440 protein-coding genes, 7 tRNA genes and 2 pseudogenes (1 of these 449 only partly in view) are annotated in these 450,537 nt (G+C 67.6%); 211 read left to right on the forward strand and 238 right to left on the reverse strand.

The window, feature by feature from the left end; all coding sequences use genetic code 11:
• Window positions 1–599 precede the first annotated feature (599 nt).
• Window positions 600–2,171 (forward strand): fibronectin type III domain-containing protein, encoded by a 1,572-nt coding sequence (locus CAM01S_RS03700; protein WP_066516794.1) that lies wholly within the window; start codon window positions 600–602, stop codon window positions 2,169–2,171.
• A gap of 241 nt (window positions 2,172–2,412) precedes the next feature.
• On the opposite strand, the gene CAM01S_RS03705 is transcribed toward CAM01S_RS03700, so the two are convergent.
• From CAM01S_RS03705 to CAM01S_RS03850, 30 genes are all read right to left on the reverse strand, one after another.
• Window positions 2,413–3,207: a sigma-70 family RNA polymerase sigma factor gene (locus CAM01S_RS03705; RefSeq protein WP_083527730.1), complete on the reverse strand. Its 795-nt coding sequence runs from the start codon at window positions 3,205–3,207 to the stop codon at window positions 2,413–2,415.
• 357 nt (window positions 3,208–3,564) lie between these two features.
• Window positions 3,565–3,798, reverse strand: a complete 234-nt coding sequence (csrA, locus tag CAM01S_RS03710) for a carbon storage regulator CsrA (RefSeq protein WP_066516802.1) — start codon at window positions 3,796–3,798, stop codon at window positions 3,565–3,567.
• 72 nt (window positions 3,799–3,870) lie between these two features.
• Entirely contained in the window at window positions 3,871–4,692 is an 822-nt protein-coding gene (locus CAM01S_RS03715; protein ID WP_066516803.1) for a hypothetical protein, read from the reverse strand.
• Between the two features lie 22 nt (window positions 4,693–4,714).
• Window positions 4,715–6,760, reverse strand: a complete 2,046-nt coding sequence (locus CAM01S_RS03720; protein ID WP_066516807.1) for a flagellar biosynthesis protein FlhA — start codon at window positions 6,758–6,760, stop codon at window positions 4,715–4,717.
• The gene (locus CAM01S_RS03725; RefSeq protein ID WP_066516808.1) at window positions 6,757–7,878 is read right to left on the reverse strand and encodes an EscU/YscU/HrcU family type III secretion system export apparatus switch protein; all 1,122 of its coding nucleotides are present in this window, start codon (window positions 7,876–7,878) and stop codon (window positions 6,757–6,759) included. Before CAM01S_RS03725 ends, CAM01S_RS03720 begins: the two co-directional genes overlap by 4 nt.
• The gene (locus tag CAM01S_RS03730; protein WP_066516813.1) at window positions 7,879–8,640 is read right to left on the reverse strand and encodes a flagellar biosynthetic protein FliR; all 762 of its coding nucleotides are present in this window, start codon (window positions 8,638–8,640) and stop codon (window positions 7,879–7,881) included.
• 1 nt (window position 8,641) lies between these two features.
• Window positions 8,642–8,914 carry a flagellar biosynthesis protein FliQ gene (fliQ, locus tag CAM01S_RS03735; RefSeq protein WP_066516817.1) on the reverse strand — a complete coding sequence of 91 codons (273 nt, stop codon included), beginning with the start codon at window positions 8,912–8,914 and terminating at the stop codon, window positions 8,642–8,644.
• A 5-nt stretch (window positions 8,915–8,919) separates the two neighbouring features.
• Window positions 8,920–9,789, reverse strand: a complete 870-nt coding sequence (fliP, locus tag CAM01S_RS03740) for a flagellar type III secretion system pore protein FliP (protein ID WP_066516819.1) — start codon at window positions 9,787–9,789, stop codon at window positions 8,920–8,922.
• Window positions 9,786–10,268, reverse strand: a complete 483-nt coding sequence (locus CAM01S_RS03745) for a FliO/MopB family protein (RefSeq protein ID WP_066516824.1) — start codon at window positions 10,266–10,268, stop codon at window positions 9,786–9,788. The genes fliP and CAM01S_RS03745 overlap by 4 nt, the downstream gene beginning before the upstream one ends.
• Before the next feature lie 2 nt (window positions 10,269–10,270).
• Window positions 10,271–10,960, reverse strand: a complete 690-nt coding sequence (gene fliN, locus CAM01S_RS03750) for a flagellar motor switch protein FliN (RefSeq protein WP_066516825.1) — start codon at window positions 10,958–10,960, stop codon at window positions 10,271–10,273.
• Window positions 10,960–11,844, reverse strand: a complete 885-nt coding sequence (locus CAM01S_RS03755; protein ID WP_066516826.1) for a flagellar motor switch protein FliM — start codon at window positions 11,842–11,844, stop codon at window positions 10,960–10,962. Before CAM01S_RS03755 ends, fliN begins: the two co-directional genes overlap by 1 nt.
• A complete protein-coding gene (locus CAM01S_RS03760) occupies window positions 11,841–12,752 on the reverse strand; it encodes an OmpA/MotB family protein (RefSeq protein ID WP_066516827.1) in 912 nt (303 codons plus the stop codon). Before CAM01S_RS03760 ends, CAM01S_RS03755 begins: the two co-directional genes overlap by 4 nt.
• Window positions 12,749–13,561, reverse strand: coding sequence for a motility protein A (locus CAM01S_RS03765; protein WP_245631526.1), 813 nt, complete (start codon window positions 13,559–13,561; stop codon window positions 12,749–12,751). Before CAM01S_RS03765 ends, CAM01S_RS03760 begins: the two co-directional genes overlap by 4 nt.
• A 14-nt stretch (window positions 13,562–13,575) precedes the next feature.
• Complete coding sequence (locus CAM01S_RS03770) at window positions 13,576–13,782, reverse strand: flagellar FlbD family protein (protein ID WP_066516837.1); 207 nt, start codon at window positions 13,780–13,782, stop codon at window positions 13,576–13,578.
• A 540-nt stretch (window positions 13,783–14,322) separates the two neighbouring features.
• A complete protein-coding gene (locus tag CAM01S_RS03775) occupies window positions 14,323–15,498 on the reverse strand; it encodes a flagellar hook protein FlgE (RefSeq protein WP_066516840.1) in 1,176 nt (391 codons plus the stop codon).
• A 28-nt stretch (window positions 15,499–15,526) separates the two neighbouring features.
• Window positions 15,527–15,970, reverse strand: a complete 444-nt coding sequence (locus tag CAM01S_RS03780) for a flagellar hook capping FlgD N-terminal domain-containing protein (protein ID WP_066516843.1) — start codon at window positions 15,968–15,970, stop codon at window positions 15,527–15,529.
• Between the two features lie 17 nt (window positions 15,971–15,987).
• On the reverse strand, window positions 15,988–17,595 hold the full coding sequence (locus CAM01S_RS03785; protein ID WP_157071400.1) for a flagellar hook-length control protein FliK: 1,608 nt from the start codon (window positions 17,593–17,595) through the stop codon (window positions 15,988–15,990).
• The gene (locus CAM01S_RS03790; protein WP_066516849.1) at window positions 17,592–18,494 is read right to left on the reverse strand and encodes a C40 family peptidase; all 903 of its coding nucleotides are present in this window, start codon (window positions 18,492–18,494) and stop codon (window positions 17,592–17,594) included. The genes CAM01S_RS03785 and CAM01S_RS03790 overlap by 4 nt, the downstream gene beginning before the upstream one ends.
• Complete coding sequence (locus CAM01S_RS03795; RefSeq protein ID WP_066516851.1) at window positions 18,491–18,919, reverse strand: flagellar FliJ family protein; 429 nt, start codon at window positions 18,917–18,919, stop codon at window positions 18,491–18,493. The genes CAM01S_RS03790 and CAM01S_RS03795 overlap by 4 nt, the downstream gene beginning before the upstream one ends.
• Complete coding sequence (locus CAM01S_RS03800; RefSeq protein WP_066516855.1) at window positions 18,916–20,244, reverse strand: FliI/YscN family ATPase; 1,329 nt, start codon at window positions 20,242–20,244, stop codon at window positions 18,916–18,918. Before CAM01S_RS03800 ends, CAM01S_RS03795 begins: the two co-directional genes overlap by 4 nt.
• Entirely contained in the window at window positions 20,241–20,837 is a 597-nt protein-coding gene (locus CAM01S_RS03805) for a FliH/SctL family protein (RefSeq protein WP_066516857.1), read from the reverse strand. The genes CAM01S_RS03800 and CAM01S_RS03805 overlap by 4 nt, the downstream gene beginning before the upstream one ends.
• Entirely contained in the window at window positions 20,827–21,849 is a 1,023-nt protein-coding gene (gene fliG, locus CAM01S_RS03810) for a flagellar motor switch protein FliG (protein ID WP_281176673.1), read from the reverse strand. Before fliG ends, CAM01S_RS03805 begins: the two co-directional genes overlap by 11 nt.
• Entirely contained in the window at window positions 21,846–23,477 is a 1,632-nt protein-coding gene (gene fliF / locus CAM01S_RS03815) for a flagellar basal-body MS-ring/collar protein FliF (RefSeq protein ID WP_245631527.1), read from the reverse strand. Before fliF ends, fliG begins: the two co-directional genes overlap by 4 nt.
• Window positions 23,477–23,806 (reverse strand): flagellar hook-basal body complex protein FliE, encoded by a 330-nt coding sequence (gene fliE / locus CAM01S_RS03820; RefSeq protein WP_066516859.1) that lies wholly within the window; start codon window positions 23,804–23,806, stop codon window positions 23,477–23,479. The genes fliF and fliE overlap by 1 nt, the downstream gene beginning before the upstream one ends.
• Window positions 23,803–24,198: a flagellar basal body rod protein FlgC gene (locus CAM01S_RS03825; RefSeq protein WP_066516861.1), complete on the reverse strand. Its 396-nt coding sequence runs from the start codon at window positions 24,196–24,198 to the stop codon at window positions 23,803–23,805. The genes fliE and CAM01S_RS03825 overlap by 4 nt, the downstream gene beginning before the upstream one ends.
• Before the next feature lie 2 nt (window positions 24,199–24,200).
• Window positions 24,201–24,551 carry a flagellar basal body rod protein FlgB gene (locus tag CAM01S_RS03830; protein ID WP_066516863.1) on the reverse strand — a complete coding sequence of 117 codons (351 nt, stop codon included), beginning with the start codon at window positions 24,549–24,551 and terminating at the stop codon, window positions 24,201–24,203.
• Window positions 24,552–24,658: 107 nt separating this feature from the next.
• Window positions 24,659–24,949, reverse strand: a complete 291-nt coding sequence (locus CAM01S_RS03835; RefSeq protein WP_066516866.1) for a hypothetical protein — start codon at window positions 24,947–24,949, stop codon at window positions 24,659–24,661.
• Window positions 24,942–25,361 (reverse strand): flagellar export chaperone FliS, encoded by a 420-nt coding sequence (gene fliS, locus CAM01S_RS03840; RefSeq protein WP_066516868.1) that lies wholly within the window; start codon window positions 25,359–25,361, stop codon window positions 24,942–24,944. The genes CAM01S_RS03835 and fliS overlap by 8 nt, the downstream gene beginning before the upstream one ends.
• 100 nt (window positions 25,362–25,461) lie before the next feature.
• The gene (gene fliD / locus CAM01S_RS03845) at window positions 25,462–26,919 is read right to left on the reverse strand and encodes a flagellar filament capping protein FliD (RefSeq protein ID WP_066516869.1); all 1,458 of its coding nucleotides are present in this window, start codon (window positions 26,917–26,919) and stop codon (window positions 25,462–25,464) included.
• Between the two features lie 100 nt (window positions 26,920–27,019).
• Window positions 27,020–27,856: a flagellin N-terminal helical domain-containing protein gene (locus tag CAM01S_RS03850; RefSeq protein ID WP_066516874.1), complete on the reverse strand. Its 837-nt coding sequence runs from the start codon at window positions 27,854–27,856 to the stop codon at window positions 27,020–27,022.
• 235 nt (window positions 27,857–28,091) lie between these two features.
• Between CAM01S_RS03850 and flgN the strand changes: the two genes are divergently transcribed.
• From flgN to CAM01S_RS03875, 5 genes are all read left to right on the forward strand, one after another.
• Complete coding sequence (flgN, locus tag CAM01S_RS03855) at window positions 28,092–28,574, forward strand: flagellar export chaperone FlgN (protein WP_066516878.1); 483 nt, start codon at window positions 28,092–28,094, stop codon at window positions 28,572–28,574.
• 52 nt (window positions 28,575–28,626) lie between these two features.
• A complete protein-coding gene (flgK, locus tag CAM01S_RS03860) occupies window positions 28,627–30,066 on the forward strand; it encodes a flagellar hook-associated protein FlgK (RefSeq protein ID WP_066516880.1) in 1,440 nt (479 codons plus the stop codon).
• Window positions 30,067–30,080: 14 nt separating this feature from the next.
• Complete coding sequence (flgL, locus tag CAM01S_RS03865) at window positions 30,081–30,953, forward strand: flagellar hook-associated protein FlgL (protein WP_169795826.1); 873 nt, start codon at window positions 30,081–30,083, stop codon at window positions 30,951–30,953.
• The gene (locus CAM01S_RS03870; protein WP_066516884.1) at window positions 30,950–31,303 is read left to right on the forward strand and encodes a flagellar assembly protein FliW; all 354 of its coding nucleotides are present in this window, start codon (window positions 30,950–30,952) and stop codon (window positions 31,301–31,303) included. The genes flgL and CAM01S_RS03870 overlap by 4 nt, the downstream gene beginning before the upstream one ends.
• Window positions 31,304–31,462: 159 nt before the next feature.
• Window positions 31,463–31,978: a hypothetical protein gene (locus CAM01S_RS03875; protein ID WP_066516886.1), complete on the forward strand. Its 516-nt coding sequence runs from the start codon at window positions 31,463–31,465 to the stop codon at window positions 31,976–31,978.
• 83 nt (window positions 31,979–32,061) lie between these two features.
• Here CAM01S_RS03875 and CAM01S_RS03880 read toward each other — a convergent pair whose 3' ends face one another.
• Both CAM01S_RS03880 and CAM01S_RS03885 read right to left on the reverse strand, forming a co-directional pair.
• Window positions 32,062–32,742 (reverse strand): SGNH/GDSL hydrolase family protein, encoded by a 681-nt coding sequence (locus CAM01S_RS03880; protein ID WP_066516887.1) that lies wholly within the window; start codon window positions 32,740–32,742, stop codon window positions 32,062–32,064.
• A 101-nt stretch (window positions 32,743–32,843) separates the two neighbouring features.
• Window positions 32,844–35,108 (reverse strand): glycoside hydrolase family 3 N-terminal domain-containing protein, encoded by a 2,265-nt coding sequence (locus CAM01S_RS03885; protein WP_066516888.1) that lies wholly within the window; start codon window positions 35,106–35,108, stop codon window positions 32,844–32,846.
• A gap of 116 nt (window positions 35,109–35,224) precedes the next feature.
• Between CAM01S_RS03885 and CAM01S_RS03890 the strand changes: the two genes are divergently transcribed.
• Window positions 35,225–35,521, forward strand: coding sequence for a putative quinol monooxygenase (locus tag CAM01S_RS03890; protein ID WP_066516893.1), 297 nt, complete (start codon window positions 35,225–35,227; stop codon window positions 35,519–35,521).
• 87 nt (window positions 35,522–35,608) lie between these two features.
• Here the strand turns inward: CAM01S_RS03890 and CAM01S_RS03895 are convergent, their stop codons facing one another.
• From CAM01S_RS03895 to CAM01S_RS03930, 8 genes are all read right to left on the reverse strand, one after another.
• Window positions 35,609–38,308, reverse strand: coding sequence for an exo-rhamnogalacturonan lyase family protein (locus CAM01S_RS03895; RefSeq protein WP_157071402.1), 2,700 nt, complete (start codon window positions 38,306–38,308; stop codon window positions 35,609–35,611).
• Complete coding sequence (locus tag CAM01S_RS03900; RefSeq protein ID WP_066516895.1) at window positions 38,301–38,969, reverse strand: DUF1961 family protein; 669 nt, start codon at window positions 38,967–38,969, stop codon at window positions 38,301–38,303. The genes CAM01S_RS03895 and CAM01S_RS03900 overlap by 8 nt, the downstream gene beginning before the upstream one ends.
• The gene (locus CAM01S_RS03905) at window positions 38,951–39,628 is read right to left on the reverse strand and encodes a rhamnogalacturonan acetylesterase (protein ID WP_066516896.1); all 678 of its coding nucleotides are present in this window, start codon (window positions 39,626–39,628) and stop codon (window positions 38,951–38,953) included. Before CAM01S_RS03905 ends, CAM01S_RS03900 begins: the two co-directional genes overlap by 19 nt.
• Window positions 39,625–40,566 (reverse strand): carbohydrate ABC transporter permease, encoded by a 942-nt coding sequence (locus CAM01S_RS03910; RefSeq protein ID WP_083527734.1) that lies wholly within the window; start codon window positions 40,564–40,566, stop codon window positions 39,625–39,627. The genes CAM01S_RS03905 and CAM01S_RS03910 overlap by 4 nt, the downstream gene beginning before the upstream one ends.
• Window positions 40,566–41,549: an ABC transporter permease gene (locus tag CAM01S_RS03915; protein WP_083527735.1), complete on the reverse strand. Its 984-nt coding sequence runs from the start codon at window positions 41,547–41,549 to the stop codon at window positions 40,566–40,568. The genes CAM01S_RS03910 and CAM01S_RS03915 overlap by 1 nt, the downstream gene beginning before the upstream one ends.
• Window positions 41,550–41,618: 69 nt before the next feature.
• Window positions 41,619–43,169 (reverse strand): type 2 periplasmic-binding domain-containing protein, encoded by a 1,551-nt coding sequence (locus CAM01S_RS03920; protein ID WP_066516897.1) that lies wholly within the window; start codon window positions 43,167–43,169, stop codon window positions 41,619–41,621.
• Window positions 43,170–43,200: 31 nt separating this feature from the next.
• Complete coding sequence (locus CAM01S_RS03925; protein ID WP_066516899.1) at window positions 43,201–43,881, reverse strand: DUF624 domain-containing protein; 681 nt, start codon at window positions 43,879–43,881, stop codon at window positions 43,201–43,203.
• 12 nt (window positions 43,882–43,893) lie between these two features.
• Window positions 43,894–45,264, reverse strand: a complete 1,371-nt coding sequence (locus CAM01S_RS03930; protein ID WP_083527736.1) for a right-handed parallel beta-helix repeat-containing protein — start codon at window positions 45,262–45,264, stop codon at window positions 43,894–43,896.
• A 369-nt stretch (window positions 45,265–45,633) separates the two neighbouring features.
• Here CAM01S_RS03930 and CAM01S_RS03935 point away from each other — a divergent pair, with 369 nt between their 5' ends.
• From CAM01S_RS03935 to CAM01S_RS03950, 4 genes are all read left to right on the forward strand, one after another.
• Window positions 45,634–47,715: a cell wall-binding repeat-containing protein gene (locus CAM01S_RS03935; RefSeq protein ID WP_066516903.1), complete on the forward strand. Its 2,082-nt coding sequence runs from the start codon at window positions 45,634–45,636 to the stop codon at window positions 47,713–47,715.
• Between the two features lie 106 nt (window positions 47,716–47,821).
• On the forward strand, window positions 47,822–48,583 hold the full coding sequence (locus CAM01S_RS03940; RefSeq protein ID WP_066516904.1) for an SGNH/GDSL hydrolase family protein: 762 nt from the start codon (window positions 47,822–47,824) through the stop codon (window positions 48,581–48,583).
• Between the two features lie 22 nt (window positions 48,584–48,605).
• Entirely contained in the window at window positions 48,606–49,817 is a 1,212-nt protein-coding gene (locus CAM01S_RS03945; RefSeq protein ID WP_066516905.1) for a mannosyltransferase family protein, read from the forward strand.
• A gap of 1 nt (window position 49,818) precedes the next feature.
• Window positions 49,819–51,084, forward strand: a complete 1,266-nt coding sequence (locus CAM01S_RS03950; protein WP_066516911.1) for a glycosyltransferase 87 family protein — start codon at window positions 49,819–49,821, stop codon at window positions 51,082–51,084.
• Between the two features lie 13 nt (window positions 51,085–51,097).
• Here CAM01S_RS03950 and CAM01S_RS03955 read toward each other — a convergent pair whose 3' ends face one another.
• Window positions 51,098–51,496: a cupin domain-containing protein gene (locus CAM01S_RS03955; RefSeq protein WP_066516915.1), complete on the reverse strand. Its 399-nt coding sequence runs from the start codon at window positions 51,494–51,496 to the stop codon at window positions 51,098–51,100.
• A 41-nt stretch (window positions 51,497–51,537) separates the two neighbouring features.
• Entirely contained in the window at window positions 51,538–52,167 is a 630-nt protein-coding gene (locus CAM01S_RS03960) for a TetR family transcriptional regulator (RefSeq protein ID WP_066516916.1), read from the reverse strand.
• A gap of 229 nt (window positions 52,168–52,396) precedes the next feature.
• Between CAM01S_RS03960 and CAM01S_RS03965 the strand changes: the two genes are divergently transcribed.
• A complete protein-coding gene (locus CAM01S_RS03965; RefSeq protein WP_066516922.1) occupies window positions 52,397–52,747 on the forward strand; it encodes a hypothetical protein in 351 nt (116 codons plus the stop codon).
• A gap of 176 nt (window positions 52,748–52,923) precedes the next feature.
• Here CAM01S_RS03965 and CAM01S_RS03970 read toward each other — a convergent pair whose 3' ends face one another.
• Both CAM01S_RS03970 and CAM01S_RS03975 read right to left on the reverse strand, forming a co-directional pair.
• Window positions 52,924–53,772 (reverse strand): alpha/beta hydrolase, encoded by an 849-nt coding sequence (locus CAM01S_RS03970; protein ID WP_066516930.1) that lies wholly within the window; start codon window positions 53,770–53,772, stop codon window positions 52,924–52,926.
• Window positions 53,765–54,778 (reverse strand): LysR family transcriptional regulator, encoded by a 1,014-nt coding sequence (locus CAM01S_RS03975; protein ID WP_083527737.1) that lies wholly within the window; start codon window positions 54,776–54,778, stop codon window positions 53,765–53,767. Before CAM01S_RS03975 ends, CAM01S_RS03970 begins: the two co-directional genes overlap by 8 nt.
• A 69-nt stretch (window positions 54,779–54,847) precedes the next feature.
• On the opposite strand from CAM01S_RS03975, the gene CAM01S_RS03980 reads away from it, so the two are divergent.
• Window positions 54,848–55,996: a TDT family transporter gene (locus CAM01S_RS03980; protein ID WP_066516932.1), complete on the forward strand. Its 1,149-nt coding sequence runs from the start codon at window positions 54,848–54,850 to the stop codon at window positions 55,994–55,996.
• A 22-nt stretch (window positions 55,997–56,018) separates the two neighbouring features.
• Here the strand turns inward: CAM01S_RS03980 and CAM01S_RS03985 are convergent, their stop codons facing one another.
• Window positions 56,019–56,408, reverse strand: coding sequence for an iron chaperone (locus CAM01S_RS03985; RefSeq protein WP_066518448.1), 390 nt, complete (start codon window positions 56,406–56,408; stop codon window positions 56,019–56,021).
• Between the two features lie 202 nt (window positions 56,409–56,610).
• On the opposite strand from CAM01S_RS03985, the gene CAM01S_RS03990 reads away from it, so the two are divergent.
• Genes CAM01S_RS03990 through CAM01S_RS04000 form a run of 3 tightly spaced genes read left to right on the forward strand, consistent with a single transcriptional unit; the run spans window position 56,611 to window position 59,611 of the window.
• On the forward strand, window positions 56,611–57,243 hold the full coding sequence (locus CAM01S_RS03990) for a response regulator transcription factor (RefSeq protein ID WP_217999713.1): 633 nt from the start codon (window positions 56,611–56,613) through the stop codon (window positions 57,241–57,243).
• Between the two features lie 35 nt (window positions 57,244–57,278).
• Complete coding sequence (locus CAM01S_RS03995; RefSeq protein ID WP_169795827.1) at window positions 57,279–58,541, forward strand: ATP-binding protein; 1,263 nt, start codon at window positions 57,279–57,281, stop codon at window positions 58,539–58,541.
• A complete protein-coding gene (locus CAM01S_RS04000; protein WP_157071404.1) occupies window positions 58,538–59,611 on the forward strand; it encodes a DUF8320 family protein in 1,074 nt (357 codons plus the stop codon). Before CAM01S_RS03995 ends, CAM01S_RS04000 begins: the two co-directional genes overlap by 4 nt.
• Window positions 59,612–59,617: 6 nt before the next feature.
• Here CAM01S_RS04000 and CAM01S_RS04005 read toward each other — a convergent pair whose 3' ends face one another.
• From CAM01S_RS04005 to CAM01S_RS04020, 4 genes are all read right to left on the reverse strand, one after another.
• Complete coding sequence (locus CAM01S_RS04005; RefSeq protein WP_066516945.1) at window positions 59,618–59,797, reverse strand: hypothetical protein; 180 nt, start codon at window positions 59,795–59,797, stop codon at window positions 59,618–59,620.
• Window positions 59,794–60,681 (reverse strand): class E sortase, encoded by an 888-nt coding sequence (locus CAM01S_RS04010; RefSeq protein ID WP_245631528.1) that lies wholly within the window; start codon window positions 60,679–60,681, stop codon window positions 59,794–59,796. Before CAM01S_RS04010 ends, CAM01S_RS04005 begins: the two co-directional genes overlap by 4 nt.
• Window positions 60,682–60,921: 240 nt before the next feature.
• Entirely contained in the window at window positions 60,922–61,470 is a 549-nt protein-coding gene (locus tag CAM01S_RS04015) for a hypothetical protein (RefSeq protein ID WP_066516947.1), read from the reverse strand.
• A 61-nt stretch (window positions 61,471–61,531) separates the two neighbouring features.
• Entirely contained in the window at window positions 61,532–63,358 is a 1,827-nt protein-coding gene (locus CAM01S_RS04020; protein WP_066516948.1) for a DUF4012 domain-containing protein, read from the reverse strand.
• 89 nt (window positions 63,359–63,447) lie between these two features.
• Here CAM01S_RS04020 and CAM01S_RS04025 point away from each other — a divergent pair, with 89 nt between their 5' ends.
• Window positions 63,448–63,873, forward strand: a complete 426-nt coding sequence (locus tag CAM01S_RS04025; protein WP_245631562.1) for a VanZ family protein — start codon at window positions 63,448–63,450, stop codon at window positions 63,871–63,873.
• Here the strand turns inward: CAM01S_RS04025 and CAM01S_RS04030 are convergent.
• The 3 genes from CAM01S_RS04030 to CAM01S_RS14275 are packed head-to-tail and all read right to left on the reverse strand — an operon-like array spanning window position 63,803 to window position 67,016.
• Window positions 63,803–64,774: a GDP-L-fucose synthase family protein gene (locus CAM01S_RS04030; RefSeq protein ID WP_174520409.1), complete on the reverse strand. Its 972-nt coding sequence runs from the start codon at window positions 64,772–64,774 to the stop codon at window positions 63,803–63,805. The two genes, CAM01S_RS04025 and CAM01S_RS04030, sit on opposite strands and share 71 nt — an antisense overlap.
• Window positions 64,771–65,802 (reverse strand): GDP-mannose 4,6-dehydratase, encoded by a 1,032-nt coding sequence (gene gmd, locus CAM01S_RS04035; protein ID WP_066516950.1) that lies wholly within the window; start codon window positions 65,800–65,802, stop codon window positions 64,771–64,773. The genes CAM01S_RS04030 and gmd overlap by 4 nt, the downstream gene beginning before the upstream one ends.
• On the reverse strand, window positions 65,781–67,016 hold the full coding sequence (locus tag CAM01S_RS14275) for a glycosyltransferase family 4 protein (protein WP_083527738.1): 1,236 nt from the start codon (window positions 67,014–67,016) through the stop codon (window positions 65,781–65,783). Before CAM01S_RS14275 ends, gmd begins: the two co-directional genes overlap by 22 nt.
• Before the next feature lie 283 nt (window positions 67,017–67,299).
• Here CAM01S_RS14275 and CAM01S_RS14280 point away from each other — a divergent pair, with 283 nt between their 5' ends.
• Both CAM01S_RS14280 and CAM01S_RS15260 read left to right on the forward strand, forming a co-directional pair.
• Window positions 67,300–68,382: a glycosyltransferase gene (locus CAM01S_RS14280; RefSeq protein WP_169795828.1), complete on the forward strand. Its 1,083-nt coding sequence runs from the start codon at window positions 67,300–67,302 to the stop codon at window positions 68,380–68,382.
• Window positions 68,331–69,362, forward strand: a complete 1,032-nt coding sequence (locus tag CAM01S_RS15260) for a glycosyltransferase family 2 protein (RefSeq protein ID WP_083527740.1) — start codon at window positions 68,331–68,333, stop codon at window positions 69,360–69,362. The genes CAM01S_RS14280 and CAM01S_RS15260 overlap by 52 nt, the downstream gene beginning before the upstream one ends.
• Here the strand turns inward: CAM01S_RS15260 and CAM01S_RS15175 are convergent.
• The 9 genes from CAM01S_RS15175 to CAM01S_RS04060 form a co-directional block, all read right to left on the reverse strand.
• The gene (locus tag CAM01S_RS15175; RefSeq protein ID WP_083527741.1) at window positions 69,310–70,497 is read right to left on the reverse strand and encodes a glycosyltransferase; all 1,188 of its coding nucleotides are present in this window, start codon (window positions 70,495–70,497) and stop codon (window positions 69,310–69,312) included. The genes CAM01S_RS15260 and CAM01S_RS15175 overlap by 53 nt on opposite strands.
• Window positions 70,494–71,765: a hypothetical protein gene (locus tag CAM01S_RS14560; protein WP_157071406.1), complete on the reverse strand. Its 1,272-nt coding sequence runs from the start codon at window positions 71,763–71,765 to the stop codon at window positions 70,494–70,496. The genes CAM01S_RS15175 and CAM01S_RS14560 overlap by 4 nt, the downstream gene beginning before the upstream one ends.
• Before the next feature lie 137 nt (window positions 71,766–71,902).
• Window positions 71,903–72,310 (reverse strand): serine O-acetyltransferase, encoded by a 408-nt coding sequence (locus CAM01S_RS15265; protein WP_373277693.1) that lies wholly within the window; start codon window positions 72,308–72,310, stop codon window positions 71,903–71,905.
• A gap of 61 nt (window positions 72,311–72,371) precedes the next feature.
• Window positions 72,372–73,742 (reverse strand): oligosaccharide flippase family protein, encoded by a 1,371-nt coding sequence (locus tag CAM01S_RS14295; protein WP_083527743.1) that lies wholly within the window; start codon window positions 73,740–73,742, stop codon window positions 72,372–72,374.
• A 1-nt stretch (window position 73,743) separates the two neighbouring features.
• Complete coding sequence (locus CAM01S_RS15270) at window positions 73,744–74,325, reverse strand: acyltransferase (RefSeq protein ID WP_083527744.1); 582 nt, start codon at window positions 74,323–74,325, stop codon at window positions 73,744–73,746.
• A gap of 78 nt (window positions 74,326–74,403) precedes the next feature.
• Window positions 74,404–75,870, reverse strand: coding sequence for a sugar transferase (locus CAM01S_RS04045; protein WP_066516951.1), 1,467 nt, complete (start codon window positions 75,868–75,870; stop codon window positions 74,404–74,406).
• On the reverse strand, window positions 75,864–76,835 hold the full coding sequence (locus CAM01S_RS04050; RefSeq protein WP_157071408.1) for a beta propeller repeat protein: 972 nt from the start codon (window positions 76,833–76,835) through the stop codon (window positions 75,864–75,866). The genes CAM01S_RS04045 and CAM01S_RS04050 overlap by 7 nt, the downstream gene beginning before the upstream one ends.
• A 35-nt stretch (window positions 76,836–76,870) precedes the next feature.
• Entirely contained in the window at window positions 76,871–77,476 is a 606-nt protein-coding gene (locus tag CAM01S_RS04055; protein ID WP_083527745.1) for an arsenate reductase/protein-tyrosine-phosphatase family protein, read from the reverse strand.
• Entirely contained in the window at window positions 77,473–78,918 is a 1,446-nt protein-coding gene (locus tag CAM01S_RS04060) for a tyrosine-protein kinase domain-containing protein (protein WP_066518460.1), read from the reverse strand. The genes CAM01S_RS04055 and CAM01S_RS04060 overlap by 4 nt, the downstream gene beginning before the upstream one ends.
• Window positions 78,919–79,132: 214 nt before the next feature.
• Between CAM01S_RS04060 and CAM01S_RS04065 the strand changes: the two genes are divergently transcribed.
• Window positions 79,133–79,903 (forward strand): CPBP family intramembrane glutamic endopeptidase, encoded by a 771-nt coding sequence (locus CAM01S_RS04065; RefSeq protein WP_083527746.1) that lies wholly within the window; start codon window positions 79,133–79,135, stop codon window positions 79,901–79,903.
• A 104-nt stretch (window positions 79,904–80,007) separates the two neighbouring features.
• Here CAM01S_RS04065 and CAM01S_RS15180 read toward each other — a convergent pair whose 3' ends face one another.
• Window positions 80,008–80,136 carry a hypothetical protein gene (locus CAM01S_RS15180; protein WP_281176675.1) on the reverse strand — a complete coding sequence of 43 codons (129 nt, stop codon included), beginning with the start codon at window positions 80,134–80,136 and terminating at the stop codon, window positions 80,008–80,010.
• Window positions 80,137–80,318: 182 nt separating this feature from the next.
• Here CAM01S_RS15180 and CAM01S_RS04070 point away from each other — a divergent pair, with 182 nt between their 5' ends.
• The gene (locus CAM01S_RS04070; RefSeq protein WP_066516959.1) at window positions 80,319–80,885 is read left to right on the forward strand and encodes a DUF2510 domain-containing protein; all 567 of its coding nucleotides are present in this window, start codon (window positions 80,319–80,321) and stop codon (window positions 80,883–80,885) included.
• Between the two features lie 211 nt (window positions 80,886–81,096).
• Here CAM01S_RS04070 and CAM01S_RS04075 read toward each other — a convergent pair whose 3' ends face one another.
• A complete protein-coding gene (locus CAM01S_RS04075) occupies window positions 81,097–81,306 on the reverse strand; it encodes a cold-shock protein (protein WP_066516962.1) in 210 nt (69 codons plus the stop codon).
• Window positions 81,307–82,218: 912 nt separating this feature from the next.
• Between CAM01S_RS04075 and CAM01S_RS04080 the strand changes: the two genes are divergently transcribed.
• From CAM01S_RS04080 to CAM01S_RS15275, 5 genes are all read left to right on the forward strand, one after another.
• Complete coding sequence (locus CAM01S_RS04080) at window positions 82,219–83,778, forward strand: cytochrome ubiquinol oxidase subunit I (RefSeq protein ID WP_066516966.1); 1,560 nt, start codon at window positions 82,219–82,221, stop codon at window positions 83,776–83,778.
• 53 nt (window positions 83,779–83,831) lie between these two features.
• Window positions 83,832–84,857 (forward strand): cytochrome d ubiquinol oxidase subunit II, encoded by a 1,026-nt coding sequence (gene cydB / locus CAM01S_RS04085; protein ID WP_066516970.1) that lies wholly within the window; start codon window positions 83,832–83,834, stop codon window positions 84,855–84,857.
• Between the two features lie 140 nt (window positions 84,858–84,997).
• A complete protein-coding gene (gene cydC, locus CAM01S_RS04090) occupies window positions 84,998–88,468 on the forward strand; it encodes a thiol reductant ABC exporter subunit CydC (RefSeq protein WP_169795833.1) in 3,471 nt (1,156 codons plus the stop codon).
• Window positions 88,380–90,281: a sensor histidine kinase gene (locus tag CAM01S_RS04095; protein WP_066516978.1), complete on the forward strand. Its 1,902-nt coding sequence runs from the start codon at window positions 88,380–88,382 to the stop codon at window positions 90,279–90,281. The genes cydC and CAM01S_RS04095 overlap by 89 nt, the downstream gene beginning before the upstream one ends.
• Window positions 90,278–91,234 (forward strand): response regulator, encoded by a 957-nt coding sequence (locus CAM01S_RS15275; RefSeq protein WP_066516980.1) that lies wholly within the window; start codon window positions 90,278–90,280, stop codon window positions 91,232–91,234. Before CAM01S_RS04095 ends, CAM01S_RS15275 begins: the two co-directional genes overlap by 4 nt.
• 299 nt (window positions 91,235–91,533) lie before the next feature.
• On the opposite strand, the gene CAM01S_RS04105 is transcribed toward CAM01S_RS15275, so the two are convergent.
• The gene (locus CAM01S_RS04105) at window positions 91,534–92,835 is read right to left on the reverse strand and encodes a phosphatidylserine decarboxylase family protein (protein ID WP_066516981.1); all 1,302 of its coding nucleotides are present in this window, start codon (window positions 92,833–92,835) and stop codon (window positions 91,534–91,536) included.
• Between the two features lie 369 nt (window positions 92,836–93,204).
• Between CAM01S_RS04105 and CAM01S_RS14810 the strand changes: the two genes are divergently transcribed.
• Window positions 93,205–93,585, forward strand: coding sequence for an iron chaperone (locus CAM01S_RS14810; protein WP_169795834.1), 381 nt, complete (start codon window positions 93,205–93,207; stop codon window positions 93,583–93,585).
• Window positions 93,586–93,701: 116 nt separating this feature from the next.
• Here CAM01S_RS14810 and CAM01S_RS04115 read toward each other — a convergent pair whose 3' ends face one another.
• Both CAM01S_RS04115 and CAM01S_RS04120 read right to left on the reverse strand, forming a co-directional pair.
• A complete protein-coding gene (locus CAM01S_RS04115; RefSeq protein ID WP_157071410.1) occupies window positions 93,702–94,145 on the reverse strand; it encodes a hypothetical protein in 444 nt (147 codons plus the stop codon).
• 3 nt (window positions 94,146–94,148) lie between these two features.
• Window positions 94,149–94,895: an arsenate reductase/protein-tyrosine-phosphatase family protein gene (locus CAM01S_RS04120; RefSeq protein ID WP_066516998.1), complete on the reverse strand. Its 747-nt coding sequence runs from the start codon at window positions 94,893–94,895 to the stop codon at window positions 94,149–94,151.
• A 48-nt stretch (window positions 94,896–94,943) separates the two neighbouring features.
• Here CAM01S_RS04120 and CAM01S_RS04125 point away from each other — a divergent pair, with 48 nt between their 5' ends.
• Complete coding sequence (locus CAM01S_RS04125) at window positions 94,944–95,933, forward strand: inorganic phosphate transporter (protein WP_066517001.1); 990 nt, start codon at window positions 94,944–94,946, stop codon at window positions 95,931–95,933.
• 156 nt (window positions 95,934–96,089) lie between these two features.
• On the opposite strand, the gene CAM01S_RS04130 is transcribed toward CAM01S_RS04125, so the two are convergent.
• The 3 genes from CAM01S_RS04130 to CAM01S_RS04140 all read right to left on the reverse strand — a co-directional run bounded on the left by CAM01S_RS04130 (window position 96,090) and on the right by CAM01S_RS04140 (window position 98,319).
• Window positions 96,090–96,554, reverse strand: coding sequence for a hypothetical protein (locus tag CAM01S_RS04130; protein WP_066517002.1), 465 nt, complete (start codon window positions 96,552–96,554; stop codon window positions 96,090–96,092).
• A gap of 20 nt (window positions 96,555–96,574) precedes the next feature.
• Window positions 96,575–97,501 carry an Ig-like domain-containing protein gene (locus CAM01S_RS04135; RefSeq protein WP_066517008.1) on the reverse strand — a complete coding sequence of 309 codons (927 nt, stop codon included), beginning with the start codon at window positions 97,499–97,501 and terminating at the stop codon, window positions 96,575–96,577.
• 158 nt (window positions 97,502–97,659) lie between these two features.
• Complete coding sequence (locus tag CAM01S_RS04140) at window positions 97,660–98,319, reverse strand: hypothetical protein (protein ID WP_066517010.1); 660 nt, start codon at window positions 98,317–98,319, stop codon at window positions 97,660–97,662.
• An 85-nt stretch (window positions 98,320–98,404) separates the two neighbouring features.
• Between CAM01S_RS04140 and CAM01S_RS15185 the strand changes: the two genes are divergently transcribed.
• On the forward strand, window positions 98,405–98,539 hold the full coding sequence (locus CAM01S_RS15185) for a hypothetical protein (protein WP_281176676.1): 135 nt from the start codon (window positions 98,405–98,407) through the stop codon (window positions 98,537–98,539).
• 25 nt (window positions 98,540–98,564) lie between these two features.
• On the opposite strand, the gene CAM01S_RS04145 is transcribed toward CAM01S_RS15185, so the two are convergent.
• Window positions 98,565–99,047, reverse strand: a complete 483-nt coding sequence (locus tag CAM01S_RS04145; protein ID WP_169795835.1) for a YciE/YciF ferroxidase family protein — start codon at window positions 99,045–99,047, stop codon at window positions 98,565–98,567.
• A gap of 187 nt (window positions 99,048–99,234) precedes the next feature.
• Between CAM01S_RS04145 and CAM01S_RS04150 the strand changes: the two genes are divergently transcribed.
• Both CAM01S_RS04150 and CAM01S_RS04155 read left to right on the forward strand, forming a co-directional pair.
• A complete protein-coding gene (locus tag CAM01S_RS04150) occupies window positions 99,235–100,311 on the forward strand; it encodes a sugar kinase (protein ID WP_217999714.1) in 1,077 nt (358 codons plus the stop codon).
• Window positions 100,308–100,916, forward strand: a complete 609-nt coding sequence (locus CAM01S_RS04155) for a bifunctional 4-hydroxy-2-oxoglutarate aldolase/2-dehydro-3-deoxy-phosphogluconate aldolase (protein WP_066517013.1) — start codon at window positions 100,308–100,310, stop codon at window positions 100,914–100,916. The genes CAM01S_RS04150 and CAM01S_RS04155 overlap by 4 nt, the downstream gene beginning before the upstream one ends.
• Before the next feature lie 38 nt (window positions 100,917–100,954).
• Here the strand turns inward: CAM01S_RS04155 and CAM01S_RS04160 are convergent, their stop codons facing one another.
• The 4 genes from CAM01S_RS04160 to CAM01S_RS04175 all read right to left on the reverse strand — a co-directional run bounded on the left by CAM01S_RS04160 (window position 100,955) and on the right by CAM01S_RS04175 (window position 106,447).
• Window positions 100,955–103,213: an alpha-L-rhamnosidase gene (locus CAM01S_RS04160; RefSeq protein ID WP_245631529.1), complete on the reverse strand. Its 2,259-nt coding sequence runs from the start codon at window positions 103,211–103,213 to the stop codon at window positions 100,955–100,957.
• Window positions 103,214–103,247: 34 nt separating this feature from the next.
• On the reverse strand, window positions 103,248–104,081 hold the full coding sequence (locus CAM01S_RS04165) for a carbohydrate ABC transporter permease (RefSeq protein WP_066517019.1): 834 nt from the start codon (window positions 104,079–104,081) through the stop codon (window positions 103,248–103,250).
• Window positions 104,078–105,010 (reverse strand): carbohydrate ABC transporter permease, encoded by a 933-nt coding sequence (locus tag CAM01S_RS04170; protein ID WP_066518462.1) that lies wholly within the window; start codon window positions 105,008–105,010, stop codon window positions 104,078–104,080. Before CAM01S_RS04170 ends, CAM01S_RS04165 begins: the two co-directional genes overlap by 4 nt.
• Window positions 105,011–105,115: 105 nt before the next feature.
• Complete coding sequence (locus tag CAM01S_RS04175) at window positions 105,116–106,447, reverse strand: ABC transporter substrate-binding protein (protein WP_066517022.1); 1,332 nt, start codon at window positions 106,445–106,447, stop codon at window positions 105,116–105,118.
• Between the two features lie 257 nt (window positions 106,448–106,704).
• Between CAM01S_RS04175 and CAM01S_RS04180 the strand changes: the two genes are divergently transcribed.
• The 4 genes from CAM01S_RS04180 to CAM01S_RS04195 all read left to right on the forward strand — a co-directional run bounded on the left by CAM01S_RS04180 (window position 106,705) and on the right by CAM01S_RS04195 (window position 110,730).
• Window positions 106,705–107,757: a LacI family DNA-binding transcriptional regulator gene (locus CAM01S_RS04180; RefSeq protein WP_066517024.1), complete on the forward strand. Its 1,053-nt coding sequence runs from the start codon at window positions 106,705–106,707 to the stop codon at window positions 107,755–107,757.
• 178 nt (window positions 107,758–107,935) lie between these two features.
• Window positions 107,936–108,130 (forward strand): hypothetical protein, encoded by a 195-nt coding sequence (locus CAM01S_RS14565; protein WP_157071412.1) that lies wholly within the window; start codon window positions 107,936–107,938, stop codon window positions 108,128–108,130.
• A gap of 285 nt (window positions 108,131–108,415) precedes the next feature.
• Complete coding sequence (locus CAM01S_RS04190; protein ID WP_169795836.1) at window positions 108,416–109,243, forward strand: AraC family transcriptional regulator; 828 nt, start codon at window positions 108,416–108,418, stop codon at window positions 109,241–109,243.
• 287 nt (window positions 109,244–109,530) lie between these two features.
• A complete protein-coding gene (locus CAM01S_RS04195) occupies window positions 109,531–110,730 on the forward strand; it encodes a Fic family protein (protein ID WP_066517034.1) in 1,200 nt (399 codons plus the stop codon).
• Window positions 110,731–111,497: 767 nt separating this feature from the next.
• Here the strand turns inward: CAM01S_RS04195 and CAM01S_RS04200 are convergent.
• The 6 genes from CAM01S_RS04200 to CAM01S_RS04225 are packed head-to-tail and all read right to left on the reverse strand — an operon-like array spanning window position 111,498 to window position 118,640.
• Entirely contained in the window at window positions 111,498–112,847 is a 1,350-nt protein-coding gene (locus tag CAM01S_RS04200) for a dihydroorotase (protein WP_066517037.1), read from the reverse strand.
• Between the two features lie 51 nt (window positions 112,848–112,898).
• On the reverse strand, window positions 112,899–114,398 hold the full coding sequence (locus CAM01S_RS04205) for an aldehyde dehydrogenase family protein (protein WP_066517039.1): 1,500 nt from the start codon (window positions 114,396–114,398) through the stop codon (window positions 112,899–112,901).
• A gap of 1 nt (window position 114,399) precedes the next feature.
• Window positions 114,400–115,449 (reverse strand): amidohydrolase family protein, encoded by a 1,050-nt coding sequence (locus tag CAM01S_RS04210; RefSeq protein WP_066517040.1) that lies wholly within the window; start codon window positions 115,447–115,449, stop codon window positions 114,400–114,402.
• Window positions 115,446–116,093 carry a cysteine hydrolase family protein gene (locus tag CAM01S_RS04215; RefSeq protein ID WP_066517045.1) on the reverse strand — a complete coding sequence of 216 codons (648 nt, stop codon included), beginning with the start codon at window positions 116,091–116,093 and terminating at the stop codon, window positions 115,446–115,448. Before CAM01S_RS04215 ends, CAM01S_RS04210 begins: the two co-directional genes overlap by 4 nt.
• Window positions 116,090–117,358 (reverse strand): alpha/beta hydrolase family protein, encoded by a 1,269-nt coding sequence (locus CAM01S_RS04220; RefSeq protein WP_157071413.1) that lies wholly within the window; start codon window positions 117,356–117,358, stop codon window positions 116,090–116,092. The genes CAM01S_RS04215 and CAM01S_RS04220 overlap by 4 nt, the downstream gene beginning before the upstream one ends.
• A 25-nt stretch (window positions 117,359–117,383) precedes the next feature.
• Window positions 117,384–118,640, reverse strand: coding sequence for an MFS transporter (locus CAM01S_RS04225; RefSeq protein ID WP_157071414.1), 1,257 nt, complete (start codon window positions 118,638–118,640; stop codon window positions 117,384–117,386).
• Between the two features lie 126 nt (window positions 118,641–118,766).
• Here CAM01S_RS04225 and CAM01S_RS04230 point away from each other — a divergent pair, with 126 nt between their 5' ends.
• Window positions 118,767–119,813, forward strand: coding sequence for an asparaginase (locus CAM01S_RS04230; RefSeq protein ID WP_066517052.1), 1,047 nt, complete (start codon window positions 118,767–118,769; stop codon window positions 119,811–119,813).
• Between the two features lie 19 nt (window positions 119,814–119,832).
• A complete protein-coding gene (locus CAM01S_RS04235) occupies window positions 119,833–120,528 on the forward strand; it encodes a GntR family transcriptional regulator (RefSeq protein ID WP_066517055.1) in 696 nt (231 codons plus the stop codon).
• 192 nt (window positions 120,529–120,720) lie between these two features.
• Here CAM01S_RS04235 and CAM01S_RS04240 read toward each other — a convergent pair whose 3' ends face one another.
• The 11 genes from CAM01S_RS04240 to CAM01S_RS04290 all read right to left on the reverse strand — a co-directional run bounded on the left by CAM01S_RS04240 (window position 120,721) and on the right by CAM01S_RS04290 (window position 136,626).
• On the reverse strand, window positions 120,721–121,944 hold the full coding sequence (locus CAM01S_RS04240; RefSeq protein WP_066517057.1) for an IS256 family transposase: 1,224 nt from the start codon (window positions 121,942–121,944) through the stop codon (window positions 120,721–120,723).
• 566 nt (window positions 121,945–122,510) lie between these two features.
• Window positions 122,511–123,641: a Gfo/Idh/MocA family protein gene (locus CAM01S_RS04245; protein WP_066517059.1), complete on the reverse strand. Its 1,131-nt coding sequence runs from the start codon at window positions 123,639–123,641 to the stop codon at window positions 122,511–122,513.
• The gene (locus CAM01S_RS04250; protein WP_174520410.1) at window positions 123,638–124,591 is read right to left on the reverse strand and encodes an aldo/keto reductase; all 954 of its coding nucleotides are present in this window, start codon (window positions 124,589–124,591) and stop codon (window positions 123,638–123,640) included. Before CAM01S_RS04250 ends, CAM01S_RS04245 begins: the two co-directional genes overlap by 4 nt.
• A gap of 32 nt (window positions 124,592–124,623) precedes the next feature.
• Window positions 124,624–125,598: an aldo/keto reductase gene (locus CAM01S_RS04255; RefSeq protein WP_169795837.1), complete on the reverse strand. Its 975-nt coding sequence runs from the start codon at window positions 125,596–125,598 to the stop codon at window positions 124,624–124,626.
• Between the two features lie 4 nt (window positions 125,599–125,602).
• Complete coding sequence (locus tag CAM01S_RS04260) at window positions 125,603–127,216, reverse strand: glycoside hydrolase family 53 protein (protein WP_083527757.1); 1,614 nt, start codon at window positions 127,214–127,216, stop codon at window positions 125,603–125,605.
• 33 nt (window positions 127,217–127,249) lie between these two features.
• The gene (locus CAM01S_RS04265; RefSeq protein WP_066517065.1) at window positions 127,250–129,274 is read right to left on the reverse strand and encodes a beta-galactosidase; all 2,025 of its coding nucleotides are present in this window, start codon (window positions 129,272–129,274) and stop codon (window positions 127,250–127,252) included.
• Between the two features lie 38 nt (window positions 129,275–129,312).
• Entirely contained in the window at window positions 129,313–130,197 is an 885-nt protein-coding gene (locus CAM01S_RS04270) for a carbohydrate ABC transporter permease (RefSeq protein ID WP_066517067.1), read from the reverse strand.
• Window positions 130,194–131,126 (reverse strand): carbohydrate ABC transporter permease, encoded by a 933-nt coding sequence (locus CAM01S_RS04275; RefSeq protein ID WP_066517069.1) that lies wholly within the window; start codon window positions 131,124–131,126, stop codon window positions 130,194–130,196. Before CAM01S_RS04275 ends, CAM01S_RS04270 begins: the two co-directional genes overlap by 4 nt.
• 64 nt (window positions 131,127–131,190) lie before the next feature.
• Window positions 131,191–132,549, reverse strand: a complete 1,359-nt coding sequence (locus CAM01S_RS04280) for an ABC transporter substrate-binding protein (RefSeq protein WP_066517070.1) — start codon at window positions 132,547–132,549, stop codon at window positions 131,191–131,193.
• Window positions 132,550–132,786: 237 nt separating this feature from the next.
• A complete protein-coding gene (locus tag CAM01S_RS04285; protein ID WP_066517071.1) occupies window positions 132,787–133,764 on the reverse strand; it encodes a LacI family DNA-binding transcriptional regulator in 978 nt (325 codons plus the stop codon).
• A 111-nt stretch (window positions 133,765–133,875) separates the two neighbouring features.
• Complete coding sequence (locus tag CAM01S_RS04290; RefSeq protein WP_083527759.1) at window positions 133,876–136,626, reverse strand: glycoside hydrolase family 3 C-terminal domain-containing protein; 2,751 nt, start codon at window positions 136,624–136,626, stop codon at window positions 133,876–133,878.
• Window positions 136,627–136,677: 51 nt separating this feature from the next.
• Here CAM01S_RS04290 and CAM01S_RS04295 point away from each other — a divergent pair, with 51 nt between their 5' ends.
• The gene (locus CAM01S_RS04295) at window positions 136,678–137,301 is read left to right on the forward strand and encodes a DUF624 domain-containing protein (protein ID WP_169795838.1); all 624 of its coding nucleotides are present in this window, start codon (window positions 136,678–136,680) and stop codon (window positions 137,299–137,301) included.
• A 51-nt stretch (window positions 137,302–137,352) separates the two neighbouring features.
• On the opposite strand, the gene CAM01S_RS04300 is transcribed toward CAM01S_RS04295, so the two are convergent.
• From CAM01S_RS04300 to CAM01S_RS04315, 4 genes are all read right to left on the reverse strand, one after another.
• Window positions 137,353–139,128: a type 2 periplasmic-binding domain-containing protein gene (locus CAM01S_RS04300; protein WP_066517076.1), complete on the reverse strand. Its 1,776-nt coding sequence runs from the start codon at window positions 139,126–139,128 to the stop codon at window positions 137,353–137,355.
• A gap of 55 nt (window positions 139,129–139,183) precedes the next feature.
• Window positions 139,184–140,125, reverse strand: coding sequence for a carbohydrate ABC transporter permease (locus CAM01S_RS04305; protein WP_066517078.1), 942 nt, complete (start codon window positions 140,123–140,125; stop codon window positions 139,184–139,186).
• Between the two features lie 11 nt (window positions 140,126–140,136).
• On the reverse strand, window positions 140,137–141,132 hold the full coding sequence (locus CAM01S_RS04310; protein WP_245631530.1) for an ABC transporter permease: 996 nt from the start codon (window positions 141,130–141,132) through the stop codon (window positions 140,137–140,139).
• Window positions 141,133–141,274: 142 nt separating this feature from the next.
• The gene (locus CAM01S_RS04315) at window positions 141,275–142,294 is read right to left on the reverse strand and encodes a LacI family DNA-binding transcriptional regulator (RefSeq protein ID WP_245631531.1); all 1,020 of its coding nucleotides are present in this window, start codon (window positions 142,292–142,294) and stop codon (window positions 141,275–141,277) included.
• Between the two features lie 118 nt (window positions 142,295–142,412).
• On the opposite strand from CAM01S_RS04315, the gene yicI reads away from it, so the two are divergent.
• The 3 genes from yicI to CAM01S_RS04330 are packed head-to-tail and all read left to right on the forward strand — an operon-like array spanning window position 142,413 to window position 148,839.
• Window positions 142,413–144,656 (forward strand): alpha-xylosidase, encoded by a 2,244-nt coding sequence (gene yicI, locus CAM01S_RS04320; protein WP_066517081.1) that lies wholly within the window; start codon window positions 142,413–142,415, stop codon window positions 144,654–144,656.
• Window positions 144,653–146,641: a beta-galactosidase gene (locus CAM01S_RS04325; RefSeq protein WP_066517082.1), complete on the forward strand. Its 1,989-nt coding sequence runs from the start codon at window positions 144,653–144,655 to the stop codon at window positions 146,639–146,641. Before yicI ends, CAM01S_RS04325 begins: the two co-directional genes overlap by 4 nt.
• Window positions 146,638–148,839, forward strand: a complete 2,202-nt coding sequence (locus CAM01S_RS04330; protein WP_066517084.1) for a glycosyl hydrolase family 95 catalytic domain-containing protein — start codon at window positions 146,638–146,640, stop codon at window positions 148,837–148,839. The genes CAM01S_RS04325 and CAM01S_RS04330 overlap by 4 nt, the downstream gene beginning before the upstream one ends.
• 5 nt (window positions 148,840–148,844) lie before the next feature.
• Here the strand turns inward: CAM01S_RS04330 and CAM01S_RS04335 are convergent, their stop codons facing one another.
• The gene (locus CAM01S_RS04335; RefSeq protein WP_245631532.1) at window positions 148,845–150,278 is read right to left on the reverse strand and encodes a sulfatase family protein; all 1,434 of its coding nucleotides are present in this window, start codon (window positions 150,276–150,278) and stop codon (window positions 148,845–148,847) included.
• 38 nt (window positions 150,279–150,316) lie between these two features.
• On the opposite strand from CAM01S_RS04335, the gene CAM01S_RS04340 reads away from it, so the two are divergent.
• On the forward strand, window positions 150,317–151,534 hold the full coding sequence (locus CAM01S_RS04340; protein WP_066517090.1) for a DUF5597 domain-containing protein: 1,218 nt from the start codon (window positions 150,317–150,319) through the stop codon (window positions 151,532–151,534).
• A 67-nt stretch (window positions 151,535–151,601) separates the two neighbouring features.
• Here CAM01S_RS04340 and CAM01S_RS04345 read toward each other — a convergent pair whose 3' ends face one another.
• Together CAM01S_RS04345 and CAM01S_RS04350 are read right to left on the reverse strand one after the other, a co-directional pair.
• Entirely contained in the window at window positions 151,602–152,117 is a 516-nt protein-coding gene (locus CAM01S_RS04345) for a DUF723 domain-containing protein (protein ID WP_157071415.1), read from the reverse strand.
• Window positions 152,118–152,725: 608 nt separating this feature from the next.
• Complete coding sequence (locus tag CAM01S_RS04350) at window positions 152,726–153,331, reverse strand: hypothetical protein (protein ID WP_066517093.1); 606 nt, start codon at window positions 153,329–153,331, stop codon at window positions 152,726–152,728.
• 632 nt (window positions 153,332–153,963) lie between these two features.
• Between CAM01S_RS04350 and CAM01S_RS04355 the strand changes: the two genes are divergently transcribed.
• The 6 genes from CAM01S_RS04355 to CAM01S_RS04380 all read left to right on the forward strand — a co-directional run bounded on the left by CAM01S_RS04355 (window position 153,964) and on the right by CAM01S_RS04380 (window position 158,805).
• Window positions 153,964–154,476, forward strand: a complete 513-nt coding sequence (locus CAM01S_RS04355) for a hypothetical protein (protein WP_157071416.1) — start codon at window positions 153,964–153,966, stop codon at window positions 154,474–154,476.
• Window positions 154,477–154,705: 229 nt separating this feature from the next.
• Window positions 154,706–155,515 carry a hypothetical protein gene (locus tag CAM01S_RS04360; RefSeq protein WP_066517098.1) on the forward strand — a complete coding sequence of 270 codons (810 nt, stop codon included), beginning with the start codon at window positions 154,706–154,708 and terminating at the stop codon, window positions 155,513–155,515.
• A complete protein-coding gene (locus CAM01S_RS04365) occupies window positions 155,512–156,054 on the forward strand; it encodes a hypothetical protein (RefSeq protein WP_066517103.1) in 543 nt (180 codons plus the stop codon). The genes CAM01S_RS04360 and CAM01S_RS04365 overlap by 4 nt, the downstream gene beginning before the upstream one ends.
• The gene (locus CAM01S_RS04370) at window positions 156,054–157,211 is read left to right on the forward strand and encodes a hypothetical protein (protein WP_066517105.1); all 1,158 of its coding nucleotides are present in this window, start codon (window positions 156,054–156,056) and stop codon (window positions 157,209–157,211) included. Before CAM01S_RS04365 ends, CAM01S_RS04370 begins: the two co-directional genes overlap by 1 nt.
• Window positions 157,211–158,140 (forward strand): hypothetical protein, encoded by a 930-nt coding sequence (locus CAM01S_RS04375; protein ID WP_066517109.1) that lies wholly within the window; start codon window positions 157,211–157,213, stop codon window positions 158,138–158,140. The genes CAM01S_RS04370 and CAM01S_RS04375 overlap by 1 nt, the downstream gene beginning before the upstream one ends.
• Before the next feature lie 101 nt (window positions 158,141–158,241).
• Window positions 158,242–158,805: a hypothetical protein gene (locus tag CAM01S_RS04380; protein WP_157071418.1), complete on the forward strand. Its 564-nt coding sequence runs from the start codon at window positions 158,242–158,244 to the stop codon at window positions 158,803–158,805.
• A 63-nt stretch (window positions 158,806–158,868) separates the two neighbouring features.
• On the opposite strand, the gene CAM01S_RS04385 is transcribed toward CAM01S_RS04380, so the two are convergent.
• Window positions 158,869–159,351, reverse strand: a complete 483-nt coding sequence (locus tag CAM01S_RS04385; RefSeq protein ID WP_245631533.1) for a sugar O-acetyltransferase — start codon at window positions 159,349–159,351, stop codon at window positions 158,869–158,871.
• Here CAM01S_RS04385 and CAM01S_RS15190 point away from each other — a divergent pair.
• Window positions 159,350–159,679, forward strand: a complete 330-nt coding sequence (locus CAM01S_RS15190; RefSeq protein ID WP_083527818.1) for an HAD hydrolase-like protein — start codon at window positions 159,350–159,352, stop codon at window positions 159,677–159,679. The genes CAM01S_RS04385 and CAM01S_RS15190 overlap by 2 nt on opposite strands.
• A gap of 57 nt (window positions 159,680–159,736) precedes the next feature.
• On the opposite strand, the gene CAM01S_RS04390 is transcribed toward CAM01S_RS15190, so the two are convergent.
• Window positions 159,737–160,237, reverse strand: a complete 501-nt coding sequence (locus tag CAM01S_RS04390) for a GNAT family N-acetyltransferase (protein WP_217999715.1) — start codon at window positions 160,235–160,237, stop codon at window positions 159,737–159,739.
• A gap of 279 nt (window positions 160,238–160,516) precedes the next feature.
• Between CAM01S_RS04390 and CAM01S_RS04395 the strand changes: the two genes are divergently transcribed.
• Window positions 160,517–160,969, forward strand: coding sequence for an NUDIX domain-containing protein (locus CAM01S_RS04395; RefSeq protein ID WP_066517113.1), 453 nt, complete (start codon window positions 160,517–160,519; stop codon window positions 160,967–160,969).
• Between the two features lie 8 nt (window positions 160,970–160,977).
• Here CAM01S_RS04395 and CAM01S_RS04400 read toward each other — a convergent pair whose 3' ends face one another.
• Window positions 160,978–161,631 carry a nucleoside/nucleotide kinase family protein gene (locus CAM01S_RS04400; RefSeq protein WP_066518469.1) on the reverse strand — a complete coding sequence of 218 codons (654 nt, stop codon included), beginning with the start codon at window positions 161,629–161,631 and terminating at the stop codon, window positions 160,978–160,980.
• A 76-nt stretch (window positions 161,632–161,707) separates the two neighbouring features.
• Here CAM01S_RS04400 and CAM01S_RS04405 point away from each other — a divergent pair, with 76 nt between their 5' ends.
• The 4 genes from CAM01S_RS04405 to CAM01S_RS04420 all read left to right on the forward strand — a co-directional run bounded on the left by CAM01S_RS04405 (window position 161,708) and on the right by CAM01S_RS04420 (window position 164,959).
• A complete protein-coding gene (locus CAM01S_RS04405) occupies window positions 161,708–162,211 on the forward strand; it encodes a GNAT family N-acetyltransferase (RefSeq protein WP_066517114.1) in 504 nt (167 codons plus the stop codon).
• Window positions 162,212–162,335: 124 nt separating this feature from the next.
• A complete protein-coding gene (locus tag CAM01S_RS04410; RefSeq protein WP_066517115.1) occupies window positions 162,336–163,583 on the forward strand; it encodes an MFS transporter in 1,248 nt (415 codons plus the stop codon).
• 43 nt (window positions 163,584–163,626) lie between these two features.
• On the forward strand, window positions 163,627–164,364 hold the full coding sequence (locus CAM01S_RS04415; protein WP_066518470.1) for a tyrosine-protein phosphatase: 738 nt from the start codon (window positions 163,627–163,629) through the stop codon (window positions 164,362–164,364).
• 106 nt (window positions 164,365–164,470) lie between these two features.
• Entirely contained in the window at window positions 164,471–164,959 is a 489-nt protein-coding gene (locus tag CAM01S_RS04420; protein ID WP_217999716.1) for a GNAT family N-acetyltransferase, read from the forward strand.
• 8 nt (window positions 164,960–164,967) lie between these two features.
• Here CAM01S_RS04420 and CAM01S_RS04425 read toward each other — a convergent pair whose 3' ends face one another.
• The 4 genes from CAM01S_RS04425 to CAM01S_RS04440 all read right to left on the reverse strand — a co-directional run bounded on the left by CAM01S_RS04425 (window position 164,968) and on the right by CAM01S_RS04440 (window position 166,981).
• Window positions 164,968–165,381 carry a RidA family protein gene (locus tag CAM01S_RS04425; protein ID WP_066517116.1) on the reverse strand — a complete coding sequence of 138 codons (414 nt, stop codon included), beginning with the start codon at window positions 165,379–165,381 and terminating at the stop codon, window positions 164,968–164,970.
• Between the two features lie 78 nt (window positions 165,382–165,459).
• Window positions 165,460–165,864: a hypothetical protein gene (locus tag CAM01S_RS04430; RefSeq protein WP_066517117.1), complete on the reverse strand. Its 405-nt coding sequence runs from the start codon at window positions 165,862–165,864 to the stop codon at window positions 165,460–165,462.
• Between the two features lie 19 nt (window positions 165,865–165,883).
• Window positions 165,884–166,189: a hypothetical protein gene (locus CAM01S_RS14570; protein ID WP_157071419.1), complete on the reverse strand. Its 306-nt coding sequence runs from the start codon at window positions 166,187–166,189 to the stop codon at window positions 165,884–165,886.
• A gap of 138 nt (window positions 166,190–166,327) precedes the next feature.
• Entirely contained in the window at window positions 166,328–166,981 is a 654-nt protein-coding gene (locus tag CAM01S_RS04440) for an alpha/beta hydrolase (RefSeq protein ID WP_066517119.1), read from the reverse strand.
• A 266-nt stretch (window positions 166,982–167,247) separates the two neighbouring features.
• Here CAM01S_RS04440 and CAM01S_RS04445 point away from each other — a divergent pair, with 266 nt between their 5' ends.
• Window positions 167,248–167,727, forward strand: a complete 480-nt coding sequence (locus CAM01S_RS04445; RefSeq protein ID WP_306306276.1) for an ASCH domain-containing protein — start codon at window positions 167,248–167,250, stop codon at window positions 167,725–167,727.
• Between the two features lie 149 nt (window positions 167,728–167,876).
• On the opposite strand, the gene CAM01S_RS04450 is transcribed toward CAM01S_RS04445, so the two are convergent.
• Both CAM01S_RS04450 and CAM01S_RS04455 read right to left on the reverse strand, forming a co-directional pair.
• Entirely contained in the window at window positions 167,877–168,896 is a 1,020-nt protein-coding gene (locus CAM01S_RS04450) for a ParA family protein (RefSeq protein WP_066517121.1), read from the reverse strand.
• Between the two features lie 123 nt (window positions 168,897–169,019).
• The gene (locus tag CAM01S_RS04455) at window positions 169,020–169,451 is read right to left on the reverse strand and encodes a hypothetical protein (RefSeq protein WP_157071420.1); all 432 of its coding nucleotides are present in this window, start codon (window positions 169,449–169,451) and stop codon (window positions 169,020–169,022) included.
• 300 nt (window positions 169,452–169,751) lie between these two features.
• Between CAM01S_RS04455 and CAM01S_RS04460 the strand changes: the two genes are divergently transcribed.
• Entirely contained in the window at window positions 169,752–170,243 is a 492-nt protein-coding gene (locus tag CAM01S_RS04460) for an NUDIX hydrolase (protein WP_066517123.1), read from the forward strand.
• A gap of 35 nt (window positions 170,244–170,278) precedes the next feature.
• Here the strand turns inward: CAM01S_RS04460 and CAM01S_RS04465 are convergent, their stop codons facing one another.
• Window positions 170,279–170,983 (reverse strand): ASCH domain-containing protein, encoded by a 705-nt coding sequence (locus tag CAM01S_RS04465; RefSeq protein WP_157071421.1) that lies wholly within the window; start codon window positions 170,981–170,983, stop codon window positions 170,279–170,281.
• A gap of 123 nt (window positions 170,984–171,106) precedes the next feature.
• Entirely contained in the window at window positions 171,107–171,859 is a 753-nt protein-coding gene (locus CAM01S_RS04470; protein ID WP_066517128.1) for a class I SAM-dependent methyltransferase, read from the reverse strand.
• Window positions 171,860–172,382: 523 nt separating this feature from the next.
• Here CAM01S_RS04470 and CAM01S_RS04475 point away from each other — a divergent pair.
• Window positions 172,383–172,934 carry a DUF723 domain-containing protein gene (locus CAM01S_RS04475; RefSeq protein WP_066517132.1) on the forward strand — a complete coding sequence of 184 codons (552 nt, stop codon included), beginning with the start codon at window positions 172,383–172,385 and terminating at the stop codon, window positions 172,932–172,934.
• Window positions 172,935–173,002: 68 nt separating this feature from the next.
• Here CAM01S_RS04475 and CAM01S_RS04480 read toward each other — a convergent pair whose 3' ends face one another.
• From CAM01S_RS04480 to CAM01S_RS04505, 5 genes are all read right to left on the reverse strand, one after another.
• Window positions 173,003–173,407, reverse strand: coding sequence for a hypothetical protein (locus CAM01S_RS04480; protein WP_157071422.1), 405 nt, complete (start codon window positions 173,405–173,407; stop codon window positions 173,003–173,005).
• Entirely contained in the window at window positions 173,394–174,590 is a 1,197-nt protein-coding gene (locus CAM01S_RS04485) for an ATP-binding protein (RefSeq protein ID WP_066517137.1), read from the reverse strand. Before CAM01S_RS04485 ends, CAM01S_RS04480 begins: the two co-directional genes overlap by 14 nt.
• A gap of 449 nt (window positions 174,591–175,039) precedes the next feature.
• The gene (locus tag CAM01S_RS04490) at window positions 175,040–175,612 is read right to left on the reverse strand and encodes a DNA N-6-adenine-methyltransferase (RefSeq protein ID WP_083527763.1); all 573 of its coding nucleotides are present in this window, start codon (window positions 175,610–175,612) and stop codon (window positions 175,040–175,042) included.
• 112 nt (window positions 175,613–175,724) lie between these two features.
• Window positions 175,725–176,291, reverse strand: coding sequence for a Helicase associated domain protein (locus tag CAM01S_RS04495; protein ID WP_066517143.1), 567 nt, complete (start codon window positions 176,289–176,291; stop codon window positions 175,725–175,727).
• 783 nt (window positions 176,292–177,074) lie between these two features.
• Window positions 177,075–177,356 (reverse strand): helix-turn-helix domain-containing protein, encoded by a 282-nt coding sequence (locus CAM01S_RS04505; protein ID WP_157071423.1) that lies wholly within the window; start codon window positions 177,354–177,356, stop codon window positions 177,075–177,077.
• A gap of 102 nt (window positions 177,357–177,458) precedes the next feature.
• Here CAM01S_RS04505 and CAM01S_RS04510 point away from each other — a divergent pair, with 102 nt between their 5' ends.
• The 5 genes from CAM01S_RS04510 (at window position 177,459) to CAM01S_RS04530 (ending at window position 183,807) form a co-directional block, all read left to right on the forward strand.
• Entirely contained in the window at window positions 177,459–178,328 is an 870-nt protein-coding gene (locus CAM01S_RS04510; RefSeq protein ID WP_066517151.1) for a hypothetical protein, read from the forward strand.
• A 75-nt stretch (window positions 178,329–178,403) separates the two neighbouring features.
• The gene (locus tag CAM01S_RS04515; protein WP_157071424.1) at window positions 178,404–179,390 is read left to right on the forward strand and encodes a hypothetical protein; all 987 of its coding nucleotides are present in this window, start codon (window positions 178,404–178,406) and stop codon (window positions 179,388–179,390) included.
• Entirely contained in the window at window positions 179,387–181,318 is a 1,932-nt protein-coding gene (locus CAM01S_RS04520; protein WP_066517155.1) for a hypothetical protein, read from the forward strand. The genes CAM01S_RS04515 and CAM01S_RS04520 overlap by 4 nt, the downstream gene beginning before the upstream one ends.
• A gap of 288 nt (window positions 181,319–181,606) precedes the next feature.
• Window positions 181,607–182,083, forward strand: a complete 477-nt coding sequence (locus tag CAM01S_RS04525; RefSeq protein ID WP_245631536.1) for a GNAT family N-acetyltransferase — start codon at window positions 181,607–181,609, stop codon at window positions 182,081–182,083.
• 299 nt (window positions 182,084–182,382) lie between these two features.
• Entirely contained in the window at window positions 182,383–183,807 is a 1,425-nt protein-coding gene (locus CAM01S_RS04530) for a hypothetical protein (protein WP_157071425.1), read from the forward strand.
• A gap of 278 nt (window positions 183,808–184,085) precedes the next feature.
• Here CAM01S_RS04530 and CAM01S_RS04535 read toward each other — a convergent pair.
• Window positions 184,086–184,175 (reverse strand) — tRNA-Ser (locus CAM01S_RS04535).
• Window positions 184,176–184,382: 207 nt separating this feature from the next.
• On the opposite strand from CAM01S_RS04535, the gene CAM01S_RS04540 reads away from it, so the two are divergent.
• Together CAM01S_RS04540 and radA are read left to right on the forward strand one after the other, a co-directional pair.
• Window positions 184,383–185,339, forward strand: coding sequence for an SGNH/GDSL hydrolase family protein (locus CAM01S_RS04540; RefSeq protein ID WP_169795840.1), 957 nt, complete (start codon window positions 184,383–184,385; stop codon window positions 185,337–185,339).
• 57 nt (window positions 185,340–185,396) lie between these two features.
• Entirely contained in the window at window positions 185,397–186,755 is a 1,359-nt protein-coding gene (gene radA / locus CAM01S_RS04545) for a DNA repair protein RadA (protein ID WP_066517165.1), read from the forward strand.
• A 112-nt stretch (window positions 186,756–186,867) separates the two neighbouring features.
• Here the strand turns inward: radA and CAM01S_RS04550 are convergent, their stop codons facing one another.
• The 3 genes from CAM01S_RS04550 to CAM01S_RS04565 all read right to left on the reverse strand — a co-directional run bounded on the left by CAM01S_RS04550 (window position 186,868) and on the right by CAM01S_RS04565 (window position 188,868).
• The gene (locus tag CAM01S_RS04550; protein ID WP_169795841.1) at window positions 186,868–187,218 is read right to left on the reverse strand and encodes an SseB family protein; all 351 of its coding nucleotides are present in this window, start codon (window positions 187,216–187,218) and stop codon (window positions 186,868–186,870) included.
• A 187-nt stretch (window positions 187,219–187,405) separates the two neighbouring features.
• Window positions 187,406–188,167, reverse strand: coding sequence for a hypothetical protein (locus CAM01S_RS14575; RefSeq protein WP_157071427.1), 762 nt, complete (start codon window positions 188,165–188,167; stop codon window positions 187,406–187,408).
• 143 nt (window positions 188,168–188,310) lie between these two features.
• On the reverse strand, window positions 188,311–188,868 hold the full coding sequence (locus CAM01S_RS04565; protein WP_083527764.1) for an amino-acid N-acetyltransferase: 558 nt from the start codon (window positions 188,866–188,868) through the stop codon (window positions 188,311–188,313).
• A gap of 148 nt (window positions 188,869–189,016) precedes the next feature.
• Here CAM01S_RS04565 and CAM01S_RS04570 point away from each other — a divergent pair, with 148 nt between their 5' ends.
• Window positions 189,017–189,469 carry an SRPBCC family protein gene (locus CAM01S_RS04570; protein ID WP_066517171.1) on the forward strand — a complete coding sequence of 151 codons (453 nt, stop codon included), beginning with the start codon at window positions 189,017–189,019 and terminating at the stop codon, window positions 189,467–189,469.
• A gap of 129 nt (window positions 189,470–189,598) precedes the next feature.
• Here the strand turns inward: CAM01S_RS04570 and CAM01S_RS04575 are convergent, their stop codons facing one another.
• The 15 genes from CAM01S_RS04575 to tilS form a co-directional block, all read right to left on the reverse strand.
• Window positions 189,599–192,106, reverse strand: a complete 2,508-nt coding sequence (locus CAM01S_RS04575) for an ATP-dependent Clp protease ATP-binding subunit (protein ID WP_066517173.1) — start codon at window positions 192,104–192,106, stop codon at window positions 189,599–189,601.
• A 257-nt stretch (window positions 192,107–192,363) separates the two neighbouring features.
• On the reverse strand, window positions 192,364–193,416 hold the full coding sequence (locus CAM01S_RS04580; protein WP_066518492.1) for a sigma-70 family RNA polymerase sigma factor: 1,053 nt from the start codon (window positions 193,414–193,416) through the stop codon (window positions 192,364–192,366).
• A gap of 544 nt (window positions 193,417–193,960) precedes the next feature.
• Window positions 193,961–194,164: a hypothetical protein gene (locus CAM01S_RS04585; protein ID WP_066517176.1), complete on the reverse strand. Its 204-nt coding sequence runs from the start codon at window positions 194,162–194,164 to the stop codon at window positions 193,961–193,963.
• Window positions 194,165–194,265: 101 nt separating this feature from the next.
• Window positions 194,266–194,508, reverse strand: coding sequence for a type II toxin-antitoxin system Phd/YefM family antitoxin (locus CAM01S_RS04590; RefSeq protein WP_083527821.1), 243 nt, complete (start codon window positions 194,506–194,508; stop codon window positions 194,266–194,268).
• Between the two features lie 81 nt (window positions 194,509–194,589).
• Window positions 194,590–196,107 carry a lysine--tRNA ligase gene (gene lysS, locus CAM01S_RS04595; RefSeq protein WP_066517180.1) on the reverse strand — a complete coding sequence of 506 codons (1,518 nt, stop codon included), beginning with the start codon at window positions 196,105–196,107 and terminating at the stop codon, window positions 194,590–194,592.
• 73 nt (window positions 196,108–196,180) lie between these two features.
• Window positions 196,181–196,879 (reverse strand): Rossmann-like and DUF2520 domain-containing protein, encoded by a 699-nt coding sequence (locus tag CAM01S_RS04600; RefSeq protein WP_066517182.1) that lies wholly within the window; start codon window positions 196,877–196,879, stop codon window positions 196,181–196,183.
• Complete coding sequence (locus CAM01S_RS04605) at window positions 196,876–198,672, reverse strand: PH domain-containing protein (RefSeq protein ID WP_066517183.1); 1,797 nt, start codon at window positions 198,670–198,672, stop codon at window positions 196,876–196,878. Before CAM01S_RS04605 ends, CAM01S_RS04600 begins: the two co-directional genes overlap by 4 nt.
• Window positions 198,673–198,678: 6 nt before the next feature.
• Window positions 198,679–199,176, reverse strand: coding sequence for a PH domain-containing protein (locus CAM01S_RS04610; RefSeq protein WP_066517184.1), 498 nt, complete (start codon window positions 199,174–199,176; stop codon window positions 198,679–198,681).
• A 23-nt stretch (window positions 199,177–199,199) separates the two neighbouring features.
• A complete protein-coding gene (locus CAM01S_RS04615; RefSeq protein WP_066517185.1) occupies window positions 199,200–199,685 on the reverse strand; it encodes a DUF3180 domain-containing protein in 486 nt (161 codons plus the stop codon).
• Window positions 199,682–200,239, reverse strand: a complete 558-nt coding sequence (gene folK / locus CAM01S_RS04620; protein WP_066517187.1) for a 2-amino-4-hydroxy-6-hydroxymethyldihydropteridine diphosphokinase — start codon at window positions 200,237–200,239, stop codon at window positions 199,682–199,684. The genes CAM01S_RS04615 and folK overlap by 4 nt, the downstream gene beginning before the upstream one ends.
• Window positions 200,236–200,622 (reverse strand): dihydroneopterin aldolase, encoded by a 387-nt coding sequence (folB, locus tag CAM01S_RS04625; protein WP_066518495.1) that lies wholly within the window; start codon window positions 200,620–200,622, stop codon window positions 200,236–200,238. Before folB ends, folK begins: the two co-directional genes overlap by 4 nt.
• Window positions 200,619–201,440 (reverse strand): dihydropteroate synthase, encoded by an 822-nt coding sequence (gene folP / locus CAM01S_RS04630; protein WP_066518497.1) that lies wholly within the window; start codon window positions 201,438–201,440, stop codon window positions 200,619–200,621. The genes folB and folP (CAM01S_RS04630) overlap by 4 nt, the downstream gene beginning before the upstream one ends.
• A 168-nt stretch (window positions 201,441–201,608) precedes the next feature.
• On the reverse strand, window positions 201,609–203,606 hold the full coding sequence (gene ftsH, locus CAM01S_RS04635) for an ATP-dependent zinc metalloprotease FtsH (RefSeq protein WP_066517189.1): 1,998 nt from the start codon (window positions 203,604–203,606) through the stop codon (window positions 201,609–201,611).
• Window positions 203,607–203,812: 206 nt separating this feature from the next.
• Window positions 203,813–204,364 (reverse strand): hypoxanthine phosphoribosyltransferase, encoded by a 552-nt coding sequence (hpt, locus tag CAM01S_RS04640; protein ID WP_066517191.1) that lies wholly within the window; start codon window positions 204,362–204,364, stop codon window positions 203,813–203,815.
• Window positions 204,365–204,374: 10 nt separating this feature from the next.
• The gene (tilS, locus tag CAM01S_RS04645) at window positions 204,375–205,421 is read right to left on the reverse strand and encodes a tRNA lysidine(34) synthetase TilS (protein ID WP_245631537.1); all 1,047 of its coding nucleotides are present in this window, start codon (window positions 205,419–205,421) and stop codon (window positions 204,375–204,377) included.
• Between the two features lie 49 nt (window positions 205,422–205,470).
• Between tilS and CAM01S_RS04650 the strand changes: the two genes are divergently transcribed.
• Entirely contained in the window at window positions 205,471–205,959 is a 489-nt protein-coding gene (locus CAM01S_RS04650; protein WP_066517193.1) for an inorganic diphosphatase, read from the forward strand.
• 260 nt (window positions 205,960–206,219) lie between these two features.
• Here the strand turns inward: CAM01S_RS04650 and CAM01S_RS04655 are convergent, their stop codons facing one another.
• Entirely contained in the window at window positions 206,220–207,851 is a 1,632-nt protein-coding gene (locus CAM01S_RS04655) for a C40 family peptidase (protein WP_066517195.1), read from the reverse strand.
• The gene (locus CAM01S_RS04660) at window positions 207,848–209,287 is read right to left on the reverse strand and encodes a M23 family metallopeptidase (protein WP_066517196.1); all 1,440 of its coding nucleotides are present in this window, start codon (window positions 209,285–209,287) and stop codon (window positions 207,848–207,850) included. The genes CAM01S_RS04655 and CAM01S_RS04660 overlap by 4 nt, the downstream gene beginning before the upstream one ends.
• A gap of 259 nt (window positions 209,288–209,546) precedes the next feature.
• Between CAM01S_RS04660 and CAM01S_RS04665 the strand changes: the two genes are divergently transcribed.
• The 3 genes from CAM01S_RS04665 (at window position 209,547) to CAM01S_RS04675 (ending at window position 209,904) form a co-directional block, all read left to right on the forward strand.
• Window positions 209,547–209,619 (forward strand) — tRNA-Glu (locus tag CAM01S_RS04665).
• Between the two features lie 73 nt (window positions 209,620–209,692).
• Window positions 209,693–209,766: transfer RNA gene (locus tag CAM01S_RS04670), tRNA-Asp, on the forward strand.
• A gap of 65 nt (window positions 209,767–209,831) precedes the next feature.
• Window positions 209,832–209,904 (forward strand) — tRNA-Phe (locus CAM01S_RS04675).
• Between the two features lie 547 nt (window positions 209,905–210,451).
• Here the strand turns inward: CAM01S_RS04675 and CAM01S_RS04680 are convergent.
• Entirely contained in the window at window positions 210,452–210,808 is a 357-nt protein-coding gene (locus CAM01S_RS04680) for an AlbA family DNA-binding domain-containing protein (RefSeq protein ID WP_066517197.1), read from the reverse strand.
• Window positions 210,809–211,040: 232 nt separating this feature from the next.
• Between CAM01S_RS04680 and CAM01S_RS04685 the strand changes: the two genes are divergently transcribed.
• The 3 genes from CAM01S_RS04685 (at window position 211,041) to CAM01S_RS04695 (ending at window position 213,829) form a co-directional block, all read left to right on the forward strand.
• Window positions 211,041–211,433 carry a DUF302 domain-containing protein gene (locus CAM01S_RS04685; RefSeq protein WP_066517200.1) on the forward strand — a complete coding sequence of 131 codons (393 nt, stop codon included), beginning with the start codon at window positions 211,041–211,043 and terminating at the stop codon, window positions 211,431–211,433.
• 284 nt (window positions 211,434–211,717) lie between these two features.
• On the forward strand, window positions 211,718–212,461 hold the full coding sequence (locus CAM01S_RS04690) for an alpha/beta fold hydrolase (protein ID WP_066517201.1): 744 nt from the start codon (window positions 211,718–211,720) through the stop codon (window positions 212,459–212,461).
• Window positions 212,462–212,647: 186 nt separating this feature from the next.
• Entirely contained in the window at window positions 212,648–213,829 is a 1,182-nt protein-coding gene (locus tag CAM01S_RS04695; protein WP_066517202.1) for an endo-1,4-beta-xylanase, read from the forward strand.
• A 134-nt stretch (window positions 213,830–213,963) separates the two neighbouring features.
• On the opposite strand, the gene CAM01S_RS04700 is transcribed toward CAM01S_RS04695, so the two are convergent.
• Together CAM01S_RS04700 and CAM01S_RS04705 are read right to left on the reverse strand one after the other, a co-directional pair.
• Window positions 213,964–214,371, reverse strand: a complete 408-nt coding sequence (locus tag CAM01S_RS04700) for a tautomerase family protein (protein WP_066517205.1) — start codon at window positions 214,369–214,371, stop codon at window positions 213,964–213,966.
• A gap of 209 nt (window positions 214,372–214,580) precedes the next feature.
• The gene (locus CAM01S_RS04705; protein WP_066517211.1) at window positions 214,581–215,606 is read right to left on the reverse strand and encodes a LacI family DNA-binding transcriptional regulator; all 1,026 of its coding nucleotides are present in this window, start codon (window positions 215,604–215,606) and stop codon (window positions 214,581–214,583) included.
• 201 nt (window positions 215,607–215,807) lie between these two features.
• Here CAM01S_RS04705 and CAM01S_RS04710 point away from each other — a divergent pair, with 201 nt between their 5' ends.
• Window positions 215,808–217,112 carry an ABC transporter substrate-binding protein gene (locus CAM01S_RS04710; RefSeq protein ID WP_066517214.1) on the forward strand — a complete coding sequence of 435 codons (1,305 nt, stop codon included), beginning with the start codon at window positions 215,808–215,810 and terminating at the stop codon, window positions 217,110–217,112.
• Window positions 217,113–217,156: 44 nt separating this feature from the next.
• Here CAM01S_RS04710 and CAM01S_RS04715 read toward each other — a convergent pair whose 3' ends face one another.
• Entirely contained in the window at window positions 217,157–217,675 is a 519-nt protein-coding gene (locus CAM01S_RS04715; protein WP_066517215.1) for a gamma carbonic anhydrase family protein, read from the reverse strand.
• Between the two features lie 119 nt (window positions 217,676–217,794).
• Between CAM01S_RS04715 and CAM01S_RS04720 the strand changes: the two genes are divergently transcribed.
• The 4 genes from CAM01S_RS04720 (at window position 217,795) to CAM01S_RS04735 (ending at window position 221,250) form a co-directional block, all read left to right on the forward strand.
• Entirely contained in the window at window positions 217,795–218,421 is a 627-nt protein-coding gene (locus CAM01S_RS04720; protein ID WP_066517216.1) for a DUF3887 domain-containing protein, read from the forward strand.
• A gap of 87 nt (window positions 218,422–218,508) precedes the next feature.
• Window positions 218,509–218,859, forward strand: coding sequence for a GntR family transcriptional regulator (locus CAM01S_RS04725; protein ID WP_066517217.1), 351 nt, complete (start codon window positions 218,509–218,511; stop codon window positions 218,857–218,859).
• Window positions 218,856–219,848, forward strand: coding sequence for a hypothetical protein (locus tag CAM01S_RS04730; protein WP_157071428.1), 993 nt, complete (start codon window positions 218,856–218,858; stop codon window positions 219,846–219,848). Before CAM01S_RS04725 ends, CAM01S_RS04730 begins: the two co-directional genes overlap by 4 nt.
• Before the next feature lie 61 nt (window positions 219,849–219,909).
• On the forward strand, window positions 219,910–221,250 hold the full coding sequence (locus tag CAM01S_RS04735) for an MFS transporter (protein WP_083527767.1): 1,341 nt from the start codon (window positions 219,910–219,912) through the stop codon (window positions 221,248–221,250).
• Window positions 221,251–221,314: 64 nt separating this feature from the next.
• On the opposite strand, the gene rocD is transcribed toward CAM01S_RS04735, so the two are convergent.
• Both rocD and ddaH read right to left on the reverse strand, forming a co-directional pair.
• Complete coding sequence (gene rocD / locus CAM01S_RS04740) at window positions 221,315–222,595, reverse strand: ornithine--oxo-acid transaminase (protein ID WP_083527768.1); 1,281 nt, start codon at window positions 222,593–222,595, stop codon at window positions 221,315–221,317.
• A complete protein-coding gene (ddaH, locus tag CAM01S_RS04745; RefSeq protein WP_066517220.1) occupies window positions 222,592–223,485 on the reverse strand; it encodes a dimethylargininase in 894 nt (297 codons plus the stop codon). Before ddaH ends, rocD begins: the two co-directional genes overlap by 4 nt.
• Before the next feature lie 233 nt (window positions 223,486–223,718).
• Here ddaH and CAM01S_RS04750 point away from each other — a divergent pair, with 233 nt between their 5' ends.
• Window positions 223,719–224,156 carry an Lrp/AsnC family transcriptional regulator gene (locus CAM01S_RS04750; RefSeq protein WP_066517222.1) on the forward strand — a complete coding sequence of 146 codons (438 nt, stop codon included), beginning with the start codon at window positions 223,719–223,721 and terminating at the stop codon, window positions 224,154–224,156.
• Window positions 224,157–224,174: 18 nt separating this feature from the next.
• On the forward strand, window positions 224,175–224,945 hold the full coding sequence (locus tag CAM01S_RS04755) for a YqjF family protein (RefSeq protein ID WP_217999717.1): 771 nt from the start codon (window positions 224,175–224,177) through the stop codon (window positions 224,943–224,945).
• A gap of 9 nt (window positions 224,946–224,954) precedes the next feature.
• Here the strand turns inward: CAM01S_RS04755 and CAM01S_RS04760 are convergent, their stop codons facing one another.
• The 3 genes from CAM01S_RS04760 to CAM01S_RS04770 form a co-directional block, all read right to left on the reverse strand.
• On the reverse strand, window positions 224,955–226,481 hold the full coding sequence (locus CAM01S_RS04760; RefSeq protein WP_083527823.1) for a serine hydrolase domain-containing protein: 1,527 nt from the start codon (window positions 226,479–226,481) through the stop codon (window positions 224,955–224,957).
• Between the two features lie 66 nt (window positions 226,482–226,547).
• Window positions 226,548–230,105, reverse strand: coding sequence for a proline dehydrogenase family protein (locus tag CAM01S_RS04765; protein WP_066517226.1), 3,558 nt, complete (start codon window positions 230,103–230,105; stop codon window positions 226,548–226,550).
• Window positions 230,106–230,139: 34 nt separating this feature from the next.
• A complete protein-coding gene (locus CAM01S_RS04770) occupies window positions 230,140–231,099 on the reverse strand; it encodes a DNA-3-methyladenine glycosylase family protein (protein ID WP_066518509.1) in 960 nt (319 codons plus the stop codon).
• Between the two features lie 67 nt (window positions 231,100–231,166).
• Between CAM01S_RS04770 and CAM01S_RS04775 the strand changes: the two genes are divergently transcribed.
• The 3 genes from CAM01S_RS04775 (at window position 231,167) to CAM01S_RS04785 (ending at window position 233,778) form a co-directional block, all read left to right on the forward strand.
• Window positions 231,167–232,195 (forward strand): 6-phosphofructokinase, encoded by a 1,029-nt coding sequence (locus CAM01S_RS04775; RefSeq protein ID WP_066517228.1) that lies wholly within the window; start codon window positions 231,167–231,169, stop codon window positions 232,193–232,195.
• 117 nt (window positions 232,196–232,312) lie between these two features.
• Window positions 232,313–232,999: a GntR family transcriptional regulator gene (locus CAM01S_RS14940; RefSeq protein WP_066517232.1), complete on the forward strand. Its 687-nt coding sequence runs from the start codon at window positions 232,313–232,315 to the stop codon at window positions 232,997–232,999.
• Entirely contained in the window at window positions 232,996–233,778 is a 783-nt protein-coding gene (locus CAM01S_RS04785; RefSeq protein ID WP_245631538.1) for an ABC transporter ATP-binding protein, read from the forward strand. Before CAM01S_RS14940 ends, CAM01S_RS04785 begins: the two co-directional genes overlap by 4 nt.
• A gap of 5 nt (window positions 233,779–233,783) precedes the next feature.
• On the opposite strand, the gene CAM01S_RS04790 is transcribed toward CAM01S_RS04785, so the two are convergent.
• From CAM01S_RS04790 to hemE, 13 genes are all read right to left on the reverse strand, one after another.
• On the reverse strand, window positions 233,784–234,140 hold the full coding sequence (locus tag CAM01S_RS04790) for a hypothetical protein (RefSeq protein ID WP_066517236.1): 357 nt from the start codon (window positions 234,138–234,140) through the stop codon (window positions 233,784–233,786).
• Window positions 234,140–234,418, reverse strand: a complete 279-nt coding sequence (locus tag CAM01S_RS04795; RefSeq protein ID WP_157071429.1) for a hypothetical protein — start codon at window positions 234,416–234,418, stop codon at window positions 234,140–234,142. The genes CAM01S_RS04790 and CAM01S_RS04795 overlap by 1 nt, the downstream gene beginning before the upstream one ends.
• A gap of 61 nt (window positions 234,419–234,479) precedes the next feature.
• Window positions 234,480–235,811: a glutamate-1-semialdehyde 2,1-aminomutase gene (gene hemL, locus CAM01S_RS04800; RefSeq protein WP_066517243.1), complete on the reverse strand. Its 1,332-nt coding sequence runs from the start codon at window positions 235,809–235,811 to the stop codon at window positions 234,480–234,482.
• The gene (gene hemB / locus CAM01S_RS04805) at window positions 235,808–236,872 is read right to left on the reverse strand and encodes a porphobilinogen synthase (protein ID WP_083527769.1); all 1,065 of its coding nucleotides are present in this window, start codon (window positions 236,870–236,872) and stop codon (window positions 235,808–235,810) included. The genes hemL and hemB overlap by 4 nt, the downstream gene beginning before the upstream one ends.
• Entirely contained in the window at window positions 236,869–237,624 is a 756-nt protein-coding gene (locus CAM01S_RS04810) for a uroporphyrinogen-III synthase (RefSeq protein WP_066517244.1), read from the reverse strand. Before CAM01S_RS04810 ends, hemB begins: the two co-directional genes overlap by 4 nt.
• A 38-nt stretch (window positions 237,625–237,662) precedes the next feature.
• Complete coding sequence (hemC, locus tag CAM01S_RS04815) at window positions 237,663–238,643, reverse strand: hydroxymethylbilane synthase (protein ID WP_066518526.1); 981 nt, start codon at window positions 238,641–238,643, stop codon at window positions 237,663–237,665.
• Window positions 238,640–239,872 carry a ferrochelatase gene (locus tag CAM01S_RS04820; protein ID WP_083527772.1) on the reverse strand — a complete coding sequence of 411 codons (1,233 nt, stop codon included), beginning with the start codon at window positions 239,870–239,872 and terminating at the stop codon, window positions 238,640–238,642. Before CAM01S_RS04820 ends, hemC begins: the two co-directional genes overlap by 4 nt.
• Window positions 239,869–240,597 (reverse strand): hydrogen peroxide-dependent heme synthase, encoded by a 729-nt coding sequence (gene hemQ / locus CAM01S_RS04825; protein ID WP_083527825.1) that lies wholly within the window; start codon window positions 240,595–240,597, stop codon window positions 239,869–239,871. The genes CAM01S_RS04820 and hemQ overlap by 4 nt, the downstream gene beginning before the upstream one ends.
• Before the next feature lie 87 nt (window positions 240,598–240,684).
• On the reverse strand, window positions 240,685–240,927 hold the full coding sequence (locus CAM01S_RS04830; protein WP_066517245.1) for a hypothetical protein: 243 nt from the start codon (window positions 240,925–240,927) through the stop codon (window positions 240,685–240,687).
• Between the two features lie 22 nt (window positions 240,928–240,949).
• Window positions 240,950–241,405 (reverse strand): phage holin family protein, encoded by a 456-nt coding sequence (locus CAM01S_RS04835; RefSeq protein WP_066517249.1) that lies wholly within the window; start codon window positions 241,403–241,405, stop codon window positions 240,950–240,952.
• Complete coding sequence (locus tag CAM01S_RS04840) at window positions 241,402–241,701, reverse strand: hypothetical protein (protein ID WP_066517251.1); 300 nt, start codon at window positions 241,699–241,701, stop codon at window positions 241,402–241,404. The genes CAM01S_RS04835 and CAM01S_RS04840 overlap by 4 nt, the downstream gene beginning before the upstream one ends.
• 102 nt (window positions 241,702–241,803) lie before the next feature.
• Window positions 241,804–243,150 (reverse strand): protoporphyrinogen/coproporphyrinogen oxidase, encoded by a 1,347-nt coding sequence (locus CAM01S_RS04845; protein WP_066517252.1) that lies wholly within the window; start codon window positions 243,148–243,150, stop codon window positions 241,804–241,806.
• Window positions 243,147–244,316 (reverse strand): uroporphyrinogen decarboxylase, encoded by a 1,170-nt coding sequence (gene hemE, locus CAM01S_RS04850; protein WP_217999718.1) that lies wholly within the window; start codon window positions 244,314–244,316, stop codon window positions 243,147–243,149. The genes CAM01S_RS04845 and hemE overlap by 4 nt, the downstream gene beginning before the upstream one ends.
• Before the next feature lie 51 nt (window positions 244,317–244,367).
• Here hemE and CAM01S_RS14945 point away from each other — a divergent pair, with 51 nt between their 5' ends.
• Together CAM01S_RS14945 and CAM01S_RS04860 are read left to right on the forward strand one after the other, a co-directional pair.
• Complete coding sequence (locus tag CAM01S_RS14945) at window positions 244,368–245,660, forward strand: glutamyl-tRNA reductase (RefSeq protein WP_066518552.1); 1,293 nt, start codon at window positions 244,368–244,370, stop codon at window positions 245,658–245,660.
• An 11-nt stretch (window positions 245,661–245,671) separates the two neighbouring features.
• Window positions 245,672–246,073: an NUDIX domain-containing protein gene (locus tag CAM01S_RS04860; RefSeq protein WP_245631539.1), complete on the forward strand. Its 402-nt coding sequence runs from the start codon at window positions 245,672–245,674 to the stop codon at window positions 246,071–246,073.
• A 59-nt stretch (window positions 246,074–246,132) separates the two neighbouring features.
• Here the strand turns inward: CAM01S_RS04860 and CAM01S_RS04865 are convergent, their stop codons facing one another.
• A complete protein-coding gene (locus CAM01S_RS04865) occupies window positions 246,133–246,441 on the reverse strand; it encodes a hypothetical protein (protein WP_157071430.1) in 309 nt (102 codons plus the stop codon).
• Window positions 246,442–246,588: 147 nt separating this feature from the next.
• On the opposite strand from CAM01S_RS04865, the gene CAM01S_RS04870 reads away from it, so the two are divergent.
• Window positions 246,589–247,257 (forward strand): DUF4232 domain-containing protein, encoded by a 669-nt coding sequence (locus CAM01S_RS04870; RefSeq protein WP_066517257.1) that lies wholly within the window; start codon window positions 246,589–246,591, stop codon window positions 247,255–247,257.
• Between the two features lie 24 nt (window positions 247,258–247,281).
• Here CAM01S_RS04870 and CAM01S_RS04875 read toward each other — a convergent pair whose 3' ends face one another.
• The 3 genes from CAM01S_RS04875 to CAM01S_RS04885 are packed head-to-tail and all read right to left on the reverse strand — an operon-like array spanning window position 247,282 to window position 251,359.
• Complete coding sequence (locus tag CAM01S_RS04875; RefSeq protein WP_066517260.1) at window positions 247,282–248,217, reverse strand: serine hydrolase; 936 nt, start codon at window positions 248,215–248,217, stop codon at window positions 247,282–247,284.
• 7 nt (window positions 248,218–248,224) lie between these two features.
• The gene (locus CAM01S_RS04880; RefSeq protein ID WP_066518555.1) at window positions 248,225–250,189 is read right to left on the reverse strand and encodes a M13 family metallopeptidase; all 1,965 of its coding nucleotides are present in this window, start codon (window positions 250,187–250,189) and stop codon (window positions 248,225–248,227) included.
• 42 nt (window positions 250,190–250,231) lie between these two features.
• A complete protein-coding gene (locus CAM01S_RS04885) occupies window positions 250,232–251,359 on the reverse strand; it encodes a LacI family DNA-binding transcriptional regulator (protein ID WP_066517261.1) in 1,128 nt (375 codons plus the stop codon).
• A gap of 98 nt (window positions 251,360–251,457) precedes the next feature.
• Here CAM01S_RS04885 and CAM01S_RS04890 point away from each other — a divergent pair, with 98 nt between their 5' ends.
• The 5 genes from CAM01S_RS04890 (at window position 251,458) to CAM01S_RS04910 (ending at window position 255,853) form a co-directional block, all read left to right on the forward strand.
• Window positions 251,458–252,759: an MFS transporter gene (locus CAM01S_RS04890; RefSeq protein WP_083527773.1), complete on the forward strand. Its 1,302-nt coding sequence runs from the start codon at window positions 251,458–251,460 to the stop codon at window positions 252,757–252,759.
• 9 nt (window positions 252,760–252,768) lie between these two features.
• Window positions 252,769–253,464 carry an endonuclease NucS gene (nucS, locus tag CAM01S_RS04895; RefSeq protein WP_066517262.1) on the forward strand — a complete coding sequence of 232 codons (696 nt, stop codon included), beginning with the start codon at window positions 252,769–252,771 and terminating at the stop codon, window positions 253,462–253,464.
• Window positions 253,465–253,491: 27 nt separating this feature from the next.
• Window positions 253,492–254,160, forward strand: coding sequence for an HAD hydrolase-like protein (locus CAM01S_RS04900; RefSeq protein ID WP_066517264.1), 669 nt, complete (start codon window positions 253,492–253,494; stop codon window positions 254,158–254,160).
• A complete protein-coding gene (locus CAM01S_RS04905) occupies window positions 254,157–255,407 on the forward strand; it encodes an MFS transporter (RefSeq protein WP_066517266.1) in 1,251 nt (416 codons plus the stop codon). Before CAM01S_RS04900 ends, CAM01S_RS04905 begins: the two co-directional genes overlap by 4 nt.
• A gap of 65 nt (window positions 255,408–255,472) precedes the next feature.
• On the forward strand, window positions 255,473–255,853 hold the full coding sequence (locus CAM01S_RS04910) for a VOC family protein (protein ID WP_245631540.1): 381 nt from the start codon (window positions 255,473–255,475) through the stop codon (window positions 255,851–255,853).
• A 50-nt stretch (window positions 255,854–255,903) separates the two neighbouring features.
• Here the strand turns inward: CAM01S_RS04910 and CAM01S_RS04915 are convergent, their stop codons facing one another.
• Window positions 255,904–256,602 (reverse strand): phosphatase PAP2 family protein, encoded by a 699-nt coding sequence (locus CAM01S_RS04915; protein WP_066517267.1) that lies wholly within the window; start codon window positions 256,600–256,602, stop codon window positions 255,904–255,906.
• 106 nt (window positions 256,603–256,708) lie between these two features.
• Between CAM01S_RS04915 and CAM01S_RS04920 the strand changes: the two genes are divergently transcribed.
• Window positions 256,709–257,359 (forward strand): DUF1345 domain-containing protein, encoded by a 651-nt coding sequence (locus CAM01S_RS04920; RefSeq protein ID WP_245631541.1) that lies wholly within the window; start codon window positions 256,709–256,711, stop codon window positions 257,357–257,359.
• A 70-nt stretch (window positions 257,360–257,429) separates the two neighbouring features.
• On the opposite strand, the gene CAM01S_RS04925 is transcribed toward CAM01S_RS04920, so the two are convergent.
• Window positions 257,430–258,038 carry a TetR/AcrR family transcriptional regulator gene (locus CAM01S_RS04925; RefSeq protein ID WP_157071432.1) on the reverse strand — a complete coding sequence of 203 codons (609 nt, stop codon included), beginning with the start codon at window positions 258,036–258,038 and terminating at the stop codon, window positions 257,430–257,432.
• A gap of 147 nt (window positions 258,039–258,185) precedes the next feature.
• Here CAM01S_RS04925 and CAM01S_RS04930 point away from each other — a divergent pair, with 147 nt between their 5' ends.
• Together CAM01S_RS04930 and CAM01S_RS04935 are read left to right on the forward strand one after the other, a co-directional pair.
• A complete protein-coding gene (locus CAM01S_RS04930; protein WP_066518575.1) occupies window positions 258,186–259,271 on the forward strand; it encodes an alkene reductase in 1,086 nt (361 codons plus the stop codon).
• A 144-nt stretch (window positions 259,272–259,415) separates the two neighbouring features.
• A complete protein-coding gene (locus tag CAM01S_RS04935) occupies window positions 259,416–261,758 on the forward strand; it encodes a transglycosylase domain-containing protein (protein ID WP_066517272.1) in 2,343 nt (780 codons plus the stop codon).
• Here the strand turns inward: CAM01S_RS04935 and CAM01S_RS04940 are convergent.
• The gene (locus CAM01S_RS04940; protein WP_066517275.1) at window positions 261,747–262,508 is read right to left on the reverse strand and encodes a COG4705 family protein; all 762 of its coding nucleotides are present in this window, start codon (window positions 262,506–262,508) and stop codon (window positions 261,747–261,749) included. The two genes, CAM01S_RS04935 and CAM01S_RS04940, sit on opposite strands and share 12 nt — an antisense overlap.
• Window positions 262,509–262,631: 123 nt before the next feature.
• Here CAM01S_RS04940 and CAM01S_RS04945 point away from each other — a divergent pair, with 123 nt between their 5' ends.
• The 3 genes from CAM01S_RS04945 to CAM01S_RS04955 are packed head-to-tail and all read left to right on the forward strand — an operon-like array spanning window position 262,632 to window position 266,486.
• Window positions 262,632–265,199 (forward strand): glycosyltransferase, encoded by a 2,568-nt coding sequence (locus CAM01S_RS04945; RefSeq protein ID WP_066517276.1) that lies wholly within the window; start codon window positions 262,632–262,634, stop codon window positions 265,197–265,199.
• Window positions 265,196–265,816, forward strand: a complete 621-nt coding sequence (locus CAM01S_RS04950; protein ID WP_066517277.1) for a DedA family protein — start codon at window positions 265,196–265,198, stop codon at window positions 265,814–265,816. The genes CAM01S_RS04945 and CAM01S_RS04950 overlap by 4 nt, the downstream gene beginning before the upstream one ends.
• Before the next feature lie 7 nt (window positions 265,817–265,823).
• Window positions 265,824–266,486: a response regulator transcription factor gene (locus tag CAM01S_RS04955; protein ID WP_066517279.1), complete on the forward strand. Its 663-nt coding sequence runs from the start codon at window positions 265,824–265,826 to the stop codon at window positions 266,484–266,486.
• Here CAM01S_RS04955 and CAM01S_RS04960 read toward each other — a convergent pair.
• Window positions 266,443–267,027: a DUF2127 domain-containing protein gene (locus CAM01S_RS04960; protein WP_066517281.1), complete on the reverse strand. Its 585-nt coding sequence runs from the start codon at window positions 267,025–267,027 to the stop codon at window positions 266,443–266,445. The two genes, CAM01S_RS04955 and CAM01S_RS04960, sit on opposite strands and share 44 nt — an antisense overlap.
• 257 nt (window positions 267,028–267,284) lie before the next feature.
• Between CAM01S_RS04960 and CAM01S_RS04965 the strand changes: the two genes are divergently transcribed.
• Complete coding sequence (locus CAM01S_RS04965; RefSeq protein ID WP_083527774.1) at window positions 267,285–268,163, forward strand: C40 family peptidase; 879 nt, start codon at window positions 267,285–267,287, stop codon at window positions 268,161–268,163.
• 32 nt (window positions 268,164–268,195) lie between these two features.
• Here the strand turns inward: CAM01S_RS04965 and CAM01S_RS14585 are convergent, their stop codons facing one another.
• Complete coding sequence (locus tag CAM01S_RS14585; protein ID WP_066517284.1) at window positions 268,196–268,723, reverse strand: hypothetical protein; 528 nt, start codon at window positions 268,721–268,723, stop codon at window positions 268,196–268,198.
• Window positions 268,724–269,018: 295 nt separating this feature from the next.
• Here CAM01S_RS14585 and CAM01S_RS04975 point away from each other — a divergent pair, with 295 nt between their 5' ends.
• Genes CAM01S_RS04975 through CAM01S_RS04985 form a run of 3 tightly spaced genes read left to right on the forward strand, consistent with a single transcriptional unit; the run spans window position 269,019 to window position 271,733 of the window.
• Window positions 269,019–270,455 (forward strand): ferredoxin reductase family protein, encoded by a 1,437-nt coding sequence (locus CAM01S_RS04975; RefSeq protein WP_169795842.1) that lies wholly within the window; start codon window positions 269,019–269,021, stop codon window positions 270,453–270,455.
• Window positions 270,452–270,988, forward strand: coding sequence for an FMN-binding protein (locus tag CAM01S_RS04980; protein ID WP_083527777.1), 537 nt, complete (start codon window positions 270,452–270,454; stop codon window positions 270,986–270,988). The genes CAM01S_RS04975 and CAM01S_RS04980 overlap by 4 nt, the downstream gene beginning before the upstream one ends.
• Window positions 270,989–270,992: 4 nt before the next feature.
• Window positions 270,993–271,733 carry an FAD:protein FMN transferase gene (locus CAM01S_RS04985; RefSeq protein WP_245631542.1) on the forward strand — a complete coding sequence of 247 codons (741 nt, stop codon included), beginning with the start codon at window positions 270,993–270,995 and terminating at the stop codon, window positions 271,731–271,733.
• Window positions 271,734–271,768: 35 nt separating this feature from the next.
• On the opposite strand, the gene CAM01S_RS04990 is transcribed toward CAM01S_RS04985, so the two are convergent.
• Complete coding sequence (locus CAM01S_RS04990; protein WP_066517289.1) at window positions 271,769–272,494, reverse strand: VIT1/CCC1 transporter family protein; 726 nt, start codon at window positions 272,492–272,494, stop codon at window positions 271,769–271,771.
• 304 nt (window positions 272,495–272,798) lie between these two features.
• Window positions 272,799–273,098 carry a hypothetical protein gene (locus CAM01S_RS04995; RefSeq protein WP_066517290.1) on the reverse strand — a complete coding sequence of 100 codons (300 nt, stop codon included), beginning with the start codon at window positions 273,096–273,098 and terminating at the stop codon, window positions 272,799–272,801.
• Window positions 273,099–273,143: 45 nt separating this feature from the next.
• On the opposite strand from CAM01S_RS04995, the gene CAM01S_RS05000 reads away from it, so the two are divergent.
• Window positions 273,144–274,046: an FAD:protein FMN transferase gene (locus CAM01S_RS05000; RefSeq protein WP_066517291.1), complete on the forward strand. Its 903-nt coding sequence runs from the start codon at window positions 273,144–273,146 to the stop codon at window positions 274,044–274,046.
• Here CAM01S_RS05000 and CAM01S_RS05005 read toward each other — a convergent pair.
• Together CAM01S_RS05005 and CAM01S_RS05010 are read right to left on the reverse strand one after the other, a co-directional pair.
• Window positions 274,043–274,498 (reverse strand): Hsp20/alpha crystallin family protein, encoded by a 456-nt coding sequence (locus CAM01S_RS05005; protein WP_066517292.1) that lies wholly within the window; start codon window positions 274,496–274,498, stop codon window positions 274,043–274,045. The genes CAM01S_RS05000 and CAM01S_RS05005 overlap by 4 nt on opposite strands.
• A gap of 131 nt (window positions 274,499–274,629) precedes the next feature.
• A complete protein-coding gene (locus CAM01S_RS05010; protein ID WP_066517293.1) occupies window positions 274,630–275,109 on the reverse strand; it encodes an ATP-dependent zinc protease family protein in 480 nt (159 codons plus the stop codon).
• A 127-nt stretch (window positions 275,110–275,236) separates the two neighbouring features.
• On the opposite strand from CAM01S_RS05010, the gene rimK reads away from it, so the two are divergent.
• Both rimK and CAM01S_RS05020 read left to right on the forward strand, forming a co-directional pair.
• Window positions 275,237–276,505 (forward strand): 30S ribosomal protein S6--L-glutamate ligase, encoded by a 1,269-nt coding sequence (gene rimK, locus CAM01S_RS05015; RefSeq protein WP_083527828.1) that lies wholly within the window; start codon window positions 275,237–275,239, stop codon window positions 276,503–276,505.
• Between the two features lie 57 nt (window positions 276,506–276,562).
• A complete protein-coding gene (locus tag CAM01S_RS05020) occupies window positions 276,563–278,827 on the forward strand; it encodes an MMPL family transporter (protein WP_066517295.1) in 2,265 nt (754 codons plus the stop codon).
• Window positions 278,828–278,831: 4 nt separating this feature from the next.
• On the opposite strand, the gene CAM01S_RS05025 is transcribed toward CAM01S_RS05020, so the two are convergent.
• The 7 genes from CAM01S_RS05025 to CAM01S_RS05055 all read right to left on the reverse strand — a co-directional run bounded on the left by CAM01S_RS05025 (window position 278,832) and on the right by CAM01S_RS05055 (window position 284,389).
• The gene (locus CAM01S_RS05025; RefSeq protein WP_066517297.1) at window positions 278,832–279,797 is read right to left on the reverse strand and encodes an NAD-dependent epimerase/dehydratase family protein; all 966 of its coding nucleotides are present in this window, start codon (window positions 279,795–279,797) and stop codon (window positions 278,832–278,834) included.
• A complete protein-coding gene (locus CAM01S_RS05030; RefSeq protein ID WP_066517298.1) occupies window positions 279,794–280,234 on the reverse strand; it encodes a MerR family transcriptional regulator in 441 nt (146 codons plus the stop codon). The genes CAM01S_RS05025 and CAM01S_RS05030 overlap by 4 nt, the downstream gene beginning before the upstream one ends.
• A 110-nt stretch (window positions 280,235–280,344) precedes the next feature.
• Window positions 280,345–281,103 (reverse strand): amidohydrolase family protein, encoded by a 759-nt coding sequence (locus CAM01S_RS05035; RefSeq protein ID WP_066517300.1) that lies wholly within the window; start codon window positions 281,101–281,103, stop codon window positions 280,345–280,347.
• A complete protein-coding gene (locus CAM01S_RS05040; RefSeq protein WP_066517302.1) occupies window positions 281,100–281,576 on the reverse strand; it encodes a hypothetical protein in 477 nt (158 codons plus the stop codon). Before CAM01S_RS05040 ends, CAM01S_RS05035 begins: the two co-directional genes overlap by 4 nt.
• A 37-nt stretch (window positions 281,577–281,613) precedes the next feature.
• Window positions 281,614–282,375, reverse strand: coding sequence for an SDR family NAD(P)-dependent oxidoreductase (locus tag CAM01S_RS05045; RefSeq protein ID WP_245631543.1), 762 nt, complete (start codon window positions 282,373–282,375; stop codon window positions 281,614–281,616).
• Window positions 282,376–282,395: 20 nt separating this feature from the next.
• On the reverse strand, window positions 282,396–283,127 hold the full coding sequence (locus tag CAM01S_RS05050) for a response regulator (RefSeq protein ID WP_083527778.1): 732 nt from the start codon (window positions 283,125–283,127) through the stop codon (window positions 282,396–282,398).
• The gene (locus CAM01S_RS05055; RefSeq protein ID WP_066517304.1) at window positions 283,124–284,389 is read right to left on the reverse strand and encodes a sensor histidine kinase; all 1,266 of its coding nucleotides are present in this window, start codon (window positions 284,387–284,389) and stop codon (window positions 283,124–283,126) included. Before CAM01S_RS05055 ends, CAM01S_RS05050 begins: the two co-directional genes overlap by 4 nt.
• A 214-nt stretch (window positions 284,390–284,603) precedes the next feature.
• On the opposite strand from CAM01S_RS05055, the gene CAM01S_RS14590 reads away from it, so the two are divergent.
• Entirely contained in the window at window positions 284,604–284,870 is a 267-nt protein-coding gene (locus CAM01S_RS14590) for an SHOCT domain-containing protein (protein ID WP_245631544.1), read from the forward strand.
• Window positions 284,871–284,934: 64 nt separating this feature from the next.
• Here CAM01S_RS14590 and CAM01S_RS05065 read toward each other — a convergent pair whose 3' ends face one another.
• Window positions 284,935–285,393: a hypothetical protein gene (locus tag CAM01S_RS05065; protein ID WP_066517306.1), complete on the reverse strand. Its 459-nt coding sequence runs from the start codon at window positions 285,391–285,393 to the stop codon at window positions 284,935–284,937.
• A gap of 101 nt (window positions 285,394–285,494) precedes the next feature.
• Window positions 285,495–285,578 (reverse strand) — tRNA-Leu (locus CAM01S_RS05070).
• Window positions 285,579–285,687: 109 nt separating this feature from the next.
• Here CAM01S_RS05070 and CAM01S_RS05075 point away from each other — a divergent pair.
• The 7 genes from CAM01S_RS05075 to pknB all read left to right on the forward strand — a co-directional run bounded on the left by CAM01S_RS05075 (window position 285,688) and on the right by pknB (window position 294,939).
• Entirely contained in the window at window positions 285,688–286,368 is a 681-nt protein-coding gene (locus CAM01S_RS05075; protein ID WP_066517309.1) for an FHA domain-containing protein, read from the forward strand.
• Entirely contained in the window at window positions 286,365–286,940 is a 576-nt protein-coding gene (locus tag CAM01S_RS05080) for an FHA domain-containing protein FhaB/FipA (protein ID WP_066517311.1), read from the forward strand. Before CAM01S_RS05075 ends, CAM01S_RS05080 begins: the two co-directional genes overlap by 4 nt.
• A 6-nt stretch (window positions 286,941–286,946) precedes the next feature.
• Window positions 286,947–288,332 (forward strand): Stp1/IreP family PP2C-type Ser/Thr phosphatase, encoded by a 1,386-nt coding sequence (locus CAM01S_RS05085; protein ID WP_066517312.1) that lies wholly within the window; start codon window positions 286,947–286,949, stop codon window positions 288,330–288,332.
• Window positions 288,325–289,758, forward strand: a complete 1,434-nt coding sequence (locus tag CAM01S_RS05090) for an FtsW/RodA/SpoVE family cell cycle protein (RefSeq protein WP_066517314.1) — start codon at window positions 288,325–288,327, stop codon at window positions 289,756–289,758. Before CAM01S_RS05085 ends, CAM01S_RS05090 begins: the two co-directional genes overlap by 8 nt.
• Before the next feature lie 7 nt (window positions 289,759–289,765).
• Window positions 289,766–291,220 carry a peptidoglycan D,D-transpeptidase FtsI family protein gene (locus CAM01S_RS05095; RefSeq protein ID WP_066517315.1) on the forward strand — a complete coding sequence of 485 codons (1,455 nt, stop codon included), beginning with the start codon at window positions 289,766–289,768 and terminating at the stop codon, window positions 291,218–291,220.
• Window positions 291,217–293,007, forward strand: a complete 1,791-nt coding sequence (locus CAM01S_RS05100; protein ID WP_066517316.1) for a serine/threonine-protein kinase — start codon at window positions 291,217–291,219, stop codon at window positions 293,005–293,007. The genes CAM01S_RS05095 and CAM01S_RS05100 overlap by 4 nt, the downstream gene beginning before the upstream one ends.
• 147 nt (window positions 293,008–293,154) lie before the next feature.
• Window positions 293,155–294,939, forward strand: coding sequence for a Stk1 family PASTA domain-containing Ser/Thr kinase (pknB, locus tag CAM01S_RS05105; RefSeq protein WP_157071435.1), 1,785 nt, complete (start codon window positions 293,155–293,157; stop codon window positions 294,937–294,939).
• A gap of 17 nt (window positions 294,940–294,956) precedes the next feature.
• Here pknB and CAM01S_RS05110 read toward each other — a convergent pair whose 3' ends face one another.
• On the reverse strand, window positions 294,957–295,598 hold the full coding sequence (locus tag CAM01S_RS05110) for an anthranilate synthase component II (RefSeq protein WP_066518587.1): 642 nt from the start codon (window positions 295,596–295,598) through the stop codon (window positions 294,957–294,959).
• A 105-nt stretch (window positions 295,599–295,703) separates the two neighbouring features.
• Here CAM01S_RS05110 and CAM01S_RS05115 point away from each other — a divergent pair, with 105 nt between their 5' ends.
• Complete coding sequence (locus CAM01S_RS05115; protein WP_066517318.1) at window positions 295,704–295,958, forward strand: cell division protein CrgA; 255 nt, start codon at window positions 295,704–295,706, stop codon at window positions 295,956–295,958.
• Between the two features lie 178 nt (window positions 295,959–296,136).
• Here the strand turns inward: CAM01S_RS05115 and CAM01S_RS05120 are convergent, their stop codons facing one another.
• Window positions 296,137–296,847, reverse strand: coding sequence for a rhomboid family intramembrane serine protease (locus CAM01S_RS05120; RefSeq protein ID WP_306306278.1), 711 nt, complete (start codon window positions 296,845–296,847; stop codon window positions 296,137–296,139).
• A gap of 159 nt (window positions 296,848–297,006) precedes the next feature.
• Complete coding sequence (locus tag CAM01S_RS05125; protein WP_066517320.1) at window positions 297,007–297,540, reverse strand: peptidylprolyl isomerase; 534 nt, start codon at window positions 297,538–297,540, stop codon at window positions 297,007–297,009.
• Between the two features lie 118 nt (window positions 297,541–297,658).
• On the opposite strand from CAM01S_RS05125, the gene CAM01S_RS05130 reads away from it, so the two are divergent.
• A complete protein-coding gene (locus CAM01S_RS05130) occupies window positions 297,659–298,219 on the forward strand; it encodes a hypothetical protein (protein WP_066517322.1) in 561 nt (186 codons plus the stop codon).
• 349 nt (window positions 298,220–298,568) lie between these two features.
• Here CAM01S_RS05130 and CAM01S_RS05135 read toward each other — a convergent pair.
• The 10 genes from CAM01S_RS05135 to dnaA all read right to left on the reverse strand — a co-directional run bounded on the left by CAM01S_RS05135 (window position 298,569) and on the right by dnaA (window position 309,837).
• Window positions 298,569–298,641 (reverse strand) — tRNA-Ala (locus CAM01S_RS05135).
• A 79-nt stretch (window positions 298,642–298,720) separates the two neighbouring features.
• Window positions 298,721–298,794: transfer RNA gene (locus CAM01S_RS05140), tRNA-Ile, on the reverse strand.
• Between the two features lie 91 nt (window positions 298,795–298,885).
• Window positions 298,886–299,293, reverse strand: coding sequence for a DUF3566 domain-containing protein (locus tag CAM01S_RS05145; RefSeq protein ID WP_066517324.1), 408 nt, complete (start codon window positions 299,291–299,293; stop codon window positions 298,886–298,888).
• The gene (gene gyrA, locus CAM01S_RS05150; RefSeq protein WP_066517326.1) at window positions 299,286–301,916 is read right to left on the reverse strand and encodes a DNA gyrase subunit A; all 2,631 of its coding nucleotides are present in this window, start codon (window positions 301,914–301,916) and stop codon (window positions 299,286–299,288) included. The genes CAM01S_RS05145 and gyrA overlap by 8 nt, the downstream gene beginning before the upstream one ends.
• Window positions 301,917–302,025: 109 nt before the next feature.
• The gene (gene gyrB / locus CAM01S_RS05155) at window positions 302,026–304,011 is read right to left on the reverse strand and encodes a DNA topoisomerase (ATP-hydrolyzing) subunit B (protein ID WP_066517327.1); all 1,986 of its coding nucleotides are present in this window, start codon (window positions 304,009–304,011) and stop codon (window positions 302,026–302,028) included.
• A 152-nt stretch (window positions 304,012–304,163) separates the two neighbouring features.
• Window positions 304,164–304,628 (reverse strand): DciA family protein, encoded by a 465-nt coding sequence (locus tag CAM01S_RS05160; protein WP_245631545.1) that lies wholly within the window; start codon window positions 304,626–304,628, stop codon window positions 304,164–304,166.
• Window positions 304,629–304,660: 32 nt separating this feature from the next.
• Window positions 304,661–305,842, reverse strand: coding sequence for a DNA replication/repair protein RecF (gene recF, locus CAM01S_RS05165; protein WP_066517329.1), 1,182 nt, complete (start codon window positions 305,840–305,842; stop codon window positions 304,661–304,663).
• Between the two features lie 25 nt (window positions 305,843–305,867).
• A complete protein-coding gene (gene gnd, locus CAM01S_RS05170; protein ID WP_066517330.1) occupies window positions 305,868–306,752 on the reverse strand; it encodes a phosphogluconate dehydrogenase (NAD(+)-dependent, decarboxylating) in 885 nt (294 codons plus the stop codon).
• Window positions 306,753–306,811: 59 nt separating this feature from the next.
• Window positions 306,812–307,963 carry a DNA polymerase III subunit beta gene (dnaN, locus tag CAM01S_RS05175; protein ID WP_066517331.1) on the reverse strand — a complete coding sequence of 384 codons (1,152 nt, stop codon included), beginning with the start codon at window positions 307,961–307,963 and terminating at the stop codon, window positions 306,812–306,814.
• A gap of 407 nt (window positions 307,964–308,370) precedes the next feature.
• The gene (gene dnaA, locus CAM01S_RS05180) at window positions 308,371–309,837 is read right to left on the reverse strand and encodes a chromosomal replication initiator protein DnaA (protein WP_066518596.1); all 1,467 of its coding nucleotides are present in this window, start codon (window positions 309,835–309,837) and stop codon (window positions 308,371–308,373) included.
• A 372-nt stretch (window positions 309,838–310,209) separates the two neighbouring features.
• Here dnaA and rpmH point away from each other — a divergent pair, with 372 nt between their 5' ends.
• From rpmH to CAM01S_RS05220, 8 genes are all read left to right on the forward strand, one after another.
• Window positions 310,210–310,347: a 50S ribosomal protein L34 gene (rpmH, locus tag CAM01S_RS05185; protein WP_064002918.1), complete on the forward strand. Its 138-nt coding sequence runs from the start codon at window positions 310,210–310,212 to the stop codon at window positions 310,345–310,347.
• A 48-nt stretch (window positions 310,348–310,395) separates the two neighbouring features.
• A complete protein-coding gene (rnpA, locus tag CAM01S_RS05190) occupies window positions 310,396–310,785 on the forward strand; it encodes a ribonuclease P protein component (RefSeq protein ID WP_066517332.1) in 390 nt (129 codons plus the stop codon).
• Window positions 310,782–311,135, forward strand: coding sequence for a membrane protein insertion efficiency factor YidD (gene yidD / locus CAM01S_RS05195; protein WP_066517333.1), 354 nt, complete (start codon window positions 310,782–310,784; stop codon window positions 311,133–311,135). Before rnpA ends, yidD begins: the two co-directional genes overlap by 4 nt.
• Before the next feature lie 9 nt (window positions 311,136–311,144).
• Complete coding sequence (gene yidC, locus CAM01S_RS05200) at window positions 311,145–312,137, forward strand: membrane protein insertase YidC (protein WP_066517334.1); 993 nt, start codon at window positions 311,145–311,147, stop codon at window positions 312,135–312,137.
• 44 nt (window positions 312,138–312,181) lie between these two features.
• Window positions 312,182–312,673 carry a Jag family protein gene (locus CAM01S_RS05205; protein ID WP_083527830.1) on the forward strand — a complete coding sequence of 164 codons (492 nt, stop codon included), beginning with the start codon at window positions 312,182–312,184 and terminating at the stop codon, window positions 312,671–312,673.
• 86 nt (window positions 312,674–312,759) lie between these two features.
• The gene (gene rsmG, locus CAM01S_RS05210; RefSeq protein WP_066518609.1) at window positions 312,760–313,362 is read left to right on the forward strand and encodes a 16S rRNA (guanine(527)-N(7))-methyltransferase RsmG; all 603 of its coding nucleotides are present in this window, start codon (window positions 312,760–312,762) and stop codon (window positions 313,360–313,362) included.
• Window positions 313,363–313,421: 59 nt separating this feature from the next.
• The gene (locus CAM01S_RS05215; protein WP_066517337.1) at window positions 313,422–314,315 is read left to right on the forward strand and encodes a ParA family protein; all 894 of its coding nucleotides are present in this window, start codon (window positions 313,422–313,424) and stop codon (window positions 314,313–314,315) included.
• On the forward strand, window positions 314,315–315,280 hold the full coding sequence (locus tag CAM01S_RS05220) for a ParB/RepB/Spo0J family partition protein (protein WP_066517339.1): 966 nt from the start codon (window positions 314,315–314,317) through the stop codon (window positions 315,278–315,280). The genes CAM01S_RS05215 and CAM01S_RS05220 overlap by 1 nt, the downstream gene beginning before the upstream one ends.
• Window positions 315,281–316,413: 1,133 nt before the next feature.
• Here the strand turns inward: CAM01S_RS05220 and CAM01S_RS05225 are convergent.
• The 5 genes from CAM01S_RS05225 to CAM01S_RS15055 form a co-directional block, all read right to left on the reverse strand.
• Window positions 316,414–317,373 carry a D-alanine--D-alanine ligase family protein gene (locus CAM01S_RS05225; RefSeq protein WP_066517348.1) on the reverse strand — a complete coding sequence of 320 codons (960 nt, stop codon included), beginning with the start codon at window positions 317,371–317,373 and terminating at the stop codon, window positions 316,414–316,416.
• A gap of 22 nt (window positions 317,374–317,395) precedes the next feature.
• Window positions 317,396–318,700, reverse strand: coding sequence for an aminotransferase-like domain-containing protein (locus tag CAM01S_RS05230; protein WP_066517350.1), 1,305 nt, complete (start codon window positions 318,698–318,700; stop codon window positions 317,396–317,398).
• A gap of 131 nt (window positions 318,701–318,831) precedes the next feature.
• Window positions 318,832–319,158 carry a thioredoxin gene (trxA, locus tag CAM01S_RS05235; RefSeq protein ID WP_066517352.1) on the reverse strand — a complete coding sequence of 109 codons (327 nt, stop codon included), beginning with the start codon at window positions 319,156–319,158 and terminating at the stop codon, window positions 318,832–318,834.
• A 63-nt stretch (window positions 319,159–319,221) separates the two neighbouring features.
• A complete protein-coding gene (gene trxB / locus CAM01S_RS05240; protein WP_066517354.1) occupies window positions 319,222–320,205 on the reverse strand; it encodes a thioredoxin-disulfide reductase in 984 nt (327 codons plus the stop codon).
• Between the two features lie 121 nt (window positions 320,206–320,326).
• The gene (locus CAM01S_RS15055; protein WP_306306279.1) at window positions 320,327–324,634 is read right to left on the reverse strand and encodes a DUF6049 family protein; all 4,308 of its coding nucleotides are present in this window, start codon (window positions 324,632–324,634) and stop codon (window positions 320,327–320,329) included.
• Here CAM01S_RS15055 and CAM01S_RS05250 point away from each other — a divergent pair.
• From CAM01S_RS05250 to dnaB, 6 genes are all read left to right on the forward strand, one after another.
• Window positions 324,633–326,060: a CCA tRNA nucleotidyltransferase gene (locus CAM01S_RS05250; RefSeq protein ID WP_066517356.1), complete on the forward strand. Its 1,428-nt coding sequence runs from the start codon at window positions 324,633–324,635 to the stop codon at window positions 326,058–326,060. The genes CAM01S_RS15055 and CAM01S_RS05250 overlap by 2 nt on opposite strands.
• 134 nt (window positions 326,061–326,194) lie before the next feature.
• On the forward strand, window positions 326,195–326,560 hold the full coding sequence (gene rpsF / locus CAM01S_RS05255) for a 30S ribosomal protein S6 (RefSeq protein ID WP_066517357.1): 366 nt from the start codon (window positions 326,195–326,197) through the stop codon (window positions 326,558–326,560).
• A 3-nt stretch (window positions 326,561–326,563) separates the two neighbouring features.
• A complete protein-coding gene (locus CAM01S_RS05260; RefSeq protein ID WP_066517358.1) occupies window positions 326,564–327,106 on the forward strand; it encodes a single-stranded DNA-binding protein in 543 nt (180 codons plus the stop codon).
• Window positions 327,107–327,162: 56 nt separating this feature from the next.
• On the forward strand, window positions 327,163–327,423 hold the full coding sequence (gene rpsR / locus CAM01S_RS05265; RefSeq protein WP_066517360.1) for a 30S ribosomal protein S18: 261 nt from the start codon (window positions 327,163–327,165) through the stop codon (window positions 327,421–327,423).
• A gap of 17 nt (window positions 327,424–327,440) precedes the next feature.
• Window positions 327,441–327,893, forward strand: coding sequence for a 50S ribosomal protein L9 (gene rplI / locus CAM01S_RS05270; RefSeq protein WP_066517361.1), 453 nt, complete (start codon window positions 327,441–327,443; stop codon window positions 327,891–327,893).
• A 561-nt stretch (window positions 327,894–328,454) separates the two neighbouring features.
• The gene (dnaB, locus tag CAM01S_RS05275; RefSeq protein WP_066518615.1) at window positions 328,455–329,816 is read left to right on the forward strand and encodes a replicative DNA helicase; all 1,362 of its coding nucleotides are present in this window, start codon (window positions 328,455–328,457) and stop codon (window positions 329,814–329,816) included.
• Window positions 329,817–330,158: 342 nt separating this feature from the next.
• On the opposite strand, the gene CAM01S_RS05280 is transcribed toward dnaB, so the two are convergent.
• From CAM01S_RS05280 to CAM01S_RS05295, 4 genes are all read right to left on the reverse strand, one after another.
• A complete protein-coding gene (locus tag CAM01S_RS05280) occupies window positions 330,159–330,983 on the reverse strand; it encodes a hypothetical protein (protein WP_066517363.1) in 825 nt (274 codons plus the stop codon).
• 395 nt (window positions 330,984–331,378) lie between these two features.
• Window positions 331,379–332,689: an ISL3 family transposase gene (locus CAM01S_RS05285; protein ID WP_066517366.1), complete on the reverse strand. Its 1,311-nt coding sequence runs from the start codon at window positions 332,687–332,689 to the stop codon at window positions 331,379–331,381.
• Between the two features lie 202 nt (window positions 332,690–332,891).
• The gene (locus CAM01S_RS05290) at window positions 332,892–334,271 is read right to left on the reverse strand and encodes a HAMP domain-containing sensor histidine kinase (protein ID WP_169795843.1); all 1,380 of its coding nucleotides are present in this window, start codon (window positions 334,269–334,271) and stop codon (window positions 332,892–332,894) included.
• Window positions 334,272–334,303: 32 nt separating this feature from the next.
• On the reverse strand, window positions 334,304–334,999 hold the full coding sequence (locus tag CAM01S_RS05295; protein WP_066517371.1) for a response regulator transcription factor: 696 nt from the start codon (window positions 334,997–334,999) through the stop codon (window positions 334,304–334,306).
• 175 nt (window positions 335,000–335,174) lie between these two features.
• On the opposite strand from CAM01S_RS05295, the gene CAM01S_RS05300 reads away from it, so the two are divergent.
• From CAM01S_RS05300 to CAM01S_RS05325, 7 genes and pseudogenes are all read left to right on the forward strand, one after another.
• Entirely contained in the window at window positions 335,175–335,444 is a 270-nt protein-coding gene (locus CAM01S_RS05300; protein ID WP_066517373.1) for a hypothetical protein, read from the forward strand.
• A 121-nt stretch (window positions 335,445–335,565) separates the two neighbouring features.
• Window positions 335,566–336,174, forward strand: coding sequence for a hypothetical protein (locus CAM01S_RS05305; RefSeq protein WP_066517375.1), 609 nt, complete (start codon window positions 335,566–335,568; stop codon window positions 336,172–336,174).
• Window positions 336,175–336,460: 286 nt separating this feature from the next.
• Window positions 336,461–337,009, forward strand: coding sequence for a MarR family winged helix-turn-helix transcriptional regulator (locus tag CAM01S_RS05310; protein ID WP_066517377.1), 549 nt, complete (start codon window positions 336,461–336,463; stop codon window positions 337,007–337,009).
• Between the two features lie 107 nt (window positions 337,010–337,116).
• Window positions 337,117–337,324: pseudogene (locus tag CAM01S_RS05315) on the forward strand (IS3-like element ISPfr13 family transposase); the annotation flags it as partial.
• 35 nt (window positions 337,325–337,359) lie between these two features.
• Window positions 337,360–337,635: a hypothetical protein gene (locus tag CAM01S_RS05320; RefSeq protein WP_066517379.1), complete on the forward strand. Its 276-nt coding sequence runs from the start codon at window positions 337,360–337,362 to the stop codon at window positions 337,633–337,635.
• Window positions 337,616–337,783 (forward strand): hypothetical protein, encoded by a 168-nt coding sequence (locus CAM01S_RS14600; RefSeq protein ID WP_157071437.1) that lies wholly within the window; start codon window positions 337,616–337,618, stop codon window positions 337,781–337,783. The genes CAM01S_RS05320 and CAM01S_RS14600 overlap by 20 nt, the downstream gene beginning before the upstream one ends.
• The gene (locus CAM01S_RS05325) at window positions 337,780–338,439 is read left to right on the forward strand and encodes a hypothetical protein (protein WP_066517380.1); all 660 of its coding nucleotides are present in this window, start codon (window positions 337,780–337,782) and stop codon (window positions 338,437–338,439) included. The genes CAM01S_RS14600 and CAM01S_RS05325 overlap by 4 nt, the downstream gene beginning before the upstream one ends.
• Window positions 338,440–338,467: 28 nt before the next feature.
• Here the strand turns inward: CAM01S_RS05325 and CAM01S_RS05330 are convergent, their stop codons facing one another.
• Together CAM01S_RS05330 and CAM01S_RS05335 are read right to left on the reverse strand one after the other, a co-directional pair.
• Window positions 338,468–339,205 (reverse strand): SDR family NAD(P)-dependent oxidoreductase, encoded by a 738-nt coding sequence (locus CAM01S_RS05330; protein ID WP_066517382.1) that lies wholly within the window; start codon window positions 339,203–339,205, stop codon window positions 338,468–338,470.
• A 478-nt stretch (window positions 339,206–339,683) separates the two neighbouring features.
• On the reverse strand, window positions 339,684–340,568 hold the full coding sequence (locus CAM01S_RS05335; protein ID WP_157071439.1) for an AraC family transcriptional regulator: 885 nt from the start codon (window positions 340,566–340,568) through the stop codon (window positions 339,684–339,686).
• A 107-nt stretch (window positions 340,569–340,675) separates the two neighbouring features.
• On the opposite strand from CAM01S_RS05335, the gene CAM01S_RS05340 reads away from it, so the two are divergent.
• The 3 genes from CAM01S_RS05340 (at window position 340,676) to CAM01S_RS05350 (ending at window position 342,928) form a co-directional block, all read left to right on the forward strand.
• A complete protein-coding gene (locus tag CAM01S_RS05340) occupies window positions 340,676–341,452 on the forward strand; it encodes an alpha/beta fold hydrolase (protein WP_066517388.1) in 777 nt (258 codons plus the stop codon).
• Window positions 341,453–341,455: 3 nt separating this feature from the next.
• Complete coding sequence (locus CAM01S_RS05345; protein ID WP_174520411.1) at window positions 341,456–342,322, forward strand: SDR family oxidoreductase; 867 nt, start codon at window positions 341,456–341,458, stop codon at window positions 342,320–342,322.
• Window positions 342,323–342,472: 150 nt separating this feature from the next.
• Window positions 342,473–342,928, forward strand: coding sequence for an Asp23/Gls24 family envelope stress response protein (locus CAM01S_RS05350; protein ID WP_066517390.1), 456 nt, complete (start codon window positions 342,473–342,475; stop codon window positions 342,926–342,928).
• Between the two features lie 75 nt (window positions 342,929–343,003).
• Here the strand turns inward: CAM01S_RS05350 and CAM01S_RS05355 are convergent, their stop codons facing one another.
• On the reverse strand, window positions 343,004–343,798 hold the full coding sequence (locus CAM01S_RS05355) for an alpha/beta fold hydrolase (RefSeq protein WP_066517391.1): 795 nt from the start codon (window positions 343,796–343,798) through the stop codon (window positions 343,004–343,006).
• A 380-nt stretch (window positions 343,799–344,178) separates the two neighbouring features.
• Between CAM01S_RS05355 and CAM01S_RS05360 the strand changes: the two genes are divergently transcribed.
• The 4 genes from CAM01S_RS05360 to CAM01S_RS05375 all read left to right on the forward strand — a co-directional run bounded on the left by CAM01S_RS05360 (window position 344,179) and on the right by CAM01S_RS05375 (window position 348,030).
• Window positions 344,179–344,394: a hypothetical protein gene (locus CAM01S_RS05360; protein ID WP_066517393.1), complete on the forward strand. Its 216-nt coding sequence runs from the start codon at window positions 344,179–344,181 to the stop codon at window positions 344,392–344,394.
• A gap of 110 nt (window positions 344,395–344,504) precedes the next feature.
• Entirely contained in the window at window positions 344,505–345,794 is a 1,290-nt protein-coding gene (locus CAM01S_RS05365) for a Mur ligase family protein (protein WP_066517396.1), read from the forward strand.
• Window positions 345,775–346,560 carry a type 1 glutamine amidotransferase gene (locus CAM01S_RS05370; protein ID WP_083527781.1) on the forward strand — a complete coding sequence of 262 codons (786 nt, stop codon included), beginning with the start codon at window positions 345,775–345,777 and terminating at the stop codon, window positions 346,558–346,560. The genes CAM01S_RS05365 and CAM01S_RS05370 overlap by 20 nt, the downstream gene beginning before the upstream one ends.
• A gap of 99 nt (window positions 346,561–346,659) precedes the next feature.
• Window positions 346,660–348,030: an MFS transporter gene (locus CAM01S_RS05375; protein ID WP_083527782.1), complete on the forward strand. Its 1,371-nt coding sequence runs from the start codon at window positions 346,660–346,662 to the stop codon at window positions 348,028–348,030.
• Here CAM01S_RS05375 and CAM01S_RS14610 read toward each other — a convergent pair.
• Window positions 348,008–348,175 carry a hypothetical protein gene (locus CAM01S_RS14610; RefSeq protein ID WP_157071440.1) on the reverse strand — a complete coding sequence of 56 codons (168 nt, stop codon included), beginning with the start codon at window positions 348,173–348,175 and terminating at the stop codon, window positions 348,008–348,010. The genes CAM01S_RS05375 and CAM01S_RS14610 overlap by 23 nt on opposite strands.
• Window positions 348,172–348,861 carry a hypothetical protein gene (locus tag CAM01S_RS05380; protein WP_066517400.1) on the reverse strand — a complete coding sequence of 230 codons (690 nt, stop codon included), beginning with the start codon at window positions 348,859–348,861 and terminating at the stop codon, window positions 348,172–348,174. Before CAM01S_RS05380 ends, CAM01S_RS14610 begins: the two co-directional genes overlap by 4 nt.
• Window positions 348,862–349,097: 236 nt before the next feature.
• Here CAM01S_RS05380 and CAM01S_RS14615 point away from each other — a divergent pair, with 236 nt between their 5' ends.
• The 4 genes from CAM01S_RS14615 (at window position 349,098) to CAM01S_RS05400 (ending at window position 352,393) form a co-directional block, all read left to right on the forward strand.
• Window positions 349,098–349,595, forward strand: coding sequence for a hypothetical protein (locus tag CAM01S_RS14615; RefSeq protein WP_157071441.1), 498 nt, complete (start codon window positions 349,098–349,100; stop codon window positions 349,593–349,595).
• Window positions 349,592–350,266 (forward strand): response regulator transcription factor, encoded by a 675-nt coding sequence (locus tag CAM01S_RS05390; RefSeq protein ID WP_066517403.1) that lies wholly within the window; start codon window positions 349,592–349,594, stop codon window positions 350,264–350,266. Before CAM01S_RS14615 ends, CAM01S_RS05390 begins: the two co-directional genes overlap by 4 nt.
• 95 nt (window positions 350,267–350,361) lie before the next feature.
• Window positions 350,362–351,549, forward strand: a complete 1,188-nt coding sequence (locus CAM01S_RS05395; protein WP_066517406.1) for a sensor histidine kinase — start codon at window positions 350,362–350,364, stop codon at window positions 351,547–351,549.
• Window positions 351,550–351,583: 34 nt separating this feature from the next.
• Complete coding sequence (locus tag CAM01S_RS05400; RefSeq protein WP_066517408.1) at window positions 351,584–352,393, forward strand: hypothetical protein; 810 nt, start codon at window positions 351,584–351,586, stop codon at window positions 352,391–352,393.
• A gap of 59 nt (window positions 352,394–352,452) precedes the next feature.
• On the opposite strand, the gene CAM01S_RS05405 is transcribed toward CAM01S_RS05400, so the two are convergent.
• Window positions 352,453–352,857, reverse strand: coding sequence for an arsenate reductase ArsC (locus tag CAM01S_RS05405; RefSeq protein ID WP_066518629.1), 405 nt, complete (start codon window positions 352,855–352,857; stop codon window positions 352,453–352,455).
• 91 nt (window positions 352,858–352,948) lie between these two features.
• On the opposite strand from CAM01S_RS05405, the gene CAM01S_RS05410 reads away from it, so the two are divergent.
• Window positions 352,949–353,260: a hypothetical protein gene (locus CAM01S_RS05410; protein ID WP_066517410.1), complete on the forward strand. Its 312-nt coding sequence runs from the start codon at window positions 352,949–352,951 to the stop codon at window positions 353,258–353,260.
• A gap of 412 nt (window positions 353,261–353,672) precedes the next feature.
• Here CAM01S_RS05410 and CAM01S_RS05420 read toward each other — a convergent pair whose 3' ends face one another.
• Genes CAM01S_RS05420 through CAM01S_RS05430 form a run of 3 tightly spaced genes read right to left on the reverse strand, consistent with a single transcriptional unit; the run spans window position 353,673 to window position 355,309 of the window.
• Entirely contained in the window at window positions 353,673–354,662 is a 990-nt protein-coding gene (locus CAM01S_RS05420; protein ID WP_066517418.1) for a hypothetical protein, read from the reverse strand.
• Window positions 354,659–355,006 carry a PadR family transcriptional regulator gene (locus tag CAM01S_RS05425; RefSeq protein WP_066517421.1) on the reverse strand — a complete coding sequence of 116 codons (348 nt, stop codon included), beginning with the start codon at window positions 355,004–355,006 and terminating at the stop codon, window positions 354,659–354,661. Before CAM01S_RS05425 ends, CAM01S_RS05420 begins: the two co-directional genes overlap by 4 nt.
• A gap of 57 nt (window positions 355,007–355,063) precedes the next feature.
• Window positions 355,064–355,309 (reverse strand): PLDc N-terminal domain-containing protein, encoded by a 246-nt coding sequence (locus CAM01S_RS05430; RefSeq protein ID WP_066517425.1) that lies wholly within the window; start codon window positions 355,307–355,309, stop codon window positions 355,064–355,066.
• Window positions 355,310–355,381: 72 nt separating this feature from the next.
• Between CAM01S_RS05430 and CAM01S_RS05435 the strand changes: the two genes are divergently transcribed.
• Together CAM01S_RS05435 and CAM01S_RS05440 are read left to right on the forward strand one after the other, a co-directional pair.
• Complete coding sequence (locus CAM01S_RS05435; RefSeq protein WP_245631547.1) at window positions 355,382–356,428, forward strand: DUF4037 domain-containing protein; 1,047 nt, start codon at window positions 355,382–355,384, stop codon at window positions 356,426–356,428.
• Between the two features lie 221 nt (window positions 356,429–356,649).
• The gene (locus CAM01S_RS05440; RefSeq protein WP_066517429.1) at window positions 356,650–356,862 is read left to right on the forward strand and encodes a hypervirulence associated TUDOR domain-containing protein; all 213 of its coding nucleotides are present in this window, start codon (window positions 356,650–356,652) and stop codon (window positions 356,860–356,862) included.
• Here the strand turns inward: CAM01S_RS05440 and CAM01S_RS05445 are convergent.
• Both CAM01S_RS05445 and CAM01S_RS05450 read right to left on the reverse strand, forming a co-directional pair.
• On the reverse strand, window positions 356,859–357,050 hold the full coding sequence (locus CAM01S_RS05445) for a hypothetical protein (protein ID WP_066517431.1): 192 nt from the start codon (window positions 357,048–357,050) through the stop codon (window positions 356,859–356,861). The two genes, CAM01S_RS05440 and CAM01S_RS05445, sit on opposite strands and share 4 nt — an antisense overlap.
• Window positions 357,037–357,411 (reverse strand): MerR family transcriptional regulator, encoded by a 375-nt coding sequence (locus CAM01S_RS05450; protein ID WP_066517432.1) that lies wholly within the window; start codon window positions 357,409–357,411, stop codon window positions 357,037–357,039. The genes CAM01S_RS05445 and CAM01S_RS05450 overlap by 14 nt, the downstream gene beginning before the upstream one ends.
• Before the next feature lie 112 nt (window positions 357,412–357,523).
• On the opposite strand from CAM01S_RS05450, the pseudogene CAM01S_RS05455 reads away from it, so the two are divergent.
• Together CAM01S_RS05455 and CAM01S_RS05460 are read left to right on the forward strand one after the other, a co-directional pair.
• Window positions 357,524–359,025, forward strand: a pseudogene (locus CAM01S_RS05455) (SulP family inorganic anion transporter).
• 58 nt (window positions 359,026–359,083) lie between these two features.
• The gene (locus CAM01S_RS05460) at window positions 359,084–359,932 is read left to right on the forward strand and encodes a formate/nitrite transporter family protein (protein WP_066517434.1); all 849 of its coding nucleotides are present in this window, start codon (window positions 359,084–359,086) and stop codon (window positions 359,930–359,932) included.
• Window positions 359,933–359,963: 31 nt separating this feature from the next.
• Here the strand turns inward: CAM01S_RS05460 and CAM01S_RS05465 are convergent, their stop codons facing one another.
• Window positions 359,964–360,782 (reverse strand): hypothetical protein, encoded by an 819-nt coding sequence (locus CAM01S_RS05465; RefSeq protein WP_066517437.1) that lies wholly within the window; start codon window positions 360,780–360,782, stop codon window positions 359,964–359,966.
• Window positions 360,779–361,849 carry a Gfo/Idh/MocA family protein gene (locus CAM01S_RS05470; RefSeq protein ID WP_066517438.1) on the reverse strand — a complete coding sequence of 357 codons (1,071 nt, stop codon included), beginning with the start codon at window positions 361,847–361,849 and terminating at the stop codon, window positions 360,779–360,781. The genes CAM01S_RS05465 and CAM01S_RS05470 overlap by 4 nt, the downstream gene beginning before the upstream one ends.
• A gap of 67 nt (window positions 361,850–361,916) precedes the next feature.
• On the opposite strand from CAM01S_RS05470, the gene CAM01S_RS05475 reads away from it, so the two are divergent.
• The 13 genes from CAM01S_RS05475 (at window position 361,917) to CAM01S_RS05525 (ending at window position 368,553) form a co-directional block, all read left to right on the forward strand.
• A complete protein-coding gene (locus CAM01S_RS05475) occupies window positions 361,917–362,537 on the forward strand; it encodes a TetR/AcrR family transcriptional regulator (RefSeq protein ID WP_157071442.1) in 621 nt (206 codons plus the stop codon).
• 38 nt (window positions 362,538–362,575) lie between these two features.
• Window positions 362,576–363,448, forward strand: coding sequence for a Cof-type HAD-IIB family hydrolase (locus CAM01S_RS05480; protein WP_083527784.1), 873 nt, complete (start codon window positions 362,576–362,578; stop codon window positions 363,446–363,448).
• A gap of 119 nt (window positions 363,449–363,567) precedes the next feature.
• Window positions 363,568–363,789, forward strand: coding sequence for a PLDc N-terminal domain-containing protein (locus CAM01S_RS05485; protein ID WP_066518631.1), 222 nt, complete (start codon window positions 363,568–363,570; stop codon window positions 363,787–363,789).
• Window positions 363,786–364,577, forward strand: a complete 792-nt coding sequence (locus CAM01S_RS05490; protein WP_066517444.1) for an SDR family NAD(P)-dependent oxidoreductase — start codon at window positions 363,786–363,788, stop codon at window positions 364,575–364,577. Before CAM01S_RS05485 ends, CAM01S_RS05490 begins: the two co-directional genes overlap by 4 nt.
• Window positions 364,578–364,697: 120 nt before the next feature.
• Window positions 364,698–365,189 carry a helix-turn-helix domain-containing protein gene (locus tag CAM01S_RS05495; protein WP_066517447.1) on the forward strand — a complete coding sequence of 164 codons (492 nt, stop codon included), beginning with the start codon at window positions 364,698–364,700 and terminating at the stop codon, window positions 365,187–365,189.
• A 35-nt stretch (window positions 365,190–365,224) separates the two neighbouring features.
• Window positions 365,225–366,028, forward strand: a complete 804-nt coding sequence (locus tag CAM01S_RS05500) for an alpha/beta fold hydrolase (protein WP_066517449.1) — start codon at window positions 365,225–365,227, stop codon at window positions 366,026–366,028.
• A gap of 53 nt (window positions 366,029–366,081) precedes the next feature.
• The gene (locus CAM01S_RS15360; protein WP_505622984.1) at window positions 366,082–366,213 is read left to right on the forward strand and encodes a DUF8730 family Cys-rich protein; all 132 of its coding nucleotides are present in this window, start codon (window positions 366,082–366,084) and stop codon (window positions 366,211–366,213) included.
• Window positions 366,210–366,584 (forward strand): thioredoxin, encoded by a 375-nt coding sequence (gene trxA / locus CAM01S_RS05505; protein ID WP_066517451.1) that lies wholly within the window; start codon window positions 366,210–366,212, stop codon window positions 366,582–366,584. Before CAM01S_RS15360 ends, trxA (CAM01S_RS05505) begins: the two co-directional genes overlap by 4 nt.
• 56 nt (window positions 366,585–366,640) lie before the next feature.
• On the forward strand, window positions 366,641–366,910 hold the full coding sequence (locus CAM01S_RS05510) for a metal-sensitive transcriptional regulator (RefSeq protein ID WP_066517452.1): 270 nt from the start codon (window positions 366,641–366,643) through the stop codon (window positions 366,908–366,910).
• A 113-nt stretch (window positions 366,911–367,023) separates the two neighbouring features.
• Complete coding sequence (locus tag CAM01S_RS15365; protein ID WP_157071443.1) at window positions 367,024–367,188, forward strand: DUF8730 family Cys-rich protein; 165 nt, start codon at window positions 367,024–367,026, stop codon at window positions 367,186–367,188.
• 1 nt (window position 367,189) lies between these two features.
• A complete protein-coding gene (locus tag CAM01S_RS05515) occupies window positions 367,190–367,495 on the forward strand; it encodes a rhodanese-like domain-containing protein (protein WP_066517453.1) in 306 nt (101 codons plus the stop codon).
• Complete coding sequence (locus CAM01S_RS05520) at window positions 367,492–367,842, forward strand: DsrE family protein (protein ID WP_066517455.1); 351 nt, start codon at window positions 367,492–367,494, stop codon at window positions 367,840–367,842. Before CAM01S_RS05515 ends, CAM01S_RS05520 begins: the two co-directional genes overlap by 4 nt.
• Before the next feature lie 69 nt (window positions 367,843–367,911).
• A complete protein-coding gene (locus CAM01S_RS05525) occupies window positions 367,912–368,553 on the forward strand; it encodes a sulfite exporter TauE/SafE family protein (RefSeq protein WP_245631548.1) in 642 nt (213 codons plus the stop codon).
• 76 nt (window positions 368,554–368,629) lie between these two features.
• Here CAM01S_RS05525 and CAM01S_RS05530 read toward each other — a convergent pair whose 3' ends face one another.
• Window positions 368,630–370,033 carry an MBL fold metallo-hydrolase gene (locus CAM01S_RS05530; protein ID WP_066517459.1) on the reverse strand — a complete coding sequence of 468 codons (1,404 nt, stop codon included), beginning with the start codon at window positions 370,031–370,033 and terminating at the stop codon, window positions 368,630–368,632.
• An 83-nt stretch (window positions 370,034–370,116) separates the two neighbouring features.
• Here CAM01S_RS05530 and CAM01S_RS05535 point away from each other — a divergent pair, with 83 nt between their 5' ends.
• Window positions 370,117–372,087, forward strand: coding sequence for a heavy metal translocating P-type ATPase (locus tag CAM01S_RS05535; protein ID WP_245631549.1), 1,971 nt, complete (start codon window positions 370,117–370,119; stop codon window positions 372,085–372,087).
• Here CAM01S_RS05535 and CAM01S_RS05540 read toward each other — a convergent pair.
• Complete coding sequence (locus tag CAM01S_RS05540) at window positions 371,999–373,024, reverse strand: alcohol dehydrogenase catalytic domain-containing protein (protein WP_306306280.1); 1,026 nt, start codon at window positions 373,022–373,024, stop codon at window positions 371,999–372,001. The genes CAM01S_RS05535 and CAM01S_RS05540 overlap by 89 nt on opposite strands.
• A gap of 12 nt (window positions 373,025–373,036) precedes the next feature.
• A complete protein-coding gene (locus CAM01S_RS05545) occupies window positions 373,037–374,056 on the reverse strand; it encodes a LacI family DNA-binding transcriptional regulator (protein WP_066517461.1) in 1,020 nt (339 codons plus the stop codon).
• 101 nt (window positions 374,057–374,157) lie between these two features.
• Between CAM01S_RS05545 and CAM01S_RS05550 the strand changes: the two genes are divergently transcribed.
• Window positions 374,158–376,545, forward strand: coding sequence for a beta-xylosidase/alpha-l-arabinosidase (locus CAM01S_RS05550; RefSeq protein WP_066517463.1), 2,388 nt, complete (start codon window positions 374,158–374,160; stop codon window positions 376,543–376,545).
• Between the two features lie 68 nt (window positions 376,546–376,613).
• Here CAM01S_RS05550 and CAM01S_RS05555 read toward each other — a convergent pair whose 3' ends face one another.
• The 3 genes from CAM01S_RS05555 to CAM01S_RS05560 all read right to left on the reverse strand — a co-directional run bounded on the left by CAM01S_RS05555 (window position 376,614) and on the right by CAM01S_RS05560 (window position 377,834).
• Window positions 376,614–377,126 (reverse strand): MarR family winged helix-turn-helix transcriptional regulator, encoded by a 513-nt coding sequence (locus CAM01S_RS05555; protein WP_066517465.1) that lies wholly within the window; start codon window positions 377,124–377,126, stop codon window positions 376,614–376,616.
• A 95-nt stretch (window positions 377,127–377,221) separates the two neighbouring features.
• Entirely contained in the window at window positions 377,222–377,395 is a 174-nt protein-coding gene (locus CAM01S_RS14625) for a hypothetical protein (protein ID WP_157071444.1), read from the reverse strand.
• 181 nt (window positions 377,396–377,576) lie between these two features.
• Window positions 377,577–377,834: a DUF6458 family protein gene (locus tag CAM01S_RS05560; protein WP_066517467.1), complete on the reverse strand. Its 258-nt coding sequence runs from the start codon at window positions 377,832–377,834 to the stop codon at window positions 377,577–377,579.
• 223 nt (window positions 377,835–378,057) lie between these two features.
• Between CAM01S_RS05560 and CAM01S_RS05565 the strand changes: the two genes are divergently transcribed.
• Complete coding sequence (locus CAM01S_RS05565) at window positions 378,058–378,588, forward strand: hypothetical protein (protein WP_066517468.1); 531 nt, start codon at window positions 378,058–378,060, stop codon at window positions 378,586–378,588.
• A gap of 92 nt (window positions 378,589–378,680) precedes the next feature.
• Here CAM01S_RS05565 and CAM01S_RS05570 read toward each other — a convergent pair whose 3' ends face one another.
• On the reverse strand, window positions 378,681–379,724 hold the full coding sequence (locus CAM01S_RS05570; protein WP_066517469.1) for an NAD-dependent epimerase/dehydratase family protein: 1,044 nt from the start codon (window positions 379,722–379,724) through the stop codon (window positions 378,681–378,683).
• Window positions 379,725–380,000: 276 nt separating this feature from the next.
• Between CAM01S_RS05570 and CAM01S_RS05575 the strand changes: the two genes are divergently transcribed.
• Entirely contained in the window at window positions 380,001–381,647 is a 1,647-nt protein-coding gene (locus CAM01S_RS05575; RefSeq protein WP_083527786.1) for an MFS transporter, read from the forward strand.
• 110 nt (window positions 381,648–381,757) lie between these two features.
• Window positions 381,758–382,975, forward strand: coding sequence for a toxic anion resistance protein (locus tag CAM01S_RS05580; protein ID WP_066517470.1), 1,218 nt, complete (start codon window positions 381,758–381,760; stop codon window positions 382,973–382,975).
• Window positions 382,976–383,020: 45 nt separating this feature from the next.
• On the opposite strand, the gene CAM01S_RS05585 is transcribed toward CAM01S_RS05580, so the two are convergent.
• Genes CAM01S_RS05585 through CAM01S_RS05595 form a run of 3 tightly spaced genes read right to left on the reverse strand, consistent with a single transcriptional unit; the run spans window position 383,021 to window position 385,791 of the window.
• Window positions 383,021–383,848: a hypothetical protein gene (locus CAM01S_RS05585; RefSeq protein WP_066517471.1), complete on the reverse strand. Its 828-nt coding sequence runs from the start codon at window positions 383,846–383,848 to the stop codon at window positions 383,021–383,023.
• Window positions 383,845–384,672 (reverse strand): heavy metal-binding domain-containing protein, encoded by an 828-nt coding sequence (locus CAM01S_RS05590; RefSeq protein WP_066517473.1) that lies wholly within the window; start codon window positions 384,670–384,672, stop codon window positions 383,845–383,847. The genes CAM01S_RS05585 and CAM01S_RS05590 overlap by 4 nt, the downstream gene beginning before the upstream one ends.
• Before the next feature lie 21 nt (window positions 384,673–384,693).
• Window positions 384,694–385,791 (reverse strand): heavy metal-binding domain-containing protein, encoded by a 1,098-nt coding sequence (locus CAM01S_RS05595; protein ID WP_066517475.1) that lies wholly within the window; start codon window positions 385,789–385,791, stop codon window positions 384,694–384,696.
• 143 nt (window positions 385,792–385,934) lie between these two features.
• Here CAM01S_RS05595 and CAM01S_RS05600 point away from each other — a divergent pair, with 143 nt between their 5' ends.
• The 5 genes from CAM01S_RS05600 to CAM01S_RS05620 all read left to right on the forward strand — a co-directional run bounded on the left by CAM01S_RS05600 (window position 385,935) and on the right by CAM01S_RS05620 (window position 391,678).
• Window positions 385,935–386,507, forward strand: coding sequence for a metallophosphoesterase family protein (locus tag CAM01S_RS05600; protein ID WP_066517476.1), 573 nt, complete (start codon window positions 385,935–385,937; stop codon window positions 386,505–386,507).
• A gap of 69 nt (window positions 386,508–386,576) precedes the next feature.
• Complete coding sequence (locus tag CAM01S_RS05605) at window positions 386,577–387,623, forward strand: NAD(P)-dependent alcohol dehydrogenase (RefSeq protein WP_066517478.1); 1,047 nt, start codon at window positions 386,577–386,579, stop codon at window positions 387,621–387,623.
• Window positions 387,624–387,851: 228 nt separating this feature from the next.
• Window positions 387,852–388,622: a PP2C family protein-serine/threonine phosphatase gene (locus CAM01S_RS05610; protein ID WP_169795844.1), complete on the forward strand. Its 771-nt coding sequence runs from the start codon at window positions 387,852–387,854 to the stop codon at window positions 388,620–388,622.
• A gap of 203 nt (window positions 388,623–388,825) precedes the next feature.
• Window positions 388,826–389,314, forward strand: coding sequence for a hypothetical protein (locus tag CAM01S_RS05615; protein ID WP_066517481.1), 489 nt, complete (start codon window positions 388,826–388,828; stop codon window positions 389,312–389,314).
• Between the two features lie 153 nt (window positions 389,315–389,467).
• Window positions 389,468–391,678 carry an NADP-dependent isocitrate dehydrogenase gene (locus CAM01S_RS05620; protein WP_066517482.1) on the forward strand — a complete coding sequence of 737 codons (2,211 nt, stop codon included), beginning with the start codon at window positions 389,468–389,470 and terminating at the stop codon, window positions 391,676–391,678.
• 163 nt (window positions 391,679–391,841) lie between these two features.
• Here the strand turns inward: CAM01S_RS05620 and CAM01S_RS05625 are convergent, their stop codons facing one another.
• Window positions 391,842–392,288: a hypothetical protein gene (locus CAM01S_RS05625; protein WP_066517483.1), complete on the reverse strand. Its 447-nt coding sequence runs from the start codon at window positions 392,286–392,288 to the stop codon at window positions 391,842–391,844.
• A gap of 140 nt (window positions 392,289–392,428) precedes the next feature.
• On the opposite strand from CAM01S_RS05625, the gene CAM01S_RS05630 reads away from it, so the two are divergent.
• Window positions 392,429–393,040, forward strand: a complete 612-nt coding sequence (locus tag CAM01S_RS05630) for a DUF6197 family protein (RefSeq protein ID WP_066517485.1) — start codon at window positions 392,429–392,431, stop codon at window positions 393,038–393,040.
• Here the strand turns inward: CAM01S_RS05630 and CAM01S_RS05635 are convergent.
• Window positions 393,037–393,711, reverse strand: coding sequence for a TetR/AcrR family transcriptional regulator (locus CAM01S_RS05635; RefSeq protein WP_066517487.1), 675 nt, complete (start codon window positions 393,709–393,711; stop codon window positions 393,037–393,039). The two genes, CAM01S_RS05630 and CAM01S_RS05635, sit on opposite strands and share 4 nt — an antisense overlap.
• A gap of 80 nt (window positions 393,712–393,791) precedes the next feature.
• Here CAM01S_RS05635 and CAM01S_RS05640 point away from each other — a divergent pair, with 80 nt between their 5' ends.
• The 6 genes from CAM01S_RS05640 (at window position 393,792) to CAM01S_RS05665 (ending at window position 400,384) form a co-directional block, all read left to right on the forward strand.
• A complete protein-coding gene (locus tag CAM01S_RS05640) occupies window positions 393,792–394,490 on the forward strand; it encodes an ABC transporter ATP-binding protein (protein ID WP_066517489.1) in 699 nt (232 codons plus the stop codon).
• Complete coding sequence (locus tag CAM01S_RS05645; RefSeq protein ID WP_066517491.1) at window positions 394,487–395,764, forward strand: ABC transporter permease; 1,278 nt, start codon at window positions 394,487–394,489, stop codon at window positions 395,762–395,764. Before CAM01S_RS05640 ends, CAM01S_RS05645 begins: the two co-directional genes overlap by 4 nt.
• Window positions 395,765–395,841: 77 nt before the next feature.
• Window positions 395,842–396,378 (forward strand): GNAT family N-acetyltransferase, encoded by a 537-nt coding sequence (locus tag CAM01S_RS05650; protein ID WP_066517497.1) that lies wholly within the window; start codon window positions 395,842–395,844, stop codon window positions 396,376–396,378.
• 42 nt (window positions 396,379–396,420) lie between these two features.
• Entirely contained in the window at window positions 396,421–397,020 is a 600-nt protein-coding gene (locus CAM01S_RS05655) for a hypothetical protein (protein ID WP_066517499.1), read from the forward strand.
• 129 nt (window positions 397,021–397,149) lie between these two features.
• Window positions 397,150–398,505, forward strand: coding sequence for an L-serine ammonia-lyase (locus tag CAM01S_RS05660; protein WP_066518635.1), 1,356 nt, complete (start codon window positions 397,150–397,152; stop codon window positions 398,503–398,505).
• Window positions 398,506–398,542: 37 nt separating this feature from the next.
• Window positions 398,543–400,384, forward strand: a complete 1,842-nt coding sequence (locus CAM01S_RS05665) for a bifunctional 3'-5' exonuclease/DNA polymerase (protein ID WP_083527787.1) — start codon at window positions 398,543–398,545, stop codon at window positions 400,382–400,384.
• 229 nt (window positions 400,385–400,613) lie between these two features.
• On the opposite strand, the gene CAM01S_RS05670 is transcribed toward CAM01S_RS05665, so the two are convergent.
• The gene (locus CAM01S_RS05670) at window positions 400,614–401,540 is read right to left on the reverse strand and encodes an aldo/keto reductase (RefSeq protein ID WP_157071445.1); all 927 of its coding nucleotides are present in this window, start codon (window positions 401,538–401,540) and stop codon (window positions 400,614–400,616) included.
• Window positions 401,541–401,786: 246 nt separating this feature from the next.
• Between CAM01S_RS05670 and kdpF the strand changes: the two genes are divergently transcribed.
• The 9 genes from kdpF (at window position 401,787) to CAM01S_RS05715 (ending at window position 413,587) form a co-directional block, all read left to right on the forward strand.
• Entirely contained in the window at window positions 401,787–401,876 is a 90-nt protein-coding gene (gene kdpF, locus CAM01S_RS05675) for a K(+)-transporting ATPase subunit F (RefSeq protein WP_066517501.1), read from the forward strand.
• Complete coding sequence (kdpA, locus tag CAM01S_RS05680; RefSeq protein ID WP_066517502.1) at window positions 401,876–403,579, forward strand: potassium-transporting ATPase subunit KdpA; 1,704 nt, start codon at window positions 401,876–401,878, stop codon at window positions 403,577–403,579. The genes kdpF and kdpA overlap by 1 nt, the downstream gene beginning before the upstream one ends.
• Window positions 403,576–405,735, forward strand: coding sequence for a potassium-transporting ATPase subunit KdpB (kdpB, locus tag CAM01S_RS05685; protein ID WP_066517503.1), 2,160 nt, complete (start codon window positions 403,576–403,578; stop codon window positions 405,733–405,735). Before kdpA ends, kdpB begins: the two co-directional genes overlap by 4 nt.
• A 34-nt stretch (window positions 405,736–405,769) precedes the next feature.
• Window positions 405,770–406,390, forward strand: a complete 621-nt coding sequence (gene kdpC / locus CAM01S_RS05690; protein WP_066517504.1) for a potassium-transporting ATPase subunit KdpC — start codon at window positions 405,770–405,772, stop codon at window positions 406,388–406,390.
• Window positions 406,391–406,427: 37 nt separating this feature from the next.
• Entirely contained in the window at window positions 406,428–408,935 is a 2,508-nt protein-coding gene (locus tag CAM01S_RS05695) for an ATP-binding protein (RefSeq protein WP_066517505.1), read from the forward strand.
• The gene (locus CAM01S_RS05700) at window positions 408,932–409,612 is read left to right on the forward strand and encodes a response regulator (RefSeq protein WP_066517510.1); all 681 of its coding nucleotides are present in this window, start codon (window positions 408,932–408,934) and stop codon (window positions 409,610–409,612) included. Before CAM01S_RS05695 ends, CAM01S_RS05700 begins: the two co-directional genes overlap by 4 nt.
• Before the next feature lie 77 nt (window positions 409,613–409,689).
• Window positions 409,690–410,472 (forward strand): HAD family hydrolase, encoded by a 783-nt coding sequence (locus CAM01S_RS05705; protein WP_066517512.1) that lies wholly within the window; start codon window positions 409,690–409,692, stop codon window positions 410,470–410,472.
• A 32-nt stretch (window positions 410,473–410,504) separates the two neighbouring features.
• Entirely contained in the window at window positions 410,505–413,015 is a 2,511-nt protein-coding gene (locus tag CAM01S_RS05710; RefSeq protein WP_066517518.1) for a glycoside hydrolase family 65 protein, read from the forward strand.
• Window positions 413,016–413,146: 131 nt separating this feature from the next.
• A complete protein-coding gene (locus CAM01S_RS05715) occupies window positions 413,147–413,587 on the forward strand; it encodes a hypothetical protein (protein ID WP_157071446.1) in 441 nt (146 codons plus the stop codon).
• A gap of 21 nt (window positions 413,588–413,608) precedes the next feature.
• Here CAM01S_RS05715 and CAM01S_RS05720 read toward each other — a convergent pair whose 3' ends face one another.
• Window positions 413,609–414,628, reverse strand: a complete 1,020-nt coding sequence (locus CAM01S_RS05720; RefSeq protein WP_217999719.1) for an alpha-hydroxy acid oxidase — start codon at window positions 414,626–414,628, stop codon at window positions 413,609–413,611.
• Window positions 414,629–414,846: 218 nt separating this feature from the next.
• On the opposite strand from CAM01S_RS05720, the gene CAM01S_RS05725 reads away from it, so the two are divergent.
• From CAM01S_RS05725 to CAM01S_RS05755, 7 genes are all read left to right on the forward strand, one after another.
• Complete coding sequence (locus CAM01S_RS05725; RefSeq protein ID WP_066517527.1) at window positions 414,847–415,878, forward strand: ABC transporter permease; 1,032 nt, start codon at window positions 414,847–414,849, stop codon at window positions 415,876–415,878.
• A 122-nt stretch (window positions 415,879–416,000) separates the two neighbouring features.
• Entirely contained in the window at window positions 416,001–417,092 is a 1,092-nt protein-coding gene (locus tag CAM01S_RS05730; protein ID WP_066517528.1) for a substrate-binding domain-containing protein, read from the forward strand.
• Window positions 417,093–417,166: 74 nt separating this feature from the next.
• On the forward strand, window positions 417,167–419,701 hold the full coding sequence (locus CAM01S_RS05735) for an ATP-binding cassette domain-containing protein (protein ID WP_066517529.1): 2,535 nt from the start codon (window positions 417,167–417,169) through the stop codon (window positions 419,699–419,701).
• A gap of 53 nt (window positions 419,702–419,754) precedes the next feature.
• A complete protein-coding gene (locus CAM01S_RS05740) occupies window positions 419,755–421,137 on the forward strand; it encodes a M24 family metallopeptidase (RefSeq protein WP_066517530.1) in 1,383 nt (460 codons plus the stop codon).
• Between the two features lie 30 nt (window positions 421,138–421,167).
• Entirely contained in the window at window positions 421,168–422,232 is a 1,065-nt protein-coding gene (locus tag CAM01S_RS05745) for a zinc-dependent alcohol dehydrogenase (protein WP_066517531.1), read from the forward strand.
• Entirely contained in the window at window positions 422,229–423,287 is a 1,059-nt protein-coding gene (locus CAM01S_RS05750) for a 2,3-butanediol dehydrogenase (protein WP_066517532.1), read from the forward strand. Before CAM01S_RS05745 ends, CAM01S_RS05750 begins: the two co-directional genes overlap by 4 nt.
• Before the next feature lie 79 nt (window positions 423,288–423,366).
• A complete protein-coding gene (locus CAM01S_RS05755; protein ID WP_066517533.1) occupies window positions 423,367–424,344 on the forward strand; it encodes a zinc-dependent alcohol dehydrogenase in 978 nt (325 codons plus the stop codon).
• A gap of 157 nt (window positions 424,345–424,501) precedes the next feature.
• Here the strand turns inward: CAM01S_RS05755 and CAM01S_RS05760 are convergent, their stop codons facing one another.
• Together CAM01S_RS05760 and CAM01S_RS05765 are read right to left on the reverse strand one after the other, a co-directional pair.
• Window positions 424,502–425,572 carry an SDR family oxidoreductase gene (locus CAM01S_RS05760; RefSeq protein WP_066517535.1) on the reverse strand — a complete coding sequence of 357 codons (1,071 nt, stop codon included), beginning with the start codon at window positions 425,570–425,572 and terminating at the stop codon, window positions 424,502–424,504.
• Window positions 425,569–426,129 carry a VOC family protein gene (locus tag CAM01S_RS05765; RefSeq protein ID WP_066517538.1) on the reverse strand — a complete coding sequence of 187 codons (561 nt, stop codon included), beginning with the start codon at window positions 426,127–426,129 and terminating at the stop codon, window positions 425,569–425,571. The genes CAM01S_RS05760 and CAM01S_RS05765 overlap by 4 nt, the downstream gene beginning before the upstream one ends.
• A gap of 155 nt (window positions 426,130–426,284) precedes the next feature.
• Between CAM01S_RS05765 and CAM01S_RS05770 the strand changes: the two genes are divergently transcribed.
• Window positions 426,285–426,962 carry a helix-turn-helix domain-containing protein gene (locus CAM01S_RS05770; RefSeq protein ID WP_066517541.1) on the forward strand — a complete coding sequence of 226 codons (678 nt, stop codon included), beginning with the start codon at window positions 426,285–426,287 and terminating at the stop codon, window positions 426,960–426,962.
• A 44-nt stretch (window positions 426,963–427,006) separates the two neighbouring features.
• Here CAM01S_RS05770 and CAM01S_RS05775 read toward each other — a convergent pair whose 3' ends face one another.
• Window positions 427,007–428,470: an NAD-dependent succinate-semialdehyde dehydrogenase gene (locus tag CAM01S_RS05775; protein ID WP_066517546.1), complete on the reverse strand. Its 1,464-nt coding sequence runs from the start codon at window positions 428,468–428,470 to the stop codon at window positions 427,007–427,009.
• 59 nt (window positions 428,471–428,529) lie between these two features.
• The gene (locus tag CAM01S_RS05780; RefSeq protein WP_066517547.1) at window positions 428,530–429,057 is read right to left on the reverse strand and encodes a VOC family protein; all 528 of its coding nucleotides are present in this window, start codon (window positions 429,055–429,057) and stop codon (window positions 428,530–428,532) included.
• 114 nt (window positions 429,058–429,171) lie between these two features.
• On the opposite strand from CAM01S_RS05780, the gene CAM01S_RS05785 reads away from it, so the two are divergent.
• Genes CAM01S_RS05785 through CAM01S_RS05795 form a run of 3 tightly spaced genes read left to right on the forward strand, consistent with a single transcriptional unit; the run spans window position 429,172 to window position 433,725 of the window.
• Window positions 429,172–431,379: an alpha-ketoacid dehydrogenase subunit alpha/beta gene (locus tag CAM01S_RS05785; protein WP_066517548.1), complete on the forward strand. Its 2,208-nt coding sequence runs from the start codon at window positions 429,172–429,174 to the stop codon at window positions 431,377–431,379.
• Window positions 431,379–432,776 (forward strand): dihydrolipoamide acetyltransferase family protein, encoded by a 1,398-nt coding sequence (locus CAM01S_RS05790; protein WP_066517549.1) that lies wholly within the window; start codon window positions 431,379–431,381, stop codon window positions 432,774–432,776. The genes CAM01S_RS05785 and CAM01S_RS05790 overlap by 1 nt, the downstream gene beginning before the upstream one ends.
• A gap of 46 nt (window positions 432,777–432,822) precedes the next feature.
• The gene (locus CAM01S_RS05795) at window positions 432,823–433,725 is read left to right on the forward strand and encodes an NAD(P)-dependent oxidoreductase (protein WP_066517551.1); all 903 of its coding nucleotides are present in this window, start codon (window positions 432,823–432,825) and stop codon (window positions 433,723–433,725) included.
• Window positions 433,726–433,765: 40 nt separating this feature from the next.
• On the opposite strand, the gene CAM01S_RS05800 is transcribed toward CAM01S_RS05795, so the two are convergent.
• Window positions 433,766–434,545, reverse strand: coding sequence for an SDR family NAD(P)-dependent oxidoreductase (locus CAM01S_RS05800; protein WP_066517553.1), 780 nt, complete (start codon window positions 434,543–434,545; stop codon window positions 433,766–433,768).
• A 78-nt stretch (window positions 434,546–434,623) separates the two neighbouring features.
• On the opposite strand from CAM01S_RS05800, the gene CAM01S_RS05805 reads away from it, so the two are divergent.
• Window positions 434,624–435,649, forward strand: coding sequence for a ketopantoate reductase family protein (locus CAM01S_RS05805; RefSeq protein WP_066517555.1), 1,026 nt, complete (start codon window positions 434,624–434,626; stop codon window positions 435,647–435,649).
• A 117-nt stretch (window positions 435,650–435,766) separates the two neighbouring features.
• Here the strand turns inward: CAM01S_RS05805 and CAM01S_RS05810 are convergent, their stop codons facing one another.
• Window positions 435,767–436,423 (reverse strand): DUF1697 domain-containing protein, encoded by a 657-nt coding sequence (locus CAM01S_RS05810; protein ID WP_066517561.1) that lies wholly within the window; start codon window positions 436,421–436,423, stop codon window positions 435,767–435,769.
• A gap of 57 nt (window positions 436,424–436,480) precedes the next feature.
• Between CAM01S_RS05810 and CAM01S_RS05815 the strand changes: the two genes are divergently transcribed.
• From CAM01S_RS05815 to CAM01S_RS05850, 8 genes are all read left to right on the forward strand, one after another.
• A complete protein-coding gene (locus CAM01S_RS05815) occupies window positions 436,481–436,960 on the forward strand; it encodes a hypothetical protein (protein ID WP_066517564.1) in 480 nt (159 codons plus the stop codon).
• An 84-nt stretch (window positions 436,961–437,044) separates the two neighbouring features.
• Entirely contained in the window at window positions 437,045–437,653 is a 609-nt protein-coding gene (gene folE, locus CAM01S_RS05820) for a GTP cyclohydrolase I (protein ID WP_066518645.1), read from the forward strand.
• Window positions 437,650–438,573: a dihydropteroate synthase gene (gene folP / locus CAM01S_RS05825; RefSeq protein WP_066517569.1), complete on the forward strand. Its 924-nt coding sequence runs from the start codon at window positions 437,650–437,652 to the stop codon at window positions 438,571–438,573. Before folE ends, folP (CAM01S_RS05825) begins: the two co-directional genes overlap by 4 nt.
• On the forward strand, window positions 438,570–439,328 hold the full coding sequence (locus tag CAM01S_RS05830) for a pyrimidine reductase family protein (protein WP_245631550.1): 759 nt from the start codon (window positions 438,570–438,572) through the stop codon (window positions 439,326–439,328). The genes folP (CAM01S_RS05825) and CAM01S_RS05830 overlap by 4 nt, the downstream gene beginning before the upstream one ends.
• A gap of 193 nt (window positions 439,329–439,521) precedes the next feature.
• Window positions 439,522–440,085 carry a type 1 glutamine amidotransferase domain-containing protein gene (locus tag CAM01S_RS05835; protein WP_066518652.1) on the forward strand — a complete coding sequence of 188 codons (564 nt, stop codon included), beginning with the start codon at window positions 439,522–439,524 and terminating at the stop codon, window positions 440,083–440,085.
• Between the two features lie 118 nt (window positions 440,086–440,203).
• Window positions 440,204–441,043, forward strand: coding sequence for a sulfurtransferase (locus tag CAM01S_RS05840; protein WP_066517577.1), 840 nt, complete (start codon window positions 440,204–440,206; stop codon window positions 441,041–441,043).
• A gap of 107 nt (window positions 441,044–441,150) precedes the next feature.
• Window positions 441,151–442,641, forward strand: coding sequence for an AlkA N-terminal domain-containing protein (locus tag CAM01S_RS05845; RefSeq protein ID WP_245631551.1), 1,491 nt, complete (start codon window positions 441,151–441,153; stop codon window positions 442,639–442,641).
• Window positions 442,638–443,180 (forward strand): methylated-DNA--[protein]-cysteine S-methyltransferase, encoded by a 543-nt coding sequence (locus CAM01S_RS05850; RefSeq protein ID WP_066517583.1) that lies wholly within the window; start codon window positions 442,638–442,640, stop codon window positions 443,178–443,180. The genes CAM01S_RS05845 and CAM01S_RS05850 overlap by 4 nt, the downstream gene beginning before the upstream one ends.
• Here CAM01S_RS05850 and CAM01S_RS05855 read toward each other — a convergent pair.
• The gene (locus CAM01S_RS05855; protein WP_066517587.1) at window positions 443,163–444,389 is read right to left on the reverse strand and encodes a cobalamin-independent methionine synthase II family protein; all 1,227 of its coding nucleotides are present in this window, start codon (window positions 444,387–444,389) and stop codon (window positions 443,163–443,165) included. The two genes, CAM01S_RS05850 and CAM01S_RS05855, sit on opposite strands and share 18 nt — an antisense overlap.
• Before the next feature lie 337 nt (window positions 444,390–444,726).
• Here CAM01S_RS05855 and CAM01S_RS05860 point away from each other — a divergent pair, with 337 nt between their 5' ends.
• Both CAM01S_RS05860 and CAM01S_RS05865 read left to right on the forward strand, forming a co-directional pair.
• The gene (locus CAM01S_RS05860) at window positions 444,727–445,530 is read left to right on the forward strand and encodes an alpha/beta fold hydrolase (protein ID WP_066517591.1); all 804 of its coding nucleotides are present in this window, start codon (window positions 444,727–444,729) and stop codon (window positions 445,528–445,530) included.
• A 42-nt stretch (window positions 445,531–445,572) separates the two neighbouring features.
• Window positions 445,573–446,454, forward strand: coding sequence for a Cof-type HAD-IIB family hydrolase (locus CAM01S_RS05865; RefSeq protein ID WP_066517601.1), 882 nt, complete (start codon window positions 445,573–445,575; stop codon window positions 446,452–446,454).
• A 126-nt stretch (window positions 446,455–446,580) separates the two neighbouring features.
• Here the strand turns inward: CAM01S_RS05865 and CAM01S_RS05870 are convergent, their stop codons facing one another.
• From CAM01S_RS05870 to CAM01S_RS05880, 3 genes are all read right to left on the reverse strand, one after another.
• Window positions 446,581–447,246, reverse strand: a complete 666-nt coding sequence (locus CAM01S_RS05870) for an SDR family oxidoreductase (protein ID WP_066518656.1) — start codon at window positions 447,244–447,246, stop codon at window positions 446,581–446,583.
• 175 nt (window positions 447,247–447,421) lie between these two features.
• Window positions 447,422–448,201 carry an Fpg/Nei family DNA glycosylase gene (locus tag CAM01S_RS05875; protein WP_066517602.1) on the reverse strand — a complete coding sequence of 260 codons (780 nt, stop codon included), beginning with the start codon at window positions 448,199–448,201 and terminating at the stop codon, window positions 447,422–447,424.
• A protein-coding gene (locus CAM01S_RS05880) for an ATP-dependent helicase (protein ID WP_066517604.1) crosses the window boundary here: on the reverse strand, window positions 448,194–450,537 show its 3' portion. 2,264 nt of this gene lie beyond the right edge of the window; the window shows 2,344 of its 4,608 coding nt (coding positions 2,265–4,608); the start codon falls outside the window, past its right edge; its stop codon occupies window positions 448,194–448,196. The genes CAM01S_RS05875 and CAM01S_RS05880 overlap by 8 nt, the downstream gene beginning before the upstream one ends.

Raw genomic sequence — 450,537 nt, forward strand, 5'->3', positions numbered from 1 at the left:
GGCGGCGGCGCGGGCGGCGACGGCGCGGGCGGCGGCGGCGCGGCCGCCATTTCGTCGGCGGCGGGCATCGCGCGCCCGTAGCGCCTCCGCCCACGCGACGACACGCCCGACGCAGGACGCCAGTCCGCAAGAACTTGCACTCGGGCGCGCGTCGTGCCCAGCTTCCTGACCCACCGCCGAAACTGAGCGGCGTGGCGCGGCCGGGGAGGTCACTCCGACACGCCCGACGCAGGACGCCAGTCCGCAGGAACTTGCACTCGGGCGCGCGTCGTGGGCAGCTTCTTGACCCGCCGTCGAAACTGAGCGGCGCGCCGCGGACGGGGGCACGTCACCGCCAAGCAAAAGCGCCGCGGACGGGGGCACGTCACCGCCAAGCAAAAGCGCCGCGGGCGGGGGCACGTCGACGACAAGCACAAGCGCCGCGGACGGCGACACGTCACCGGCAAGCAACAGCGGCATGGGCGGATACGTCACCCCGTCGAGCGAGAGCGCCCTGCCGGCGAGTGCGTCCGATTCCGATCACCTCACACCCAGAGGCATGTCAGCGAGGATCGTGCACGGTTGCCTCCCAACATTCTGGAGATCACATGCATATATCCATGAAATCCGCGAGTACTTCGGCACTTGCCGCGGCCGTACTCGTCGGCGGTATCGGGGCTCTCCCGACTACCGCCGCCGCTGCCCCCGCCGCTGCTCCTGCATCCGCCACCACGGCGTCCACGGGCACGGCATCCGCCACCACCGCGACGGCGGCCGCGGCGTCCGGGGCCACGGCACGGAGCACCCCGTCGCAGGTATCTCCCGAGAACGCCCCGGCCTCAACTCGAGTCAGCCCCTCGGACGATCCCTCCGCCGTACCGAATGCGAACGACTTCGTCCCGTTCGTACTCAAGGACGGCGGCTCCTACTGGGCGGTCACGCCGACGTACTCGACGACGGTGGCGAAGCCGACGTGGCAGGAAGCGAGTGAAGCGGCGGTCCTCGTGCACATGCCCGCACGCGGCGGCAGCCCTGCACCGATCGCCCACGAGGTGAATGACGCGCTCTGCTTCGGCGCGCCGTCGGACACAACGGTCGAGTACACGTTCGGCTACGACAACTGCACCAACCCGTTCCGGCTCGACACGGACGGGAAGCTCTACCGGGTATTCGGGCAGTACCCGCAGCGCGTCGGCGTCCAGGGCCAGGGCAAGCTTCTCGGTGGGAACATCGGGAACTCATCATTCGTCGGTGATCAGCCGGAAGTGCCCGAGCCGAGCCGGAAGCCCGTGATCAGGTCGGCGGAGCAACTGCCCGACACGAACAACATCCAGCTCAATTGGTCCGGCGTCAGCGGCGTGAGTTGGTGGGTCATCGACCGCGATGGCGCCGAGGTCGGCCAGGCGCGCGGCGAAGACACGTTCCTCGACAAGCGGGTCCCCGTCGGAAAACACACCTACACGGTGCACCCGTACTGGCCCGACGAGGCCGAGGCGTCAGACCCCTACACGGTGAATGTCGAGGACTACGTCTCACCAAGCCCGGTTCGCGACCTGACAGTGTCGGCAATCGGTCGACACGAGGCCACGCTCAACTGGACCGAGCCGGTCATCGGTCTGGTCACGAGCTACCTCGTCGAGCTCCCCGGACGCGATCCCATGACCGTCGAGTCCACCGAACTGCGCCTGACCGACCTGGAGGCTGGGGCCACCTACTCGGCGTCCGTCACCGCGCAGAACCCGGATGGGCATTCCGCGCCGAGCAGGATCTCGTTCACGACCGACGGCGTACAGCGGCTGGTGTCAGGGTGGCAGTCGACCTCGGGCAAGTTCTACGCGCTGACGACGAACACTGACGGAACCATCGGCTACTCCAATCCGTACTCGACGAAGGAGGAGGCAGCCGCTGCCGGAACCGACCTGGTACTCCCCGACCTGGGAACGACCGGTCGGATCACCGACACCGCCGGCAACTGCCTCGTTGTCGGAACTGGGAAGGACGCGTACTTCCGCTTCATCTCGTGTGCCGCCGTGACGGACGACCAGATGTCAGAGTTTTCATTCACGCCGGGCGGCCGGCTGACGGCACCGAACGGGGAGTACCTGGCACTGGTGTGGAGTGGCTCGGAAGGCGCACACGCGGTACTCAAGTCGGACAGCAACACGTACTTCACGGTTATGGATCGGCCGTAGGTACAGCGTGCTCCGCACCCGGCTTCGGCCGTAGGGACGGCGTGCTCCGCACCCGGCTTCGGCCGTAGGTACAGCGTGCTCCGCACCCGGCTTCGGCACGGGTGCGGAGCACGTCCGTGCATCGCCTTCCTGGGGGCCGCCGCGGGTTTGGCGTGCGGAGCGCGTCCGCGATCGCCCGGGATGCGCGGCACCTCGACGCAGCGCCTCCGCGCCCCAGCGCCCCAGCGCCCCGCTCAGCGCCTCAGGCGAGGATCTGCGCCTCGATCGCGTCGTCGAATCGACCGAGCGCTCCGCCGAGGGCGGCGAGATACCGCGACCGCTTCGTCTTCGGGTTGCGGTCCGGCAGCGGAATGACGCCGGCCTCGTGATCGAAGTGCCGCACCCATCCCTCGTGCAAGAGCCGGAGCGCCTCGGCGCGGGCGATCGAGACGGCGGCATGCGTCACACCGAGCTCGGCCGCGACGTCCTTGACCTGCGCGTCCTCGAAGAACAGCCGCGTCATGATGAGGCGCAGCCGCTCCGGCAGCGTGTCGACCGCGGTGTGCAGGAACGCCTCGCGTTCGCGCGTCTCGGCGGATTCCTCCGGACTGACCATCGCGGACACGAGCTCGTCGGTGCGATCGTCGATGCCGACCGGCCCGGACGTCGCGTCCTGCAGCGCGCTCTGCACGCTGGCGCGGTCCACACCGAGCGCCGCCGCCATCTCGTCGATCGTCGGGATGCGACCGAGGCTCCGAAACAGGCTCTCGCGAATCGCCAGGGTCTCTTTGATCTTCTTGCGGGTTCCACGGGACACCCAGTCGCTCGACCGGAGCTCGTCGGCCAACGCGCCCTGGATGCGCGTGCGTGCGTAGGCGCCGAACGGCACCCCGCGCTCCGGATCGAACGAGCGAGACGCCTGGAAGAGCGCGTACTGCGCGGCCGATGCGAGCGCGTCCCGATCCAAATGCGTGCCGCGGCTACACAATTCGGAAACCAAATACCCGACGAGCGGCAAATGCTCGATCAGCAATTGATCCGGCGTGCTCGCGCTCACGCTGTCCTCATTCGTTCAGGGCAGGGGAATGCCATGACTATGTGGATAGGGCAATTACCACGATCGGGTTCGCGAAGTGACCTAACGAACCGACCCCCTGAGATCGGTCTACCTGAGAAGCTATCCGGCCTGGATACAGCGAACTACACCCCTTCCGGGGTACACGAAGCGCGGCTTCGTAACGAATTTCCGGCAGGCCCGGCGCGTCATTTGAAATTGCACTTCCGATTCTGCTAGCGCACGATCTAATCCCTGATTCCGAATGTCCACCGAAATGCGGACACAATGCGGATCGAACGATCAAGCCCTAGCTGATCAGAGAAGATTTCCCGCAGCCGACACGCGGATTCTTTCCGACTATCCGAGCGATTTCTTGAGCAGGCGCTCGGCTTCCTCCGCATCAAGCGACGACTGCATCGCGTCCTGGTTCGCAGCACTCACGGCCTGCACGATCTCGTCGCGCTGAATCCGAACGCCACGCGGCGCATCGATGCCGATCCGAACCGCATCGCCACGGGTCTCGAGAATGGTGACGACGATGTCGTCGCCGATCAGGATCCGCTCACCCGCACGCCGCGTCAGTACCAGCATCGCCCCAGCCTAAGCCCGGCGATTCTGAGCCGTCCGCCGCGCGTCGCAGGCAGGAGGCGCGTCATCCGTCGCTCAGTACGCATCCGACCACCCGACGGGCAGACCGAGGAGCAGCACCGCATCGGGCGATGTCGTCAGCGCCGTGTCGAACAAGGCCACGGCGTCGACGCCGTGACCGGCGTCACCGATGGTCTGGGCCCAGAGGCGGGTGTCCTCGATCTTGCGGGTCGCATCGACCGCGATCCACAGCTGGTCCGGTTGCACGGCGTCGACGAGCGCCGCACCGCGCTCGACGTCACTCGGCGTCGTCCCGAGTCCCACCGCGACGAGCGTGGACCCGCCGGACCGGACGCCGTCTGCGCGCGCTTGGAGCGCCTCCCGGCGGTCATTGACCTGACGACGCGACGGGTCGAGCAGGTCCGCCCCGATCGCGACCTCCACAGACGGCAGCCCCATCGCCATCGCAGCAGCAATGCGGAGCGCGTCGTCGCGAAGGCCGACGACGCACACGAGGTCCCCGGCATTCGTTGCGAGCGGCGGCGCCGCCCGGACCGGACGACGTGGCGGCTCCGGGTCCGGTGCGGCGTGTCGACCACCTCCGGCGCGGCCGCGGATGAACGGCGCAAGCCCGAGGGCGGCGACGCTCGGATCGTACGAGGCGAGCCCCCCGGCCGAGGGTCCGAGCTCGAGCTCCGCGAGCGGTGCACGGAGCACCCGAGCGTCGTCGTCCGCCTGAGGCTCGGCGGCGGCGCCGGTTTCGGCAGCGATCTCGCGCAGCACCGTGTCGAACTGCACGCGCCGATCCTGCTGATCCTGCCGGTGCATCCGGAGTTCCTGCTCGTCCGCGTCGGAGAGCAGGCCGGCGATCGCCTCGGAGGGGACGAGCCGATGCACGTCCTCCTGCGGGCGGGAGCCGCTAAACGGCCACAGCGGGGGTGACAACGCGAATCACTCCGATCGTCTCGATGGGCGCGGCGGCGACGCTCGCCTCGTTGTAGGACAGCACAGGCAGCGTCGGCATCTGCGTCGCGACGAGCTTGCGCACCGCGGGGCGCAGCTGCGGCGCGCAGACGAGCACCGGCCGGTCGTGCTGGAGGGTCGTGGTGCGGATCTCCTCGATCAACCGTTCCATGGTCGCCGGCTCGAGCACGATCTGAGAGCCGTGCTCACCGTGACGCAGACCTTCGAGCATGAGCTGCTCGACGAGCGGCGCGATGGTCACGACCTGGAGGACGTCGTTGTCGACCAGCGGGACGCTCAACGCCGCGCCGAGCGCGGTGCGCGCTGCTTCGATGAGCCCCTCCGGCTCGTTCGACACCTTCGCACGCAGGGTCAGCGCTTCGAAGATGCGCCCGAGGTCGTTGATCGGCACCCGCTCGGCGAGGAGGCCCTGCAGCACACGCTGCACCTCGGCAAGGCTCAGGAGGGACGGTGTCAGCTCGTCGACAGCGGACGGGTTTTGCCGCTTCAACCCGTCGACGAGGACGCGGACATCCTCACGCGTCAGGAGTCGCGCAGCGTTCGCGGTGACCACCGACGAGAGGTGGGTGACGAGGACCGATACCCGGTCGATGACCGTCGCCCCGGTCATCTCCGCGCTATGGCGGAGCTCGGTGGGAATCCATTTCGCCTCGAGACCGAAGACCGGCTCGACCGTGACGGTCCCGGCGATCGCCTCGAGGCCGTCGCCGAGCGCGAGCACCTTGCCGCGCGGCGCCTGCCCGCGTCCCATCTCCACCCCGGCGACACGGATCGCATACGTGGACGGCGGCAGCTCGCCGTTGTCGCGGGTCCGGACCGGCGGAACGACGACGCCGAGATCGACCGCCAGCTTGCGGCGCAGCGCGCGCACCCGGCCGAGCAGGTCGTCGGCACCGCTGGAGACGATGTCGATGAGGTCCGCGGCGAGCTGGATCTCCAGTGGATGCACGCGCATCTGCTCGAGGAGATCCTCGGTGCTGTCGCTCGTGCCGGACGTCTTCTCCGCGATCGCCTTGGCCCGCGCCTCCGCCGCCGCCTTGACGGCCCGCGCCTTGATCCGCGACGCGCCCCACAGGAGCACGCCGGCCACGATGAGGAACGGCAGCATCGGCATGCCGGGGATCAGCGACAGCGCGATGGCCGCGACAGCGGCGATGATCAGGGCGACGCGGGACTGGCTCAGCTGCTTGCCGGCGCTCGAGCCCATGTCGGAGTCCGCGCCGGACCGCGTCACGATCATGCCGGTCGACACCGCCATGAGGAGGGCCGGGATCTGCGCCGTGAGTCCGTCGCCGATCGTCAGGATCGTGTACTTGCTGAGCGCTTGCCCGATCGGGAGTCCGTTCTGCGCCATCCCGATCGTGATCCCGCCGATCACGTTGATGATGATGATGAGGACGCCGGCGATCGCGTCGCCCTTGACGAATTTGGAGGCGCCGTCCATCGCCCCGTAGAAGTCCGACTCCGCCGCGACTTCCGCCCGGCGCTCGCGTGCCTGCGTGTTCGTGATGAGGCCGGCGTTCAGATCGGCGTCGATCGCCATCTGCTTGCCGGGCATGGCGTCGAGCGTGAAGCGCGCGCCGACCTCGGCGACCCGCTCAGCACCCTTCGTGATCACGACGAATTGGATCACGACGAGGATCAGGAACACGACCGCACCGATGACGATGTTGCCGCCGACGGCGACGGTGCCGAAGGTCTCGATGACCTGTCCGGCGTAGCCGTGGCCGAGGACGAGTCGCGTCGAGGCGACGTTCAGACCGAGGCGCAGGAGGGTCGCGACGAGGAGCAGCGACGGGAACACGGAGAAGTCGAGCGGCCGGCGGGCGAACATCGTGGTGAGGAGCACGACGAGCGCGAACGCGATGTTAACGGCGATGAGCGTGTCGAGCAGCCAGGCGGGAATCGGTGCGACCAGGAGCAGCACGATGCCGACGACCGCCACCGGCACAGCGACCAGGGAGGAGTTCTTCCACTTCATGCGGTGGCCATCCTTTCGCCGGCCCCGGCGTGTGCGGGGACGTGGTCGGTCGTCATCTCGTGGATGTCAGTGAGTGAGCCGCCGCGCCGGGTGAGCAGCATCACGAATGCGAGCACCTGCGCGATGGGCGTGAAGAGCTCGACGGGGATCTCTTGGCCGACGTCGCATGCTGCGTAGAGCGAGCGGGCGAGCGGAATGTCTTTCACCATCGGCACGCGGTTCGCCGCCGCCTCCTCGCGAATGCGGGTGGCGATGAGGTCGGCACCCTTCGCGACGACCCGGGGCGCTGAGGTCCCCGCCTCGTATCGCAGCGCGACGGCGACATGCGTCGGGTTCACGAGGACGACGCTCGCGTCCGCGACGGCGGCGATCATGCGGTTTCGGCTCATCGCGAGATGCCTGCTCCGACGCTGCGCACGCACCATCGGGTCACCCTCGGAGCTCTTGTGCTCGTCTTTGACCTCCCGCTTCGTCATGCGGGTCTGCATTCGGTTACGACGGATGATGACGAACACGTCGATCGCCGCGAAGAGGAGGCCGCCGCCGATCGCGACGGTCAGCAGCGTGCCGACACTGCCCTCGACCGTCGAGAGCAGGGCCGGGATCGACAGCGAGCCGGACGCCGCCACGATCGGGATGAGCCCTTGGATGACGGCTGCGATCCCGAGTCCGACGATGCCCGCTTTCGCGAGCGCCTTCGCCAGCTCCCATGCGCTCCGGGTGCCGAACATCGTCCGGATACCGGCGAGCAGGTTGAAATGCTCGAACTTCGGGGTGAACTTCTTCGGGTGAATGCCGCCCTGGACGGCGGTGACCGCGATCGTGGTGACCGCCGCGACGACGAGCATCGGCCAGACCGTCGCGGCGACGGAGCCGAGCCCGCTTGCGAGGGCCCGCATGGCCTCCGCTGCGGAGGGTGCCTTGATGACGTCAGCGACGCCGAGGATCTGCTGCTCCGCCGCGGCTTGGGCGCGACTGATCGTGCTCGGGATCAGCGCGACGACGACGGCGACGGAGATCCACGCGACGAGATCGCGCGACTTCTGCAGTCGCCCCTGCGATCGGACCTCTTTCAGCCGCTTCTCGGTGGCCTGTTCGGTGCGTTCCTGGTTCGACATCTAGTTCACCCCCATCGCATGCATGGCCTGATCGATCAGGGTCTGCACGGCGGCAGGGAGCGCGACGATCGCGACGCCGCCGAGCATGACCGCGAGGATCACGAGCGCGGGCGGGCCGAGCGTGTAGACGTTGAGCGCGGGGGCGACGCGCGACAGCAGCCCCAGCGCAACGTTGGCGATGAACAGCACCGCCATGATCGGTCCCGCGATCTCGAGCGCTGCCGTGATGAGCTGTGTGACGGAGGCGCTCAGCGTTGCGGCGAGCGCCGACCAGTTCATCTGCATGGCAAGCGGGACAGCGGCGAACGATCGGACGAGCCCGGCGATCACGAGCTGGTACCCGTCCGTGGCGAACAGCAGCGCGAGTGCGGTCATCTGGAACAGCCGCGAGAACGGGGCCGCGGTGATGTCGGCCGCAGGGTCGTACTGCTGTGCCGCTTCGAGGCCGCCGGAGAAGTCGAGGAATGAGCCGGCGACCTGGATCGCCGAGAACGCGAGGTACACGAGGAATCCGAGCGCAGCTCCGGTGACCGCCTCGAGCACGATGTCGATCACGAACGCGGGCGTCGTCGGGTTGCCGAAGTGCGCTGCCGCCACCGGCGTGATCGCGACCGCGAGGACGACGGCGAGCATCCCCTTGATCTGGAGCGGGATCGAGTCGCTGGAGAACGGCGGCGCGATGAGGAGGAACGCGACGATGCGCACCGAGACCAGCGCGCCGGCGCCGATCTCCGAGAGTCCGATCGGGAGAACGAGATCCATCTCAGCCGCCCAGCAACGACGGGATCTGCGCGAAGAGCTGCTGCGTGAACGACACGAGCTGCGCGATCATCCAGCTGCCGCAGATCATCAGCGCGATCGCGACTCCCACCGCCTTCGGCACGAACGAGAGCGTGACCTCCTGGATCTGCGTGATCGACTGGATGAGCGAGATCGCGAAGCCGATGACCAACGCCGTGAGGACCATCGGCGCGGCGAGTTCGGCCATCATCGTGAGCGCTTCGGCCGCGATCTTCAGGACTGCTGCAGAGTTCATGGTTCCTACCGATAGCTCGCGACGAGAGATTGGATGATGAGACCCCAGCCGTCGACGAGGACGAACAGCAGGATCTTGAACGGCAGCGACACCATGACCGGCGGCAGCATCATCATGCCGAGCGACATCAGTCCCGCAGAGACGACGAGGTCGATCACGAGGAACGGGATGTAGATCACGAAGCCGATGATGAACGCGCTGCGGAGCTCGGAGATGACGAACGCGGGGATGAGCGTCGTCAGCGGGACGGCTGCCATGTTCGCCGGGTTCGCCCGGCCGGCCGCGCGCGTGATCAGCGCCACGTCGGCCTGACGCGTGTGCGCGCCGAGGAACGTCTTCAGCGGCGCTTCCGCGGCCTGGACGGCCGGGCCGAATCCGATGTGCCCCGACAGGTAGGGCTGAATCGCGTCCGTGTTGATGTGGCCGATCGTCGGCCCCATGATGAACAGCGTCAGGAAAAGCGAGAGGCCGGCGAGCACCTGGTTCGGCGGGATCGACTGCAGGCCAAGCGCGTTGCGGGCCATCGACAGCACCACGAACACCTTCGTGAACGACGACACCATGATGAGCAGCCCCGGCGCGACTGCCAGGAGGGTCACGCCGAGCAGCGTGACGATCGTGCTGGCCGGGGTGCCGTTGATGCCGTTGATCGACACGGTAGGGCCGCCGGAGCCCGATCCCGCGGCGGGAGTCGCCGGCGCGGTAGGCGCAGCGGGCGTCGCGGGAGCGACCGGCCCGTGCGAGGGGAGCGTCGCACCATGCGCCTGCGTCGCGGTGAGCAGCACCATGCCGGCGACACACAGGAGAACACCGATCGGCAGCACGAGGCGGCGGATCGCCTCCTGACGGCGACCGGCCTGGACGAGAGCGGTCATAGGGTGTTCCGCACCGACTGGGCCGCTTTCTTCCACGTGTCGAGCGAGGTGATGGTCTGCGAGAACGTCGGCTGGGCGGCAGCGCGCCGACCGCGCGCCGGTGTGGACGGGCGGGGCACCCCGGCGACCGCAGCAGCAGCAGCCGCAGCTGGCGGAACCGCGACGGAGGCCCGACTCGGCGTGGGATCCGCCATGGCGACATCGTTGGCGGAGGCGACCACGGCCTCCGGGGCGTCCGCGTCGCGGGACTTCAGCACCGACACCGCGCCGTCCGTGACACCGAGGACGAATCGCGTGCCATCCGCCTCGACGACCACGATGCGGGACTTCCCGCCGAGCGAGTGCCTGCTCACGACCGTCACCGCGTGCCCGGACTGGCGCTTGGTCCACTTCCGGCTCTTCTTCTGCGCGAACCAGAGCAGCCCGCTGACCACGGCCAGCGAGATGACGACCCGGACGATCGTGAACAGCGTGTCCACGGTCAGACGAGCTCGTCAGCGCGGTCGAGGATCTGGGTGATCCGGACGGCGTAGTCCTGATCGACGACGACGATCTCGCCATGGGCGATGAGCCGGCCGTTCAGGAGCACGTCCGCCGGCGCTCCGGCCGACCGGTCGAGTTCGATGACACCGCCCGGTTCGATCGCGAGGACGTCGCGGACGGACATCCGGGTGCGCCCGATCTCGACGGTCAACGCCATCTCGATGTTGGAGATACGGGCGAGCCGGCCCGCGACGTCGACGGGCCCGGCGCCGGAGGTCGTGGTGGCGAGCCGCCGGATGGCGAACCAGCCGAGCTCCTGGCCGCTCTCGTCGCTGATGGTGAAGGTCTGTGCCTCGAGGTCTTCGAAGACGCGGGAGGCGTCCTCGACCGAGGAGTCGCCGAGCACGCCGCTACCCAGCAGCTCGGACGCGGCGACGAGACTCGGATGCAGCACGGCAGCGATGTCGAGGCCGAGCGCGCCGCCGGTCTGCGCGAACACGGCGCCCGCGTCCTGCACGGCGAGCGCGAGTTCGGCAGACGGGGAGCCGACGAACATGGCGACGACGGCCTGCCGCACCGCGGCCGGTACCGGACTGCCGGCTGGCCGTGGGGTGACGTGGAGCGTGCCGACGCCGAGCGGCGCGGTGGCGAGCGTCTGCGCGGCGGCGGTGTACGCGTTCTCGATCATCAGTTCTCCTCGGATGTGGTGACGACGACGGCGAGTCGGGATCCGATGGCCCCGACCGCGGCGGTCGCGACGGGCTGCTCCCCCGCTGCGACGATGAGTGGACGACTGGTCTGGTGCGGCAGGGGGATGAGGTCGCCGACCTTGAGTCGGAGGATCGCCTCCGGGGACATGCGCGCAGGGCGGAGGCGGGCCGACACCTCGATGGGGACGAGTGCCAGCTGCGCTTGGAGGGTCTGGCGAACGTCTGCCGTGTGCACGGTCGGGTTCGCTTCGCCGAGGTGTTCGAGGAGGACCGGCGCGGGCAGCGCGAGGCTCGCCTCGGTGATGTCCTCGCCGACGCGGATGCTGAACCGAGCGACGACCATGAGCTCTGTGGTGGGTGCCGCCTGTGCGAACTGCGAGTTGTACTGGATCGCGTCGACGCGGATCGACCGGGCGAGCAGCGAGCCGAACGAGTAGCGGAGGTCTTCGAGCGCGTCGTTCATGAGTCGCTGCACGAGCGCGTGCTCGACGGCGGTGAACGTGCGCTCGGACACGCCGAGCCGTCGGGTGCCGCCGAGCATCGCTTCAACCCAGCCGAGCGCCGCGCGCGTCGGGAACTGGATGACGCCGCGCGGCTCCATGTCCGAGATCGCGCAGAGCACCATCGCGGTGGTCCCCGGCAGCGCTGCGGCGTATTCGTCGTAGGTGTGCATGGCGACCTGCTCGCACGTCACCTGGGAGCGCACGCGCACCTTCGCGGTGAGCTGCGTGCCCCACTGGCGCGCGAACGTCGCGAACGCGACCTCGAGCACCCTCGAGTGTTCGCGTGCCAGGGTCGCCGGACGCCGGAAGTCGTAAGGGCGCACCTCGGGGGCGTCGCGCTGTGCCGTGCCGGTGATCATTGGTTCCCCGATCCCCCCGCGACGACCTGCGGGATCAGATTGCGGACTGCTTCGTCTTTGGAGGACCGCACCACGATGTCGACGCGACGGTCCTGTGCCAGCTGGGCCGGGTCCGTCGTCGTGGTCGCGTCCGCGGAACCGTCGCTGACGGCGTAGATCCGCGGCGCGGGGATGCCGGACTGGTCGGTGAGCCGGCGCAGCACGGCGATCGCGCGAGCCGCGGCGAGATCCCAGTTCGTCGCGTACGGGGCGTCAGGCGTTCGGGCGTCGGCGTGTCCTTCGATCGACATCGTGTACGGCGTCGGGAGGAGCACCGGGCCGATGGCGTCGATCGTCGCGAGCGCGGTCGGGGTGAGGTCGGCTGCGTTCGTGTCGAAGAAGGTGTTGCCGCCGATCAGCCCGATGGTGAGGCCGCGCTGGTCGATCGTGTACGAGACGTTGCTCTGCAGGTGTTCGGCGGTGAGTTTCGCGTTGATGGCGTCTTCGACCTTCTTGAGGTCGGCGACCTCTTGCGCGGCCTGCGCCAGCGCCGCGGGATCAGGAGCGGGGGTGGCCGATGCGCTCGTCGTCGGTGTCGGGGTCGCCGCCGGGGTTGCCGTTGCATCGGGTGCCGAGGGGCTGGGTGCCGACACCGCGAGGGAGTCGCTCTGCGCGACGTTGACGTCCTTCGCAGGGACGATCACCCCCTTCGCCGTGTCGATCTTCTGGCTCTTCACGGAGCCGAATCCGGTCTGCAGCGAGTTCTTGAGCTCGTTGAACTTGTGGGCGTCGATGGACGACATCGAGAACAGGACGATGAAGGTGACCATCAACACGGTGACCATGTCCATGTAGGACGCCATCCACCGTTCGTCGTTGGCGTGCTGCTCGTCGTGTCCGGCGTTCGATGACCGGCGTCCCCGACTCACGGCGCCACCGGCGCGCTCGTCTCGGCGCCGATCGGTGCCGCATCGGACTTCGCTGCCTTCTTCTTGCCGGCGACCGCCCGTGCCGGCACCATCGCCTTCAGCCGCTCCCCAAGTGCACGGGAGCCGCTGCCTGCCTGGATCGCGAGCACTGCCTCGATGATCAGGTCCATGCGCTCGACCTCGATGTCCGCCAGGCGGCGCATGCGGGTTGAGATCGGCAGCCAGAGGAAGTTCGCGGACAGGAGGCCCCACAGGGTCGCGATGAACGCGCTCGCGATCATCGGGCCGAGTTTGTCGGGGGTCGACAGGTTCCCGAGCACGTGTGTGAGCGACACGACGGTCCCGACGATGCCGATGGTCGGGGCGTATCCGCCGAGGCTCGCGAAGAACGCCGACGATCCTCGGTGCGCTTTCGACCAGGTCGCCTCCTGGTCTTCGAGGAGTGCGCGCAGGTCGGCGGAGTCCGTGCCGTCAGCGACCCCTTGGAGCGCCGAGCTGAGGAACGGGTCGTCGATCGCGGCGATGTCATCCTCGAGTGCGAGGAGACCGCGCTGTCGGGCGGTGTCGGCAAGCTCGCCGAGCCGTTCGATGAGCGCACCGAAATCGGGCCGCTTGCCGCGGAACGCGACCGGCACCCCTTTGAACGCGTCGATGGCGTCGCCGAGCGTCGATCCCGCGACTCCGACGGAAACGGTGGCGCCGAGGACGAACACGACCGGGCCGACGAGGAGCAGCGAGGCGAAGCTCTCGTGTTCCATCGTGACCATCGCACCGAGCGAACCGAGCGCGCCGAGCAGGCCAAGCAGCATGCCGAGATCCACGATCAGCGCCCCCCGCCCTGATAGGCGCGCGCGACGACGTCCGCCCGGAACTGCATGACGCGCTCAATGACCTCCGCGATCGGCTCCCGCACGACATAGCGCACCCCGTCGACCATGGTCAGGGTCGTGTCCGGCTCCGCGGTGATCCGTTCGATCAGATCGGCGTTCACGGCGAACGACGCATCGTTCAGCCTGGTCACCATGATCATGTGGACTCCGTGACGGAAGAGACGGGATCGCCGCCGGCTGGAGGCTTCGACGCTCTCTATCGGCACACGGGTCGAGGTCGTAAGGGCGGGCGCCTCGCTCTCCTCGCACTCAGGATGACCACGACCGGTCTCGCTTACGTTGGTGCCCGTAGTCGGGACCACTGCGCCGGAATCCCGACCGCGGGGACAACAGTGAAGCCCGCCACCTGGCAGGGTGGCGGGCTTCAGTTGGCCTTCCGAGTGGAGGACCAGGGGCCGCAACGAGACCCCAAGCTCTACCGCTTGGTTCCAGTGTAGTCGGGATGACCCCGGCTCCGCGCCCCTGGTGCACTGCTTCTCGTGTCCGCCGGCGCCGGACCCTGAAGGAGGTGCCCCCTTGCCAAACGACAAGGACACCCCGCCCAGGCAGCAGAGGCCGTGGATCGGCATCGCAACACTTGCGGTGACCTTTGCACGGTTCCTACTCGACCTGATGCGCGAACGGTAACCAGGGAAGGCGGCCCCGCACTTCGACAGTGCGGGGCCGTTCGCGCCCCGTGCCTACTGCGTCTTGAGGCTGATGAGCTCCTGCAGCACGTCGTCCGACGTCGTGATGACGCGTGCCGAGGCCTGGAATGCCCGCTGCGCGACGATCAGGTTCGTGAACTCGCGCGAGAGGTCGACGTTGGAGCCTTCGAGCTGCCCGCTCGTCAGCGTGCCGAGGGTGCCGCTGCCGGCGACACCGACCTGCGCGAGGCCGGAGTTCGGCGTCGCGACGAAGTTCGAGTCGCCCGCCTTCTCGAGCCCGTCCGGGTTGGTGAAGGATGCGAGCGCGATGCGCCCCATTGCCTGCTTCTGTCCGTTCGAGAACGACCCTTCGATGGTTCCGTCGTTGTCGAGTGTGAACGACTGCAGGGTTCCCGCGGCGGATCCGTCTTGCGAGGCGAAGGCGATCGATCCGGATCCGGCGAATCCGGAGAGCTGCGCCATGTTGACGGTCACGCCACCGACCGTGAGCGTCTGACCGCTCGTGATCGCGCCGTTCGTGAACGTCAGTGCGCCGCTCGCGCTCGCGCCTGCGCTGTCCGATCCCTGCACGTTCCATCCCGTCGCGGTGCGGGTGAACGACATCGTCAGGATGCGCTGTGCCCCGGTCGCGTCGTACACGCTGACCTGGCTCTCGGCGGTGGCGCCGACGGCCGCGTCGTTCGACAGGTTCCCGGTCATGACCGCGTTCGCCGTGGCGCGCGCGGGCGACATGGTGCCGGGGTTCAGCTGCACGTTGGACACCGGGCCGGTCGCAGCGACGACGCCGTTGACGGCCGGCCATCCCTGCACGATCGCGCCGCTCGGGGTCACCAGGTTGCCGTTGCCGTCGGTGGTGAAGTCGCCGGACCGGGTGTACTGGGTCTGGCCGCCGTTGTTGACGACGAAGAACCCGTTGCCGTTAATCATCAGGTTCGTCCCGACACCGGTGGTCTGTGCAGCTCCCTCGGTGAAATCGGTGGCGGTGGCGGCCACGCGGACACCGAGGCCGACCTGGGCGGGGGACGTGCCTCCCTGGTTCGCCTGCGGCGCACCGGCGGGCTGGAGCATCTGCGAGAGCGTGTCCTCGAACTCGACCGACGACGCTTTGAAGCCGGTGGTGTTCACGTTGGCGATGTTGTTGCCGACCACATCGAGCATGGTCTGTTGCGCTTGGAGACCGGAGACTCCGGAGTCGAGTGAGCGGAGCATGGGATTCCTTTCGAGATGGACCGGAGCGTCAGGCGCTCGGGGTCTGGGTGACGCCGAGAACGCCCGAGAGCGCGACGGTGGTTCCGTTGACGGACACGGTCGGTGACGAACCGGAGAACGACGCGCCGGTGACGATGCCGCTTGCGGCGGCGCCGCTGGTGTCCGTGTAGCTGATGGTCTTGCCGATCAGGTCCGCGGCTGCTGCCTGCGCCTGGTAGGTGAGCGCTGAGCTCGATGTCGACTGCATCGACGTCATCTCCTGCATCATGCCGAGCTCGGTGGTCTGCTGAACCATCTGCGACGAGTCCATCGGCTGGCTCGGGTCCTGGTTCTGCAGCTGTGCGACGAGGAGCTGCATGAAGTCGGAGGCGGTCATGCTGTTCTGACTCGCGTTCGCCGCGGCGGTCGCGGCGGTCGCCGGCACGGCGGGGATCACCGGCACGGTCTGCGCGGTCGGGGTGATGGCGGTCATCGGGGGCTCCGTTTCAATCAGAGGACGATGTCGAGCGCGTGGGTCGAGCGCGCGGGGCGGACGGGGGGCGGTGCGGTCGGCGAAGCCGACGCATCGCGAGCAGCCGATGTCCTCGGCACAGCAGGCGTCGGTCCTGCATCGCGACCGCCGGATCCGCGGGCACCGGCGCCGGCGTCAGACAGGTCTCGGTCGGCGACGGAGACGGTCGCGTTCGGTGCAGCCGCGCTCGCATCGCGCCGGAGGCTGTCGAGGACCTGGTGGAGCGCCTCCCGCCCGGCGTCGGTCGGCGCCGAGAGATCGATGCGAACGGAGGCGTCGTCGATGGCGGCGTGCACGGTGACGGGGCCGAGTGCCTCCGGAGCGACACGGATGACGATCGTGTGCTCGCCGGCCGGGGCGTGCACGAGGGTCAGCATCGGCTGGACGATCTGCTGCTGCAGCGGCATCGGCGCTGACGGCGGCAGCATCGCAGCGGCACCCGGAAGCGGCGCAGCGGGAGCCCCCGCGGGCGTCACGATCGCGATACTCGCCGCCGTGACGGAGGCGCTGGTCACCCCGGACGAGGCTTGTTCCGACCCCGGATCATTCCGTTGACCCTGCACCGGCGCGGCGCCGTCCGATCCGACACGCGCGATCGATGAGGCGCTCGGCTCTCGTGGCGTGCTGCGGTCGTTCGCAGTGCTCGGTTCGTTCGCGCTCGTGAGGAGGCTCGTGCCGCCGAGGGCGCTCGAGCCGGGGACGGTGTTCGGCGCGATGGGGGCGTTCGTGGGGGCAGGGGCGGTTGGGGCGGCGGGAACGGTTTGGGCAGTGTTGGTGCTCGCAGCGGTGCGGGAGCGCGCGTCGGGGCCGGTGCGGCCGTCGGGGCCGGTGCGGCCGTCGCTCCGCGCCCCGACTTCGACTGCGGAGGTGGTCGTCGCCGCCGTCCAGGTGGTTCCGCTGAGAGCCGTCGGGGCTCCGCCGCTCGGGGTCGGGGGTTGCCGCGCTGCATCGGTCGTCGGGTTCACGAGGCCGACCGCGGGCGCCGAGGGCGCGGATGCTCCTCCTGCCGGCCTCGTCGTTTGCCCGGGCGGAAGCGGCCCCGCGCCAGCACCCGTCGCGATGCCGGTCGACGTCGAGGCCGAGAAGTCAGTTCCGGCGACGGCGGCGGTCGAAGTAGTACCCGGCAGCGCGCGCGCGTCGCCGGAGGCCACCGCTGTCGCGGCGCCGGAAGCACCTCGCTCGTATGTCGACGACGTCTGGGCATTCGCGCCGAATGCGTCGACCGCGACCGCGGCGCTGATCGGCATGGCGATGGCGATCAGGTCGTTCGGGCCGGAACCAGGCACAGCCGTTGCACTCTCGGCGCTGCCATCGCGACCGGCGCTTGGCGAGTGCTCGTGGCCTCGACGCAGGGCGTGGGTGTGATCCGCCGCCGAGTGGCGGGTGCTGCTCGACGCCTGGGATGGCGCCTCTGCGGGCTGGTCGAGTGCCGCCGCGAGCGCATCGGTGAACCCAGCCGAGCCTCCCGATCCGGCAGCGCCGGATGCTCCCCCGGACAGGCCCTGCGGTCGTGCCACTGCACCAGAGCGTTCCGGCCTTGCGCCACCGGACGGCGTTCCGGCGCGACCGGCGATGAGGGCGCTCATGCGAGCCCCGTGAGCAGCCCGGCGAGCGAGGAAGTCGTTGCGGTTCCGCTCCCCGTCGAACCGAGGAGCGACGTCAGACCAGCGCCGCCTCCGGCTCCGAGGAGCGACGTCAGCCCGGAACCGCCTCCGGCAGCGAGGAGCGCCGCGAGCTCCGCGAGGCCGCTCGACCCGACCCCCGAGCCGGCCGCTGAGCTGCCCAGCAGGGGATCGAGGAGCGCTGCCGTCGAGGCCGCGCCGACGCCGGGAGACACGGTGGTCGGCGGAACAGCGGCTGCCGGTTGCGCGGCGCTCGATGGAACGATGCGACGGATTGTGACGACGTTCGACGGGGAGATCCAGTTGTTCATCTCCTCGACCGAGCCGCCGGGCTTCGGGGCCTGGATGATCTTGCCGTTGCCCGCGTAGATGACGATGTGTCCGCCGCCGTTGCAGACGATGAGGTCGCCGGGCTGCGCGTCTGCGAGCGATGGGACGACCTCGCCGACGGAACCCTGGCCTCCGACAAGACGCGGCACGGAGATCCCGAGGTCCTTATACACACGTTGCACGAGCCCCGAGCAGTCGAGGCCTGCGCTCGTGGTGCCGCCGAACACGTACGGCACGCCGATGTACTTCTGCGCATCGGCGACGACGTCCGCTCCGGTGACACCGTTGTTGACGAGCTGGCCGGCGACGGCGGTGGTCGGCGTGCCGGTCGCGGCTCCGAGTGCGGCCGCGAACGCGGTACCGGAACTCGTCGCGCCGGACGTGCCCGTTGCCGCCGTGACCGCCGGGGTCCTGGAGGCGGAGCCGGCGGCGGCCGTGCTCGCCGCTGTCTGAGACGGCGAGAACGGGTCGGACAGCTCGACGATCTGGGATTCGATCTGCTGCATGCGGCTGACCGCGTCGATGAAGCTCATCGGTGTCCTTCCGTTCCCGGGCGCCAGCGTGTGGTCGCGACCTCGTCGAGCACCGCCTGCTCGTCCTTGCGTTCCTGCTGCGCCGCGGCAGCCGCATGCCGCTCCTGCAGCTTCTCGAGGACACGGGCGTCGGTCCGCGCGGCGCCGTATGCGGCCTGCGCGTCGCTGCGTTCGGTCTCGATGCGTCCGCGGAGCGCCGCGAGGTCGGCGAGCATGATCTGCGCGTTCGAGCGCGCAGCCGTCACCGCCGCGAGCACGGCGCCATCCGCGTGGGACGGGTCGGCATCGGCCAGGGAGGCGCGGATCCGGTGCGTCCGGAGGCGCACGTCCTCCGCGTGCCGGTTCGCGTCGGCGAGGTCGGCAGCAGCGAGCTGCTCCTGGAGACGACGAACGCGGAGCAGCCCGGCGAGGCGGAACGGCTTCATGCGGCTGCCCCGAACTGCTCGGTCACGGTGTGCAGGGCGTGCCATGCGTCTGCGGCGGTGGTGCGCTCGTCGATGCGTTGGCGGAGGAACGCGTCGATCGCCCGTTCCGCCCGGAGTGCCGCGTCGACCCGGGCGTTCGCGCCGGTCCGGTAGGCGCCGACGTCGATGAGGTCCTGCGCGCTGCGTCGTGCGGCGAGCACGGCGCGGAGCGCGGTCGCGTCGTCGCGCTGCTCCGGCGCGGTGACCTTCGAGGCGAGCCGCGACACGGAGCCGAGCACGTCGATGGCCGGGAAGTGTCCGGTGACAGCGAGCGCACGATCGAGCACAACGTGCCCGTCGAGGATCGACCGGGCTGCGTCGGCGATCGGCTCGTTGTGGTCGTCGCCGTCGACGAGCACGGTGTAGATCCCCGTGATGGAGCCGCTCGGCCCGGTCCCGGCGCGTTCGAGGAGCCGCGCCAGCGTCGAGAAGGTCGACGGCGGGTACCCGCGGGTTGCCGGCGGCTCTCCCGCGGAGAGGCCGATCTCGCGCTGCGCCATCGCGACGCGGGTGAGCGAATCCATCATGAGCAGCACGTTGGCACTGCGGTCGCGATGCCACTCGGCGATCCGGGTCGCGAGCATGGCCGCCCGGAGCCGCATGAGCGCGGGCTCGTCCGACGTCGCAACGACGACGACCGACCGGGCGAGGCCGGCGGCACCGAGGTCGTCTTCGATGAACTCGCGCACCTCGCGACCTCGCTCGCCGATCAGGGCGATGACGGACACCTCGGCTTCGGTGCCGCGCGCGATCATCGACAGCAGCGAGGATTTGCCGACGCCGGACCCGGCGAAGAGCCCGATGCGCTGTCCCTGTCCGACGGTCACGAGCGTGTCGAGCACGCGGACGCCGAGCTGGAGCGGATGCGCGATACGGGCGCGATCCATCGGGTTCGGGGCGCTGTTGTCGACGCCCACGGTCTCGCTGGCTCCGAGGGGGCCGCGCCCGTCGATGGGGCGGCCGAGGCCGTCGATGATGCGGCCGAGCAGACTCGGACCCACCGGGATGGCGGGCGGGATGAGCGCACGACGTGCGGGGGTGCCGGCGGGGTGGGCGGCGCCTCCCGTGAGTGCCATGCAGCTGACGGTGCCGGGCCGGGTCGCGACGATCTGCGCGACGGTCGCGGTCGGTCCCTCGCCGATGGTGACGAGATCGCCGACGGATCCGGGCAGGCCGACGACATCGACGGTGAGGCCCACGGTGGCGCTCACGGCGCCGACGCGCTGCGGTGCTGCGGCACGAAGCGCGGCCGCGAACCGGGTCTCGTCGAGCAGCGGCGTGCTCATGCGTCCTCCCCGGCGAGCGCGGTGCGGGCGCGGTCGAGCGCTGCGCTGAGCCGCAGGTCGAGCCAGCCGTCGCGGAGTTCGGCGATCGCGTCGCCCGGCTCGAGGGTCGCGTCGGGCAGGAGGCGCGTGGTCGGTTCGAGCGGCTGCGGGAGCGCCTGCAGGTCGGCCGGGTGCAGTCGCACGGCAACGAGCTCGTCGCGCGGGGCGGCCGCCATCGCGCGCCGGAGGGCGTCCACCGCACGGGCGTGACCGCCGGTGACTTCTCGCTGGAGGATCGTCTCGGCAAGGTGCAGGCCGACGCCGATGATCGACTCCTCGACCTCGTCGACGAGTGGGAGCGAGAGCGCCTGCACGCGGGCGATCGCCGCGTCGAGCACGGCGAGCGTCCGCTGCAGCCGAGCATCCGCGTCCGCGAGCGCGGCCTGATGGGCGGCGGCGCGGTGCCGTTCGGCGTCGGCCGCCTGTTCGCCGGCGCGGCGCATCCCGTCGACGTACCCGGCCGCGTAGCCGCGTGCTTGCGCGGTGCGGGCTCCGGCCGGCTCGCTCGCGGCGAGCGCCGGGTAGACCACCGGGGTGAACGCGTCAGTCGACATATTGGTCCTCGTCGGAGCGCTGCACGGTGATCTTGCCCTCCGTCGCGAGGTCACGGATGGCCCGGACGATCTCGGAACGCGCCTCTTCGACCCGCGACAATCGGACGGCGCCGAGAACGGCCGCTTCCTCGTCGAGCGCTTCGATGTTGCGCTCCGACAGGTTCGCGCGGATCACCTCGCGGGTCGGCTCCGGCGCCCCCTTCATGGCGAGGGCGAGCGTTGCGACGTCGACACCGCGGAGCACCTGCTGCACGTCGCGGGCTTCGAGCTTCACGATGTCGGTGAAGGTGAGCATGCGGGATCGCACCTCGGCGGCGAGCTCCGGGTCGCGCTCGTCGAGCTCCTCGAGGAGGGCCCGCTCCGCGGCGACGCTCGAACGGTTGATGATGTCGACGAGCGGTTGGACCCCACCGATCGCGGTGCGCTGGTCGGTCGGCGCGACGACGGATCCCGCACGCGATCGAAGCGTCTCCGCGACGACGCGTGTGGCTTCGGGGCTGACGGTCCCCATGGTGGCGATGCACTGCGCGACGTCGGTGCGCGCCTCCGGTTTCAGCGCGGCGAGCACGCGCGATGCCTGCTCGGTGCGAAGGTGTGCGAGCACGACGGCGACGGTCTGCGGCAATTCCCCGTCGAGGAGCAGCGCGACCTGCGCCGGGTCGGCCTCGTCCAGGAACTCGAACGCGCGACCGGCCATCGATGAGGCGACACGCGACATGACGCCGGCGGCCCGCTCGGACCCGAAGGAGGCTTCGAGCAGTCCGATGGCGGCGTTGCGTCCGCCGTGCGTCCGGGGTTCCGCCCGGGTGGCGAGGGCGTGGAACTCCTCGAGCGCCGCTTCGGCCTGTCGGCGGTCGACCCGCTGCAGGGCGATGATCTCGGCGGCGATCTCTTCGGACTCGGCCTCGCTGAACTGCTGCATGACCTGGGCGGCGGCGGCCTGGTCGAGGTTCATGAGGACGAGCGCGGCTTTTTGCGCGCCGGTGAGCGTGGCGGGCTGTGTACCGATCACGATGCGGGCTGCCGATCATCCATGAGCGCCAGCAGGAAGTCGGCGGCGCGGCGCGGGTCGTTGACCGCGAGCTGCTCGATCTCGGCCTTCCGCTGGCCGGCGGCGAGCGTGCTGGGCTCCGGCGGGGTTGCGGCCGCACCGACGGCGCCGGCCGCGGGGGGCGCCGCGGTGAGCGGGCTCGCTGCGGGCGTGGCGGTGAGCGTCATGAGCGGCACGGTCGGGTCGTCGAAGAGTCCGATCGGTTCTTCCTCGACGACGGCCCGGCGTCGGCGGACCATCACGATCGCGGCGACGAGGCCGGCGATGATCGCGAGGGCGATGACACCGTCGCGGATCCACGACGTGAGCTGCGCCTGCTGCGCCTGCGCGTTGGCGGCGGCGAGCGCCTGCTTCGCGGCGACCGCGTTCGCCTGCGAGAAGCTCACGAACTGGACGCCGACGGCGTCGCCGCGCTGCGTGCTTGCGCCCGCGGCGTTGGCGACCATCGACTGGATCTGGTTCATGCTGACGCCCGCCTTCCGCGCCGCGGCCGTGTCGACCGCGACGGACACGGTCTGGCGTTGGACACTGCCCGCGGGGATCTGCTGGGTGGTGCTCGTCTTGTTGATGACGTTGTCGCTCGTGCTGCTGTCGGAGCTGTAGGTGCCGTTGCCGCCGTTGCTCGACGCGGTGTTCGATGCGCCGTTCGTGGTGGCGCTGGTGCCGAGCACGCCGGATGCGGTCCCCGCGCCGGTTCCCGTGTACGTCTCCTTCTGGGTGGTGGAGCTGGAGACGGGCGCCCCGGTCGGAATCGAGTACTGGTCGGTGGTCTTGGTGGAGCTCGAGTTGTCCATCAGCGCGTTGACGACGACGGTCGAGTTGCCGGTACCGAGCACCTTGTCGAGCATCGACTGCACGCTCGTCTCGACGGCGGTGTCGTACGCCTTGGCCTGATCGTCCGTGCCCGCGGCGAAGGTGGTACCGGCGGTGGAGAGCACGTTGCCGGCAGCGTCGATCACCGACACGTCGGACGGCTTCATGCCGACCGTGGACGCGGAGACGAGGTGCACGATCGCCTGCACCTGCGAGCCGGAGAGCGTGGTGCCGGGTGTCTCGGCGACGAACACGCTCGCGGTCGGGTCCTGGGTCGAGTCGGTGAACACGGTGGGCTGCGGGATCGCGAGCTTCACGGACGACGTCTTGACCCCGTCCATCGCGTCGATGGTGTTCGCGAGCTCCCCTTCCATCGCCCGCTTATACGTCACGGTCTGCTGGAAGTCGGAGGTCGTGACGCCCATGGTGTTCAGCAGCGAGTAGCCCTGATTCGTCGCCGATGGGAGGTTCGCGGCGGCCGCCTTCATGCGCTCCTGGTAGACCTGCGCCTGCGGCACGAGGATCGTCGCCCCGCCGTCGGTGAGCTGGTACGGCACGTTGTCGGAGTGCAGCTGGTCGGTGATCGCCTGCGCGTCGGTGGGCGAGATCCCGCTGAACAGCGGAACATACTGCGGCCGCGTCAGCCAGCTGGTGAGGCCGACACCGCCGAGCACGAGCACGAGCACGCCGAGCACCGCGAGGGTCTTCTGCGCGAAGGAGAACCCGGCGATCGTCGTCCCGATGCGCCGGAACATGCCGAGGAGCGCGGGGGGCACTACGAGCCCATCCGCATGATCTCGTTGAACGCGTCAACCGCTTGGTTGCGGAGCGTCGACGCGAGCTGCACGGCGGTCTGCACGCGGGCCGCAGCGACGGTGGCGTCCTGGATGTCGTTGAGGTTCCCGGTCACGGCGCCGACGTTCGCGGCGTCGGACGCGCTCTGCATCTGCTGGAGGCTGTCGATCGCACCGGTGAGTGTCGCTGCGAAGCCGCTGCCGGAGGCGCCGGTCGCGCCGGCCGCGCCGGTCGCGCTGGTCGTCGCCGTTGTCGGCACGGCGCCCGCCAGTTGTCCGAGGGAGATGCCGCTGATGGCCGGGATGCTCATGCCTTCGCTCCGATCTGGAGGGCGGACTGGTACATGCTCTGCGCGCTCGTGATCGCGTTCGCGTTCGCCTGGTACGCGCGCTGTGCCTCGATGAGGTCGGTCATCTGCGTCGACATGTCGATCGTCGGCTGCTTGACGTACCCCTGGGCGTTGGCGACGGGGTTCGTCGGGTCGTACACGAGCTGCCCCGCTGCGGATCCGTAGACGACGGAGCCGGGCGAGACACCGTCGGTGCCGGCGTTCGCGGTCGCCTGGACGAACCGCTCCTGGAAGGCGGGGCTGTTCGGCGACGCGGTGTCGTTGATGTTCGACAGGTTGTCGCTGATCGCGTTCAGCCAGGTCTGGTTGAGCACCATGCCGGTGCTGGAGATGCCGATGGCGTCGTAGCTCATGGTCAGTTCACCGTCGCGGCGCTGCGGAGCTCGTTGAGCTGCTCGGTGATCGCCTGCGAGGCGACCTGGAACTTCAGTCCGTTCGAGATCTCGGCGCTGGTCTCCTGCTGCAGGGACACGTTGTTGCCGTTGAGGTTCGTCGGGTCCAGGCTCGGCGTCGGGGCAAATGCCGACGAGGGCAGTGCGCCGCTTCCGGCGGCGACGGATCGCGCGAGGACATCGGCGAAGTCGACCTCTTGCGCCTGATAGTTCGGCGTGTTCACGTTCGCGATGTTGTTGGAGATCGCGCGCTGCGCGGCGGCGAACCCGTCGAGCGCGGACGACATCGCGTTCATCGTCACGGAATCGAGCACAAGACACCCCTGATGGCTTGAACAAGTCGGGGCCGATCCATGGCCGTCAGACGAGCGATCCCTGCTCAATTGCGCTTATCGGCAGCGCCCACCGTTTGGTAAGTGCGTCAGCTGATCAGATCGACGTAGACGGGAGGCGCGGCCTGCGTCTGCGGCGTTCCCGCGTCGTCCAGCGCGCGCAACTGCTCGCGGAGCGCCGTCTCCCGCTTCCGGAGCAGCGCGATCGCCCGGGCTTGCGCGACGACGACAACCGCAGCGCGACCCGCGAGCTCGACAGGCAGGCCGATGCCGGCGACCGGTGTGTGCTCGATCGGGCCGAGTGGTGCGTCACCGGCGGCGTCGTGCGCCCGCCGCTCGAACTCGTCGAGCATCGCATGCCACCGGAAGTCGTCAGACAACCGCGACCACCTCGGCGTCGGCGGCGCGTTCGTCGGCCGCGGCCGCAGCCAGCGAATCGGCGGCCTGGTGCCACGCCTCCCGGAGCGGTTCCATGAGCGCGATCGCTTCGATGACGAGCTGCACATCACGGTTCACTCGGACGTGGATGAGTGCGTTCGACACGTAGATGTACAGCCCGAGAAGGCCTTCTGCGCCGTCCCAGATGTCGAGGCGGAGCGATCCGGCGAGCGTGCTGATGATCTCGACGGCGTGCGAGAGCCGGTAGTCCGCGACATCGAACTGCTCGCCGTCGAGCGCGTCCTTCGCGCAGGTCAGGTCGACGATCAGCCGGTCGTAGAGCATGGTGAGCAGCCGTGACGGCGATGCGGACAGGATCGCGTTGTCCCGGTACATCTGTGCAGCCGATGGCATGTGCGTTCCTCGGTTCCTTGGTGGTTCGGTAGGCGGGCGACGCGAGCGGGCGACGCGGACGGGAGGCTTGGGCTGGGTCGGTCACGCGCCTCCAGACCGGCTATCCGCCGCTGGTCGTCGACGGGTACAGCGCGTTGATCTGCTGCGTGAGGTACGACTGCTCGGACTGCAGCTGGCCGAGCGTGGTGACGAGGGCCGTGTACTGGGCTTGCAGGAACTTCCGCTTCGTGGCGAGCACGGTGGTCCAGTTCGCGACCGACGACTGGTCGTTGGAGATCTGCGTCTGCTTCGACGCGATCGACGTGGTGATGGAGCCGGTGACCGGGTCGGACGCCTCGGCGCTGGCGGTCTGCACGCGTGACGCGATCTGCTGGATCGCGGCGACGGTTCCGGCGGGGTCGGCGGCGAGCGCGCTCTGGAACGTCGTCTGATCGAACGTGAGCGAGCCGTCCTGGTTGAGCGTGATGCCGTATTTCGACGGAGACACGGTCCCGGTGGCGCCGAGCGGATCCGCGACGGCGCTCTGCAGGCTCTGGTAGACGCCCTGAATGAGCAGGTTGCCGGTGAACGGGCCCGGCGTGTTCGTCGTCGTCCCGTCCGTGTTGGAGGTCGTTGCCACGGCCGACTGCTGGGTCACGTACTGCAGGAGCGTGTTCACCCCGGAGACGAGCGACGATGCCGCGCTCGTGATGTTCGCGGTGTCCATCGTCGACGTGAGGGTGACCGGCGCGCTCGTCGGAGCGCTGACCGTCACGGTGATGCCCTGGACGAGGTTCGTGAACGTGTTCGTCGACGAGGTCGTGGTCTGCGCGGCCGCGGTGCCCGGCCAGAGCGTGACGCTCGCGTCCTGCGCCGTGCTGATCGTCGCGGCGCCCGGCTGGGCCAGCATGTTCGTCGCGGTGCCCGCGCTGTACGCCGAGCTCGTTCCGGCGTCCACCTGGAATGCGGCGGCGGCGCCTGTCTGCGCCGAGGTGAGCTGCAGCCGGTACAGCGCGTTGCCGGACGAATCGGTGCCCGCCGCGACGACGGCGGCGTTCACACCGAGGCCGGATCCGTTGATGGCGCTCGCCACGTCGGCCATGCTCGTGGAGGCCGCGGTGATCTGCGTCGCCGTTCCGGTCGAGTCGACGATCGTGATTGCGCCGCTCGAGTCCGGCCACGTCGCCATCGCGGCGGTGACGGAGACCTGCGACTGCGCGGTCTGCGTGACCTGCATCGCAAAGCTCGTCGGCGACGCTGCGGTCGTGGCGGTGGCGCTGACGGACGGATCCGTGCTCGCGACGCTGAGCAGGTTCAGCCCGTTCGTCGCAGCGTCGCCGGCGGCGCTCGTCTGCAGCGCCTGCAGCGTCGTGTTCATGTTCTGGAACGCCTTGAGCGCGGTCTGCTCGGAGGCGACCTGCGACTCGAGGACGGTCTGCGGGATCGACGCGGCGGTCATGAGCGCGTTGACGAGCGCGGTCGGGTCGAGGTTGTTCACCAGGTTCGACACCGTGACCTGACCGTTGCTGCCGACGGACAGCGTCGGCAGCGTCGATGACGTGGGACTCACCATGCTCATGCGTGCGGCTCCGATCCGGACAGCGGCGAGACGAAGAATGTCGGTGGAGGCGACGGCGGGGTGGCCGATCGACGATCAGCCACCCCGCCGCGCATCGCGATCAGCCCTGCAGGATCTTCAGGATGAGCTGGCTCTGCTGGTTGGCCTGCGACAGCATCGCGGTGCCGGCCTGCATGAGCACGCTCTCCTTGCTGTACTTCGCCATCTCGGACGCCATGTCGGTGTCCGCGATCTGCGAGTTCGCCGCGGTGAGGTTCTGCGAGTTGACGGCGATGCTCTGCGCCGTCGACTGCAGCACGTTCTGCGTGGAACCAAGGGTGGCCTGCGCCGTCGAGACGGTCTGGATCTGCGTCTGGATGGCCGTGATCGACGCCTGCGCGTCGGTCGCGTTGTCGAACTTCAGACCGCTGACCGCGGTGGCGATCGAGGTGACGTTCGCCGAGCCGAGGTCCAGCGAGACCGTGTCCGTCGCCGAGGAGCCGACCTGGAAGTTGAGGGCGGCAGTGCCGGTGGCGGAACCGTCGAGCAGCTTGACGCCGTTGAAGTTCGTCGACGACCCGATCTGCGTGAGCTCACCGGCGAGCGCAGTCACCTGCGTCTGGATGTCGGTGCGCGACGCGGTGTTGTTCGTGTCGTTGGCGGCCTGAACGGCGAGGCTGTTGATGGTCTGCAGGATGTTCGACACCTGGCTCAGCGCGCCGGAAGCGGTCTGAATCAGGTTGATGCCGCTTGCCGTGTTCTGGCCAGCCTGCGTGAGACCGCCGATCTGCGCCTGCAGACCCTGCGAGATCGCGAGGCCTGCCGGGTTGTCGGCGGCGGTGTTCAGCTGCGAGCCCGACGACAGCTTCGCCATGCTGTCGCTCAGTGCCGTCTGGTTCGCGTTCAGCGAGTTCGTGACGGTGATCGCGCTGAGGTTGGTGTTGATCGTCATTGCCATGGTGATTCCTCCGTGAATCGTTGATGCGCCGGCCCGTCCATGGGCTGGCAATGGGGTCTATCGGCTGGTGCGCGCGGTCCGTAAGCGGCGTTCGGAAATTGATGTCTCGCCTCCCGGCAGGCTTACGAATTGCTGTGGCCCACCGATAGGGGTAGCCGAGGCACCGGAGCGGTCGCCGATGAATCGACACCGAGCGCGTCAAGCGGCACGGGCCATGGATGGGATGTGACAAGCGGTGGGCGCCAACGAACTGTCGAATGAGCTCTGGCGCCAGCGTGAGCTGTTGGAGCTGCTGCTCTACAAGTACGAGGTGGAGCAGCTGCTGCTCGCGTCGGGCAAGGCGCGCTGGCTCCCCCATGTCACGCGGGAGGCCGAGGCGATCGCCGTGCGGTTGAAGGCCGCGACGCTCTCCGTCGGCGTCGCGACGTCGGCGCTGGCCGAGGAATGGGGGCTGAGCGGCGACCTGCGGCTTCGCGACGTGATCGCCGGGGCCCCAGGCGCCTGGCAGGGCATCTTCGCATCGCACCTGGACGCGCTCCTCTCGCTCACAACCGAGATCCGGTCAATTCGCGGCGGGAACGACCGCCTGATCCGCAGCGCGCTGCGGGCGACGCAGGACGCCTTCGATGCGGTTGCGGAGCCGCCGACCGTCTACACGTCCGAGGGAACCGCTGCGTCGACGCCGACGCGAGCGCGCCTCGTGGACGCCAATCTCTGATCGCCGCATCGCGAACCACGCAACGACGAGCTGACGAGAGAACAGGACGACGATGGCCCCGAACATGATCGGTGACCTGAACACGGCGTACTCCGGTCTGTCCGCTGCGCAGACCGGGATCGAGGTCACCGGGCAGAACATCGCGAACGCCGGAACCGCCGGATATGTGCGCGAGACCGTCGACCTGCAGGCCGCCGCCGGAGCCGCGCAAACCGGGCTCGTCACGACGGCGACCGGCAACGCCACTGTCGGGCAAGGCGTCGCTGTGACGCAGATCGCCGGGCTCGGGTCGGCACTGCTCGATGCGCAGGCGCGCACGAGCTCGGCGACCGCCGCCTACAGCGGTGCCCGCGCGTCAGCGCTGTCGCAGATCGAGTCGACGCTCAGCGAGCCCGGCTCGTCCGGCCTGTCCGCCCGGTTGACGACGTTCTGGGCCGCATGGCAAGACGTCTCCAACCAGCCGGGTGCTGCAGCGCCGGTGAGCGCGCTGCTCGGCCAGGCGCAGACCGTGGTGCAGCAGATCGCCGGCGACTACCAGTCGTTGCAGCAGCAGTGGTCCGGAACCCGCGAGGCCGTGAGCACCGCGGTGACGCAGCTCAACACCGATGCCTCGCAGGTGGCGCAACTGAACGGGCAGATCCGCGCGATCGCAGCGAGCGGCGGAAACGTCAACGAACTGGTCGGGCAACGGAACGCCGCGCTCAACGACCTCGCGACGCTCACCGGCGCATCGGTCACCGAGAACGCGGACCACACGGTCTCGGTGACGATCGGCGGCGACATGCTCGTGCAGGGCACCGTCGCCCGGCCCGCCACGGTAGCCGGTGCGACGACGCTCGACGGCGCCGCGGGCGCCCCCGTGTCGGTGCAGTGGAGCAACCAGGGCACCCCGGTTGCGATCGGCTCCGGCTCGATCGCGGCGAACCTGTCGCTGCTCGCTCCCGCGAACGCGGCCGGCAACGGCGGCGTGATCGCGGAGACCGCGGCGAACCTGAACAGCCTCGCCACGAGTCTGGCGACGCAGGTGAACGCGATCAGCACGACGGGAGCGACGCCGTCTGGCGCGACCGGCGTGTCGTTCTTCGGCCTCGCGAGCAGCGGCCCGCCCGCGCTCGGACTCTCCGTCATCCCGACGAACGCCTCCGGCGTGGCGGTGGGCGCGGTCGGTGCCGGGGCCGCAGACGGATCGGTCGCCGATGCGATCAGCCAGATCGGCGCCTCCCCGGGGTCACCGGATGCCGGATGGTCGGCGGGTGTCGTGGCGCTCGGCGCGCAGAGCAAGAGTGCCGCCGACCAGTCGACGCTCGACCAGGCCGCGCAGACCGCCGCGACCACAGCGCAGGCGTCGCAGGAGTCGGTCAGCCTCGACGAGGAGAACATGAACCTCATCGCCTACCAGCACGCCTACGAGGGATCGGCCCGCGTCATGACCGCGATCGACTCGATGCTCGATCAGCTGATCAACCACACCGGACTCGTCGGACTGGGGTGACCATGAGCTTCCGTGTGACCAATTCGATGCAGCTCGCCGCGGCGCAGCAGAACATCCAGTCGAGCGCGGCGCGCTTGTATCAACTCGATCAGGAGGCGTCGACCGGCATCGCGATCAGCAAACCGTCCGACGACCCCGCCGGTACGGCGCAGCTGCTCCAGATCCAGCAGACCCTCGCCCGGAACACGCAGTACCAGCGGAACGCCGCCGACGGCACCGCCTGGCTCTCGACCGCGGGCGGCGCACTGTCGTCCGCGAACACCGCGCTGACGCAGCTGCGCGACCTGGTGGTGCAGGCGGCGAACACGGCGACGGCGAGCCCGACCTCCCAGCAGGCCGCGGCGCAGCAGATGCAGGCCATCAAACAGACGCTGCTGTCGCTCGCGAACACGCAGTATCAGGGTCGCAGCGTGTTCGCCGGAACCTCGGATGCGTCGGCGGCGTTCACGGCGTCGTACGCGTTCACGGGAACCGCTGGAAGCTCGGTGCAGCGACGGGTCGGGACCGACTCGACGGTCCGCGTCGATGTCGACGGTTCGAGCGTGTTCGGCAGCGGAGGCTCGTCGATCTTCTCGCTCATCGACTCGCTGAGCGCGGCGGTCACGAGCGGCGGGAATGTCGGCAGTCAGCTCGGCGCGATCGACACCTATCTGACGAACGTGCAGAACGCCGAGTCGACCGTCGGCACGGCGCAGAACCAGATGACCGCGGCGACCACGGCGCTGACGAATCAGTCGACCCAGTTGCAGGCGTCGCAGACCGGGCTGCAGGATGTCGACAGTGCACAAGTGATTCTCGAGATGCAGACGCAGCAGGTGGCGTACCAGACTGCCCTCGCCGTGACCGCGAAAAGCATCCAGCCGACCCTGATGGACTACTTGAAATGACCACGCTGACGTTCCGCGAGCCGCTCGCCGGCCTCGAGCCGCACATCGAGTACGACTTCGCACCGCTCGCCGGGGCGATCGACACCTACACGCTGCGCGCGCACGAACAGCCGCTGCTCCGCCTGTTCGTCGTCGGTGCGGCGACGTACATGCCGGACTACGCGCCGGACCTGCCCGGCACGGAGCTGCCGCAGGCGCGAGTGTTTCTCGTCGTGACGCCGAGCGCGGCCGGCGTGACCGCCAACCTGCTCGCGCCGATCCTGATCGATGAGACCGCGGGTGCCGCGGCACAGGTGATCGTGGCCGACGACCTGGGCGCGATCCAGGTGCCGCTGCGGAAGAGCGCCTAGGGCTTTTCTGGGCGTTTCCCGCTCGCTTGGTGCAAGATTCTGGTTTCTTTCTTGTGCGTGGACGCTACGCTCGGTGCACCGCGCCTCCTTTCCCGAGGCTCTGGTCGGCCCCCACCACGCTGACTGAGCCGGAGTGCCGTACCTGGAACGGACCTTGCAATGACCCATCGCGAAGCGAACGAGTTGGCGGCGCAGTTGTGGCGGCTCCGTGAGCTGCTCGAGACGCTGCTGTTCAAGTACGACGAGCAGTTGCTGCTCCTCGGGGCTGGGCGTGCGCGGTGGGCGTCGCGCGGTGCGCGGGAGATCGAGATCGTGGCGGAGCAGTTGCACGATTGCCGGCTCGCGACGTCGGTGACGATGGGCGGCGCGGGCGCGGCATGGCAGTTGCCGGAGGCGGCGACGCTTCGCGCGCTCGCGATGGGGGCGCCGGGTGTGTGGCGTGAGATCCTCACGGATCATTTCGAGGCGCTGCTGGGCTTGATCGCCGAGGTCGAGACGATGGACGCCGAGTGGGGTGCTCGCGCGGGCGCGGGCGGGTACGGCGGTGGCGCTGATCCGCGTGCAGCGGCCCGGGACGGCTCGGCGAGCGCGGATGGAGCCCAGATGCCGACCGTGAACGCGGTTGCCCGACCGGGCGTGTATTCGGCGCAGGTTGCGGAGCTCATCGGCATCTGAACGGGCCGCGCCGCGTCCTGCTGGGCACCGCCGCGCCGTGCCGGGCAGCGCCGCGCCGGGACGGGCCGGGCCGGGGCGGGCCGTTAGAGGTTGATTCCTGCGCGCTGGAGCGCGGCGATGATTGCGGCGGCGAGGACGCGTTGGCCTGCGGCTGTGGGGTGTTCGTGGTCGCTCTGCATGAGGCCGGGGGTGCCGCGGAGCGGTTGGCCGATGTCGATGTATGTGCCCTTGACTTCTCTGAGGGCGTCGCGGAGTTCCTCGGAGCTGTAGGTCACTTCGGTGGGCGCGGTGCCGGGTTGGTCCCACAGGGTGTTGAAGCCGACGATTGTGGCGTGCGGGAGGGCTCGGCGGAGTTCAACGAGGGTGGCGTCGGTGGCTGCGGTGAGTTTGGCGGGCGATTGGCCGAGGTCGTTGTCGGACGACTGGATGATGACGAGTTGCGGTTTGGTCGCTTCGGCTTTCGCGATGAGCCCTCGGAAGTCGGTTCCGCAGGTGCCGCCGGCGATGAATCCTGCGCCGCTGCAGCCGAGGTTGGTCACGGTGGCGTCGCGCTCGTCGCCGATGACCGCAGGCCATGCTTCGGACGGGTCGAGGTTGAGGCCGGCCATGATCGAGTCGCCGATGGTGACGACCCGGGATGGGTGGATCCCTGTGCCCTCGGACGTTGCGCGCGGGGTAACGAAGATGCACGCGATGACCACTGACGCGACGATGATGACGATCGGTGTGGTGATGCGGAGGACCGCGAACGCGCGCGAGCGCATGTGCATCCTTTCCGACCGGACCCCATTCGATTGTTCCGCATGCTGGTGCGCCCGGTTCGATCCCAACGTGGGAGTTCTCGAAGAACCGGCTTTGCCCAGGATCAGCGTTCGACGGTGAACTCGGTGTGTGCCGTCGCGTCGGCGCTGCCGCCGACCCAGACGTCGAATTGGCTGGCGTCGGTGACCCAGTCGCGCGTCGCGGCGCTCCAGTATCGGCGGGCCTCGGCGCCGATCGTGAACGTCACGGTCTCGGTGGCACCGGCCGCGATCTGCACGCGCTGGAATCCGACGAGCTGCCGAAGTGGCCGCGAGGAGGTGCCGAACCGCTGGTGCAGGTAGAGCTGCGCGGTTTCGGTGCCGTCACGGTCGCCGACGTTCGTGATGTCGACGGTCACCGTCACGGCGCCGTCGAGCGGGATCGGGCTGTGGTCGACGCGCGGCGTGCCGTATTCGAAGTGGGTGTAGGTGAGGCCGTGTCCGAACGGGTAGAGCGGGGTGCTCGCAACGTCCCAGTACCGGCGCCCCTGATCGTTCGGTGCGTGCGAGCGGGTCACGGCGTGGTGCATCGGTACCTGCCCGACGTTCCGCGGCCACGTGAACGGGAGCTTCCCGGTGGGGGCGGTATCGCCGAAGAGCAGACGTGCGACGGCCTCACCCCCTCGGGTTCCGGGGTACCAGGCCTGGAGGATCGCGGGGACGTGCTCCGCGACCCAGCGGATGTCGAGCGGACGCCCGCTCATGAGGACGACGACGACAGGCGTGCCGGTGGCGACCACAGCCTCCAGCAGGCGGAGCTGATCGCCGGGGAGTGACAGGTCGGAGCGGGAGGCGCTCTCGCCGATCATGTCCTGCTGCTCGCCGATGACGACGATCGCGAAGTCCGCTTGGGTCGCTGTGTCGACGGCGTGCTGCAGCGCGGAGTCGGCGTCGAACCCGCTGGGGTCCTTCGGGCTGCCGTCGCCCCACATGTCGAACATCGAGGGGAAGGTCCGAGTCGGCCGCGGCACACCCTGCGCGACGGTGACCTCGGCAATGCCCTGGAGGCGCGCCCGGATTCCATCGGCGATCGTCACCGTCTCGTCGCCGTCGTACGCGAACACCCATGGGCCGATCGTGTCGCGGGCGGAGTCGGCGAGGGGGCCGATCACCGCAACGGTGTTCACCGACTCCGCGTGCAGCGGGAGGACCCCGTTGTCGTTGCGGAGAAGCACCGCGGCACCTTCGGCTGCCGCCCGAGCGACGGCACGGTGGGCGGGATCTGTGAGCACCTGCTCGGCGGTGTCGACGTCGACGAACGGGTCGTCGAACAGCCCGAGTTGCTCTTTGACGGTGAGGATCCGGCGCACGGCCTCGTCGAGGCGCGCGGTGTCGACTCGTCCGGCCGCGACGGCGTCGACCAGATGTGCGAACGCGGGCTCGAAGATCGCCATCTCCATGTCGACACCCGCGGTGATCGCCCGAACGGCGGCGTCCGCAGGGTCGGCGGCGAAATGGTGGGTCTCGAGGTCTTTTGCGGCATTCGCATCGGTGACGACGAACCCGTCGAACCCGAGCGCGTCGCGGAGTACGTCCGTCAGCAGCCAGGCGTTCCCGGTGGCCGGGACGCCGTTGAGATCCATGTACGCGGACATGATGTTGGCTGCGCCGGCTTCGACAGCGGCCCGGAACGGCGGCAGGTACGTGTTCCAGAACTCCTGGTCGGACAGGTCGACCTCGTCGTAGTCACGGCCGCCGAGCGCGGCTCCGTATCCGGCGAAGTGCTTCGGCCCGGCGAGGATGTGGTCAGGCGCACCGATGTGATCGCCTTGGAAACCGCGAACCTGCGCAGCCGCGACGACGGCACCGAGATAGGGGTCCTCCCCAGCGCCTTCGACGATCCGACCCCATCGTGGATCGCGAGCAATGTCGACCATCGGGGCGAATGCCCAGTGGATGCCGACGGCGCGCGCCTCTCGCGCGGCAACGGACTGCGCCTGGGTGATGAGGTCAGGATTCCAACTGGCCGCGAGTGCGATCGGCACGGGGAAGATGGTCCGGAAGCCGTGGATCACATCGAACCCGAAGATCACCGGAATGCGATGCGCACTGCCGTCGATCGCGAGCTGCTGCAGCCGATTGTTCTCAGCCGGGTCCGTCACGAAGAGCAGCGACCCGACGGCACCGCGCGCGAGCGCGCCTTCAACCATGCGCGGCTGCTGCGCGATCTCGGAATCGGCACCGGCGACGGACGCCGGACCGCCGAAGTAGAACAGCTGCGTCAGCTGCCCGACCTTTTCCTCGACGCTCATGGCCGCGAGCAGTCGCTCGACCCGCTCGGACGGACCGGCCGACGCATGGGCGTGCTCTTGTGGGGTGCTCTCGGTCATCGGGTTCCTCTCGCGCAGCGGACGTCTCATTCTCGACCCCGGCCCGGTCCGTGGGAACGCGCGAGCGAATACGGTGGACGAATCGCCCTTCCACAACGACTCGCAACGGAGCGCTCATGCCGATCATCGCCCTGCTCGAATTCACCGTGCGTCCCGACGCCATGGATGACGCACCCCGCGTGATCCACGAGACGCTGCAGGCAACCCGCGCGTTCGACGGCTGCCAGGGCGTCGAGGTCACCTTCGACGAGACCGAGCCGACACACGTCCTGCTTGTCGAGCGGTGGGAGTCGATGGAGCACGACGCTGCGTACCGCGCGTTCCGGGCAACGCCCGACGGAGCGTCATCGCTCGGCACGATCGTCGTCGCGCCTCCGGTGCTCAGCCACTACCGCATCGACGCCGACATCTGACGCGCCGACATCTGACACCGGGTACGGGGCGGCGGGCCGTCGGGCACGACCCGTCAACCTGACGCTCCGACGGCGACGGACGTTCCGTCACGCCCCGCTCGACTCCAGGTACCCCCCGATGAGTGCGAGGTTCTGGATCGCCGCGAGCCCGAACTGCGCCGAGGCATTCGTCGAAATCCCGATGCCCTCTTCGACCGGGGCGACGACGAACGGTGGCAGCACGGTGCGGATCCGCAGGGCGGCTGCTGCCTCATGGAAATCACCCTGCGCGAGGAACTCGCCACTCGCGAAGAACGCCCGCCACGCTCGTCGCGCAAGGTCTTCATCGCCAGAGCGATTCGCCACGTAGGCGAGGAGTCGGCTATGCGCCTGCGTGAGATTCGTCCCGTGCAGGACTTCACCGACCGCCGCGATCTGCTCGTCGTCCGTGGCGAGGAAGAGCCGGCAGTACTGCATCCAGGCCGCTTGGAACGCCGGGATGTCGACGAGATCGATGAGCTCGCTGCACACCTCGACCAGCCCGAAGATCGCATTGAGATGCGACACCATGACGCGATCTCGTGATGTCTCGAAACGGCCGGTGTCGAGGTCATACAGCGCCTCCCCGGTGAGGAAGCCCTTCGGGAGATTTCCGATATCGGTCATCGTGCCGAGCAGACGATCACGCGACCACGCATCGTCGAATCGCTCCCATTCGGTGAGCCACGTCGCTGCGAGGGCACCCCAGTCCGTGCCGAGCCCGACCGCGAGCGCGTGCTGGTCCGGGCGGTAGGTGGCGGCATCGCTTCGCACCTTCCGCGTCGGATCGAGGGCCAGGAACGTGCGGTCGCTGTCCCGCAGTTCATGCATGAGATCGCCCGTGCGCTCGTCGGCCGTCAAGTAGTAGAAGAACCGCCGGTACATCGGATTGCTGATGCGCAGTTGCTTGGCGCTGCAGCCCCAGTGCTGCACGTTGTGGCGCGAGCCGAGGCCTCGGAATCGGCCGAGATGGTAGGTGTCCACCTCGCCGGTGTGCCGCGTCATGGCTTCTGCCATGCGGAAGACGTCTTTCCGTCCGGTCCGGAGGAACGTGTACCAGAGCCACAGATCGGGCGACAGTTCGGAGTTGTCCCACGCATACCCCCCGACGTCGTATCGCCAGGTGTGCCGATCTTCGTCGTACGTGTGCATGACGTCGCCGTAGTTCCAGAATCCGTACCACCGGCGCTGGTCGACCTGACCGCGATAGAACTCGAACAGCGCGCCGAGCTGGCTCTCGAGCTGCTCGCGCTGTGGCGTGCTGCGATCCGTGAGCGCCCAGTCGCCGAACACGCCGGCTGCGCGGATGCCGTCCGATGCGGCGACCAGCTGCGCCGGGTCACTGACGCATCGGGCGTGTTCGGCGAACTCCTCCGCGCTGGGAGTCGCCGCATACGGATGCAGCCAGAGCTCATGCGTCCGAGCGATGCCGTGCACGTCACCGAATCCGGGCTCGTAGTCCTCGTAGGTGATCTCCAGGGCGTCGAGCTGATCGGCGTAATCCTCCTGGCCGAGTCCGTCGTGGTAGAACCGCATGTCCATGGGCTCGGCCTCTGGCGCGTAGAGCCATGCCGTGAGCGACGCGGAGTCGGATGCTGCGTCGCGGATGTCGAGTTGCACCGGGTACGACTGCCAGAAGTCGCGGACGCCGATCCCCATTCCGCCTTCGGTGTCGCCAACGTAGGCGGCGCCTCCTGACCGAGTGCCGGCGGTCACGCCGACCCAACCGCGTCCAGCTGCGGTGCGCTTCTTCAGGGTGAACCCGTCGGGCGTGAGCTGCGTCAGCGTGACGTCGTTCCACGCAGGAATCCACTGCATCCGTTCCGAAACGGCCGGGCTCCACTCCTCGAGCGGTGGCGTCGTCCGCCCGGCGATCTGTGCGGCGCGCACCTCTGGGCCCGGATCGCGGCGCAGACCGGTGATGCCGCGCACTGCTTCGGCGAACACGCCACCATCTGCGCCGGCGATCCGGACGTGCCGGTCGTGCAGCGGCGCGCGCAGCGGAACGGACAGGCGAAGGCCGAGACCGGCGAGGAAGTCGTGATCGGCGTCCCCGTTCCAGATGAAGGAGTGCGTGAGCCGAATGCCCGAATGGCCGGCGCTGAAGTGCAGCCGGACCGTGAACGGCAGCCAGGAGCGCGACTCGTCCAACGCCCGATGCTCGCCCTCAATGCGGATCACGGCGCGAACCGGACCCGACTGTTCGACCACAGCCGCGGTGATCGTGCTCTCGAATTGGTGACGTTCGCGCAGGGTGTCGGACTCCGGAGCGGTCGTCTGCAGGGTGCTCACGAATCTGGCGTCCGACGCGATGAGCGTTCCGTCACGTTCGATGTCCCGAAGGACGGCGGGGCCGGTTGTCGGCACGACGACCACGAGCGGACCCGTTTCGACGCGAATCCCCTGCGGTTCCTGAACGACGCGGACCGCGGCTCCGTCTTGGGTCGCCTCCTGCTCGGAGGCCCGAAGCCGAAGCGCGTATCGGTCGCTGACCGTCGTGGTCGCGACGCCGACCCACTTCAGTGATCCGTCGGGCCAGGTCGCGAGCGGCCAGAGCTGGGTGTCGACGGCCGCTCCGGTCGCATCGACGAGGGCGAGCGTGTCGACATCGCTCGCGACGCCACGCGGAAGGGGCGCCCCGCACACAGCCGCTCCATCGAGCGCGCGGGGTCGCCCGCCGCCGAGCCAGTTGAGGCTGACCCCGGCGAAGGGCTCGCCGGTGCCGGTGGACGAGCGTCCGGTTGCCGTGTCGATTGTGGTGTCAGTCATGGAGTTCGGTCACCTCGAGGTCTCGGTAGGCAGCGCGGAGTGGTGCCATCTGTCTCAGTCCGAAACGCCCGCCGGCGATCGGTTGTGGGTCTGGGTCCGTCCACGTGAACAGCGGGAGGTCATCGATGGCGAAGCGGACGTGCGGCCCGCGTTTCTCGACGCTCACGCGATAGAAGCCGTCGACGTCACCGATTGCCGGAATCGGGTCGGCTCCCTGCGCAACGAGCTCGAATCCGGGCGATTTCCGGAGATTGCATGTTGTGAACCGGCGCTCAGTGGCCCATTTCCGTCGGTAGTACGAGGCGTGCAGGGTTCGGACTGCGCCGGAGTGGTATTCGGGGTAGTACCCGGACCGAGCGGGCAGCTGAGGGGCGAACAAGTCTGCTCCGATACCGGTCGCCGAGAAGAACGCCATCGCGAGTCCGTCGTCAGTCCGCGGGCGGAACGACCATTCGATACGAACGCCGTCCGGAAATTCGACCGGACACCACACGGTGAAGTGGGCATGATCGCCGAGACGCTCCTCGTCAGCGTGGCTCCACAGTTCGACCCCGTCGTCCCGGGCTGCCGAGGACATCGGGCCTTCCGCAATCCAGTCGGCGATATCCGCCGGCGTCCGGAGCGGATTGCGGTACAGCACGCTCACGGCTGCACGCCCCACTTCCCGATAGGGTTGGCGTCCTCACCGACGCGGCGGATCGCGGCGAGCGATTCCGCGACGAAGCAGGCGATGGCGCGTGCACCCTCGACCGTGAAATGCGTGTTGTCCTCGACGCCTTCCGGCCAGTGCGCCGATACTCCGGGCTCAAGGTGGACGAAGAGCTTTCGCGAGTCGTCGGGGCCGAGCCAGACGTAGAGCCACCGCGTGAACGCGGTGAGGTCGATCACCGGCACACCGAGATCGTGGCCGAGGTCGCGGACGATCTGCGGAAACGGTCCGTGTGAGCGCCGGAGGCTCTCCCTGGAGAAGAGGCGACGCTCCGGCGACGTCGCGAGGACCGGATGCGCTCCGCGCGCTCGGACTGCGAGAACGAACGCGCGCAGATTGGCGCGATAGAGCGCGATCGCGCGGACCAGTGGCGCATATTTCTGGTCGTTATGACCGAACTGGATGATGACCGTATCGTCGTCGCGAAGCTCTGCGAGGAGCGCAGACCAGCGGCCCTCCTCGATGAATGAGGTTGTGGTCGCCCCGCCCACAGCATGATTCGAGATGCGATCCGGAACGAACTCGTGGAGTGCGCCGCCCCATCCGCTCAGTGGGAACTCTTCGGGCTTTGGGGGTGCCACCGTGGAATCACCCGCGAGGAGGATGCTCATCCCTTCACCGCTCCGATGAGCATGCCCTTCGCGAAGTGCTTCTGCAGGAATGGATAGAACAACAGCACCGGAATCGTCGAGACGACAACGACCGCGTACTTCACCCCTTCCGACGGAGGCACGTAGCCGGGTTGGTTCTGCTGCGCGGTCTGCAGATTGGAGGCAGTGGTCGCTTGCTGCAGGAACATCTGCAGCGTCCACATATTGCTGTTGTTCAGGTAGAGCAGCGGAGACATGTAGTCGTTCCAGATCGCGACCGCGTAAAAGAGCGCGAATGTCGCGAGGACGGGCTTCGACAGCGGGAGCGCGATGCGCCAGAACACACCGAAGTCCGAGGCGCCATCGACCCGCGCCGCCTCTTCGAGCTCGGCGGGGAGGTTCTGGAAGAAGTTCTTGACGATGATCAGGCTGAACGGATCGATCGCCAACGGCAGGATCAGCGCGAGGTAGTTGTTCAGCAGGCCGAGGTTTTTCACGACGAGGAACGTCGGGATCATGCCACCTGAGAACACCATGGCGAAGACGACGGCGCTCATGATGAGGTTTCGTCCGGGCAGCCCGCGCTTGGAGAGCGGATAGGCCATGAGCACCGTCAGAAAGAGCTGGATCACCGTGCCGACTGCGGTCACGACCACGGTCGTGATGAGAGCGCGCGGGAACGTCGGCGTGGAGAACACGGTCGTGTACGCCTCGAGCGTGAACTGCTTGGGCCAGAGGAAGAATGCACTCGACTCGAGTTCAGCCTCCGGCGCGAACGATCGCACGAACACGAAGACGAGCGGGAAGAGCGCGACCAACCCGATCGCGATCAGGAAGACGAGGTTGAACACGTCGAACACGCGACCGGCCCGCGTGTTGTAGCGATAGCGCTCGCGCCGCTGTGTGGTTCGACGGGGACGGCGTGCAATGCCGACGATGCCGGTGGTCGTTTCGGTCATCAGAAGATCCCGTCCTGTCCGAGACGCTTGGCGAGCCAGTTCGCGCCGCCGATGAGAATGACGCCGACGAGGGCTTTGAACAGACCGACGGCGGTTGCGTAGCTGTATGAGCCTTGGGAGATGCCCACGAAGTAGACGAAGGTGTCGAAGACGTCAGCCACACTCCGGTTCAGCGAGTTGGTCATCAGGTAGATCTGCTCGAATCCGGTGTTCAGGATGGCCCCCATGGACAGGATGAGCATCACGACGATGGTGCCCCGGATGGCGGGCAGTGTGACGTGCCACGTTCGGCTCCACCGGCCGGCGCCGTCGATGATCGCCGCCTCGTACTGGTTCGCGTCCACCCCGGCCAGCGCAGCGAGATAGATGATCGTGCCCCAGCCGGTCGTCTTCCACATGTTCTGCAGGATGATCAGGGGCCGGAACCAGGTGGGCGAGGTCAGGAAGTTGACGTGCGTTCCGAGGACACCGTTGAAGAATCCGAAGAGCACCCCGGAGCCTTGCGCGAACAGCAGATAGGTCAGGGCTGCGACGATCGTCCAGGCGAGGAAGTGCGGGATGTAGATGAGGGTCTGCACCGAACGCTTGACCGCCGTGAGCCGGAGTTCGTTGAGCAGCAGCGCGACGACGATCGTCAGCGGGAAGCAGATGAACAGGTTCAGACCCGCGAGGATCAGCGTGTTCGTCAGGATTCGCAGGAAGTCCGGCGACCCGAAGAGCTGCTGAAACTGGGCCCAGCCGACCCACTGACTGCCGAAGATGCCGAGGAACGGAACGTAGTTCTTGAAGGCGATGACCGCCCCGACCATCGGTGCGTAGCGGAAGATCGCAAAGTAGGCGACCCCCGGTATGAGCATCAGGTAGAACCATCGGTAGCGCCGCCAAGCGGTGCTCCAGCGATTGCGACGCGTGCGGACGCGCGCCGGGGCGACGACCTCCGTCAGGATTACTGCGTCGGCAGCGTCGAGCTTCTGAATCGACATCTCGGGCCTCGTTGTCTCGTCACGATCCCGGTGGGTCGGCTGGCGGCGCAGCCGACCCACCGCTGGTCGTTACTTGTCTTTCTTGTAGAGCGCGTTCGTCTCGCTGATGACCTGCGAGCCGCCGCTGGCCTTCCACTGCTGGATTGCCGCCTTGAGTTGCTGCAGGTTCTCCTGGCCAGAGATGTACTTCAGTCGGGCGTCGACGATGATGTTGTCGAGCGTCGCGCCCTGCTGCGTGTAGGTCTTCGAGACATACGCGGCAGCGGGGTTGTACACGGCGTGCTTCGTGTCGGCTGCGGCTGTCTTCAACTCGCTGTCGTACATCTGCTGGTCGTACGCGTTCGGCTGTGCCGGCAGGTAGAACTTGTTGCCCGTAACGTTGGTGCCGAGCTGCGCATAGCTGGCCGTGATCGTCTGCAGGTTCGTCGCTGCGGCCGAGGTGATCGGCTCTGCGAGGTTGTTCTTCACCGTGAAGTTCTGACCCGCGAGCCCGTTGTTCATGATGATCTGGGCCTGCTTCGAGTTCATCTTGTTCAGCACGGACAGCACGGCCTTGAGCTGCGCGACCGTCTTCACCGACGACTTCGGGATCGCGAGGAATCCGGAGTACCCGGGGGTGGGCAGCGCGTGCATCGTCCCGTCCGGGCCGATGAGATTCCCGGTGACGCCGACCATGCCCTGGTAGCTGTTCGGATCCTGCTTCTCGAGGAGGCTCTCGATCTGACGGGCGCGCGAGTAGGTGTCGATGATGATTCCCGCCTTCCCGTTGAGGAAGGCCTGGTTCCAGTCGACCGAGTCGAGCGTCGCGTAATCAGGGTTGACGTAGCCGCCCTCCACGAGCTGCTTCTCGAAGTTGAGCGCATCGATCCACTTGCTCGAGGTGAAACTCGGCTCCAGGCTGCTGCCCTTCTTGTACCAGTCGTTCCCGGCGCCGTACCAGGTCTCGATGGCGTCATACGGGCTGTTCGTCGCGAATCCGCCCGGCCACTTCGGAATCTCGATGCCCCAGGTGTCCTTCTTGCCGTCCCCGTTGGGGTCGTCGTTGGTGAACGCCTTCGCGACCTTGAGCAGGTCGGCCGTGGTCTTCGGCATCTGCAGGCCGAGTTTCTGCAGCCAGTCCTTTCGGACGATCACGGCGGTGCGCATCACGTCTCGCGCACGGAAGATGCCGTACACCTGCCCATTGATGCTCGAAGCCTGCTGCACCTGCGGCTCGGTGGTGTCGAGGTTCGGGTAGTCCTTCAGATAGTTCGTGAGATTCCAGAAGCCGCCCGCTTCAGCGGTGTTGACGAAGCCGGAATCTTTGCTCTGGATGACCATGACCTGCGGGACGTTGCTGCCCGCGAGGGTGATGTTCGTCTTGTCCTCGTACGACGAGTTCGGCACCCACGTGATGTTGAGGTTCGTGCCGATTGCCTTGTCGAGCGCGGTGCCGATGGGATTCGTCTGCGCCGGCGCCTGGGTCGTCAGATACGGCGCCATGATCGTGAGCGTCGAGAGCTTGGCTGCCGTAGCCGAACTCGACGGCGCTGCTGCGGTGCAGCCGGTCAGGCCGAGCGCGATCGCGCTGACGGCCGCGCCGACAAGCAGCGCTGACCGCTTCGCGGTGACTTTCCTCATTGAAATCTCCTTATGAACGGATGGAACTACGTCAGGAGCCGGATGGCGGCTCGGGGACGGTGGTCTGTCTGCTGTCGTTCGCGGTGAACATCGCCATGCACAGGACCGCGTCGAGTTGGATCCACGCGCCGATCGTGAGGAACACCGGCAAGGCAGGGACCGCGATCGAGGCGAGTGCGACGACGACGACGAGTGCGCCCAAGAGCCCGATCGCCCACGGCATCGATAGGACGAAGCGCACCGCCACGGGCACGTATCGGAACCAGGGCAGGACGTAGTGGCTCTGCATGGGGCCGACCACGCTTGCGACCGCGACGAAGAGGGCGCTGATCGGAACCAGCACCACTATTCCGGCGATCGGCGCGCCGATCTGGAGGACCCACGACCAGGTGAATGCCAGGGAGGCGCCGACGGCCGCCACCGGCCCGAAGACGGCGTTGGCATGCCTCCATTGCGATCGGTACGCACGCCAGAAATCGCGGATGAGCCGGATGCCGTCGCCGCGCTGATGGCGTCGGGCGAGCGCGAACGCTGCGGCGGTCGCGGGTCCGACTCCGAGGACCACTCCGCCGAGCAGGGTTCCGAGGATCCAGGCGGCGTTGAGCCCGCCCATCCAGCCGATCTCTCCGCAGAGCCAGTACGCGATGTGGCCGATGCCGTTCCCGCCGCGTCGTTCGGCGCCGCGCCCCTCGGCGCGTTGTTCGATCGTCATTGCGCTGTTCGCTTATGCCGGGAACGGAACGAGGGACCAGTTGTCGCGCTGCACATCGCCCTCGGCCTGCACAGGGCCGTCGACGATGTTGTCGTAGATGTAGTTCTTGCCCGGCGTGGTGTCGCTGATGCTCACCGACCCGGACGCGGAGGCCCGGAGCGTGTTTCCGGCGACGCGCACATTTTGGGCGTTCGTCAGCTGGACGCCGTATTGACCGTAGCCGTTGACGATGTTGTCGACGATGTTCACCTGGTCGATCGGGCGCTGTGCATTGACGCCGCTCAGTTGGATCGACGCCGGCCCGGTCGCCAGATAGTGGTTCAGATAGTTCCCGGTGAACTGGACCTGCCCCTCGAACTTGGTCCCGAAGGGGCTTGAGGTCTCCATGAGCAGGCCGTTCCCGCCAGAGATCCCGAGGTAGTTGTTCGCGATGATCGAGTGGTATCCGTCGATCAGATGGACGCAGCTCGTCGTGCCGCCGTCGATCATGTTGCCGATCGCTTGGACTGTCTCCCAGCCGTCGAGGTACACCCCTTCGGTGAAGCTCGACATGCTGTTCGTCATCATGATGATGCCGGCGTCGAACGTTCGGTTCTGCCCGCGGACGCCGTAGACGCAGTACCCGAGGTGGTAGAAGACGTTCTGCTGAATCGTCGTGTTATCGGAGTCATTGAGACGAATCGCGGTGCCTTGCCCCGATTGTTTGCCGAGGAACTGGCATTCGGTGACCATGAGCGACCGCTGATTGACGCTCGAGATCGCGGTGCCGTTCGCGCCAAGCAGGAAGCGGCAGCCCGAGACGAGGGTGTCCTGGAACGGGGAACGCAGTGCGCTTTCGTCGAAGGCGAGGATGTTCCCGGTTCCGCTATACGAGAAGGACAGATCAATCAGCTGCATTGCGGGACCCGGGTAGATCTCGGCAGTCGAAGCCTGTTGCAGGCTGATCCCGACGGACAGCGACGCGTCGATCACGAGTTCGCTGCTCGACCACCCGCCGAGCCCGACGATGCGGATCGGTGCTTTCGCAGCGAGCGTGCTCGCGATCGCGTAGGTTCCGGGCGGCACGACGACCACGACGACGCCGGAACTCGCGGCGGCGTCGAAGGCGTTCTGGAACGCTCTCGAATCATCCGTGGAACCGTTGCCGGTGGCGCCGAAGTCGCGCACGTTCACGACGTTGAGGTCCTTCGACGTGACGTCGCCGTGTCCGGTCGCGGGTTCGGCCGCCTGCGCCGCGGTCGCGGTCCAGCTGACGCCGCCGAGGAGCGCTGCAGTGCCGATGCCGGCGAGCGCAGCGCGTCGTGACCATCGCGCTTGGTCACCCGTTGGATCGATCGCGGTTCCGGAAGACGGGGCGCGTTCAGGCATGCGTGGTGCCGACATGGTGAGCCTCCTTGCTCATCGTCGCGTTCTGAGGCGGCCAGCACGGAGACGTCGGGAAACGGGATGCGCTCCGACCCCTGGAGCTGCATCCGGCACGTCAAGCGTTGGGAAACCGCTTTCTCATTGAATGGTTTCAATGTACGGCCCCGCATCCCGTGAGTCAACCCCACCCGAAGGAACGTTCAGGTTTGCGCGCATCATCACCGCGTACCTCTGTGAACGAGCACCGCGGCTGCCCGTCCTGACGACCAATCGACGCCGACATCTGACCGGCCACCCCTACTCGGGGGTCTGCGAGCAATCCTCCGATTCTGCTTGAGTTCTCCTGTCCGCGGTCACAGGTCTGCGGCACGACCCAAGGGGGAACGCATGACACGCAGACGTGTCACTGGGATCATCGCGGCCGTCACGACCGCTGGCACGCTCGCGGTCAGCGGACTGGGAGCGTGGACCTCCGCCAGCGCCGATCAGACAACGCCGGTCAGCACGCCGTATGCGCACGAGTATCCGTTGCCCGATTCGACAGACGCCGCCGATTACATGGCGGTGGGGAGTGATGGCCTGCCGTGGGCCGATACCGCCAACGGGTCGGTGGATCGGATCAATGCCGATGGCAGTGTCACGCCGTTCTCGGTCGACCCGGGTCAGCCGCTGCTCGCGCTGACGCTCGGCTCGGACGGCGCCCTCTACACAGCCTCCTACCAGGGGAACTCGGCCTACCGCATCGCCACCGACGGCTCGGTGGTCAAGAGTTCCACCACAATGCAGGGCACCGCCTACTCGGTCGCCGCAGCGCCGAACGGGACCGTCTGGTACGCGGATGCGAGCGCACCGATCGTGTACCGCTTCGACGCGACCGGCACCCTGACGCCGTTCACGTACCCGCTGCCCTCGGGCGCGGCGTCCGATGGTGTGTCGAACAGCGACAAGGGGATCGTCACCGACGCGAACGGTGATCTCTGGCTCATCCCGTCCTCGAATTCGGGCGGCGAGCTCGTGAAGATGACGACCGCGGGCGTCGCCACCACCTACGGGATTCCTGATCAGACGCAGGGCGACGTCCTGACGATCGGTCCGAACGGGAATCCGTGGGTGTTCACGGACGGCGGCGACATCTACGAGTTCAACGAGACCTCGAACGGCTTCACCGAGAAGTACTCCACGTCCACGGAGTACGGCGTCGACTCCGTGGTCGGTGCCGACGGACGCGTCTGGTATCTGGAGGAGACTAGCGACGGCACGTCAAGCCTCCTGGCGCTCTCCGAGAACGGCGGAAACCAGACCTATGCGATTCCCAATCCGAAGCTGTACCCGTACAACCTGGTGAAGGATCCGAACGGCAACGTCGCGTTCACAGAGACCGCCATCGACGGTGCCAACACGAGCGAAGCGAGCTACGTGGTCACCGTGTCGACGTCAGGAGTCGCTTCCGAGCTGCGCACTGCGAATGGCACGTCGAACGCTGTCGCCACCGCGCACGCGCTCTGGTTCGGAGGGCCGGGGTACGTCGGTACGACGGGCTCGGTGAACGTGGACCGCGTCTCCGGCGCCGACCGCTACGCCACTTCGGTCGCGTTGGCGCAGGCTGCGTACGGCGGGACGACAGGCGGCACCGTGTTCGTGGCCACCGGAACGAACTATCCGGACGCACTCGCTGCCGGCCCCGCGGCGGCGAAGGAGCATGCACCCTTGCTGCTCACCGCACCGACGGCGCTCCCGCAGGACGTCAGCGATGAGATCGCGGCGCTCGCTCCGAAGCGCGTTGTCGTGGTCGGCGGCCCGTTCGCCGTGTCCGACGGCGTGATGGATCAGATCCGCTCGGCCGCGCCCGGTGCGTCGGTCACCCGCATCAGCGGCTCGGATCGGTTCGGGACGGCGGATGCGATCGTCCAGGACGCCTGGCCGAGTGGCACCTCCGTGACATCGGTCGATGTTGCGACGGGCACCAACTTCCCCGACGCGCTCGCAGCAGCAGCGGCGGCCGGGTCGGAAGGAATCCCGGTCCTGCTCGTCAACGGTGGCGGCTCGAGCGTCGACGCGACGACGAACTCGCTCATCGGTTCGCTCGGCGCGCACACGATCACCGTGGTGGGCGGACCCAACGCCGTCTCTCCCGCGGTCGCATCACAACTCCAGGCGGCGCACTCCGCTGCAGCGGTAACGCGCATCTCCGGAAGCGACCGGTTCGATACGGCAGCGAAGATTGCGGCGAACGCGTTCCCGACGGGCGCCTCGCACGTCTACGTCGCCACGGGCTATGCGTTCCCGGACGCGCTTGCTGGTTCCGCGCTCGCTGCGGCGAAGGGAGCGCCGCTCCTGACCGCGACGAACACCTGCACGCCAGAAGTGTTGAACGCGGAGGTTGCGGCCCTCGGAGCGACGAACGTCACGCTGATCGGTGGAACGTTCGCGCTGTCCTCTGATGTGGAGCACTTGACGCTCTGCAACTGACGCGCGCAGCGGGCCGGCCGAGCGGCCGGCGGAGGGGATCGACGAGCGCCGGTCCCCTCCGCCGTTTTCACCCCGCCCCACACCGCACGAGGAGCAGAATTGTTGTGTGGATGCAACGCCCCGGAGTTTCGCCGCGATCGGAGACAGCTTTGCGGAGGGCATCGGTGATGAGCTCCCGGATGGTTCGGTGCGCGGCTGGGCGGATCTGGTCGCGCTCGGACTCGCGCGGGCGGCTGACCCGGAGACCGTGACCTATGCGAATCTCGCGGTACGGGGGCGGCTGCTCCGACCCATTCTGGACGACCAGTTGGAGGCGGCGATCGCCCTTCGACCGGCGCTGCTGTCAGTGAGCGGCGGAAACAACGACATCATCCGACCGCGGGTCGCAATTCCAGATCTGACGTCGCGCCTGTTCGCGGCGATGGACCGTGCCGCGGCCTCGGGTGCGCATGTGATGTTCGTGACCGTGGCGAACATGACGAAACACCTGCCGCTCGGACGGGTCATCGAGGCGCGGGGAAACCGGTTCGCCGACGCGATCCGCGCGTTCGGTGAGCGTCCGGATGTGACGGTCGTCGACAACTGGGGCGACCCGGAGCTGTTCGACCAGCGGTATTGGGCAGTGGATTCGCTGCACCTGAACACGGCCGGACACCTCCGCGTGGCGCAGAACGTGCTGCGCGCGCTGCACGTGGACGTATCGTTACCGGCCCTGAAGGCGGCAGAGATCGTCCGACCGTCAGTGCCCGAGTATTGGCGCGATTATGTCCTGCCCTGGGTCGGGAGGCGTCTGACGCGGCGGTCCTCCGGCGACGGTCGCGCCGCGAAGCGCGCCAAGCTCGAGCCGGTGCTGCTGTCCGAGCAGTGACGGGCACTTATACTCGCGCCTGATGGAGTCTTCGGCCGCGGTCGCACCGGGCACTGCGGAACGCAGCCGTCCAGCCCGTCCCCGCGTCCACATCCTCACCAGGCGGGTCGCGCTTGTTGTTGTGATCTGGGCGCTGTCACACGCCGCGGTGGAACTCGCAGGTGTCGTATGGTCGTCAGTTCGGAATCCGGGCGCACTGACGGGCCCTGGATCGTTCTTCCTGCTCCTCGCGCACTGGGATAGCGAGAACTACGCGAACGTGGCGCAGTACGGCTACTTCGCTCCGCAATCGCTGCCGTTCACGCAGGCCTTCCTGCCCGGGTATCCGCTGGTGTCGCGATTCCTCGCGGAGGCCGCGTTCATCACCGTCTCGCCGACTCCGCTTGAGATCGCGATCGCGATGTGGACGGTCACCGCGGCTGCGTCCCTTGGATCGGCCATCCTGCTGTGGCGTCTGGTCCTGCCTCGGTTTGGTCCGGCGACTGCGGTCGGTGCGGTCGTGCTAATGCTCGCGGGGCCATACGCACTGTTCCTCGTTGCCTCGTACCCGGAAGGCCTCTATCTCGTTCCAGCACTCGGAGCGTGGCTCGCAATGCGTGATGGTCGATGGCTGCTCGCAGGCGTGCTGACGGCGCTCGCGGGAACGATCCGGATCGAGACGGTGTTCCTCGCCGTCGCGCTCGTAGTGCTCTTCGCCCTCCGCCAGCGCCGACTGCACGCACCGTGGGTGGCGCGCGCCCTGGGGTTCGTCGTCGTCGGTTCGCTCGGTGTGGTCTGGTACTTCGCTTGGCTTTGGCGCCGGACCGGGGATCCGCTGGCCTGGTTCCATGCGGAGCAGACCGCGTGGCATCGGAGCACGCATTGGCCGTGGCAGGCCTTCGAGCGCACGCTCACCATGGCAACCTCCCCGGAGGTCGTGCGCGCCGGCCATATCCAGGCGTGGATGGACATCGTCTTCGCCTGCCTGTACGTGCTCGGCGTCGTTGTCCTCATCGCTCGTCGCTGGTGGCCCGAAGCGGTGTACGTCGGCCTCGCCACGCTGTCGATGATCACGAGCTATGCGTTCACGTCGATCGCGCGTGAGAGCACCGTCCAGTTCCCGTTGATGGTCCTCGTCGCATCGACGCTGCGAAGCAGACGGTGGCGCTGGGTCTTCTGGGTCGTCGCGGTCCTCGGCATCCTCGTCGTGCTCGCGCAGTCGGCGCGTTTCAGTGTCGGCGATTGGTCGGACTGAGGTGAGCGCTGAGCCGACCGACCACCGGAGCGCTTGCGCCACGATCAGCGCGCACCCGGCGACAGCAGTCGTCGCGTTCCTCGTCGTCCACGCCGCCATCGTCCTCGCAGTCTCGGTCGCGCCGAATGACCCGATCGGGGATGTGGACGGCCTCTACCGGCAGTGGGTGCACCAGGGCTTGAACGGGTCGTGGATCGGAATCTCCGGTCCGTGGGTGTATCCGATCCTTGCGCTGGTCCCGATGGTCGCTGCCGCTGCCGCCGGCGTGCAGCACATCGACCAAGGATGGCTGGTGGTCGTCGCGCTGGCAGACGCGGCGTCGGCGGTGATTCTGTGGCGCACGGCGAACGGCCGTCGGGCCTTCTGGTGGTGGATGCTGTTCCTTCTGTGCCTCGGCCCGATCGGGGTGGGCCGAATCGACGCGGTCGCCGACGCGCTGGCTATTGCCGGCGTGGCGTTCGGGGTGCGACGGCCGGCGCTGGCATCAGCGCTGTTCACCGTGGGCGCGTGGATCAAGGTGTGGCCGGCGGCGCTCATAGCGGCGCTCGCACTCCGCGGTCGTACCGCGGTTCGCGCACTGATCGCGGCGGTGCTGGTCAGCGCAGGGGTGGTGGCGACCGACCTTTCGCTCGGCGGGGGGCGATATCTCGCCTCATTCGTCGGTGCGCAGACGAGCCGTGGCCTGCAGGTCGAGTCGGTCCTCGCGACCCCGTTCACGTGGGCTGTGGCAGCGGGACGGCCCGGCTACTCGATCTTCTTCGATCATGGAATCGTCGCGTTCGAGGTGGTGGGGCATGGCACGGGGTTCGCGGCGCGGTGCTCAACGCCTCTCATGGTGGGCCTCGTCGTCCTGATCGCAGCCGTGACGGGCGTTGCGATCGCGCGCCGTGCTCCGGTGCTCGAGCTGATCCCGGTTGTCGCACTCGCGGTCGTGATGACGCTCATCGTCGCGAACAAGGTCGGTTCGCCGCAGTACGTCGGATGGATTGCGGCTCCGATCGCCTGGGGTCTCATCGCCGGTCGACGCGGCGCGTTCCTCGTCCCTGCCGCCTTGGCGGTTGCGATCGCCGGTCTCACCCAGGTGATCTATCCGTGGTTCTATGCGAGCGTCACCCACGCGCATCCGCTTCTGTTGACCGTCCTGTCGATTCGAAACGGTCTGGAGGCGCTCCTGCTGCTCTGGGCGCTGGTGTCGCTCGTCGTCCTCGCGGCACGCCCAACGCACCGTGATCGTGCACGCTCATCGGCCGCCGTGGTCGCGCGCTGACAACGAAGCAGCGCTACGCGACGGCCTCCCCGGAGCCGTCGCCGAGTTGCGTCGCGATCGACACGGTTCGCTCGTCCTCGACATCGCCGGTGTGCGCGGTGGTGACGGTCTCGATCAGGACGACCCGGACCTCCTGTTCGGCGACGGGATTGTGTCGGACGCCGGCAGGCACGACGAAGAATTCGCCGGCGTCCAGATGGACGTCGGGCTGGCCCTCGAGTTGGATGACCAGGTGCCCCTCGAGCACGAGGAACAGTTCGTCCTCCCGATCGTGGGCATGCCAGACGAACTCGCCAAGGAGCGTCGCGACTTTGACGTACTGATCGTTGACGCGGCCGACGACGCGCGGGGTCCAGTGATCGGTCACGCCCTCGAAGGCGGCGGCAAGGCTGACGGCGCTGGTGTCACTCATGCGGTCAGCGTACGGGCTCGCGCTCGCCGGCCGGGCGACGGTCAGGCAAGGATGTGGAAGGTGGTGCGGGTGTCCGGGTCGATGCCGGCCAGCAGGTCGGACCAGACCTGACGCAGTGCCGCGTCGATGTCTGCCTGCGCCGTCCGGAGGCCGCGGTTGACGGCGTCGAACACGCCGTAGCCGGCGCTCAGGATCGTACGCGCGATGTCTATCGACGATCGGTCCGTTTTCAGCGTGCCAGCTTCGATGGACGCCTGGACCTCGGATGCGGTCAACGCAATCCAATGAAACGGAGGCTCGTCGAGCGTGAGTTCGGTCTCGTTCCGTTCGGCGAGCAGCCGGACGGCTCCGAGTGCAACGCTGTTCGCGCGAGCGTCGGCGGCGGCGGCGAGCAGGAATTCCAGGAGGCGCTCGATTCCGGCCGGCATGCGAGCCTCCAGATCGTTCCGCATCGCGATCCACCGCTCCCATTGCGTGGCAATGACCGCGACGGCGATCGCCTCCTTTGAGGCGAACTGGTGCTGTCCGATCGCGGACTTCGGGCGCCCCATCGCGGCGGCGATATCGGCGATCGAGGTTCCGGCGTACCCCGACCGGGCGAATTCGGCGCCGGCGGCCTCGATGATCGCTGCTCGATTCGCCGCTTTCTGGAGTTCACGCTTGTTCGCCACGTTCCGACCCTACGAGTGGGCGCCCCTGAACATGCTCGCTGTTGCACCCCGTTGCTGGGGAATGCGCTGGGAATGCGTGTGCGAGGCAGCGTTTCGCCATACGATCGTATGGTCAGCAGGCTCATGCCGTGCCCGCGCTGATTCGGGTTCAGTGTGGACAGCTGGCACCGGATGACGCCGGCCTGGAGTTGGGGGGTCTGCGTCATCCGGACCTGACGAGGGGGAAGCAATGCGCGACGGGGATCAACGCAACACTGTCTGGCATGTGGAGACCTTTTACGCGCTGGGCGGCGGTCAGCCGATCCGCATGACTTGCGCATGCCCGCGCGGCGAGGATCACGAGACCGCCGCGAAGCGCCAGCTGCCGGAGCCGACGGACCTCCGGCGTCGCCCAATCCCGCGGACCGTGTTTCCGTGGCAGGTCGAACCGTGGTCGACGGCCTCGCGGCCGAGCGACGTCGAACCCGCGACGCCGGTTGGCAGCGCAGTGGCCCCGAGCAGCCCGCCGACGTCGGACGTCGTCGAGCCTGCCTCGCCGACGCGCGATGCCATGCCGACCAGCCCGCGGCTGCACCTCTGATCGTTCGGCGCCATGCGCCCGCGCGCCTGCCCCCAGCGCCCGCACTACCCGGCGTCGGATACGAACTCGAGGCGCACGAGCTCCAGTGCGTCGCGGTCGACGACGGCGGTCAGCACTCGGCCATCGTCGAAGCCGCGCATGGCCAGACCGATCTCGAGCTGCTCCAGGACCTCCCGTCAGCCCGCCAACCGGTTGATGCGCTCGGCGCACCGGTCGATGGTCGCGGTCCATGCGTCGGTGCCGGGCCGGTTCAGGTGGCCGTGCAGCGTGCCGGGCTCGGTGCTCACGTCGATCTCGACGCCGGCGTCGCGCAGGCTCGCTGCGAACGCTTCGCCGGAGATGCGCAGTTCGTCGACCTCGTCGTTGATCATGATCGTCGGCGGGAACGATTCCAGTTCCGCACGGGAGGCGCGCCCCGGCACCGCATAGATCGGTGCGTTGTCGACGGGGCCGCCGAGATAGTTCTCGTACATCCACGCGACGGCGGACGGGCCGAATCGGTCGGCGGCGGGGTCGGCGCCGAGCGCGGCGCGAAGCTCCGCGTCGGGCTCCGGCTGCACGGCGAGGAGCGTCGGGTAGGCGAGCACAGCGAGCGCCGGAGCGCTGCCGTCGTGCGCGAGGCGGAGCGATGCTGCAGCGGCGAGGTTGCCCCCGGCACTTGCGCCGCCGATCGCCCACGAGCCCGATGCAAGGCCCGAGTCGAGTACCCATCGGTAGGCGAAGACGGTCTCGTCGACGGGGACCGGGTAGTGCACGCCGTCGTGGCCCGGGTTGCCGGCGTCGTCGGGTTCTTGCGGGGCGAGCCGGTAGTCGAGCGAAACCACCGCGATGCCGCGCTCAGCGAATCCGCGCGCGACCGCGTCGCCCTCGGCCATGTCGATATCGCCGGCGAGGAAGCCGCCGCCATGCAGCCAGAGCAGACCGGGACCGGTCGGCGACGCCGGGCGGTAGATGCGGACGCGGAGGGGGCCGTGCGGGCCGTCGAGCGTGTGGTCCTCGACAGCGGTGGCGAGCGAATCAGTCATGCACTCCATACTGTCCGCTCCTCGGTGGTCCCGGATCGAGATGACGCGGAGGCGCGGACGAAATGGCCCTTCCTTCGCGGGGCCGGGGTCGACGTGGCGCGACGCGTGGGCTCCGGGCGAGCGCAATGAGCGCCTCAGCGGCCGGGCTGAGCACCGCTGCAGACCAGATCGCACTGAGCTGCCTGATGAGGGGCTCCCCCTCGACGGCGACCTGCACGAGCGCGCCGGATGCGAGTTCGGCGGCGATGGTGCGGCGGCTCATGACTGCCGGCGCGACCCCGGCAACCGCGTTCGCGCGAACGACCGCGGTCGTGGCGAGCACGGCTGCCGGCTCGTGGAGTTCGAGCCCGTTGGCGCTGAGCCATCGTTGGAGCGTCTGTCGCGTCCCCGATCCGGGCTCCCGAACAAGCAGGGGCGCGTCCGCGAGATCGCTTGCCGTGATGGTCGTGCGCTGCGCCCACGAATGCGTGGGCGCGACGACGACCGCGAGTTCGTCGTCGACGAGCGCGAGGGCGTGGAGATCGCCGGGGAGCGCCGGCGTCTCGACGAACCCGAGTTCGGCGATGCCAGCCCGGACGCTCTCGATCGCGTCCGTCGAGTTGCCTGCGATCAGCCGCACACTCACGTCGGGATGTGCGCCGCGAAGTCGGAGCAGCCAACTCGGCAGCAGCAGCTCGGCGAGGGTCTGCGACGCGGCAAGCGTGAGCGTGGCGGCTTCCCGTCGGAGCGCGTCGACGGCGGCTTCCAGGAGGCGCGACGCATCGAGGACGGGGCCGGCGAGTTCGAGCACGGTCCGCCCACGGTCCGTGAGCGTGGACCCGGTCGCGGCGCGGTGGAGTAGCGACCCTCCGATCAGTCGTTCGACGGCTGCGATTCGCGCGGATATCGCCTGTTGCGTGATACCGAGGGATGCTGCGGCGCCGGAGATCGATCCGACCGCGGCAACCCGGTCGAGGATTTCCAGGGAGTCGATGTCGAGTCGGCGGTCGGAGATGCGTCGTGCCACAAGAATTCATTGTGGCAGGACAAGTGAATCGATCTTCTCCGGCTGGGCCCGCCTGCCGAGAGTGGGGGCATGACCGTTGACACCACCGCACTCCCTGCTGTTGCTTCCCGCCGCCGAATGCTGCTTCGTGAGCTGGAGCGGCCGGACCTCGCCGTCTCGAACGTGACGCCGAACTGGTTCGCGTCCGTGATGGGCACTGGGATCGTTGCGACGGCGGCTGCGGCGCTTCCGGTGCAGTTTCCGGGCCTCCGTCTCGGAGCGACGCTCGTCTGGGCGTTGGCTGCGCTCATGCTCGTCGCGCTCTGTGGCGCGAGCGCGGCGCACTGGGTGCGGTATCGGTCCGTCGCCGCGAGGCATCACGAGAATCCGGTGATGGCGCACTTCTATGGGGCACCGCCGATGGCGTTTCTGACGGTCGGTGCGGGAGCGCTGCTGGTCGGGAAGGACTGGATCGGACTGCCGGCGGCAGTCACGGTCGACTGGGTGCTGTGGACGATCGGCACGGCCATGGGCATCGCAAGTGCCGTCGCGATCCCCTACTTCGCATTCACCCGGCACGAGAACCGACCCGACGCGGCATTCGGTGGCTGGTTGATGCCGATCGTTCCGCCGATGGTGTCCGCGTCGACCGGCGCGCTGCTGCTCCCCTACGGGCCCGCGGGCCAGTTCCGGACCACGCTCCTCTGGGGGTGCTACGCGTGCTTCGGGCTGAGCCTCGTAGCGTCCATCGTGGTGATCACGCTGATCTGGAGCCGCCTTGCACAGCATGATGTCGGACCGGCCGCGATGGTGCCGACGCTGTGGATCGTGCTCGGCCCGATCGGTCAGTCGATCACGGCCGTCAACCTACTTGCGGGGAACGCGGCGGCCGCCGTCGGGGCGGCACTGACCCATGCGCTGCTTGTCGTTGCGCTCGTATACGGATTCGCGATGCTGGGATTCGCGCTGCTGTGGACGGCGATCGCGACGCTCGTGACGATCCGTGCCGCGCGCGCCCGGATGCCGTTCGCGCTGACGTGGTGGTCGTTCACCTTCCCCGTCGGGACGTGCGTGACGGGGCTCAACGGGCTCTCGGCCCACACGGGTCTCGTCACAATCGGATTCCTCGCGGTCGCGTACTTCGCCGGTCTGCTGACCGCGTGGGCGGTCGTCGCCGCTCGCACGTTCCACGGCGCGCTCGTCACCGGAGCATTGCTCGCGCCTCCGAAGGCTCGGTGAGCGCGCGCTGCCCGCTGAGTGCTCAGTGCCGTGTCGCGTCGATCTCCTCGAGTCGGAGGCGCACCAGCCGTCGCACGGTCGCGTCCGGGAGCGGGCTGGCGACACTGAAATGGATCGCCCCTGACGTGCACTCGAAGCCGGTCAGATCTGATGCTGCCGCCGCGATGACCTTTCCGCTGAACGGGTAGTAGGAGAGGAACTTGGCGCGGCGCACGACGGCGACGAGCCCGCTCCCCCGGTACAGGAGCGCCGGCATGGAATAGGAGACGCCCGCAACGGCTTCGGGAGCTTCCTCACGCGCGAGGTCGATGACGTGCTCGATCACCGTTCGCTCGACCGGCCGAAGCGCGTCGAGGTAGGCGCGGATCGGGTCCGCTGCCACAGCTGCCGCAATGCGGGAGGCGTCGTTCATGCGCGCAGCGTAGCGCTGGGGCCGGGATTCCCCCCAGCAGAATCCCGGATCCTCGACCATGCAATCGGCGTCGCAGGAAACGGGCAAGCCCCGAACTTCAGTGGCTTGCCTGTCATCCGCCTGGTTACCGCCGTCTCCCGCGCTATCGTGCAATGGACATTTCCTCATCGATGCGATGGGATGCGCTCAACCCGGAGGTCGCATGCAGGTCGCGCTGGTCGATGACCACGAGATCGTTACGGTCGCCGTGCAGGTTGCTGTGGAGCAGGCGGACGGCCTGGAGTTTCTCGGTGCCGCCGCGACCGTGCCAGAACTCCTCGACCGATTCCCGCATCCGGAGCTCGTGCTGCTGGATCTCCGCCTCGCGGACGGGTCGTCGCCGGTGGCGAACGTCGACCTGTTGATTGATGCCGGTGCGCGTGTGCTCGTCCTCACTTCCGGCGAGAGTCCGTATTTACTGCGCTCCGTTGCGAAGACCCCAGTGGTGGGGATCGTCCGGAAGTCCGCGCCGCTTGCGACGCTCGTCGAAGCGCTGACGGCTGCGGCGGCAGGAGAGACATCGATGTCGGCGGAGTGGGCGGCGGCGATCGATGGTGACCCGGACCTCCCGCTCGCTGGCTTGAGCTCGCAGGAGCAGCGGGTGCTCGAGCTCTTCGCGCGCGGCATCAAGGCACAGTCGGTCGCGTACCAACTGGGGATCAAGGTCGCGACGGTCGACGACTATGTGCGGCGGATCCGCGCGAAGTACGAGAAGGTCGGCCGCCCCGCGTACACGAAGATCGACCTGTATCAGCGGGCGATCGAGGACGGTTTCCTGCCCGGGCCGCTTGGATGAACCCGACCTTCGCCTCCGAGCGGACGACACGCTTGATGTCGTTGTCGCTCGGAGTGGCGGACCTCGCGCTGCTCGCGTCGAACGTCGGGGGTGCGATCACCCAGTCGGCCCGGCTTGGCGCGCTCTACACGCTCGCCGTCGCGCTGCTCGTCACCGGGTGCGCGGTCGCGGGTCTCGTCTGCTTTCGGTGGGCTCCGCTCGGTGCGCTGCGGCGGATCTGGTCGGTGCAGTCGCTCGGCATGGTCGTCGCCACGGTCGTCCTGCTGCCGATCACCGCGGGCCGCCCGCTTCCCGATGCGTACGGCTTGACCTGGGTGTCCGAGCTTGCGGTGCTCGGCGGGTGCGCCGCGGTCCTCGGCTGGCAAGGCCGGATCACGTGGGTTCTGGTCGTCGGTCTGGAGGCGGCCCTCTTCGCCGTCGCGCTCGTCGCCGGACCATATGGCTGGGCTGGGCGCGCGTTCGGTGATGCGGCTCGGCAGCTGTTCTTCGTGACGTTCTTCACGGCGGTCGCGGCCGCGCTCGTCCGAGCGGGCCGGGCTTTGGATGCCGCTGCGGCGAGCGCCGCGGCTGAGGCGGGTGCATTCGCGGAAGCCGACGCGAAGCGCGCCGCGCGCCGGCGGACGGAGATGCTCGTGCACGACACGGTGCTCGTCGCGCTCCTCGCGTACGCGACGAACCCTGATCGGCAGGACACCGCGTCGCAGGCGGCGGTTGCGGTGCGGGCGCTGGAGCAGCCTCCCGCTGTTGAGGACGAGCTCGGAGCGGTGGAGCCGCGGGAGTTCGCCTGGCAATTGCAGAGCTTGACGACGTCGTTCGACGCGACGATCACGTTCTCGTACGAGGCGCTCCCAGCCGCGGCAGTCGCCGGGGTGGAAGCGGATGCGCACGCGGCGACAACGACAGCCCCGGCGACAACGACAGCCCCGGCGACAGCGACGGCTACGGCCACGGCGTCATCGACGGCCCCCGCAACAGCGGCTGCGACAGCGACTGCGGCGATTCCCGCGGAGGTTGCGCTGCGCATCACCGAGGCGGTGTCGGAGGCGGTGCGGAACAGCCTCCGACATGCGGGGGCTGCCGCGTCGCGGCAGGTGCGCGCCTCCGTGTCGCCCGACGCGATCAGCGTCGTCGTGCTCGACGACGGGGCCGGTTTCGATCCTGAGCGCGTGCCGGCGACGCGGCTGGGGGTGCGGCGGGGGATCGTCGAGCGGATGCGGAGCCTCCCCGGCGGGAGCGCCGAGATCCGCACGACCCAGGACTACGGCACGGCGGTGCTGATCGGGTGGCGGCGGCCATGAGCCGGTGGTGGCGACAGCCCGCGACCGATGGCAAACACGGCGCGCCGGAACCGACAGCGGCCTCCCGGTGGTGGCGCGTCGGCGCCGATGACCTCGGGCACCCGCTCGGCTTTTTCGGGCGAGGGGTCTGGGGCTTGTACGGCCTGTTCGCGGTGGTGATCGCGTATCAGGCGCTCGTGCTCGGGGGCCCGGCGGAGCGGCAGCCGCTCACCGTGTTCGCGCTCGCCCTGGCGGTGTCGGCGGGTCCGCTCGTGACGATGCGCGCGCCGACGCCGCTCCCCCGCAGGCTGGCGTGGACGGTCGTGGGTGTGGTGGTGGTCGTGACGGTCATCGTGACGTGGACGCAGCCGTTCCACGATCGTCCGCCGGTGTACACGGCATGGGAGCTGGGCGCCGACAACGCACTGCTCTTCTGCCTGACGATTCGCGGCCGAACCGGGATCGCCTGGGTCGCTGAGGGGCTGTCGCTCGCCCTCATCGCGCTCTGGAGCACGCTGGTCACCGGTTCACCCCTGTACGGCATCGGATTCAGTTGGACGCAGGCGACGACGCTCCTCGCGTGCAGCGTGTTCGCGGTGGGGCTGCATCGCACTGCACGCGCGATCGCCGCGTATCGCGAGAGCGCGCGCATCCGCGCCGATCAGGAGGCACGCGCTGCTGTCGCCGCCGAAGGCGCAGTCGCCGCGTTGGACGCGATCCGCCGGCTTGCGCTGAAGCCCTTGCGGGCAATCGCTTCTGGCGGCCGGCCTGCGCCGCTCGAGGTTCGGGTCGCGGAGGCGGCGATCCGCGATCTCTTGCGTGGCCGAAGCTTGGCGCGTCCCCCGCTAGTCGATGCGCTTCGTGACCTCCGGTTGCGCGGGGTCGATGTGTCGCTGCTCGATGACACAGTGCCGAGCAATGACGCGGCGCCGGGCGAGGATGCGTCACCCACACTCGACGCGGCAGCCGCGTGGGTCGTCCATGCGATCGACGGCCTGGAAGCAACTGAAGTGACGATCCGCATCGCCCACGGCGGCCGGCTCACGATCGCCGCAGACGGCGAGCTGCTCGCCGAGCGCTCCGTCCGGTAGGTGGCGCTACCCGCCCGACCCGTTCCCGCTGACGGTCCCGTCGGGCTGCGGCAGCACGTCGTTGGCGAGCCACGGGAACACCCACGTGAACAGCACATACACGATGAGGAGCAGCAGGACGATGAGCTCGATCACTTTGAGGGCGCGGGGTCCGGGCAGGATTCGCCAGACGAGGGGGAAGATCACTGCGGCGCCTCCGTCAGTTCGGCCGGGGTGCCGGCTGATGCTTGCATCCAGTAGTCGAGCTTGGCGTGCACAATGTACCGCTGATACGCGAACCACTCCGGGTTGCACGAGGTGAGTGTGAGCCAGTGATCGTTCGGTCCGGGTTGCACGCCGGGCTGGTCGGGCACGGGCGCGATCACTTTCAGGGCGGTGGGCAGCACGATCTCGGTGCTGGTGACTTTGTAGACGTACCAGACGTCGAAGTTCTTCGACGCATCGGTGACCCGCACCACAATCGCGTCGCCGACTTTGATGGTCGCGATCTGGTTGAGCGGCTTGCCGTAGGTCACGCGGTGGCCGGCGACGGCGAAGTTGCCCTGGGCGCCGGGCATTGCCGTGCCCTGGTAGTGGCCGAGCCCGACCGAGTCGAGCACTTTCACCCGGTCGGTGCCCTCGCCGATCGGCTTGTTGTAGTCGAGGCCGAAGCGCGGGATCTGCATCGTGCCGAAGACGCTGCCGATCCCCGACGGCTCCGCGAGCACGGGTGCGGGGCCGTGCTGCTCGACGGGCGCAGCGGATGCTGACGCCGACGGAGACGCGGGCTTCGGCGCCGCGACGGGCTTCTGGTGCAGGTTCTGGATCAACGCTGACTGGTGCTGCGACGCGACGAGGTCGGTCCACCACGCGTTCCACACCGCATACAGGACGACACCGACGCCCCCGATGATGAGCAGCTCGGCGAGCAGCGACACGAGCAGCATGAGCGGACCGCGTCGCCGGCGCTCGCGGCGCGGTCGGGGGCGGAGGCCCGGATCACCCGAGTCGGATCCCGCGCCTCCCGATGTGGCCGCCGCGGGCTCGTCCGTCGCCTGCTCGCTGCTGGGCAGCGTGTGCGATGTGGTCACGGGAGAGCCCCCTCAAGCTGTTCCGGAAGTGCAAGGTCTATCAGATCACGACAATCGCTCGGATCGAAGGGATCTGTACGAGTCGACAGCGGGCCGCGTAGTGATCCCGCCAGGCGCGCTCCGAGCAAACAGCAGCGTCGCTATGTGGATACGTGCCGAGCAAACGGCTGCGGGCCCCGAGTCACAGTGACTCGGGGCCCGCAGCCGGGGATGGTCGGGTACCTCTAGCTTGATGCTATGTTATGCGTTTTCGCGCTGGCGACGGACGGCACCCATCACGAAGATGAGCGCGCCACCGAGGACGACTGCGCCACCGGCACCCCAGACGAGGAGCATCGGGACGGTCGAACCCGTGAACGCGAGCGTTCCGGTGCTGCTGGACGAGCCGACGGCGGCGACGGAGTCAGCCGGGACGACGGTCAGCGACGCGGTGCCGACGTTGCCGGAGGTGGCTCCGGTCGCGGTCAGCGTGTAGGTGCCGCTGGCGCCCTGCGGGAAGGTGACCATCACTGCGACGGAGCCGCTTGCAGAGGCCTTCTTGACCTCGGTGACGGTCGTGGTGGGCAGTGCACCGAGCGTGACCGCTCCGGCGCCGGTGACCGAGATGTCAACGTTCTCGTTCGCAGCGAAGGCTCCCTGCGCGAAGTTGACGGTGACCGTTCCGCCGGCGACAACGCTTCCCTGAACTGAAACGCTGCTGGCCGGAACGTATCCGGCGGCGTTGGCCGCGGCGGGCGTGGCCAGCATGGCGGCGGCCGCGAGCACGACCGCAACGATGAACTTCTTCATAAGTGATCCCCAGAGTGAGCGCATGCACTGCCCCAGGTGGCCAGCGCTTTACGAGTGAGACTCACTGTAACGGGTTTTCACAGGTAACTACCACCCCTTTTGTAACAGTCGGGTGAACTCCGGGCGTGCCGCCGATACTCACGGCCGACTTGCTCAGGTTGCTCGCACCGAGGAACTCGACCCGGAGCGTCGTCGTTTGCCCTGGTCGGAGCAGGGTTTGGAACTGAACCACCGGGTACGAGCCGTCGCTCGTGGTCTGCGGGCTCGCTGGCTGTCCGTCCTGAGAGGCGCCGACAAATACCCCAGATTTAGGGGCATAGATCGCGACGTTTGTGCGAATCAGGCCGGGCGGTACACCGAACTCCCCACCCCCCGTCACATAGCGTGGGAGGCGCGTGGCCGCGTCGGTCGGCGCCGTACTGGTCAGCGTGACGGTGGCTACCCACGTTGGGCGACCGTCCTTCCGGCACTGGGCCCGGCCGACGCCCGACGAGGTCGTCAAGTAGTAATCCATCTTCGCGCCTGTCGCGTCGTTCAGATAGACGCCGAACTGTTGGTTCGAGGCTGTGGACTGTGGCAGGAGTGTCGCGACCGCGGTCGGTGCGATGATCTTCTCTTCGCTCGGCGTCGCACTCCAGACGAGCACACGACCCTCGCCAGCGGCCTGCGTGATAGCCGCGATGAGTTGCTTGGCGTCGAATCCGCCGCTCGAGATCTTCGTGAACACGGCCGAGGCTGCGCTCGCGAAGAGCGCGTCCTGGAGTGTGGGGTTGTTGTAGCGGTCGTACACGTCGGAGAGCAGGAGCTTGACCGCGCTGTCGGAGGTCAAGGTGTCGCCACTCGGCAGCGGGATCGGGCCTGTGGCCTTGAGCATGTAGCTCAAGGTGACCGGATCGATCGAGATCACACCGTCGACCCCGGTGCCGAATTTCTTCGCCCACATCGCCTTGGCGAGCTGCGCGCTCGTGTCGAATCGCGGCGTTAGCGTGACGTCCTGCATGTATTCGCCCGTGATGGGCCCGTAAAGGCCCTTGGTGTCCGTCGCGAGCGGGAGGATGGGTGTCCTGTACGGACCGAAGGCTTTCCCCGGGGCTTGCTGTTCAAGGCTGATCTTGCCGTCGGCAATGTGCACGAGCGCTACGGCGCCCGGAATACCGCCGCCTGCTCGAAGCTCCGCATTGTTCTGGAACAAGAGCAGGTAGTTGCGCTGTCCGTTCACGGCGAGCATCGTCGGCAGGAGCTGCGCGACCCGATTCACCGTGTCGAGTTGCGCGCTGGTGGACGTCAACTCGATCTGCAGTTGGTCGACCGCGGTGTCGATGGCGGACAGCGTGGTTTTGGTGCTGATCTGCGCGGCCTGCACACGGGCCCGATGCAGGGCGTCGGTCGCCTTTGCGACGGCCGGTGCTGCGGCAACCAATGGTTGGAGGTTGAGCTTGCCGTCGACAGGCTTGAAGGTTGCGGTGCTGATTCCCCCGAGCTGGCTCGCCAGCGGGGTGACTGCACCGGTCGAGACGGTATCGACGACGGCCGCGATCTGCCGGACTGCCCGGAGATCGCTCCCGATGAGCGGGGTGACCTCAGCTGTCCGCCAGACAGGATCGCTGGTGAGGGACCGGGCGTCGTCCGCCTTCTGCTGCAACGTTTTCGCGGTTTGAACTGCTTCCGACGTGTTGGTAGCGGTGATTTCTGACTTCAGCGTGCCGACCAGCGCGACGGCTTGGGTGAGATCCCGCTTCGCGATCAGCGCGCGCACGCCTACCCATGCGACTGCCGCAACGAGGATGAGGATGATGGCGAGGACGACCCACAGGACAATGCGCCTCGGCGAGGCCCCCTCGGCCCGGTGGGGCCGCCCTGCACGTCGAGACGATGGGATGTCCGACATGCCCTCATCCTAGGTGGCCGTACGATCGGGGGATGGTGCGGCGGCTTGGGCGGGGCGAGCGCATTGTTCTGGTGTGCGTGCTCGTCGGTATGGCGCTGGTTGCGTTCTGGCCCACCCACGTCGACCGCCCTGTCGCGCCGGAGCTCAGTGCAGTTCTTACGTTCCTGCACCATCACGGGGTGCCGCGCTGGTTCGACTACAACACCGTTCAGTTCAGCGCGAACATCATCCTGTTTATGCCGTTTGGCGCTCTGGTTGCTTCGATGTTTCCACGATCGTTGTGGTGGTCGAGCGTTGCCCTCGGTGCGAGCGCGTCGTTCCTCATCGAGTTTGTGCAAGAGGAGTTCTTGCACGGGCGCACCGCTGATCCTGGCGACGTCCTTTCGAACACGATTGGCGCGGCTGTCGGCGGCTTGCTTGCGGCAGCGGCGGGGGGCCCGTGGTCTACTCGCGGAGGCCCATCGAGTTCGACCGGTACCAGTCGATGGTGGAGCGCAGACCGTCTTCGAGGCTGATCTGGGCTGTCCAGCCGGCGTCGCGGAGCTTGCTCACGTCAAGGAGCTTCTGCGGGGTTCCGTCCGGTTTGGACGTGTCCCACCGGGTTTCCCCTTCAAAGCCGACGAGCCGCGCGATCGTTTCGGCGATCTCGCGAATGGTCACGTCAGTACCGGTCCCGACGTTCACCTGTTCTGGTCCGTCGTAGTGCTCGAGCAAGTGCAGCACAGCGTCCGCCATGTCGTCCACGTGCAGAAACTCGCGCCGAGGATTGCCGGTTCCCCAGTTCTCAACAACGGCCGTGCCAGATCTCGCCGCCTCGTCGTATCGGCGGATGAGGGCGGGGAGGACGTGCGAACCGGTGGGAGAAAAGTTGTCGCCAGGCCCGTAGAGATTCGTCGGCATGGCGGAGATCCAGCGCAGTCCGTGCTGACGTCGCACTGCTTGCACCTGCATGATCCCAGCGATCTTCGCGATCGCATAGGCATCATTCGTTGGTTCGAGGTAGCCCGTGAGCAACGCATCTTCATGGATCGGCTGCGGAGCGAATTTGGGATAGATACACGACGAGCCGAGGAAGATCAAGCGCTCGACACCAACCGCGAGCGCCGCATCCATCACGTTGACTTGAATCTGCAGGTTCTCGCTAAGAAAGTCGGCGGGATAGGTGTCGTTCGCGAGGATGCCGCCCACCTTTGCGGCCGCAATGACCGCATACCTGGGTCGCTGGTGTCGGAAGAACGCGAACACGTCGTCCCGCTTCTTCAAGTCAAGTTCACGAGAGGTCCGGCCCACGAGGCCGGTGAACCCTGCTGACTCGAGTCGCCGCCAAACCGCGGAACCGACGAGACCCCGATGTCCGGCCACGTAGAGGACCGACTCACGGTCGAGCGGCTCGGCCTGGTAGCCGGGACCGTTCACTTGGTCCCCCAGCTCTCGAGCCGCACGGTGTCGATCCACGGACGCCCCGCGCACGCGAGGGCTTCGATGTCCGCGTCGACCATGATGCGCGCGAGTTCGGCGGTGTCAACGGTCGGCACCCAGCCGAGGCGTTCCCGCGCCTTCGATGCGTCTCCGACAAGCGCATCAACTTCCGCCGGACGCAAGTAGCGTTCGTCGAATCGCACGTGCTTCTCCCAGTCCAGGCCTGCATGCGCGAACGCTGCCGTGAGAAAGTCGCGAACCGTGAAACTGCCGCCAGTGGCGAGCACGTAGTCGTCGGGCTCGTCCGCTTGAAGCATGCGCCACATACCTTCCACATATTCGGCGGCGTATCCCCAGTCGCGAACCGAATCGAGGTTCCCGAGGTACACGTGGTCTTGAACCCCAGCCTTAATTGCCGAAACCGCACGAGTGATTTTACGTGTAACGAAAGTCTCGCCTCGACGTGGCGACTCATGGTTGAACAGAATGCCATTCACTGCAAACATCCCGTATGCCTCACGATAGTTGCGCGTCACCCAGTAGCTATATACCTTGGCGGCACCGTAAGGAGACCGAGGCCAAAAGGACGTTTGCTCATTTTGAGGGGGCGGCGACGCGCCAAACATTTCCGATGACGAGGCCTGATAAAAGCGAGTATGTATACCGGACATGCGAACCGCCTCAAGCATGCGCATCGAACCAACACCCGTTACATCTCCTGTATGCTCCGGCTCATCGAATGACACGCGTACGTGTGACTGTGCGGCAAGATTATACACTTCATCGGGCCGCAACTCACCAAGTAAGCTGACGAGCCGAGCCCCATCCCCTAAATCCCCATAATGCAGAAACAGTTGCGCGGCTTCATCGTGTGGATCGACGTATAGATGATTTATTCTTGAGGTGTTGAATGTAGATGCTCTGCGGATCAGGCCATGTACCTCATATCCTTTCCCGAGAAGAAATTCCGCGAGGTAGGATCCGTCCTGCCCGGTAATTCCCGTTATAAACGCGCGTCTTGCCATGTTCCACCGCCTTGCCTTGAGATACCCGAAGTGACGAGTTTAAGGAGATTCGCGAACCTGTCAATCGCCAATTGTTCCGTAAGCATTGATTGCCGGAACGCTAACCCTGACGTCCCGTAACTCTTCATTACTTCAGGGGTGTCGGCTAGACGCTCAATAGCGGCGAGTAGGGCGCGAGGATCGTGAGGCGAAACCACGATCCCGGCACCAGCCGCCCGGATCTCCTGAGAAGTAATGCTCGCCTCATTGCTGGCGGCAACTACGGGACGACCCGTCCCGAAGTAGGCAGTGAGCTTGCTGGGGACAGCCATCTCAGCCACGCCCGGCGCCTCATTCACGAGGAGAACATCGGCCGCGGCTAAGGCGGCGGCGTACGCTCCCTCCGGAAGAGGATCAAGGATCTCGATGGAGCCTATGCCAATCGCAGAATCGGCTAATCGCTTCCGCTGACTCCCATCACCTATAAGAACGAACCGCACTCGACTTCCTATAGAATCGGCTATGGCGGCCGCCTTCACAACGTTTTCGAGTCCCTGCTTTACCCCCATATTGCCCGAATGGAGTGCAACCACGTCGTTCTCGCTCCAGCCAAACGTCCGTCTAATATTGGCGCGATCAGCAGCTGTCGACAACGGCGTGTGCGACCAATTGCGAATTATTTCAATTCGTGCCAAATCCACGCCGAATTCGGTATTTACAAGTTGACCGAACCGTTCGTGGATTACAACCACCCGCGTCGCCTTTCTCAGCACGAATTTCTCAGACTGGAACGTGATCCAACGACTGATCCGGCCACCCTTCCTCGTCTCGCGAAGTCCGGGTGAGTATAGATCTTGAGCCCAGACTACCAAGGGCTTTCGCATTAACAGAGCCCGAAGGGTCACCGGAAACGACGAGAACAAGGCCGGCGATATAGTTACGATTACCGACACTCCGTCCCACGACGCGAGAATCGCGCGCACCCCGAAAGACAACTCTGAAAACACTCGAGATATCCCGATTGGCGTCTTCGGCAAACAATGACGCAGCCGGACCACGCGCACATTGCCGGCATTCGAGACCTCTTTGGAGCGCGGTCTGCCGCTCGAAAACTTCCATTGGGGATAGTGAGCAAAGGTTGTCAGTACGCGCACTAATGCACCGCGGCCCGCGAGCCCCTCCGCCAACCCGGCCGCGTAGGGACCGATACCCGAAACCTCCGGGGCATAATTCATCGCTATCAATAGAACTGAGCTTCGCTTCCCCACGTAGAGACCTTAACAGCCGACGCCGGAGCACCTCGACACCCACTTGCCACAAGTTGCCCGGCAAGCATCTAGACTGCCGAGGCGGGCTCGCGATTGGAGCTTCGCGCGGACGAACGGAAGAGCTCGGAGCCGCTGCGAACAGCCGGGCCCAGATTTCTTGCGAACAGCCAGGCCCAGATTTCTGATGACAACCCGATCTACCTCTCGACTGGAGAACAGGATGCGTCCAAGCAGTCACATCCTCATCGCGATGGCCAGCATCGATCCCGAGAAGGGCGGACCTTCCACTGCGGCCCGTGCCATGGCCATCGAACTTGCGCGCAACGGACACAGGGTGACCGTCACTGCTCATGACGACGGCAAACTGCGCCGAAGATCCGAGGCCGTCGAGCACGGTGTGCGTTTCATACGATTTCCACTCACCTCCTTTCGACTGCAGTACTCCCGAGCATATAATTCCTGGATCAAGGCCAACGCCAAAAATTTTGATTTCGTACTCATCAACTCGCTCTTTCTCTCCCACACGACGGCCGTTTCTAAAGCCTGCAGAATGGCCGGAGTCCCGTACGCCCTGAGGCCTCATGGGAGCCTTAATCGCTCAGACATGAATCGCCACCTTGTCCGCAAACGGCTCTATCTCGCTTCTCTTGGAAGAAAAGCGCTGAAACATGCTAAGTTCATTTTTTGCACGAGCGAACAAGAGGCGCAACAGGCGAAATCGTACGGCAGCGTGAAGGTGATTCCTCTCGGCGTCTCATTGCCCTCGAAATTGTCTGACGCCAGCAAGGAAATCACCGCTAGTTTCATCGGTCGGCTTGCCGAAAAGAAGGGGCCGGAGATTTTCCTAGAGGCTATAAAGCAGGTCGCCGCAGAGCGAGAAACATCGACTTTCGTAATCGCGGGACCCGATGACAGTGGTTTCCGGAAGCGCTACGGGGATGACATAGATGCTCTCCAGGGTTCGGGTCATTTACGCGTGCTGGAATATGTGACACCGGACGAACGCGATGAATTACTCGCCCGCTCGTCAATGTTCGTCCTGCCAAGTCGGGATGAAAATTTCGGAATTGCGGTTGCCGAGTCACTCGCTTTAGGCACTCCAGTGGTCATAACTGAGGGAGTAAGTCATGCGGATGCAGTTCGACGCGCAAATGCCGGGCTCGTCATTGCGCGCACCCCGACGCATTTAGCAGAAGCGATACGCACCCTGATGGATCTGCCGCTTACGAGTTACACAAGAATGTCCATAGCCGCCTACGATCTTGCGCGAGCTAATTACTCATGGGAGCGCTCGGTGCGCCTCCTAATCGACGCAATAGAGCAGACAGCGTGACGGTGCAACCGGCCGAGTTGACCGCGGTCATCTTAACCCGGAACGAGGAACGACACATATCGCGTGCAATTCGATGCCTCGAGTCCTACCCGGGCCCCGTGGAGATCCTAGTCGTCGACTCGAACTCGACCGATCGAACCCTCGAAATCGCGGCGGCTGAAGGGGCAACGGTGATTACCCATGAATTCGTTTCTCATGCTCGCCAGCTCAATTGGGTTTTAGAGAACGTCCCTATCAGCAGCCCTTGGGTCCTGCGCCTCGACGCCGACGAGGTCCTTTATCCAGAAACTTTAGAGCGCCTACATTCGGCGATTGCGATGGCTCCCCAGGAGATATCCGGTTTCGCGTTCAATCGCCGTCATATCTTCCTCGGTCATTGGGTTAAATTCGGGGGTAGATATCCGCTCTGGCTACTTCGCGTATGGCGCGCTGGCAGCGCCAAGGCTGAGGACCGGTGGATGGACGAGCACATCGTTCTGAACTCGGGAAGATCAGCCAGGGTTCGCGGCCGATTCGAAGACAGAAACATTTCCTCATTAGATGAACTTATTACCAAGCACCTAAGATATGCCTCGCTCGAAGCAATGGATCGCCTGTTCCCTACATCGCGGGACGTTCAATTCGATTCGCTCGACGGGGTGATGACCAGGATGAAACGGTGGCTCAAGAATCGCGTATACAACTCAATGCCGCTCGGGAGCGGGCCGGTGCTCCTATTCTTATGGCGAATCGGGCCGAGACTCGGCTTTCTCGACGGACCTAGTGGCTTTGCTTACCATATGATTCAAGGTTTTTGGTACCGAACTATGGTTGAGCTCAAGTTAAATCAAATGAGACTCATCGTAGAAAACTCGAGAACACTCGAATCATTGCTTCAGGGCTTAGCTGACTATACAGGCATACCTAGTGACCGACTCGAGTCAAAAATCACGGCTCAAAAATTGCCTTCCTCAGCTTCGAAACCTCCACCTCAATATTGAAAGAGCCTTCCACCACTCTTCTGCCCCGCGCACCAAGCTCAACAGCATAGTTGGGGCTACTCAGCAGACTGCCGATAGCGTCAGCGAGAGAACTTGTTTCCCCAGGTGTTACGAGCAAGCCGCTACCGGGGATCAACAGTTCCGGGATACCTCCAATATGCGTTGACACGACGGGCACTCCAAAGCTCGCAGCTTCCATCAACACGACGGGTATCCCGTCAGTGTCCCCGTCCTCCGCGCGCCGGGAAGCTAGGACGAAAATATCGCAACTACTCTCGAGCAGGGACATGACCGAAGCGTGCGAAGCGGGACCGACAAGGCTTACAAACGGCTCGAGGTTTAACTCGGCGATCTTCCGTATCAAGGAAAACTCCAGGGGACCGCCGCCGACGATAGTCCATTCGAAACTCAGGCCACGATCTACAAGTTCACGAGCGGCAGTCAGGCAATCAGTAAATCCTTTCTTTTCAACAAGCCTTCCCACGGACACAATTCTTGGGACTGCGGCGCGCCCGCGGAAACTTGAGTGCGGCTGAGGGCGCACTCCGCAGTGCACGACCAGGTCGGCGGGTCGTCCCGTAGAGGCCTCCAGTTGCCGGGACACATGTTGACTTGCCGCAAATATCCTGTCTAAGTCGCTCACCAGAGTCTTCAACCTTTGAGGGGACTCCGGGTGACTCGCATCGGCCGCATGGGCCGTGGCCGACGACCGAGACTCAGGCAACAGAACCTTCGAAAACGCTAGAACGTCCAGGGTTCGACCGAGGAAATGCGCATGCAGCTGAATTGCCCCCCACCCCCTGCCTTCAACATTCTGCGCCAGCTGCAATGCCTTCCCGAGCGCGAAGATCTGAGTGGCATAATGGCGTAGATTGCGTGGAGGTAAAGCGATAATTCTCAGAATCCGCCCAAAGGATCGGAGCGCTCTGAATACGACTCGGAATCGAGCAGAGAACGGTATCCATCGGCGGGGCCCAAACCCCTCGGAGGACCGGCCCGCTGCCTTAGTTCCGTGAATTGGAAACCAGAGAACATTCGCCCCCTGCTTTCGCAACTCCATAAGCTCGGCCTCCACAAAAGTCTGAGTCGACGTGGGATATTCGTGAGTAATGTATACACAACGCATACTCGTCATGGTCGCTTACCGCGCACAATTAGTTTGCACATCCAATAAAGCAATACTAAATAAAAGCATGTACGTAAGGCACTCCCTCCGTCTAGTGGAAGATCACCACTCTTGAATCCATTGAATACAAACGAGCCCCAAAAGCCAATCAGAATACCAGCGAGACCGGACTCGCTTGATAGAAGACCCGAATGTAGACGCCCGGATATGAGCCCTACAACGATCGCACAGATTATCGCTCCGCCTAAGCCAAAAGCCAACTCAAGCGAAGTAGGCAGGGATGGCGGCAGCCCAGACGATGCAGCCTGGGCTGCATTTCCGATCGCTTGCGCACTGATCACATCGAGTCTATTGGACTGAATGTTAATTCCCCCCGAGCCCGCATGTGGAATCAGGGTCGACAGTGCCGCAGCAGCTCGCGAGGGCGACGCGAAGGCGGGCCCCACTCGAGCCGAGATAGAGTGAAGTGCTAGCGAGACGTCGAAAATCGAATATCCGAACCAGTCGAATATATTCCCCCGTTCAAGCTGATTCTGCGATGCAGCGCGTGCTGAGAGAATAAGCGCACTGAGAGCACCGAGTGCTATCGCAGCAATGGCGTAGACAACAACCCGGGGTGCGCGTCTTTTAATCCACACATACTGGAAGCCCGCGGAGGCGATCGTCGATACCAGAAGCAAACGACTACCGAACACTGCGACGGAAATGCCTTGAATTAATGCAAGCTCTGCGATCAACGTCATCATAGTAAGACCGGACCGCTTGCGGCCATGTGCCACAATTAAAAATGTCAGCGCTGATGAGGCAGGCAGAGAAAAGATGCTCCACAGCGACGACCCAATTGAGCCCGCAAGCAAACTAGCCGCATTTCTATTATGACTCGCAAAGACAGCCGCCGCGTGATGGAATCCACCCAAAGTCGAGACGACATCCACCGCGCTCCCAAGACAAATGACGACAAGACATTGCGCCAGCACGCGAGCCGCGGGATATTCCTGGCCACTTCGGTCTTGGCTCTTCACAGCTGATGCTGCTAATCTCTCCGCAATTACCATTGCGGTGACGATGACGGAGGAGCTTCCGAGCACCGACAGGACATCCTGATTCTTTACCTCAGCCAGAATGAAGGCCTGGGTATGCCGACCGTCAAGCCAATACGACAGCAGTCCGCTGCCGAAGAACACGAAGTAAGCAACAGCGAAATACATGCCGGGCGATGGCGCGACCAATTGCTGACCTCTAGCTTGCGACACGATGATGTACGCAAGAAGGGGCATCGCGACTAGCAGAGCGCTCGATGCGTCGGGCGAATCAGCAACAATAGAGCATATTAGGGCTGCGAGACAAAATGCAAGAGTGGCGATAAGCCTCGGATGAGGTGCCAGTTGTTCTACGCGCACCAATGGGGCGTTCCTCACTGAAGAGCCCGCGCGGGATTGCCAGCTGCCGTGGAACCAGGCGGAATATCACTCAGCACAACTGCGCCTGCCCCTATCTGACTTCCGGCCCCTACGCGTATCGCACCGATGATCACTACGTTAGCTCCAACCGACACGCCGTCTTCAATAGTCGGACAGTCGGTATTCGAATAACGAGAGCCAATTGTCGTGCACTGCCGCAATTCAACGTTCGACCCGATTTTACTCCTCGAGTTCACAACTATCCCGAAACCGTGATGAATTTGAAGTCCCGAACCGATCTGCGTTGAAGCTGGGATCTCGCATCCAAGTAGCAGGCGAGAACAAAGACGGTATGCGATCCCAACAATCATCGAGATCGGGCGAGGCATTCTGACTCGGGCCCGGTTCGCGAATCGAAACATCAGGAGCACGAGCTGAGCCGAGCGACGCCCTCTGTTACACCGCCAGTCTGAAAAAAGTCCTTCAGCCACGAGCAGGCACGCCTCCCCTTCGGTTGAATGTCCGCGAACGAACACCACGAATGCCACGGATGGCTACGTAAGGCATAGATCGAGCTGTTCTCAGCACGAGAGCTATTGTAGACAAATCTACCTCGCGCGCGATTGACTTGAGCATGAACATCAACACCACCGCGTAGGCCACAACACTCGTGACAGCCGCGCCCATAACACCGACGGTAGGAACCAGCGCCGCCAGCATCAGCGCTGTGCATACCAAACCAACAACGGCGCTCACGCTGCTTTTCGAGGGGCGCCCCAGTCCTAACAAAATCCCATGGGAGCAGGCGTTCAATCCGTCTATCAGGGACGCGATCGCGAGCACCTGGATGAGTTCTATGGATTGAGAGTACGCGGCACCGTAGACCCATGGAACATAAACCGGGGCTAAAACTGCGAGCAGGAGCGCCGGCGCCGAAAGAACTAAAAGTGCCGCGGCGAGTGCTGCCGCGACCGCAGACGGCCTTGCGCTGACTGGCGCGCGCTGCAACAAGGGTTGAACAGTATTCGTGATCGGCGAACTGAGCAAGCCGATTGTCGCAGTCAAGGACACACTCACCGCGTAGACGCCCAATTCTGCTGGTGGTAAGAAGAGCGCAATTACCATTTGATCCAGGTAAACGTTGAGATCTCTGACTGCAATGCCCAAAAATGCCTTGCTTGCGAAGTCAGTGATCGCGCGAGGAGTGCGCTCTAATATTGGCGTAAGAGCGTACTTGTGCCTGAATCCAACCGACAGTCCCAGGATTGCTCCGACCGCCTGACTGAAGACCAGTGCTATCACCGCAGCCAGTAGACTAAGTGTGCCCGAGATGAGGAATGCGACGGTCACCAATAACCAAATTGCCGTCTGCGCCAATCTGATAATCGAAACTTCCCTAACATGAAGCTTCCCCCGTTCAAAGTTCACGATGTTTGCGCCGAGCAGATTAAACATTGGGAACAGCGCAATTATTAGCCAGGCCAGCATCCCACCGGGGTGATATTTGAATAGCACGCTGACGATCAGGCTAATGAGGCCCATCGCGACGCCTGCGAGCAGGGCGGTGCGCAGGGTGGCGCGCCAGATCAATGCATCGGCGGCTGGAGAAGCCGATCGCGCCGATGCCCAGGCAAGGGCATGAGGATACCCGTAGCACCCGAGACTAACCGCAATCAGTGAGGCGCGGTAGATGAACTGATAATGCCCAAGGTCCGAAGGACCTAAAACGCGAGCGAGGATAACGGATATAGGCAGATTCATCATCGCGGCGGTGATCTGCGTGACGAAAAGAACAAGGCCCGCCCGGGAGGAAGATGGTGCCGCTCGGTCTTTCGGCGCGAATGCTGTTGCCATCTTACGATGCACCTCGGTCTCGACTCCCAATTTGCCGTGCCGGAGCGCCTACGACAATCGCATAATCGTCGATTACGGAGTTCACCACAGAGTTCGCACCGACAACGGCGCCTCTGCCGATTTTGGTTCCCTTAAGTATCGCGGAGCCACGACCGATCCAGGTACCGGACCCTACATGAAGGGGGGCGGAAACGGGCCGATTCGTCACCATCGAACCGGTAGATGTGTCGTGGTTCTGATCGCGAATGGTGCAGTGTTCAGCGATTTGTACACTTTCACCGATCGAGACGTTCTCCACACTTCCGATGACGCTGTAGTGCATTACTTTCGAGTTAGCGCCGATATTGAGACGCGCGGTTCTGTCCGCGTCTATGATCACGCCGACCCCGAAGTAAACGCCATCACCTATATCCCACGAGCTGGACGGCCACTGCCGAAGGTGGACACCCCGTTCAACAGCTATTCGCCGACCGCACTGACCTCCCGCGGTCCTGATTGCGAGTTGCATGACCTTCCCGCGCCATAGGCACGCATACCAGTGGAGTCGCCGGTAGACTCGCGCAATCACCGCAGCAAGCATCATTCGCTCTCAAATCTCACGTTTGCACATCTGAATTCGACTGATCGAGCAGAGCATTTCCGCGCTCGCGAGCTCGGCTCCTCAATATGCACCACGCTTCTCGACTACGGCACGTATGGTTCGCCACAGGATTACGAGGTCGGCAGTGACCGACCAGTTCTCTACGTAGTAAAGGTCGAGGCGCACGGAATCCTCCCAGGAAAGGTCCGACCGACCTCCTACTTGCCAAAGCCCTGTGATGCCCGGCTTGACCAAAAATCGTCGGTGAACATGCGGATCGTAGAGATCAACCTCGCGCTGGAGCGGTGGGCGAGGGCCTACCAGCGACATCGCGCCGGCCAACACATTGAAGAGCTGCGGCAGTTCGTCGAGGCTGAAGCGTCTCATAAACGAGCCGACTGGCGTCACGCGCGGGTCGTTCTTCATCTTGAAGAGCACCGCGTTGCCTTCGCTGCGATCAAGGTTACTGATGTCCCGCAACCGCGCTTCTGCATCGACGACCATGGACCTGAACTTGATCATGTGAAACGGCTTGCCGTTCCAGCCCACGCGCTCCTGAACAAAGAACACCGGGCCGGGCGACCCGACCTTGATCAGGATCGCGAGGGCGAGGAACACCGGCGACAGCAGCACGATGAGCACCGACGTCACAACCAGGTCAAGCGCACGCTTCAAGTAGAGCTTGCGCCCGGCATACGTCGGCGTCTCCACGTGGATCAGCGGCAGACCCTGCACTGGTCTCGTGTGGATCCGAGGACCACCGATATCGGTCAGGCTCGGGGCGACAACGAGGTGCTGGTTCCCCGGCTCCAGGCTCCAGCTGAGCTCACGCACGCGTTCCGGGGGCAAGTCGTCGGCGCTCGTAATCACCACGGTGTCCGCACCAGTCGTTGCCAGCGCAGCCTGCACGTCGTTCAGACCGCCGAACGAACGCACCTCGGTTCCACTGAGCAGTCCCACTGCGCCATTCGACACGACAGCCCCGAGCACGTGGTAGCCGGCCTCAGGCTGGCGCGCCAGCTGCTTCGCGATGTGCCGGACGCTCGCCGTTGACCCAACCAGCAGCACCTGCGAGGAGTAGTCGCCATGTTTCCGCTGGATGATCAGCCACTGCCGCCACATCCACCGCGACAGGATCAGCACGACGATGCCGAGCGGAAACGCGATGAGCACGTATCCGCGAGCGAGCTGCACGTGCAGCAGGTACGCGGCGATCGCAAGGAGCCCGAACACGCGAGCACTCGAATCGGCGACTAAGCGGTACTCGGTGCTGCCCACGCCGATCACCCGATCGCCGCGCGTGTCGTAGTACGCCAAGCCGGCAAGCCACACGAGCGTCACCACCACGGACACGGCGGTGTAACCGACGCGCAGGTCGTTTTGGTTGGTCGTCACGTTCGAGTCGAGCCCGAGCCATGCGATCTGCACCCCGAACACGACCCAGAGGATCACGAGCAGGTCGGTGACGAGCAACCGCCGCGCGTAGGCGCGGCTCCAGCTCGCGGTCGATGCGGTACGGTTCGGTGAGGTGACGGACGCAGTTACCATGACGCGCCTCCCGTCAGTGAGCGGGCGACGCTGGAACCGCCCCAGAGCCAGACATCCGAACCGGTCTGCGCGATCGCGACCGGGCCGCCTCCGTTTGAGGTGAGCTTGGAGGCGCAGCCGAGCTGCTTCAGCGTGGACGCCGGCGTGACACCGTAGGCGACCATCGAGTCGACCGCGATCCCCGAACACCCCGCGACGCCCTGCCGGGCGATCGTGTACGACGAGCCGTTCACCGTCAGCGCCGCCAACCCGGTCACGGGCACGTGCACCCAGGCACCGGTGCCGCTCCGCCACACGAGCACGTCAGGGCAGAGCACGGTGGTGGTGGTGTTCCCCTCGAACACGGCGAAGGCCCCGCTGCACGGCGCCGCAACAGTCGACCCCGACGTCAGATGCACGGAACCACTGAGCAGGCCCGCCCCGGCAACGGAGGGGTCGCTGCTCGGTGACCACGTGCCTCCGGCGTTCGTGGAGACGAAGTCTTGCGCGGTGCAGGCCGTACCGGTGGCGCCGAGGATCGCGACGTGCGCGGTGGACGCCCGCAGCCCTGCGATCGCCTGCACGGAGGCCGGCAGTTGCACGGCATTCCAGGTGACACCGCCGTCGGTGGAGTGCTCGAGCAGTGGGGCGGCACCGTCGCAGGCACCGGCGGTTGCGCGCCACGCCTCCGTCGCGGACACCGCGGACAGCATGCGGTCCCCCGCGACACCGGTCACGGCGGTCGCGGTCGACGCCGTACTCGACGGCGAGGCCGCCGCAGCGCCAGCACCTGCACCCGCACCGGGTGTGACCGTTCCGCTCGGCGACGGCACGGGCGATGCGGGGCTCGTGAAGGTCGGGATCGGCCCTGGCGTCGTCGCGGGCTGCGGCGCCGTCTTCTGCAGCGCGAGCACCACGAGTACCAGGTCGATGATGATCAGGATCACGATGACGACCGCGACGATCACCAGCGCTCGTCGCGTCATGACGGCGCGACGCCGCCGAGTCCCCCGACGCGGCGTCATGTGCGCTGCGCCCCCAACTCCGCAACATTCCGCAGGATCGCCGCGATCACCGACAGCGCCTCGTTGAGGGTGTCCGCGACGGCGCGGTGCACGTCCTCCGACCGCCGATACGGGTCCACGACGTCGTCGTCCTCGGGCTCCTCCGGCGGCGCTACAACGCCCCGCAGGCGGCCGACGGTCGCGGCGAGCGCGATCGTGTCGTCGACCTGCAGGTCTGCGGGCTCCAGGCCCTGCAGGATCCGCGCGAACTGGAGGATCGTGAACGTCCGACCCGCCGCCCGCGGATCCAACCGCACCACTGCCGAACGATGCGAGCGTTCAGCGGTCAGGATCAGGTCCGCCTGCCGCACATCCTCAGTGGTGAGCGGGGCGGAGCGGTGCTCGGACGGGTCGAGACCGAGCCGTCGCGCTTGCGCTGCCGCATCGTCGTCCATCGGCACGCCATCGGCCGCGATCGTGCCGCGGGAGCGGATGTCGAACGCCGACGCGTGGGGGCCGAGTTTCGCCTCCAGCAGGAGGGCAGCGAGCGGGGAGCGGCAGATGTTGCCGGAGCAGACAAACAGGATCGTAGACGTTCGGGTCGTCCCCGACCCCACGCTCACCGCTCGGCCCGCCGCAGTGGTCCGGTGCCCGCCAGCTTCTTCCGCGGAGCCTTCGGGGTCTCGTCGTCGTCCGACAGCCCATACCCGTAGGCGTAGCCGTACCGGCCGTACCCGTATGCGCCCGGGCCCTTCGTCGGCATCATCGTGAGCACGAACCCGGCCACGTTCGCGCCGACGTTCTCAAGCGTGCTCACCGCGCCGGCGAGCTGGCTCTTGTGCGTCGAACCGGAGGCGACCACGAGGATCGCGCCGGACGCCTTCTTCGACAGGATGGCCGCGTCCGTCACCGGGAGCAGCGGCGGGCAGTCGAACAGCACGAAGTCGAACTCGCGCTCGAGCCGCTCGATGAGCTGCTGCATCGTGCGGGAGCCGAGCAGCTCCGACGGGTTCGGCGGCACCGGCCCGGCCGGCAGCACCCGCAGGGCGCCGCGACCCCATGGCTGCGCGACATCCTCGAGCTGGGCGCGGCCGATGAGCACGTCTGTAAGGCCGGCAGCGCCCTCGATGTCCATGTACTTGGCGACCTTCGGGCGGCGCAGGTCCGCGTCGATCAGCATCACCCGGTAGCCGGCGCTGTCGAGCGCGATCGCGAGGTTCGCGACCGTCGTGCTCTTGCCCTCTGACTCCACCGAGCTCGTCATCACGAAGGTGCGGGCGCGACCGGTCGCCTCCAGGTCAAGGAACTGCAGGTTCGTGCGCAGCGTGCGGAACGACTCTGCACGGGGGCTCCGCGGATCGGCCTGCACGATGAGTGGCCGCTGCGACGCCTTGCTGTCATACGCGATGCCGCCGATGATCGGCGCGTCACTGATCCGTTCGACGTCGTCCTCGGTGCGGACCCGGTTGTCGAGCGTCTCCCGCAGCACCGCGATACCGACGCCGAGCGCCAGCCCGACCAGGAGGCCCAACACCACATTCAGAGGCACCTTCGGGCTGGTCGGCACGCTCGGCACCTGCGCCTCTTGCACGCGGGTGAGCTTGACGGTGCTGCGGCCGTTCGCGTCCGTCGCCTCGATGCTCTGCACCACGTTCGTGAGGCTCTGCGAGGTCGCGTTCGCGATGTTCGCCGCGTCGACCGGGTTCTTGTCGTTCACGGTGATCGTGATGAGCGTCGTGTTCGTCGGCGCCGTCGCCGACACGAGCTTCGCGAGATCCTGCGCGGTCGTATTGAGGCGCAGACGTGAGATCACCGGCAGCAGCACGATCGGCGTCGTCACGAGATTCGAGTACGTGAGCACCCGCTGCTCGGTGAACGTGTTGCCCTGCGCCAGGTCGGCGGCGCTGCCGCTCGTCTCCGTCGACACGAACACTTGCGCGGACGCTGAATAAACGGGCTTCTTGATGATCGAATAGCCAGCCGCAGCCGCCACCCCAACCAGCGCGAAGACCAGGATGAGCACCCAACTCTTGCGCAGCACCCTGATGTAGTCGCGGAGTTCCACGCGGCCGCCTTCCCCGTTTGAAAACCGTCGTGCCTGCCGCCCGTACCGCGAATCGTCCCAATTCACCGTTCCGCCCGGCCGACGGTTTTCACATTGTGCCATAGGGATGAGCGGCGCTCGGGTCGCGAGATGAACGTTCGGGTCGGATTGCGCACCGGTCGCTCGGTGGGTGAGCGGTGCCGCGGCCGCGTCGTGGCTCCCGTAGCGTGGGCGCATGACGACTGCTGAGCCTCCCTCGTCTGAGCCGGGCGGGCGCGCACTCTCGCGGGTCGCCACGGCGATCGTGGTGGGGCTCCTGGCCGCCGTGCTGCTCGATCGGCTCGCCGCCGCGATCGGGTTCACATCGGCATTCGGCGCCGGAATCGCGCTGGCCGGTTCGCCGACCCTCCGGATGCTCGTCACCGACCTCGCGGTATGGGTGCCACTCGGCGTTGCGATCGGAATCGGCACCTATTGGTTGCGGCTGCCCGGGCCGGGATGGTTCATGCGAACACTGTGGATCCGGTTCTCCGCTACCGACATATTTTGGGGCATAGCAATCGCGTTCATCTGCCGCGCGGTGGACGCATTCCTGTCGCTCGGGTTCTTCGGAACCACCGGATTCGGAGGCCAAGCGAGCGTCGACGGCGGCCCTCCCGTCGGGGAGCTGGTGCTGCTCGTCGTCGGGACCTGCCTGATCACACCCGTGATCGAGGAGCTGTTCTTCCGCGGACTGCTGCTGCAGTGGTTGCTGCGACGCGCGTCCGCCGCGGGTGAGGGGCGCGGGGGCGTCATCGCATCCGTGCTCATCTCCGCCGTGGTGTTCGGAATCATGCACGTGTTCGTCGCGCAGAGCACCGCGCTCGGCGACACCGTCGAGTTCGTGTCCACGTTCCTGCTCGGCGCGCTCGTCGCGGCCGTCGTCGCCCGCACCGGGAGGCTCGGCACCGCCCTGGTCGCGCACGTCCTGTTCAACGCGCTCGCCGTCGCGCTGACCTGGCCGTAGGGGCCGGGGTGCGCTGTGCGGCCGCGGTGGCGCGCTGGTGCGCTGCTTGGTGCGCCGCACTTCGCGACACGCGCGCCGAACTTCCGCGCGCTCTGGCGTCGTCGTTACTGCGTGAGCTGCAATGTGAGCGTCGCGATGACGGCGCCGACTCCGCCCGCGAGAACGACTGACAAGAATGCGATCAGCCTGCTGCGATGCGACTCGAGCGGCTCTTCCGATGCTCTGTTCCCCATGATGTGCCCCCTTTGATCGAAGGTTAGAGCGCTGATCCGACATCGGCGCAGAGGCAGTACACATTGCGCAGCGCACAACCGCAGGCTCCCGCGGTACGGGAGGGATCCTGCGCCCGGTACCCCCACAATTGGGTGAGGATCCTTCGGTATCGCTCCGGTCCAGCTGCCGCTACCGTGCTGCCATGAGCGACTCGACCGGCTCCTCAGTTCCGGGCGCCGGCTGGTATCCCGACCCGCAGAATCCGGCGCAGCAGCGATGGTGGAACGGAACCACTTGGACAAACGACCTGCATGGCGCGGTCGCGCCGAGTCCGACACCGGCGGCCGCTCCGCTCTGGGCATCGCAGGCCGACCACCAATGGGTCTCAACTGGAGGACCGGTGAACGGCGGGTATCCGCCGCCCCCAAGCAGCGCTGTCGCACCGCCGTGGAATCAGACCGCGCCTCCGTTTGATCGGCGTGCGCACAAGCGCTGGAAGGCCGAGCAGTATCGCGAGACCCGGCGACGCAATATGTACGGCTATCTCGGCTGCGTGTTCGGGCTGCTGGCGTTCATCGTCGACTTTGTCGCGATCCCGAGTGTGCTCGCAGTCGTGTTCGGCTCCATCGGCATCGCCACCGCGAATGGTCTCGGCGGCGGCAAAGGCTCGGGCATGGGGTGGTCCATCTGGGGCCTCGTCCTCGGGCTCGCGAGCGCCGTCATCTTCGTGTGGCGCCTGATCGAATTCGCCCACGCCGGGATTCTGTAGCGCCGTTCGGCCGGGCGATAGCGGTGTCCGTAGAGCCCGTCGGGTCCCGTAGTCCCATGCGGGCGCGTGATCCCCGTCCAGCCCCCCAATGCCGTCCCACCCCGCGATGAATACAAGCCGCTCATCACTCGGCCGAGCTGAGTCCGGACCAACGAGAAACGGCCGCCCCGCAGAAGCGGGACGGCCGTGAAGCACTCTCGTGCGAGCGGACTCAGCGAACGACGCTGATGTTCTCCGCCTGCGGGCCCTTGCGGCCCTCGCCGACGGTGTACTCGACGCGGTCGTTCTCCTCGAGGGAGCGGTAGCCGCCGGTGGCGACGATGCTCGAGAAGTGCGCGAAGACGTCCTGGGAGCCGTCATCGGGAGCGATGAATCCGAAGCCCTTTTCGTTGTTGAACCATTTCACGATGCCAGTGGCCATGCGTGTCTATCTCTTTCACTGTATTCACCCCGACCGAATGTCGAGGAGGTTTCCGGTGGTTACACCGGGTCGCGAGCACATGCTCGCTCACACCGCGGTCGCGAATACGACGCGGGTGTTTTTCCATCTGCGCGGAGACCGCGCGGTCTGGTCCGCTACGTGGTGACGACACACGTCGAAGAGATCGCGATGCCGAAGGTTCCGGCAGAACAGCGACACACCAGGAGTGGACAACGTTCCGTCGGGATCGGTCCTTCAACCGGTGCAGCAGAGTTCACGCAAATGCGCTTAATGCCCAACCGTAGCGGAGTATCGGGCAGGGCACCAGGGGGCGGGTGCCGGAGCTCCTCACTCACCGGGCTCAAGGGTGCGGGGCTGCTCCCAGCTGGGCCGGGGCGCCGCGGACACGCGGCTCAGTTTCGCCCGCACCGCAGAAACCTCACCACAACACCGTGTTGACCGCGAAAACCTGACACCACGCGGAACGCGCGCGGCGCGTCACTCCCCCGCTCGAGCTCGGCGCCACGCTCTCAGGCCAGGGCCGCCGCGGACACGCGGCTCAGTTTCGCCCGCACCACAGGAACCTCGCGACAACACCGTGTTGACCGCGAAAACCTGACGTCACGCGGAACGCGCGCGGCGCGTCCCCTCTCCCCGCTCGAACTCGGCGCCACGCTCTCAGGCCAGGGCCGCCGCGGACACGCGGCTCAGTTTCGCCCGCACCACAGGAACCTCACCGCAGCAGCGTGTTGACCGCAGAAACCTGACACCACGCGGAACGCGCGCGGCGCGTCCTGACACAACGCGGAACGCGCGGGGCGCGTCCCCTCTCTCCCGAACCGGGACTTTCGGCCCTCTCCGCCGCCCGGAGCCCCACGACAGGGTTGAAGCGCACCGCGAGAAGGAGTCTGCATGGATCCCGTTGAGATCGCCCGATGGCAGTTCGGCATCACGACCGTTTACCACTTCTTGATGGTTCCGCTGACCCTCGGGCTCGGTCCCGTGGTGGCGTTCATGCAGTGGAGGTGGGTCCGCACCGGGAACGGCCACTGGCTGCGTTTGACGAAGTTCTGGGGAAAGCTCTACCTGGTCAACTTCATCATGGGCGTCGCGACCGGCCTGGTGCAGGAGTTCCAGTTCGGCATGGCGTGGAGCGAATACTCCCGCTTCGTCGGCGATGTCTTCGGCGCTCCGCTCGCCATGGAGGGCCTCCTCGCCTTCTTCTTTGAATCTACGTTCCTGGGGCTGTGGATATTCGGTTGGAACCGCCTCCCGAAGCGCATTCACCTGGCAACGCTCTGCATCGCCGTCGCCGGGTCGATCATCTCGGCGTTCTTCATCATCGTGGCGAACTCGTGGATGCAGCACCCGGTCGGCGTCACCCTGGTGAACGGGCGCCCACGACTGGTCGACATCTGGGCGGTGCTGACGAACAACACCGCACTCGCCGCGTACTCGCACACGATTACCGGATCGTTCGCCGTCGCGGGCGGATTCCTGCTTGGGATCGCCTGGTACCAGCTGTGGCGCCGACGCCGCGATGGCATCGACACGGTGGACGACCGCGGCCGTGTGATCGTCGGCGAGTCCGCGTCGGATGCAACCCGCGACGCCCTGGACCACCAGGTGTGGCTGAAGGCGCTCCGCGTCGGCGCGGTCATCGCGATCGTCGGATTCGCCGGCGTCGCGATCACGGGCGACACGCAGGGCAAGCTCATGTTCCAGCAGCAGCCGATGAAGATGGCGGCCGCCGAAGCAGCGTGCGAGACCGGCACCGGATTCTCGGTCCTGTCGATCGGCGACGTCGGATCGACGAACTGCACCGGCGTCAAGGCCGTCATCGAGATCCCGGGCCTGCTGTCGTTCCTCGCCCACGGCGACACGCACACCGTCGTCACGGGCGTGAAGGACCTGCTGCCGACGTACGAAGCGAAGTACGGCACCACTCTGCCGACCGGCTCGATCTACGGCGTGCACTCGGGGCAGAAGATCGACTACGTCCCCGACATGCAGGTCACCTATTGGGGCTTCCGGATCATGATCGGGTTCGGCGCGCTCGCAGCGCTCGCAGCGGCCGTCGCCCTGTGGCTGACCCGTAAGGGCACGGTCCCGGCATCGAAGTGGCTGAGCCGTCTGGCCCTGTTCGGCATCCTCGCGCCATTCGGTGCGAACGCCGCCGGATGGGTGTTCACCGAGATGGGCCGCCAGCCGTTCGTCGTCGCCCCCAACCCCACGCCGGGCGGCATCGACGGGGTGTTCATGTTCACCGCGGCGGCCGTCTCGCCGGGCGTGTCCAGCGGTGAGCTGCTCTTCTCGATCATCAGCCTCGGCAGCATCTACGCCGTGCTGCTCGTCGTCGAGGTGGTGCTCCTCGTCCGATTCATCCGCGGCGGAGTCGTGTCCGCGATGCCCGAGCTCGCGCCGGACGCAGCGGAGCCGGCCTCCGACGACGTCCTCTCGTTCGCCTACTGACCTCGTTCGCCCACTGACCTCGTTCGCCTACTGATCCCAGAAGGACCACCGACATGCTGCCCACCGTCTGGTTCATCGCCATCGCCGTGCTCTGGCTCGGCTACCTGCTGCTCGAAGGGTTCGACCTCGGCGTCGGCATGCACATGCTGTTCAGTGCTCGCGGCGAGGGTGAACGCCGCGTCATGCTGAACACCATCGGCCCGGTCTGGGACGGCAACGAAGTCTGGCTCATCACCGCCGGCGCCGCCACGTTCGCAGCCTTCCCCTTCTGGTACGCGTCGCTGTTCTCGGCGCTATACGTGCCGCTGACTCTGGTCCTCCTCGGCCTGATCGCCCGCGCAGTCGCGATCGAATACCGGGGCAAGGTGCACCACGAGCGGTGGACGCGCGCCTGGGACCTCGCGATCGGCATCGGCTCGACCATCGTCGCGTTCGGGATCGGAGCGGCGCTCGCGCTGACCACCACGGGCCTCCCGTTGGACCGCAACGGCGACAGCGTCGGCGGCGCCTTCGGCTGGCTGAACGGATGGGCGGTGCTCGGAGGCCTCGCCGTCGTCGGTTTCTGCCTGGTGCATGCGGCGGCGTTCCTCGGACTGAAGACCGACGGGCCGGTCCGCACGAAGAGCATCCGGTTCGTTGTCCGCGCGACCCCGATCGCGTTGCTTCCCATCGTGATCTGGGTGCTCGCGGTGCAACTCCGAAGCGGCAACATGGGGAGCTGGTCGCTCGTCGTCGTCGCGGTGATCGCCGTGGTGCTCGGCTGGCTCGCCGCACGGGCCGGACGAGAAGGACGCGCCTTCGCCGGGATCGCCACGTTCATCGGCGCCGGCGCGGGCTCGATCTTCGCCGCGGTCTACCCGGTGGTTCTGCCGTCGACCGTGAACAGCGCCTGGGACCTGACCGTCTCCAACGCCGCGAGTGGCTCCTACACGCTGGGCGTCATGACCGTCGTCACCCTCATCGGCCTCCCGCTGGTCCTGCTCTATCAGGCCTGGTCGTACTGGGTGTTCCGGAGGCGCATCAGCGAACGCGACATCCCGGGTCTCCCCGCGGTGCTGACGCGGGCAGCGCGCCCGTGACGCTGCAGCGGTCGCGCTCGGAACGCTCCGGGGGTATGGGGTCACCTCCCACCGCACGCTCTGGAGGCGCGGGGCCGCGTTCCACGGGGACGCAACGGAACCGGCGTGGCCCGTTGGCCGCCGCCTCCAGACAGACCGTCGTGACGCTCGGTCTGATCGCTGCGATCCGCGCAGTCGGCATCGTGCTCGTGGCGGAAGGGATCGCCCGGGGGATCGCGGCGGTCGCCACACACGGAGATCCGCGGGCCGCGGTGATCGCCGGGCTCGCCGGAGCGGTGCTGCGCGCGGCGGCGACGTGGGCCGGATCGGTCGTGGGCGCTCGGGCTGGGGCGGATCTCGTCGCGCAGCTCCGGCGCGCGCTCGCAGATCGTGCGCTCGGACCGGCGACGACCGACGACACGCTCTTGCTCGGCGCCGCACGCCTGGAGGGGCTCGACACCTACTGCACGACGGTGCTGCCGGCACTCGTCACCGCCGCGGTGCTCCCCGTGGTCATCGGCGCGCGGATCCTGCTCGCCGACTGGGTGAGCGCGGCGGTCATCGCGGTGACGGTCCCGCTGATCCCTGTGTTCATGGCGCTGGTCGGCCTCCACACGCGAGACCGCGTGGATGCCGCGGCGGCGAGCCTCCAGCGACTCAGCGCGCACCTCGTCGAACTCGCCCGAGGGCTGCCGGTGCTCGTCGGCCTCGGACGCTTCGAGGAAGAATCCGACGCGCTGCACCGCATCGCCGACGAGCACCGGAAGCGAACGATGGCGACGCTTCGGGTCGTGTTCCTGTCATCGCTCGTGCTCGAACTCGTCGCGACGATCTCCGTCGCCGTCGTCGCGGTCGCGGTGGGTCTGCGGCTTCTCGGCGGCGAGATGCCCCTCTGGGCCGGTCTCACCGCACTCCTGCTGGCACCCGAATGCTACGGAGCGCTCCGCGACGTCGGCGCCGCATTCCACGCCGGCGAGGACGGGCTCGCCGCCTACCAGCGCGCCCAAGACGTATTGCGCGCACCCATGCACACGGTACCCGTGACGACCGGGCCGGCCGCGCTCGACGGGCTCATTGTCAGCCACGCTGGCCGACCCACCGTCGTCGACGGCGTCGACCTGACGCCGGTGCCGCTCGGCGTGACCGCGCTCGTCGGACCGAGCGGCAGCGGGAAGAGCACGATCCTCCGCGCATTCGCCGGGCTGCTCGACGCCGACGCGGTGGTCACCGGCACCGTTCGCGTGCCCGCTGGCGGAACCGCGTACCTGCCGCAGCATCCCGTCGTCATGGCGGAAACGGTCGCTGCGGAGGTCGGGCTGTACAACCCGACGCTCTCGGACGAGGCGGTCGCCGCGCTCCTGCAGCGCGTCCGCCTCGAACAGCACGGTGACGATGATCCGCGCCAGCTCAGCCTCGGCGAGCTGCGGCGCCTCGCGCTCGCGCGCGTCCTCGCCCGCGTCGACGCCGGTGCCACGCTGGTACTGCTCGACGAGCCGACGGCGCACCTCGGCGCAGACGATCGGACGCTCATCGAGTCGTGCATCAGCGAGCTGCGCGGCCGTGTCACGGTGGTGCTCGCCACGCACGAGCCGTCGACGCTCGCGCTCGCCGACGCGGTCGTCTCGGTCGGGTCGGGCGGCGCGGGTGGTGCGGGCGGGCGAGCCGACTTGCTCGGTCTGGAGGCGCCTCCCACCATCTCGCTGCGGCCGGCGGTCAGTGACGCGAGCGACGACGCGGCCCCGGCACTCTCCGGCGAGCGCTTCGACGCTGCCGCGGGACCGCTCGCGGGGCCCGACCGCCCGACACTCGCCGGGTCGAACGGTCAGACAATCGCCGAGCCGGACCGTCCGAACCTCGCCGGGCGCCCCGGGCTGGCGGGGCTCACGGGACTCACCGGGCTCACCGGGCTCGCCGGGGTGCTGCGGCCGGTCGCCGCGCGGTTCGCCGGCGGAGGCCTGCTCGGTGTCGGCGCGGTCATCGCGGGCGGCGCGCTCACGGCCGTATCCGGGTGGCTGATCGTCCGCGCGAGCGAGCGGCCGGACATCATGTACCTGCTCGTTGCGATCGTCGGCGTGCGGTTCTTCGGCATTGCACGTGCGGTGCTCCGCTACGCGGAACGACTCGTGACGCACGACGCGGTGCTCCGCGCGGTCACGATCCTCCGTGACCGGCTCTGGACCGGGCTCGCCGCCCACGGCGCAGCGAGCCGACGGTTGAGCACCGGCGCGACCGCGCTGGACCTGCTCATCGTGGGCGTCGATCAGGTCCGGGATCTCATCCCCCGCGTGCTGGTCCCACCGGTCGTCGGCGCATGCGCGGCGCTCGCGGCAGTCGTCGCCGCAGCGGTCGTCGCGCCGTTCGCGCTGCCGATTCTGTTGGCGGGGATCGTCGCAGCGTTCATCGTCGCTCCCGTGCTCGCGCTGACCGTCGACCGGGCAGCCGGGGCTGGCGCAGTCGCGCTCCGCAGCCGCAGCGCACGCCTGTTCGCCGAGACGGTCGCGGCAGCCGACGACCTGCGCGGCAACGCCGCCGGGCGCACGGTGCTCGACCGGCTGCACGCGATCGACGCCGCAACACGCACCGCTGCACGGCGGAGCGCATTCGCCCGTGGAGTCGGCGGTGCCATTGCCGTCCTCGCCTGCTCGGCGACCGCGGTGCTCCTCGTCGCCGTTGGTGCGGCGGCCGGCACAGCGGTTCCGATTGTCGGAGTGATGGCACTCATTCCGCTGGCGCTCATCGAACCGGCGCTCACCGCACTCGATGGCGTGCAGCGTGCGCCGGCGCTCGCGACGGCCTGGACACGGCTGCGGCCGGTCCTTCGTCCGGCGCGGGTCGGCGGTCCTGCGCTGGCGTCCGCGCCGATCACCGGCTTCGCGCTCGATGACGTCGACGCGCGCTGGTCCCCCGAGCTCGAGCCTGCCGTGCGCGGTGTCAGCGCGGCGATCGAGACAGGTGCGTGGCTCGTCCTCGACGGCCCGTCCGGCTCCGGAAAGACCACCCTGCTCACCGTGCTCCTCGGGGCGCTGGCGCCGAGCGCGGGCACCTACCGCCTCGGGGCCGATGACGCGACCTCGCTCCGACGCGACGCGATCAGCCGCGCCGTCGCATGGCTCCCGCAGGAGGCGCACATCTTCGACTCCACGATCCGCGCGAACCTACTCCTCGCCCGCCCCGGCGCGTCCGACGCGACCATCGCTGCGGTGCTCGAACAGGTGGGACTCGGGGAGCTCATCCGACGTGCGAAAGACGGGTTGAGCCTCCGTGTCGGAGCGGGAGGCGCGTCCCTGTCCGGCGGTGAACGCGCCCGCGTCGCCATCGCCCGCACCCTGCTGAGCGACGCCCCGATCGTGCTGCTCGACGAACCCACCGCGCATCTCGATGCCGACACCGCGGCTGCCGTCATGGCAACGCTCCGCGCTGTGCTCGCTGATCGCGCGGTGGTGCTCGTGTCGCACCGGGCTGCGGACCGTCGGCCCACTGACACCGTGCTGCTGCTCGCCACGGACGACGGCCCTAGGCTGTGCTCGACGGAGGGAGCGTCGCGTGTCGGACGAGGAAGCGCCGATTCAATTTCCGAACGAGCCGCGGACCGCGCTCGAGCGCACGATTCAGGAACTGGTGGAACGCGCTGACGCCGTCCTTGCAACACAGGGGCGGCTTCGGAGCCTGCTGCACGCGAGCCGGGTCGTCGTCGAAGAGATCGATTTGCCGACCGTGCTTCGGCGCATCGTCGAGGCAGCGCTGGAACTCGTCGGCGCCCGCTACGGCGCGCTCGGCGTGCTCGCCCCAGACGGCACCCTCGAACAGTTCATCCACGTCGGGCTGACCACGGATCAGGCGGAGGCAATCGGCGACCTCCCTCGTGGCCGCGGACTGCTCGGAGCGATCGGGGCGTCGCAGCGTCCGCTCCGGCTCGAGCACATCGGCGGCGATGCCCGCTCGTCCGGGTTCCCGCCCAACCATCCGCCGATGGACGCGTTCCTCGGCGTTCCGATCCGGGTCCGCGACGAGCTGTTCGGCAATCTGTACCTCACGCGCGACGACGGCGGCACGTTCTCGGAAGAAGACGAGGAGCTCGTCGTCTCCCTCGCCGCGGCCGCGGGCGGTGCCATCGACCATGCGCGCGTGCTCGAGGAAGCGCGGCGACGCGAAGCATGGTCGAACGCGCTCACGGAGGTCACGACGGCGCTCCTTTCCACCGACGGCGTGGTGGACGGGCTCGCCGTCATCGTCGACAATGTGCTGCCGGTCGTCGGCGCCGACTTCGGGTGCATCGTCAGCCGCGACGACGCCGAGATGCTCCGTCTGACGAGCGTCCGGGGATTTGGAGCAGGTGACCTTCCGAGCGCAATCGAGGCACGCGCCTCCCGGTTCATCGACCGATCATTGGCAAGCGGCGACGTGACCAGCGGAAGCCTCCGCGACGACGGGATCTGGCCCGAGGGGCTCCGGTGGGCGGTCGCGGTGCCGTTCGCCGTGTCCGGAATCACGCTCGGCACGCTGCTCCTGGCCCGCGAGCACGACCGTCAGCGGTTCAGCGCGTTCGAGATGCAGTTGGCCGCGGACTTCGCGGCGCAGGCGAGTGTCGCCATCGAGCTCGCGCGTGGCCGGAGCGACCGTCAGGAGCTGCAACGCATTGAGGACCGCGGACGCATCGCTCGGGATCTCCACGATCACGTCATTCAGCGGCTGTTCGCGGTCGGACTCACGCTGCAGAGCATCGAACCGGCGATCCCGGAGCGGTTCCGGCGCGAACTCAACGACCAGATCGACGGCATCGACGCGGCGATCGCGGAGATCCGCACCGCGGTGTTCACGCTCACGCGCCCGCGAACCTCGCAGGCCACGTTGCGGCACCGTGTGCTCGAGGTCGTGTCCGAAGCGGGCGCGACCCTGCGGTCGACGCCGACCGTCGCATTCGCCGGCGCGGTCGACGTGCTCGTGCCGGAGGAACTCGGCGACGACGTGGTCGCCGTCGTTCGCGAGTCACTGACGAACGTCGCCCGGCACGCCGACGCATCCGCCGTGGAGGTTCGAGTCGCCATCCAGGACGGCTCGCTCCACGTCCGGGTGGACGACGACGGCCGCGGCGTTCGCGGAGCCACTCGAGCGAGCGGCACCGCGAACCTCGCCGCTCGCGCCGTCGCCAGAGGCGGCGACTACTCCCTGGAGAGCAGACCGAACGGCGGGACATCGATGGTCTGGCGGGTGCCGCTGGGTGGCGATGGGGTGGCGGAGGAGGTCTCGACGCCGGCTGGGGCTGCCGCGGCGGCGGGCGCGACGCCGGCTGGGCGGGGCGCGGCGGAAGGCGCGTCGGAGCGTCTCGGTGCGGAGGAGGTCTCGACGCCGGCTGGGCGGGCCGCGGCGGAAGGCGCGACGCCGGCTGGGCGGGCCGCGGCGGAAGGCGCGTCGGAGCGTCTCGGTGCGGAGGAGAGGTCGGTATGACGCTGCGTGTGTTTCTTGTCGAGGACCATGAGCTCGTCCGGCAGGGCGTCGCCCGGGTGATCGATGCTCAGCCCGATCTCGAGGTCGTCGGAGAGGCCGAGAGCATCGCGAGAGCCGTGCCGCGGATCGCGGCGACCCAACCCGACATCGCGGTGCTCGATGTCCGGCTCCCCGACGGGAGCGGCATCGACCTGTGCCGAACGGTCCGATCGGAGCACCCGGACATGCCGTGTCTCATGCTGACCGCATATGACGACGACGAGGCGACGCGCTCCGCGGTGCTCGCCGGTGCGAGCGGATACGTGCTGAAGGACATCCGCGGCAACACACTCGTCGAGGCGATCCGGAAGGCCGCGACCGGTGCCACCCTGTTCTCGCCGGACCTCCTGCAGCGGGTACGAGCGTCGCTCGTGGCCGAGGTGGGCGCGGGCGGTTTGGGCGGTGGGGGTGCGGGCCGGGGCGGTGTGGGCACGGGCCGCGCTGCCCCGGGTAGTCCGGGTGCTTCGAGCGGCTCGGGCACGGGCACGGGCCGGGGCGGTGCGGGCACGGGCCGCGCAGCCCCGGGTAGTTCGGGTACTTCGAGCGCTTCGGGCACGGGCGCGGGCGCGGGCGGATTGAACACCGCCGACACGGACCGGCGCTCATCGACCCGGCAGGAACACACCGGAACAGAGCCGAACGAGCACGCGTCGAGCACCTCACACCAGGCGAGGCCCGCGAACGAACCCGGTTCTGGCCGGAGCGTGTGGAACGATCCCGACCAATTGACTCCTCGGGAGCGGCAGATCCTCGACCTGATTGTCGATGGGCTCACCAATCGGCAAATCGGCGAGCGGCTGCACATCGCGGAGAAGACCGTGAAGAACAACGTCTCCGTCGTGCTCAGCAAACTGCACGTCGAGCGCCGAACTCAGGCGGCGGTGTACCGGTTGCGACAGGGCGACGGGCGCTAATTGCGCGCTCGCCGAGCCCGTTCTCGCCGCGATACGCGGCCCCAGCGAATTGCCGCCGCGACACGCGGCTCAGTTTCCGCCCGAGGTCAGAAACGTGACTTCCCGCGCGTGTTGCACGCAGAAACCTGACCACCCGCGGGACGCGAGCGGCGCGCCGACGCGCAGGCCGAGCGTGTTGCGTGCAGAAACCTGACCAGCGGCGAAACACGAGCGGCGCGTCGACCCTTCAGGCCTCAGTCGCGGTGCCCACACGCACCCTTCAGGCCTCAGTCGTGGTGCCCACACGCACCCTTCCGCCCTCAGTCGCGGTGCGCCCTCGCGAGCGCGCTCCGCACCGGCACCACCTGAGGCTGCCGACCGGCGCTCTGCGGGATCGCGTCGACCGCGAACTCCGCGATCGCGCCGGGTTGGAAGATGATGCACTCGGTCGAGCCTCCGAACTGGAAGTATCCGAGCTCGTCACCCTTCGAGACGTGCGCGCCCTCGGCGATGCCGTCTCCGATGACGCACGACGAGACGTCGATCATGCCGACCGGGACCACCGCGACCAGCCCGATGTGCTCGTCGTCCGCGTCAATGAGGATGATCGCGCGCGCCGCCACATGCGCCAGATAGCCCTGCGAGTCCGGCGGGTTCGCGGCGTCCGCGCCCTCCGAGTCTGCTTCGGAAAAGTACGTGCCGGGCTGCACCCATGCACGGCGGATCGTGCCCGATACCGGCGCATGCCAGCGGTGGTAATTCGTCGCGCTGAGGAACGCCTGGTACACGACACCGCCAACGAGCTCGTCGACCGCCGGGTCATTCGCCAGAAGGTCCTCGAGCGAATAGGGCTGCGACTTCACCCAAAACGCGTCACGCCGCTGCACGTCACGACTGATTTGGTACGGAGTCGCCTCGCATGAGCTGACGATCACCGAATCGTCGTCCGGGCTCGCCACTGGGCGAGCACCCTCGCGGAGCCGCCGCGTGAAGAAATCGTTCCACGAGGTGAATCCCCAGTGACGCGCCTCCGGATCGTGCTGGAACTGGTCGATGCCGACCACGGTGCGCGCTGCCTCCGACATCCAGCCGCCCGGTCCATCGTGCAGGGTGCCGAGGGAGTCTTCGGAGTTCAGGAACTCCTCCCACTCGGCGAGGATCCCGTGCAATGCCTCGTTCACGCGAGGGTTGCGATACGCCGCCTCTCCGGCGGGAGTGCCCATGGTCCGATCAAGCACAGCAGCGAACGGTGTCGAAACCATGCCGTGTTCCGCGAAGGCGGGGGCAGTTCGCGTGACCTCGTCGATGAGGAGGAGCAGTTCGTCAACCGAGCTGATGTGCTGGCCCGCGTAGTTCCGGGTGCGGGGCTCCTGCTCGAGCATGAGCGTGAACTGCATGCGAACCACGGGGTCCGTCGCAATGAGACCGGCGAGTGCCTGGACCGAGGGGCGAAGCGATCGATCCTCGCGCTCGTGGGCGCGGGAGCGGTGGCCGTCGAGCCACGCCTCGAGCTCATCCTGCGCGGGCAGCCAGCCGCCCCGCTGCAGATGCGGCGGCCGATGCTGGTGGCCCCCGTTCGATGACGAGTGATGCGATGGCGAGGTGTGCTTGTCGTCGGTCACGCCGCCACGGTACGCGGGAGGCGCTGGGTGCGGTCGTGCGCTGGCGCTACCGGTTGGGGCGGGACGGTCGGCAGGGTGGCGCCGCGACGCGCGGCTCCGTTGCGCCGCGACACGCGGCTCAGTTACGCCGGGAACTCAGGTTTCCGACCTCCGAAGCGTGTCGCGAGCAAGTACCTGATCCCCGGTGGAATGCAGGCGGCGTGTCGCGAGCGCAAACCTCAACCCGGCGGAACGCGCACGGCGCGTCGGCGGCAAGAACCTCACTCCGGCGGAATGCTCATGGCGCGTGTCCCCTCCGGGCTCCACTCCGGCTCCGACTCCGGGCTCCACTCCGGCTCCGGCTCCCGCCACCCGCGCTACCATCTGCGCATGGCGCGTTACACCACCGTCGACGAGTTCCTCGCCGGCATGACCGTGCCCGAGCAGCGGGCAAAGGTCGAAGGGCTCATCGACTGGGTCGCGAGCACCTGGCCTGAACTCGAGCTCGCGGTCAAGTGGAATCAGCCGATGTTCCTGCATCACGGCACGTACATCATCGGTTTCTCCGTGTTCGCGAAGAACATCGCGATCGGTCCCGAGCCGGAACTCATGGACCGGATGCGCGCGGACATCGAGGCTGCGGGATACACCACGACGCAACGGCTCTTCCGCATCGGGTGGAGCGACCCCATCGACTACGACCTGCTCACGAGGATTATCGAGACGCAGATCGCGGAGAAGGCGGACACGACTGGACTCTGGCGGAGCTGAGCCCGAGCCCAGCCAGCCAAGCCAAGCCGAGCCCAGCCCAGCCCAGCCCAGCCCAGCCCGAACAGACTCGGCGCCCGACCGCATGCCTGAGCCACCGGAGCGCCCCAGCGCCGGAATCACCCCCGCGCGACGACGTACAGCCAGGCGAACACGATCAGCGCATTCGCGGTGTACAACCCCGTCCGCACCCAATGCGTGCGCAGAATGCGCGAGAGATACACGCTCCGAGCCCCCTCGGGATCGGTCGAGAGCTTCGCCTGCCACGGCCCCCAGAACATGCCCGTGAAGATCCCGGACACGACCTGCGCGAGGAGCGAGCCCCACATCGCCCAAGCTGGCGAGTGCGCAGGGTGCACCCAGAGCATCACGATCGCAAGGACAAGCCCGATGCCCACCGGCGCGAACACCCAATAGGGGAGCCTCCGCCAGTGTGCCGCCTGCACCGCATGGAACGAGTCGCCGACGAGCCGCCACGTGCGGAAGATGTCAGCTTCGTGCGCCCAAATGGTGCCGAAGTTGTATCCCGCAACCAGCGCGTTCACAACCAGTAGAAAAAGCACCGTTCACTCCGTAATGGACCTGTCGACGATCGACACGAGCGCGGCGACACGCTCGTCGATCGCCGAGAACGCCCGTTCATACGCGGCCTCATCCCCGGTCGTCGCGGGATTCGCGGTCGACCAATGCAGGACGGACGGATCGGCTAACTCCTCATAGGCCCGATCGCACAACACAACGACAGTGTCCTGCGGTCGCCGGAGGTTCGACAACTGAACGGGCTCATGCGCGTGGATATCGAGCCCATGTCGCGCCGCCGCCGCAACCGCGAATGGTGCAGGTCCGGGAGCTGGGTGCGTTCCCGCCGACACGGCTGGCACTGGGACGGCATCGGACGCGTTCCAGATCGCGGCGGCGATTGGCGAGCGCGCAGCGTTCCCCGAGCACACAAATACGATGCGTTTCGATTCCCGCAGCGATCTCTGCCGGACCAAGCCAAGCGATCTCTGCCGGACCAAGCCCGTGGCCTCCAATGCGACCCCGGCGACCGCGAATCCGCGCGCGCCGGGAAGCAGCCGCAGGTAGGTGCGCCGATGGTCACCTTCGGAGGGCGACCGCGCGACGACGTTCGCACGCTCGAGCACGCGCAAATGATGGCCGAGCAAGTTCGATGGGATCCGGAGTCTCGTCTGCAACTCCCCCGGCGCCAGATCGCGCAGGGCGAGGAGGTCGACGATCGCCAGTCGCGTCGGGTCCCCCAGCGCAGCAAAGCGCGCCGCGCGCTCCAAAACTCCCGTTTGCTCAATAGACATTGGCTCAATGTTGACTGTCATACAGCAGACCCGTCAAGATACCCAGCGATGCATGCCGACCTTGCGAGCCTGCTCCTCGTCGCCGTCGCCATCGGATTCGCGGTGAGCATGGGCGCGCATTACACCGGCGCATGCATGGGCATGCCGCACGCACTCCGGGCGGTCTCCGCTCGGCAGGCGCTCCTCATCATGGCGCCCCTGACCTTCATCGGAGCGCTGCTCGCGAGCCACGGCGTTGCCCACACCGTCGGCCACGGACTGGTGCACGACCACCTCACCGTCGTGGGGCAAATCATCATCGTGGGTGTCGCGTTTGCGCTGACGACGGTGTTCAACGTCGCGAAAGTGCCAACGTCGACCATTCAAATCCTGGTATTCACGGTTGCCGGCGTCGCCCTCGCCGCGCACGCACGAGTGGAGTGGGCGACGATCGGCACGCTCGCGATCATCTGGGTCGTCGCGCCGCCGCTCGCTGCGCTCCTCGGATTCGCATTTACACGCCTGCTTGACCGATATGGGAGGCGCACCACCGGACCGGCACCGCGCCTCCCTGCCAGTGCGGGGCTCGGCCTCGGCATCGCACTGACCACGGTCGGCGCTGTCGCGTCGTTCGCGATGGGGGCGAACGACGTTGCCAATGCGACCGGCTCCCTCGTCGGCACGGGGACGCTGACGCCGCTCGTCGCAGGCGGCGTCGGAGGCCTCGGACTCGCGGTCGGCGTATTGACGTGGGGCAGGCCACTCCTTCGAAGAGTCGCGTTCGACATCGTGGCCGTCGATCGCTCGATGGCGACCGCCGCGCAACTCGTTCAGGCCGCGGTGGTCCTCGTTGCGGTCTCGTTCGGGTACTTCACCTCTATGAATCAGGCACTGGTGGGCGCCATGGCCGGCGCCGGTCTTGCCCGGGGGCGGAACGCCGTGCACCGCAAAAGCCTGCTCGGAATTCTGCGCGGCTGGGTGATCGGGCCGGGGGCTGGATTGGCCGCGGGCTATCTCATCGCGCTGGCCATCGGCGCAGCGGGTGCTGCTCTCTCCTGACCGCTCGTGCGCGCCCTCTCGGCCGACGCCGGAAGGCGGCCACGGCCTCCGTGCACCGAGAGCGCTGAGCACCGAGCACCGAGCACCGAGTACCGAGCACCGAGCACCGAGCACCGAGCACCGAGCACTGAGCACTGAGCACTGAGCACTGAGCGACTAATACGAGATGAGCACCGTCGAATACTTGTACTGCGCTCCTGCTGGATCAGCGATCGTGATGGTTCCCGACCCTATTTCCGGAGGCGCGGTGACGGTCACCGACCAGGTTCCGTCTGCTGCCAGCGTGACCGTCGAGGGCCCCGTGTATCCGCCGGTGTAGGTCAGGGGGTAGCTGTTCCCGGGGATGATGATCGTGGCGTTCGGTCGGTTGTTGAATCCGCTGACCGTGCCGGAAGCATCGGGCTCGATCGCGAACGTGCCCGAACCCCACGTGGGGCCCGCGAGGTCCGCCGGATTGTTCGAGGGCTGGGTGAACAGCTGCGTCGATCCGTCGTTGAGCCCGGGAGCCGACGCGACCAGTGCGCGGCCGCCGCCCGGCCCTCCGACCTCGGTCGCGGGAAAGTCGGGGATGACGAAATGCCCATCCGCCGAAACGGCGACCGACGCTGGGCCAGGAGTCACACCCGATGGGTACGTCAACGTCAACGACGCGGGAAGCGGGAATGCCGCAAACGTGGTAACCGTCCCCGCGAACCGCTGAACGGCGGATCGTTCAGATACGCGCGGTATGCGCTCTGATCGAACGAGATGTACCCGCCGACCGTCAGGACCTGGGTGCTGCCCGACGTCAAACCCACCTGCGTCGCGGTGATGGTACCGGTGATCGCGGCAGAACTCGGCGCGACGACTCCGGTCACCGTGAAGGCCCCTCCGCTTGAAACCGTCGCCCTGGCGGGCCCGCTCAGGCCGCCGGAGTAACTCAGGGCAACGGACTCGACCGCTGGGCCTCCGGTCTGTGCAACCCTTCCGGCAATGGCGAACGTTGCGCCAACGGCCGCAGGGTAGTTCGGTTGCGCGAAGGCGATTGAACCGGTGGGTACTGCAACGGCGATCTCCGCGGTCTGCGCAGCAACTCCGGTAATGGTGGCGGTCAGGACGACCGTTCCGCTGACATCCCCCGCGGTGAGGCCGGTCGCGAACGCCTCACCCGCGGCGTTCGTGACGGTGACGAACGTGGTCGTCCCGGGGCTGCCGAAGTACGCGGGTCCGGTGACGGACAGGGTGACCGTCTCGTTCGGCACGGGGTGGCCGGCGACTGATCGCACCGTCGCCACCCCATCGGCGAGACTCGAACCGGGCGCTCGGGGCGTGCTGTTTCCGAACGCGACCGAGAGTGCGGCGCCTGCCGAAGCCGCCGCAGCGGGGGTTGCGACCGAGAGTGCGATCGCTGGAGCACCCACCATCGCGGCGGCGAAGAGCGACCTGCGGCCGAAGCCGTTCGAGGTCAAGCGTGGTACGGCAGCCTCATCGGCCTCCGCGGCTTCGGCGGTGGCAGCTTCGGCCCCGGCGGTGGCAACGGCGGCGGCCTCAAGCCGACCGGACGTCGGGTCGAGATGCGAGGGGTTCACGGCGAGCTCCTTCGTGCAGGGTTCGCTTGATGAAAGCTGAACCGCTGGACGGAGAGCGAGCGGCACCGGGCATTGCACCGGAACCGTGCAGGGCGCACCGGCGAAACTCCGTCACGTGTTCACCCGAAGCGGATCGAAGGTGACGTACGTGCCCGCGCTCAGCCTCCGTACCCGAAGGCCGCGCCGCCCGGATTCGACGGACACACCGAGTCCGTGCCGAGACGGTACGCGTCTGCTCGGATGCCCGTCCCAGATCCCACTCGCACCACCGTGAACAGGAGCGAATTGACTGTGCTCGTCGCACTCTGCTCGTCCTGGTCTGCGACGGTGCCGAACCCACCCTGGTCGCTCGAGAAGGTCACCATCAGTCCGGGACTCGGGTGCGTCTTCAGCCAGGCGATGGCCGCGTCGGGGCTCATGGTCGGGAGCGACCAGTACGCCTTGGCATGGGCCATATGTGTGCAGATCGGAGGCGGCGGAGCGTCGTCGGGCGTATCGGCCTGCTCCGTTGAGCGCACGGCGTTCGGCGGAAGAACGGCACTCGTGATCCACGCGTTCGCTGCTGCTCTCGCGACCGGATCGACGCTTCCGGTCGTCGAGTCGGACAGCGCAGCCCCCGACGGCGACGGAGATGCCGTTGCAGCCGCCGCTTCGGCGTGGTCGGATCTCCCGTTGGCCCCCGCGGTCTGGGACGCGGCTGGCGCAGTGCAGCCCGACAGCGCCAGCACACCGACCATCACGAGTGCACCCGTGCCGCCCAAACGTGCGGCCGTTTCCCGCAGACGACTCGCTCGATGCCGCGTTCCGATGACGCCCATTGGTCCCCCGTTCCTCGTCGCAGCCTAAGGGAGCTCGCGCCGGAAGGCGAGCGCTTCTCGCCATGTAGCGGGAGACCCCTCCGCGGTGTCGATCCGGCTGGCGATGCTCCACGACGGCGCGATGGTCGGTGCGCACACGGAGCCGACTGTGGCATGGGCCGCGGAGGCGCGGAGCGCCGCGGAGACGATCGTCGCCGCCGACTCCCGCCCCCGCGACTGATGCGAGTCAGGCCCGTCGCCCCCGCCTATCGCGTGGCGAGCTCGCGCGCCTTCTGACGCAGCGCCTCCGCAGCGTGCCGCTCCTGGCTCAGATTCTCGTCGAGCAGGGCAGCGACGTCATCGCGGCCGAGCGCGTTCGCCGTGATGATCAGCGACTCGTACGCGGCCTGCTCGTAGTGCTCCGCGCCGAGCGCCGCCGCGAGTACGACGTCGTCGATGACCGGTGGCTCCGCCTTCCGGACAAGTGACTCACCTTCCGACTCCAACCCCTTCGTCGTCGGCGACGGATTGTCCTCAGCGTCGATGTTCATGAGATCAAATACCCGGCTGAGGTTCTCGACCTGGTGCTCGGTCTCGTGAATGTGTTGCGTCAGCAGCTCTTTCACCCCCGAGTCTCCCGCCGCAGCGCTGAGTTCGTTGAGCATCTTCAGCGACCCTTGCTCCATGTGCAGTGCCGACCCGAGCCGGTAGGTGAAGACCTGCTCCGGTGCGTCGAATCGTTCAAACATGCGTTCCTCCTTCGCGAGACGGATTCCGATGCCTGCCGTGGTACGCGGCGGTCGCTCCCACACCATTCGAGTTCGCGCGAAAGTGATAACGGACGGGGGCTTCGTCGCGCCCGACGCCCGGGCACGCGCCGGACGCCCGCGGCTGCAACACCTGGCAGTGGACGCGACGATGGGGCAGGGTTGCTGTGTGGGCAGTGCGGCCGATCCCGATGTGGTGACCATCGGCGAGACCATGGCGATGGTCGTACCGAGCGAGGGTCAGCCCATTCGCTCGGCTGCCCTGTTCGAGGTGCACGCGGGCGGCGCAGAGTCGAACGTCGCATGCCACCTTGCTCGGCTCGGCGTTCGGTCGGCGTGGGTGAGCGCCCTCGGCACCGACGCGCTCGGCGATCGCGTCCTCACGGCCATCGCCTCCCGGGGCGTCGATGTGCAATGGGTTCGGCGTGACGACCGGGCGCCGACGGGCGTGTACTTCAAAGATCCGGGCGATGGCGTCTCGTATTACCGCCGTGGATCGGCGGCCTCTCTGCTGTGCCCTGACGACCTCGCCCGCGTCCCCCTCGGAACCGCACGGGTGGTGCACCTGTCCGGGATCACGCCAGCCCTCTCCGACGATTGCGCAGCGCTCGTTGCCGCCGTCATCGACCGTGTCGCACCGAGCGCCACGGCATTGAGCTTCGACGTGAACTTCCGGCCCGGGCTCTGGCCCGCGACAACGGCCGGGCCTGTCCTCCGCGCCCTCGCGAATCGGGCGGACATCGTGTTCGTCGGCCTCGACGAAGCCGCCGCGCTTTGGGGATCCCAGTCCGCCGCGGACGTTCGCGCCGCGTTGCCCGGCCCCAGGTACGTGGTGGTGAAGGACGGCGACGTCGGCGCGACCGAGTTCGGCCCGGCCGGGCGCGTCTTCGTGCCCGCGATCCCGACGGATGTTGTCGAGGCAGTCGGCGCCGGGGATGCGTTCGCCGCGGGCTATCTCGCTGCCATGCTCCGGACCGCAGCGCTCGACGATGACCTGGCGGCGGTCCGCGGGTCGGACCCGACCCAAGCGGGGGCCGACGCGGTGCAGCTGGCCGTGGAGCGCCTCCAGGCCGGCCACGTCAGCGCAGGGCTCGTGCTCCGTTCCATCAGCGACCTCGACGTGCCGGAGCCCGTCAACGCATCCGACCTCGACGTGCCCACGCCCGTGAACGCATCCGAGCTCGACGTGCCGACGCCCGTCACGCATCCGACCTCGACCGCGCCCGACCTCAGGAGTGACTCATGATCGACAACGCCGGGTTCGACGCCCTGTTCGACGGCAGCCCGCTCATGGCGATCCTTCGCAGCCTCGGTGTGGAGCGATCCCTTGCGGTGGCGCAGACGGCGTGGGATCTCGGCATCGACCTCGTGGAGGTCACGATTCAGCGTCCAGCCGACCGGGAGGCCCTCCATGCGGTCGTCCAGGCGGGGAACGCTCGCGGTCGCGCGGTCGGGGCAGGAACGGTCGTGACCGTCGCCCAGGTGCGCCAAGCCGCCGATGCCGGTGCGGCGTTCGTCGTGAGTCCGGGCCTCGACCTCGACATCGTGCACGCAACCGCCTATGCAGGTCTTCTGCCGCTGCCGGGAGTCGCCACACCGACGGAGGTCCAGCGAGCAATGAGCGATGGACTCACCTGGATGAAGGTCTTCCCCGCCAGCGTGCTTGGGCCAGGATGGCTCACCGCGATGCGCGGACCATTCCCGGAGGCACGGTTCGTCACCACCGGCGGAATGGACGCGTCCAACGCGCCCAAGTTCCTCGCCGCGGGCGCGCGCGTGGTCGCCGTCGGTTCGGCGCTCGAAGATCCGAGTCAGCTGCCACGGCTTGCGGAGCTGGTGCGGCGCGCCTGAGTCGGCGCGCCTGACTCGGCGCCTGACTCAGCGCCTGACTAGCGGCTCACCTCCGCTCGAGCCCGTGAGGTCGTCGTCCCGCTCTCGAGGGGCCGGTCCGCCTCACCCGGCAGACGGAGCGTCGCCTCGATCCCGTCAGGAATCTCCGTCTCCACGGTGAGCTCGCCGTCGATGATCGCCCACCGGACCCGCAGCACGCCGTGACGCGTCTTCAGACTCGTTTCGACCTCCGTCAGTCCCCCGCCGGGCTGCGGCGCAATCAGCGCTTTGGCATACCCGGGGGCGAGCGGCGCGATTCCGCCGACAACGCGGTGCATCCAGTCGGCAACAGCGCCGAGCGCGTAGTGGTTGAACGACGTCATCTCGCCGGGGTTGATGCTGCCGTCCGGGAGCATGGAATCCCAGCGCTCCCAGACGGTGGTCGCGCCCATCGTGACGGGATAAAGCCAGGACGGGCATTCCTCCTGCAGCAGCAGCTTGTAGGCGTCGTCCAGGTGGCCCGTCTTTGAAAGCGCATCGGTGATGAACGGAGTGCCGGCGAACCCTGTTGAGATCCGATAGTCAGCGGCTGCCGCCAATTCGGCGAGACGATCGCCGGCGACCCGCTCATCCTCATCCGAGAGAATCCCGAACGCGATCGCGAGCGCGTACACCGTCGTGCAATCACTGAAGATCCGATCCCGGTCGACGTACCGCGTGACGAAACTGGTGCGCAATTGGTCGGCGAGTTCCGCGAACTCGGCCTGTTCGGCGGACTTGCCGAGCACCTCCGCCGCTGCAGCGACGAGCGTCGCCGACCGATACGCACACGCCGTCGCCACAACGCCGGTGTCCGCTTTCGCCTTCGCCGGGTCCTCAGGAGGCGCGTCAGGATCGAGCCAGTCACCGAACTGGAATCCGGTGTCCCACACCCCGTCCGCGGAGAGTTTCGAACGGACCCGACGGACGTGCGCGGTCATCGAGTCGAACTGCGCGGCAAGCACGGATTCGTCACCGTACGCCTGGTAGAGCGACCATGGCACCCAGACCGCCGCGTCGCTCCAGACCGCGGTGGAGTCCGTTTCCGGGAAGCCGCCGGGCTTGTGGAGGTACTTCAGCACGTCAGGAATGACGTAGCCCACGATGCCGTCGTTGTGTTCCTGCTCGAGCGACAGGTTCTGCAACCAGTCTCGGAGGAACGCGTCGACGTCGTACAAGAACGCAGCGGTCGGCGAGAACGCGGCGATGTCACCGGTCCAGCCGAGCCGCTCATCGCGCTGGGGGCAGTCCGTCGGAACGTCGACGAAATTGCCCCGCATACCCCAGTCGACGTTCTTGTGGAATTGGTTGAGCAGCTCGTTCGAGGTCCGGAAGGAGCCAATGCGCTCCAACTGGGAGCCGATCGCGACCGCGGTGATGTCTCCTGCGGAGATCTCCCCGGGCCAGCCGGTGACCTCCGCGTACCGGAATCCGTGGAACGTGAACGTCGGCTCGAAGACATCGTCGCCGCCGCTCAGGATGAATCGGTCGGTCGCCTTCGCGGAGCGAAGCGGGCGCACCCCGAGTTCACCGTCCTCAAGGACCTCGGCGTGGCGGACCTGGATGGTCGTGCCGGCCTCTCCACGAACGCGAAGACGCAACCATCCGACGAGGTTCTGGCCGAAGTCGATGAGCGTCTGGCCCGAGGGCGACGAGAAGATGCGCTCCGGCCCCAGCTCCGCCCACGGGCGAACACTCGGGCCGATGTAAGGAGCGAGGAGCGCCGTGTCGAACGATAGCGCGTGCACGCCTGTCCACCCTGAGGGCACGGTGCCCGGCTCAAGCCAGGATCGGTCGAGCCGGCGTGCATCGATCGTCTCGCCGTCATACAGATCGTTCTGGAGGACCGCGCTCGGCCCCGCCTGCCACGTCTCGTCCGTCACGATCGTCTGACGATGTCCGTCGGCGAACGTGATGACCAGCTGCGCGAATCCGCCGAGCTCGCTTCCGTAGAACGCCGACTTGCCCGACCAGCCCAGCCGCCCCCGATACCAGCCGTTCCCGAGCGCCAAGCCGAGGACGTTCTGCTCCCGGATCTGCGCGGTGACGTCGTAGCTCGCGAACCGGAGGCGCCACTCGTAGCTGCTCCATCCCGGCGTGAGCAGGTCATCGGAAACACGCTCGGTGTTGAGCCACGGCTCGACGATGCCGTACGCGGAGACCGCCAACTCGGCGCGAGCCACACCACCGTGGCCCCCGTCGAGCGCGAACTCCTTCCGCAGCAGCGGTGCGCCGTCGAAATCGTCATCTGCCGCGATCATGCGAGCGGACCAATTCATTGCTGTCTCCTTGGAGTAATTCGTCATAGTGGCGTTATCCCTTGACCGCGCCTGAAGTGATACCGCCCACGATCTGGCGGTTGAAGAAGATGTACCCGACGAGCGGGGGGATCGTGATGATGAAGATGGCCATGAACAGGAGGTTGTCGTAACTGAGGTTCTGGCCGGAGAACGTGTACAGAGCGAGCTGCGCCGTTACTTGCTGGTTTCCCGGAAGGAAATACAACGGCCCTGCGAAATCATTGAACACAAAAACCGCCTGCACCACGACGACAGTGACGATCACGGGCCGAAGCAGTGGGATCACAACCTGCCAGAACAGGCGGACCGGTCCCGCGCCGTCGATCAGCGCCGCTTCATCGAGCTCGCGAGGAATGTTTCCCACGAACGCACGGAAAAGCAGGATGCAGAACGAGAGTCCAAACGTGGTCTCGATGAGCACCATCCCCGCCATGGTGCCGAAGATGTGGAGCCCTTGCAGAACCCAAATCGTTGGAACCACTGCCGGGGGCACGATCAGGCCCGCGAGCACGAAGAAATTGACGACAGGGCCCCACTTGCTCTTCTTCCGAGCAAGCACATAACCGGCCATGGAGGCTATCAGCACCATGAGAATGACCGAACTGATCGTCAAGATCGCGCTGTTGATCAGTGCGTGCCAGATCACACCCTCATTCGACGTGAGTGCGCCCCAGAGATTCTGGAAGAACTGCCAGTGCGACGGCCACGAGAAGGCGAGGTTGGAGGCTTCTGCCGGTGATTTCGCCGCCTGCAAGAGTACGAAGCTGAACGGCACAAGGAAGACGACAACCGAGACAGCGATGGCAATGACGCCGACGATCCACGCGCGGCGTCGTTCACGCTTCACAGTTCAACCTGCTTCCGGTTCAGCGCCCATGAGAGCGGCACCATGATGATCGTGACGAGCACGAAGAGGACCACGTTGCCCGCGGTGGAGAGGCCGAAGAAGCCGGCCTGGTACTCCTTGTAGATCACGGAGGCGAGAACGTCGCTCGCGAACCCGGGACCACCGTTCGTCGTGACCCAGATGATGTCGAAGGACCGCAGTCCCCCGATGAGCGACAGGATGATCACCGTTGCGGTCGCGTTCCGCGAGAGCGGGATCGTGATCCGCCGCAGGATGTCCCAGCCACTCCCGCCGTCGAGCTTCGCAGCCTCGAAGTACTCCTGAGGAATAGCGACGATGCCGGCCATGAAGATCAGGGTGGCGATGCCGACACCCTTCCAGATATCGACGCCGGCCACTGTGAACAGCGCGAGGTTCGGGTCAGTGAACCACCCCGGCTGCGGGAGACCGAACCAACCGAGCACCGCGTTCACCATGCCGTGAAAGGGATCGAGGAGCGATTTGAAGAGAATGCCGACACCGATGGTGGAAAGCAGCACTGGAAAGAAGACGACGGCCCGAAGGTATCCGCGACCGATGATCGGCGACGTGAGCAGGAGAGCAATCAGGAAGCCGAGGACGACTTTGGCACCGGACGTGATCACCGCATACATCAGCGTGTTGATGAAGCTCGTGTACAACTGCGGGTTTTGGAAGAACGCAGTGAAGTTGCCGAACCCGATGAAGGTCGCGTCGAAGAGCGACCAGCGAGTCAGCGAAAAGTAGAACGACGAAAAGGTGGGAATTGCGAAGAATACAACGTAGAGCACGATTGCCGGCACGAAGAACCAGGTGGGATAGCTTGACCTGATCCGACGAACTCGCGGTTTGCGCTCCCGTACGGTGGTTCTGCTCGCTTGCGCGGTCGCAGCCTGTGTAGCGGTCGACATCATTGTCCTCCAAGAACTGGCGTCGAGATGGTAACAAGCGGGAGAGGGCGCGGGACGGTCGTCGTCCCGCGCCCGCCTCACGGCGAGGGGAGGGAGCCTTCGCTGTTACCAGCCCTTCAGCCCGAGCTGTTGCGCCTCAGCCTTCACGTCCTGGTCATAGAGCTGGGCACCGGTCTTTGCAGAGGAGATCCCAGAGCCGACCTGAATCAGGATCTTCTCCAGGTTCGGACCCTTGATGGGCGAGATGAACTCGAGCGCGAGGCCGGTCTTGTTCGCCTTCTGGTATGCGAGCTCGTCGTTGACGAGCGCGGGAGCGGACGACGGCACCTTGCACGTACTGATGGCGAACGGGCCGGCCGCCGTGCCTGCTTCGTTCTGCACCGCACAGCCGGCGGGCGAGTTCAAGAACGCGATCAGCTTCTTTGCCGCCGCAAGCTTGTTCCCCGTCGTGGACTTCGGGATGTAGGCCGCGTTCGCTTCCCACACGGTCGCGCGTGACGTTCCCTTCGTCGCCGGCATCGCGAAGTAGCCGATGTCGTTCACCTGCGAGGGGTTCGACTGGACCACGTTGCTGATCACCGAGGTGATCATCGGGTACTGCGCAGCCTGTCCCGTCGCGAGTTCCTTCAGCGCGTTCACGTTCGTGAGCGACGCGTAGTCCTTGTTCATGAGGTCGTCTTTGTAGATCTCCTCGGTGTGCGTGAACCCATCGAGCGCCGGCGGGTTCACGTACTTCTCCTGGTTCGCCGTGTACTTCGTGGCCCAGTCCGGAACCTGCTCGCTGACGTTCGCGAAGTCGGCGAGAACGAACAGCTGGCTCGTCCACGTGTCGCCGTACGAGACGAGCACCGGCGTGATCCCGGCCGCCTTGATCTTTTCGCTATTGCTGATGAACTGCGACCACGTCGTCGGCACGCTCAGACCCAGCTTCGCGTAGACCTTCTTGTTGTACATGATGCCGCCGTCGAAGGTGGTGCCCTGCGGAGCGCCATACATGCCCTTCGAGGTGCTCACCGACTCTTTGAACTGCGGCGTGACATCTTTCGCCCACGGCTCATTCGCGAGGTTCTGCAGCTGGCTGTCCGGGTGCAGCGCCTGCAGGAGGGATCCGGAGTTGTAGAGGAAAACGTCGTCCATCGTTCCGGTCGAGAGCCGGGTCTTGATCAGGTTGTCCCCGTCGGTGCCGGCCGGACGCGTGTCCACCTTCACCTTGATGGTTGGGTTGGCCTTCTCAAATGCGGCAACCAAGTCGTTTGCGAACTTGATCGACGCCGGGTCATTGCCTCCGGCGAGCAGCGAGATGCTGGCCGGTCCCGCGCTCGCGCCGGATCCGCCCGTGGACGAGCTTGGATTCGAACTGCATCCCACGAGGGCGAGGCTCACCAGAGCGATGCCAGACACGATCGCCGTCGCACGACTTGCTGGTCGTGAAATCATCAATACCTCCTTGTATCAACGCGCTCGCTCGGTCTGATTGAAACGCTTCAGGTGACAGTAGAGCGGTTCAGGGCACGTCGTCAAGACTCCGTTGTAACGATTCAGAACGTGTTCAGGAGCACGGTCGCCAGCGGCATCACCATTGGGCATTGCGGCTGAGCCCACACTCAGCTTCCAACCGAAGAGCGCTCCATTGGGCGCCTTCCGGCGCGTTTGGCGCGACCAGAAGGAACCTCGCCGCCGCCTAGGATCGCTCCATGCCTCAGGGGACGAATCAGCCACGTTCACGTCGTCCTCGGCTCGACGATGTTGCCCGTCGGGCCGGCGTCTCGATCGGAACAGCGTCGAACGCCCTGAACCATCCGGACCGGGTCGCGCCCCGAACGCTTGAGCGGGTGAGCGCGGCTATCGCCGAGCTGGGCTTCACGCGAAATAGCCTCGCGAGTGCGCTCGCTGCAGGTTCGACACGCACGCTGGGCCTCGTCGTCATCGACCTCATGAACTCGCTCTTCGTGGACATCGCTCGAGGGGCGCAAGAGGCCGCGCGAAACAACCGATTCGACCTGCAACTCGCCGACAGTGACAACTCCGCCGAGCAACAGCTCGCACACATCAGATTTCTCGAGCGGGCGCGGGTCGCGGGTTTCATCCTCGCGCCGGTATTCGAGACGAACGACGTCATCGCAGCGATGCGGGACCGCCACGAGCCCCTGGTGCTCGTGAACTATCGAGCCGATGACGTCGACTGCTGCACCGTGGTCGTCGACAATGAAGCCGTCGGCTACCTGGCGACTCGGCACCTCATCGAGCAAGGCAGACGTCGCGTCGCCCTTGTCGGCGGCTCGAGTTCGGCGCAACCGGTTGTCCTGCGCCGGGCCGGAGTGCTCCGCGCGATCGCCGAAACCAATGGTGCGGTGCGCCTGCAGGAAGTGCACACGACCGATCTCAATCCCCCGAGCGGGTCGCAGGCCGGAGCAGCACTCGCGGCGCTGCCGCCGGACACACGACCGGATGCGGTACTCGCGGTCACCGACCTCCTCGCCATGGCGATCATCAGCGAATTCGTCGCCCATGGGATCCGGGTTCCCGACGATGTTGCAGTCATGGGATGCGACCACAACTCCGTAGCGTGGGGTGGGGCAATGCCGCTGACCTCAGTGACGATGGAAGGGCAGCCGCAGGGGCGCGCAGCTGTCGATCTCCTGCTGCGCGAAATCCGTGACATGCGGTCATCGACACCGCATACGCACGAAACGGTGGTGTTACAGCCATCGCTCGTCGTTCGCGAAAGCACCGTCGGTCGCGCTTGACCGACCACGGGAGCGAACGGATGCCGAGCCCCTTGCGGTGCTGCGCCTCCCGACCCAATCCGAGGAAGCGGACGCATCGGCCCGGCTCCCGCGCCGCGGCACTCGCGGTCCGCGAAACCAACGACTGAACGCAGCGCGGAGGTCGGCCGTGTTTCGGTGGCTCCGGAGGGAGTTCGCAGTGAAAAGCATTCGCTATGACGGCAGCGTGATCGTGACCGGAGATGCAATCGCCGACGCGGTGGCGCAGTATGCAGCAGCGTTGGGAGCGAATGGTCGGACGGGATTGGTGCGCGTTCCAACGTTCGACGAAGCAGGCCAGATCGACGAAGTGGAGCTTCTTCTCGGCCCGGCAAGCGAAATCGTCGTGCAGTGAGCGGAAGACGATGAGCTTGAGCCCGAAGACCCAGCCTTCGTTGCACGGCTCGCAGCGGCGGCTCAGGCGTTAGGTCCAGCCCGGCCGGTCACTCTGAACCGCCGCTGCGGTCCCGAAAACGCAGGAGCAGCCGATCGCGGGTATGGGCAATCCGACGGGCCGGTAGCTTGACGAATCATGAACCCGACGAACGTTCGGGGCCAAACGGCTGAGCCAAGATCAGGGGTTCAGCAGCCGGGCCCGCTCGTGCGGTGGGCCGGAGATGACGCGGTCGCGCTCGGCGGCATGCCCACTCCACCCGCCCAAGCCGGCGTCGTCCCGGCACGCGACGCCCACCTGATCATCTGGTTCTCGCGCGGCGAGCTCACGCTCACGCCCGCCATCGGTGACCCGGTGCACGTTGCGGAGAATCACCCGGTCATGCTCTCCGCGCACCTGACGTACCGGTATGAGACGACCGCTGAGCGGTTCACGTTGCTGCGGGTCCAAGACCGGTGTCTGCGCGAAGTCGCCGCCAGCGAAGGCGTCATCCTTCCGGCCCGCACGACGTTCGGCCAGCAGAACGAAGTGGTCGTCGCTCTCGCGCCGCTCCGAACGGCATTGAATGCGGTCGCCGCGGCGCTCGTCGACTCGAATACGCCGGAGGATGTGCGGGCAAGCATCAATCGGACGATCGCGCGCATCGTGCTCACGACGTTTCCGATCCAAGCGGATCAGGCCGAGGCGTCCGACCCGGTGAGCGTCGCGATTCGCGTCATTGCTCAGCGGTTCCGTGAGCAGCTCACGATTACGGACCTCGCCCTCGCGACGAACCGGAGCGCCCGAACGCTGCAAGAGGCATTCCGGAAGCAGTACGGCGTCTCGCCGATGACATTCCTCCGCAACTACCGACTCGATGCGGCGCGCACGATGCTGAGCTCTGGGCAGCCACTCGCGGTTCGGGACGTGGCGATCGCCCTCGGATTCCGACACCTCGGCCGGTTCGCCGGCGACTACGCCGCGCGCTTCCACCAGCTTCCAAGCGACACCCTGCGGCATGCGCGGAGCCGTAGCGCGACCGGCGCGAGCGGCGCGACCGGGGCCAGTCCGAGCCTCGGCATCCCCGCGTCCTGAGGACATCTCCTGGGCGGTCGGCTCGCGCGAACTTCTTGTCCGGCTTCTTCTCGGTCGGACCGCGAGGTGGCCCGTGTCTCCGCCCGCCCTCCGTCGCCTTCCTTTACGCAGGACGCGAGCCCCGACCAGGAGTCCACACGCAGCCGAGCCATACCAGCGCACGCTGCGGCGAGTTCGTCGTCGGGCGAGCTCGGCCAACCCAGGTTGTGGCGGTAACGCCTCGGCTATTGTCACTTATAACGGTTAAATGACATCATCGTCGGAGCTATCGCACGGAAGGAGTCGCGATGATGAACTGGCCAGCCCACGTCCAGCGCACCGTTCCCTGGACGAGCACGGGCCGCCGCGGCACCCGCGATGACCGGATGCTCTCCAAGGTCACGGTCTCGACTCCACCGCGGATCGCAGAGCTCGGCGTGCCCGTCATCGTCGAGCGCGACCTCGCACGGGCCCGCGATGAGGCCGCTGACCTCGAGCGCGTCGCTGACGGGGTGCTCAGCCCTCTCGCCGGCTTCCTCATCCGCATGGAGTCTGTCGCCTCGAGCCGCATCGAGCACGTCGAGGCGACCCCGGTCGCGTTCGCGCGCGCCATCGGCGGCCTGAAGGAGAACGCCTCTGCGATATCTATGGTCGCGGCCAGCACTGCGATCACGAAGCTCATCGCTGCGTCCGGCTCGACGATCACACTCGATGCGATCCTCGCAGCACATCGGGCGCTCATGGAAGCCGACCCGGACGTGTCCGAGCGGCCCTACGCCGGCCGCGTCCGCGACGTGCAGAACTGGATCGGCGGATCGCAGTACTCGCCACGCGGGGCACTCTACGTCCCGCCGCCGCCGGACGAGGTACCGGCGCTCCTCGAGGACCTCATCGCGTTCGCGAACCGCGACGACGTCGAGCCGGTCACGCAGGCCGCCATCGCGCACGCCCAGTTCGAGAGCCTCCACCCCTTCACCGACGGCAACGGCCGCATCGGCCGGGCGCTCATCGGTGCGATCCTGCGACGCCGAGGTGTCACGCCGCACACGGTGCTCCCCGTCGCCAGCGCCCTCGCCGCTGACACGGCGCACTACTTCGCTCTGCTCACGGCCTACCGGAGTGGTGACGCGGAGCCGATCGTCGCCGACCTCGCACTCTGCGTCGAGACGGCTGCGCGGGAGGCCCGCGGCACAGCACGTGTCTTCGCGCAATACGAAACGGCGTGGCGCACGCAGGCCTCCCCCCGCGCTGGCAGCGCTGCAGATCGGATTCTGCCGGTCCTGCTGTCCCTGCCGGTCTTTACCGTCGAGCAACTCGCCCGCGAGTTCGACGACATCCCCGAGCGGAGCGTCTACCGCGGCGTGCAAACGCTCGAGGAGGCCGGCGTCGTCCAAGCCGTCACCGAGCGGGTCCGCGGCCGCGCCTACGCCGCGATGGACGTGCTCGACGAGTTCGAGGACCTCGACACCCGCATTCGCGAGCGGATCACGAGGCTCCGGGCGGCGTGACGAGCATCACGTGCTTGGCTGACATCGGTTCCTCACGGTGCGCGCGGACATAGGACGGGCCGTCGCGAGCGAGATATGCACCAGAGACATTTCTGGAAAGAAGAAAACCCCCGCGTGGACGGGGGTTTTCTGTGGCGGGTCAGTTGCGAATCTCAACAGCCCCGGAATCTCGCGGGACAAGCGCGAAGCTCGATCACTGATATACCAGCCTTTCCCCCGTCTGCTCCCGAATAATCCCCCACCCCCCAGTTTTCCCTGGTCAGGCGGGGTGCGATGCCCACAAGGACGGAGCAGGACGGTGGTCGCCTGCGCTGCGCTCAGTCTCGCCGGCGAAGCAACCCGAGCGGGCCGAGCAGCAGCCTTCACGGGACGAAAAGGTGCGACGTCGACTGCCAGCAAGCAGCAGATGTGTCGCTAACCCCCGGACACCCAGGCCGGCGCTCATCGCTTGGTAGCAACGGCCTCCGGTCTCGGCCGACGGAAGCATCCTTTGAGCAGCGGTCCGCCAGTTCGAACCTGGCGACGCCCTCGCCGTACACGTCGCTTACGTCTACCGTTGCGCTCTTACCCGGTCGGCGACCGAAGCGCCGTCCGCGATGAGGGAGACGGCGCCGCGACTCTTCCGCAGCCTCGACTCACCGCGACCGAACCTGGAACCTGGAACCTGGAACCTGGAACCAGACGGCGGGCCACGCGCGCTTCGAACGACGCTGAGTAATCCCGCGCGGTGAGTCGCCGCGCCTTCTCGCCGTCGTCGTTCTCGCTCGTCAGCGGTGCTTCCCGGCGCCCGGGAGCCATTGTCCCTGCGGGTCCGCGGGCACGCTGCCGTGTTCAGCGATGAGGTCACCGCGAAGGTAGGTCTGCTCGACCCGCCCGGTTACGCTCCGGCCGTTGAACGGGGTCCAGCCAGCGCGGGAAATCACGTCTTCGTTGCGGAGGACACGCCGTGCTGCGGGGTCGACAACGATGATGTCGGCGTCGGCGCCGACACGGAGTCTGCCTTTGCGGGGGGCGAGTCCGTAAATCCGCGCTGGCGTCTCGCTATACACGCGGGTGATGTCCTCGTAGGAGAGCTCATCGCGGGCGGCTGCGTCCAGAAGGATCGACATGGTTGTGTCAAGGCCGGGGAGCCCAAAGTGTACTTCCCAGATGTCGCCGGCGGCCTTCTGTTCGAGCGTGGACGGTGCGTGGTCGGTGGAGATGTGGGTGAGGACCCCGGTGCGCAGGAGCCGCCACATTTCGGCCTCGTCCGCATCGTTCCGGGCGCGCGCGGGTGGTGTGAATTTGCGGAGTGCGCCGTGTTCGAGGGCTTCCCACTCTCGTGTGAGGAAGTACTGGGGGCAGCCTTCCGCGTTGATGCGCGCGCCGCGTTGGCGCTCAGCGTGCAGGTATGAGGCGACCTCTGGATGGCTGACATGAGCGACTGATGCGTGCGCGCCGGTTCGTCGCACGAGCATCGCAGCGACGGCCGCTGCGACGACTTCGGCGTCGCGGTTGCGCCAGTCTTGGAGGACGCCGCCGTCATCGCGTCCCTGCTCTCGGAGAATGCTCTCCGCTGCCGCGGTGAGGGATTCGTCCTCACAGTGCATCAGACTCACTGCGCCGACCTCGGCTGAGGCGGAGAGGTGTGCTTTCAATGCGGCGGCGTCGTGCCCCGGGATCCCGTGGGTGGTGCAGGTGAACACCTTGAAGAACGCCGCTCCCGCCGCCCAGAGGTCAGCGACCGCGTCGGTTGCACCGGGCCACGCGTGCGCGGCCAGGCCGAAGTCGACGTGCGAGCGGCCGCGCAGGTAATCGACCTTCTGGGTGAGGTCGGCAGCCGTCCGGAGGGGGCGGCCGTGCGCGTGTTCGATGATCGTGGTGACCCCAGCGGCTGCTGCCGCGCTGGTTCCCGTCGGGAAGTCCTCCCGCTCGGGGGAGCCAGGGTCCATGAGATGCACGTGCGTGTCCACCCCGCCCGGCATCAGGAACATCCCGTCGGCATCGACGACGCGGTGCGCGTCGGAAACCCTGCCGATGGCCGTGATACGGCCCCCGCGAACACCGATATCGGCGCGACGACGTCCTTCGGGCGTGATGATGGTGCCGCCGCGGAGGGCGAGGTCGAAGTCAGCCATGAGTTCTCTACCTTGCTCGGTTGATGCTGGTGGGGCCGTTGCGTTGTGGCCTCAGGAATAGCGGATGAGGTCCGTGGTCCCGAACCAATCCGGCGCTTTCTCGCTGGTCGCGATAAGAACGCTCTTCGCTTGGGTGTAGGCATGGAAGGCTTCGATGGCGTTCTCCGACCCGATGCCGCTGTCCTTCATGCCGCCCCATGGGGACGCGGGGTCGATTCGATGATGATCGTTGACCCAGAGGATGCCGATATCCAGCGCCTCGGTAACACGGAGTGCACGACTAATGTCACGGGTCCAGACGGAGCCAGCGAGGCCGAAGTCGGCGTCGTTCGCTTGCCGGATCGCATCTGCTTCATCAGTAAACGGAACCAGAACGGCGACGGGTCCGAAGACCTCGTCCCGCCAGATGGCGTGCTCCGGTCGGACGCCGGTCAGGATGGTCGGTTCATAGAAGTGCCCGGCTGCGTATGCCTGCCCGGAGGGTCTGCGGCCCCCTGCGGCGATCGTGGCGCCTTCCCGTTCGGCATGTTCGACGGCGTCGGCGACTTTCGCGAGTTGCGCTGCGCTGACGAGGGGTCCGATTTGGGTGGCTTCGTCAGCCGGGTCGCCGAGCTGTAACGCGGCGGTGCGTTTCGTGAACGCAGCGGCGAATGCGTCGTACATGGACTCTTGCACCAGGACCCGTGCGCCTTGCACGCAGGTTTGGCCGGTCGCGATGAAGGAGGCAAAGAGCGCTCCGGACACGGCACGGTCGAGATCGACATCGTCGAAGATGATCACGGGTGCTTTGCCGCCGAGTTCGGCTGTTACGGGGATGAGATGCCGTCCCGCGTTCGCGGCGATGACGCGCCCAGTTTCGGTCCCGCCGGTGACGTCGAGCTTGTTCAGCCCCGGATGTTCCGACAGGGCGCGGCCGGTGGTTGCGCCGAGGCCGGTGACGACGTTGACGACACCGGCGGGCACGCCTGCGTCTTCGAGCAGCGCTGCAAGGCGTAGCGGGACCATTGGGCCGAGTTCGCTGGGCTTGATGACGAGGCTGTTTCCGGCAGCAAGCGCGGCGGCGACTTTCTTCATCGTGATCAGCAGCGGATGATTCCACGGCGTGATCAGCCCAGCGACACCGAGGGGGACTCGCCGAACGACGTTGAGGTGCTCTCGTCCGATGTCCGGCACGACGCCGCGTTCGGTCTGGGCGACCGCGGCGAAGAACTCCAACCATTCCGGAAGGCGCCGCAGTTGTGCACGCATCTCCCGAATCGGCCGACCAATCTGCTCCGTCTCCAGCCGCGCGTACTCGTCGACGCGCTCGCTCAGCAGGCGCGCCGCAGCATTCAGCACCCGTGCGCGATCACGGGGCGCCTGGCCCCGCCACCGCTGGTCGTCGAACGCGCGGCGACCCGCAGCGACCGCACGGTCAACGTCAGCGGCGGTGGCGTGGGCCATGGTCCCGAGGCGGGCGCCGGTTGCGGGTGAGGTGAGATCGATGGTCGCGCCGTCGGATGCGGACTCGTCGTGTCCGTCGATGTGAAGAAGGAGTTGTACGTCAGTCATGTCATCGTTTCTGAGCGAGGTGCCCGATCGTGCCGAAGAGGCGCTGCGCGTTGCCGTGCGCAATGGCCGCGCGTTGTTCGGGGGTGGAGTGGTACGCCGACAGTTGGCTCTCGAAGGAACCGCCGCCCATGTCGAATGGGACGTCACTGCCGAACAGGACGCGGTCCCAGCCGACGCGTTCGATCAGCCAACGGGTGGCCTCGGGGTCGTGAGTGAGAGTGTCGTAGGAGAACCGCGACGCGTAGAAGCTTGGAGGATTCAAGGGCCGCGCTGCTTCCGGACGCACACGGTGTCCGTGGTCAAGGCGTCCGAGCTGATATGGGAGATGGCCGCCGCCGTGCACGAGCAGCAGGTTCAGGGTCGGCAACTCGTCGAGGGCGCCGGAGAGGATCAGGCGTGATGCCGCGAGTGCGGTCTGCCACGGGTTGCCCTGCAGGTTCGTGAGATAAAAGTCATCCAGCAGTCCGGGCTCCGCACCGACGTAATACGGGTGGATCTCCAAGGGAACGGCAAGTTCGGCGGCGGCCTGAAGGACAGGACGAAGCTCGGATCCATCCAGAGGAAGACCTTCGACGTGGGGTCCGATCTCCGCGCCGCGCAGCCCGAGCTGGGTGACCGCTCGCCGGAGTTCCGCGACGGCGGCGTCGGGATCTTGCATCGGCAACGTTGCGAGTCCGGCGAGTCGGTCGGGTGCCTGCGCGACCGTCGCGGCGATCGCGTTGTTCACTTCCGTCGCAGCACCGATCGCTTCGGCGCGATCCGCCCAATACAGAAACAGCGGTGGGGCGACCGAGATCACGGCGGATGCTGTACCTGCCGCGTCCATTGCTGCGAGACGCGCCTGGACGTCGTGGAACTGTGGCAAGAGCGGATACCGGTACCCCTGACGATGCACCACCCAGGGGGTCCCGTGCTCCGTTTCGATGCGAATGCCGTCGGGACCATCCCCGGCGCGTGCCGCGTCGACGATCAGTTGCGGAAACACATGGGTATGCACGTCAACGGCGCGATCGGTCGCGGCTGTCGTGGCCGATTCCGCGATCGGAGTCATGAAATGATCGCCCGGTGCGATCGGAGCTCTTCCAGCGTCTCCTCGGCGGTGGCTGTCCATCCGAAGGCTTGGCGGATGATTCCGAGAGCGGTGTCATGCATGCTTCGGTCCATCGTGTCGACGCAGTCCTCAAGCACGACGGCTGCGTAGTCGCGAGCGTTCGCGGCGACGGTGGTGGCTAGGACACAACTGTTGGTGTTCACACCCATGATCAGAAGCGTCTCGATGTTCCGTGTCTCGAGCAGGAACTGCAGTTCCGTTGCCTGGAACGAGTCGTACCGTTTCTTCGTGGAGATGGTGATGTCCTCGGGCGCGAGCAGTTCCGACATCAACTCCAGACCCGGACTTCCGGGCAACTGGTGACGAAGCACGTTCCCCCGCGTCGCGCTGGTGCCCGCCACGGTCGACCACCAGGGGTTCGCACTGATCTCCCCGACGTCGAAGTAGGAGGTGACCACGTGGATGACGGGAATGCCGAGGGCGCGGAATCGGTCAAGAGCGCGAGCCGCGGTGACGGTGAGTTCAGCGGCGGCGTCAGTGGGAAGCGGCATCGTAGCTACGCTCGGGTCGAGGTGGCCGCGATGCAGGTCGATCGTCACGACCGCGGTCGTCGTCGGATTCATGGATGGCAGAGCGCCGGTCATACTGATGCCTCCAGTTGCGTGTGCTTCGGGTGAGGGCGCGATTCCACCTCGCCATCGGAACGGACAAAGGAAAACGCGTCGGACGCCGGGACGTCGTGGACACGGTCGAGGAGCCAGTCCGCGGCGTACGTGAACCAGTTCGGGCCGTTCGCGACTGACGCTGTAGGAAGCGACAGCGCATGCCGGCCCTGCGCATACACAAGCAGCTCGACCGGCGCGTCAGCGCGGGCCGCCAGGTCGTAGGTGTGCTCGATGTCGGACAGCTCGTCGGCATCTCCTGCCACAACGAGCCACGGCACCTGCATGGCACTGACCGCGTCGCGGAGGTCCAGCTGCTGCACCATAGTGTCGAACGCCGTTTCGTCACGCTCCAGCCCTGACATCCACATGTATCGCGCCTTGAACGACGGCGACGCCATTTCGAAGATCCCGTATCCGCCCGGCTCGTGGCATACCAGCCCCACCGCGGCGCCCTTCATCGTCGGCTGCGAGGCCGCGATCTGCGTCATCCAGTAGGAGCCGAAAGACAACCCATACCCGACGATGTTGCCCTCATCGACATCGTCGCGGCTCCGACACCACGCCATGATCTCCTCGCCCGCGTCCACCCATGCGTTCGGGGTGAAGTGGACGCCACGGATCGGCGCTTCCGCTTGACCGGGTCCGTCGAATGCGAGGATCGCGAACCCGCGCTCGAGCAGCTTGTCGCCGTACATGCTGACGTTCAGTTCTTTCGCCTGGTCCATCCCTCCGACAGACAAGACGATGGGGAGCGGTTCGCTGCCGCAACCCGCGGGTCGGTGATACCAGGCGGGGATGAACCCGGCACCGAAGGGGATCTCCACACGTTCGACGTGATGGTCCGCGAGGCGCCCATACGCGGCGTAGCAGGCGTTCTTCGCGTCGTCGATAGCGATCAGCTCCGGAGTCGTCTCCCAGATCGACCATTCCGCGGTCGAATACAGGACAGCCGCGTGGAACCAGTGTTCGCGGGCCGTGACCGCGCGCCCGGCTGCCTCGGCAGCCTCCGCGAGCCGCTGACGGCGTTCAGCTCGGCCGAGGAATACCGGTACGAGGTCAGCGAACTTCGTGATGGCGGGGAGCGCCGCGGCGAAGTCCGCGTTCCCGTCCACGCCCATCGGGCGGATCGTGTAGGCGATGCGCGGCTGATCCCACTCGAGGCCGTCGGTCCGAAGCACTGAATCGATCATCCACCGCTGCTCATGCCACCGACGGGGTCCAGACGGCGTCGTGTTCTTAATCATGCAAGTTCCTTACCGCTAGTGACGCTCACGCGTTGGATTCGACGACGCGTGCATTGGTGAAACGAGAGGGTTGCACGAAGAGCATCACGATGATCGCGATGATCGGCAGGAGCGTCAGCTGCACCAACCCAGCGCCGCCCCACCCGACGCTTCCAACCAGGGCCGAAAACAGGTAGCCGGCGACAGCGGACGGGATGTAAAACGCCGCAACGAACACCCCGGAGGCGCGGCCCACACGCTCGGGCCGAACGGATCGCTGGATGGCCGAATACACGTTGACGAAGCAGAATCCGCTCGCGATAGCGCCCTCGAGGAACGCCAGAACGTCCTGGCCGCCGTGATTCGTCGGACCGTTGAACAGCAGATATCCCACAATGCAGCCCGCGATGAGCGCTGCGATGAGGATCCACTTCTGGTTGAACCGATCACCCAGGTACCCCGCCGGAATACCAAGCAGCGCCCCCAGACCGAACATGCTCGCCGCGAATCCCGCCTGAACCTGCGTGAAGTGCAGCTGGGTCTGCAGGAACGTCGGATACAGACCAATGAATCCGTACATCGCCAATCCGATCAGCGCAGCGGCTACCGCCAGCAGGAGGATGTTCCGATTCACCATTCGGTCGGGCACATGGGCCAAAGCTCGGCTTGAGAGCGATGCAGGCGCTTCCTGCTGTTCGGTGAAACTCTTCCGAATGAAGATCACGATCAAAATCGCGATGAAAATCCCAAGCCCCGCGTAGGTGTAAAACGGGGTTCGCCAGCCCGACGAGGCAAGGTGTGCGCCCAGTTGGGGGCCAATATAACCACCGAGCCCATACGCGAAGTTCAGCGTGCCCAGCGCCAAAGACCGATTCGCGAAAAAGTACGCGCCGACCGCGGAGAACAGCGCTGCGTTCTGCATCGCCTCACCCACACCTGACAGCGCGCGATACGCGAACATATCGCCAAATCCGTGCGACATCGCCGTCAACAGCGTGAACATGGAGTAGATCACAATGCCGATCAGCATCACGGTCTTCCGCGAGAACCGATCGAGCAGGATGCCACTCGGGATGCCGGCAACGCCGATGCCCAGGGTAAAGATCGTTGCGAGCAGACCGCCGCTCGGCAGCGAGAAGCCGAACTCCTTGACGATGCTCGGCAGCACGACGGGAAACACCTGTCGATCCATGGCATTCACGACGTAGGAAGCGGCCACGAGCACGAGGCTCGCGATCGCGATCCAGGGGGCGAGTTTCACCAAGCGCCCTTCAGCGCTGGCAGGGACGGACGGCTGTGTCACGGGTGCTCCTAGATTCGTTCGGCTGCGAGTGGATCAGGATGGCGCTTTCGTGTACTTTATAAGATGCAATCTACGAACTGTCAACACCCCTCCGCCCTGGATGATTGCGCGGACCGAGAGGACAACGTGGCCCACTCCGAGCTTCCCCACGTCGCTGTCGCATCCCTCGGCGGCACGATCACGATGACCGGCACCGGCGGAGTGCGCCCTACGCTGACTGCCGCCGACCTGGTCGCCGCAGTACCTGGTGTCGCCGACCTCGCACAGTTGGACGCCGTCACCCTCGCCACCGTCCCGGGTGCCTCCCTGCGGCTTGCAGACCTAGAACGGGCGCTCCGCTGGGCGCAAGATCGTGTCACGGCAGGCGCAACGGGAGTGGTGATCGCGCAGGGCACGGACACTATCGAGGAGACTGCCTACTGGCTGCACCTGCACTGGGACGTGGCGGCACCGCTCGTCATCACCGGAGCGATGCGGCCCCCGGCCGCCGCGTCCGCCGATGGCCCGGCGAACCTGCTGGCGGCGGTCGCGGTTGCCGCCGACGCAGGCGCGAGAAATCGTGGCGTCCTCGTCGTTCTCGACCAGCAGATCCACGCGGCCGCGCTCGTGCGCAAACAGAGCACCACCGCCTTGAACGCCTTCCAATCCCCGACCGCGCCGCTCGGCGCCGTCAACGAGAACCGGGTCGTGTTCTTTTCCCCTGCTCACCTACGGACCGTGCTCTCGCTCGGAGAGCATCCGGCGCGCGTCGCTGCGATCGGCACCGGCATCGATGACGACGGCAGCCTCATCGATGCGGCAGCCGCAGCAGGCGTCGACGGAATCGTCATCGCAGCCTTCGGGGCCGGGCATCTCCCTGAGCGGGTCGCAGACGCTGCAGCTCAGGCGGCACGAACCATTCCAGTGGTTATTGCCTCGCGCACCGGCAGCAGCAGGACCCTCCGCGCAACGTACGGCTTCCCCGGCTCAGAACAAGACCTCTCCGCCCGCGGATTGCTCCTTGCTGCGTGGCTCGACCCCGCCAAAGCTCGGATCCTCTTAGCCGCGCTCCTCCAAAACGGCCTTCAGGGCACGGAACTTCGCAAGCAGTTCAACGCTTACGCGGATCCGTTCGCCTCCACATCTGACACGTATAACGGCAGCGGCTGCGATGATAAAGCGTCGTCGGCCTAGCTGAAGGGGGACCTCCACCATGACTCTGGTCGGACTCACACCCGCATCTCGAAACCGCACGGCCCACCAGTACGCCAAGCAAGCCATCCGCGACGCCATCCTCGACGGCACTCTCGCCGCCGGCGCGCACCTGGTCCAAAGCGAGCTTGCAACCCAACTCGGCGTCAGCACCACACCCGTCCGCGAAGCGCTCCGCGACCTCGCAACCGAAGGGCTTGTCCACTTCGACGCGCACCGTGGGGCGCTCGTCCGAGAACTCGACATCCGAGAAGTCGAAGAGATCTACGAGCTCCGAATCCTCCTCGAACCCGTCATGATCCGCCGAATGAATGGACACATCACACCGGCGGCTCTCGCCGAAGCCGAACGACTGCACCACATCATGACCGCGGAACGCAGCATCCCCGCGTGGGTCGAACTGAACCGTCAGTTCCACGCAGCCCTCAGCGGCCCAGCCGACGAATCCCGGCTCAGCAGTGTCCTCACCGGCTTGCGCGATGGAGCCGCACCATGGGTGCGCCTCTCACTCGGCACCGGTGAGGGACGCATCGAACAGTCACTCGTCGAACACGCCGAACTCCTCCGCCTCTACAAGTCGGCAGACGTTGACGCTATCGTCGACGCAACCGTCGGCCACCTTCGTGAGACGCTCCGCCTGACACAGGAAGCCCACGCCGCCGAGCAGAGCGCGCACGCAACCCAAGGACCCACATGACTGGCCCCGCAATTCCTAGCTAATCCGCCGACCGCCCACTTTTCCTGGTCCTAGACGGTGTCCCGCGGGCATTCCTGTGAGCTCGCAATATCGGAAATGACAGCGCCGCGACGCGCTAGCCGAAACCCGCCGCGGTGGCGTCCCTCTGAGTGGTGGAGTTTCTCAACACCGTGCGAGGTTCAGCTGTTGTGATTATGCCGCAGCGAGTTCGGGGATCGCGACCTCCTCTTCGGTGGTGTTCAGCAGCTTCATGGAGTGCTCGCTGAAGTAGCGGCGGTCGGCGCCGTCCCACTCGTCGTGTTGCTCGATCAGGACGTGGCCGGCCAGGCGGAGCAGCGCGGCCGGGTTCGGGAACGTGCCGACCACATCGGTGCGGCGTTTGATCTCCTTGTTGACCCGTTCGAGTGGGTTCGTGGACCAGATCTGCCGCCAGTGCTGCTGCGGGAATCCGCTGAACGCGAGGATGTCGTTCTTGGCGTCTTCGAGCATCTCCGCGATCTTCGGGTGCGAGCGCGTGAGCATGCGAACGACTTCGTGAAACTGGGCGAAGACGTGCTCGGTGTCGGGTTGGGCGAAGATGGTGCGGATGATCGAGGCGACCATCGGGCCGGCGGCTTTGGGGATGGTGGCGAGCACGTTCCGCATGAAATGGACACGGCATCGTTGCCAGCTCGAGCCGACGAACACCGTCTCGATCGCGGCGATGAGCCCGGTGTGCGCGTCGCTGATGACGAGCTTCACGCCGTCCAGTCCGCGGGCTTTCAGCGAGCGGAGGAACGTTGTCCAAAACGGTTGCGACTCGGTGTCGCCAACCTCGAAGCCCAGGACTTCCCGGCGCCCGTCGGCAGCGACGCCGATCGCGACGACGACCGCTTGGGACACGACCCGCCGGCCGATCCTCGCTTTGCAATAGGTCGCATCGAGGAACACATAGGGGTAGGTCGTGTCGCCCAGGGGTCGGTCGCGGAACGCGGCGACGTCCTCGTCAAAGGCGCCGCAGATCCGCGACACCTCCGACTTCGAGATCCCGGTGTCCGCACCGAGCGCCTTGACCAGGTCGTCGACCTTCCGCGTCGAGACGCCGTGCACATACGCTTCCATCACGACCGCGAACAGGGCCTGATCGACCCGGCGGCGCCGTTCTAGCAGCGATGGGAAGAACGTCCCCTGCCGCAACTTCGGGATCCGCAACTCCAGATCCCCGGCGGTCGTGGTGAGCGTCCTCGGGCGGGTGCCGTTACGTTGCGTGGTTCGAGCCGGTGTCCGTTCGAACGGGGCAGCGCCGATGAACGCGGCCGCTTCCGCGTCGATCAGCTCTTGGTAGAGCGTCTCGGTCGCGACCCGGATCCGATCATTCACATCGGTCAGTTTCAGTTCCCCGAGCAACTCGAGGAGGGCAGACTGGTCAAGAGCCATCGTGCGTTGTGTCCTTCTGTGAGATTCCTAGACAGTTCTCACTGACCATCGCACGATGGCTCACCACGTCCACGACGCGACACTCGAGCCCGAGATCTACACCACTCCCCGGGACGTCACCGACTCAGGCCGACCCCTACCGTCGACGATGTCGTCATCGCCACGGCATGACGACAACGGACCTAGCACAGCGGGCTGGCCCGTCGTGCCGGCTCGTGGATGCTTTTCTCATGCAGCCAGTGTACAGATTATTCACAGACTAACCAGAGTTGCTGCGACGGCAGCCGACGTCGCGACACCGGGTCGTTCCCCGCGGTCGATCTGGTCCGGCCCCAGTTATTGATCGACGCGGCGCTGACGCCGAGCTGGACACCGGCCGTCCTGATGGGTTTACCGGCGCGGACGAGTGCGACAGCCCGTCGACCGAACTCCGGTGGAAACGGCCGCGGCGTGGCAAGAGCATCTCAGAACAGGCCCGATCCTCAAACAATCGCGGGTAACCGAACCATGGGCACGTCATCAAGTCAACCAAACCTGCAGCAGTCCCGTCCCCACCACCGTCGGTGTCAGCGGCGAGCCTCAAACGTTCGAGCAAGCGCGCTGGGCGCAGATTGCCACGCACGCCGACCAGAGTCCACGGTTCCACCGCCCCGAGCGGCGTCGGCGATGAGGAGTGAAAGGTATTGGTCCTCCGCCGCGTCCGCGAGACCGTAAAAGCCGCGCCCGTTCTGAGCGAAGGCCGCCATTTTGGTGAGGACCGTTGCGATCGCGACCTCGTCGTCGGAGAGTCGAGCCGGGGCGAACGGGTTGTCATACACGACTCGTTCTGCGAGAGTGATGCGGCGGAGGAAGCGGCCTTCGAGGTCGCCGTCGATACCCGTCTCCTCACGATGCAGCCGGAGCCGAACAACGTCGCCGATGCCGCGCGCGAAGGTGACATTGTCGTCGACAATCTCTCCTCGCTCCCCTGAGACGGAGAAGTGTCGCGTTCTAATGGGAGAGAAGTACTGCTCCTCGTCGAAGTCGTAAAGCGCTAGCGCGCCTCGATCCGGGAAGGCGAGCCGGGCGGATACCCGCTCGGTACTGCGAATCGTCGGGCTCGCATCCCATCCGCGCCGTCCCAGTGTCGAGAGGACGCGGTCAGTGAACCTGTCCGCCGAGATGGTCACCCGCTCGAATCCGATACCGAGCGCCGCGCGCAGGAGACTGACGCCGTGGTAGTAGTGGGCCACCGATGAGAACGCTGCGTGTGGCGGTCCGATCAGCCCGGAGTGCACGACTGCGAGGCGGGCGGCGTGCTGTGGCTGATATCGGTATTGCTCGGCGAGCTGGACTGGCGCATCAACCGGTATGTCCCGAAGCAGATCCGTCAGGGAGTCTCGGTCGGGGGCAATCGGTGTTTCCACGAGCGTGGGGATACCGCGCCACGCCAGGTCGCGCACCCATGTGGGAGTCGCATCCGCGCTCACACACACGATCACGAAATCGAACTTCCCGTGCGCCAGGAATCGCTCGGCGTCGGCCACAGCGTGAACGCGATGCCTGGTGGCGAACGTTTGCGCCGCTTCGTCCGATCGGGACAGCGCTGCTTGGATCTCGACGCGGTCCGGGATCGCCGCGGCGACATCGGCGAACATCCCCGCACGCCACCCCGTACCGATGATGCCGACGCGCGCGGGCGTCCGGGTCGCGGTCATTGGAGGACCATTTCGATTGCGGCGAGTTCCGCCGTTGAGAGCGGAGGCGCGGTGAGTATGTGCATGTTCTGCTCCAACTGCTCAACGCTGCTTGCGCCAATGATCGCGGACGTGACCGCTGGGTCCCGAAGAACCCATGTCAGCGCGAATTGGGACAGGGTTTGCGCGCGTTCCGCGGCAAGAGCGTTCAACGCGTGGGCGGTGCGGAGGTACGTCTGGGTGATGTCGGCGCGGTGCAGGAATGGGCTCGTCGTGGCCCGCGATCCGTCGGGAGTGCCGCCGCCAAGATAGCGGTCGGTGAGAAGCCCTTGGGCAAGGGGGGAGAACACGGTGGTGCCGATGCTCAGTTCGGTCAGTACGTGCTGGAGAGTGTGCTCGTACGTGCGGTCGAGCATGGAGTATCGCGTCTGATGCAGCACGGCCGGCGTCCCGTTGCGTGTCAGCGCTGACTGCGCTGCACGAGTCTGCTCGGCGTCGTAGTTCGACAGGGCCGGGTAGAGCGCCTTTCCGCTCTGAAGAGCTCTCGTCAGCGCACCCATGGTCTCCTCGATGGGCGTGTTCGGGTCAGGGCGGTGTGAGTAGAAGATGTCGACGTATTCGACGCCGAGGCGGCTGAGGCTCTGATGCAGCGACGCGAGCATCGATTTGCGCGAGCCGCCGTCGCCGTAGGGGCCTTCCCACATGCGGTAGCCCGCCTTGGTTGCGATGACGATCTCGTCACGGTACCGGTGAAGGTCCCTGCGGAGGATCCGTCCGAAGGTTTCTTCTGCTGCTCCGGGGGGTGGGCCGTAGTTGTTGGCGAGGTCGAAGTGAGTGATGCCAAGGTCGAAGGCGCGCAGCACGATCGCACGTTGGGTGTCGAGGTCGCGATCTGTGCCGAAATTGTGCCAGAGCCCGAGGGAAAGCTCGGGTAGCGTGAGGCCGCTCCCACTTGCTCGGCGGTATTGCATTTGTTCGTAGCGGCTGTCGGCGGCGTGGTGCGTCAGCGGGATGCTCCTTCGTCAAGGGCCGCAGCCGATGATGGTCGGAGGGCTTCAATGTCATCCCAGAGCCCGGGAGGGATCGGTTCGGCGGCGTAGCGCACGCTCTGCTCCCATCGGGCGCGGTCCGAAGCGCCAACGATCGTGGAGTGCACGCGAGGTTCTCGCATACTGAACTGCAGCGCTGCCGCGCCCACCGAGACACCCGCCTCGTCACACAGACGCTGGATCCCGTGGAATGCGGCAGCGGTCTCGGAGTGCAGGGGCCGGTATCCGTAGCTGTTTGCGAAGCGTCGATCGCCGGTGAGGATGCCGCCGCCGTAGGGTGCTGCGTTGAACACGCCGATCCGGCGCTCTGCCGCGACGTCCAGCAGTTGGTCAGCGGATCGGTCCAGGAGCGTGAACCGGTTGTGGGTGACGACGGCGTCGAACAGCCCTGTGCGGAGGAAGCGTTCGAGCATGCGAACGGGACCTCCTGAGATGCCGATGTGCGCGGTGATGCCGACGTCGCGCATCGCGACGAGGGCATCGACGGGACCGCCTCGGGCCATTGCCCGCTCGAAGCCGATCTGTTCGGGGTCGTGTAGGTAGAGCATCTGGAGGTGCGAGAGACGAAGCCGCGCCCGCGACTCGTCGAGGGATCGCCGCATCTGCTCCGCGCTGAAGTCGCCGTCGGAGAGCCGCCGATCCAGTTTGGTTTGCAGAAGCTGCCCGGGCTTCAGCCCGTTCGCCCGTTCGAGGGCATCACCGATCAGGTGTTCGGCCAGCGATCCTCCGTAGATGTTGGACGTGTCGAGGGCGCTGACCGGCAGAGTGCCGTTGAAGAAGGCGTCCGCGAGGTCCGCGATCCGCTGATCCCGATGGGCGGGCGATTCGTCGGCTCTGAGCGGTCCCCAGTTCGACGTGCCGAGGGTGACCGCCGACACCTTCAGGTCGGTGCCTCCGAGAGGTCGTTGTTCTGCAGGGTCGGCGGTCACGGTGTCACCGCGGGTTGTAGACGGTGAGGGCGGGCAGGGCATGGTCGCTGTAGTCGAACATGGCCTGGTTCTCCCAGCCGTCGCCAGCGCTCGGGTTCGTCGGATCCCATCCGTTGCCCTTCACGACGGTCCACGCGGGTTCCCAGTAGAACGCGCCGAGTCCGAGGCCATCGGGAACCGCTTGGACGATGCTTAATGTGTCACGGAACATCGCGGCTTGTCCGGCTGGTGTGGCCGGGTATCCGGTTTCCAGTTCGCTGCTGTCGCTGAAGCTGAGACTCGCGGTCGGGTCGCCGCTTTGCAGCGTCCATGGGTACGCCGTCTCGGCGAGGAAGATGGGTTTGCGGTAGCGCGCGGCGGTGTAATTCAGCGTCGTCTGCAACTCGTCGAGGTAGCCGTGCCAGTACGAGTAGTACGAAAGCCCGATCAGGTCGAACGGGACGTTCTGCGCCTGCACGTTGTCGTAGAACCATTGCACGCCGCCCCAGTTCGCGGCGTTGGCGATGTGCAATGCGATTTGGGCGCGTGGGGCCGCTGATTTCACGCCGGCGATACCTGCCTTGAGCAGCGAAGCGAAGTCGGCGAACGCGGTGGCTGAGCCGTAGTTCATGCCGAGCGGCCAGAGGAGGCCGCCGTTGATTTCGTTTCCGATTTGTACCATGTCTGGTGGGGTGCCCTGGCGGACAAGAGCACTGACGACGTCGGCGGAGTAGTCGTGTACGGCTTGCTGAAGTTGGGGCAGGGTGAAGTTCGCCCAGGCCGATGGCGTGGCCTGATGCCCGGGGTCGGTCCAGGTGTCGGAATAGTGAAAGTCGAGTAGCAGTTTCTGGCCGCGACGCTTGGCTTGGCGCGCACCGTCGAGGAGCTGCTGCTCGTCGTCGAAGCCGTCTTCGGGATGCACCCACACGCGGAGGCGCACATAGTTCATGCCCGCAGCCTCCAGGATGTCCCAGGCGCTGCGCTGGCGTCCTTGCATGTCGTAATAGACGCCTCCGAGCGCCTCGCCCCGCACCAGGCTGGACAGGTCCGCCCCGCGGATGGGCAGCGCGGTGTCGCCCGGCGTCAGCGCGACCAGGCCGTAGTTGGTCCAATTTCCTGCGGCGCTGTCCGAGACCAGGTGGATGGTTGCCTCGTGTCCGGTGACGTGGACGGAGGTGACGACGTTGAGCCAGCTGCCGGTCGCGATCACAGGGACCGAGGTCCGGCTTGTGCGAGGTCCGGATTCCAGTTCGATGTAGTTGGCCGTGTCACCTCCACCGGATTTGACCCAGACACTCAGCGTGTAGGTGCCGTTGGGGAGCCCGCTGATGCGCTGCCAGGTGTCAACCGTGTACGGGTTGGCGCTCCAGTGGGTGAGCTGGAATCCGTCGCCGGCGTACCCATACTGGGTTGCTTCGGTGAACGACGCGGCCGCGTCACCGGTGACGTTCCACCCAGTGGGGTGCGCTGTGCCGGTGCCATCGGCGTTGAATGCGGGATTGAGCACGGTCCCCGTTCCGGCACGGTTCGGGGTGTGCGCCTGCGCGGCGTCGGGGATGCCGATTGCCGCTGCGGCGATCACGACGCCGACGCCGAGGGCGCTGCGGCGGCTCACTCTGATGGGATCGTGGGTGTTCATCGGCGTGACTCCTTTGTCGTGATGGTGACCGAGTTACTGAATGGGATGACGGATAATGCGGGTACCGCCCGCAGCGATTTCGGTTTCCCCGCCGACGGGCTCGCCGCTCACCGCGTCGGTACCGTCGGTCTGCAGTCGGAGGGTGCGGTCCGTGTGGTTGAGGTACACCTCGTAGGCCACGTCGTCTCCGAGCCGGGTGATGTGCTCGAGTTGCGGTTCGCGGGCGGAGTCGGCCCGAATGCGGGCGTCTTCGAGGGCCGGAGCGAGCGCGCTGGCGAGCCCGTCCGGATCGAGTTCCGTGGAGACATACCACGCGCTGCCGGCACCGAGGGTGTTGCGCGTGATCGCAGCACCGCCGGCCGCCGGGCCGGTGGTGTATGTGGCGATGGTGCGCGCGGACGTCGCGGTGAGCAGGTCGGTCCAGACGGTGCCACTGAGACCATTTGACAGGTCGGCGGTTTCGCCGCTGCGCAGCGGCGCGAATTCGTCGATCGAAAGACCAAGGACGGCGCTGAGTCCGTGCGGCAGCGGGGCGGCGGGGACGTTGTCGTGCACGCCGACGATGCCGCTGAAGTAGCCGGCGATCAGGGTGCCGCCCGCGCGAACAAACGATTCAACGTTCGCGGCAGCTGCCTCGCTCATCAAATACAGGCTGGGGGCAAGGACGAGGTCGTAGGACGCCAGGTCAGCTTCGGGATGCGCGAAGTCGACGGTGAGACCAAGTTGCCAGAGCCAGGTGTAGTAGTTCTCGATTTGCCGTCGGTGGCTCAGGTCCTTCGAGGGGCGCCATTCCAAGTCTTGCGCCCAGAACGACTCCCAGTCCCACAGGATTGCGGCGCGCGCGTGCACCCGGGTGCCTAACGCGTCGCGGAGGTCGCCGAGGTGGCGGCCGAGTTCAGCGGCTTCGGTGAAGATCCGGGACTGCGCTCCCTGGTGCGGCACGATCGCGGAGTGAAACTTTTCCGCTCCGGAGCGGGATGCCCGCCATTGGAAGAAGAGGATCCCGTCGGCTCCTCGCGCCCAGTGGCTGAGGCTGTTGCGTTCGAGTTCGCCTGGGCGTTTGGCGATGTTGCGGTCTTGCCAGTTCACGGCTGAGGTGGAGTGTTCCATGAGCAGCCATGGCTTCCCGGCGGCGAGGGAGCGAGTCATATCCGCGTCCATCGCGAGCAGCACATGCGCGTCGCGGCGTTCTCCGGTCAGGTAGTGGTCGTTGGAGACGATGTCGACCTCGCGGGCCCACTTCCAGTAGTCCATCGCGGGGCAGCTGGTGGCCATGAAGTTGGTGGTCACGGGAATACCCGGCGAGAGGCGGTGAAGGATGTCGCGCTCGCGAACGAAGCACGCTAGCAGCGCATCGCTGGTGAAGCGGGCGAAGTCGAGTCGCTGAGCCGGGTTGACGGTGGTGGCGGCGCGGCGCGGCGCGTCGATCTCGTCCCACTCGCCGTAGCGTTGACCCCAGAATGCCGTTCCCCAGGCGTCGTTCAGGTGCTCCAACGTCCCGTAGCGTTTCGCCAGCCACACGCGGAACGCGTCAACGGAGTGGGTGTCGTAGGACTCGGAGACTGGTGCCCCGTACTCGTTGTGAACGTGCCAGAGCCGGAGCGCTGGATGCGTGCCGTAGCGTTCGGCCAGAGCCGTGACGATGCGTTCGCAGGCGGCGGCGTATGCGGGAGCGCTTGGACTCATCATGCCGCGCGAGCCGAATCCCAATGGGATGCCGTCTCGGGTCACGGGGCGTGCGTCGGGGTGCTGCTTCCAAAACCATGCCGGTGGTGAGGCGGTCGGGGTTCCGAGGCTGACGCCGATGCCGGCGGCGTGGAGTCTGTCGAACACGTCGTCAAGCCATGCGAAATCGAACTGCCCTTCCCGGGGTTCCAGGAGCACCCAGGAGAAGATGCCGACGCTGACCAGGTTCACCCCGATCTCGGTCATCAGTTTGATGTCGTCGTCCCAGACCTCGCGGGGCCACTGCTCGGGGTTGTAGTCCCCACCGAACGCGATCCGGTCAAGTCCGGGGACGATACCCGCACGCGTGGTTGCGGGGGCGGTCAACGTCATGTCAAAGCCTGTTCTGTGAAGGGTCGTGGTGGACGGGGTCATCCCTTGACCCCGCCGCTGGAGAGGCCGGACTGCCAGTAGCGCTGGAGATAGAGGAACGATGCGATCAGCGGCAGGATCGAGATGAACGATCCGGTGATGACGGTCGAGAACAGCACGCGGGCGCCGCCGCCGGCGTTGCTCGACGACGCCCATTGCGCGAGCCCGACGGTGATCGGATACAGGTTCGACTGGTTCAGCATGATGAGCGGCAGGAAGTAGTTGTTCCACGTCGCGACGAGCGCCAGCAGGAACACCGTCACCATGGCCGGGCCGAGGAGGCGCATGGCGATCTGCCAGAAGATGCGGAACTCGCCGGCACCGTCGATGCGCGCCGCCTCGATCAGGCTGTCATCGACCGCGTCCTGCGCATAGACCATCACCAGATACAGCGCGAACGGGTTGACGACGGACGGCAGGATCACCGCCCACGGGGTGTTCGTGAGGTTCAGGTGTGCGAACAGCAGATAGGTCGGCAGCGCCAATGCCGTGCCGGGGATCATGATCGATCCGAGCACGACGCTGAAGATGCCGGTCTTCCCCGCGAAGCGATACTTCGCGAACGCGTAACCGGCGAGCGTGGCGAGGAGCACCGCACCGACCGCGCTGACGAGAGCGTAGTAGGCGGAGTTCAGCAGCCAGATCCCGAACGAGCCATTCTCGTAGGTGAACACCGTGCCGAGGTTGGCGAAGAACTCGAACGCGTGGCCGAACCAGAGACCGAACGTGTTGAACAGGTCCGTGTCGTTCTTGGTGGAGGCGATGACGAGCCAGGCGAACGGCGCGAGGAAGTAGACGCACGCCGTCCAGAGACCGACGGTCAGGATGATGCTGCTCCGCTTCCGACGCGGCTTCCGCGTCGACGCGGCGAGGCTGGTGGTCATGCGAGACGGTTCCTTCTCTGCGTGCTCAGTTGCACGACGTAGGAGACGACCATGATCGAGAATCCGAGGATGAACGCGACGGCCGCGGCGTAGTTGGCCTGGAGGTTCGTGAAAGCCAGGTTGTACGCGTAGAAGGTCGGCGTGAACGAGTTCGTGATCACCGTCGGCGCGAGCGGCTGGAGGAGGCTCGGCTCCGTGAAGAGCTGGAACGAGCCGATCACCGAGAAGATCACGCAGATCAGGACGGCGCCGCGAACCGCGGGGAGTTTGATGCTCCAGGCGATCCGCCATTGTCCTGCGCCGTCGAGCGCCGCCGACTCGAACAGTTCGGTCGGGATCGACCGCAGGGCGGCGTAGATGATGATCATGTTGTAGCCGACGAACTGCCACGTGGAGATGTTCATCATCGAGCCGAGGATCGTGTTGGCCGCGAGCAGGTCGGGCGGCGTGAGATGCAGCGCGCGGAAGATCTGGGCGATCAGGCCGAAGTTGTTGCCGTAGAAGTAGCCCCACATCAGCGTGGACACCACTCCGGGAATGGCGTACGGCACGAAGATCGCGAGCCGCACGAACTTGCTGCCTCGGAGATGGCCGCTGTCGATCGCGAGCGCGAAGAAGATCGCGAGGCCGAGCATGATCGGCACCTGGATGACCAGGTAGAGCAGGACCCGTACGACACCGTTCCAGAACGCCGAGTCGGCGAACGCGTGTACGTAGTTCGCGAGCCCGACGAACACATCCCCACCGATGAGCTGATGCTGGAACAGGCTCAGATACAGGGCATAGAAGATGGGGACGAGCAGCATCGCCGCGAAGAAGATCAGGAACGGGGCGATGAACAGATATGGGGCGATCGTTCGCCGTCGGCGGGGGCGGCGCGACGCGTTCGCGGGCGTGGAACGTGATTCGCGGAGTGGGACTGCGGTCATGTGGGCTCCTGGGAGGGGTCGTCACGGGCCGAGGTGCTGTTCGTGCGCCCCGGCCCGTGGAACCTCACTGCTTGACGGTGAATCCTTGCTGCTTGGCGTAGTTGACCAGGACGGTCTGCCATTTCTGGATCGCCGAATAGATATCGGTGTGCGCAGTGATCGCCTTGCCGACGGTGTCGCCCCACGCGGTCTGCGCGTAGTTCCAGAACGGGAGGTACTGGAAGTTCGGGCTCACCGTCTTCGAGATCGCCGCGAACGTCTGGTTCGCCTTCTGACCGCCGAAGAACGCGACCTTCTGGTCCTGGAAGCTCGAGGAGTTCAGCACGCTCAGCGTCGTCGGGAACAGCGCCGACTTCGGGTTCAGCGTCAGCTGGGACACGGAGGCCGGGTCAGAGTTCAGGAACTTGATGAACTCGTACGCGGGGATCGGGTTCTTGGAGGTCTTCATGACGGCGTCCGCCGAGCCTCCCCAGTTGCCACCCGAGTCCTGGCCGGCGGACCACTGCGGCAGCGGTGCTGCGGTCCAGTCGCCCGAGGTGTTCGCCGCGGAGCCCATCAGATCCTCGGGCCCCCAGGCGCCGACCACCCAGCCGGCGTAGTCGCCCTTCGCGAACGCCTGGTACCAGTCGTTCGTCCACGCCGGATCGGTCGACACGCCGCCGGACTGGAAGAGTTGCGTCAGATAGTCGGCGACCTGCTTGATCTTCGAACCGGTGAGGTTGATGGTGACCGTCTTCTTGCCGTCGTAGGCGAACGGTGCGGCGCCGGCCTGCTGCATCATGCCGACGATCTGCTCCGGGTCGGTCGGTCCGAAGTCGGCGAGGGATGCGCCGGTCTTCGCCTTCACGGTCTTCGCGTCCTGCATGAACTCGGCCCAGGTCGCAGGTGCGCTCGTGATCCCGGCCTTGGCCAGGATGTCCTTCCGGAACATGAACGTCATCGGCCCCTGGTCCTGCGGAACGCCCCAGACTCCGCCGTTGCTCGCGACGTTCGCCCACGCACCTGAGGTGAACTTCGACTTGATCGACGTGGCGCCGAACGGGGTGAGGTCGAGGAGCGAATTCGTGACGCGGATCGACGGCAGCTCGGAGTACTCGAGCTGCACGACATCCGGTGCGCCTTTGCCGGCCTGGATGGCGGCCTCCAGCTTGGTGTATTCGGTTCCGCCCTGGCCGGCGTTCACGACGTCGACCTTGATCTTCGGGTACTTCTTCTCGAACGCGGCGACCTCGTTGTCGAGCCCGGGAACCCAGGTCCAGACCGAGATCGTGGTGGGGGTGTTCATCGCCTTCGTGACCTGGGATGCGGTCAGGGTGGAGCTGCCGCCGGACGATGCCGACCCTCCACCCGCACTGCAGCCGGTCAACGCGAGGGCCACGGTGACAAGACCGGCCCCGATCGCGGTCGCGGAGCGCTTCTTCATTGAACTGTTCCTCTCGAGGGGTACGAGCGTCGTTGGTCGATGCGTCTGGGAGAGCAGTGCCTGCTGACGAGACTGTTATCGCTCACAACCTGACGCCGGAGGCAACCGTAGCGCTTTTGGTGAGCGCTAACAACCCCCGGGGCACCGAGAGCGGTCCGGCGCTGCGCAGCCGATGAGCGCCGCCCCGCTCACACGGCGAGCGTCACCGGGTCCGCGCCGGAGCGGACGAGGCGCGGATCACCGGGTCCGCGCAGGAGCGGAGGAGGCGCGGATCACCGCGGCGGGGGGCGCGAGCGCACCCGCGTCCGGGACTTGCTCCCCCTCGATCCGGGCGATCAGCCGATCCGTCAGCAGTCGCCCCTGGCTCGCGAAGTCGTAGCGAACAGTCGTCAACGCAGGCTGGAAGAAGCGCGACTCCGGGATGTCGTCGAATCCGACCACACTGATGTCGTCCGGAACACGCAGGCCCCGCTCCGTCAGCGCCGCGATCGCACCGAGTGCCGTCTGGTCGTTCGCGGCGACGACAGCGGTGATCCCGGCATCGAGCGGCATCCGCGCCGCGCCGTCGTATCCGGACTGCGCCGACCAGTCCCCCGGCACCGACCCGACAGACGTCAGCCCCCGCTCGGCGAGGCTTCGGAGATAGGCGCGCGACCGCCCCTCGGCCGCAAGCCACCCGTCCGGGCCGCCGATCAGGAACATGCGGCGATGCCCGAGGCCGGCGAGATGGTCGATCATGAGGTCCACACCGTCCTCGCCGGTGTGGCTGGCATGGGCGCTGCCATCGTCCGACTCCGATTCAAGGCTGATCGGCACCGAGAAATGCGCCCGATTGAGCGCCTCCACCACCTGCTGCGTCGGAGTGAACGCCAGCACACCGGCGAGATGCGACTGCGTCACCAGCGTGATCGCATCCGCAATGCCCGCGTCGCTCCCAGGGTCGAGGCTCACGATGTCGAGCACATACCCGCGGTCCCGGGCCCGGGCGCTCGCCGCCTCGACGATCGCGCTCGGTCCGCTCGCGCGCAGCTCGTAGGCGATCGCCCCGATCCGATTGGACCGGCTCGTCGCCAACGACCGGGCGGACTGATTCGGCCGGTAGTTGAGGTACTCGATGGCTGCGGTCACGCGAGCACGCACCTCATCACTGACGTGCGGCTGCCCCTTGACGACGCGAGAGACCGTCTGGTGCGACACGCCGGCGAGGCGCGCCACATCATACAGCGTGGGCGCTTTCGTCCGGCCACTCTCCGCCACCACCACTCGCAGCTCCCTCCGCCGGGACAACGTTAGCGGTAACGGTCAGGCCCACCGGCGCGCGGGCGCTCACACCATGCGGAACTTCCGGAGCATCAGGTCACCGGACCACGCGAACTCGACATCCACGAGATCGCCCGCATTGACATTCGGCAGGCGTGTCAGTCCGAGCCCGTCCGCGCCGACCACGACCCTCGTCGCAGCCTCCTGCTGCTGCAGCACGGAGACGCGCACCTCGATGCGGCCGCCATCGGCGGCGGGACGGGCGTGAAGCTCGACCCGGCCCTCCGCTCCGCAGCGCACATCGAGGAATCGGACCGAGACGGAGGCGCCGGCCCGCGGTCGGACCACCGTCACGCCCGTCGCCGGGTCGGTGACCAGGTCGGCGCCGCGCGCATCGTCGTACGCGGCGACGGCGTGCAGCACGCCGGCCTCCAGCGGAGCGATCGAGGCCCCCTCGGCGCGCATCTCCAGCACGACCGGCACGTCCTCCGCCGAGCGACCCACGAACACGGAGTACACGCCCGGCTCGATGCACCAGCGTGCCCCCCGCGGATCCCACTGCACGAATGCGCCGAGCGGCAGGTCGAACGCGACCTCCCGCTCCTCCCCGGCGGCGAGTGACACGCGCCTCCAGTCGACGAGCCGCCTCCGAGGGAACGGACGCCGCGGACCATCGTCGTCGCGCGCGCCGACGTACAGCTGCACGAGCTCATCGACCGTGTTCGCGCCGATGTTCCGCACCCGGACGGTGGCACGCGCGATCGTGCGGTGCCGATCCGCGTCGGCGACGGGCCCTGCTGGGACCCTCGTCGCCGTGATCGCGCCGGCCGTGAGCTCGGTCGTGCCGTAGTGCAGGCCGTGCCCGAACGGAAACGCCGGAGGAACCGGCGAGTACAGATAGGTCTGCCGCGACCCGACGATGTCGTAGTCGAGCAGGTCATGCACGTCCGCATCGGAGGCCGGCCACGCTTGCGTCAGACGGCCACGCGGACCGGCGGAACCGGTCAGGACCGCGTGGACGGCCGCGCCCAGTTCCTGACCGCCGTGGCTCGTCCACACGATCGCGTCGGCCAGGGCGGCTGCCTCACCGAGCGCGTACGGGTAGGACGACACGATCACGAGCACGACACGAGCCGCGGTGGCAGCCACTGCGCGCACCAGGTCGAGGGACGCCTCCGGCAGTTCGACCGACGGTCGGTCCTCGGTCTCGCGTCCGAGGAGGTGCGGGTCGTTGCCGACGACCACCACCGCGGTCCGATCAGCCGCAGCCGCCGCAGCCTCGGCAGCACCGCTCCGGCGAACGCGAAGGTCCCACGCGAACGGCGCGTCGACCAGCGCGACCCGCCCATCGACGACCCCGAGGAATCGGTCGTCGCAGCGGTGCCGCAGCACGGCAGCGCCCTCGGCGTCCGTGTCGAGCACGAACGCCTCCTGGACGACCCAGGCGCCGATCGTCTCGGCGGTGGCGGTGACCGTTCCGCCCTCGTCGACGGTGAGGAATCGGTCGGAAGCGGCGTCCCGCAGCGTCACGACATCGGCCCCCCACCGCTCGAGCTCGAACTCGGCCGACTCGTCGCCGAGCACGAGCGCACCATCCGGCGTGGTGGCGACGACGGCACCATCTGCGCCGAGCGTGACGCGATCGACGCCCCGTGCGAGCCGCGTGTCCGGCGCATCGGTGGCGAAGGCATCGGCGATCGTGCGCTCATACGGAAGCGAGCCGCTGTACCAGTCGAGGAGGATCCGCTGGCTGAGCGGACCGACCACAGCGAGTGGCGCCTCCGGCCCGAGCGGCAGGGTGCCGTGTCGATTCGTGAGCAGCACGATCGCATCGGTCGCCGCCCGGAGTGCCAGCGGGCGATGCGCCTCACGGAGCGCAGCCGCCGACGGACCGTCGTAGTTCCGCGGCGCGAGGTCACCGGTCTTCGCGCGGAGGCGCACCAGTCGACGCACCGCTCGGTCGATCTGTTCGATCCCGATCAGACCGTCACCGAGTGCTCGCGTGAGCGCTTCGACAGTCGGCGCCCACTCCGGTCCGTCGTCGGTGAGATTGTCGACCCCCGCCGCCACGACGGCCGCGACGCCGTGCGGCGCATCGGCGGACCAGCCCTCGCGCTTCCACAGATTGCTGGGCGCGCCCGCGTCGCTCACGATCGCGAGGTCGTCCGGATCGGCGAGCTCCGCGCGCAGCTCGTCGAGCACCGGTGAGACATGCGCCGGGATGCCGTTGACGAGGTTGTACGACGCCATCACGGCGGCGACACTGCCGGCTCGGATCGGATCGAGGAAACACGGCAGCTCGTACTCGCGGAACGTGCGCGCCGAGAGCGCAGAAGAGGTGAGGTCGCGGTCGTCCTCGTTGTTGTAGCCGACGAAATGCTTCAGCGTCGGAGCGGTGAGCCACCGTTCCCCGTCGCCGCGCAACCCGGCAGTGAATGCGATCGCGCTGCGCGCCGTCAGGGTCGGGTCTTCGGAGTAGCCCTCCTCGTTGCGCCCCCAGCGCGGGTTTCGGAGCGGGTTCACTACGGGCGCCCAGACGTTCAGGCCGAGGTCTGGATCCTCCGACTGCATCGCGTGCAGTTCGAGCGCGACCGCGCGACCGACGGCGCCGAGCAGCTCCTCGTCCCAGGTGGAAGCCAGGCCGACGGCCTGTGGGAACACCGTCGCGATCCCGGCCCAGGCCACGCCGTGCAGCGCCTCGCAGCCGGTGTGGTATGGCGGCAGTCCGAGCTCGGGCAGGGCCGGCGCATGCTGGTGCAACAGGCGCAGCTTCTCTGGAACGGTGAGCCTGGCGATCAGCTCCTCGACCTCGGTCATGGACGACTCCTTCTTCTCGGCCTCCGGCCGGTATGGGCTAGCTTTCACTGCGTGCAGATCGATCCCGACAACAAAGCCATCGATGGCATCAGCACGCTTGTGCTGTTCATCGCGCTCAACGTCATCTACCTGCTCTGCTGCATTCCGATCGTCACGATCGGGGCCGCGACCGCGGCTCTGTTCGAAGTGATGTGGCGATTCGCTGACGAACAGCGCGGACACCTGCTCCGGGGATATTTCTCAGCGCTGAAGGGCAGTTGGCGTTCGGCTTCGATCGTGGCTGCGGCCACCATGCTGCCGATGCTCCTTCTGGCGTATGTGTCGGTGTTCTGGTTCGCGCTCGGAATCGGTCTCTCCGCGTTGGCGGGGGTGATCACCGCGCTCGGAGCGCTGTACTGCGGTGTCGCATTCCTGTACGGCTGCGCACTGGTCGCGCGGTTCGAGAACACCGCACGCCGGACCATCCGGAACGCATATCTGTTCCCGATGGCGCAGCCGCTGCTGACGCTCGGCGTCGTGCTCGTGCTCGTCGTGTCAGCGGCGCTGATGTGGATCTTCCACCCGGCGCTGTTCCTGTTCGCCACAGTCGGCGCAGCATTCGGCGCCTATCTGATGTCCCGGATGTTCGGACTCGCGTTCCGCCACCAGGAGGCCCGGGCGAACGGCCAGGAGTGACGGAGCGGCGGCCGAGCCCCGGGGAGCCAGGCCGCCGCACGCGACTCGGGGTCAGCCGAACTTCTTCTTGACCGCCAGACGCGCCTCGTTCTGCGCCTTCGCGTTGTCCATGTCGAAGCTCAAGACCGTCGCGTAGCCGAGCCCTTTGACCGTGGACTGCATGTCCTTCAGGAGGCTGTTGAACTCGTTCTCGCTCGTGGCGAGACTCATCTTCCACGAGGACTGCACGATGATCGCCTTCGCCTGGTTGCGGATCGTGGAGATCTGCGGCGGATCGGCTGGAGCGGCGTAGCCCGACCCCGGGGCGACGAGCAGCTGGTGCTTCTTCTGCAAGTACGCGATGTCACCGTCGACGTTGCCCATCTTCGACTTCCAGTCGTTGATGACGGGGTTGGAGTTGGCCTTCTGATAGCTCGGCCAGAACGCGTACTCGTATTGCAGACCCGTGCTCGGGTCGACGTCGATCGGCAGCACGGTCGTGGCGTTCAGCGCGGAGACGCCGTCCGAGAACTTGCCACCGCCCCAGCTCGCCGGGACCGTGGCTCCGCCGCCGAGCAGCGCCTGCTTGCCGAGCGCGGTGAGCTCCGGCTTCTTGTCCGACCCGAGCTGCCACGTCAGTCCTTCGGGACCGGGAGCGGCGCCGGTCTGCGCGCCGCTGGCGTAGATGCCCTCCGGCGAGTACAGCCAGTCGAGGTACGCGGCGATCCGCTCCGGATCGGCCGCTTTCGACCCGATGCTGAACAGCTGGGTGCCGCCGTAGATGGAGGCTCCGTAGGAGAAGATGTCGAGGTCGTTGATCGGCGTGAACTCGAACCCTTTGCCCGCAGCGAGGTTTGCGGTGGTGTTGTAGGCGGGCTTGGCGAGCCACGGCCAGCACGCGAACAGGGTCTGGCCGTTCTGGAATTTGGCGTACATGGTCGAGTAGTTCTGGGTGGGCGAGTCGGGGTCGACGAGACCCTGCTGGTTCGCGGTCGCGTAGAGCTTGAGCGACCGGACGTAGTGCGAGTCGCTGTCGATGATGCTCTCGTACTTCGAACCGTCCGCCTTGGCGAGCACGAAGCCCATCTCGTCGAATCCGTAGAAGCACGCGGGCTGCTTCGCCGCGGTCATCATGTTGCCGTCCCAGTCCTTGAACAGCGAGAAGGCATAGGTCGCCTTGCCGTTGTCGGCCTTCGGGTGCGCCTGCTGCATCTCTTTGAGGACGGGGATCATGTCCTCGAGGGTCTTCATCGTCGGATAGCCGAGCTCCTTGTAGTAGTCCCAGCGCATGTACGGACCGAACGTGGGGTCGAGCCCCTCGGAGGGTGTGGTCGGCTTCAGTGAGGTGACGGACACCGGAATCCCGTAGATGCCCTTCTTGCCGCTGTTGAGCTTCTGCACTGCGGCGTCGTACTCCTTCGCGTTCTTCATCTGCGCGTAGTACTTCGAGAAGTCGAACAGCAGGCCGCCCTGAATCAGCTGGTCGAACTTCTGGCCGCGGTCCGTGACGATCAGGTCCCCGAGGTTGCCCGCGGCGACGCGGGTGTTGTAGAGCGTGTCGCCACCGCCCGAGACGTTCGGGGCGATGACGTTCATCGACAGGTTGAATTTCTTCGAGATGAGGTGTCCGAACCACCCCTTCTGCACGCCCTGGTAGTTCGCCAGACCGTCGAAGACGGTGATCGTCTCTGCTTTCTTGTAGGGGCCGCCGAAGGCTGCACCGGGACCGGAGGCCGCCGTGGTCGTTCCGCTGCTCGTGCAGCCAGCGAGTGCTCCGACAGCGACCAGCCCGGCGAAGCCGCCGAGAAAGCCGCGTCGTGACAGTTGTACAGCGTCGTACTTCGTCATTGGGGTTCCTTCATGTGGTGAATGTGCTGATGGGGGGAGATCGAAAGAGGACGGGCTAGCCCTTGACCGCGCCGAGCATGATGCCCTTCACGAAGTAGCGCTGGAACAGCGGATAGATGAAGAGGATCGGCAGCACGACGATGACGGAGATCGTCGTCTGGATCGAGGTCGTGGTCTGCTGCGACGCCGCTCCGGCGAGCGACCCGAGACTCTGCCCGACCGTGTTCCGCGCAGCCTGCGCGAGGCTCGCGGCCTGATTGAGGTAGGTGTAGAGGAGGTATTGCAGCGAATAGAGCCGCTGGTCCGTGATGTAGATCAGGGTGTCCTGGAACGAGTTCCACTGCGCCACCGCAGAGAAGATGGCGACCGTTGCGAGGATGGGTGTGCAGTTCGGCAGGATCACCCGGAAGAAGATCGTCAGCGGGCCAGCGCCGTCGATCTCCGCGGCTTCCTGGAGTGATTTCGGCAAAGACTCGATATACGTCTTGACGAGGATGACGTTGAAGGGCTGCACGATCGCCGGAAGGATGTAGACCCAGAACGTGTTCGTGAGATGCAGGTTGCGCATCGTCAGGTACATCGGGATCAGTCCGGCATTGAAGTACATGGTGACGACGACCACGCGGTACCAGAGCGGACGCTTCCACATCTTCTCCTGCGTGAACAGGTAGCCGAGGAATGCGCTCGCGAGGACCGTGCACGCCGTACCGAGCACCGTTCGTGCGATCGACACCGCTGCAGCCGAGGTCAGGCCGCCCAGCGCCATGATCTGCGTGTAGTTGTCGAAATGGAGCCCGACCGGCCAGAACCGGACCTGACCCAGTGCACTGAGGTTGTTCGAGCTGATCGAGTTGATGATCAGGAAATAGAACGGGTATGCGCAGAGCACCGTGAACAGCCCGAAGAGGACGTAGTTCAGCGTCGAGAACGTCGCGTCGCCGAGCGAGGGAGCGGGGCGCTTGCGCCTGCTGCCGCGCGCCGAAAGAGAAACCGTCATGAGGTGTGCCCCTAGATGATCGAGGTGCCGCGCACGCGCTTGGAGAGGGAGTTGACGCCGAACAGCAGCACGATCGAGACCAGGCTCTTCAGCATGCTGAGCGCGGCGGCCATCGACAGGCTGTTGCCGACGATGCCGACGTTGTAGACGTAGAGATCGAGCACCTGGATGTGCTGCTCGTTGAAGGCGTTCTGAAAGACGTAGTACTGGTCCATCCCGTTGTTCAGGATGTTCGCGACGGAGAGCATGAGCAGAACGAAGAACGTGGGCGTGAGCGCGGGGAGTGTCACGAACCGCATGATCTGGAATCGGCCCGCACCGTCGATCTTCGCGGCCTCGTAGAGGGCCGGATCGATCGACGTGATCGACGCGAGATAGAGGATCGCGCCCCACCCGAGGCCTTTCCACACGTTCCAGGCGAGCATCATCAGCCAGGTGTGCGAGTCGGTGTTCAGGAACTGGATCGGGGTGACGATGAAGCCCCAGTCCTTCAGCGTGGAGTTCACGAGCCCGGTCGTCGAGAACATCGAGAACGCGATCATGTAGATGAGCACCCAGGAGATGAAGTTCGGGAGTGTGGTCAGGGTCTGCACGACGCCCTTGAACCAGCCGGCCTTCATCTCGTTGAGGAACAGCGCGAATCCGACCGGCAGCACCGAGCTCGCGATGCCGAGGAAGCTCATCGCGAAGGTGTTCAGGAGCACCTGCCCGATCTGCTTCAGCTGGGTCGGAGAGTTCACCAGGAATTTGAACCATTCCAGGCCGACGAACGGGCTGTGCGCGATGCCGAGCGCCGGATAGTAGTTGAAGAACGCGTAGATCCACCCGTACAGCGGGTAGTACGAGAACAGGAAGATCAGCAACAGGAACGGCGTGAAGTACAGGAAGAGCCGGAACGAGGTGCGGGAGCGCTTCCGCTCGGTCCGTCGCGCGTTCGCTTTGGCCGGTGCGACGGTCACGGCGCGTTCGTCGAGCGTGGTCACCGCGGCGGGTGTTCCGTCCAGCACGTTCACTCCTTTGTGACGTTCATCAGTCGTGTCGAGGGGCCTACGCATCGAAATGGTGCGCAAACTTTGTTTAAGCGCTTCGATAGTACATGGAGGTGGGTTCACCCACAAGCACTCTCGTCGACCGCGCCGCGGAGGCGGGTCAGGCCGCTTGGATCGAGGTGGCTCGAGGGGTGAGCGGGGCGCCGACCAGCCGCTGCTCGGGCGGCTGCGGCTCGCCGTCGATACGGCTCATCAGCATGTCGACCGCAGTGCGTCCGATCAGTTCCGTGGGAATCCCGACCGAGGTCCACGGCAGCGGTGCGGCCTCCGCGAGATTGTCGGGACAGATTGCCACGACGCTCACCTGTCGGGGGATCTCAACCCCGGCGCGACCGCACGCGGCCTGCAGGAACGGCAGCAGCGCCTCGTTGTGGACGACGATGCCGTCCACGTCCGGCATTCGGGAGAGGGTCTCGAAGACCACCTCCTCCGCCGCCGCGAGTCCGGGCTCGCAACTGAGCTCCAGATGCCGGATCCCGGCATCGGTCGCGGCGTCGACGAACCCGTTGACTGCGCGTTCCGCGTAGTTCACGTGCCGCGTCAGGGCCTGCGCGGGGGAGCCGATGAACACGACGTTCCGGCGGCGGAGTGCGACCAGATGACCCACCGCCGTGCGGGATGCCTGCGTGAAGTCGAAGTCGATGCAGGCCAGGCCGCCCACGTCACGCGGCATCCCGATGAGCACCGACGGGATGGAGAGCTGCGCGAGCACCGGGAGGCGCGGGTCGTCATACTCGACGTCCATCATCACGACCCCGTCGATCGAGCCCGATGCCGCCACGCGCTTCATCCCGGACCCGTCCTCGTGCGTCAGGAGCAGCACGTTGTAATCCACCGCGCGCGCCGCTGTGACCGCTGCGCCGACGAACTGCATGACCACCGTGAAGTCCACGTCGGGGCTGAAGGGGACCATCAGCCCGATCGTGTGCGACTTTCGCGACGCGAGCGCACGAGCACCGGCGTTCGGGCTGAAGCCGAGCGCCCGGATCGCCGACTCGACTCGCTCGCGCGTCGGGGCCGAGATCGTGCGCTTGCCACTCAGGACATAGCTCACGGTACTCAGGGACACTCCGGCGGCCTCGGCGACGTCGCCCATGCTCGGGCTAGCGTTTCTCTGCACAACAGCACCATAATCGAAACGCTTCGACTTTCAAGGCCCCGCGAACGGGCTGTCGCATCCAACTCAGCGCCGAGCCTTCGACGATCTCCAGGGCCGGCCCCCATTCTGGAAGGCTCGCATGAAATTCAGTGACGGCTACTGGCTGACGAAGACGGGCCTCCGTGTCCAGGGCGCGTCGGGCGTCCACGAAGTGGAGACGGACGCCGACGCCGTTCGTGTCTTCGCGTCCGTGCGTCCCGTGCACTCCCGCGGCGACACCCTCGACACGGCGCTCCTCGGAGTCGCGTTCGACTCCCCGGCGGAGGGCGTGATCCGGGTCACGATCGAGCGCCACGCCGGAGCGCTCGACCGCGGCCCGCACTTCGCCGTTGCCGGGACCGCCCCCGCGGTGTCCGTCGCACGCGACGACGACGCCGTGTCGCTCACCTCGGGCAGTCTCACCGCGCGCGTGTCGCTCGGCGAGGAGTGGCGGGTCGATTTTCTCGGAGCCTCCGACGCCGGCGACCAGTCGCTCCTGACGTCGTCGACCTGGCGCAGCGTCGCGCACGTCACCGCCGACACCGGTGAGACATGGGTGCGCGAGCAGCTGACGCTCGAGCCGGGAACGCTCGTCTACGGGCTCGGCGAGCGCTTCGGGGCGTTCGTCAAGAACGGGCAGAGCATCGACATCTGGAACGAGGACGGCGGGACCGCCAGCGAGCAGGCCTACAAGAACGTGCCGTTCTACCTCACGAACCGGGGGTACGGCGTGTTCGTGGACCACGCGGAGCGAGTCTCGTTCGAGGTCGGAAGCGAGATGGCGTCCCGGACCCAGTTCAGTGTGGCCGGCGAACGGATGACCTACTACCTGATCCACGGCCCGAGCCCGAAAGAGGTGCTGGCGCGATACACCGCGCTCACCGGACGCCCTGCGCGCGTGCCGGCCTGGTCGTGGGGCCTGTGGCTGTCGACCTCGTTCACCACGGACTACGACGAGGCGACCGTCACCTCGTTCATCGACGGCATGGCCGAGCGCGACCTGCCGCTGTCGGTGTTCCATTTCGACTGCTTCTGGATGCGCGGATTCCACTGGAGCGACTTCATCTGGGATCCGGCGACGTTCCCCGACCCGGAAGGCATGCTGCGGCGCCTGCACGAGCGCGATCTCAAGGTGTGCGTCTGGATCAACCCGTACATCGCCCAGCGATCGGCCCTGTTCGAAGAGGCTCGGACGCTCGGCTTCCTGGTGCGCCGCCGTGACGGCTCGGTGTGGCAGTGGGACCGCTGGCAGGCGGGGATGGCGTTGGTCGACTTCACGAACCCCGCGGCTCGAAACTGGTTCGCCGGAAAGCTGAAAGGCCTGCTCGACCAGGGTGTCGATGCCTTCAAGACCGACTTCGGAGAGCGCATCCCCACCGATGTGGTGTGGCACGACGGGTCCGACCCGCAGAAGATGCACAACTTCTACACGCAGCTGTACAACGAGACCGTCTTCGATCTGCTCGAGCGGGAGCGTGGCGACGGCGACGCGGTCGTCTTCGCCCGGTCGGCGACGGTCGGCGGCCAGAAGTTCCCGGTGCACTGGGGCGGCGACTGCGAGTCGAGCTACCTCGCGATGGCGGAGTCGCTGCGTGGCGGGCTCGGGCTCGTCTCATCCGGCTTCGGATACTGGTCGCACGACATCGGCGGGTTCGAAGGGACCCCGGACCCGGACCTGTTCAAGCGCTGGATCGCGTTCGGGCTGCTGTCCTCGCACTCGCGCCTGCACGGCTCGAAGTCGTATCGCGTGCCGTGGTCGGTGGACGAGGAGTCGAGCGAGGTGCTGCGCGTCTTCACACGGCTGAAGATGCGACTGATGCCGTACCTCGCCGCCCTGGGCGAGGCCAACCACGCCACAGGGGTTCCGGTGATGCGACCGATGATGCTCGAGTTCCCCGAGGACCCGACCGCCCACACGCTCGACCGGCAGTACATGCTCGGACCGGACCTGCTGGTCGCGCCCATCCTGCAGCCGGGCGGCGAGGTGACCTTCTACCTGCCGGCCGGCGTCTGGACCCACGCGCAGACCGGCGAGACGCTCACCGGCGGCCGGTGGCACACGAAGACCTTCGACTATCGTCACGCCGCCGTCTACGTGCGACCCGGGTCGGTGCTCCCGGTCGGCTCGATCGCGGACCGTCCGGACTACGCGTGGGCGTCGGACCTGACGCTGCATGTGTTCGAGCCGGACGCGCTCCGCACCTCCGAGGTGCTGGTTCCAGCACCACACGGCGGGCACGCGGCGCGAATCGGGGTACGCGCCTCCGGATTGGATGTGACGGCGACCGTGCTCGACGGCGCGGCCCCCGGCCTCACCGTTCTGACCGGGGCGATGATCGGATGACCGCGATCCTCTTCGGCGGCGACTACAACCCGGAGCAGTGGCCGGAGGACGTCTGGCACGAGGACGTCCGACTGATGCGCGATGCCGGTGTGAACACGGCGACCGTCGGGGTCTTCTCCTGGTCGAGCATCGAGCCGACGGAGGGGCGGTTCACGTTCGACTGGCTCGACCGGGCGATCACGCTCCTGCACGAGAACGGGATCGGGATCATCCTCGCCACGCCGACCGCGTCGCCGCCGCCATGGTTTTCGATCGCCCATCCGGAGGCGCTCCCCACCACCGCCGAAGGCGTCCGTCTCATCCACGGAAGCCGCGACACCTACAACCCGGCGGCCCCGGCCTACCGTGCGGCTGCAGCGCGCATCACGGAGGAGCTCGCGGCCCGATACGGCGCCCATCCCGCGCTCCGTGGATGGCATCTGCACAACGAGTACGGCACCGTTTCGTTCGGAGCGGAGGTCGACGCTCGCTTCCGCGACTGGCTGGAGCGCAAGTACGGCTCGCTCGGCGCACTGAATCGGGCGTGGCACACGACGTTCTGGTCGCAGGGCTACGCGTCGTGGGAGCAGGTCGTGGCGCCGCAGGCGACGCAGTACCTGCGCAACCCGGGGCAGCTGCTCGACTTCAAACGGTTCTCGGCCGCACTGCTCCTGGAGTGCTATCAGGATCAGATCGACATCGTGCGGCGGCTGTCGCCCGACGCGCCCGTGACGACGAACTTCATGCTGCCGAGCTGGCTGCACTACGACCCGTGGGCGTTCGCGTCGGCGTCGGACCTGGTGGCCGTCGATCACTACGTCGACGCGCGTGGTGTCGAGGGGGCGGCGCACGCGGCGTTCGGCGCCGATCTGGCGCGATCGTTCGGCGGTGGGCGACCGTGGCTGCTCATGGAGCAGGCGATGAACCTCACGATGCGGGGCGGCCGTCTGCTCGCCAAGGAGCCGGGCGCGGGAATGCGCACGAGCCTTCAGCATGTTGCGCGTGGGGCCGACGGCATCCTGTTCTTCCAGTGGCGCACCGCTCCCGCGGGCGCCGAGGCGTTCCATTCGACGATGGTCCCGCATGTCGGTCCGGACAGCCGGGTCTTCCGCGAGGTCCGCGAACTCGGTCAGCTGCTCGGCGCGCTCGACGGCGTCGCGTCGCCGCTCGGCTCCTCCACCCCTGCGCCGGTCGTCACCACCCGCGTGGCGATCGCGTGGAGCGCGGACGCGTGGTGGGCTGCGGACTCCCCCGGGCTTCCGGCACCGGACCTCGACTTCCTGCCGGCCGTGCGTCGAGTCCACCGCGCCCTGTGGATGCTCGGCCGGACCGCCGACTTCGTGCGTCTCGACGACGACCTCGACCGCTACGATCTCGTGCTCGTGCCGAGTCATTGCATCGCCTCCGACGCGGAGGCCGCTGCGCTCGACGGTTTCGTGCGCGGCGGCGGGCACGCGATCGTCTGGTACTTCAGCGGCACCTTCGACGACGAGCTGCACGTCGAGCTCGGCGGATACACGGGCCGATTCGCCGAGACCCTCGGGATCCGAGTGGAGGAGCTCCACCCGTTGGAGGACGGCGAGTCCGTCGCGCTCGACACCGGCACGAACGGCGCTCGGTGGGCGGAGACGGTGCGGTTGCGGGGCGCGGAGGCGACCGTGCGGTATGCGGACGGTCCGACCTGCGGCGAGCCCGCGATCACCGTGCATCGGCATGGGGACGGGACGGCACGGTATGTCTCCACGTGCCTCCCTGACGACGCGCTCGCTGCGCTGCTCGAGGCCTCCCTCGCCGAAGCGGGGATCGAGCCGGATGCGCCGGAGGCCGGCGACGGTCTGGAGGTCGTGCGCCGGTCGGGCGCGGACGGCACGTATGTCGTCGCGATCAATCATGGTGCGACTGCGCGCACCGTCACACTGCACGGCGTCGATGCGTTCGACGGCAGCCGGGTCGCGGGTCCGATCGAACTGGCAGCGCGCGCGTTCCGTGTGCTGCGTGCACAATGAGTCGGCTGCGATTCGAAGCGCCCGCGTCGGACTGGCTCGAGGCGCTGCCGCTCGGTGACGGGCTGCTGGGTGCGATGTGCTTCGGTGATCCGCTGCGCCCGCGGCTCGCACTGAACCACACGACCGGATGGTCCGGAGGCCCGAATCCCTCCGGTGCGTCGGCCACCGCGGAGCACGCACCTCCGGTCTCGGTCCTCCAACCGCTTCGCGACGCGGTTACGCGCGGCGATCACGCCGAGGCGGACCGGCTCGCGCGGCTGTTCCAAGAGGGGGATGTCGCGACGTTCCTGCCGCTCGCGGAGCTGACGCTCGTCGGTTCGGAGCCCGAGGTGGAGGCGGAGGCGGAGGCCCCGCTGGACGCGCGATCCGCCGCACCGATGGAGCGGGTCCTCGACCTCGCAACCGCGCTCCACACGGCACGCGGCGCGGAGCTCACGCACGAGACGTTCGTGTCGGCGGACTCGGGTGTGCTCGTGCACCGGATCGTCGGCGCCGCTCAGCGTCGACGGGCGTTCCGACCCGTGCTGACGAGTCCGCTCCGCGTGGACGATCAGGCGAGCACCGCAGACGGCGTGCGGATGCTGCTTCGGTTCCCGACCGACGCCGATGACGGTGTGCTGACGTGGGCGCCCGATGCGCCGTCCGTCAGCGCCGCGATCGCCGTGCGGCTCGTGCACGGCGCCGATGCGAGCCTCCTGGCCCTCGCCGTCGTGACCGACTTCGATGGGCCGCTGTCCGCGCCGCACGGCCGCACCGACGAGCTGATGCGCGCCGCGTCCGCCCGCGTCGACGACGCGCTCGACGCCGGATGGGAGGCGCTCCGCACCGCTCACACGACCCGTCACCGCGACCTGTGGACCCGCACCGTGCTGGACCTCCCGGTCGCCGATCCGAGTCGGACGGTGCCTGCGGCGATCGACCGCGGTGACCCCGTGGAACTCACGCAGCTGCAGTTCGACGTCGGACGCTACCTGCTCATCACAGCAGCGCGACCGGGCGGGCTGCCGCCGAGCCTCCAGGGTCTGTGGAACGCCGAGATCGCGCCCCCGTGGCGCAGCAACTACACGACGAACATCAACACGGAGATGAATCACTGGGCGGCCGCGGTGACGGGGCTGCCGGAGTGCGTCGCCCCGCTCCTCGACCACCTCGAAGCACTCGCGGTGACCGGAGCCGCCACGGCCGAGCGGGTCTTCGGCGCTCGCGGATGGCTCAGCCACCACAACTCGGACGCGTGGGCGCACACGGGCGCCTCCGGCGTCGGCGAGGACAGTCCGAGCTGGTCCTTCTGGCCGTTCGGCGGCGTCTGGCTGACGCTCACGGTCTGCGACCTCCTCGACGTCGGCCTGCTCGGCGGCGCGGATCGTACGCGCCTCGCGCGCGTCGTCGCGGGGTGCGTCGCATGGGTCCTCGACTGGCTCGTCGAGGGCGACGACGGACAGCTCACGACCCGCCCGTCCACGTCGCCGGAGAACGAGTTCCCGCTTCCCGACGGCGGCCTCGGGGCTCTCGCGTCCGGATCCACCATGGATCTCGAGCTCACGCGGCAGATCCTGGAGCGTTCTCGCGAGCTCAGTCCGCACGGCGAGGACGCCGAGCGTGTGGACGCCGCGCTCGCTCGCCTCCCCGAAGGCCTGCCCCTGACCGAGGACGGTGTGGTGCGGGAGTGGGGCGACGGCGAGCGCAGCGCCGATCCGCATCACCGCCACGTGTCCCACCTGGTCGGGGTGTATCCGGGAACACGCTCCCTGACCGAGCGGGAACGCTCTGCCGTTGCACGCACCCTCGAACAGCGCGGGGACGACTCGACCGGCTGGTCGCTGATGTGGAAGGCGTGTCTCTGGGCGCGACTCGGGCGCGGTGACAAGGTCGGCGACCTAATGGCGCTGAGTCGCCGCCCCGCGACGGCCGAGGTCGGTTTCGCGCACCGAGGCGGCCTGTACCCGAACCTGTTCGCCGCGCATCCGCCGTTCCAGATCGACGCCAATCTCGCTTTCCCCGCCGTGCTCGCCGAGTCGCTCATGCAGAGCCATCGGGGTCGCGTCGAACTTCTGCCCGCGCTGCCGCCCGATCTTCCGAACGGCCGCATTCGCGGGCTCGTCGCTCGGCCGGGGATCCTCGTCGATCTGGAATGGGCCGAGGGACGCGTGGTGTCGTGGGACGAACGGAGGCTCGGGGACCCTCCTGGTCTGCGCTGACCCGCCTATTTCGCCGCTCGGGTGGAGTCGACGAACAGCGCGAGGCGCTCGAAGACCCCGGCGTCATACGGTCCCCAGTCGGGGTGCGGCGTGTCCGGGCCGCGGTACGGTTCGTCGCGGTATCGACGCTGGTATTCGGCGAGCTTCGCCTCGAGCTCGGCCTTGATCTCGGCATAGTCCGGATCGTCCGCCACGTTGTGGACTTCGGCGGGGTGGGCACTGAGGTCGTAGAGCTCCCATTCCGGGTCGAAGCGGGCCTCGGAGGCGCCCGGCACCCCGAGTCCCGCGCCGTAGTAGTAGATGAGTTTGTAGTCGGCGGTTCGGATCCCGTAATGCGCCGGAGCGGCATGGATGGGATCGTCGTGCTCCCAGTAGCGGTAGTAGACCGCGTCTGCCCAGCCGTCGACGTGCTCACCTCGGAGGAACGGCCGGAAGCTCCGGCCCTGGTTGCTCGGCAGCGCATCGGCCGCATCGAGGCCACAGACGTCCAGGAACGTCGCGGCGAAGTCGACGTTCGTGATGATCGCCTCGTATCGACTCCCTGCCGCGATCTCGGCGGGCCAGCGCATCAGCATCGGCATCTGGAGCGACTGGTCGAACATGAGCCGCTTGTCGAACCAGCCGTGGTCGCCGAGGAAGAAGCCTTGGTCGGAGGTGTACACGACGAGCGTGTCCTCCGTCAGGCCGCGCTCGTCCAGACGGTCGAGGATACGGCCGACGTTGTCGTCGATCGACTGGATGCACTGCAGATAGTCGCGCATGTAGATCTGGTATTTCCAGCGCATCCGTGCCGCGCGGTTCTCCGGTCCGCGGAGCCCGTCCGGCATCGGGACCTTGAGGTCCTCGCCGCCCATGTCGTCGGCGATGCTCATGCGGACGCCGCGGACCGCTCTGCTCCGCGTGGCGTAGTCGTCGAAGAACGTGTCCGGCTCCGGAATGGAGCCGTCGGCGTAGAGGTGCTTGTGCTTCTCGTCAGGCACCCAGGGCCGATGCGGTGCCTTGTGGTGGACCATGAGACAGAACGGCTCATCGTCGTCGAGCGAGTCCATCCACTCCAGCGACATGTCCGTCACGATCTCGGTCGCGTAGCCTTCGCGGACCCGCCGCCCCTGCGGATCGATCATCTCGGGATCGATGTAGTCGCCCTGCCCCGGGAACACCGTCCACGCGTCGAACCCCCGTGGGGTCGCCGTCGGGCCTTCGCCGAGGTGCCACTTGCCGAACAGCGCGGTCCGATATCCGTCCTGCTGCAGCGCCTCGACGAACGTCGGGACGCGGTAGTCCATCTCGGTCCAGATCGACGACACACCGTTCACGTGACTGTAGGTCCCGGTCAGGATCGATGCACGCGAGGGGCTGCAGATCGAGTTCGTGCAGTACACCGCGTCGAGCCGCATCCCTTCGGCGGCGATCCGGTCGAGGTTCGGTGTCCGATTCACCCGACTGCCGTATGCAGAGATCGCATGTTCCAGCATGGGTGAAGACCAATCTGAGCCGCTTCCCACGTGCTCGCACCTCGCGCGGCGACGCACTGGAGATCCTCACGCCGTTCTCTGACCAGAACCGCGACGCCGATGCGCGCGCCTTTGCCGCACTTCTGCGCCACCTTCGCACGACCGACGAGCAGCACACCGTGATCATGGTGCAGGTCGAGAACGAGATCGGGATGATCCCCGAGGCCCGCGATCACTGCGATCAGGCCGAGGCGGCATTCCGCGACACTGTCCCGGAGAGCATCCTTCCGGAGGGGGCCACGCCCAGCCCGTGGACGGAGGTGTTCGGCGATTCCCCCGCCACAGAAGAACGATTTATGGCGTGGGCGTTCGCTCAATACGTCGAGCAGGTGACTGCCGCCGGCAAGGCTGAACTCCCTCTGCCCATGTACACCAACGCGGCATTGATCCGGGCCGGGTCCCAGCCCGGCCAGTATCCGAGCGCAGGGCCGCTGCCGCACTTGGCGGATATCTGGCGAGCGGGCGCACCGAGCCTTGATTTCATCGCTCCGGACATCTACTTCCCGAACTTCGCCGAGTGGACCGAAGCCTACGTCGAGACCGGGAACCCTCTGTTCATTCCTGAGGCGCTTCGGAGCATCGACGCAGCAGCCAACGCTTTGTATGCGTACGGCAAGCACAGCGCGCTCGGCTTCTCGCCCTTTGGAATCGAGCAGATCAAGGACGACGCTGAGACCTTCGTCACCGGCGCGTTCGATGTCGTCGCTCAACTCACGCCGCTTATCACCCAGCATGCCGGCGACGGCAACATGACCGGCCTGATAAAGCCAACGCGCGACATGCGCGCCCCGCACCGGGTTCGCCTCAACGATGTGATGCTCGAGGCGACGTACGAGCAGGTCGCCGCTCCTGAACTCGCCGACGGGGTCATCAACGAATCGGGAGACGTGCACGGCACCAAGCAGCTGCCGGCCGCTGCGATCGTCATTCGCACGGGTCCCGACGAACTGGTGATCGGGGGCATCGGTACGACCATCACCTTCCACACCGTCGACGCGAACGGCGAGAACATAGGGATCCTGTCCTGCGAGGAAGGCCGATTTGAGGTAGAAAGCGATGCGGAGGACGGGTGGCAGCACCGACGCTGGCTCAGCGGCGACGAGACCCACCAAGGACGACACGTGCGTCTCGTGCCGGGACAGTTCGCGATCCAGCGTGTGCGGCTCTATCGCTATCGCTAGTCGGATAGGCGCCTGTCCGGGCGGTCCGCGAGTGGGCGTCGCATCGAAACGCTAGTGATGGTATTCGTTATTGACTGCCCGTTCGGGTCTTCACGAATCGCCCGGTCCTGCGGTTCCGTCGAAGCGGCCGGGTCGCGGCGCTCGCGCGGGCCTGGCCGCACCGCTGCTGGTTCGCGCAGTGTGGGCAGTGACTCGGCGTGTCCGGGTCGAGGTGATTCGTCGGCCGCATCAGGAACCCGCCATGCGTGTCGCACACGATGCGGACCGGGGTCCGCTGGTCCACGAACACAACCTCGGTGTAGTCGTAGCGGTCCCGGTGCAATGCCCGGGCCTGGGCGATGAACAGTGCTTTGCGCGCGGTGGGGGTGCTCCAGCGTCGGCCGGCGCAGTCGGCGCAGCCCTGCCCGCGTTTGTGGTCGTTCGGGGTCTGCTCGAACCGGCCATGAACATGACAGACGATGCCGACTTTCGTGTGCGCGTTCACGAATCCCTCCGGGACGAGCTCGTACCCGTATCGGCCCTCGTGTCGTTCCACGGCCGCGGCGATGAACGCCCACATCCGTTGGTCTCTGCTCTCACTCACTGTCGCGCTCCTGAAGGTGACATGCCCCCCGTCCGGTTGACGGGGTCACCTGCTCTATGCGCGGACGCGACGACCAGCTGCACAGTGGCGACAAGATACGAGTCATTGGAGCGAAAGACCGCGTGTCTTCGGAGCGGCGTCCTCCGCGCTCAAGCGCTCCTTCGCGCCACGAAGGTGCACCGTCGAGCAGCCGGTTTCGGTCCGCCCGCACCCAAGCCCGCAGCCCCCCACTACGAAGGGGAGGGATCGTCCCGGCATGGGGTCACTGCTGGTCAGGCTGTGGACGGGACCAGTGGCACCAGCGCCCGCGCATTTCGACCTTGCGCACCCAGGCCGTCGGCGGAAAGGGTCCCGTGCTGCCGCTCGACCGATCCGCGTCAGGGTTTCCGGGAGCGCGACCGCGTTCGGACGCGCGCGCCGAATCGTGCCGGCGTGCGGCCGCGCAGCTTCCCATGCTGCCGCGCGGAACCTGAATGACGGGTCAGCGCCGTGCACACGAAAACCTCCTGGGCGCGCGTGGCGGGTTCTTCAACCGCTCCGCGTACCAGCAGGAGGTTTTCGTGTGCCCGCCCACTACCGGTGAGGCGCCGAGAGAACGCTCGTGGTCATCACGACGTGATGGCCAAGCGCGCTCCACTTCGACGGTCGCCCGGCCGCTCCGCGTGCAGGAGCCTGAGGATGGCGGCGTCGTTCCCGACCACGTCGGATGCGGTGACGCAGAGCCAGCCACCGGGGCTGCGATGCATCGCCGCAACGGTCCCGCGGCGGCTGTGAACGGTCAGCGTGCCGGAGAACTCAACCTCACCGAGCAGCACGGTGATGCCCTGCCGCTGCCACGCCTGCGGGAGGGTCCGCGCCCACCAGTACACACCGTCAGTTCCGGTGTCGGGCAGGTCAAACCCGTCCACGTAGCCCTCACCGTGCACAGCCGCGAACGCGGGCAACCCGGCCGCCGCGTCCACAGCAGCGCAAACGATGCTCTCCGGAACGCGTCGGCTCGGATGCGTCGCCGCGACCCAGCCGATATCACCGTCACGGTCGACGCGGAGCAGCAGCAGCGACGTCTCCTCGCAAACAATCACCGACCCGACCGGGAGGTCTTGGATGCGGTCGGCGAGCTTCCTCGTGGGGATGGATTCCCACCCGGTGACAGCGTCGGTGTCGGCGCCGTGGGTGCCGGCCGGCGGGATGATACGAACAGTTGAAGTGGTCATGGTGATAGGTGTCTTTCTCGAAGAGTGAGTTGGGGATGCTGCGCTGGGGCGGACCTCCGACCGGTCGGTCGCGGGCTGCGGCGCATCGTGGTCGGAACCGCGACCGCAGGGCGGACCGCGCGCTCGCACACCGACCGCTTGAGGCCTACGCCAACGAACGCTGGGCCCCGACGTCGCACTGCTGCATCGCACGGTCGCTCCTGTCTGTGCCGTGCCCCGCCCGGATGGCGGGGTCTCCCCTACCTATGCCGCGGAAGATTCGACCAGCTGCACGCATCCGCCAACAGCCAGGCCTCTACGCCCACACCGCGGCAAATCAGCGGGCCTGCGATCACGCATTGACGCGCCGTCGACTAGGTCAGCGACCTCGGTCGGCATAGAAGAGGGTTTGCCGTGCTCTGCTGCAGGACCGCCCGCAGCGCCACACCACTGGAGGCGGATCCTCCGCTCGGGCTGCAGGAGGCGCCGGGCACCTAGCGATGTTGGAACTCCGCGGCGCGACGTCCCGCCCGACAACCCCGCAGGCGGCCGAAGTCGTCAACAACGATTACAGGCACCTGGGGGTTCCTGTTGTTGGCCTCAACCAGCCCGAACCCCGTGACGCAGCCGTCGGGGCTGCATACGGTTCCACCGTGACCTCCAGCCCAAACCGACCCTCAGCACGCCAGCGTGCGCCGCTGCCTCCCGCCGAGCCGGCCGCTTGTCGTCAGATCCTGCCTGCGATGAGCGGGGACGGCGGTGTGGATGTGCTCGGGTTCACGTCGGAGCGTGTCAGCGGTGAGGGGGTGTTGCTTGCGACGGCGGCGCGGATGCTGAACCTCACGGTGCTGGATGTGCGGAACCGGATCGTGGACCGGGATCTCTGGGCGCCGCGCCTTCTGGGGGTGCGGCGGGTGCCGTGGTGGCAGTTCGTGCGCCGCCCGGTCGGGGTGCCCGGCGCCCGGTATTGGTTCCTACCCTGGCTGGAGCATGTCATCCCGGCGCTGCCGGGGCGGGCACCGGCAGCGGTGGTGAACACGTTCATGACCAGCCCGCACGTCCTGCTCCCGGTCGGCGGTCAGGGGGTGACACCGACCCGGTGGCTTGTGTGCGGTGGGGCGCCGAACCCGGTCATCAGCATCCTGCAGGACCTGGACCGGCAATGACCACCAAACCACCCCCAGCCGCGAGCGTAGTTCTGCACGCCCAAGATCTCGGTGAAGCCGTGCGCGAAATTCGCCCGCCCCTTCACCTTCCGCAGCGGGACGCGGCCGCTCGCGTTCACCCCACGTCGACCGCACCGTCGTGCATCAGTGTTCGCCGACTGCAACGTGCTGCGGTGCACGAATTTCGGGTGGGGTCCGCGCATATCGATGGTGAAGCGAAGGAGCAGCCATGACCACCAACACCCCGGCCGACGGCGACGACGACCGCCCCACTCACCCGAAGCCCGACATGACCGCGAGAAATGATGATGACCGTGCGGAGCAGTTCGCGGCCGCGCAGGCGCTCCTCATGGCGGCGTTCACGGATGCGATGGACCACGGCGCGTCGTTGCAGGACGCGGTGCGGGCCGTGCAGCGAGAAGCCACCCGCGCACTGGCTGTCGCCGACGCCGTCGCCCAAGGGTCGGGCGTGACGGCCGTGCGGGCGGACGGAGCAGATGCGCCGTCACCGGACTCCACCTCCGAAGCATCGGGGGTAGAGGCCGAGCCGAAGCGGATGTACGTCGCGCACGGCCCGAACGAGATCCCGCTGTCCGGGTTCCGGATCGACCGCCCGTTCATGCTCGTGCCCGCGTGGGATCACCGCAACGACGCATCCGGCTGGGTGCTGTCGGGTGCGGATTTGAGCATGGCGGAGGGCGCACCGTTCGGGGACCTCTGGTACCGCAACACCACCACCGACCACGTGCAGCGGGTGGGGGTGCGATGGAACAGCACCGACGCGCAACTGGAGGCAATACCGCTGCATCCGAACAACCCGGAACCGGACACCACCCTCCTCGCGGACGTCGCGGCGGCGCTATCGCGGGATGCGCGCACGCGAGCGGGGACGCTGCTGCGGCTCTTCGCCGAGATCGGCAGCAGCGCCGTCCCCCGGCAGGACACCATCACCGACATCCTCCGCGCATCCGGACTCGACTTGTCCTGGACCATCACCCATAACGGCAACCCCATCCCCGACAGCGACCCCACCTCATGAGCGACAACACCGATCCGAACGAGCCGACCGGCTGGAGCGAGCCGACCGGACCACGCGAACCGAACGGGCAGAGCGGCCGGCGCGAGAACAGTCCCGAACCTGCGCCTGCACCGCCGGAGGCGGACACGGCGGGGGTGGCGGTGCAGGTGTTGCGGGAGGACAGTCCGCCGGGGATCTACGAAGCGGTCAGCGGCAGTGGGAGCGTGTACCGGTTCCGGATCACCCCGGACCTGGTCACCATGACCCGCAACCCACCACCCTTCACCCCCGCCGCATCCAAATGGGCAGCCTCCCTGTACGGGGACGGGGACGAGTTGCTGTGCCTCATCGTCCGGCTCCAGGTCGGCCGTGACGGGGAAATCGCCTACATCAAACCCGACCGTCTCCTGTCCGACCCGGCCTACACGCATACGGGTCGGTTCCCGACCCGCATCCAATCCATCCACCGCCTCCACCCCCTCACCGACACCGACGGCGACGGCGACGGCGACAGCGACAGCGACAGCGACAGTCGCGATGCTGCTCCGAATGCGGGGTGATGGTGTTCGGTCTGGACCCGGCTGGGAGCGATGTGACGTGGCTGCTGCCGCTCCTGGAGGAACAGCTGCAGCGCCGCGTCGTCCTCCTCGGCCCGAACCTTCTCGGTGACCCGACCGGGGAGCGGTACCGCATCCACCCGGCCGACCCGGCGCGGGATCTGCATGAGCAGATCGCGGACGCCACGCTCACCGCGCCGATCGGCGAGAGCTTGCTGGTTCTGACCGATACGGGGACGCTGCTGCCGCAACTCACCCGCCCCGACCTGCCGGAGGTGCTGTTCGCGCTCGAGGACCAACGCGCCCTGCTGACCAGCTACACCCCACACCCCACACCACCCCTCCCACCGGAACGAACGCTGGTGGAGTGGCATGCGTTCGAACTCGCCCGCACCACCTTCGAGCGTCGGGACCGGACGAGCGGCTGGCTGCGGCTGCCCACCTTCGGCGCCACCGAGCCCCGTGCGGTCACCCTGGCGGCGGCACGGCTCCTGGCCGACTACGGCGTCCTCGACATCACCAGCAGTGGCCTGCGCATCACCGACCCGGCGGGCTTGCTGACGTTCGCGACGCGCGACTACCGCGCGGCGGGTGGGTTGAGTAGCTTCTGGGAGCATCCCGGCACGGCGGCGGCGCAGGTGGTGGCGCTGATGAACAGTGGGGCGGTGCTGCTCTCCGGCACCTACGCCGCCCACCGCTACGTCAGCACCGCGACCACCCACCGACCCGAGGCGGCCGACGAGGCGATCCCGGAGCCGCGGCAGCTGGTCGCGTACGCACACACCCCCGTCGATCTGCGGCCGCATGGGTTCCGTCCCGCCCCCGCGACGCGCGCAACCCTGGAACTGGTGTGGCCAGCCGACCCCACCATCCACCGCACCGCCCCGATCAGTCCCGCATGGGAGGGCCTCGTCGATCCGGTCCTCGCCCTCGCCGACACCATCCGCACCACCACCCACACCGACCCCCTCCCGGCGCGACTCCGCCTGCGGCTGCTCCGCGGCGACTACCTCCACCCCACCCTCGCACCACCATCCCCACCCGGGACCGCGGCATCACCGGACGCCTCGTCCGCAGGCGAGCCCGGCTCAGCGTCAACCGAACGGCAGACCAGCGCGTGGAACAGCAGCGCGCACAACGATAGAAGCGACGCGTCGTGATGCAGTTGCGGATCCTGCACCTCAGCCCGTACGCGACGGAGGACGGGTTCCTCGGAATGCTCTACCTCCACCCCACCCACCCATCACCAGCAAGCGCCGCGCACGCGGACCCGTCGACGGCGGTCATGGTCCGCGTCGTCGCCACCCCGCTCAGCCCGGGCTACGCACTGGAATACGGCGACGGCGCCCCCGCGACCGACCCCGCCGACCCGGTCGTCGCGGAGGCGGACCGGCTCGTGCGCACCATCCTGCAACCCGCCGCCGACGTCGCCCGCCGCGAACGCTTCATCCGCCACCTCCTCGAAACCAACAACGCTGTACTGCTGGATGAGGATGCGGAGTGGCAGCGGGACTGCTGGCGCTACGTCCGCGGCGAACTCGACCTCCCCGCATTCACCCTCGCAACTCAACACGCCCACCAGCGCCACGCCGACCGCACTCCGCACTGGCCATTCGCCCCGGAAGGGACTACGGCGCAAGCGTGGCAGGACGACGCCTATCGGCGGCACAACGACTACCTCGTTGATACGTCGCTCAACATCACCGACGCGGCCGCCCGGCTGCAGCGCACCGTCGACGACCTCGCCACGCTCGTCACCGAACAGGCACTGCTCGCGGTCGACCTCGGTGCGCGCACCCGCATCCCTACCTGGCAACTCCACACCCCCACCCGCCCGGGTCACGCCGAGCGGGACAACCCGGGCGAACGGTGGGAGCTCCTGCCGGGACTTGACGTGCTCATCGCAGCGATGCCGGCGACCTGGGCAGACACCGCTGGCAGCACCAACTTCATGACCACCCCCAACCCCGCACTCGCCGATGAACCGTCCGGACCAATGGAGCTGCGGCACCCGGTGTCGCCGGTCGAGTGGATCACCACCGGGAGACCCCTCGCCGCTGTCATCCGACTCCTCCGCGCCGAACCATGAACCGCATCGACACCCCGCACGCGCTCGTTGCCATCCGCGCTTCGCACGCTCCACAACTGGGCGGGTGACCTCGCCCCGCATACTCCGGGAGGACGACCACGATGACGTTGCTCGAACTCGCCCCACCCACCCGGCCGATGCCGGAGGAGCATCCGAGCGCCCTCCTGCTGCCCTCCCTGGAACCGGCAGCAGCGGAGGAGAGCCTGATCTACCGCGACGACGACACCGACTTCCGGTGGGTACAGATCGACAGCATCGCCGACGCGGAACACCTCCTCCGCGGCCGCACACCCCGGAACCCGTGGATCACCATCGTCCGAGAGAGCAACCCCAACGCGGACACAGGATCCCGCCGCTGGGGATTCGAATGCCTCGGCTGGGACGACCGCGTCGTCGTCAACGGCGACCACCACACCGACACCGTCGACTGGCTCTGGACCAGCTGGCCAACCACCGCGCTCACCCAGCCGCTCATCCGCACCACCGTCGGCCCCCACTGGTATCGAGCCACCGTCTGGACCGCGCAAGTCGTCACCATCACCGACGCCATCACACAGCTCGCACCCGCCCTGCACGCCATCCCCCACATTGCAGAACAAGCCCCCGGCTTCACCTGCCGCGACCGCAGCCACGACGCCTCCCCAAACAGCCACATCCGCGCATGAACCCCGTCAGCGATACACCGGCGCCCAGTGCTAGCAGCGGCCCCGCAGCCCGCGGGCGTAGGGTTATGGCGCGGGGAGAAGGTCTCGTCGCTTGACGTATCCATTGCTGCTGACGACGCAGTTGGCTGCGACGTCCTTCGCGATGACGGCACCCGCGGCGATGACCGAACCCGCGCCGATCCGCACGCCGGGCGTCACCGTGACGTTGGCGCCGATCCACACGTTCGCCTCAATCACGATAGGCGCGACAGTAATGCCGTCGAATCGCTCGGTCGGCTCCACGGGATGCCCCGCAGTACTCAGCGTCACGCCCGGTCCTATCATGCTGCGATCACCGATCGTGATCCCGCCCAGGTCATAGAACGCGCAGTTCTGATTCACAAACACCCGCTCGCCGAACTCGAGATTAAGCCCATAGTCGCAGTAGAAGGGCGGATAAATGGTGAGCGTCTCGGGTACCGGGCGGCCGAGAATCTCGCGGAGAAGGGCCATGCGACCATCGACGTCGCTATGCCGCAACAGGTTCAGGCGCGAGGTCAGATCCATGACTAGCTGCGTCCGCTCGACTGCGGCGCGTGACTCAGGCGTTCGCCTCGGGATCAGCCGTTCATTTCGCATCGCGTCTCACAATCTCACCACAATCCGGTGCCGAGGCATCGCCACCGGCGTAATCGATCGCGTTCCGCACCTCCTCCATGGGCTGGGAGTCGACGCCTCCGAGTGCCTCTTCGTGGGCGACGACCAGGCGCATGACGTCGCCGGCGCACAATCCGCCGGCATGCACGGCCTGCTGATTGATAACTATGCGGAAGGAGCACCGGTTATCGAAACTGCCGTGCTCGCGTTCGTCAGCGCAAGCCGCGACGCCCGGTAGCCGATCCCTGAGCGGGCGGCGTGAGTGCTCGGCCGGATGCGCAGAACGGGACTGTCGCTAGCTGAGTCCGAGGGTCTCTTTGCATTCGGTTATGCCGAGCAACTCGATGTCGTGCCGCTGCTGGCCGATCCAGTCGTCCCGCGTGAGCCGCCAGCGCTGCATCAGACCGGGTTCTCCGCGACGGGTCGCCCAAGCCACGCCGTTCTCGTGGTACCCAGCGGCACGGGAGACGGCGTTCGAGGCCGGATTGTCCAGAAACGCCTCCGTGGCCGCTTCCACGGCGCCCAGACCCGCGAACGCGAGATGCAGAATCGCGTGTCGCATCTCAGTCCCTATGCCTTGTCGGCGCAGATCGGTGGAGAGCCACGAGAACGAGACGACTGTTCCGAAGGTGTTGAACTGATCCCCGATCAGGTCCTGCATACCGACGGGCTGGCCTTCGACCAGGACCACGAAATGCAAGCGCCAGAAGTCGGGAGTCACCGATCCACGGCCTCGCCACACCCCTTGTAGCCACTTGCGAACGCGCACGTTCGGGTCCTCTTCGTACAAGGACATCGGGTCATCGTAAGGGGCAGGATCGGCAGTCGCTTTTCCTTCCCTGACCACGTGCTGGAGTTCCCCGAGCAGGTCGTCGGTAGCGCCCACCAACTCAATCCTTGGCGTAGAGACTCGAACGCTGAGCGGGGCGTAGTTCAGCATTCGGAAGGTGTCAGCCATGTCGCGACCGTAGCAAACTCACGGGATTGCGAGCGCGCCGTCGTCGGCTTCCGCCGTCGGGGCCCCAACGACCGGTGCGGCATCGCTGAGGGGGCGCACCGCCGGTAGTTTCGATGGGTGCCTGTATCTGAGTACGTCCGGTCACTCCGCGCACGAATCGGGAACAGCTACCTCCTCCTCCCCGGAGTGACCGCGGTCATCCGAGCGGAGAATCGTTTCCTCGTCGCACGGCAACGCGACTCCGGCCGATGGAGCCTGATCGGCGGCGGCATCGAACCCGGCGAAGACCCACGCGCAGCCCTTACGCGCGAAGTGCGCGAAGAGCTCAGCGTGCACGTCGACATCATCCGAGTCATCGGCGCCTACGGCGGCACCGCGCTCGAAACCGTCTATCCCACCGGCGACCAGGTCGGGTACGTCACCGTCGCGTACCTCTGCGCCCTCGACACCTCGCCGCTCCTCCTAGACCGCGACGAGGTGCTCGAGATCCGATGGGTGACGCTCACCGAGCTCGACACACTCGACCGCCACGAATGGATCGACCAGGTACTCGCCGACGCCGCCCAATAACCGATCGGTCAGCGTTCGGTTGAGGCCGTCGCCTGATCGGCTGAGATCATCCGGGGCTGACCACACACACTGTTGTCGATGACCATCCCGGCTCGCTCCCACGGACTCGCGCTTCGGAAGTAGATGCGCTGACCTTCGACATAACGGCGCATCGAGGCGTCATTCGGGTCAGGGTGCGAACCGTCCCGCGTGGCCATGCGCCGCGCCGTCTCCGAGAAGGGAACGTCGAGGAACAGTGACGTGTCCCAATAGCCGACGAGCTCATCGCGATGCAGAAATAGGCCCTCGACCAGCACGAGCGTCCCCTCGTCCGCAAGCTTCGCCGCTGGTCGGATCACGGTATCGGTCGCCGCGTCGAATGATGCTGCCCGGTAGCGGCCGTCCCCGACGGCGGACAGCGGGTCTAGGGCCCAGGAGCGCAGCGCCGCGTAGTTGTACGAGTCGAGCCAGAATCCCTCCGGCGAGCAACGCCCACGAGCATGCCGGACGGCCGAGGGGTTGAGGAAGTCATCAACATGCAGCACCAGCACAGGCCGCTTCGTGATCGCTGCAGCCAGCTCCGATGCGAACCTCGTCTTGCCGCTGCCGTCCGTCCCATCGACGGCCACGAGCGCCCGCTGCCAGGGTACGGAAGCGATCACGCGCTGCGCGATCTCAGTCATCTGCGAAGCCACCCACGCAGTATCCCCGACCACCCACGGATCATTCATCGGGCCATCGTTCTCGTAAGATCGGCAGGTGGTCGAGGGCATTCGCGTCGCGGAGCAGCGGGACCTCGAGGCCCTAGAAGCTGTCGAGAATAAGGCCGACCAGCTCTTCATCGAACTGTTCCAGCCCCCGCTGTGGGGAGCGGCGCAGTCCGGGGCCGAACGAGCAGCCGAACCCGGATTCGTGCTCGTCGCCGATGACAGCTCGGGAACCATCGTCGGCTTTGTCCACGTCCTCGAAGTAGACGGCATCGCCCACCTCGAACAACTGTCGGTTGTCCCCGAACACGGGCGACGTGGTTATGGACGGACGCTCGTCGAAGCCGCGAAGGCTGAGGGCCGCCGACGCGGTCACGACCGCATGACCCTCCGCACCTACGCGAACGTCGCGTGGAACGCCCCGTTCTATCGGCGTGCCGGCTTTACTGAGGAAGAGCCGGCGACACCCTTCCACAGGAGGCTCGTCGAGGTCGAGCATGAGTTGGGTCTTGACCAGTACGGGCAACGCATCCAAATGGTCGCCTCGCTGCAATAGCCGATCGGCAACCGGACGGGCCCGGCGGCCCTGACAGTGTCCTGGATGACGATCGACAACCGGGACGGGGGCAACTGTTGAGAGCTTCCTTGCTCGCGACGTTGCGGTCTGCCAGCGTTACCTCATGGGCGATGACGTGACCACGCTGCGTCGAGCGCCCGGGTTCCGCTCGTACTGGTCTGCGGCGACGGTCTCTTCGTTCGGATCAGCGGTGAGCGCGGTGGCCGTCCCGGTTCTCGTGGTGAGGGTGTTGCACGCCAGTGCGTTCGAGGTGGGGCTGGTGAACGCCGCCCAGTTCCTTCCCTACGCACTGTTCGGTCTGATCGTCGGAGCGTACGTCGACCGCTTCCGCCGGAAGCCGCTGCTGATCTGGGCGAGTGTCGGTCGCGGCGCGTGCCTCGGCACGATCCCGGTCCTCTGGCTGACCGGGCTTTTGAACCTCTGGGTGACGGCGGCGGCGCTGTTCGTGTTCGGCATCTTGTCCGTCGTGGGCTTCGCCGCTACGCAGTCCCTCCTGCCTCGGATCGTGCCGGGCCCGCTCCTCCTGGCGGCGAATGCGCGCGTGGATCAAAGTGACGCCGCAGCGCAAACCGTCGGCCCGGCTCTCGGAGGGGTCCTGGTCAGCATCATGACTGCTCCAGCCGCTATCGCACTCAACGCGGTGAGCTACTTCGTCGACGCTGCCCTCGTCGCCCGGGTCCGCGTCGTCGAGCCGCAGCCGGCACGCCAGGCAGGTGCGCGGCTGCGGAGCGACATTGCTGACGGGTTGCGGTGGACGTACGGCCATCCAACGTTGGCGCCCCTCGCGCTGTCCACGCACCTCTGGTTCCTCGCGAACGCCGCCGCGCTGACCGTGTTCGCGACCCTCGCCCTCCGCACCCTCGCACTCCCGGCTGCCGTGTACGGAGCCATCCTCGCCGTCAGCGGCGTCGCGATGCTCCTCGGCGCAACTGCCGCTCCCCGCCTCGGCACACGTTTCGGGGCCGGCCGCACGATCGTCGCCGCACGAGCTGCCTACCCGATCGCGTGGGCCGCCATCACGCTCGCGATCGTTGGCATCGGGGTTGCAGCGCCGACGGCGACTGGCGTGGTCCTGTTCGTCGCATTTGCCGTGCACGGCGCTGCCGCAGGGTGCGAGAACTCGAACGAGATGAGCCTTCGCCAGTCCGTGACACCGGACGCACTTCTCGGTCGGATGAACGGCACGATGCGCAGCGCAAACCGAACGCTCGCGGCCGTGGGAGCAGTGGGAGGAGGTGCCCTCATGACTGTCGCCGGCGATAGCGCCGCGCTGCTCGCGCTGACTCTCGTGTTCGCCGCCGCCGTCGTAGTCGCTGCGTGGTCTCCACTGCGAACGGCCACCGTTCGCTAGCGGATCCCTCACCGGGCGGCGGGATCGCTGAGTGAGCGGCACCATGACTTACGTTGTCCTGGTGCGACATCTTGACTGGGACGGCTACCTGAATGCGCGCGACCTTGGCGGTTTGCCGACGCCCCTCTCCGATACCGGCGCGACGCTGTTCGGCAGGGTGGCTCGGGGCCCGCGACGCGAGCTTCTGACCGAGAGCGGCTGGCGGGATGCTCGCGCTTGGGGCCTCGCCGCCGTGGTCGATCTCCGATGCGCCTACGAAGTCGGCGTCCGCGACGGCGACCCAACCGTCGACCCAGAAGCGTTTGCAGGCGTGCGGGTCGCGAACGCTCCCACAGAGGATCAAGACGATCCCGAGTTCCGAGAGATCTGCTTCCCGATCCTGGACTCACCCGAATACTGGCGTCATAACTGGCGGATCCTGCCGCATCTCGTGCTCGCGACACTGCACGCGATCGCGGACGCTCCCGACGGCGTGCTCGTCCACTGCAGCGCCGGGCGGGACCGGACGGGCATGATCAGTGCACTCCTGCTCAGCAATGCCGGAGTAGCGCCCTCGGCGGTCGCCGCGGACTATGCGGAATCCGTCCGAGCAATGGCAGGAGGCAAGGCTCACGCCCCGAACGATCGACAAGCCGACTGGGGAACAAACGAGGCGAACGACTGGATCGCAGCGACGGCTCCGATCGTCGAAGACGCCGCTGCCGACGTCGACGCCGCCTTCGCGACCATCGGCGCCAGCTCGGATCTGCGATCCCGACTACGCGCACGCCTCACGGAGTGAGCGACGGTGCGCGGCGATATCGCCCGCGCCGTCTAGGGGTCCCGTTGACCGATCGTTGTCCGGGCCGTACCGCCTGGTCCGCCCTGCGGCATGCCACTGTTAAGTCGTGAGCATCCAAGTTCTGCAGGGACGAAGCGGCGCCGATGTTCGCCGGCTCCTCGACGCGCTGCCTGACTGGTTCGGCGATCCCGCGGCGATTGACAACTACGTCTCGGCGGCGGACGACCTCCAGTACGAGAGTTCACTCGCCGTCGACGACGGTTTGGTTCTGGGCGTAGCGCTCACCAGACGGCACTTCCCGGAAGCCGCTGAACTGCACCTCATCGCCGTGCACCCCGACGCCCGCGGGAGAGGCATCGGCCGACGCCTGGTCGACGCCGTCGCCTTCGTTCTCGCCGCCGACGGGTGCACTCTGCTGTCCGTGCATACGGTCGGTCCGTCCTTCCACCATGAGCCCTACGCGCAGACCAGGGCCTTCTACCGCCACGTCGGATTCACGCCCTTGGAAGAGCACGTCGGGCTCGAATGGCCCGGTCCAACACTCATCCTCGTCCGGCCGCTGCGCTCCGTCCGCACCGAAGCCCCGTTGCAGTAGTCGATTCCTCACGGGCCGGGCTGGGTGGCCGCGGCGACCGCCTCGATCTCGACGAGCTGGTTTTCGTAACCGAGAACAGACACGCCGATGAGGGTGCTCGGGACCTCGTGGTCGGCGAAGGCGTCACGGACAACGGCCCAGACCGCAGCGAGGTCATCACGGCGAGACGATGCAACGAGCACACGGGTGTAGGCGATGTCGGCGAGCGAGCCGCCCGCTTCGTCAAGCGCGACCAGCATGTTCTTGACGCAAATGGCTGCCTGGCCAGCGAAATCACCGACTTGAACCACCTCGCCGTGAGAGCCGAGGGGGCACGCGCCGGCCAGGTGAATCAGACGAGTACCTGCACTGATCGAGGACGCGTAGGCGTATCCCGGCGTCGGAGCGAGGGAATCAGATCGCATCAGAGTCACATTCGGCATCCAACGAACCTATTCGCGTCCGGACGAGCATGGATGGTCGGACACTCGGTCGTCGTTTGGAAGTGGACGCAGCGAGCCTCACCTTGGGGATCGGGCCGTGCGGATGGCTTCGGCGCAGAACGTCTCGGTCGTATCGACAACGATGCGGAGAGCAGCAGGTTCCGGGGTCGCGGTGGCGAGAACGCTGTCTACTTCGCCGAGCCCCGATCGCGCGAAGAGCTGCTTCTCGTTGGTGACCCAGATCCCGCGCGCGGCGAGGACTGCATGCGCGGTGCAGGTGACAGCACGTGCGAGAAGGCCCAGGCATTGAGTCAGCCGACCCGAGGCGGCGTGGTAACGGCGCGCGTAGTCGAACTCGGCTTCCGCCTGTTCCCACCAGACGTCGGGCGCATGCTCCCGCAGCGCGAGCGGGAACTCCGTAATCTCCGGAAGCTCGCCAACCAGCACCCGTTTGGCCGCCAACTCCGCCAACAGCACTTGCACTTGACGCTGCCAGGATGACTCAATGGCCGCCGACCTCGATCCCGCTCTCGTACCCGAACTCCTCGTGACGGATTTGGCCACCAGTCTCGGATTCTGGGTGCAGCTCTGCGGCTTCACCGTTCGCTACTCCCGACCCGAAGAAGGCTTCGCCTACCTCACCCTCGGCGCTGCGCACATCATGTTCGACCAGGCGGGAATCGGCCGCGACTGGATCACAGGACCGCTCGACTATCCCCCGCGGCCGCGGAATCAACTTCCAGATCACGGTGCCCGACAGCTCGACGATCGCGGCGAAGCTCGAACAAGCCGGCGTCGCGCTGTCCATGCAGCCCGAGACGAAGTGGTACCGAATCGACGACGAGGAAGCTGGTGTCCGGCAGTTCTGCGTGACTGATCCCGACGGGTATCTCGTCCGCTTCGCATCCTCGGCCGGTCGACGACCGGCTGTCCGATAGCCGATGGATCAGCGGGCAGTGGTGAACTCTGCAACAACCCGTTCGAAGTCGGGGTGGTCTTGGACTCGGTGCTTGTTTCCTTCTAATCGGACGTGTGTGGCGCTGTGGTCGGAGAGGGCGGAGGCGATGGCTTCGTACTCGGCGTTCCACCCGCCGGTGAGAACAAGCGTGTGTAGGGGCGTGATGACCTCGGGATCGATGTCGTGTCCCCACGGCGGCGTTATGTGGGAAAACCTGCGAGCCAATGCCTGTTCGGAGTTCCACTTCTCTGGCTCGAACGGGCCGCCGAATATGAGGGGCCGAACGATTCGCCAGTACGCGGCGAGGTCACCGTCGTGGGCATGCTCCCTAGCTTTCGACATGATCGCGATGTGACGCTCGATCGCTGGATTCCCGCGCGCGATGTCATACAGGGCCGGCTCTACGAGCACGAGGTGGTCGACACTCACGTAACCGTCGCGCAACGCAATCAGCACCGGGACAGCACCGAACGAATGCGCGATGACAGAGACCGGGGCGACGACCGGGATGCGCGACAGGGCGGTCGCTTGCTCAGCGGCCTCGGTCGTCATCTCCAGGTCGGCGAACACCGCGTCCTGAAGGGCGGCGCCGGGCCAGGCGTCAGCGCCGGTACGGCCGGCCCCATGGACGTAGAGACGCATGACCCGATGGTAGCCAGCACCCCGGGTACGGCCCCGCGAAGGGCCCGGCTAGGAGCTGATCAGACCGAGTGCGACCGCGACCGGCCACGCTGGCCCCCGCGAACGCCGCCACGAGACCCCCGATGATCGCTGCGAGCCGCTGACTCGTATCCATCCCCACGCTTCGAGCATAGGAGCTATGACCAGGACAGCCGCAGTCCCGATGGCGGATCGCTCTATGAGTCGACTCCGCGGGTGGAATTCGGCTGCTGCTATATGGTCGGCGGGTGATCACCGGGTCGTCGTCTCTGCTCGAATTCTGGTCCGCCCGGCGGGCCGAGGCGCCCGAGCTGCCAGCAGCTGTGCCTGCAGCCTGGGCATTCGGGGCGACCCCGACGCAGGCAGACAAGCTGCTCGAACTGGTGCTCCGCGGCATAAAGACGGCAACGTCGTCTTCGATGTGGGATTACGACGCCGCCGGCGAAGCGCCGCCCGAGGTTGGCGAGCTGAGCGTCGTCCTCGACGGTACGGGCGAGCCCCGCGCGATCATCGAAACGACGTCCCTACAGATCGTGCCGTTTCACCAGGTCGATGCCGAGCACGCCCGCGCCGAGGGCGAGGGTGACCGGACGCTTGGCTACTGGCGCGCGGCGCACGAGCGCTACTGGCGGGAGCACTCCGAGAACCCAAGGGGCTTCGAACCGGACATGCCCGTGCTCTGCGAGCGGTTCCGTCTCCTCTGGCCCGAAGCCACCGCCGCGGACTGACCTCACTCGTTCCTCGAGCAGCGTCAACCGCGTCCAGGACGCCTGTCGCCGCAGACAGACGAGCCGTGCGACCTTCACCGGTCCAGATCTGCACCGAGACGAGACCGAAACGTCTCGGTGCAGGATCGGCCACCGAGACACCCCGTGGGTCACAGCTTGTCGACGAGTCCTTGCAACGACTCGACACAGTTCTGGAGGTACTCCTCCTTCACTCGAACCCTCCGTCCTACGACGTCAGCCCGACCCGCACGCTGCGCATAGAACGGGCAGCCTCGCGCGAAAGCAACCACGCCCGCAGTCTGGAAGTCGCGAATCTCAACCACCGCATCCGTCGTATCGGCAACGCCGAACATGTCTGGGTACTGGGTAACCAGGACCGCGATGTCTGTGTCGATCGACCGAAGAACGGCCGAGTAGGCCGAAGCAGACCCCATGTACTGCGTGAGGCGGTTTTTCGCGACGACGTGAACCTTGGGCAGGGGTCGTCCCGCGTCGCGCAGCTTCGTTGCGAACGCGTACTGAGAGTAGATCTCTGAGGGCAGCTTGAGTCCGTAGATCAGCGAGAAGGCGTTCTGGATTGCCCGACGTGAGGAGTCATCTGCCATGACGGGGAGCACGAGTCGATCGGCTGCAGAGAGCGCCACCTGCGTGTAAATGGAGAAAGAAGGGTTCGCGTCGATGAAGACCACGTCGTACTGATCCCGCACGGTGTCGAGCAGATCCTTGATCCAGTCGATGATCGCCAACCATGCGTTCGTCCCCGGGAGGGTCGTATTCGCCAGCGTGGACATCGCTGTGCTCTGCAGCTCAAGCAGCGGGTCGCCCGCGATCAGATCGATGTTGATTGGAATCTGCGTGTTGTATTCAGACGGGTGCGAGATGTAGGCGGAAGAGCTGATCGGCGGCACAGAGAACGGGGACGGGAGGCGGCGCTCGAAATAGCCCCCGATGGTGCGACGAGTAGCTTCGCCCTGCAGAGCCAACAGCGCCGCGCTTCCGCCATGAGCGAGCCCTCCGAGGAGAAGCTCGGACAGGTTGGCCTGGGGGCAGACGTCGATCGCCAGGATGCGCTCCAATGGGTGCTGATGGGCGTAGGTCGCCAGGCTCTGGAAGCAGAGGCTTGTCTTGCCGGTGCCGCCCTTGTTGTTCCAATACGCGTAGCTCTTCATGGTTGCTCCCCTCTCGGCGCTCGATTCTCGGACGCGTGGTACGCAGTGTACGTCCATTTTGGACGTTCAGGAAGGATTGAAGGGCACGTCCACGCAAAATCGCCCGTCCCGATAGGCGATGGGTCAGTGGCACCTGTGGTGTTCGCGCCGGGCGCCGTCGATGGCTTCGAGGATGGTTTCAACGCTTTCGTCGATGGTGAGGAAGCTAGTGTCCAGCAAGACGTCCCAGTCGATCTGAGTCAATTCCTTCGCCCAACGTTCGTACACGGCGTGGAGGAAGTCGTGCTCGCGTGAGACACCGCGGGTGCGGTCAGCCTGGGCGCGGGAGAACGCAACTGCAAACGGCGCCGTCGTGACCACAGTGAGCGCGGGTGTTCCCGGTGGTGCCTGCCGGAGCAGCCGCTTGATCTTGTCCCGGCTTTGCGTTCCTTCCGTGATCACGCATGTCAGTCCGGACCGGGCCCACTCTCCGGTGACGACTTCGGTAATGCGGTGCGCTGTTTCCCAGTCGGGGAGGGATGGGAGTGCCATTGCTGCGATCTGGTCGAGTTCCACGAGCGCGACCGATTCACCGCGACCCCGGAGCGCGCTACTCAGGGCGGTGGCGGTGGCGCTCTTCCCGGACGCCTGAGGCCCAGCGATGACGACCAGCACGAACGGTTGCGGGGCCAGGTCCATGACCCCACCCTGGCCTGCGAGGCGACGAACGGCCAGCGGTCGGAAGGGGATCCTCTACCGGGCAGCGGCGCGTGGGCTGTGCCGCGTTCGATCAATCCCGGGCGGCGGACACGACGGCTGCTGTGCGCCGCTGCGGCATGGCTACCGATGTGAACCCAACGAGGCATGCTGTTAGACGTGGTTGAAACCGTGCATGCGAATCCCTGGTTTTCTGTCACCCGCGCCGAGCGGGACGGGGACGAGTGGTATCGAGTGATCCGTCCGGACAGCGCGATGCTGATCGCCCGTGACGATGCGGGCCGGTTATTGATGGTGCGCGGAAGGAGAGACACGGTTCCAGGAGTGGCCTACGAGTTCCCGAGCGGAACCGTCGAGGCCGGAGAGCACGCGTCTGGGGCAGCGCTTCGGGAAACCGTGGAAGAAACCGGCTGGAGTGCGGTCAACCCCGTCCTGATCGGTTCGTTCGTGGAGTCACCGGGGATGTCTTCATCGTCGTGTGCGGTCTTCTTGGCAGAGCTTGGCACGGCTGGAGAGCAACGGCTTGAGCGTGGTGAGGACTGGGAACCAGTACTCGTTGAACCTGACCGACTCGACATCGAGGTTCTGGCGGGCAAAGTGCTTGACTCAGGCACGCTCGCGGCACTCGCGCTCTATCGATCCGTCCGATAGCGGATCCTGCTCCGCACGCCTGTCGTCGTATCGACTTATCGCAATTTGAAGTCGACGACGTCGACGCTCGCGTCGTCTGGCATCTCGGGATTGTGCTCGCGGAGGCCCCGGATGTAGCCCTCGACGGATCCGCCGACTTCAAGTCGCAGCGATTTTGGAGTGAGCTCGACGAGTCGATACCTGTTGACTGCCAGGACTTCTCCTGTGAGGGCTGGTCGGGCATCGTCCTCGAAATAGAGGATCGCGGGTCCGATACGCACGTCTTCATCCCAGCGTACGGATGAGGTCTTGGTGCCGGACGCGACGGCCTCGTAGTAACGCTTGTTGAAACGCAGAACCCGCTCGGCATCGGCGTCGGGGAAGAAATACGTGTTCGGCAAGAGCTTGCGTATCGGCCGCATCTGTGCGCCGCTCTCTCCAGGAACGGCAACCAGGAGGTCGGGGTGAAGGTCGAGCATGACTTGACGGCATCGGCCGCATGGCGGGATCACGCCACGGGAGCGATCGCCCGCGGCGGCCATCGCAACGAGGGGGCCCGCCTGCGACGCCGCAGCGACACCGAGCACAACGAGTTCTGCACACGGTCCGCCGGTGAAGTGATACACGTTCACGGAGGTGTGGATGCGGCCCTCCGTGTCCAGCGCGGCCGCCGCCACGGTGTGGTTCGGGTCGCGTCCGAGCGTCCTGGCCAGCGCCTCGGCGGCCTCGATGACCCGCCGCTCAGACTCCAGAGGTTCCACCGCTCAATCCTGACAGACGTCAGCAAGGGCCGCCCCAAAAGCCGATCGCTCCCCGGACGTGGCTGAAGGTTTGGGGGAGTGGCTTGTGCGCGCAGGTCCTTTCGGTGTCGTCGTTCTCGTCGGCTACCGCGTCGGCAGCGGTCGCAGCTTGAACATGATGATGCCGAGGTACTTGTTCATCACGGCTTGCTTGTGCGGGTAGCGCTCTGCGCTCTCAGGCGTCATCTGTGGTTCGACCGCGGTTTCGATCCAGAGGCCGGCGGCGCTGAAGGTGTTGAGGAGGTCCGACATCGTGTACGGCTTCTTGGTGAGCGTGACCCGCTCGTCCCAATTGGCGTGACGGTAGTCGAACGCCTCCGTGGCAAAGTACTCCTCACCCAACGACGTCCCATTATTCTCGGCGCGCTCGATCGCGTACCGGACCGGCTGTGTCCGAGTCAGCAGGATGAAGCCGTCTTCGGTCAACATCTCCCGCGCGGCCCGAAGAGCAAGGATGGGGTCGCGGGCGTACCCGAAGGACTGCAGGAACAACACCCGGTCGAAACGGCGACCAGCGAGTCCCGGCACGGCGCGAAGGTCGGACAGGTCACCCTGGATGAGCTCGACATGAGACTCCACGGTCATGAAATTACCGCTGATATCGACGCCGACCGCTTCTACTGCACCCTCCTCCGCGAGTTGCGCGACCTTGGCCCCGTTGCCGCAACCCGCGTCCAGGACCGCGAGGTCCGTGACGGTGCCAAGAAGGGCGCGCTCGGCCGGCCACTCCACAAGCCGGTCGAGGGAATCCTCTCGCGCCCGGGCTTCCTCGAAGCCTGACGATAGCGTCTCCCACGGCCGACTCAAATCCCCAGCGGTCATTCGGTGCTCCTTCATCCCAGGCTCTGTGCCGCGATCGCATCGGCACTATTCAAGCCCCGCACAACGCACCGGGCCGCCGCAGTCTCCGGCATACCGCAATCAATCGCTCATGACCGCCCGCAAGCCGGTCGCTGAGTGCGACGCCGCGCGTTGCCGTACCGACCGAGCGGCAGCCGGTCTCCGCTCTGATCTGGGCATTCCCGTATGCCTGTCCCGGAAAAATGCCCGGTGGAGGGGCGCCAAACGCTACACGGCTCCCGCGCCCACGGCGCCCGTCCCCTAAGCGACCGAAAGACACCGCGCACCGCCACTCTGATCGGCTTCGACCTCCTGCGTTCGCCCGCGGGTCTCCACGCACGCCCCGGGCGCCCACTCGCATCACCCCAACGAAGCGATCGGCGCGGTTGCTGGTGGACGACCGTGCCTGCCAGTACCGAGTTCGTCAACGTGTCGACGCTCAACGTGCGCACGCTGCAACCCCTTGATCGGCTCCGGCATAGGACCCAGGACAGCTTGTCTCTCCTGGAAGGACCTTCCCATGCCCACGATCCTCGACACCCGTCTCGCGCGTGCTGAACAGTTCATCACCGCCGCCACCGACGTTCACGACGGCAGGTACGACTACTCCCAGGTACCCGCGGAGTACGTGAACGTGAAAACACCGGTGACGATCATCTGCCCGGAGCATGGGCCGTTCCGGCAAGCACCCCAGGATCATCGCCGCACCGGCTCGTATGTCAACGGCTATTACCGGCAGAGCCAGTCGTGCCCGGAGTGCTCCTGCCGGAAAAACTCCAGCCCCGACACCCGTCGTGCGCAGTTCGTGGACCGAGCGGTCGCGCTGCACGGGGACCGATTCGATTACGACGCGGTGGTATTCGTCGACCAGCACACGCCAGTGACGATCCACTGCCGAGCGCACGGAGCGTTCCAGCAGCGCCCAACCAACCATCTCGCCGCGGCCACGGCTGAGCATTGCCCGTCGTGCGCGCGCCGAGCGATGTCGGTGAGCGTGACCGCAGCCGTCGCCTCGGGACGGCTCACCGTCCCGCAGCGCACCCAGCGACGCCGCCGCCGGTCCGTCCGCTGAGCGCTACCTCGATCTCCCTGTTGCACGCGGTGATGCTTGACGGCGTTCGCTGCGGACTCGTCGTGCGTTCAGCGGAGGATCCGGAACGCCACCGCGCGGAGGAGTCGTTCCCGTTCGGGAAGGAGACGGCCAGCGCCGGCGAGGGCGCGTTGGTGGGCGACCCACCGTTCGATGGCCGCTTCGGCAGGGTCAGGTGAGCGGCGGCGCGGTTCCCGCTGGTGCACGCGCCAGAACTGCTGATGCTTGTTGAACATGGCCAGCCACCGCTGGTCCTGCGGATGCCACAGGAACCCAGGAATCGTCTCCAACCGCTCCCGCTGGTATTCCGTGAGCAGATCGTGGGCGGCGTCGCGCCGCTCGTATGCGACCTGGTCGACGACCCGCTGCTCCGCGCACGGCAGCCCGGCTGACCGCAGCGGGGCTGTCCTAATCCAAGCCCTCAAAGCGGTCCCACCGGGGCTAGTCGGTTTCATCGAAGGCTTCCGAGTCCTCCCGGTGCCGGTGGACGAAGGCCGCCATGCCGGGGACGGTGAACGCGACCTGACCGTGCTCGGGCGCGTACACCAACCCTTTCTGGATCAGCGCCGCCCGGTACGGGCCGAGGCTCTTCGGCTTCAACTGCATGCGCTCGGCGACCGGGCCGGTGGCGGAGGGTCCTTCCCCGTCGGCGGCCATCGCCGCGAGCATGCGGCGTTCGGAGCGGGTGGCTCGGGACCAGCGGCTACGGAAGAACCCGCCGTCCAGCTGCTCCGTACCGTACTCGACGGCGGCGCGGGCGTCGTCCTCGCTGATCGAACGGTCGGCAGCGACGCTCCACGCCGCCTGCCCGTACTCCTGAAGGAAGTAGGGGTACCCGCCGGCGGCGTCGAGGAGGACGTCGAGCGCGGCCGGTGCGTACGTCGCGCCGAGCCGTTCCGCAGGCTCGGCGAGGGCGCGGGCGGACTCTGTCCGATCGAGCTGGCCGATGGACCGGTAGTCGAACAGCCGCTCCGCGTACGAGCGGGTCTCCGTGAGCACGCGAGGGAGGTTCGGTAGGCCGGCACCGACGATGTAGAACGGCAGATCCCGTTGGTTCGCCGCATGCTGGGCGGCGATCAACGCGCCGAGGGTCTCGCCGTCGAGGTCTTGCATCTCGTCGATGAACACCGCGAACGCTCGTCCCTGCTCCCCGAGGGCGGCCGCGACGTCTTGGACGAGCTCGACGAGGTCCACTTCCACGTCGCCGGAGTCGCCGCGGCCGTGGTTGAGTTCCACGCCGAGCTCGATGCTGGTCGCGCCGATCTTGGCGTTGAACGCCGAGATCGTCCCCAGCGCCGCCCGCATCCGCGCGCTCAACCGCGTCCGCGTGTACTTTCGTGCCGCGACGACAAGGTCCCGTGCGAGGTTCCGACGCACAGCGCGCGCCCCGGTCTCCTCGCGTCTCGCCTCGAGGCGGACGGTGAGCCAGTCGAAGTCCTCGGCCATGCGGTGCATCTCGTTCAGCAGCACCGTCTTCCCCACACCGCGTAAGCCGGTCAGCACCAGACCCCGGTCCGTGCGATGGTTGGCGACACGAGCCCGGAGCGTGTCGAACGATTCCAGCTCCCGGGAACGGCCGACGAGCTCCGGCGGCCGACGCCCTGATCCAGGGCTGTAGGGATTCAACGCAGGTTCCACTACCGAAGTCTAAGTCGGGATTAGCTTTTTACAATCCCACGCTAGCTTCGCGTAGTTCCGAATTCGAACTGAGCAGAGAGACGGACCATCACGCCGTAGGTCGGTCGTTGAGCCCATCCCACGCGAGTCGCGTCTGCCACCTACCGTTCCAGGCTCTCGTCGCCGCAGTCGCGGCCACGCTCGTCGTTCTGCTGCTCCCGCTGCTTGGGGGCGCGTACCGTCGCCTCCGGGGACAGGCGGGCGTCCGGGTCGAGCATGCTTTCCGCATCGTGTCGCGCTCTCGTTCGGCGCGGAACCTGCGGGCCGCCGACTTTGAGGAGCACCTTCGGGCGCCGGCGGTGCCATGGGGTGGCCGAATGCCTGGTCGGGTAATTCTGAAGCGGGAGACATCCCGCGGCCCACCGTCGCCGTGCGGAACGCGGGATGTTCTTCGAACCTGTCATTTGTTGCTATTGCAGCGGAGCCGGTTGGAAGCAGAGACCGAGTCCGGACTGCTGGATGGCTTGTTGGGCGGTTGGTCCGTAGCCGATGAGGGCGGAGCCGGTGCCGGGTGAGCCGGCGGGGCGGTTGGTGCGCCCGTCGATGAAGGGGATACGCCCTTTGGTGAAGCAGATGACGTCGGCGGTGGCGGCGGTTTCCTGGAACCATGCGGTGTCGGTTCGGTTGAACACGAGGGCGATGCCGTCGCCGTGCTCGGCCAGTTTCCGGAGCCAGATGCGGGTGGCATTGCCGTAGGGCGGGTTGCACCAGACGGTTCCGTACCAGGGGGAGGTCAGTCCGTCGTCGTGGATGGTGTAGTGCCGGTCGGCGGGGACGCAGCTTTTCCCGGCGCCGGGTGAGCACACGTCGAGGTCGAAGTGCAGGCCGAGCGCCTGGAACACTTCGGGTGGGGTGAACCACTCGATGGTTTGGGCGCGTGGGGATTCGTGGACGAAGCCCTTCCGGGTCGAAGCGGCCAGGGTCTGGGATGTGTTTTTTCTAGTCACCCCGGCTCTATGCACGCCCAGTTCAATCAGCTGCACTCATGAAGCGGCGCGCCCGTTCCGCACCTGTCCGGCGTAGTTCCGGGCCTGCGCCGATCTGCGATGTGCTCGTCGGCGCGCTCCACCGTGTCGCCGCCCGGAGGGAGCCGGGTCATCGGAGGACGCGGAACGCGGCGGCTCGGAGGGCTCGTTCGCGGGCGGGGAGGAGCCGTCCCGTCGCGGCGAGGGTTCGTTGGTGCGCGGCCCATCGTTCGATGCGGCGTTCAGTCGGGTCGGTTGATCGTCGGCGTGGTTCGTGTCCGTGGTCGCGCCAGAACTGCTGGTGCGCGGTGAACATGAGCAGCCACTGGTCGTCCTGTGGCCGCCAGTGGAAGCCGGGAAGCGCTTCGAGGCGTTGCCGTTGGTAGCTGGTCAGGTTGTCGCGGGTCCGTCGTTGGTGGGCGAGCTGGTCGACGAGGCGCTGCTCGAGGGTGCGGGGGCGGGGCCGGGTGGGATCTGCTGCGGGGAGGTGGCCGGTGTCGGCGATGAACGCGTCGAGGTCGTGGACCATCCGCGTCCACCGTGCAACGGTGGCATCGTTCGGATGGTCCGCGCCGATGTCGGCGCGGTAGAACGCGATGCTGCGTTCTTCATCGGCTGTCCGCTCGTCCGTGTGGCGGCGGTCGATGGTGGCCCATCGGGCGTGGAGTCGGTGAAGGGCGGTGTGCGGGTGGGGCATGGGTTCCTTCCCGAGACCGCGGATCGGTCTCGGGATGGCTATGCGCGGAACAGCGCCGTTTTCCGTGCGTGATGACACCGCGCGCGAATCGTGTCCAGGAACAGGACGACAGGGTGCGCCTCGACGGCTACCGTTTCGTCGCATCGACGATCAGCAATCAGCAGCGCTCAGCGACTCCATGGGCGCGTGATCGGCTTCGTTGCTCCGCAAAGAATCACGTCGCCGCGTGAGGGGAGCCGCGTGGGTCAAGCGCGAGGAAAGACGGCCGGAAAGACCGCGCGCAGTGGTCGGAAAGGAGAAGCGGTGAGGAGCGAGACCGACGCCCCGACGTCCGCAACGTGCACTGGCGCCGCCGGCGGCGTGGTCAGCGCGTCGGATGCGTGGGCGGCGCTGGACCTACACGCATGGCAGTCACTCGCCGACCGGCTCCCGTCGGTCTGCGCTCTCCGGTGCGTGCGTTCCGGCGGTCACGTCTCCGTCCACCTCGCCCTCCCTGGAGGCACCGCCGTCGTCCTCGTGGATGCCGCGACCGGCGAGCGGGCGGTGCAGATCATCGCGGCCCCGCTCCGTCGCCTCGGGGTGGCGCGTCTGGCGCTGCGATACGCGACCGTGGCCCCCTGGCATTCGGTTGCGGCGCTCGGCGACCGGGCGGAGTCATTCCGGCTCCTCGCGCAACTCACCCGGAGTGTGTGGCTGCCGCCAAGACCCGAGGCTAGGGCGGCGGTATGGCGGTGGCTGCGGTTCGCGGCCGACGTGATTCGAGTGACCGCTGCGTCGCCGGCGTTAGCTGAGGGGGTGGGTGGGCCAGAGCGGCGTGTTGAGGGACTGCTCGAGTCGGACGATCGTGGCAAGATCCGGCCACACCCGGCCGGCGAGGACGTTCAGCACGGTCACGTGACTTAAGCCAGCGGCAGCGGCGACGGAACGGACGCTGCGCGCGCCGAGCGCCGATCTGAGGTTCACCGCGAACCGCCGCGCAACCTCGGCAACGGGATCCTCGATCTGCTCGTCCGGCCACACGCCACGGGCGAGTTGCAGCGGCTGCGCCCGCACGGTCCTACTCACCACTCAAGGCTAAAGCGACCACGCCGCCACCGTCGGGAAGACTGCCGCGTGCGCTGCACCCAAGGTTGCAAAGCAGGCCCTACCGGTTTATACAATGACCGCATGGTTGCTGTTGATGATCACGCCGCCCCGGCGAGGGGCCGCGCGTATCGGCCGAAGCTTCCCGCGGACGAGTGGGCGGCGATCGCTCCGTACGTGCACGACGTGGTCGCTCGGGCGACGCCGTTGGTGGCGTACGCGGCGGCGGATCTGTATCCGGCGGCGGCGCGGCTTGTGCATTTCGCGTGGTCGCAGCGGATTCCGCTCGGCGACGCGGAGGTGTTCGACCCGTACACGATCAACCGGTTCGTGATGGCGCACCTGGACGGATACAACCGGGCCAGCCGGAACACGATGCGCGCCCGGCTGCGTCGCATGTCCGAAGCGCTCCTCGGTGAGGACGCGGCCGGCACATTCCGGACACTCGGGAAAGCGGACGCGTCCCGTCCCTACAGTGCGCGGGATCTCGCAGCCCTTGAAGCCTGGTCGACCTCGCAGCCGTCCGAGGAACGCCGCACGTCCGCCGCGGCGCTCCTCGCGCTCGGCCTCGGCGCAGGCCTGACCGGTGCGGAGATCATCGCCGTCCGCCCCGAGCATCTGCACCTCTCCGACGCCCACGCCGTTCTCACCACCGTCGGCGGTCGACGCGTTCCGGTGGTGGATGAGTGGGTGGAGGCGCTGGAGCGCCGCACACGGTTCCTCGGTGGGCAGGGGTGGATGTTCCGGAACGGGCAGCGCGGCGGGAACAGCAACCTCATCACGGACTTCGTCTCCCGCACCGGACGCGGCGTTCCCCTCCGGGCGCGACGCATGCGGGCCACGTGGATCGTGTGGCACCTGGACGCCGGAACACCGCTGAAGCGGCTCCTTGCCATCGCGGGCCTTGACTCCGCGGAAGCGCTCGACCGGTTCCTCCCCTTCGCCGCCGACTGACCCCACCCCTGCCCGCTCCATCGGGGTGGTGACGCATGTTCGCAGCCGATGCGAACCGGTCGGCATAGAACGGGCATGTCCAATCAACACCCCCGCCCCCGCCCCTTCACGACAGCTGCCGGCCGCGGCAACCGTGCCGAGCAGCCCCGCGACGACCATGCGATTCAGGAGGCGATAGTGCGCTACCAGCCAAACTTCGCCACCCCCGCCGAATGGCAGCGGGTCCGCGGCTTCGTCACCGACGCCGTCGCGGACTACCAGCCCGAGAACCGCGACATCGCCCGGCAGCTGCTCTCCAGCGTCACCGCGTTCGTCATCTGGGCCGTCCACGAGAAATACGCACCCCTGAACGTCGAGGACATCTTCGACGAGGGCCTCATCGTCCCGTTCCTTCGCAGCCACTACCCCTCCCCCGCATCCCGGGACGTGGTGCAGTCCCGCCTCATGCGCGTCGCCCGCGTCGCAACCGGCATCGACGGGCGGCGCCGGAACTTCGGCCGGAACCCCGTGCTCCGCCCTTACACGGAAGCGGACCTCGCCCGTGTCGTCGCGTGGGCGTCCTACCGGCCCACCGCCGAGCAGCGCATCGACGCCGCCGTCGGTCTCGCCCTCGCCGGCGGCGCGGGCCTTCGCGTCGGGGAACTCCTCGAGGTCCGCGGCAGCGACCTCACCCGCACCCCCGACGGCGACGTCGTCGTCACCGTGCGAGGGCGCACCCCACGGCGGCTCCCGGTGCGCCGGGACTGGGCGTGGCTCCTCGACAGCGCCGCGCACCGCATCGGCACCGAACAGCCCGTCCTCTTCCCCGCGAACACGACCCTCGCGGGACGGCAGCAGCGAGTGCACAAGGTGTTCCACAGCAGCAGCGAACAGCCCGACTTCCAACGCCTCCGCGACACCTGGGTCCTCGACCTCGCCGCACGGCTGCCACTGGGCGACCTGATGCACGTCGCCGGCATCCCCGACGTCACCCCGCTCAGCCGCTACCTCCCACACCTGCCCGCACCAGACCCGGCCGCGCTGCACACCGTTCTCGCCGACGCTCCGGCGGTGACCCGATGAACGCGTTCGCACGGGAGCAGTTCATTGACCTCTGCGACGAACCGTTCTGGGGACTGCTCGACAAAGACGAAGTCGAAACCAACACCACCAACCTCACCCGCATCGACGCCGCGCACACCCGCCGCTGGCTGCAACGCACCCACGACACCGGCATCCTCGACCTCCTCGCCCAGTGGCGGGCCGAAGACCGCGCCGGACACTACCGCGGCGGCCGGCCCCCAGCATTCGGCGACGACGTCATCCTGACCCTGTCGCTGATGCTCGTCGCCGAGAACGCATCGCTGAAAATCGCGAACTACGCCGCGATGCTGCAGTTCCGGCTCACCGACGAAGCACGCGAGGTCCTCGGCATCACCCACCTCTACGACGGTCGGAAGCGGAACTGGGCGCTCCTAGCGCTTCGCGCGCTCCGACGCCTCATCGACACGTTCGACGGCTGGCCCGACACCCCGCACCGGAAGGCCGCGGACCTCGCCGAACGAGAACGCATCCAACTCGCCCGCGAAGCGGACGCGGACCGCATCGCCGTCAAAGAAGCCCGCGGCCGACGCTTCACCACCACGTTCCTCGCCTGGACGCTGACGCTCCTCCCGAAGCACCTGCAGAAAACTTCCGTCGCGCTGACCGTGGACCAAACCGACTTCTACGCCGGGACCGTGCTCAGCTCCTGGGGCAAGGAACACGGCGTCGAGCAGCCGAAGTACTTCGAAGACACCAACGAGGAAGTCACTCGACGCGTCCTCGAACTCGAAGCCGGCCTCTACCCGAAAAAGAAGGGCGCGAAGGTGAAGGACCCAAACGAGGCAGCGGTGTTCGTCCCCAGCGAATGGCATATGGCGTTCATGGGCAACGTCATCGTCGGCGTCCACGAAGACCCCACCGAAGATAACTCCCTGGAACCGCCGCAGCTCATCTACGCGGCAAGTCTCGGCACCCCGAACGACCGCGTCGGCTTCCACACCATCGCCCTCATCGACCTCATCCTCGAACGGAACCTGCGCATCACCCGGCTCTCGTTCGACAGGGGCTACAGCAACCTCGTTCCCGAGAACTTCCACCGCCCCCTCCGGGAACGCGGCATCCCCGTCATCAAGGACTACATGCAGAAAGGCATCACCAACGGTATTGGCGGCGCGGTCATGGTTGAAGGCGACTACTACTGCCCAGCAACCTCCACGGAGCACCTCGAAGCGACGCCGCTGTGGGACGCGGGCACTATCACCGTCAAGGAGTACATCCGCGACATCGGGAACCGGCAAGCGTTCAAATTGCACGTCAAAGACGTCCGACCCGAACGGCAAAGCAGCCGCATGCGCTGCCCCGCCCTCGGCCCGTCAGCAACCGTCCGCTGCGCGCTCCGCCAACCCCATCCCAAAGCCGCTGCGAAGGACGACCTGCCGATGGTGTACAAAAGCCGAATCCCGAAACGGCCGCCGCTGGTGTGCTGCCAAGACTCCATCACCATCCCCGACACGGACAATGAAAAACTCCGCGGCCAGCTATACCCCTACGGCACCGTCAAGCACACCAGCGTCTACCGAGCCGACCGCGCAAGCAGCGAATCCATCAACGACGCCATCGCCAACAACTTCACCATCTCCACGTCACCGAACCGCCCCATGCGCGGCCTCGCCGCGAACCAGTTCGCATGGACGATGCTCGTCGTCGCCACCAACCTGAAAAAAATCGTCGACCACGCCCACGCCACGGCACCCCGGGAAGAACTCGCCGAAGTCATCGAGCTCAACCCACGGCACCCGCGCGACGCACAGGGCACGCCGCTCCGCAGGAACCCGCCAGCACCAAAAAACGTCGGCCAGCGACTCCGCGACCGCGAAGGCCGCTCCGACTACAAGCGGAACCCCGTCAAGCGAAAGAAGGTTCTCGGGCCCACCCGAACCCGAGAAGACGTCCTCCGCGGCAACTGACCTGCATCCGGCCAGGGCGGAAGCGCTCCCACGCAGCACCGCTTCCGCCCTGGTCGGACCACCACGCGCGCTGCATGCTGCAGAGCCGTCCGCGGTGTCTCACTCGGCGCCTTCGTTTCTGCGAGCGCGCTGCGTTCCCGACCCTCAGCGCAAACGCGAGGACCTGCGACGGGGGACGACGGAGTATGCAGACGGAGCGGCATCGCAAACTGGTCGACGTCGCGCGCAGACGGTCGTAGTGTCAGGCGCATGTACGGATCCGGTGGACTTTGTGTCCGATCAGCGGTGGTGTCGGATGCTGCAGGCATTGCCCGCGCTCACGTGGAGAGTTGGCGGGAGACATACGCAGGAACGCTGGATGCCCGATTCTTTTCCGAGGACGCGTATGCGCGCCGTCTGGGCTTCTGGTCGGGGTACCTTGCCCGCGAGCCGCGACCCGGTCGGATGGCGGTCGCCGAGCAGGATCGCGTGATCATCGGGTTCGCGAATGCGGGAGACGCGGTCGGTCCTGATGCCGAGCACGGCTTCACCCCCGCGCGCCGCCTGCACCTGTTCTCCATTTATCTTCGCGCGGCGGGGCACGGGACCGGCGCCGGGCAGGCGCTGCTGGACGCGGTGGTCGGTGACGAGCCGGCACAACTCTGGGTACTCCGCGGGAACGCCCGCGCGATCTCGTTCTACCGGCGAAACGGGTTCTCCTTCGACGGTGTGGAATACCGCGACCCCGCCGACGCCAACCTGATCGAATTGCGCATGGTGCGCTGATGCTACGGGAGCTCACGCGACGCGGAGTTCCGTAGGATTCGTTTGTGAGCGTGATGGGCGGGAAGCATTCGGCGTGGACTCACCCCGAAGCTCGCGGCACCTCCGACCTGTGCTTCGATCGCGCCACCGGCGTCGCCGCTGAACGCAGCACTCTCAGAGTGCTGGCTGCATGGCGACTGCCATGAGTGGAGCGAACAGCGCAGACGGACCCGACCCGATAGGCGACCTGCGCGCCCTCCAAAGCAACCGGGTACCGATCACGATCGCCCCATGGTTCTTGGGGGGGCCGACCGCAGGACATGGGCGCTCATCTCGGCTGGGACCTCGCCGCAACCGATAGCGGATTCGAAGCTCGAAACATCGAAAGCGCGGTAGGTGAAGAGCCGAAACTCCTCACGGTGGCACGCCTGGGAAATCAGCTAAACCCTTCGGACCCGGCAGCGTATCAGCGGGTCGTCCGACGGCTGAGCCCTTATGACGGCATCGGACCGGGTCCCGGATCCTGGGAGGACGCTGTTCGCCTCCAACACGCCTCCTCTGAGCGGTACCCCGAGGAGGTCATGGGGGCTCTCAGCGGGTTCCGTGCGCTTGTTATGAGCGCTGATTCCGCTTCCGCCCTGCCCGGTCTACTGGCCAGCGCGTTAGCTGGGATGACCGCCTCTCGTTTCCCGGACGCGCGTCTGTATCTCATTGAGTCGACAGAGCGGTTGTCGCGACGGTACGGCGTCGCACGGGCGATGCTGCACGTCGGCGACCAACCTCCGGAGCCAGCGACTACCGGGGAGGTGTTCTCCTCTTCTCTGTATCTAATGGCCGACGTCAACGTCGGACTCGCTGCCTACTTAGAGCCGTTGGTGACGAGCCTTTCGCCGCATGTGTGGGCGATGACAGCTCCGAGGGTTGGAGGAGTGATCGTCCTGCTGTTCGGCCAGCCCGTCAGCTCAGCAACTCTCATGAATCTGGATTTGCTGTCGCTGTCGGAGCGAACCGCGCTGCTCGCTCCGCTTCGCCGGGTTGAGAGTGTCACCGTGGAGGCGTATACAGCCGCGTTGCGCTGGTGGGTGAGCCGTCTCGACCTAGTGTTCTCACACCTCACGGAGCCGTCCAACCACGTCAAGGATGGAAGCTACCACCCGCCCACTGCTGTCGAACGAATGCTGGCGTTCGAACAGTTCTGCCGATCAGTGCAGACGATCGGATCCTCCCGTGACACGCATGCCCGCCGTCTCACGCTGTTCCACGCGCTCGACTCTTTACACGGATTGAATCCGACCCTGACCTTCGAACGCGCCACCACGCTCTCGAAAATGGAACCCGTGCTAGACGAGCTTCGCAAGCTCATCCCCGCCGAGGCTCAGCCTGTTCTCCTGCCGCGAGCTGCCACAGCAGTGGACGCCCTCCGCGACGTTCAAAATGGCTTCTTCATGGCCACCCGTCTTCGCGACGGGTATCTGTCACTGCCAAACAAAAACGGCGTCGGGCCCGACGCGCCCGTCCCGCTCGCCAACGCTGCTCGTGAATGGCTCCGGGTGCTCCGCAATAGCCAGCACGGCTTGGACAAGGCGCCGGACCCGAGGCAGCGCGCGCTGCTCGCTGCCCACACCGGCGACCTCTCCCCCCGGATCTCGGACCTGGCATATCTAGCGCTTCTCGAGATTCTCGCCCGCCCGGAGCTGCTTCGCGGGCGACACCGCAACTCACAACGTCGCCAGCCACTGAGATAACCGTCGGCAAGGAGCAGATCTGATCGTCGCCGCCCCGAGTGGACCCTGACCTTCCCCGAGCCTTTCGCTTCACTCTGGGCAACCCTCCGCTGGATGGCCCTCACCCGACCGATGAATCGGATGCCGCCCTTTACGGGTCACCTGCTGACCCTTGCGGGATCCTTCCCGGTCTCTGACCGACCAACCAAAAGAACGCGAGGGTCTCCGTCTAGCGGCGGAGACCCTCGTAGAGCGGTGAGATTCGCAACTGATTTCGTTGAGATTCGCAACCGACCCTGTGGCGGTACCGGTGGGATTTGAACCCACGGTGGAGTTGCCCCCACACATGTTTTCGAGACATGCTCCTTAGGCCGCTCGGACACGGTACCGCCGACCATGCTACTGCATGCCCGCGAGCGTGCCGTTCGCGGGAAAACTCTGAAGGTCTGCGCGACTCGCACCCGCAACGCGTCCCGCCCCAGCTCCATCGAGATCCCGGTCACGCCCCCGACCACAGGCCCAGAGACCGGCGCCGCGCTCCCCCGGCCCACCACGCGCACGAGTTCGCACCAGCCTCGGTGAGTAACGTGCGGCGCATGAAGGGCCGGAGCCTCCTGACCGTTGGGATCACCGCCGCCGCGACATCCTTGGTGGGCGCGCTCGGTGTGTGGGGTGCGCGCGCGGGGATGCGCAGCCAGCGGAATGCGTCACAGCGCGTAGTCGACATTCTGCCGGTGCATGCTGACTGGTGGCGTGAGCGCCTCCTTCACGAGGGCGCCCTGACCTACGTTGCGATTGGCGACTCGGCGGCGCAAGGGGTGGGAGCCTCCATTCCGAGTCGCGGATACGTCGGACTGCTGGCGCGGCGCATTCGGCATCGGTCGCGGTCTTCGCTGCGGGTCGTCAATTTGAGTGTGTCGGGCGCCACGACGGAAACGGCCGCAGCCGAGCAGCTGCCCAAGTTTCGGAAGTACTCGCCCGACATCTGCACGGTGTCGATCGGCGCGAACGACATCGCGGATTTCGATCCGGCGCGCTTCGAGCGCAATCTGCGGATGATCTACGGGGCCGTTCCGTCCCATTCGATCGTCGCGGAGCTGCCGTGCATGTTCTTCCGGGATCGCGAACGGAAAGTTCTCGTCGCCAACGAGATCGTGCGTCGCGTGGCCGAGGAATTCGGGCTCACCGTCGCGCCACTGCACTCGATCACGAAGCGCGTTGGACTCCGCCGCACCTTCTTCAATACCTACGGCGATCTGTTCCACCCGAACGACAACGGCTACGAAGTGTGGGCGAGCGCATTCGAACCTGCGGTCGACGCGCGAGTCGACACCGTCGCAGCGATTCACGAATACCTCTCGGCGCGGGAGGCCGAAACGCTCGGGAGCCATGCCGCAGCCGTCGCCGCCGCGCGCGCAGACGCAGATGCTGACGTGTCCGCGCACCCAGAGTTCGCAGGCCGGTCTGGAGGCTCCTCCCGCCCCCATGCGCACCACGAACGTCGCGCCCCCGCGCACCGATCCTCTCCACAGTCGGACGATCAGGCGCGCTGATCCACCGTCCACGGCGGTGCGTCGGGCGATGTCGGCGGAGGCCCATAGCCTCGTTGCATGCCCAAGCCCCAACCCGCGTTCCGCTGTTCCGAGTGCGGGTGGACGACCCTCCGCTGGGTCGGTCGGTGTGGCGAATGTCAGGCGTGGGGCACGGTCGAAGAGGCCGGCGCTCCGACCTCCGGCCGCGGCACTGCCGCGGTCGCTGTCTCCGGCGCTCGAGTCGCCCGACCGATCACTGAGGCGGTCGGCGCCCCGGTGCAGCGGTGGAACACCGGTATCGGTGAGTTCGATCGGGTGCTCGGCGGCGGCATCGTTCCCGGCGCCGCCGTGCTGCTCAGTGGTGAGCCCGGGGTCGGCAAGTCGACACTGCTCCTCGAAGTCGCGTCGAAAGCTGCGGCAGCGGGGAAACGCGTCCTCTACGTCAGCGCTGAGGAATCCGTCGATCAAGTCCGGTTACGCGCCGAACGGACCGGGGCTCTGCACGACCAACTCTTCCTTGCGAGCGAGGTCGACCTCTCCGTCATCCTCGGCCAGCTCGACCAGGTGCGGCCAGACCTGCTCATCGCCGACTCCGTGCAGACCATCGCGTCAGCCGCCGTCGACGGCATCGCCGGTGGTGTGGCACAGGTGCGCGAAGTCGCCTCCACCCTGATCCGTGTCGCCAAGGATCGCGCGCTTCCCGTTCTCATCGTCGGGCACGTCACGAAAGACGGCACGATCGCCGGTCCGCGGCTCCTTGAGCACCTCGTCGACGTCGTTTGCCAGTTCGAAGGCGATCGGCAAACCGCGCTTCGGTTCGTGCGCGCACTGAAGAACCGGTTCGGCCCGACCGACGAAGTCGGCTGCTTCGACATGGCCGGTGACGGCATCCACGAGGTCCCCGACCCGAGCGGACTCTTCATGTCCCGCAGCAACGCACCGGTCAGCGGCACCTGCGTCACCATCGCAATGGAAGGGCGCCGCGCACTCCCCGTCGAAGTGCAGGCGCTCGTTGTGCCCAGTTCGGCCCCGCAACCACGACGCGTCGTCAACGGAGTCGACTCCTCTCGTGTGGCCATGCTGCTCGCCGTATTGGAACGCCGAGCCGGCATCAAGCTCTCGGACTCCGACGTCTACGTCGCAACCGTCGGCGGCATGCGGCTCGTCGAACCCGGCGCCGACCTCGCCATTGCGCTCGCCCTCGCCAGCGCTGCCCGCGATCGCCCCTACCCACACACCCTCGCCGCGGTCGGCGAAATCAGCCTGGCCGGCGAGATCCGACCCGCCAGCGGCGCGAAACAACGCTCATCCGAAGCGCGCCGTCTCGGATTCACGACCGTCCTCGGCGCAGACGCGGAACACCTCCGCGAAGCACTCCGCGTCGCATTCTCCCTCAGCCGCACCGAACGAGAACGCGAACTCGAAGCCGCGTTCTAACGCGCACAGTCCCTGCCGCTCACCGCGCGCGAACCGCAGGCACGACCCCCACGCGCTGCCCCGCAGGCCCGAGCCGGCAACGCTCACCCAGCAGCGTCGCCGACACCTCGGCCTACGCGCGCAGCGCGTCCAACAAATCCTGCGGTTCCGCCTGCATCGTGTGCGGCCCCGCAATATCGAAGAACACGCCTTCCAACACCGGGAGATGCGCCTCCAAAAACGCGAGCAGCCGAGGCCCGTCGTACACCATCACCTGGCGGATCTTCTCGTTCGGCACCATCGCCGCATACGCCTCAGCCGACGAGAACAACAGCAGCACCCGCTTATCCGACCCCTCCACGCCGAACACCCGAACCTGCTCCTCCTGGCGCTTCCCCGCGACCAGACGCGGCACGATCACAATGTCGTTCCGCAGCGCAAACGCCACCCCCGCGACGTCCTGCTTCGCAAGCGCCTCCTCCAACTGTTCGCTCCGGAACCGCTGCTCATCCGCCATACGACTAGTTCACCAGATCAGAGCACCACGCATACCAATGCAGACCGCACGGACGAAGAGCTCCCCGTCCAACATCGCGACAATCCCAACCCGCACAAAGGCGGCCGCAGCGACCGGAGCGAGGGCCGGAGAGCGGAACGGAACCAGACCCCGGTCAGTTCAACACGAACTGCGCCGACGACGCCGACTGGATACTGCCGACCGCGACCTGCAGGTGGTAACTCGCGCCTCCTGCCGTGACCGCCGGCCGTGAGCTATTGCACGTCGACGTCGAAGACCGCGTCCGATCCCACGTGATCGACGGCGTAGTCAACGTCTGACCCGCCTGCATCGTCACGTCCTGATGCGTGCCGCCCGTCTGGCAGTCCTTGCTCGACCAGTACGTCTCCGACCCGCTCGTGATCGTCAGCACCTGCTGCGCGGAGCCCAGATCGATATGGCACGCGGCGCTGCCCGAGTTGGTGATCGACATCGCGATCTTCGGCTCCTCCGTGGGACCGAACGATGCCGCGTTCACGATCGGCTTCAGCACGATCTGGCCCGTCGCACACGCAGCAGCCGGTGCCGCTGACGCCGCCGCCGATGCGACAGCGGAGGGAGCACTGCTCGCACTCGGCGGGGCCGCGGCAGCAGATGCCGACGGATTGCTTCCAGGGGCCGCTGTCGCCGTCGTCGCAGTGGAGGCCCCGCTCGCCGCTCCACCGCCGCTCGCCTTCGCTCCCGACCCCGCGCCCTGCCGATGGGCAGCCGCCGACGCCGACGCAGCGGCCTCCGGCGACGCCGAAGCACCGCCGCGCCCGAACACGATGAGCAGCACCACAACGATCACCAGCACCGCAGCAGCCCCGAACAGTGCGCGGCGCCGCCAGTACACGGACGGCCGCTCCGGGCCGACAGGATGACGGAACGACGACATGCGCACAGGGTAAGCAGTCAAGGAACCAAAGACGGGAAGCGACGCCGCGCCTCCAGCGAATCCACGACCGACGCCCTACCGCGCCTCCAGTGAATTTACGACTGACGCCCTACCGCGCCTCCACCGAATCCACGACCGACCCGCTACAGCACCTTCAGCATGCGCGTATTGCCGAGCGTGTTCGGCTTCACGCGAGCGAGATCAAGGAACTCCGCGACACCCTCGTCCGACGAGCGGACCAACTCCGCATACACATCGGGCGACACCACCGACTCGCCGATCTCCAGGTAGCCGTGCGCGGCGAAGAAGTCGACCTCGAACGTCAGGCAGAAGATCCGAGCGACACCGAGCTCGCGCGCGTCATGCTCGAGCGCTTCGAGCATGCGGTGTCCGACGCGCTTGTGAATCCAGTCCGGATCGAGGGCGAGCGTGCGGACCTCGGCGATGTCTTCCCAGAACACGGCGAGCGCGCCGCAGCCGATCGGCGTGCCGTCCGGACCCTCCGCGATCCGGAACTGCTGAATCGACCCGTAGAGGGTGACGTTGTCTTTGCCGAGCAGGATCCGCCGCTGCACGAACGGATGGATGAGGCGCTGAATGTGCGGAACGTCGGATGCGAGCGCCTTGCGCACACGGATCCCGTGCGCATCGCGTTCCTCGAACGCAGGCGTCGCGTCGGCAGCCGATCCGGTGTCGCTCATCCGCGCCAGCCTACTGAGTCCATCCCTCGTGCACCCGGCCGCCGCTATCCGCGAAGCGCGAGCAGGACGCGAATCGCCCAGCCGCCCGCGCCTAGCGTCAAGTGCGCCAGATCACTCGATCGCCGCCGACGAGCGGCAAGGAGGAACAATGCCCCAGATCACTGAGAGCGTGGACGTGGACGTTCCGGTCCGCGCCGCCTACGACCAGTGGACCCGATTCGAGGAGTTCCCCACGTTCCTCGACGAGGTCGTCACCATCACCCAGGTCGACGACACCACCACCGACTGGACCGTGAACGTCGGCGGCCAGGAGCGGTCCTTCCGCGCGGTCATCACCGAGCAGCACCCCGACGAGCGCGTCGCATGGACCGTTGTCGACGGTGAGACCGAGCACGGCGGCGTCGTCACCTTCCACAAGCTGGCCGAGGACAAGACTCGCGTCACCGCGCAAATCGACTGGGAGCCGAGCGGGTTCCTCGAGCACCTCGGTTCGGCGGTCGGCGCCGGAAGCCACGCGGTGAAGAAGGACCTCGAGAACTACAAGAAGCGCGTCGAGAGCGCCCCGACCGATCCCGGTTGGCGCGGCGACGTCAACGCCTGAGCGATTCAGGACGCCTGAGCGAACCAGGCTGAGCGACACCGACGGCGACGCTCACAACGAGAAAGCGCCCCTCCCGATTGGATTCGGGAGGGGCGCTTTCTAGCGTGCAAGCAACTTAGCGCGCCGAACTCAGCTCTCGAGTTCCCCCGCGATCGCCGGACCGGCCTCCGCACCGGCGAGGACTTCCTCGCGGCCCGGCTGACGCCCCGTCTCGAAGTGGAACTCCCCGTCTCGGAAGTCGACCTTCACGTGGTCGCCCGCGGTGAGCTCACCCTGCAGGATGTGCTCGGACAGCTGGTCCTCGACCTCGTGCTGCATCGCGCGGCGGAGCGGGCGCGCACCGAGTGCGGGGTCGAACCCGACGCGGATGAGCTGCTCCTTGGCGGCGAGCGTCAGCTCGACGGTCATGTCGCGGTCGAGCATGCGGTTCGACAGCCGCTTGACGAACAGGTCGACGATCTGCAGCAGCTCTTCCTGCGTGAGCTGCGGGAACACGATCGTGTCGTCGACGCGGTTCAGGAACTCCGGCTTGAAGTGCTTCTTCAGCTCCTCGTTCACCTTTGCGCGCATCCGGTCGTAGCTGAGGCCGGAGTTGCCTTCGACCTGGAACCCGACCGGGCCTCCAGCGATGCCCGCCGAACCGAGGTTCGTGGTCATGATGATCACGGTGTTCTTGAAGTCGACGACACGGCCCTGACCGTCGGTCAGACGACCCTCTTCAAGCACCTGCAGCAGCGAGTTGAAGATGTCCGGGTGCGCCTTCTCGATCTCGTCGAACAGGACGACGGAGAACGGCTTGCGACGCACCTTCTCGGTGAGCTGGCCGCCCTCTTCGAAGCCGACGAACCCGGGAGGGGCACCGAACAGCCGCGAGACCGTGTGCTTCTCGCCGAACTCCGACATGTCGAGGGAGATCAGCGCGCCCTCGTCGTCGAACAGGAACTCGGCGAGCGCCTTGGCGAGCTCGGTCTTTCCGACACCGGTCGGGCCGGCGAAGATGAACGATCCGGAGGGCCGGTTCGGGTCCTTCAGACCAGCGCGCGTCCGGCGGATGGTCTTCGAGAGCGCCGCGATGGCTTCTTCCTGGCCGATGACGCGTTCGTGCAGCGCCTTCTCCATGAAGACGAGACGGGAGGTCTCCTCCTCGGTGAGCTTGAACACCGGGATGCCGGTGGCCTGCGCGAGGACCTCGGCGATGATGCCTTCGTCGACGGTGCCGGATGCGGCAACGTCGCCGGAGCGCCACTGCTTCTCGAGGCGGAGCCGCTCGCCGAGCAGCTTCTTCTCCTCGTCGCGGAGCGATGCGGCCTTCTCGAAGTCCTGCTCCTCGATCGCGGCTTCCTTCTGGCCACGGACCGTGGAGATCTTCTCGTCGAACTCGCGGAGCTCCGGCGGGGCCGACAGGATCGAGAGACGGAGGCGCGCTCCGGCTTCGTCGATCAGGTCGATCGCCTTGTCGGGCAGGAACCGGTCTTGCACGTACCGGTCGGCGAGGTTCGCGGCGGCGACGATCGCGCCGTCGGTGATCGACACCTTGTGGAACGCCTCGTACTTGTCGCGGAGCCCCTTGAGGATGTTGATCGCGTGCGGCAGCGACGGCTCGTTGACCTGCACCGGCTGGAAGCGACGCTCGAGCGCGGCGTCCTTCTCGAAGTGCTTGCGGTACTCGTCGAGCGTGGTGGCGCCGATGGTCTGGAGCTCACCGCGGGCGAGGAGCGGCTTCAGGATGGACGCCGCGTCGATGGCGCCTTCCGCCGCGCCGGCGCCGACGAGCGTGTGGATCTCGTCGATGAAGACGATGATGTCGCCGCGGGTGCGGATCTCCTTCGTGACCTTCTTGAGGCGCTCTTCGAAGTCACCGCGGTAGCGGGATCCGGCGATGAGCGACCCGAGGTCGAGCGAGTAGAGCTGCTTGTCCTTCAGTGTCTCAGGCACCTCGCCCTTGACGATCGCCTGCGCGAGCCCTTCGACGACGGCGGTCTTGCCGACGCCGGGCTCGCCGATGAGGACCGGGTTGTTCTTCGAGCGGCGGGAGAGGATCTGCATGACCCGCTCCATCTCTTTCTCACGCCCGATCACCGGGTCGAGCTTCGCGTCGCGTGCCGCCTGCGTGAGGTTGCGCCCGAACTGGTCGAGCACCTGCGAGCCCTGCTGGGCGCTCTGCTGGTTCTCGCCGCCGACGGCGACCGCCTCTTTGCCCTGGTAGCCGGACAGCAGCTGGATGACCTGCTGGCGGACCCGGTTGAGGTCGGCGCCGAGCTTGACGAGCACCTGGGCGGCGACGCCCTCGCCCTCGCGGATCAGCCCGAGCAGAATGTGCTCGGTCCCGATGTAGTTGTGGCCGAGCTGCAGCGCTTCGCGCAGTGACAGCTCGAGGACCTTCTTGGCACGCGGCGTGAACGGGATGTGCCCCGTCGGCTGCTGCTGGCCCTGCCCGATGATGTCCTGCACCTGGTCGCGGACCGCGTCCAGGGAGATCCCGAGCGACTCGAGGGCCTTGGCGGCGACGCCTTCGCCCTCATGGATCAGACCGAGCAGGATGTGCTCCGTGCCGATGTAGTTGTGGTTGAGCATCTTCGCTTCTTCTTGAGCGAGGACGACAACCCGTCGGGCCCGGTCGGTGAATCTCTCGAACATGTGCTCTCCCTTGGCCCCAATGAACCCTGGGGCCGACAGCGGTACCGGTCTCGGCTGGGATCGGTGCGTATGTCGAGACTAACCAGGCGACCCCCGGTGTTCTGCCCCTGTTCGCCGTGGGCTGAGCCTTGTCGGTGTCGGTCGGATAACGGCCGACGGCCCGCTGTCCGAGAGGGTGCTCGGGCGGCGGGCCGTCGGGTGGAATCGGTGATGGGCCGTCGTGCGGGAGGCGCGGTGCAGCCTCCAGACAGACGGTGTCAGTCCGTCAGGTACAGCTGCATGTCCTGGCTGACAGCCTTGGCGAACAGGCGCAGCTTGGCGCGCGATTCGACACGGCTCACGGCCTGACGGGTCGTGTGCACGACCTTCGAGATCTCGTCGAGGGTCATCGGCTTGTCGTCGTCGAGGCCGTAGCGCATGCGGATCACGTTCGCCTCGTCGCTCGGAAGCTCGGCGACGATGGACCGGATGTCGCGGTGCAGGAGGGCGTTCTCAGTCATCTCGTTCGGGCTTGCCGCGTCCTCGTCCTCGATGAAGTCACCGAGCTCGCTGTCGTCGGAGTCGCCGACGACCGTGTGGATGGAGACCGGCTCGTGCGAACGGCCCTTGAGGTCAAGGAGCTCTTCGACGTCGAGGCTGAGCTCTGCTGCGACTTCCTCGGCGCTCGGCGCGCGGCCGAGGTCGACGGTGAGGTCGCGCTCGGTGCGGGAGATCTTGTTGATGAGCTCCACCGTGTGCACCGGAATGCGGATCGTGCGGGCCTTGTCGGCAAGACCGCGAGAGATGGCTTGGCGGATCCACCAGGTCGCGTAGGTGGAGAACTTGTAGCCCTGTGTGAAGTCGAACTTCTCGACTGCGCGCACCAGACCGAGGTTGCCCTCCTGGATGACGTCCATGAACGGGAGGCCGCGCTGCGAGTATCGCTTCGCGATGCTCACCACGAGGCGCAGGTTCGAGGTGATCATCCGCTCCTTGGCGCGCTGGCCGTCGCGGACAAGCCACTTCAGTTCTCGGACGAGCTGCTTGTCGTCGATCGACTCGGTGGCGAGCTTCTCCTCAGCGAAGAGCCCGACCTCGATGCGGCGGGCGATGTCCGCCTCTTCGGCCGCGGTCAGCAGCGGGAGACGCCCGATGTGGCGGAGGTAGTCGCCGACCTGGTCGACCGATGCACCACGGACACCTGCCAGCTGCTCACTGACTTCGATCTCCGTGACGGACGGCTCGAACTCGACGGTGGCTGTGGTGCGTGAAGCATCGGTGGTCGTGGACCGGCGGGTGGCGCTGCTCGGAACTGGTGCTGCGATCGTCATGATCTCGACTCCTTGTCGGTCACGGGGGTCGGTCGGAAGTGCGTCCGAAAGCGATTCGGTGCAGGTCGGCCGGTAGTTCGTTCGACGTTGGTCTTGCGTGCCACCCACTTCGGTGGCGTGAGACGAGTAAAGCGCTCGTGCGGTGTACCCCACAAACCCATCCGCGCGATTCCCAGGTTTCTCCGTGCTAGCGCTTGACGAATCGATGGGACGGGGTACGCGATGTCGGTCATTTGGCCCGCACCCCGAGTGCAGAACGGCCCCGATCGGCGCTACGGCGCGGATCTGCGGAGTGCTCAGTTCCTTCGCGGATGAAGTCCGACGGCGATAACGGTGTTGCTGTCCGACGTCAGGGGTACACGGTTCGCGGACAGTGCCGATATCGTCCCGTACCCCAAATCGTGCCCCATACGACGCGGATTCCGGATGCCGAATTGCGCACCGCACGTCAGACGGTCGCAGGAGCGACTGACGAGCGCGTGAACCGCAGGCGTCAGCATGAGGAACGCCTCACGCATGGGAGGTGCGACGAGCGCAATGAGGATTAGCGGACCGTGTCGTCCGAGCCAGCGGTGGTGGCGCGCTCTGCCTCAAAGCGGGCGCGCTCTTCCGCTTCGATCCGGGCGTACGTCGTCCGCTCAGTGCGATCGGACCGCACGATCGCGCGCATGACGAACCAGAAGATCAGCCCGACAACCACGGTGGGTGTCAGGGAGAACACGATCCCGGCTATGACTCCATGCGGCACCCGAGCATCATACGTCCGCCAGCGGAGTCCACCGCTGAGACCCCCACGGCCGCACGGTCACCGCGTCCGACCGGTGTTCTTGGTTCCCCCGGGGGTCGCCCTCACAGATCGCCGCTCTGCTCCGCCAGGCGCGCTTCGTCGACGAGGTCCGCAAGGTCCGGGCTCGACATCCACTTGAGCACCTCGAGGATGCCTTCGCCATTGTGCGTCCAGCGAGTCTCCTCAGCCACAGGGACGACGCGGGCGACCTCACGGCCATTGCGGGCCAGGACATACTCGTCACCAGCCTCTACGTCGTCGATCATCTCGGCTGAGTTCCGGCGCAGATCACCGACCTTGTTCATCTTCGTCACGAGGCTGTTCTCCTGCGTCGGCAGGCATTTGTCTCCAGACCTTCGAGGCGCAGCCGACCCCCATGCTCGCGCTCAGGCGGAGGCGCCGCCCTTGACGAGCGGGAACAGGATCGTCTCGCGGATCCCGAGCCCGGTGATGGCCATGAGCAGCCGATCGATGCCCATGCCCAGACCACCCGACGGCGGCATGCCGTGCTCGAGCGCGCGGAGGAACTCCTCGTCGACGCGCATCGCCTCCGGGTCACCACCAGCGGCGAGCCGGGCCTGCTCGACGAACCGTTCGCGCTGGATCACCGGGTCGACGAGCTCGGAGTATGCGGTCGCGAGCTCGAACCCGCGAATGTAGAGGTCCCACTTCTCGACGACGCCCGCACGGCTGCGGTGCTGACGAACGAGCGGAGACGTGTCGATCGGGAAGTTCATCACGAACGTGGGCCGGACGAGTGAGCCCTTGACGAAGTGCTCCCACAGCTCCTCGACGTATTTGCCGTGCGTCGGATGCGCGACCTCGAGCCCCTCCGCTGCGGCGAGCGCGACGAGCGTCTCAATCGGTGTCGACGGCGAGATCTCGCGACCCGCTGCCTCCGATAGTGAGCCGTACATGTCGATGCGGTCCCACGTGCCACCGAGGTCGTATTCGGTGCCGTCCGCCCACGTCACCGTGAGCGAGTCGCCGGTCACGGCGCGAGCCGCGTTCTGCACCAGCTCCTGCGTGAGGTCCGCCATCTGCTCGTAATTGCCGTACGCCTGGTACGCCTCGAGCATCGCGAACTCGGGCGAGTGGGTCGAGTCGGCGCCCTCGTTGCGGAAGTTGCGGTTGATCTCGAACACGCGCTCGATCCCGCCGACGACGGCACGCTTCAAGAACAGCTCCGGAGCGATACGGAGGTACAGGTCGGTGTCGAAGGCATTGGACCGGGTGACGAACGGCCGGGCCGCGGCGCCGCCGTGCTGCGTCTGCAGCATGGGGGTCTCGACCTCGAGGTAGTCGTGGCCCGCGAACGTCTCGCGGAGCGACCGCATCACTGTGGCACGGGCTCGGACGGTCGTTCGGGCCTGCTCACGCACGATCAGGTCGAGGTAGCGCTGACGCACCCGGGTCTCTTCACTGAGCTCGGCGTACATGTTCGGCAGCGGCAGCACCGCCTTCGCGGCGATCGACCAGTCGTCGACGAGCACGCTGAGCTCACCACGGCGCGACGAGATGACCCGACCGTGCACGAACACGTGGTCACCGAGGTCGACGAACTCTTTCCAGCGGTCGAGCGACTCCTGACCGACCTCCGCGAGCGACACCATCGCCTGGATGCGCGAGCCATCCCCCGCCTGGAGGGACGCGAAGCACAGCTTGCCGGTGTTGCGCGAGAACACCACACGGCCGGCGATGCCGACAACATCCTGCGTCTCCTCGCCGAGCGGCAGGTCGGCGTAGCGGCGTCGCAGTTCGGGAATGGTCGCCGTGATGTCGAGGACGACCGGATACGGCTGGAGGCCCGCATCCAGGAGGCGCGCCCGCTTGTCGAGCCGGACCTGCCGCTGTTCGCTGGTCTCTTGCTCGGTCGGCTGCTCGCTCGCCTGCTCGTCGGTCATGCGCTCGGTTCTCTCCACGGATGGAATCGGGGACGTTCGATGCTATCGGGCGGCTGCGGGCCTCCCGCGCGTACTACAAGCGCTGCTGGCCGTCCGCATCGGCGAGCGCGTTGTCCACGGCCGAGCGGACGAGCGTGCCGAGGACCTGACCGGGGTGCTCGACGCCGATGTCGGCGAGCGTCCCTGCGGCCTGGTCGACGATCGCCGTCGAGAAGCTCACCGCGGCTCGCACCGCGTCGGCGTAGGCCGGGCGGTCCGTCTCGTCGATGATGATCGGCTCCGCACCCATCTCGACCACGAGCGCCTGCGCGATCGGGAGCACGGGCGCCGGAGCCGTCACTGCGCAGTACGCGTCGCGCAGTCGAACCAGGTCGACGCTCGTGCCGGTGAACGCCATCGCCGGATGGATCGCCAGCGGAATGGCGCCGGCGGTCCGCGCGGGGAGCAGCACGTCCACGCCGTGGTCGGGGCTCGTGTGCACGACGAGCTGGCCGGCCTGCCAGATGCCGGCCTCAGCGAGACCGCGGACGAGCTCGGGCAGCTGATCGTCGGGAACCGCGAGGATCACGAGCTCGCTGCGCTCGACAAGTTCGGGCGTGGGCAGGATCGGCACGCCCGGCAGGAGCGCTTCGACGCGGTCACGCCCGTCTTGCGACACCGCTGTGACCCCCACGAGCGCATGCTCGGCGTTCGCCAGTGCTGCGCCGAGCACCGGACCCACGCGCCCAGCACCGATCACGCCGACACCGAGGCGACCGGCGCGCGGGCTCATGACGCGCCTCCGGACCGGTCGGGCTGTGGTGGGACGAGCGCGGTTGTCAATGGCCCTGCGGTGGCCCGCGGTGGCGCGCCCGGGGCACGCGGTTCCGGCACGTTCGACCAATCGTCGGCCACCGGACGACGCTCGGGTGCTGCGGGCCACCTGTCGGCCACCGCTCGCTGCTCGGGATCGGCCTCGTGCTCGCGCCACCGCTGCGTCCGATCGGCAGCGGCCGCTTCGATGGCGAGGGCCTCTGTATCGGTCCAGAGCCGCATCGCGTCGGCTGCATCGAGGGCGCCGATGCGCGCGTCGACCGGCCCGTGCACCGTGTGCACGTGGACCTCGGCAAGGCGGAGTAGCCGATGCACCGGGCCCTGCGCAACGTGGAGGCTTTGCACCCGCGGCAGCGGCACGAGGACCAGCGAACGCCAGATCGCGCCGAGCCGGAGCACGACCGCGCCGGGAACCTGCCGGTAGCCGTTGCGCCGCCACGAGAGCGGGCGCAGCCAGGCGCCCCGGCCCGGGGACCGTGTGAAGCCGCCGACATCACCCGTCGTCGCAAGGCTCGCATCGATCACGGACACCGCCTCCGCCGATCCGGCGCGCATCGCATCGAAGCTCGCGCCCGGGCCGGCGACGGTGGCGCCGACGAGCTCGGGCAGGATGATCTCGAGCACCGCGCGCACGTCCGCCGCACTGCCGACCGGCAGCACGAGCGACGACACCTGCTGATTCTGCCGACCCTCGCGCGTGTGCGCGGCGCGGTTGATGCGGACATCCCACCAGCCGAACGGCCGCCACAGGATCGGCTGGGTGACGCTCACCGCATGGATCCGGCCCGGCGGCAGCGTCTCGTTCATCGTCGAGATGAGCCCGTAGCCGATTCGGATCCCGTCCGGCGTCTCCGCGATCGTGTACTGCAGGAACTTCGTGAACTTCCGCACCGAGTACCCGCCGAAGCCGATCACGGTCGGCAGCAGCGTGGCGACGAGGAAATAGCGTCCGGTCGCGACGACGCTGAACACGATCAGGGCCACGAGCACCAGCAGGACGATCGTCGTGGTCGACAGGACGAGTGACCCGATCAGCCGACCCTGGTGCACGCGCACGACCCGGGTCGCGCGCACGGCAGCGGGATCGAGCTCCGGCAGCGTGAAGTCGTTGACACGGTCCTGCACGAACCCTGCGGAGGCGCGTCCACCGCCCGGCATGTCCGCTCGCGCGCCGCTCGCAAGGGCCAGCAAGCGCGCGCGCAAATCGTCCGCTGCGGCGGATCCGAGGTATTCGAGCCGCACCGTCGCCCCATTGCCGGCCTGGCTGATCTCCAACCGGGCTGTCCGGAACAGCCGCGGGAAGATCGGCCGGACGATGTTGATCCCCTGGATCCGGTCGAGGCGCGCCTTGCGGTGGTTCCGGAACAGCACGCCGGACCGAACCTCGACGACCTCCCCCGTGACACGGAATTCATGCGCTCGCCACGACAACCAGAACAGGCCGACGAGGACCATCACCAGCAGCAGGATGCCGAGCAGGATCCAGCCGACCGCGTGATGTTCGACGACGTAGCTGACCGGGTCGCCGGGGTCATGCGCGTGCGGTCCCGGCAGGAACGCGTTGATGAGCCAGTCGCGCCCGTTGTTGATCACGATGCCGACGAGGACGACGAACGCCAGGCCCCCGCGCAGCAGCGGCGTCGCGGGATGGAGGCGATGCCACTGTCCGTCGGTGAGCGGCGCGGCGGCGCCTGGCTGCTGCGGATACGGCGGCGGGAACGCCATGCGCGGCGGCGGAGTGCGGAACGACACGGTGGCCTACAGTCCGACGCGGCGGGATTCCGCGAGCTCGACGAGGCGATCCCGGAGGTCGTCGGCAACCGCGGCGGGCAGCCCCGGCAGCCGCACGTTCGACGCGGCCGCGGCGGTGACGAATCGGAGCTCGCTCAGCCCGAGCACGCGGTTCAGCGGCGTCCGGGCGACGTCGACGAGCTGCAGGCGGCCGTACGGCACGGCGACGAACCGCTGGAACAGCAGGCCGCGGCGCACGACGAGGTCGTCGTCGCGAAGGGCGAACCCGATCGCGCGGATGCGCCGCGGGGTGAACACGGCGACGAGGAGCGTGATCACCCCGACGATCGCGCCGATCACGGTCCAGACCGCACCGCTCGTCGTGCCCGCGAGCGCGACGAGGCCGAGGAGCAGACATGCGGCGGTGAGCAGACCGCCGAACACGATCTCCGTGACGAGCTCCACCCAGGTGAGCTTCGGCGACACACGGCGCCACGGGATCCCGGGAACATCGAGGCGGTCCATCGCGAGCTCCTGTGTTCCGGCGGTCAGCGGACGGCGGTGCCGGAGCCGCCGCGGTCGTCGTCGTTGTCGTCGTCGCGGGGCGGGACGATGCACATCCGCTCCGCGACGAGCGCGCAGACGGTGAGCACGATCCCTCCGCCGACCGCGACGGCGTTGGGCAGGGATGAGCCTAACCCCGGGAGCACCGAGCGGGTCAGGAGATAGGCGAGCCCGCCGAGCGCGAACGCGCCGAGCAGCGCACCCGTAATGCTCGACGCCTTTGTCAGGTAGAGCACGCGCGCCGCGTAGAGCGGGTCGACGCGCCGTGCCGCCGTGCCTTTGACATGGCGCCGGACCGGCATCGCCATGAAGACGAGTGCGATGCCGATGAACGTGAGCGTCAGTCCGAGCGCCGTCGACAGCACGAGCACCGGCATCTGCCGGGAGGCCAGGGTCGCGTCGAGCGCGAAGCCCGCGACGGCGGCGACGATCGCGACGCTGATGATGGTGGAGGCTCGGGTCGGCCTCATGCGCGTCCCTCCGCGCTCGGGGTCGTCGCCGGCACGACGCCGGCCTCGGGTTCGACGAGCCGCAGTCCCGGAACCCGTACGGTCTGATCGCCGACCGCGGCGAGGACCTCGGCGACCGGCCCGACGCCCGGAAGGAACGCCTCCGGGTCGGCATCGAGCCAGGGTGCGAGCACGAAGTCACGTTCCGCGGCGCGCGGATGCGGCAGGGTCACGACCGGGTCCGAGTCGATCCGGTCATCCACGGCGACGATGTCGAGGTCGAGCGTGCGGTCTCCCCACCGTTCCACGCGGACCCGGCCGTGCGCGTTCTCGATCCGGTGCAGCAGCTCCAGAAGCGGCCGGGGCTCGAGCGCGGTTTCGACGATCACGATCCCATTGCGGTAGCGCGGCTTGTGCTCGTCGCGCCCGTCGAGGGTGAGTGCGACGGACTCGACCTCATGACTCGCGGCGACCACCCGCACCCCGGGAAGCGCGGCGATCTCCGCCGCGGCGTCGCGCAGCGTCTGACCGGTCGCGCCGAGGTTCGCCCCGAGCGCGATCACCGCGCGGCTCACGCGTCGTGCTCCGGGGTGGCCTGCTGACGGGTGCGGCGGATCGTGATCGAGACGTCGTCGAACGGCACGGTGATGGGCGCCTGCGGCTTGTGCACCGTGACCTCGGTCGCGGACGCCGCGCGATGCGACAGGACGATCGCGGCGATCCGTTCGGCAAGCGTCTCGATGAGGTCCACCGGATCGCGGTGGATCGCGTCGACGACCTGCTCGGCGAGCACCCCGTAGTGCACGGTGTTGTCGAGGTCGTCGGTGCCGGAGGCGGTGGTGGCGTCGATCTCGACCGTCACGTCGACGACGAACTCCTGCCCGTCACGACGCTCATGGTCGAAGACGCCGTGGTTGCCCCGCGCGCGGAGCCCGGTGAGTCGGATCTGATCGGTCATCGGCGAGCGGCCCTCCAGGCGTCCCACACGTCGAGGACGACGCGGGTCGGAGCGGGATCGTGCACGCGCACACCCCACGCTCCGCGTTCGGCGGCCAGGAGGCTGATGGCTGCGCTGGCAGCGTCGCGCTCCGTGGCCGGGGCATCCGCGGGGCTTCCGACGCCCGCGAGGAATCGTTTGCGGGAGGCGGCGACGAGGACCGGGAGCCCGAGTGACGCGAACCGTTCGTACCCGGCGAGGATCTCCCAGTTCTGTGCTGCGTCCTTCGCGAAGCCGAGCCCGGGATCGATGATCACGCGGTCCTCTCGGACGCCGAGGACGATGAGCTCGGCGACCCGGCGCTCGACCTCACGCCGGACTTCCTCCACGGGGTTCGTGTAGACGGCGTTGCGGTTCATGCGGTCGGAGTGGCCGCGCCAGTGCATGACGACGAACATCGCGCCGGTGCTCATCACGACGCGCGCCATGTCGGCGTCGGCAAGACCGCCCGAGACGTCGTTCACGAGAACAGCGCCCGCTTCGACAGCGCGCTCCGCAGTGGCCGCGTTCATCGTGTCGACACTCACCGCGATGCGGTCGGCAACGAGGTCGCGGATCACCGGCAGCACCCGTCGCTGCTCTTCCGCAAGCGGCACGCGATGCGCGCCAGGACGCGTGGACTCGCCGCCCACGTCCACCATGTCGGCACCGGCCGCGATGAGTGACCGCGCGTGCTCGACCGCTCGATCACGGTCCAGATGCTCGCCACCATCGGAGAACGAGTCCGGCGTCACGTTGAGAATGCCGATGACGTGCGGACGGCCCGCCGTCGCGGTCATCGGTGCGACTGCTGCGCCGACCGGCCGGGAGACACGCTCCCCGCCGTCACGGAATGCCCGGATATCGATCGCGACGGTTGCAGGCACAGACGCGGCCGCGCGCGCACGGCTCTGCTCAGCGAGTCGGCGCGCGCGTCGCGTGACGGGCGAGTCGGTCATGCCGACGGCCTACGCGGGTGCGATGCCAGGGTTGCCGCGGGGCGCGCGTTGGCGCCGGGGCTTCGCCGGCGGCTCTGAGTCGATACCGCCGTCCACTGCACCCTCGTTGACGGGCGCTTTCGTCGGGAACGCGATGGCCGGAATGTTCGACACCGGGCGCTTGTCGCTGGAGAGCCACTGCGGGCGCTCCGGCAGCTTCCGAACGTTCTTGAAGATCTCCACGAGCTCCGGCGCGTCGAGCGTCTCCTTCTCGAGGAGGGCGCCGGCGAGGTGGTCGAGGATGTCCCGGTTGTCGTTGAGCACCTGGTAGGCCTCGTCGTGCGCCTGTTCGAGCAGCACGCGGACTTCCGCGTCGACGGTCTCGGCGATGTTCTCCGAGTAGTCGCGCTGTGCGCCCATGTCGCGGCCGTAGAACGGCTCACCCGATCCCTGTCCGAGCTTGACGGAGCCGACCGCACGGCTCATGCCGTACTCGGTGACCATCTTGCGGGCGGTCCCGGTGGCCTTCTCGATGTCGTTCGAGGCGCCGGTCGTCGGATCGTGGAAGACGATCTCTTCGGCGACGCGACCGCCCATGGCGTAGGTGAGCTGGTCGAGCAGCTCGTTGCGCGTGACCGAGTACTTGTCCTCCAGCGGCAGCACCATGGTGTAACCGAGGGCGCGACCGCGCGGGAGGATCGTGATCTTGGTGACCGGATCGGTGTGACGCATCGCCGCTGCGGCCAGTGCGTGACCGCCCTCGTGGTACGCGGTGATCAGCTTTTCCTGGTCCGACATGATCCGCGTCCGGCGCTGCGGACCGGCCATCACGCGGTCCACGGCCTCGTCGAGCGCGCGGTTGTCGATGAGCTGTGCGTTCGACCGTGCGGTGAGCAGCGCGGCCTCATTGAGGACGTTCGCCAGGTCAGCGCCGGTGAACCCGGGGGTCTTCCGGGCGAGGAGGTCGAGGTCGACGCTCGCGGCGAGCGGCTTGCCCTTCGCATGGACCGCGAGGATCTGCCTGCGGCCATCGAGCGACGGCGCGTCGACGCCGATCTGCCGGTCGAATCGGCCCGGGCGCAGCAGCGCGGGATCGAGGACGTCCGGGCGGTTCGTCGCGGCGATGAGGATGACGTTCGTCTTGACGTCGAAGCCGTCCATCTCGACGAGCAGCTGGTTCAGGGTCTGCTCACGCTCGTCGTTACCGCCGCCGATACCGGCGCCACGGTGCCGACCCACGGCGTCGATCTCGTCGACGAAGATGATCGCTGGGGCGTTCTGCTTGGCCTGATCGAACAGGTCGCGCACGCGGCTTGCGCCGACGCCCACGAACATCTCGACGAAATCCGAGCCGGAGATGGAGAAGAAGGGGACCCCGGCCTCCCCCGCGACGGCACGCGCCAGCAGGGTCTTTCCGGTTCCGGGAGGACCGTACAGGAGCACGCCCTTCGGGATACGAGCGCCGACGGCCTGGAACTTCGCGGGCTCCTTGAGGAACTCCTTGATCTCCTGCAGCTCCTCGATGGCCTCGTCCGCACCGGCGACGTCGGCGAAGGTGACCTGCGGGTTCTCCTTGTTGTTCATCTTCGCGCGGGACTTGCCGAACTGCATGACCCGCGAGCCGCCGCCCTGGGCGCTCGACAGGATGAACCAGAAGATGATGCCGATCACGAGGAACGGAAGCAGGGTGACGAGCAGCGACACGAACCAGTTGGTCGTCGTGACGGTGTCGTTGTAGCCCTTGGGGAGGTTCGCCTTGTCAATCGCCGACACGACGTCCGGGCCGCGCGGGGTCGCGTAGTAGAACTGCTCGGTCTGGCCGCCGTTCTTCAGCACGAGGTCGACGCGCTGCTCGGTGGAGTTCACCGTGGCCGATGCGACCTTGCCCGTCGAAAGCTGCTCAAGACCCTTCTGGGTGGTGACCTGCGTGGTCCCCGAGGCGCTGATGACGCTCCAGCCGATCCAGATGCCGATGATCGCGATGATGACGTACAAATACGGCCCGCGGAGGATGCGCTTGAAATCCATGTGATCCGGGCGAGGAGCCCGACACCTTTCTCTGCCGACGATGCGTGTCGATCAGCATACGGCCGCGACTCTGTGGCTCGGGTGGATGTCCTCTGCGGGCGAACTCCATGAATTCCTCCTGCTCGGGCGAAGCGCCGCGACGCAGCGGCTCGGGCGAAGCGCCGCGGGGGGGGGGTGGAGCGGTCGCCGGCGGTCGGCGGGGCCGCTCAGGAGTACACGTGCGGTGCGAGCACGCCGACGCCGCGCAGATTGCGGTACCGCTCGGCGTAGTCCAGCCCGTACCCCACGACGAAGGCGTTCGGGATATCGAACCCGACGTACCGGACGTCGACGTGGACCTTCGCCGCCTCCGGCTTGCGGAGCAGCGCGACGATCTCGACACTCGCCGCGCCGCGCGACAGCAGGTTCTCCCGCAGCCAGGACAGCGTGAGCCCGGAGTCGATGATGTCCTCGACGATCAACACATCGCGTCCGTGGAGATCGGTGTCCAGGTCCTTCAGTATCCGGACCACACCCGACGACTTGGTGCCGGAGCCGTAGGACGACACCGCCATCCAGTCCATCGCGGCCGACATCTTCAGTTCGCGGGCGAAGTCCGCCATGACCATGACCGCGCCCTTCAGTACGCCGACGAGCAGCGGATCGCGGTCGGCATAGTCGGCCTCGACCGCGCGGGCAAGCTCGGCGATCTTCGCGTCGATCTGGTCGGCGGTGAGCAAGACCTCGGTCAGGTCATCCTGGACATCGGCGAGTTCCACGTTCCGTCCTTCACGCCTCAGGGGTGGCTGCGGTTCCGTCCACAGTACTGGCGAACAGGAGGCGCTCCCCCCGTCTCGAAACCATCACACCCGGGAGGTGGATCGGCCCCTGCCCCGACCAGTCGGTGACGAGCCGGCAGACCTCGAGTGTCTGCACGCGCGAGAGCACGATCCCGAACTCGCTCTCGACGGCGAGCCGGACCAGCCGCTGCCGGAGCGCGGCCGGATTCGCGGCCAGCCCCGACACCGACAGCGCGATACCGGCGTCCGCATGCTCGGCGAGATCCTCCGCCTGTTCCTCCGCGAATCGGTCGAGCGCCGACGCGTCCTCACGCAGTTGCTCAGCCGTTCGTGCCAGCGCGTCCGCCACGCCCGGCCCGAGCTCCCGCTCGAGCACCGGGAGCACCCGGTTCCGCACTCGAACACGGGTGAAGGCGGCGTCGTCGTTCTGCGGGTCCTCCCACGGTGCGAGCCCGGACGCCACGCACGCCGCCCGAGTCGCGGCGCGCCGGACGGCCAGCAGCGGACGGAGGTAGGTCGTGCCTCCCGCCCGGTGCACCGACGCCATACCCGAGAGGCTGTCCGGCCCGCTGCCCCGCGCGAGCCCGAGCAGAACCGTCTCCGCCTGATCGTCGAGCGTGTGACCGAGGAGGATCGCCGCGGACCCCGTCGCCGTCGCGGCATCGGCCAGCGCCCGGTACCGGGCATCACGTGCTGCGGCTTCAGGCCCGCCTTCCTGACCGACCTGCACGCGCCGCACCAGCACCGGGGCCAGCCCGAGCTCGGCCGCCTGTCTGGAGGCGCGACTCGCCACCGCCGCGGAGCCCACCTGGATCCCGTGGTCCACGATCACTGCGCCCGCGTGAAGCCCTTGCTTCGGCGCTTCGAAGGCAGCCGCGGCCGCGAGCGCGAGGGAGTCGGGGCCACCGCTCAGCGCAACGAGGACGGCGTCGCCATGCTGCAGGAGGCCGTCAGCGAGCGCATCGGCCAGCGCGGAACGGACCGCGAGCCGCACGGCGGCGACGGCGGGGTCGAGTCGTGGCCTCGGAGTCTCCACGCCAGTAACGTTATCGAGGCGTTCAATCATCGACACATCAGGAGTGCATATGGCCGCGTACGACGTCGTCATCGAGATCCCCAAGGGCAGCCGCAACAAGTACGAGGTCGACCACGAGACCGGTCGCGTGTTCCTCGACCGCGTGCTGTTCACGTCGTTCGTGTACCCGACCGACTACGGCTTCTTCGAGAACACCCTCGCCGATGACGGTGACCCGGTGGACGCGCTCGTCCTGCTCGAATACCCGCTGTTCCCGGGCGTGGGCGTCAAGGTGCGTCCGGTCGGCGTGTTCAAGATGAGCGACGAGGCCGGCAACGACGCGAAGATCATCTGCGTGCCCGCGAAGGACCCGCGCTGGCAGCACATCCAGGACATCGCCGACGTGCCCCAGGCGCAGCAGGACGAGATCGCGCACTTCTTCGAGCGGTACAAGGACCTCGAGCCGGGCAAGTTCGTCAAGGCCGAAGGGTGGGGCGACGCTGCCGAGGCCGAAGAGATCATCCAGGCAGGCCAGGCGGCCTACACGCCGTCGCACTGACCGACTGCAGGCGGCCCGGCTGCGCTGACACTGGGCCGCTGACCGGGTGCACCGGCTGCCCTTGCTTGCTCTGGCTGCCCTTGCTTGCCCTGGCAGTACCGGCCGTACCGGCTGCACCGGCTGGCTGCACCGGCTGCACCGGCTGGCTGCACCGGCTGCACTGCAGGCACGAGAAACGGCGCCCGCTTCCGTATGTGGAGGCGGGCGCCGTTTTCTCGGACGGACCGAAGCGACACCCGAAGTCGCGTTCGGTCCGGAGCTCAGAGCGACCCGGAGGGCCGCGCCACGTATGGCATGAGTTCGTTCGGCCACCAGATCGCGACCTCGCGCACCGGGGCGCTCGGGTTCGGCGCCTCGACCATTCGGCCGCTGCCGGTGTAGATCGCGTCGTGGTACTCGTTCGAGACAGTCCCGTCGGTGGAGTAGAACAGGATGTCCCCGGGGCGCGCGTCGGCGAGCGGCACGAGTCGACCGATCGCCGCGAAGTGGTCGTACTGCCACACCACGTTGTGGCCGCCGACCGCGATTCCCTGACTGCCGTACGCAGCCATGACGAGTCCGGAGCAGTCGAACGCGTTCGGGCCGGCAGCGCCGAAGACATACGGGTCGCCGATCTTGCTGCGGGCGTACGCGATCGCACCCGCCGCAGCGGAGCTCGACGAACCGGAGCCGACCGGGGCGGACTGCACGGGCGGCGGTGTCTGCACCGGTGCTGGCTGCGTCGGCTGCGTCTGCACGGGCGCGGTGGAGCGCGTCGGGGCGGGCTGCGCGGGGGGCGCGGGCTGCGCTGCGGCTGCGCCCGTCGTCTGCGTGCTGCCGCTCGAGGTGTTCGCGCTCGACGACCCGGCATTGCTCGCGATCGAGCTGCTCGTCCCCGACCCGGTGGAAGCCGAGCCGCCGCCGGCGCTACCTGCCGTCGAGCCGGTGGTGCCCGCGGTCGAGCCGCCACCGCTGCCGCCGCCGGCGAGCGTCGTGGTCTGCTGCGCCGAGCCCGTGCCCGACGACCCGCCGGACGCTGCGCCGCCGGACGTCTTCGACTTGACGGCGGCTGCGGCGAGCGCGGCTTGCGCTGCCTTGGCCTGCTGGTCGGCGAAGTATGCGGCCTCAGCCTGCGCAGTGCTGTTCTGCAGGTAGGCGAGTTGCGCGAACAGCGTGCCCTGCTGGGTCTGTGCTGCCGTGACCTGGGCCGATGCGGCGGACGCTGCCTGATTCGCGGCGGCGAGCGTCACCTTCGATTGCTCGCGGGCGTCTGCCAACGCGTGGTCGGCGAGCGTCGCCTGCTGCTGCAGGGCGTCGACCTGACGCTGATCGGCCTCCGCGGTGGCGAGGATGGTCGCCGACCGCTGCGACAGGTGCGCCATCGTTCCGACGCGGTACAGCAGGTCCGCGGACCCTTTCGCATCGGTGAGCATCGACACAGTGAGATCGCCGCCACCGGTCCGCGAGAGCTCGACGACGAGCGCCGCGACCTGACCGGCGGACTCCTTCGCCTTCTGCTTGGCAGCGTTCGACTGCTTCGTGAGGTCATCGACCTGCTGCTGCGCCTGCTGCTCCTTCGATGCCGCCAGGGAGTACGACTGGCCCGCCTGCTGCTCCGCGAGCGATGCCGTATTCGCGGCGTCCTGGAGGCTGACCAGGTCCTTCGTCAGCGCATCCACCTGCGATTGGGTCGCGGCCTGCGATGCCTTCGCTGCCTGCACATCGGCCCAGGACGGCGCCGTCGTCGCGGCGGCGCCCGGGATCGTGGTCGCGCCACTGCCGGGCGCGGCCACCGCGGGGGTGACGACGATCCCGCCGAGCCCGACGGACACGGCGACGACGGCGGTGACCCCGACGATGACGGGACGACGGTGTGGGCGGAGGCCGAGCCTCCCGACCGGTTTCCGGGTCATACCGACACTCCTCGCGCAGCCATGAATGGGACGGGATCGACGGCGGCGCCGTTCACCCGGGTCTCGAAGTGGAGGTGGCACCCGGTCGACCAACCGGTCGATCCGACGAGCGCGATCTGCTGTCCGGCGACGACATGCTGCCCCGCGGAGACAAGGAATCCGCCGTTGACGATGTGCCCGTACGCGGTCGAGATGCCGGCACCGTGATCGATGATGACCTCGTTGCCGTAGCCGCCGCCGTTCGCCGCGAACGTGACCGTTCCGCTCGCCGCGGCGACGATCGGCGCTCCGCAGCCCGGGGCGAGGTCAACGCCGGCGTGCAGCGCGTACTGGTGCGTGTACGGGTCGATGCGGTACCCGTATGGGCTCGACTGCACGCCGCCGGCGGGTCGCACCCATCCGGACGACTGGCTCACGACCGGGGGCGCAGGGGTGCTGCCGCTGCTTTGCGGCTTCGATGATGCGGTGTGACTCTGGGCCGCTGCGGCAGCGGCTGCGGCCCGGGCGGCTGCGGCTGCCTGCTGCGCGGCGGCCTGCTGCTGCGCGGCGCGTGCTGCGGCGGCGGCTCGGGCCTCCGCGGCGGCCTTCGCGATCGCGGCGGCACGGGCGGCGGCTTCGGCGCGGGCGACCTCGACGCCCTTCTCGTAGTTCGCCTGCACGTCGGTGGCGTTCGTCGTGAGCAACGTGAGCTGTGCCTGGAGGCGCTGCTCGTTGTCGTTCTGTGCGGACAGTGCCGTCTGCGCTGACGAGGCGGCACTCGTGGCAGCCTGCATCTTCTGCTGTGCAGCGTCCTTCAGGGTGCCGAGCTGGCGTTCCGCGACGGCGGCCTGATCGGAGAGCGACTGCGCGGCGTTCCGCTGTTCGACGGCCTGCTCGTACACGCCGTTCGACTGCTCCGTGAGCTTCGAGATCGCGCCGAGCTGATAGAGCATGTCGTTCGAGCTCGACGGGTGCGCCAGCAGCTGCGCAGTGACATTGGTTCCGGAGGCGCGGCTCAACTCCGCCGCCAACTGCCCGGCTCGCTCCTCTGCCCGCTTCGCCGAGGCTGCAGCGTCGTCGGCCTGCGCCTGCAAGGTGCGCTCGCGGAGCGCCTGCTCGTCGTACTGCGTCTGCGCGTTCTGGTACGCCTGGCCCGCCGCCTGCTCCGCCGCCTGGGTTGACTGCACATTGCTCTGGAGGCTTGAGATCAGTCCCTGGATCTCGCTCACCTTCGCCGCTTGTGCAGCCTGCGATGCCTTCGCCGCTTGCACGTCCGCCCAGCTCGGGTACGTCGTTGCGTTCGCCGGCGCCGCGGGACCGGCGATGGCTGCGGCTGTTCCTGCTCCAGTGCCGGCGAGGAGCGCGATCGCGAGCGCGAGAGCCAGGCGCGGGCGCGCGCGGCGGGCAGCAGGCTGCGGGAGGGCAGACTGCTGCGGAGCGCGAGCGGGTGCGTTCATTGGTCTCGGATTCGTGCGCAGTGCGGCTACAGGCCGGGGAATAACACTGGTAACAGACGCAACAGTAACAACAGGGCGAGCCGTCGGCTACCCCCGAACGGGGACCTCCGTGCGGAGGCGCGCCGGGGTTGCAGCGAGAATTCGGCTGGGTCGGTGCTCCCCCGACACGCCGACCCGCGCCTCCTGGACGGCTCGGTTTGTGGAACGCGGCGAGTCTCCCGTATGCTCTTCCCTCGGTAGCTGTGGAGCTCAGCTTGACGGCCCCATCGTTTAGTGGCCTAGGACACCGCCCTTTCACGGCGGCAGCACGGGTTCGAATCCCGTTGGGGTCACTGTCTCGCTGGGAGCCATGTGCTTCACAACAACTACCGGATCGGCCCAGGCTCGATCCGGACAACAGAACATGGCCCTGTAGCGCAGTTGGTTAGCGTGCCGCCCTGTCACGGCGGAGGTCGCGGGTTCAAGTCCCGTCAGGGTCGCTCCGGCGACAAGCCCTTCCGCTCGGAAGGGCTTTCGTCCAGGAAGGGCGCTTCGGCACCCGTCAGGCTCTGTAGCTCAGTTGGTAGAGCGTTCGACTGAAAATCGAAAGGTCACCGGATCGACGCCGGTCGGAGCCACCCGAAAAGGTCGCATTCCATCCAGGTCTCCCTCGGTAGTGGGAAGGACCGATCTAGTAGCCAGATCGGAATCTGAGTTCGGACGCAACTGCTCCCGACTCTGTGATCCTTCTCGACCACAGAAGCAGCCACGGACTTCTGATCTTCTCCGGCAAGTTAGGAACTCAGCGGGCGCCTGGCCAACGACGAGCGTCGGTTGCTTCAGGCTCGTCGGCTTCGTGACAGAGCTTGGCAACTGAGTCACTGCCTTCGGCCGCCGGCGCTTCTACGCATGACGTGATCGAAGACCGGTCCAGCGGGGACGGGCAGGAGTCGCCGAGAGACTCCATCAACAACCCATCAACAATCGCGGGTTCCGGAAACCCTTGAGAACATGCGGCTTCGACACGCTTGACTCGTTCGTAGCGGTTCCGCGATCAACGAACCGTCAACAATCATCGGTCTGGCTCCGCGAGGCCTGCGGCCCAGAACGGGATGTAGCGACGATTGCGTGGACCGGCGTTCTTGTCGTAGGCCACTACGAGGCCGCGGTCCAGCACCTCTTTGATCAGCCGAGATGCGACGGACTTGTTCTTCTCCTCGATGCCGAACCGCTGGCGGATCGAGCTGTTCGTCGTGGGTGGATCGAGTGTGCAAGCCATGCCCCGAGCGCTTCGTTGCCCTTCTTCGCACGCTCCGGGACGAACTTGGTTCCGACGATCTTGTGCGTACCATCCTCGACACCCCAAATTAGGTAGCCGAAGTCCTGCCCGTTGATCTTTGCCGAGTTCGACAGTGCGGAGATGCGCTCAGCGATCATCGCTGGGTCGGTGTTATTCAGCTTGAACTCGACCCATTCAACCTCTGCCGGCAACGATGTGAGCTGCGGGATGAGGTGAAGGAGCTGGTCACGCGAATGGATCATGTAACGCCTCCCGTCGCCTCCGAATCGAGCAACTAGCGTAGCGATCGGGGCTTACGGAACGACGGACGCCCCGCCGTGCGCATCGGCAAAAGTCATCGGCTTGGCCGAGGTGGGCGGAGCTCACCGGATCGGCGCAGGTCGAAGCGACTGCTGAAACTCCCGGGACACTGGGTTTTCAGTTGCCTCGCGAGTCGCTTGCGGGTGCCGCCGCAGCAGAGGAAGATTCCGCACCGTGAGCGATGGACTAACGGTCCGCGAGAGCACCCGCGATGTGCGGGGCACTGTGGACGCGCTCCGGGACGCGCTGGTGCGGCGCAAGGTCGAGATCTTTGCGGTCATCGACCACGCCGCTGGAGCCGCCTCGGTCGGGCTCGAGCTCGACCCCGAGGTGGTCGTCATCTTCGGGAATCCGGCTGTCGGAACCCGCTTGATGCAGGCGGACCCCCACGCCGGCATCGACCTGCCGCTCCGAATGCTCATCTGGCGACAGCAGGGCGTCACCTGGATCGCCTACGAAGACCCACACGCGCTCGCGGATCGGTTCGCGCTGCATGACAGCAGTGCGACGCTCGATGCGATGGGGCACCTGCTCGAGAGCCTCGCAGTCGAGGCAGCCTCGGCGTAGTGGCGAGAGGGTCGCGGCGCGAGGGTCGCGCCGCCGTACGACATGCCAACCGCGCATCGCGACAGGGCAAAAACCTGATTTCCCGCGCGTGTTCTATGCAGGAACCGGCCTCCCCGCCAATCGTCTGCGGCGTGTCGTCAGCCACAATGCCTGCGGCGCAAAACACGCACGGCGCGTCGCTCGAGCTCCGCCCTCCGCCCTCCGCCCTCCGCCCGGACTTCCGGGCGACGCGACCGGCGGCATGCCCCACCCGCACCCCCGGCACCATGTGCTTCGATGACCGAGTGAAGCTCAACGTCGACGTCACCGGGCACGGGCACCGGACGGCTGTGCTGCTGCACGGGATGATGGGCTCGGCGGAGAGCTGGTGGCGCGTCGCGCCGCTCCTTGTGGACAACGGCTACCGCGTGCTCGCGGTTGACCTTCCCGGACACGGTCTGTCCCCGCGAGACGGGACGATGACGCACCTGCGCGCCGCCGAATGGATTGCGGAAACCATCGCCGAGGAGTGCGGCACAACCCCAGATATCGCAGTCGGCCACTCGTACGGCGGCCTGATCCTCGCGGCGGCCGTGCACGCGAAGGTGCTCAGTCCGCGTCTCGCGATCTACGTCGATGCACCGTTCACGAGTCGAGGCGGCTGGGATCGCGACGAGCTCCTCGCGGCGTACGAAAGCGACCGGCGTGCGAGGACCTACGAGGGCCTGCGCGCATCCCGACCGCACTACAGCGATCAGGACTGCGTGGTGGAGGCGCGTGCCGCGAAACGCTTCGACCCTGCCACTGCGACCGCTCCCGCCACCGGGCCCGGAGCGACGTATCCGCCGGAACCAGGATCGATCGTTGTTCGCGCGGATCCAAGCAGCTATGTCGACGACGCGACCGCCGCCGAACTCCGGGCACGCGGGGTGATTGTCCGCAGCATTCCAGGAGCCGCGCACTCCATTTGGTACAGCAACTTTGACGAGTTCGTAGAGGCGCTTCCCGAGGTGTTCGCGCCGCAAAACCCTGAGTCAGTCATCGACTGAGCCGCCCCCTTTCACTCGCACTCGTCGATACCGCGCCACTTCGGCGGCACTGTCCGAGGAGCGCGTCTGCGTCGCATTTCCCCTTGTGCGCTCTTCGAATGTTCTTAGGCTGCTCATAAGCAACGGTTTCGTTTTCTTAATCGAAAGTTTCGAAGCCGGGGAGATGACTACACAAAGGAGTTCTTCATGTCCCTCCGTCGTACACTCGTCCTCGGCGCCGTCGGCGTCGTGGGCGCATGTTCGCTCCTGATGGGCCCGACCAGCGCATTCGCGGATCCAGGGGGGTCCTCCAGCGGTGCGCCCGTCGGCACCCACACCGACTCGCTGCGTGACCTCGGCGCGAACGTCGGACTCCGCGTTGGCACCGCGGTGAACCCGACAGAGCTCTCGAGCAGCACCTACAGCAGTCTCATCGCAAACCAGTTCTCGGTCGTGACGCCCGAGAACGAGATGAAGTGGCAAGTCGTCGAGCCAACCCAAGGCCAGTACAACTGGGGCCCGGCGGACAAGCTCGTTGCGTTCGCGCAGGCACACCATGAGCTCGTTCGCGGTCACACACTGCTGTGGCAGAACCAGCTCCCGACCTGGCTTACGGACGGCGTCGACAACGGCACGATCTCGAACGACCAGCTTCGTGCCCTGTTGAAGAAGCACATTCAAGACGAGGTGTCCCATTTCAGGGGCAAGATCTGGCAGTGGGATGTCGTCAACGAGGCATTCACGAACCCGTGGGACCCCGAGTGGAACGGCGCGCCCGCACCGGGCCACTTCTGGGTCGATCACCTCGGCGCGGGGATCCTCGCCGATGCATTCCGTTGGGCCCACGAGGCCGACCCGCAGGCGCTGCTGTTCTACAACGACTACGCGATCGAAGACGTCAACGCGAAGAGCACTGCCGTCCTTAACTGGGCCGAGCAGTTGCGTGCCGAGGGCGTGCCGATCGACGGCGTGGGCTTCCAAACGCACCTCGACACGCAATACGGCGTGCCGACCGACTTCACGCAGGACATGCAGCGCTTCGCAGCAGCGGGTCTGAAGGTCGCGATCACCGAGGCTGATGTGCGCACATTCACCGAGCCGAGCAGCGTGAACACGCCAACGGATCCGAACGCGGTCGCGGTGCAGAACGCGGCCTGGAAGCAGAGCATCGACACGTGCTTGGCCGTCCGCTCATGCATCTCATTCACGGCGTGGGGCGTCTCAGACGACCAGTCCTGGGTTCCCTCGACATTCTCCAGCCCGCAGGAGGGGGCAGCGCTCCTGTACGACTCCAACCTCAACCCGAAGCCCGAGTACTTCGTCGTTCAGCACGAACTTGCCACGACGAACGCCGCGCATCGGACGGGGGTCGGCGCCGGACGCTCATGACCGACTGATGTGAGTCATGCCTGTGAATTCCGACGTACACGGGCCGCTCGCAATCAAACACTGCGGGGAGGATCGCACTGCGGTCCTCCCCGCATCCGTTGTCGTCTCCGAGCGACTCCCCGCTACAGACCCGCTCAGTTCGCGTCGGGAAAGGCGAGCTCGCCCGTGACGTACTGCGCCCGTTCGAACCCGAAGGACCAGTCCTCGGGCTTGTTCTCGATATAGCTGACAAAGGTGCCTTCGGGACGCACGTCCACAGCCTCCAGACCGGCGTTGATCGCTGCGAAGAGCTCCTGCTTCGCCGCTTGGCTGCGGCCCTGCTGGGTGAAGATCTGGATCATCACGACGCCGTCCGAACGCTCGAACCCCAACCCTGCGTCCTCGGCGACGATGTTCGACGCTGCATGCTCGGTGATGATCTGGAAATGATCGCGCTCTGGGATTCCGTAGGTGGAGACGAGCGCCGCGTGGATCGCGTCACCGATACCCCGAACCTGGTCGGGCTCTCGGCCGGCAATCAGATCGATACGGACAAGTGGCATGACGGAATCCCTTCGGGGCCGGGGCAGATGAGGAGGACGGTACGCGGGGCCGTTGGCACCCAAGTGGCAGGCCCGTCCCCCGCTCAGACCGGCGTCACGGCGGCGTGCAAACCGACCAAACCTGCCGCCGCGGCCCGACCGGGCGAGCAGCGGCAAGCCGAAGGAACCGCCCGAGCCCGAACGAAAGAGCGCTCTAGCGAAAGAGCGCTCTAGCGCATGCGGGGCGCGCCAGTCGACGCTCGGACGATCAAACTGGTCGCCAAGTCGACGCGCGCTACCGCCTGCGTCGACGGGCTGCTGGGGTTCGCTGGCGTCAACAGCATCTGGGTGGCGACGGCGCCCATTTCAGTAATCGGCTGGCGAATCGTCGTCATCGCAGGGACGGCCCAGCGAGCCTCGGGAACGTCGTCGAACCCGACCACGCTGACGTCGCCCGGGATCTCGAGCCCCAGGCGGGCCGCCGCGTCATATACGCCGACCGCCATCACGTCGGAACAGGCGAATACCGCGGTCGGTGGCGACGATGCTTCGAGCGCCCGAAACGCCGCCGAAGCGGCGAGCTCCCGATCCCAATCTGCATGAACGACCTCGCACCGACCCAGACCGGCAGACGTGAGGGCTGACCGGAACCCGTCGACTCGAGCGCGGCTATACAAGTGACCGCGTTCCCCCGCGATCACCGTGAAGCGCCGATGCCCGAGCCCGAGAAGGTGTTCGGCGGCGGCTCTGCCGCCATCCCAGTTGGTGACGCCGACACGGGAAACGTCGGACTGCGGCTCGCTCATCGGCGTCACAAGGACGACTCGCCGCCGCGCGCCCTCGAGCGTCGCGAGTTGACTCGATGTTGGGTCGACGAGCACGACGATCGCCCCGCGAGAGGGTCGGCGGAGCAACCGCGTGACCCAGTCGCGCCCCTCGCGCACTATCGTGATCACGACGTCGAGATTTGCTTCGGTTGCTACGTGCTCGACACCGGTCAGCACACCGTTCGCCCATGTTCCATGCACGTGGTTCATCACGAGGTCGATGAGCGGAGCCGGGTCCTCCTCCGCCCCCGCATGAGCGCTCCGTGAGTACCCGACATGCCGGACCGCATCCATAACCCGGGTCCGCATCATCGGCGACACGTCGGTGCCGCCGCGCAAGACCTTGGACACCGTGGGCACCGATGTACCTGCAGTGCGCGCGACATCGGCCAGCGTCGCACGCGCTTTGGGAGGCTCCCCTCCGTTCATGCAAGCAGCCTAGTCGATCAGCACATTGCGCAAGTGCTCATCAACCATTCTTCCGCTGTGCTCTATTCGGTGCCATTATTGCGGTCACACGGGCAGCCGTCGCCTTCGACTTGCGCAATCTTTGCCGGAGGAGCCGATAGGACCCGTCGTATTCAACGAAGAATGCGCCGGCAGCGCCGGCTCGAAGGTGGGGACCAAGAGATGTCGAACGAACACCTGTCGGGAACAGTCACCCGTCGAGGACTCCTGGCGGGCGCCAGCGGCCTTGCGCTCGCAGCGGCACTTGCTGGATGCTCCGGTCAGCGATCGGCATCCGGTGCGCTGAAGTTCTGGAACATGCCATGGGGAGGGACGACGTTCGCGCCCCTCGATAAAAAGATCACCCTCGCATACAAGCCCGCGAGCGGCATGCCCGCCGCCACCTATCAGTCGATCCAGTGGTCAAACTTCACCGCGACATTCGCGTCGGCGGTGGCATCGAAGACCGGCCCTGCGGTGAGCAGCGGGAGCGGGACGCAGGCGTTCCAATTCGCGCGTCAAGGCAACATCGCGTATGCGGACGGGCTCCTGGACTCGTGGAAATCAAACGGCCTGTACGACGACTTCCTGCCTGGCGTGCTCGAGAGCATGAAGACGAGCAAGGGGTACGTCGCCGTGCCGTACAACCTCGACATGCGGGTGCTGTGGTATCGCAAATCGCTGCTCGAGAAGGCGGGCGTCACGCCGCCGACCGACTGGCAGAGCTACCTCGACGCCTGTCAGGCACTGAAGAGCATCGGCGTCTACGGATTCGGAGCCGCATCCGGCGCTCAAGGCAACGCTTTTCAGTCCATCGTCGGATTGATGATCAACAACGGCGGCGGGATCTTCGACGCGGCGCAGAAGCCGAACTGCGTCACATCGACGAACATCGAAGCCCTCGACTTCGTGGTCGAGCTTGTGAAGAAGGGCTACATGGATCCGGGCACGCTGGGGTACTCGACAACGAACGAGTATTCGCAGTGGAAGGTCGGCAAGTTCGGCATGGGCTGGGAGGGTCCGGGCCTTGCGCAGAACGTCGGGGGTGACGCCGCGTCGGACATGATCGTGGCGGATCCGATCGTGGGCGCTCAGGGAAAGAAGGGCGGGATCTATTTCCCGAACAACATCATGATGTACACGAACACCCCGAGTCAGAAGGACTCGGAGGCGTTCATGACCTACTACTTCAAGAACATGGCACCGTTGTGGACCCAGAACACGGGGATCGGCCTCCCGGTGCTCAAATCGATCGCCTCGACCTCGGCAGTCACGTCCGATCCGAACAACGTGACGATGATTGAAAAGTGGCAGCCCATCTGCAAGACCTGGGCCGCCCCCGGCGGCAATGCGCTCTTCGCGAATGTCTCCCTCGTCGACAGCACGCCCGCAATGACGACCTTTGCGCAAAGCCTCCTCTCACTGAAAGCGACGCCGAAGGAAGCGCTGACCACACTGCAGACGACGCTGCAGAGCGAGTGGAAGTAGCGACGCGCTGAACTCGCGCGGTGGCCGCGCGCCGCGATGCCCGCTCAGACCGGCGTCGCCGCGGCGTGCAACCGCGCGAGATCGCGATAGCGCCGCGCGTTGTCACGACACGCGGCGATCTCCTCGGGCGTGAGCGCACGGCGGACCTTCGCGGGGACGCCGGCGACGAGCGATCCTGGAGGAACGCGCATCCCCTCCGGGACCAGCGCGTTCGCCGCAACGAGCGACCCCTCGCCGACCACTGCGCCGTTCAGCACCGTCGCATTCATTCCCACGAGCACGCCATCCTCGATCGTGCACCCGTGCAGCACGGCGCCGTGCCCCACGCTGACATCCGCGCCGAGCGCAGCAGCAAACCCAGGGTCAGCGTGCACGACGGCGGTGTCTTGCACGTTCGTCCCCGCACCAACGGAAATGGTCTCCGTGTCCGCGCGGAGGACCGCGCCGTAAAAGATGCTCGCTCCGGCGCCCAGGGTCACGGAGCCGATGACCGACGCGGACGGCGCGACCCACGCCTCCGGATCGATGGCGGGAACGCGGTCAGCAAGGCGGTAGCAGGTCATGCCCGCGATTGTCCTCGCTGACTACCACCTGAGGGCAGTGCGACACCTCGTGCCGCCTCGGAGATGCTCGCGTAAACATTCCCTTGACAGGTGAGGGCCTGTAAACGCACTCTTGACGCATGACGCGATCGAGCTCCGAGCGCGCGGCGCTTCACGCGGACCTCATCGAGCACGTACACGCGCTCGATCCGAACCGCTCGCCACTCACTCCCCCCGCCTATCTCGACCAGGTGCGCACCGCGCACCGCGTGCAGGACCTCGCCGCCCGCGTACTCGACGCGTGCGTGCAGGACGCACGCGACGCCGGACACACCTGGCAAGAGATCGGCGACGTGCTCGGCGTCACCCGCCAGGCCGCATTCCAGCGGTTCGGCAAACCCATCGATCCGAGAACGGGACAACCCATGGACAAGACAGTCACGATGCAGAACGCCGGAGAGCGGGCCACACAGATCGTCCGAGATGTCCTCGACGGCAACATGGCGGAGGCGCGAAAATCCTTCAACCCCCAAGTGCTCGCGGCATTCACCGACGAGGTTCGCGGCGATGGACTCGCCACCGTCGCCGGCCTCGTCGGCGCCTTTGACGGCTTCGCCGACACCGAACCGTTCGTGCGACGCATCGGGGACCAAACGGTCGTGGACGTCCCCCTGCGCTACGAAGCGAGCGATATGAAAGCCCGCGTCACCTTTGACGCGAACGAACAGGTCGCGGGGCTCTTCATCCTCGCTCCGGAGGCGCCGTAGCTCGGAGCGAACGCACGCGCCCGCAGCAAGAACCAAAAGGACGAACGTCCTTGCGTCAGATAGTTCTAGCTGATCTAGAATAAGTCCATGTTCGTGCTCATCGATCCCGGCGCCCCAGTGCCGGTGTTCGCGCAGATCGCCGAGACGATCGCGACGCAGATCGCGACGGGCGCGCTCGCAACGGGGACGCGCCTCCCGGCCGCCCGCGAGCTGGCGAACACGATCGGCGTGAATGTGCACACGGTGCTCCGCGCCTACCAGCAGCTCCGCGACGACGGCCAGGTCGAACTCCGACGCGGGCGCGGCGCGATCGTGACCGGTGCGCGAACCGCGGACCGCGTCCGAGACCTCGTCGCGGCCGCCGCGGCGGAAGCGAAGGCGAACGGCATCCCCATCGGCACGCTGCTCGCACTGGTTCGGAAGGAGTACGACGCATGAGATCACGTTCTGTCGTGGATCACGACCACGCATACCGGGCCGCCATCGTGGCGACCATCTGGATCCCGACCGCAATCGTCGTGGCGTCGGAGATCATCGTTCTCCTCGTCGGCTCCGCAGCCCCCGGTGGACGGCTGATCACCCACTGGGGTCCGGGCGCGGTCAGAACCGGCCCCTGGTGGACGTACGCCGTCATCGTCGCCGCGATCGGCTTCCCCGTCATCGCGCTCATGGGCTTCTTCACCCTGCGCGCGACCCGCATGGCGGGGCGAAACGCGTGGATGCCCGCGATCGCCATCGCCGTGACGGTGTTCCACTGCCTCGGTCTCGGCGTCGGGCCGGTCCTCGTGAACGCCCCACCGCTCGCGCCGGCCCTCCCGCTGATCGGCGGCATCGTGCTCGGGATCGCGAGCGGCGTGCTGACCTGGTGGCTCCTGCCGACCGAGCCGTCCACGGCCAGCCTCGGCGTGGCGGGCCAGGCGATTCCGGTCAAGAACGGCGAGATCGCAGCCTGGACCGGCAGCGTCGAGCTTCCGGCGGCGTTCATCGCCGTCGTCGCTGGTGTCGCGGCAGCGATCGTCGCGACGGGGCTCTCCCTGCTCGTGATCACCGGTCGTCCGCACGTCTGGCCGATCTTCATCGCGCCCATCCTCATCGTCACCGTGCTCGTCCTCACCGGGCGGTTCCGCGTGAGCGCTGGACCAGCCGGCTTCTCGGCGCGATCGGTGCTCGGCTGGCCGCGCATGGTCGTCCCCGCGTCCGATCTGGCGGAGGCGAGGGTTGTGCAGGTCGACCCGATCGCCGACTTCGGCGGCTGGGGCGTCCGGTTCGCGATCGGCCCGCAGGGCAGGAGCCGCCGCGGCATCGTGATGCGACGGGGGCTCGCGATCGAGGTGTTCCGCCGCGATGGCCGCTCCATCGTCGTCACCGTCGATGACGCCGCAACCGCCGCCGCGGTCCTCGAGACCTACGCCCGCAGCCGCACTTGACAGACGGTGGTGGGCAGCGAGTGCCCTGGCGTCCGCGCCGCACGTCCGCAAGGATGATCGAATGACGGATGCTCACGGGGACGCCCCCGACTCGGGGACGGCGCACGCCTCGGCGTCCACCAGCACGGCTGACGATCCGGCACAGCAATCCGCGCCTCCCGCCTCGATCTGGCGCAACGCACCGTTCATGCGGCTCTGGTCGGGCGAGACCGCGAGCGCGATCGGCGATCAGCTCGCCGGTCTGGCGATCCCGACACTCGCTGTCACCGTCCTCGCAGCGAGCACCTTCCAGGTCGGCTTGCTCAACGCGATGGAGACGCTCGCGTTCCTCGTGATCGGCCTGCCGGCGGGCGCCTGGGTCGACCGGATGCGGAAGCGACGCGTCATGCTCACCGCCGACCTCGTCCGCGCAGTCCTCCTCGCCACGATCCCCGCGGCGTGGTTGCTCGGGGTGCTCACGATCTGGCAGCTCATCGTCGTGGCCGCGCTGGTCGGCGGAGCGACCGTGTTCTTCGACGTCGCGTACCAGAGCTATCCGCCGATGATCCTGCCCGGCGCCCTGATCGGGCGCGCAAACGGCGCGCTCGAGTCGTCCCAGCAGGTGGCCCGCGTGGGAGGCCCGGCCGCGTCCGGCGCGCTCCTCGCCATCCTGCGCCCCGCGTTCGTCATCGGGATCGATGCGCTGAGCTTCTTCGCGTCATTTCTCGCGATCTCGTCGATCCGCGACGACGAGCAGGTGCGCGCTGTCGAGGACCGACGCCCCCTCGTCGTCGAGATTCGCGAAGGGCTCGCGTTCGTGTTCCGTCAGCCGCTGCTCGTGCGCATCGTCATCTGCACCGCGGGCTCGAATCTGTTCAGCGCCTTCGTGTTCACGATGCTGCCGATTCTCGTCCTTCGGCATCTCGCGCTCGGGACGACCGTCTGGGGCGTGGCGACCAGTGTCGGCGCGGTCGGCGGTCTCATCGGGGCGACCACGGCCTCCCGGTTCGCCGGCTGGATCGGCGAGGGGCGGGCGATCCCAGTGTCGGCGATCGTGTTCGGCGTCGGAACGCTCGGCTTCGCGCTCCCCGCGCTCGCGCCGGTCGCCGCGGTTCCGCTGCTGATCGCCGCGGAGTTCGTGATGAGTTGGAGCGTCCTCGTCTACAACATCACGCAGCTCACGTACCGGCAGCGCATCTGTCCGACGCCGCTGCTCGGGCGGATGAACGCGTCGATCCGGTTCATCATCTGGGGTGTGATGCCGATCGGCGGCTTCGTCTCAGGCATCCTCGGCGGCTCGATCGGCGTCGAGGCGACGATCTGGGTCGGCGGGATCGGCGGACTGCTGTTCGCCGCGCCGGTGGTGTTCTCGCCGCTGCTCACGATGCGGGAGCTGCCGACGGAGGCGACGCGCGCCTCCTGACCGGGAGGAGGCGGGATCGGCCGGATCGGTCGACCCGGCCGTCCCGGAGGCGGATAAAGCAGGCTCAGCCGAGCGATCGGATTGCGTCCGCGAGTGCGTCGGCCGCCAGCTGGATCTCGTCGTCGGTCACGACGAGGGGTGGAGCGAACCGGATCGTCGAGCCGTGCGTGTCTTTCACGAGCACACCGCGCTCCATCATCGCGAGCGACACATCACGACCACTACCGAGCGACGGGTCGATGTCGATCCCAGCCCAGAGGCCCGCGATGCGATGCCCGACGACCCCGTTTCCGACGAGCGGTTCGAGGGCGGACCGGAGCACGGCCTCCCCGGCGGCGGCACGCGCTTGGAACGTGCCCTCCTCGAGGATCGCCACCACCTCGGTTCCCACCGCGGCGGCGAGCGGGTTGCCGCCGAACGTCGAACCGTGCTCGCCCGGACGGAGCACGCCGAGCACGGACGCGGAGCCGACCACTGCGGAGACGGGGACGATCCCGCCACCGAGCGCTTTGCCGAGCGTCATCAGGTCGGGCCGGACGCCGACGCGCGTCGTCTCGAACGTCGCGCCGGTTCGACCGAGTCCCGACTGGATCTCGTCTGCGATGAACAGCGCGCCGAACCGGTCGCAGACCGCGCGAACGGCAGCCAGGTAGTCGGCCGGAGGGATGACGACGCCGGCCTCTCCCTGGATCGGTTCGAGCAGCACCGCGACGACGGTGTCGTCCATCGCTGCTTCGAGCGCCTCGGCGTCGCCATACGGGACACTCCGGAACCCTGGCGTGAACGGCCCGAAGTCGTCGCGGGCGACGGGATCGTCGGAGAACGAGACGATGGTCGTGGTCCGGCCGTGGAAGTTGCCGTTCGCGACGACGATCGTGGCACGGTCGGCGGGCACGCCCTTGACCCGGTATCCCCACGCACGGCTCACCTTGATCGCGGACTCGACCGCTTCGGCGCCGGTGTTCATCGGCAGCATCATGTCCATGCCCGCGAGCGCCGTGAGCCGCTCCGCGAACGGACCGAGCCGGTCGTTGACGAACGCGCGACTGGTCAGGGTCACCCGGTCGAGCTGGTCGCGGGCAGCGGCCAGGAGGCGCGGGTTGCCGTGACCGAAATTCACCGCCGAGTAGGCGGCCAGCCCGTCCAAGTACCGGCGACCGTCGATGTCGGTGAGCCATGCCCCGTCAGCGGACGCGACGACGACCGGGAGCGGCTTGTAGTTGTGCGCGAGTGCGTGGTCCTCTGCGGCGAGCGCAGCGACGGTCGCTGCGGACCCCGCGATCGATCCTCCGGAAGCGCCAGCGCCAGCGCCAGCGGTTCGCGAAGCGGCGTGTACGGCGGTCATCGCTGCTCCTGCCGGCGCGAGGTTCCCGTTCCGATCGGGTGCAGGTCGAGCGTGCAGCACTTGACGCCACCGCCGCCGAGCAGCAGCTCGGACAGGTCGACGCCGATCGGGTTGTAGCCGCGCTCGCGGAGCTGCTCGGCGAACGTCGTCGCCCGGGCGGCGATGACGACGTTGTATCCGTCGCTGTAGGAGTTGAGACCGAGGATCGCCGCGTCCTCCTCCGTCGCGAGGATCGCGTCCGGGAACCGCTCGCGGAGGATCGCGAGCGACGGCTCGTCGAACGCGGACTCGAGATACGCGATGTTCGCGACACCGTCGACGGGCTCCGGATCGAGGACCGCGACCGCGGTGTCGAGGTGGTAGAAGCTCGGGTTGATGAGCTTCAGCGTGACGACCTCCCGGCCGTAGATGCGGGCGATCTCCTCATGCGAGGTGCTGTCGGACCGGAATCCGGTGCCGGCGAGGATCACATCGCCGACGAGCAGGAAGTCACCCTCGCCCTCGTTCGTCTCCGCGGGTTCGGCGACCTCGAGGCCGGCGCCACGGAACCAGTCCATGTAGGCGGGACCCTCGGGCTGGCGCTCCGGGTACTGGAACTTGGCGCCGTATGCGATCCCGTCGAGCACGAAACCGCCGTTCGCGGCGTACACCATGTCGGGCAGCCCCTCGATCGGGTCGATGAGCTCGATGTCGTAGCCGAGTTCCCGGTACACGTCGTACAGGCGCTGCCATTGCTGCACCGCTTTCGACGTGTCCGTCGGCGCTTCCGGATGCATCCATGGGTTGATGCGGTAGCTCACCGTGTAGAAGGTCGGCTTGCACATGAGGATCGTGCGCTTGGTGGCCGTGCGATCGGCGACGGCGTCGGGGGCTGCGATGGGAGTGGACACTCTGAGACGTCTCCTGAACCGGGGCCCGAGCCTGCCAGGGAACCGCCGCTGGAGATGCGAGGTGAGGTGCAGGCTCACTCACCCGTGTTCGAGGCGGACCAGGTCGACGCCTGAACGAAGTGTCGCACGCCGGACGGCTCGGCGACACCCCCGCACACTGGGTGTACGCGGAACGCGCGAATCTTGCACAACGGCACCCGATGACGCAAAAGGCGAGCGTACGATGAGCCCCGATGGACTCCCTCGACCACCGAATCCTCGACCGTCTGCGGCTCAACGCGCGGGCCGGGTACGGCGACATCGGCAACGTCGTCGGGCTGTCGGCATCGGCCGTGAAACGCCGCGTCGACCGGCTCGTCGCGGACGGCGTCATCCAGGGCTTCACGATCAAGGTGGACCCGACGATCGAGGATCGCGGCACGGAGGCATGGGTCGAGGTGTACTGCCGGGGCACCGTGTCGCCGGACGAGCTTCGCACCCTGCTCGAGAACGTGCCGGAGGTCGTGGATGCGGGCACCGTGACCGGGAGCGCGGATGCGATCGTGCATCTCCGGTCGAAAGACATCGCGTCGCTGGAGGAGGCGCTCGACCGCGTCCGCCTCGCCCCGCACGTGGACCACACGCGGAGCGCGATCGTGATGTCGCGGCTCGTGTCCAGAGAGCAGCGGTAGCGCGGTAGCGTCGAGATCGTGCTCCAGGACGTCTCCCCCTCCGCGCCCCCACTGTCGGGTCGCCCCTGGATCGAGCAGGGCTGGCGCGACGTGGTGTTCGTGCACTGGCGGGTCGATGCGTCCGCGGTTGCTCCACTGCTGCCGCACGGCGTTCGCCCGGACACGATGGCCGTCGATGGTTCCGACGACGGCGCGACGACCTGGGTCGGTCTCATCGGATTCCGATTCGTCGACACCGCCTTTCCCCGCTTCGGGGTGCTCGGGGCGGCCTCGACCCTGCATGCGTTCGGCTCGGTCGGCGATTTCGTCGAGGTGAACGTCCGCGTCTACACGGTGGATCGTTCCGGTCGACGCGGTGTGGCATTCCTGTCGCTCGACGCTTCGCGCCTCCCACCGACGCTTGCCGCCAGAGCAGCGACGGGCCTTCCCTACTACTGGGCGCAGGCGGAGCAGCGCCGCGGGGTGGACCGGGTGGCGTATGCGCTCCGACGACACGGCACGCGCCTCCGATCACGGTTCGACGTACGGATCGGGGAGGCGGTTCCGTCGCCGTCCGCGCTCGAGACGTTCCTGACGGCTCGGTGGGGCATGCATGTCCGACGTGCGGGAGTCACCCGTTTCTGGCCGAACGAGCACGAGCCCTGGCGCCTGTACCGTGCCGAGCTGACGATCCTGCATGACGATCTGGTGCGGGCTGCCGGCCTCCCGCCGGCGCTCACCGAGCTCGCACCGGACAGCGTTCTGTACTCCCCGGGCGTGACCACCCGATTCGGCGCCGGCACCCCCTGACGCCGGGTCCTACCGCCGCGAGCGCAGCACCCCGGCCGGGACGGCACCGAGTCCGTCGACGCCCCCGAAATCGAGCGGGCGCGTGAACCACTCCGGTGTCACCGTGCGGTGGTCGGGATCGAGATGCAGCATCAGTCGATGCGGCGTGTCGATGAACGCCACGTCGATTCGGAGGCTCCGATCACCCTCCGCGGTCGTCCCGCCGCCGCCCTGCACCGCGACGGCGACCTCGGGTGAACCGGAGGCAGCGCCCTCGGTGACCGCCCACTCGTCGGCGCCGACGCGCCAGAGCCGGGACGCGCCTCCCGGAGCGGCGGAGTGCTCGGTCAGGGTCAGCGACCAGCCGTCGCCGGCGTGCGTCAGACCGACGCGGTCGAGCGTCGGGTAGGCCACCTGCGCAGCGTCGGATTCGACCACGGTGTAGGCGCCCGCGATGTCGTCCGACCACTCGGACGGACTGTCGAGCCCTGCCGGGAACGACAGGGTGCGCGCGAGTCCGTGCAGCGCCTCGCCCCCGCCGTCCTGGGGCGCCAGCGGCGCGTCGCCGAACGCTGGGAGCAGGTGCTCCCACACCAGGTTCAGCTCCGCCTGCATGTCCATCGTCTGTGCAGTGATCGCGACCACGGCCTCCTGCTCGGGGAGGACGAGGCAGAACTGACCGAACGCGCCGTCGCCGCGGAACCCGTGCCGCGACCGCCAGAACTGGAACCCGTAGCCCTGTGCCCAGTCGTCGTGCTCGGCGTTCGGGTCGCCCGGCGTGGCGTTGTCGATGTGCACGCTCGACGCCTGGCCCACCCACCACTCGGGCAGGAGGCGCTCCCCCCGCCACACGCCATTGTTCAGATACAGCAGGCCGAGTTTCGCGATCGCCTCGGGCGGCGCGAACAGCCCGGAGAAGCCGAGATCCACGCCGGCTGGCTGCTGCTGCCACCCGAGCGGGGGGATCCCGAGCGGGTCGAAGAGCCTCGGGCGCAGGTAGTCGCTGAGCCGCTGCTCCGAGCGGCGCTGAATGATCGTGGCGAGCGTGTATGTCGCGAGCTGGTTGTACGTGAAGACCGAGCCGGGGTGCCGCTCTGGTGCGGCGGCGAGGAACGCACGAACCGGGTGCTCGACGTCGTCGAACGCGACGACCATGTCCGCAAGGTGCCCGGTCGCCATCGACAGCAGGTGGCGGACGAGCATCGGCCGGCTCTGCGGGGCGATCGAGTCCGCGTACTCCGGAAAGCAGTCGACGACCGGGGTGTCGAGATCGAGCAAGCCCTCGTCGATGGCGAACGCCGCGGCGGTGCTCGTGAAGCTCTTGCTCACCGAGTAGACAAGCTGCGGCCGGTCGAGCGCGTACGGCGCCCACGCCGCCGATGCGACGACAGCCCCGTGTCGAACCACGATCAACGCATGCGGCTCGATGTCCGGGTGCTCGTCGAGCGCGTCGATGAGTTCGCGGACACCGCGCGGATCGACACCCTCGGCTTCAGCGGTGCTGAGCCGCCAGTCGGTCGCGGTGCGCGTTGCCCGCTCGTCCTGCTCCTGGTTCACGCGGATCCCTTTCGTCGACACTGACAACGAGTTCGAGCATGGCACGCTCGGGAGGATCGCGGCGAGTCACAGGGGCAGGTCGCGAAGGTCACGGTCGACCGAGCCGAAGCGGTGCGTGCGCATCGCGATCACCTGCTCTCGAACGAACGGGAGCATCTCGAGCAGTCCGGCGTCAACCACTGGAGCGTCGTAGACGGTCACATCGACGGACGCGCCGAGCGCCTCCTCCAGCATGATCGGGTCACCGCCGAGCAGACGGATCCGCGCCCCCGGGCCGCCGAACGCGGTCCGAGGAATGGTCTCGAGCGACGGGGTCAGCGCGGCGACGATGTCGTTCTCATCCGGCTCGAGGTCGCCCGACCAGCGGTCCAGGAAGATGGCGCCAGCGGCTGCGCGCTGGAGCCAGTCCTCGTCGGACTCGACGAGGTGGTCGACGACGTCGAGGGGGCTGCGACCGCTCGACAGCAGCTGCACGAGGGGCGCCGGCAGGGGCCGCGCGGTACTCAGCAGGATGTGGGCGCGCGCGGCGCTCGCGGCCGCGAGCACCCGGACGAGATCACCGGTGCTCGCGTTCTCGCTCTGCCGCACGATGACCGACATCGGCCGATATCGGAGGACGTTCCGCTCCGCCTTGAGGGCGGCCGGGTCGTGTGCCACCCCGAACTCCTCGGACCAGGCAACGGCATCGCTGAGCGCACCGGCGCGGACCTGGTCGAATTCCTCAAACGTAAGGCCCGGCCGTGCGGCGTCGATCAGGGTGGCGACCGCGTCCGGCACGCCCCGGAGGCGAATGCTCTTGTGCGGCGGCCGTGCCTTCGGCACCCAGCGCCCGAGTGTCGCGAGGTGCAGCGGGCCTCCAGGGCGCGTCGTCGGTCCGATCGACGATCGTTTCCAGCCGCCGAGTGGCGCCCGACCCACGCTGGTGTCGGTGGTGCGTCGGTTCACGAACAGCGTTCCCGCCTGCACGCTGTCGACCCACTCGGCGACCTCGGCCGCATCGAGCGAGTGCAGCCCGGCAGCGAGTCCCGAGTCGGAGCTGTTCTGCAGCGCGATCGCCGCCTGGAGGGAATCGACGCTAGCCAGTTCGACGACGGGGGCCACGGCGTCGAGGAGTCCGGCCTCCGGTGCCGCGGCGGCTCCCTCGCGGATGCCGGGCGACCACAGGCGCTCGGAGTCGTCGAGCGCTCGTGGTTCGAGCAGCCACGACGCACCGGCTTCAAGGACGGTGAGCGCATCCCGCGTCGTACCGTGCGGGCGCGCGATCAACGGACCGAGCTGTGCCGCCGGGCCCGAGGGCCACGCGACGTGGAGTCCGCGCCCGGCGTCCACGAGCGTGCGATGGAACCGCTCACTGGTCGCGACCGACCCGACCAGGATCACCAGCGACACCGCCGCGCGCTGCTGTCCGGCACGGCCGAAAGCGGAGGCGACGATGTCCTCGACCGCCAGGTCGAAGTCGGCCGATGGGGTCACCACGATCGTGTTGCGGCCCCCCGAGGTGGCGCTGAGCGGCAGTCCGGCTCGCCACCATCGGAACGAGCGTGCGGTGTCCGCGGACCCGGTGAACAGGACACGGTCGACGACGGCGTGCGCGACGAGGGTGCGCCCGAGCGCCTCCTCGTCGATGTCGACGACCGCGAGCAGCGAGTGCGGCACGCCTGCCTGCCACAGGATGTCCGTCAGGAGGGCGACGGACCGACCTGCCTGCGACGCGGGCTTCACGACGACACCGCTGCCCGCGGCGAGCGCGGCGACCACGCCGAGCGCCGTCACGGCGACGGGTTCTTGCGCGGGGGCGACGACGACGGTAAGGCGCGGTGGGACGAGGACGGCACCGTCGATGTCGAGGCGGTGGCGCGCCTGGACGGCGAGGAGGCTCGCGGCGTCGATCGCCCGACTCACCTCGGCGTCGGCCTCCGTGAGGGTCACGCCGACCTCGGTGCAGAGCACTTCGATGAGGTCGCCGCGCCGGACTTCGAGTTCGTGCGCGATGAAGTCGAGGAGCTCGGCCCGATCGGCGGGGTCCTGCCGCCCCCAGTTCGCACCCGCGCCTGCGGTCGTCGTCAGGATGCGTTCGAGTCGGACCCGGTCGACCACGCGCGCCGCTCGGAGGGTGTCGGCGCCGAGAGGGGACCGGGGAACGCGTCGGAGGATGTCGCGCGCCCATGCACGGTTTCCCGCGATCGCCGGGTCTGTGTCCGGCGTGAGGTCGAATCGATCGCGGAACTCCGGCTCGCCGAGTGGTGCTCGCCGATCCTGCACACGGTTGGTCACAGGGAGCGGATCGCCCAACCCGTCGATGGCGGCCAGGAAGCGATCACGGTCCCGGTCGAAGTGGTCCGGTTCGCTGGCCACCGCGACTGCGGACCCCATGGCGGCGTCGGTGTCCGCCAACGCTTGGAGGCGCGTGGCCAGGTACGGAATCGCGGCGTCGGCTTCGGTGGGGTGCACGACGGGCGTCACGAGCCGGAGTCCTCCGACGTCCGAGCGGACCGCGTCAGCAGCACCGGTCGCCGAGCCGAGCAGCATCTCGACGTCGACCGCCGCGGTGAGGTTCCGGCGCGTTGCGAGCGTCCATGCGGTCGCGACGTGAAACAGGTTGTGACTGGCGACGGCGATGCGGACCGCGTCGACGCGCTCCGCGGTGAGCGCAGCGTCGAGCAGCGCGAGGTAGGCGGTGTCGGTTTCCGTTGTCGTCGCAAGGGTGGCGAGCGGCCAGTTGCGGAGGCTCGCTTCCACGCGCTCGGTGGGGAGGGAGTCACCTGTGACGAGCCGGATCGTGATCGGCGCGCCGCCCCGCGCACGTCGGTCGCGCGCCCAGTCGGTGAGCCATTCGAGCGCGTCCTGGGCGTCCGGGAGGTACGCCTGCAGTGCAATGCCGGCGTCGACTCGCAGGAACTCGGGGCGTTCGAGCAGCGCGGTGAACACGGCAATGGTGAGATCGAGGTCGCGGTACTCAGCCACGTCGAGGGTGATCCGCTTCGGCGTCGGCGCGGAGGCGGCCACGCGGAACAGGGGCAGCAGTCGTTCGGTGACCCGGGCCACCGTTTCATCGAACGCCCAGAGGCTCATCGGCGACACGACGTCGCTGACGCGAATCGTGAGGGCATGCACGTCCTCGCGCTCGAGCATCTCCCGGGCGTCGTTCAGGCGGCGATCCGCAGCGTCGGGACCGAAGACGCGTTCACCGAGCGGCCTGATGTCGAGCAGGGTGTCGGTGCCCGCGAGTTTGGCGAGCGTCGCTCCAAGCTTCGTCCGAGGAGCGTCGACGACCAGATGACCGGTCATGCGGCGCAGGATTCGTCGGGCGGTCGGGACGACGGCCCATGGCGCCATCGCGGCGACTCCGCCACCGAGGGCGACGGCGCCCCGGAGGTACCAGGCGAGGAAATCGGGGACGTCCTGGCTCAGGCGTTCCAGGTTGGCGGCCGCGACGCGGGGGTCGTCGGGCCGCACCACCCGGTCGACGAAGCCCAGCGCGAAGTCGAATCCGCGCTCGTCGTGCAGGACGCCTGCGAGACGCGCAGCACCGGGGTCGGCCTTGACGCCTGCGGATGCCGTGAGCCACCGCCGGACCAGCTCGATCGCATCGTCGGTGCAGTCCTGGAGGCGGGCTTCGGGCATCCCTCGATGCTATTCGGAGCGGATGACAGGACCGTCAGTGCCAGCGGTGATCCTGAATGGTCATCCGGGGACCGAAACGGGGCTTCCGGAAGCCGCTCCCGGCGATGAGTCGCACGATGCGCTCGCGGTGACCGCGCCACGGCTCGAGGAGTTCGAGCATGCCGGCGTCGTCGACGGGCGCGCCCGCAAGCGCCCACCCCACCGTCGCGGGAATGTGAAAATCACCGACGCTCGGCGAGTCCGGATCCCCGTGCGCGCGCTGCGCGGTCTCCGCCGCCGTCCACGGTCCGATCCCGGGAATCGAGGTCAGCCGATCGAGAACGGCCGGTCCTCCTCGACCGAGCGTCAGCGTGCGTTCGAGGGCATCGGCCACGCGCGTCGCGCGCATGACCGTCGCGGACCGCCCCGGTTCGATGCCCGCGCGATGCCACTCCCAGCTCGGGATGCGCGACCACGTGGCGGCGTCGGGAGGAACGATGAGGCCCTCGGGCGCGGGGCCCGGCGCGGGTGTGCCATATCGGCGCAGCAGGTAGCGCCACGCTCCCCATGCCTGGCGGCTCGTGACCTTCTGCTCCATGATCGCCGGGACGAGCATGGCGACGACGGCATTCATGCGACAGAGACGTAACCCGCATTGCCGGTGTCGAGCCTCCCGCAGGAATTCGTGCGCCGAGACGTCGAGCTCCGACCAATCGTCCCCGCGGCCAAGCATGTCCGGCGCGTCGGCGATCGCGCGCTCCGCACCCGGACCCCACGCGCTCACGGCGACCGAATCGCGTTGGGCACGAACGGCGACCGTCGCCGCGCCATCTCGGGTGCGCAGGCCGAGCCAGATCACGCCGTCCACGACACGGAAGGCCGGATCGCCGGAGCCACGCTGCAGGGGACGGAGGGTCGCGGCGGGGTCGAGCGGGCCTCCGGGCCGGTAGACGGTGTCGACGCGACGTGCGTCGACCGGTTCGGGCCGACGCGGGGCAGGCGGCGCGAACGTCATGTGGGGATGGTACGTGGCGAGGAAGGCCGGTCGTGTCACATCCGGCGGGATCGACAAAGATAGGGCTATGCGCATCGGGATTCTCACCAGTGGCGGCGACTGCCCCGGCCTGAACGCGGTGATCCGAGCCGCGGTGCTCAAGGGCATCGCGATCTACGGTCACGAGTTCGTCGGGTTCCGCGACGGCTGGCGCGGCGTCGTCGATGCCGACATCGTGCCGATCGGCCGCAAGGACATCCAGGGCATCGCCAAGCAGGGCGGCACGATCCTCGGCACGAGCCGCACGAATCCCTTCGAGGGCCCGAACGGCGGCGTCGACCGCATCGTCGAGAACCTCGACCGGCATGGCATCGACGCGATGATCGCGATCGGCGGCGAGGGAACACTCGCGGCCGCGAAACGGCTGACGGATGCGGGCCTGAAGATCGTCGGCGTGCCGAAGACCGTCGACAACGACCTCGGCGCGACGGACTACACGTTCGGGTTCGACACCGCGGTGCAGATCGCGACCGACGCGATGGACCGCCTCCGCACGACCGGTGAGTCCCACTCGCGCTGCATGGTCGCGGAGGTCATGGGTCGCCACGTCGGCTGGATCGCGCTTCATTCCGGCATGGCGGCCGGCGCGCATGCGATCCTCATTCCCGAGCAGAAGACGAGCATGGCGCAGATCGCTGCGTGGGTCCGCTCCGCCTATGAGCGCGGTCGCGCGCCGCTCGTCGTGGTGGCCGAGGGGTTCATCCCAGACCATGAGGACGACGCCCATTCCGAACGCGGACTCGATGCGTTCGGTCGCCCGCGTCTCGGCGGGATCGGTGAGCGGCTCGCTCCCCTGATCGAGGAGATGACGGGCATCGAGACGCGGGCGACGACGCTCGGGCACATCCAGCGCGGCGGAACGCCGACCTCCTACGACCGCGTGCTCTCGACGCGGCTGGGACTTGCGGCGATCGACTCCGTGGTCGAGGAGCGCTGGGGACGCATGGTCGCGCTGCACGGCACCGACATCGTGCACGTGTCGTTCGAGGACGCGCTCGGCGAGCTGAAGACCGTGCCGCAGGACCGGTACGACGAAGCGGCGATTCTCTTCGGCTGACCAGGTTCGGCTGACGCCGACGGAGCGGGCGCACGAGGGCACCCGTATGCATCGCGACTGCTAGTGCCACGGTAGGATACGAGATACCAGCAGCACGTTCCCCTCGAAAGCGCAACGATGCCCATCCCGAAGACCACCGTCGAGAATTCGCCCCGCAAACTGCTGCGCGACGTCGTCTACGACAAGATCCTCGCGGCGCTCCGCGACGGGACGCTGCAGCACGGCGAGCGGCTGAACGACGACGAGCTCGTGCAGTGGCTCGGCGTCTCCCGCACTCCAGTCCGCGAGGCGATCGCGAAGCTCGTCGACATCGGTCTCATCGAGATGGAGGCGAACCGCTACACGCGTGTCGCCCGCCCGACGTTCCGCGACTGGACGAACGCCGTCCGCGCGTTCTCGGGCTTCTGGGAGAGCTGCGCCCGCTGGAGCGTCCCCGCGCTCACCGACGCGCAAGCCACTGACCTGCGCAAGCTCGTCGACCGCGCCGACGCAGCCCGCGAGAAGCACGCCGGCGACTACGACGCCCGTCTGGACGCGGTGCGCGAGTGGATCATCGAGCACACACCGAACCAACTCCTGACGCGCGCGGCGAGCGGGGCGCTCGAACAGGTTCGATTCGCGCTGCAGCCGGCACCGCGGTTCGAGCAGTGGGATATCGCCGATGTCTTCGACGGGTTGCGCGAAGCGGTCGCCAACCGCGACGGCGAGCGCGCCCGGTCCGCAGCCCACGCGCTGTCGGTCGCGATGGAGGCACACATCGCCGCCGTTGCGACCGCGCGGGGCGAGCACGTCGACACCTGGTGACCGACCTCATCTGCGTCGCCGGCCTCCGCGTCACGCGATCCGGTCGCGACCTCCTGCATGACGTCGATCTCACGGTTCGCGCCGGCGAGCACTGGGCGCTCCTCGGACCGAACGGCGCCGGAAAGTCGACACTGCTGGCGGTGCTCGGCGCGACGAGTCATCCGACCGCCGGCTCGGTCGACCTGCTCGGTCGGCGCCTTGGGCGCGTCGATGTCCGTGCGCTTCGAGAACGCATCGGGCACGTCGATCCGCGTCACAGGATGCTCGCGCCGCTGACGGTGTTCGAGACCGTGCTCACCGGCGTCACCGGCACGACCGACCTGATGATGCGGTGGGAGCCGACCAGCGCGCAGCAGGATCAGGCGCGGCAGCACATTCGTGACGTCGGATTGGAGGCACGTCTCGACGCCCGCTGGCCGGTCCTGTCCCAGGGTGAACGAGGGCGGACGCTCATCGCGCGGGCGCTGATGGCGGAGCCCGAGCTCCTCCTCCTCGACGAGCCCGCCACCGGCCTCGATGTCGCCGCGCGTGAGCATCTGCTCGAGATCATCGACGCCCTCCGAGCACGCCACCCGACGCTCGGCTCCGTGATGGTGACGCACCATCTCGAGGACCTGCCCGCGTCCACCTCGCACGCACTGCTCCTCCGAGACGGACGTGTGGTTGCGCGAGGGCCGGCGGAGACGGTTATTACGTCAGCGGCGGTGTCCGACGCGTTCGCGTTCCCGCTCGCGATTTCGCGGGCGGGCGGACGGTGGCACGCTCGTCGAGCCGGCTGAGCTGGTCAGAGCGCGTGCTGTGCGATCAGGTACGCGATCACGGCGTCGCGCACAAGCTCGCTCGGTCTCCGGTGTTCTTCATTGGCACGCGCGACGAGCGCCGCGTCGAGATCGCGGGGAAGTCGCACGGTGCGACTCGGCGACGGGCCGCCAGATGCGCCAGCGAGCGATGGACGGCCTCGGCCGATCCGTTCGACCTCTTCAGGCCCGACCGCCGCAGCAAGAAGCGCAGCGCCAGCTCGATCGCTGGCGGAGCGCTCCACGCGGACGCCAGGCGGAAGGTCACTCATGGCCTCAGCCCGGGCGCTCAGTGCCTCCGCCCACGTTTCCTCGTCCGGATTGATCGGCTCTCGACCTGCCATCACCAGCCTCCTTCCCGTTGCGCGCGCTCCAAGTGTTTGCGGCGCGCGATCATCGCATGGAACACAAGAATGTCGCGCGGCGGCGTCACCACCGCCATCACCTCGATGAGGTTGGACCGGTCCCGGAGCGGTCCGATGGAGAGATCTGGGGACCGCCCACCAGGCCAACGAGCCTCCTCGAACGCAGACACATGAAACGTCCAATTGAGGATCGCGAACGAGATGTCATCCGTGCTGATTCCATGTTTCAGTGCACTGTTCGCGATGCGCAACGCCATCGTAATACTGTAGGGCAATAATAGCAATAGCGACTTGCATTATTGGCGACGGGCCGAGCACCTACGGCCGTGCGGCCGCCGCAGCGCGGGCGGCGGCGGGGAGCGCCTCCAGGATGCGATTGATCGCACTGTCGTCATGTGCGGCCGTCAGGAACCAGGCCTCGAACACGCTCGGCGGGAGCGTGACGCCAGCATCGAGCATCGCGTGGAAGAACGGCGGGTAGCGCCAGGCTTCCTGCGCACGGACGTCGTCGTATGTCCGCGGGGGCGTCTCGGTGAATGCGAAGGAGAACAGGTTACCGGCCCGCTGCACGGTGTGCGCGACCCCGGCCATGGTCAGGGCGCCGCTCACCTCGTCGGAGAGCAGGTCCGCGAGGCGATCGAGCGTTGCGTACACGTCGGACGTCGCGTGCCGCAGCGTCGCGAGCCCTGCCGCCACAGCGAGCGGATTCCCGGAGAGTGTGCCGGCCTGGTAGACCGGGCCGAGCGGGGCGAGGTAGTCCATGACGTCGGCACGGCCGCCGAGTGCCGCCAGGGGCATCCCACCGCCGATGACCTTGCCGAACGCGATCAGGTCGGGCTTCCAGCCTGTGCCGTCGGGAACAACACCCGATGCTTCGAGCCCCCACCAGCCCGCCGCGCCGACGCGGAATCCGGTGAGCACCTCGTCGAGGATCAGCAGCGCGCCATGTGCGTGCACAATCTCGGCGAGTGCCCGGTTGAAGCCGGCGTCCGGCGCGATCACGCCCATGTTCGCCGCCGCCGCTTCGACGATCACCGCCGCGATCCGCTCGGAGTGCTGGTCGAACGCCGCCCGAACCGCATCGAGGTCGTTATAGGGCAGGACGAGCGTCTGCGCCGCGGTCGCGTCCGTGATCCCGGCCGAGCCAGGGAGGGACAGGGTCGCCACGCCGGAGCCGGCCTCCGCGAGCAGGGAGTCGGAGTGTCCGTGGTAGTGCCCGGCGAATTTCACGAGCAGATCGCGGCCGGTGTAGCCGCGGGCGAGCCGGATCGCGGTCATCGTCGCCTCGGTACCGGTCGACACCATGCGGAGCTTTTCGACCGGGCCATCGCCGTCGACGGCGACGCGACGTTCGACGAGTTCGGCGAGCTCGGTCTCTCCCGGCGTCGACGCGCCGAAGGAGAGGCCGCGCGCAGCAGCGTCCTGCACCGCGCGCACCGCCGGTTCGGCCGCGTGCCCGAGAATTGCCGGACCCCACGACGCGACGAGGTCGACGTACTCGCGTCCCTCCGCATCGCGGACATACGGGCCGGATGCCGAGACGAGGAATCGGGGCGTTCCGCCGACCGAGCCGTACGCGCGGACGGGTGAGTTCACGCCACCGGGGATCGCATGCTTCGCCCGGGTGAAGAGCTCATCGTTCGTCGTCATCGGTCGGCCTTTCCCGTGATCGAGAGGTCCGCGACGGCCGCGGTGGAACCCGTCGAGCGCAGCCCCTCGCTCGTCAGTCGCTGCGCGATCTCGACAGCGAAGTAGGTGAGGATCGCGTCCGCGCCGGCGCGCTTGATGCCGATCAGGGCCTCCATCGCCGCAGCATCGCGGTCGATCCATCCGTTCTGCGCGGCGGCCGTGATCATCGCGTACTCGCCGGAGATCTGATACGCCCACACCGGCACCGGCGACACCGATGCGGCCTCGGCGAGCACGTCGAGGTAGCTCATGGCCGGCTTCACCATGACGATGTCCGCACCCTCATCGATGTCGAGCAAGACCTCGCGGATCCCGGCGCGGCCGTTCCCGGAGTCGATCTGATACGTCCGGCGGTCCCCCTGCAGCGAGGACGAGACCGCCTCACGGAACGGCCCGTAGAACGCGGATGCATACTTCGCCGCGTACGCGAGGAGGGCCGTTCCACCGTGACCAGCGCGATCGAGGGCCTCCCGGGCGGCAGCGATCTGGCCGTCCATCATCCCGCTCATGCACACGAGCTCCGCACCGGCTTCCGCCTGCGCGACCGCCATGTCCTGGTATCGAACGAGGGTCGCATCGTTGTCGACCGAGCCGTCTGCCGCGAGGACCCCGCAGTGCCCGTGGTCGGTGAATTCGTCGAGGCACAGGTCGGACTGGACGACGAGCGCGTCGCCGACCTCCGCTCGTGCGACGCGGATCGCGACGTTGAGGATGCCGTCGGGATCCGTCGCGCCGCTGCCCGCTGCATCCTTGTGCTCGGGGACGCCGAAGAGGTTGACCCCGCCGACCCCGGCCTCCGCGGCCTCCACGAGTGCTCGGCGGAAGGAGTCGAGACTGTGCTGCCGCACGCCCGGCATACTCGCGATGTCGATCGCCTCCGTCGCCCCTTCACGGATGAACATCGGGAGGATCAACTCCGCAGGGTGCAAGTGCGTCTCGGCGACCAGGCGGCGCATTGCCGGCGTCGCGCGGAGGCGACGCGGACGAACGGCGGGAAATCGGCCGACTGATGGGGTGGTCACGGGGCTTCTCCTGGTGGTGCGGGTGCTGCTGCGGGTTCGGTGAGTGGGACGTGTTCGAGGTCAGCGACGATCGCATCGAGGAGCGCCTCCGCGGAGCGCGAGTGTGCGACGACGTGCACCGGCAGTCCGATCGCCCGCGTCTCTGCGGCGGTGCGCGGGCCGATGCAGGCGATGCGCGTCGACGGGTCGAGCGGTCGTAGGCGCGCGGCGACCTGCTGCGCCACGCTGCCGCTCGTCACCATGATCGCGTCGGGAGGCGCGTCGAACCGGAGCGCGTCGGTTCCGGTTCCGACGGTCCGGTATGCGACGACGTCGTGCACGTCGGCTCCGCGCGCCCGAAGCGCCTGCGCGAGGGTGGGCCCGGCGAGGTCGGATCGAGGAACGAGGACGCGCCCCGTCGTCTGCGGCATGATCGCTGCCAGGTCGGCGGCTGACGCATCCTCCGGGACGACGTCGACGGTCCAGCCCGCTTGGCGACACGCGTCCGCGGTCGCATCGCCCACCGCGGCAACGCGGACTCCGCCGCACCCTGTCCGGAGGCCCGGCACCCGCCCGGCGACGACGGACACCGCCGCGGCGCTCGTCACCACGACCCACTCGTACGAGCCATTGACGAGGCCGGTCGCCGCCTCGTGCAGCGGCGAGAGATCCGACGGCGGGCCAGCGGCGATCAGCGGGACCACGACGGGTGCAAGCCCCCTGGCACGCGCCGCCGCCGCGACACGCTCGCCCCACGGGCCGCCGCGCGGCACCAGGACAGTCGGAGTTCGTGCGGTGTCCGTCGGTGCTCCTAGCGGGAGGATGCGGCGATGTCAGCGAGATCCGCTGCGCCGTTCGCGAGCAGTTCGTCGGCGACGCGACCGGCGACGGAGCGTGCCTCCGCAAGGCGCTCGTCCATCGGCGCGGGATCGAGGTGGGCGCCGTGCGACGCGGTTCGCGCATCAGCGCCGTCGGGGCTGTAGACGGTCGCGGTCACGAGCAGCAGTTCGGCGTCGACGACGGCCGAGGCGCCGATCGGGGCGGAGCAGCCGGCCTCGAGGCGAGCGAGCACGTCACGTTCGGCGGTGACCGTGAGGCGGGTGGTGGGATGATCTATCCCCCGCACGCCGCGCCGCAACGCGCCGAAGGGCTCTCCCGAGGCCGTTGTCACGCCCGCACGGGTCTCGACGGCGAGCGCGCCCTGCCCGGGTGCGGCGGGCCAGAACCCGGTCGGAAGCATCTCCGTCGCTGCCGCGAGGCGACCGATGCGTTCGAGTCCGGCTGCGGCGAGCACGACGGCGTCGAGGTCGTCCTCGACCCGCGCCAACCGGGTGTCGATGTTGCCGCGGATGTCGACCACCGTGAGGTCCGGTCGACGACGCAGCAACTGCGCGATACGCCGGGGCGAGCCGGTGCCGACCTTCGCACCGTCCGGAAGCGTTTCAAGCGTCAAGCCGTTCCGTGCGCACAGCGCATCGCGGACGTCGGCGCGCTTCGGCACCGCGGCGATCTCGAGTCCGGGCGCCGGAGCGGTGGGGAGGTCCTTCAGTGAGTGCACGAGCACATCGACCTCGCCGGCCGCGAGTGCCTCACGCAGCGCCGACGCGAACACCCCGGTTCCGCCGAGCGACGACAGGGAGGCGCGGTTCACGTCCCCCTCGCTCGTCACGGTCACGAGTTCGACCGGCATGCCCGCCGCTGCCGAGAGCCGGTCGGCAACCATCTGCGATTGTGCGACGGCTAGACGGCTACCCCGGGTGCCGAGCCGAATGACGTCCGGCTGGTCGGTCACGGCGCGACACCGGCCGCGGCCGGCTTGAAGCCGGCGCGGACGTTCTCGCAGCATCCGGGTCGACAGACGTCGTACCAGGGGCCGAGATCGGTGACGTGGGGTCGGTCGGCGGTCGGCGTGCCGTTCACGCGTTCGAGCACCAGGTCGATGAGGCCGCCGACATAGGTCGGGTCGACGCCGGGCGTGGGGGTCCGGGTGGACCAGAACCCGAGCTCGCCCGCTGTCTCAGTCGCCTCTTCGTCGAGGTCCCACATGACCTCCATGTGGTCGCTGACGAATCCGAGCGGAACGATGACGACGGCCCGCGTCGGCCCTCCCGCGAGCGACTGCAGGTGGTCGTTGATGTCGGGCTCGAGCCATGGCTGGCTCGGCGGTCCGGAGCGCGACTGGTAGACGAGTTTCCAGCCAGGGACGGTCGCACCCTGCAGTCCGCTTCCGAGCGGCGTCTCGAGGAACTCCGCCCACGCCGCCGCGATCACGACCTCCGCCACGGCGGTGTGCTGGGCCGCGTACGCCCCATCCGGGCCGAAGCCCCGGAAGTCCGGACCGGATTTCGCGGCGTCGCTCGACGGGATGGAGTGGGTCGAGAACAGCACCTGGAGTTCGGTGCTCGGGTCGAGCCCCTCATTCGCCGCGATCGCCTCGGCGAACGCGTTGCGGAGCCCGTCGATGAACGGCCGAACGAACGCGGGGTGGTCGAAGAACTGCCGGACCTTATCGATGCGGATCACGTCGGCGAGGCCGGTCTCAGTGAGCACCCGTGCGAAGTCCTCGCGATACTGCCGGCAGCTCGAGTACGACGAGTACGCGCTCGTCGCGATCGCGATGAGATTGTGGAACCCCTGATCCGCGGCTTCTCGGACGGCGTCTTCGAGATAGGGGTCCCAGTTGCGGTTGCCCCACAGGACCGGGAGATCGATGCCACGCGCAGCGAGTTCCGCCTCGAGCGCCGCCTTGAGCGCACGGTTCTGAGCGTTGATCGGGCTGACCCCACCGAAGTGACGGTAGTGGTGCGCGACCTCTTCGAGGCGCTCATCGGGGATCCCGCGCCCGCGCGTGACGTTGCGGAGGAACGGGATGACGTCGTCCTGGCCCTCGGGCCCCCCGAAGCCGGCGAGGAGGATCGCGTCATACCGAACGGGGGTCTCGACGTGCTCGGGGCCTGACGCGGCCGCCTCGGTCGCGAATCGGACGAGCTCGCCGTTGGTGATGTTCGCCGTGTCGGTCACGACAGCACCTCCGGCAGCTCGGCGGTGGTGACGCGACGGCCCGTGTAGAAGGGGATCTCCTCGCGGACGTGACGACGGGCCTCCGTGTAGCGCAGATCGCGCATCAGATCGACCAGGTCGATCGGGTCCGGCGACTCGAGCGGCAGGATCCACTCGTAATCGCCTAGCGCGAAGCTCGCGACGGTATTCGCCAGCACGCGCTTGAACTTCGCACCCTGCCGACCGTGGTCGGCGAGCATCTGTCGGCGCTCCGCCTCGGGCAGGAGGTACCACTCGTACGATCGGACGAACGGGTAGACCGTCAGCCACTCGCGCGGCGGCACGCCGCGAAGGAACGCGGGCGTGTGCGACTTGTTGAACTCTGCATCACGATGGGTGCCCATGGCGTGCCAGACGGGCTCGAGGTCCGCGAACAGCGCGGTCCGACGGATCGCGCGAAGCGCGGCCTGGATCTCCGCGGCGTCCGGCCCATGCAGCCAGATCATGACGTCGGCGTCGGCTTTCAGGCCCGAGACGTCGTAGAACCCGCGGATGGTGACGTCGCGCGTCGCGACGTCGGCGACGAGGTGGTCGAGTTCGGCGACGGCGGCATCGTCTGCTCGCTCGACGCGGCCGCTCGGCCGACGGAACACAGCCCACAGCGTGTACGCCGTGAGCAGGCTGAGATCGACACCGGCGTTCTCGGCGTCGGTCGATGGAACGGGCGCGGGCGCGCTGGAACTCATGAGAACCATTGTCCTATCGGTCGGCTGGGCCGAAATCAGCCCGGGGGATCGCTGCGGCCCCCTTGCCGCGCGGGTGCCTGACGCGGCTCAGCGCCGGCGAAGCACCGAAACGACGATACCCCCGACCACTGCCACTCCGGCTGCGAGCGCTGCCAGGTACGGCCCGGGGTTCTCATTGAGGCCACGCTTGACGTTCGACGCCGCGATGCCGATCTGTTTGGGCAGATTGAGCTTGTCCTCGATCGCATCGAGGGTGTCGAACAGTTGCGCGCGCGTTGCGGCCGCTGCGTCACTCAGACGATCGAACTCAGAAGTGGTGCTGTCGCTCATCGATGTTCCTGCTGGTCGCCGGTCAGAAGCGGTGGACGTCGGGTTTGCGGACGGCGCGCTGCACCGGCGGCTCTGGCTTCTTGCCCATGCCCTTGATCGCGCTGATGTCGTTCTTCACGCTCTGCATCGTGCGCTTCGGCAGCGGCGGCAGCCCGGCCTTCAGGCGCTTCCAACCCAGGAATCCGAGGAGTCCGGCGACGAGGAACATGGCAACCGCGATGATGATCGCGGAGAGCCAGGCGGGCATCACCGTCGCGAGGCCCATGACGGCCGCCGTCAGGAGCACGCCGATCGCGTAGAGCACGATTACGAGGGCGGCGATCAGGAAGGCTGCCGCGAACGCGAAGATCTTCGCCTTCGCGATCATCTCCGCCTTGAGCAGCGCCAGCTCACCGCGGACGAGCTCCTTGACGAGCCGCGGCACGTCGGCGACGAGGCCGAACAACGACTTGCTGCGGCGTTCCCGGGTGTCGGTCATGATCCGGGGGTCCCCGCCGAGCCGTTCGTGCTCGGCTGTGCGGCGTTGGTGTCGGTGCGCTTGCGGGACGTCGCCTTGCGGACGGCCTTCTTCGTCGCCTCGCCGATCAGCTCCGCGACATCAGGCGTGCGGTCGGCGATGAAGTCCTCGAGCCCGTGCACCTGCTTCTGCACGCCGCTGCTGTTCCAGAATCGGCCGCTCACCGACTTGATCTGTTCGTACCGCGCACGGCCTGCTCGCGCCCCGAGGACGTATCCGAGCGCGGCCCCTGCAACGAATATCAGTCTGCCTCGCATTTGCGGACCCTTCGTGTCGTGATGAGCTTGCGGTCATACGCCGACCGGCATGTGTCGACCCAGTGTCTGCAACCCTAGACCTCGCCCGATTCGGGCGTCCGCTCAGTCGTCCAGGATCCGCTCAGCGGACGTGCGGCTCGCCGCAACGACGCCGGCGAGACCGCGTCCGACGGATACTTCGCCGATCCCGACGACCCCCGCTGCCAAGTCGGCTCCCCGGCGATCAGGCGCGCGCCACCGCACTCGGTCCGCGGCTACCAGGTGTTCCTCGGCTCGCAACGGCACGCCGAGGAGGGCCGCGGCGTCCTCGACAGCGGACGCCGCCAGTTCGGACGACGGGTCCACCGCGAGCGCCGAGCCGGCACCATGCGCATCTGAGCCATCCCGGGGAGCGAGCGCGTAGCTGAGCCGGAGCACGTGCCTCCCGCCCGCCGCGTCGGCGAGCCACGCCCACTTCACGGTGGCGTGCGTGAGCGCCTTGGCGCCGATCCCCGACGCGTCCGGATGCACGAGCATCCCCGTGCCACGGGGCGCGGCGTCGAGCTCCGGCTGGTCGACGACCAGGGTGACGAGCTCGATGCCGTCCACCCGCTCGTCCGCCTGGCGGCCTGGATCGGCCACGGTCGACAGCACCGCGTCGGCGTGGAGGCGCTCCACCGGCCCCGGGCGCCCCGTTGCCGGGTCCGTCGGCGCCGCGTCGACCTCGTGTGCGTCGATCCGGACGGCGCGCATCCCGAGCCGAACGTCGACGTGGTACGTCTCCATGTCGGCCGCGAGCTCATCGACGAGTCGGCTGATCCCGCCGCGGATGCCGCCGACCGCGGACCCTGCTGGCGCCTTGGCCCGCTGCGCGACGACCGCGCGGGCGAGGGATCCCTCGCGAAGGAGTGCAGCCCGGAGGCCCGGCACCACCCGGTCGAGGTCGAGCTGGTCCGGGTGCGTCGAGTGCACGCCTCCGGCGACCGGGACGACGAGGTCGTCGAGCACCTGCTGGCCCATCCGCCGCCGGACGAGCTCGCCGAGTGTCGCCGCTTTGGCGCCGACCGTCGCCGGGAGGAGCGAGTCCATCTGTGCGCGCACCGCTCCGGATGTGCCGACGACGGCGATGACGTCAGCGGCCATCGGCGTGCTCGGAATTCCCAGGAGGCCCGCAGCCGGCAAGGGGGCGACGCGGCGGTCCTTGGTCATCACCCAGGCGCCGCGCTTGTCGGGCTCGACCAGCTCGTTGCCGAGGCCGAGCTCGATCGCGAGCCGCCGCACGTGGTCGCCGCGCGTCGCGAAGGACTCGGCAGCGAGATCGAGGTCGATGCCGGCGAGCGTGTGCTTCTGCACCATGCCGCCGAGCGCAGCGTCTGCCTCGAGCAGCGTCACGTGGACACCGCCCTTCGCCAGGTCGCGAGCGGCGACGAGGCCGGCGACTCCGCCGCCGACCACGATGACATCGGTCACGCGCCCGCCCCGGTCGCCCCGGCCGCCCCGGCCGCCCCGATCGGCCCAGCCGCCCCGGTCACTCCGGAACCGAGCCCGTGCACCAGTTCGACGATGCGGGTCAACACGTCCGGGTCGGTCTCCGGCGGGACGCCGTGCCCGAGGTTCACGACGTGGGCCCGAGCGAGCGCGCCCGACTGGATCACCCGGCGGACGTGACGCTCGAGCACCGGCCAGGGTGCAGCGAGCAGCGCGGGATCGATGTTCCCCTGCACCGTGATGCCGGGCCCCATCCGATGCACCGCTTCGGCGAGCGGAACCCGCCAGTCCACGCCGACGGCCTCCACGCCGACCGAGGCCATATCGCCGAGCACCTCACCGCTGCCCACGCCGAAGTGGATGCGCGGAACGCCGAGGTCTTCGACGTGCGACAGCGCGCGGGCGGAGTGCTGCTTCACCCGATCGACGTAGTCGTTCCGTGACAGCGACCCGACCCACGAGTCGAACAGCTGGACCGCCGACGCGCCTGCGAGCGCCTGTGAGCGCAGGAACGCCCCGGACACATCCGCTGTCCAGTCGAGGAGCCGCGACCACGTCTCCGGGTCGGCGTGCATGAGCGCCCGCGCGGCCGTGTGGTCTTTGCTCGGACCGCCCTCGACCATGTAGGCGGCAAGCGTGAATGGCGCGCCGGCGAATCCGATGAGCGGCGTGGAACCGAGCTCGGCGACCGTGCGCTGCACGGCCTCGGTGATCGGCGCGAGCGCGGACGGGTCGAGCGCCGGAAGCGCGGCCACAGCCTCCGGCGTGCGAATCGGCGCGCCGAGCACCGGACCCTTGCCAGGCACGATCTCCACGTCGACCCCGGCGAGACGCAGCGGCACCACGATGTCGGAGAAGAAGATGCCGGCATCGACGTGATGGCGGCGAACCGGCTGAAGCGTGATCTCGGACGCCATCGCCGGGTCGAGGCAGGCGTCGAGCATGGCGGTCCCGACGCGGAGCTCGCGGTACTCGGGGAGCGACCGGCCTGCCTGCCGCATGAACCAGACCGGGAGGCGCTCCGGACGGTCGCCGCGGAGCGCTCGGATCAGCGGGGCATGAGCTGTGCGACCGTCGATCAGTGGATGGTCGTTCGGGAGGGGGGAATGGCCCTGGTCGAGGAGGGCTGAAGGGTCGCTCACGCGCACCAGTGTCCCACCCGGGATCCTGGCATCCTCCCCGGAGTTAGCATGGAGGGCGTGCTCATCTGTCTCACGGCGTCGTACCGCAACGCCAGCTTCGATCTCCTGGAGCGACTGAGCATCGGTGCACCCGCCGCCGCGGAAGCCCTCGTCAGCAATTCCGAACTCCTCGACGGCGCGATCGTGCTCGCCACCTGCAACCGGTTCGAGGCGTATCTCGATGTCGCCGACGGCGCCGCGGACCGAGCGGTCTCCGCCACGATCGACGCCGTCTCGACCGCGAGCGAGCTGACTCCGTCGGCGGTTCGTGCGTCCCTGTCGGTGCTCGACGGCAACACCGTCGTCGAACACCTCTTCGCCGTGTCGAGCGGACTGGAATCGGTCGTGGTCGGCGAGACCGAGATCTCCGGCCAGGTGCGTCGCGCCCTGGAATCAGCGCGAACGAACGGGACCACGACCTCCGAGCTCGAACGACTCTTCCAGGAGGCGGCGCACACGTCGCGCGGTGTCAAGACCCGGACCCGAATCGGTGCCGCCGGTCGCTCGCTGGTACGGCTCGCGCTTGAGCTGGCGTCCTCTCGCGTCACGGACTGGGCGGCGACGCAGGTCCTCCTCGTCGGCACAGGCCGGTACGCGGCGACGACGGTCGCATCGCTCCGTGACCGCGGCGTCCAGGACATCGCGGTCTACTCCCCCTCAGGCCGCGCTTCGTGGTTCGCGGCGAAGCACGACCTCACGGCCGTGCACGACCTTCGCGCCGGTATTCGTTCATGCCAGGTGATCGTCACCTGCACGACGAGCGAGACGCCGATCGTGACCGTCCCGATGCTCGCCGACGACGTCCGCCGTCTCGTGATCGACCTCGGCATGCCCCGGAACGTCGATCATCGCGTGGCTGACCGTCCGAACGTCGAGCTCCTCGACCTGGAGACGATCAGCCTGCATGCGCCGGTCGCCGAGTTGAACGCCGAGTCGGAGGCGCGGGCCATCGTCGACGACGCCGTCACCCGTTTCCGCACAGCGCGCCGCGAGCAGGCTGCCGCGCCGGCGCTCGTCGCGCTCCGGAAGCATGTGTTCGACCTGCTCGACCAGGAGATCGAGCGAGCCCGGGGACGCGGCGACTCCGAGCAGACGGAGCGCGCGCTTCGACACCTCGTCGGCGTGCTGCTGCACCGACCATCCGTACGGGCCCGTGAGCTCGGCGCCGCCGGCCAGGCGGACGAGTTCGCGCGCGGGCTGCAGTCGGTCTTCGGCATCGAACCGGAGCCGGATACCGCGGCCCTTCCGACCGTGGTGCCGCTCGCCGAGCGCGCGATGCACGACCGCGACGACGCTGCGGACGCTTCCTGAGCCTCCCGCTCGTGCTCGACGTGAGCGCACTCGTGGTCGTTCGGGAGCGTCGCGTCCTCATGGTGCAGAGCCGCGGCCGCGACGTGCTCTATCTGCCCGGGGGCAAGGTCGAGCCGGGCGAATCCGGCGCCGCCGCCGCCAGCCGGGAGGCGCGTGAAGAGACCGGCCTCCGGGTCGCGCCAGAAGCGCTCACCTGGTTCGCCACCGTCACCACCGACGCACACGACCAGGGACCCGGCGCACGCGTCATGATGCGTCTGTTTCTCGCCGGCGATGGGGCAGACGACCAGGAGCCCATGGCGGCCGGTGAGGTCGACGCGATCGAATGGGTGACGAGCGTCGACGAGGATCGATGCCCGCCTGCCGGTGTGGCGACGCTGAACCTGCTCATCGCAGCGGGCCTCATCGACTGACGAGAAGCGCGGCGGTCGCCGACGCGCCGAGTCAGTCAGTCAGTCGCGGACGCGCCGCGTCAGTCGCGTGCGCCCGGCTCCGCGTCCGCCTCGTCGCGGTCTCCCGGGATCTCGGAGTCGACATAGTGGCCGACCCCCTCGTCGACGGGAGTCTGCTCGCCCGGAATCTCAGACTGGTCATACGCGCCGACGCCCGCGCGGTCCGGCTCGACCTCGCCCGGGATCTCGCTCTCGACATACTCGCCGGCGCGCCCGTCGTGGCTCACCGGAGCGTCGCCGGGGATCTCCGAGTCGACGTATTCGCCGCCCTCGCTCACCACACCGTCGGTGCGGGCCGCGTCCCGCGGGCCCTCGTGTCGTCCAGCCATCTCGGACCACCTTTCGATTCGAAGCGTCGCCATCGACGCCGTCAGCACCGATTGTGCCCCAGCACAGGCAGAGCCGTTCGGACGATATTCAGTCACGATCGCGCCTCATTCCACGCATTCGCGTGCTCCGCATGGAAGCCTGGCCTTATGACCGACAGGAACCGCATCTCGTTCGCCCTCGCGCTCGGCGTTGTCGCCGCAGCGACGCTCGCCGGATGCGCGTCGAGTGCGACCGCGCCCACCGCCGGCGGGAGCAGCGCGGCAGCGAGTTCGAGCATGTCGCCGTCGTCGTCGGCGAGCGCCTCGGACTCCTCGACCCCGTCGGCGTCCGCAACCGACGGTCAGGGCGGCGACACAGGCGGCAGCGTCAGCGGCACGCTCTGCAGCACCACCGAGCTCACCGGCGGCACCGAACCGGGTAGCGGCGGGGCGGCCGGCAGCACGATCATCCACCTCACGTTCAAGAACACGGGAAGCACCACGTGCGTGCTTCAAGGGTGGCCGGGCGTGTCCTTCGTCGGCGACGGGAACGGCACGCAGCTCGGTGCACCGGCCACGCTCGATCGGGCCGCACCGCACCCGACCGTGACGCTGGCACCGGGAGCGACCGCGGTCGCGCCACTGAAGATCGCACAGGCCGGCAATTATCCGAGCGCCTCGTGCACCCCGACCCCGGCGGACGGGTTCCGCGTGTACCCGCCCGGTTCGACGACCGCGTTGTACATCAAGGCGTCGGGATACACGGCCTGTGCGTCGACCGCGGCACCGCTCCTCGACGTGCAGGCTGTCGTCGCGCAGGGACAGGCGACGGACTGACGACGGACGGCGACATCGGGAGGGTCAGCCGTGTACGGCGTCGAGCAGTTCGGCGCCGAGCGCACGGAGCGCTTCTCCGACGGCGAGTCGGCGCTGCAGGCCGTCGTCGTCGTACGCGACGGTGACCGAGTAGGACACTGAGCGCGAGGGCCCTCGAAGCACTCCCGCCTCGGCACGCACTCCCGCCGCCGAGCCGGTGGCGGCGACCGCCTGCAGCCCGTGTGCCATGTCCCGGTGGGCGAACGGGTCGAGCCCGAACGATCCGGCGACGCCGGCGAAATCGGACGCCAGCGACAGCCATCCCAGAACCCGGTTGCTCGTCGATTCGTCGACGACCTCGCCGAGCGCCAGCCCGCGCATCAGCCAGCTCAGCTCGGCTGTCGAACCCACCGCCGTGTCCGGCGCATCGTCCGGACCGCGGCGGTCCCGGTTGCGGTCGAGCACTGCTGTCCGGTCCATGCCGAGCGCCTCGGCTCGCGTGCGGACGGCATCGAGCCCGACCATCGCCAGGAGCGCATTGGAGGCCCACGCGTCGGCAGTCGCGCCGACGAGCGTCGCGAGGTCGGCGACCTGCATCGTCGGCTCCTGCATGAACTGCCACAGGCCGGGCCCGGCTGCAGCATCGCGGGCCATGCGCTGCAGCCGCTCGCCGTGGAACCCGCCGTCTTCCAGGCGCGCGGCGACCTCGACGAGGAGGAGGAGCCTCCCGAGCGTTGCGATCGGCAGCGCGACCCGCTCGTCCACCGCAAGCAACGCGCGGCCGCTTGCGGTGTCGATGACGGATGCGCTCACCCGGGCATCGTCACGGGCCAGCGCGCCGAGCGCCGCGATGGTCGCGGGAAAGCGTTCGTCGCCGCTTCCGCGATGGCGTCCGCCACGGCGCGGACGGTCTCGGTCGCGGTCATCGGCTCCGCCGCCCGAAGCCCGGCCGCGGCGCGACGGAGCGTCGGGTTCGACCATCACATCGTCACCAGATTCGCACCCGCTGCGACGCGGGAAGGTACATCGGGTCGTCGTCGTGCACGTCGAACGCGGCGTAGTACTCGTCGATGTTCCGGACGATCTGATTGCAGCGGAACTCGTTCGGCGAGTGCGGGTCGATCGAGAGCAGGCGCTGCGCCTCCTCCGGGCGGATGTTCATCCGCCACGCCTGCGCCCAGCTGAGGAAGAACCGCTGGGCGCCGGTGAGACCATCGATGACCGGAGGCTCGGAGCCGTCGAGCGAGATGAGGTACGCCTTCCACGCAATGGCGAGGCCACCGAGGTCCCCGATGTTCTCGCCGATGGTGAGGGCCCCGTTCACGTGCGCGTCTGGCACCTCCCGTGGCGTGAGCTCGTTGTACTGGGCGATGAGCGCCTTCGTGCGCTCCTCGAACGCCGAGCGGTCCGCTTGCGTCCACCAGTTGTGGAGGCGTCCGTCGCCGTCGTACTGCGACCCCTGGTCGTCGAATCCGTGCCCGATCTCGTGGCCGATCACGGCGCCGATCGCACCGTAGTTCGCGGCTGCATCGCGGGACTCGTCGAAGAACGGGTACTGCAGGATCGCGGCGGGGAACACGATCTCGTTGAAGCCCGGGTTGTAGTAGGCGTTGATGGTCTGCGGGGTCATGAACCACTCGTCACGGTCGATCGGCTTGCCGATCTTGCCGAGTTCCCGGTCGACCTCGAAGGATGCCGCAGCCTGCACGTTGCCGATGAGGTCGTCCGCGGAGATCTGGAGTGCCGAATAGTCGCGCCACTTGGCCGGGTAGCCGATCTTCGGGGTGAACTTCTCGAGCTTGGCCAGGGCGCTGCGCCGGGTCTCCTCAGTCATCCAGTCGAGCCCGGCGATGCTGTCGCGGTAGGCCGTGATGAGGTTCGCGACGAGGTCATCCATGGCCGCCTTCGCCGTGTGGTCGAAGTGCTCCTCGACGTAGATCCGCCCGACGGCTTCGCCCATCACGCCTTCGACGAGGGACACACCGCGCTTCCAGCGGTCGCGCTGCTTCGTGACGCCGGTCAGCGCCGTGCCATAGAAGGAGAAGTTGGTCGACGCGAATCCGGTGTTGAGGTAGGGGGCGTACGAGCGCAGCACCTGCCAGCGCAGCCAGTCCCGCCACACCGAGATCGGACGGGTAGTGAGCTCGTGGGCGAGGCCCGTCAGGAACGACGGCTCGCGCACGACGACCGTGTCGAACACCCCAGGAGGCGCGGCGATGCCGTTCACCCACTCGGACAGATGCACGCCCTCTGCCAGACCGGCCGCGTCGAGCCAGGACATGCGGTTGTACGTCTTCTGGCTGTCGCGGGTGGTCACGTTGTCCCAGTGCGACTTGGCGAGCGCCGTCTCGAGGTCGATGATGTCTTGCACGCGGTCCGCGGCCTGCGCGAACCCGCCGAGATCGAACATCGCGCCGAGGAACTCACGGTACTTGTCGCGGATGCTCGCGAACCGTTCCTCGCGGTAGTAGGACTCATCGGGCATGCCGAGGCCCGCCTGCTCGAAGAACACGACATACCGCTCCGGGTCGCCGGGATCGTTGTCGACGAAGAGCTTGATGAAGCTGGACACCCCGAGGCGCTCGAACCGGCCGGCCATTCGCAGGACGCCGTGGATGTCCTCAATCCCGGCGATCTCGATGAAGAGGGGATCGATGGGCTGCGAGCCGAGCGTCTCGAGAAACCCCTCGGACAGGAAGCTCGCGTACAGATCGCCGACCTTCCGGGCCTCGGTGCCGGGCTCGGCCTCCTGGGCGCGTTCGATGATCGTGCGGACCGCGACCTCGGCCTCCTCGGCGAGGATCGTGAACGAGCCGTACCGCGCCTTGTCGTCCGGGATCGGCGTCGATGCGATCCACTTGCCGTTCACGTGGCGATACAGGTCGTCCTTCGGCCCGAGCGTTGCGTCGAGGTCGTCGGTCTGAATTCCTGTGGTCAGCGCAGCGTCGGTCATGTCGACCACGATATCCGCCCGTCGGCGGCGTGCACCCAGCCCTCAGACCGCCGGTGCGACCGCGGTCCGCGGCGCGGCGGTCGTGTCGCCGATCCGGAGTTGCGAGCGGAAGGCCGCGGGGGTGGCCGGCTCGCCGTCGATCATGGCGAGGGCGGCCCGCGCAGCCGCCTGGCCCTTCTGCACGAACGGTTGCACGAGCGTCGTCAGCGCTCGAATCGGCGAACTGTGGAACAGGCTGTCATCGACACGGATGCCGTCGAACCCGACCACGCTGACATCCTCCGGGACGCGGAGGCCGTGCTCGAGCGCCGCCGAGATCACGCCGACGGCGAGCAGGTCGCTCTGCGCGACGATCGCGGTCGGACGCGCATCCGCGGGGACCTGCGGCCCGAAGAGCGCAGCGCCGGCGAGGCGCCCCTCGTGCACCGTGCTGCCCGCAGTGGCGAGTGCGCGCGCCGCCGGGAACACCCCGCGGACGCCCCGGAGGCGTTCGAGCGCTGGGAACGAAGTCGCACGCTGCAGGTCCTCCTCGCTGATCCAGCCGCGGCGACCGCTGTCCTCGAGCGGGAGCGCGACGACCGTGACGTCCCGGTGTCCGAGGTCGCGGAGGAACGCGGCCGCGCGTCGCGAGCCTTCACGGTTGTCGAGCTGGATCGGAACCGCTCCGTCGATCTCGTCCGCCTCGACCGCGACGACCGGGATCCGCCGACGCCGCAACACCGCGATCGCCGGATCGATGCGGAGTCCGCAGCCGATCAGGATCACGGCGTCCACCGGTGCATCGACGAGGGGCCCGTAGCGCTGGTGGTCCCGAGGGCTGCGGATGAGCATGAGCGACACGTCGCGCTCGCCGGCAACCTCGGCGATGCCGTCGAGCGTGAGCACATTGACCGGATCACGGAATGCGTCGCTGAGGCGCTCGTCGAGCACCACTCCGATCACTCCGGACCGGCCGCGACGCAGGGATCGGGCCCGCGGGTCGGGCCCGTCGTAGCCGAGGTCCGCGGCAGCGGCAAGCACGCGCTCACGCGTGGCCTCAGCGACGCGTCCAGCGCCACTGAAGACCAGCGAGGCGGTCGACGCGGCGACGCCGGCGGCACGAGCGACGGCGGCGAGCGTGGGGCGCCGCCCGCCGCCCGATTGCGCGTCGACGGTTGCATTGGGGTCCATGGGGTTGTTAGCGTAGCCCGGGTTCGATGTCGAATCGATTCGATTCGCATCGGTGCCTGCTGTCCTCACGTCATCCAGCGATTCGAGAGCTGACCGATATGACCGCCACCGTCGCCGCAACCGATCGGGGAATCACGGTCGTCGCGTGGCGGAACAGCGTGTTCGTCGTGTTCACGCTGTCCGGGCTCGCCATCGCGACCTGGCTCGGACGAGTTCCGACGGTGCGCGACAGCCTCCACGCCTCGACCGTCGAGATGGCGCTGCTCGTCGTCGGCATGTCGGTCGGGTCGATCCTCGGGCTGACGGTCGCCGGCCACGTGGTGAGTCGCTTCGGCGCCCGACACGGCGTGCAGGTGGCGACGGCGTGCCTCGGTGTCGGCCTGCTCGCCGCCGGACTGGTGGTGAGCCTCCGGTGGGGTATCGCCGGACTCATGCCCTGCCTCTTCGTGTTCGGCTTCGGGAACGGGCTCTGCGACGTCTCCATGAACGTCTCCGGCGCAGCCGCGGAACGCGCCGGAACGCGCACGATCATGCCGCTGTTCCACGCGGCGTTCTCGCTCGGCACGCTGGGCGGCGCCGCACTCGGCGCGCTGGCGGAGGCCGCGAAGGTCCCGCTCGTTTGGCACTTCGGTGGGACCGCGGTGATCCTCGCCGCCGCCTTCCTGACCGCCGTGCGGTGGTTTCACGACGAGCACCGCATCGGAGACGAATCGGAGGCGCACCACGCGCCCGCAGCCGCCGACCCGGCCCTCGACCCGCTCTCGTCCGGCATCCCGACCGGCGGCATGCCCGCAGTACCCGGCCGATGGGCCGTCTGGGCGATGCCCGGGACGCTCCTCATCGGCATCATCGTGCTTGGCATGGCGCTGGCCGAGGGGTCGGCGAACGACTGGCTCGCGCTCGCCATGGTCGACGGTCATGGGCTCACCGACGCGGGTGGGAGTGCCGTGCTCTCCGTGTTCGTCGCATCGATGACCGTCGGCCGGATCCTCGGCGTCGTCGTGATCGACCGATTCGGACGGGTTCCGGTCCTCCGGGGCTCCGCGATCCTCGCGATCATCGGTCTCTCGCTGCTCATCGTCGTGCCGAACACCGCGATCGCGATCGTCGGCGTGATCTGCTGGGGACTCGGCGCGTCGCTCGGCTTCCCCGTCGGCATGTCGGCCGCGGCGGGCGATCCGCGGGTCGCCGCGGCGCGCGTCAGTGCGGTCGCAACCATCGGGTACCTCGCATTCCTGGCCGGGCCGCTGCTCATCGGATTCATCGGCCAGCAGACCGGGCTGCTGCACGCGCTGCTCGTGGTGCTCGTCTTCGTCATCGCGGCCGGGGTGGTGTCCGGTGCGGCGCGCGAGCCCCAGGCGCTCCGGCCGAGGACAGGGCGCGACGTTCGCGCCGGTTAGAGTCGTCGGGTGCGTCTCGTCATCGCCCGCTGCTCCGTCGACTACGCCGGCCGTCTCGCCGCACACCTGCCGCTCGCCACGCGCCTGCTCATGATCAAGGCGGACGGGTCGCTGCTCGTGCACTCCGATGGCGGAAGCTACAAGCCGCTGAACTGGATGAGCCCGCCCTGCACGCTCGCCGTCGCCGAGCCGGACGCCGACCAGGCGTCGGCGGGGATCAACGAGGTGTGGACGGTCACCCAACGCAAGACCCAGGACCGACTGATCGTGTCGATCCACGAGATCCTCTCGGACAGCTCGCACGATCTCGGCGTCGATCCCGGACTCGTGAAGGACGGGGTCGAAGCGCATCTGCAGCAACTCCTCGCCGAGCAGATCGAGCTCCTCGGCGACGGCCATACCCTTGTCCGCCGCGAATACATGACCGCGATCGGACCGGTCGACATCCTCGCGCGCGACGATGCTGGAGCGAGTGTCGCCGTCGAGATGAAGCGGAACGCCGGCATCGACGCGGTCGAGCAGCTCACGCGCTACCTCGAGCTCATGAATCGCGACCCGCTCCTCCGCCCCGTGCAGGGTGTGCTCGCCGCGCAGACCTTCGCGCCGCAGGCTCGCACCCTGGCCGAAGACCGCGGAATCCGCTGCGTGGTGCTCGACTATGACGCCATGCGCGGCATCGAGAGCGGACACGCGCGCCTGTTCTGACGCACCCGCCGATAGGCTGGCGACAACATGTCGACTCGCCCGTTCACCGCAGTCCTGTTCGACCTCGACGGCACGATCAGCGACTCCGCCCCCGGGATCGTCGACTCGCTGCGATACATGCTCGACCAGCTCGAGCTCCCCGTGCCCCCGCTCGAGACACTGCTGACATTCGTCGGTCCGCCGATCCTCGAGACCTTCCGTTCGGCACTGCACATGGATCCCCCCACGGAAGCGCGTGCCCTGTCGATCTACCGCGCGCACTACCTTGCGCACGGCGTGCTGGACTCGCGCATGTTCCCCGGAATCGACACGGTCATCGAGACGCTGCACCGTTCGGGCGTGCCGATGTCGACGGCCACCAGCAAGCCGGAGACGCCGGCGACCGCGATGCTGGAACGCTATGGGCTGACGCGGGATATCGACGTCATCACCGGTGCGAGTGATGACGAAACCCGCAGTGACAAGGCGGACGTCGTCGCCGAAGCGCTTCGACGGCTTGGGGGACGCGGATTCGACATCAGCCGGCCGGTGCTCATCGGCGACCGCAGCCACGACGTGACCGGTGCGGCCGCGAACGGCGTGCCCACGATCTTCGCCGCGTGGGGCTACGGGCAGCCCGCCGAGGCGCGCGGCGCCATCGCGGTCGCGGCCCAACCGCTCGACCTGCTGCCGATGCTGCTCCCGGATCACGCGTGAGCAGCACGAGCGCGCTTCGCGCAGCGCCGTGGACGCTCGCCGCGGTCATCGTGGTGATCGCCCTGAACTTGCGCGGCCCCATCGTGGCGCCCGCGCCGGTGATCGGCGCGATCCGATCCGATCTCGGTATCTCTGCCGCCACCGCCGGACTCGTCACCACGATTCCCGTGCTGTGCTTCGCCCTGGCGACTCCGCTCGCGAGCTGGCTCATCGGTCGTTTCAGCCCGGAGCGCGCTGTCACCGCGTCGCTCGTTGTCGTGCTCCTCGGCACCGTGATCCGATCAGGAGGCTCAGCCGCGGCCCTCCTCATCGGCACCGCGGTGATCGGCGTCGGGATCACGATCGGCAACGTGGTCATCCCGGTGGTCATCCGCAGGGACTCCAGTCCGGCGCGCGTCGGACTCGTCACCGGCGTGTACACGTCAGCGCTCAACGTCGGATCGATGATCACGTCGCTCGGGACTGCCCCGCTCGCCACCGTCGTCGGATGGCCCGTCGCGATCGCCCTGTGGGGCGTCATCGTGCTCATCGCGCTGGGCGCGTGGAGCGTCTTCGCCGGACGCATGGCGTGGCGGTCTGGAGCGACGGTGACGGAAGCAGGTCGCGCCTCCGTTCCGAAGACCGGCCCGATCGATCAGGTGCTGGACGCCGACGCGATCCGGAGGCCCACAAACGACCCGAACGCAGCGCCTGTTCCGCGCGCGGTCATCGTGGGTCTTCTGCTCGCGTTCGGTGGGCAGGCATTCGCGTACTACGCGCTCACCGCCTGGATCCCGACGCTGCTTCACGACCGGATCGGGTTCAACCCGGCGAGCGCCGGAGCCTCATCGTCGGTCTTCCAGATCCTGGCGGTGGTCGGTGCGCTCGGCGTGCCGGCGCTGGCGACGCGGTGGCGCCCTCGAGCGATCATCGCGCTCATCGCCGTGCTGTGGGTGGCGATGCCGCTCGGGCTGCTGCTCGCACCGCACCTCTGGCTGGTGTGGGAGATTCTCGGTGGCGCTGCGCAGGGCGGTGGCATCACGGTGATCTTCATCGTGATCGTCCGGCTCGTGAGCAACGACGACCAGGCGCGTCGGACCTCGGCAGTGGTGCAGGGCGGCGGCTACCTCATCGGCGCGGCAGGACCGCTCGTCATGGGTGGTCTGCACGAGGCGAGCAATGCGTGGACCGTGCCCCTGCTCGTCGTGTTCGCGGCGACCATCCTGCTCGGGGTGGCCGGAACCGCCGCATCGCGGTCGGTGCGCTGATCGGGTCCGAGCGCCACGACCAGGGGCCCTACCGCGCCGGTGCGTCCGGTGCGATACTGCAGCGCATGACGGGTCCGATCGTCGATGCCACCGCTGCGTTCAGCGGGTTTTCCGTGTCCGACATCGGGCCGGCGCGCGACTTCTACGAGCGCGTCCTCGGACTCGCGGTGGACGAGCAGAACGGGATGCTTCGGATCGCGCTCGGCGGCGGCCACTCGGTGCTCGTGTACCCGAAGGGCGCCGCGCACCGGCCGGCGTCGTTCACGGTCTTGAACTTCCCAGTGCCGGACGTCGACGCGGCGGTCACGGCACTCGCTGCGCGAGGCGTGGTGTTCGAGCAGTATCCGGGTCTGACCGATGAGCGAGGGATCGCTCGTGGAGGCGGTCCGATCATCGCCTGGTTCACCGATCCGTCGGGGAACATCTTCAGCGTCCTCGCGGACTGAGCGACCGACGCCGCGAGACTCCCGTCAGCGCCTGCCGCGAGCGGTGCTGATCAGGCACGGGACCTCGGTCTGAGCGCTCGCGCCACCACCACGTTCCAGAGACCCGCGACGAGCAGGGCGCCGCCGATTCCGGCGAGCACTGAGCCGACGACGTCGGTCGGGAAGTGCGCGGCCACGTACAGGCGCGCCCACGCGGCCACGACCACGAAGGCGGTCCCAGCGATGCCGAGGAGCACGCGGAGCATGGTTCCTCGGACGAGGAAGAGCACCGCGACGCTGAACGCGACGGCGAACACGACGTGGCCGCTTGGGTAGCTCAACGTGCTTCGGCCGGCGTGCAGCACGTGGCTGACGCTGTCCACGGGCGGTCGAATCTCGTGGACGACCTCCTTCGGGATGAGGCACAGCAACCAGCCGGCCCCGGCGGCGATCGCGGCGCCGAATGCCCGCAGCCAGCCGTAGAGCAGGCCGCCGACGACGAGGAGGACGACGATGTAGAGGGCGACGACCGGCACCTTGTCGAGCCCGTCGAACAGCAGCGCGACGCGATCGAGCAGTGGCGTGTGCATGTCGTTGAGCGCGCGGTCGACGCCGAGCTGGGCGGCTCGGAGGCTCGGAGCCACCTTTGCGACGAACCCCACGATGAAGACGGCGACCCAGAGCGCGGCGACGGCAACGATCCAGTGGCTCGGGATCGAGAGCAGCGGCGATCGGCGCGGTGCGGGCCGCTGGCGAGAACCTTCAGTCACGGATACGAAGTCTGACGTATCGCCACCCAGAATTGGCGGACTTCCTGCCAGTCTTCTCATCCGCGTGGCGCGGGCGGTTCGCCGACCGAGTCGTCATGCTGAACGCGTGGATCTCGCTTCGAACACCCGGCGCTCGCATCGCTACCATCACCGCCTCGCATGGATGGCCGCTGCCGGGGTACTCGGAGCGGTGATCGCGGTGCTCGTCGGCCCTGTGCGATGGGCACCATCGATCGGATGGGCGTGCGCGTGTCTCGTCTACGTCGTCGGCGCGTTCCCGCTGCTCCGTGCGGACGCTGCGCGCACGCGGGAGCTCGCCGCTCGGGAGGATCCGCGTCGGACCGTCAGCGATCTGCTGCTCGTGTTCGCGGCCATCGCGAGTGTCGTGGCCGTGATCGTGGTGCTCGCGACGGCGGGCAAGCTCCAGGGCGTCGAGAAGGACCTCGGGGCGGCGCTCGGGGTCGTCAGCGTCGGGTTGTCATGGTTCCTGGTGCAGACCCTGTTCACGCTTCGGTACGCCGAGCTGTACTACAGCGCAGCCCCCGGCGGAATCGACTTCAACAATGACGACGAGCTGCCCACGTTCGTCGACTTCGCGTACTTCGCCGTGACCGTGGGCATGACGTTCCAGGTGTCCGACACGTCCATCCGGTCGTCGCGGATCCGAGCGGCGACGCTCCGGCACGCGCTCATCTCGTATTTCTTCGGCACCTTCGTGATCGCGAGCGTGGTGAACCTCGTCGCCGGTCTCGCGTAGATCGATCGAGGCGCGGCCGCGTGCATCTGCGGGAGGCATCCCGCGAGGCGCAGGGGCAGTCCGCGACCGCTCAGCGGTCGAGCGGGCGATACGCCGTCGCCCACCCGCTGCGCATTCGCGTGACCGCGCGATCCCACGACGGCAGGATCTCGACGCCGGGGAGCATGATCGCCTGCATCTGCAGGCCTTCGTAGAGCGCGATGAGCTGCTCAGCGCCATGCTTCGGCGTCATCGTCCGCGGTTCGCGCTTCGCAAGGACATCCCGGGTCAGCATGAGCACGATGTCCTCCAGGAATCGGTCATACTCACTGCGGAACCACCCGGCCGCCGCGTGGGTCGGGTCTGATCCAGCACTGAGCAGCGCGATGCGCATGCGGATCATCGCACGATCCCCATCAGCGGCCGTCAGCAACGCCCGAAGATAGGCTGCCGCGCCGTCCGACTCCCCGATGTGCATGCATGTCCGCCGCAGGCTGCCGGACCACTGGTCCGCAACCGAGACGACGAGCAGCTCCCAGCTCGGAAAGACCGAGCGGATGACGTCAGCGTGGAGCCCCGCCGTCCGCGCGACGTCGTCGACGCCGACGCTCGGGAAATCAGCGTCCCGGTAGGTCTCGATCGCAGCCGCGGTGATCCGCTGACGGAGGTCCGAATGCGGCACCGCCAGCTCTGCAGACATGCCGTCCATTGAATCGGTCGAGCGCCGCGGCGTCACGGCCCCATCCGGGGGGCGGAGGCGTTGACGCGTCACGTCGGTCGGTGATGCCGCCAAGGAACGACAACGAATCCGGAATACGCGGAGGCGCGTCCTCTGTTGCGCCTGACCGTGAACCTTTTCGACTCAGCCGACTTCGGCGCATTGCATCTGAAGAATCGCATCGTCATGGCCCCGCTGACGCGACTCCGCGCGGGTGAGCGCGGTGTCCCGAACGACCTGCTCGTCGAGCACTACCGGCAGCGGGCCGGCCTCGGGTTGATCGTCACCGAGGGCACCTGGCCCGTGCAAGAAGGTCGTTCCTACCCCGGTCAGCCCGGTATCGAGACCGACGAGCAGATCGCCGGGTGGGCACGCGTCGCGGACGCCGTCCACGCGGCGGGTGGCACCATCGTGATGCAGCTCATGCACGGCGGGCGCGTCTCGCATCCCGAGATCGCGCAGACGCCTCGCATTGTCGGACCGAGTGCGATCGCCGCCCCGGGGCAGACACACACGGCGACGGGCAAGGTCGACATGCCGGTGCCGCACGCGCTCGAGCTCGACGAGATGCCGGAGGTCATCGAGGGCTTCGTCCGGGCTGCGCGCAACGCGGTCGCCGCTGGTCTCGACGGCGTGGAAGTCCATGGTGCGAACGGATATCTCGTGCACGAGTTCCTGTCGCCGGTCTCGAACACGCGGACGGACATCTACGGAGGGTCGCCCGAGAATCGTGCGCGGCTCGCGATCGAGGTGACCACAGCCGTCGCGGCGACGATCGGAGGAGATCGGACGGGAATCCGGCTCTCACCCCAGCACAACATCCAGGGCGTCCTCGAAGAAGACTCCGACGACGTCCTCGCCACGTACAGCGCGGTGGCAACCGGTCTCGCGCCGCTGCACCTTGCGTTCGTGGATGTGCTCCACCCGGAACCCTCGGGCCACCTGGTCCGGACGATCCGTTCACTCGCGGGTGCCCCACTCATCGCCAACACCGGGTTCCAGTCGCCGACCGGTCGGGCCGACGCCATCGCGCTCGTCGCCGACGACGTCGCGGATGCCGTGGGCGTCGGCCGTGCCGCCATCGCGAACCCGGACCTCGCGGCGCGCTGGGAGCACGATCTCGAACTCAACGAGCCGCGCCCGCACCTCTTCTATGGTGACGGCGCCGAGGGATACACCGACTACCCGGCACTCGCCGAGCTCCCGGCGGTCTGAACCGAACGGCCGCCGGCGCGAGCGAGAACACCCGCGCCGCGGCGGTCAGCGGCTTGCCGCAGCGCACGGGCCCTGTACGAGCGCACATTCCCGCGCATGCACCAATTCCGCAATTGTTGAGGTGCAATTGTTAGCGTGCGGAACATGCGATTCGCACTCAGGGTCCGTGCGCTGTTCACGTTCGTCGCAATCTCGATCTGCGCGGGCCTCCTCGTAGCAGTGGCTGCTGCGCCGGTGGCCGCCGCCACTGGTGTGTCGGCATCGAGCGTCGTGCAATTCTTCCGAGGTCTGCCGAGCTATCTCCAGATCGGGACGCCCCAGCAGGCATCGACGATTTACGCGAACCAGAACGGCAAGCAGGTTCCCATCGCGTCGTTCTTCTCGGAGAACCGCGACGTCGTTCCCGGGTCCAAGATCAGTCCGCTCCTGAAGAAGGCGGCGGTGGACACGGAAGACCCTCGCTTCTACCAGGAGGGCGGGATCGACATTCCCGGAACGCTCCGGGCAGCGATCGCGGACTCGACGGGTGGGGGGCGCCTCCAGGGCGGATCGTCGATCACCCAGCAGTACGTGAAGAACGTGCTGGTGCAGCAGTGCGAACAGCTCGATACCACTGCACAGGTCAACGCCTGTTATCAGAAGGTCTCGGGGACGACCATTGCCCGAAAGCTGCAGGAGCTGCGCTACTCGATCGCAGTGAACAAGCAGTATTCGAAGTCGACGATCCTCAACGGATACCTGAACATCGTCGGCATGGGCGGCAACGTCTACGGCGTCCAGGCGGCATCGCAGTATTACTTCGGCGTGAATGCCTCAGACGTCTCCTTGCCGCAGGCCGCCACGCTCGTCGCGATCCTGAACAATCCGTCGAACCTCCGCATCGATGAGCCGGGCAACAAGTACAACGGATCCGCGAACGGCTACAAGTTGACGCTCGATCGTCGCAACTACGTGATTCAGCGGATGTACGTGCACCACTCGATCACAAAGGCGCAGGAGACGCAGGCGATCGCGACGCCGATCGCACCCAAGATCACGCCCGCGAGCTCCGGGTGCTCCGCCGCCGCGACCAACTACGACGCCGGATACTTCTGCGAGTACGTTCGCGCCGAAGTCCTGCACGATTCGGCGTTCGGAGCGACGACGAGCGCCCGCGCGCAGGCGCTCGACACCCAGGGACTCAAGATCTACACCACGCTTGACCTGGCGCTCCAGGCGCAGGCGCAGGCCGACCTCAGCCGCTACGTGCCCGCGACGATGTCCGGAGTCGATATCGGCGGCAGCGACGTGACCGTGCAGCCCGGTACCGGCCACATCCTGGCCATGGTGCAGAACACCGCGTATTCCCAATCCGATCAGGCACCGGCGGGGTCGACCGCGGTGAACTACAGCGCCGATGAAGGGTATGGAGGCTCGATCGGGTTCCAGACTGGATCGACATTCAAAGCGTTCACGCTCGCGGAGTGGCTCGCAACGGGGCACACGCTCTCGGAATATGTCACGTCGAACCAGCACTCGTACCCGTTCTCGCAGTTCCAGAACTCGTGCGAGAACATCGGCAACAGCGTGTGGAACGTCGCGAATGACGTGGGCTTCAGCGGCAATTACACGGTGCTCCGGGCAACGGCGGAGTCCATCAACACCGTCTTCGCGCAGATGGGGAAGCAACTCGACCTCTGCAAGATCGCCGACCTCGCCAAGGCGATGGGTATTCATCGGGCCGACGGGAAACCGCTCACGGAGTTCCCATCGATGATCCTCGGTGTGAACGAGCTCTCGCCGCTCAATTTGGCGAGCGCCTACGCCGGCTTCGCGAACGGTGGCGTCATGTGCACACCGGTCGGTATCACCAGCGTGACCACCGCCTCCGGCAAGTCCATTGCACCGACGCCGTCCAAATGCTCGCGCGGCGTGCCGGCGAACGTCGCGGCAACCGTCGACTACGCACTGCAGTCCGTGTTGAGCGGCTACGGGACTGCCGCAACGGCGAACCCGCAAGACAGCACGCCGAAGTTCGCCAAGACCGGCACGACCGACTCGGACGTGCAGAACTGGCTCGTCACGTCGACAACGAAGTACACCAACGCCACATGGGTCGGAAACGCGAGTGGCACGGTCCCCCTCGGAAACCGCTCGCTCCTGGGCGGGACGACCGGCTACAACGCGAAGTTCTCCGTCGACCGCGCGCTTCTGAGCTGGCTGGACACCCACTATGGCGGCGGCGCCCTCCCCACACCCGATCAAGCGATGATCGGCACACCGGTGGTCACGACGCCCACCCCGACGGCTACGCCGTCCACGGGGACGACCCCGACGGCCCCGGCCACAACGAACAGCACATCGGGAACCGCATCCACCGGCGGCCAGTCGACCGGCGGCACGACGACGAGCGGGACTGCCGGCGGCACCTCGGGAGGCGCATCCGCAGGCGGCACCCCGAGCGCGCCCGCGACGCAGGGTCCGGCAGCGCCGGCGTCAGGAGGCTGAGCGAGTCACGAGCGCGACGCGACGCGCCCGCTCGTGACGGACCGACACCCACGCCACAATGGCGACGATGCACGCGCCGAGGATCGCGCTGACGGCGCCCGTTCCGACCCCAAGACCGCCCCGAGACGGTTCGACGGCGAACCAGTCTGCGAATGACGCGCCGACCGGCCGGGTGAGGATGTAGGCGATCCAGAAGGCGGGCACCGCGGCCATGAGCCTGGCGGCTCGCGCGAGGACGACCACGACGATCGCCGAGGTGAACATCAGGCCTGCGACAAGGAACCCGAGCCCGAACACGTAGGCGGCGAGATCGCCCGCAGCGGTGCCGAGTGCAAAGGTCGCCACAACGGCCGACCAATAGAGCAGTTCGCGGCGCAGCGTGTCGATCGCGTGCACGTCGACCGTGTGCTCGGTGCGCTGCCACACGACGAACACCGCGATGAGCACCACGAGGAACACCGGTGCGGACACGAAGTACGGGATACCGGCGGCGACGTGCGCTGCGTCGGCGACCATCGTCCCGAAGACGCCGACCATGACCACAGCAGCCCAGTACAACCACGGGATGTAGCGCTTCGCCGCGATCTGCACGACGAGGACCACCGCGAACACCACAGCGGTGATACCGACGGTCAGGTACGGATCGAAGTGCCGCACCATGAAGTCCGACAGCGCCTCCCCCATGCCCGTCGTCAGCACCTTCGCCACCCAGAATGACAGCGTCGGATCCGGGACCTTGCTACGGTTCATAGTCTGAGCATTGCCGAAGCGTTCAAAGATTCGTCGGATCGACCCGCCTCGGCCGACTCGAGTCCGCACAGGTCGGTACACCCGGCACCGGCGGCCCCTCGAGCCGCCACCGGAAGGAGCCGAATGAATTCCCGTCGACTCGTACGATCTGTCCGTCGCCTGCCACGGCGAACGCTGAACGGCCTGCGCGCCGAGTGGTATGCGATGGGCCGGCGGCGCCCCGTCGACCAGAACCTGGTGCTCTTCGAGTCGTTCGCCGGCAACGGCGCCACCTGCAACCCGGAAGCGCTCTTCCGCGCGATGCTCGCCGCGCCCGATCTGAAGGACCGCACGGCCGTGTGGGCCCTCGACCGCGCCTCCGCGCGATCCATGCAAGCGGAGTTCCGCGGCAACACGCGCGTTCGAGTCGTCGAGCGCGGCACCTTCGCGTACTGGACCGTGCTGGCCACTGCGGGCGTCCTCATCAACAACGCGACGTTCCCGCCCGAGTTCGACCGACGGCCAGAACAGCGCTACCTCAACACGTGGCACGGCACGCCCCTGAAACGCATGGGGTTCGACGAGCCCGACGGCGGGTTCGCGTCGGCGAACACGATCCGGAACTTCCTCCAGGCCACACATCTGCTCTCGCAGAACCGCTACATGACCGACCGCATGTATCGGCAGGCGTACAAGCTCGACGGGTTCGGCCCCGCGCGCCTCATCGAGACCGGCTATCCCCGCAACGATCACCTGTTCGACACACCTGGTGCGGAGGCGACCAGGTCCCGGCTCGGTGTGCGGAGCCTCCAGGATGGCGGAGGCGTCGTCCTCTATGCCCCGACGTGGCGCGGTGAACGGTTCACTGCACCGACGGACCACACGGGTGAGATCGCGCGTGTCGCGGCGTTCATCCAGGCGACGCTCGAGCAGGCGGGATCGGCGGCGCGCGTGCTCGTCAAACCGCACCAGGCCGTCCTCGAACTCGCACGACAACAGCCGGCGCTCCACGACGTGCTCGTGCCCGAAGACATTCCAACGAACCGGCTGCTCGCCGCGACCGACGTCCTCGTGTCCGACTACTCGTCGATCGCTGTCGATTTCCTCGCCACCGGTCGCCCCGTCGTCTTCGCTGGCCTCGATGGCGACGACTACGCGGCGACGCGCGGCCTCTACGTCGACCCCGCGTCCTTCCCTGGGCCACGGTGCACCGACCTCCCGTCGCTCGCCGCCGCCGTCACGCGCGGTGTGCAGCACGGCATCGATCCCGAATTCGCCGACCGGTACAGCGCGATGGCTGAGGCGATGGTGCACCTCGACGACGGTCGCGCGTCCGCGCGGGTGCTCGACGTCGTCTTCCGCGGCGTCGGCGAGGACACGTGGCCGCGGCTCGACGAACAGCCGCACCGGCCATCGATGCTCATCCACCTCGGTGGGATGCGAGCGAACGGCATCACGAGCGCCGCAGTGAACCTGCTGCCCGCCCTCGTCGACGCCGGCGTCGATGTGAGCGTGACCTTCCCGCGATCCGACACCAGTGTCGCGCGCGCGAGCCGCGCCCGAGTCGACCCGCGCGTCCGGCAGCTGCCGCGGATGGGCGGCATGAACGGCTCGAAAGTGGTGCAACTGCAGCGCCGACTCGCGGACCGCCGGTCCGATCCGCTGCGCCATCACGAGCACCCGGAGCTGTCCGCCGCGTACGACGCCGAATGGCATCGCTGCTTCGGCGACGCCCGCTTCGATGCCGTCGTCGACTTCAGCGGATACTCGCCGTTCTGGGCGGCGCTCATGCTCCACGCGCCGAAGCCGGTCGTCCGGTCCATCTGGATGCACAACGACATGGCTGCGGAAGTCGAGCGCCTCGTCAACGGCAAGCCGAGCATGCGCCGATCGCTGCGCGCGGTGATCGGCATGTACGACCAGTACGAGCGGATCGTCGCCGTCTCGGAGTCACTCCGCGACCACAACGCCACCGCACTGGCGGACGTTGCGCACGGACCGTTCCTCGCCGCGCGCAACCTGGTGGATGACCGCCCGATCCTCGCGGGCGCAGCGGTACCGCCCGAGCGGGTGCTTCGCGAGCGGCACGAGGCACGCCGGCTCGACCCGCCGGAGCCCTTCGAACGACCCGTCTGGCTCGATGACCTCGCCGACCCGCGCCTGACCTGGTTCGCGTGCGTCGGTCGCCTCTCCCCCGAGAAGAACCACGCGCGCCTCCTGGATGCGTTCGCGACGGTGCATCGCGATCGACCGGACACGCGCCTCCTCATCGTCGGCGACGGCTATCTCCGGCCGACGCTCGAGCAACAGGCCGCGCGACTGAGCATCGCCGATGCGGTCGCGTTCACCGGAGCGGTGGGCAACCCCTACGCGTTCATGGCGGCCGCAGACTGCGTCGTCCTGTCGAGCGATCACGAGGGGCAGCCGATGGTCATCCTGGAGGCGGCGGTCCTGCACCGCGCGATCGTCTCGACCCGCTTCGCCTCAGCCGCGCACGCCCTCCCGGGTGACATGGTGCACCTGGTCGAGCGAAGCGCGGATGGCGTGGCGGATGGGATGCGAGCGTTCCTTCGCGGGGAGGTCGCAGCGGCGAGCCTCGACGTTCCCGCCTACGACGCCGAGGCGCTGGACGAGTTCCTGCGCGCCACGCTGCCCGAGGGCACACCGCACTCCGGGGATTCTTGGCCACAACCCGAGAGACTGGGCGCGTGAATATCCTCCACCTGCTCGACGCATCGACCGTCCTGCACGCGTTCGGCCCATGGGTGCTGCTCGGCGTCGGGATCCTCGTGTTCATCGAATCGGGCGTGCTGTTCCCGTTCCTGCCGGGCGATTCCCTGCTCGTCACCGCCGCGATCCTCAGCGTTCCGCTCGGTATCGCGCCCTGGCAGACCGCGCTCGTCGCGATCGTCGCGGCCGTTCTCGGCGACCAGGTCGGCTACTGGTTGGGACGGCGTTTCGGACGGCGACTGTTCCGCGAGGATGCGCGGGTGCTCCGGACGGAGCGCCTCGCCGAGGCGGAGGCGTTCTTCGCGCGGTATGGCGGCCTCGCACTCGTGCTCGGCCGCTTCGTGCCGATCGTCCGCACCTACGTTCCGCTCGCAGCGGGCGCAGCGGCGATGCCGTGGGCACGGTTCGCCCGGTGGAACCTCGTCGGAGCGGTCATCTGGCCGGTCCTGCTCACGCTCGTCGGCGTCCTGCTCGGCGGTATCCCCTTCGTCGCGAAGAACATCGATGCGCTCGCGGTCCTGATCGTCATCGTGTCAGTCGTGCCGATCGGGATCGGGGCGCTCCGCAAGCGCAGCGCCGCCCGCGGAGCGCGGAGCTGATCCGGCGATGCCTGCGACGGGACGCCTGCTGCTGGTCGAGGACGACGCGCGCCTGGGGCCGCTGACGGCCGAACTGCTTGGCGATGAGTGGGATGTCACGCTCGTCGCGGATGGCGAGACCGCCCTCGACGTCAGCGCTGACCGTCTGTTCGACGTCATGGTCGTGGATCGTCGCCTCCCCGGCATGGACGGGGTCGAGTTCATCCGCGCGCTGCGGACTCGACGCGATGCGACACCCGTCCTGATGCTCACGGCGCTCGGGTCGCTCAGCGACAAGATCTCCGGACTCGACGGCGGGGCGAACGACTACCTCGTCAAGCCGTTCGAGTTCGAGGAATTGAGCGCGCGCCTCCGCGCGCTGACCCGGGACTACGCATCGGAGGGCGATCCGATCCCGATCGGGGAGTGGACCTTCTATCCCGACACCGCGAGCGTGTACTCGCCGTATAGCGGCCGGATTCAACTCACGGAAAAGGAGAACGCGCTTCTCGCACTGCTGGCGAAGGCGCCGACGACTGCGTTCTCGCGCGCGCACATTCTGTCCGCGGTATTCGACAAGGGCGAGCAGCTCGGCACGGTCGACACCTATGTCCACTACATCCGGAGGAAGACCGACCGGGAGATCATCACGACCATTCGCGGGACGGGATACCGGATCGGTACGCCCTGACACCGCGGAGTCGTCGCGAGAACCGCAGGACATCGAGGGAGAAGCTTCGCCAGGCCGTGCGGAGCGAGCGCCCGTGTCGCCACTCGCGCCACGTGATGGCGATGATGGCCGCGTCAAGGATCGACATGAGGACCAGCCCGATCGACGGCGTGAACGCGAGCTGGATGAGCTGCACGACGAGGAACGCTCCGAGCGCGGCGATCGCCCACGGGTAGACCCGACGCTTGTTCGTTGCGAGCGCGACGACGATGGCGAGCTTGAGCACCCCGTGGAACAGCAGATACGCAGCACCGATGAGCAGGCCGGACGACGTCAGGCTCGAGGCAGTGCGCAAGATCCACGAGGCCAGCCAATTGTGCGGATGTGCGTCGAGTGTGCCGTCGGTCAGCGATAGCACGATCGCATGCACTTGCGCCGGGGCGAGCAGGAGCAGCGGAATCCCCGCCGCGGTCTCGACGAATCCGTCGATCCCTTTCGTGACGACACCGTAGAGAAAGACGGCGTCGATGATCCGGTTCCGTCGTCGCCGGTCGATCCACATGGGTCAAGGGTGCACGGATCGGAGCCAGAATCAACCAAGGGGACAAGGCGGAGAGACGAGCGTGAGCGCTGTCCCCCGATCCGGTGACAACTCGCTGCGGAACGTCGCGCTTTCTGAACGGATGACCAGCTTTCGGGTTCAACCTTCCGGGCCACGTCTAGACCGTGACCAATACGTTACCTTTACGTGCCGGGCATCGGACGGCACACCACGGCGTCGCCGCCGGGTGATCGGGACTACTCCGCCGAGAGGAACTCATGGCTGGACGACACGCGCTGCCGGAGGCCGCACCCACCCGCCGCTCCCAGCACACGTCGTCGGGACCGGCGTTGCGCAGGTCCACCTTTACGCCCGTCGAACCGCCGCGACCGCGTCGTGCTCGCCGCGCTGTCGAGTCCCCATCCTTGCCCGGTCGTGCGCTTCCGGAGCCCGCACTCCCGCAGCCCGCGGTCCTATCGCGCAAAGCGATCCGTGTCGAGTGCGCGCGCCGCGTGAAGCACGCGAAGCGCGTCGCCCACGTGCTCGCGCCGCTGATGGCGCTCACCTCGGGTCTCGGTTTCGCGCTGCCGGCGAGCGCAAGCCCACTGCATCCGGCTTCGGCAGGTGCCGCGCACACGGTGCCGAATCTCGCGAGCCAGCATTTCCAGGTGTCGAGCGGTGTGACCGTCCCGGTGATCGAGAACGGGCAGGCGACGGTGATCTCGACCCCCACACTCGTGGTGGGCTGGGGAACGTCCGTCCCGCAGGCGAAGACCGTGGTCACGAACGCGTTGAGCATGGGCGGCGACCGGGCGAAGATCATCGATGCGGCGCTGGCGTACCTCGGTGACCCGTATGTCGAGGGCGGAGCCTCGCACAGCGGGATCGACTGCTCGGGCCTCGTGATGGTCGCCTACGCGTCGGTCGGGATCCAGCTCGCGCACTACGTCCCCTCGCAGGACGCCGTTGCGACGACGATTCCGGAGAGCGAGGCGCTCCCGGGCGATCTCGTCGTGTACGACAGCGAGGCGCACATCGGTATCTACCTCGGCGATGGCCTCGTGCTGCAGGCGCCGCATCCCGGCGAGCCGGTCGACATCATCGGGATGTTCCCGGCCGCCCACCATTTCGCGCGCATCCTGCCCGCCGGACAGTAACTCGCGCCGTCGACCGGCGCGCTGGTCCGGACCTACGGTCCTGCCGGTCGCGGAGGCTCGGTGAGCGTCACGACAACGAGGGCCGCGTTTCCGGCCACCTTCTCCGTGCGCGATCCGTGACTGCCCGCGCACTTGAGCGGCACGGTTGCCCGCTGGTAGACCTCCACATCGAGGACGCCGTGCGCACTCCGACCATCTGCTGCTGATTGCACAGAGCGGTATGCGGCGACGACGGTGCGGTTCGGCAGCCGGACCGGCTCGAGGCTGAAACCATCGGAGGCCGCGGCCGCCAGGAGGTCGCGTTCGGCGCGCGGCCTGTTCGGCGCCAGATAGTAGGCGGTGTAGCGAGGACTGGCACCGACTGTCCGATAGCCGGCGTCGCCGATGTCGCACACGCGGTTCGCGCCAGACCCGAAGAGTGCGTCGCCGAGCGGGGCGAACGCGTCCTGTGCGACATTCCGCTGCAGTCCGCCGGAGAGCCACATGAACCCGGCCGCGATGATCCCGATGCAGAGCAGCGCAATCCCACCGATAAGGCCGGCGGCCCGATACGCCCGCATAGGCTCAACTTATCGTTCTTCGCGACGGGAGCGGACCCAGAATGCGCCAGAGGCTGCGGCTCTCAGGGGCACCGCAGGCGCTCGGCGCTGCGGCAAATCGATCCAGAATCCAACCCGGCTCCCCAGAATCCACCCATCCTGGGACGGAGCCGCGGGTTCAGATCACGATCAGACAGGTCAGTGCCCGTCCACAGTGTTCTCAAAGGCAGACGGCCCTCAATCGTTCCAGGGCAACCCGCCGACGACGCGCACCGCGGTGCCGCCGCTGACCACGCCACAGGAGACGAGACCGACCATGAGCAACACCGTGACCCGAGCACGGGCGACGCCCCCGGGGCGCGCGCCGCGGACGGGCGCGACGACCGCCTATGACCGCTACTACAGCGCCAGGCAACGACGTCGCCGCGGTCTCGCGGACCTCCTTGGCATCCTCGCGTGGGCCTCAGCTGCAATGGCGGTCACGCTCTGGCTGAGCTCCGGCCGGGCCCTGTTCGGCAGCATCGGCCAGATCGTGACCGACGCGGGAATCGTCGCCGGCCTGATCGGCACGGACCTGGTCCTCGTCATGCTGGTGCTCGCGGCGCGCCTCCCGCTCATCGATCGCCTCGTCGGCCACGACAGCGCGATGAAAGAGCACGGCAAGCTCGGCAAGCCGGCGCTCTACCTGCTGCTCAGCCACGCAGCGCTCCTGATCCTCGGCTACGCGCTCGACTCGCACGTGAACCCGATCCGGGAGGCGCTGGTCCTGTTCTCGACCGGAGACATCTTCCTGTCCCTCGTTGGCCTCCTCGCGATGATCGCCGTGGTCTGGACGACCGTGACCGCCGTTCGGCGAGCGCTGCCGTACGAAGGGTGGCACCTCATCCACCTGCTCTCGTACGTCTCGGTGATCATCGCGATCCCGCACCAGCTCTCGGTCGGGCTCGTGCTCGCCGCCGGCACATGGGAGCGCGTCTACTGGCTCGCGCTCTATGTGTTCGCGCTCGGGTCGATCGGCGTCTTCCGATTCGCGGTGCCGATCGTCCGGAGCATCCGGCACGACGTGGTGGTGGAGCGCGTCGAACGCGTCGCTGACGATGTCATCTCGATCCACATGCGCGGCCGCAACCTCAGTGCGCTGGAGGCGCGGGGCGGTCAGTTCTTCATGTGGCGCTTCTGGTCCGCAGGCACGTGGTGGCACGCGCACCCGATCTCCCTTTCCGCTGCTCCCACCGACAAGCGCCTCCGCATCACGGTGCGTGCGCTCGGTCGCGGAAGCAGTGAACTCGCACGCCTCCGTCCGGGCACCCCGGTGTCCTTCGAAGGCCCGTACGGGATCTTCACGGACGTCACCCGGACGTCGACGCGGATCGCGGTCGCCGCTTCCGGTATCGGGATCACGCCGATCCGCGCGTTCCTCGAGACGCTGGACGCGCCTCCCGGGGCCGTGACGATCCTCCTGCGTGGCCGCAGCGATCGGGAGGCGTACCTGTGGGATGAGGTCGCCACGTGGGCTCGGCGGCGCGGACACAAGGTGTTCGTGAGCGTTGGGCGTCGGGGCACGGGTCGTGCCGGCTGGCTCGCAGCGGACGACACGGCTCGCGGCGCGAATGCCGGCAGCATCTTCCCGGCGCTCCGGCACTCCGACCTGTACATCTGTGGCCCGCAGCAGTGGGGCGACCTTGTGGAGCAGGATGCGCTCCGCCACGGCCTTCCTGCGGACCACCTGCACCGAGAGCGGTTCGACTGGTGAGAACACGCGTTGTGGTCGGCGGTGTGCTCGTGTCCGTCGGGATCCTGACGGCGGGCATCGAGTCTGCGGTCGCGCACGGCTCCGGGCCGACGAGCGCGCTTGGTACGAGCGGCACGACGGGTTCATCGTCGGGGTCGTCCGGGTCGTCTGGGTCGTCCGGGTCGTCTGCGGGCTCGTCGCCGAGCGCTGCGTCGTCGGCTGCGGGAGGGGCCTCCGGATCGTCATCAGGCTCCGGGTCGACCACGTCCAGCGGCCTGAAGGACGGCACCTACACGGGTTCGACCCAGAACACCCCGTTCGGAAACGTGCAAGTGCGCATCACGGTGTCCGGCGGAAAGCTCACGGACATCACCCCGATGCAGCTGACGCAGCTCGGCGGGCGATCCATTCAGATCGACGACTACGCCGTGCCGATCCTGAAGCAGGAGGCGATGAGCGCGCAGTCCGCGAACATCAACGCCGTCTCCGGCGCCACGTACACGTCGCAGGGGTACGCGCAGTCGCTGCAGTCGGCCCTCGACCAGGCGAAGTAGGGCTGTGCAGCACGTTTTCGAGACCATGGGCACGGTCGTGTCGGTCGCGATTCCGCTCGACGCTCGACCGGGAGGCGCCCAGCCGTCCGCCGCGCTCGCTGCGGTCGAGCGCGTGTTCGCCGCATACGACGCCGAGTACTCCCGCTACCGTCCGGAGTCTCCGGCGGCGCAGATCGCCGATGGACGCCTTGCGCTGACGCGAGCGAGCGAAGCGCACCGCGATATGTACGCGCAGGCGGTCGCGTGGCGCAATCGCACCGGTGGGGCATTCGATCCGCACCGGGCCGATGGAACGGTCGATCTCGCCGGCATCGTCAAGGCCGCCGCGATCGAGCGGGCGGGCGACGCGCTCGACGAGGCCGGTGTCGCGTCGTGGTGCGTGAACGCCGGTGGAGACGTTCTCGTCCGCGGCGTTGTGGACGACGCGCCGTGGGGTGTCGGGATCGCGCACCCGGATGACCGGCGCGTGCTTTTGACGTCCATCGCACTCGACGGAGCGTGGCGCGCGATAGCGACGTCGGGGACGGGTGAGCGTGGCGAGCACATCTGGCGATCGGATCCGGCGGCCGAGCTCCGGCAGGCCACCGTCGTGGCGGAGGACATCGTCACCGCCGACGTGCTGTCGACCGCCATCATCGCCGGTGGCACGGCGACGCTGTACGAGGCGGTGCACACATGGCGCGTGCGGGTGGTCGCGGTGACGCGCACCGGGGACCTCATTGAGGCGGAGCCGACGACGCCGTAGCCCGGCTGCGCACGCTGTGCGGTCCGCCCGACCGGTTACGCCGCCCCGGTGGTGCCGAGCAGCGCACCCAGCAGGTACGTGACGGCGAGCGCGATCGCGCCGCCGACCACGACGCGGACCGTCGGGCGGAGGATCGCCGCGCGGCCCAGTCGCGCACCGAGCGCGCCGGTGATTGCGAGCGCGATCAGCACGACGATCACGGCGACGATCACCCGCGCGGGCTCCGGGGTGAGGAGGATCGCGAGGAACGGGAGGATCCCGCCGGAAAGGAACGCCACCGCCGAGGCGAGTGCAGCGTGCCACGGGTTGCTCACGTCGTTCTCGTCGATGCCGAGCTCCTCGGACAGGTGCGCGCGGAGCGCGTCCCGGGAGGTCAGTTCCTTGGCGACCTGACGTGCCGTGGGCTCTTCGAGTCCGCGCGCCTGCCAGAGGCCGACGAGCTCTTCGAACTCACCGTCGGGGTCGGTCCGAAGTTCTTCGCGTTCCTTCGCGATCAGCGCCTGTTCGCTGTCGCGTTGGCTGCTCACCGACACGTATTCGCCGAGCGCCATCGAGATGGCGCCACCGGCGAGCGCTGCGACGCCGGCGGTCAGCAGCGGACCGGTGTTGGTCGTGGCACCGGCGACACCGACGAGCACCGCCGCAACGGAGACGATGCCGTCGTTCGCGCCGAGGACTCCGGCGCGAAGCCAGTTGAGGCGTCCGCCCAGGGCGTCCGCGTGAGGCTCGTCGCGCTCGTGCGCGGTGCTCTGGTCAGTCATCGGCCCATCAAATCACCGGGAGCCGCGCACTTCTCCACATGGTGACAGGTGCGACTGGTAGGGCCGCGGCCGTCGGTCTTATGACTGTGCTGAGCGTCCAATGTGGAACCGCTGCGGTCAGCCCATTCTTGGTGCGGAGCGCTGAGTCTGGATTGCAGGTTGCCACCGTCGCCGACCGAGAGTGAGACGACGAATCGGGCAAGGAGAGTGGAATGAACGGCAACAGTGCGTGGAGCCGACGGATGATCGGCACGCTGACGGGTGTCGGGACGATCGTCGGCGCGTCCTTCCTCGGCACCGGCGTCTATATCGTCAACGCGCTCGTGCAGCCGGGCACGCCCCACACATCGACCACGACCACGACCACGACGACGCCCTCCTCGACCGGGAGCGCATCGCCGTCGACCTCGACCAGCACGCCGAGCACGACGCCGTCCTCGTCCGCGACCCCGTCGACCGGCACCGGGACCAGCGGGTCCGGCAGCGCGTCCTCGAGCGGATCCGGCTCGAGCTCGTCCGGCAGTTCGGGTTCATCGAGCGGCTCGAGCACGTCCGGCAGTTCGGGTTCATCGAGCGGCTCGAGCTCGTCCGGCAGTTCGGGCATCTTCTCGGGCTTCGGCTCGACGCAGGGTCAGACGTCCGGCTCCTGATGGCACGTGTGGCCTGGGATCTCTGGACCACCACGGCGGAGGTCGTGGTGGACAGCAGCGACGAGCGCGCGGTCGACGCAGCCGTCGCCGCGGTCCGCGAGGTCACCGATGCCGTCGAGGCGGCCTGCAGCCGGTTCCGCCCCGACTCAGAGCTGATGGCGCGGCGTGCCGAGCTCGAGTCCGGTGCCGGTGCCGAGGTCTCGCCGATGCTCGCCGAACTCGTCCAAGTGGCGCTCGACGCCGCGCGATCGACCGACGGTGACGTGGACCCGACGCTCGGGTCCCGGATGCAGGAACTCGGCTACGACGCATCCCGGGGCGGCGCTGAACCCGACGGGACGGAGGCGCGACGAGCCTCCTGGAAGGACGTCACGCTGGAGGGTCGGTTCCTTCGTGTTCCGGCGGGAGTCATCCTCGATCTCGGTGCCACCGCGAAGGCGTTCGCGGCCGACCGCGGAGCGGCGGCGGCGGCCGAGCGGGCTGGCGTCGGCGTGATGGTCTCGCTCGGAGGCGATATCGCAACGGCGGGCCCGACCGCCGACGGGGTGTGGCAGATCCTCGTGCGTGATCTCGACGACGACCCGGAGGAACAGATCGGACTGGCGTCCGGCTGGTCGATCGCGACGTCGAGCACGAGTCGGCGTCGGTGGGAGCGGGACGGTCGACCGATGCACCACATCCTCGACCCGCGATGGGGCGTGCCAGCCGCGCCGGTGTGGCGGTCGGTCACCGCCGTCACACCAACGTGCGTCGCGGCGAACACGATCACGACGGCCTGCATCGTGCGCGGCGCTGAAGCCGTGCAGTTCTTGGCCGACCGCTATGCGAACGTCCCCGCGCGGCTTGTGAGCGCGCGCGGGGACGTGATCCGTGTCGGGGGTTGGCCAGCCGAGCGCGCTTAGCGCATCTCGCCGGCGGCTGGCATGCTCTGCTCGACGGACAACTGCTGGCCGGCGTTCCGAACCGAGCTGACCGCGATCTTGCGGGGCTTTGCGGACTCGTGCACCGGAATCGTGATGCTGAGCACGCCACTGTCGTACGCGGCCGAGATGTGCTCGACGTCCAGTCCGTCGCCGAGCGTCAACTGGCGCAGGAACGTCCCGCCGTGGCGCTCGCGCGTGAGCCACTGCGAGCCCTCCGGGACCCCGAGCGTTCGTTCGGCCCTGATCGTCAAGACGGACCCGTCCACGTCGATGTCAACGGAGCCCGGATCGACACCGGGCAGGTCGACGTTGAGGACATAGTGATCGCCGGCGCGATACAGATCCATGGGCGCCATGCGTGGCCCGGGGTTGCCGAGCAGCGATCCAGCGAGCCGATCGAGCTCCTGGAAGGGATCGAAGTTCATAGCCATGACGACATCAACTCCTTTGTCTGATCCTGAGGTTGAGCCCCCTCGGCTCAACACTGCATGTTTTAGCACTCAAGCATGAAGAGTGCCAAAAATTGCATCAAAGAATGCTTGAGCGTGCGCGCCCCGTGCCCCTAGGCGCGGCCGCGGTTCTCCCGCCGCACGGAACGGGGTGCCCGCCCGCCGGTGAACGACCGCGCCGGATCGACGAGGAACCCCTGCCGGAGCGCCTCACGCCCGACCAACATCCGGAACCCCATCTGATCGCGATTCGTGAGGGTCGTCTCGGCGAGGATCGACCTGCCCGCGAGCACCAACTCGGTGCGCACCACGATTCGATCCTCCGTATGGCCGGTGGAACTCCGGACCACCCGCCGATCGTGGATGGTGCACTCGACGGTCGTCGCCTCCGCCGCGGAGTCCTGCCACGGGTGGACCGAGAATCGGACGCGATCGCCCGGCAGTTCCTCGAGATCGAACGCATGGAGCGCCGAGCTCCGCGCCCCGGTGTCGAGCTTGACCTTGATCCACGGGATCCCGAGCGCCGGCAAATGCGCCCATTCGCGCCACCCAGCGACGACGGGTTCCGTCGCGTGGTCCGGGTCGTCGCGCATGCGCCCATCTTGTCAGCAGGAGGCGAGCACGTCGGGGAGGTGGGACGGCGCGCGGTATCGCACGGGCCTCCAAGAGTGTTTGGATGGAGCGTCGCTGTCGAACCTCGTCGTCCCCGCGGAGCCCTCGTTGAAACTCGCCATCCTCTCGCGCGCCCCGCAGGCGTACTCGACCCAGCGCCTCCGCACCGCGGCGATGGACCGCGGACATGTCGTGAAGGTGCTGAACACGCTGCGCTTCTCGATCGATCTGTCCGGCGATGAGCCCGACCTGCAGTACCGGGGTCGGCTCCTGTCCGACTACGACGCGATCATCCCGCGGATCGGGAACTCGATCACGTACTTCGGCACCGCCGTGGTTCGCCAGTTCGAGCAGATGGACGTGTACACGCCGAACACCGCGAACGGCATCACGAACTCCCGCGACAAGCTGCGGGCGAACCAGATTCTCTCGCGACACAACATCGGCATGCCCGCCACTGCGTTCGTCACCAACCGCGCCGACGTGCGGCGCGCTATCGACCGTGTCGGTGGCGCGCCGGTCGTGATCAAACTGCTCGAAGGCACCCAGGGCATCGGCGTGATCCTCGCCCCCGAGGCAAAGATCGCCGAGTCGATCGTCGAGACCCTCCACTCGACCAAGCAGAACGTCCTCATTCAGAGCTTCATCAGCGAGAGCCGCGGCCGCGACATCCGCGCCCTCGTCGTCGGGGACCGCGTCGTGGCGGCGATGCGCCGCGTCGCGAGCGGTGACGAGTTCCGATCGAACGTGCACCGGGGCGGGACGGTCGAGAAGGTCGCGCTCACGCCCGAGTACGAGGAGGCCGCGGTGCGGTCCGCGCAGATCATGGGCCTGCGCGTCGCGGGCGTCGACATGCTCGAGGGCAATGACGGTCCCCTCGTGATGGAGGTCAACTCGTCGCCCGGACTGGAGGGCATCGAGCGGGCGACCGGACTCGATGTCGCGGGCGCGATCATCGACTTCATCGCGAACCAGGTCGCGTTCCCGGAGATCGACGTGCGGCAGCGGCTCAGTCTGTCGACCGGGTACGGCGTCGCCGAACTCCTCGTGCACACCAATGCGGAGCTCGTCGGCAAGACGATCAAGGAGTCGGGCCTGTGGGACCGCGACATCACCGTGCTGACGCTGCACCGCGGCGCCACGGTCATCCCGAACCCGCGGAGCGGTGTCGAGCTGCAGCCCGGCGACCGCCTGCTGTGCTTCGGGAAACTCGAGGAGATGCGCTCGATGATTCCGGACCGGCGCAAGCGACGGACCAAGGTGCACCGGCTGCCGAAAGAGCCGCTGATCCGTGACGCGGCTGTGGCTGCACCTCCCGCTGCGGCCACGACGGCACCCGCCGTTTCGTCGGCCGCCGCACCCGGCACTGCGGAGTAATGCACCGCCAGACGCCCTAGCGATCAGCATGCTGACTATGCGTGTACGCTGACGGCCATGCGCCGCTTCCTCCGCATCGTCCTGCCCGCCATCGTGATCCTCGCCTGGCTCGCCTTTGCGGGTGTCGGCGGCCAAGCGTTCGGCAAGATCGCGAACGTCTCGACGAACGACCAGGTCTCGTTCCTCCCCGCGTCCGCGGACGCGACGAAGGTCCAACAGGAACAGTCGAAGTTCAGCAAGCCCGCCGGGGCTCCCGCCGTCATCGTCGTTGCCCGATCGAGCGGGCTCACGGCGTCGGACACGCACTGGGTGTCAAGCATCCGAGACGCGGTCAGCGCCCAGTCGGGTGTGCAGGGGGTCAGCCCGGCGATCCCGAGCAAGGATGGCCAGGCGGTCGAGCTGATCGCAAGCTTGACGCCCAGTGCGGACACCTCCACCGTCGTTGCCGCGATGCGCACCGATCTGGCCAAGCAGACGCCGTCCGGCCTCACCGCAGCCGTCACCGGTCCGGCTGGGTTCACCGCCGATCTGACCGACGCGTTCGCCGGGATCGACGGCATTCTGCTCGGGGTGGCGCTCCTTGCGGTGCTGGTGATCCTCGTGATCGTGTACCGCTCCCCGCTGCTGCCGTTCCTCGTCCTCGGAACGGCGATGTTCGCACTCACCGGCGCGATTCTCGTCGTGTACGAACTGGCGAAGGCCGGCGTCGTGACGGTCAACGGCCAGGTACAGGGCATCCTGTCGATCCTCGTCATCGGCGCCGCGACCGACTACGCGCTGCTCTACACGGCTCGATACCGGGAGGCGCTCCGCGACGCCAGGACCGGCTGGGAGGCAACGAAGATCGCGCTGCGCGGGTCCTTCGAGCCGATTCTCGCGTCGGGTGGAACCGTCATAGCCGGTGTCCTCTGCCTGCTGCTGTCGGACCTCAACTCGAACAAAGCGCTCGGTCCGGTGGCGGCCGTGGGCATCGTGTTCAGCCTGCTCGCCGCGCTCACGCTGCTCCCCGCGCTCCTCCTCGCGTTCCGGCGCGCCGCGTTCTGGCCGTTGCGTCCCACCTTCGGGTCGAAGCATCCCGCCGTGACGGGTCCGGAGGCGCGTGGCCTGTGGGCGGCGGTCGGCCGGTTGGTCTCGCGGCACTTCCGCATCGTCTGGGTGGTGTGCACGATCGCGCTCCTTGCGGGCGCCAGCGGGCTGTTCGGCCTTCGCGCGAACGGTGTGCAGCAGAGTGACCTCGTCATCGGCCACTCCCAGGCCCGCGACGGACAGGCCGTGCTGGCAAAGCACTTCCCGGGTGGCTCGGGAAGCCCGGCGCTCATTCTGGGGAACGCCAACAAGCTCGACGCCCTGGTGGCCGCGGCGAAGCAGACGAAGGGCATCGACTCCGTCGTGGGCGTCTCGAAGGACTCGCCGACCGGCACCGTTCCGGTGGGTGCAAGTGCAAGCGGCTCCAGCGGCTCGGGGAGCGCGGGCGGTGCCGGGAGCGCGGGCGGCTCGGGGAGCGCGAGCGGTTCGGGGAGCGCGGGCGGCTCGGGGAGCGCGGCCGGTGCCGGCGGTTCTGGCGGAGCGTCTGGCGCTGGCGGTTCCGGCATGTCTGGCTCCCCGACTGTCGTGAACGGTCAGGTGCTCCTGCAGGCGACCTTGTCGAAGCCGGCGGACTCGCCCGCCGCCGAGCAGACTGTGCGCGACCTCCGCACCGCGGTCGCGAGGGCGGATCCCGGCGCGAAGGTCGGCGGGGTGACCGCGATCGCGATCGACACGAACGACACGGGTATTCGCGACCGCTCGGTCATCATTCCGGTCGTGCTTGCCGTGATCCTCGTGATCCTCATGCTCCTGCTCCGCAGCATCGTCGCCCCGCTCGTCCTGATCGGCAGCGTCATCCTGTCGTTCGGTGCGGCGCTGGGCGTGGGCGCACTCGTGTTCGACGGTGTGTTCCACTTCCCGGGCGCAGATCCGTCGGTCCCGCTCTATGGCTTCGTGTTCCTCGTCGCGCTCGGCGTCGATTACAACATCTTCCTCATGACCAGGGTGCGCGAGGAGACGCTGCTCCATGGGCCGCGAGAGGGGGTGATCCGCGGGCTGGGTCTCACCGGCGGTGTGATCACTTCCGCGGGTGTGGTCCTCGCGGCGACCTTCGCAGCGCTGGCGGTGATCCCGATCCTGTTCCTCGTGCAGATCGCGTTCATCGTCGCATTCGGCGTGCTGCTCGACACGATCGTCGTGCGGTCTCTGCTCGTTCCCGCCGTGATCTACGACCTGAACCGGCGCGCGTGGTGGCCGTCTCGCATCAGCCGCGGCCACCCCGCGCACGAGGGCTGACCGGTCAGGCTCCTGCGAACAGGCCGAGGTCGACCAAGCTTGTCGCCGTGTCGACGATCGTGTCCGCAGCCGGCCGCGGTTGGAAGCCGAGTTCGGTCTTGGCGCGCTCGTTATGGATCGTGAGCGGTGCGGGTTCGTCGCCCGGCGCCTCCCGAACGTCGATGCGCGCACCGAGCGGGCCGAGTCGGTCCTTCAGGATTTGGGCTACTTCCAGGTAGGTCAGGGTCGGACCGTCCGCGAGCAGCAGATACCGCTTGCCCGCTGCGTCGGGCGTCTGCATTGCTGCAATGTGCGCTGACGCCACGTCGCGAACGTCGGCGACGCCGAAGCGTTGACGAGGCACGACGCTCATCGAGCCGTCGAGGAGGCCGACGAAGAGCGCGAGCGACGACCGCGCCGCAACCGTGAGTGTCGGCCCCGCGACCCATGTCGGGTTCAGGGCGACGAGTTCGAGGTCTCCTCCCTCCCGGTCGATGAAGTCCCACGCGGCGCGTTCAGCGACCGCCTTCGACATCGGATATGCCGGGAGGCCGGGCGTCTCCGGATCCGTCCAGTCGCGTTCGTCGTACTCCCGAACGGCCTTCGGGGTGTAGCCGATCGCGGCGAACGACGACGTGAGCACCACGCGCCGGGCTCCTGCGTCCCGCGCCGCGCGCAGGACGCGTAGCGTTCCATCCCGTGCCGGTGGGACGACCTCCTCGGGGGTTCCGGTGTGCACCAGGGGGGAGGCGACGTGGTGGACCTCGGCGATTCCGTCGGTGGCTTCGGCCCAGCCGGCGTCGTCGGTGAGCGAGGCCTCCGTGAACGTGAGGGCTGACGCGTCGACACCGGCCCGGCTGACGGCGGTCCTCACGTCGTCCGCGTGGTCGAGTGAGCGGACCGTGGTCCGGACGGTCGTGCCCTGGGCGAGCAGGTCGGCGATCAGGCGGGTGGCGATGTAGCCGGTTCCGCCGGTGACGAGAGCTGTCATCGGATGGTCTCCTCAAGGTGGGGAAGGATCGCAGCGACCGCTGTTTGTGCGGCTTCTTCTGCGACGGGATCGTGGTTGGCGCGGGCGTCCCACAGGGCCGCTTTTGCGCGGAGGTAGTCGAGGTGCACCTGGAGCGTGACGATCTGCTGCTCGACGCGGTCTGCGTGTCGGAGCAGGATGTCCCGTTGCTCGTCGGCAGCAGCGTTTCCGATCACACGGTTCGCCTGGTAGGTGCGCATGTCTTCGATGCCGACGCCCATGGCGCGGAGGCATGCGAGGACCTGCAGGTCGTCGAGGTCGGACTCGGCGTAGCGCCGATGCCCGCTCCGCTCGTCGCGGGGAATTGCGCGGATGAGTCCGACGTCTTCGTAATACCGGAGGGTGGGCTCGCTGAGCCCGCTACGTCGCGACACGTCCTGGATGGTCAACGTGGTCATGTCGCTATCAGAACAGACCTCAAGCGCTTGAAGTCAAGAAGGCTTCGGAGGCCAGCGCAGGTAGCCGGCGGTCAGCGAAAATATCCGGAGGTCAGCGCAGATATCCGAGGTCAGCGCAGATATCGGCGCGCTGCGTTGTCCCAGAGCACGGCAGACAGCATCGCTGCGGGAACCGCACGTCGGATGATGTCGATGTCGGCGTCCTCGAAGGGGCGTCGGGCTCGCGTGGAGGGCAGATCGGTGCCGACCATGAGCACTTGTGGGTTGATGTCGACGATCCGCTGCATTGCCTCGACAGGGTCGAGCTCGACTCGCCCGAATCCGGTCGCTTTCACCATCACGCCCTGTTCGACGAGCTCGAGGAGGCGCGGCAGACCGTCGGCGTGGAGGCCGAGGTGGTCGATGCTCACGGCAGGCAGCGCGGCGATCCGCTTGGTCAAGGGTGCGTCGAGTTGGCGTGCGTCGATGTAGAGCTCGGTGTGCCAGCCGACGAGGTCGAACACCCGTCGGGCGAACCCGTCGAGTTCGTCGAGCCCGGCGGATCCTCCGCGGCGAATGTTGAACCGGATGGCGCGGATCCCGGCAGCGTGGAGTTCCCGGAGTGTCCGGTCGTCTGTATCGGCGGGGAGCTGGGTGACGCCGACCCAGTTCGGGCCGAGGGCGGCGAGCGCGGCTCGCAGATAGCCCTGTTCGACGCCTTGGAATGATCCGGAGACGACTGCGCCACCAGCGATGGCGAGGCCGCTCGTGCGGCGGCGGTAGTCGTCGACGGTGAAGGGCTCGGGAAGGAATCCGTCGTTCGGGACGAGCGGGAAGCGCGGGTCGATGATGTGGACGTGCGCGTCAAAGATGCGCTCGGTCTCACTCATCGCTCGGGGCTTCGTTCCTGCTCGGGGCTTCGTTCCTGCTGGATGGTTCGCTGCGGGAGGAGCTCCACGACGATGACGAGCGCGATCGTGATGAACAGGCCGACTGCGAATCCGGTGATGCGGAGTGCGGTGAGGTTGCCGTTGAACGTGATGACGCCGGCAAGGGTGAGCACGAAGCCCAGCACGAGGATCACGAGGATCAGCGCGACTGAGGTGACGAGCGGCCAGAGCCGGAACGGCTGGTTCCGTCGATTGAGGAGCGCGGTGTCGTGGCGGATCCGGTCGGTGAGCGCGGTGACGGTGTCCTCGTAGCCGGTGCGTGGGAGCGCTGCGAGCGCGGTTGCCGCGGTCTGGATATCGGCGAGCGTCGATGCGCGGCGGTACCGGTAGGTCAGGGTCCAGCCGACGATCGCGAGCAGGACGGGGACAACGACACTGCCGCTGAAGTTGATCCAGTCCGCGCCGCTCGTCATCGCCCGAGCCTACGGCGCGGAGCCGGTGCAGCGCCGCTCACCGTGCAGTCCAGCCTCCGTCGATGGTCAGGGTGGTGCCAGTGATGAGCGATGCACCAGGCCCAGCGAGGAACGTGACTGCCGCGGCGACTTCGTCGGGTGACCCGATCCGGTGCAGTGCTGCGATGCGTTCGACGGTGTCAGCGCGGAAGTCAGGGTCGGATAGCGCGGGGGCGGTGCCGTCGGTCTCGATGAACGTGGGGGCGACGGCATTCACCCGAATGCCGTACTGGCCCCACTCGATGGCGAGGCACTTGGTCATGTGCAGCACGGCCGCCTTGCTCGTGCAGTAGGCGGATTCGCCCGGGAGCGCGACGAGACCGGCCTGTGAGGCGATGTTGACGATGGCGCCGCCGCCGTTGTCACGCATGTGGCGCCCGGCATGCTGGGAGATGAAGAACGTGGACCGCGTCGTCAGGGACCAGACCGACTCGAAGTGGTCCTCGGTGACATCGAACGCTGGTTCGACGATGCTGCCGCCGGCGTTGTTCACGAGAATGTCGATCGTGCCGAGTTCGGCGATGACGGCATCGATGGCCCTGCGGGATTCGGCGAGGTCGGTGACATCCATCGGGACGGCGATCGCGCGGCGACCGAGCGCTTCGATCTCCGCGATCAGCTCGTGCGCGCCGATCACGTCGCGGACGCCAAGCGCGATGTCGGCGCCGTTGCGCGCCAGGTCGAGCGCGCTCGCTCGTCCGATTCCGCGGGAGGCCGCGGTGACGAGAGCAACGGTGTCGGTCAGGGCGAGTTCGGTCACAATGCTCCTTGCATGGGGGGTTACGGCGTCCATCCTGGCCGGACGAGTCCTGACTCATAGGCGAAGACGACGAGCTGGGCTCGGTCGCGAGCTCCGAGTTTGATCATTGCGCGGCTGACGTGGGTCTTCGTGGTGGCGGGGCTGATGAAGAGGTCTGTGGCGATCTCTTGGTTCGTGCGTCCGGCGGCAACGAGGGCGACGACCTGTCGTTCACGTTCCGTCAGGGCGTCGAGGGCAGGCGACATCGCCGATGGTTTGGAGTGTGCGGCGAACGCTTCGACCAGCGACCGCGTCGCGCCCGGCGAGAGCAGCGATTCGCCGGCGACGACCGTGCGGATCGCGCGAAGGAGCTCGGCAGGCTCGGTGTCTTTGACGAGGAAGCCCGCCGCGCCCCCGCGGATCGCTTCGAACACGTAGTCGTCTTCTTCGAACGTCGTGAGGATGATGACGTGGACGGTCTGGAGGCGCGGGTCGGCTCCGATTCGTCGTGTCGCCTCGAGCCCGTCCACCCCTGGCATGCGAATGTCCATGAGGATGACGTCGGGGTGCGCTTCGGACGCGATCCGGACGGCGGCGTCGCCGTTGCCGGCCTCGGCGACGACCTCCATTCCCGGTTCCGCGGAGATGAGCGCTCGGAGTCCGGCGCGGATCAGCGACTGGTCATCGGCAAGCAGCACGCGGATGGCGCCCGAGTCCGTTGCCGCAGCAGGTGCGGCGAACTCGAGACCTCCCGTGGGTGACTGATGGGTCATCGCTGCTCCTCTGGTTCTTGGCTGTCGGAGTTGCTGGTCACGATCGGCAATCGGGCCTGAACGGTCCAGCCGCCGCTGGGTGTGGGACCAGCGGTGAGTGTTCCGCCGACGGCCGCTGCGCGCTCACGCATGCCGATGATGCCGTTGCCACTCGAGCCGATGCTCGCAGCTGTACGGCCTTCGGCGGAGGCGCCAGGTTCGTCGCTGACCGTCAGGTCGACGATGTCCGTACCGACGCTGACGGTGACGATTGCGTGATGGCGGGGGGCGTGCTTCATGACGTTGGTGACAGCCTCCTGCGCGATGCGGTATGTGGACGCGTCGGTAATGCCGCCGACACGCTCGGGCGCGCCGCTGATCGTCAGCGAGACGTCGAGTCCGGCGGCCCGCGCGCGGTCAACGAGGTCGGGGAGCTGCCGCAGGCTCGGGCCAGGAGCCCTCGCGGCGGGATTGGTTCCATCGGCGGAGCGGAGCACGCCGAGGATCGCGCGCAGCTCCGTGAGCGCCGATGCGCTTGCGTCGTGGATCGCGGTGAGGGCGGCGCGCGTCTGCTCGGGCAACTCACGGCCGAGATGCAACGCGACCCCTGACTGCAGATTGATGAGCGACATGTTGTGGGCCACCGAATCGTGCAGTTCCCGCGCAATACGCACCCGCTCGTCGTCCGCTCGGCGCCGGGCCTCCGCGGCGCGCGCCGCTCTGGCGTCAGCCGACCGGGCAATGCGGACGCGCGCGAGCTCCGCGATCGCCAATGTCGCGATGAGCCAGGCGGACGTCAGTGTCATCGCCGACCAGGGAAGCGCCGGCGTTCGCCCAGTCAAATAATCCGCCCACGGCAACACGAGGAACGAGACAGCCGCGACCAGAAGCGCCGGTACTCGATGGCCCAGCAGAACCGCGTTCGTGAGCGCCATGGTGAGCGCCGCGACGTACGGTCCGCGCGCCGGAGCGACGAATGCGAATGCGACGGTGCATGCCGCGACCGTGCCGAGAACAGCCACAGGCCATCGCCACCGCCACGGAAGGACCGCGATGCTCCCGAGCAGGAGGACGATCGCAAGCCCACTCAGTGCCCCCGGGTGCACTACCGCGAACGTGCTTGGTGCGTGGAACGGCGGACCCCCGTGGCCCGCTCGAGCTCCGAAGGTTCCCGACGCCGCAACCGTGCCGAACAGCTGCACGACGGCGATGGGAATGATCCGCCCGTACCGCGCGAAGCGTCGCCGACGACGTCGAGCGTCGGTAGCGAATTCGGCGGACATGAAACGAGCGTAGGCGGGACGGCCGCAATCGTCGCCGGTCACGCGGATGAGGTGTGGAGTACATCGGCTGGCGTATCCACCGTGCAGGGGAAGCCGGACATACGCCCGGAGGGGGAGGCGGAAGTGCGGTCGCCTGGCGGACGCGGGGAGGGCCTCCAGATCGGACGCTTGGGAGGTCGCAATCGCGGCACCTCGAATGACTCAGGAGGTCATCATGTCCGCTCTTCTCGCCGCCGCAGCCAGCGCGCCTGCCGTCTCCGGATGGGCCGGGTGGCACGCCGGACCGCCGGTCGGATTCATCGTGTTCCCGATCTTCTTCATCCTGTTCTGGGCCGCGGTCGTCGTCCTGTTCGTGACGCTTCGCCGCGGAGGATGGCGGGCGCGGAGCGACGCCCGCGCCGTCCTCGCGGACCGATTCGCGCGAGGCGATATCGACACCGAGGAGTATCGGGCGCGCCTGGCGGAGCTCAGCCGAAAGTAGATCGGCGTGAACCGGAGGAAACGCGTGAGGCCGCAGTTCGCCCGAACTGCGGCCTCGGCACTTGTTATCGCGTGACGGCAGCAACACCCATGGCGCTGACGGCGCGCTCCGCGTCGTCGGAGGTGGCGAGGAAGACCTGTCCGTTCATACGGGTGATCTGGACGGCTCGCTGGCCGCTGGCTGCGAGGAGCAGACCCTTCCGACGACTGCCGCCCTTGATCCCCCATCCGCCGAAGTCCTCCAGCGGCCGGACGTCGACGCTGGTGACGGATGCAATCTCCACCTTCTTGACGCGAACCGCCCAGAATGGCACCGCGATGAGCCACACCGTGGTGCGGGTCGCGATGATTGCGACCGCCGGCGCGACGAGCATCAGCACGATGAGCGCGGCGCCGATGCCGAGCATCCACCAGCCGCTCGCGTTCGGGAACCCGGCGATAGAGAACATGCACACCAGCACGGGGCCGCCGCAGAGGATGAGGCGGAGACCGATGTTGAACCGTTGCCAGGAGAGAACGCTCATTGATCTGTCCGATCGCTTCGTGACGCGCGAAGGGAGATCGCAACGAACGGTGCCCCAGTAACCGGAACAGAATTGTCCAGTCAACCGGAGCACCTGCTGGGTGCGCGAGGGGGGACTTGAACCCCCACGCCCTCACGGGCACACGGACCTGAACCGTGCGCGTCTACCAATTCCGCCACTCGCGCCAGCGCCGGAAACACTACCATGTCAGGGCAGCGTCGCTTGCCGCGTGCAGCCGGAGCGGATGGTCAACCACTACCATGCAGGGGTTACGACCGAGAACGCGGGAGACTCATGGGCCTACTTGACAGCTTCGAGCGCAAGCTCGAGCGCGCTGTCAATGGCGCGTTCGCAAAGACGTTCCGCTCGGGCGTGCAGCCGATCGAGATCTCGAGCGCCTTACGGCGCGAACTCGACACGCATGCGGCAATTGTGTCGCGCGAGCGCATCCTCGTGCCGAACGAGTTCGTCGTCCGGCTGTCGCCGCCGGACTTCACGCGGATGGACGAGCTCGGGCAGCCGCTCATCGATGAGCTCACCCAACTGGTGCAGCAGCACGCAGTCGCGCAGAACTACTCGTTCTCCGGTCCGCTGACAATCCGTCTCCTGCAGGACGGCACGCTGTCGACCGGCATCCTCCAGGTCGACGTCTCCACGGTGCAGCGAGATGTCCCGTGGGTCGCCGTGCTCGATATCGGCTCTCAGCGGCACCACCTTAAGGTCGGCCGCACCGTCATCGGCCGTGGGTCCGAGGCGGACATCACTGTCGCGGACACGGGTGCCAGCCGCAAGCATCTCGAAGTGCTGTGGGACGGCAAGCATGCCCAGGCCACCGATCTCGGCTCGACGAACGGTTCGAAACTGAACGGCGACCGCTTCCAGCAGGCGATCGTTGAGCCGGATTCCACCCTGGAAGTCGGGCGCACCCGTATGGTGTTCCGCGTGATCCCGGAGAACGAAGGAGGCGCTCGGTGACCAGCACCCTGACGCTCCTTGTCCTTCGGTTCGTGTTCCTCGCGGTGCTGTGGCTCTTCGTGTTCGCCATCGTCTTCGCGTTGCGGAGCGACTTCTTCGGCCAGCGCACCCGAACGATCCCTGCAGACAAGCAGAACGTGCCACAGACGCCGACCACACCGCCGGTCCCTGCCGGTGCGGCAAGTGCGCGGGCGGCCGGCGCATCTCCAAGCGCCTTCACCGAAGCGATCCTCTCCGGCGGACCCGCCGGATCCGGCGGCGCCGCAACGCCGTCCGCATCGATCCCGACGCGGCTCGTCATCACGGAAGGCGCACGCGAAGGCATGGAGATGCCGCTGGGCAGCGGTCCGATCACGATCGGGCGGTCCAGCGAAAGCAACGTCGTCATTCGCGACGACTACACCTCAACGCACCACGCTCGCCTCGAGCTCCGCCCTGACGGATGGATCATCACCGACCTCGACTCCACGAACGGTACGTTCCTGAACGGTCAGCGCGTCACCGCACCCCTGCCGGTGCCGGAGCGCGCCCCGATCACCATCGGAACGACCACGTTCGAGCTGCGGCGGTAGGACCGGATGGTCGCCCGTACCCTGAGCGCCGCGGTCTCCCATGTGGGGCGTATCCGCGCGAACAACCAGGACTCCGGATACGCCGGAGCCCACCTGTTCGCGGTCGCGGACGGCATGGGCGGGCACGCCGGCGGCGACGTCGCCTCAGCCATCGCCATCCGCCGCATCCGCGAGGTCGACCGTGACTTCCCGTCAGCCCACGACGCCGAGTTCGCGCTCCAGACCGCGCTGATCGCGGCGAACCAGCTCATCACCGAGACTGTGTTCGAGCATCATGAGCTCACCGGCATGGGGACAACGGTGAGCGCCATGATCCGCGTCGGGGACGAGATCGCGATCGCGCACATCGGCGACTCCCGGATCTACCGATACCGTGACGGCGAGCTGACCCAGATCACGAACGATCACACATTCGTGCAGCGACTCGTCGACAGCGGCCGCATCACGCCGGAAGAAGCTGCCGTCCATCCGCGACGCTCCGTGCTCATGCGGGTGCTCGGGGATGTCGATGCCGCGCCCGAGGTCGATACCACGGTCATGGATCTCCAACCCGGCGACCGGTGGCTGCTCTGCTCCGACGGACTCTCCTCATATCTGGCCGAGGAGCGGATCCGGCATGCCCTCGCGTCCGACATGGACGCGAACCAGGTCACGCAGCGGCTCGTCAAAGAGACCCTCGACCATGGCGCACCGGACAACGTGACGGTGGTCGTGATGGACGTCCCCGTGCATGAGCCGGAGGAGGTCGACGACGCCGCGACAACCGTCGGGTCCGCTGCCGCGCCGCTGACATTCGAGGCATCCACCGGACGCAAGCCGATCCGCCTCCCGACAATCCTGCTGCACCCGCTCAAGGTCACCACCGCTCCGGAAGACTCCCACTTCGAACCGGAGTCCGACCAGTACTTCGCCGAGCTCATCGCCGAGGACCGGCGGCGACGCCTCCGACGCCGCGTCACCTGGACCATCGCGGTCGTCGCCGCGATCATCGCGATCGCAGCCGCTGTGCTCTTCGGCTATCGCTGGACGCAGACGCTGTACTACGTCGGCGACGACCGCGGTCAGGTCGCCATTTATAAGGGAGTGCAGGAAGGGATCGGTCCCCTGACGCTCTCGCACGTCTACGAGGACACCGACGTCGAGGTCGCCAAGCTCCCCGCCTACACGAAGCAGAGCGTGAAGCAGACGATCAACGCGGCGACGCTCGAAGACGCTCGTGAAATCGTGGCGCGCCTCCGGAAAGCGGAGCAGACGGGCCGTGATCAGCCTCCCGTGACGCCGCGGCCCACTGCGTCGCCGAGCCCGTCCGCCGTGCCGTCCATCACGCCGACCGCGACCGTCAGCGCCGCCGCCGCGCCCGCACCCGGGCAGGAGGCGACCCCACGTGACTGATTCGTCTCGCCAATCCTTCACCCAGGCCATCACCATTCGGCTCCGGCAGCCGGCGCGCGCTCGCAACCTCGAGCTCGTGCTCCTCGTCCTCGCATCGGGGATCGCTGCGGGCGCCATGGTGCTCGTCGAACTCGGAACCCGCGGAACACTGTTCGACACATCGGTGCTCTGGGTCGGATCGCTGATCCTCGTCCTCGCCCTCGTCATGCACGTGGTGCTCCGCATCGTGGCCCGGAACGCGGACCCGTTCCTCCTGCCGATCGCGGTCGCACTGAACGGGCTCGGGATCGCAGAGATCTACCGGATCGACATCCACAACAACGTCACCGGCTGGAACGCCGTGGGCGTGAAGCAGATCGTCTGGACGCTGCTCGCGATGGTGCTTGCGATCATCGTGCTGTTCCTGGTGCGCAACCATCGGTTCCTGCAGCGGTACCGCTACATCTTCATGTTGATCAGCATGCTGCTCCTCCTGCTTCCTATGCTGCCCGGCATCGGCGAGGACATTTCCGGCGCACGCGTCTGGATCCACGTCGGATCCTTCTCGTTCCAGCCCGGGGAACTCGCGAAGATCACGCTCGCCCTGTTCTTCGCGGGATATCTCGTGACGGCGCGGGACAGCCTGTCGATCGTCGGCCCGAAGATCCTCGGCATTCGGTTCCCACGCGCTCGCGACCTCGGTCCGATCCTCATCGTGTGGGGCGCTGCCATGAGCGTGCTCGTGTTCCAGCATGACCTCGGCACCTCACTGCTGTACTTCGGTCTGTTCCTGGTGATGATCTACGTGGCGACCGCTCGCCTCGGTTGGGTGCTCATCGGACTTGTGCTCTTCATCGGTGGCGCGATCGCGGCCTCCTCCGCACTGTCGTACGTGCACGGCCGCTTCCAGCAATGGCTGGAACCGTTCAACAACGCCGTTTACAACAAGCCGTACGACAGCAGCTATCAGCTCGTCACCGGTCTCTTCGGATTCGCGAACGGAGGCCTGACGGGAACCGGACTCGGACAGGGCCGCCCGTATCTCACGCCGGTCGCCCAGAGCGACTACATCATCTCCGCACTCGGCGAGGAGCTCGGCCTCGTCGGTCTGTTCGCGATCCTGGCGCTCTTCCTGCTGTTCGTTTCGCGCGGCTTCCGGGTCGGGTATGCCATCCAAGACGACTTCGGCAAGCTGCTCGGCGTCGGACTCGGATTCGTTGTCGCCTTGCAGGTCTTCGTGGTTGTCGGCGGCATCACACGCGTCATCCCCGAGACCGGATTGACCACGCCCTTTATGGCGGCCGGTGGTTCGTCGCTCGTCGCGAACTGGATCATCGCGGCGATGCTCATGCGGCTGACGGATGCCATTCCCGCCGAACAGCGGGTGCAGCAAGCCGCGGAGCCCGAGCTTCGACCCGCACAGCCCGAGATCAGGATAGGACGGTGACCGCCGCATGAAACGACAAATCCGCTCCATCTCCGCAGTGGTCCTGCTGATGTTCGTGGCGCTCTTCGTATCGACGACGAGCATCCAGTTCTTCGCTGCGCCCTCGTTGCGCGCGGACCCCCGCAATTCGAGGTCCATCCTGGCGAGCTACTCCACGAAGCGCGGCGCGATCCTTGTGGACGGCAATCCCATCGCCGAGTCCGTGCCGTCCAACGATCAGTACAAGTACCAGCGCACCTACTCGAACGGGCCGCTCTACGCGCCGGTGACCGGCTACTTCACGCTCGGCCAGGGCAGCACGGGCATCGAGCACGCCGAGAACCAGGAACTGTCCGGCACAAGCGACGACAGCTTCTTCCAGAACATCAACTCGATCCTGACGGGCCAAGACGTCCAGGGCGGGAACATCAACACGACCATCAATGCGAAGGTCCAGCAGGCCGCGTGGAATGCGCTCGGGAACCAGACCGGCGCCGTCGTCGCGATCGAGCCGAGCACCGGGAAGATCCTCGCGATGGTGTCGAAGCCCTCGTTCGACCCGAACCAGCTCGCGTCGCACAACATCCAGAGCGTGCTCGCGGCCTACAAGCAGCTCAATACGGACCCGTCCGCGCCGTTGCAGAACCGGGCTATCGGCGGCGACCTGTATGTGCCGGGTTCCGTGTTCAAACTCATCGTCGCCTCCGCTGCGTTCGAGAGCGGGGACTGGAACCTCGACTCCACGCTCCCGAACCCATCGACCCTGCAGCTCCCTGGCACGTCCACGTTCATCAACAATGCCGAGGGCGGCGCGTGCGGGGGCGGATCGACCGTGACCATCGCGCTCGCACTGCAGAACTCGTGCAACATCCCGTTCGCCGAACTCGGCGAGAAGGTCGGATACGCGAAGATCAAAGCGATGGCCGACAAGTACGGCTATGGCAGCTCGATCGACATTCCGCAGTCTTCGACGGCAAGCCAGTACCCGCAGCCGGACAGCACAGCGCAGCTCATGCTCAGCGCGTTCGGGCAGGCGAACGACCGTGTCTCGCCGCTGCAGATCGCGATGACCACGGCGGGCATCGCCAATGGCGGGAAAGTCATGCAACCGACCCTGATCGACACGATCACGACGAGTGACCTCAAGGTCATTCGCCCGTTCACGCCGAAGGTGTACAGCGACCCGATCTCCTCGGCGAACGCGGCTGCGCTGACGAAAGCAATGGAGACGGTCGTCACCAGCGGGACCGGGACCAATGCGAGAATCAACGGGGTCGATGTCGCCGGCAAGACCGGGACCGCTCAGAACGGCCCGGGTCAGCCGTACACGCTCTGGTTCACCGGCTTCGCACCCGCGAACAACCCGAAGGTCGCGGTGGCGGTCGTCGTCGGCAACGGGGGCGGGCTCGGCGAGTCCGGGTATGGGAACACAGTCGCGGCCCCGATCGCGAAGCAAGTCATGGAGGCGGTGCTGAATCAATGAGACCCACCAGCGGACTCACCTTCGGTGGGCGGTACCAGCTCTCCTCTCGCGTCGCCATCGGCGGCATGGGCGAGGTGTGGCAGGCGACCGACCTCGTCATCGGCCGAACCGTCGCCCTCAAGATCCTCAAGGACGAGTACCTCGGCGACCCGGGTTTCCTCGAGCGGTTCCGCGCTGAGGCGCGCCACGCCGCACTCGTCAACCACGAGGGAATTGCCAACGTCTTCGACTACGGCGAGGAAGACGGCAGCGCCTACCTCGTCATGGAGCTCGTTCCAGGCGAGGCGCTCTCCACGCTGCTCGAACGGGAGCACACCCTCCCGGTCGACAAGGTGCTCGACATCGTCGCCCAAACGGCGAACGCGCTGCAGGCCGCCCACGCGGTCGGGCTCGTGCACCGCGATATCAAGCCCGGCAATCTCCTCATCACCCCCGACGGCCGTGTGAAGATCACCGACTTCGGAATCGCGCGCATCGCCGATCAGGTTCCCCTCACCGCGACCGGCCAGGTCATGGGGACCGTGCAATACCTGTCGCCTGAGCAGGCGTCCGGACACCCGGCGTCGCCATCGACCGACATCTACTCCCTCGGCATCGTCGCCTACGAATGCCTGGCCGGGAGGCGCCCCTTCACTGGCGAGTCGCAGGTCGCCATTGCGATGGCCCACATCAACGAGCAGGCGCCGGCGTTGCCGAACTCCATCCCGGAGCCGGTCCGGGATCTCGTCATGGCGTGCATCGCGAAGAAGCCGGCGGAGCGTCCGGCGACCGCTGCCAATCTCGCGCGCGCCGCCCAGGCGTTGCGTCGGGGCGATGTCGCTGCAGCAACCGTCGCCGTGCCCGCCCTCGCGGCCGCTGCTGGGACGGTGCTGTTCAACCCACCGGCGGCGGCTGCAGCCGATGACGCGGCGACGAGCATCATCGGGGCTCCGACCGTAATGCAGCCGAACCCGGTGCCCCCGGCGATCATCGACGACCGGCCGCTCGATGACGAGGACCGCAGACGCTCGCGCTGGTGGATCTGGGCGCTTCTCGCCGCACTGGTGATCGCCGCAATCATCGTCGGGCTCCTCGCGTTCGCCAACCGACCCGGCACTCCGGCGCCGACCACGTCCGCCTCCGCTCCGTCGTCGCCGTCGTCGACGCCCTCGCAGACCCCGAGTCAGACTCCGTCGCAGACCGCGACGACACCGTCACGGGTCCAGGTGAACAGCAGCGACTACGTCGGGAAGCCGCTCAATCAGGCGCAGGCGCAGCTGCAGAACCTCGGATTCACGGTCAAGACGGCTGCTGGCGATACGACGTCGGATCAGACGAAGGTGAACACGGTCGAGTCGATCACGCCGACCGGCAACCTGCCGTACGGCTCCACGGTGACGCTCCAGTACTACACGGCGCAGCCCACGCCCCCGACGCCGACTACGCCGACCGCATCGGCGGTCGACCAGGCAACCGGCACGTTCACCGTCTCGTGGCCCGCATACACGCAGTGCCCCGCCGGCTACTCGTTCACGGGCACCTACACCTGGTCCATCTCGAACGGCACCGACACGAACGCCCAGTCGACGGGCAGCACATCGAACACGAGCATGACCGTGAAAGCGACGCAGCCGGGCCAGCCCACCTCCTTCGTGTACAAGGTGACCTGTGGGTCCGTTCAGTCGGCGAACTCGAACCCTGCGAACGCCACGTGGACGCAGCCGTCACCATCGAGCAGCACGTCGAGTTCGGGAGCGCCGACCGCGGGGCTCGGCGTGCCGAGCGGGCTCCCGTCGGCCAACGGCTGACCCGTCGGCCCCGTTCCGGGCGCGCGATCCGCGGTTCACAACCGCTGCATATCGGTTCGTCAACGGTCTGTTCGGAGCGGTCGCCGCCAGGGTCCGGCCAGGAAAGCCTGCCGTACACTGACACCCGAGGGACGACGGAGGAGTACGTTGGCAGAAGGCGTCACCGCGGGGATCACCCTTCTCGCGAACCGCTATGAGATCGGTGCAGTGATCGGTCGGGGCGGTATGGCGACGGTGCACGAGGGCTTCGACACCAAGCTCGGGCGTCGCGTCGCGATCAAGTTGCTGAAGCCGAGTCTCGCCGATGACCCGGCGTTCCGTACCCGCTTCCGTCAGGAGGCGCAGGCTGCCGCCCGCATGGCGCACCCCACGATCGTCCGCGTGTACGACGCCGGTGAGGAAGACGTCGTCGAACCGTCCGGCGCAACTGTGCAGGTTCCGTTCATCGTCATGGAGTTCGTCGAGGGACGCCCGCTCAGCGACATCCTGACCGACGGTCCGGTCAGCCCGCCGGAGGCCATCCGAATCGCCGAGGGCATCCTCACCGCGCTCGAGTACTCGCATCGCGCCGGCGTGATCCACCGCGACATCAAGCCGGCGAACGTCATGATGACACCGGCGGGCCAGGTCAAGGTCATGGACTTCGGCATCGCGCGCGCGATCACCGACACATCTGCAACCGTCGCGCAGACCACGTCGATCCTCGGGACTGCCGCCTACTTCTCGCCCGAGCAGGCGCGCGGGGAAACGGTCGACGCCCGCACCGACCTGTACTCGACCGGCGTCGTCCTGTTCGAGCTCCTCACCGGCCGCCCCCCGTTCATCGGCGATTCGCCGGTCGCGGTTGCGTACCAGCACGTGAGTGAGCAGCCGCTTGCGCCCTCGATGATCAACCCGGCCGTCTCGCCGGCGCTCGATGCGGTCACGCTGCACGCGCTCGCGAAGGACCGAAACGTCCGCTTCCAGAACGCGAGCGAGTTCCGGCGAGATCTTCAGGAGGCCGCCGCAGGCCACATCCCAGCCACTCGTCGCCTTCCTACCGACGGCGGCGCATCGAACGTCCTGTTCGGCGTGAATCCACGCACCACGAGCAATCCGGATGTCGCCTTCCGGGAGCTGGAGAGCACGCAGGGTGACCGGCCGCAGCGGACGCAGTCGCGGCCTCCTGTTGCGTGGATCTGGGTTGGGATCTTGCTGACACTCGCGGTGATCGTCGGCGTGATCATCTGGGTCGTCAATCTGCAGCCGGCGCCGCCGACGAGCAGTGCGATCAGTGTTCCGAACGTCGCGGGCGAGACCTACTCCACCGGAGCGAAGTCGCTCGAGCGCGCCCATCTCGTTCCCGTCGAGGTCGGCGAGAATTCGCAGACGGTTCCCAAGGGGCGCATCATCGGAACGGACCCGGGGAAGGGCACCGGGGTCGCGGCGCAGCAGCAGATCCGCGTCCTCGTATCCCAGGGGCCGGCGCAGGTCACGATCCCCGACGTCTCGAATCAGACACAGGCAGCGGCGCAATCCACGCTGACCGCGCTCGGGCTGCAGATCGGCGCGGTCAACACGACCTACTCCACGAACGTTCCGGCCGGCACGGTGATCAGCACCGATCCGGCGTCCGGGAGCACGGTCAACAAGGGCAGCATCGTGAACCTCTCGGTGTCGAATGGGCTGGTGCAATTGCCGTCCGTTCTGCAGCAGCCGTTCTCGACCGCGAACTCGACGGTCGCGAACCTCGGGCTGACGGTGGTTCCGTCACCCACCTACACGTGCACGGGCAACATCGTCGTCCAGCAGAGTGTCCCGCCGGGCGATGTCCAGCAGGGCACGTCGGTCACGCTGACGTACTGTGCAGCGTCGAACCAGCCAGCACCATCGCCGAGCGCCTCTGCGACGAGCGGGCCGACATCGAGCCCATCGGCGACGCCATCCCACTGACGGCTGGTCAGCCGGGTTCAGTTCGTCGTCGTGATGAGCGGATTGAGGCGCGATGCGTGCTCCGCCGCACCGTGCACGCCGACGACCTCGAGCCAGTTGCCGATCATCTGATAGCCCCCCTCGGTCAGCACGGACTCCGGGTGGAACTGCACGCCGAAGACCGGCGCCGACACGTGCTCGACGCCCATGATGACGCCGCCCTCTGTTCGCGCAGAGACGGTGAGGTCGTCGGGAACCGTGCCGTCGACGATGGCGAGCGAGTGATAGCGGGTCGCCGTGAACGGATCCGGAACACCCGCGAAGAGCGTGCTGCCGTTGTGAATGACGAGTGACGTCTTTCCGTGCATGAGCTCTTCGGCGTGCGTGACGGTCGCTCCGAGCGCTTCAGCGATCGCCTGATGGCCGAGACAGACGCCGAGGAGCGGCTTGTACTGCGCAATCGCAGCATGCACGATTGGGACCGACACCCCCGCAGCAGCAGGCGTTCCCGGACCGGGGGAGAGGAGCACCGCGTCGTACGCCGCGATGCGATCGGCGGCATCGGAGGCGTCGAACGCGTCGTTGCGCACCACCTCTGTCTGCGCGCCGAGCTGCTGCAGATACCCGTCGAGCGTGTAGACGAAGCTGTCGTAGTTGTCGATGACGAGAATGGTCGCCACAGCGGTCACCCGCTCTCTGTTGATGGTGCATGGCTTTCCGATGGTGCGTCGGAGGACAATGGTGCGTTCGCCGGCGCGCGATCAGTAGCCGCTAGAATACCGGCCATGGCGAAGGACAAGAACCGCACCCGCCCCGTTCGCAACGCCCGCGCCGAAGCAGTCGACTCGGCAGCAGATCGAGGCAACGCGCCCTGGTTCAAGCCGGTGATGTTCGGGTTCATGCTCGTCGGACTCGCGTGGGTGATCGTCTTCTACGTCTCGCAGGGTTCACTCCCGGTGCCGGCGCTCGCATCGTGGAACATCCTCGTGGGCTTCGGGATCATGTTCGTCGGGTTCCTGATGACGACCCGCTGGCACTGAACCAGCGTTCCCCCGCGGCTGCGAGTCTGTTGCAGCGGATCGCCTCACGACGATGGTCGGCCCCGACGGTTCTCACACTGGCTCGTTCGCTGTGCCGTGAGCGCTCCCCCACGCTGCCGCTTCCGGCGAGTTACAACGGTGTGATTATCCCCACTGTGGAAACCGGTGTGGATAACCGTCAGTAGTAGAGCGAATAGCCCACGTAGGACACCACGACGGCGGCGATCGCTTCCGCGATCAGCAGCGCGATCTGCAGGTTGCGACGCCGGAGGGCTCGCGTCCTGGCGAAGATGAAGCCGGTGAGGAATCCGCCGACGATGCCGCCGACGTGTGCCTGCCATGCGATCCCCGGCACGATGAACCCGATGACGAGGTTGAGGGCGATCACGACGAGGATTTGGACGGCATTGCCGCCGAGGCTGTGCTGCAAAACGAAGAAGCACGCGAAGAGACCGAAGATCGCACCCGAGGCACCGATGACACTTGTCTGCGGTGCGATCAGCGTGACTGCCATCGAGCCGACGATGCCGCTGATCACGTAGAGCGCGACGAACCGCCACGATCCAAGCATCCGCTCGAGGATCTGTCCGAAGATCCACACAGCCCACATGTTGAACCCGATGTGGAGGATGCCTCCGTGCACGAGCATCGTCGTGACGAGACGCCACGGCTCGGCTGCGACGAGCGATGGGTTGAAGAGCAGTGCGGCGGTGACCGGCCCGTTCACGCCGCCTGTCGCGAGCTGCGCGAACCACACGAGGACAGTGATCGCGACGATGACGAACGTGGCGGGCGTCCCGAGCATGGAGAAGCGTCGGCGGGCGATCGTGAATCCACTCGGACCGACTGCGCGTCGATTCTGCTGGAACTGCGCCCGCTGTTCGCGCACGCATTCGGGGCAGTGCACGCCGACGGCCGCGGGTGTCTGGCACTCGGGGCAGATGGTCCGCCCGCACCGCTGGCAGAGAACGAAACTCTGCCGGTTGGGGTGCCGGTAGCAGTAGTTCGCGGGATTCCGCGCCGGATCGCTCAAGGAGACGGTCGCCGGCTATTCGACGTCGATGCTCGTGATGACCACGTCATCGAGCGGCTTGTCGCGACCGTCGGTTGCGACGCCCTCGATCGCGTCGACCACCTTGCGTGACTCGTCGTCGGCAACCTCGCCGAAGATGGTGTGCTTGCCCTGCAGCCACGGGGTCGCGACGGTCGTGATGAAGAACTGGGAGCCGTTCGTTCCCTTGCCACCCTGGATGCCCGCGTTCGCCATGGCGAGCAGGTACGGCTTCTGGAAGGTCAGTTCGGGGTGGATCTCGTCATCGAACCGGTACCCGGGGCCGCCGATGCCCTGCCCGAGCGGGTCCCCGCCCTGAATCATGAAGTCTTTGATGATGCGGTGGAAGACGACCCCGTCGTACAGGGGATCGGTGGTGACCTTGCCGGTTCCGGGGTGGGTCCACTCCTGCGTGCCCGTTGCGAGTCCGACGAAGTTGGCGACGGTCTTCGGCGCGTGGTTCCCGAACAGGTTCACTCGGATGTCGCCGTGGTTGGTGTGGATAGTCGCAACAGCAGTGTGCAAAGCCATGCGTGCATTCTCGCATGGCCGTCTGACCCTCTCATCCGCCTTCCAGTGCTCCCTCCGTGACCTGTCAGGGAGCGTGGTGGCAGTATGGGTGCACTTCGCCCGTTCATGGAGGATCCAGATGTCGACGATCGAACTGTCCCGCAAGCGCCGGAAGCAGCTCAAGAAGCTCAAGGGCCAGACCGCTTCGCTCATCGGTGAGCAGCGTCAGGTGCTTGAGCATGCCAATGCGATCCTTGCGGAGGCGCGTGCGAACGCTGCTGACGTCGCCCGCCGTGACATCGCCCCGCGGGTGCAGAACGCGATCGACAACGGCGTTCGACCGGCGGTCGCTACGGGCATGTCTGCGGCGTCCTCTGCTGCGTCCGCGACGAAGGATCGCATTGTTTCTGACGTCATCCCGAGCCTGGTTTCGACCGCCGGTACGGTGCTCGGCGCGATGGATTCCGTGAAGGATCCCCGTGTGCAGAAGATCGTGAAGCAGGCACAGAAGAAGGCCAAGTCGGCGCAGAAGAAGCTCCCGAAGCAGCGCTCCGGCATCGGCTTCGGCGGTGTTGCACTCATCATCGTTGGCGTGGTCGCTATCGCGGGTGCGGCCTACGCGGCCTATCAGACGCTTCGCGCCGACGACGATCTGTGGGTCGCGGACGACGCAGACACCGCGGAGAAGCCCGCGTCCTAACCACGGTCTGCAGCGGGGGTCGGCATCGCCGGCCCCCGTTTCGCGTGCCCCAAGCACTGACAGCGAAGGAGCCGGCCGCGTCGCGGCCCCGCGCGCCCGGCGACGTCAGAACTGACGAGCCAGCGCCCGCGAAGCGACAAAGTCGCGAGCACAGCTCGCCAGGAGATCCGTCGCGCCGCAGAGGCGGCGGCGCGCCACAAACAAGACGAGCGCCCCAGGCGAAGCGACAAAGTCGCGAGCACAGCTCGCCGAGAGAATCGTCGCGCCGCAGAGGCGGCGGCGCGCCAGAGGAATGACGAGCGCCCGAGGCGAAGCGACGGAGTCGCGAGCAGAGCTCGCCTCAAGCGAGTGGAGCCTAGGGGAATCGAACCCCTAACCCCCGCCTTGCAAAGGCGGTGCTCTGCCAATTGAGCTAAGGCCCCGGAGTGGATCGGCTCGGAACTCCGAGCATCCGGTTGTCCGCGCGATCGCGGATTGGAATTGCAGTCGTGGAATTGTGAGTGGGGCTACTAGGACTTGAACCTAGGACCTCTTCGTTATCAGCGAAGCGCTCTAACCGCCTGAGCTATAGCCCCAAGACCGGCTACGAGCCTACATGACCGGGCTGGTTTGCACGAATCGAGGCGTGCCTCCGGGCCGGTCGCGCAGGGCGCGCCGAGGTCGGTTTCAGTTGTTGGTGAACCCGACGAGGAGTCCGCCCATGATGCGAACGGACAGGTTGTAGAGAACGCTCACGATCGCGCCGAGCACGGTTCCGACCACGAGGTTGAGGATTCCCACGACGAGTGTGAAGCCGAAGACCTGTCCGAGCGAGAACTGGTCCATCACGGTGTAGTTGTTCTTGCCGGTGACGTCTTGGAGCAGCTTGTCGATCTGCCCGAACACCCCTGTCTGGTTGAGGATCACCCAGATCAACGCCGTTGCGACGATGAGGACGATGCTTCCCGCGAGCGCGATGAGGAATGACAGTTTCACCATCGACCAGAAGTCGACGTAAACGAGTCGGAGGCGGACCTGGCGGTTGCCCACCGGACGCGCCGTCTTGCGCTGCAGCTTCTCGGCGACGCTACTCATTGGTTGACTGGTCCTCTCCGGCCACCGGGTCGGCGGGCTCGTCTGCTGCTTCGGCGGGATTGACAGTCTCCACCGGGCCGGCAGGTTCGATTGCTTCGTCGGCCTGGTCGTCCAGGTTACGCTCACTGTTCCGAGCGATGGCGATGATTCGATCATCATCGGCGAAGCGCGCAAAGACGACACCCATAGTGTCTCGGCCCTTTGCGGGGACTTCGGCGACAGATGACCTGACCACTTTGCCGGATTGCAGGACCACGAGGACCTCGTCGTCCTCCGAAACGATGAGACCTCCCACAAGGTCGCCGCGGTCGGCTGCCAGCTTGGCGACCTTGATGCCGAGCCCTCCGCGCCCCTGGACGCGGTATTGGCTGACGGCGGTTCGCTTGGCGTATCCGCCCTCGGTCATCACGAAGACGAACCCTTCGTCGGACACCACCGACGCTGCGAGGAGCGAGTCACCGTCGCGGAAGGCCATGCCCTTGACGCCAGAGGTGCTGCGCCCCATCGGTCGGAGCGCCCCGTTCGTCGCCGTGAAGCGCAGGGACATGCCATGCCGCGAGACGAGGAGCAGATCATCGGACTCGTCGACGAGGAGCGCGGAGACGAGCACGTCGTCGTCGCGCAGGTTGATCGCGATGATCCCCCCGCTGCGGTTGGTGTCGTATTCGCTGAGCGCGGTCTTCTTCACGAGCCCGTCACGCGTCGCGAGAACGAGGTACTGCGCGACTTCGTAGTCTCGGATGTCCAGAACCTGCGAGATCTGCTCGTCCGGCTGCATGGCCAAGAGGTTCGCGACGTGCTGCCCCTTCGCATCGCGCCCTGCCTCCTGCAGCTCATAGGCCTTCGCGCGGTACACGCGGCCCTTGTCCGTGAGGAACAGCAGCCAATGGTGCGTCGTCGTGACGAAGAAGTGCTCGACCACGTCGTCGGCGCGGAGCTGCGCACCCCGGACCCCGCGGCCGCCCCGGTGTTGCGAGCGGTACTGGTCGGATCGGGTGCGCTTCACGTAGCCGCCGCGCGTGATCGTGACGACGACCTCTTCTTCGGGAATGAGGTCTTCGACGCTCATGTCCCCGTCGTAGCCGAGCAGGATCTCGGTGCGGCGGTCGTCGCCGAAGCGCGACACGATCTCGTCGAGCTCGTCGATGATGATCCGCCGCTGCCGCTCCGGCGTCGCGAGGATGTCCTCGTAGTCGGCGATGCGGCGCTCGAGCTCTTCTGCTTCATCGTGGATCTTCTGACGCTCGAGCGCGGCGAGTCGCCGGAGCTGCAGTTCGAGGATCGCGCGGGCCTGGATCTCGTCGACGTCGAGGAGCTCCATCAGACCGTTTCGGGCCTCCTCGACGTCAGGCGAGCGCCGGATAAGCGCGATGACCTCGTCGAGCGCGTCCAGCGCCGCGAGGTAGCCGCGCAGGATGTGCGCGCGCTTCTCCGCCTCGCGGAGCCGATACTGCGTGCGGCGCACGATGACATCGACCTGGTGGTTCACCCACGCGGAGATGAATCCGTCGAGCGCGAGCGTCCGCGGGACCCCGTCGACGATCGCGAGCATGTTCGCGCCGAAGTTCTCCTGCAGCTGCGTGTGCTTGTACAGGTTGTTCAGCACGACCTTGGCGACGGCGTCGCGCTTCAGAACGATGACGAGTCGCTGCCCGGTCCGGCCGGAAGTCTCGTCGCGGATATCGGCGATGCCAGCGAGCCGGCCGTCCTTGACGAGCTCGGCGATCTTGATCGCGAGGTTGTCGGGGTTGACCTGGTACGGGAGCTCCGTGACCACCAGGCACGTGCGCCCCTGAATCTCTTCGACGTTGACGACCGCGCGCATGGTGATCGAGCCGCGGCCCGTTCGGTACGCGTCGTGGATGCCCTTGACCCCGAGGATCTGCGCAGCGGTCGGGAAATCCGGTCCCTTGATGCGCTGCATGAGCGCATCGAGCAGCTCCTCGCGCGACGCATCGGGGTGCTCGAGGGCCCACTTGGCACCCTCGGCGACCTCGCGCAAGTTGTGCGGCGGGATGTTCGTGGCCATACCGACCGCGATGCCGACCGAGCCGTTCACGAGCAGGTTCGGGAAACGGGACGGCAGGATCGACGGCTCCTGCGTCCGACCGTCGTAGTTGTCCTGGAAGTCGACGGTCTCCTCTTCGATGTCGCGCACCATCTCGAGCGCGAGCGGAGCCATCTTGGTCTCGGTGTATCGCGGAGCGGCCGCGCCGTCGTTGCCGGGCGAGCCGAAATTGCCCTGCCCGAGCGCGAGCGGATACCGCAGCGACCACGGCTGCACCAGACGAACGAGCGTGTCGTAGATCGCCGAGTCGCCGTGCGGATGGAACTGGCCCATCACATCACCGACGACGCGGGAGCACTTCGAGAACGCGCGATCGGGGCGGTAGCCGCCGTCGTACATCGCGTAGATCACACGGCGATGCACGGGCTTCAGACCGTCGCGGACCTCTGGCAGTGCGCGGCCGACGATGACCGACATCGCGTAGTCCAGGTAGGACCGCTGCATCTCGAGCTGGAGGTCGACCTGCGAAATCCGGTCCCCCGACACGACGATGTCCCCGCTGTCGCCGTGCACGACCTCTGGCTCATCGCCTGCGGTGTCGTTCTCGTCAGCCATGTGATCTGTTCCTCATTGCCCGGAGGCGGTGGTTGCGGTTGTCGCGGCGGTCGCGACCAGACGGAGTACGGAAGGGATCCGCGCGCCGGATGACGCGCCTCCCGGGCGGTCAGATATCCAGGAAGCGGACATCCTTCGCGTTCTGCTGGATGAACTGGCGGCGGGCGTCGACGTCTTCGCCCATCAGGGTCGCGAACACACTGTCGACCGCGGCGGCGTCTTCGAGGGTCACCTGGAGGAGGGTCCGCGTGTCCGGGTTCATCGTGGTGTCCCAGAGCTCCTTGTAGTCCATCTCACCCAGACCCTTGTAGCGCTGGATGCCGTTGTCCTTCGGGATCCGCTTGCCGGAGGCGATGCCGGCCTGCAGCAGGGCGTCGCGCTCGCGGTCGCTGAACACGTATTCGTGTGCCGCGTTGGACCACTTCAGGCGGTAGAGCGGCGGCTGCGCCAGGTACACGTAGCCGCGTTCGATGAGCGGCCGCATGTAGCGGAACAGGAGCGTCAGCAGGAGGGTCGTGATGTGCTGGCCGTCGACGTCGGCATCGGCCATGAGGACGATCTTGTGGTACCGCGCCTTGTCCGGGTCGAAGTCCTCGCCGATGCCGGCACCGAACGCGGTGATCATCGACTGGATTTCCTGATTGGCGAGCGCCCGATCGAGTCGCGCCTTCTCGACGTTGAGGATCTTGCCACGCAGCGGGAGGATCGCCTGCGTCATCGGGTTCCGGCCCTGCACCGCCGAACCGCCCGCGGAGTCACCCTCCACCATGAAGATCTCCGACATGGTCGGGTCTTTCGACTGGCAGTCCTTGAGCTTGCCGGGCATGCCGCCCGACTCGAGCAGGCCCTTGCGTCGCGTGGTCTCGCGCGCCTTCCGCGCCGCGAGCCTCGCCTGGGAGGCTTGAATCGCCTTCCTGATGACGTCTCGCGCCTGCGTCGGGTTCCGTTCGAACCAGTCGCCGAGCTCGGTACCGACAACGCGTTGCACGAAGGATTTGGCCTCGGTGTTCCCGAGCTTCGTCTTCGTCTGGCCTTCGAACTGCGGCTCGCCGAGTTTGACGGAGATCACGGCAGTCAAGCCTTCGCGGATGTCGTCTCCGGTGAGGTTCTCGTCGCGGTCCTTGAGGATCTTCGCGTCACGCGCGTACTTGTTGACGAGCGACGTCAGCGCTGCGCGGAAGCCTTCCTCATGCGTTCCGCCCTCGTGCGTATTGATGGTGTTCGCGAACGTGTGCACGCTCTCCTGGTAGGAGGTGTTCCACTGCATCGCGAGCTCGAGCGCGATCTTCCGCTCGGTGTCCTCGGCCTCGATCGAGATCACGTCGGCGTGGACGACGTCGGCCTTCTTCTGCGAATTCAGGTACTCGACGTAGTCGATGAGCCCGCGCTCGTAGTGGAAGACGTCGCGGCGCGCCACCTCGCCGTCCTCGGGGGCCCGCTCGTCGTTGAGCGTGATCTTCAAACCCTTGTTCAGGAACGCGGTTTGCTGGAACCGGGTGCGCAGTGTCTCGTAGTCGAACTCGACGGTCTCGAAGATCTCGTCGTTCGGCCAGAACGTGATCGTCGTGCCGGTCTCGTCGGTCGGCTCATCCTGCGTCAGCGGAGCGACCGGCACCCCGTTCGTGTAGCTCTGCCGGAAGACGTGGCCTTTCTGGCGCACCTCGACGTCGAGTTCGGAGCTCAGCGCGTTGACGACCGACGAGCCGACGCCATGGAGACCGCCCGACACCGCGTACGCGCCGCCGCCGAACTTGCCGCCCGCATGCAGCACGGTCAACACGAGCTGGACCGTCGAGATGCCTTCGGCCGGGTGGATGTCCGTCGGGATTCCGCGCCCGTTGTCGCTGACCCGGAGTCCGCCGTCGGCACGGATCACGACATCGATCGTGTCGCAGTAGCCGGCGAGCGCCTCGTCGACCGAGTTGTCGACGATCTCGTACACGAGGTGATGGAGACCGCGAGGGCCGGTCGAACCGATGTACATGCCGGGGCGCTTACGGACCGCTTCGAGTCCTTCGAGCACCTGGATCTGTTCGGCGCCGTAAGAGTCGCTGGACTGCGGGTTCGTTCGGGCGTCGTCAGATTCTGATGTCATAGGTGTGGTTCGCTCCTGCCGGACAGCGGGCTCCTGGCGAGCGCCAGGGGTGCACGTCTGCTCCGCTCGAGTCTACCGCAGGGACCCCCTCGACCACGGCGAAAACGGCCCGTAGAGGCGCGATTTCGCAGCCAGAGGACGAATTTGCCCGCTTACCCGTAGGTATCGCGAGGGCCGCGCCCCTGGACCGATCTGAACCCCTTTTTCCAGGATGGGGCACCTGGACCGGAAACACGGACGGACTCGACACCGGCCTCGGGGAACCGCTCGGCGATCGTGGTCGTGATCGTCGACCGCATGATGCGGAGCTGTGTCGCCCAGGCGGTCGAATCGCACCGGATCAGCAGCGCATGGTCCTCGACGCCGACAAGCGTCGTGTGCGCAGCCATCTCGGCCCCGACGACGTCGGGCCACGCGCGGACGAGATCGGATTGCGCCAGCGGTTCCGACCAGCCGAGGTCGGCGGTGAGGATCTCCACCACGTCGGCCAGACCCTTCGGCTCACGCCCGCGGCCGTATGGCACGGAGTCGGCGTTCGCTTCGTTCGCGCGCCGACGTCGTGCGTCGACGCCCCGCATCGATGGATCGCCGAACACCTGCTTGAGATGTTGATACACGCGCGACGGCTCGGACGGCCTCCCCTGCGCGCTCACGGCAGTCGCTCCGGGGCGCCGACGATCCGCCCCGCTTCGATCGCCACGGTGTGCGCCACCAGCGGGTCGGGGACGTCACCGAGCACCGCGGCCGTGATGAGGACCTGCTCGTATCCGGCGACGGCCCCGGCGAGTCGTTCGCGACGGAGCTCGTCCAGCTCTGCGAAAACGTCGTCGAGCACGAGGATCGGGTCACCGAGTTGCGACTCCGCGCGAAGCACGGCCGCGGCTGCGAGCTTGATCGCCAGCGCGAATGACCACGACTCGCCATGACTGGCATATCCGCGGGCCGGTAACCCGTTGAGCTGGAAGAGCACGTCGTCGCGATGGGGTCCGACGAGCGTCAGTCCGCGGTCGAGCTCGTCCCGGCGCCGCCGTTCCAGGGAGGCCCGAAACGCCTCCGCCGCCCAACTCACCGTCACCGGCACTCCCCCATCCTGCGCGGGAGCATCGGTCGGCGCAGCGTCTTCCGGGTCCGGACCAGCTACCGACAGGACGCCGCCTATGGAAGCAGAGTGCGCCTCCCCTGCGACGGTCGTGTAGGCGTCGGTCACATACGGAGCCATGCGACGCGTCAGATGGTCGCGGGCGGCGATGATCTCGGAACCGAGCGCGATCAACCGGTCATCCCAGACGTCCAGGGTCGCGAGCTGCCCGCCGCGCGCGCCCGTCGCCCGCGCGGTCTTCAGGAGCGTATTGCGCTGCCGGAGCGTCCGGTCGTAGTCGGCGAGCACTGCCTGCATGCGCGGGGCGATGAGTACGAGCAGTTCGTCGAGCATGCGGCGACGACCGGCAGGCTCGCCGCGAACGAGCGCGAGATCCTCCGGAGCGAAGAGCACGCTCGTGCAGTACCTCGGCAGCTCGCGCGGACGGATCGCGGCGCGGTTCACCTGGGCTCGGTTCGCACCGGTCCGGTTGATCTGAACCTCCGCGAGAATGCTGCGGTCCTCATGGGCAAGCCGGGCACGGATGACCGCCGAGTCGCACCCCTGTCGGACGAGAGCCGCGTCGGTCGGAACGCGGTGGGATCCGAGTGACGAAAGGTAGCCGACCGCCTCCACCAGGTTCGTCTTGCCCTGTCCGTTCCGGCCGACGAACAGGTTCGGCCCGCGCGCAAGGTCGACCGACGCCTCCCGGTAGTTCCGGAAGTCCTGAAGTTGGAGCGTCTCGACGTGCACGCGGGCCGTGACCCCGAAGGCCTGACTAGGCCTTCTTGATCGCGTGGCCGCCGAACTGGTTGCGCAGTGCGGCGACGGCCTTCATGGCCGGGGAATCCTCGCCCTGGCGGGAGACGAACCGGGCGAAGATCGAGGCGCTCAGCGCAGGCATCGGCACGGCGTTCTCGATCGCCTCCTCGAGCGTCCACCGCCCCTCGCCGGAGTCCTCGACATAGCCCTCGAGCTCATCGAGCTTCGGGTCTTCGTGCAGCGCGCGGACGAGGAGCTCGAGCAGCCAGGACCGGACGACCGTTCCACGCTGCCAGGCGGTGAAGACGCCGGGCACATCCTCGACGAGTGACTTCGCCTCGAGCAGCTCGAATCCCTCGGCATAGGCCTGCATGATTGCGTACTCGATGCCGTTGTGCACCATCTTCGCGTAGTGCCCCGCACCGGTCGGGCCTGCGTGGACAAAGCCCTCCTCGCGCGGGCCGGCCGGCCGGAGCGCGTCGAAGACCGGCAGCGCCCGTTCGACGTCCTCGTCGGAGCCGCCGACCATGAGCCCGTAGCCGTTCTCCAGGCCCCAGACACCGCCGGAGACGCCGGCATCCATGTAGTGGATCCCGCGCTCGCTCAGCTGCTTGCCGTGGATCTCGTCGTCGAGCCACTTTGAATTGCCGCCATCGATCACGAGGTCGCCGGCGTCGAGCACACCCGCGAGGTCGGTGATGACGTCATCCGTGATCTTGCCGTGCGGCACCATGACCCAGATGATGCGCGGGCCGGGCACGGCAGCAGCCAATCCAGCGAGGTCAGGGACATCGGACACGGCGGGATTGGCGTCGTAGCCGGTGACCTCGATCCCAGCGTTGCGGAGCCGAGCGCGCATGTTGTTGCCCATACGCCCGAGGCCGACAAGACCGATGTGCATGATTTCCCTCTTCTCGTGAACGGGTGGCTGAATCAGGCCCGACGGTAGCGGGCGAGCCCTCAGCGCAGCAGGAGATTGGGCTGCAACAGGTACCGGTAGCCGTCCGCGCTCGCGTCGTCTCGCGAGGACTGACCGGTGATGAGCACCGGACCCGGCTTGTTCGGGTTCTCCGTCTTCGTGAATGCGATGCGAACGAACTCGGCGTGCACCGCGTTCAGCCCATCCAGGAGGAACTGCGGCTTCAGTGAAACCACCGTCTCCTCGCCGGTCAGCAACGCGTCGATCGACTCTGATGCCTGCGCTTGTTCGGAACCGATCGCCTCGAGCGTGAGCCCGTCGACCGAGAAGGAGAACCGGAGCGCAGCTTCGCGCTCCAGGACGAGGGACACGCGCCGGACCGCTTCGACGAGTTCGCCCGTGTTGATCACGGCGTAGTCGGCGACCGACTCGGGGAACAGCCGCCGGACCGGCGGGTAGTTGCCCTTGATGAGGAGCGAGGTCACCGTGCGGTCATCGGCGTGGAACGCGATGAGCTCACGGTCCTGGGTCCCGCTGATCGAGACCGACACGGTGGCAGCCGAGCCGAACGTGCGCCCGACCTCCTGCAGGGTGCGGGCAGGAACGAGCGCGTGCTTGGGCTCGGAGGTGCCGGCAGCCTGGCCCGAGTCGAACGCGACGGTTCGGATCGCGACGCGGTACCGGTCCGTCGCCACGAGGGACAGCTCTGTATCGCCGACTTCGAGCTGGACACCCGTGATCACCGGGGTGACATCGTCCCGGCTCGCTGCGACGGCGACCTGGGCGACGGCCTCGGAGAACGCATCGCCGGGAATCACACCCGTCTGCGCACCGACCTCGGGCAGCGTCGGGTACTCCTCGACCGGCATGCTCAGGAGCGTGAAGTGCGCCGAGCCGCACGTCACGGTGATCCGTGACTCCTCGGTGCTGAATTGCACGGGCGCGTTGGGGAGTCGACTCGCGATGTCGGCAAGCAGGCGCCCCGAGACGAGCACTGTCCCGGGATCGTCGATGCTGGCTGCGATCGACGTCTGCGCGCTCACTTCGTAGTCGAAGCTCGACAGGCTCAGCCGATCCGCATCGGCGTGGATGAGCACGCCGGACAAGATCGGCAGCGTCGTGCGCTGCGGCAGGAGCTTGACGGCGAAGGAGACAGCCTCAGAGAACACGTCCCGGTTGACCTGAAACCTCACTACTGGGACCCCTGTTCGCGTTGGTGTTGTCCGGCCGCCCCATTGTGGCACAGCGGCGATGCGGCGCGATTCCTGTCATTCCGCCGTCCACAGGGTTGGCCCCTTGAGAGTGAGAGAGAAATGGTCAGTAACGGTAATAACGCCTGTGCACAGTGTGGATAACTCTGGGGATCGGCGCACCCGCGCGGAACTACAAGGCTGTGACTTGTGAGTCGCTTGTGGGCTCGTTCGGGATGAGCGAATGTCAGTCCGGCTCCGGAGGCCCGTCCTTCCACAGCGAATTCGACCGCTGTGCAGAGATGGCCGCGTGTCGCACGAGTTATCCACAGGCTTTCCACATGGTGACAACTCCGGGGCGCGCAACCCCCTCAAGGGGTGACACCACCGGAGGGCGTTGGGCCGCCGGCCTACTTGTAGCGGTGCTCCTGTTTGATCCGGCTTGTCAACTCGGTGACCTGGTTGTAGATCGAGCGCCGCTCTTTCATGAGCTCGGTGATCTTCTTGTTCGCGTACATGACCGTGGTGTGGTCCCGGTTGCCGAAGAGCTGTCCGATCTTCGGCAGTGAGAGCGACGTCATCTCTCGGCACAGGTACATCGCGATCTGACGAGCCGTCGCAATCGCCTGCGATCGCGAGGAGCCATAGAGGTCGTCGACGGAGAGCTTGAAGTACTGGGCGGTGTGATTGATGATGTCGGTCGGCGCGATGACGTTGTCGTCGTCGAGCGTGATCAGGTCCTTGAGGACCGTCTGCACGAGGCCCAGGTCGACGGCGCTCCGGTTCAGACTTGCGAATGCGGTGACGCGGATGAGGGTGCCTTCGAGCTCACGGATGTTGCTCGACACCTTCGACGCCATGAACTCGAGGATCTCGTCGGGCACCTGGAGGTGCTCGGACTGCGCCTTCTTCCGGAGGATCGCGATGCGGGTCTCAAGGTCTGGTGCCTGGACGTCGGTGATCAGACCCCATTCGAACCGGCTGCGCATCCGATCCTCGAACCCGGTGAGGTGCTTCGGGGGTACGTCAGACGTGATCACGACCTGCTTGTTGTGGTCGTGGAGCGTGTTGAACGTGTGGAAGAACGCCTCCTGGGTCGAGTCCTTGCCCTGCAAGAACTGGATGTCGTCGATCAGGAGGATGTCGATGTCCCGGTAGCGCTGCTGAAACTGGTTCGACCGGTTGTTCGCGATCGAGTTGATGAAGTCGTTCGTGAACTCTTCGCTGGACACGTAGCGGACGCGGATGCCCGGATACAGGCTCTCGGCATAGTGGCCGATCGCGTGGAGGAGGTGCGTCTTGCCGAGACCGGAGTCGCCGTAGATGAACAGCGGGTTGTAGGCCTTAGCGGGCGCCTCCGCGACGGCGACGGCAGCAGCGTGCGCGAACCGATTGGACGCGCCGATCACGAAGTTGTCGAAGTTGTACTTGGGGTTGAGGCGGGACTCGGGGCGGCCCGGGGCGCCTGGCACCTCTTGCGCCGGCACGAACGGTGCCTCGATGTACTGCCGAGGCGCGGCGCCCTGCTCCTGGACATCGGGGAGTGCTGCGACGTACGCGGGGACACTCGGCTGCGCCGCTTCGAGATGCAGCTCCGGGCTCATGTCCGGGTTCACGGTGATGGCGAAGTTCGCGATCCGATCGTCCCCGACGCGCGCAACGGCCTCCGTGATCGGGATGCGGATGCGTTGTTCGAGCATCCCCCGGGTCAGATCGTTCGGCACCTCGAGGTAGAGCGTGCCGGCGAGGATGCCGCGCGGCACCACGAGGTTGAGGAAGCCGTGCAGCTGCGGCGTGATGCGCGCATCCTCCTCGAGGAGGCCGAGGATCGAGGACCACAGTTCCACGTGCTCGACGGGTTCTGCGGGGATCGTCATCGTGCTCGTCTCCTCGCTGATCAGGGTGGAATGCGTACGACGCTCCGCGTCTGGGCCGGGCTTGTCCACAGTGTTATCCACGTGTGGGGAACGCGCATCGGTGATTGCACGCTGCTCGTCGAGCCCCCGTGATCTCCGGACGGAGCGCCGGAGATGCGACAACTGTAGAGGACTCGTGCGTGTCGTACCGAACCAGTTTTCCCCACAGTGTGGACAATGATCTGTCCACCCCTGTTGATGGCCGTCCGTTTGACCGCCGGGGCTCTGTCACGTACCGTTATCCAGTTGACTGCGGCCGATCGGTCGTGCCCATTCGCGTCAACCTGCATTTACGTGACTCCGCGTCTTGCGCGTGGAGGGTGGAGAACATCAATGAGCAAGCGCACTTTCCAGCCGAACAACCGTCGTCGTGCCAAGAAGCACGGCTTCCGCGCCCGGATGCGCACTCGCGCCGGCCGCGCCATCCTGAGCGCACGCCGCTCGAAGGGGCGCACCGAGCTCTCCGCGTGACCGCTCGGAGTCGGGCGGGTTGCGCGAACCTCGCTTGATCGTCTGATCATGCTGGCTCGAGCGAACCGGATCGTTCGCGGTGCTGACTACCGCAACATCGTGCGTCGTGGTCGCAAGTGCGCCACGGCGCACGTTGTCGTGTCAGTCCTCACACAGGACGCGACGGATCAGCCGAGCCGGTTCGGCTTCATCGTCTCGAAGGCAGTCGGAAACGCGGTCACGCGCAATCGCGTTCGCCGTCGCCTCAAGGCGATCGCGCACGATGGTTTGATGCCGACGGGCCCCACCGGGTACGACGTGGTGGTTCGCGCACTGCCAGCCGCCGCGCAGGCCGCGTGGCCTACTCTTTTTGCAGACGTTTCGCACGGATTCGAGCGCGGCGTCCGTGCGGCACACGGTTCACGCCGGTCCGCGCATCGATCGCTGGAGAACCGATGAACACGCTGTTGCAGGTCGTGGCACTGCTGCCGCGCAATGCGTGCGTCGTGATTCTGCGGGCCTATCGTGCGGCGATCTCCCCGCTGTATGGGAACGTCTGCCGGTATCACCCGTCGTGCTCGCGGTACACGCTCGAAGCGATCCAGCAGTACGGGGTGCTTGCCGGGATCGGACTCGGATCCTGGCGCATCGTCCGGTGCAACCCGTGGAGCGCCGGTGGCATCGATGACGTGCCCTCCCGCCGTCGTCCGTATCCCCTCAGCCCGTTCGGGTTCGTGCTCCCTCGTCCATCATCGCCGTCGGTCGACATCAGGCCGGCACTGCTTCCTCAGCGCACTCGAAAGGCGTGACCGCTTCCCATGAACTTCATCGGAACGATTCTCTGGCCGCTCAAATGGGTGGTCGCAGCGATCCTCGTCGGATTCCACTGGCTACTCCAGACGCTCGGTATGGATCCGGCGTCCGGCCTCACCTGGGTGCTCTCGATCATCGGCCTCACGCTCGTCGTCCGCGCCGCGCTGATCCCGATCTTCGTCCGTCAGATCAAGAGCCAGCGCAAGATGCTCGAGGTCGCGCCGCAGCTCAAGAAGATCCAGGACAAGTACAAGGGGAAGAACGATCAGTTCTCGCGTGAGGCGATGTCGCGCGAAACGATGGCGCTCTACAAGGAGACCGGAACGAACCCGCTGAGTTCGTGCCTCCCGCTCCTGATCCAGATGCCGATCTTCTTCAGCCTCTACGACACGCTGCACACCGCTCAGATCAACAAGACCGGGATCGGTCTGCTGTCGAACAGCCTCGCGCATTCGTTCGGCGTTGCGAGCCTGTGGGGCGCCCCGCTGCATGAGACGTTCACGAACGCGACGAACTGGCAGGTGCGCGTATTCGCCGGCGCCATGATCGTCGTGATGACCGCGTCGCAGTTCATCACGCAGTTGCAGATCACCGCGCGGAACATGTCGCCGGAGACCAAAGCGAGCCCGATGTACCGCCAGCAGCGGATCATGCTCTACATCCTGCCGCTGGTCTTCATCTTCTCGGGCCTCAGCTTCCCCCTCGGCGTCATGTTCTACTGGCTCGCGTCGAACGTCTGGACCATGGGACAGCAGTACGTCGTCATCAGAAACATGCCCACCCCAGGGTCCGAGGCGGCGCTCGCCAGGGAGGCGCGGCTTGCCAAGAAGGCCCAGCGGCGTGGGATCGACGGGGGGAGCTCGATCGGTCCGCTCGCGACCGCGGGGGCAACGGGCACGGTCGTCAATACGGTCGAAGTCGAACGTCCGCGGGTGAACACGCAGCGGGAACAGCCCGTCAGCAAGAACCGTGCGAAGAAGGGCGGCAAGAACAAGTGACCGAATCAACGCAGGCTGCTGAGTCCGAGTTGTCGGCCGCACCCGTGGAACCGGCCGCGGGCGGCAACGGTGTCTCGGCAGACCAGGACAGCCGGGACGAAGCCGATATCGCCGCCGACTACATCGAGGAACTTCTCGACATCTGCGACCTCGATGGGGATATCGAGATCGATGAGCGTGGCGGACGGGTGTACCTCTCCGTCACCGATGATGAGGGTGACGGGCTTCGCATCCTCGCGAAGCCGGATACGGTCAACGCGCTGCAGGAGCTCACACGGATCGCCGTGCAGACGGAAAGCGGTGAGTTCTCGCGCCTGATCCTCGACATCGGTGGATCCCGCGACACGCGGGTTACTGAGTTGCAGCGCCTCGTGGAGACCGCGATCGACCGCATCCAAGGCGGCTCCCCGTCCGCGTCGCTGCCGCCGATGTCCTCGTACGAGCGCAAGCTCGTGCACGACATGGTCTCGGAGCGTGGATTCCGGTCGGAGTCGCACGGCGAAGGACGCGACCGTCACACTGTTATTACCCGATGACGCAATCGCCAACGGCGGAAGTTGACGACGGTAACGGAGGTCGTCCAGGCGCGAGCGGTGCAACGGCCGTTGAGCCGGAACCCCCGATCGCAGCAACGCTGTTCGGTGACCACATCCGTCGCGCGAGGTCCTTCACGAATGAGCTGGGGGCCCGGGGCGAGGAGCTCGGACTCATCGGACCAGATGAGCCACCGCGACTGTGGAGTCGACACATCCTCAATTCTGTGTTGCTCGCGCCACTGCTCCGGGCTGGTGCGGATGTTGCGGACATCGGCTCGGGGGCCGGGCTGCCCGGTCTCGTACTCGCCATCGCGCGCCCGGACGTGTCGTTCACGCTCATCGAGCCCATGGAGCGCCGTGTGGCGTGGTTGCGAGGCGAGGCGGAACGGCTCGAGCTCCCGAACGTGACCGTGGTGCGAGGACGGGCTGAAGACGTCCGCGATCAGGTCGCGGTCGACCAGGCGACCGCCCGGGCGGTGTCGTCGTTGACCAAGCTCATTCCGATGGCTGTTCCGCTCGTGCGGTCGGGCGGGGAGATCATCCTCATGAAGGGTGCGCGCGTGGCTGATGAAGTCGCGGCAGCGCGGAAGGCGATCGCGCGCGCGCATCTCTCTGACGTCGATATTCTCGAGCTCGGCATCGGCCAGGTAGCGGAGACCACGCGGGTTTTCCGGGCTACAGTTGACTGACGCCAGCGCTCCCTTCGGACCGGCGTTTCACGTGGAACATCGACCCTGGGAAGTGATCCGTGAACTCATCGGCCGACTTCGACTCATCGACGCCGCTTGCTCGTGAGATCGCGGATCTGAATCGGCGCCGTCGAGCGATCGCAGGCCAGCAGTTTCCATTGCCGGCAGCGACGCGGGTGATGACCGTATCGAACCAGAAGGGCGGCGTCGGGAAGACGACCACCACCGTCAACCTCGCGGCGGCCCTCGCTCGCGGTGGTGCCCGTGTACTCGTCATCGATCTCGACCCGCAGGGCAACGCCTCCACGGCGCTTGGCGTCGAACGTCACCCCAATACGGCGAGTATCTACGACGTCATCGTGGACGAGACCCCACTGGCGGACGCGGTCCAGCACTCCCCCGAATCAGAGCGGCTGTGGTGCGTCCCGGCGACGATCCACCTCGCTGGCGCTGAGATCGAGCTGGTGTCGCTTGTCGCTCGAGAGCAGCGACTCCGCACGGCTCTCGATCAGTATCTGACGGCGCAGGAGGAGCCGCCGCACTACGTTCTCATCGACTGCCCTCCGTCACTCGGACTCCTCACAATCAATGCGTTCGTCGCGGCGAAGGAAGTGCTCATTCCAATTCAGTGCGAGTACTACGCGCTTGAGGGGTTAAGCCAGCTTCTGCGCAACATCGAACTCATCGAACGGCATCTGAACCCGGACCTTCGCGTGTCGACGATTCTCTTGACGATGTACGACGGGCGTACCAACCTCGCAAATCAGGTCGCGGCCGAGGTCCGGGAGCACTTCGGCAACGAGGTGTTGCAGACGATGATCCCGCGGTCTGTGCGAGTGAGTGAGGCGCCGAGCTACGGACAGAGCGTCGTCTCGTACGATGTGAATTCAAGTGGGTCGTTGTCGTATCTGGAGGCAGCGGCAGAGATTGCAGCGCGAGGAGCGGATCGCTGATGGCACCGAAGCGAACTGGACTCGGGCGCGGTATTGGCGCGCTCATTCCAACGGGAAGCGACGAGTCCCGGCCCGTCGATGTCTTTTTCCCGGCACGTGATCAGTCCCCACTCGACGCGTCGGCGACAGCGGAGGACCTTATCGCGGTGCCCGGGGCTCGGCTTGCGAATCTGAATCCATTGGACATCGTGCCGAACGCCCAACAGCCCCGGCAAGAGTTCCGCGAAGAGGACCTCCAAGAGCTCGTTCACTCGATCCGCGAGGTCGGGGTACTTCAGCCGATTGTCGTACGGCCGATCGCGGGGACCAGTGGGGTGGGAGCCCGGTACGAGCTCATCATGGGCGAGCGACGCCTCCGGGCTACGAAGGAATTGGGGCTCTCGACGATCCCAGCGATCGTGAAGGACACCCCGGACGATGCGATGCTCCGGGATGCGCTGCTTGAGAATCTCCACCGTGCTCAGCTGAATCCGCTCGAAGAGGCGTCTGCGTATCAGCAGCTCCTCGCTGACTTCGGTATCACGCAGGAAGAGTTGGCTACGCGAATCGGTCGGTCACGCCCCCAGATCACGAACACGATCCGTCTTCTGCGGCTCCCCTCCCCCGTGCAGCGCCGCGTTGCCGCGGGTGTTCTCTCCGCCGGTCACGCACGCGCGATTCTCTCCGCGCCCGACGCCGAGGCGATGGAGTATCTCGCCGAGAAGATCGTCAACGAGGATCTGTCGGTGCGCGCAGCGGAGGCGGCTGCAGCTGCGCTCGCCGCTCGGCCGGTCAAGACCAAGCCAGTCCAGGGCAAGCGACAGGCTCACCTCAACGATGTTGCTGAGCGGCTGGGCGATCGACTGAACACGCGCGTCCGTATCTCCCTTGGGGCTCGCAAGGGGACTGTGAGTATTGACTTTGGGTCGCTCGCGGATCTGAACCGTATTCTTGGCGACATAGGCGCTGCTGAAGTCATCGAGTGAAGCGATGTTTCACGTGAAACGGCGCTCGGACTCGTTGCGCACCGTTTCACGTGAAACATCGGGAGCGGCCCGCACGGGTAGCCGCGGGGTGCGCGCGCTCTCGCTGTCTCAGTAGCGGCGGAAGCTGCGCTCCGGGCCGGTTGAGGTGCGACTCCGCGGAGCGCGTTTCTGCCCCTGGTGGCGAAGATCGGCCGGGCTGCGCTCTAGGGTCGCGCCAATATCGCCGAACAAAGTTCCCTGCGGATTGGCAGCTGGATCACGCGTCTTCGCCTTCGGCGGGGTCGCCGTGATTTCTGGAGGCTGGTCCCCGAGCTCGTACTGGACGCTGCGGTGACGTCGGGCCGGCGCATGCAAGTGCTCCGCGAAAGTCCGGAGCACCAGGATCGAGCGGATCCCGAGTGACGCACCGTCGGTTCTCCGCCGCGGTCGCGCCCAGGGTTGGGCGTTGCGATGCAGCGCACAACGTCCATGAGGGATTTCGCCGTGTGTACGTGACTTGCCTGCCTCGTCTTCTGGTTCCGACCGGCCGAAGATTGCGCGAGGAAAACGGGCGGAGTGGAGCACGGGCGGAGTGCAGTACAGGCGAAGTCTCCGGCTCGGACGCCCGTCGCCACATCGCGTTCCGCATATCCCCCGACGGTCGTGGTTCCAAGAGTGATCTTGGCGCTGTTCCTTCGGGACGGTAAGTCTCGCGTCGGGAGGGATACCGAGCGCTCCGAGTCGGACTGGAGAGCGGCGAATCCCAGTGGAGGTTACTCGAGCAACATCGAGGATTGGATCCGCAGGGAGACTGATGAGGCCGGGGACGGCAGACGTGACGCCAACCGGAGCGGCGCGAACGCTCGCGCAAATTCGTCCGCGCCGCCAACTGTTCCACGTGAAACATCCGAACCTCTGGGAAGGACTGCCGTGCCACGAGCCGTAGGCTGCGTCCCGACCAGGAAGGGTCGTCCGGTGTTAGTGCGACACCCGTGGGTCTCCTCGTGCCCGTGAACTCGCTCGGTCAGGTAGGGCAGCCGAAGGGGGCTGAGCAACCCCGGGCGTTCTGCCCGACAGCCCACCGAGCGACTCGGGTAGGGCAGCGCGCGCGAGGAATCGGGGGTCTGTGCGGCGAGTCGCTACGAGCGGCGTGATCAGGCGTTGTCGCGGATGGCCTGCTCGGCCAATTCTGCGTAGACCCAGCCGAGATCGTATCCGGCCGCAATGAGTGCCTGCGGAACGAGTGACGTTTCCGTTAGGCCAGGGAGCACGTTCGCCTCGAGGAACCAGGGAGTGCCGGCCCCGTCGACAATGAAGTCGATGCGACTGATGTGTCGGAGGGCGAGGGCACTGTGGGCAGTGATGGCAGCCTCGGCCGCGCGGGAAGCACGCTCCTCATCGAGGCGTGCCGGCGTGAAGAAGGTTGTCTCCCCCGCGTTATACCGTGCCTCAAACCCGTACACGCCGGCCTTCGGGACGATCTCCACCGCGGGGAGCGCGACAGGTCCGTCCCCGGTATCGATAATCCCCACGGCGATCTCGGTTCCGGTCACCATCTGCTCGATAATCGCGTCGTCGCAGTAGGTGTAGGCCGTGACCATTGCCCGTGGCAGGTCATCGATATCGAGCACACGAGTGACGCCCTGGGCGCTTCCACCGCGTGCCGGCTTCACGACGAGTGGTGCAGTGTGCTCAACACCGACGGCATCGAGGACGCTGACGGCCCCGAGCTCACGAAAGACATCGTGCGACAGTGTCACCGACTTCGGAGTGAATAGGCCTGCCCGACGGGCGACCTCCGAAGCGGTCGGCTTGTCCCAGGCCAACCGTGCTGCTGTTGCTTGCGATCCGACGAAGGGCACGCCGAGCGCCTCGAGCACCCCTCGGAGCGCACCATCCTCGCCGGACGCTCCGTGCAACGCTGGCCACACGACTTCGGGGCGCGATGCCCCGAGCGCCGGAAGCAACTGTGCGTCCGCATCGCGGAGCGTCACGTTCCAGCCGAAGCCAGTGAGTGAGTCGGCGACGCGCCGTCCAGAACGCAGCGAGACATCGCGCTCGTGAGAAATGCCTCCGGCAACGACGACCACGTCGCGTCGCGTCGAATCAGCCATGAAATGAGCCCCTCATCAGGGATTAGGCAACGTCGGTGGGCGGAGCCCCAACGGATGCGGGTCGAACGACGGGAGTCGGGCGTGTGGCGGAGCCGAACGTGTCCAGCAACTCCAGTTCATCGTTGACGACCGTCGCGAGGCGCTTCACACCGACGCGGATCTGCTCCGGGGTCGGATAGCAGAACGACAATCGGATGTGCTGGCCGCCGCGGCCGTCGGCGTAGAAGGCGGTGCCGGGCGTGTACGCGACGAGTTCCTTCACAGCACGCGGGAGCATCGCTTTCGCGTTCAGCGATTCCGGCAGGGTTAACCAGACGAAGAAGCCTCCGTCCGGCTCCGTCCAGGACAGATCGGGGAGGAACTCACGCAGCCCGGCGAGCATCGCGTCTCGTCGCTCCGCGTACAGGCCCCGGAACGTGTCCACCTGGCCTTTCCAGTCCGCAGCATCGAGATACGCATTGATGACGTATTGGCCAAATGAGTTCGGTGCAAGCACCGCCGATTCGTTTGCCAACACCAGCTTTTCGCGGATTGCGTGCGGAGCAAGCGCCCAACCGACGCGGAAGCCCGGAGCGAGCGTCTTCGAGAACGAGCCGAGGTAGACGACCCCCTCGTCGTCGATCGATCGGATCGCCTGAGGAGCCGGGTGGTCGAACCAGAGGAGCCCGTACGGGTTGTCCTCGAGCACAAGGATCCCGTTGGAGCGACAGATATCGAGGATCTCGATGCGCCGCTCGCGGCTCAGGGTCACGCCCGCAGGGTTATGGAAGTTGGGAATCGTGTACAGGAACTTGATTCGCTTGCCGCGCGTTCGGAGGCTCGCGATCGTCTCCCGGAGCGACTCCGGGATGAGTCCCTCCGCGTCCATCGCCACGTGCACGGTCTCTGCCTGATAGGACCGGAAAATCCCGATGGCACCAACGTATGACGGCGACTCTGCGAGGATCACATCACCCGGGTCGATGAAGAGACGGGTGAGGAGATCGAGTGCGTGCTGCGAGCCGGTGGTGACGACAACGTCCTCAGCGCTTGCACGGACTCCCTCGAGCGCCATGATGTCGACGATGTGCTCGCGGAGCGAGCGCAGACCCTGGCCTCCGCCGTATTGGAGGGCCATCGCGAGGTCGTCCCCCATGACGCGATCAAGCGATGCGTGGATCAGTTCGCGGGGCAACGCAGAGACGTATGGCATGCCGCCGGCAAGCGAGACGACCTCTGGGCGCGATGCGACTGCGAACAGTGCCCGAACCTCTGATGCGCTCAGCCCTGCGGTGCGCTGGGCGTACGAGTCATACCAAGGGTCGAGGCTTGTTCCTCTGTTCGTCATCGTGCAGTCTCCAGATTGCGTCGTTCCGGTCGGCCGGAAAATCGAGCGTTCCGCTCACAGTACAACGACAAACGGCCCGTCCCCTGCCGGTGCGAGGGAACGGGCCGTTCTTCGACGACGCTGCGTGCTGCCTACGCGAGGAACTCCGCGAGGTCGGCCTCAAGCGCCGGCTTCGGCTTGGCCCCGATGACGGTCTTGACGACCTCGCCACCGCGGAAGACCTTCATTGCAGGGATCGACGTGATCTGGTAGTTCATCGCCGCCTGCGGGTTCTCGTCGACGTTCAGTTTGACGATCTCGATCTTGTCGGCGTGTTCCGCGGCGATCTGGTCGAGGATCGGCGAGACCGCGCGACACGGTCCGCACCATTCCGCCCAGAAGTCGACGAGGATCGTCTTGTCGGACTGCAGGACGTCCTCGGAGAACGAGGCGTCGGTCACTGCTTTGGCGTTGGACATGTCATGCTCCCTTGTCAACAAGCGTTCGGATCCGGAAACGCGTGGTCCCGGTCGAGTATTCCCTTAGGCCGATGCGGTGACCGGAGACACCGGTGCGTCACCGTCAGCGGATGCGGTGAGCGTGGGGTCGAGCTCCGCCAGGTACTTCTCGGCGTCGAGCGCCGCCACGGTTCCGGAACCCGCAGCGGTGATCGCTTGGCGGTAGGTGGGGTCGATGACGTCTCCGGCGGCGAACACACCCTCGAGGTTCGTCCTCGACGAGCGCCCCTGCACCGCGATCGTGCCCTCCGGAGCGAGATCGAGTTGGCCGTGCACGAGATGCACGCGCGGATCGTTCCCGATGGCGATGAACAGTCCGTCGAGCGCGAGCTCCGAGGTCTCACCCGTCACCGTGTCGGTCAGGGTCACGCCCGTCACGGCGCTTTCACCGTGGATCGCGGACACGGTCTTGTTCCACGCGAACTCGATCTTCGGATCGGCGAACGCGCGTTCCTGCATGATCTTGGAGGCACGCAGCGTGTCCTTCCGGTGGATCACGGTGACCTTGTCGGCGAAGCGCGTCAAGAATGTCGCCTCCTCCATCGCGGAGTCGCCGCCGCCGACGACCGCGATGTTCTTCTGCCGGAAAAAGAACCCGTCGCACGTCGCGCACCAGGACACGCCATGCCCGGAAAGTCGCTGTTCGTCCGGGAGGCCCAGATGGCGGTACGCGGAGCCGGTCGCGTAGATCACTGCAAGGGCTTCGTAGGTCGTTCCCGCGCCGACAGTGACGCGCTTGATGGGGCCCTCGAGCTCGACGGACACAGCGTCGTCGTAGACGATCTCCGCGCCGAACTTCTCTGCCTGCTCCTGCATCTTGATCATCAGGTCAGGCCCTTGGATCCCCTCGGGGAAACCCGGGAAGTTCTCGACCTCGGTGGTCTTGGTGAGCTCACCGCCCGTTTCGACGCTCGATGCGATGACCAGCGGCTTCAGTTCCGCGCGGGCGGCGTAGATCGCCGCGGTGAATCCCGCCGGTCCAGAGCCGATGATGATGAGCTGGCGCATGTGCGGTCCGCCCTTTCTTGATGCTGATCGCGTCAACACATGCTACCGATCACCTATTCCGAGACACGGTCGGGGCGACCAGGCTGTGCAACTGCCGGGCTGGGCCAGCGGCCAGCGCGGATCAGCGGCGAACCCGCCCGCGGACGAGCTCGACCGCGCTCCGGACTTCCGCGTTTCGGAACAGCATGAGGCCAGCGAAGTAGACGACTCCCATGACTGCGCTCGTCAGGAGCAGCGTGATACCCGCGCTCGTGACGTCGGTCATCGCGAAGCCCGACGATCGATACGCGCCGAAGAACGTGGCCACCGCGAAGCCCGCAGCCCCCGCGATCGCGGCGGCGACAAGGAACTGCACATGGGAGCGCGTCACGAGCGCTCCCTCGACACCGCGAAGCCTCCGTCGGACGATCACGAGCGCGATGATTGTCTGCGTCGAACCAGCGATGGTGGTTACTCCGGCCACACCGATGCCGATCCACGATCCCGGCAGTGCCGCGACGCTGAGCGCGCCGATCACGAACAGACCGGACTGCACGAGCTGCATGAGGAAGGGCGTTCGATGGTCGTGCATCGCCCAGAATGCGCGCTGGATGATGAACAGCATGCTGAAGAGAACGAGTCCCGGCATGTACGCGAGGAGCACCCCCGCCATGGCCCGGACGTCGCCGAACGCGTGCTCGTAGAGTCGGGCGAACGGGAACGCCACCACCATCAGTGCGACCGCTGCGAACACCGTGAAGAGCCCGACGATGCGCAGCGACAGCGACAGGTTCCTCCGGACTGCGTCGAGGTCGCCCCGCTCGGCATCGTGGCTCATCCGTGTGAAATACGCGGTCGCGATGGACACGGTGATGATCGAATGCGGGAGCATGAACAGCAGCCATGCGTTCTGCAGCGTCGCGTTCGCCGCTCCCGCGCCAAGTGAGCTCACCCGCGACTGCACGATGCCCGCGAGCTGCGTGGTGAGGATCATGAGGAACAGCCACCCCGCGGCCGTTCCGGTGCCGCGAAGACCGACGCCTCGCCACCGGAAGTCGGGCCGATAGGTCAGCCCCGCGCGCCTCCAGAACAGGACGAGGAACGCGGCCTGCACCGCCACGCCGAGGGTCGCCGTGCCGGCGAGCACCGCGATTTTCGTCGGCGTCCAGTCGAGTGGATTCGAATTCTCTTGCCTGGTGCCGAAGAGCGCGATGAAGACGATCAGGCCGGCGATCGCGATGACGTTGTTGAGCAACGGTGCCCACGTGAACGGACCGAACACCTGACGGGCGTTCAGGACTTCGCCGAGGAGCGAGTAGAGCGCATAGAACAGGATCTGCGGAAGGCACCAGAACGCGAACGCGACCGCGAGCGCCGTGGTCGACTCCGTGAAGCCCTTGCCGCCATGCGACGCTGACTGGCTGTACACGCGGACGAGCACCGGCGCTGCGATCGTCGCGATCACAGTGACCGTGAGGAAGATCACGACGCCGATCGTGACGATCTTGTCGATGTAGCGCTGACCGCCGTCGGGGTGTCGGGTCGCCCGGACGATCTGCGGGATGAGTGCGGCGCTGAGCAGACCGCCCGCGATCAGCGTGTACACGCTGTTCGGCAGCTGGTTCGACACCGCGAACGCGTTCGCCGCCGCGCTTCCGGACTGTCCGATCGCGGCGGCGAGGACGAAGGTCTTCACGAATCCGAGCACCCGCGAGAACATCGTCCCGGCCGCGAGCATTGCGCTTGCCCGGCCGAGGCCGCGCTCCGCGGCGCTGGACGCGTCGACCTGCGGTTGCTGGGTCGTCCCAGTGAGCGGGAGTTCCTTGGGCCAGTAGCCGGCGTCCGGCGACAAGGCGGCCGCCATCTGGAGGCGTGCGCTCGCTTGACGGTGCTGCATTGCGTCCTCAGAGCGGTCGCCGCGCGGAGCGGAACGATCAGTGGTTGTGGTGGAGCCCAGCACGGAACCGACGAGAACGCGCCCCGTCACCGGATCGTCCGGGTGCAGACGTGCCGGCGAGGCATGGTCGTCGCCAGAACCGCCATGGTCGTCGCCATAACCGCTGTGGTCGCCGCGATCGACGTCGTCCTCATCGTCGATCGGGCGGTTCGGGTCCGGCTCGTCCTCGTCCGGAAGCCCGAGCCGTCGACGGCGGAGTCGACGGCGCACGTTCCGAACGATGCCGATGCCGAAGATGAGCACGACGGCCGCTGCCGCCAACCCGGTGATGATCGACTCCCACTGCGCCTGCACGTTGATCTCGACCGAGTTGGACGGTGCGATCCGCACGCCGGTCGGACTGGTCAGGGACAGGATCAGCTGAACCTTGCCATTCGCGACGGACTGCACCGGGATTGTCACCCGATAGGTGGAATCCGGCTGCACCGTAACCTGCGTGGCCGGTCGGGTCACCCGAAGGAATGAGTTGGACGGCTGCACGGACAGCATGACCGTGACGGGCCACTCCGACTTGTTGCGGACCGACACCGGCAACGACGACCTATCGCCGAGCAGCGTGATCGAGCTCGAGTCGACGACATTGACGGAGGATACGATCGCCGACCCCTGCGCACCGACGTCGTCGACCGCATGCTGCAGTCCGGTCGATTCTCCGCGCCATGCGTTCGACGACGCGACGAGGACCGCGTTCCGCACCCCAGCGGTGACCAGCGCAGGTGTCGATACCGCGGAGGCGAAGTTCGCGACGCGGGTCTCGACATGCACGAGGCGGGTGAGCTGATCGAGACGCGTGTCGGAGTCGTGCCGGTCGGTCAAGGTCACTGCGCCGGGCGCGGCGCTTGATGCCGCGGACAGGTCCGTCGGCGCAAGCCAGTCGATCGTGTCGAGTGCATCGAGCGTCTGCGAGAGACGCGTTGGGTCGGTCGGCCACTCGCGGTCGAGCGTCAGGAGGATCGTGCCAGGCGCGCCCTCCCGGGTCACCGTGGCGAGCGTCGCCGTCAACGCGGCCATGTCCTCGCGCCAAGTCGTGTCCGAGTTCGCTGTCGCTGCTCCGCGGAGGAGGCTCGACAGCGTCTGGTCCGCGATCAGCGCGTGATGCGCACTCACGGTCTCGGAGGCTGCGACGGTGGCGTTCGATCCCACCGAGGTGTTCGCGCTGCTCAGGATCGTGGTCGTCTCCCCTGCGAGAGCGAGCGCGTCAAGATCAGCGGTCGAGACGGTGTTCTCGGCCGGCCAGCTGATGCCGCTCAAGGCATATGGGGAGTCCGTCAGGGTCTGCGTGGTCGGCAGCGTCGGCTGGTTCCCGGGCTGGAGCGGCTGGGTCGGTGGGGTGGTGGCGGACGTCGGTGCGCCTCCCGGCTGGGCGGTTGCGCTCGCGGTCGCCGTGGGCGTGGCTGACGGGGCCGTCGACGGGGTGCTCCCCACGCTCGGTGTGCCCGTTGGAGTGGGCGTCGGGGTCGCTGCGCCGGGAAAGTTCTTGGGGTCGATGTTCTGGTCGAGCGCGATCGGCGCCAGAATGCTCGTCGCACCCGCTTGGCGGAGCCCGGTGACGTCGGCGTCAGCGAACGGGAGCGCGAACTTCTCGTTATGCGTGCGCTCGAGGTGGTCCAGCCAGGTCAGGGCGGACGGGGGGGCGTTCACGCCCAGACGTCGGATCGAGACGACGATGCGCGGGTCGATCGCGAGCGCGACATTCTTCCCGGCGGTCGCGTCGAGCTGCGCGGTCAGGGTGCCGCCGGGCCCGGTCTCTGCGGCGAGCGTCGCTGCCGAGAGGAACTGCCCGGTGACGGGTGGGACCGTGATCGGCATGGCGACCGAGAACGATGTGGGCGTCGTGACGGTGGTCGGCTCCCAGGTGAATGCGGCGCGACCGACGAGGTTCGACGCGCTGTTCTGGTACGCGACGGCGATCTTCCGTGCGCCGAACGTCGTCCCCGTGAGCTTCAGGAGCGAGGACGGCACCGTCGCTCCGGTGACCGTGACGGATTGATGCGCAGGAACAACGGGAATTTGGATCGGCTGCACTGGCGAACCGAGGTAACCCTCGATGCTGGTGTCATGCAACCAGTCGGCAAGATCCGTCCGTGAACCGACCGGCGTGCGCAGCAGGTACAGCTCTGCAGCGGTCGCTGGCAGATCGCTCCCCGTGCGGTTCCGCACGGTGATCGTGAGCGTGAGGTTGGCCCCCGGCTTCACAACGCCATCGTTCTCGGGCGCCACCGTGATCGCCGGTTCCGTCGCGGCGGCCGACGCGCTCGGGCTGGGGCTCGTGCTCGTGCTCGTGCTGGCGCTCGGCGTCGCGGCGGCAGCCGACATCGCGGGCGCGCCGAGGAGGCCGATGGCGGCGAGAGCGGCCACGATGGCGGCGGCGGATGAGCGGAATGAGTGCATGCAGACGACGGCCGAGTGAGAGCGGGCCTGGCGGCAAGTGTAGAAGGACGAGACAGGAACGCCGCCGAGCACCGCCCGGGTCTGGGATGATCGATAGGTCATGCCTTCTGTCGCCCAGGCCCTCGAGCGTCTCCGCTCCCTCGCCGCATCCGGCGCAGTTTCGACGCTCGCCGCAGCATTCGACGCCGCCGGGTTCGAACTCGCCCTGGTCGGCGGTCCGGTTCGCGATGCATTCCTTGGTCGCCATGTCAGCGACCTCGACTTCACCACGAACGCCACGCCCGAGGAAATCCTCACGGTCGTCACGCCGATCGCGAGCGCGACGTGGGATGTCGGGCGCCAGTTCGGTACGATCGCCGCTCGCGTGCGCGGCGAGCAGGTCGAGATCACCACGTATCGCAGCGACGTCTACGACGGCGCAACCCGCAAGCCGGAGGTGACCTTCGGCGCCTCCATCCACGAGGACCTCGTTCGGCGGGATTTCACGGTCAACGCGATGGCGCTGCGCCTGCCGCAGCAGGAGCTCGTCGACGACGGAGGCGGCCTCGACGACCTGCTGGCAACGCGCCTCCGAACGCCCCAGTCCCCCACGGTGTCGTTCCGCGACGATCCGCTCCGGATGATGCGTGCTGCGCGATTCGCATCGCAGCTCGGATTCACCGTTGCCGACGACGTGCGGGAGGCGATGGCCGCGCTCGCAGACACCGTCGCGATCGTCTCGGCGGAGCGGATCCGCGACGAGCTCGTGAAGATCCTCTCGACGGACGATCCGATCCCGGGCCTTCGGCTGCTCGTGGACACGGGGATCGCGGAGCGGATTCTCCCCGAGCTTCCCGCGATGCGACTCGAGATCGACGAGCATCACCACCACAAGGACGTCTACGAGCACTCCCTGACCGTGCTGTCACAGGCGATCGGGTACGAACACGATCGGCACCCCGGCGAGGCGCCGGACCTGGTGCTGCGACTGGCGGCGCTCCTCCACGACATCGGCAAGCCGGCGACGCGACGGCTCGAGCCGGGGGGCGCGGTGAGCTTCCATCACCACGACCTCGTCGGCGCGAAGCTCGCACGCAAGCGGCTCCGGGCGCTGCGATTCGACAACGACACGATCGACGCGGTGACGAAGCTCATCGAGCTGCATCTCCGCTTCTTCGGATACACCGACGGGGCGTGGACCGACTCGGCGGTGCGCCGGTACGTCCGCGATGCGGGCGACCAGCTGGAGCGGCTGCACGAGCTGACCCGATCCGACGTGACGACGCGCAACCGCCGCAAGGCCGACCGACTCGGATTCGCGTACGACGACCTGGAGGAGCGGATCGCGGCGCTCCGCGACCAGGAAGAACTGGATGCCATTCGTCCGGACCTGTCCGGCGACGACATCATGCGCGTGCTCGGTATCCCGCCCGGTCGGGAGGTCGGGGAGGCCTACCGTTTCCTGCTCGAGACCCGGATGGAATCGGGGCCCCTCGGAGCCGAGGAGGCGGAGGCTCGCCTTCGCGCGTGGTGGGCCGACCGAGCGTAGGTGGCGCGCCTCCAGACCGTCCGGTAAGCTACCCGGGTTGTCTGCGCGCATTCGTGCTGCGCCGACACCGTGCACAACCCTCCTGCTCCGGGACAGACCCGGAGCCGTTCTAGACCAAAGGAGGTGGGTTCCGCATGCACCAGTACGAACTGATGGCGATCCTCGACCCCGAGATCGACGAGCGCACCGTCGCTCCGAGCCTCGACCGATTCCTCAGCGTGATCCGCAACGACGGTGGAACCGTCGACAAGGTGGACGTCTGGGGCCGTCGTCGGCTGGCCTACCAGATCAACAAGAAGTCCGAGGGCATCTACGCCGTCGTCGACTTCACGTCCTCCCCCGCTGCGGCGAAGGAGCTCGACCGCCAGCTCGGCCTGTCTGAGGCAGTGCTGCGCACCAAGGTCCTCCGCGCCGAGGAAGCGATCGCCCAGGTCGCCGCGCAGAAGCAGCGCGACGCGGCTCGCGCCGCCCGCAAGGCCTCGACCGCGAGCGCCGAGTAAGCCATGGCCGGCGAAACCGTCATCACGGTGGTGGGCAACCTCACCAGCGACCCGGAGCTGCGCTACACGCAGAACGGCCTCGCGGTGGCGAACTTCACCATCGCGTCCACCCCTCGCACGTTCGACCGTCAGGCGAACGAGTGGAAGGACGGCGAAGCGCTGTTCCTCCGTGCGAGTGTCTGGCGCGAATTCGCCGAACACGTGGCCGGGTCGCTGACCAAGGGCTCGCGTGTGATCGCTCAGGGTCGTCTCCGGCAGCGCTCGTACCAGGACCGCGACGGCAACAACCGCACCGCGATCGAGCTCGAGGTCGATGAGATCGGCCCCTCGCTCCGGTACGCGACCGCGCAGGTCACCCGTGCTTCGGGTGGCGGCGGTGGCGGCGGAGGCCGCGGCCAGGTCGGCGGCGGCTCCGGCGGTTCCGGCGGTGGCTGGAACGGCGGCGGGCAGGCCGATGAGCCGTGGTCGCCGCAGGGTCAGGGAGCGTCGGGCGGTGACGTCTGGAGCACTCCGGGCGGCACGTACGACGACGAGACCCCGTTCTGATCCGAGCGCTCCGCGCTTCGCACATCACACTCTTCTTCTCTTCGTAAGGAACAACAATGGCTGGAAAGAGCAGCGGCGACCGCCGCAAGCCTCGCGGGGGCAAGGGCGGCAAGAACGCCGCTCCCGCGAAGTCGATCAAGGTCGGCGTCATCGACTACAAGGACGTCGCCACCCTTCGCAAGTTCATCTCCGAGCGCGGAAAGATCCGCGCCCGCCGTATCACCGGCGTCTCCGTTCAGGAGCAGCGCCTCATCGCCCGTGCCGTGAAGAACGCCCGTGAGATGGCGCTCCTCCCCTACGCCGGCTCCGGCCGCTGATCGGAGGAATCCCCCTCATGTCAAAGCTCATCCTCACGCACGAGGTCTCCGGCCTCGGCTCTGCCGGTGACGTCGTCGACGTCAAGAACGGCTACGCACGCAACTACCTGATCCCCCAGGGCTTCGCTGTGGCGTGGTCCAAGGGCGGCGAGAAGCAGGTCGAGTCGATCCGTGCGGCTCGTGCCGCTCGCGAGCTCGCCACCATCGAAGAGGCCCAGGACCTCAAGATGAAGCTCGAAGCCACCACGGTCACGCTCTCGGTGAAGGCCGGCAAGGACGGCCGTCTGTTCGGTTCCGTCCGTCCAGCCGACGTCGCCACGGCAGTGGAGGCGCAGGGCATCGGCTCGCTCGACAAGCGCAAGGTCGAGGTGCCTGGCACCATCAAGTCCGTCGGTGACCACGAGGCGACCGTTCGCCTCCGTGAAGACATCGTCGCGACCATCGCTCTGAAGGTCGTCGCGGCCAAGTAACGCGGCACTGCAGAGCACGCTGCCCCGGCAGCCTCCGAACGGCGGGTTCCCCTTGTGGGGCCCGCCGTTCGTCGTTGTTGGAAGCGCGCTCGAAACCTGTGAGCGCACCTGGGAGCCCGCCGAACAGTCCCGGTCCGGGGGTGCTTTGTCAAGGCTTTTCTACACAGGGCCCGTGTCAAGTCGAGAACCTTCGAGCACGGCTTGAAGCAAGGTTGTCCACATGGCCGGCGATATGGAAAACACCTGGTCAGGTGGACTTTCACCGGGATCGTGCACACGGAATCCACAGGCCTGTCCACACTTGTTCACACCGGTTTCCGGCGTGTTCTCCGTGTCTTCCACAGAGTTATCCACAGGGCCTGTTGCTGGGGATAACTTTTGTCCCCTACCGTGTGTCAGCGACTCAATCGGGGTGTGGGAAGCCTCCGGATCGGGTTGTTTGCTTCCGTGCTCGTCGTGGTGCGGGAGCTTGCGGATCAGGGGGTCTGCCGACCTGGGGTGTCGGTCGCTGACGGTATTCATGGGGACGGGTTCGGGGCCCGGCGGGACGAGGAGGCGTACATGTCGATTGCGCAGTTGAATGTGCCGGCGGACATCGTCGACCGCGGTATGGAGCGCACTCCCCCATACGACTTGTTGGCAGAGCAGTCGACGATCGGCGGGATGCTGCTGTCGAAGGATGCGGTCGCAGATGTGATCGAGACGGCGCGGGCGGTCGACTTCTACATTCCGAAGCACGAGGTGATCTTCGACGCGATCCTGTCGTTGTATTCGCATGGTGAGCCCACTGACGTCATCGCCGTGACTGACGAGTTGACGAAGACCGGTCTGTTGTCGCGGGCCGGTGGCGCCGAGTATCTGCACAGCCTGACGTCGCTCGTGCCGACGGCGGCGAACGCGGGCTACTACGCGTCGATCGTCGCCGAGAAGGCGGTGCTTCGCCGCCTGGTGGAGGCCGGTACACGGATCGTGCAGATGGGCTATGCGTCGGAGGGCGAGGTCACGGACCTCGTCAACAGTGCGCAGGCCGAGGTGTACAACGTCGCCGGTGGGGTGCAGGCCGAGGATTACGTGCCGCTGACGGAGGCGATCGGGACTGCGATCGACGAGATCGAGGCCGCGAAGGGCCGCGATGGTCAGATGACCGGTGTGCCAACCGGGTTCGCGCAGCTCGACGCGCTGACGAACGGGTTCCACGCGGGTCAGCTGATCATCGTGGCGGCACGGCCCGCGCTGGGAAAGTCGACGCTGGCGCTCGACCTTGCGCGCGCTGCCGCGATCAAGCACAACATGTGTGCCGCGTTCTTCTCGTTGGAGATGGGCCGTTCTGAGATCGCGATGCGTTTGTTGTCCGCCGAGTCGAGCGTGCCCCTGCAGAACATGCGGAAGGGCACGGTCGACAGCCGCGACTGGACGACGATCGCGCAGACGCGCGGACGTATCAACGATGCGCCGTTCTTCATCGACGACTCCCCGAACATGACGCTCGTCGAGATCCGCGCGAAGTGCCGACGTTTGAAGCAGCAGCACAACCTCAAGCTCGTCGTGATCGACTACCTACAGCTCATGACATCTGGTAAACGCGTCGAGTCGCGGCAGCAGGAGGTCTCCGAGTTCTCCCGAGCCCTGAAGCTCATGGCGAAAGAGCTGCAGGTGCCGGTGATCGCACTCTCGCAGCTGAACCGTGGCCCCGAGCAGCGCGCCGACAAGAAGCCGCAAATCTCCGACCTCCGCGAATCCGGGTCGATCGAGCAGGACGCCGACATGGTCATCCTGCTGCACCGTGAGAGCGCCTACGAGAAAGACAATCCTCGCCAGGGCGAAGCGGACTTCATCGTGGCGAAGCACCGGAACGGACCGACCGACACGATTACCGTCGCGTTCCACGGGATGTTTTCCCGGTTCGCGGATATGCCGCAGTAGGGGGTCCTTGTCGACCGTCACCGCCAACTGTCTAGGCGCCAGAATTACTGTCGAATGGGGTGTCCGGGACAGTTTGGGTGGCGCTGTCGGACCTACACAAGATCACGTCATAGGTCGGGCTGATCCTTCCGGGCTCACGCCTTCGTTGAGCAGCCAAGTTCGACCGAGGCAGTCAAAGTTGAGTCGAGACGTCGCGTGTGACTCCTCACCAGGTCTCCACCTCTCGAAGACCCACCGCGGCGCCCTTATTGCACTGCTCCGAGCTGCGATCGTCGGCCCGCCTACATCAAAATCGGCCGCTGTATCGTCCGATACGGCGGCTGGGACTTGGCGAATGGCTCGCTACATTTTGTTCAGCGTCTCCGCCAGAACGATTACGGCTTCATAGGCGTCGGATGACGCTGATCGCCAGGTGTTTCCCGACAGCTGGAAGACACGAATTATTTCGTTGACTACGAATACCAGCGAGCCGGTCGCCTCTAATGCGGCCGTAATCGTTATCGCCCGCGAAGGTCGCAGTGACGTGGCTGACATGTGAAGAGCAAGCATTGGTCCGGCCGAGTGCGTTGCTGTAGAAAGCTGACTGTAGTGTTCAGCGCCCCGGCCGCCGAACGTCTTGTCCATCACAGCGGTGGCAAGTGCTGATATCTCGATGCGCAGCGGAGCGCGGAAGCCCTTTGTCGTCATAACTTCCCTAATTTCGGACTTGCGATTGCTCGCGAGTATGACGCCCCCGGCCCCATCTTCCATCTGGACACCGTGCTTAGCGGGGAAACGCAATTCTGAGTACCGCAAACTTAGGTAGCGCGTCAGCAGAGCCTCCGCGTCTTTAGATCCCAGCAAGTACCCAGCGATTCCGAGCGCCTCGACTGCGGCGCGAGCAAGTGCGATTGGGGCGAGGCTGAGGCCCGCTTGCACGAGCAGTGCGTAGCCGCGGACATGATCAAGAGCCGCAAGCGTGGTCCACCCGATCGCCTCCTGAGCGCTGGAGACAGCCCAGCTGTCCCCATCAGAAAAGTTGACAGCGTCCGCCCGCTGCAATCCCGCAACGCTTTGATCCGGAGGCGGGTCGAACATCGCCCCGATCTCGAGTCCGCCCACCTCCGCTAACTCCAACATGCTCTCCGAAAGCACTCGCGCGTCTTCTGCGGCAATCTCGTCCTTCATGGCAACAGATTGTCAGCATGGTGTCCGGTATCGGGGAATGGCTGGCCCGTGTTTGAGGGATAAGGACGCCTGGAAGGTTCGAGATGTCGGCCGTTGTGCTGACTTCGCGTTCACGCGACCAAGTCGAACAAGGCTGACCGCTCCGTTCAGGCACTGCGCCGAGCCGCGAGCCGCGAGCCGATCCGAGGGATCGTTCCTTGACTCCACGTGCCCAGTCCCGCTCGGAGAGGAGCCTTTTCAGGCATGCTATCTCCATGGTTGCAGCGACGGTTCCCGGAACTAACAAAGCAGCAGACGGTCTGGGTCCTCTTGCGCGACCGCTGGAGCCCGAAGAATCGCAACTCCTCGCGACGATCTGGCTCTCCGTTGCCCGCGCCGGAGAACTGTTTAGCGGCTCATCGCATTTGAGGGTGTAGTTGTGGTCTGAAGCCGCCGGTTTCGAGCAGGCTGCGGGCGATGTAGTTGGTGAGGTTCCGGAAGCCGAGGGCGGAGCCGCGGAGGTGGTCGAGGCGGCCGTTGATGGCTTCGGTGGGGCCGTTGGAGGTGCCGGGCCGGTCGAAGAACGCCAGCACGTCGGTGGCGCGTTGCTGCAGGGTGCGTCCGAGGCGGCGCAGCTCGACCAGGGCCGGTGGGACGCCGGTGCGGAGGACGTCGATCACGGCCTGCAGTTCCTGCTTCCCGATCTGCTTGTCGGGGTGCCGGTAGGCGGTGACCATGCGTTGGTAGTTGCCCCAGGTCGCTTCGACCTCCACATGCTCATCGGCGCGGAACAGTGCGCTCAGGCGGGCGTGCTGGCGGTCGGTGAGGAGGTCCGCGTCGGTGTGCAGGGTGCGGCGGGCCCGGTAGAGCGGATCGGATGCTCGTCCGCGGTGGCCGTGGAGGGTCTGCTGGACACGTCTGCGGCAGCGGTCCAACGCGTCGCCTGCGAGCTTGACGACGTGGAAGGGGTCCATCACCGGGACCGCGTCGGGCAGCTCTTCCGCGGCGGCGGTCTTGAAGCCGGTGAATCCATCCATCGCGACGACCTCGATCCCGTCACGCCAGGACTGGGGTCGGGCAGCGAGCCAGTCTTTGAACACCTGCTTGGACCTGCCGGGCACCATGTCCAGCAGCCGTGCAGGTCGCGTGCGGGTGCGGTTCGGGGTGAGGTCGATGATGACGGTGACGTACTTATCGCCGCGACGGGTGTGCCGCCAAACATGCTCGTCGACACCGATCGTGGTGACCCCATCGAGCCGGCCCGGCTGATCGATCAGCGTCCGCCGACCCTCGGTAAGGACGGCGCTGTTCGCGGTGTGCCAGGACACACCCAAACCGGCAGCGACGCGCGAGATGGTGCGGTGGTCGTTGACAAGTCCGGTCAGCGCCCACCGCAGCCCCGTCCGGGAGATCTTCGCCCTTGGTTCCGCTGCCGCGGACACGTCCTGCCGCCAGACCCGGCCGCAGCCCGAGCAGTGGTAGCGGCGAACCCGGACCAGCAACGTCGTGGGACGGTGCCCGAACGGCTCATGCGCGAGCCGCCGGGTCACGGTGTCCCGCGGCACGCCCTCCGATCCGCAGGCCACGCACCACGGATCCGCGTCGGTCACCCGGCACTCGATGACAGCCCGGCCTGGTTCGAGATACTGCCCGACCGCCTCCAGACCGAGCTCGTCGAGACCGCAGAACGTGGTGAGGTCGGCAGGCGTGAAGGTAGCGTGGGACACGTCGAGGTCTTCCGGATGAGCGGCGTAGGAACCTTCATCATCGGGGGACCTCGACCCCTACCCGCACACCGCCACGCACGCCCCGGCTACACCCTCGTTTGCGATGAGCCGATAACTGTCGTCGATCACACTTTTGCCTCGCGACCTCCGCGCAGGAACGGTCTGGGCAAACCGTGACCGGGCCGTGGTGCGGAGAGTGTTTCTAGCGAGCGCTTTCGCTGTCGGCTGGGGCGGCGACCATTGGGGTGGTCGCGTGTTCAGGGGACGGCAGGCTGATCTTCACCACCGCTCCGGGGCGTTGGTCGGCACGGTCGTCGATGCTGATCACGCCCCCATGATCTTGGGCGATTTGTCGGGCGATGGCGAGCCCGAGCCCTGTTCCGGGGCTGTTGCCGGGGCGCGTGCGTGCGGTGTCGAGCCGGGCGAACCGCTGAAAGACGTGCTCACGTTCGCTGGGCGGGATTCCGGGCCCGTCATCGGTGATGGTGATGACAGCCTGGCCGCCCCCGGATCTGAGGTCGATCATCACGGCTGTTCGCGCGAAATGCATCGCGTTGTCGCCCACGTTGGCCAGCATCCGCGCGAGGGAGCGGCCCGACCCGTGAATGCGGGTCGCATCGAGATGGTGGGTGATGATGTCGACTCGCCCGAATCGGCGCAATCGTGTGGCCTCGGCGAGAACGATTTCGTCCAAATCGACCCACGAAGCGACACCGTTTAGTTGTTCGCGCTCGCGGGCGAGGAACAGCAGGTCCTCGATCAGCTCCGCCATCCGCTGCACCTGTTCGTCCGCGATGGTCAGCACCTCGCGGCGCGCCGCATCGCTCTCCTCGTCGAGGGCGACCTCGAGGTGTGTTCGGAGCGCAGCGAGGGGGCTTTTCAACTCATGGGAGGCGTTCCCGACGAACTCGGCCTGTTGACGGCTGGAGCGCTCAAGGCGATCCAGCATTTGATTCATCGTCAGCGCGAGCCGGCTGATCTCGTCGTCGGTGTCGGGAACGGGCACGCGCGCAGTTATGGTTTCGGCTTGGATCAGCGCGGTGTGTTCACGGATGCGATCAACCGGGCGGAGCGCTCGGGTCGCCGACCGCCACACCACCCAGCTGAGCAGCGCGACCGTGATCGGAAGGCCAGCGCCGAACAGAATGGCGGTGTTCGTCGTCGCGGCGTTGACTTGCGTCAACGACGTGGCGATGTAGATGTGCCCCGTCTGGCCGTGCAGCCGTACAGGAGCGATCAGCACACGAAACGCTCCCGGGCCCAGCGGCAGGTTCGAGCGCGTCACGAAACGCTGCCCGCCCACCGGGACTGTGGGCAGGATCGGCGGTTCGCCTTGAATATTCGACGTCGCTGCCTGCACGGTGTTCGACGCGTCCACGACCTGGACCAACGTGGTCGCGGACCGTCCGCTTGGCACTGTCGCTCCAAGCTGTCCCGCAGCGATCGCGGACGTGACCGCAGTCACCTGGTCATGAGCAGCCTGGTCGATCGCGCGGATCAGTGACCAGCGCACCAGTGCGACAAGCGCGACGCCAGCCACCAGCAGGGTCAGCGCCACGACAACCGCAGCAGTGGCCGTCACTCGCGGTCGGATACCGCGTCCGGTGAGCCTGATCATGCGTCGACGCCGCCCGGTTCCGACTGTTCAAGCAACCGGTATCCCATCCCCCGGATGGTCCTGATCCGCGATTCCGCACCCGGTTGGTCAAGCTTGCGTCGCAGATAGCCGATGTAGACCTCGATGACGTTGGAGTCAATATCAAGGTCGGCATCCCACACATGCGCGGCGATCGCGTTTCGGGACACCGTCTGCCCTTTCCGGTGCAGAAGAAACTCGATCAGCGCGAACTCCCGAGACGTGAGCGAGACCTCGTCCGCACCCACCCAACAGCGACCGCCCGCAGGATCCAGCGCGAGGTCTCCGCTGCGCAGCACCGGACCCGGGCTGCCGTTACTCCTGCGCAGCAGCGCACGAATGCGCGCGAGCAACACGACGAACGAGAACGGCTTGGCGAGAAAGTCGTCTGCGCCGCCGTCCAGGCCCCGCGCCTCGTCGAGCTCGTCACTGCGGGCCGTGAGCACGAGCACCGGGATGGACGAACCATCCCGTCGCAACTCTCGGCACACCTCATCACCGGACAAACCCGGCAGCATGACGTCGAGGATGACCAAGTCGAAATCGCCCTCCCTCGCCAGCCAAAGCCCATCCACCCCGTTATCGGCAACCTCAACGACAAACCCGTGCGCTGCGAGCCCTCGCTCCAACGCGGCGCGCATCACCGGCTCGTCCTCAACGATCAGCAGTCGCATGCGTGGCCTCCTGCTTCCCGACTTTGCCATTGCCGCCACGCACCACCCAACCCGCAGCGTCCACAGACAGGGATCTCGGAGGTCGGCTTATCGCCGCCTTACCGACCCCTGGCACGGTCATACACACCCCACTCAGGGGCACTCCCGGAATCCCGGAAACAACAGGAGGTCAACCATGAAAAAGATCACGATCATCGGTGCCGGCGCGGCACTCGCGATCGCGCTCAGCGGCGTCGGAACAGTGGCGGCGATGGCCAGCACGCCCACGCCGGGAACCGCCACGAGCACCGTGACGGCGACGACTCCCCCGGCATCCACACCACCGGCGTCGGACCCGAGCGAAGGCGGCACCGAGCCCGCGAGCCACGAAACCGACGGACCCGGCGGCCACCAGGACCCGACCGGCGCGAACGTGGACCACCAGGGCGGCGCTTCCGAGCAGTAGCCCAACAACGACCGGGATGCGCGGCACCCTCACCTGCCGCGCATCCCGCGCATCCACCCATCCACCCATCCACCGAAGCTGTCCCGCAGCACGAGAACACGACCAGGAAGGACTACCCGAAATGATCCGCCGAATCGGCCTCGCCGCCGCGCTGACCACGCTCCTGCTCGGTGCAACCCTCGCCACCAGCGCCGCAGTCGGAGCGCCACTGTCGCGGCTTTTCCCCGGAGCCACCACGATCACCGCCCTCACCTGCGGGCCGGCATCCCCCACCCTCGTGCGCGGCATCCGCGTCCCAGCGCACCCCATCGCCGGTTTCTGCCACGAACAGCTCACCAACGCCGCAGAGATCATCGCTGCCGCCGAAACGCAAGGGATCGGACCCCACACACAGGCGGTGGGCGTTATGACCGCCATCGGGGAATCCAACCTGGTCAACCTTACCCACGGCGACGCTGCCGGCCCGGACAGCCGCGGACTGTTCCAACAACGCGCCAACGGAGCATGGGGATCACTCGCCGACCGCACCGACCCATACACAGCGGCCACGATGTTCTTCACCGCGCTGGTCGCCCAGCCGGGCTGGCAACACATGTCACCCACTACGGCCGCGCACACCGTGCAGCAGAACGCCGACCCCGGCTACTACCAGCAGTTCTGGCCCCAGGCCAAAACCATCGTCCAGCAACTCACTGGCCACTACGTCCCCGACATCGTCGCGTCCTCCTAGCCGCTCACGCATTGGGCACATCAGCTGACGTCCAGCACCCGGAACCGCGTCCCTGCCCCCCGGCCAGCGCGCACTGTCGCGACCCGCACCGCGGCGAACGCACCGCGTGTCCGCGACGAGCTCGGTCGGTGCACCGCGACGCTCATCCGCGCCAAGCCCGTGCGCGGCACCCGTTGGGACACCACTGCCGCCCCACGAAACGCCTCACACCACCGCGCCGGTAAGGTTAGGCTGCCCTACTCCCCCGGGGGCCAGCTACTCACACGGACACACGATTGGAGCTGCCATGGGAACGGACGCGGCAGCCCCGCTCATCCCGCAGGGCGCAGAGTCGGGGCTTCTCGCTGCCGCGGCCGGCGCCGCGTTGGGGTTTTTGCAGCAATCAATGAGCGACGGATTGCATCAGCTGCGGCTGCCGCAGCTGCGCGCCGTCACCGCGCTGGTCACGTTCGGACCCGCAACACCCACCGAACTCGCGGCCCGCATCGACCGATCGGTCGAGACCACCCAGAAGATCGTCACGCAGCTGGTGCGCACCGGCCACGCCGTCCGCACACCCCACCCAGAGGACCACCGCCGCAGCATCCTCTCCGCAACCCCCGCAAGCGCATCGCTCGTCGTCGAGATTGCGGAGACCCGCCGCCGAGCGCTCGTGCAGGTCACCGCGACGCTTGCTCCGGAAGATCGAACGGCACTGCAGCGACTGTTCACACTGCTGGCACAGCGTCCCGACAACGCCGCCGAGTTCTCCGATGCTGAACTGACCTGGTTCGGTCCTGCGCCACGCCCCTCATCCCCGAGCACCGCACGCACTGATGCTCGGCGCGAAAGTTAAGCCTCCCGATCCATGAAGGGGACCAGCCGATCCGTTGGCTCCTCCGTCGCACTGTGAAGCGCCCCAGGTTTGATGCCGCATCCTTTTGAGTTGGAAGGATGGCAGTCATGCCGAAGAAGATCGATCCCGCGCTCCGGGAGCGAGCCGTCGGGCTCGTGCGTGAGCACCGGTCGGAGTACCCGTCACTGACGGCCGCGTCAGCGGCCGTGGCCCGGCAGGTTGGGGTCGGTAACGAGACCGTGCGGCGGTGGGTGCTGCAAGCCGGTATCGACGACGGCACCCCGTGACGGGGTGACCTCGGTCGAGCATGCGAAGACATTGTCGCGCAGATAGCGATCGAACATGTCGGCGTGCACGCGCTGTCGCCGGACATCGCGCAACGTCTCGAAGAGCCGTTGCACTGGGTTCAGTCTGGCGTGCCCGCGGTTGAATTCGACGACGCCGTCCTCACACCGTGGCAGATCGTTCTCGTGGGGTGGGTTGGCGCCATCACCCTGCGTGGCGATCAGCCGGCGTCGCTGCCAGAGGCGACTGCGGATCTGCGCTTTAACGCGTTGTTGGTCAAGATGCTCGAGTACTCGAGCGTGGCAACGGCTTGGAGAGACCATGAGCGCGCTGCTTCGTGAAGACATCCTTGCGGCCATCGATGAAGACGACCATGACCGGAAACTGATCGTCACGCAGCTGCTGGATAGAAAGAAGCAAGTTGGACCCGGGAGCATCGATTTGCGCCTGGGAACCGAATTCATCCTGAATCCCATCGGAGACCTATGAACCGAGCGAAGGCAGGCGTCGGCACGTCCGCTGCCGCGACGATGATCGAGATCGGACCCATCCGCCAGCGCAGCCTTGATGCGAGCGGCCGAGTGATCATCGCGCATCCCGAAGCGATCACAGGGTCATGGAACGACGCCCCGGACGCCGCGGCGATCGGGCTCTGTGCCTTCTTCGCGTTGATTCTCGACGTCGCGCAGAAGCGCACCGACCCCACGTACGGTGAGACCTACCGATTCCTCCGAACCGATCGGATCGACGGAGGAGCACCCGGTCTTCCGCAGCGTTCCGGCTGGGGACTCATTGCGCCGATACCGTTCGACTGGGCGTGGATTGACGAGCACGCCGCGTTCACACCGGACGCCGCTGCGCTGGCGCTCCGCATGCCTCATGGGTCCGCGTCGCCGTCCGCGATCGGTCCGGGTGTCTCGTGGCGCAGCCAGGCGCCGACCCACCCGGAACCGTTCGACGCGATCGTCACGCATCAGGACGCGGCAGATCCCGAGTGGGCAGCAGTCGGATTCCGCCCCGGCGAGCCGTGGGACGGGACGCTGCCGCCGCGTGTGGCCGCCGGTATGAGCGAGATCCGACGCATTGAAGAGCGGCAGCTACGCCGCGCGCACCGAAGCGGCACGTTCTCGGGGCCGTGGGCATGAAATCGGCCGGACTTCCCGGCGTCCGCACCTAGCCAAACAGGTCGTGCTCGTAGCTCGTGACTTCTTTCCCGTCGAATTGAACGATGTGACCGTTGTGGTTTTTCCCATCGAACAGGAAGCCAACGATGTTTTCGGCTGCATCTTCGGTGGACTTCACCATGCCGCCGTGATCGCCCACGCTCGTGCCATTGAGGTCAGTGGCGACTGCCCCCGGCATGACCCCAAAAATCTGCCGACGACTTCCTGATTTTTCAAATTCACGACCGAATGCGATCGTCATCACGTTTTGTGCCGCCTTCGAGGTCACGTAGGCCAGTGGCTGCCAGAATGTGGCCGTCACGGGCACGGTCACATTGAGGATTCGGGCGTCCTCGCTCAGGGCCGGCAGGAAACTCTTAATCACCTCGTGGGTGCCCAGAAAGTTCGTCTCGATGGTCTCGCGCAGGTCCGCCGTCGTGTACGCCAGGGGAGATTTTCCCATATCGAGCCGGCTGGTATCGGTCGCGATATTGCCCGCGATACCTGCGTTGTTGATCAACAGATCGAGATCGGTAACTGCTTCCGCGGCAGCGTGGATGGTATCGAAGTCCGCCAGATCCAGTTTGATGAAGCTGGCCGCATATCCCTGGCCCGTCAGACGACTCACGGCGTCCTGGCCTCGCTGTTCGTCACGGGCTCCGATGTACAGCTCATAGCCGCGCCGCCCGAGCGCTTGCGCGATTCCGTAGCCAATCCCCTTATTGGCGCCTGTAATGAATGCCTTCACTGGATGTGCCCCTTACTCGTATCGGCACCATCGAGCTCGAACTGCTCGATGGCGTCGTCCATGGACCCGTTGCATCTGCCAATCGACGACTCAGCGCGGCAGGCCCAGCGCTCGTCGCGTCTGTCCAACCAAGGGCGCCCCGACGAACTCTAGGCTCCGAGCGTTGGGGGCGACCATGGTTCGCCATCGAACGCTACTCGTGCGAGTACCGGCGACGACCAGTCGCCGATGACGGCGGCCGTCGAGCTATCGCACCCCGATCGCTCTCCCATCCGTCAATACACCGGAAGTGAAGGGTGCTCTTGCTTGATTGCTAGTCGCGAACGGGCGCGTTTTTCACCCGCTCGCGGTGCTGCCGGAGGAACCAAGACACCGGGCCGAGGAATGGTACGGCCAGCACGACAAGTGCCCAAGCGATCAACCGCCACCAAGGGAGGTTCGGAGCCGAGATAGCGAGCGAGGTCACGGCGACGAGCGATCAGCGGGCCGGGCCGCTTCCTCGTGCGCGTGCCCATGCCGCGGGGGACTCGCCGACCACCTCACGAAAGAACGACCCGAAGTTCGAGGGGTCCGCGAACCCGAGCTGTGCCGCGCACGCCGCTGCGGACACACCGTCGTGCGCGAGGAGCCGCTTCGCTTCGAGCGCTATTCGCTCGTTGATGTAGGTCTTCGCCGACCGGCCCGTGCTCCGCAGCGCGGCGCGCGTGACCGTTCTCGATGAGTAGCCGAGCAGCCTTGCATAGAAGCCGACGTCGTGATGCAGCGCGAAGTGCTGTTCGACCGATCGCCGGAACGCCGCCGCAAGCCCGTCAGTGGGTGGCCGCTCGGCAGCAACCGGGCCCCTCGTATCGGCGTCGCCGTCAGTTTGTACCCGTCGTGACGCGGCGAGCTGGAGCCGCCCGAGGAGCGCCGCCAGGAGCAGTGGCAGCTGGTCGGGCGGTCGATTCTCTGGCGGCTCTGCGAATTCCAGGGCCAGATGTGCCACGGCGGTGGCGACGACGGGGGAGCAGGTGTCGAGCCTCCACACTGGCTCGCGGTCGAGATCGTCTGTGAGCGCCTGCACTGCCGCCGGCATCGGCACCGACGGCTCAAACAGAACGAGCGTCCCCTCCACCGTTGCGATGTCGTTCCAGCGATGCACCGCGCCCGGCGGGATCCACACCGCCGTGTCGGCCACCAGGGCATGGGGCGCACCGAAGTCGATCGTGACGCGACCCGAGCCTCCCGTGACGATCGCAATGACGTGAAAGTCGGCTCGCTGGGTCTGACCGTCGTTGAGTGCTCGGAGCGTTTCGAACGGCATTACTTCGACATCGGAGAGACCGCCGGGGGACTCGTACGTCAAGTGGCGAACGGGAGGCACATGGCCATTTTTCACCATGCGCGGACCGGTTTGCCGCATGACAGTGCGTTCTCCAACGCCTGAAATAGGGAGCGATTGCAAGACACAACACGGAAGAAGAGAAGGACATGGCAACAGATCTGCCCGTTTATGACCACCAACCGGGTACAGGACCGACGGTGGTGTTCTTGCACTACTGGGGAGGTTCGGCGCGCACGTGGGCGCCGGTTCGGGAGCTCCTGCCCAGAGCCGCAACGCTGTCGATCGACTTCCGCGGGTGGGCGCGATCACACATGCTCGAAGGCCCGTACACGCTCGACCAGTACGCACGGGACGTGCTCGCGATCCTCGCGGCCGAGGAGGTGCACGACTTCGTCCTTGTCGGGCATTCGATGGGCGGCAAGGTCGCCCAACTCATCGCGGCGGCGAAGCCGGAGGGGCTTCGCGGAGTCGTGCTGGTCGGATCGGGGCCGGCGGTCCCTGCCGCGGAGATTACGCCCGAGTATCGCAACGGACTCGCGCATGCGTATGACTCGGACGAATCGGTTGCGTTCGCGCGCGACACGATCTTGACCGCGTCGCCGCTGCGTGCGGCGCTTCGCGAGCAGATCCTCGAGGACTCGCGATCAGCCGCCGAGGGGGCACGGACGGAATGGCCGCTCCGCGGCATTGCTGCGGATATCAGCGCCTCGACACGCGAGATCGACGTACCGGCACTTGTTATCGCCGGCGAGAACGACGGTGTCGAACCCGTCGACGTGTTGCGCACCAACCTCTTGCCGTATCTTGCGTCGGCAGAATTCGTCGTGATCCCGTCAACGGGACACCTGATCCCGCTGGAAGCGTCGGCGGAGCTCGCCGCACTGATCGGACGATTCGTCGCACAGGAGTCGCCAAATCGGTGAATCATGTCGGTGGTGCTGCCACTGCAGGGAAGAACCGCGCTGATCACCGGAGTCTCACGACGCCGGGGGATCGGGTTCGCCGTCGCGACGAAACTCGCGGGCCTTGGCGCGAACATCGCGATCCATCACTTCCAACCGCACGACGTTGACCTGCCGTGGGGTGCCGACGACCTGGACCTCGTCCGCGGTGAACTGCGTGCCGCGCTGACCGGCGGCGCGCAGTTCACCGATATCTCCGCCGATCTCGCCGATCCGTCCACGATTCCAGAGGTGCTGCGTGCCGCGCGCACGCTCACCGGGACCGTCGACATTCTCGTGTGCAATCAGGCCAAGAGCGGGGACGACGGCAGCATCCTCGACATGACCGCAGACAATCTGACGGCGTTCTGGGCAACGAATACCCGCGCCTCGATCCTCCTCACCGCGGAATTCGCCCAGCAGTTCGCGCCACAGCAAGCCTCGGAACGGAGGCCCGGCGAACGCCTCGCAGGAAACGGCCCGTATGCGGAGCCACGAGGCCACGTCTTCTGGATGACCTCCGGACAAGTGCACGGAGCGATGCGCGGCGAAGTCGCGTATGCGGCCAGCAAGGCGGCGCTCGCCGGTGTGACGAGAACGGTCGCCGCGGAGCTCCTCGAACTCGGTATCGTCCTGAACACCGTGAACCCCGGTCCCGTGAACACCGGGTACATGGATCCGGAAACGACCGACCGACCGCTCGAGGAACTCAACGAATACGTCGCGAGCACACCCTTCGGCCGCGTCGGTCGGCCGCAGGATCCTGCGGAACTCATCGGCTGGCTCGCAAGCCCCGCCGGCAGCTGGGTCGTCGGTCAAGTCCTGACGAGCGATGGGGGATTCTCGCTCTGAGCGCCCTCGACGCCCCGCCTCCCGTTCGTTAGCTGAAGAGTTGCCGAACATACGACGCGACGCGTGACGAACGTATGTGGTGAGCCGTCCTACCCGTGAACAGCAACCGCTGGGGTCGTCCCGGCGGACACGAGAAGGAGGAACCACGTCATGGCCGACACCACGACCACGCAGCTCGCCACCCCGAACTCCGCACGCTCCCACACTGCGAGCAGCGCGGGTTCTCCGTCGGGGGCCGGCAAGAACATCATCGACGACGGCGTTGTCGCGAAGGTTGCGGGTCTCGCCGCGCGCGAAGTCGCTGGAGTCCACGCGCTCGGGAGCGGTACCGCTCGCGCGCTCGGCTCGATCCGCGATGCGATTGGTCAGCGCGACTACGCGCAGGGCGTCAAAGTCGAGGTCGGCGAGACGCAGGTCGCAGCGGACATCGTGATCGTCGCGGAATACCCGGTTGCGCTGCAGCAGGTGGCCGAGGATGTTCGTCACGCGGTGGCGCGCGCGATCGAGCAGATCGCAGGCATGGAGGTCGCGGAGATCAACGTGACCGTGCAGGACGTGTATATCCCGGGTGACGACGACGAAAAGAAGGAGTCGCGCGTCGAGTAATCGCCCTCGACGCGTTCACAGCACCCCGCGCCTGGCGAGCCCGAACGGCAGGCGCGGGGCCTCCGGGTTCCTGCATCAGCGCAGCTGGCGTCGGATTTGGGAGCGGACACGGTGACCGGCCGTGGCGCTGAGATGTCCGCGCCGGAGGAGAATCACCGAGTCAGCGGACGGAATCAGTCGCGCCGTTTCGTCGATCAGGTCGGGCGGGTAGAAGCCGTCGCGGCTGCCCCCGACCAAGAGCGTCCGCGCCCGAATCCGGTCCAACTCGGTCCGGAGGTCGTATCCGTCCTCCGCTTCCATCAGATCGGCAGCGTCGCGTGCGCTCTCGGTCGTGACCGCGACGCCGACGAACCAGGCGGCGAGCCGCGTCAACGGCGCGTGCGCCGGCCAGCGAATGCCCGTGACCAGCATGCGGACTGCAGCCGCGGTGAAGCGACCGTTCCGCAGTGCGCGGACCGCGAGCTTCTGCGCCTCCTGTCCGGCGTCCGACATCCGCGCCGCTGAGGACACGACGACGAGTCGCCGGACAATATCCGGATGGCGAGCGGCGAGCAGCAGCGCGATACTCCCGCCGGTCGACTCGCCGACGACGTCGATCGCGCTGCCGAACTGCTGGCTGATTGCGACCGCCGCCTCGTCCGCGATGGTCTCGAGCGAAACCGGGCGCTCTCGTGTGAATCCGGATCGCAGGAGCAGATCCCGTCGGAGGAGCCATACCGGAACGCTCCACGAGAGGGGAACCAGGGCAGCCCGCTGGAGCAGCCTTCCGAGCCGCGTCCGACCTTCGCCGTTGAGTCGGATGCCCGGAATGAACAGCACGGGCGTTCCGCCCGGTCGATTCCAGGAGGCTCGCCACAGCATCTCCTGCATGGTCCGCTCCTGGAATTCATCGACACGTCGAGCCCAATCCGCGATCGGCGGCCGCTCGTCTGGCAGAAAGCGACGGTATCGCGCGGCCCTTTGATGCGCCCGTGCGATGACACGCGCAAGTGCGCCATCATCTGGCAAAAGCAACAGAATCCTCAGGTGCACGGAGGTCGCTTTGATCGTCGCCGCGCAGCGTCGATGGAAGGAGGACGCGTGCGGCGCCTCCCTATCGATCGAGGAGGACGCTCATGTGGGCAGGTACGGGCTTCACGATTCCCGGGATTCTGATGTTCTTCAGCGCCGTGGCGCTGGTGTTCGGGGGCCTCATCGCCAATCGGCGCCATTGAGGCCCGGGAGTCAGTCGCGGGGAGTTGACTCCTGCCATGACCGATTTCGTGCGCGAGCAGCCGGACAACGACCCTGATGAGATCGACGCACATGGCGTGGACCTCGTCGACGGTGACGCCCCATCGGTTCGGCTGTTGATCCGAGGGGATCTGCCTCGCACGTTGGAGCACGAGGGCCGGACCTGGGTCGCCACCGGGGAGACCCACGACGCAGGCGACAGTCCAGACATCGCCGTGTTCCGACCGGCCTGACCTATGGCTCGGCCGGACGTTGCTTGAGAGCGCTCCCAGTGAGACTGCCAGGGGACCGCATATTGGGACATCCTGAGCCGAACGGAGTCAGCGTCGTGAGGTGATGTCGAATGCCGCCTGAGTCCTCAGTTCGTCGGATCGCGGCGATCGGCGCCGGACGCCTCGTGGCAGCCGCCGCGCGTCTCCGCGGCGGCGGCACCGCGCTCCCCGGCGCGGTCATGCAACGAATCGATCCCGCCGTAGTCAAGGAGGCGCTCGGAAGCCTCCCGTTCGGCGTTGTCGTGGTGAGCGGCACGAACGGCAAGACAACGACCACGAAGATCGTCGTCGAGCTCCTCCGCCGTCGCGGGTTCCGGGTGTTCACCAACCCCAGCGGCAGCAATCTCACGCAGGGCATCGCCTCCGAGCTGCTCGGGGCGCTCGAATGGCGCGGAGGACTCCATGCCGATATCGCCGTGCTGGAACTCGACGAAGGGTACGCCGCCACGTTCGCGCGGGCGGTCCCTCCACGAGCGGCGCTGATCCTCAATGTGTTCCGCGATCAGCTCGACCGCTTCGGAGAACTCGATTCGGTCACCGGCAAGCTGCGCGAGCTCGTGGCGTCGACGAACGGTCCGGTCGTGCTCAATCGAGACGACGGACGTGTGGCCCGACTCGAAGACGTGGCGGCGGACGCCCGTTTCTTCGGGATCGACCCCACCCTCGACGCAACGTTCCCGTCGGACGACGAGATGTACGGCAAAGCCCGCACCCGCGCCGGCAGTGCGGAAACGCAACTCGATGTGACGCTCGTCGATCTGCCGCAGCCCGGCCGCGCGGTCATTGCGATCGGCGCGGTCCGACATGAGGTCGACCTGCAGCTTCCCGGGGCGCACAACGCGTTGAATGCGGTTGCCGCCCTTGCGCTCGTCCGCGCCGTTTCCGGAACGGCACACGGCACCGAGGGCGATCTCCGCGCGCTGAGCCGCATCGAGCCTGCCTCGGGGCGCGGTGAGCAGTTCCACGGTCCCCATGGATCGGTGGAGCTCCTCCTGGTCAAGAATCCCGCCGGATTCCGAATGCTGCTGCAGGAGGCCGCTCCATCGGACACAACGATGGTCGTCATCAACAATCACCCGGCTGACGGCAAGGATGCATCCTGGCTCTGGGACGTCGTCGTCGATGGGCTGAGCGGCGTTGCCGTGGCCTCCGGGACACGGGCGCATCAGCTCGCGCTCCGTCTGCAGTACGCGGGAATTCCTCCGCAGCGGGTCATTCCAGACCCGGACCGCGCGCTTCGCGAGTTCCTGGGGGCTCCGGCCACCGGTCGCAGACGCATCTACTGCAGTTACACCGCCATGCGGGCCGTGCGGCCCCAACTCGTCGCCTGGGAGCAGCGCTATGCACGACTCCGACCCTGAACCCCTTCGGATTCTCCATCTGTATCCGAGGGAACTCAATCTCTACGGCGATCACGGAAACGTGGTCACACTCGTGCGTCGACTCGCATGGCACGGCTTCCGGTCCGACGTTGTGGAGCATCACCCCGGCGGCGAGATTCCCACCGATGTCGACCTGATCATCGGCGGGGGCGGCCAAGACAGCGGACAGATCGCCGTCCATGACGACATGCGTGCAAATCGGGAACGGCTGCACGCGCTCGCTGCGGACGGAGTTCCCGTCCTCGCGGTCTGCGGGCTCTATCAATTGCTTGGCCATGCGTTCATCACCGTCGACGGTGTCACGCTCGACGGCATCGGCCTCCTCGACATCGACACTCGTGCCTCCGGGAGTCGCCTCACCGGAACGGTCGTGGCCGATTCACCATTCGGCACGCTCGTCGGATTCGAGAATCACAGCGGTCGCACATTCCTCGGTGGTCGCGCGCAGGCACTCGGAACGGTGACTCGGGGGAGTGGCAACAATGGCGGTGACGGCACGGAAGGCGCCCGGCAGGGCTCGGTGATCGGAACCTATCTGCATGGTCCGGTACTGCCGAACAATCCGATGCTCGCGGACCATCTGATCTCGGCGGCTGTGCAGCGCCGGTTCGGCCGGTTCGTTCCGCGCCTGATCGATGACAGTGCGGCACAGCGTGCCCGGGCAGAGCTCACCGGAGAGGCGGGTTCGACGACCGCATCGAATGCGGCCAAACAGCCGCACCCGGTGCTCAGTATTCGGCGGTGACGATCTGTGCGGCGCCGTCCAGATGGATGATGCCGCCGTACGGCACGATCCATTGCGGCCGCGTATGGCCGAACGGCGCTACCGCGCTACCGTTCCCTCATGCCGAAATCGGGGGGACGGCCACGGTTGTGGTCGGTGCGGGACTATCGCCTGCTCTGGACGTCGAATGGATTTGGCGATATCGGCGCATCGTTCGCCTCGCTCGCGATGAGCGTGACGGCTGTCCTGACGTTGCACGCCTCCGCGCTCGAGGTGGCGGTGATCGAAGCGCTCGGTAATGGTGCCTATCTCGTGCTCGGCGTGCCGGTCGGCGCGTGGGCCGACCACGTGCCTCCCAAGCGATTGCTTGTCGCTGCAGATGCGGCGCGCTTTCTCGCGGTCTTGTCGGTGCCGATCGCCTTCGCCATGCACGCGCTCACCATCGCCCAGCTCATCGGTGTAGCAGCGGTGACGAGCGCGGCAGGTGTCGTGTTCGACATCGCGCACACAACCGTGCTGCCGAGCATCGTGGGTCGCGACCGCGTCGCCGCCGCCTCGGCCCAACTCTCCACGGTCGACTCGACCGTCACCGTTGTCGCGCCCGGGCTTGCGGGTGCCGTGATCGCCCGAACCGCCGGACCGGTCGCATACGTTGTCACCGCAGCAGTGCACTTCGGGTCGTCGATCGCCGCCGCAGCGATGCGCACGGTTCCGGACCGCCGCGCAACGCTGCCCGCGTCGGCTTCCGCGGAGGCCCCGCGGTTCATGCGGTCCGTCACCGAGGGGCTCCGGTACGTGCTCGCGACCCCGCTCCAGCGGACGTACATGTTCGCCGCCGCGAGCGTCAACCTCGGCGCCGGAATGCTCGGGGCGATGCAGGCGCTCTTCGTCTTGCGCTCGCTGGGCATGTCCTCGGCGCAGTTCGGCATCGCGCTCTCCGTCGGCGGCATCGGCGGGATCGTCGGCGCCGCACTCGGCATGCGTATTCGAGGTGCGCTCGGAGAGATTCGCACCCAGGTGCTCTGCTATGCGCTCCTCCCGATCGCAGTCGCGCCGATGCCCCTCGCGCCGTTCCTCCCCATTCCTGTCACGGCGTCGATCGCGGCCGAGGAGTTCCTCGTCAGCTTCCTGATCGTAGTGGCGTCGATCAGCACCTCGGGTATCTATGCCCGCATCACTCCCGAGCGACTCTTCGGCCGAGTGACCGCGGCCCGGCGCACGATCGGCGTCGGCGTGATTCCGCTCGGCTCGCTGTTCGCCGGTGTGCTCGCTCCGCTCGTCGGATACGACGCGACGATCTGGATCGGCGCCGCCCTCATGTTCGGCAGTGTGCCGATCTTCTTCTCGTCGCCGGTCGGTCGGCAGCGCGACCTTCCGCCCGAGTGGGAGGCGCCCCCCAGCTTGTCAACGCCTCCCACCACGGGCGCCCCCTCCTCATCGGCCGCCCCCCTCACGGCGTCCGATGACGCTAGCCCTGCAAGCGCAGGATGAGTGCGACGGCGGTTGCGACGACAACGACCATGGCAATGCAGTACGCAATGGTCACCGGGTCGTCGCGCAGCGTGTCGTCGTCGCGCGAGCCTTGCACGGTGCGGTCGGCGTGCGTGCTCCGGCGCACGTCGTCTCGAGAACTCATGAGAACGGCGTGAGCAGTCCGGGCACAAGCCGGTTCGGGAACGCCTGCACCAGCTGGTATGTCTTGCCCTCGCCGAACGTCAGCACGATGGTGTGCTGCTGCCACAGGTACGGGGCGAAGGTCAGTCGGGGCCGGTTGGCGGTGAACTCGTACACAACCGTGCGGGTCCAGCTGCCGTTCGTCTGCTCGTACAGCCCGACTTCGTCCGGACTCGTCGCCGTCGCGCCCTGGCAGCTCGTGTCCACCAGGTATTCGGTTCCCCCGTCACCGCGAATGTCGCCTTTCGCTGAGTAAAAGGATCCGTACTGGCCCTGGCAGATCTGCAGACCGGGATGCGGGAGCCCGTTGATCGCTGCGGTCAGACCTGGGACCGTGTCGGTCGAGGTCAGCTGCACCGCAGCGCTCGGCTTCGGTGGCTGTCCGGGCGGGAAGACGGAGCTGCCGCTGCTCGTGCTGCTGCTCCCGCTCCCGCTGCCGCTGCTGCTCTCGCTGCCGCTCCCGCTGGGTGCGGTGGTCGCGCTGTCGGGCGCACTCGGCGATGCCGTCGAGGTGCTGCCGGCGGCTGCAGCGGTCGACGGCGCGCTCGCCGAAGCACCGGCCTTCGGCCCGATCGAACCGGCGCACCCCGTTAGCGCGGCTGTCGCGGCCGCCGCGATGGCGATCGGTGTGACCCATCGATGTCGCATTGGATTCCCCTCACGTTGGTCGAGCGCCGCTCTCGCAGGGCGCTTCGGACAGGGATCACGGTACGGAGGCCGTGTGTCGGAATCATGGCGAGCCTCCAGTCCGCGACCCGGGTGCCGGCTGCTCATCCCCATGGGCGAGCCGATCCCGGCTGTCACACAACTGACACGGAACGGACGTTTCCGTTCCGAGGTCGGGCGCGACGATGATGGAACACGAGGAAGGGGGCGATCTCGCCATGCGGAGATCCACTGTCCGGCGCAGACCCGCGCTCATCGTCGGCGCGATCGGGAGCGCGCTGCTGGTGTGCGCCGTCGCGATCGTCGCCATGCTGCGGCTGCCCGGCGCCGATGCCGCCCCCCAGGCCGCAGAGCCGTTCACCACTGCCTACTACGCGGGCTGCCGGAATGACGCGGTCGCGGCGCCGTTCAGCGTGCCGATCTGGTGTTCGTCGACTGATCAAGTCCTCGACGATCTGGTGTGGACGAAGTGGGGCGGCCGAGCATCGACCGCGACGGGCGTGTTTCTCGACAATCCGTGCGACTGCAATGGGGGCACGCTCAACCGATACCCGATCGTCGTCACGTTCACGCATCCGGTGTCGGTTGCCGGCGTCGACCGGTACGAACAGCTGCAGATCACGTTCTCCGCAGCGCGCCCGGCATGGGCGTACCAGCAGTCGATGACGTTCTTCTGGAGCCCGGAGGGGTTCGTGTCGGACCAGATGCCGTCGTGACCGATCTCATCGGCCGACGCCTGGTGCTCGCGGAAGATGACGAGGACATCCGCGAGACGACCGCGCTCCTGCTCACACGGCACGGGTTCACGGTCACGGCCGTGCAGGACGGTGTGGAGGCTCTCACCGCGATCGAACAGGAGCACCCCGACGCGGTCATCCTCGACATCGCGATGCCTCGGCTCGATGGGCTCGCGCTCGTTCGTCGGCTCGGCGATTCGGCGCCGCCGGTCATCTTCTTGACGGCACGAGACCTGCCGTCGGATGTGGTGCACGGACTGTCGCTCGGCGCGGACGACTACATTGCCAAGCCCTTCGATGCAGACGTGCTCGTCGCGCGCATCGAGGCGGTCATTCGCCGCGCGAACCGAGGAGCGGCTCCCGAGGAGCCCATCGACGGCGTGACGCTCGACCGCCACGGCAAAGCGGTGTACCGCGACGGGAACGCGGTCGCAGTCAGTGCAACCGAGTACCGCGTGCTCGAGGCGCTTCTCGACAACCGAGGCAATGTGCTCTCCCGTTCGCAGATCGTGGACCTCGCGTGGGATTCGTCCTGGCAGGACGATCGGGTCGTCGACACGAATGTGCAGCGATTGCGGAAGAAGCTCGGACCGGACGTCATCGAGACCGTGCGCGGCTTCGGCTATCGAATCCCGCGGGTGCCGCTGTGACGCGCTGGGTCTCCGAGCCGGCGACAGGGCGCCGCCCCACAGTCGGCGCCCGTGTTCCTTTGCGTCGATCGCTGCGCCTCCGAACCGCGGCAGCAATGGCGCTGCTCGCGGTGACGCTCGTGCTCGCCACCGGCGCGGTCTTCGCGCGCGCGAGTATCGTCGGCGCGCGCGACCAGCTCCGCGCACAGGCGACGGCGCAGCTTCGCGTCGCAATCGCTACGGAGGCATTCGGCGGCTCCCTGCCATCCGGCGCGACGACCGATCCCTCCGTCGTGCCGCGGCCGCTCCTCGACGCGATCGGGAGCAATCAGGTCGAGACGTACGACGACGGCGCCGACATGTGGGCGGCGAGGGCCCAGCACAGCGGCGTGATCGCCACACGACTGCCGGACACGCCCATCGTCGACCAATGGCGTCGCCTCGAAGCCACGTTCGCGATCGGCGGCCTTCTCGCCGCCGTGGTGGCCGCGAGCGTGTCATGGATCGTCGCCGGACGCCTGACCGCGCGGCTCCGCGCGACAAGCCGGACGGTCAACGACGTGATCACGGGTCGCGCGGAACCCGCGCTGAGCGGGAACGACGAAGTCGCCGTCCTCACGCGGGGCCTCGCCGAGACGGCGGCCGCGCTGGCGTCCCGGCTCGACCGGGAGCGCGCCGTCACCGCGGACGTCGCCCACGACCTCAAGACACCGCTGACTGCGCTCGTCAGCGCCGCCACTCTCCTCCCGCCGTCTGCAGAGGCAGCGCGCGTGCAGCGACTCGTCGCACGGCTGCGCGCGCTCGTCGAGGACCTGCTGCGGCTCGCGCGCACGCAGCATGAGGACGTGGGCCCGGGGGTCGAGCGGCCACTCGCGGACGCGATCGCAGCCGCCGTTCGGTCCGCGGAGTGCGCCGACGCAGTGGTCTGGAGCGATGGTGGAACCCGCGACTCGCCTCCGGACCGTACGTTCGTCACGGATGCGCCACAGGGGCACATCGACCGGATCGTCGCGAACCTCGTGCAGAACGCGTGTCGGCACGGGCGCGGGGACGTGCGCGTCACCGTCGCGGGCAGCGCGGTGATGGTCGCTGACGCGGGCGATGGGTTCCCGGAATCGTTGCTGGCCGGCGGCCCACGACGATTCGGCGCGCTCGGAGCGCAGGCGGGATCGGGACTGGGCCTGGCGATCGTCGCGCACCACGTCGACGCGATCGGCGCGGTGCTGGAGTTGGAGAACACGCAGCACGGAGCGCTCGCAACCGTGCGGTTCCCGCACGGCCAGCGCGGCCGATCTCTGCGCTGAGCGATACGCATGCGCGTGTGCCAGGATCGCACGCATGAGCCCGGACGAGCAGCGCGAGCTCGACGCGCTTCGTGCACGCGCGTTCGGGCCGCGCGCCGACATCGCACAGGATCCGGCTGCCCTCGAGCGACTCGCTGAGCTCGAGCGCGCCGCGGTCGCCGTGCGCGTCCGCCAGTCTGATCCGCTCCTCATCCCGGCGCGCTCGGGCTCCGGGGATCGCGCGCCAGCGGCCGTGCTGAGTCCCCCCTCCGCGTCGGAGAACGCTGACGAGCTTCCCCGGGCCGGCTCGGCGACCACGGGGGAGGCCACTGAGCATCGACCGGTGACCGGTGCGGTCGCCCCTCTACGATCGCGGCGCGCAGTGCGGTTCGCGCTCATGGGGTTCATTGCCGCGCTCGTGCTTGTTGTCGGCGGTGTCGCGATCGGCCGCACAACGGCGGCGCAGCAGGGAGCCGACGGCTCGACGGTGATCGCCCGGCTGCCCGTCGACCCGACCTACAAGCCGCCTGCCGCACTGCAGGGCTCGGCGGTTGCAATTGTGACCGGGTTTCGCGACTTTCACGGGCTGCGTCCGATCCTCGGCCGAGGCGCCTGGTTCGGCACAAACAGTTCCGAATACTGCCTCTTCGTCTACCCGCAGGCCTTCGTCGTCGACTCGTCCGCGCCCAGCTACACGGGCCCGCAATGGACTGGATGCGGGGCCGGAGCGTTTCCGCCCGAGACCCAGCTCGATGTCACCGGAGATCTTCCTGCCTCGGTTCGTGCCCCGTTCTCCGGTCCGACCGCCTTACGATTCGTCTACGACGCAACGAAACGAGAGGTGATTGTCTATGTCGCGAATTAACGTCTTCCACGTGCCCACCCGCTGAGGCGACGCATCCATGCTCGGGAGTACCCCACCCGTCAGTTCGGCAGGAGTTCGGCGAGCAGCGCTTCGACGCGGAGCTTGATCTCGTCGCGGATGGGCCGCACCTCCTCGATACCCTTGCCGGCCGGGTCGGTCAGCGCCCAGTCTTCGTACCGCTTCCCGGGGAAGATCGGGCAGGCATCCCCGCACCCCATCGTGATGACCGCGTCGGAGGCGCGCACGTCCTCCGTTGCGAGGAGCCGCGGCGTGTTCTCGGTGATATCGATCCCGAGCTCCGCCATCGCGGCGACAGCGACCGGATTGATCTGATCACCCGGTTCGCTGCCTCCGGACAGCACGCGGACGCGGTCGCCGCCGAGCTCTTTCGCGAAACCGGCGGCCATCTGCGAGCGGCCGGCGTTGTGGACGCACACGAACAGGATCGTCGCGGGTTCGGGCATGCGTGCCTCCTCGTACGGGAACTCCGTCGATGCGGGTCGGTCGGCTTCGACTCCAGTATGGTGTGCGCGAACGATCACATCAGGAGCGGCCATGATTCTTCGGACGGCGTGGGCACTGCTGCCGTTCGCGGTGTGGCTGGACGTCTGGCTCCATCAGGCGGTGACCGCCCCGGCCGTGACACTGCTTGCGATCACGCTCTGCGCAGCGGCCGCGCTCTGCATCCTCGCTCGGCGGCCGGTCCCCGTCTCGTCGGGCATGCGCTTGCCGATCATCGTCCGACTCCGCGAGCGCATTGGAGTCGACTCCAGTCAGCCGACACCGCCAGATCGGCAGCGCCCGCAACGCCCGCGCGCGCCGACGACGGCTGCCCACTGCCGCCGTTTCGCTGGCGCACGCTCCTGACACACCTGGTCCGGTCTTCCTGATCGGTGTTGCGGCGACGTGACGGCCGATGCGGCGATACGCGCATCGTTCCGACTCGCCGCGAAGGACTTATCTAGTGTTTGTCTGCTCTTGGAGGCGCGGGCGTGCCTCCGCCGTTCCCCATCAGCGCCCAGGATGGCGCCGCTTACGGCTGACTCGAGCGCTGGTCGCGCGACGAGTGCGGAGGCTGCACCGGGCCTCCGCACTCGTCACCGGCTGGGTGTGGGTTGCGGCGATCTCGATGGTCGGCGTCGAGATGTTCGACGTCATCTTCGGGACTTTTCTGCTCGCTCCCGAATTGCTCCCCGTCGTGCTCCTGGCGCTCGCCGCAGCGTGGTACTTCCGTGGAGCACTGACGGCCGGTGTTCGCGTGGTGCGCGAGCGTCTGCACTCAGGCTGCGCTTGCGTTGTCGCGTGCGCCCGGAGCGCGAAACGCCGAGAGCGCCACGGTGACCATATAGCCCGCCGCGATCCAGCCGATCGCGAGAGGGCTGCCGCCATACGCCCGGAAGTGGACCATCAGGACCGCCGTGAAGGGCAGCGTCGCCATGATGATCACGGCACCTAGCGCACGCCGGTGCGCGAGGAAGCATCCGAGGGCGACGATCATGGCAAGGAGCACGCCAACCGTCGACGCGCCGTCTCCGACGACGACGAAGAAGAAATCGCCAGCGCCGGTGCGCCCGGACGCGAATGACGACGCGCCTGTCCCCGATACAAAGGCCGCCACGAGGAATGCGACGAACCACGCCGCCGTCGTGATGAACAGGCGATTAGGTGCCGGACGCCTCCCGACGAGACCGATGGCGCTCAAGACGGCGACAAACAGTGACGGCTCGCCGCGCAGCCAGATCCAGTGACCCAGGCCGAAATGACCCATGGCGGCGGTGATGAGACCGACGACGACCGCGGCGGCAAGAGCCAAGCGATACAACTGCTCCGCCGAAACGAGCGCAGCGACGAAGGCGGCGAGAACCATCGCGGCAGCGACAACGAACGGACTCAAGAACGGCCCAAAAGTGAGATGCTCCGACCTCGATGGGTCGGGGAACGCTGTGGTGAGCCAGACCTGCCGGGAGGCGCGGGCCCAGGGAGCCCATTCGTCGACCACGCCAGTGAAGAGGCTGAATGCGGCGAGCAGAGCAACCAGGGCGGTCGATGCCCCGTCCCGCACAGCCGCAGGAATCACCGCGTCAAGCCGAGCAACCAGGCCGCCGCGCACGAGCGAACGCTTATCCACCCCCGTCAGCCGGTCCCGCCCTTCTGCGTCGGCGAGGTCGAGGAAGGTGCCGAGCATCGCCGCGCCGTTTGCCGCCCTCCATGCTTGTGGATACCAGCGGGACCAGGCGCGGTACTCAACCGCGATGCGATGCGTGCTCACGCGGCACCCCCTTGCAGCGATCCCCGCCGAATCGAGAGGCCGCGGCGCGCAGCGTTCGCCTGTTTCTCGAGCTGGTCGGCCTCATGTTCAAGTGCGTCAGCGCCCGCCTCGGTGAGCGCGAAGTAGCGACGGAGGCGACCGTCGACCGACTCGTCGCCATCCCGGACGACAAGCCCTTCCACCGTGAGGCGATCGAGAGCGGCGTAGAGCGAGCTCACCTTGAGGCGTACTCGTCCTTCAGAGATGCGTTCGGCTTCTTGAATGATTGCGTACCCGTGCCGGCGTCCGGCAGCGAGGACAGTCAGAATTGACAGCCCTGGGTCACGGATTCCCCTTGATTCCATGACCGTCACAATACTCCACTCCGTGGAGTATTCCAAGTGGTGCGTCGATGTGCGCCGTCACGTCAAGCGGCGGCGCAGAGATCGCCCGGAGGTCAGCCAGATCAGCGGGCCGACGAATGGCACGAGCACGATCACGATGACCCACAGCGGTGAGATGTCCGGCGGTGCGAACGCGCCGGCCTGAGTGATCGACACGAGCGCCCAGGCGAGAACGCCGATCGCTGCGACGAGCAGTATCGCCGCTGCGACCAGGACGGCCGTCCACGTTGCGTCGTAGACCGGCGGAATTGTCGGATTCTGCATGAACGCTCCCCCTTGCGTTGCGACTCGACCACGCTAATGCATGGCCACGCGGAGTAGGGCAGTATGGCGCGAGTGACGGAGCCACGTGAATCCGGCGTGGCACTCGCGCAGCAGTTCTTCGTGCGAGTTGTTCGACCGCTTTTGGCGGAAAGGGCGCCGGACATTCCGGTGATTGCCGCGCGGCTTGGAACAGGGTCCGACGTTCTCGGGTTCGACGACGATATGTCCCGAGATCACGACTGGGGCTTGCGACTCAATGTGTTCGTCCCGCCAGGCGATGTTGGCGTTGTCCGTCGAATCCTCGACGAACAATTGCCGGCAGAGTTCCTCGGACACCCCACGCGGTTCGCGTTTTCGGGCGACTCGGAGGAGCGCCACCACGTTGATGTCGAAACGCTCGAACGATTCACAGCGGAGCGCCTCGGCTTCGATCCGCGATCCCGCGCGACAGTGGCCGACTGGCTTTCGGTGACCGGGCAGTCCATCCTCGAACTCACCGCCGGCCGCGTATTCGCCGATCCCTTCGGAGAGCTGACTGCGCTCCGGCAGGCGCTGGACTGGTATCCGGACGATCTTTGGCGGTACCTCATCGCCTGCGACTTCGGGCGCATCGATCAGGAGCTCCCACTTCTCGGCCGTGCCGCAGACCGCGGGGATGCGCTCGGGGCGGATTTGATCGGCGCGCGAATTGCGCACGCAATGATGCACCTGTCGTTCCTCGCGAACAGGACCTGGTGGCCGTACGCGAAGTGGTTTGGCACAGCGTGGGCTCAGCTCCCTGACGCAGATGACCTGCTCCGACCCTTGCGCGGGGTTATCGCTGGTGACACCGCCGTGGCGCGAAACACTGCGGCGGAGGAAGCCCTGACGCTCATTCTTTGGCGCCTCCGAGCGCGGGGGCTTTCGACGGTGGACGAGCCGGCCCTCCCATTCTGGGACCGGCCATATATTCGGCCGAATCCCGAGATCGTGGATCAGCTCAGGGCCGGAATCCGTGAGCCGAGCGTCCGGGACCTGCCGCTCGGCGTCGGCTCTGTCGAGCAGCGCACCGACAACGTCGACATCCTTGTCTCCGTCGCGCGCCGTCGTGATCTCGTCGGTGCGGAACGACTCGGATGAGGGGGAGGGCGCTCGGTTCCGCGCCGGATTCGGTGCAGCGCCCGGTCGGAACCGTGCGACACGCTCAACGGTGGTTCGCCAGCCCGCAAGAAGCTGATCTGCGGCGCGTGTTGTCCTGAGCTTTCTGACGCGCCGCGACAAGTGAGCGGCGTGTCCCGGTCGGCGCGCAAACCGCGGAGGACACCGCCGCCGCTCCGAGCATCGAAGTGCACACTCGACCCATGAGCGAACTCAACAAGGGCGACCGGGTGTCGTGGTCGACCTCCCAGGGGCGGACGCACGGGACGATCGTCGAACGACGGGTGAAGGACTTCGAGTTCGACGGCCAGCAGTTCCGCGCTTCCAGCGAGGAGCCGGCGTTCATCGTGGAGTCGGAGAAGACCGGCGCCAAGGCAGCGCACAAGGGCTCGGCCTTGCGCAAGCTGCAGAGCTAGAGCGCCTCAGCCGCGCGCGCAAGCTGCAGCCAGAGCCAGAGCCAGAGCCAGAGCCAGAGCCAGAGCCAGAGCCAGAGCCAGCGCCAGCGCCAGAGCCAGAGCCAGCGCCAGAGCCAGCGCCAGAGCCAGAGCCAGAGCGCCTCAGCCGCACGCAGGCTGCAGCCAGAGCTAGACCTAAAGCGCCTCAAGCATGGCGCTGAACTCGTCGGCCATCTCGAGTTGCCGAGCGAGACGTATTCGACGTTCCCGCGCCTCCTGGACGAGCGTCGCCAGAGCTGTGCGGGCCTCGGTGTCCTCGGGACTGCCGCGCAACATGTCGACGACGGCGAGCAGGTGCTTCATCTCGTCGATGCTGTATCCGAGCGGCTTCATGCGTCGTACCAACAGCAGGCGGTCGATGTCGCCCTCGGTGTAGAGGCGAAAACCGCCGCCCGTGCGACCGCTGGGGGTGACGAGGCCGACCTCCTCGTAATGCCGCAGCGTGCGGTGCGACAGGCCGGTTCGTTCGGCCGCCGCACCGATGTGCATCATCGGCTCCGCGTCATCCATCTCGCTCCAATTCGTTCAACTCTCCCGTTACGGTAGAGTAGGGACCTCCCGACATCTGGCGTCTACGCCGTAAAGGAGCTCCTTCGTGCCCGCTGGTCTCAAACAGCTCGTGCTGGCCGCAACCGTCGGCGTGCCGACGAACGACGGCAACGTCCGCGTGCGCGACGCGCTTCGCCGTCCATCCTTGCTGACGCGCGAACTGCTCGCAGGCCTGGTCGTGGGGCTCGCCCTCATTCCGGAAGCGATCTCGTTCTCGATCGTCGCCGGGGTCAACCCCAGTGTGGGGCTCTATTCCTCGGTGATCATGGCGATCGTCATCTCGATCACCGGCGGTCGCCGCGCGATGATCAGCGCCGCAACCGGATCCATCGCGCTCGTCGTCGCCCCGGTCGCCCGAGCACACGGCCTCGACTACCTCGTCGCCACCGTCATGCTCGCGGGAATCCTGCAGATCGTGCTCGGAGCCGTCGGCTTCGCCAAGCTCATGCGGTTCATCCCGCGCAGCGTCATGGTCGGCTTCGTCAACGCGCTCGCCATCCTGATCTTCATCGCCCAGCTGCCCCACCTGACGAACGTGCCGTGGATGGTCTACCCGCTCGTTGCACTCGGCATTCTCATCATCGTGCTCTTCCCGCGCCTCACCAAAGCCGTCCCGGCACCGCTGATCGCCGTCATCGCGATCACCGCGATCACGATGCTCGGCAGCGTGCACGTGCCGACGGTGGGCGACGACGGCAAGGTGCCCGCGGGCCTTCCCGGGTTGTTCTTCCCGCACGTTCCGCTCACGATGCAGACCCTCACGATCATCGGGCCGTTCGCCCTCGCAGCGGCCCTCGTCGGCCTCGTCGAGTCCTTGATGACGGCGCGGCTCGTCGACGACATCACTGAGAGCGGATCCGACAAGACGCGCGAATCGATCGGACAAGGGATCGCGCAGATCGCATCGGGGCTCTTCGGTGGAATGGGCGGCTGCGGCATGATCGGCCAGACCATGATCAACGTCCGGGAGTCCGGCGCTCGGACGCGCCTCTCGACGTTCTCGGCCGGTGTGTTCCTCCTGCTGCTCTGGCGGTGTTCCATGATCTCGTCAATGCCATTCCGATGGCCGCGCTCGCCGCTGTGATGGTGATGGTCTGCGTGGGCACGTTCGACTGGCATTCCATTCGCCCCTCGACCCTTCGGCGCATGCCGCTCGGCGAGACCATCGTCATGGTCATCACGGTCGCGGTCGTTGTCGCGACCAACGACCTCTCCATCGGCGTGATCGTCGGCGTGGTCACCGCGATGATCATCTTCGCCCGGCGGGTCGCCCGTGTCGCGGACGTCGAGCGGATCGTGTCGAAGACCGGGGGAGTCTTGTACCGGGTTCACGGCGAGCTCTTCTTCGCCACGAGCAGCGATCTCACGCGTCGGTTCAACTATGCCAACGACCCCACCGAGGTCACCATCGATCTTTCCGGTTCACATGTGTGGGATGCGTCCACCGTCGCGGCGCTCGACGCGATCGAGACGAAATACGCACGCCACGGCAAGACCGTCGTGATCGCCGGGATGAACGCGGACAGCACCCGGTTCCACGAGCGACTTACGGGTCAACTCACCGCTGAGGCGTAGCGGGCCGTCCCCCGACCTGCCAGCACTGCGCAGCGCGCCGGGGAATACGCTCCGCCTCATGACCGACGAACGACGCCGCGAAGTCGGCGAATCCGACGCTCCCGTCGAGGACGAGCTCCACGAGTCGTTCGACTCGCTCGTCGACGAAGGTGCGCAGCGCCTCCAGCGCCGATTCGGCTCCGCATTCATCACGGGACTCTTCGGCGGCCTCGAAGTCGGCCTCGGCGTGATGGCGTACGTCGGTGTCCTCCACGAAACGCACGATCATCTGCTCGCCGGTCTGGCGTTCGGCATCGGTTTCATCGCGCTCTACCTGGCCCATAGCGAGCTCTTCACCGAGAACTTCCTCATGCCGGTCGCTGCGGTCGCCGGCCGTCAGGGAACGGTGCGTCAGCTTGTCCAGCTCTGGGTCGCGACCCTCGTCGCAAACCTGGTCGGCGGGTGGATCTTCATGTGGTTCCTCGTGCACGCGTTCCCGTCATGGTCGAGCACGCTGCAGCAGATCGCCCATCATTACGTCGACATGCCGTTCGGGCTGCAGAGCATCCTCCTCGCCGTGCTCGGCGGCAGCACGATCACGCTGATGACGCGCATGCAGCACGGCACCGATTCGGACGGTGCGCGCCTGGTCGCAGCCGTCGCCGCAGGCTTCCTTCTCGCGGGGCTCCAGCTCTTCCACTCGATCTTGGACTCGCTGCTCATCTTCGGCGCGATCCTCGCAGGAGGCCAGATCACCTACCTGCAGTGGCTCGGCTGGTTCGGCCCAACGCTCCTCTTCAACATGGTCGGCGGACTCGGTCTCGTCACGGCGCTTCGGCTCGTGCGGACGCGAGAGTTGGTACAGGAGCGTCGGCAGGAGGCCTCCGACGACCCGAGCCGCGCCTCCCATGAGCAGGGCGAGCGCTGACCTGCCCCGGACGGCGAGCGATTTGGCCGGATCAGGCGCCGCGGAGGTGCCGAACGGTGGCGATGTCGGCGAGCAGGTCGTCGAGGTCGCTGGTTGACCCGCCGCGCTCCACAAGCTCGGCCAGGAGGCGCCATGCGGCCCGGTCGCTCGTCTCCCATTCCGTCGGCAGCCCGGTTGCACCCTCCGGCCCCGACACGGTCACCAGGCCTGGGCGCGCGGTGTCGGCGGTGGGAAGTTCGAGACGAATCGCCCGCTGCCGGGTGGTGAGTCGCAGGTCGGCTCCAGCGTTCACCGCGTCGGTCACAACGGCGCTGATCGATACCTCGATGCTGTCGTCGACTGCGCCACGCAGGTCGAACCCGTGCGTGTCCCAGCGAACGGTCGACAGGGCCGCAATGCCGCCGATCGCCGCCCGGAGGAGCGCCAACGCGTCGAGCAGCACCCGCTGCGTGTCGGATCCGGTCGGCACGGTGACGCGGAGGGACGCGTGCACGCGGTCCTGCAGGAGCGGCTGCATGCGAACGCGCGCGGTGTCGACGGCAGGGTTGTGCGCCCACTCCGTCGCGACGACGACCGGCGTGCGGGCGGCGCGCAACCGCTCGACTGCGTCGTCGTAGCCATCGACGCCGAGCGCGGGGGGTGCCGGGCGAACCACGAGAACGCCGCGGGCACCCTCCTCCACGGCACGCGCCGCGGCTGCCGCCCAATCGGTGCCGCTCACGGCCGACAGGTCCGCATGGTCATCGACGATGCGCAGGAGCTCGGGAAGAGAGGCGGCAGCCCACCCGATGGTTGCCGCCTCTCCCGGTGGGATGCGGTCGCTGAGGGCGACCGAGTGTCGCGCGCTCATGCGGCCGCCCCGCTCTGTTGCCCGGCCACGAGGGCTCGGGCCGCCTGCGACGCCTGCTTGGCGATCGTCAGAGCGAAGGTCACGTCCTCGATGAGATCCGCTGTATGCAGCGGCTCCGCACGGCCTTCGACGAGCGCCGCGAGATATCGCCACTCCGCCTCGTAGCCGTTCTGCGCGAAGGGGCCGAACACGGTTCGCTCGCCATCGAGCGTTACGACGGCCGTTCCGGAGCCCGCGTGCACGTACGACGGCGTGAAGTCGATCCGGAGTGCGCTGTCGTCGCCGATCACCTCGAAGCACCACTCCGGCTGCCACCCGTCGGTGTGTATCGCCTCGACTCGGACGGCCCGATTGCCCACCTGGAGGTCGAGTACGTATCCGCCGAGCTGCGGAATGCGGCAGTCGAGCAGCTGCGGCTTCCGGAAGTCCGGGCAGAACGCTCGCACCAGCGGAAGGTCGTGGATGGCGAGCCCCATCACCTGTCCGAACATGTCGGCGGCAGCCACCTCGGGATCGCTTCGATCCGGCGGGGTCATCGCGACGGGACGCCCGACCACCTGAGTCGCGAAGTCTTCGAAGCGGGGGTTCGGGGGCAGCACGATCGAGTAGCGGATCGTGTGCGCGGTGGCGAGCAGTGCCTCCGCATGCGAACGGGCCGCGACCCACGCGGGGTCGAACGTGTGCATGGCGCCGACGATGATGGGAACACCGGTCTCCGCGGAGACGCGCATGATTGCCTTCGCCTCTTCGCGGCTCATCGCGAAGGGCTTCTCGCAGAACACCGCGCGCTTTCCGGCCCGGCAGGCCGCGATGACCTGCTCAGCGTGGAACCGGTGTGGGCTGCAGACCGCCACGACGTCGACCGCGTCGTTCGCGAGAATCTCGGTGGCATCGGTGGTCCACGAGGCGTGTACGCGGTCGGCGACGGACTCCGCGACGGCGGCGTCGACGTCCATGACCGCGACGACGCGGAACGGTGCGCCGATGCGGGCGAGGGTGGGCACGTGAATCGCCTGGGTGACGGGTCCGGCGCCGATGAAGCCGACGCCGATCGTTTCCGAGGACATGCGCTAAAAGTAACTCGTTGTGTACTTTTCGACAAGGGGCGTGCCGAACCGGAGTTAGGCTCCGATCGTGGAACAGGAGCGAATGCGGCGCGGCCCGTACCGGCGGGGCATCGAACGCCGCCGTGAGATCGTCGCCGTGGCCACCGAGGTCTTTGGCGAGCACGGCTTCAAGGGCGGCACGCTGCAGCGGGTGGCCGATCGTGTCGGCGTGACGACTGGAGCCATCCTGAAGCTCTTCGGTTCGAAGGAGCAGCTCCTCATCGCCGTCCTCGAGCACTGGGATGCCGTGACGAAGACCGTGATCGTCGCAGAGTCGACCGGGGTCGCCCGCCTCGAGGGCTTCCGGCAGCTGATGCGGTATCACGTCGAGCACCGAGGGCTGCTCGACCTCTACATCACGATGGCTGCCGAGGCCACCGCTCCCGAGCATCCCGCGCACGCGTTCATGCGCGAGCGGTACTGCATCACCCTCCTCGACATGCAGCAGCTGTTCCGCGATGCCGTCGCCGCGGGGGATTTTGCCCCGATGACTGACGCCGAAGTCGAGACCGAGGCGGCCTTCCTCCTGGCTGCAATGGACGGCCTCGAGATGCAGCACCTCCTCGCCACACCGACCGACCTCGTCGCCGCGTTCGACACCTATGCTGCCGCGATCATCGCTCGTCGCGGTGCGCAGACGCGCCAGTAGGCTGAGGCAGCCGCTCCGAAGGAAAGGCCGCGACGTTCATGCGACCACCAGCTCCAGCCGACACCTCGCCGACGCGAGCACCAGTGCACGTCCGGGAGGCTGCGCTCACCTCGCCGCCGTCGGCGATCGCCATCGACGTGGACCACACGCTGATCCACGACGACCACACGCTTCGGCCCGCAACGGTTGCGGCAGTCAAGCGCGCTCGAGCGGATGGCATCCACGTCGTGCTCGCGTCGTCCCGGTGTCCGAGAGCGATGCTCCCGTACATTGCGCAGCTCGGTCTCGACGACGGCTCACTCTTCGTCGCACTCCAGGGCGCACTTGTCTGCAGATACGTGGCGGACGGGTCGCTCCAGATCGAGCGTGCTGAACCGATGGCGCTCGCCGATGCCGCCGCGGTCGGGGCCCTTGCTGCAGAGCACGGCGCAACGGCCACCTGGTACCGGGGCGCCGATTGGATCGCGGAGCGGATCGACGAGCGGGTGCAGCGCGAAGCGGACGTCGTCGGCTTCGGTCCTGAGATCAGGCCACTCGCCGACGAGAGGGCCGCTCCCGAGAAGATCCTGCTCGTCGGGGATCGAGGCCAGTCGGAACAGCTCCGGGATGCCGTGCGAGCGCTGTCCGGGCGACTCGCTGCCGAGCGGTCGAACGATCGATATGTCGAGATCACCAAGGCCGGGGTCGACAAGGCCACGGGCGTGGGCGCCGTGCTCGAGATCCTCGAACTCGGAGCGGACCGCCTCGCCGCCATCGGCGACGGGGAGAACGACCTCGGGATGTTCGCGCTCGCCGCGGTGGCCGTTGCGCCGGCGAATGCGAGCGCGCTCGTGCAGGCGCACGCCACGTTCGTCACCGACTCGAACAACGACGACGGTGCGGCGATCGCGATCCGATCCCTGCTGTCCTGACGGCGGCCACGCCAAGGAGTGCTGGCGCCGACCCCGCCACCGGGTGGCTGAGCGCACAGCGGTCCACCGAACCGGGAATCTCTGCGACGGGAGCGGCGGTTCCGAGCACAATGGGCGGCATGGCGCGCACAAAGCAGAAGTTCTCCGATCTGGACGGATCGGCGCAGGCTGGCATCACCCTCCTCGGCATCGGACAGGTTGCGCTCGCCGTCGCCGCGTTCATCGGCCTGGCTCGGACGCCCAAGCGCCGGGTCCGCGGCCCGAAGGCGGTCTGGATCCCGGTGATTCTCGTCAACTGGATCGGCCCGATCGCCTTCTTCCTGGTTGGACGGAAGCGATGACGGCAGCGCGCGCACCGTTCCGGCGGCGCACGGCGCTCATCACCGGCGCGAGTGGCGGCATCGGCGAAGCCCTTGCGCTGCAGCTCGCCGAGCAGGGCGCTGACGTCGTCCTCGTCGCTCGGTCCGCTGATCGGCTCGACGCCGTGGCGGACCGTATCCGGACTACGTTCGGGGTGCACGCGGAGTCGATCGCTACCGACCTGTCAACCGACGACGGTGTGGACCGGGTGATCACGCTCCTCCAGAATCGGCGCATCGACATCCTGATCCCCAATGCGGGAGTGGGCGCCCATGGGCCCTTCGTCGATGCGTCCGAGCATCGGAGTCGGGTCCAGGTCGATCTGAACTGTGGCGCGGTCGTCCGCCTGGTCCACGCGTTCCTGCCGGGCATGATCGAGCGTCGGGTCGGAGGCGTCATGACCGTCGCGTCGACCGCTGCGTTTCAGCCCACACCGGGCATGGCCGTCTACGGCGCCACGAAAGCATTCGTCCTGTCGTTCACCGAGGCGCTCTGGGACGAGACCCGGGGGAGCGGAGTGCGGATCCTCGCACTCTGCCCCGGTCCCACTGACACCGGCTTCTTCGACGCGGCGGGCGGAGGAGACTACCTGGACAGAGGCCGACAGACCGCCGAAGCGGTGGCGCGGGTCGGCTTGGCAGCGTTCGCGCGGCGGGGCGGACCGACGGTGATCTCCGGCTTGGCGAACACCGTGACGGCAAGCGCGCATCGGTTCGTGCCGCGGGCCCTCATGGCGCGGCTCGCCGGACAGTTCACCGCCGCTCGCTGAGGAGCCCGCGCGGTTGTCGACCGGTTTCGGCGCGATGTCGGCCTGCTGTCGCCGCGGTGGCGGCCTGCTGTCGCCCAGGTGTCGTGGCGCTGGCGGGCTGACGGACTCTACGGTCATCCCATGAACGAGACACGGATCGGCGAGCTTCGACGAGCACGCGGTTGGACGCAGGAGCGATTGGCGGCGGAAAGTGGCATCGCAGTGCGCACCATCCAGCGCCTCGAAGCGGGAAGCGACGCCAGCCTAGACACGCTGTCGCGGATCGCCGCGGCGCTCGAGGTTGAGGTGAGCTCGCTCTTCGCGCACGTCGAGGACCCTGAGTTCGCAACTGCCGTCGACGGACTCGGGGAACGGATCGCAGCACAGCAAGCCCGGCGCGACGCGATCACGGACGCAACGCGGAAGGCCTTTTACGGCCTCGGTGTCGTGATCAGTCTCGCGCTGGCCGCGTTGGTGGGTGCGCGGCTGCTGCCGGGTATCGCGTTCTTCCTCGTCGCGATCTACTGGGTCGGCGGACGTGTGGCGTACGACCTCCTGCTTCGGACCGTCATCGATCCACGACTGGACGCCCAGTACCCACTGTCTGGGCCGACCCGCGGACGCCACCGCTGATGGCACATGTCGGCACCGCTGCGTAGCGTGAGGGAATGCCGCTGGAAGCTGTGGAGCACACGCTCGATCTGGACACCGCGTCGCTGTCGTACGACGTCATCGACGGCGACGGGCCGGCGATCGTCGGCCTGCACGGGCTGACGTCCTCCCGCGCATCGGAGGACGACGGCGGCTACTTCGATTGGCGGCCGATCGCGCAGTCGGGCCGTCGGCTCGTTCGCTATGACGCTCGCGGCCACGGCCGATCGACGGGGCGGCCACTTGCCGAGGACTATCGGTGGCCGCAGCTCGCCGACGACCTGTTCCGGCTGCTGGACGCGGTCGCCCCGGCGCATGCGGTGGACGCCTTCGGGGTCTCTATGGGCGTCGGCACGCTGCTCCACGCGGCGGTCCGCGAACCGGAGCGATTCCGCCGGCTGGCGTTCGTCATCCCGCCGACCGCCTGGGAGTCGCGCGCTGCGCAGGCGGCGCTGTACCAGCAGATGGCAGACCTTGCGGAATCCGGCGGCATGGATGCGCTCATCGCTGCAGGCGCGAATGCGCCGGTGCTGCCGATCCTGCAGGACGGCGGTTGGAGGCTCGACCTCCGCCCGGCAATCTCCGCGGCGCTGTTCCCTGCCGTCGCACGTGGAGCGGCGGCGACCGATTTTCCTGATCCGACGGAACTCGCGCGTATCACGCACCCGGTCCTCGTCCGCCCGTGGACAGACGACCCCGGGCATCCGATCCAGACGGCAGAGCGGCTTCATGAGCTCCTTCCCGCTGCCGTGCTCTCCGTCATGCGCACGCCTGACGACCTCCGCGGTCTTGGGGCAAGCCTGCTGACATTCTTCTCGTAGGTCCTCTCGGATACCCCGGGGGGTATGGTACGATCGCTCTCGAAGGAGGAACCATGTGCTTTCGAGTGACATGCGACCAGTGCGGTAAGGAGTCCTGGGACGGCTGCGGTGGTCACATCGAAGAGGCGTTGTTCGGCGTTCCTGAGCAGGACCGCTGCAGTGGGCATGAGGAGGTAACCGCATGAGCACAGTCGCCGCTGATACGAGCGTTCTGGAGTCGGCTGTTTCGACCGATGGAATCGTCCTCGTGGACTTTTGGGCCGAGTGGTGCGGGCCGTGCAAGATGTTCGCCCCGATTTTCGAGCGGGCTTCCGAACAGCATCCGGACATCCGATTTTTGAAGGTCGACACGGAAGTGCAGCAAGATCTCGCTGCCGCAGCCGCGATCACGGCCATCCCGACGCTCATGGCGTTCCGCGACGGTGTCGCCGTTTTTCGGCAAGCCGGCGCGTTGCCCGCTCCCGCGCTCGAGGACCTCATCGCGAAGGTCCGTGAACTCGATATGGATGCCGTTCGGGCTTCTCTGCCGACCTCGGGGTCCGAAGCGACCGCATAGACGATCGCTCTGCAGATACACCCAGGGGTATTGTTCACCCTGTTGAAAGGACGACGATGAGTTCTACTGTCGACGCGACCCAGAAGCCGGTGTTGAACCGCCTTCGGCGTGCACAGGGCCAGCTGAACGCTGTGATTGCGGCCATCGAGAGCGGTGCGAAATGCCGTGACGTGGTCATCCAGCTCTCCGCTGTGTCGAGTGCGCTTGATCGTGCCGGGTTCCAGATCATCTCGACGGCGATGCAGAAATGCCTCATCGATGAGCAGGATGAGTCCGACCCGATGACCGTTCAGGATCTCGAGAAGCTGTTCATGACGCTCGCCTGACCGAATACCACTCGCGCCTCCGCCCGCGCCAGCCCGCCGTCAGGGGGTGGACAGGGAGCGGGAGTCGCGTCATTCCCATATACCCCCCGGGGTATTTACGAAAGGAGACGGCCATGTGCCGTGCAGTCACATGCCGCAAGTGCGGGAAAGCAAGCTGGGCCGGATGCGGCCAGCACGTCGACCAGGTGCTCCGTGGAGTCCCGAAGTCGCAGCGGTGCCAGGGGCACCCGAAGGAGCCGTCGAGCGGCTTCTTTGCACGACTCTTTGGGCGCGCCTGACGTGAGTGTGTCCGAAGTCACCGTCGGCGAACTCGACGGCCGACGCGATGTGACGATCATTGACGTCCGCGAACCAGCAGAATTCAGCGATGGGCACGTACCGGGCGCTCGCAACATTCCGCTCGGCACGATCGCGGATCACGCTGCCGAGCTGCGTGACCTCGGGACGACCGTTTACGTGATCTGCCAAAGTGGTCGCCGGAGCGCCCAGGCGGCTGCTGTTCTCGATGCGGCCGACGTGCGGGTCGTCAACGTAGTCGGTGGAACCGGCGCGTGGATCGCGACGGGCCGCGAGGTCGAGTCATGACGGCCGACCGAACGCTCCTCATCCACGCGTTCGCCGAGACGCCTGAGGTCCTCACCGCCGCGCTTCGCGTCGCCCGGCACTCCGTGGAACGGCTCGGGCCGACCGCCGAGGTGCAGGTGGTGGTGCAGGGTGGCGCTGTCCGCGGGCTCACGGTCGACAGCGCATTCGCCGACGAGGTATCCGCGACCGTGACCGAACACCACGTGCGGATCCTCGCATGCGAAAACAGCATGCAGCGCGTCGGCGTGCTCGCGGAGGCGCTGCTCGATCAGGTCGGGACGGTTCCGGCCGCGGCCACCTACATGGCCGAGCAGCAGTGGGCCGGCGCAGCATACGTGCGCATCTAATGCTCATCCTCACCGTCGCCTTCGGGCTGTTAGTCGGGGCGGTGCTCGGCCCTTGTCACTGTGCTCGCAGTGCCGGTGAGCGAGGCGATGTCGACCTCCCTCGTCATGGCCGCGTCGTCCTCGGTGGCGGCAGTCCTGCCCCGGCTCCGTCACGGTATCGACTGGAGGATCGCCCTCGCCGTCGGTGCGGCCGGAATCCCCGCGGCGTTCGTGGGCACGGCCGTCAACAGCATGCTGCCGCAACGGATCATCCTGCTCGCCTTCGGCCTCCTGATGATCGCCGCTGCCATCCAGATGCTCCGCCCGCGCCCTGACACGCGTGGGCATGCCGAGCGGCACCGCCTCTGGATCGTGCGCGCCGTCGGCGTCGGTCTCGGGGTCGGGTTTCTCACCGGGCTCCTCGGCGTCGGGGGCGGCTTCGTGATCGTGCCGGCGCTGGTGCTCTTGCTGGCGATGCCGATCACCGCCGCAATTGGAACGTCGCTCATCATCACGGCGGCCAATTCGATCTCCGGCGTGATCGCACATGCGGGGGCAGGCGTTGTGCATTGGGGGCTGACGTTGGCGTTCGCCGTTCCCGCTGTCCTCGCATCGCTGGTCGCGGCCCGCTTCGCGACGCGCATCAGCGGCAAGACCTTGCAGATCGCGTTCGCGGTCGTCGTCCTCGTGGTTGCGGTGATCACCATCGTGCGCACGCTGCTCGCTTGGTGACGCGCTCCGCTCATTGCACGAAACAGCGGGGTCGGCTCCCTTTTTCAGGCAGCCGACCCCGCTGTTTCGTCTCCGCTCAGACCGCCTGGCGCTCTGTGTCCTGCGACTGCAACCAGCCGAGATAGCTGCCACTGAGCTCCGTGACCGGGAGGCCCGCGCGACGCAGAGCCTGCGTCGCAACGATGTTCCGTGCACCCGATTGGCAGTACGCGACGATCGGGCGGTCCGATGGCAGCTCTGCGATGTCCCGAAGCACGCGGCCCGCGCTGATGTTGACGGCACCGGGGACGTGTCCGTCGACATACTCATTGCGGTTCCGGACATCGAGCACGAACACGTCATCGAGCTCGGTCAGATCGTCGGGTGAGACCTGTGCCGAGGGCACGAGCGTGAAGCCGTCGAGCGTGGTGATGAAGCCCGCGTAGCGATCGATACCGACCCGGACCAGGTGGTCGCGGACAGTGTCGGCTTCCTCCTGGTTGGTTGCCAGGATCAGCAGGGGTCGGTGCTCCTGCTCGGGGTCGATCGCCCAAGCGCCCCACGTCGCGGTCTTGCCGGAAGCCGGGATGGCAAGCGAACCCGACGGGGAGCCCGCGCGAACTGCGGCAGGCGTCCGGGTGTCGATCAAAACGGCTGCATCCGCTTCGACCGCCGCGACTGCCTCAATCGATGACAGTTCGGTCAACGGCCCGAGGTCACCGAGGAGTGCGGGGCCGTCGCGGTTCTCACGCTTCATCCGCGCGAAGTACGCGTGTGCGTCGGGCTGGCCGTCCAGCAGCTGCTGAACGAAGCCGTCGCGATCGTCGGCGGCCAGGTACGGGCCCCACCAGGCGTAGCGACGCTCGTAGCCGACGGTCGTTGACGGAATCGCCCCAAGACTCTTGCCGCACGCGCTGCCGGCGCCGTGCGCCGGGTACACCTGAATGTGGTCGGGAAGCTCGAGGAACACGCGACGGAGTGAGTCGAACATGTCGAGCGCGCCCTGGAACCGGGTGTCGACGCCGCCAGCTGCCTCGTCGAGGAGGTCAGGCCTTCCGACGTCGCCGGCAAAGACGAAATCGCCGGACAGCAGATAGCCCGGGTCGTCCGCGAACGCACCGTCTGTGATGAGGAACACGAGGTGCTCCGGCGTGTGTCCGGGCGTATGACGGGCCTGGATCCGGATATTCCCGATGGCGATGACGTCGCCGTCGTGCAGACGCTCCGCGTCGAACCCGTACTGCCAGTCCTGCCCGCCATCACCCGAGACGTAGAGCGTCGCGCCGAACGCGCGGGCGATCTCCCGGGAGCCGGACAGGTAGTCGGCGTGGATGTGGGTCTCAGTGACCGCGACGATCCGCATGCCATTCCGCGCCGCGGCGGATCGATAGGCCTCGATGTCGCGGCGGCCGTCGATGACGATCGCCTCCCCCGTGGCCTGGCAGCCGATCAGATAGCTCGCTTGAGCGAGGTCGTCGTCATAAAAACGTTCGAGCAGCATATGTCTCCTTTCTGCTCCCTACAGGGTATACCCCCGGGGGTATAACGCAAGAGGGGACCTCCGGCCCTGGCTCCGCTCCACGGATGCTCCCGATTGTTGCAGTCGTGACTATGGAGACGAGTGGAGGCCCGAAGAACGGCAGGCGTCGGCACCGTGGCGGTTCGCTTCCACTGCCGTTCATCCTGAGCGCCGTGACGATCGTCATCGGTGCGATCGGGATCGCGTTCGAAGCGATCGGTGGGTCGACCGCGGGACGCGTGATCATCAGTGCGTATGCGCTCGCCGTTGCAGCCGGATACGGCGTGCGGATGATTCGGGAGATGATCCATCGCCGGTTCGGTGTCGACCTTCTCGCGGTCACCGCGATCGTCGCGACCGTGCTGGTCGGCGAATACCTCGCGGCGATCGTCGTCGTGCTGATGCTGACTGGAGGCCAAGCACTCGACAGTGCTGCGTCGCGGAGGGCGCGCCGCGAACTCGACGCCTTGCTGAGTCGCGCTCCTCGGGTTGCGCATCGAGCCACAGCGTCGGGTGTCGAGGACATCCCGGCTGAAGAGGCCATGATCGGCGACGAATTGCTCATCCGCCCCGCAGAGATCGTCCCGGTCGATGGAACCCTGCTCGTTCAGCACGCTGCGCTCGACGAGTCATCGCTGACCGGTGAGAGCATGCCGCGGTCGCTCGCACCGGGTGACGTCGTTCCGAGTGGCGCGATCAACGGCATCGCGGCGATTCGCATCCGTGCGACGGCCCGGGCGGCCGATAGCCAGTATCAACGCATCGTCGCGCTGGTTGAACGTGCGGCCGCCAGCAAGGCTCCGGTCGTGCGGCTCGCTGACCGCTACGCCCCGTGGTTCACCGTCTTCTCGCTCGCGCTGGGCGCACTCGCGTGGTGGGTGAGCGGCCAGGCGGTCAGATTCGCCGAGGTCGTGGTCCTCGCGACTCCATGCCCGCTCCTTATCGCGGCGCCGGTCGCGTTCCTCAGTGGCATGAGCCGAGCCGCGCGGGCGGGCATCGTCGTGAAGGACTCGACCGTCCTGCAGGTCCTCGCAGAGGCCCGCACCGTCGTGTTCGACAAGACCGGCACGCTCACGCGGGGCGTGCCCGCGCTCGCGCGTATCGCGTCGATCGCACCGTTCACCGAGGATCAGGTGCTCGCCGCGGCAGCGAGCGCAGAGCAGTCGTCCTCGCACGTGCTGGCGGGAGCGATCATCGCAGCTGCGCGAGACCGCGGACTCCCGCTCCGACCGCCGTCGAGTGCGGTCGAACGTGCTGCGAATGGCGTCGAGGCCGTGGTCGATGCGACGCGGGTCAGCGTCGGCACCGCTGCGTTCGTCGCCGAGCACGTTCAGTGGCCCGGCCGGGTCGACCTCAGCGGCGGCGAGATCGCCGTCTACGTCGTGCTCGACGGACGACCCGCGGGAGTGCTGTTCCTGGCGGATCCTGTCCGGGAGGACGCAGCGTCGACCGTGGCGCAGCTCGCAGCGCTCGGCATCCGCGACAGCATCATGCTGACCGGAGACGCTCGCGAGACGGCGGACGCGATCGCTCGAACCGTCGGCGTCGCTCGCGTCGAGGCGGAGTGTCTCCCCGGCGACAAAGTCGATGCAGTTCGCCGGCTGACGGCGCGGCCGGTGCTGATGGTCGGCGACGGCGTGAACGACGCTCCGGTGCTCGCCGCGGCGGACGTCGGTGTCGCGCTCGGTGCTGGGGGTGCGACCGCGGCGAGCGAAGCAGCCGATGCGGTGGTCCTCGTCGACGACCTCAGCCGTCTCGTATCGGCCGTGACAATCGGGCGCGACACGGTGCGCATCGCCGAGCAGAGCATCTGGCTCGGGATCATCGCATCCGTCGGACTCATGGTGATCGCATCGTTCGGTCCGATCCCGGCGATCGCCGGCGCGGTCCTGCAGGAGGTCGTCGACCTCGCAACGATCCTCGCCGCGCTCCGGGGACGCGGAGTGCTCAAGCGATCGACGCCACGGTCATCCCCGGCGACGAGATCGGGCCGCCCATCGCGACGAGCGCCCCGGGCAGTTCGTCGAACCCGATGACTGCCCCGACCGTGGCATCGGGCCGGAGGCGCCCCGCAACGATCTCCGCGAGCATCGCGGCGTACTCGTGCACCGCGATGCCGTGACTGCCAAGGATCTCGAGCTCGTCGCCGATCACGCGGCCCATCGGGATCGCCGGCTCGGCTTCCGAGCCGAGCAGCAGCCCGACCTGCACGTGACGACCCTTCGGACGAAGCGATGCCACGGATGCCGCGGATGTGGCACGGCTCCCGTACGCGTCGAGCGCGACGTGAGCACCGCCTCCGGTCAGTCGGCGAACCTCGTCGATGGCGCTCGGGGACTGCGGAACGACGTGCGCTCCGAGTTCGCGCGCACGGTCGAGCGCGGCCGGCACGACATCGACGGCGACGACACGGGCGCCGGCAGCGATCGCGACGAGGATCGCGGACAAGCCGACACCACCGCATCCGAAGACGGCGACCCACTCGCCGTCGCGAATTCTGCCCTGCGTGTGGAGTGCGTGGAACGCCGTGCCGAACCGGCACCCGAGGCCCGCCGCATCGACGAATGCGAGCGCGTCGGGAAGCCGAACGAGGTTCAGCGCGGCGTGCGGCACGGCGACCTGCTCGGCGAAGGAGCCCGGGAGCGTGAAACCCGGTTGCTGCTGGCGGGAGCAGACCTGCGTCGCGCCGCTCCGGCACTCCGGGCATTCGCCGCACGCGAAGATGAATGGGGCCGTCACCCGATCGCCGACTGCGAATCCGGTCGCATCCGGTCCGAGCGCCACGATCGTGCCGGCGAACTCGTGACCCGGGATCTGCGGAAGCCTGACCGAGTCGTCATGCCCGCGCCATGCATGCCAGTCGCTGCGGCACACACCGGTCGCGGCGACCGCAACCACGGCACCGTCCACGGGACACTCCGGAGGCGCCACCTCGACGATCTGCGGCGTCGCGTCGAACGCGTCGTATTGCACTGCTCGCACGGTTCAGGCCTCCACGGTCGTCAGCGGCGCAGTTGATTCGCGAACGATCAGCGAGGTCGCGAGATCGACGCGCGGAGCGACGGTGGGCACGATGCCGGCGTCGGCGATGAGCCGCACCGCCGTGGCCGCCATCTCGGCGATCGGCTGCCGGATCGTCGTCAGCGGGGGGTTCGCCCAGGAGGCGGGCCGGAGGTCGTCGAAGCCGACAACCGAAAGGTCTTTGGGTACGGCGATGCCGAGGGTGCGCGCCGCCTCGTAGACGCCGAAGCCCTGCAGGTCGCTGCCGGCGAAGATCGCGGTCGGCCGGTCGGGCAGCGTCAGCAGCTCTCGCGCTGCTCGACGGGCGCCGTCGACGTGGAAGTCCGCGTACCGGACGAGGCTCGGATCGAAGCCGATCCGAGCGCGTTCGAGCGCGGAGCGGTACCCGTCGATGCGCGCGACCGAGCAGAGCATGTCTTCCGGGCCGCCGATCACGGCAATGCGACGGTGGCCGAGCGAGATCAGGTGCTGTGCTGCGGCGTAGCCGCCGCTCCAGTTCGTGGCGCCGATCGACACGACGTCGGGATCGGGCTCTCCGGCGGGGTCGACGACGACGAAGTTGACGCCGCGCGATCGCAGCTTCTCCTTATCGGCTCCGCGGATGTCGCTGAACACGAGAACGACTCCCAGCGGCCGGCGACGCAGGACGCCTTCGATCCATTGCGGGTCCGGCGTGTGCCGGTCGCCGCTCCTGGTGAGGATGAGACTCAGCCCACGAGCGGCAGCGGCCTCCTGGGCCCCCCGGATGATCTCGATGGTCCACTCGCTGTCGAGTTCGTGGAACACGAGCTCGATCATCTGCGACTCGACGACCCGGGGACGGGACGCATATCCGCTGGCCTGGAGGAGCGCCTCCACCCGGCCGCGCGTTCGCGCCGCCACGTCGGTGCGACCGTTCAGAACTTTCGACACGGTCGCGAGCGAGACGCCCGCTCGGTCGGCGATGTCCTGCAGCCGTGGTTTCGGGTCGAACCCGCCGGTCATCCGTTCTCCTTCGTGGTTGACACCAGGAAACACCATCGATAGCGTCCGAGGGTCCCACGCGAATTGTCGCATTCCTACGCGAAACTTTCGAGAGCTCAACGATGACGATCACCAGAACCGACCGCCCCTGGACAGACCCGAGCCGGCCGGTGGCCGATCGCGTCGACGACCTCATCGCAGCGATGACGCTGGAGGAGAAGCTCGGCCAGCTGGTGGGTGTCTGGGTGGGCATCTCACCCGTCGACGGCGATGTCGCCCCGTTCCAGCATGAGATGAGCGATGGTGTCGAACTGGACGCGATCCTCCCGAACGGTCTGGGCCAATTGACGCGGCCGTTCGGCTCGGCCCCCGTCGACCCGGCCGTCGGCGCGGTATCCCTTGCGCGCACGCAGCGGCGGGTCGCTGCCGCGAACCGCTTCGGCATCCCGGCGATCGCGCACGAGGAGTGCCTGGCCGGGTTCACGGCGTGGGGCGCGACCGCCTACCCGGTGCCGCTGTCCTGGGGCGCGACCTTCGATCCCGATCTCGTCCGCGCCATGGCGGAGCGCATCGGCCGGTCCATGCGGTCGGTCGGCGTGCACCAGGGACTCGCCCCCGTTCTCGACGTGGTCCGCGACCCGCGCTGGGGTCGCGTCGAGGAGACCATCGGCGAGGATCCGTATCTCGTCGGAACCATCGCGACCTCGTACATTCGAGGGCTCGAGTCAACCGGCATCGTCGCCACGCTCAAGCACTTCATCGGGTACTCCGCATCGACCGCCGGACGCAACCTCGCACCCGTCTCGATGGGCTCGAGGGAGTTCGCGGACGTCATGACGCCGCCGTTCGAGATGGCCGTCCGGGACTCCGGAGTCCGCAGCGTGATGCATGCCTACACGGCGATCGACGGCGTGCCGTCCGCCGCGGACCCGACGCTCCTGACCGGGCTGCTGCGCGACGAGTGGGGGTTCACGGGCACGGTCGTCGCCGACTACTTCGGGGTCGCGTTCCTCAAGCAGCTTCACGGCGTGGCGGAGAGCTGGGGCGACGCAGCCGCGCAGGCGCTCCGCGCCGGCGTCGACGTCGAGCTGCCGACGGTCAAGACGTTCAGCGAGCCGCTCGTCGAGGAGATTCGAGCCGGGAGGCTCGACGAGGCGTTCGTCGACCGCGCGCTTCGTCGCGTGCTCACCCAGAAGGCCGAGCTCGGCCTGCTCGACGCGGACTGGAATCCGATCCCCGATGGTTTCGACGAGGCAGACCTCGCCGAGCACGAGGCAGTGGAAGGGCGCATCAGCCTGGATACGCCCGAGGATCGCGCCCTCGCTCGGCGGATCGCGGAGGAGGCCGTCGTTCTCGTCGCGAACGACGGCTCCGTTCCCCTTGGTGCTCAGCGCGACCGGCGGATCCTGGTCACCGGTCCGACGGCGGCCGATCCCATGACGCTCCTCGGCTGCTATTCGTTCCCGGGGCACGTCGGCGCGCTGCACCCCGATGTCCCGCTCGGCATCGAGATCCCGAGTCTCGCGGATGCGCTGCGGGCGGAGTTCCCTGCAGCCGCGGTGAATCTCGTCGAGAGTGTTCCGGTGACCGGCGGCAGCGATGACGCGATCGCCTCGGCCGTGCAGGAGGCGCGCGAAGCGGATCTGGTCGTCGTTGCGCTCGGTGACCGCGCCGGCCTGTTCGGTCGCGGGACCTCCGGCGAGGGATGTGACGCACCGTCGATGCAATTGCCGGGTCGTCAGCTCGAACTCCTGGAGGCGCTCCTCGACACCGGCACGCCGGTCATCGTCGTCCTCATCGAGGGTCGGCCGTATGCGCTCGGCACCGCGCCGGAGCGCGCGGCGGCGATCGTCGCCGGATTCTTCCCCGGCGAGGAGGGTGCCGGCGCGATCGCCGGCGTGCTCAGCGGCCGGGTGGCCCCGTCGGGCCGGCTCCCGGTCTCAATCCCGAAGGGACCGGACAGTCAGCCGACGACGTATCTCACGTCGACATTGGGCCGTGACCGAGGCACCTCGAACATCGATCAGCATCCTGCATTCGCATTCGGGCACGGCCTCAGCACGACCGCGATGGAGTGGTCCGACCTCGCCGTCGACGGCTCGACGGTCGCCGACGCGCCCGACGAGCATGTCGTGACTGTCGCGACTGACGGCACCCTCGAGGTGAGCGTGACCGTCCGGAACGCGGGGGAGCGCGCTGGCGTCGAGGTCGTGCAGCTGTACGTGCACGACCCGGTCGCGTCGGTGGTGCAGCCGACGCAGCGCCTGGTCGGCTATGCGCGGGTCGCGCTCGAGCCGTCGGCATCGGCGACCTGCGTGTTCCGCGTCGCAGCTGATGTCGCCGGTTTCACTGGGCGTGATCGGACTCGGATCGTCGAGCCGGGGCGCATCGAACTCCGCGTCGCGGCATCGAGCGACGACATCCGATTCGTGGTCCCGGTCGACCTCGTCGGTGAGCAACGCACGCTCGGTCGCGATCGCGCCTTCGGCGCCGAGGTGCGGGTGCACTGAGCCGCTGATGGCCGCCCGGCCCTTGGGGCGCTGGCGGTCGCCCCGCACCGAGGGACCGGGCGCCGTCGCTACGGGCGCAACGGTCCGTTGTCGTCGATGAGCGCCTGCGCGACCTCGTTGAGCCGCTTCGCGAGCAGCTCGTTGTCCGCGTCGGGGAGGGAGTCGATCACGGCAACGAGGACCGTGTGGAATCGGGCGTACGCGCGATCCACCTGGTCGCGCGCGCCGTCGATCGGCTTGAGAACCATCGCGCGTCGGTCAGTCGGATGCGGCACGCGCTCGAGTTGCCCCTTGGCGACGAGGTTGTCCACCACTTTCGTCACCGATGCGTTCGAGACGTTCAACATGACCGCGAGGTCTTTCGGCCCCATTTCGCGACCGTCTCGCTCGGCCTGGAGGAGATAGCGGATCGCGTGGAACTCGTTCTTGGTCAGGCCCGATTCGACCTGCGCCTGCTCGACTTCCTGCTCCTCCGCATGGTGGAGGCGCAACAGCGCCTCCACGGCGGACCGAGCCGCGGGAGTGGTGGGCTGGTCGGCGTAGAGGTGTGCTGCTTCGTGCCGGACAACGGTCAAGGGCATGTGGTGATGACGCTCCTGAGCTGATGAGTACCGGGAATTTTACGCGAGGAACGACGCCGGTGTCGCCGCGTGGAAGGTACGAGATGCTTCCGTGTTCAGGCCGCGAAGAAGTCGGCGTACCGGGGGCCCTCGGGGTCCGAGAGCAGCGTCACATCGTTCACGCGACGGTTGACGTATGCCTCGATCGTCGCAGGATCGGACAGGCCGAACCGGCGGGACAGTCCGGGGCCGGACGTGACCGTGTGGGGCTGTTGGTAGGTGCTGCGCATGTCCCTGCTCGCTCTCATCGTCGGTGCCGGACCCTCCGGGAAGTACTCCCAGAGGTTGGGCGAGGGGCTGGTGCCCTTCGTGATAGAAACGATGCCAGGCGTCTAACTAAACGCGCAAGAAACTATTCGCTGTGTGTACGGTTTGCGAAGCGAACGAAGGAAGCGGCGTTCGCGAGCCGCGTCAGAGGGTGTCGAAGTCATCCCGGCGACGCGTCCGCGTGACCTGCTCGCCCGAGGCGGGATCGATCATCGTGCGGGAGGTCGCGGTCGTGGATCGGCCGCGTGCTGCCACGGCGATGCTGATGATCAGCAGGACGAGGCCCGCGGCCATCAGGATCCAGCCGATCAGCGCGATGTTGATGCCCGCGAGGGTGTAGTTCACCGCGAACGCGAGGATGGCCCCGATAACGAGGAGTGCGATTCCGCTGCCGATTCGCATGATGATCCTTCCGGTTGGGCCGCGGGTCGGCTATCGACCGCTGCGGGTGCCACGGACAGTACGCGCCCGCGGCTGTTTTCGGCCAAGCCTGATCGTTCGTCCACGAGGGCCCGGCCTACCGTGCGGACCGGTCCGCCGGGAGCTATGCCCCCGGCCGTGGTGCACCGACCGTGGTGCGGAACGCGCGTCTCGCCGGGCCACAGCACTGAGAAGGGATGACGCTATGAACAACGGTTCGAACCATCGGCTCGTGCGTCGGGTGGGCGTGCTCGCCTCCGTCGCCATGGTGGTCTGCCTGACCGCCGGGTGCGGTGGCGCCGGCAGTCAGGTGCCGAACGCAAAGGTGCCGGCCGCGTCGGGGCACGCGGCCGACGTCAGCAAATGTGCCACCGCCTCCAGACAGGCGATGAAGATCCTCGACGGGCGGATCCACAACGGCGAGAAGCCGACGATTGCCGACGTCGCCCCGGGTGACGGCGGGTGGTACCTCGCTGCCTCAGCAACCGGGACGGAGCCCATCGATCACAACCATGTCGGCGTGGGACTCTGGGCCGCATCGTCCGACCCCACGAAGGACGGATTCTCGGGCCAGCTGCAGCCACTGAACTCCTGGGCGAATCGCGCCGAGCAGACCCCGCAGCCGAGCGCCACCGTCACTCCAGGGTCGCTGTCTGCGGCTTCCATGTCGCCGACGTCGGCCGCTGCGAAGAAGGCGACGGCCTGCATGATCACCGACTCGCGAACGAGCGACTGAACGCGGCGCGTGCGTCAGCGACTGAACGCGGCGCGTGCGCCAGCGACTGAACGCGGCGCGTGCGCCAGCGGGCGTTGCGGGCTCGCCACATCTCACCGCGTGGCGGACGGCCTCCCCGCAAGGGGTGCGGCAGCGCGATCGCGCACGTCCGACGCCATGGCGTCGACCAGTTCGCTGAGCGCATCGGTAGCCGAGTGCTTCGGTTCCCAGGCGAGCTCGTGCCGGGCGCGAGCGGTTCGCATAAGGGGGACGCCAGCGGCGATGTCGACCCATCCGGCGTCGATGGGCTGGAGCCGAAGTCGCCAGGTCGCGGTCACCACTGCGCGGAGCGCCCGGAGCGGAATTCTGATCGCGCCGTGCATCGCAAGCGCCCGGGCGATTCGCGGCGGTGTCAGGACGGGGTTCGCCGCGATGTTGAATGCGCCGCGAGCACGGAGGTCGATCACGCGCCAGAACGCGTCTGCGAGGTCGTCGGCATGCACGGCCTGGAACACGAATCGCGTTGGGAGGCCCAGCGGCAGATAGCGGGCCAGTCGAACCGCGCGCATCGGAATGAGCTGTCCGAGGAACAGACCGTGGATCTCCGCGGCGGCGGCGCCCTGGAACACCAGTCCGGGCCGGAGGCGCGTGACGACGATGTCGGGATGCTCCCGTTCAAATGCGTCGAGCACCCGCTCGTTCGTCGCTTTGTGTCGACTGTAGGTTGCGGTTGCGATGCCGTCGGTCGGCCAGCTCTCATCCACGGGGACCCGCTTGTCCGACGGACTATAGGCACCGACCGACGAAGCCACCACAACGTGAGGCACATGCGCGAGTGCGCACGCCTCGAGCACATGCGCGGTTCCGTCGACGTCGGTGCGCTCCTGCGCAGGGATGTCGTGCGTCGGCTGGAGCGCCCAGGCGAGATGCACCACGGCGTCCGCGCCCTGCAGGATCGGTACGAGCGTCCGGACCGCGAGCGGGTCGCCGACGTCGACGCTGTGCCACTCCGCGGACGCGTAGGGGGCAGCGGCGGTGTCGGGGATGCGACGTGCGATCCCCGTGATCGCAACCCCGGCCTCCCGTCCGAGCCGACGAAGGAGCGCCGACCCGACGTTGCCGGTTGCTCCGATGACGACGATGCGACGAATGTGCATGAGGGTCCTTCAGGGATTGTGTGGCACGCACCGTGCGTGCTTCGGTGACGGGGGGCCGAGCGACCGGGCTGTGCCGGCAATGCCGGGCCGTGCGGCCGGGCCGTGCGACCAGGCAATGCCGGGCCGTGCGGCCGGGCCGTGCGACCAGGCCATGCCGGGCCGACGGTATGGCGTTCCGCCTGAGCGCGCGCGCGGCTCGCGCGGAACGGACTGCGCTCGCACTGTCCCCCGAACGCGGCGGGAATCCACCGGGACGGCCGCCTACCGTCGGCCTCTATGAGCCATGTGCGTCCTGAATCCGACTCCGCGCGCCATGTTCGGCCACCGCACCACCATGGAGCGCACGTCTCTGGCGGCCAGGAGGCCGACCGCAGCGATGCGCACGACGGGAGCGGAGAGGCGGAAATCGGTCAGCCCACTTCGACCGAACCGCAGCGTCAGCGCGTTGACGCGCAGTCGGATACACCAACGCGCACCGGCCCGGCGGGGCGCCCTGATGAGGGAGCGGATCCGAACCGCTGGAAAGCCCTCGTCGTCGTGTTGCTCGGCGGTGGGATCGTGCTCCTCGACGTGTCGATCGTCAACGTGGCGTTGAAGTCCATCTCGGCGGGGCTCCCGGGGGCGTCACCTGAGGCGATCCAGTGGATCCTCTCGGGGTACGCGCTCTCGTTCGGTCTGCTGCTGGTGCCCGGTGGACGCCTCGGCGATGTGATCAGCCGCCGTCGCATGTTCATCATCGGCGTCCTGCTCTTCACCGTCGCCAGCGCACTCTGCGGCATCGCACCCACGGGCTTGTTCCTCGTCATCGCGCGACTGATTCAAGGGCTCGCAGGCGGACTGCTCACTCCCCAGGTGACGGGGATCATCCAGCAGCTGTTCCGGGGGCAGGAGCGCGGCACCGCCTTCGGGCTCTTCGGTGCGACAACCGGGATCGCGACCGCGATCGGCCCGCTCGTCGGTGGTCTCTTGATCACGGGATTCGGGGAGACGACCGGCTGGCGGTTCGTGTTCTACGTGAACCTGCCGATCGGTCTCGCAGCGATCCTCCTTGCGCTCCGCTACCTCCCGAACGGCAACGGAGGCGCCCCCAAACGACGGCACGACTTCGACCCCGTCGGGATCGCGCTGCTCGGCGCAGCCGTGGTCGCGCTGCTGCTGCCGTTCGTGCAGTCGCAGCAGTGGCCGGGAGGCGCGAAATGGCTCCTGCTCATCGTCGCCGCGGTCCTCGGGCTCATGTTCGTGCTGTGGGAGCGGCGCTACGGCCGGAACCGGGAGTCGGTCGTCGATCTCCATCTGTTCTCGCGGCGGTCGTTCTCGCTCGGTGTCGCGCTCGCGACGGTCTACTTCGCGGGCTTCACCCCGCTGTTCTTCATCCTCACCATCACCCTCCAGTCGGGCCTGCACTACTCGGCACTGCTCGCCGGCGTGACGTCGGTCCCATTCGCGGTCGGCTCGGGTGTGGCGTCCACGATCGGCGGCCGGATCGTCCATCGTTTCGGGCGGCAGCTCATCGTGGTCGGCAGCATCCTCGTCCTGCTCGGCCTTGCGGGCGTCGTCCTCGTCGTGAACGGTCACGACACGGCCAACCTCGGGTCGTGGCTCATCGTGCCGCTGTTCGTCGGCGGTGTCGGCAGCGGCCTCACGATCTCGCCGAACCAGGCGCTCACGCTGTCGGAGGTTCCCGTGGAGCAGGGCGGTACCGCCGGCGGCCTCGTCCAAGTTGGCGCGCGGGTCGGCTCGGCTGTGGGTATTGCGGCAGCTGGAAGCGTCTTCTACGGATCGCTCGCGTCGAGCCATGGAGACTTTGCCCGAGCACTCCCGCTCGGCCTCGGCGTCTCGCTCGCCTTCGTCGGGGCGGCCCTCCTCGCGGGCATCCTCGACGTGATCATCGGGCGGGTTCAGGGGAACAGCACGACCGTCTAATGATGCCCTCGCAGCATCCGCCGATCCGGGTCTAGGTTCTGCCGATCCGGCGCCTCTAGGCTCGAGTCGAGGGGCCGGTGGACGGTTCCCGCCACGGTTGGAGGCACAGCGTGTCGGACTTGGATCTCGGCGAACCACTCACCCCGCCCGGTGACGGACTCGAACTCCGGGCGCCGGAACCTGTCCCCCCGGTACCGGAGGAGCGCGCGGTCGGGATGGTCCCCGTGCCTCCGGAGAAGCAGCAGGAACTCCGAGACAAGGCGCAGCAGTTCGCCGACGCGCTCGCCGCAGAACAGCCCGGGAGCCCGTCGTTCAGTCAGAAAGTGGACGACATCGTCCGCATGGGCCAACGTGACATCGAGCGGTCGTCGCAGACGTCGAGCCGGTTGCTCGACCGGCCTTCGACCTCGCTTGCGGCGACGCGCGGGTCGGGCTCCGCTGGCGCGCCGCAGGCCGTCGTCGCAAAGACGCTGCAGGACCTCCGGGAGACGGTCACCGATCTGGATCCCGGCAAAGCCGACGTCACCGGCGCGCGCAAGGTGCTCGGGATGATTCCCGGCGCTTCGCGAATCGCGCGGTACTTCCACCGGTTCGAGACCTCGCAACAGCAGCTCGACGCCATCATCGAAGCGCTTGTCTCAGGCCAGGATTCGCTGCGGAAGGACAACGCGGCGATCGAACAGGAGCGCACCGAGCTCTGGGCGACGATGGGGCGACTCGCCGAGTACGAGACGCTGGCGCGAGCGCTCGATGCGGCCGTCGAGGCGAAGGCAGCGGCGCTGCGGCAGGCCGACCCGAAGGCGGCCGACGCGCTGACCGCCGACGCGCTGTTCCCGATCCGACAGCGCCGGCAAGACCTCATGACGCAGATCGCCGTGTCCGTGCAGGGGTATCTCGCGCTCGACCTCGTCCGGAAGAACAATCTCGAGCTCATCACCGGTGTCGATCGCGCGCGGACGACGACCGTTGCCGCCCTCCGCACCGCCGTCGTGGTCGCCGAGGCGCTCGGGCAACAGCGGCTTGTCCTGGAGCAGATCAGCGCGCTGAACGAGACCACCGATGCGATGATCGGCCGCACCAGCGAGTTGCTGCGTCAGCAGACCGCCGGCGTCCACGAGCAGGCCGCTTCATCGGGTGTCAGCGTCGCGACCCTGCAGAAGGCGTTCGATGACGTGCTCGCGACAATTGATGCGGTCGACAGCTATCGAGCGCAGGCCGTCGGCGCGATGGCCGAGACGGTGAACGCGCTCGAGACGCAGATCGGCCGCGCACAGCAAGCGCTCGAACGGTCGCACCGCGAATCCGAGCAGCGCAGCATCGGCAGCTGATCCCGCCGTGCGACCAGTCCCTTGGATGCTCGTCGAGCGCGGGTGCTAGTCGAGGTCGAGACTGGAGGCGCGGAATCGGTCCTCGAGGAAGCGACCGTTCACGAGCAGCGACCCGGCATCCTGCTCGACCGCGGCGTCGTGCATTCTGGTGGCCGCGGCCTCCAGCTCGGCGAGCTGACGGGTGAGCGCCTCGGCGGCAGTCGACCCGTCCGCCAGCCGGTGGGTCTGCGCCCAGTCTGACGGGAGGGCTGCGAACGAGCGGAGGGTGTCCGGGAGGTACGCGGTGGCCGTCCGACGCACGACGATCTCGGGTTCGCCCCCGACGACCCGCGGAACCGTGTCGGTGAGCAGCGCGACGATTCGCCGTACCTGATCCGCCGCTGATGCGGGGAGGCGGGTCGCGGCTGCCGCTTCAAGCGCGGCGAGGCCGCCTGACAGATCCGTGTCGCGGACGGTGAAGGGGTCCGCGGTACGGATGCCGAGCCTCCCGAGCGATGTCGCGACGGCGGCGCTGTCACCGGCGGTCTCGGCTGCGATCGCTGCGACCTCGCCGGCGAACGCGGCGAGCCATGCCCCGAGCGGCGGCTGCCGACGAGCGATGATCACCCCTCCGGACACCCGAGCTGCTTCGGCCACCAGCCGACCGTTGTCGTCGCGAAGGATCAGGGTCTCTTCGACGCCGGCGAGCCGAATCGATCGCACGACACCCTCGCGGCCCGCCATCCGATCGCCGAGCGAGCGCTTGCGCTCGACCGACAGCACCGTTTCGACCACGGAGGCTGGGAGCGCGCGGCGGGCAGCGGCGGCGAGGCCGTCGAGCAGCGACTGCGGGTCCGCATTCGCATCGAGCGGTGCCGGGACGGCCTCGCTCATCGATCCGTCAGCGGCAGGACGAGTCCTGGAGTGGCGATGACGTGGTCGTCGCGCAGCGAGCGGACGGCGGTGCCGATCGCGAAGAACTCCGTCGTGTGGCCGCCCCAGCGGTGCGGGAGGCTCAGCAGCTGCACGCCGACGATGCCTTCGGCCGCCAGGTACTCGGCCTCCGTCTGCATGCGCCCCATGGCGAGCTCGCGCGCGTCGTAGAGGGCCTCGGTGTACTGCGGGATTTCGGTGTTCGCGCCGATCGTCGACAGCGACGACATCATGCCGCGATGGGCGATGTGATAGACGCAGGTGCCCATGACGAGGCCGAGCGGTGCGTAGCCGGCCTGGATCAGCGTCCAGAAGTCCTGGCCTGACAGGTCTGAGGTGAAGGGCAGGCTCTTCGCGTTCCGCCACGTGCCCGAGGGCGGTGCCGCGTCGGCGACGACGGCGGTGCCGACTGCGATGAACTCGGCGAGGTCGTTGCCGTATTCCTTGAACTCGATCTCGAGGCGGACGCCGACCACGCCGTCAGCGCCGAGTCGGTCCGCCTCTGCTTCCATCCGCGTCATTGCGAGCTCGCGTGCGTGGTACATCGCCTGACTGAGCTTGTCGAGCTCCATGTTCCGGCTCCAGCGACCGGCCTGGATCCCGACGTGGTAGACGCTCGAACCGAGGACCAGGCCGACCGGGCGGAAGCCGGCCTGCCGGACCAGGAGGAACTCGTTCACCGAGAGATCGGAGGTGAACAGGCGTCTGCGGCTGTCGTCGAGGCGCGCCTGCGCATCGACCGGAAGGGGGACTGCCGTCAGGTCCGGACCGGATGACTGGTCCATGGGGTTCCTCTCGTGAATGGGTCAGCGGTACCGCTGCGCCGAGCGCACGCCCGGGTCGGTCAGGGGCAGGATGCCGAGCACATCGCGCTGTGCCCGGGCGGTCGACGAATGGTTGCGGAACGCGTGCATCGGTCCGGGCGCGATGGCCGTGCCGACGAACAGTGCTTCGGCGTGCAAATCGACCTCGTCGCCGCACGGCGTCTCGAACTCGCCGACGGAGGAGTCCGTCACGACGAGATCGGTTGCGCCGAGCGGCGCGGCACGGGCGGTCAGCTGGGCGCGGGCGTCATCGCGCGCTGCCTCGAGCAGCTCGGTCAGCCCGTTCACCTCGGTGTTGTCGGTCCAGACGGACCGCTGTTGCTTGAGCAGGCCGTCTTCGTGCTTGGTCGACACCGAGAGGCCGAGTGCCATGCCGCGGGGCACGTAGCCGGACTGGACAAGGGCGGTGACATGCTCGGCACTGAAGCCGGCCGTCCAGACGCCACCTCTACCGCTTGGTGTGATCGAGGTGTCCAGACTTCGCACCGCCGTGCCGACGGCAGTGAACTCCCACGTCGCGTTCTCGAGAAGCGTTCGGCGGATGCTGACCCCGACGACGCCGTCCGCCCCGAGTGCTGCTGCTTCGGCGGCCATGCGGTCATGGGCACCGTGCCATGCGTGGGCGAAGGCGTGGACGTACGATCCGAAGCCGGCGTTCCGGCCCCCTCTGCCACCGGTCGTCAGCACGGGGGTGGTCCAGTACCCACCAGCGTTGCCGGGCCAGCCCCCGACTGCGGGTCCGCGGCCGAACGGGTTCGCGCCGAATGCGCCACCCTGACCGATCGGCCCACCGCCGCCGAAGATTCCGCCGAGCGACCCGGCGGCGGCTGTGCCGTCCCCGAACGGGAATGACGCGACGCCGCCAGGCCGAAAGTTCGCGTTCCAGATGCCGCACCCGCCACCGGACCAGCTCAACTGCATCACGAGGCTGCCGAAGACCTCGCCGACCGGCTGGAGTGCAACGGACCTGATCGCGGCCGCGCCGGGAGCCGAGAGCAACGAGCCGGCGACACCACTTGCGCGCTGTCGCGCGATACGGGCGTGCGCTGCGGGCGGAAGCCCGCCTTCCCATGACGCCATGCACACCCCCGAACCGGTGCTGCCGCCCGGGTCTCGGTCGGCTGGTCCAGCATTGCACACGGAGGTCGCGTGCAGCAGGGCGATTTCCCGGGGTTGTGGGGCCTATCTGCGAGTGCGTCCAGTCGTGTGGATAGCGTCGGTTCGTGGTCACTTCGATGCTGCTGATCGCGGACACCCACGTGCCGAAACGTGCCCGCGACCTTCCGGCGGCGCTCTGGCGGGATATCGAGCGCGCCGACATCGTCGTGCACGCGGGGGACTGGGTCGACCTCGACCTCGTCGACGCGGTGCGCGTACGGGCGCGGCGACTCGTGGGCGTCCGGGGGAACAATGACGGCCCCTCATTCGACGGCGTGCTGCCCACCGAGGCGCGGTTCGAGGTCGAGGGTGTTCGGGTTGCAGTCGTCCATGAGACCGGCGCCGCGGCAGGCAGAGATCGCCGCATGATCGCCGCGTTCCCCGATGTCGACGTGCTCGTCTTCGGGCACTCGCATATTCCGTGGGACTCGGTCGCGGTGGATGTAGACGGTCGTCGGTTGCGCCTCCTGAATCCCGGATCACCGACCGACCGCCGTCGCCAGCCGACCTGCACGTGGATGCGCGTCCAGGTCGATCCCCGGCTTGGGGGTGCTGACGGCCTGCGCGTCGAGCTCGTCCGGAGGGACGAAGCGCGCCGAGAAGTGCACAGTCGGCATCAGCTGCGCAACGGAGTCTGAGCCCTCGCGGGATGATTGTTCCGGACCGGCCGTCGGCCGCCGTCCATCCCGATCGTTCTGAGGAGCGTCTTGCGCACCGTCAACGCGTACGCGGCACCGTCCGCGACCGAACCACTTGTCCCCGTCACCATCCAGCGCCGCGATGTCGGCCCGAAGGACGTCCAGATCGAGATCGCCTATGCGGGGATCTGCCACTCGGACATCCACACCGTCCGCGGCGAATGGGGCCCGATCACCTATCCGCAGGTCGTCGGGCATGAGATCGTCGGCACCGTGAGTGCCGTCGGCGACGACGTCACCAAGCACAAGGTCGGCGACCTTGTCGGTGTCGGCTGCATGGTGAACTCGTGCCGTGAGTGCGAGAACTGCCGCGCCGGGTACGAGCAGTACTGCCTGAAGGGCAACGTGCAGACCTACACGGGAATCGACCCCGCGGACGGGACCATCACCCAAGGCGGGTATTCGCAGGCGATCGTCGTCGACGAGGACTTCGTGCTCCGCGTTCCGGAATCGCTCGACGTCGCCAAGGTCGCACCGCTGCTGTGCGCCGGCATCACCACCTACTCGCCCCTCCGGCACTGGGGTGCGGGCCCGGGCAAGCGCGTCGCCGTCGTGGGGATGGGCGGCCTCGGTCATATGGCGGTGAAGATCGCGCACGCCATGGGCGCAGACGTGACCGTGCTCTCGCAGACCCTTTCCAAGAAGGAGGACGGGCTTCGCCTTGGCGCGGACCACTACTTCGCAACCAACGATCCGGAAACGTTCGAGGACCTGGGCAACTACTTCGATCTCATCGTCAACACGGTGTCGGCCCCGCTCGACATGCAGGCGTACCTTCGGCTGCTGCGACGTGATGGCACCCTGGTGAACGTTGGCGCTCCGCCAGAGGCGCTGCCGATCCAGGTGTTCACCCTCTTCAACAACCGTCGCTCGTTCGCGGGGTCATCGATCGGCGGCATCGGCGAGACGCAGGAGATGCTCGACTTCTGTGCAGAGCACGGGATCGTCCCGGAGACCGAGCTCATCACCGCCGACGAGATCAACAGCGCGTACGAGCGCGTGCTGCGCTCCGATGTCCGCTACCGGTTCGTGATCGACGCGTCGACCTTCGCATAGCGGCACTCCCCGAGCGGCCTCGGCGCGCGATTCACGCGTGGCGCTGAGGTCGTTCGGGGTACAGCGCGTGTCCGCATTCCGCCTGACCCCCTTATCTGGGGACAGACCGTTCCTTGTCCTCTTTTCTGCCGACAAGTAACGTGAATGTCGGCCAAAGGGGGGACCGCGACGGTGCCTCCCGACATCGCCTTGCAGCACTCCGCCTGCGCGAGCTCGGAAGGACCGATCATGACGCTCTTGAACGACCGTCACCGTGCACCGGCACTGGACTCGATCGACACGGCAGTTCTCCAGGCGATGCTCGCCGCCGACACAAGCGAATCGCAGCGCATCGCCGCCGCGGCGCGTGCGCTCGTTCCCGATCCCATCGAGGTTGCTGGCTACACCGTGGCCGGCGCCTCCGTTGCGCTCGGCGACGCCGGCGGCGACGTCTTCGACTGGTCCACGGACGGCCGAACGATCACGGTCTCGGTGGCAGACGTCATGGGCAAGGGCCTGCCGGCTGCGGTGCTCGCGGCGAACCTTCGTGGAGCGCTTCGTGCCCGGTCCGGCGCCGAACCGGCCGCTGCCGTCATGGCACTCGAGCAGCAGATCGAACGCGACCTCGTGGGCGCGGAGTCCTTCGCGACCCTCTTCCACGGTCTCCTCGACGCGGAGGCCGGAGTCCTCGACTACGTCGACGCCGGCCACGGCATCGCGATGCACATCGCGCAGTCCGGCGCGATCACCATTCTTCGTTCCCGCGAACTCCCGGTCGGCCTGTTCCCCGGCGCGGTGCGTTCCTCGCGCCGGATCGCGATCGAGCCGGGAGACGCGCTGGTCGTGGCCTCAGACGGCCTTCTGGAACTCCACGACGGTTCTCTCGCAACATTGGAGCTTGTCGCCGCCCGGTACCGCGATGCACCCGACATCGCGGCATTCGTCGAAACCGTCGTGCAGGCGGCGCGCAGCTCCGACCCGGGCGACGACGTCACCGTCCTCGTCCTCGCTCGCCGCTGAGCTCGGCGCGCTTCCGCACGGGAGGCGCGGTGCCCGTCGTGCCCGCACCGCGCCACCCCGGGATCGCCGACCGGACCCGAAACGGCCGGCGGTCCCGCAGCGCCCTGAGGACATCGCGCCGTAAAGTGCGTGCGAATGCCGACGCGTCACCTGCGCGCAGGCCACAATCGAACGCAGGGACACGAACGAGAGGCCGGACGGGCATGCCAGAGAGCGACGCTGGACCGGTCGACTTCCAGACGACGACGATCGTGCTGGCGGCCAACGAGCCGGATCTTCTGGAAACACTCCGCATGGGTGCCCTCCGCGCGGGCGTCGCCGAGGATCGACTCATCGTGCAGCCTGCGATCGCGCCACTCGACCCTCCGGACGGCGCTGCGCCGGGCCTCGCGGTGGTCGCCGTGCGCCGAGGCGAGCACGACTCGCCATTTCAACGTGGTGTGCGCATTGCGGAGCGGCTCGCTCCCGGGCTGGACCCGCACGCCCTACAGGTGGTGTTCTCGATCCCGGTGTACGCCCGGCTGGCGCCGAAGCTCGAGCGACTCCTCACCGTCGAGATGCTGCACCAGCTCGACATCGTCGGTGCCGTCGGCGGCGTGATCACGCCCTGGCGATCGATCCGCCTTCGCGTTGGGTACGCCGGACTGCGCGCCGCCGGTGTCCGCGTGTTCCGCCTCAAGCTGCGCCCGTAACCATCGCCCGTAACGATCGGGTGAGTGCGCGCGTCGTGGGTTCGTGCTCCTATCGCTGGGCGTCAGCCGAGCAAGGTATCTTGATGTCGAGATATTGCGAAGCGCGAGTAGCGTGAGCACCACCGACGCTCGACCAAGGGAGTAGCCGCCAGCATGGCCAAGATCATCTACACGCTCACCGACGAGGCGCCGCTTCTCGCGACCTATTCGTTCCTTCCGATCATCGAGGCCTTCGCGCGCACGGCCGGCGTCGAGGTCGAAACCCGTGACATCTCCCTCGCCGGGCGCATCATCGCGCAGTTCCCGGAGCGGCTCAGCGCAGAGCAGCACCTCGACGACGCGCTCGCCGAGCTCGGCGAACTCGCCACCACGCCCGAAGCGAACATCATTAAGCTTCCGAACATCTCGGCCTCCATCCCGCAGTTGAAGGCGGCCATCAAAGAGCTGCAGACCCAGGGCTACGACCTCCCGGACTATCCCGACGAGCCCGCCGACGACGCTGAGCGCGACATCCGTGAGCGCTACGACCGGGTGAAGGGCAGCGCGGTCAACCCGGTGCTGCGCGAAGGCAACTCCGACCGTCGCGCACCGCTGTCCGTGAAGAACTACGCGCGCAAGCACCCGCACCGCATGGGCGCCTGGTCGTCGGATTCGAAGACGAACGTCGTCACCATGGGCGTCGACGACTTCCGCTCGAACGAGAAGAGCGTGGTCATGCAGCACGCCGATTCACTCACCATCGAGTTCGTGCCAGACGACGGCGAGCCGCAGATTCTGCGCGCCGACCTCCCCGTGCTCGAGGGGGAGGTGATCGACGCGACAGTGCTCCGGGTCGCTCCGCTCCGCGAGTTCCTCGCCGTGCAGCTGCAGCGCGCCAAGGACGAAGGCATCCTGTTCTCCGTTCACCTCAAGGCGACGATGATGAAGGTCTCCGACCCGATCATCTTCGGCCAGGTCATCCGCGTCTTCTTCCGTGATGTCTTCGAGCAGTACGGCGCAGACCTCGCTGCCGCCGGTCTCACCCCGAACGACGGACTCGGATCGATCCTCGCCGGCCTCGACGCCCTGCCCAACGGTGCGGCGATCAAGTCGGCGATCGATCAGGCGATCGCCGACGGTCCCGAGCTCGCGATGGTCGACTCCGACCGGGGGATCACGAACCTGCACGTGCCGAGCGACGTCATCGTCGACGCCTCCATGCCCGCCATGATCCGAACGTCCGGACACATGTGGGGCCCGGACGGCGCGGAGCACGACACTCTCGCGGTCATTCCGGACTCCAGCTACGCGGGGATCTACCAGGCCGTGATCGACGACTGCCGTGCCAATGGCGCGTTCGATCCGGCGACGATGGGCTCCGTCCCGAACGTTGGGCTCATGGCGCAGAAGGCCGAAGAGTACGGCTCGCACGACAAGACCTTCCAGATTCCGGCGACCGGCCGAGTCCGCGTCGTGAACGGCGCTGGCGAGACCGTGCTCGAGCACGCAGTGAGCGCCGGTGACATCTGGCGCGCGTGCCAGACCAAGGACGTTGCGATCCGCGACTGGGTGAAGCTCGCCGTCACCCGTGCCCGCGCGACCGGTGCGCCGGCCGTGTTCTGGCTCGACCCGACCCGCTCGCACGACGCCGCGCTCATCGACATCGTCACGGATGCCCTCGCCGAGCTCGACACCGACGGCCTGCAGATCGAGATCCTCTCCCCGGTCGAGGCGATGCAGTTCTCGCTCGAGCGCATCCGCCGCGGCGAGGACACCATCTCAGTCACCGGCAACGTGCTGCGCGACTACCTCACCGACCTCTTCCCGATCATGGAGCTCGGCACGTCGGCCAAGATGCTGTCCGTCGTGCCCCTCCTTGGCGGCGGCGGACTCTTCGAAACGGGCGCCGGGGGCTCTGCGCCGAAGCACGTCCAGCAGCTCGTTCAGGAGAACTACCTGCGCTGGGACAGCCTCGGCGAGTTCCTGGCACTCGCGGTGAGCTTCGAGCATCTCGCCGCAGTCACCGGAAACGCCCGCGCGCAGGTTCTCGCTGACACGCTCGACCGCGCCACCGGAACCTTCCTTGACGAGAACAAGTCCCCGGGCCGGAAGCTCGGCACGATCGACAACCGCGGCAGCCACTTCTACCTCGCCAAGTACTGGGCACACGAACTCGCCACGCAGCAGGACGATCCCGAGCTCGCGGCCGCGTTCGGTGCGTTCGCAGAGCGTCTCGACGAGAACGAGGAGACGATCGTCGAACAGCTGCTCGCGGTGCAAGGCGAGCCGGCCGACATCGGCGGGTACTACCGCCCCGACGAGACCAAGACCGAAACGGTCATGCGGCCCTCGTCGGCGCTCAACGAAGCGCTCGCGACGCTCTGATCCGATCGGGTGCGGTCGGCCAATCCGGCCGGCCGCGCCCGACGGGTCCGGCTGTCGGCGCCGTCCTCGGCCGTCGCTGCCCTCGGTCGTCGCCCTTGGCCATGGCCGACGGACGCCGTGCGAACCGCTCGTCAGGTGCTGAGCTCGCACCGCGCAAAGCGGCTCAGCGTGATCCGCTGCCCGTCGTCGTTCGGCCGGGTGCGATCACCGCGAGCACGAGGAGCGTTCCGAGCATGGCGACGCCGGTGAGGGCTGCGCCGAGCCCCACCAGTTCCCAGTAGGCGGCCGCAACCGCTTGCGGCAGGGTGATCGCCGCCGGCCACCAACTGGCCAGACCGGGGATCGTCGCCGGGATCGGGTTCATTGCCAGCCAGACGATCCCGCCGGCGAGGAGCGCCATCCCCGCTCCCACCGCTGCGCCGCGTCTGCCGCGTGTGGCGCGGACCGCGCCCGCTGTCGCGATCGCGAGCAGCCCGAGCAGGCCCAGAACGAACGCGCCGACAACCACCGGCTCGGGCACGAACGCGAACCAGTCAATGACCGCCGTCGGGAGCAGCAGCCACAGCGCGCGCGACGACCAACGCGGAGCGAAGCGGTCCGGGTGCAGCATGCGGGGAACGCTAGCCGAGCGGGCGCGGCGAACCCTGAGTGCGGATCACGGTCACTCAGGACGACGGGGTCTTACGCGGAACTGCGATCGGGATTAGTGTGCACACACCATCCGTGCATCACGATCCGGGAGGGACCGCAATGACCCTCGAGTTCTCCGCGCAGCACGACGTCCGGCCGGACGCCTCCCCCACCCCTGACCAGACCACGCGCCGCGGCGTCCGTGGCTGGCTCGATCGATACGCAGCTCGTCGACGAGCAGCACGGATCCGACGCCTCGAGTCGCAACTTGCCGATCTCCGAGCCGTCGAAGCGCTGCTCGACGAGGCGCGGAACGTCATCGACCGCGGATGGATCCAGCACGCCTGGTTCGCCTATGTCGACGAGCGAGGTCGGACCCGAAAGGCCTCGAGCGCCGGCGCGATGGACGTGGTCGGTCGACCGCTCGTCGGCGCGTGCCTCGTTGGCGCCGTGGTCGCCGCCGCTGGCGGGCCCTCGAGCGTCCACACCCAACCCGTGCAGCGCGCGCTCGACCTGGTCTGGCACGCGCTCGCAGTCGAAGAGGGGCTGCCCGTGGTCTGGTGCCCAGCACCGGATGTCCGCATGGGCCGAGTCCGCGACCTGACGAGCTGGAACGACGCCGCGAATCGGACAGCGGCGGACGTGAGCAGTCTGCTGCTCACCGCCGAGCGCGTGGCCGTCCGTGAAGGAGAGCGCCTGAGCAGTCGCGCCGCAGCGAAACTCGGCGCCTAGCTCGACGTACCAGCTCGACGGGCGGTCGACACGACCGGGCCGGCTGTCGTGGCGGCGACGAGGCGCTCCGCGGTGCTCTGCACGAGCGCGACGACCTCGCGCTCGAGCACTGCGGGGGCCACCGACGGGCGCTTCGTCTCCGGGCCGGCGAGCGTGCGCAACGCCGTCATGCACATGCCGAGGAGCATCGACGCGGCGGCAGGAGTCGCTCCGTCCGGCCCCCAGGCGGGGTCTCGTTCGAGGATGGTTCGCACCGCTGCGGTGAGGGTCTCGGCGACCGCACCCATGTGGCTCATCTGCCGACGCATGAGCTGCGGAAAGCGATGCAGGATCTCTTTGCGGGCGGCGCGCAGTTCTGCATCCGCGAAGGTCTCGCCGAACACGCCGAAGATCAGACCGACAACGGCTTCGACGGTCGGTCGGTCGCCTACGGCGCGAAGCTGTTCGTCGATCCGTTCCTGCGTCAGGTCGGTCTCGCCGATTCCGAGGACGGCGTCCTCTTTGGTCGCGAAGTAGTTGAAGAACGTGCGCGGCGAGATGTCGGCCTGTTGCGCGATCTGCTCGACGGTGGTGTGCTCGATCCCGGCCTCGAGCGCGAGCGTCCGCGCCGCGTCGGCAATGCGGCTTCGCGTCTGCGCGCGCTTGCGATCGCGAAGGCCGAGTTCGGACATGGCCGTAGCGTACCCGCGCTTTTCCACATGTTCAGCAAACGCAAACTTGCAGTCGTGCAAATTCCGCTACGGTTGGCCGCATGACGACACCGGTTCTGGAGGCTCGAAGCCTCACCAAGACCTATGGGCGCGGGGATGCCCGGTTCGACGCCCTCAAAGGGGTGTCGATCGCCGTGCAGGCGGGCGAGAGCCTGGCGATCGTCGGCAAGAGCGGCTCCGGGAAATCCACGCTCATGCACTTGCTCGCGCTCCTGGACCGGCCGACCAGCGGAACCATTCTCCTGGAGGGTGAGGACGCCTCCCGGCTGTCGGCGAAGCAGGTGAACCGGACACGAAACCGCACGTTCGGGTTCGTGTTCCAGCAGTTCTTCCTGACGCCGAATACGAGCGTGCTCGACAACGTGATCCTTCCGCTCGAGATCGCCGGCGTCGGCAGCGCCGCCCGGCGTCGCCGGGGCATGGAGGCGCTGGACGCGCTCGGGCTGGCCGACAAAGCCAAGAACGACGCGAATGCGCTCTCCGGTGGCCAGAAGCAGCGGGTCGTCATTGCGCGAGCGCTCGTCAACGACCCATCGGTGATCTTCGCGGATGAGCCGACCGGCAACCTCGATTCCTCGACGGGCGAACTCGTCGAGGACATGCTGTTCCGTCTGCAGCAGGAGCGGGGGATCACGCTTGTGGTCGTCACGCACGACGCTGACCTCGCAGGGCGCTGCGATCGCAACATCAATGTTCGTGACGGCCTCGTCGTCCCGAGCGGGAGGCACGAAGCAGCATGAGATTCCTGGACCTGCTCCGCACATCGGTCAAGAACACGTTCCGCTCGAAGTTGCGGACCACTCTGACGGTGATCGCGATCTTCATCGGCGCGTTCACGATCACACTGACCTCAGCGATCGGAACGGGGGTGGGCAACTACATCAACACCCAGGTTGCGTCGATCGGCACGTCGAACACGCTGACGGTGACGAAGACTGTGCAATCGACCACGACTGGCTCGGGCCCGGCGAAGTTCGACCCGAGCTCGTCGGGGCAATCCGTGGATCGCGGACCCGCCTCGTTCCAGTACCTGAGCACCAGCGACATCGCGACCATCCGCCGGCTGGCGCATGTCACCGCGGTGCAGCCTGCAGTCGCGCTGTCGCCGAAGTGGCTCGAGTACGGCTCGCATGGCAAATACGTCGTGTCCATCAGCGCGAATGCCGGTGAGCTCAAGGCAGACCTTGCGGCCGGCAGCCAGCTCGACAACAGCGCGAGCGAACACCAGATCATCCTGCCGACGAACTATCTCAGCAACCTCGGCCTCGGTACTCCGGCCAATGCCATCGGCAAGACCGTCACGATCGCGGTGAACGACTATCTCGGCACCGAGCACGACATCACGGCGACCGTCGTCGGCGTCCAGAATCAGTCGCTCTTCGGGGGCGGTGGCCGCGCGAACACCGCCCTCACGGACGCGATGCGCCAGGCGCAAGAGTCCGGCAAGCCCGCTGCCGTCACCACCGGATACGCGTCGGCCACCGCGACCGTGGCGAGCAGCGCCGACCTCGGTGCCGTCAAGTCCGCGCTGAGCAAGGCCGGATTCACCGGCCAGACGATCAAGGATCAGCTCGGCACGTTCCAGACCGTCATCAACGGCATCGTCGGGGTCCTCAACGCATTCGCGGTCATCGCGCTGATCGCCGCCGGCTTCGGCATCATCAACACCCTGCTGATGAGCGTCCAGGAGCGGACCCGCGAGATCGGTCTGATGAAGGCCATGGGGATGGGCGGTGGCAAGGTCTACGCGCTCTTCAGTCTCGAAGCGGTGTTCATCGGGTTCCTCGGGAGCGCGATCGGCGCTGGCGTGGCGATCCTGCTCGGAACGGGGATCTCGAACGTGCTCGGCCGAACCGTTCTGAAGGACCTTCCCGGCTTGCACATCCTGCAGTTCGCGCCCTCATCGGTGATCACGATCATTCTGGTCGTGATGCTCATCGCCTTCCTCGCCGGAACCCTCCCGGCGCGACGCGCCGCGCGACAGAACCCGATCGACGCGCTCCGCTACGAGTGATCGGATGTATCCGGCCCCGCGCTCGGAGTGATCGAACGGATCGCGCTCGAGCGCGCTCCGCTGGCTAGCGTGGGGCTGTGGCAACGACGTTCGGACACGATCTCGGCGACGGCTGGTCGATCACCCTTCGTGATCTGACCACGGTCGAACCGATCTTCGCGCTGATCGAGGCCAACCTCGACCGGCTCCGTGCGGCGGAGCCCTGGGCCTGGACTGAGCACGAGGTCACCGACGTCGTCCTCCACACCGAGCATCTGCTCGCGAAATACGGGGCAAACCAGGCGCTCCCCTGCGTGATCCGCAAGACAGGCGAGGTTGTCGGTGTCGCGACACTCTCGATCGACCCGTATCTCGGATCCTGCTCGCTCGGGTACTGGATCGATGCTGCGCAGGAGGGCCGTGGTGGCGTCCGGCGCGCGTGCACCGCGCTCCTCGGCGTGGCTCGGGCACGCGGGCTCGCACGCGCCGAGATCCGTGCGGCAGCACGCAACCAGCGCTCTCGCGCACTCGCGGAGCGGCTGGGATTCACGCTCGAGGGGCTGCTGCGCTCCGCGATGCCGCTCGGGCCGAACCGCGTCGACGTCGCCGTCTACGGCCTCCTCCTCGGCGACTGACAAGCCCCGTCTCGCGGGTCCGGCGACCGCTATCGTCGGAGCATGGCGGTGTTCGGCAAGCGCGGGCGGACGGGGCAGGCTCCCGGCCACTCGGACCGCGCCGTCGACCCGGACGAACTGCAGCGATCAATCGACGAGGGCTTCCTCATCGCTCGAGCCGCGCTCGTCGTCGCGGTCGCGAATGTGGTGATTCGAAACGCGCTCGAGCGCGGCGTCGCATTCGAATCGGACGAGGTCGCCGACGCTGTCCGGATCGAGCTGGAACGCCTCGCCGACGAACAGCGGGCCGAGTCCGACCGCATCGGTGAGCTGATCCCCACGGCCGAGCGGCAGCGGGGACGATCACGACACCAACATGACTATCGCCGCGGCGATTCGGTGGCGCTCCGCACCCGCCAGGCAAGCTATCGCGCGCTTGCTGACCGACTGCATGCCTGCACCACCGACAGCGCGTTCATCGACGCGGTCATCGTCGACGCGCGCGACCGCGCCTGGGGCGACATCGGCGCAGCGGTGGTCGACCGGCTCGGATGGGCGCAGGCGCCAGCGCCCGACTATGCGGTTGGCCGTGATGACCGGCTCCGGCAGCTCATCGACGAGGATCTCGCGGCGCTCGCGCGCTGGCGCGACGCGACCGACTGAGCGCGCGACGCATGGCGCGCGGACCGGTCAGAGTGCTCGGTGCGGGCGTCCGTGTCCACCCTGCGCATCGCCAGGCCCGAGCCGCATTGTCTGACGGGTCACCCGTCCAGACGGGCTAGTGTGCTCTTCGTGCCGGTCAGCGTCTTCGATCTGTTCACCGTTGGTATTGGTCCTTCGAGTTCCCATACCGTCGGTCCGATGCGCGCGGCGCTTGCGTTCGTCGAACAGCTGGTCAGTCGTCGTCCGACCACCATCAGCGTCGACCTGTACGGATCGCTCGCCAGTACCGGTAGCGGGCATGGAACGCTCGGCGCGGTTGCCGCCGGCCTGATGGGCGCGCGACCAGAGACGGTCGATCCCGATGCGATGGCTGCGGATCTCGCGACGCTCGAGCGGACCGGCGAGCTCCACCTGGCGCGCGGCTGGTGTATCCCGTTCCGCGTCGGCGACATCGTCCAGCACCCGCTGACGATGCTTCCGCGGCATCCGAACGGCATGCGCCTTCGGGCATATGACGGGGCGGCGTTGATCGCTGACGAGACGTATTACTCGATCGGCGGTGGTTTCATCGCGCGCGACGGCGAACAGGCGATCCCGGTCCAGGACGCCGCGACCGTGCCGTACCCGTTCTCGTCTGGGGCGGAACTCGTCAGCGCGGCGCACAACGCCGGCGGAAGCATCAGCGCCGTCGCACTTGCCAACGAATGCGCGTTCCGCTCCGAGCGGGAAGTCCGCGACGGACTGCTCTCGATCGCCGCCGTGATGCGCGCGTGCGTCGAGCGCGGCATCCGGCAGGGCGGTGAGCTCCCGGGCGGACTGCGCGTCCGACGGCGCGCCGCCGCCTGGTTCGAGCAGCTCGCACACGACGACCCCGATCGCGATCCGAAGCTGGCGATGGAGTGGGTGAACCTCACCGCCATGGCGGTCAACGAGGAGAACGCGGCGGGCGGCAGAGTGGTGACTGCTCCGACCAATGGCGCCGCGGGCATCATCCCCGCCGTGCTCGCCTATGCGATGCAGTACGTCTCGCGGGTCCTCGACCGCGATGACGCCACAGTGCGATTCCTGCTCACCGCGGGCGCTATCGGGTCGATCTACAAGGAGCGGGCCTCCATCTCCGGCGCCGAGGTGGGGTGTCAGGGCGAGGTCGGGTCCGCGAGTTCCATGGCTGCGGGCGGCCTCGCCGAGGTCCTCGGCGGCACGCCGGAGCAGGTGGAGAACGCGGCAGAGATCGCGATGGAGCACAATCTCGGACTCACCTGCGACCCGGTGGGCGGCCTCGTTCAGATCCCATGCATCGAACGGAACGCGATCGCCGCGAACACCGCGATCAACGCCGCGCGGATGGCGTTGCGCGGCGACGGAACGCATCACGTGTCCCTTGACCAGGTCGTCGAGACCATGCGCCAGACCGGCGCCGACATGTCGAGCAAGTACAAAGAGACCGCGATGGGCGGTCTCGCCGTCAACGTCCCGCTGTGCTGACACCGCGCACGTCGGTGGCGTGCGAGATGATCGCGGCGTGTACGTCGTTCTGAGCCGATCGGGCCGCGACGTGCGTGCGCAGTCCGTCGATGACGGTGGGCGCGTCATCGGGGAGCCGCAGGTCATTCCGGCCACGCGCCTCCCCGAGTGGGTCGACGCGCAGGAGGCGCAGCGCTCGTCGACGCTCCGGTGGACCTGGTCGGACACGCGGGACTGGTACCCGAGCCTCCTCGGGGCGGGCCTCCGAGTGCGCCGCGCGCACGACCTTCGGCTCTCGCATCGAATTCTCGTCGGCGCGCAGTCGCGCCCCTCCCGCGGCGCGAGCGCGGCACCTGCACAGGAAGGCCCCCCGCTCCGCAGCGACGCGTCCTGGACTGCGCCGGAGCCGGTGGGCGGTCCGCCGCCGCCGGCCGATGCGGCGACGCTCTTCGACGACGCCGCATTGCTCGCCGTGACGACCGAGCCCGACGTGGGCGTGCCATGGCCCGCGACGGCTGACGGCTCGGTCCCGTTCGACCCGGTCGAAGCGCTCCAGGCGCAGCTCCGCGTCATCGACGCACTCCCGGGCGCGGCCGGCCTCCGACTGCTCGTCGCGGCCGAGTCCGCGGGCGCGCTCGCGGCAGCAGAGATGCGTGCAGCAGGCCTGCCGTGGCGCGCGGACATTCACGCCGCGCTCCTCGAGGCGGTGCTCGGCCCTCGCCCGAGTATGGGCGCTCGTCCCGTGGAGCTCGAGCGCCTTGCGGGCGTGCTGCGACACCATCTCGATGACCGGGCCCTCAACCCCGATTCGCCGACGGAGGTTCTCCGGGCGCTCCGCCGTGCCGGGCTGAGCGTCTCCTCGACGAGCAAGTGGGAACTGCAACGCGTCGAGCATCCCGTGATCGAACCGCTCCTCGAGTACAAGCGACGCGCACGGCTGTACGCCGCGAACGGCTGGGTGTGGCTCGACACCTGGGTGCGCGACGGGCGATTCCGTCCCGAATACGTGGTCGGCGGCGTCGTCTCCGGCCGGTGGGCAGGGTCCGGGGGCGGGGCGCTCCAGCTGCCGAAGCAGATCCGGAGCGCCGTCGTCGCGGATCCGGGTTGGAGGCTCGTGGTCGCCGATGCCGCGCAGCTCGAGCCGCGTGTGCTCGCCGCACTCTCCCGCGACCACCGGATGGCCGACGCGGGCAGAGGGCGAGACCTGTATGACGGGATCGTCGCGACCGGTGCGGTCGAGGACCGATCGCAGGCGAAGAGCGCCATGCTCGGCGCCATGTACGGCGCGACGCAGGGCCGGGGCGGGCAGCTCGTGCCCAGACTCGCCCGCGCGTTCCCCCTCGCGATCGCGTACGTCGAGCGCGCCGCCCGTGCCGGTGAGCGGGGCGAGTCCGTGACCTCGTTGCTCGGCAGAGCCTCGCCGCAGCCCTCCGCCGCGGAGATCGAGGCGGAGCGAGCCGCGTTCGCGGCGGATGCCGTTCCTGGAGCGGAGCGCGCCGCCCGCGCCCGGGCGCGCAGCCGAGGCCGGTTCACGCGGAACTTCGTCGTGCAGGCGACCGCCGCGGAGTGGGCGCTGGCGTGGATGGCAGGCGTGCGGACCCGGCTCCGCGAACGGTTCCCGGGGCCGCTCGAGCACAGCCCGCACCTCGCCTACTTCTTGCACGACGAACTCGTCGTGCACGCTCCTGCCGCATCAGCCGATGCGGTCGCAGATATCGTTCGCGAGTCCGCGGCGGAGGCGGGCCGCATCCTGTTCGGCACCTTCCCGATCACGTTCCCGCTGTCGGTCGCCGTCGTGGACGACTACTCCGCCGCGAAGGACGCTCCACCGTCGGCGGGGCGCGGAATCACGGACACCACGGCCGCGTCCGGCCCGAGCACGTCGATCGCGCGTCGCTGAGCGTCGTCCGCATCAGACCCGCCCACCATGCACGTCCGCGTGGCGGTCGACGGGTCCGCGTCGCGGTCGGCGAACTCGACGATCCAGAGCGGCGTCGTGCGGTGTTCCATGCCGAGCATTCGGCGCGACCGCCATCGCGGATTGGCCGCCCCAGCCCGACCACGCCAGCATCCCCAGCCCGACCACGCCAGCATCGCCAGGGCAGCCACCCGTCAGTGGCGTGCCTCCATTACGGGACCAGGTGCCCCGCCGCGGTGAACAGGCGGTACCACTCCGGCCGGGTGAGCGTGACATCGGAGCCGGCGGCAGCCTCCCGAACGCGCTGCGGGTTCGTGGTGCCGAGCACGACCTGCATGTGCGCTGGATGACGCGTGATCCACGCGACGGCGATACCGATCGGCGTGACGCCGTACTGCGCCGCGAGCTCGTCGAGCACGTCGTTGAGCTCCGCGTACTCCGTGCGGTCACCGAGGAACACTCCGTCGAAGAAGCCCTTCTGGAACGGTGACCACGCCTGCAGCGTCATGGCGTGCATGCGCGAGTAGTTGAGGATGTCGTTGTCGCGATCGATCGACTGATCGAGTCCGCCCATGTTCGCCGAGACACCCTGCGCGACGAGATTCGCGTGCGTGATGCTCAACTGCACCTGGTTGACCGCGAGCGGCTGCGTCACATGCTGCTTCAGGAGCTCGACCTGACCGGGCGTGTGGTTCGAGACGCCGAAGGTGCGGACCTTGCCCGCGGCGGAGAGCTCGTCGAACGCGCGTGCGACCTCCTCCGGTTCGACGAGCGCGTCCGGGCGGTGCAGCAGCAGGACGTCGATGTAGTCGGTGCGGAGCGCCGCGAGCGAGTCGTTGACCGATTCGATGATGTGCTCGTACGAGAAGTCGAAGTAGCCCTGCCGGATCCCGACCTTCGTCTGCAGAATGATCTCGGCCCGCTCCGCGTCGGACAGCGTCACTGCGGCGCCGAACCGCTCCTCGCAGCCGTGCCAGCCGCCATACACCGCGGCGTGGTCGAACATGGTTACTCCGGCCTCCCGGCTGGCGTCGTAGAGCGCGCGAATGTCCGTGTCGGACATGTCGTTGATGCGCATCAGGCCGACGATGACGTCGGATGCGGTCAGGTTCGTCTGTGGCAACTCCAGTGTCTTCACGGTTCGATCCTGCCGTATGGGAGGCGCACGGGTGCTCCCGAAGAGCGTTAGGGAACCGTGAGGATCGCGATCGGGATCACCGCACGGAGCCACCATCGGTTCGACGCCCGGATCGGGCGGGGCAGCGCACCAGCGCCGCCAGGTGCAACCACAGGAGTTGGTCCTCGTGCTCGACGTACTCGTCGTCGCCGGCATTCTCGCGCTCTTCGGCGTGATCGCCCTGATCGCCAAGGGGGTCGAGCGGCTATGACCGCGATCACCGTCATCGCGGGCGTGCTCGCGATCGCCGCGATCGGCTACCTCGTGTGGGCACTCATCCGGCCGGAGCGCTTCTGATGAGCGCCGCCAACGGAACCGACGCGGCGGCGACCTGGGCCGCCGTCGCGCAGATCGCAACGCTCGCGCTGCTCCTCACGCTCGCCCACCGGCCGCTCGGCGACTGGATGGCCCGCATGTACACGAGCGCCCACCACGGGCGCGTCGAGCGCGGCGTGTACCGGCTCATCGGGGTGGACGCGGACGCCGAGCAGTCATGGCCGGCGTACCTCCGCGGTGTGCTGCTCTTCAGCGTCGTCGGTGTGCTCGCCGTCTACGCGATCCAGCGCCTGCAGGCGGTCCTGCCCGCGAGTCTCGGTCTGCCGGGCGTTCCGCCGGCGCTCGCGATGAACACGGCGATCTCCTTCGTCACCAACACGAACTGGCAGTCGTACTCGCCGGAGGCGACGCTCGGCTACACGGTGCAGATGGCGGCGCTCGCCGTGCAGAACTTCCTCTCCGCAGCGGTCGGCATCGCGGTCGCGGTGGCGCTGGTCCGCGGATTCGCGCGCCGCCGCGCGACGACGATCGGCAACGTCTGGGTCGACATCGTGCGCACGGTCGGTCGTCTGCTGCTGCCCGCGTCGTTCGTCCTGGCGATCGTGCTCGTCGCGGGCGGGTCGATCGACAACCTCCTCGCGCCGACCACCGTGCACACCCTCGCCGGGGGTGTGCAGCACATCGCCGGCGGTCCGGTCGCGTCGCAGGAGGCGATCAAGGAACTCGGGACGAATGGCGGCGGCTTCTTCAACGCGAACTCCGCCCACCCGTTCGAGAACCCCCAGCCGTGGACGAATCTCCTCGAGATCTTCATGCTGCTCGTGATCCCGTTCAGCCTGCCGCGCACGTTCGGTGTCATGGTCGGCGACCGTCGGCAGGGGATGGCGATCCTCGCGGCCATGGGAACCCTCTTCGTCATCTCGCTCGCGCTGATGTCGTGGATCGAGCTCGGCGGGTCCGGCGCCGCGGCGCACGCGGCCGGCGCCGCCATGGAGGGCAAGGAGGTGCGGTTCGGCATCCTCGGGTCCACCCTGTTCGACACGTCGTCCACGCTGACCTCGACCGGCGCGGTGAACAGCGCGATCGACAGCATGACGCCGCTCGCCGGCATGATGGCGATGCTGAACATGATGCTCGGCGAGATCGCGCCGGGCGGGGTCGGATCCGGCCTCTACGGCATGCTCATGGTCGCCGTGATCACGGTCTTCATCGCCGGCCTGCTCGTCGGACGCACCCCCGAATTCGTGGGCAAGAAGATCCGCGGCCGGGAGATGACGTTCGCGTCGCTGTACGTGCTCGTCACGCCCGCGATCGTGCTCCTCGGCACCGGGCTGTCGCTTGCGATCCCGGCTGCCCGACACAGCATCACCACCACGAGCATCCTCAATCCCGGCACGCATGGACTCTCCGAAGTGCTGTACGCGTTCACGAGCGCCGCGAACAACAACGGCTCCGCGTTCGGCGGTCTCACCGCCGACACCGGCTGGCTGAACTGGGCGCTGGCGGCGTCGATGGCGCTTGGCCGCTTCGTCCCGATCGTGTTCGTGCTCGCGCTCGCCGGCTCGCTCGCCGCGCAGGAGCACGTGCCCGAGACCGCCGGAACACTCCCGACGCACCGCCCCCTGTTCGTCGGACTGCTCGGTGGCGTCGCGGTCATCGTCACCGCGCTCACCTATTTCCCGGTGCTCGCACTGGGACCCCTCGCGGAAGGACTCCAGCGATGACCACCGTCCACCCTGAGGTGCACTCCGACGCGCACGACGCCGCTGCGGCGCCGACCGGCACTCGTCGCACAAGCGGCGCGTTCGGTCCGCGGCAGCTGGTCGCGAGCCTCCCTGGCGCGCTCCGGAAGTTCGATCCGCGTGCGATGTGGAAGAACCCTGTCATGTTCCTCGTCGAGGTGGGCGCGGCGCTCACCACGGCGACCGCGATCGTCGAGCCATTCGCCGGAGGCTCGGCCGCCACGGCGTCCGCGCGCGTCCCCATCGCGTTCACCTGGGCGATCGCCGTCTGGCTCTGGCTGACCGTGCTCTTCGCGAATCTCGCCGAGTCGGTCGCGGAGGGCCGCGGGAAGGCGCAGGCCGACGCGCTGCGCAAGACCCGCAGCACGTCGGTCGCCGCCCGGGTGGTTCGGTACGACGAGCGAGCGGACGCGGCGGCGCTGCGGGTCGAGTTGGAGGCTGTTGCGAGCGTCGATCTTGCAAAGGGCGACGTCGTCGTGGTCACCGCCGGCGAGGTGATCCCCGGTGACGGCGACGTTGTCGAGGGCATCGCCTCGGTCGACGAGTCCGCGGTCACGGGCGAGTCGGCACCCGTCATCCGCGAGTCCGGTGGGGATCGCTCGGCGGTCACCGGCGGAACGCGAGTGCTGTCCGACCGGATCGTCGTGCGGATCACCTCGACGCCGGGCGAGACGTTCATCGACCGGATGATCCGCCTGGTCGAGGGCGCCGCGCGGCAGAAGACGCCGAACGAGATCGCGCTGAGCATCCTGCTCGCGTCGCTGTCGATCGTGTTCGTGATCGTGTGCCTCACGATGCAGCCGATCGCAGGCCTCGTCGGCGCGTCCGTCAGTGTTCCCGTGCTCATCGCGCTGCTCGTCTGCCTCATTCCGACGACCATCGGCGCGCTGCTGTCGGCGATCGGCATCGCCGGGATGGACCGCCTCGTGCAGCGCAATGTGCTCGCGATGTCGGGTCGCGCCGTGGAGGCGGCCGGGGATATCACCACGCTCCTCCTCGACAAGACCGGCACGATCACGTACGGAAACCGGCAGGCGTCGCGCGTGGTGCCGGTCGGCGCGGTCACCGAGGCCGAGCTCCTCGCCGCGTCCGCGCTGTCCTCGGCGGCCGACACCACGCCGGAGGGGCGCTCGATCGTCGCGCTCGCCGAGGCCGCGGGGCAGTCCCCGATCGCGCCCGGGGATGCTGCCGAGGTTCCGTTCACCGCGCAGACCCGCATGTCGGGGCTCGACCTGCCGGACGGCACCGAGATCCGGAAGGGTGCGGCGTCGGCCGTGCTTGCGTGGGCGGGGGCCGGACAGGAGGCGCTGGTCGCCGACGTCGAACGGATCGTCGCCGAGATCTCGGATCAGGGCGGCACGCCACTCGTCGTCGCGCGGCGTACGGCGGACGGAACCACGAGCCTCCTGGGCGTCGTCCACCTGAAGGATGTCGTCAAGACCGGCATCAAGGAACGGTTCGCGGAGATGCGGGCGATGGGTATCCGGACGGTGATGATCACCGGCGACAACCCTCGCACGGCTGCCGCGATCGCCGCGGAGGCCGGCGTGGACGACTTCCTCGCGGAAGCGACTCCGGAGGACAAACTCGCGCTCATCCGCAAGGAGCAGGAGGGCGGGAACCTCGTCGCGATGACCGGCGACGGCACGAACGACGCTCCCGCGCTCGCCCAGGCCGACGTCGGTGTGGCGATGAACACCGGGACGACCGCCGCGAAGGAGGCCGGCAACATGGTTGACCTCGACTCCGACCCGACGAAGCTCATCGACATCGTCCGCATCGGCAAGCAGCTGCTCATCACGCGCGGCGCGCTCACGACCTTCTCGATCGCGAACGACGTCGCGAAGTACTTCGCGATCATCCCGGCGATGTTCCAGGTCGCGTTCCCCGGCCTCGCGGTGCTGAACGTCATGCAGCTGCACTCGCCCGCGTCCGCGATCCTCAGCGCCGTGATCTTCAACGCACTCGTGATCATCGGGCTGATCCCGCTGTCGCTGCGCGGGGTCGCCTACCGCGCAGCATCCGCGTCGAGCGTGCTCGGCCGCAACCTGCTCGTCTACGGGCTCGGCGGCATCATCGTGCCGTTCGTCGGCATCAAGATCATCGACCTCATCGTCGGGCTCATCCCCGGCTTCTGACGCAGCATCCGCTGCACTGTCCAGGAGGGACGCCATGCCTCGTTCACGCACCGCACTCCGGTCCGGCGGGGTCGCCATCCGGCTCACCCTGCTCAGCACCGTCGTGCTCGGCATCGCCTATCCGTTGGCCGTCTGGGGTGTCGCGCAGGTCGCGCTGCCCGGGCCGGCGAACGGCTCACTGCTCCGCGACGCCAACGGCGTCGTCGTCGGCTCCGCGCACATCGGCCAGTCGTTCGCCGCATCGAAGACGGTGTCGGCCGCGTCGGCAGCGCGGTGGTTCCAGTCCCGCCCCTCCGCAGCGGGGACCGGCTACGACGCGAACGCGTCCTCACCGTCCAACCTCGGTCCGAACAATCCGACGCTGACGCACGCCATCGACCAGGCGAAAGCCGCGATCGCGAAGGCCGATCACGTCGACCCGGCGACGATTCCGGCGGACGCGGTCACCGCCTCCGGATCGGGGCTGGATCCGGACATCAGCCCCGCGTATGCCGACGAGCAGGTCGCCCGGGTCGCCGCGGCGCGCGGACTGTCGGTGACGGCGGTGCGGAACCTCGTCGCCGCGCACACGCATGGGCGGCAGCTCGGATTCCTCGGCGAGCCGACCGTCAACGTGCTCGAGCTGAATCTCGCGCTGACCGCGCTGCACGACTGAGCCCCGCCACCGATCACGCACGCGAGATGATGGGCACATGAAACGCGGCCGCCTTCGGGTGCTGCTCGGCGCCGCTCCCGGCGTCGGCAAGACGTACACGATGCTCGAAGAGGGGCGACGGCTGCGCGACGAAGGCCGCGACGTGGTCGTCGCCGTCGTCGAGACGCACGGTCGGGCCGCGACGGCGGCGGTGCTCGGCGACCTCGAGGTCGTACCCCGACGGGTCATCGCCCACCGCGGGGTCGAGCTCGACGATCTCGATCTCGACGCGGTCATCGCCCGTCGACCGGATGTCGCCCTCGTCGACGAGCTGGCGCACACGAACGCGCCCGGCACCGGTCACGACAAACGCTGGGAGGACGTGCAGTCGCTCCTCGACGCGGGCATCGATGTCATCTCGACGGTGAACATCCAGCATCTGCAGTCGCTGAGCGACGTGGTGCGCGACATCACCGGGACGGTGCAGCGGGAGACCGTGCCGGACGCCATCGTGCGCGCCGCCGATCAGATCGAGGTCGTCGATCTCGCACCCGAGGCGCTGCGAGAACGACTCGCGGACGGCCTCGTGTACCCGGCGACGCGGATCGATGCGGCGCTGTCGAACTACTTTCGCCTCGGCAACCTGACGGCCTTGCGGGAACTCGCCCTGCTGTGGCTGGCGGACGACGTCGACGACGCGCTGAAGTCATACCGCGCCGAGCACGGCATCGACCACAAATGGGAGGCGCGGGACCGGGTGCTCGTCGCGCTCACCGGCGGCCCGGAGGGCGAGACACTCCTCCGGCGTGGTGCACGCATCGCCGCGCGGTCCGCGGGCGGCGAGCTCGCCGCGGTCCACGTCACGACGAACGACGGCCTCCGCGAACGGCACCCCGGGGCGCTGTCCCAGCAGCGGGCGCTCGTCGAACAGCTCGGCGGCACCTACCACCAGGTCGTCGGCGACGACGTGCCCACGACGCTGGTGCGATTCGCTCGGTCGATCGACGCGACGCAGCTCGTCATCGGCGTGAGCCGTCGGAGCCGACTCCTCGCCGCGATCACCGGGCCGGGCATCGGGGCGACGGTGATCCGGGAGTCCGGCGACATCGACGTGCACATCGTCACGCATGAGCGCGCCGGTCGTGGGTTCTCACTGCCACGGCTCGGCGGCAGTCTCACGCCGGCGCGAATCATCTCCGCGTTCGTCCTCGCGATCGTCGTGGGGCCGCTGCTCACGCTCGTCATGTCGGTGTTCCGCAGCCCCGACGCAATCACGGTCGAGGTGCTCGCCTATCAGATGCTCGTGCTCCTCGTGGCGCTCGTCGGCGGGTTCTGGCCCGCGGTGTTCGCCGCGGTGCTCTCCGGGCTCTCGCTCGACTTCTTCTTCGTGCAGCCGCTCTACCGGATCACCGTGCAGCGACCGTGGCACCTCGCTGCCCTCGTGCTCTACGTGGCGAGCGCGGTCACGGTGAGCCTCGTCGTCGACCGGTCGGCGCGGCGGTCGCGGACCGCGAAACGCGCCGCGGCCGAGTCCGCGCTGCTCGTCGGGATCGCGGGGAGCGTGCTCCGCGGCGACGACGCGCTCCAGGCGCTCGTCGACCGGGCGCGCGAGGCGTTCGGGTTCCGCGGTGTCCGGGTCCGGCAGGCCGGCGAGACCATCGCCGAATCCGGAACGGTCGCCGACGTGCCGGACGCGACGTCGAGCCTCCGGTCCGGAGGCACGCTCGAGTTCGCCGGACCGGTCCCCGAACCGGGGCAGCGACGCCTGCTCCGGGTGGTCGAGCAGCAGATCGATGCAGCGCTCGAACACCGGACCCTCAGCCGTGCGGCGGACAACGCGGAGCGGATCGCCGCAGCGGACCGGGTTCGCAGCGCGATCCTCGCCGCGGTCAGTCACGATGTGCGACGGCCGCTCGCGGCGGCGACCACGGCGATCCAGGGCCTCCGCGATCACGACATCGCACTGACCGACGCCGAGCACGAGGTCCTGCTCGCGACCGCCGACGAGAGCCTCCGTGCGCTCGCGAGTCTTCTCGCGGACCTGCTCGACGTCTCCCGCGTGCAGGCGGGGGTCCTCGCGATCAACGCCGTGCCGACCACGCTCGACACCGTCGTCGCACCGGCCCTCGACGAGCTCGAGCTCGGCCCGGATTCGATCGATCTCGACCTGCCGCCCGACCTGCCGCGCGTTCTCGCCGATCCGGTGCTCCTGCAGCGCGTCGTCGTGAATCTGCTGTCGAACGCACTGCGGTTCGCGCCGGAGGGCACGCAGGTCCGGGTGGCGGCGAGCGCGTTCGACGGCAACGTCGAGCTTCGGATCGCCGATCGTGGACCTGGGATCCCGGACGAGCGCCGTGACGACGTCTTCAGTCCGTTCCAACGGCTCGGCGATACCGACAACACGACCGGGCTGGGGCTGGGGCTCGCCCTGGCACGCGGGTTCACCGAGGGCATGGGCGGCAGTATCGAGGTGGACGACACACCGGGAGGCGGGCTCACCATGGTCGTTCGGCTTCCGATCGCCGGTTTCATCGGCGTGAGCGCTGTGACGGCGGGTGTCGCATGAAGGTACTCGTCGCCGACGACGACGCGCAGCTCGCGCGGGCGCTCGCGATCACGCTCGGTGCGCGGGGATACGAGTTGGTGGTCGCGCGCGATGGGCGCGCCGCCCTCGACGCGGTCATCACGGAGCGTCCGGACATCGTCATGCTCGATCTCGGCATGCCGCGACTCGATGGGATCGGGGTGCTGCAGGCGATCCGCGCGTGGTCGACCGTGCCGGTGCTGGTGCTGTCCGGTCGAACCGACGCCGCCGACAAGATCGAGGCGCTCGACGCAGGCGCGGACGACTACGTGACGAAGCCGTTCCAGATGGACGAGCTGCTCGCGCGGCTTCGGGCACTCGGGAGGCGCGTGACACCGGTCGCGGAGGCGTCGCCGACGGTTCGCATCGGCGACCTGACCGTGGATCTGGTCGCGAAGCAGGTCACGACCCCGTCCGGGCCGCCGGTGCGCCTGACGCCGACGGAGTGGCGATTGTTGGAGGTGTTCCTCGCGAACCCCGGCACCCTGCTGACCCGGGAGATGCTGCTGACGCAGGTCTGGGGGCCCGCGCACGGTTCCGATTCGGGCTACCTCCGCCTGTTCATGGCGCAACTGCGTCGGAAACTCGAGCCCGATCCGAGTAATCCGCGGTTCTTCACCACGGAGGCCGGCATGGGGTACCGATTCACCGGCGCCTGACATCCGTACGGACGCATGCGTTCGCACCTACACTTGCGAGGTACTGGCTGCCCGGTGACCACCAGGAGGGATCGCAGATGACGTTGCCCACCCGGGGCACGGCCCGCCCGCTCGCGGCGCAGCGCGCGCTGCTCTTCGACCTCGACGGCGTTCTCACGCCGACGGCGGCCGTGCACATGCGCGCGTGGGCGCGCCTGTTCGGTCCGTACCTCGAGCAGCACGGCGCAGCGCCGTACACCGACGACGACTATTTCCGATACGTCGACGGCAAGCCCCGGTACGACGGCGTTCGGTCGCTGCTCCAAGCGCGCGGGATCGACCTGCCCGAAGGCGCCCCGTCCGACTCACCCGATGCAGACACGGTCTGCGGTCTCGGCAATCGGAAGAACGCGGCGTTCACCGCCGAGCTGACCGAGCACGGCGTCGATGCCTACCCCGGGTCGATGGCCTTCCTCGATGCGGCGATGGCCGCCGGGTATCGCGTCGCGGTGGTCTCGAGTTCAGCGAACGCGCGGTCCGTGCTCGACGCAGCAGGTATCCTCGATCGATTCCCTGTCATCGTCGATGGGACTGTCGCGTCGGCGGACGGACTCGCCGGGAAACCGGCGCCCGATACATTCCTCGATGCTGCGACACGCCTCGGCTGCTCTGCGGATGAGTCGGTGGTGATCGAAGACGCCACCTCGGGTGTCGAAGCGGGCCGGAATGGTCGCTTCGGGCTCGTGGTCGGTGTGGATCGTGGTGTCGGCGCGGCAGCGCTGACCGAACATGGCGCCGACGTCGTCGTCACGGATCTCGACCAGCTGATTTCGGGCCTCCGCGGAGGCTCGGATGCGGCCGGTCCTGCACCGACCCGCTGAACCCGACCGTCCACACCCGATACCGGACCGCCATGAACCCCATCACCACTGATCCGCTGGATCGGATCCGTTACCCCATCGACGAGTGGGCGCTGGTCGAGACCGAGTACGTGCCCGAGGAGCAAGGCGTCGCGGAGTCGATTTTCGCCGTCGGGAACGGCTACATCGGTATGCGCGGCAACTACACGGAGGGTCGTGGCGGCGTTTCATACGGAACGTACGTCAACGGGTTCCACGAGACCTGGCCGATCCGGCATGCGGAGGACGCGTTCGGCTTCGCGAAGGTCGGACAGACCATCGTCAACGCTCCCGACGCGAAGGTGATCCGCCTCTACGTCGACGACGAGCCGCTCATCATGGAAGAGGCGGACATCCTCCGCCACACGCGGCGACTTGAGTTCCGCGATGGGTTTCTGCTGCGCGAGACCGAGTGGAGCACCCCGTCCGGCAAGCGCGTCCTGATCCGGATGCGTCGACTGGTGTCGTTCACCGATCGGCATCTCGCGGTCGTTGACTACGAGGTCACGGTGCTCGACGCGGACGCGTCGGTGCTGCTGTCGAGTCAGGTGTTGAATCGGCAGGACGGCGCGGACGAATACCATTCACGATCCGTGATCCCGGCGACGCAGTTCGACCCGCGCCGCGCGGAGACCTTCACGGAGCGGGTGCTCCTGCCGCGGCTGAAACGCACGCACGGCAGCCGCTCGCTGCTCGGCTACCAGGCGTCGAGCTCGGGAATGACGATCTGCGTCGGCGTGGAGCACCGCCTCGAGACTGAGAACGCGTGGGACGAGCAGTCCCAGATCGACGACGACCTCGCGAAGCACGTGTTCCGCGTGCAGGCGAAGCGGGGCAAGCCCGTCCGGCTCATCAAGACGATCACGTACCACACGTCACGGGGCGTTCCGGCGCGAGAGCTCGCCGACCGATGCGACCGAACGCTGGACCGCGCGAAGTATGTCCCCGTGGAGGACATCGTTGCGCAGCAGCGTGCGTGGCTCGACGACTTCTGGGCGCGCAGCGACGTCGAGATCGCCGGACACCCGGACATTCAGCAGGCCGTGCGGTGGAATCTGTTCCAGCTTGCGCAGGCGACCGCGCGCACGGACGGACACGGCATCGCCGCGAAGGGCGTGACGGGCTCCGGCTACGGCGGCCACTACTTCTGGGACATGGAGATCTATGTCCTGCCGTTCCTCAGCTACACGGCGCCGATCGTGGCGCGGAACGCGCTCCGATTCCGGTACAACATGCTGCCCGCGGCGCGCGACCGCGCTCGTGAGCTCAACCAACGGGGTGCGCTGTTCCCATGGCGGACCATCAACGGCCAGGAGTCGAGCGCGTATTACGCCGCCGGCACTGCGCAGTACCACATCGACGCGGACATCGCGCACGCGCTCATGCAGTACGTGCATGCGTCCGGTGACACCGAGTTCCTGAAGCGCGGCGCGATCGACGTCCTCATCGAGACCGCCCGGCTCTGGGAGGACCTCGGCTTCTGGCGATCGAACGGCGACCAGAAGTTCCACATCGACGGCGTCACCGGCCCGGACGAATACACGACGGTGGTCGACGACAACCTGTACACGAACGTTATGGCGCGGGCGAACCTCTGGTCCGCGGTGAACGCCTGCCGTCAGCTGCAGGCCGACGATCCGGTCGAGTTCGAACGGATGATTCGCCGCACCGGTCTCGATGTCAACGAGATCGGCGACTGGGAACGCGCCGCCGAGGCGATGGAGATCCCATTCGACCCGCATCGCGGCATCCATCCGCAGGATGCGCAGTTCCTCGACAAAGAGCTGTGGGATCTGGAGGCGACCCCCGAGTCCAAGCGTCCGCTGCTGCTCCACTACCACCCGCTGGTCATTTACCGGTTCCAGGTGCTGAAGCAGGCCGACGTGGTCCTCGCGCTCTTCCTGCAGGGGCACGAGTTCACCCCCGCCGAGAAGCGCCGTGACTTCGAGTACTACGACGCGTTGACCACGGGTGACTCCACGCTGTCGGCGGTCGTCCAGTCGATCATCGCCGCAGAGGTCGGGTACCACGAGCTCGCGGAGAAGTACTTCCTCACAGCGCTCTATGTCGACCTCGCCAATCTGCACGGGAACACCACGGATGGCGTGCATGTCGCGTCGACCGGCGGCATCTGGTCGGCGCTCGTCAGCGGGTTCGGCGGCATGCGCGACCACGGCGGCCGCATGACGTTCAACCCACGCCTCCCGCAGTCGTGGGAGCGGCTGACCTACCGGATCACGGTCAGAGGAAGCCGACTCCGCGTCGACCTCGAGCAGGACTGCATGCGCTTCACGGTCGAGACCGGCGACGGCGCTCGCGTGTGGGTGCACAACGAAGAGTTCATCGTCACCCCGGCCGAGCCCACCGTCGTCTCGCTGGTGCATCAGGGGCCGCGCATGTCGGGCCACACGCCGACCACGAGCGACATCCAGGGCACGCTCCGCGCGGACGGGTCGGTGATCACCGCCTCCATTCCGACGATCTCGCTGCAGCGGAACGTGGAACAGGACGCGAGCGGGAGCTGATGGGGCGTCGTTAATGCGACGCAGTCGAGAATGCGGGAGCGGGCGCAGAGTCGTCAGTCGCCTCGAAATTCGAGCCACAGCACAACGGATATCGGCCTTTTAATTCGTCAAGGACAGATATTGTTATGGCCGTGCGAAGATGGTCGCGAGTTTGGACCGGCGTCGGTATCGGCGCTGGCCTCGCGGGCTGTGCAGGATTCACCTTTGCCGTCCCGGGTACCGCTTCGCACTGGTCGAGCAATGCGCTCTACAACCAATACTCGGTGGGGATGCTCGCGTTCGTTTGCATCGCATTTGCACTGGTCGGCGGCGCCGCTGGCGCAATTCTTGCTGCCGTCAATATTGCAGCCATACCGCTTTTCGCTCGCTTCGCCGTCGCGCGCTGGCTCTCCATTCTCGTTGCGGGCGTTGTACCGATCGTCTTGCTTGTTATGAATGGAAGCATCTTCGTCGGCTCCGGTATCGAGCTCTATGTTGTGAGTTTTTCCGCCGGGGTTGTTGGAAGTGCGTCCGACGCGTGGCTCGTGCGTCGGACGCTTTCACAAGGCAAGCCGATCGAGGGCACCGAGTGAATCGAATCCTCCCCACGCAGCCTATTTTGAGCGAACGACGAGGTCCGGCGTGAGCTGGTCGACATCAGCGGTGCCGACGAGCTGCATCGCTTCGACAAGTTCCGTCCGCATCTGATCGAGGAGCGCGCGAATCGCGTCACTGCCTCCGGCCATGAGGGCACGCAGGATCGGGCGCCCGAGCATGACCGCGTCCGCGCCGAGCGCCAGCGCAGCCATCGCATCGACGCCGCTCCGGATGCCGCCGTCCACGATGACGGGAGCAGCGCCGTCCACCGCGGCCACGACCTCCGGGAGCGCGTCCGCTGACGCGATTGCCCGGTCGAGTTGCCGGCCGCCGTGGTTCGACACGATCACTCCCGCGGCACCGGCCTCGAGCGCGAGGCGCGCATCGTCACCGCGCAGCACACCCTTCACCAGGACCGGAACGCGGTAGCGGTCCGCGAGTGCCCGGATCAGATCGAGCGTGGCGGACGGGTCTTGCGTCACGTCCGCAGCGGTGATCGACGGGTCGACAGTGCGACGCAGGTTCTCGACGTGCATGGCGTTCGCGACGATGCCCGGCGTGGCACGGCGCTTCCGGCCGACGATTGGGGTGTCGCCCGTGAGGACGATCGCGCTCGCTCCGGCGTCGACCGCCTGCTGTGTCAGTGTCAGCGCGACCGACGGGCGTCCGGTCGCGTACACCTGGTACCACCAGGGCGACCCGTTCATCTCCCGGCCGACCTCCGCCGCAGGAACGGACGAGCGCATCGACAGCACCATGAGCGCACCGGCCGCCGCCGCGCCTCGCGCCGTCGCGCGTTCACCGTCGGGGTGGCCGAGCCCGTGGAGCGCCGACGGGGCGACGAGCAGCGGATGGGGGAGCGACGCGCCGAGGAGGTCGATCGCCGTACCGACTCGCGAGACGTCACGCAGGATGCGGGGCCGGAACCGGAGGGACTGCCAGGCCTCCTCGTTCGCATGGAGTGTGACCTCGGCTCCGGAGCCGGTCTCGTAATAGTCGCGCACCGCGTTGCGCTGCACAGTCTCAGGGTCGTTCACGGCGCCTCCTTGCATCCGATTCGTCAGGCCGACCGCGGGCCAGCAGGTGTTCTCGGACCATCCCCGTCGTGTAGTGATGGTGAACGGTCCCACAGGAGGCACGCCCGGTTCCGCCCGCAATGAAACCGTTATGCCCGTCCGCTGTTGTGCAATGCCACTGATCGTGTACAGTCACGCTCAACACATCGACCGTTCGATACCAGCGCAATGGAGCGTCAATGTCAGTGACGAGCGAAACACGCGAGCCGCGACTCCTTACGAGTGCAACCGTATCCGTCTCGAAGGGTCTCGTGACGATCGGCGCCGCAACGATCCTGCTGTTCATCGTGTCGGCCCTGTTCGCCCCATCGAGCGTCGCCCCGGGATCGCTGCAGGGCATGCTCCCGATCGCGGCGGTGCTCGCCGTCGCCGGCCTCGGCCAGATGCTCGTCGTCCAGCAGGGCGGCATCGACCTCTCGGTCGCCGGTGCGATGTCGCTCGCCGTCGTCACCGTCACGCACATCCCCGATCAGAACAACAGCCTCCTCGTCCCGGCGGTGCTGCTCGCGCTCGTCTTTGCGATCGTCGGCGGCATCGTCAACGGGCTCCTCGTCGGTGGTGTTGGGCTCAACCCGATCATCGCCACGCTCGGCAGCAACGCGTTGTTCTACGGCGTCAACCTCCTGATCTCCGGCGGCCGCCCGCGTATCACCACGTCCGATCTGCAGAACCTCATGACCGGATCGGTGCTCGGCATCCCGTTCTCCGTGTTCTTCGCCGTCGGCGCGCTGATCCTCGTCATCGTGCTGGTCCGGCACACCCCGGCGGGCCGCCGATTCGAGTTCGTCGGCGCGAACCCCCGCGCCGCGCGCGCGGTTGGGTTGCGCGTTCGTGTGCACCAGATGTCCGCGTACGTGTGGGCGCAGCTGCTCTACTGCGTCGCCGGAATCATGATCGCGGGCATCACTGCCCAGCCGAGCGCGTACAGCGGCGACAGCTTCCTGCTCATCTCGGTCGCGGTCGTGGTCCTCGGCGGCACCTCCCTGCTCGGCGGCCGGGGATTCCCCGTCGCCACGGTCATCGCGGCGATCTTCCTCGAACAGCTCGTCCAGTTCGTGCTCGCCCTCGGCGTTTCCACTGCCGTGCAGACCGTCGTTCAGGCCGCGGCGCTCGCCGTCGGGGTCTCGCTCTACACCGTCGACTGGCGCGGGATCTGGTACCGGATCCGAGGCGGACGCACGAGACCCACGCGCCCAGCCCCGGCCTCCTGAACGAACCCCCGCGGGCCGTCATGTTCGTCGGCCCCACTCCACGCTCCACCCCACCCCCGGCGTTCCCGCCGCACCAGCAGTACCACCAGCGACATCGATGTCGCGCATCACCTGGAGGAACTATGAATCGTCGCAAGACCCTGGGCATCGTCGGCGCCATCGCCGCCGCGGCCCTCGCGCTCACCGGATGCACGAGCACCGGTGGCGCGTCCAACAGCACCGGAAAGGTCACGCACGTCGCGGGCGCACCGTCCTGGTGCGGCACGAAGAAGATCACCTTCGCCCTGCTCGATGGCTTCGGTGGCAACAGCTGGCGGCTCGTCACCACGGCATCCGGCAAAGCGGAGGCGCAGAAGTGCCCGAGCGTCACCAAGTTCCTGTACGCGGACGGCCAGGGGAACACCTCCAAGGCGATCTCCGACATCAAGGGCATGGCCTCGCGCGGCGTGAACGCGATGGTCGTCTTCCCGGACGCTGGCAAGGCAGTGCTTCCCGCACTCACGGATGCCTACAAAGCTGGCGTCGTCACCGTGCCCTACCGGGTAGACCCGGGTGGCAAGGCGGGCGTCAACTACGACAAGTGGATCGGCGACGACTTCGCCAATGACGGCAACAACTGGGCCGCATGGATCAAGAAGGTCGTGCCGAACGGCGGCAACATCCTGTTCATGGGTGGCCCTGCGGGCAACAGCCAGAGCGTCACCGAATACGATGCGCTCCGCAAGAACCTGCCGTCGAGCTACAAGTTCATCGACCAGACGCCATTCGTGCCGACGAACTGGGACCCGACGCTGACACAGACACTGCTGTCGGCGGCGATCGCGAAGTACCCCAAGATCGACGTGATCGTCTCGGACTTCGGGCCCACGCTCGTCAGCTCGCTGCCGCTCTTCACCAAGAGCGGACGTCCGATCCCCGCACTCGCGACCTCCGACGGTAACTCGCTGAGCTGCTTCTGGAAGAGCCAGCAGTCCACGAGCCCGTTCAAGCTCATGACGGTCGCGACCGGAAACGACAACGTGCGTCTCGCCGTCGACTACGCCGTGGCCAAGGCGACGGGCGGCAAGATCCCGACGGCGGACTCGTTCAAGAGCCCGATCTTCGAGGACTCCACGGATCCGTCCAAGCCGGTCGACTGCCAGGCGAACCTGCCCGGTGACGTCTACCTCTCCGCGCAGATGCCCGGAAGCCAGCAGGCGGCGCTCGGCAAGTAATCCGAACCGGAAACGGACCCGGTCGGATCATCGCGATCCGACCGGGTCACCCGGTGCTCATACGGAAGGCAAGCATGAACGAGGCAGTGATGGAGCCGATGCAGGAAACGGTCCCGCAGGTTGCGACGCTCGAGATGCGCGGCATCACGAAGACGTACTCCGGGGTCGCCGCCCTGAGTGATGTGTCAGTCGACATCCGGCCGGGCGAGGTCCACGCGATCCTCGGCGAGAACGGCGCGGGCAAGTCGACGCTGATGAACATCGCGACCGGCGGCACGCACCCGGACTCGGGCACGATCCTCGTGCGCGGGTCCGTCGTCCCGCCACTGAACCCGCGGCTTGCCGCCTCGTACGGCATCGCGATCGTGCATCAGCACCCCGCGGTGCTCCCGGACCTGACGGTCATGGAGAACCTGCAGGTGGCGCTCCCGGGATCAGTGCTCCGTGGCGAGGGCGGCAGCCGAGCGACCGCCGAGCGAATGCTGTCGCGCGTCGGCCTCGACGTCGATCTTGACGACCGCGTCGAGACGCTGACCGTTGCCCAGCGCCATCTGCTCGAGATCGCGAAGGCGTTCGCCGTCTCCCCGTCGTTGCTGATCCTCGATGAGCCGACCGCGCCACTCGGGAACGATGCCGTCGAGCGGTTCTTCGCGCTCGTCCGCGAGGCCGTGGCGGACGGCGTATCGGTTGTCTACATCACGCACCGGATGGCCGAAGTGCGGGAACTCGCAGACCGTGTCACGGTCCTTCGCGACGGTCAGGTGCGCGGCACCAGCGCGGTCAGCGACATCACCGACGCAGAACTCCTCGCCCTGATTGTGGGTCGGACCCTGGCCTCGGCGTTCCCACCGAAGCGTTCGGCACAGGACGCGGACGGCACCGGCGACGATCTCGTGATCGCGGGGCTGTCAGGGCCCGGCTTCGTCGACGTCAATGCGTCCGTCCCGCGCGGCGCGATCATCGGTATCGCGGGCGTTGTGGGAAACGGGCAGAGCGACCTGCTCCGCGCGCTCGCGGGTCTCGAGTCCTTCGAGGGCACCGTGACGATCGGCGGCCGTGCCTACACGTCCAGCGAGCTGCTGCGCCACGCGGCCTACATGCCGGCCGACCGACACGGCGAGGGCCTTGCGATGAGCCTGGGCGTGCGGGAGAACGCAGCGATCTCGGCGCTGCGGTCGTTCGCTCGCGGCCCGCTGCTCAGCCGCAAGAGCGAGGTCTCGCGCGTGCGCGACTCGCTCGGCTCGCTCTCCGTCAAAGCCGCATCGATGGACGCCCCGGTCGGGTCGCTCTCCGGCGGCAACCAGCAGAAGGTTGTCATCGGCCGGGCGCTCCTGTCCGACCCGGTCCTCCTCATCGCTGACGAGCCGACGCAGGGTGTGGACGTCGGTGCCCGCGCGGATATCTACGGGATCCTCCGCGACGCCTCGAATCGGGGCATTCCCGTCATCATCGCCTCGTCCGACTCCAAAGAACTCGAAGGGCTCTGCGACCAAGTCCTGGTGATGTCCCGCGGTCAGGTCGTCGCGACCCTGACCGGTGACGACATCACCGAGGAGCGCATGGTCAGCGCCGCCGTCGGTGCGACGACGAGCGCGATCGCCGTACCCGACGCGCTTCGCCAGGAGCACACCACGGGCTTCCGTCGATTCGTGCAGGGCGACTACGCTCCGAGTGCGCTCGTGGCGGCCGTCATCGTGGTCCTCGGCGGCTATATCGTCGCCCAGAACGCCGCGTTCCTGTCGACGTTCAACCTCACGACGATTCTGACCGCCGCGACCGCGATCGGGTTCCTCGCCATGGGACAGAACATCGCGATGCTCACCGGAGGCATCGACCTGTCCGTCGGTCCGCTCGCCGGCTTCCTTGTCGTCGTCGCATCCTTCTTCGTGAACGACGGCAAACCTGCCGGGACCGTGATCCTCGGTCTCGTCCTCATGGTCCTGGTCGCGATCGCCACGGGATTCGTGAACGGCGGTCTCATTCGCTACGGCAAATTCACGCCTATCGCGGCGACGCTGGCACTCTATATCGCCCTCGGTGGACTCGAGCTCCTGCTCCGACCCCAGCAGGGCGGATACATCAGCCAGGCGTTCCAGTCGTTCGTGAACCTGAGCTTCGGCCCGGTTCCGCTGTTCTTCATCATCTTCGTTGTGCTGTCGGTCGCGATGGAGTTCGCGCTGCGGCGCACCCGTTGGGGATGGCGCCTTCGCGCCACCGGCTCCGATGAAGAGGCCGCGCGAACTGTGGGCCTCCGGATCGACCGGACGGTCATCTTCGGATACGTCGCGACGGCGCTGTTCGTCTTCCTCGGCGCCCTCATGTTCATGGGCCAGTACGGCATCGGCGACCCGACGCAGGGCGCGTCGTTCACATTGACGAGCATCACCGCCGTCGTGCTCGGTGGTACGAGCCTGCTGGGCGGGCGGGGCACGTTCATCGGCCCGATGCTCGGTGCGCTGCTCCTGCAGCAGGCGCTGTCCGCCACCGTGTTCCTCGGGCTCGGCACGGTCTACCAGTACTTCTTCCAAGGCGCGCTCATCCTCGCGGCCGCGATCCTCTACACCGCCGGCCGGATCCGTCGTCGGCGTCGGATCGCCGCGATCGACTGAGCAGCCTCCCAACCGACCGGCGCCCTGGCGCCCGATCAGAAAGGCAGACCACTGTGGTCAGCACAGCGACATTCGGCACGAACGCCGTCGACTGGGAGGAACGGGTCCGCTTCGACCGCCTCCGCGACGAGCGGTTGGCGCGGCTCAAAGCGGAGCTCGACGCCTCCGACCTCGGCGCGGTCCTCGCTTTCGACTTCTCCAACATCCGCTACATGACGGCCACGCATATCGGTACGTGGGCGATGGACAAGCTCATCCGATTCGCACTGCTGACGCGTCATTCGGATCCGGTCGTGTGGGACTTCGGATCCGCCGCGAAGCACCACCAGCTCTACAACCCGTGGCTGGCGGAGACGACAGCGGAACTCGACGCGGACCCGCACGCGCCGCATCACGGGGCCAAGCGTCCCCGCATCGAGAGCGGAGCCCGCGCCGGGATCTCGACACTCCGCGGCGCCTTCAACCCGGACACGGGCGTGGCCGACGAGGTCGCCGCGAAGATCAAGCGTGAGCTCGAGAAGTTCGGGCTCCTCGGCGAGCCGCTCGGCGTCGATGTCGTCGAGATGCCGATCCTCATGGCGCTGCAGAACGCGGGGATCTCCGTCGTCGACGGCCAGCAGGTGTTCATGCGCGCGCGCACCATCAAGACGCAGGACGAGATCACGCTGCTGACGCAGGCCGCGTCGATGGTGGACTCCGCGTACGACCGGCTGTACGAGTTCCTGCGGCCAGGAGTGCGCGAGAACGAGACCGTCGGACTCGTCGCGAAGGTGCTCTACGACCACGGGTCGGAATATGTAGAGGGCGTGAACGCGATCTCGGGGGAGCGGTGCTCTCCGCACCCGCACGTGTACTCGGATCGGATCATCCGACCCGGCGACCCCGCGTTCTTCGACATCCTGCACAGCTTCAACGGCTACCGCACCTGCTACTACCGGACGTTCGCCGTCGGCTCGGCGAGCCCCGCACAGAACGACGCCTACAAACGCGCGCGTGAGTACATGGACCGCGCCATCGCACTCGTCCGACCCGGTGCGACCACCGCTGACATCGTCAGCGTCTGGCCGAAAGCGCAAGAGTTCGGGTTCCCCGACGAGGAGGCCGCGTTCGCCCTGCAGTACGGCCACGGCGTCGGCCTGTCGATCTGGGAGAAGCCGATTTTCTCGCGGCTCGTGTCGCTCGATCACCCCGAGGTGCTGCGCGAAGGCATGTTCTTCGCGTTGGAGACATACTGGCCGAGCGCGGACGGCATCGGCGCTGCCCGCATCGAAGAGGAGGTCGTGGTGACCGCCGACGGTTGCGAGGTCGTGACGAAGTTCCCCGCCGAAGATCTGCTTGTCGCCGGACAGCGGTACTTCGCCGTGAACGGTCCGCTGCCGGTGATCCGCAGCTCGCAGTCGCACCTCAACACGGAGTGGGGCCGCGGTGAGGCGTGAGTCGAAGATCGGTGGAAACGAGGAGCACCGATGAGGGCCGCCGTCTACTACGGGGCACACGACGTTCGGATCGAAGACGTGCCGGAACCGCAACGCGACGACGGCCAGGTGGTGCTGAGGGTTCTCCGCTCCGGGATGTGCGGCACCGATGCGACCGAGTGGAAGGCGGGCCCGCTGACGTTCCCCGTGAACCGCGTGCACACGGTCACCGGCCAGACCGGTCCGATGGTGTTCGGCCACGAGTTCATCGGCGAGATCGTCGAGCCGCTTCCTGGAGGCGCCTATCCTGCCGGTGCACTCGTCGCCTCCGGTGCCGGCGTGTGGTGCGGAGCGTGCGACCGGTGCCTCGAGGGCCGCACAAACCTCTGCCGTAGCTACTTCACCCACGGCCTGAACGCGCCAGGGGGTCTCGCGGAATTCGTCGCCGTGGCGGAGAAGACACTGGTTCCCATCCCCGAGGGTCTCTCGCTCGACGCGGCCGGGCTCGCGCAGCCGCTCGCGGTGGGCCTCCACGCCGCACGGCGGTCGGGCATCGCGGACGGCGACCGCGTCGTCCTCATCGGTGCCGGTGCGATCGGTACGTTCGTGCTGACCGGCGTGCGCCACCTCGCGCCCGCTGCGGACATCACCGTGGTCGACTTTCCCGGACACCGACTCGAACGCGCTGCTCGGCTCGGTGCGGGGCAGGTCGAACCAGTGGGCGATGACATCGCCGACCGGATCCTCGACCGCATCCCGGGAGGCGCGGACGTCGTCATCGAAGCCAGCGGCGCTCCCGGCCAGCTCGCCACCGCGATCCGGCTCGTGCGGGACGGCGGCACAATCCTGCAGGTGGGCTTGCCCTCGAAGTCGCCCGAGGTCGACGTGCATGCGCTCGTCATGCGCGAGATCACCGTGCGAACCACGCTTGCGCATGTGTGCGGGACCGACCTCGGTCCGGCGCTCGAGATCCTGCAGACCACCGCGCTGGCCCACGAGCTGCTCGACTCGGTTCACCCGCTCGACGACATCGCCGAGCAGCTCGAGCGACTCGCCACCGGCGGTCTCGAGGGCAAAGTCCTGTTCGACCCCACCCTGACCAAGGAGCATGCATGAGAGCCGCGGTCTTTCACGCCGCCCACGACGTTCGCGTCGAAGACGTTGCCGCCCCGGGTTCACCCGGCCCCGGCGAGGTACTCGTCAAGCCGTTCTGGTGCGGAATCTGCGGAACGGACCTGCACGAATACGCGATGGGCCCCATCGTCACCCCCGCCGAACCACATCGGCTCAACGGCTCGACGATCCCGCAGATCCTCGGCCACGAGTTCTCCGCCGAGATCGTCGAGGTCGGTGCCGGGGTCACGACGGTCTCGGTTGGACAGCGCGTGTCGGTGATGCCGCTCCTGTTCGACAACACCTGTTACTACTGCGTCCGCGGCCTCAACCACCTCTGCCGCAACATGGCGTGCATCGGCCTCAGTTACGCCTGGGGCGGTATCGCCGAGCTTGCGATCGTTCCCGTCGAGAAGCTGACCGTCCTTCCGGATGCCGTGACGGACCTCCAGGGCGCGCTCGTCGAACCGGCTGCTGTGGCCGCATACGGAGTGGACACGGCGAAGGTGCGCCCCGGCGACCTCGTGCTCGTCACGGGTGCCGGACCCATCGGAGCGCTCGCATCGCTCTATGCCGCGTCGCTCGGGGCGCAGGTGATCGTTTCCGAGGTCAACCCGACTCGAGCGGCACTGGTCCGCAGTTTCGGCGTCGGCGAGGTCCTCAACCCGGCCGAGATCGACGTTGCCGCGTACATCAAGGACCTCCGTGATGGAGTCGGCGCGGACGCGGTCATCGAATGCTCCGGCAATGAACGCGCGTTGCAGACCGCGCTCGCCGCCGTGCGATCGGCCGGACACGTGTCGCAGACCGGCCTCCACACGCGCCCGGCGTCGATCGACCCGATGGTGCTGTCCGAACACGACATCACGCTGACCGGCACCTGGTGCTATCCGGTGTTCGACTTCCCGCGCATCGTCGATCTCATTGCGCGGGGTCGCTACCCCGTCGAGAAGGTCGTCACGGCGCGGGTGCCCATGGCTGACATCGTGGCGAAGGGCTTCGAAACGCTCTTGTCGCCCACCGGTGACCAGGTGAAGGTGCTCGTCGAAACCCGATGAGCGGAGCGTGTCAGAGCGTGTCGGGCGCGCAAGACCGCGCCGGATGCGGCCATGACCACGATGGAGAGGAACGATCCCCGTGAAAGCACTGGTGTATACCGCCGAGGATGCGCCCGCGGTCGAGGAGCGACCGATCCCGGCGATCGCTGCCGACGAGGTGCTCGTCGCTGCCCGCTCGGTCGGCGTCTGCCACTCGGACATCGAGCTGCTGGAGGGTCGGTACATCATCCCGTTCAGCTATCCGATCATTCCCGGGCATGAGTGGTCGGGTGAGGTGGTGCGCGTCGGTGCCGACGTGACGGACTTCGCCGTCGGGGATCGGGTCGTCGGCGAGTGCGTCATCGGGTCAGACCATTTCGGCTTCTCCATCAGCGGCGCGGCCGCCGACTTCTTCGTTGCCAAGGCGTCGTGGCTGCACAGACTCCCCGACGAGCTCTCGTTCACGATGGGTGCGCTCGTCGAGCCGTTCAGCGTCGCCTACTACGCCGTGCAGCACGCCGGAGGCGTGGATGCGAGCGACACGGTCGTGGTGCTCGGTGCCGGACCGATCGGCCTCGCCGTCGCGGCGGCGACCGGCGCGATGGGCGCAACGACCATCGTCGTCGAGCCGACCGCTGAGCGGCAGGACGCGGCGCTCGCCCTCGGCGCGAAGCACGCGGTGCACCCGGACGACGTGGACGCGTTGCTCTCCCGGCTCACCGGTGGTCGTGGTGCGGATCTCGTCGTGGAGGCCAGTGGCCGCCCGGCTGTGATGGCGCGCGCGCTCGAACTGGTCGCGTTCCAGGGCCGGGTCGCGTACATCGGCATCAACGTCGGCGGCTCGGCTCCAGCGCAGCTCGGGCTGATCCAGTCGAAGGAGCTCCGCATCACCGGCTCGATCGGGTCGCCGGGCGTGTGGCCGCAGACGCTCCGGTTCCTCGCCGGCAGCGGTCTCGACCTATCGCCGCTGGTGACCCAGCATTTCTCCGCCGACGAGGCGCTCTCGGCGATCGAGGCTGCGCGCCATCCGTCCCCGACGACGATCAAGGCGCATATCGAATTCGACGCGCGGCTGTAGGCCCTCGAGCTCGGGGCGTCCCGCATTCGCACGCTCGAGTTCGAGCACGAGCGGGCGATATGTCCGGCGAGCCGCGCGGCCACGCCGGGTATATCGCCCGCTCACAGCCGCGGCGACTCCTCCGGCCGATGCGTGCCTGCGCCGCCCTGGCTGCTCCTTACGGCAGGACGCGCGCCGCCCGGTACTGCTCGATGTAGCGGAAGAACGAGTCGCGGGTGTCACGAGTCGCCGTGAACCCGGCCTTCCGGCTCTTGTTCATGTCGGTGAGGACCTCCATGTCGCGGCCGAGGTCGGCGTCTGAGTGCCACCAGGAGGCGACACGCGCCAAATCCGGCTCGACGAGTCCCTCGCGATGCGCGATCGCGCGCCACGTGTCCTCCGTGCCTGCCATTGCCGCTTCGAGCGTGCGTGGCTCGCCCTCGAACCCCTCCCATGGCAGCCCGAAGAAGGCGGCGATCTGCGGCCAGAGCCACCGCCAGCGGAAGACGTCGCCGTTCGCGGTGTTGAACGCCTCGTTGCGTCCGTGCTCGGACGCCCAGAGCATCTGTTCCGAGAGCAGCTCAGCGTCGGTCACGTCGGTCACGGAGTTCCACTGCGTCGACGACCCGGGGAACACGAACGGCAGTCCAAGCTCCTTGCAGAGCGTCGCGTAGGCGCCGATCGTGAGGACCATGTTCATCGCATTTCCCGTCGCGAACCCGAATACGGTGTGCGATCGGTGCACGCTCCACGTGAACCCGGCACGTTCAGCAGCGGCGAACAGCTCGTCTTCTTGGGCGTAGTAGAAGTTCGGGGTGGAGGTCCGCGGCTCCTCCTCATGGAAGGGCGTGTCCGCGACGACCCCCTGCGCATACGCCTCGAACGGGCCGAGGTAGTGCTTCAGTCCGGTCATCAGGGCGACGTGCTGGAGGCTGCCGGCCGGCTCGAGTGCCGTCAGCACGTTGCGGACCGCACCGCCGTTCACGCGGATGTTGTCGGCCTCCGTCGCCATCCGGGTCCATGCGGTGATCGCCGCGAACTCGGGGCGAACCTCGCGAAGCGCTTCGGCAAGGGCCGCCGGGTCCCCGAGGTCGGCGCGGACGGGAACGACGCGAGGGTCGGGCGTTCCGCCGCTGCGGGAGAGCCCGTAGACCTCCCACCCGGCATCTGCCAGATAGGCGGCGAGGTTCTGGCCGACGATGCCGGTCACGCCGACGACGAGGGCGCGGCGAGGCGCAGTGCTGGTCATGCGGTTGCTCCCGTTTCTGTGGAGGCGGACGGAGATCGGTGTGCAGCGGAAGCGCCCGCGGTCCGTGCGGTGAGATAGGCCTCGATCCCTGCCTGCCGTTCCTCCGGGCGGGTGTAGGCCACTTCCACAAGTTCGAGCGGGATCCCATCAGGGTCGTGGAAGTACACCCATCGCCAGCCCGCGAGCACGCCATCGTCAACGACGTGTGGGCCGGAAAGGAACTCGACGCCGGCAGCCTCGAGGCTGGCGACGGTCTTAGTGACATCGTCAACGCGGAACGCGACGTGCATCGCACCGAGATGGTTCTGGTGGACCGGGCCGTCGCTCGGCTCGCGATTCGCGTACTCGAGGAGCTCCAGGGTGTCCGGCCCGACCTGCAGGCAGCACTGCCGGAGTTTCGCGTTCGGAACGCCGACGCCCTGCGCGAGCTCGTCGCCGTCGAACCAGGGGCTCGGCTCGCTTGAGAACGGGAATCCGAGAAGGTCGTGGTAAAACGCGATGGACCGGTCGAGATCGGACACGATGATGCCGGTGTGGTGGACCCCGTGAATGGTCATTTGCATACTTCCTTGTATGGCAGCACTGTTCGTTGTCACTGAACATTAGCAGAACACCGGGCTCCGTTCCGTGTATATTTATCCCACTGCCGGCGGCGGACGGGGTTCAGGACGATACCGCCCGACCGGTCGACCACGAACGACGGGCGGACAAGATGGTTGACGTTCCGAGCTTCGCAGTCGGCGAACTGGGGATCCGATTGAAGGAGATCCGGCAGCAAGCGGGCATGTCCCTCCGAGAACTCGCACGGCAGGCAGGCGTCTCACCGTCGCTCGTCTCGCAGATCGAGAATGGCAAGTCGCAGCCATCCGTCTCGACGCTCTACGGATTCGCTCGGCTGCTCAACGTCACCGTCGACGAGCTGTTCGAGGCTGAGGAGCGGGCCGCTGAGCATGACGATCCCGACGACGAATGGCACGGATCCGGTCGGATGAACCCGATGAACGCGTGGCGGCCGTCCGAGTACGCCAATCGCGTTTCCGTCGTGCATCCATCGCACCGACCGCAGCTCACGATGGCCGAGGGCGTCGTCTGGGAACGACTCGCGGCCACGCCCGAGCATGCGGTCAACTTCATGAAGGTCTCGTACGCGCCCGGGGCGACATCGACGGCTGGCGGCGATCTCGTCACGCACGAGGGGTACGAGTACGCGTACGTCTTGACTGGACAGCTCGTCGTCACGGTCGGCGAGGAAGTGTTCCACCTCAACCCGGGCGAGTCGTTCGGGTTCGACTGCTCGATTCCGCACATGCACCGCAACCCCGGCCCCGAGCCGTTTGAGGGCGTCTGGTTCGTGCACGGTGGCGTGCACCGCCCGGGGCCCGGCGCATAGCCGGGCCGCGAGCGGCGATCGCCCGATCCGTCGGCGTCAGTCGCTCAGACAGAGACCGCGAGGTACTGCGTCTCGAGGAACTCAAGGATTCCCTCCGTGGAACCCTCGCGCCCGAGTCCGGACTGCTTCGTGCCGCCGAACGGGGCCGCTGGATCTGAGACGACGCCGCGGTTGATCGCCACCATGCCGACGTCGAGCCGCTGGCCGACCTGCATGGCCAACCGCTCCTCCCCGAAGACGTACGCCATGAGGCCGTACTCGCTGTCGTTCGCGAGACGGACTGCTTCGTCCACGTCGGTGAAGCGGACGATCGCGGTGACGGGTCCGAAGATCTCGGTCGCGTTGATCGTGCTGCCGTGCTGCACATCGGTGAGCAAGGTCGGCGCGTAGAACGCCCCCGTGTCGCTCTTGGTGCCGCCAGTCACGACGTGCGCGCCCTCTTCGACGGCAGTGTCGACCAGATCAGCGACCTTGTCGCGCTCCTTGACGGACACGAGCGCGCCGAGTTCGTTGTGTCGGTCGAGGCCGGATCCGACCGGCATCGTCGACAGCCGTTCGGTCATCCGCTCGACGAACGCGTCGTGCACCGAGTCGTGCACGTAGAACCGATTCGCCGACGTGCAGGCCGACCCGCCGTTCCGCATCTTGGCGAGGAACGCGCCGTCAACCGCGACGTCGAGGTCGGCGCCCGGCAAGACGATGAGGGGTGCATTCCCGCCGAGCTCCATCGACGTGCTGATCACCCGGTCCGACGCGGTCTTCAGCAATTCGCGTCCGACCTCGGTCGATCCGGTGAACGACAGCTTCCGCACCGCCGTGTGGTTCAGCATGCGCGCGACCGCCGGGCCGGTGGGCACGGGCGTGACCAGGTTCACGACGCCGCGCGGAACGCCCGCTCGTTCGAGCACGCTCACCACGTAGGCGGACGTGAGCGGTGTTTCGCGGGCGGGTTTGAGGACCATCGTGCATCCCGCTGCGAGTGCGGGAGCGAGCTTTCGCGTGGCCATCGCTGCAGGGAAGTTCCACGGTGTGACGAGCAGCGAGACGCCGATCGGGTGGTGGGTCACGACGATGTGCTTGTCGCCGGCAGGCGAGAGTCGGTACTCGCCCGGCACGCGAACGGCCTCCTCGGCGAACCACCGGAAGAACTCCGTCGCGTAGGTCGCTTCGGCCTTGGCGTCCGGCCATGACTTGCCGTTCTCGCGCACCATGAGCTCAGTGAGGGTGTCGGCCTCGGCTGTGAGGATCTCCCACGCGCGACGGAGGATTTCGCTCCGCTCGCGGGGGGCTCGCGCGCTCCAGGCGGGGAATGCGGCGGCCGCCGCATCGACGGCAGCGTCGCAGTCAGCCTCAGTCGCGATCGCGAAGTCCGTGATCGTCGATCCGTCGGAGGGATCCACGACGGCGAAGCGCTCGCCGTCGGACCCCGCTCGCCACGCGCCGTCGATGTAGAGGTCGCTGAAAATCGCGCGGTCGATGGCGGTCGTGGGGGTGTCGGTCTGGGTCATCGTCGGCCTTCATTGCTCAAGAGTGGTTGTCGGTAGTCCAGGTGGTCTCGCGGAACGCGTCACTCGGCGGGGTGCTTCGGGTGCCAGAGCAGGACCGGCGCATCTCGCTCGTACTCCTTGCCGTCCGGGAACGACACGAGTTCGAACTGCATGCCCCAGGGGCTGAGGAAGTACACCCACCGTTGTCCGCGGCTTGCGGCCGAACTCGCGGTCGGATCTCCCATCACTCGAACGCCCTGCGCGCGAAGGTACGCCACTGCGGCATCGAGATCGTCAACGTAGAACGCGATGTGGTGGCCGCCGATGTCACTGTTCCGAGGCTGGGGCTGCTGTCCGTCGGCCGGCTCGTAGGAGAAGACCTCGAAATTCGTTCCCGTTCCCACGCGGTAGAAGTTCAAGCGCCGCATGACGGTCCGTGGATGGACGCCGAGGTGCTCGGCCATCCAGTCGTCATCGGGGTGCGCGAACGGCCCGAGCGAGTACACGCGCGTGCAGCCGATCACGTCGACGAAGAAGCGGTCTGCTTGATCCAGGTCTGGCACCGTGAACCCGATGTGGTCAGTGCCGACCATGCCTGGTATCGCCATGAACCTCGCGTCCTTTCGCGTCTTGCCGTTCACCAGACTGTACAACTACACTGAACACCGCGCGAGCGCTGGGCGCCGCGTCCCGCACTCACCCGTCAATGGAGAAGAGGGTCGATGCCGAAACGTTCCCGTCTGAGCGCCGAGGTCCCCTGGATCAGGCTCGAGACGATACCCGCCGACTGGAAGCGTGCCGATCCGGGGCTCCTCACCTCGATGCTCGCGGAGTTGCATCTGATTCGCGCGTTCGAGGAGACCGTGCTCGAGCTCGCCGGTGAAGGCCTCGTTCACGGGCCCGCCCACTCGAGCATCGGGCAGGAGGGCGGCGCCGTCGGCTCGATCATCGGCCTGCGCTCGGCCGACGGAGTCAACGGCTCGCACCGAGGCCATCACCAGTTCCTCGCCAAGGCGCTGACGCACGTGACGGGAGGGAGCCTCCCGATCGACGGGATCGTCTCCGATCCGGTCGACACCGTCTTGCAGCGCACGCTGGCGGAGATTCTCGGGCTTGCGCAGGGCTTCTGTCGCGGACGCGGCGGATCGATGCACTTGCAGTGGTTCGAAGCGGGTGCGCTCGGCACGAATGCGATCGTCGGCGGCGGCGTCCCGATGGGCGCGGGCAATGCGTGGGCGCAGCGCCATGCGGGCACGAGCGACGTGACGGTGAGCTACTTCGGCGACGGTGCCGTGAACATCGGGTCGGTGCTCGAGACGATGAACCTCGCTGCCGCGTGGGAGCTGCCGTTCGCGTTCTTCATCGAGAACAACCGGTACGCCGTGTCGACCGAGGTGCACGAGGTGACGCGGGAGGCCCGCCTCTCCGGCCGCGGACCAGGCTTTGGGATCCCGGCATGGCAGGTCGATGGCATGGATCCGCTCGCCGTGCACCTCGCGATGAGTGACGCGCTCGATCGGATGCGCGCCGGCGATGGGCCGGCCGTCATCGAGGCCGAGGTGTACCGCTACTTCCACCAGAACGGCCCATACCCGGGCAGCGCGTTCGGGTACCGGACGAAGGCGGAGGAGGCCGAATGGCGCGATCGTGATCCGATCCTCCGAACGGAGCGCGAACTCGCCTCGCTCGGACTCGTCTCGCCGGAGCAGGCTGCCGACCTCCGCAGGCAGGCGCAGGAGGCGATGCGTGGCGTCGCCGGGCGACTCACGGAGCCGGATCCGGACTCTGCCGGGAAGCGACGGATCCGACCGGAGCTCTGGCCGGATCCCGAGTTCGTCGATGTGGGCATCCGCGGCGACGCGAGCGAGATCGACCCGACGAGCGTGCGCGACCCATTCACGGCCGGCAACGGATCAGGCGCCGACACCGCCGCAGCCTCCCCGAACGGCAAGTTCGTCGATGCCGTCGCCGGCGTCATGCACCACCGGATGGAGCACGACGACCGGATCATCGTCCTGGGCGAGGACGTGCACCGACTCAACGGCGGCACGAACGGTGCGACGAAGGGGCTCGCCAAGGCGTTCCCAGGTCGGGTGCTCGGCACACCGATCAGCGAGAACGCGTTCGTCGGACTCGGTGGCGGCATCGCGCTCGACGGGCGGTTCCGGCCTGTCGTCGAGTTCATGTACCCGGACTTCCTCTGGGTCGCCGCAGACCAGGTGTTCAATCAGATCGGCAAGGCGCGCCACATGTTCGGCGGCGACAACCCGGTGCCGATCGTGCTCCGCACCAAGGTCGCGATGGGGTCCGGGTACGGATCGCAGCACCTCATGGACCCCGCTGGGATCTTCGCAACGAGCCCCGGGTGGCGCATCGTCGCACCCTCGACCGCGGCGGACTACGTCGGGCTCATGAACGCGGCCCTCGACCTGCAGGACCCGGTGCTCGTGATCGAGCACATCGACCTCTACCCGCTGGCGGAGGAGATCCCGACCGATCTGGAGTACCGGATCGCTCCCGGAACCGCAGCCCTGCGCCGCACCGGCAATGACGTGACTGTGATCAGCTACCTGTCGATGGTCCGGCACGCACTGGAGGCTGTGGAACAGACCGGCGTCGATGCGGACGTGATCGACCTGCGCTGGTTGGACCGCGCCTCCATCGACTGGGAGACCATCGGCGCGAGCGTGCGCAAGACGAACGCGGTGCTCATCGTCGAGCAGGGCGCCCGGGGAACGTCCTACGGGGCGTGGCTTGCCGACGAGATCCAACGGCGGTACTTCGACTGGCTCGACCAGCCGATCGAGCGGGTGACCGGCGGCGAGGCCAGTCCGAGCATCTCGAAGGTTCTTGAGCGGGCCGCGATCGCGCGAACCGACGAGGTCGTCGCCGGCCTGAATCGAGTCGTCGCAGCGATGGGCGGACGCTGATGGCATCGATCGTGCGCATGCCGGAGGTGCTCGCCGGCGCGAGCGAGGCTGCGATCGCCACCTGGCTTGTCGCGAAGGGGCAGCAGGTGTCGATCGGTGTGCCGCTCGCCGAGGTCGAGACCGAGAAGGCGATCGTCGAATACAACGCCGAGGTCGAGGGCACCGTGCTCGACCTCCTCGTCACCGAGGGCGACACGGTCGCCGTGGGCGATCCGATCCTGGTCGTCGGGGCGCCGGGAGAGACCCCGCCCGGGGCGGGGGCGCGCAACGCCGTGGGTGAGCCCGCTGCCCCGCCCGAGCCGGAGACCGCGTCGGAGGCAGCTGCCGCGCGCGAGCCGGAGATTGCGCCCGAGCCAGCTGCCGCGCCTGAGCCGGAGACCGCGCCTGAACCGACCCCCGCACCGACAGCAGGCACCCCGGACCCGAACCGGTCCGAAGGGTCGACAAGCGGCACCCCTGCTGCCGCTCCCGCTGGCACCGCGCGCCGGTTCGCGAGCCCGATCGTGCGTCGGCTCGCGAAAGAGCGTGGCATCGAGCTCGGCTCGCTGACCGGGACCGGGCCAGCGGGACGAATCACGCGCCGCGACCTCGATGCACTCGCTGCGGGTGGATCCGTTGCGGTGAGTGGCGGAAGCGAGCCGACCGGAGTCGACAGCGCGACAGCATCACCGCGCGCAGCCAGCCGCGCCACCGCGACGCCGGTCACGGAGACCGCCGCCGAGTACGAGGACGTTCCGCTCAGCGGGATGCGGCGTGCCATCGCGCGACGACTCACCGAGAGCAAGTCGACCGTGCCGCACTTCTACCTCGTCGCCGATATCCGGATGGATGCGCTGTTGGCGCTGCGGTCGGAGATCAACGGGCACGGTACTGCGCGAGTGTCGGTCACGGACCTGCTCCTGAAAGCGGCTGCGGGAGCGTTCGGAGTCGTCCCCGACGCGAACGCCGTGTGGGCCGAGTCGGCCATCCGCCGGTTCGCATCCGTGGACATCGCGTTGGCGGTTGCGATCGATGGGGGCCTCGTCACTCCGGTGCTTCGCGGCGTCGACCGCATGTCGGTGGGCGCGCTCGCGGCAGCAACCGCGGACGTCATCGATCGGTCGCGCGCCGGCAGGCTGAAGCAGCATGAGCTCGAGGGCGGATCGTTCGCGATCTCGAACCTCGGGATGTATGGCGTGAGCGAGTTCTCCGCGATCATCAATCCACCGCAGTCCGGCATTCTGGCGGTGGGTGCCGCGCAAGAACGCGCGGTCGTGGAGGACGGCTCGATCGTCGTCCGGCGCGTGATGACGGTCACACTGTCCGCGGACCATCGCGTGCTGGACGGTGCGCTCGCCGCGCAGTGGTTGGCTGCGTTTGTGGACCTGGTCGAGCATCCGCTGCGCATCCTGCTGTAGCCGACGGCGCTCGGGCCGCACTCATTCCATCCGAAAGGGAACCGCAATGAGCACACCATCCGTCGCCTGGTTGGGCGCCGGCCGCATGGGAACCACGATGGTGGAGCGGCTGCTCGACCAGGGGTTCGAGGTCGGCGTGTGGAACCGAACGCCAGACAAGGTCCGCGCCCTCGTCGAGCGAGGCGCCACGCAACTGGCCGAACCGGCCGACGCCCGGAACTTCGACGTCGCGTGGTCGATGATCCTCGACGACAGAGCGCTCGAAGCCCTGCACGGCCCGGCGGACGGACTGCTCTCGCAGGGGCCCGGCTCCCTGCTCGTCTGGGTCGACGGCTCCACCGTGTCGACGGAGGCTGCCTCGCGCGCCGCGGCCGCGGCCTCCGACGCGGGCATCTCGTACGTGTCGGCCCCCGTCAGCGGCAACCCTGGGGTTGTCGCCGCAGGCCGTGCGATCTTCGCGGTGTCGGGGCCCGATGCGGGCGTCGAGGCTGCCCGACCCGTCCTGGAGGCCCTTGGTCGCGCGACATACGTCGTCGGCGAGCAGGTGCAGGCGAACGTTGTGAAGCTCGCGACGAATGCGCTGCTGGCGATCGTGATGCAGGCGCTCGCCGAGGTCGCCGTGCTCGGCGAGAAGGCCGGCGTCTCCCGCGCTGACCTGCTCGCCTTCATCAATGACAGCGCTGTCGGCTCACCGTTCTCGTCCTACAAGACGAAGAGCCTTGTCGAGCTCGACTTCACGCCGACCTTCACGACCGAGGGGCAGCGCAAGGACGCGCGGCTCGCGCTCGACCTTGCGGCGGCACTCGAGTCACCGATGCCGCTGCTCTCCACCGCCGAGGTCGCCTTCTCGCGCACGATCGCGAGTGGGCTCGGTGCCGGGAAGGATCTCGCGGCAGTCCTGCTGACTGTCGCGCGCGACGCCGGAATCACCCTCGAACCCGAAATGTGACGGGTGAGCGCTCGCGTCGGGGCGAGCGCTCATCCGGCACTCAGACGAGGATCATCCCGCCCTCGATCGGGATGATCTGGCCGGTGATGTAGTCCGAGTCACTCGCAGCGAGGAACACTGCGGTCGGCACGATGTCCTCCGGCTGGGCGGCGCGTCCGAGGAGGATGTCCGACGTCATGGAGTCGAATCCGGCGTCTGCAGCGCCCATCGCGGCGAGGTCTGCATCGAGCTGCGTCCAGAGCGGGGTCGCAACGACGCCCGGCGCGAACCCGTTCACGGTGATCCCGTGTGGTGCGAGGTCCCGCGCTGCGGCTTGGGTCAGCGAGATGACCGCGGCCTTCGACGCGCTGTAGGGAGCGAAGCTCGGAAACCCGGTGCGTCCGGCAATGGAGGCGGTGTTGATGACTTTGCCCCCGCCTCGCTGTGCGATGAACTGACGAGCCGCCTCCTGGATGCCGACGAGCACGCCAACCGCGTTCACCCGCATGATTCGTTCGAAGTTCTCCTCCGTGATGTCGAGGAACGGCATCGGCGCATTCATGCCGGCGTTGTTGAACCAGACGTCGACGCGGCCGAAGCGGTCGACGGTTCTTGCCACAGCCTCCCGGACGGTTCGGCGGTCGGTGACATCGACGCGCACTGCGAGGGAGGCTCCTCCTGCTTCCGCGATCGAGGCGGCCACCGCATCTGCCGCTGCGTCATTCAGGTCCGCGAGAACGACGTTCGCCCCCTCCGCGGCGAGCCCTCGAGCGATCGCCGCCCCGATACCCGACCCGGCTCCGGTGACGACGATGGTCTTGCCTGCGACGCGTCCGCTCATGTTCGCTCCCTCGCGAGATCAATGGGTTCAGTATCACAGAACGCCCGTGTAGTCTCAACGAACGACAAGGAGGTCAGGGTGAGCAAGCGAATCGCGATTCTCGGCAGTGGCGCACAGGGATCCGGCGTCGGAGCGGACATGATCCGGGCGGGCCTGGATGTGACATTCGTGGAGCAGTGGCCGGAGCACGTCGAGGCGATGCGGCGCAACGGCATCGAGGTGCGTCTGCCCCACGAGACCGTGGTCACTCCTGTGCGCGCCATCAACCTCTGCGACGTCGCCGCGCTCAAGGAGCGCTTCGATCTGGTGTTCCTCGTCACCAAGGCCTATGACACGCGATGGTCGTGCGAGCTCATTGCGTCCGTTCTGGCCGACGACGGACTGGTGGTGGGCCTCCAGAACGGCATGACGATGGACGACATCGCGTCCGTGGTCGGTCCGGAGCGCACGATCGGCGCGGTCATCGAGATGGCATCGAACATGTTCGAGCCAGGCATCGTCAACCGGGAGAACTCGCCCGAAACGGCGTGGTTCGCCGTCGGCGGCTACGACGAGCGCACCCGTGATCGGGCGCACGAGGTCTGGGAGGCGCTCCACCACGCCGGAACGGTGGAGATCTCGGATGACATCCGTTCGTCGAAGTGGATGAAACTCGTCGCGAATGCCGGAGAGCTTGTCCCGTCGGCGATCCTCGACCTCCCACTCGCCGACGCCGCCGCGGTTCCGGGCGTCCGGGACTTCATGGACCGGTGCTGCCGGGAGGCTGCTGCCGCGACCGTCGCGTCCGGCAGCCGGCTGCGCCCCGTGTTCGGCCTCACCGACGCCGACGTCACCGACGCGGAGACGTACGCGCCCGCCCTCCTCGACATCGTGCTCGCGCGGTTCTCGTCGCCGACCACGCGCACCACGGTGCTGCAGGACTGGATGAAGGGGCGGCGTGCCGAGGTGCAGGAGATCAACGGGTTCGTCGTGCGAACGCTCGCTGCAGCTGGTCAGGACGCGCCCGCGAACGCCCGCACGGTCGAGATCGCACTTCGGATCGAAGCGGGCGAGCTCCAAGCGCGCCCCGAGAACGCGTCGCTGCTGCTTGACGCTCTCGTGTAGCTGAGGCAGCGCGCCCGGGCCGTCGGTGCCGTCGGTGCCGTCGGTGCCGTCGCGGCAGCCGATGTCGGCCGCCGCTCGGCCAGGTGAACGGCCGCCGGTCGTCGTCGCCGGTTCCGGTCAGACGAACTTGCGGACCGTGTTCAGATTCCTGGTCGTGGTCGTCGCCCGGAACCGAACGCTCGCCGCGCGCTTCGCGAACGGCGTGTCGGTGCTGCGCCCCTTCGGGCAGCGCCAGTAGAGACATCCGTCGCCGTGCGCGATCTGCTCGCCCTGATTGTCAGCGATGCTTCCTGCAGTGCGAGTCGCCGCGGAGCCGCTCCTCGGCCCGCTGTCCCCGGTCGCGTCGGCAGCGAGCGCCGCGAGTGCTTCGCGATCACTGCCGAAGACCACGTAGGCGTGATGGTCGTCGTCCTCGGGGAACGGGTACCCCGCGATGATTCGCGAGATGTGCTCTGCCGACACGAGCACGATGTGCGCGTCGTACCCGAAGCGCTCCGCGAGACCGGACTCGATCCGTTCGGCAAGGGATTGCGCGCTCGGAACGGGCCCGGTGCCACTGCCGCGTTCGTCAGCACTGCCGCCAGCGTCGCCGTCGCCGTTCCCGGTCCCCCCGGCGTTCCCGGTCACCTCGGCGTCGAACAGCACATTCCCGGAGGCGAGCACTGTCTTCGCGTCAGGGAACCCCATGCTCGCGAACGCAGCGCGCAGGTCCACGCTCTTCACCGTGACGCCGTTCACGTTCACTCCACGCAGCAGCGCAACCCAGCCCGTCATGGCGCAACGGTAGCGGCCGGCCCGGACTCGCGGCTCCTGCTCGTGTAGACGGGAGCCATGACGACCACGAACGGGGCCGACGGCGGCCCAGACGCAGCGCACCGCATTCCCGACGGCGTCGACCCGGCGACGATCGAGGCGCTCGGCAAACTGTCCGAGGGGCTCGAGGTCATCGAGCATGCCCGCGGCTACCTCTACGGATTCCATCGGTTCTCCGGCATGGCCGACCTCGCCATCGGGGAGGCTGTGGATCTGTTCCGCAAGGCCGGTCACGACGACATCGCGGAGCGTATCCAGCGCGACATCGTCGGGCGGAACGTGATCAACGGCCGCTGGACATTCCAGATCGTCGAGGACTACGACGACAACTACTGGTCGGCGGTCCGGGACGCAGAGCGCGCGGCGCGAGAGGAACTCGTCGGCGGACGCCGCCACCTCTTCGAGGCGCAGATGAAGGAGGACCGGCGCACGCACGGCCTCGCGCACCATGAAGCGACACCTGCGGACGTGGGCGAGACGACACCGGACGAGCACTGAGGTGTCCCCCGCATTCCTCTGCTCCTGAACAAATACCGCCTATATGTCGGTTGCGGCGTGCAGGATGGTCAGGTGACCTCCGAGATGGACCGTGACCGGATCGAACGGGCGGTGCGCGAACTCCTCATCGGGATCGGCGACGACCCGTCGCGCGCAGGGCTCGTCGACACGCCTCGTCGTGTTGCCGACGCCTACGCCGAGTTCTTCTCCGGCATCGGCGTCGATGCCTCCGTCCTCGTCCATGACGGCGCCGTGCCGGCCGAATCGGGTGAGATCGGCGACCTCGTGATCGTGCGCGACATCGCCTTCCGCTCCGTGTGCGAGCACCACCTGCTGCCGTTCCTCGGCACCGCGCAGATCGCGTACGCGCCCGGGGAGCGGATCATCGGGCTGGGCACGCTCGCCCGCGTCGTCGATGCAATCGCTTCGCGCCCGCAGCTGCAGGAGCGGCTCGGTGAGAGCATTGCGGATGCTGTGCAGCAGGGGCTCGCCGCACGCGGGGTTCTCGTCGTCCTGGATGCCGTGCACGGCTGCGTCACCACGCGCGGCGCCCGCCAGACCGGCAGCAGCACGGTCACGCTCGCAGCACGCGGCTCCCTGGCCGAACCACGCGCCCGAGCGGAGGCTGTGGCCCTGATCGGGGCTCGTCCGAGCGGCGCGCCAGGGACCACCGCCGCCGGGGATGCCGCATGAGCGCCGAGCCGGCCGCACCGTCCAGGCTGGCCGAGGGCTGGGTCATTCCACACCTCATCGCGCCGGAGCGGCGAATCGGCCGCAGGACCATCGATTTCGACCGTCGGATCGCCGTCATGTCGATCGTGAACCGGACCCCCGACTCGTTCTACGACAAGGGCGCCACGTTTGCGCTCGACCGAGCGGTCGAGGCTGCGGTGCACGCGGCCTCGGAGGGGGCCGACATCGTCGACATCGGCGGCGTGAAATTCGCGCCAGGGCCCGAGCTGCCGGCCGATGACGAGATCGAGCGGGTCGTCCCGGTGGTGTCAGCGCTTGCCGCGGAATCCGACGTCATGATCTCCGTCGACACGTTTCGTCCCGAGGTCGCCGCCGCCGCGATCGCGGCCGGAGCCGGCATCATCAACGACACCACGGGCCTCCGCGACCCGCGCATGGCGGCCGTTGTCGCTGACAGCGACGCCCAGATCGTCATCACGCACAGCCTCGCCGAACCGCGGACCGAGTATCCGCGCCCCCAGTACCAGGACGTCACCGCCGAGGTCGTCGCGTTCCTTCGCGAGCGGATCGACCGCGCGCACGCCGCGGGGATCCCGGACGACCGGATCATCACCGACCCCGGTCACGACCTCAACAAGACAACGGTGCACACGCTCGAACTGACGCGCCACCTGGCCGCGGTCTGTTCGCTCGGATACCCCACGCTCGCCGCGGTCTCCAACAAGGACTTCATCGGGGAGTCCCTCGGCCGACCCCGCCCGGAGCGGTTGGCCGGCACACTTGCCGCCGCCACGGTCAGTGCCATGCTCGGCGCGCGCATCGTGCGCATGCATGAGACCCGCGAGTCCGTCGACGCGATGCGCATGGTCGAAGCGATCGCCGGATGGCGGCAGCCCGTCGAAGCGATCCACAACACATGATCGAGCAGATTGCGCCTCGCTCCGCGCCGGAGCTCACCGACGACGACATCCTCGAGCTCTACGCCGGCGCGCCGATTCCGCCAAGCGGTCCGCCGCCCGTCCCGTCCAACGGCCGAATCCGCGTCAACTTCGTGACGTCGCTCGACGGCTCGGCAACGGTCGACGGGCGTTCCGGATCGCTCGGCGGACCGGCGGACCTCCGCGTGTTCGACCTCTTGCGTCGTCTTGCCGACGTAGTGCTCGTGGGGGCTGGCACGGTCCGTACCGAGGGCTACGGGCCGATGCGTCTCCACGACGCGGACGTTGTCTGGAGGCGCAACCACGGCCTCCCGGATCATCCGGTGTTCGCCATCGTGTCCGGCGCGCTCGCGCTCGATCCGACGTCACCGATCTTCACGGAGGCGCCGGTCCGGCCACTCATCCTGACCGTGGCGAATGCGCCCGACGGCCCCCGCGCGGCGCTCGATGCCGTCGCCGATGTCATCGACTGCGGCGACACCACCATCGACCCGGCACAGGTCCGCGCCGCCGTCGTACAGCGCGGTCTGCCGCGGATCCACTGCGAGGGCGGCCCGAGCCTCCTCGGAGCCCTCATCGCCGCAGACGCCGTCGACGAACTGTGCCTGAGCCTCAGCCCGACACTCGAGGGCGGCGCCGGACCCCGCATCGCCGCCGGCCGTTCCGCCCCGCGAACCCTCCGACTCGCGCATGTGCTGCGCGCCGACGACCTCCTCCTGACGCGACACGTGCGCTGACCGGAGGAGCGCGCGGCTGAACCGCGTGCGCTCCTCAGCGCGGCTGAACTGCGTGCGCTCCCAGGCGCGGGTGAACTGCACGCGCTCCCAGGCGCAGCGGCCAACACTGGGATCCCGAAGCGGCGGCCCTGTGAAGCCGCGCACATCGAGCGGTGCGACTGAAGGCACCGCGACGTCACACGAGGGAGCAACCATGGCTGGACAGATCGACGGAGCGAACATCCTCGTCATCGTGACGAACTACGGCGTCGAACAAGACGAGTTGGTCGTGCCGGTGGACGAACTGCGCAAGCGCGGCGCAACCGTGACCATCGCCGCGAAGGCCAGCGAGCCCGTGCAAACGCTCGTCGGGGACAAAGACCCGGGCAAGCAGGTCGACCCGGACATCGCGCTCGACGAGGCCGCGGCGGATGATTTCGACGCGCTCGTGATCCCCGGCGGGACGATCAACGCGGACACGATTCGGCGTGACCCGGCCGCCCTCGCCCTGGTGACCGCGTTCGCCGATGCGGGCAAGCCGGTCGCCGCGATCTGCCACGGGCCGTGGACCCTCGTCGAAGCGCAGCTGCTCCCCGGGCGGACGATCACGTCGTTCCCGTCGCTGCAGACCGATATTCGTAACGCCGGCGCGGAATGGGTCGACCAGGAGGTCCAGGTCGATTCGAGCGGATCGTTCACCCTGATCACCTCCCGCAACCCCGATGACCTTCCTGCGTTCGTCGACGCGATCGAGCAGGTCGTCGTACCCGCGGCCTGAACGCAGCCGCGTTCGCTCACGAGAGCGTGTCGTCCCATACGCTCATTCCTAGGGCGCTCTCGTGGGCTCCCGCCCGGCTGCCTCGTGGCGCTGGGCACTCGGGCGAGGAAGAGAGCGAATGATGGGCGTGCCTCCCGTGGTCGACGCAGAGTGGTACCGCGAGCATGCAGCCGAGGTGATCCTCGCCGACGTCCGCTGGTACAGCGACGGCCGCGATGGGCATCAGGCGTATGCAGCAGCGCACATCCCCGGAGCTGTGTGGATCAGCATCGACGACGACCTCGCAGCCCCCGCCACCGAGGCCGATGGACGCCATCCGCTTCCGACGCCGGAGCACTTCGCCGAGGCACTCGGACGTCGCGGCCTCGCCGACGACGTGACGGTGGTCGCCTATGACGACGCGTCCGGATCGATCGCCGCACGGCTCGTGTGGCTGCTCCGCGTGCTCGGTCAGCCTGCGGCGGTCTTGAACGGGGGTCTCGGCACGTGGTCAGGGGAGCTCGAGAGCGGTGTCGTCGAGCGTGCGCCCGTGGTCCGACGCGTTCGTCCCTGGCCGCAGGATCGGTTCATCACCGCCGACGCCGTCGATGGAGGTGCCGAGACGGATGTGCTGATCGACGCTCGCGCACACGACCGGTACACGGGCGAGGTCGAGTCCCCGCTCGATCCCCGGGCTGGGCACATCCCCGGAGCCGCCAATGTCCCGTGGGCGGCGAACCTGGACGACGATGGGTTCTTCGCGCCGTCCGCCGAACTCGCCGAACTGTATGGGTCGCGCGGGGTCGACCGGTCGTCGCGGGTAGTGGCGTACTGCGGCAGCGGCGTGACCGCGTGCACCGACCTGATCGCACTGGAGCGAGCCGGGTTCACGAACACGCGGCTCTACCCGGGGTCGTGGTCCCAGTGGGCGGCAGACGCGCGTCGACCGATCGAGACCGGCGCGACGTCCGACGGCTGACAGTTCGGACGGCGACCGCCTGGTGCTGATCCTCTGGCCGCTGAGCTGCCGCTGCCATGTCCGATTTCCGCTCGTGATCGGATCTCCGGTCCAGCACACTTGATCGCGTGACCCCCATCGATCAAGCGCAGCACGACGAGCGGTACCGCATCGTCGCGTCGCGGGATCGTCGCTGGGACGGACAGTTCGTCACTGCCGTGCACTCCACCCGCATCTACTGCCGTCCGAGCTGCCCGGCGCGCACGCCGCGCCCCTCCGGCGTCACGTTTTATGCGACTGCCGCCGCGGCGCACCTCGCGGGATATCGGGCGTGCAAGCGATGCCTCCCGGAGGCGACGCCGGGAAGCCCTGACTGGAACCACCGGGACGACATCGCGGCGCGGGCGATGCGCCTCATCCTCGACGGCGCGGTCGAGCGGGACGGCGTCGACGGCCTCGCTCGGGCGCTCGGGTACTCGCCGCGCCAGCTGAACCGGGTGCTCACCGAGACCCTCGGCGCCGGTCCGAAGGCGCTCAGCCGCGCCCATCGGGCACAGACGGCGAGAAGCCTGCTCGTGTCGTCCTCCTTGTCGGTCACGGACGTGGCCTTCGCGTCCGGGTTCGGCAGCGTCCGCCAGTTCACCGACACGATGCGCGACGTGTTCGCGGCGACGCCGACTGCGATCCGCGCCAGAGCGGAAGTTCGTCGCGGCCCGGGCGGCGGGCTGCGCGTGCACCTGCCCGCCCGCGCACCGTTCGACGCCGGGGGAGTGTTCGCCTGGCTTGCGGCGCGGGCGATCCGGGGAGTGGAGCGCGCCTCCGGCGAACGGTATGAGCGCGTCCTGACGTTGCCGGGCGGTCCCGGCTGGTTCGCCGCGACCGCTGCCGCGCCGCCCGCGGTAGGCATCGATCTGGAGGCGCGTCTCACCACCCTCGCGGACCTCCCGTCACTGGTCGCCCGCGTTCGGGCGCTGTTCGACCTCGACGCGGACCCGATCGCGGTGGACGCCGGCCTCGGTGGGATCCCCGAACTCGCCGAACGCGTGCGCGCGACGCCGGGCATCCGGCTTCCGGGCACGGTCGACCCGCATGAGATCGTCCTGCGCGCGCTGGTCGGTCAGCAGGTATCGGTCGCCGCGGCCCGCACCGCGCTCGGTCGACTCGTCGACGAACTCGGCCGACCCGCTCCCGACGACATCGCGGAGGGGTTCCGACTGGTTCCGGATGCTGCGACGATCGCTGCGGGGGGCGCCGATAATCTCCGAGGTCCGCGCGCCCGGGCGGCGACGATCGTGCGCGTCGCCGACGCGTTCGCGACGGGCTCCCTGCGGGTGGACCCTGCGACGCCGTTGTCCTCAGCACGTGCGGCGCTGCTCGCCATCCCGGGAATCGGACCGTGGACCGCCGACTACATCCTCATGCGCGTTCGGCAGCATCCCGACGTGTTCCTCCCCACAGACCTCGGCGTGCAGCGCGGTGCACAGGCGCTCGGGATCCCGCATGCGCCTCGCGCGCTCTCCGTATGGTCGGAGCGCGCCGCCCCATGGCGCAGCTATCTGACGATGCACCTCTGGCGCGCAGCGCCGAGCCGACCACCGAGAGCGAGACCAACCGAATGACGCACAGCAGCATGGCGATCCTCGACACGCCGGACGGTCCGTTCGCGATCCTCGAAGACGCGGACGGTCGCGTCCTCGCATCGGGCTGGACGGATCAACCGGACCGGATCCTCGCCCGGCTCGCCGAGCGCGATCGCCCATCGTCGATCCGTACTGGGCCCTCCGCCGCCGCGGAGGCGGTCGGCGCCTACTACGCCGGCGACCCGCTGCCGGCGCTCTCCGTGCCCGTCCACCAGGTCGGCACGGAGCTGTTCCTCGCCGGCTGGCGGGCGCTTCGTGCGATCCCGGCGGGTGTCGTGCTGACGTATACGGAGCTCGCGGCGGCGATGGGCCGTCCGGCCGCGATCCGCGCCGCTGCCAGCGTCTGCGCGCGGAACGCTCCCGCCCTCTTCGTGCCCTGTCACCGCGTCGTTCGCACCGACGGCACGCTCGGGGGGTTCGCCTGGGGGCTCGACGTCAAGCGCGCGCTCCTCGAACACGAGGCGCTCGAGGTCGCGCCCGTCGCCGCGCGCGACCTTCCGTCAGAACAGCTTCGCTGAGGCTCGGCGCGCACCTTCGCCGAGTGATTCGAGCTTCGCCACGGCAATGTGCGGGTGAATCCTGCCGCCGAGGCCGCAGTCCGTGCCCGCGATCACGCGCTCCCGCCCGACGACCGACGCGAACCGTTCGATCCGCTGTGCGACCAGGTCGGGGTGCTCGACGACGTTCGTGGCGTGCCCGACGACACCGGGGATGATCACCTTGCCGTCGGGCAGGGTGACGTCCTCCCACACCGTCCACTCGTGCTCGTGTCGAGCGTTCGCTGCCTCGAACGAGTACGCGGACGCGTCGATGTCGAGCATGAGGTCGACGATGTGTCGGAGTTCGATGTCCGTGGTGTGCGGCCCGTGCCACGAGCCCCAGCACAGGTGGAATCGAACACGGCTGGTGTCGAGGCCCTGGAGCGCGTGGTTCAGCGCTTCGACCCGAATCCGCGTGAAGGCTCGGTAGTCCTCGACGCTCGGCTCGGGATTGATCTGATCCCAGTTCTCAGCGATCGACGGGTCATCGATCTGCAGGTACAGCCCGGCATCGAGGATGATCTTGTACTCCTCGCGGAGCGCGTCCGCCCACGCCCAGATGTGCTCTTCCTCCGTCGCGTAGAACTCGTTCGCGACCCGCGCCGCTGACCCGGGGGAGAGCGCCGTGATGAATCCGTTGGCAGTGCCCGCGGCGTCGATCGCGTGCCGGAGGTTCGCCGCATCGGTCCGAGCAGCCTCGTGTCCCGTGTAGCGGATCGGCCCGGTCGTCGTGGGGAACGCCGTCGCGTTCTTGCCGGTCCCGATGCCGCTCGTCGGGTCCTGGTACGCATCCTGGAAGATCGTCCAGTCGCGGCGATCGGGGAACGACGTCAGCTGAATGTGCCCGGGCGTCGAACGGACCGGCTGCTGGGTGAAGATGTTCTCGTCGGTCAGCGACAACCCGCTCACCCGCTGGAAGGAATAGCCCCACCAGGCCCCGTAGTCCACCGCGTTCGACATGGCCTTGCCGAACTCGCCGTCACCCGGCTGTGTGATCCCAAGCTTGTGCTGCCGAGCGACGATGTCGTCGACGGCGGCGCTCGTCAACGAGCGGACTTCGTCGTTGGTCTGCAGGGTGAAGCCGTCGTCTGCGACCGGGCGAGCGGCGTTGGCTGCGATCAGCTCGGGTGTCCGCGGAAGGGACCCTGCGGTGGTCGCCTGGATGTGGTCAGTGTTCTCGAACGTCATGGCTGCATCAGCATGGCATTCCCGCAGCGTGGGTGCGAGCCGCTTCGTCGAACAGCGCAACACAGAGTCTTGGATCGACGGCCAATCCGCTCGGGCCGGGGCTCCGAATCCCTGACAATCGCGTGAGGCGGTGCAGAAGTCCCTTCGGGTGGGACCGCTGACATCACCCGCAGCGACAATGCAGTCCAGACGGTCCGGCGGCGACGCTTCGGGTGCGGCGCCCCGGACCGACTGCTCCACCCCTTGTACGGGGTGATGACGCCGAGCCGCCGTCGTGGCACACTCAGGTCACTCCCGATTCCGAGATCGAATCGCGGGCTGTTCCTCCGAGGACCCCATGACCAGCGCGCCACCCGACCGCACCGTCGTTTCCGCCGACGGCACGCGCATTGTCATGAGCGTCGTTGGGTCCGGGCCGCCGCTCGTACTGGTTCCCGGTGCGTTCCAGCATCGCCGTTTCGGCGGGCTCGCCGAGATCGCCACTGCGCTCGCCGACTCCTTCACTGTCGGGTACTTCGACCGACGCGGTCGCGGAGAGAGCGGCGACACGCCCCCGTACGCGCCCGAATCCGAACTCGACGACCTCAGAGCGGTCATCACTGAACTCGGCGGATCCGCCGTGGCCGTAGGGCTGTGCGCCGGTGGCGCGCTCGTGCTCACGGCGCTGGCGGCGGGCCTGCCGATCACCCGCTCGGTGATCTGGGAGCCGCCGTACCGCGTCGCGGGCGAGCCGGAGGCCACTGAGCCGTACGAGGAGCGGTTGCGAGCACTCCTCGACCGCGGGCGCCGCGCGACCGCGACCAGGTACTACCTCACCCGGGTTCTGGGGATGACCTGGCGTCGCGCGCTGTCGCTTCGGTCGCGAGCCCCCGTGTGGCGCGGCTTGCTCGACAGCGCGACCGCGCTGGATCGGGAGGCGGCGACGCTGAACGACCTGCGCCTCCCGGCCGCAACGCTCGCGCAGATCCGCACACCGACACTCGTGATCGTCGGAAGCGATAGCCCCGACTGGATGAAGCACGCGGTACAGGCCGTCGTCGAACATGTTCCCGGCGCAGCGCACACGGTGCTCCAGAACCAGACGCACGACGTCGAGCCGGACGTCATCGCGCCCGTCGCCGCAGCATTCCTCAGCGAGTGACGATCGCGCGCCCCAACGAGGCAGCACTGCGATGATGGTCTGATGACCGTTCACGCTGCCGCTCCAAAGCTCGGCCTCCTGCTCGACGTCGACGGGCCGATCGCGAGTCCGGTGTCGCGGACGATCGCGAATCCGTCGATCGTCGCGGATCTGCTGGAACTGGCCGCGCAGGGCGTGCCGATCGTGTTCAACACCGGTCGCAGCGACGCGTTCATCCGGGAACAGGTCGCTGCGCCGCTCATCGCCGGCGGTCTCGGCGTGAACGCCCGGGTTCACGCCGTCTGCGAGAAGGGAGCCGTGTGGTGCTCGATCGGCCCGCAGTTCGCCGACGGCGTCGGCCCGGTCGAGGTCGACGCTGCGCTGGCACTCCCGCGCGAATTCGGCGACGCCATGCAGGGCCTGGTCGCAGACCGGTTCTCGGACCTGATGTTCTTCGACACCTCGAAGCGAGCCATGGTCTCGCTCGAGCAGCGCGTCGACGTCGACAACGCCGACTATCTGGCGCGACAGCCCGAGTTCGACGCGCTCGCCGTCGAGGCGCTGTCGGCTCGTGACCTCGGCGTCCGCTATCGCGACCATGATCGCCCCAACAGTGCCGGGATCGTCGCGTGGCGTGTCGATCCGACGATCATCTCGACGGATATCGAGTCGATCCGTTCCGGCAAGGATCTCGGTGCTGACCGTGCGCTGGCGCTCCTGGCCGAGGAGGGGCCGCTCCCGCGCGCATGGCGCACCATGGGTGACTCGCGGAGCGACTACGCCATGGCCGACTGGCTGCACGAGCGCGGATTCGAGGTCGCGCACGTGGATGTCCGCCCGAGCGACGGTATCCCGAAGAAGCCGTACGCGGTCCTCACCAGCCCCGATGGAGTCATCCACGACGACGCCGGCGCCGAGTGGCTCGGCACCTTCGTCGCTGCCTGAACCTGCACGGCGCGACATCGAACCCTCCGCGGCTGCCGCTGCTCGCGAGGTCCCAGCGGCTCCCGCGGTCCTCACGCCGGCCCGTGCAGGCCGCCGCTGTCGCGACCGCGTCGCCGGAGGTGCGCGTCAGCGCCGGTGCAGGGGCCGAACGCTGAGCATCTCGACGGTGCCGTGCGGCGGCAGATCGACCACGGTGCGCACGGTCGCAGCGACGTCGTCGGGCGTGAGCGTGTAGCGCGTGTCGTAGGGCACGCCGAGCTTCGCGACGAGAGCGCGCTGCATGTCGGTGTCGACCTGGCCGGGGTGCACGCTCGACACCCGGACCTCGTTGTCGCGTTCTTCGGCGCGGAGCGCGTCGGTGAACGCTGTGAGCGCGAACTTCGACGCCGCGTAGACCGCGCCGCCCGCTGAGGCGGTCAGCCCGGCGCCGCTGTTGATCGTGACGACGAGCCCGCGTGCTGCGCGGAGCGCTGGGAGAGCGAGCCGTGTCAGCTCCGCGACGGCGAAGACGTTCGTCGCGAACACGCGCTCCCACACCGCGCGCTCGGTGGCGGCGACGGGTCCGCCGTCTTCGATGCCGGCCGCATGCACGAGGACGTCGAGGCGGTCCGGGAGGCGCGGCACCGGCCCGGCGGTCAGGTCGCCGACCCACGCTTCCGCGCTCTCGATCCCGGCGACGACGGCATCGACGGCTGCACGGTCGCGTCCGCCGACGAGCACGTGATGCGTCCGGCCGAGATCGAGCGCGATCGCTCGTCCGATGCCGCGGGACGCGCCCGTGACGAGCGCAATCGGCCGAGGTGCTCCGCTGGCGGGAGTGCGGTGCGGTTCCGTGTGCGGGGTGGCGGAATCAGTCTGCGCGGCGGCGGGGCCAGTCTGCGGGGCGGCAGGGCCGGTCTGCGCCTCGGCGGACTCGGGGGCGGCGGGGGTCGTGGAGCTCACCGATCCACCCTACGGATTGCGTGGATCAGTGCTGGCAGCGTGGGCACCAGTAGGTGTCGCGGAGCGTCAGCGCCGAGTCGCCGAGCTCGCCGTATTGGATTCGGGTGCCGCAGCGGAGGCACGGCCGGCCGGCGCGCCCGTAGACCCAGAGGCGCTGTCCGGGCCGGTCGATTCCGGTGGTGACGCGGCTGGAGCGGTTGCGGTTGGCGACGATGAGACGTCGGCCGAGCTCGATCATGCGTGCCGGATCGCCGATGGTGCCGGCGGGCCGTGTGGGCAGCACGCCGCGCAGGAAGCAGAGCTCGTTGCGGTAGACGTTGCCGATGCCGGCGAGGTTCCGCTGGTCGAGGAGCGCGAGTCCGATCGGACGGTCGGCGTCTGCGGTGATGTTGGCGAGCGCTTGGTCGGGGTCCCAGTCTGGGCCGAGGAGATCCGGTCCGAGGTATCCGACCACGTCCGCTTCCATGTCGCGGGGGATCACTTCGAGGATTCCGAGGGCGAAGCCGACGGTGGAGACCGCTGCGGTGTCGAGGATGGCGCGCGCTTCGTGCGCGGGTCGCTTCCACCGGCCTCCCGGCGGGTAGATGTCCCAGCGACCCTCCATCTTCAGGTGCGAGTGCACGGTGACGTCGCCGATGTGGTGGAGGAGGTGCTTGCCCCGGGCGACCACGTCGTCGACGCGTCGGCCGGTGAGATCGACCGTCGCGAACTGCGGAACCCGGAAGTCGGTGCGAGTGAGCACTGCGCCGGCGAGTGCGTCATGCAACCGCGCCGCGGCACGGTGCACGGTGTCGCCCTCAGGCACGGAGCCGGAGTCCGGCCGGCGTCGCGGTGAATCCCTCGTCGCGGAGCATCGCCGCGAGCGGGTGTTCGAGCACGAATCGCCCGTCGACGCGTTCGACGGTGAGTCGGTTGAGTCGATCGCGGACCGTCCTCGCGATCGATGCCGCTGCCGCCGCAAGCACCGCGGGATCGTCGGAGAAGGTGAGCAGCGTTTTGCCGCCACGTTCGACGTAGACCGCGAGCTCGCCCTCGACGATGGTGACGAGCGCACCAGCTTTCCGTCCGGGCCGATGGCCGCGGGTCGCTGGCGCGCCGTCGTCGATCTGATCTCCGGCATCGGGCCACGGCAGAACGGCACCGTATGCGTTCGCGGGATCGGTGGCCGCGAGCGTCAGCGCGGAGCGTTCGTGATCGATGTCTGCAGGAGGGTCATCGTCGCGATGGGAGGCGCGGAGCCGATCCACGGTCGGTCCGGTTGCGAACTGGGCCGCGCCGAGTCCTTCGATGAAGTAGCCGCGTCGAGCGCGTCCGGTCTCTTCGAACTTCGAGAGGACTCGGTAGACACCGGAGAAGCCGCCGCGGATGTTCTCGGCTTGGACGGCACCGCGGGTGACGACCCCGTACCGCTCGAGGAGCTGCTCGGCCGTTGCGGCGGCGCGCAGCGTCTGGTCGGGCTCCGCGAGCGGGAGGAGCGACCAGCGGCCGCCGACCGTCGGCGGCCCGGACTGCGTCGGCATCGTCGGCCGTCTGCGGCCGCGGTACGCGCGGGGCCGCGGCGTGCTCTGGCGCGCCTTGCCGCCGATCATCACGCGGAGGGGCGCGAAGGTGTCGTTGGTGATCTGTCCCGCCCACACGAGATCCCACAGCGCCGTGGTGAGCGCGGCGTCGTCGGTCGATCCGACCACTTGGGCGAGTTGGCGGAAGAAGTAGGCGCCACCTCCGGCGAGGGCGCCGAGGACGTCGCGTTGCAGCGCGGTGGTCTCGTCGCCGGACGGCTCTGCGAGTGTCGTCGTCGCCGTATCGGCGAGGTGGAGTCGGATCCAGCCGTCGTTGCCGGGGAGCGTGCCACCGCCGGACCAGAGGACTTCCCCGGTCGCCGTCAGCTCGTCGAGCATCGCCGGTGTGTAGTCGCGAACGCGCGCCGGAAGCACGAGCGATTCCCATGCGCTCGCGGGCAGCGCCACGCCGGCGAGCTGATCGATGACCTGGAGCACGCCGTCGACGCCGCGCAGTCCGCTCCTGCTTCCAGGAGAGAACACGTGCTGCCAGTCGGGAAGGAATCGGGCAAGCGTCCGTGCTGGGACCGGTTCGACCTCCTGTCGGAGTGCGGCCAGCGACTTCGTTCGGATCCGCCGGAGCACTTCGGCATCGCACCACTCTGCGCCCTGGCGGTCGGGACGGAACTCGCCCTCCACGATGCGCCGATCGGCGACGAGCCTCCGGAGGGTGTCGTGAACGACGGCGACGCCGAGTCCGAGTCTCGACGCGGTGTCCGCGGCGCTGAACGGCCCGTGGCTTCGTGCGTACCGCCCGACGAGGTCTCCGAGTGGGTCGGCGACCGGCTCGATGAACGCTGTCGGGACGCCGATCGGGAGCGCCACGCCGAGCGCGTCACGGAGGCGCGCGGCGTCTTCGATGACGGCCCACCGCCTGCTCGGATCACCGCCGTAGCCCAGGAGGCGGTGGTCGTGTTCCAGCGCCTCGAGCGTCGTGCGCATGGTCGCGACCGCTCCCTCACGGTCCACGGACTCGGCGAGCCAGCTGCGGTCGACGGCCTCCTCGGCGGTGAGCGGTCCGACGAGCCGGAGGACGTCGACGATTCCTTCGGCATCGCGCGCCCGACGTTCGGGGGTGAGTCGCTGCAGTTCGCGTTCCACCTGGTCGAGCACGCTCGGGTCGAGGAGTTCCCGGAGGTCCGCGCGGCCGAGCAGTTCCCCGAGGAGCGTCTGGTCGAGCGACAGTGCTGCGGCGCGGCGCTCTGCGAGCGGTGAGTCGCCTTCGTACATGAACGCGCCGACATACCCGAAGAGCAGCGACCGCGCGAATGGCGACGGCTGCTCGGTCGTGCTTTCAACGAGCCGGATGCGCCGTCGTGCGATCTCGTCGGCGATTCCGAGGAGCGCGGGAACGTCGTAGACGTCCTGAAGCACCTCGCGCACCGTCTCGAGGATGATCGGGAAGCTCGGATACTTCCGGGCGACATCGAGCAGCTGCGAGGCGCGTTGTCGCTGCTGCCACAGCGGCGAGCGTCGGCCCGGATCCCGTCGCGGAAGCAGGAGGGCGCGCGCAGCGCACTCCCGGAATCGCGATGCGAACAGCGCTGAGCCGCCGACTTCGTCCGTGATCAGGGTGTCGAGT

Origin of the sequence: Curtobacterium ammoniigenes NBRC 101786, assembly GCF_001571045.1 — a bacterium.
GTDB lineage: Bacteria > Actinomycetota > Actinomycetes > Actinomycetales > Microbacteriaceae > Curtobacterium > Curtobacterium ammoniigenes.

Excerpts from the sequence above, each read along its gene's own strand:
- CAM01S_RS04660 (WP_066517196.1), bottom strand. The coding sequence starts at position 209,287 with ATGAACGCACCCGCTCGCGCTCCGCAGCAGTCTGCCCTCCCGCAGCCT.
- rpsR (WP_066517360.1), top strand. The coding sequence starts at position 327,163 with ATGGCTGGAAAGAGCAGCGGCGACCGCCGCAAGCCTCGCGGGGGCAAG.
- CAM01S_RS03955 (WP_066516915.1), bottom strand. The coding sequence starts at position 51,496 with ATGAGTGACACCAGCGCCGTCAGCCTTGCCGCCGCCTTCGAGGGCGTG.
- CAM01S_RS05585 (WP_066517471.1), bottom strand. The coding sequence starts at position 383,848 with ATGAGCGAGGCCGTCCCGGCACCGCTCGATGCGAATGCGGACCCGCAG.
- CAM01S_RS03990 (WP_217999713.1), top strand. The coding sequence starts at position 56,611 with ATGCAGGTCGCGCTGGTCGATGACCACGAGATCGTTACGGTCGCCGTG.
- fliP (WP_066516819.1), bottom strand. The coding sequence starts at position 9,789 with ATGACCGCTCTCGTCCAGGCCGGTCGCCGTCAGGAGGCGATCCGCCGC.
- CAM01S_RS04325 (WP_066517082.1), top strand. The coding sequence starts at position 144,653 with ATGACCGCGATCCTCTTCGGCGGCGACTACAACCCGGAGCAGTGGCCG.
- CAM01S_RS05100 (WP_066517316.1), top strand. The coding sequence starts at position 291,217 with ATGAGACCCACCAGCGGACTCACCTTCGGTGGGCGGTACCAGCTCTCC.
- CAM01S_RS05370 (WP_083527781.1), top strand. The coding sequence starts at position 345,775 with ATGCACGACTCCGACCCTGAACCCCTTCGGATTCTCCATCTGTATCCG.
- CAM01S_RS05125 (WP_066517320.1), bottom strand. The coding sequence starts at position 297,540 with ATGGCTTTGCACACTGCTGTTGCGACTATCCACACCAACCACGGCGAC.
- CAM01S_RS05595 (WP_066517475.1), bottom strand. The coding sequence starts at position 385,791 with ATGGCGTCATGGGAAGGCGGGCTTCCGCCCGCAGCGCACGCCCGTATC.
- CAM01S_RS04795 (WP_157071429.1), bottom strand. The coding sequence starts at position 234,418 with ATGGCGTTGCGCATCGCGAACAGTGCACTGAAACATGGAATCAGCACG.
- gyrB (WP_066517327.1), bottom strand. The coding sequence starts at position 304,011 with ATGACATCAGAATCTGACGACGCCCGAACGAACCCGCAGTCCAGCGAC.
- CAM01S_RS04210 (WP_066517040.1), bottom strand. The coding sequence starts at position 115,449 with ATGACTCCGATCGCGGAATCGGCCACGACAGCCGCGACCGATCGCGCC.
- CAM01S_RS03890 (WP_066516893.1), top strand. The coding sequence starts at position 35,225 with ATGCCGATCATCGCCCTGCTCGAATTCACCGTGCGTCCCGACGCCATG.
- CAM01S_RS04770 (WP_066518509.1), bottom strand. The coding sequence starts at position 231,099 with ATGACGTTCGCGCCGCCTGCCCCGCGTCGGCCCGAACCGGTCGACGCA.
- CAM01S_RS05490 (WP_066517444.1), top strand. The coding sequence starts at position 363,786 with ATGACGGCAGCGCGCGCACCGTTCCGGCGGCGCACGGCGCTCATCACC.
- CAM01S_RS14280 (WP_169795828.1), top strand. The coding sequence starts at position 67,300 with ATGGCCAGCATCGATCCCGAGAAGGGCGGACCTTCCACTGCGGCCCGT.
- CAM01S_RS05145 (WP_066517324.1), bottom strand. The coding sequence starts at position 299,293 with ATGAGTAGCGTCGCCGAGAAGCTGCAGCGCAAGACGGCGCGTCCGGTG.
- CAM01S_RS05225 (WP_066517348.1), bottom strand. The coding sequence starts at position 317,373 with ATGGCTGATTCGACGCGACGCGACGTGGTCGTCGTTGCCGGAGGCATT.
- CAM01S_RS05815 (WP_066517564.1), top strand. The coding sequence starts at position 436,481 with ATGACGACCACGAACGGGGCCGACGGCGGCCCAGACGCAGCGCACCGC.
- folP (WP_066518497.1), bottom strand. The coding sequence starts at position 201,440 with ATGACCGCGACGGCGGGCCGTCCGCACGTCATCGGCATTCTCAACGTG.
- CAM01S_RS03725 (WP_066516808.1), bottom strand. The coding sequence starts at position 7,878 with ATGTCGAACCAGGAACGCACCGAACAGGCCACCGAGAAGCGGCTGAAA.
- CAM01S_RS03850 (WP_066516874.1), bottom strand. The coding sequence starts at position 27,856 with ATGGCAATGACGATCAACACCAACCTCAGCGCGATCACCGTCACGAAC.
- CAM01S_RS15260 (WP_083527740.1), top strand. The coding sequence starts at position 68,331 with ATGGGAGCGCTCGGTGCGCCTCCTAATCGACGCAATAGAGCAGACAGC.
- CAM01S_RS04450 (WP_066517121.1), bottom strand. The coding sequence starts at position 168,896 with ATGAAGAGCTACGCGTATTGGAACAACAAGGGCGGCACCGGCAAGACA.
- CAM01S_RS04415 (WP_066518470.1), top strand. The coding sequence starts at position 163,627 with ATGACTTACGTTGTCCTGGTGCGACATCTTGACTGGGACGGCTACCTG.
- CAM01S_RS05535 (WP_245631549.1), top strand. The coding sequence starts at position 370,117 with ATGCTCCCGATTGTTGCAGTCGTGACTATGGAGACGAGTGGAGGCCCG.
- CAM01S_RS04070 (WP_066516959.1), top strand. The coding sequence starts at position 80,319 with ATGAGCGACTCGACCGGCTCCTCAGTTCCGGGCGCCGGCTGGTATCCC.
- CAM01S_RS04925 (WP_157071432.1), bottom strand. The coding sequence starts at position 258,038 with ATGTCTGCAGAGCTGGCGGTGCCGCATTCGGACCTCCGTCAGCGGATC.
- kdpC (WP_066517504.1), top strand. The coding sequence starts at position 405,770 with ATGCCTCGTTCACGCACCGCACTCCGGTCCGGCGGGGTCGCCATCCGG.
- CAM01S_RS04945 (WP_066517276.1), top strand. The coding sequence starts at position 262,632 with ATGAATTCCCGTCGACTCGTACGATCTGTCCGTCGCCTGCCACGGCGA.
- CAM01S_RS04270 (WP_066517067.1), bottom strand. The coding sequence starts at position 130,197 with ATGACCACCAGCCTCGCCGCGTCGACGCGGAAGCCGCGTCGGAAGCGG.
- CAM01S_RS04195 (WP_066517034.1), top strand. The coding sequence starts at position 109,531 with ATGATGAACTGGCCAGCCCACGTCCAGCGCACCGTTCCCTGGACGAGC.
- fliS (WP_066516868.1), bottom strand. The coding sequence starts at position 25,361 with ATGCCATCGGCTGCACAGATGTACCGGGACAACGCGATCCTGTCCGCA.
- CAM01S_RS15265 (WP_373277693.1), bottom strand. The coding sequence starts at position 72,310 with ATGTTTCGATTCGCGAACCGGGCCCGAGTCAGAATGCCTCGCCCGATC.
- CAM01S_RS04390 (WP_217999715.1), bottom strand. The coding sequence starts at position 160,237 with ATGTCCTTGTACGAAGAGGACCCGAACGTGCGCGTTCGCAAGTGGCTA.
- CAM01S_RS03765 (WP_245631526.1), bottom strand. The coding sequence starts at position 13,561 with ATGCTGCTTGGCCTGCTCGGCGCGCTCGGTTCGCTCGGTGCGATGGTC.
- CAM01S_RS04425 (WP_066517116.1), bottom strand. The coding sequence starts at position 165,381 with ATGCCGAATGTGACTCTGATGCGATCTGATTCCCTCGCTCCGACGCCG.
- CAM01S_RS14625 (WP_157071444.1), bottom strand. The coding sequence starts at position 377,395 with ATGCGCAGCACCTACCAACAGCCCCACACGGTCACGTCCGGCCCCGGA.
- CAM01S_RS04965 (WP_083527774.1), top strand. The coding sequence starts at position 267,285 with ATGGCTGGACGACACGCGCTGCCGGAGGCCGCACCCACCCGCCGCTCC.
- CAM01S_RS05610 (WP_169795844.1), top strand. The coding sequence starts at position 387,852 with ATGACGCTCTTGAACGACCGTCACCGTGCACCGGCACTGGACTCGATC.
- CAM01S_RS05250 (WP_066517356.1), top strand. The coding sequence starts at position 324,633 with ATGCCTTCTGTCGCCCAGGCCCTCGAGCGTCTCCGCTCCCTCGCCGCA.
- CAM01S_RS04765 (WP_066517226.1), bottom strand. The coding sequence starts at position 230,105 with ATGCCCGAAGCCCGCCTCCAGGACTGCACCGACGATGCGATCGAGCTG.
- CAM01S_RS05400 (WP_066517408.1), top strand. The coding sequence starts at position 351,584 with ATGAGCCCGGACGAGCAGCGCGAGCTCGACGCGCTTCGTGCACGCGCG.
- rnpA (WP_066517332.1), top strand. The coding sequence starts at position 310,396 with ATGCTGGCTCGAGCGAACCGGATCGTTCGCGGTGCTGACTACCGCAAC.
- CAM01S_RS05735 (WP_066517529.1), top strand. The coding sequence starts at position 417,167 with ATGAACGAGGCAGTGATGGAGCCGATGCAGGAAACGGTCCCGCAGGTT.
- CAM01S_RS14295 (WP_083527743.1), bottom strand. The coding sequence starts at position 73,742 with ATGGCAACAGCATTCGCGCCGAAAGACCGAGCGGCACCATCTTCCTCC.
- CAM01S_RS05460 (WP_066517434.1), top strand. The coding sequence starts at position 359,084 with ATGACCGACGAACGACGCCGCGAAGTCGGCGAATCCGACGCTCCCGTC.
- CAM01S_RS05575 (WP_083527786.1), top strand. The coding sequence starts at position 380,001 with ATGAGCCATGTGCGTCCTGAATCCGACTCCGCGCGCCATGTTCGGCCA.
- CAM01S_RS15175 (WP_083527741.1), bottom strand. The coding sequence starts at position 70,497 with ATGACGAGTATGCGTTGTGTATACATTACTCACGAATATCCCACGTCG.
- CAM01S_RS05865 (WP_066517601.1), top strand. The coding sequence starts at position 445,573 with ATGACCGTTCACGCTGCCGCTCCAAAGCTCGGCCTCCTGCTCGACGTC.
- folE (WP_066518645.1), top strand. The coding sequence starts at position 437,045 with ATGGACCGTGACCGGATCGAACGGGCGGTGCGCGAACTCCTCATCGGG.
- CAM01S_RS15360 (WP_505622984.1), top strand. The coding sequence starts at position 366,082 with ATGTGCTTTCGAGTGACATGCGACCAGTGCGGTAAGGAGTCCTGGGAC.
- CAM01S_RS03925 (WP_066516899.1), bottom strand. The coding sequence starts at position 43,881 with ATGACGATCGAACAACGCGCCGAGGGGCGCGGCGCCGAACGACGCGGC.
- CAM01S_RS05790 (WP_066517549.1), top strand. The coding sequence starts at position 431,379 with ATGGCATCGATCGTGCGCATGCCGGAGGTGCTCGCCGGCGCGAGCGAG.
- CAM01S_RS05695 (WP_066517505.1), top strand. The coding sequence starts at position 406,428 with ATGAAACGCGGCCGCCTTCGGGTGCTGCTCGGCGCCGCTCCCGGCGTC.
- CAM01S_RS04480 (WP_157071422.1), bottom strand. The coding sequence starts at position 173,407 with ATGAAACCGACTAGCCCCGGTGGGACCGCTTTGAGGGCTTGGATTAGG.
- CAM01S_RS04000 (WP_157071404.1), top strand. The coding sequence starts at position 58,538 with ATGAGCCGGTGGTGGCGACAGCCCGCGACCGATGGCAAACACGGCGCG.
- CAM01S_RS04155 (WP_066517013.1), top strand. The coding sequence starts at position 100,308 with ATGATCGACAACGCCGGGTTCGACGCCCTGTTCGACGGCAGCCCGCTC.
- CAM01S_RS04975 (WP_169795842.1), top strand. The coding sequence starts at position 269,019 with ATGAGCAACACCGTGACCCGAGCACGGGCGACGCCCCCGGGGCGCGCG.
- CAM01S_RS04360 (WP_066517098.1), top strand. The coding sequence starts at position 154,706 with ATGACCACCAACACCCCGGCCGACGGCGACGACGACCGCCCCACTCAC.
- CAM01S_RS03985 (WP_066518448.1), bottom strand. The coding sequence starts at position 56,408 with ATGAACGACGCCTCCCGCATTGCGGCAGCTGTGGCAGCGGACCCGATC.
- CAM01S_RS04495 (WP_066517143.1), bottom strand. The coding sequence starts at position 176,291 with ATGCCCCACCCGCACACCGCCCTTCACCGACTCCACGCCCGATGGGCC.
- CAM01S_RS05220 (WP_066517339.1), top strand. The coding sequence starts at position 314,315 with ATGGCACCGAAGCGAACTGGACTCGGGCGCGGTATTGGCGCGCTCATT.
- CAM01S_RS04775 (WP_066517228.1), top strand. The coding sequence starts at position 231,167 with ATGCGCATCGGGATTCTCACCAGTGGCGGCGACTGCCCCGGCCTGAAC.
- CAM01S_RS05065 (WP_066517306.1), bottom strand. The coding sequence starts at position 285,393 with ATGAGCGTTCTCTCCTGGCAACGGTTCAACATCGGTCTCCGCCTCATC.
- CAM01S_RS15275 (WP_066516980.1), top strand. The coding sequence starts at position 90,278 with ATGACGCTGCGTGTGTTTCTTGTCGAGGACCATGAGCTCGTCCGGCAG.
- CAM01S_RS05480 (WP_083527784.1), top strand. The coding sequence starts at position 362,576 with ATGCGACCACCAGCTCCAGCCGACACCTCGCCGACGCGAGCACCAGTG.
- CAM01S_RS05360 (WP_066517393.1), top strand. The coding sequence starts at position 344,179 with ATGACCGATTTCGTGCGCGAGCAGCCGGACAACGACCCTGATGAGATC.
- CAM01S_RS04875 (WP_066517260.1), bottom strand. The coding sequence starts at position 248,217 with ATGGTCGAACCCGACGCTCCGTCGCGCCGCGGCCGGGCTTCGGGCGGC.
- CAM01S_RS03920 (WP_066516897.1), bottom strand. The coding sequence starts at position 43,169 with ATGAGGAAAGTCACCGCGAAGCGGTCAGCGCTGCTTGTCGGCGCGGCC.
- CAM01S_RS04680 (WP_066517197.1), bottom strand. The coding sequence starts at position 210,808 with ATGATCCATTCGCGTGACCAGCTCCTTCACCTCATCCCGCAGCTCACA.
- CAM01S_RS04580 (WP_066518492.1), bottom strand. The coding sequence starts at position 193,416 with ATGACGATCGCAGCACCAGTTCCGAGCAGCGCCACCCGCCGGTCCACG.
- CAM01S_RS04960 (WP_066517281.1), bottom strand. The coding sequence starts at position 267,027 with ATGTGGATCGACCGGCGACGACGGAACCGGATCATCGACGCCGTCTTT.
- CAM01S_RS05345 (WP_174520411.1), top strand. The coding sequence starts at position 341,456 with ATGTCGGTGGTGCTGCCACTGCAGGGAAGAACCGCGCTGATCACCGGA.
- CAM01S_RS05340 (WP_066517388.1), top strand. The coding sequence starts at position 340,676 with ATGGCAACAGATCTGCCCGTTTATGACCACCAACCGGGTACAGGACCG.
- CAM01S_RS04080 (WP_066516966.1), top strand. The coding sequence starts at position 82,219 with ATGGATCCCGTTGAGATCGCCCGATGGCAGTTCGGCATCACGACCGTT.
- CAM01S_RS04365 (WP_066517103.1), top strand. The coding sequence starts at position 155,512 with ATGAGCGACAACACCGATCCGAACGAGCCGACCGGCTGGAGCGAGCCG.
- CAM01S_RS05745 (WP_066517531.1), top strand. The coding sequence starts at position 421,168 with ATGAGGGCCGCCGTCTACTACGGGGCACACGACGTTCGGATCGAAGAC.
- CAM01S_RS03790 (WP_066516849.1), bottom strand. The coding sequence starts at position 18,494 with ATGAGCTTCATCGACGCGGTCAGCCGCATGCAGCAGATCGAATCCCAG.
- CAM01S_RS05410 (WP_066517410.1), top strand. The coding sequence starts at position 352,949 with ATGATTCTTCGGACGGCGTGGGCACTGCTGCCGTTCGCGGTGTGGCTG.
- CAM01S_RS05640 (WP_066517489.1), top strand. The coding sequence starts at position 393,792 with ATGACGACACCGGTTCTGGAGGCTCGAAGCCTCACCAAGACCTATGGG.
- CAM01S_RS05770 (WP_066517541.1), top strand. The coding sequence starts at position 426,285 with ATGGTTGACGTTCCGAGCTTCGCAGTCGGCGAACTGGGGATCCGATTG.
- CAM01S_RS05520 (WP_066517455.1), top strand. The coding sequence starts at position 367,492 with ATGACGGCCGACCGAACGCTCCTCATCCACGCGTTCGCCGAGACGCCT.
- kdpA (WP_066517502.1), top strand. The coding sequence starts at position 401,876 with ATGAGCGCCGCCAACGGAACCGACGCGGCGGCGACCTGGGCCGCCGTC.
- CAM01S_RS05430 (WP_066517425.1), bottom strand. The coding sequence starts at position 355,309 with ATGCAGAATCCGACAATTCCGCCGGTCTACGACGCAACGTGGACGGCC.
- CAM01S_RS05055 (WP_066517304.1), bottom strand. The coding sequence starts at position 284,389 with ATGTCCGCCGAATTCGCTACCGACGCTCGACGTCGTCGGCGACGCTTC.
- CAM01S_RS04710 (WP_066517214.1), top strand. The coding sequence starts at position 215,808 with ATGTCGAACGAACACCTGTCGGGAACAGTCACCCGTCGAGGACTCCTG.
- CAM01S_RS03915 (WP_083527735.1), bottom strand. The coding sequence starts at position 41,549 with ATGTCGATTCAGAAGCTCGACGCTGCCGACGCAGTAATCCTGACGGAG.
- CAM01S_RS05590 (WP_066517473.1), bottom strand. The coding sequence starts at position 384,672 with ATGGACCAGTCATCCGGTCCGGACCTGACGGCAGTCCCCCTTCCGGTC.
- CAM01S_RS03825 (WP_066516861.1), bottom strand. The coding sequence starts at position 24,198 with ATGAGCTACGACGCCATCGGCATCTCCAGCACCGGCATGGTGCTCAAC.
- CAM01S_RS04380 (WP_157071418.1), top strand. The coding sequence starts at position 158,242 with ATGACGTTGCTCGAACTCGCCCCACCCACCCGGCCGATGCCGGAGGAG.
- CAM01S_RS03800 (WP_066516855.1), bottom strand. The coding sequence starts at position 20,244 with ATGAGCACGCCGCTGCTCGACGAGACCCGGTTCGCGGCCGCGCTTCGT.
- CAM01S_RS04280 (WP_066517070.1), bottom strand. The coding sequence starts at position 132,549 with ATGAAGAAGCGCTCCGCGACCGCGATCGGGGCCGGTCTTGTCACCGTG.
- CAM01S_RS04575 (WP_066517173.1), bottom strand. The coding sequence starts at position 192,106 with ATGTTCGAGAGATTCACCGACCGGGCCCGACGGGTTGTCGTCCTCGCT.
- CAM01S_RS05655 (WP_066517499.1), top strand. The coding sequence starts at position 396,421 with ATGGCGGTGTTCGGCAAGCGCGGGCGGACGGGGCAGGCTCCCGGCCAC.
- CAM01S_RS05850 (WP_066517583.1), top strand. The coding sequence starts at position 442,638 with ATGACGCACAGCAGCATGGCGATCCTCGACACGCCGGACGGTCCGTTC.
- CAM01S_RS04830 (WP_066517245.1), bottom strand. The coding sequence starts at position 240,927 with ATGAGCGACAGCACCACTTCTGAGTTCGATCGTCTGAGTGACGCAGCG.
- CAM01S_RS04125 (WP_066517001.1), top strand. The coding sequence starts at position 94,944 with ATGCATGCCGACCTTGCGAGCCTGCTCCTCGTCGCCGTCGCCATCGGA.
- flgK (WP_066516880.1), top strand. The coding sequence starts at position 28,627 with ATGGCCCCGAACATGATCGGTGACCTGAACACGGCGTACTCCGGTCTG.
- yidD (WP_066517333.1), top strand. The coding sequence starts at position 310,782 with ATGAACACGCTGTTGCAGGTCGTGGCACTGCTGCCGCGCAATGCGTGC.
- cydB (WP_066516970.1), top strand. The coding sequence starts at position 83,832 with ATGCTGCCCACCGTCTGGTTCATCGCCATCGCCGTGCTCTGGCTCGGC.
- ftsH (WP_066517189.1), bottom strand. The coding sequence starts at position 203,606 with ATGGATTTCAAGCGCATCCTCCGCGGGCCGTATTTGTACGTCATCATC.
- CAM01S_RS04520 (WP_066517155.1), top strand. The coding sequence starts at position 179,387 with ATGAACGCGTTCGCACGGGAGCAGTTCATTGACCTCTGCGACGAACCG.
- CAM01S_RS05425 (WP_066517421.1), bottom strand. The coding sequence starts at position 355,006 with ATGGAATCAAGGGGAATCCGTGACCCAGGGCTGTCAATTCTGACTGTC.
- CAM01S_RS04410 (WP_066517115.1), top strand. The coding sequence starts at position 162,336 with ATGGGCGATGACGTGACCACGCTGCGTCGAGCGCCCGGGTTCCGCTCG.
- CAM01S_RS03905 (WP_066516896.1), bottom strand. The coding sequence starts at position 39,628 with ATGAGCATCCTCCTCGCGGGTGATTCCACGGTGGCACCCCCAAAGCCC.
- CAM01S_RS03885 (WP_066516888.1), bottom strand. The coding sequence starts at position 35,108 with ATGACCGAGAGCACCCCACAAGAGCACGCCCATGCGTCGGCCGGTCCG.
- yidC (WP_066517334.1), top strand. The coding sequence starts at position 311,145 with ATGAACTTCATCGGAACGATTCTCTGGCCGCTCAAATGGGTGGTCGCA.
- CAM01S_RS04020 (WP_066516948.1), bottom strand. The coding sequence starts at position 63,358 with ATGTCGGACATCCCATCGTCTCGACGTGCAGGGCGGCCCCACCGGGCC.
- CAM01S_RS04700 (WP_066517205.1), bottom strand. The coding sequence starts at position 214,371 with ATGCCACTTGTCCGTATCGATCTGATTGCCGGCCGAGAGCCCGACCAG.
- CAM01S_RS05260 (WP_066517358.1), top strand. The coding sequence starts at position 326,564 with ATGGCCGGCGAAACCGTCATCACGGTGGTGGGCAACCTCACCAGCGAC.
- CAM01S_RS04995 (WP_066517290.1), bottom strand. The coding sequence starts at position 273,098 with ATGCCCGAACTGCCGGACGAGCTCGAGCCGCTCGATGAACCCGAACTG.
- CAM01S_RS04050 (WP_157071408.1), bottom strand. The coding sequence starts at position 76,835 with ATGACGCGACGAGCGCTGGTGATCGTCGCGGTCGTCATCGTGATCCTG.
- gmd (WP_066516950.1), bottom strand. The coding sequence starts at position 65,802 with ATGGCAAGACGCGCGTTTATAACGGGAATTACCGGGCAGGACGGATCC.
- CAM01S_RS04220 (WP_157071413.1), bottom strand. The coding sequence starts at position 117,358 with ATGATTAAGAACACGACGCCGTCTGGACCCCGTCGGTGGCATGAGCAG.
- CAM01S_RS05560 (WP_066517467.1), bottom strand. The coding sequence starts at position 377,834 with ATGCGAATCGGCAGCGGAATCGCACTCCTCGTTATCGGGGCCATCCTC.
- CAM01S_RS04475 (WP_066517132.1), top strand. The coding sequence starts at position 172,383 with ATGCCCACGATCCTCGACACCCGTCTCGCGCGTGCTGAACAGTTCATC.
- CAM01S_RS04440 (WP_066517119.1), bottom strand. The coding sequence starts at position 166,981 with ATGCGTCTCTACGTCCATGGGGCCGGCCGTACCGGCGCTGACGCCTGG.
- trxB (WP_066517354.1), bottom strand. The coding sequence starts at position 320,205 with ATGCGCCAGCTCATCATCATCGGCTCTGGACCGGCGGGATTCACCGCG.
- CAM01S_RS04885 (WP_066517261.1), bottom strand. The coding sequence starts at position 251,359 with ATGGACCCCAATGCAACCGTCGACGCGCAATCGGGCGGCGGGCGGCGC.
- CAM01S_RS05855 (WP_066517587.1), bottom strand. The coding sequence starts at position 444,389 with ATGACGTTCGAGAACACTGACCACATCCAGGCGACCACCGCAGGGTCC.
- dnaB (WP_066518615.1), top strand. The coding sequence starts at position 328,455 with ATGTCGATTGCGCAGTTGAATGTGCCGGCGGACATCGTCGACCGCGGT.
- CAM01S_RS14600 (WP_157071437.1), top strand. The coding sequence starts at position 337,616 with ATGAGCGCGCTGCTTCGTGAAGACATCCTTGCGGCCATCGATGAAGAC.
- CAM01S_RS05555 (WP_066517465.1), bottom strand. The coding sequence starts at position 377,126 with ATGCCCTTGACCGTTGTCCGGCACGAAGCAGCACACCTCTACGCCGAC.
- CAM01S_RS04865 (WP_157071430.1), bottom strand. The coding sequence starts at position 246,441 with ATGGCTGGACGACACGAGGGCCCGCGGGACGCGGCCCGCACCGACGGT.
- CAM01S_RS04655 (WP_066517195.1), bottom strand. The coding sequence starts at position 207,851 with ATGACCCGGAAACCGGTCGGGAGGCTCGGCCTCCGCCCACACCGTCGT.
- CAM01S_RS05780 (WP_066517547.1), bottom strand. The coding sequence starts at position 429,057 with ATGGCGATACCAGGCATGGTCGGCACTGACCACATCGGGTTCACGGTG.
- CAM01S_RS14940 (WP_066517232.1), top strand. The coding sequence starts at position 232,313 with ATGCCCATCCCGAAGACCACCGTCGAGAATTCGCCCCGCAAACTGCTG.
- CAM01S_RS04730 (WP_157071428.1), top strand. The coding sequence starts at position 218,856 with ATGAGATCACGTTCTGTCGTGGATCACGACCACGCATACCGGGCCGCC.
- CAM01S_RS05095 (WP_066517315.1), top strand. The coding sequence starts at position 289,766 with ATGAAACGACAAATCCGCTCCATCTCCGCAGTGGTCCTGCTGATGTTC.
- CAM01S_RS14570 (WP_157071419.1), bottom strand. The coding sequence starts at position 166,189 with ATGGACAGCGCGACGCCGGCTTGTTCGAGCTTCGCCGCGATCGTCGAG.
- CAM01S_RS03945 (WP_066516905.1), top strand. The coding sequence starts at position 48,606 with ATGGAGTCTTCGGCCGCGGTCGCACCGGGCACTGCGGAACGCAGCCGT.
- hemL (WP_066517243.1), bottom strand. The coding sequence starts at position 235,811 with ATGACGACGAACGATGAGCTCTTCACCCGGGCGAAGCATGCGATCCCC.
- radA (WP_066517165.1), top strand. The coding sequence starts at position 185,397 with ATGCCCAAGCCCCAACCCGCGTTCCGCTGTTCCGAGTGCGGGTGGACG.
- CAM01S_RS14560 (WP_157071406.1), bottom strand. The coding sequence starts at position 71,765 with ATGCCCCTTCTTGCGTACATCATCGTGTCGCAAGCTAGAGGTCAGCAA.
- CAM01S_RS03980 (WP_066516932.1), top strand. The coding sequence starts at position 54,848 with ATGACCGTTGACACCACCGCACTCCCTGCTGTTGCTTCCCGCCGCCGA.
- CAM01S_RS03870 (WP_066516884.1), top strand. The coding sequence starts at position 30,950 with ATGACCACGCTGACGTTCCGCGAGCCGCTCGCCGGCCTCGAGCCGCAC.
- CAM01S_RS04245 (WP_066517059.1), bottom strand. The coding sequence starts at position 123,641 with ATGACCGCGACCCGGACGCCCGCGCGCGTCGGCATCATCGGTACGGGG.
- CAM01S_RS04990 (WP_066517289.1), bottom strand. The coding sequence starts at position 272,494 with ATGACTGACCAGAGCACCGCGCACGAGCGCGACGAGCCTCACGCGGAC.
- CAM01S_RS05565 (WP_066517468.1), top strand. The coding sequence starts at position 378,058 with ATGAACAACGGTTCGAACCATCGGCTCGTGCGTCGGGTGGGCGTGCTC.
- CAM01S_RS05510 (WP_066517452.1), top strand. The coding sequence starts at position 366,641 with ATGAGTTCTACTGTCGACGCGACCCAGAAGCCGGTGTTGAACCGCCTT.
- CAM01S_RS04735 (WP_083527767.1), top strand. The coding sequence starts at position 219,910 with ATGACGGATGCTCACGGGGACGCCCCCGACTCGGGGACGGCGCACGCC.
- CAM01S_RS05530 (WP_066517459.1), bottom strand. The coding sequence starts at position 370,033 with ATGCTGCTCGAACGTTTTTATGACGACGACCTCGCTCAAGCGAGCTAT.
- CAM01S_RS04695 (WP_066517202.1), top strand. The coding sequence starts at position 212,648 with ATGTCCCTCCGTCGTACACTCGTCCTCGGCGCCGTCGGCGTCGTGGGC.
- rpsF (WP_066517357.1), top strand. The coding sequence starts at position 326,195 with ATGCACCAGTACGAACTGATGGCGATCCTCGACCCCGAGATCGACGAG.
- CAM01S_RS03805 (WP_066516857.1), bottom strand. The coding sequence starts at position 20,837 with ATGTCGACTGACGCGTTCACCCCGGTGGTCTACCCGGCGCTCGCCGCG.
- CAM01S_RS03965 (WP_066516922.1), top strand. The coding sequence starts at position 52,397 with ATGCGCGACGGGGATCAACGCAACACTGTCTGGCATGTGGAGACCTTT.
- kdpF (WP_066517501.1), top strand. The coding sequence starts at position 401,787 with ATGACCGCGATCACCGTCATCGCGGGCGTGCTCGCGATCGCCGCGATC.
- CAM01S_RS15055 (WP_306306279.1), bottom strand. The coding sequence starts at position 324,634 with ATGACCTATCGATCATCCCAGACCCGGGCGGTGCTCGGCGGCGTTCCT.
- CAM01S_RS04570 (WP_066517171.1), top strand. The coding sequence starts at position 189,017 with ATGCCCCAGATCACTGAGAGCGTGGACGTGGACGTTCCGGTCCGCGCC.
- CAM01S_RS04530 (WP_157071425.1), top strand. The coding sequence starts at position 182,383 with ATGGGCGCTCATCTCGGCTGGGACCTCGCCGCAACCGATAGCGGATTC.
- CAM01S_RS05405 (WP_066518629.1), bottom strand. The coding sequence starts at position 352,857 with ATGCCCGAACCCGCGACGATCCTGTTCGTGTGCGTCCACAACGCCGGC.
- CAM01S_RS04205 (WP_066517039.1), bottom strand. The coding sequence starts at position 114,398 with ATGACTGACGTACAACTCCTTCTTCACATCGACGGACACGACGAGTCC.
- kdpB (WP_066517503.1), top strand. The coding sequence starts at position 403,576 with ATGACCACCGTCCACCCTGAGGTGCACTCCGACGCGCACGACGCCGCT.
- CAM01S_RS03730 (WP_066516813.1), bottom strand. The coding sequence starts at position 8,640 with ATGGATCTCGTTCTCCCGATCGGACTCTCGGAGATCGGCGCCGGCGCG.
- CAM01S_RS04400 (WP_066518469.1), bottom strand. The coding sequence starts at position 161,631 with ATGACTGAGATCGCGCAGCGCGTGATCGCTTCCGTACCCTGGCAGCGG.
- CAM01S_RS05000 (WP_066517291.1), top strand. The coding sequence starts at position 273,144 with ATGGCACGTGTGGCCTGGGATCTCTGGACCACCACGGCGGAGGTCGTG.
- rpmH (WP_064002918.1), top strand. The coding sequence starts at position 310,210 with ATGAGCAAGCGCACTTTCCAGCCGAACAACCGTCGTCGTGCCAAGAAG.
- trxA (WP_066517451.1), top strand. The coding sequence starts at position 366,210 with ATGAGCACAGTCGCCGCTGATACGAGCGTTCTGGAGTCGGCTGTTTCG.
- CAM01S_RS05040 (WP_066517302.1), bottom strand. The coding sequence starts at position 281,576 with ATGACGAGCGGCGCGGACTGGATCAACTTCAGCGGCAGTGTCGTTGTC.
- CAM01S_RS05075 (WP_066517309.1), top strand. The coding sequence starts at position 285,688 with ATGGGCCTACTTGACAGCTTCGAGCGCAAGCTCGAGCGCGCTGTCAAT.
- CAM01S_RS04065 (WP_083527746.1), top strand. The coding sequence starts at position 79,133 with ATGACGACTGCTGAGCCTCCCTCGTCTGAGCCGGGCGGGCGCGCACTC.
- CAM01S_RS05365 (WP_066517396.1), top strand. The coding sequence starts at position 344,505 with ATGCCGCCTGAGTCCTCAGTTCGTCGGATCGCGGCGATCGGCGCCGGA.
- CAM01S_RS05645 (WP_066517491.1), top strand. The coding sequence starts at position 394,487 with ATGAGATTCCTGGACCTGCTCCGCACATCGGTCAAGAACACGTTCCGC.
- CAM01S_RS03780 (WP_066516843.1), bottom strand. The coding sequence starts at position 15,970 with ATGACCGCCATCACCCCGACCGCGCAGACCGTGCCGGTGATCCCCGCC.
- CAM01S_RS04250 (WP_174520410.1), bottom strand. The coding sequence starts at position 124,591 with ATGCAATACCGCCGAGCAAGTGGGAGCGGCCTCACGCTACCCGAGCTT.
- CAM01S_RS04265 (WP_066517065.1), bottom strand. The coding sequence starts at position 129,274 with ATGACGTTGACCGCCCCCGCAACCACGCGTGCGGGTATCGTCCCCGGA.
- lysS (WP_066517180.1), bottom strand. The coding sequence starts at position 196,107 with ATGACCGACGAGCAGGCGAGCGAGCAGCCGACCGAGCAAGAGACCAGC.
- CAM01S_RS05030 (WP_066517298.1), bottom strand. The coding sequence starts at position 280,234 with ATGACCACGTTGACCATCCAGGACGTGTCGCGACGTAGCGGGCTCAGC.
- CAM01S_RS03895 (WP_157071402.1), bottom strand. The coding sequence starts at position 38,308 with ATGACTGACACCACAATCGACACGGCAACCGGACGCTCGTCCACCGGC.
- CAM01S_RS03930 (WP_083527736.1), bottom strand. The coding sequence starts at position 45,264 with ATGTCGGCACCACGCATGCCTGAACGCGCCCCGTCTTCCGGAACCGCG.
- CAM01S_RS04890 (WP_083527773.1), top strand. The coding sequence starts at position 251,458 with ATGACCGCCACCGTCGCCGCAACCGATCGGGGAATCACGGTCGTCGCG.
- CAM01S_RS05485 (WP_066518631.1), top strand. The coding sequence starts at position 363,568 with ATGGCGCGCACAAAGCAGAAGTTCTCCGATCTGGACGGATCGGCGCAG.
- CAM01S_RS05810 (WP_066517561.1), bottom strand. The coding sequence starts at position 436,423 with ATGACGGGCTGGGTTGCGCTGCTGCGTGGAGTGAACGTGAACGGCGTC.
- CAM01S_RS04900 (WP_066517264.1), top strand. The coding sequence starts at position 253,492 with ATGTCGACTCGCCCGTTCACCGCAGTCCTGTTCGACCTCGACGGCACG.
- trxA (WP_066517352.1), bottom strand. The coding sequence starts at position 319,158 with ATGTCCAACGCCAAAGCAGTGACCGACGCCTCGTTCTCCGAGGACGTC.
- fliQ (WP_066516817.1), bottom strand. The coding sequence starts at position 8,914 with ATGAACTCTGCAGCAGTCCTGAAGATCGCGGCCGAAGCGCTCACGATG.
- CAM01S_RS04330 (WP_066517084.1), top strand. The coding sequence starts at position 146,638 with ATGAGTCGGCTGCGATTCGAAGCGCCCGCGTCGGACTGGCTCGAGGCG.
- CAM01S_RS14610 (WP_157071440.1), bottom strand. The coding sequence starts at position 348,175 with ATGAGTTCTCGAGACGACGTGCGCCGGAGCACGCACGCCGACCGCACC.
- CAM01S_RS04370 (WP_066517105.1), top strand. The coding sequence starts at position 156,054 with ATGGTGTTCGGTCTGGACCCGGCTGGGAGCGATGTGACGTGGCTGCTG.
- CAM01S_RS05020 (WP_066517295.1), top strand. The coding sequence starts at position 276,563 with ATGCGCCGCTTCCTCCGCATCGTCCTGCCCGCCATCGTGATCCTCGCC.
- CAM01S_RS04120 (WP_066516998.1), bottom strand. The coding sequence starts at position 94,895 with ATGTCTATTGAGCAAACGGGAGTTTTGGAGCGCGCGGCGCGCTTTGCT.
- CAM01S_RS03770 (WP_066516837.1), bottom strand. The coding sequence starts at position 13,782 with ATGATCATGGTGACCAGGCTGAACGATGCGTCGTTCGCCGTGAACGCC.
- CAM01S_RS14810 (WP_169795834.1), top strand. The coding sequence starts at position 93,205 with ATGGCGCGTTACACCACCGTCGACGAGTTCCTCGCCGGCATGACCGTG.
- CAM01S_RS04715 (WP_066517215.1), bottom strand. The coding sequence starts at position 217,675 with ATGACCTGCTACCGCCTTGCTGACCGCGTTCCCGCCATCGATCCGGAG.
- CAM01S_RS05115 (WP_066517318.1), top strand. The coding sequence starts at position 295,704 with ATGGCGAAGGACAAGAACCGCACCCGCCCCGTTCGCAACGCCCGCGCC.
- CAM01S_RS04075 (WP_066516962.1), bottom strand. The coding sequence starts at position 81,306 with ATGGCCACTGGCATCGTGAAATGGTTCAACAACGAAAAGGGCTTCGGA.
- CAM01S_RS04140 (WP_066517010.1), bottom strand. The coding sequence starts at position 98,319 with ATGGGCGTCATCGGAACGCGGCATCGAGCGAGTCGTCTGCGGGAAACG.
- CAM01S_RS15190 (WP_083527818.1), top strand. The coding sequence starts at position 159,350 with ATGACTAGCTGCGTCCGCTCGACTGCGGCGCGTGACTCAGGCGTTCGC.
- CAM01S_RS04300 (WP_066517076.1), bottom strand. The coding sequence starts at position 139,128 with ATGACGAAGTACGACGCTGTACAACTGTCACGACGCGGCTTTCTCGGC.
- CAM01S_RS05765 (WP_066517538.1), bottom strand. The coding sequence starts at position 426,129 with ATGACCATTCACGGGGTCCACCACACCGGCATCATCGTGTCCGATCTC.
- CAM01S_RS04835 (WP_066517249.1), bottom strand. The coding sequence starts at position 241,405 with ATGACCGACACCCGGGAACGCCGCAGCAAGTCGTTGTTCGGCCTCGTC.
- CAM01S_RS04385 (WP_245631533.1), bottom strand. The coding sequence starts at position 159,351 with ATGGATCTGACCTCGCGCCTGAACCTGTTGCGGCATAGCGACGTCGAT.
- gnd (WP_066517330.1), bottom strand. The coding sequence starts at position 306,752 with ATGCACATCGGTCTTGTCGGCCTCGGGCGTATGGGCAACAACATGCGC.
- CAM01S_RS04790 (WP_066517236.1), bottom strand. The coding sequence starts at position 234,140 with ATGGCAGGTCGAGAGCCGATCAATCCGGACGAGGAAACGTGGGCGGAG.
- dnaA (WP_066518596.1), bottom strand. The coding sequence starts at position 309,837 with ATGACGATCCCCGCAGAACCCGTCGAGCACGTGGAACTGTGGTCCTCG.
- CAM01S_RS04610 (WP_066517184.1), bottom strand. The coding sequence starts at position 199,176 with ATGGACCGCCTCGATGTTCCCGGGATCCCGTGGCGCCGTGTGTCGCCG.
- CAM01S_RS04260 (WP_083527757.1), bottom strand. The coding sequence starts at position 127,216 with ATGAACACCCACGATCCCATCAGAGTGAGCCGCCGCAGCGCCCTCGGC.
- CAM01S_RS04940 (WP_066517275.1), bottom strand. The coding sequence starts at position 262,508 with ATGAACCGTAGCAAGGTCCCGGATCCGACGCTGTCATTCTGGGTGGCG.
- CAM01S_RS04880 (WP_066518555.1), bottom strand. The coding sequence starts at position 250,189 with ATGACCGACGCTGCGCTGACCACAGGAATTCAGACCGACGACCTCGAC.
- CAM01S_RS03700 (WP_066516794.1), top strand. The coding sequence starts at position 600 with ATGAAATCCGCGAGTACTTCGGCACTTGCCGCGGCCGTACTCGTCGGC.
- CAM01S_RS05860 (WP_066517591.1), top strand. The coding sequence starts at position 444,727 with ATGACCAGCGCGCCACCCGACCGCACCGTCGTTTCCGCCGACGGCACG.
- CAM01S_RS04565 (WP_083527764.1), bottom strand. The coding sequence starts at position 188,868 with ATGAGCGACACCGGATCGGCTGCCGACGCGACGCCTGCGTTCGAGGAA.
- gyrA (WP_066517326.1), bottom strand. The coding sequence starts at position 301,916 with ATGGCTGACGAGAACGACACCGCAGGCGATGAGCCAGAGGTCGTGCAC.
- CAM01S_RS05615 (WP_066517481.1), top strand. The coding sequence starts at position 388,826 with ATGCCAGAGAGCGACGCTGGACCGGTCGACTTCCAGACGACGACGATC.
- CAM01S_RS04590 (WP_083527821.1), bottom strand. The coding sequence starts at position 194,508 with ATGAACAAGGTCGGTGATCTGCGCCGGAACTCAGCCGAGATGATCGAC.
- CAM01S_RS03935 (WP_066516903.1), top strand. The coding sequence starts at position 45,634 with ATGACACGCAGACGTGTCACTGGGATCATCGCGGCCGTCACGACCGCT.
- CAM01S_RS05470 (WP_066517438.1), bottom strand. The coding sequence starts at position 361,849 with ATGTCCTCGGAAACGATCGGCGTCGGCTTCATCGGCGCCGGACCCGTC.
- CAM01S_RS14585 (WP_066517284.1), bottom strand. The coding sequence starts at position 268,723 with ATGCGGGCGTATCGGGCCGCCGGCCTTATCGGTGGGATTGCGCTGCTC.
- CAM01S_RS05830 (WP_245631550.1), top strand. The coding sequence starts at position 438,570 with ATGATCGAGCAGATTGCGCCTCGCTCCGCGCCGGAGCTCACCGACGAC.
- CAM01S_RS04840 (WP_066517251.1), bottom strand. The coding sequence starts at position 241,701 with ATGCGAGGCAGACTGATATTCGTTGCAGGGGCCGCGCTCGGATACGTC.
- CAM01S_RS04145 (WP_169795835.1), bottom strand. The coding sequence starts at position 99,047 with ATGTTTGAACGATTCGACGCACCGGAGCAGGTCTTCACCTACCGGCTC.
- CAM01S_RS05380 (WP_066517400.1), bottom strand. The coding sequence starts at position 348,861 with ATGCGACATCGATGGGTCACACCGATCGCCATCGCGGCGGCCGCGACA.
- CAM01S_RS05835 (WP_066518652.1), top strand. The coding sequence starts at position 439,522 with ATGGCTGGACAGATCGACGGAGCGAACATCCTCGTCATCGTGACGAAC.
- CAM01S_RS05550 (WP_066517463.1), top strand. The coding sequence starts at position 374,158 with ATGACGATCACCAGAACCGACCGCCCCTGGACAGACCCGAGCCGGCCG.
- CAM01S_RS05280 (WP_066517363.1), bottom strand. The coding sequence starts at position 330,983 with ATGAAGGACGAGATTGCCGCAGAAGACGCGCGAGTGCTTTCGGAGAGC.
- CAM01S_RS04615 (WP_066517185.1), bottom strand. The coding sequence starts at position 199,685 with ATGAGGCCGACCCGAGCCTCCACCATCATCAGCGTCGCGATCGTCGCC.
- CAM01S_RS05035 (WP_066517300.1), bottom strand. The coding sequence starts at position 281,103 with ATGAGTGAGACCGAGCGCATCTTTGACGCGCACGTCCACATCATCGAC.
- rocD (WP_083527768.1), bottom strand. The coding sequence starts at position 222,595 with ATGACCGCCGTACACGCCGCTTCGCGAACCGCTGGCGCTGGCGCTGGC.
- CAM01S_RS04375 (WP_066517109.1), top strand. The coding sequence starts at position 157,211 with ATGCAGTTGCGGATCCTGCACCTCAGCCCGTACGCGACGGAGGACGGG.
- CAM01S_RS04515 (WP_157071424.1), top strand. The coding sequence starts at position 178,404 with ATGTCCAATCAACACCCCCGCCCCCGCCCCTTCACGACAGCTGCCGGC.
- CAM01S_RS04540 (WP_169795840.1), top strand. The coding sequence starts at position 184,383 with ATGAAGGGCCGGAGCCTCCTGACCGTTGGGATCACCGCCGCCGCGACA.
- CAM01S_RS14615 (WP_157071441.1), top strand. The coding sequence starts at position 349,098 with ATGCGGAGATCCACTGTCCGGCGCAGACCCGCGCTCATCGTCGGCGCG.
- CAM01S_RS05760 (WP_066517535.1), bottom strand. The coding sequence starts at position 425,572 with ATGACCAGCACTGCGCCTCGCCGCGCCCTCGTCGTCGGCGTGACCGGC.
- CAM01S_RS05795 (WP_066517551.1), top strand. The coding sequence starts at position 432,823 with ATGAGCACACCATCCGTCGCCTGGTTGGGCGCCGGCCGCATGGGAACC.
- CAM01S_RS03880 (WP_066516887.1), bottom strand. The coding sequence starts at position 32,742 with ATGCGCTCGCGCGCGTTCGCGGTCCTCCGCATCACCACACCGATCGTC.
- CAM01S_RS04725 (WP_066517217.1), top strand. The coding sequence starts at position 218,509 with ATGTTCGTGCTCATCGATCCCGGCGCCCCAGTGCCGGTGTTCGCGCAG.
- CAM01S_RS04215 (WP_066517045.1), bottom strand. The coding sequence starts at position 116,093 with ATGACCGGCGCTCTGCCATCCATGAATCCGACGACGACCGCGGTCGTG.
- CAM01S_RS05005 (WP_066517292.1), bottom strand. The coding sequence starts at position 274,498 with ATGGCTATGAACTTCGATCCCTTCCAGGAGCTCGATCGGCTCGCTGGA.
- CAM01S_RS05230 (WP_066517350.1), bottom strand. The coding sequence starts at position 318,700 with ATGACGAACAGAGGAACAAGCCTCGACCCTTGGTATGACTCGTACGCC.
- CAM01S_RS04705 (WP_066517211.1), bottom strand. The coding sequence starts at position 215,606 with ATGAACGGAGGGGAGCCTCCCAAAGCGCGTGCGACGCTGGCCGATGTC.
- CAM01S_RS04290 (WP_083527759.1), bottom strand. The coding sequence starts at position 136,626 with ATGACCGAGGTCGAGGAGCTGATCGCCAGGCTCACCGTTCCAGAGAAG.
- CAM01S_RS05625 (WP_066517483.1), bottom strand. The coding sequence starts at position 392,288 with ATGCTGCACCCGGACCGCTTCGCTCCGCGTTGGTCGTCGCGCGCGCTG.
- CAM01S_RS05050 (WP_083527778.1), bottom strand. The coding sequence starts at position 283,127 with ATGACCCATCAGTCACCCACGGGAGGTCTCGAGTTCGCCGCACCTGCT.
- CAM01S_RS04045 (WP_066516951.1), bottom strand. The coding sequence starts at position 75,870 with ATGGTAACTGCGTCCGTCACCTCACCGAACCGTACCGCATCGACCGCG.
- CAM01S_RS04955 (WP_066517279.1), top strand. The coding sequence starts at position 265,824 with ATGCCTGCGACGGGACGCCTGCTGCTGGTCGAGGACGACGCGCGCCTG.
- CAM01S_RS03995 (WP_169795827.1), top strand. The coding sequence starts at position 57,279 with ATGTCGTTGTCGCTCGGAGTGGCGGACCTCGCGCTGCTCGCGTCGAAC.
- CAM01S_RS04650 (WP_066517193.1), top strand. The coding sequence starts at position 205,471 with ATGGCCGCGTACGACGTCGTCATCGAGATCCCCAAGGGCAGCCGCAAC.
- CAM01S_RS05375 (WP_083527782.1), top strand. The coding sequence starts at position 346,660 with ATGCCGAAATCGGGGGGACGGCCACGGTTGTGGTCGGTGCGGGACTAT.
- CAM01S_RS05500 (WP_066517449.1), top strand. The coding sequence starts at position 365,225 with ATGCCGCTGGAAGCTGTGGAGCACACGCTCGATCTGGACACCGCGTCG.
- CAM01S_RS04720 (WP_066517216.1), top strand. The coding sequence starts at position 217,795 with ATGACGCGATCGAGCTCCGAGCGCGCGGCGCTTCACGCGGACCTCATC.
- CAM01S_RS05395 (WP_066517406.1), top strand. The coding sequence starts at position 350,362 with ATGGCGCTGCTCGCGGTGACGCTCGTGCTCGCCACCGGCGCGGTCTTC.
- CAM01S_RS15365 (WP_157071443.1), top strand. The coding sequence starts at position 367,024 with ATGTGCCGTGCAGTCACATGCCGCAAGTGCGGGAAAGCAAGCTGGGCC.
- CAM01S_RS05310 (WP_066517377.1), top strand. The coding sequence starts at position 336,461 with ATGGGAACGGACGCGGCAGCCCCGCTCATCCCGCAGGGCGCAGAGTCG.
- CAM01S_RS04870 (WP_066517257.1), top strand. The coding sequence starts at position 246,589 with ATGACCGACAGGAACCGCATCTCGTTCGCCCTCGCGCTCGGCGTTGTC.
- fliN (WP_066516825.1), bottom strand. The coding sequence starts at position 10,960 with ATGATCGAGAACGCGTACACCGCCGCCGCGCAGACGCTCGCCACCGCG.
- CAM01S_RS04025 (WP_245631562.1), top strand. The coding sequence starts at position 63,448 with ATGGCGCTGGTTGCGTTCTGGCCCACCCACGTCGACCGCCCTGTCGCG.
- CAM01S_RS15270 (WP_083527744.1), bottom strand. The coding sequence starts at position 74,325 with ATGATGCTTGCTGCGGTGATTGCGCGAGTCTACCGGCGACTCCACTGG.
- CAM01S_RS04235 (WP_066517055.1), top strand. The coding sequence starts at position 119,833 with ATGACTCTGGTCGGACTCACACCCGCATCTCGAAACCGCACGGCCCAC.
- CAM01S_RS04600 (WP_066517182.1), bottom strand. The coding sequence starts at position 196,879 with ATGAGCCCGCGCGCCGGTCGCCTCGGTGTCGGCGTGATCGGTGCTGGG.
- CAM01S_RS04750 (WP_066517222.1), top strand. The coding sequence starts at position 223,719 with ATGGACTCCCTCGACCACCGAATCCTCGACCGTCTGCGGCTCAACGCG.
- CAM01S_RS04350 (WP_066517093.1), bottom strand. The coding sequence starts at position 153,331 with ATGACCACTTCAACTGTTCGTATCATCCCGCCGGCCGGCACCCACGGC.
- CAM01S_RS04510 (WP_066517151.1), top strand. The coding sequence starts at position 177,459 with ATGGTTGCTGTTGATGATCACGCCGCCCCGGCGAGGGGCCGCGCGTAT.
- CAM01S_RS05570 (WP_066517469.1), bottom strand. The coding sequence starts at position 379,724 with ATGCACATTCGTCGCATCGTCGTCATCGGAGCAACCGGCAACGTCGGG.
- CAM01S_RS04275 (WP_066517069.1), bottom strand. The coding sequence starts at position 131,126 with ATGACCGCAGTCCCACTCCGCGAATCACGTTCCACGCCCGCGAACGCG.
- CAM01S_RS05730 (WP_066517528.1), top strand. The coding sequence starts at position 416,001 with ATGAATCGTCGCAAGACCCTGGGCATCGTCGGCGCCATCGCCGCCGCG.
- CAM01S_RS03875 (WP_066516886.1), top strand. The coding sequence starts at position 31,463 with ATGACCCATCGCGAAGCGAACGAGTTGGCGGCGCAGTTGTGGCGGCTC.
- CAM01S_RS04240 (WP_066517057.1), bottom strand. The coding sequence starts at position 121,944 with ATGGCTCTTGACCAGTCTGCCCTCCTCGAGTTGCTCGGGGAACTGAAA.
- CAM01S_RS04015 (WP_066516947.1), bottom strand. The coding sequence starts at position 61,470 with ATGAAGAAGTTCATCGTTGCGGTCGTGCTCGCGGCCGCCGCCATGCTG.
- hemQ (WP_083527825.1), bottom strand. The coding sequence starts at position 240,597 with ATGAGTTCCAGCGCGCCCGCGCCCGTTCCATCGACCGACGCCGAGAAC.
- CAM01S_RS04935 (WP_066517272.1), top strand. The coding sequence starts at position 259,416 with ATGCGATTCGCACTCAGGGTCCGTGCGCTGTTCACGTTCGTCGCAATC.
- CAM01S_RS14590 (WP_245631544.1), top strand. The coding sequence starts at position 284,604 with ATGTCCGCTCTTCTCGCCGCCGCAGCCAGCGCGCCTGCCGTCTCCGGA.
- CAM01S_RS05800 (WP_066517553.1), bottom strand. The coding sequence starts at position 434,545 with ATGAGCGGACGCGTCGCAGGCAAGACCATCGTCGTCACCGGAGCCGGG.
- CAM01S_RS04170 (WP_066518462.1), bottom strand. The coding sequence starts at position 105,010 with ATGTCGACCGCTACACAGGCTGCGACCGCGCAAGCGAGCAGAACCACC.
- CAM01S_RS05305 (WP_066517375.1), top strand. The coding sequence starts at position 335,566 with ATGATCCGCCGAATCGGCCTCGCCGCCGCGCTGACCACGCTCCTGCTC.
- CAM01S_RS05620 (WP_066517482.1), top strand. The coding sequence starts at position 389,468 with ATGGCCAAGATCATCTACACGCTCACCGACGAGGCGCCGCTTCTCGCG.
- CAM01S_RS03970 (WP_066516930.1), bottom strand. The coding sequence starts at position 53,772 with ATGACTGATTCGCTCGCCACCGCTGTCGAGGACCACACGCTCGACGGC.
- CAM01S_RS05840 (WP_066517577.1), top strand. The coding sequence starts at position 440,204 with ATGATGGGCGTGCCTCCCGTGGTCGACGCAGAGTGGTACCGCGAGCAT.
- CAM01S_RS04200 (WP_066517037.1), bottom strand. The coding sequence starts at position 112,847 with ATGGCTGACTTCGACCTCGCCCTCCGCGGCGGCACCATCATCACGCCC.
- CAM01S_RS05635 (WP_066517487.1), bottom strand. The coding sequence starts at position 393,711 with ATGTCCGAACTCGGCCTTCGCGATCGCAAGCGCGCGCAGACGCGAAGC.
- CAM01S_RS04305 (WP_066517078.1), bottom strand. The coding sequence starts at position 140,125 with ATGACGGTTTCTCTTTCGGCGCGCGGCAGCAGGCGCAAGCGCCCCGCT.
- CAM01S_RS05775 (WP_066517546.1), bottom strand. The coding sequence starts at position 428,470 with ATGACCCAGACCGACACCCCCACGACCGCCATCGACCGCGCGATTTTC.
- CAM01S_RS05785 (WP_066517548.1), top strand. The coding sequence starts at position 429,172 with ATGCCGAAACGTTCCCGTCTGAGCGCCGAGGTCCCCTGGATCAGGCTC.
- CAM01S_RS05450 (WP_066517432.1), bottom strand. The coding sequence starts at position 357,411 with ATGGATGACGCGGAGCCGATGATGCACATCGGTGCGGCGGCCGAACGA.
- CAM01S_RS03720 (WP_066516807.1), bottom strand. The coding sequence starts at position 6,760 with ATGAAGTGGAAGAACTCCTCCCTGGTCGCTGTGCCGGTGGCGGTCGTC.
- CAM01S_RS05495 (WP_066517447.1), top strand. The coding sequence starts at position 364,698 with ATGAACGAGACACGGATCGGCGAGCTTCGACGAGCACGCGGTTGGACG.
- CAM01S_RS04160 (WP_245631529.1), bottom strand. The coding sequence starts at position 103,213 with ATGAATTGGTCCGCTCGCATGATCGCGGCAGATGACGATTTCGACGGC.
- CAM01S_RS04190 (WP_169795836.1), top strand. The coding sequence starts at position 108,416 with ATGCCCACTCCACCCGCCCAAGCCGGCGTCGTCCCGGCACGCGACGCC.
- CAM01S_RS05545 (WP_066517461.1), bottom strand. The coding sequence starts at position 374,056 with ATGACCGGCGGGTTCGACCCGAAACCACGGCTGCAGGACATCGCCGAC.
- csrA (WP_066516802.1), bottom strand. The coding sequence starts at position 3,798 with ATGCTGGTACTGACGCGGCGTGCGGGTGAGCGGATCCTGATCGGCGAC.
- CAM01S_RS05355 (WP_066517391.1), bottom strand. The coding sequence starts at position 343,798 with ATGCAGGAGATGCTGTGGCGAGCCTCCTGGAATCGACCGGGCGGAACG.
- CAM01S_RS05300 (WP_066517373.1), top strand. The coding sequence starts at position 335,175 with ATGAAAAAGATCACGATCATCGGTGCCGGCGCGGCACTCGCGATCGCG.
- CAM01S_RS05725 (WP_066517527.1), top strand. The coding sequence starts at position 414,847 with ATGTCAGTGACGAGCGAAACACGCGAGCCGCGACTCCTTACGAGTGCA.
- CAM01S_RS05440 (WP_066517429.1), top strand. The coding sequence starts at position 356,650 with ATGAGCGAACTCAACAAGGGCGACCGGGTGTCGTGGTCGACCTCCCAG.
- rplI (WP_066517361.1), top strand. The coding sequence starts at position 327,441 with ATGTCAAAGCTCATCCTCACGCACGAGGTCTCCGGCCTCGGCTCTGCC.
- CAM01S_RS05700 (WP_066517510.1), top strand. The coding sequence starts at position 408,932 with ATGAAGGTACTCGTCGCCGACGACGACGCGCAGCTCGCGCGGGCGCTC.
- CAM01S_RS04180 (WP_066517024.1), top strand. The coding sequence starts at position 106,705 with ATGCCTCAGGGGACGAATCAGCCACGTTCACGTCGTCCTCGGCTCGAC.
- CAM01S_RS03795 (WP_066516851.1), bottom strand. The coding sequence starts at position 18,919 with ATGAAGCCGTTCCGCCTCGCCGGGCTGCTCCGCGTTCGTCGTCTCCAG.
- CAM01S_RS05465 (WP_066517437.1), bottom strand. The coding sequence starts at position 360,782 with ATGAGCGCGCGACACTCGGTCGCCCTCAGCGACCGCATCCCACCGGGA.
- CAM01S_RS04470 (WP_066517128.1), bottom strand. The coding sequence starts at position 171,859 with ATGAAGGAGCACCGAATGACCGCTGGGGATTTGAGTCGGCCGTGGGAG.
- CAM01S_RS14275 (WP_083527738.1), bottom strand. The coding sequence starts at position 67,016 with ATGAATTATGCCCCGGAGGTTTCGGGTATCGGTCCCTACGCGGCCGGG.
- CAM01S_RS05350 (WP_066517390.1), top strand. The coding sequence starts at position 342,473 with ATGGCCGACACCACGACCACGCAGCTCGCCACCCCGAACTCCGCACGC.
- CAM01S_RS03755 (WP_066516826.1), bottom strand. The coding sequence starts at position 11,844 with ATGATCACCGGCACGGCACAGCGCGACGCCCCCGAGGTGCGCCCTTAC.
- CAM01S_RS05130 (WP_066517322.1), top strand. The coding sequence starts at position 297,659 with ATGTCGACGATCGAACTGTCCCGCAAGCGCCGGAAGCAGCTCAAGAAG.
- CAM01S_RS05295 (WP_066517371.1), bottom strand. The coding sequence starts at position 334,999 with ATGCGACTGCTGATCGTTGAGGACGAGCCGGTGATGCGCGCCGCGTTG.
- CAM01S_RS15180 (WP_281176675.1), bottom strand. The coding sequence starts at position 80,136 with ATGGGGAACAGAGCATCGGAAGAGCCGCTCGAGTCGCATCGCAGCAGG.
- CAM01S_RS03785 (WP_157071400.1), bottom strand. The coding sequence starts at position 17,595 with ATGAGCGCCCTCATCGCCGGTCGCGCCGGAACGCCGTCCGGTGGCGCA.
- fliD (WP_066516869.1), bottom strand. The coding sequence starts at position 26,919 with ATGAGCATGGTGAGTCCCACGTCATCGACGCTGCCGACGCTGTCCGTC.
- CAM01S_RS04175 (WP_066517022.1), bottom strand. The coding sequence starts at position 106,447 with ATGATTTCACGACCAGCAAGTCGTGCGACGGCGATCGTGTCTGGCATC.
- CAM01S_RS05750 (WP_066517532.1), top strand. The coding sequence starts at position 422,229 with ATGAGAGCCGCGGTCTTTCACGCCGCCCACGACGTTCGCGTCGAAGAC.
- CAM01S_RS05085 (WP_066517312.1), top strand. The coding sequence starts at position 286,947 with ATGGTCGCCCGTACCCTGAGCGCCGCGGTCTCCCATGTGGGGCGTATC.
- CAM01S_RS05010 (WP_066517293.1), bottom strand. The coding sequence starts at position 275,109 with ATGCGCGACGACCCGGACCACGCGACGGAACCCGTCGTCGCTGGGTGG.
- CAM01S_RS05025 (WP_066517297.1), bottom strand. The coding sequence starts at position 279,797 with ATGACAGCTCTCGTCACCGGCGGAACCGGCTACATCGCCACCCGCCTG.
- CAM01S_RS05325 (WP_066517380.1), top strand. The coding sequence starts at position 337,780 with ATGAACCGAGCGAAGGCAGGCGTCGGCACGTCCGCTGCCGCGACGATG.
- CAM01S_RS04910 (WP_245631540.1), top strand. The coding sequence starts at position 255,473 with ATGACGGGTCCGATCGTCGATGCCACCGCTGCGTTCAGCGGGTTTTCC.
- CAM01S_RS05710 (WP_066517518.1), top strand. The coding sequence starts at position 410,505 with ATGAACCCCATCACCACTGATCCGCTGGATCGGATCCGTTACCCCATC.
- CAM01S_RS05630 (WP_066517485.1), top strand. The coding sequence starts at position 392,429 with ATGACCCTCGAGTTCTCCGCGCAGCACGACGTCCGGCCGGACGCCTCC.
- folP (WP_066517569.1), top strand. The coding sequence starts at position 437,650 with ATGAGCGCCGAGCCGGCCGCACCGTCCAGGCTGGCCGAGGGCTGGGTC.
- fliE (WP_066516859.1), bottom strand. The coding sequence starts at position 23,806 with ATGAGCATCCCGGCCATCAGCGGCATCTCCCTCGGACAACTGGCGGGC.
- yicI (WP_066517081.1), top strand. The coding sequence starts at position 142,413 with ATGAAATTCAGTGACGGCTACTGGCTGACGAAGACGGGCCTCCGTGTC.
- CAM01S_RS03910 (WP_083527734.1), bottom strand. The coding sequence starts at position 40,566 with ATGACCGAAACGACCACCGGCATCGTCGGCATTGCACGCCGTCCCCGT.
- folB (WP_066518495.1), bottom strand. The coding sequence starts at position 200,622 with ATGACCGATCAGATCCGACTCACCGGGCTCCGCGCGCGGGGCAACCAC.
- CAM01S_RS14575 (WP_157071427.1), bottom strand. The coding sequence starts at position 188,167 with ATGTCGTCGTTCCGTCATCCTGTCGGCCCGGAGCGGCCGTCCGTGTAC.
- CAM01S_RS03775 (WP_066516840.1), bottom strand. The coding sequence starts at position 15,498 with ATGCTCCGCTCACTCGACTCCGGAGTCTCCGGTCTCCAAGCGCAACAG.
- CAM01S_RS05705 (WP_066517512.1), top strand. The coding sequence starts at position 409,690 with ATGACGTTGCCCACCCGGGGCACGGCCCGCCCGCTCGCGGCGCAGCGC.